The 453,831-nt window shown below is 58.6% G+C and carries 421 protein-coding genes, 9 tRNA genes, 1 rRNA gene, 1 other RNA gene, 7 pseudogenes and 1 riboswitch (1 of these 440 only partly in view); of the genes and pseudogenes, 276 read left to right on the forward strand and 163 right to left on the reverse strand.

Features of this window, described 5'->3' with window-relative positions:
* Positions 1–150: 150 nt before the first annotated feature.
* The 50 genes from rrf (at position 151) to bfr (ending at position 35,881) form a co-directional block, all read left to right on the forward strand.
* Positions 151–266, forward strand: a 5S ribosomal RNA gene (gene rrf / locus FEZ21_RS05920).
* A gap of 187 nt (positions 267–453) precedes the next feature.
* Positions 454–1,401 carry a bifunctional biotin--[acetyl-CoA-carboxylase] ligase/biotin operon repressor BirA gene (gene birA / locus FEZ21_RS05925; RefSeq protein WP_160626663.1) on the forward strand — a complete coding sequence of 316 codons (948 nt, stop codon included), beginning with the start codon at positions 454–456 and terminating at the stop codon, positions 1,399–1,401.
* Positions 1,391–2,134, forward strand: a complete 744-nt coding sequence (locus tag FEZ21_RS05930) for a pantothenate kinase (RefSeq protein WP_010655448.1) — start codon at positions 1,391–1,393, stop codon at positions 2,132–2,134. The genes birA and FEZ21_RS05930 overlap by 11 nt, the downstream gene beginning before the upstream one ends.
* A gap of 7 nt (positions 2,135–2,141) precedes the next feature.
* Entirely contained in the window at positions 2,142–2,585 is a 444-nt protein-coding gene (locus FEZ21_RS05935) for a hypothetical protein (RefSeq protein WP_010655449.1), read from the forward strand.
* 143 nt (positions 2,586–2,728) lie between these two features.
* Positions 2,729–2,813 (forward strand) — tRNA-Tyr (locus tag FEZ21_RS05940).
* Positions 2,814–2,838: 25 nt separating this feature from the next.
* Positions 2,839–2,912, forward strand: a tRNA-Gly gene (locus FEZ21_RS05945).
* Positions 2,913–2,938: 26 nt separating this feature from the next.
* Positions 2,939–3,014, forward strand: a tRNA-Thr gene (locus FEZ21_RS05950).
* 249 nt (positions 3,015–3,263) lie between these two features.
* Positions 3,264–3,339: transfer RNA gene (locus tag FEZ21_RS05955), tRNA-Trp, on the forward strand.
* Positions 3,340–3,384: 45 nt separating this feature from the next.
* Positions 3,385–3,753 (forward strand): preprotein translocase subunit SecE, encoded by a 369-nt coding sequence (gene secE / locus FEZ21_RS05960; RefSeq protein WP_003444399.1) that lies wholly within the window; start codon positions 3,385–3,387, stop codon positions 3,751–3,753.
* 9 nt (positions 3,754–3,762) lie between these two features.
* Positions 3,763–4,296: a transcription termination/antitermination protein NusG gene (nusG, locus tag FEZ21_RS05965; RefSeq protein WP_003444397.1), complete on the forward strand. Its 534-nt coding sequence runs from the start codon at positions 3,763–3,765 to the stop codon at positions 4,294–4,296.
* A 116-nt stretch (positions 4,297–4,412) separates the two neighbouring features.
* Positions 4,413–4,844, forward strand: coding sequence for a 50S ribosomal protein L11 (rplK, locus tag FEZ21_RS05970; protein ID WP_003444395.1), 432 nt, complete (start codon positions 4,413–4,415; stop codon positions 4,842–4,844).
* Positions 4,844–5,539 (forward strand): 50S ribosomal protein L1, encoded by a 696-nt coding sequence (gene rplA / locus FEZ21_RS05975; RefSeq protein ID WP_003444394.1) that lies wholly within the window; start codon positions 4,844–4,846, stop codon positions 5,537–5,539. Before rplK ends, rplA begins: the two co-directional genes overlap by 1 nt.
* 195 nt (positions 5,540–5,734) lie before the next feature.
* Complete coding sequence (rplJ, locus tag FEZ21_RS05980; protein WP_003444392.1) at positions 5,735–6,235, forward strand: 50S ribosomal protein L10; 501 nt, start codon at positions 5,735–5,737, stop codon at positions 6,233–6,235.
* 80 nt (positions 6,236–6,315) lie between these two features.
* Positions 6,316–6,681, forward strand: coding sequence for a 50S ribosomal protein L7/L12 (gene rplL, locus FEZ21_RS05985; RefSeq protein ID WP_003444390.1), 366 nt, complete (start codon positions 6,316–6,318; stop codon positions 6,679–6,681).
* Between the two features lie 220 nt (positions 6,682–6,901).
* On the forward strand, positions 6,902–10,975 hold the full coding sequence (rpoB, locus tag FEZ21_RS05990; RefSeq protein WP_003444388.1) for a DNA-directed RNA polymerase subunit beta: 4,074 nt from the start codon (positions 6,902–6,904) through the stop codon (positions 10,973–10,975).
* Positions 10,976–11,039: 64 nt separating this feature from the next.
* Complete coding sequence (gene rpoC, locus FEZ21_RS05995; protein WP_003444386.1) at positions 11,040–15,239, forward strand: DNA-directed RNA polymerase subunit beta'; 4,200 nt, start codon at positions 11,040–11,042, stop codon at positions 15,237–15,239.
* A 216-nt stretch (positions 15,240–15,455) separates the two neighbouring features.
* Positions 15,456–15,827, forward strand: coding sequence for a 30S ribosomal protein S12 (gene rpsL, locus FEZ21_RS06000; protein WP_002555494.1), 372 nt, complete (start codon positions 15,456–15,458; stop codon positions 15,825–15,827).
* A gap of 123 nt (positions 15,828–15,950) precedes the next feature.
* Positions 15,951–16,421: a 30S ribosomal protein S7 gene (rpsG, locus tag FEZ21_RS06005; protein ID WP_003444383.1), complete on the forward strand. Its 471-nt coding sequence runs from the start codon at positions 15,951–15,953 to the stop codon at positions 16,419–16,421.
* Positions 16,422–16,451: 30 nt separating this feature from the next.
* Positions 16,452–18,557 (forward strand): elongation factor G, encoded by a 2,106-nt coding sequence (fusA, locus tag FEZ21_RS06010; RefSeq protein WP_003444381.1) that lies wholly within the window; start codon positions 16,452–16,454, stop codon positions 18,555–18,557.
* A gap of 35 nt (positions 18,558–18,592) precedes the next feature.
* Positions 18,593–19,786: an elongation factor Tu gene (gene tuf / locus FEZ21_RS06015; RefSeq protein ID WP_003444379.1), complete on the forward strand. Its 1,194-nt coding sequence runs from the start codon at positions 18,593–18,595 to the stop codon at positions 19,784–19,786.
* A gap of 143 nt (positions 19,787–19,929) precedes the next feature.
* On the forward strand, positions 19,930–20,241 hold the full coding sequence (gene rpsJ / locus FEZ21_RS06020) for a 30S ribosomal protein S10 (RefSeq protein ID WP_003186070.1): 312 nt from the start codon (positions 19,930–19,932) through the stop codon (positions 20,239–20,241).
* An 81-nt stretch (positions 20,242–20,322) separates the two neighbouring features.
* A complete protein-coding gene (gene rplC / locus FEZ21_RS06025) occupies positions 20,323–20,958 on the forward strand; it encodes a 50S ribosomal protein L3 (RefSeq protein ID WP_003444377.1) in 636 nt (211 codons plus the stop codon).
* A gap of 12 nt (positions 20,959–20,970) precedes the next feature.
* The gene (gene rplD / locus FEZ21_RS06030) at positions 20,971–21,573 is read left to right on the forward strand and encodes a 50S ribosomal protein L4 (RefSeq protein WP_003444376.1); all 603 of its coding nucleotides are present in this window, start codon (positions 20,971–20,973) and stop codon (positions 21,571–21,573) included.
* Positions 21,570–21,869 (forward strand): 50S ribosomal protein L23, encoded by a 300-nt coding sequence (gene rplW, locus FEZ21_RS06035; RefSeq protein ID WP_003444375.1) that lies wholly within the window; start codon positions 21,570–21,572, stop codon positions 21,867–21,869. Before rplD ends, rplW begins: the two co-directional genes overlap by 4 nt.
* Before the next feature lie 14 nt (positions 21,870–21,883).
* A complete protein-coding gene (gene rplB, locus FEZ21_RS06040; RefSeq protein ID WP_003444374.1) occupies positions 21,884–22,708 on the forward strand; it encodes a 50S ribosomal protein L2 in 825 nt (274 codons plus the stop codon).
* A gap of 16 nt (positions 22,709–22,724) precedes the next feature.
* The gene (gene rpsS, locus FEZ21_RS06045; RefSeq protein ID WP_003232420.1) at positions 22,725–23,000 is read left to right on the forward strand and encodes a 30S ribosomal protein S19; all 276 of its coding nucleotides are present in this window, start codon (positions 22,725–22,727) and stop codon (positions 22,998–23,000) included.
* Between the two features lie 13 nt (positions 23,001–23,013).
* Positions 23,014–23,346, forward strand: a complete 333-nt coding sequence (gene rplV / locus FEZ21_RS06050; protein WP_003444373.1) for a 50S ribosomal protein L22 — start codon at positions 23,014–23,016, stop codon at positions 23,344–23,346.
* 13 nt (positions 23,347–23,359) lie between these two features.
* Positions 23,360–24,046: a 30S ribosomal protein S3 gene (gene rpsC, locus FEZ21_RS06055; RefSeq protein WP_003176422.1), complete on the forward strand. Its 687-nt coding sequence runs from the start codon at positions 23,360–23,362 to the stop codon at positions 24,044–24,046.
* 12 nt (positions 24,047–24,058) lie between these two features.
* A complete protein-coding gene (rplP, locus tag FEZ21_RS06060; RefSeq protein WP_003444372.1) occupies positions 24,059–24,472 on the forward strand; it encodes a 50S ribosomal protein L16 in 414 nt (137 codons plus the stop codon).
* A complete protein-coding gene (gene rpmC / locus FEZ21_RS06065) occupies positions 24,472–24,663 on the forward strand; it encodes a 50S ribosomal protein L29 (RefSeq protein ID WP_003444371.1) in 192 nt (63 codons plus the stop codon). Before rplP ends, rpmC begins: the two co-directional genes overlap by 1 nt.
* Positions 24,664–24,665: 2 nt before the next feature.
* Positions 24,666–24,932 carry a 30S ribosomal protein S17 gene (gene rpsQ / locus FEZ21_RS06070; protein WP_003444370.1) on the forward strand — a complete coding sequence of 89 codons (267 nt, stop codon included), beginning with the start codon at positions 24,666–24,668 and terminating at the stop codon, positions 24,930–24,932.
* 23 nt (positions 24,933–24,955) lie between these two features.
* Complete coding sequence (gene rplN / locus FEZ21_RS06075) at positions 24,956–25,324, forward strand: 50S ribosomal protein L14 (RefSeq protein WP_002555479.1); 369 nt, start codon at positions 24,956–24,958, stop codon at positions 25,322–25,324.
* An 11-nt stretch (positions 25,325–25,335) separates the two neighbouring features.
* Complete coding sequence (gene rplX, locus FEZ21_RS06080) at positions 25,336–25,650, forward strand: 50S ribosomal protein L24 (RefSeq protein ID WP_003444369.1); 315 nt, start codon at positions 25,336–25,338, stop codon at positions 25,648–25,650.
* A 22-nt stretch (positions 25,651–25,672) separates the two neighbouring features.
* Positions 25,673–26,212: a 50S ribosomal protein L5 gene (rplE, locus tag FEZ21_RS06085; RefSeq protein ID WP_003444368.1), complete on the forward strand. Its 540-nt coding sequence runs from the start codon at positions 25,673–25,675 to the stop codon at positions 26,210–26,212.
* Positions 26,213–26,225: 13 nt separating this feature from the next.
* Positions 26,226–26,531 carry a 30S ribosomal protein S14 gene (gene rpsN / locus FEZ21_RS06090; protein WP_003444367.1) on the forward strand — a complete coding sequence of 102 codons (306 nt, stop codon included), beginning with the start codon at positions 26,226–26,228 and terminating at the stop codon, positions 26,529–26,531.
* A 212-nt stretch (positions 26,532–26,743) separates the two neighbouring features.
* Positions 26,744–27,136: a 30S ribosomal protein S8 gene (gene rpsH / locus FEZ21_RS06095; RefSeq protein WP_003444366.1), complete on the forward strand. Its 393-nt coding sequence runs from the start codon at positions 26,744–26,746 to the stop codon at positions 27,134–27,136.
* A 12-nt stretch (positions 27,137–27,148) separates the two neighbouring features.
* The gene (gene rplF, locus FEZ21_RS06100) at positions 27,149–27,682 is read left to right on the forward strand and encodes a 50S ribosomal protein L6 (protein WP_003444365.1); all 534 of its coding nucleotides are present in this window, start codon (positions 27,149–27,151) and stop codon (positions 27,680–27,682) included.
* Positions 27,683–27,692: 10 nt separating this feature from the next.
* Positions 27,693–28,043 carry a 50S ribosomal protein L18 gene (gene rplR / locus FEZ21_RS06105; RefSeq protein WP_003444364.1) on the forward strand — a complete coding sequence of 117 codons (351 nt, stop codon included), beginning with the start codon at positions 27,693–27,695 and terminating at the stop codon, positions 28,041–28,043.
* A gap of 3 nt (positions 28,044–28,046) precedes the next feature.
* Entirely contained in the window at positions 28,047–28,547 is a 501-nt protein-coding gene (rpsE, locus tag FEZ21_RS06110) for a 30S ribosomal protein S5 (RefSeq protein ID WP_003186035.1), read from the forward strand.
* Positions 28,548–28,549: 2 nt separating this feature from the next.
* Positions 28,550–28,726 carry a 50S ribosomal protein L30 gene (rpmD, locus tag FEZ21_RS06115; protein WP_003444363.1) on the forward strand — a complete coding sequence of 59 codons (177 nt, stop codon included), beginning with the start codon at positions 28,550–28,552 and terminating at the stop codon, positions 28,724–28,726.
* A 3-nt stretch (positions 28,727–28,729) separates the two neighbouring features.
* On the forward strand, positions 28,730–29,167 hold the full coding sequence (gene rplO, locus FEZ21_RS06120; RefSeq protein ID WP_003444362.1) for a 50S ribosomal protein L15: 438 nt from the start codon (positions 28,730–28,732) through the stop codon (positions 29,165–29,167).
* On the forward strand, positions 29,168–30,496 hold the full coding sequence (gene secY / locus FEZ21_RS06125) for a preprotein translocase subunit SecY (protein ID WP_003444361.1): 1,329 nt from the start codon (positions 29,168–29,170) through the stop codon (positions 30,494–30,496). It abuts the gene before it with no gap.
* Between the two features lie 28 nt (positions 30,497–30,524).
* Positions 30,525–30,641 carry a 50S ribosomal protein L36 gene (gene rpmJ / locus FEZ21_RS06130; protein WP_002555468.1) on the forward strand — a complete coding sequence of 39 codons (117 nt, stop codon included), beginning with the start codon at positions 30,525–30,527 and terminating at the stop codon, positions 30,639–30,641.
* Positions 30,642–30,770: 129 nt separating this feature from the next.
* Positions 30,771–31,127, forward strand: a complete 357-nt coding sequence (rpsM, locus tag FEZ21_RS06135) for a 30S ribosomal protein S13 (protein ID WP_003444360.1) — start codon at positions 30,771–30,773, stop codon at positions 31,125–31,127.
* 30 nt (positions 31,128–31,157) lie between these two features.
* Positions 31,158–31,547, forward strand: a complete 390-nt coding sequence (gene rpsK, locus FEZ21_RS06140; RefSeq protein WP_002555466.1) for a 30S ribosomal protein S11 — start codon at positions 31,158–31,160, stop codon at positions 31,545–31,547.
* Positions 31,548–31,565: 18 nt separating this feature from the next.
* Complete coding sequence (gene rpsD, locus FEZ21_RS06145) at positions 31,566–32,186, forward strand: 30S ribosomal protein S4 (protein ID WP_003444359.1); 621 nt, start codon at positions 31,566–31,568, stop codon at positions 32,184–32,186.
* Positions 32,187–32,208: 22 nt separating this feature from the next.
* Positions 32,209–33,210 carry a DNA-directed RNA polymerase subunit alpha gene (locus FEZ21_RS06150; RefSeq protein WP_003176403.1) on the forward strand — a complete coding sequence of 334 codons (1,002 nt, stop codon included), beginning with the start codon at positions 32,209–32,211 and terminating at the stop codon, positions 33,208–33,210.
* A 42-nt stretch (positions 33,211–33,252) separates the two neighbouring features.
* Positions 33,253–33,639, forward strand: a complete 387-nt coding sequence (gene rplQ, locus FEZ21_RS06155) for a 50S ribosomal protein L17 (RefSeq protein WP_003444357.1) — start codon at positions 33,253–33,255, stop codon at positions 33,637–33,639.
* Positions 33,640–33,812: 173 nt separating this feature from the next.
* On the forward strand, positions 33,813–35,261 hold the full coding sequence (locus FEZ21_RS06160) for a catalase (protein WP_003444355.1): 1,449 nt from the start codon (positions 33,813–33,815) through the stop codon (positions 35,259–35,261).
* A gap of 155 nt (positions 35,262–35,416) precedes the next feature.
* Complete coding sequence (gene bfr, locus FEZ21_RS06165; protein ID WP_003444336.1) at positions 35,417–35,881, forward strand: bacterioferritin; 465 nt, start codon at positions 35,417–35,419, stop codon at positions 35,879–35,881.
* A gap of 121 nt (positions 35,882–36,002) precedes the next feature.
* Here the strand turns inward: bfr and uvrA are convergent, their stop codons facing one another.
* The gene (uvrA, locus tag FEZ21_RS06170) at positions 36,003–38,837 is read right to left on the reverse strand and encodes an excinuclease ABC subunit UvrA (RefSeq protein WP_003444334.1); all 2,835 of its coding nucleotides are present in this window, start codon (positions 38,835–38,837) and stop codon (positions 36,003–36,005) included.
* Positions 38,838–39,034: 197 nt separating this feature from the next.
* Here uvrA and FEZ21_RS06175 point away from each other — a divergent pair, with 197 nt between their 5' ends.
* The 5 genes from FEZ21_RS06175 to FEZ21_RS06195 all read left to right on the forward strand — a co-directional run bounded on the left by FEZ21_RS06175 (position 39,035) and on the right by FEZ21_RS06195 (position 45,330).
* On the forward strand, positions 39,035–40,426 hold the full coding sequence (locus tag FEZ21_RS06175) for an MFS transporter (RefSeq protein ID WP_003444333.1): 1,392 nt from the start codon (positions 39,035–39,037) through the stop codon (positions 40,424–40,426).
* 9 nt (positions 40,427–40,435) lie between these two features.
* Positions 40,436–40,972, forward strand: a complete 537-nt coding sequence (locus FEZ21_RS06180; protein ID WP_003444330.1) for a single-stranded DNA-binding protein — start codon at positions 40,436–40,438, stop codon at positions 40,970–40,972.
* A 292-nt stretch (positions 40,973–41,264) separates the two neighbouring features.
* Entirely contained in the window at positions 41,265–43,373 is a 2,109-nt protein-coding gene (locus tag FEZ21_RS06185) for a mechanosensitive ion channel family protein (protein WP_010655451.1), read from the forward strand.
* Positions 43,374–43,523: 150 nt separating this feature from the next.
* Positions 43,524–44,408 carry a sugar nucleotide-binding protein gene (locus FEZ21_RS06190; RefSeq protein WP_003444326.1) on the forward strand — a complete coding sequence of 295 codons (885 nt, stop codon included), beginning with the start codon at positions 43,524–43,526 and terminating at the stop codon, positions 44,406–44,408.
* A complete protein-coding gene (locus FEZ21_RS06195; RefSeq protein ID WP_003444324.1) occupies positions 44,401–45,330 on the forward strand; it encodes an NAD-dependent epimerase/dehydratase family protein in 930 nt (309 codons plus the stop codon). The genes FEZ21_RS06190 and FEZ21_RS06195 overlap by 8 nt, the downstream gene beginning before the upstream one ends.
* A gap of 60 nt (positions 45,331–45,390) precedes the next feature.
* Here the strand turns inward: FEZ21_RS06195 and FEZ21_RS06200 are convergent, their stop codons facing one another.
* The 5 genes from FEZ21_RS06200 to FEZ21_RS06220 form a co-directional block, all read right to left on the reverse strand.
* Positions 45,391–46,089, reverse strand: coding sequence for an OmpW family protein (locus FEZ21_RS06200; protein WP_003444322.1), 699 nt, complete (start codon positions 46,087–46,089; stop codon positions 45,391–45,393).
* Between the two features lie 149 nt (positions 46,090–46,238).
* Positions 46,239–46,757 (reverse strand): DUF3299 domain-containing protein, encoded by a 519-nt coding sequence (locus tag FEZ21_RS06205; protein WP_003444320.1) that lies wholly within the window; start codon positions 46,755–46,757, stop codon positions 46,239–46,241.
* Between the two features lie 16 nt (positions 46,758–46,773).
* The gene (locus FEZ21_RS06210) at positions 46,774–48,039 is read right to left on the reverse strand and encodes an ABC transporter permease (RefSeq protein ID WP_010655452.1); all 1,266 of its coding nucleotides are present in this window, start codon (positions 48,037–48,039) and stop codon (positions 46,774–46,776) included.
* A 1-nt stretch (position 48,040) separates the two neighbouring features.
* Entirely contained in the window at positions 48,041–48,751 is a 711-nt protein-coding gene (locus FEZ21_RS06215; protein ID WP_010655453.1) for an ABC transporter ATP-binding protein, read from the reverse strand.
* Between the two features lie 83 nt (positions 48,752–48,834).
* Complete coding sequence (locus FEZ21_RS06220; RefSeq protein WP_160626664.1) at positions 48,835–49,398, reverse strand: DUF2796 domain-containing protein; 564 nt, start codon at positions 49,396–49,398, stop codon at positions 48,835–48,837.
* A 136-nt stretch (positions 49,399–49,534) separates the two neighbouring features.
* Here FEZ21_RS06220 and FEZ21_RS06225 point away from each other — a divergent pair, with 136 nt between their 5' ends.
* Positions 49,535–49,876, forward strand: a complete 342-nt coding sequence (locus tag FEZ21_RS06225; RefSeq protein WP_160626666.1) for a hypothetical protein — start codon at positions 49,535–49,537, stop codon at positions 49,874–49,876.
* A 66-nt stretch (positions 49,877–49,942) separates the two neighbouring features.
* On the opposite strand, the gene FEZ21_RS06230 is transcribed toward FEZ21_RS06225, so the two are convergent.
* The 3 genes from FEZ21_RS06230 to FEZ21_RS06240 are packed head-to-tail and all read right to left on the reverse strand — an operon-like array spanning position 49,943 to position 51,988.
* Positions 49,943–50,821 (reverse strand): co-chaperone YbbN, encoded by an 879-nt coding sequence (locus FEZ21_RS06230; protein ID WP_160626668.1) that lies wholly within the window; start codon positions 50,819–50,821, stop codon positions 49,943–49,945.
* Between the two features lie 31 nt (positions 50,822–50,852).
* On the reverse strand, positions 50,853–51,542 hold the full coding sequence (locus tag FEZ21_RS06235; RefSeq protein ID WP_003444287.1) for a methyltransferase: 690 nt from the start codon (positions 51,540–51,542) through the stop codon (positions 50,853–50,855).
* Positions 51,539–51,988: a YbaY family lipoprotein gene (locus FEZ21_RS06240; protein ID WP_003444285.1), complete on the reverse strand. Its 450-nt coding sequence runs from the start codon at positions 51,986–51,988 to the stop codon at positions 51,539–51,541. Before FEZ21_RS06240 ends, FEZ21_RS06235 begins: the two co-directional genes overlap by 4 nt.
* Positions 51,989–52,126: 138 nt before the next feature.
* Here FEZ21_RS06240 and nrdR point away from each other — a divergent pair, with 138 nt between their 5' ends.
* The 10 genes from nrdR to FEZ21_RS06290 all read left to right on the forward strand — a co-directional run bounded on the left by nrdR (position 52,127) and on the right by FEZ21_RS06290 (position 59,545).
* Positions 52,127–52,591 (forward strand): transcriptional regulator NrdR, encoded by a 465-nt coding sequence (gene nrdR / locus FEZ21_RS06245; RefSeq protein WP_003444283.1) that lies wholly within the window; start codon positions 52,127–52,129, stop codon positions 52,589–52,591.
* The gene (gene ribD, locus FEZ21_RS06250; RefSeq protein ID WP_029612150.1) at positions 52,588–53,721 is read left to right on the forward strand and encodes a bifunctional diaminohydroxyphosphoribosylaminopyrimidine deaminase/5-amino-6-(5-phosphoribosylamino)uracil reductase RibD; all 1,134 of its coding nucleotides are present in this window, start codon (positions 52,588–52,590) and stop codon (positions 53,719–53,721) included. Before nrdR ends, ribD begins: the two co-directional genes overlap by 4 nt.
* A 46-nt stretch (positions 53,722–53,767) precedes the next feature.
* Positions 53,768–54,430, forward strand: a complete 663-nt coding sequence (locus FEZ21_RS06255) for a riboflavin synthase (RefSeq protein ID WP_003444279.1) — start codon at positions 53,768–53,770, stop codon at positions 54,428–54,430.
* 16 nt (positions 54,431–54,446) lie between these two features.
* Positions 54,447–55,538 (forward strand): bifunctional 3,4-dihydroxy-2-butanone-4-phosphate synthase/GTP cyclohydrolase II, encoded by a 1,092-nt coding sequence (gene ribBA / locus FEZ21_RS06260; protein ID WP_003444277.1) that lies wholly within the window; start codon positions 54,447–54,449, stop codon positions 55,536–55,538.
* 91 nt (positions 55,539–55,629) lie between these two features.
* Complete coding sequence (gene ribE / locus FEZ21_RS06265; RefSeq protein WP_160626670.1) at positions 55,630–56,106, forward strand: 6,7-dimethyl-8-ribityllumazine synthase; 477 nt, start codon at positions 55,630–55,632, stop codon at positions 56,104–56,106.
* The gene (gene nusB / locus FEZ21_RS06270) at positions 56,103–56,603 is read left to right on the forward strand and encodes a transcription antitermination factor NusB (RefSeq protein WP_003444273.1); all 501 of its coding nucleotides are present in this window, start codon (positions 56,103–56,105) and stop codon (positions 56,601–56,603) included. The genes ribE and nusB overlap by 4 nt, the downstream gene beginning before the upstream one ends.
* A 15-nt stretch (positions 56,604–56,618) precedes the next feature.
* Positions 56,619–57,581: a thiamine-phosphate kinase gene (gene thiL, locus FEZ21_RS06275; RefSeq protein WP_160626672.1), complete on the forward strand. Its 963-nt coding sequence runs from the start codon at positions 56,619–56,621 to the stop codon at positions 57,579–57,581.
* Between the two features lie 139 nt (positions 57,582–57,720).
* Positions 57,721–58,338 (forward strand): GTP cyclohydrolase II, encoded by a 618-nt coding sequence (ribA, locus tag FEZ21_RS06280; protein WP_373683726.1) that lies wholly within the window; start codon positions 57,721–57,723, stop codon positions 58,336–58,338.
* Positions 58,335–58,754 carry a hypothetical protein gene (locus FEZ21_RS06285; protein ID WP_003444270.1) on the forward strand — a complete coding sequence of 140 codons (420 nt, stop codon included), beginning with the start codon at positions 58,335–58,337 and terminating at the stop codon, positions 58,752–58,754. Before ribA ends, FEZ21_RS06285 begins: the two co-directional genes overlap by 4 nt.
* A complete protein-coding gene (locus FEZ21_RS06290) occupies positions 58,754–59,545 on the forward strand; it encodes a cobalamin-binding protein (RefSeq protein WP_010655457.1) in 792 nt (263 codons plus the stop codon). The genes FEZ21_RS06285 and FEZ21_RS06290 overlap by 1 nt, the downstream gene beginning before the upstream one ends.
* A 94-nt stretch (positions 59,546–59,639) precedes the next feature.
* On the opposite strand, the gene FEZ21_RS06295 is transcribed toward FEZ21_RS06290, so the two are convergent.
* The 4 genes from FEZ21_RS06295 to FEZ21_RS06310 all read right to left on the reverse strand — a co-directional run bounded on the left by FEZ21_RS06295 (position 59,640) and on the right by FEZ21_RS06310 (position 64,770).
* Positions 59,640–61,523, reverse strand: a complete 1,884-nt coding sequence (locus FEZ21_RS06295; RefSeq protein ID WP_160626676.1) for a TonB-dependent receptor domain-containing protein — start codon at positions 61,521–61,523, stop codon at positions 59,640–59,642.
* Positions 61,524–61,615: 92 nt separating this feature from the next.
* Positions 61,616–63,514, reverse strand: a complete 1,899-nt coding sequence (gene dxs / locus FEZ21_RS06300; protein WP_010655459.1) for a 1-deoxy-D-xylulose-5-phosphate synthase — start codon at positions 63,512–63,514, stop codon at positions 61,616–61,618.
* Positions 63,515–63,643: 129 nt separating this feature from the next.
* The gene (gene ispA / locus FEZ21_RS06305) at positions 63,644–64,531 is read right to left on the reverse strand and encodes a (2E,6E)-farnesyl diphosphate synthase (RefSeq protein WP_010655460.1); all 888 of its coding nucleotides are present in this window, start codon (positions 64,529–64,531) and stop codon (positions 63,644–63,646) included.
* Positions 64,528–64,770 carry an exodeoxyribonuclease VII small subunit gene (locus tag FEZ21_RS06310; RefSeq protein ID WP_003444260.1) on the reverse strand — a complete coding sequence of 81 codons (243 nt, stop codon included), beginning with the start codon at positions 64,768–64,770 and terminating at the stop codon, positions 64,528–64,530. The genes ispA and FEZ21_RS06310 overlap by 4 nt, the downstream gene beginning before the upstream one ends.
* Positions 64,771–65,571: 801 nt before the next feature.
* Between FEZ21_RS06310 and FEZ21_RS06315 the strand changes: the two genes are divergently transcribed.
* The 3 genes from FEZ21_RS06315 to FEZ21_RS06325 all read left to right on the forward strand — a co-directional run bounded on the left by FEZ21_RS06315 (position 65,572) and on the right by FEZ21_RS06325 (position 69,543).
* Positions 65,572–68,076, forward strand: coding sequence for a heavy metal translocating P-type ATPase (locus tag FEZ21_RS06315; RefSeq protein ID WP_160626678.1), 2,505 nt, complete (start codon positions 65,572–65,574; stop codon positions 68,074–68,076).
* Between the two features lie 41 nt (positions 68,077–68,117).
* Positions 68,118–68,606, forward strand: coding sequence for a Cu(I)-responsive transcriptional regulator (gene cueR / locus FEZ21_RS06320; RefSeq protein WP_010655462.1), 489 nt, complete (start codon positions 68,118–68,120; stop codon positions 68,604–68,606).
* Between the two features lie 370 nt (positions 68,607–68,976).
* Positions 68,977–69,543 (forward strand): hypothetical protein, encoded by a 567-nt coding sequence (locus FEZ21_RS06325; protein ID WP_160626680.1) that lies wholly within the window; start codon positions 68,977–68,979, stop codon positions 69,541–69,543.
* Between the two features lie 957 nt (positions 69,544–70,500).
* Here the strand turns inward: FEZ21_RS06325 and FEZ21_RS06330 are convergent.
* The 4 genes and pseudogenes from FEZ21_RS06330 to FEZ21_RS06345 all read right to left on the reverse strand — a co-directional run.
* Positions 70,501–71,174: pseudogene (locus tag FEZ21_RS06330) on the reverse strand (nucleoid-associated protein); the annotation flags it as partial.
* Position 71,175: 1 nt separating this feature from the next.
* Positions 71,176–71,558 (reverse strand): annotated as a pseudogene (locus tag FEZ21_RS06335) (Tn3 family transposase); the annotation flags it as partial.
* A 228-nt stretch (positions 71,559–71,786) separates the two neighbouring features.
* Positions 71,787–72,308, reverse strand: coding sequence for a hypothetical protein (locus FEZ21_RS06340; protein WP_160626682.1), 522 nt, complete (start codon positions 72,306–72,308; stop codon positions 71,787–71,789).
* Positions 72,277–73,134: a winged helix-turn-helix domain-containing protein gene (locus FEZ21_RS06345; protein ID WP_160626684.1), complete on the reverse strand. Its 858-nt coding sequence runs from the start codon at positions 73,132–73,134 to the stop codon at positions 72,277–72,279. The genes FEZ21_RS06340 and FEZ21_RS06345 overlap by 32 nt, the downstream gene beginning before the upstream one ends.
* A 154-nt stretch (positions 73,135–73,288) precedes the next feature.
* Between FEZ21_RS06345 and tnpB the strand changes: the two genes are divergently transcribed.
* The 6 genes and pseudogenes from tnpB to FEZ21_RS06375 all read left to right on the forward strand — a co-directional run bounded on the left by tnpB (position 73,289) and on the right by FEZ21_RS06375 (position 81,379).
* Positions 73,289–73,546, forward strand: coding sequence for an IS66 family insertion sequence element accessory protein TnpB (tnpB, locus tag FEZ21_RS06350; protein WP_238839889.1), 258 nt, complete (start codon positions 73,289–73,291; stop codon positions 73,544–73,546).
* Positions 73,547–73,667: 121 nt separating this feature from the next.
* A pseudogene (locus tag FEZ21_RS06355) lies at positions 73,668–75,204 on the forward strand (IS66 family transposase).
* Positions 75,205–76,130: 926 nt separating this feature from the next.
* Positions 76,131–76,652, forward strand: coding sequence for a fimbrial protein (locus FEZ21_RS06360; protein WP_160626686.1), 522 nt, complete (start codon positions 76,131–76,133; stop codon positions 76,650–76,652).
* Positions 76,653–76,762: 110 nt separating this feature from the next.
* Positions 76,763–77,389: a molecular chaperone gene (locus FEZ21_RS06365; protein WP_160626688.1), complete on the forward strand. Its 627-nt coding sequence runs from the start codon at positions 76,763–76,765 to the stop codon at positions 77,387–77,389.
* A gap of 34 nt (positions 77,390–77,423) precedes the next feature.
* The gene (locus FEZ21_RS06370; protein WP_160626690.1) at positions 77,424–80,030 is read left to right on the forward strand and encodes a fimbria/pilus outer membrane usher protein; all 2,607 of its coding nucleotides are present in this window, start codon (positions 77,424–77,426) and stop codon (positions 80,028–80,030) included.
* A 5-nt stretch (positions 80,031–80,035) separates the two neighbouring features.
* Entirely contained in the window at positions 80,036–81,379 is a 1,344-nt protein-coding gene (locus FEZ21_RS06375; protein ID WP_160626692.1) for a hypothetical protein, read from the forward strand.
* A gap of 83 nt (positions 81,380–81,462) precedes the next feature.
* On the opposite strand, the pseudogene FEZ21_RS06380 reads toward FEZ21_RS06375, so the two are convergent.
* The 9 genes and pseudogenes from FEZ21_RS06380 to FEZ21_RS06420 form a co-directional block, all read right to left on the reverse strand.
* Positions 81,463–82,551 (reverse strand): annotated as a pseudogene (locus FEZ21_RS06380) (IS3 family transposase).
* 111 nt (positions 82,552–82,662) lie between these two features.
* Positions 82,663–83,513, reverse strand: a pseudogene (locus FEZ21_RS06385) (IS3 family transposase); the annotation flags it as partial.
* Between the two features lie 466 nt (positions 83,514–83,979).
* The gene (gene ppa / locus FEZ21_RS06390; protein WP_003444254.1) at positions 83,980–84,507 is read right to left on the reverse strand and encodes an inorganic diphosphatase; all 528 of its coding nucleotides are present in this window, start codon (positions 84,505–84,507) and stop codon (positions 83,980–83,982) included.
* Between the two features lie 113 nt (positions 84,508–84,620).
* Entirely contained in the window at positions 84,621–85,442 is an 822-nt protein-coding gene (locus tag FEZ21_RS06395; protein ID WP_160626694.1) for a zinc-dependent peptidase, read from the reverse strand.
* A 15-nt stretch (positions 85,443–85,457) separates the two neighbouring features.
* Positions 85,458–86,105: a DedA family protein gene (locus FEZ21_RS06400; RefSeq protein ID WP_003444252.1), complete on the reverse strand. Its 648-nt coding sequence runs from the start codon at positions 86,103–86,105 to the stop codon at positions 85,458–85,460.
* 247 nt (positions 86,106–86,352) lie between these two features.
* On the reverse strand, positions 86,353–87,162 hold the full coding sequence (gene eutC, locus FEZ21_RS06405) for an ethanolamine ammonia-lyase subunit EutC (protein ID WP_010655463.1): 810 nt from the start codon (positions 87,160–87,162) through the stop codon (positions 86,353–86,355).
* A 2-nt stretch (positions 87,163–87,164) separates the two neighbouring features.
* Positions 87,165–88,565: an ethanolamine ammonia-lyase subunit EutB gene (locus FEZ21_RS06410; protein ID WP_160626697.1), complete on the reverse strand. Its 1,401-nt coding sequence runs from the start codon at positions 88,563–88,565 to the stop codon at positions 87,165–87,167.
* A 52-nt stretch (positions 88,566–88,617) separates the two neighbouring features.
* On the reverse strand, positions 88,618–90,066 hold the full coding sequence (eat, locus tag FEZ21_RS06415) for an ethanolamine permease (protein ID WP_003444246.1): 1,449 nt from the start codon (positions 90,064–90,066) through the stop codon (positions 88,618–88,620).
* Positions 90,067–90,228: 162 nt separating this feature from the next.
* On the reverse strand, positions 90,229–91,749 hold the full coding sequence (locus tag FEZ21_RS06420; protein WP_003444244.1) for an aldehyde dehydrogenase family protein: 1,521 nt from the start codon (positions 91,747–91,749) through the stop codon (positions 90,229–90,231).
* Positions 91,750–92,096: 347 nt separating this feature from the next.
* On the opposite strand from FEZ21_RS06420, the gene FEZ21_RS06425 reads away from it, so the two are divergent.
* The 4 genes from FEZ21_RS06425 (at position 92,097) to FEZ21_RS06440 (ending at position 96,351) form a co-directional block, all read left to right on the forward strand.
* Complete coding sequence (locus FEZ21_RS06425; RefSeq protein WP_160626699.1) at positions 92,097–93,983, forward strand: sigma-54-dependent Fis family transcriptional regulator; 1,887 nt, start codon at positions 92,097–92,099, stop codon at positions 93,981–93,983.
* Positions 93,984–94,095: 112 nt separating this feature from the next.
* Entirely contained in the window at positions 94,096–95,445 is a 1,350-nt protein-coding gene (gene mpl, locus FEZ21_RS06430) for a UDP-N-acetylmuramate:L-alanyl-gamma-D-glutamyl-meso-diaminopimelate ligase (RefSeq protein WP_003444238.1), read from the forward strand.
* The gene (ubiX, locus tag FEZ21_RS06435; protein WP_003444235.1) at positions 95,442–96,071 is read left to right on the forward strand and encodes a flavin prenyltransferase UbiX; all 630 of its coding nucleotides are present in this window, start codon (positions 95,442–95,444) and stop codon (positions 96,069–96,071) included. The genes mpl and ubiX overlap by 4 nt, the downstream gene beginning before the upstream one ends.
* Entirely contained in the window at positions 96,064–96,351 is a 288-nt protein-coding gene (locus FEZ21_RS06440; protein WP_003444232.1) for a YceK/YidQ family lipoprotein, read from the forward strand. Before ubiX ends, FEZ21_RS06440 begins: the two co-directional genes overlap by 8 nt.
* A gap of 92 nt (positions 96,352–96,443) precedes the next feature.
* Here FEZ21_RS06440 and FEZ21_RS06445 read toward each other — a convergent pair whose 3' ends face one another.
* Entirely contained in the window at positions 96,444–97,085 is a 642-nt protein-coding gene (locus FEZ21_RS06445; RefSeq protein ID WP_160626701.1) for an oxidoreductase, read from the reverse strand.
* 53 nt (positions 97,086–97,138) lie between these two features.
* Entirely contained in the window at positions 97,139–98,830 is a 1,692-nt protein-coding gene (locus tag FEZ21_RS06450; RefSeq protein ID WP_060781718.1) for a C13 family peptidase, read from the reverse strand.
* A gap of 172 nt (positions 98,831–99,002) precedes the next feature.
* Here FEZ21_RS06450 and FEZ21_RS06455 point away from each other — a divergent pair, with 172 nt between their 5' ends.
* From FEZ21_RS06455 to FEZ21_RS06465, 3 genes are read left to right on the forward strand one after another with little or no spacing between them, the layout of a single operon-like run.
* Positions 99,003–99,365 (forward strand): CidA/LrgA family protein, encoded by a 363-nt coding sequence (locus FEZ21_RS06455; RefSeq protein WP_003444223.1) that lies wholly within the window; start codon positions 99,003–99,005, stop codon positions 99,363–99,365.
* Positions 99,362–100,078 carry an LrgB family protein gene (locus FEZ21_RS06460; RefSeq protein ID WP_003444217.1) on the forward strand — a complete coding sequence of 239 codons (717 nt, stop codon included), beginning with the start codon at positions 99,362–99,364 and terminating at the stop codon, positions 100,076–100,078. The genes FEZ21_RS06455 and FEZ21_RS06460 overlap by 4 nt, the downstream gene beginning before the upstream one ends.
* Before the next feature lie 10 nt (positions 100,079–100,088).
* Positions 100,089–100,691, forward strand: a complete 603-nt coding sequence (locus FEZ21_RS06465; protein WP_003444214.1) for an LON peptidase substrate-binding domain-containing protein — start codon at positions 100,089–100,091, stop codon at positions 100,689–100,691.
* A gap of 13 nt (positions 100,692–100,704) precedes the next feature.
* Here the strand turns inward: FEZ21_RS06465 and FEZ21_RS06470 are convergent, their stop codons facing one another.
* Together FEZ21_RS06470 and FEZ21_RS06475 are read right to left on the reverse strand one after the other, a co-directional pair.
* The gene (locus FEZ21_RS06470; protein WP_003444211.1) at positions 100,705–102,021 is read right to left on the reverse strand and encodes a bifunctional DedA family/phosphatase PAP2 family protein; all 1,317 of its coding nucleotides are present in this window, start codon (positions 102,019–102,021) and stop codon (positions 100,705–100,707) included.
* Positions 102,022–102,099: 78 nt separating this feature from the next.
* The gene (locus FEZ21_RS06475) at positions 102,100–102,777 is read right to left on the reverse strand and encodes a DNA-3-methyladenine glycosylase (RefSeq protein WP_160626703.1); all 678 of its coding nucleotides are present in this window, start codon (positions 102,775–102,777) and stop codon (positions 102,100–102,102) included.
* A gap of 176 nt (positions 102,778–102,953) precedes the next feature.
* On the opposite strand from FEZ21_RS06475, the gene FEZ21_RS06480 reads away from it, so the two are divergent.
* From FEZ21_RS06480 to FEZ21_RS06540, 13 genes are all read left to right on the forward strand, one after another.
* Positions 102,954–104,225, forward strand: a complete 1,272-nt coding sequence (locus FEZ21_RS06480) for a glutamate-5-semialdehyde dehydrogenase (protein ID WP_003444207.1) — start codon at positions 102,954–102,956, stop codon at positions 104,223–104,225.
* Positions 104,226–104,250: 25 nt separating this feature from the next.
* Positions 104,251–104,916: a nicotinate-nucleotide adenylyltransferase gene (gene nadD, locus FEZ21_RS06485; RefSeq protein WP_165878380.1), complete on the forward strand. Its 666-nt coding sequence runs from the start codon at positions 104,251–104,253 to the stop codon at positions 104,914–104,916.
* Positions 104,917–104,987: 71 nt separating this feature from the next.
* Positions 104,988–105,482, forward strand: coding sequence for a ribosome silencing factor (rsfS, locus tag FEZ21_RS06490; RefSeq protein WP_003444202.1), 495 nt, complete (start codon positions 104,988–104,990; stop codon positions 105,480–105,482).
* 9 nt (positions 105,483–105,491) lie between these two features.
* Entirely contained in the window at positions 105,492–105,959 is a 468-nt protein-coding gene (gene rlmH, locus FEZ21_RS06495; RefSeq protein WP_003444191.1) for a 23S rRNA (pseudouridine(1915)-N(3))-methyltransferase RlmH, read from the forward strand.
* Between the two features lie 12 nt (positions 105,960–105,971).
* Positions 105,972–107,864 (forward strand): penicillin-binding protein 2, encoded by a 1,893-nt coding sequence (gene mrdA, locus FEZ21_RS06500; RefSeq protein ID WP_003444190.1) that lies wholly within the window; start codon positions 105,972–105,974, stop codon positions 107,862–107,864.
* A gap of 34 nt (positions 107,865–107,898) precedes the next feature.
* Complete coding sequence (rodA, locus tag FEZ21_RS06505) at positions 107,899–109,002, forward strand: rod shape-determining protein RodA (protein WP_165439601.1); 1,104 nt, start codon at positions 107,899–107,901, stop codon at positions 109,000–109,002.
* A gap of 5 nt (positions 109,003–109,007) precedes the next feature.
* A complete protein-coding gene (gene mltB / locus FEZ21_RS06510; RefSeq protein WP_177413000.1) occupies positions 109,008–110,030 on the forward strand; it encodes a lytic murein transglycosylase B in 1,023 nt (340 codons plus the stop codon).
* Positions 110,030–111,016 carry a septal ring lytic transglycosylase RlpA family protein gene (locus FEZ21_RS06515; protein ID WP_160626705.1) on the forward strand — a complete coding sequence of 329 codons (987 nt, stop codon included), beginning with the start codon at positions 110,030–110,032 and terminating at the stop codon, positions 111,014–111,016. Before mltB ends, FEZ21_RS06515 begins: the two co-directional genes overlap by 1 nt.
* 175 nt (positions 111,017–111,191) lie before the next feature.
* Positions 111,192–112,349 carry a D-alanyl-D-alanine carboxypeptidase family protein gene (locus FEZ21_RS06520; RefSeq protein ID WP_003444180.1) on the forward strand — a complete coding sequence of 386 codons (1,158 nt, stop codon included), beginning with the start codon at positions 111,192–111,194 and terminating at the stop codon, positions 112,347–112,349.
* A 78-nt stretch (positions 112,350–112,427) separates the two neighbouring features.
* Positions 112,428–112,703, forward strand: coding sequence for a DUF493 domain-containing protein (locus tag FEZ21_RS06525; RefSeq protein WP_003444178.1), 276 nt, complete (start codon positions 112,428–112,430; stop codon positions 112,701–112,703).
* Positions 112,703–113,350: a lipoyl(octanoyl) transferase LipB gene (lipB, locus tag FEZ21_RS06530; RefSeq protein WP_003444175.1), complete on the forward strand. Its 648-nt coding sequence runs from the start codon at positions 112,703–112,705 to the stop codon at positions 113,348–113,350. Before FEZ21_RS06525 ends, lipB begins: the two co-directional genes overlap by 1 nt.
* A 1-nt stretch (position 113,351) precedes the next feature.
* Complete coding sequence (gene lipA / locus FEZ21_RS06535) at positions 113,352–114,392, forward strand: lipoyl synthase (RefSeq protein ID WP_060696818.1); 1,041 nt, start codon at positions 113,352–113,354, stop codon at positions 114,390–114,392.
* A gap of 4 nt (positions 114,393–114,396) precedes the next feature.
* Positions 114,397–115,341 carry an LD-carboxypeptidase gene (locus FEZ21_RS06540; RefSeq protein WP_010655475.1) on the forward strand — a complete coding sequence of 315 codons (945 nt, stop codon included), beginning with the start codon at positions 114,397–114,399 and terminating at the stop codon, positions 115,339–115,341.
* A gap of 17 nt (positions 115,342–115,358) precedes the next feature.
* Here the strand turns inward: FEZ21_RS06540 and FEZ21_RS06545 are convergent, their stop codons facing one another.
* From FEZ21_RS06545 to leuS, 5 genes are all read right to left on the reverse strand, one after another.
* Complete coding sequence (locus FEZ21_RS06545; RefSeq protein WP_003444168.1) at positions 115,359–116,669, reverse strand: lytic murein transglycosylase; 1,311 nt, start codon at positions 116,667–116,669, stop codon at positions 115,359–115,361.
* 50 nt (positions 116,670–116,719) lie between these two features.
* Positions 116,720–116,869 (reverse strand): alternative ribosome rescue factor ArfA, encoded by a 150-nt coding sequence (gene arfA, locus FEZ21_RS06550; RefSeq protein ID WP_003444166.1) that lies wholly within the window; start codon positions 116,867–116,869, stop codon positions 116,720–116,722.
* Positions 116,870–116,959: 90 nt separating this feature from the next.
* Positions 116,960–117,997 (reverse strand): DNA polymerase III subunit delta, encoded by a 1,038-nt coding sequence (gene holA / locus FEZ21_RS06555; protein ID WP_003444164.1) that lies wholly within the window; start codon positions 117,995–117,997, stop codon positions 116,960–116,962.
* A 43-nt stretch (positions 117,998–118,040) separates the two neighbouring features.
* A complete protein-coding gene (gene lptE, locus FEZ21_RS06560) occupies positions 118,041–118,646 on the reverse strand; it encodes an LPS assembly lipoprotein LptE (protein ID WP_003444161.1) in 606 nt (201 codons plus the stop codon).
* 90 nt (positions 118,647–118,736) lie between these two features.
* The gene (gene leuS, locus FEZ21_RS06565) at positions 118,737–121,343 is read right to left on the reverse strand and encodes a leucine--tRNA ligase (protein WP_003444158.1); all 2,607 of its coding nucleotides are present in this window, start codon (positions 121,341–121,343) and stop codon (positions 118,737–118,739) included.
* Positions 121,344–121,576: 233 nt separating this feature from the next.
* Between leuS and FEZ21_RS06570 the strand changes: the two genes are divergently transcribed.
* Positions 121,577–121,864 (forward strand): hypothetical protein, encoded by a 288-nt coding sequence (locus tag FEZ21_RS06570; RefSeq protein ID WP_003444155.1) that lies wholly within the window; start codon positions 121,577–121,579, stop codon positions 121,862–121,864.
* A 151-nt stretch (positions 121,865–122,015) separates the two neighbouring features.
* Positions 122,016–122,777, forward strand: a complete 762-nt coding sequence (locus FEZ21_RS06575; protein WP_160626707.1) for a YdcF family protein — start codon at positions 122,016–122,018, stop codon at positions 122,775–122,777.
* A 128-nt stretch (positions 122,778–122,905) separates the two neighbouring features.
* On the opposite strand, the gene lnt is transcribed toward FEZ21_RS06575, so the two are convergent.
* The 5 genes from lnt to miaB form a co-directional block, all read right to left on the reverse strand.
* Positions 122,906–124,429 (reverse strand): apolipoprotein N-acyltransferase, encoded by a 1,524-nt coding sequence (gene lnt, locus FEZ21_RS06580; RefSeq protein ID WP_010655478.1) that lies wholly within the window; start codon positions 124,427–124,429, stop codon positions 122,906–122,908.
* 21 nt (positions 124,430–124,450) lie between these two features.
* A complete protein-coding gene (locus FEZ21_RS06585; protein WP_003444149.1) occupies positions 124,451–125,290 on the reverse strand; it encodes an HlyC/CorC family transporter in 840 nt (279 codons plus the stop codon).
* Between the two features lie 38 nt (positions 125,291–125,328).
* Complete coding sequence (gene ybeY / locus FEZ21_RS06590) at positions 125,329–125,790, reverse strand: rRNA maturation RNase YbeY (RefSeq protein ID WP_003444147.1); 462 nt, start codon at positions 125,788–125,790, stop codon at positions 125,329–125,331.
* A complete protein-coding gene (locus FEZ21_RS06595; RefSeq protein WP_003444145.1) occupies positions 125,783–126,802 on the reverse strand; it encodes a PhoH family protein in 1,020 nt (339 codons plus the stop codon). Before FEZ21_RS06595 ends, ybeY begins: the two co-directional genes overlap by 8 nt.
* Before the next feature lie 164 nt (positions 126,803–126,966).
* Positions 126,967–128,295: a tRNA (N6-isopentenyl adenosine(37)-C2)-methylthiotransferase MiaB gene (gene miaB / locus FEZ21_RS06600; RefSeq protein ID WP_003444143.1), complete on the reverse strand. Its 1,329-nt coding sequence runs from the start codon at positions 128,293–128,295 to the stop codon at positions 126,967–126,969.
* A 120-nt stretch (positions 128,296–128,415) separates the two neighbouring features.
* Between miaB and FEZ21_RS06605 the strand changes: the two genes are divergently transcribed.
* A complete protein-coding gene (locus tag FEZ21_RS06605; protein WP_003444141.1) occupies positions 128,416–128,742 on the forward strand; it encodes a DUF1820 family protein in 327 nt (108 codons plus the stop codon).
* Positions 128,743–128,783: 41 nt separating this feature from the next.
* Here the strand turns inward: FEZ21_RS06605 and FEZ21_RS06610 are convergent, their stop codons facing one another.
* The 4 genes from FEZ21_RS06610 to FEZ21_RS06625 all read right to left on the reverse strand — a co-directional run bounded on the left by FEZ21_RS06610 (position 128,784) and on the right by FEZ21_RS06625 (position 132,308).
* On the reverse strand, positions 128,784–129,332 hold the full coding sequence (locus tag FEZ21_RS06610) for a tetratricopeptide repeat protein (protein WP_003444140.1): 549 nt from the start codon (positions 129,330–129,332) through the stop codon (positions 128,784–128,786).
* 223 nt (positions 129,333–129,555) lie between these two features.
* The gene (gene hemL / locus FEZ21_RS06615) at positions 129,556–130,839 is read right to left on the reverse strand and encodes a glutamate-1-semialdehyde 2,1-aminomutase (RefSeq protein WP_003444137.1); all 1,284 of its coding nucleotides are present in this window, start codon (positions 130,837–130,839) and stop codon (positions 129,556–129,558) included.
* 31 nt (positions 130,840–130,870) lie between these two features.
* Entirely contained in the window at positions 130,871–131,494 is a 624-nt protein-coding gene (gene thiE, locus FEZ21_RS06620) for a thiamine phosphate synthase (RefSeq protein WP_160626709.1), read from the reverse strand.
* A 16-nt stretch (positions 131,495–131,510) separates the two neighbouring features.
* Positions 131,511–132,308: a hydroxymethylpyrimidine/phosphomethylpyrimidine kinase gene (locus FEZ21_RS06625; RefSeq protein ID WP_003444128.1), complete on the reverse strand. Its 798-nt coding sequence runs from the start codon at positions 132,306–132,308 to the stop codon at positions 131,511–131,513.
* Between the two features lie 284 nt (positions 132,309–132,592).
* Between FEZ21_RS06625 and FEZ21_RS06630 the strand changes: the two genes are divergently transcribed.
* The 4 genes from FEZ21_RS06630 (at position 132,593) to FEZ21_RS06645 (ending at position 139,044) form a co-directional block, all read left to right on the forward strand.
* Positions 132,593–134,965: a hybrid sensor histidine kinase/response regulator gene (locus FEZ21_RS06630; protein ID WP_160626711.1), complete on the forward strand. Its 2,373-nt coding sequence runs from the start codon at positions 132,593–132,595 to the stop codon at positions 134,963–134,965.
* 74 nt (positions 134,966–135,039) lie between these two features.
* Positions 135,040–136,686, forward strand: a complete 1,647-nt coding sequence (locus FEZ21_RS06635; RefSeq protein WP_010655480.1) for an acyl-CoA dehydrogenase family protein — start codon at positions 135,040–135,042, stop codon at positions 136,684–136,686.
* Positions 136,687–136,829: 143 nt separating this feature from the next.
* Complete coding sequence (gene amn / locus FEZ21_RS06640; RefSeq protein WP_165439584.1) at positions 136,830–138,302, forward strand: AMP nucleosidase; 1,473 nt, start codon at positions 136,830–136,832, stop codon at positions 138,300–138,302.
* Positions 138,303–138,477: 175 nt separating this feature from the next.
* Complete coding sequence (locus FEZ21_RS06645) at positions 138,478–139,044, forward strand: pseudouridine synthase (protein WP_003444118.1); 567 nt, start codon at positions 138,478–138,480, stop codon at positions 139,042–139,044.
* Here FEZ21_RS06645 and FEZ21_RS06650 read toward each other — a convergent pair.
* Positions 139,039–139,248 (reverse strand): DUF2788 domain-containing protein, encoded by a 210-nt coding sequence (locus FEZ21_RS06650; RefSeq protein ID WP_003444116.1) that lies wholly within the window; start codon positions 139,246–139,248, stop codon positions 139,039–139,041. The genes FEZ21_RS06645 and FEZ21_RS06650 overlap by 6 nt on opposite strands.
* Before the next feature lie 128 nt (positions 139,249–139,376).
* Complete coding sequence (locus FEZ21_RS06655; protein ID WP_165439585.1) at positions 139,377–139,874, reverse strand: Lrp/AsnC family transcriptional regulator; 498 nt, start codon at positions 139,872–139,874, stop codon at positions 139,377–139,379.
* Positions 139,875–140,270: 396 nt separating this feature from the next.
* Here FEZ21_RS06655 and FEZ21_RS06660 point away from each other — a divergent pair, with 396 nt between their 5' ends.
* A complete protein-coding gene (locus FEZ21_RS06660; RefSeq protein WP_160626713.1) occupies positions 140,271–141,299 on the forward strand; it encodes a DUF6515 family protein in 1,029 nt (342 codons plus the stop codon).
* Here the strand turns inward: FEZ21_RS06660 and FEZ21_RS06665 are convergent.
* The gene (locus FEZ21_RS06665; protein WP_003444111.1) at positions 141,293–142,192 is read right to left on the reverse strand and encodes a cation diffusion facilitator family transporter; all 900 of its coding nucleotides are present in this window, start codon (positions 142,190–142,192) and stop codon (positions 141,293–141,295) included. The two genes, FEZ21_RS06660 and FEZ21_RS06665, sit on opposite strands and share 7 nt — an antisense overlap.
* Before the next feature lie 22 nt (positions 142,193–142,214).
* A complete protein-coding gene (locus FEZ21_RS06670; protein WP_003444109.1) occupies positions 142,215–142,634 on the reverse strand; it encodes a hypothetical protein in 420 nt (139 codons plus the stop codon).
* A gap of 103 nt (positions 142,635–142,737) precedes the next feature.
* Between FEZ21_RS06670 and hrpB the strand changes: the two genes are divergently transcribed.
* Complete coding sequence (hrpB, locus tag FEZ21_RS06675; protein WP_160626715.1) at positions 142,738–145,257, forward strand: ATP-dependent helicase HrpB; 2,520 nt, start codon at positions 142,738–142,740, stop codon at positions 145,255–145,257.
* A 76-nt stretch (positions 145,258–145,333) separates the two neighbouring features.
* On the opposite strand, the gene FEZ21_RS06680 is transcribed toward hrpB, so the two are convergent.
* Both FEZ21_RS06680 and FEZ21_RS06685 read right to left on the reverse strand, forming a co-directional pair.
* The gene (locus FEZ21_RS06680; RefSeq protein WP_003444041.1) at positions 145,334–146,416 is read right to left on the reverse strand and encodes an endonuclease/exonuclease/phosphatase family protein; all 1,083 of its coding nucleotides are present in this window, start codon (positions 146,414–146,416) and stop codon (positions 145,334–145,336) included.
* Between the two features lie 88 nt (positions 146,417–146,504).
* A complete protein-coding gene (locus FEZ21_RS06685; RefSeq protein WP_003444039.1) occupies positions 146,505–147,164 on the reverse strand; it encodes a YciC family protein in 660 nt (219 codons plus the stop codon).
* A gap of 204 nt (positions 147,165–147,368) precedes the next feature.
* Here FEZ21_RS06685 and FEZ21_RS06690 point away from each other — a divergent pair, with 204 nt between their 5' ends.
* The 4 genes from FEZ21_RS06690 (at position 147,369) to FEZ21_RS06705 (ending at position 150,943) form a co-directional block, all read left to right on the forward strand.
* A complete protein-coding gene (locus tag FEZ21_RS06690; RefSeq protein ID WP_160626717.1) occupies positions 147,369–147,845 on the forward strand; it encodes an NYN domain-containing protein in 477 nt (158 codons plus the stop codon).
* 28 nt (positions 147,846–147,873) lie between these two features.
* A complete protein-coding gene (locus FEZ21_RS06695; RefSeq protein WP_003444033.1) occupies positions 147,874–148,485 on the forward strand; it encodes a PolC-type DNA polymerase III in 612 nt (203 codons plus the stop codon).
* A gap of 162 nt (positions 148,486–148,647) precedes the next feature.
* Positions 148,648–149,538: a drug/metabolite exporter YedA gene (yedA, locus tag FEZ21_RS06700; RefSeq protein WP_003444031.1), complete on the forward strand. Its 891-nt coding sequence runs from the start codon at positions 148,648–148,650 to the stop codon at positions 149,536–149,538.
* Between the two features lie 67 nt (positions 149,539–149,605).
* Positions 149,606–150,943 (forward strand): DEAD/DEAH box helicase, encoded by a 1,338-nt coding sequence (locus FEZ21_RS06705; protein ID WP_003444029.1) that lies wholly within the window; start codon positions 149,606–149,608, stop codon positions 150,941–150,943.
* Between the two features lie 65 nt (positions 150,944–151,008).
* Here the strand turns inward: FEZ21_RS06705 and FEZ21_RS06710 are convergent, their stop codons facing one another.
* Together FEZ21_RS06710 and FEZ21_RS06715 are read right to left on the reverse strand one after the other, a co-directional pair.
* Positions 151,009–152,244: a TIGR03862 family flavoprotein gene (locus tag FEZ21_RS06710; protein WP_003444027.1), complete on the reverse strand. Its 1,236-nt coding sequence runs from the start codon at positions 152,242–152,244 to the stop codon at positions 151,009–151,011.
* 301 nt (positions 152,245–152,545) lie between these two features.
* On the reverse strand, positions 152,546–153,466 hold the full coding sequence (locus tag FEZ21_RS06715; RefSeq protein ID WP_003444025.1) for a histone deacetylase: 921 nt from the start codon (positions 153,464–153,466) through the stop codon (positions 152,546–152,548).
* Positions 153,467–153,555: 89 nt separating this feature from the next.
* Between FEZ21_RS06715 and FEZ21_RS06720 the strand changes: the two genes are divergently transcribed.
* The 3 genes from FEZ21_RS06720 to FEZ21_RS06730 all read left to right on the forward strand — a co-directional run bounded on the left by FEZ21_RS06720 (position 153,556) and on the right by FEZ21_RS06730 (position 155,668).
* A complete protein-coding gene (locus FEZ21_RS06720) occupies positions 153,556–154,125 on the forward strand; it encodes a GNAT family N-acetyltransferase (protein WP_160626719.1) in 570 nt (189 codons plus the stop codon).
* A gap of 86 nt (positions 154,126–154,211) precedes the next feature.
* The gene (gene tesB, locus FEZ21_RS06725) at positions 154,212–155,081 is read left to right on the forward strand and encodes an acyl-CoA thioesterase II (RefSeq protein ID WP_003444021.1); all 870 of its coding nucleotides are present in this window, start codon (positions 154,212–154,214) and stop codon (positions 155,079–155,081) included.
* Positions 155,078–155,668: an HAD family hydrolase gene (locus FEZ21_RS06730; protein WP_003444020.1), complete on the forward strand. Its 591-nt coding sequence runs from the start codon at positions 155,078–155,080 to the stop codon at positions 155,666–155,668. Before tesB ends, FEZ21_RS06730 begins: the two co-directional genes overlap by 4 nt.
* A gap of 486 nt (positions 155,669–156,154) precedes the next feature.
* Here FEZ21_RS06730 and FEZ21_RS06735 read toward each other — a convergent pair whose 3' ends face one another.
* Both FEZ21_RS06735 and FEZ21_RS06740 read right to left on the reverse strand, forming a co-directional pair.
* Positions 156,155–157,156, reverse strand: a complete 1,002-nt coding sequence (locus FEZ21_RS06735; RefSeq protein ID WP_160626721.1) for an alpha/beta hydrolase — start codon at positions 157,154–157,156, stop codon at positions 156,155–156,157.
* Positions 157,157–158,050, reverse strand: coding sequence for a neutral zinc metallopeptidase (locus FEZ21_RS06740; RefSeq protein ID WP_160626723.1), 894 nt, complete (start codon positions 158,048–158,050; stop codon positions 157,157–157,159). It abuts the gene before it with no gap.
* A gap of 253 nt (positions 158,051–158,303) precedes the next feature.
* Between FEZ21_RS06740 and pcaQ the strand changes: the two genes are divergently transcribed.
* The 3 genes from pcaQ to pcaG all read left to right on the forward strand — a co-directional run bounded on the left by pcaQ (position 158,304) and on the right by pcaG (position 160,715).
* Entirely contained in the window at positions 158,304–159,233 is a 930-nt protein-coding gene (gene pcaQ, locus FEZ21_RS06745) for a pca operon transcription factor PcaQ (protein WP_003444011.1), read from the forward strand.
* A gap of 146 nt (positions 159,234–159,379) precedes the next feature.
* Positions 159,380–160,099, forward strand: a complete 720-nt coding sequence (pcaH, locus tag FEZ21_RS06750; protein ID WP_003444009.1) for a protocatechuate 3,4-dioxygenase subunit beta — start codon at positions 159,380–159,382, stop codon at positions 160,097–160,099.
* Positions 160,100–160,109: 10 nt separating this feature from the next.
* Positions 160,110–160,715, forward strand: coding sequence for a protocatechuate 3,4-dioxygenase subunit alpha (gene pcaG, locus FEZ21_RS06755; RefSeq protein WP_003444007.1), 606 nt, complete (start codon positions 160,110–160,112; stop codon positions 160,713–160,715).
* Positions 160,716–160,781: 66 nt separating this feature from the next.
* Here pcaG and FEZ21_RS06760 read toward each other — a convergent pair whose 3' ends face one another.
* Entirely contained in the window at positions 160,782–161,666 is an 885-nt protein-coding gene (locus tag FEZ21_RS06760; protein WP_029612181.1) for a DMT family transporter, read from the reverse strand.
* Between the two features lie 45 nt (positions 161,667–161,711).
* The gene (locus FEZ21_RS06765) at positions 161,712–163,040 is read right to left on the reverse strand and encodes an MFS transporter (protein WP_003444003.1); all 1,329 of its coding nucleotides are present in this window, start codon (positions 163,038–163,040) and stop codon (positions 161,712–161,714) included.
* Between the two features lie 229 nt (positions 163,041–163,269).
* Here FEZ21_RS06765 and quiC point away from each other — a divergent pair, with 229 nt between their 5' ends.
* Together quiC and FEZ21_RS06775 are read left to right on the forward strand one after the other, a co-directional pair.
* Positions 163,270–165,180, forward strand: a complete 1,911-nt coding sequence (quiC, locus tag FEZ21_RS06770) for a 3-dehydroshikimate dehydratase QuiC (RefSeq protein ID WP_003444001.1) — start codon at positions 163,270–163,272, stop codon at positions 165,178–165,180.
* 71 nt (positions 165,181–165,251) lie between these two features.
* Positions 165,252–165,929 (forward strand): TetR/AcrR family transcriptional regulator, encoded by a 678-nt coding sequence (locus FEZ21_RS06775; protein ID WP_003443999.1) that lies wholly within the window; start codon positions 165,252–165,254, stop codon positions 165,927–165,929.
* A 75-nt stretch (positions 165,930–166,004) separates the two neighbouring features.
* Here FEZ21_RS06775 and trmA read toward each other — a convergent pair whose 3' ends face one another.
* On the reverse strand, positions 166,005–167,093 hold the full coding sequence (trmA, locus tag FEZ21_RS06780) for a tRNA (uridine(54)-C5)-methyltransferase TrmA (RefSeq protein WP_003443997.1): 1,089 nt from the start codon (positions 167,091–167,093) through the stop codon (positions 166,005–166,007).
* Entirely contained in the window at positions 167,090–168,385 is a 1,296-nt protein-coding gene (locus FEZ21_RS06785) for an NCS2 family permease (protein WP_160626725.1), read from the reverse strand. The genes trmA and FEZ21_RS06785 overlap by 4 nt, the downstream gene beginning before the upstream one ends.
* Positions 168,386–168,661: 276 nt before the next feature.
* Here FEZ21_RS06785 and FEZ21_RS06790 point away from each other — a divergent pair, with 276 nt between their 5' ends.
* Both FEZ21_RS06790 and FEZ21_RS06795 read left to right on the forward strand, forming a co-directional pair.
* Positions 168,662–169,099 (forward strand): DUF4879 domain-containing protein, encoded by a 438-nt coding sequence (locus FEZ21_RS06790; protein ID WP_037001613.1) that lies wholly within the window; start codon positions 168,662–168,664, stop codon positions 169,097–169,099.
* Positions 169,100–169,157: 58 nt separating this feature from the next.
* Positions 169,158–169,703, forward strand: a complete 546-nt coding sequence (locus FEZ21_RS06795) for a DJ-1 family glyoxalase III (protein ID WP_003443991.1) — start codon at positions 169,158–169,160, stop codon at positions 169,701–169,703.
* Positions 169,704–169,720: 17 nt separating this feature from the next.
* Here the strand turns inward: FEZ21_RS06795 and FEZ21_RS06800 are convergent, their stop codons facing one another.
* Positions 169,721–170,956 carry an MFS transporter gene (locus FEZ21_RS06800; protein ID WP_003443989.1) on the reverse strand — a complete coding sequence of 412 codons (1,236 nt, stop codon included), beginning with the start codon at positions 170,954–170,956 and terminating at the stop codon, positions 169,721–169,723.
* 401 nt (positions 170,957–171,357) lie between these two features.
* Between FEZ21_RS06800 and FEZ21_RS06805 the strand changes: the two genes are divergently transcribed.
* From FEZ21_RS06805 to FEZ21_RS06815, 3 genes are read left to right on the forward strand one after another with little or no spacing between them, the layout of a single operon-like run.
* Positions 171,358–172,797: a cytochrome ubiquinol oxidase subunit I gene (locus FEZ21_RS06805; protein WP_003443987.1), complete on the forward strand. Its 1,440-nt coding sequence runs from the start codon at positions 171,358–171,360 to the stop codon at positions 172,795–172,797.
* 3 nt (positions 172,798–172,800) lie between these two features.
* A complete protein-coding gene (gene cydB, locus FEZ21_RS06810; protein WP_003443985.1) occupies positions 172,801–173,808 on the forward strand; it encodes a cytochrome d ubiquinol oxidase subunit II in 1,008 nt (335 codons plus the stop codon).
* Positions 173,809–173,865: 57 nt separating this feature from the next.
* A complete protein-coding gene (locus FEZ21_RS06815) occupies positions 173,866–174,033 on the forward strand; it encodes a DUF2474 domain-containing protein (RefSeq protein ID WP_003443983.1) in 168 nt (55 codons plus the stop codon).
* A 184-nt stretch (positions 174,034–174,217) separates the two neighbouring features.
* Here the strand turns inward: FEZ21_RS06815 and FEZ21_RS06820 are convergent, their stop codons facing one another.
* Entirely contained in the window at positions 174,218–175,342 is a 1,125-nt protein-coding gene (locus FEZ21_RS06820; protein ID WP_003443981.1) for a class I SAM-dependent methyltransferase, read from the reverse strand.
* A 236-nt stretch (positions 175,343–175,578) separates the two neighbouring features.
* Here FEZ21_RS06820 and FEZ21_RS06825 point away from each other — a divergent pair, with 236 nt between their 5' ends.
* On the forward strand, positions 175,579–176,355 hold the full coding sequence (locus tag FEZ21_RS06825) for a ferredoxin--NADP reductase (protein WP_003443979.1): 777 nt from the start codon (positions 175,579–175,581) through the stop codon (positions 176,353–176,355).
* Between the two features lie 52 nt (positions 176,356–176,407).
* Here the strand turns inward: FEZ21_RS06825 and mscL are convergent, their stop codons facing one another.
* Positions 176,408–176,821: a large-conductance mechanosensitive channel protein MscL gene (mscL, locus tag FEZ21_RS06830; RefSeq protein ID WP_003443977.1), complete on the reverse strand. Its 414-nt coding sequence runs from the start codon at positions 176,819–176,821 to the stop codon at positions 176,408–176,410.
* 280 nt (positions 176,822–177,101) lie between these two features.
* On the opposite strand from mscL, the gene katB reads away from it, so the two are divergent.
* From katB to yjiA, 6 genes are all read left to right on the forward strand, one after another.
* Positions 177,102–178,643, forward strand: coding sequence for a catalase KatB (katB, locus tag FEZ21_RS06835; protein WP_010655542.1), 1,542 nt, complete (start codon positions 177,102–177,104; stop codon positions 178,641–178,643).
* 64 nt (positions 178,644–178,707) lie between these two features.
* Entirely contained in the window at positions 178,708–179,238 is a 531-nt protein-coding gene (locus tag FEZ21_RS06840) for an ankyrin repeat domain-containing protein (protein WP_003443973.1), read from the forward strand.
* A gap of 45 nt (positions 179,239–179,283) precedes the next feature.
* Complete coding sequence (gene radA / locus FEZ21_RS06845; protein ID WP_003443972.1) at positions 179,284–180,651, forward strand: DNA repair protein RadA; 1,368 nt, start codon at positions 179,284–179,286, stop codon at positions 180,649–180,651.
* A gap of 170 nt (positions 180,652–180,821) precedes the next feature.
* On the forward strand, positions 180,822–182,888 hold the full coding sequence (locus tag FEZ21_RS06850) for a carbon starvation CstA family protein (protein WP_003443970.1): 2,067 nt from the start codon (positions 180,822–180,824) through the stop codon (positions 182,886–182,888).
* A 15-nt stretch (positions 182,889–182,903) separates the two neighbouring features.
* Positions 182,904–183,101 (forward strand): YbdD/YjiX family protein, encoded by a 198-nt coding sequence (locus FEZ21_RS06855; RefSeq protein WP_003443968.1) that lies wholly within the window; start codon positions 182,904–182,906, stop codon positions 183,099–183,101.
* A 121-nt stretch (positions 183,102–183,222) separates the two neighbouring features.
* The gene (gene yjiA, locus FEZ21_RS06860; RefSeq protein WP_003443966.1) at positions 183,223–184,185 is read left to right on the forward strand and encodes a GTPase; all 963 of its coding nucleotides are present in this window, start codon (positions 183,223–183,225) and stop codon (positions 184,183–184,185) included.
* Positions 184,186–184,329: 144 nt separating this feature from the next.
* Here the strand turns inward: yjiA and glyA are convergent, their stop codons facing one another.
* Positions 184,330–185,583 carry a serine hydroxymethyltransferase gene (gene glyA / locus FEZ21_RS06865; RefSeq protein ID WP_003443962.1) on the reverse strand — a complete coding sequence of 418 codons (1,254 nt, stop codon included), beginning with the start codon at positions 185,581–185,583 and terminating at the stop codon, positions 184,330–184,332.
* 118 nt (positions 185,584–185,701) lie between these two features.
* Positions 185,702–188,872, reverse strand: a pseudogene (locus FEZ21_RS06870) (EAL domain-containing protein); the annotation flags it as partial.
* 986 nt (positions 188,873–189,858) lie between these two features.
* Between FEZ21_RS06870 and ettA the strand changes: the two are divergent.
* Together ettA and gdhA are read left to right on the forward strand one after the other, a co-directional pair.
* Positions 189,859–191,526 carry an energy-dependent translational throttle protein EttA gene (ettA, locus tag FEZ21_RS06875; RefSeq protein WP_003443957.1) on the forward strand — a complete coding sequence of 556 codons (1,668 nt, stop codon included), beginning with the start codon at positions 189,859–189,861 and terminating at the stop codon, positions 191,524–191,526.
* Positions 191,527–191,829: 303 nt separating this feature from the next.
* Positions 191,830–193,167 carry an NADP-specific glutamate dehydrogenase gene (gene gdhA / locus FEZ21_RS06880; RefSeq protein WP_003443954.1) on the forward strand — a complete coding sequence of 446 codons (1,338 nt, stop codon included), beginning with the start codon at positions 191,830–191,832 and terminating at the stop codon, positions 193,165–193,167.
* Here the strand turns inward: gdhA and FEZ21_RS06885 are convergent.
* The 4 genes from FEZ21_RS06885 to FEZ21_RS06900 all read right to left on the reverse strand — a co-directional run bounded on the left by FEZ21_RS06885 (position 193,164) and on the right by FEZ21_RS06900 (position 196,536).
* Positions 193,164–193,658: a GreA/GreB family elongation factor gene (locus FEZ21_RS06885; RefSeq protein ID WP_003443952.1), complete on the reverse strand. Its 495-nt coding sequence runs from the start codon at positions 193,656–193,658 to the stop codon at positions 193,164–193,166. The two genes, gdhA and FEZ21_RS06885, sit on opposite strands and share 4 nt — an antisense overlap.
* A gap of 142 nt (positions 193,659–193,800) precedes the next feature.
* A complete protein-coding gene (locus FEZ21_RS06890; RefSeq protein ID WP_029612191.1) occupies positions 193,801–194,100 on the reverse strand; it encodes a chorismate mutase in 300 nt (99 codons plus the stop codon).
* Positions 194,101–194,115: 15 nt separating this feature from the next.
* On the reverse strand, positions 194,116–195,969 hold the full coding sequence (locus FEZ21_RS06895; RefSeq protein ID WP_127196768.1) for a DUF4105 domain-containing protein: 1,854 nt from the start codon (positions 195,967–195,969) through the stop codon (positions 194,116–194,118).
* A gap of 78 nt (positions 195,970–196,047) precedes the next feature.
* A complete protein-coding gene (locus FEZ21_RS06900) occupies positions 196,048–196,536 on the reverse strand; it encodes a DUF3015 domain-containing protein (RefSeq protein WP_003443943.1) in 489 nt (162 codons plus the stop codon).
* A gap of 272 nt (positions 196,537–196,808) precedes the next feature.
* On the opposite strand from FEZ21_RS06900, the gene FEZ21_RS06905 reads away from it, so the two are divergent.
* Together FEZ21_RS06905 and FEZ21_RS06910 are read left to right on the forward strand one after the other, a co-directional pair.
* The gene (locus FEZ21_RS06905) at positions 196,809–199,247 is read left to right on the forward strand and encodes a Lon protease family protein (protein WP_003443940.1); all 2,439 of its coding nucleotides are present in this window, start codon (positions 196,809–196,811) and stop codon (positions 199,245–199,247) included.
* A gap of 210 nt (positions 199,248–199,457) precedes the next feature.
* Positions 199,458–199,775, forward strand: coding sequence for a hypothetical protein (locus tag FEZ21_RS06910; protein ID WP_003443937.1), 318 nt, complete (start codon positions 199,458–199,460; stop codon positions 199,773–199,775).
* 9 nt (positions 199,776–199,784) lie between these two features.
* On the opposite strand, the gene FEZ21_RS06915 is transcribed toward FEZ21_RS06910, so the two are convergent.
* On the reverse strand, positions 199,785–201,617 hold the full coding sequence (locus FEZ21_RS06915) for a hypothetical protein (protein ID WP_160626729.1): 1,833 nt from the start codon (positions 201,615–201,617) through the stop codon (positions 199,785–199,787).
* A gap of 143 nt (positions 201,618–201,760) precedes the next feature.
* Between FEZ21_RS06915 and FEZ21_RS06920 the strand changes: the two genes are divergently transcribed.
* The gene (locus FEZ21_RS06920; protein WP_003443930.1) at positions 201,761–202,249 is read left to right on the forward strand and encodes a TIGR00645 family protein; all 489 of its coding nucleotides are present in this window, start codon (positions 201,761–201,763) and stop codon (positions 202,247–202,249) included.
* 150 nt (positions 202,250–202,399) lie between these two features.
* On the forward strand, positions 202,400–203,017 hold the full coding sequence (locus FEZ21_RS06925) for an FKBP-type peptidyl-prolyl cis-trans isomerase (protein WP_003443927.1): 618 nt from the start codon (positions 202,400–202,402) through the stop codon (positions 203,015–203,017).
* 62 nt (positions 203,018–203,079) lie between these two features.
* On the opposite strand, the gene FEZ21_RS06930 is transcribed toward FEZ21_RS06925, so the two are convergent.
* The 3 genes from FEZ21_RS06930 to FEZ21_RS06940 form a co-directional block, all read right to left on the reverse strand.
* Positions 203,080–203,352 (reverse strand): hypothetical protein, encoded by a 273-nt coding sequence (locus FEZ21_RS06930; protein ID WP_003443924.1) that lies wholly within the window; start codon positions 203,350–203,352, stop codon positions 203,080–203,082.
* 195 nt (positions 203,353–203,547) lie between these two features.
* Complete coding sequence (locus FEZ21_RS06935) at positions 203,548–203,889, reverse strand: zinc ribbon domain-containing protein YjdM (RefSeq protein WP_003443921.1); 342 nt, start codon at positions 203,887–203,889, stop codon at positions 203,548–203,550.
* Between the two features lie 177 nt (positions 203,890–204,066).
* A complete protein-coding gene (locus FEZ21_RS06940) occupies positions 204,067–205,035 on the reverse strand; it encodes a polyprenyl synthetase family protein (RefSeq protein ID WP_003443918.1) in 969 nt (322 codons plus the stop codon).
* 241 nt (positions 205,036–205,276) lie between these two features.
* On the opposite strand from FEZ21_RS06940, the gene rplU reads away from it, so the two are divergent.
* The 5 genes from rplU to FEZ21_RS06965 all read left to right on the forward strand — a co-directional run bounded on the left by rplU (position 205,277) and on the right by FEZ21_RS06965 (position 209,043).
* Positions 205,277–205,591, forward strand: coding sequence for a 50S ribosomal protein L21 (gene rplU / locus FEZ21_RS06945; RefSeq protein WP_003443915.1), 315 nt, complete (start codon positions 205,277–205,279; stop codon positions 205,589–205,591).
* A gap of 34 nt (positions 205,592–205,625) precedes the next feature.
* Positions 205,626–205,901: a 50S ribosomal protein L27 gene (gene rpmA / locus FEZ21_RS06950; RefSeq protein ID WP_003443913.1), complete on the forward strand. Its 276-nt coding sequence runs from the start codon at positions 205,626–205,628 to the stop codon at positions 205,899–205,901.
* A gap of 197 nt (positions 205,902–206,098) precedes the next feature.
* Positions 206,099–207,325, forward strand: a complete 1,227-nt coding sequence (cgtA, locus tag FEZ21_RS06955; RefSeq protein WP_003443910.1) for an Obg family GTPase CgtA — start codon at positions 206,099–206,101, stop codon at positions 207,323–207,325.
* Between the two features lie 123 nt (positions 207,326–207,448).
* Entirely contained in the window at positions 207,449–208,567 is a 1,119-nt protein-coding gene (proB, locus tag FEZ21_RS06960) for a glutamate 5-kinase (protein WP_003443907.1), read from the forward strand.
* 14 nt (positions 208,568–208,581) lie between these two features.
* On the forward strand, positions 208,582–209,043 hold the full coding sequence (locus FEZ21_RS06965) for a CreA family protein (RefSeq protein WP_003443905.1): 462 nt from the start codon (positions 208,582–208,584) through the stop codon (positions 209,041–209,043).
* A gap of 237 nt (positions 209,044–209,280) precedes the next feature.
* On the opposite strand, the gene rpsT is transcribed toward FEZ21_RS06965, so the two are convergent.
* Positions 209,281–209,559, reverse strand: coding sequence for a 30S ribosomal protein S20 (gene rpsT, locus FEZ21_RS06970; RefSeq protein WP_003443902.1), 279 nt, complete (start codon positions 209,557–209,559; stop codon positions 209,281–209,283).
* A 250-nt stretch (positions 209,560–209,809) separates the two neighbouring features.
* Here rpsT and murJ point away from each other — a divergent pair, with 250 nt between their 5' ends.
* The 6 genes from murJ (at position 209,810) to ispH (ending at position 217,196) form a co-directional block, all read left to right on the forward strand.
* The gene (murJ, locus tag FEZ21_RS06975) at positions 209,810–211,348 is read left to right on the forward strand and encodes a murein biosynthesis integral membrane protein MurJ (RefSeq protein ID WP_003443899.1); all 1,539 of its coding nucleotides are present in this window, start codon (positions 209,810–209,812) and stop codon (positions 211,346–211,348) included.
* A 118-nt stretch (positions 211,349–211,466) separates the two neighbouring features.
* Entirely contained in the window at positions 211,467–212,417 is a 951-nt protein-coding gene (gene ribF / locus FEZ21_RS06980) for a bifunctional riboflavin kinase/FAD synthetase (RefSeq protein WP_003443896.1), read from the forward strand.
* Positions 212,414–215,245 carry an isoleucine--tRNA ligase gene (gene ileS, locus FEZ21_RS06985; protein WP_160626731.1) on the forward strand — a complete coding sequence of 944 codons (2,832 nt, stop codon included), beginning with the start codon at positions 212,414–212,416 and terminating at the stop codon, positions 215,243–215,245. The genes ribF and ileS overlap by 4 nt, the downstream gene beginning before the upstream one ends.
* Positions 215,238–215,753, forward strand: a complete 516-nt coding sequence (lspA, locus tag FEZ21_RS06990; protein WP_003443891.1) for a signal peptidase II — start codon at positions 215,238–215,240, stop codon at positions 215,751–215,753. The genes ileS and lspA overlap by 8 nt, the downstream gene beginning before the upstream one ends.
* Positions 215,746–216,183 (forward strand): FKBP-type peptidyl-prolyl cis-trans isomerase, encoded by a 438-nt coding sequence (gene fkpB / locus FEZ21_RS06995; RefSeq protein WP_003443888.1) that lies wholly within the window; start codon positions 215,746–215,748, stop codon positions 216,181–216,183. Before lspA ends, fkpB begins: the two co-directional genes overlap by 8 nt.
* A 65-nt stretch (positions 216,184–216,248) precedes the next feature.
* Positions 216,249–217,196: a 4-hydroxy-3-methylbut-2-enyl diphosphate reductase gene (gene ispH / locus FEZ21_RS07000; protein ID WP_003443885.1), complete on the forward strand. Its 948-nt coding sequence runs from the start codon at positions 216,249–216,251 to the stop codon at positions 217,194–217,196.
* Here ispH and FEZ21_RS07005 read toward each other — a convergent pair.
* Positions 217,193–217,708, reverse strand: a complete 516-nt coding sequence (locus tag FEZ21_RS07005; protein WP_235972393.1) for a GspH/FimT family pseudopilin — start codon at positions 217,706–217,708, stop codon at positions 217,193–217,195. The two genes, ispH and FEZ21_RS07005, sit on opposite strands and share 4 nt — an antisense overlap.
* 237 nt (positions 217,709–217,945) lie before the next feature.
* On the opposite strand from FEZ21_RS07005, the gene pilV reads away from it, so the two are divergent.
* Genes pilV through thiO form a run of 5 tightly spaced genes read left to right on the forward strand, consistent with a single transcriptional unit; the run spans position 217,946 to position 221,218 of the window.
* Positions 217,946–218,419, forward strand: coding sequence for a type IV pilus modification protein PilV (pilV, locus tag FEZ21_RS07010; RefSeq protein ID WP_003443879.1), 474 nt, complete (start codon positions 217,946–217,948; stop codon positions 218,417–218,419).
* Positions 218,416–219,111 carry a hypothetical protein gene (locus FEZ21_RS07015; protein WP_003443878.1) on the forward strand — a complete coding sequence of 232 codons (696 nt, stop codon included), beginning with the start codon at positions 218,416–218,418 and terminating at the stop codon, positions 219,109–219,111. The genes pilV and FEZ21_RS07015 overlap by 4 nt, the downstream gene beginning before the upstream one ends.
* Positions 219,112–219,119: 8 nt before the next feature.
* Positions 219,120–219,662, forward strand: a complete 543-nt coding sequence (locus tag FEZ21_RS07020; protein ID WP_160626733.1) for a PilX N-terminal domain-containing pilus assembly protein — start codon at positions 219,120–219,122, stop codon at positions 219,660–219,662.
* A 9-nt stretch (positions 219,663–219,671) separates the two neighbouring features.
* On the forward strand, positions 219,672–220,073 hold the full coding sequence (locus FEZ21_RS07025; protein ID WP_003443874.1) for a type IV pilin protein: 402 nt from the start codon (positions 219,672–219,674) through the stop codon (positions 220,071–220,073).
* A 32-nt stretch (positions 220,074–220,105) separates the two neighbouring features.
* Complete coding sequence (thiO, locus tag FEZ21_RS07030; RefSeq protein ID WP_160626735.1) at positions 220,106–221,218, forward strand: glycine oxidase ThiO; 1,113 nt, start codon at positions 220,106–220,108, stop codon at positions 221,216–221,218.
* 69 nt (positions 221,219–221,287) lie between these two features.
* Here thiO and FEZ21_RS07035 read toward each other — a convergent pair whose 3' ends face one another.
* Complete coding sequence (locus tag FEZ21_RS07035; protein WP_003443869.1) at positions 221,288–221,518, reverse strand: PP0621 family protein; 231 nt, start codon at positions 221,516–221,518, stop codon at positions 221,288–221,290.
* Between the two features lie 118 nt (positions 221,519–221,636).
* Positions 221,637–222,650: an outer membrane protein assembly factor BamD gene (locus tag FEZ21_RS07040; RefSeq protein ID WP_003443867.1), complete on the reverse strand. Its 1,014-nt coding sequence runs from the start codon at positions 222,648–222,650 to the stop codon at positions 221,637–221,639.
* 148 nt (positions 222,651–222,798) lie between these two features.
* On the opposite strand from FEZ21_RS07040, the gene rluD reads away from it, so the two are divergent.
* From rluD to FEZ21_RS07075, 7 genes are all read left to right on the forward strand, one after another.
* Complete coding sequence (rluD, locus tag FEZ21_RS07045; RefSeq protein WP_003443864.1) at positions 222,799–223,761, forward strand: 23S rRNA pseudouridine(1911/1915/1917) synthase RluD; 963 nt, start codon at positions 222,799–222,801, stop codon at positions 223,759–223,761.
* Entirely contained in the window at positions 223,758–224,489 is a 732-nt protein-coding gene (gene pgeF / locus FEZ21_RS07050) for a peptidoglycan editing factor PgeF (protein ID WP_127196776.1), read from the forward strand. The genes rluD and pgeF overlap by 4 nt, the downstream gene beginning before the upstream one ends.
* A 124-nt stretch (positions 224,490–224,613) precedes the next feature.
* Positions 224,614–227,181, forward strand: a complete 2,568-nt coding sequence (clpB, locus tag FEZ21_RS07055) for an ATP-dependent chaperone ClpB (RefSeq protein ID WP_003443858.1) — start codon at positions 224,614–224,616, stop codon at positions 227,179–227,181.
* 301 nt (positions 227,182–227,482) lie between these two features.
* A tRNA-Asn gene (locus FEZ21_RS07060) sits at positions 227,483–227,558 on the forward strand.
* A gap of 9 nt (positions 227,559–227,567) precedes the next feature.
* Positions 227,568–227,644 (forward strand) — tRNA-Pro (locus tag FEZ21_RS07065).
* A 5-nt stretch (positions 227,645–227,649) separates the two neighbouring features.
* Positions 227,650–227,725 (forward strand) — tRNA-Lys (locus FEZ21_RS07070).
* Positions 227,726–227,820: 95 nt separating this feature from the next.
* Positions 227,821–227,897 (forward strand) — tRNA-Pro (locus FEZ21_RS07075).
* Between the two features lie 436 nt (positions 227,898–228,333).
* Here FEZ21_RS07075 and FEZ21_RS07080 read toward each other — a convergent pair.
* From FEZ21_RS07080 to FEZ21_RS07095, 4 genes are all read right to left on the reverse strand, one after another.
* Positions 228,334–229,635 (reverse strand): NAD(P)/FAD-dependent oxidoreductase, encoded by a 1,302-nt coding sequence (locus FEZ21_RS07080; protein WP_003443854.1) that lies wholly within the window; start codon positions 229,633–229,635, stop codon positions 228,334–228,336.
* Between the two features lie 63 nt (positions 229,636–229,698).
* The gene (locus tag FEZ21_RS07085) at positions 229,699–229,872 is read right to left on the reverse strand and encodes a DUF3094 family protein (protein ID WP_003443851.1); all 174 of its coding nucleotides are present in this window, start codon (positions 229,870–229,872) and stop codon (positions 229,699–229,701) included.
* A 55-nt stretch (positions 229,873–229,927) separates the two neighbouring features.
* A complete protein-coding gene (locus FEZ21_RS07090) occupies positions 229,928–230,455 on the reverse strand; it encodes an MOSC domain-containing protein (RefSeq protein ID WP_003443848.1) in 528 nt (175 codons plus the stop codon).
* The gene (locus FEZ21_RS07095) at positions 230,452–231,081 is read right to left on the reverse strand and encodes a DUF1780 domain-containing protein (protein ID WP_127196777.1); all 630 of its coding nucleotides are present in this window, start codon (positions 231,079–231,081) and stop codon (positions 230,452–230,454) included. The genes FEZ21_RS07090 and FEZ21_RS07095 overlap by 4 nt, the downstream gene beginning before the upstream one ends.
* Before the next feature lie 125 nt (positions 231,082–231,206).
* Between FEZ21_RS07095 and FEZ21_RS07100 the strand changes: the two genes are divergently transcribed.
* Positions 231,207–231,893 carry an energy-coupling factor ABC transporter permease gene (locus FEZ21_RS07100; RefSeq protein WP_003443841.1) on the forward strand — a complete coding sequence of 229 codons (687 nt, stop codon included), beginning with the start codon at positions 231,207–231,209 and terminating at the stop codon, positions 231,891–231,893.
* Between the two features lie 74 nt (positions 231,894–231,967).
* Here the strand turns inward: FEZ21_RS07100 and yacG are convergent, their stop codons facing one another.
* The 4 genes from yacG to FEZ21_RS07120 are packed head-to-tail and all read right to left on the reverse strand — an operon-like array spanning position 231,968 to position 234,873.
* Positions 231,968–232,171 carry a DNA gyrase inhibitor YacG gene (yacG, locus tag FEZ21_RS07105; protein ID WP_003443840.1) on the reverse strand — a complete coding sequence of 68 codons (204 nt, stop codon included), beginning with the start codon at positions 232,169–232,171 and terminating at the stop codon, positions 231,968–231,970.
* The gene (gene coaE, locus FEZ21_RS07110; protein WP_003443839.1) at positions 232,168–232,791 is read right to left on the reverse strand and encodes a dephospho-CoA kinase; all 624 of its coding nucleotides are present in this window, start codon (positions 232,789–232,791) and stop codon (positions 232,168–232,170) included. Before coaE ends, yacG begins: the two co-directional genes overlap by 4 nt.
* Positions 232,792–232,804: 13 nt before the next feature.
* Positions 232,805–233,653, reverse strand: a complete 849-nt coding sequence (locus tag FEZ21_RS07115) for an A24 family peptidase (protein ID WP_003443838.1) — start codon at positions 233,651–233,653, stop codon at positions 232,805–232,807.
* Between the two features lie 2 nt (positions 233,654–233,655).
* Positions 233,656–234,873, reverse strand: coding sequence for a type II secretion system F family protein (locus tag FEZ21_RS07120; RefSeq protein WP_160626737.1), 1,218 nt, complete (start codon positions 234,871–234,873; stop codon positions 233,656–233,658).
* A gap of 221 nt (positions 234,874–235,094) precedes the next feature.
* Here FEZ21_RS07120 and FEZ21_RS07125 point away from each other — a divergent pair, with 221 nt between their 5' ends.
* From FEZ21_RS07125 to FEZ21_RS07135, 3 genes are all read left to right on the forward strand, one after another.
* Positions 235,095–235,496: a prepilin-type N-terminal cleavage/methylation domain-containing protein gene (locus FEZ21_RS07125; RefSeq protein WP_010655555.1), complete on the forward strand. Its 402-nt coding sequence runs from the start codon at positions 235,095–235,097 to the stop codon at positions 235,494–235,496.
* 242 nt (positions 235,497–235,738) lie between these two features.
* Complete coding sequence (locus FEZ21_RS07130) at positions 235,739–237,235, forward strand: DNA-3-methyladenine glycosylase 2 (protein ID WP_160626739.1); 1,497 nt, start codon at positions 235,739–235,741, stop codon at positions 237,233–237,235.
* Positions 237,232–237,729, forward strand: a complete 498-nt coding sequence (locus FEZ21_RS07135) for a methylated-DNA--[protein]-cysteine S-methyltransferase (RefSeq protein WP_160626741.1) — start codon at positions 237,232–237,234, stop codon at positions 237,727–237,729. The genes FEZ21_RS07130 and FEZ21_RS07135 overlap by 4 nt, the downstream gene beginning before the upstream one ends.
* 108 nt (positions 237,730–237,837) lie before the next feature.
* On the opposite strand, the gene nadC is transcribed toward FEZ21_RS07135, so the two are convergent.
* On the reverse strand, positions 237,838–238,686 hold the full coding sequence (gene nadC, locus FEZ21_RS07140; RefSeq protein WP_160626743.1) for a carboxylating nicotinate-nucleotide diphosphorylase: 849 nt from the start codon (positions 238,684–238,686) through the stop codon (positions 237,838–237,840).
* 234 nt (positions 238,687–238,920) lie between these two features.
* Between nadC and FEZ21_RS07145 the strand changes: the two genes are divergently transcribed.
* The 3 genes from FEZ21_RS07145 (at position 238,921) to ampE (ending at position 241,903) form a co-directional block, all read left to right on the forward strand.
* The gene (locus FEZ21_RS07145; protein WP_160626745.1) at positions 238,921–240,423 is read left to right on the forward strand and encodes a DUF1631 family protein; all 1,503 of its coding nucleotides are present in this window, start codon (positions 238,921–238,923) and stop codon (positions 240,421–240,423) included.
* A gap of 83 nt (positions 240,424–240,506) precedes the next feature.
* Positions 240,507–241,070: a 1,6-anhydro-N-acetylmuramyl-L-alanine amidase AmpD gene (gene ampD / locus FEZ21_RS07150; RefSeq protein ID WP_160626747.1), complete on the forward strand. Its 564-nt coding sequence runs from the start codon at positions 240,507–240,509 to the stop codon at positions 241,068–241,070.
* A complete protein-coding gene (gene ampE, locus FEZ21_RS07155) occupies positions 241,067–241,903 on the forward strand; it encodes a regulatory signaling modulator protein AmpE (RefSeq protein ID WP_003443823.1) in 837 nt (278 codons plus the stop codon). The genes ampD and ampE overlap by 4 nt, the downstream gene beginning before the upstream one ends.
* 34 nt (positions 241,904–241,937) lie before the next feature.
* On the opposite strand, the gene FEZ21_RS07160 is transcribed toward ampE, so the two are convergent.
* Both FEZ21_RS07160 and cra read right to left on the reverse strand, forming a co-directional pair.
* Positions 241,938–242,726, reverse strand: a complete 789-nt coding sequence (locus FEZ21_RS07160; RefSeq protein WP_160626749.1) for a TatD family hydrolase — start codon at positions 242,724–242,726, stop codon at positions 241,938–241,940.
* Positions 242,727–242,728: 2 nt separating this feature from the next.
* Positions 242,729–243,724 carry a catabolite repressor/activator gene (gene cra / locus FEZ21_RS07165; RefSeq protein WP_010655559.1) on the reverse strand — a complete coding sequence of 332 codons (996 nt, stop codon included), beginning with the start codon at positions 243,722–243,724 and terminating at the stop codon, positions 242,729–242,731.
* 340 nt (positions 243,725–244,064) lie between these two features.
* Here cra and ptsP point away from each other — a divergent pair, with 340 nt between their 5' ends.
* The 3 genes from ptsP to FEZ21_RS07180 are packed head-to-tail and all read left to right on the forward strand — an operon-like array spanning position 244,065 to position 249,615.
* On the forward strand, positions 244,065–246,926 hold the full coding sequence (gene ptsP, locus FEZ21_RS07170; protein ID WP_160626752.1) for a phosphoenolpyruvate--protein phosphotransferase: 2,862 nt from the start codon (positions 244,065–244,067) through the stop codon (positions 246,924–246,926).
* Entirely contained in the window at positions 246,926–247,867 is a 942-nt protein-coding gene (gene pfkB / locus FEZ21_RS07175) for a 1-phosphofructokinase (RefSeq protein WP_160626754.1), read from the forward strand. Before ptsP ends, pfkB begins: the two co-directional genes overlap by 1 nt.
* Before the next feature lie 11 nt (positions 247,868–247,878).
* Positions 247,879–249,615 carry a PTS fructose-like transporter subunit IIB gene (locus FEZ21_RS07180; RefSeq protein WP_160626756.1) on the forward strand — a complete coding sequence of 579 codons (1,737 nt, stop codon included), beginning with the start codon at positions 247,879–247,881 and terminating at the stop codon, positions 249,613–249,615.
* A 77-nt stretch (positions 249,616–249,692) separates the two neighbouring features.
* On the opposite strand, the gene FEZ21_RS07185 is transcribed toward FEZ21_RS07180, so the two are convergent.
* Both FEZ21_RS07185 and FEZ21_RS07190 read right to left on the reverse strand, forming a co-directional pair.
* Positions 249,693–252,227, reverse strand: a complete 2,535-nt coding sequence (locus FEZ21_RS07185) for a sulfite reductase flavoprotein subunit alpha (protein WP_160626758.1) — start codon at positions 252,225–252,227, stop codon at positions 249,693–249,695.
* Positions 252,228–252,458: 231 nt separating this feature from the next.
* On the reverse strand, positions 252,459–254,762 hold the full coding sequence (locus tag FEZ21_RS07190) for a TonB-dependent siderophore receptor (protein WP_003443808.1): 2,304 nt from the start codon (positions 254,760–254,762) through the stop codon (positions 252,459–252,461).
* Positions 254,763–254,979: 217 nt separating this feature from the next.
* On the opposite strand from FEZ21_RS07190, the gene FEZ21_RS07195 reads away from it, so the two are divergent.
* Complete coding sequence (locus FEZ21_RS07195; protein ID WP_160626760.1) at positions 254,980–255,660, forward strand: Fe2+-dependent dioxygenase; 681 nt, start codon at positions 254,980–254,982, stop codon at positions 255,658–255,660.
* A 2-nt stretch (positions 255,661–255,662) separates the two neighbouring features.
* Positions 255,663–256,412: a tetratricopeptide repeat protein gene (locus tag FEZ21_RS07200; protein ID WP_160626762.1), complete on the forward strand. Its 750-nt coding sequence runs from the start codon at positions 255,663–255,665 to the stop codon at positions 256,410–256,412.
* A gap of 74 nt (positions 256,413–256,486) precedes the next feature.
* On the opposite strand, the gene FEZ21_RS07205 is transcribed toward FEZ21_RS07200, so the two are convergent.
* The 5 genes from FEZ21_RS07205 to FEZ21_RS07225 form a co-directional block, all read right to left on the reverse strand.
* Positions 256,487–257,650, reverse strand: coding sequence for a type III PLP-dependent enzyme (locus FEZ21_RS07205; RefSeq protein ID WP_003443803.1), 1,164 nt, complete (start codon positions 257,648–257,650; stop codon positions 256,487–256,489).
* Positions 257,651–258,096: 446 nt separating this feature from the next.
* Positions 258,097–259,254: a betaine/proline/choline family ABC transporter ATP-binding protein gene (locus FEZ21_RS07210; RefSeq protein WP_003443800.1), complete on the reverse strand. Its 1,158-nt coding sequence runs from the start codon at positions 259,252–259,254 to the stop codon at positions 258,097–258,099.
* Entirely contained in the window at positions 259,251–259,904 is a 654-nt protein-coding gene (locus FEZ21_RS07215; RefSeq protein ID WP_003443798.1) for an ABC transporter permease, read from the reverse strand. Before FEZ21_RS07215 ends, FEZ21_RS07210 begins: the two co-directional genes overlap by 4 nt.
* Before the next feature lie 15 nt (positions 259,905–259,919).
* Positions 259,920–260,822, reverse strand: a complete 903-nt coding sequence (locus FEZ21_RS07220; RefSeq protein ID WP_003443797.1) for a glycine betaine ABC transporter substrate-binding protein — start codon at positions 260,820–260,822, stop codon at positions 259,920–259,922.
* A 25-nt stretch (positions 260,823–260,847) separates the two neighbouring features.
* Positions 260,848–261,564, reverse strand: a complete 717-nt coding sequence (locus FEZ21_RS07225; protein WP_029612199.1) for an ABC transporter permease — start codon at positions 261,562–261,564, stop codon at positions 260,848–260,850.
* Positions 261,565–261,906: 342 nt separating this feature from the next.
* Between FEZ21_RS07225 and FEZ21_RS07230 the strand changes: the two genes are divergently transcribed.
* On the forward strand, positions 261,907–263,490 hold the full coding sequence (locus FEZ21_RS07230) for a peptide chain release factor 3 (RefSeq protein WP_003443795.1): 1,584 nt from the start codon (positions 261,907–261,909) through the stop codon (positions 263,488–263,490).
* A 210-nt stretch (positions 263,491–263,700) separates the two neighbouring features.
* Positions 263,701–263,997: a hypothetical protein gene (locus FEZ21_RS07235; RefSeq protein ID WP_003443794.1), complete on the forward strand. Its 297-nt coding sequence runs from the start codon at positions 263,701–263,703 to the stop codon at positions 263,995–263,997.
* A 206-nt stretch (positions 263,998–264,203) separates the two neighbouring features.
* Here the strand turns inward: FEZ21_RS07235 and FEZ21_RS07240 are convergent, their stop codons facing one another.
* The 9 genes from FEZ21_RS07240 to FEZ21_RS07280 form a co-directional block, all read right to left on the reverse strand.
* Positions 264,204–265,178, reverse strand: coding sequence for a peptide ABC transporter ATP-binding protein (locus tag FEZ21_RS07240; protein ID WP_160626764.1), 975 nt, complete (start codon positions 265,176–265,178; stop codon positions 264,204–264,206).
* Positions 265,178–266,146 (reverse strand): ABC transporter ATP-binding protein, encoded by a 969-nt coding sequence (locus FEZ21_RS07245; RefSeq protein WP_003443792.1) that lies wholly within the window; start codon positions 266,144–266,146, stop codon positions 265,178–265,180. The genes FEZ21_RS07240 and FEZ21_RS07245 overlap by 1 nt, the downstream gene beginning before the upstream one ends.
* Before the next feature lie 10 nt (positions 266,147–266,156).
* Positions 266,157–267,068 (reverse strand): ABC transporter permease subunit, encoded by a 912-nt coding sequence (locus tag FEZ21_RS07250; protein WP_003443791.1) that lies wholly within the window; start codon positions 267,066–267,068, stop codon positions 266,157–266,159.
* Positions 267,069–267,078: 10 nt separating this feature from the next.
* On the reverse strand, positions 267,079–268,089 hold the full coding sequence (locus FEZ21_RS07255; protein WP_003443789.1) for an ABC transporter permease subunit: 1,011 nt from the start codon (positions 268,087–268,089) through the stop codon (positions 267,079–267,081).
* Between the two features lie 76 nt (positions 268,090–268,165).
* Complete coding sequence (locus FEZ21_RS07260; RefSeq protein WP_010655566.1) at positions 268,166–269,761, reverse strand: ABC transporter substrate-binding protein; 1,596 nt, start codon at positions 269,759–269,761, stop codon at positions 268,166–268,168.
* A gap of 86 nt (positions 269,762–269,847) precedes the next feature.
* Entirely contained in the window at positions 269,848–271,215 is a 1,368-nt protein-coding gene (locus tag FEZ21_RS07265) for an OprD family porin (RefSeq protein ID WP_160626766.1), read from the reverse strand.
* A 164-nt stretch (positions 271,216–271,379) separates the two neighbouring features.
* Positions 271,380–272,978 (reverse strand): ABC transporter substrate-binding protein, encoded by a 1,599-nt coding sequence (locus tag FEZ21_RS07270; protein ID WP_003443782.1) that lies wholly within the window; start codon positions 272,976–272,978, stop codon positions 271,380–271,382.
* Positions 272,979–273,274: 296 nt separating this feature from the next.
* Positions 273,275–274,900, reverse strand: coding sequence for an ABC transporter substrate-binding protein (locus tag FEZ21_RS07275; RefSeq protein WP_003443773.1), 1,626 nt, complete (start codon positions 274,898–274,900; stop codon positions 273,275–273,277).
* A 416-nt stretch (positions 274,901–275,316) separates the two neighbouring features.
* Positions 275,317–276,033 (reverse strand): SIMPL domain-containing protein, encoded by a 717-nt coding sequence (locus FEZ21_RS07280; RefSeq protein ID WP_160626768.1) that lies wholly within the window; start codon positions 276,031–276,033, stop codon positions 275,317–275,319.
* A 312-nt stretch (positions 276,034–276,345) separates the two neighbouring features.
* On the opposite strand from FEZ21_RS07280, the gene FEZ21_RS07285 reads away from it, so the two are divergent.
* The 5 genes from FEZ21_RS07285 (at position 276,346) to FEZ21_RS07305 (ending at position 280,935) form a co-directional block, all read left to right on the forward strand.
* Complete coding sequence (locus FEZ21_RS07285; protein ID WP_003443771.1) at positions 276,346–277,608, forward strand: ATP-binding protein; 1,263 nt, start codon at positions 276,346–276,348, stop codon at positions 277,606–277,608.
* Positions 277,601–278,161: a response regulator transcription factor gene (locus FEZ21_RS07290; protein WP_003443770.1), complete on the forward strand. Its 561-nt coding sequence runs from the start codon at positions 277,601–277,603 to the stop codon at positions 278,159–278,161. Before FEZ21_RS07285 ends, FEZ21_RS07290 begins: the two co-directional genes overlap by 8 nt.
* A gap of 140 nt (positions 278,162–278,301) precedes the next feature.
* On the forward strand, positions 278,302–280,017 hold the full coding sequence (locus tag FEZ21_RS07295; protein WP_003443768.1) for an ABC transporter ATP-binding protein/permease: 1,716 nt from the start codon (positions 278,302–278,304) through the stop codon (positions 280,015–280,017).
* Positions 280,018–280,101: 84 nt separating this feature from the next.
* Positions 280,102–280,596, forward strand: coding sequence for a hypothetical protein (locus tag FEZ21_RS07300; RefSeq protein WP_003443766.1), 495 nt, complete (start codon positions 280,102–280,104; stop codon positions 280,594–280,596).
* Positions 280,597–280,647: 51 nt separating this feature from the next.
* A complete protein-coding gene (locus FEZ21_RS07305; protein ID WP_003443763.1) occupies positions 280,648–280,935 on the forward strand; it encodes a PA4642 family protein in 288 nt (95 codons plus the stop codon).
* A gap of 110 nt (positions 280,936–281,045) precedes the next feature.
* On the opposite strand, the gene mqo is transcribed toward FEZ21_RS07305, so the two are convergent.
* Together mqo and FEZ21_RS07315 are read right to left on the reverse strand one after the other, a co-directional pair.
* Positions 281,046–282,548 carry a malate dehydrogenase (quinone) gene (mqo, locus tag FEZ21_RS07310; RefSeq protein WP_003443760.1) on the reverse strand — a complete coding sequence of 501 codons (1,503 nt, stop codon included), beginning with the start codon at positions 282,546–282,548 and terminating at the stop codon, positions 281,046–281,048.
* A 736-nt stretch (positions 282,549–283,284) separates the two neighbouring features.
* A complete protein-coding gene (locus tag FEZ21_RS07315; protein ID WP_003443757.1) occupies positions 283,285–283,518 on the reverse strand; it encodes a hypothetical protein in 234 nt (77 codons plus the stop codon).
* 159 nt (positions 283,519–283,677) lie between these two features.
* On the opposite strand from FEZ21_RS07315, the gene FEZ21_RS07320 reads away from it, so the two are divergent.
* Positions 283,678–284,262, forward strand: a complete 585-nt coding sequence (locus tag FEZ21_RS07320) for a YajG family lipoprotein (protein ID WP_003443754.1) — start codon at positions 283,678–283,680, stop codon at positions 284,260–284,262.
* 59 nt (positions 284,263–284,321) lie between these two features.
* On the opposite strand, the gene FEZ21_RS07325 is transcribed toward FEZ21_RS07320, so the two are convergent.
* Together FEZ21_RS07325 and FEZ21_RS07330 are read right to left on the reverse strand one after the other, a co-directional pair.
* Entirely contained in the window at positions 284,322–284,528 is a 207-nt protein-coding gene (locus tag FEZ21_RS07325; RefSeq protein WP_003443751.1) for a hypothetical protein, read from the reverse strand.
* A gap of 137 nt (positions 284,529–284,665) precedes the next feature.
* A complete protein-coding gene (locus FEZ21_RS07330; RefSeq protein ID WP_029612200.1) occupies positions 284,666–285,829 on the reverse strand; it encodes a 1-acyl-sn-glycerol-3-phosphate acyltransferase in 1,164 nt (387 codons plus the stop codon).
* A gap of 107 nt (positions 285,830–285,936) precedes the next feature.
* Between FEZ21_RS07330 and FEZ21_RS07335 the strand changes: the two genes are divergently transcribed.
* Genes FEZ21_RS07335 through FEZ21_RS07350 form a run of 4 tightly spaced genes read left to right on the forward strand, consistent with a single transcriptional unit; the run spans position 285,937 to position 287,913 of the window.
* Positions 285,937–286,119 (forward strand): CPXCG motif-containing cysteine-rich protein, encoded by a 183-nt coding sequence (locus FEZ21_RS07335; RefSeq protein ID WP_003443745.1) that lies wholly within the window; start codon positions 285,937–285,939, stop codon positions 286,117–286,119.
* A 5-nt stretch (positions 286,120–286,124) separates the two neighbouring features.
* The gene (locus FEZ21_RS07340) at positions 286,125–286,385 is read left to right on the forward strand and encodes a putative signal transducing protein (protein WP_003443742.1); all 261 of its coding nucleotides are present in this window, start codon (positions 286,125–286,127) and stop codon (positions 286,383–286,385) included.
* A 45-nt stretch (positions 286,386–286,430) separates the two neighbouring features.
* On the forward strand, positions 286,431–287,057 hold the full coding sequence (locus FEZ21_RS07345) for an SOS response-associated peptidase (protein WP_160626770.1): 627 nt from the start codon (positions 286,431–286,433) through the stop codon (positions 287,055–287,057).
* Positions 287,058–287,091: 34 nt separating this feature from the next.
* Positions 287,092–287,913 carry a M48 family metallopeptidase gene (locus tag FEZ21_RS07350; RefSeq protein WP_127196807.1) on the forward strand — a complete coding sequence of 274 codons (822 nt, stop codon included), beginning with the start codon at positions 287,092–287,094 and terminating at the stop codon, positions 287,911–287,913.
* Between the two features lie 127 nt (positions 287,914–288,040).
* On the opposite strand, the gene FEZ21_RS07355 is transcribed toward FEZ21_RS07350, so the two are convergent.
* The 3 genes from FEZ21_RS07355 to FEZ21_RS07365 form a co-directional block, all read right to left on the reverse strand.
* Positions 288,041–288,625, reverse strand: a complete 585-nt coding sequence (locus tag FEZ21_RS07355; protein ID WP_003443736.1) for a TMEM165/GDT1 family protein — start codon at positions 288,623–288,625, stop codon at positions 288,041–288,043.
* 92 nt (positions 288,626–288,717) lie between these two features.
* A riboswitch (yybP-ykoY riboswitch) is annotated at positions 288,718–288,837 on the reverse strand.
* A gap of 50 nt (positions 288,838–288,887) precedes the next feature.
* Complete coding sequence (locus FEZ21_RS07360; protein WP_003443734.1) at positions 288,888–289,886, reverse strand: class I SAM-dependent methyltransferase; 999 nt, start codon at positions 289,884–289,886, stop codon at positions 288,888–288,890.
* A gap of 30 nt (positions 289,887–289,916) precedes the next feature.
* Complete coding sequence (locus tag FEZ21_RS07365; protein ID WP_160626772.1) at positions 289,917–290,882, reverse strand: 2-hydroxyacid dehydrogenase; 966 nt, start codon at positions 290,880–290,882, stop codon at positions 289,917–289,919.
* Positions 290,883–290,962: 80 nt separating this feature from the next.
* Between FEZ21_RS07365 and FEZ21_RS07370 the strand changes: the two genes are divergently transcribed.
* The 9 genes from FEZ21_RS07370 to FEZ21_RS07410 all read left to right on the forward strand — a co-directional run bounded on the left by FEZ21_RS07370 (position 290,963) and on the right by FEZ21_RS07410 (position 299,812).
* Positions 290,963–291,592, forward strand: a complete 630-nt coding sequence (locus tag FEZ21_RS07370) for a LysE family translocator (protein ID WP_003443728.1) — start codon at positions 290,963–290,965, stop codon at positions 291,590–291,592.
* A 179-nt stretch (positions 291,593–291,771) separates the two neighbouring features.
* Positions 291,772–293,532 carry a DUF1302 domain-containing protein gene (locus tag FEZ21_RS07375; protein WP_003443726.1) on the forward strand — a complete coding sequence of 587 codons (1,761 nt, stop codon included), beginning with the start codon at positions 291,772–291,774 and terminating at the stop codon, positions 293,530–293,532.
* A gap of 185 nt (positions 293,533–293,717) precedes the next feature.
* On the forward strand, positions 293,718–294,497 hold the full coding sequence (locus FEZ21_RS07380) for an ABC transporter substrate-binding protein (protein WP_003443724.1): 780 nt from the start codon (positions 293,718–293,720) through the stop codon (positions 294,495–294,497).
* Positions 294,498–294,587: 90 nt separating this feature from the next.
* On the forward strand, positions 294,588–295,277 hold the full coding sequence (locus tag FEZ21_RS07385; RefSeq protein WP_003443721.1) for an ABC transporter permease: 690 nt from the start codon (positions 294,588–294,590) through the stop codon (positions 295,275–295,277).
* 13 nt (positions 295,278–295,290) lie between these two features.
* Positions 295,291–295,989 (forward strand): ABC transporter permease, encoded by a 699-nt coding sequence (locus tag FEZ21_RS07390; protein ID WP_160626774.1) that lies wholly within the window; start codon positions 295,291–295,293, stop codon positions 295,987–295,989.
* 10 nt (positions 295,990–295,999) lie between these two features.
* Entirely contained in the window at positions 296,000–297,112 is a 1,113-nt protein-coding gene (locus FEZ21_RS07395; protein WP_003443717.1) for a succinylglutamate desuccinylase/aspartoacylase family protein, read from the forward strand.
* Positions 297,113–297,129: 17 nt separating this feature from the next.
* On the forward strand, positions 297,130–297,894 hold the full coding sequence (locus FEZ21_RS07400) for an ABC transporter ATP-binding protein (protein WP_003443714.1): 765 nt from the start codon (positions 297,130–297,132) through the stop codon (positions 297,892–297,894).
* Between the two features lie 113 nt (positions 297,895–298,007).
* Positions 298,008–298,916 (forward strand): MurR/RpiR family transcriptional regulator, encoded by a 909-nt coding sequence (locus tag FEZ21_RS07405; RefSeq protein WP_003443711.1) that lies wholly within the window; start codon positions 298,008–298,010, stop codon positions 298,914–298,916.
* 179 nt (positions 298,917–299,095) lie between these two features.
* Positions 299,096–299,812, forward strand: a complete 717-nt coding sequence (locus FEZ21_RS07410) for an OmpA family protein (protein WP_003443708.1) — start codon at positions 299,096–299,098, stop codon at positions 299,810–299,812.
* Between the two features lie 104 nt (positions 299,813–299,916).
* Here FEZ21_RS07410 and FEZ21_RS07415 read toward each other — a convergent pair whose 3' ends face one another.
* On the reverse strand, positions 299,917–300,351 hold the full coding sequence (locus FEZ21_RS07415) for a YhcB family protein (RefSeq protein WP_003443705.1): 435 nt from the start codon (positions 300,349–300,351) through the stop codon (positions 299,917–299,919).
* Positions 300,352–300,490: 139 nt separating this feature from the next.
* Between FEZ21_RS07415 and FEZ21_RS07420 the strand changes: the two genes are divergently transcribed.
* The 3 genes from FEZ21_RS07420 (at position 300,491) to zapE (ending at position 303,691) form a co-directional block, all read left to right on the forward strand.
* Entirely contained in the window at positions 300,491–301,126 is a 636-nt protein-coding gene (locus FEZ21_RS07420; protein ID WP_003443703.1) for an alpha/beta hydrolase, read from the forward strand.
* A 24-nt stretch (positions 301,127–301,150) separates the two neighbouring features.
* Positions 301,151–302,506 (forward strand): tryptophan--tRNA ligase, encoded by a 1,356-nt coding sequence (locus tag FEZ21_RS07425; RefSeq protein WP_160626777.1) that lies wholly within the window; start codon positions 301,151–301,153, stop codon positions 302,504–302,506.
* 90 nt (positions 302,507–302,596) lie between these two features.
* Positions 302,597–303,691 carry a cell division protein ZapE gene (zapE, locus tag FEZ21_RS07430; RefSeq protein ID WP_003443696.1) on the forward strand — a complete coding sequence of 365 codons (1,095 nt, stop codon included), beginning with the start codon at positions 302,597–302,599 and terminating at the stop codon, positions 303,689–303,691.
* 100 nt (positions 303,692–303,791) lie between these two features.
* On the opposite strand, the gene FEZ21_RS07435 is transcribed toward zapE, so the two are convergent.
* The gene (locus FEZ21_RS07435) at positions 303,792–304,712 is read right to left on the reverse strand and encodes a GlxA family transcriptional regulator (RefSeq protein ID WP_177412996.1); all 921 of its coding nucleotides are present in this window, start codon (positions 304,710–304,712) and stop codon (positions 303,792–303,794) included.
* Between the two features lie 207 nt (positions 304,713–304,919).
* Entirely contained in the window at positions 304,920–305,960 is a 1,041-nt protein-coding gene (locus FEZ21_RS07440) for an NADP(H)-dependent aldo-keto reductase (protein WP_003443685.1), read from the reverse strand.
* Between the two features lie 246 nt (positions 305,961–306,206).
* Here FEZ21_RS07440 and rplM point away from each other — a divergent pair, with 246 nt between their 5' ends.
* The 7 genes from rplM to FEZ21_RS07475 all read left to right on the forward strand — a co-directional run bounded on the left by rplM (position 306,207) and on the right by FEZ21_RS07475 (position 311,120).
* On the forward strand, positions 306,207–306,635 hold the full coding sequence (rplM, locus tag FEZ21_RS07445; RefSeq protein WP_003443674.1) for a 50S ribosomal protein L13: 429 nt from the start codon (positions 306,207–306,209) through the stop codon (positions 306,633–306,635).
* A 14-nt stretch (positions 306,636–306,649) separates the two neighbouring features.
* Positions 306,650–307,042 carry a 30S ribosomal protein S9 gene (gene rpsI / locus FEZ21_RS07450; protein WP_003216038.1) on the forward strand — a complete coding sequence of 131 codons (393 nt, stop codon included), beginning with the start codon at positions 306,650–306,652 and terminating at the stop codon, positions 307,040–307,042.
* A gap of 253 nt (positions 307,043–307,295) precedes the next feature.
* Positions 307,296–307,895: a ubiquinol-cytochrome c reductase iron-sulfur subunit gene (gene petA, locus FEZ21_RS07455; RefSeq protein WP_003443673.1), complete on the forward strand. Its 600-nt coding sequence runs from the start codon at positions 307,296–307,298 to the stop codon at positions 307,893–307,895.
* Positions 307,895–309,106, forward strand: coding sequence for a cytochrome bc complex cytochrome b subunit (locus tag FEZ21_RS07460; RefSeq protein ID WP_003443672.1), 1,212 nt, complete (start codon positions 307,895–307,897; stop codon positions 309,104–309,106). The genes petA and FEZ21_RS07460 overlap by 1 nt, the downstream gene beginning before the upstream one ends.
* On the forward strand, positions 309,106–309,885 hold the full coding sequence (locus tag FEZ21_RS07465; protein ID WP_003443669.1) for a cytochrome c1: 780 nt from the start codon (positions 309,106–309,108) through the stop codon (positions 309,883–309,885). Before FEZ21_RS07460 ends, FEZ21_RS07465 begins: the two co-directional genes overlap by 1 nt.
* Positions 309,886–310,071: 186 nt before the next feature.
* Positions 310,072–310,689, forward strand: a complete 618-nt coding sequence (locus tag FEZ21_RS07470; RefSeq protein WP_010655575.1) for a glutathione S-transferase N-terminal domain-containing protein — start codon at positions 310,072–310,074, stop codon at positions 310,687–310,689.
* A 17-nt stretch (positions 310,690–310,706) separates the two neighbouring features.
* Complete coding sequence (locus tag FEZ21_RS07475) at positions 310,707–311,120, forward strand: ClpXP protease specificity-enhancing factor (protein WP_003443662.1); 414 nt, start codon at positions 310,707–310,709, stop codon at positions 311,118–311,120.
* Between the two features lie 60 nt (positions 311,121–311,180).
* Here the strand turns inward: FEZ21_RS07475 and FEZ21_RS07480 are convergent, their stop codons facing one another.
* From FEZ21_RS07480 to FEZ21_RS07495, 4 genes are all read right to left on the reverse strand, one after another.
* Positions 311,181–311,762, reverse strand: coding sequence for a BON domain-containing protein (locus FEZ21_RS07480; protein ID WP_003443659.1), 582 nt, complete (start codon positions 311,760–311,762; stop codon positions 311,181–311,183).
* Positions 311,759–312,352, reverse strand: a complete 594-nt coding sequence (locus tag FEZ21_RS07485; RefSeq protein WP_029612203.1) for a phosphoheptose isomerase — start codon at positions 312,350–312,352, stop codon at positions 311,759–311,761. Before FEZ21_RS07485 ends, FEZ21_RS07480 begins: the two co-directional genes overlap by 4 nt.
* Positions 312,353–312,490: 138 nt before the next feature.
* On the reverse strand, positions 312,491–312,853 hold the full coding sequence (locus tag FEZ21_RS07490) for a YraN family protein (RefSeq protein ID WP_127196795.1): 363 nt from the start codon (positions 312,851–312,853) through the stop codon (positions 312,491–312,493).
* Positions 312,853–314,604: a penicillin-binding protein activator gene (locus FEZ21_RS07495; protein ID WP_003443655.1), complete on the reverse strand. Its 1,752-nt coding sequence runs from the start codon at positions 314,602–314,604 to the stop codon at positions 312,853–312,855. The genes FEZ21_RS07490 and FEZ21_RS07495 overlap by 1 nt, the downstream gene beginning before the upstream one ends.
* Positions 314,605–314,838: 234 nt before the next feature.
* Here FEZ21_RS07495 and rsmI point away from each other — a divergent pair, with 234 nt between their 5' ends.
* The 18 genes from rsmI (at position 314,839) to lpxC (ending at position 334,362) form a co-directional block, all read left to right on the forward strand.
* Complete coding sequence (rsmI, locus tag FEZ21_RS07500; protein WP_003443648.1) at positions 314,839–315,693, forward strand: 16S rRNA (cytidine(1402)-2'-O)-methyltransferase; 855 nt, start codon at positions 314,839–314,841, stop codon at positions 315,691–315,693.
* A 141-nt stretch (positions 315,694–315,834) separates the two neighbouring features.
* Positions 315,835–316,188: RNase P RNA component class A (gene rnpB, locus FEZ21_RS07505), an RNA gene on the forward strand.
* A gap of 355 nt (positions 316,189–316,543) precedes the next feature.
* Entirely contained in the window at positions 316,544–316,999 is a 456-nt protein-coding gene (gene mraZ / locus FEZ21_RS07510) for a division/cell wall cluster transcriptional repressor MraZ (RefSeq protein WP_003443645.1), read from the forward strand.
* Complete coding sequence (gene rsmH / locus FEZ21_RS07515) at positions 316,996–317,943, forward strand: 16S rRNA (cytosine(1402)-N(4))-methyltransferase RsmH (protein WP_003443642.1); 948 nt, start codon at positions 316,996–316,998, stop codon at positions 317,941–317,943. The genes mraZ and rsmH overlap by 4 nt, the downstream gene beginning before the upstream one ends.
* Positions 317,940–318,233, forward strand: a complete 294-nt coding sequence (gene ftsL / locus FEZ21_RS07520; RefSeq protein WP_003443637.1) for a cell division protein FtsL — start codon at positions 317,940–317,942, stop codon at positions 318,231–318,233. The genes rsmH and ftsL overlap by 4 nt, the downstream gene beginning before the upstream one ends.
* The gene (locus FEZ21_RS07525; RefSeq protein ID WP_003443632.1) at positions 318,230–319,972 is read left to right on the forward strand and encodes a penicillin-binding protein 2; all 1,743 of its coding nucleotides are present in this window, start codon (positions 318,230–318,232) and stop codon (positions 319,970–319,972) included. Before ftsL ends, FEZ21_RS07525 begins: the two co-directional genes overlap by 4 nt.
* Positions 319,972–321,435, forward strand: a complete 1,464-nt coding sequence (locus tag FEZ21_RS07530) for a UDP-N-acetylmuramoyl-L-alanyl-D-glutamate--2,6-diaminopimelate ligase (RefSeq protein ID WP_003443629.1) — start codon at positions 319,972–319,974, stop codon at positions 321,433–321,435. The genes FEZ21_RS07525 and FEZ21_RS07530 overlap by 1 nt, the downstream gene beginning before the upstream one ends.
* Positions 321,428–322,795, forward strand: coding sequence for a UDP-N-acetylmuramoyl-tripeptide--D-alanyl-D-alanine ligase (gene murF / locus FEZ21_RS07535; RefSeq protein WP_160626779.1), 1,368 nt, complete (start codon positions 321,428–321,430; stop codon positions 322,793–322,795). Before FEZ21_RS07530 ends, murF begins: the two co-directional genes overlap by 8 nt.
* Positions 322,795–323,877 (forward strand): phospho-N-acetylmuramoyl-pentapeptide-transferase, encoded by a 1,083-nt coding sequence (gene mraY / locus FEZ21_RS07540; RefSeq protein WP_003443623.1) that lies wholly within the window; start codon positions 322,795–322,797, stop codon positions 323,875–323,877. The genes murF and mraY overlap by 1 nt, the downstream gene beginning before the upstream one ends.
* 5 nt (positions 323,878–323,882) lie before the next feature.
* Positions 323,883–325,229 (forward strand): UDP-N-acetylmuramoyl-L-alanine--D-glutamate ligase, encoded by a 1,347-nt coding sequence (gene murD / locus FEZ21_RS07545; protein ID WP_160626781.1) that lies wholly within the window; start codon positions 323,883–323,885, stop codon positions 325,227–325,229.
* A complete protein-coding gene (ftsW, locus tag FEZ21_RS07550) occupies positions 325,226–326,440 on the forward strand; it encodes a putative lipid II flippase FtsW (RefSeq protein WP_160626783.1) in 1,215 nt (404 codons plus the stop codon). The genes murD and ftsW overlap by 4 nt, the downstream gene beginning before the upstream one ends.
* Positions 326,430–327,500: an undecaprenyldiphospho-muramoylpentapeptide beta-N-acetylglucosaminyltransferase gene (murG, locus tag FEZ21_RS07555; RefSeq protein ID WP_003443612.1), complete on the forward strand. Its 1,071-nt coding sequence runs from the start codon at positions 326,430–326,432 to the stop codon at positions 327,498–327,500. The genes ftsW and murG overlap by 11 nt, the downstream gene beginning before the upstream one ends.
* The gene (gene murC, locus FEZ21_RS07560) at positions 327,493–328,953 is read left to right on the forward strand and encodes a UDP-N-acetylmuramate--L-alanine ligase (protein WP_003443610.1); all 1,461 of its coding nucleotides are present in this window, start codon (positions 327,493–327,495) and stop codon (positions 328,951–328,953) included. Before murG ends, murC begins: the two co-directional genes overlap by 8 nt.
* Positions 328,950–329,906, forward strand: coding sequence for a D-alanine--D-alanine ligase (locus FEZ21_RS07565; RefSeq protein ID WP_010655578.1), 957 nt, complete (start codon positions 328,950–328,952; stop codon positions 329,904–329,906). Before murC ends, FEZ21_RS07565 begins: the two co-directional genes overlap by 4 nt.
* 4 nt (positions 329,907–329,910) lie before the next feature.
* The gene (locus tag FEZ21_RS07570; RefSeq protein ID WP_037001571.1) at positions 329,911–330,777 is read left to right on the forward strand and encodes a cell division protein FtsQ/DivIB; all 867 of its coding nucleotides are present in this window, start codon (positions 329,911–329,913) and stop codon (positions 330,775–330,777) included.
* Positions 330,778–330,792: 15 nt separating this feature from the next.
* Positions 330,793–332,052, forward strand: coding sequence for a cell division protein FtsA (ftsA, locus tag FEZ21_RS07575; RefSeq protein WP_003443600.1), 1,260 nt, complete (start codon positions 330,793–330,795; stop codon positions 332,050–332,052).
* Positions 332,053–332,123: 71 nt separating this feature from the next.
* Entirely contained in the window at positions 332,124–333,338 is a 1,215-nt protein-coding gene (gene ftsZ, locus FEZ21_RS07580) for a cell division protein FtsZ (RefSeq protein ID WP_003443576.1), read from the forward strand.
* A 112-nt stretch (positions 333,339–333,450) separates the two neighbouring features.
* A complete protein-coding gene (lpxC, locus tag FEZ21_RS07585) occupies positions 333,451–334,362 on the forward strand; it encodes a UDP-3-O-acyl-N-acetylglucosamine deacetylase (protein WP_003443572.1) in 912 nt (303 codons plus the stop codon).
* Between the two features lie 167 nt (positions 334,363–334,529).
* On the opposite strand, the gene FEZ21_RS07590 is transcribed toward lpxC, so the two are convergent.
* The 7 genes from FEZ21_RS07590 to FEZ21_RS07620 form a co-directional block, all read right to left on the reverse strand.
* Positions 334,530–336,134, reverse strand: a complete 1,605-nt coding sequence (locus FEZ21_RS07590) for a sensor domain-containing diguanylate cyclase (protein WP_003443569.1) — start codon at positions 336,132–336,134, stop codon at positions 334,530–334,532.
* A 3-nt stretch (positions 336,135–336,137) separates the two neighbouring features.
* Complete coding sequence (locus FEZ21_RS07595; protein ID WP_003443567.1) at positions 336,138–337,457, reverse strand: OprD family porin; 1,320 nt, start codon at positions 337,455–337,457, stop codon at positions 336,138–336,140.
* Between the two features lie 192 nt (positions 337,458–337,649).
* Complete coding sequence (locus FEZ21_RS07600) at positions 337,650–337,874, reverse strand: hypothetical protein (protein WP_160626785.1); 225 nt, start codon at positions 337,872–337,874, stop codon at positions 337,650–337,652.
* 623 nt (positions 337,875–338,497) lie between these two features.
* Complete coding sequence (locus FEZ21_RS07605; protein ID WP_160626787.1) at positions 338,498–339,877, reverse strand: heavy metal sensor histidine kinase; 1,380 nt, start codon at positions 339,875–339,877, stop codon at positions 338,498–338,500.
* A complete protein-coding gene (locus FEZ21_RS07610; protein WP_003443564.1) occupies positions 339,870–340,544 on the reverse strand; it encodes a heavy metal response regulator transcription factor in 675 nt (224 codons plus the stop codon). Before FEZ21_RS07610 ends, FEZ21_RS07605 begins: the two co-directional genes overlap by 8 nt.
* A gap of 8 nt (positions 340,545–340,552) precedes the next feature.
* Positions 340,553–343,648 carry a multidrug efflux RND transporter permease subunit gene (locus tag FEZ21_RS07615; protein WP_160626789.1) on the reverse strand — a complete coding sequence of 1,032 codons (3,096 nt, stop codon included), beginning with the start codon at positions 343,646–343,648 and terminating at the stop codon, positions 340,553–340,555.
* The gene (locus tag FEZ21_RS07620; protein ID WP_160626791.1) at positions 343,645–344,799 is read right to left on the reverse strand and encodes an efflux RND transporter periplasmic adaptor subunit; all 1,155 of its coding nucleotides are present in this window, start codon (positions 344,797–344,799) and stop codon (positions 343,645–343,647) included. The genes FEZ21_RS07615 and FEZ21_RS07620 overlap by 4 nt, the downstream gene beginning before the upstream one ends.
* A gap of 195 nt (positions 344,800–344,994) precedes the next feature.
* Here FEZ21_RS07620 and FEZ21_RS07625 point away from each other — a divergent pair, with 195 nt between their 5' ends.
* Together FEZ21_RS07625 and FEZ21_RS07630 are read left to right on the forward strand one after the other, a co-directional pair.
* A complete protein-coding gene (locus FEZ21_RS07625; protein WP_003443561.1) occupies positions 344,995–345,336 on the forward strand; it encodes a hypothetical protein in 342 nt (113 codons plus the stop codon).
* Positions 345,337–345,421: 85 nt separating this feature from the next.
* Positions 345,422–345,667, forward strand: coding sequence for a hypothetical protein (locus FEZ21_RS07630; protein ID WP_029612219.1), 246 nt, complete (start codon positions 345,422–345,424; stop codon positions 345,665–345,667).
* A gap of 9 nt (positions 345,668–345,676) precedes the next feature.
* Here the strand turns inward: FEZ21_RS07630 and FEZ21_RS07635 are convergent, their stop codons facing one another.
* From FEZ21_RS07635 to norR, 3 genes are all read right to left on the reverse strand, one after another.
* Positions 345,677–346,150: a GNAT family N-acetyltransferase gene (locus FEZ21_RS07635; RefSeq protein WP_010655585.1), complete on the reverse strand. Its 474-nt coding sequence runs from the start codon at positions 346,148–346,150 to the stop codon at positions 345,677–345,679.
* Positions 346,151–346,155: 5 nt separating this feature from the next.
* Positions 346,156–347,055, reverse strand: a complete 900-nt coding sequence (locus tag FEZ21_RS07640) for a chemotaxis protein CheV (protein WP_003443555.1) — start codon at positions 347,053–347,055, stop codon at positions 346,156–346,158.
* Between the two features lie 93 nt (positions 347,056–347,148).
* Positions 347,149–348,693, reverse strand: coding sequence for a nitric oxide reductase transcriptional regulator NorR (gene norR, locus FEZ21_RS07645; protein ID WP_010655586.1), 1,545 nt, complete (start codon positions 348,691–348,693; stop codon positions 347,149–347,151).
* Positions 348,694–348,845: 152 nt separating this feature from the next.
* Between norR and hmpA the strand changes: the two genes are divergently transcribed.
* The 7 genes from hmpA to cyoE all read left to right on the forward strand — a co-directional run bounded on the left by hmpA (position 348,846) and on the right by cyoE (position 356,342).
* On the forward strand, positions 348,846–350,018 hold the full coding sequence (gene hmpA / locus FEZ21_RS07650) for an NO-inducible flavohemoprotein (protein WP_003443551.1): 1,173 nt from the start codon (positions 348,846–348,848) through the stop codon (positions 350,016–350,018).
* Positions 350,019–350,214: 196 nt separating this feature from the next.
* On the forward strand, positions 350,215–350,724 hold the full coding sequence (locus tag FEZ21_RS07655; protein WP_003443547.1) for a disulfide bond formation protein B: 510 nt from the start codon (positions 350,215–350,217) through the stop codon (positions 350,722–350,724).
* A 799-nt stretch (positions 350,725–351,523) separates the two neighbouring features.
* Positions 351,524–352,462 (forward strand): ubiquinol oxidase subunit II, encoded by a 939-nt coding sequence (gene cyoA, locus FEZ21_RS07665; protein ID WP_003443541.1) that lies wholly within the window; start codon positions 351,524–351,526, stop codon positions 352,460–352,462.
* 3 nt (positions 352,463–352,465) lie between these two features.
* A complete protein-coding gene (cyoB, locus tag FEZ21_RS07670) occupies positions 352,466–354,490 on the forward strand; it encodes a cytochrome o ubiquinol oxidase subunit I (protein ID WP_003443538.1) in 2,025 nt (674 codons plus the stop codon).
* Positions 354,491–354,493: 3 nt separating this feature from the next.
* On the forward strand, positions 354,494–355,117 hold the full coding sequence (locus FEZ21_RS07675) for a cytochrome o ubiquinol oxidase subunit III (RefSeq protein ID WP_003443536.1): 624 nt from the start codon (positions 354,494–354,496) through the stop codon (positions 355,115–355,117).
* Positions 355,117–355,443, forward strand: a complete 327-nt coding sequence (gene cyoD, locus FEZ21_RS07680) for a cytochrome o ubiquinol oxidase subunit IV (protein ID WP_003443534.1) — start codon at positions 355,117–355,119, stop codon at positions 355,441–355,443. Before FEZ21_RS07675 ends, cyoD begins: the two co-directional genes overlap by 1 nt.
* An 11-nt stretch (positions 355,444–355,454) precedes the next feature.
* Positions 355,455–356,342: a heme o synthase gene (cyoE, locus tag FEZ21_RS07685; RefSeq protein ID WP_003443531.1), complete on the forward strand. Its 888-nt coding sequence runs from the start codon at positions 355,455–355,457 to the stop codon at positions 356,340–356,342.
* Positions 356,343–356,413: 71 nt separating this feature from the next.
* Here the strand turns inward: cyoE and FEZ21_RS07690 are convergent, their stop codons facing one another.
* The 4 genes from FEZ21_RS07690 to FEZ21_RS07705 form a co-directional block, all read right to left on the reverse strand.
* A complete protein-coding gene (locus FEZ21_RS07690; protein WP_238839892.1) occupies positions 356,414–357,727 on the reverse strand; it encodes an MFS transporter in 1,314 nt (437 codons plus the stop codon).
* A gap of 36 nt (positions 357,728–357,763) precedes the next feature.
* Entirely contained in the window at positions 357,764–359,224 is a 1,461-nt protein-coding gene (locus FEZ21_RS07695) for an amidase (protein WP_160626793.1), read from the reverse strand.
* A gap of 78 nt (positions 359,225–359,302) precedes the next feature.
* Positions 359,303–360,598: a carbohydrate porin gene (locus FEZ21_RS07700; protein ID WP_010655588.1), complete on the reverse strand. Its 1,296-nt coding sequence runs from the start codon at positions 360,596–360,598 to the stop codon at positions 359,303–359,305.
* A gap of 274 nt (positions 360,599–360,872) precedes the next feature.
* Positions 360,873–362,384, reverse strand: a complete 1,512-nt coding sequence (locus FEZ21_RS07705) for a PLP-dependent aminotransferase family protein (RefSeq protein WP_010655589.1) — start codon at positions 362,382–362,384, stop codon at positions 360,873–360,875.
* A 284-nt stretch (positions 362,385–362,668) separates the two neighbouring features.
* Between FEZ21_RS07705 and FEZ21_RS07710 the strand changes: the two genes are divergently transcribed.
* The gene (locus FEZ21_RS07710) at positions 362,669–363,364 is read left to right on the forward strand and encodes a CerR family C-terminal domain-containing protein (RefSeq protein WP_003443517.1); all 696 of its coding nucleotides are present in this window, start codon (positions 362,669–362,671) and stop codon (positions 363,362–363,364) included.
* A 136-nt stretch (positions 363,365–363,500) separates the two neighbouring features.
* On the opposite strand, the gene FEZ21_RS07715 is transcribed toward FEZ21_RS07710, so the two are convergent.
* The 3 genes from FEZ21_RS07715 to tauA form a co-directional block, all read right to left on the reverse strand.
* Entirely contained in the window at positions 363,501–364,370 is an 870-nt protein-coding gene (locus FEZ21_RS07715; protein ID WP_003443516.1) for an ABC transporter permease subunit, read from the reverse strand.
* Entirely contained in the window at positions 364,370–365,206 is an 837-nt protein-coding gene (locus FEZ21_RS07720; protein ID WP_160626795.1) for a taurine ABC transporter ATP-binding protein, read from the reverse strand. Before FEZ21_RS07720 ends, FEZ21_RS07715 begins: the two co-directional genes overlap by 1 nt.
* A 71-nt stretch (positions 365,207–365,277) precedes the next feature.
* Positions 365,278–366,282 carry a taurine ABC transporter substrate-binding protein gene (gene tauA, locus FEZ21_RS07725; protein WP_160626797.1) on the reverse strand — a complete coding sequence of 335 codons (1,005 nt, stop codon included), beginning with the start codon at positions 366,280–366,282 and terminating at the stop codon, positions 365,278–365,280.
* A gap of 183 nt (positions 366,283–366,465) precedes the next feature.
* Here tauA and FEZ21_RS07730 point away from each other — a divergent pair, with 183 nt between their 5' ends.
* Positions 366,466–367,965, forward strand: a complete 1,500-nt coding sequence (locus FEZ21_RS07730; RefSeq protein WP_160626799.1) for a PLP-dependent aminotransferase family protein — start codon at positions 366,466–366,468, stop codon at positions 367,963–367,965.
* A gap of 282 nt (positions 367,966–368,247) precedes the next feature.
* Here the strand turns inward: FEZ21_RS07730 and FEZ21_RS07735 are convergent, their stop codons facing one another.
* Positions 368,248–369,558 (reverse strand): aminotransferase class III-fold pyridoxal phosphate-dependent enzyme, encoded by a 1,311-nt coding sequence (locus FEZ21_RS07735; RefSeq protein ID WP_003443488.1) that lies wholly within the window; start codon positions 369,556–369,558, stop codon positions 368,248–368,250.
* 191 nt (positions 369,559–369,749) lie between these two features.
* Between FEZ21_RS07735 and FEZ21_RS07740 the strand changes: the two genes are divergently transcribed.
* The 3 genes from FEZ21_RS07740 (at position 369,750) to FEZ21_RS22525 (ending at position 372,584) form a co-directional block, all read left to right on the forward strand.
* Positions 369,750–370,487, forward strand: a complete 738-nt coding sequence (locus FEZ21_RS07740) for a sulfite exporter TauE/SafE family protein (RefSeq protein ID WP_127196091.1) — start codon at positions 369,750–369,752, stop codon at positions 370,485–370,487.
* A gap of 20 nt (positions 370,488–370,507) precedes the next feature.
* The gene (locus FEZ21_RS07745; protein WP_010655594.1) at positions 370,508–371,275 is read left to right on the forward strand and encodes an SDR family oxidoreductase; all 768 of its coding nucleotides are present in this window, start codon (positions 370,508–370,510) and stop codon (positions 371,273–371,275) included.
* Between the two features lie 325 nt (positions 371,276–371,600).
* Positions 371,601–372,584: a hypothetical protein gene (locus FEZ21_RS22525; RefSeq protein WP_177412964.1), complete on the forward strand. Its 984-nt coding sequence runs from the start codon at positions 371,601–371,603 to the stop codon at positions 372,582–372,584.
* Positions 372,585–372,710: 126 nt separating this feature from the next.
* Here the strand turns inward: FEZ21_RS22525 and FEZ21_RS07755 are convergent, their stop codons facing one another.
* The 5 genes from FEZ21_RS07755 to FEZ21_RS07775 all read right to left on the reverse strand — a co-directional run bounded on the left by FEZ21_RS07755 (position 372,711) and on the right by FEZ21_RS07775 (position 380,809).
* The gene (locus tag FEZ21_RS07755; protein ID WP_160626801.1) at positions 372,711–374,648 is read right to left on the reverse strand and encodes an autotransporter domain-containing protein; all 1,938 of its coding nucleotides are present in this window, start codon (positions 374,646–374,648) and stop codon (positions 372,711–372,713) included.
* A gap of 486 nt (positions 374,649–375,134) precedes the next feature.
* The gene (locus FEZ21_RS07760) at positions 375,135–377,561 is read right to left on the reverse strand and encodes a TonB-dependent receptor (RefSeq protein ID WP_160626803.1); all 2,427 of its coding nucleotides are present in this window, start codon (positions 377,559–377,561) and stop codon (positions 375,135–375,137) included.
* 102 nt (positions 377,562–377,663) lie between these two features.
* Complete coding sequence (locus FEZ21_RS07765) at positions 377,664–378,632, reverse strand: FecR domain-containing protein (protein ID WP_160626805.1); 969 nt, start codon at positions 378,630–378,632, stop codon at positions 377,664–377,666.
* Positions 378,629–379,135 (reverse strand): sigma-70 family RNA polymerase sigma factor, encoded by a 507-nt coding sequence (locus FEZ21_RS07770; RefSeq protein WP_003443479.1) that lies wholly within the window; start codon positions 379,133–379,135, stop codon positions 378,629–378,631. Before FEZ21_RS07770 ends, FEZ21_RS07765 begins: the two co-directional genes overlap by 4 nt.
* Before the next feature lie 786 nt (positions 379,136–379,921).
* Complete coding sequence (locus FEZ21_RS07775; protein ID WP_160626807.1) at positions 379,922–380,809, reverse strand: SDR family oxidoreductase; 888 nt, start codon at positions 380,807–380,809, stop codon at positions 379,922–379,924.
* A gap of 116 nt (positions 380,810–380,925) precedes the next feature.
* Between FEZ21_RS07775 and FEZ21_RS07780 the strand changes: the two genes are divergently transcribed.
* Positions 380,926–381,843, forward strand: a complete 918-nt coding sequence (locus tag FEZ21_RS07780) for a LysR family transcriptional regulator (protein ID WP_003443475.1) — start codon at positions 380,926–380,928, stop codon at positions 381,841–381,843.
* A gap of 26 nt (positions 381,844–381,869) precedes the next feature.
* Here FEZ21_RS07780 and FEZ21_RS07785 read toward each other — a convergent pair whose 3' ends face one another.
* The gene (locus FEZ21_RS07785) at positions 381,870–382,322 is read right to left on the reverse strand and encodes an Lrp/AsnC family transcriptional regulator (protein WP_029612224.1); all 453 of its coding nucleotides are present in this window, start codon (positions 382,320–382,322) and stop codon (positions 381,870–381,872) included.
* A gap of 145 nt (positions 382,323–382,467) precedes the next feature.
* On the opposite strand from FEZ21_RS07785, the gene FEZ21_RS07790 reads away from it, so the two are divergent.
* Together FEZ21_RS07790 and FEZ21_RS07795 are read left to right on the forward strand one after the other, a co-directional pair.
* Positions 382,468–383,085: a LysE family translocator gene (locus FEZ21_RS07790; RefSeq protein WP_160626809.1), complete on the forward strand. Its 618-nt coding sequence runs from the start codon at positions 382,468–382,470 to the stop codon at positions 383,083–383,085.
* A 53-nt stretch (positions 383,086–383,138) separates the two neighbouring features.
* Positions 383,139–383,525, forward strand: a complete 387-nt coding sequence (locus FEZ21_RS07795; protein ID WP_160626811.1) for a cytochrome c family protein — start codon at positions 383,139–383,141, stop codon at positions 383,523–383,525.
* On the opposite strand, the gene FEZ21_RS07800 is transcribed toward FEZ21_RS07795, so the two are convergent.
* Together FEZ21_RS07800 and FEZ21_RS07805 are read right to left on the reverse strand one after the other, a co-directional pair.
* A complete protein-coding gene (locus tag FEZ21_RS07800; protein ID WP_160626813.1) occupies positions 383,526–383,855 on the reverse strand; it encodes a hypothetical protein in 330 nt (109 codons plus the stop codon).
* A gap of 99 nt (positions 383,856–383,954) precedes the next feature.
* On the reverse strand, positions 383,955–384,860 hold the full coding sequence (locus tag FEZ21_RS07805) for a LysR family transcriptional regulator (RefSeq protein ID WP_010655601.1): 906 nt from the start codon (positions 384,858–384,860) through the stop codon (positions 383,955–383,957).
* A gap of 114 nt (positions 384,861–384,974) precedes the next feature.
* On the opposite strand from FEZ21_RS07805, the gene argC reads away from it, so the two are divergent.
* Entirely contained in the window at positions 384,975–385,904 is a 930-nt protein-coding gene (gene argC, locus FEZ21_RS07810) for an N-acetyl-gamma-glutamyl-phosphate reductase (RefSeq protein ID WP_010655602.1), read from the forward strand.
* 55 nt (positions 385,905–385,959) lie between these two features.
* Here the strand turns inward: argC and FEZ21_RS07815 are convergent, their stop codons facing one another.
* Complete coding sequence (locus tag FEZ21_RS07815) at positions 385,960–386,403, reverse strand: type VI secretion system amidase immunity protein Tai4 (RefSeq protein ID WP_003443442.1); 444 nt, start codon at positions 386,401–386,403, stop codon at positions 385,960–385,962.
* Positions 386,400–386,899: pseudogene (locus tag FEZ21_RS07820) on the reverse strand (type VI secretion system amidase effector protein Tae4). The gene FEZ21_RS07815 and the pseudogene FEZ21_RS07820 overlap by 4 nt, the downstream one beginning before the upstream one ends.
* 810 nt (positions 386,900–387,709) lie before the next feature.
* Here FEZ21_RS07820 and FEZ21_RS07825 point away from each other — a divergent pair.
* The 5 genes from FEZ21_RS07825 (at position 387,710) to FEZ21_RS07845 (ending at position 393,795) form a co-directional block, all read left to right on the forward strand.
* Positions 387,710–388,720, forward strand: coding sequence for a zinc-binding alcohol dehydrogenase family protein (locus FEZ21_RS07825; protein WP_003443440.1), 1,011 nt, complete (start codon positions 387,710–387,712; stop codon positions 388,718–388,720).
* A gap of 3 nt (positions 388,721–388,723) precedes the next feature.
* Complete coding sequence (locus tag FEZ21_RS07830; protein ID WP_160626814.1) at positions 388,724–389,863, forward strand: mannitol dehydrogenase family protein; 1,140 nt, start codon at positions 388,724–388,726, stop codon at positions 389,861–389,863.
* Between the two features lie 30 nt (positions 389,864–389,893).
* On the forward strand, positions 389,894–391,423 hold the full coding sequence (locus FEZ21_RS07835) for a UxaA family hydrolase (RefSeq protein WP_160626816.1): 1,530 nt from the start codon (positions 389,894–389,896) through the stop codon (positions 391,421–391,423).
* Between the two features lies 1 nt (position 391,424).
* The gene (locus FEZ21_RS07840; protein WP_160626818.1) at positions 391,425–392,384 is read left to right on the forward strand and encodes a sugar kinase; all 960 of its coding nucleotides are present in this window, start codon (positions 391,425–391,427) and stop codon (positions 392,382–392,384) included.
* Positions 392,385–392,454: 70 nt separating this feature from the next.
* Entirely contained in the window at positions 392,455–393,795 is a 1,341-nt protein-coding gene (locus FEZ21_RS07845) for an MFS transporter (protein WP_003443425.1), read from the forward strand.
* Here FEZ21_RS07845 and FEZ21_RS07850 read toward each other — a convergent pair.
* Positions 393,782–394,738, reverse strand: a complete 957-nt coding sequence (locus FEZ21_RS07850) for a LysR substrate-binding domain-containing protein (protein WP_160626820.1) — start codon at positions 394,736–394,738, stop codon at positions 393,782–393,784. The genes FEZ21_RS07845 and FEZ21_RS07850 overlap by 14 nt on opposite strands.
* Before the next feature lie 152 nt (positions 394,739–394,890).
* On the opposite strand from FEZ21_RS07850, the gene FEZ21_RS07855 reads away from it, so the two are divergent.
* Both FEZ21_RS07855 and FEZ21_RS07860 read left to right on the forward strand, forming a co-directional pair.
* The gene (locus FEZ21_RS07855) at positions 394,891–396,204 is read left to right on the forward strand and encodes an L-fuconate dehydratase (protein WP_160626822.1); all 1,314 of its coding nucleotides are present in this window, start codon (positions 394,891–394,893) and stop codon (positions 396,202–396,204) included.
* Between the two features lie 108 nt (positions 396,205–396,312).
* Positions 396,313–397,014, forward strand: a complete 702-nt coding sequence (locus FEZ21_RS07860; protein WP_003443407.1) for a FadR/GntR family transcriptional regulator — start codon at positions 396,313–396,315, stop codon at positions 397,012–397,014.
* Positions 397,015–397,080: 66 nt separating this feature from the next.
* Here the strand turns inward: FEZ21_RS07860 and FEZ21_RS07865 are convergent, their stop codons facing one another.
* The 6 genes from FEZ21_RS07865 to FEZ21_RS07890 all read right to left on the reverse strand — a co-directional run bounded on the left by FEZ21_RS07865 (position 397,081) and on the right by FEZ21_RS07890 (position 404,111).
* Entirely contained in the window at positions 397,081–397,527 is a 447-nt protein-coding gene (locus FEZ21_RS07865; RefSeq protein ID WP_003443405.1) for a hypothetical protein, read from the reverse strand.
* A gap of 340 nt (positions 397,528–397,867) precedes the next feature.
* Positions 397,868–398,908, reverse strand: a complete 1,041-nt coding sequence (locus FEZ21_RS07870; protein WP_160626824.1) for a fimbrial protein — start codon at positions 398,906–398,908, stop codon at positions 397,868–397,870.
* Between the two features lie 11 nt (positions 398,909–398,919).
* A complete protein-coding gene (locus FEZ21_RS07875; protein WP_238143952.1) occupies positions 398,920–401,457 on the reverse strand; it encodes a fimbria/pilus outer membrane usher protein in 2,538 nt (845 codons plus the stop codon).
* Between the two features lie 104 nt (positions 401,458–401,561).
* The gene (locus tag FEZ21_RS07880) at positions 401,562–402,245 is read right to left on the reverse strand and encodes a molecular chaperone (protein WP_127196105.1); all 684 of its coding nucleotides are present in this window, start codon (positions 402,243–402,245) and stop codon (positions 401,562–401,564) included.
* 59 nt (positions 402,246–402,304) lie between these two features.
* Positions 402,305–402,832: a fimbrial protein gene (locus FEZ21_RS07885; protein ID WP_003443401.1), complete on the reverse strand. Its 528-nt coding sequence runs from the start codon at positions 402,830–402,832 to the stop codon at positions 402,305–402,307.
* Between the two features lie 1,194 nt (positions 402,833–404,026).
* A tRNA-Leu gene (locus FEZ21_RS07890) sits at positions 404,027–404,111 on the reverse strand.
* Positions 404,112–404,217: 106 nt separating this feature from the next.
* Here FEZ21_RS07890 and queA point away from each other — a divergent pair.
* The 6 genes from queA (at position 404,218) to FEZ21_RS07920 (ending at position 410,297) form a co-directional block, all read left to right on the forward strand.
* Positions 404,218–405,279 (forward strand): tRNA preQ1(34) S-adenosylmethionine ribosyltransferase-isomerase QueA, encoded by a 1,062-nt coding sequence (gene queA, locus FEZ21_RS07895; protein ID WP_003443400.1) that lies wholly within the window; start codon positions 404,218–404,220, stop codon positions 405,277–405,279.
* Between the two features lie 11 nt (positions 405,280–405,290).
* Entirely contained in the window at positions 405,291–406,406 is a 1,116-nt protein-coding gene (tgt, locus tag FEZ21_RS07900; protein ID WP_003443399.1) for a tRNA guanosine(34) transglycosylase Tgt, read from the forward strand.
* 42 nt (positions 406,407–406,448) lie between these two features.
* The gene (yajC, locus tag FEZ21_RS07905) at positions 406,449–406,787 is read left to right on the forward strand and encodes a preprotein translocase subunit YajC (RefSeq protein WP_003443398.1); all 339 of its coding nucleotides are present in this window, start codon (positions 406,449–406,451) and stop codon (positions 406,785–406,787) included.
* A gap of 67 nt (positions 406,788–406,854) precedes the next feature.
* Positions 406,855–408,723 carry a protein translocase subunit SecD gene (gene secD, locus FEZ21_RS07910; RefSeq protein ID WP_160626826.1) on the forward strand — a complete coding sequence of 623 codons (1,869 nt, stop codon included), beginning with the start codon at positions 406,855–406,857 and terminating at the stop codon, positions 408,721–408,723.
* Positions 408,724–408,732: 9 nt separating this feature from the next.
* Positions 408,733–409,647 (forward strand): protein translocase subunit SecF, encoded by a 915-nt coding sequence (gene secF, locus FEZ21_RS07915; protein WP_003443393.1) that lies wholly within the window; start codon positions 408,733–408,735, stop codon positions 409,645–409,647.
* Between the two features lie 122 nt (positions 409,648–409,769).
* Complete coding sequence (locus tag FEZ21_RS07920; RefSeq protein ID WP_160626828.1) at positions 409,770–410,297, forward strand: glycine zipper 2TM domain-containing protein; 528 nt, start codon at positions 409,770–409,772, stop codon at positions 410,295–410,297.
* A gap of 172 nt (positions 410,298–410,469) precedes the next feature.
* Here FEZ21_RS07920 and suhB read toward each other — a convergent pair whose 3' ends face one another.
* Positions 410,470–411,285: an inositol-phosphate phosphatase gene (gene suhB, locus FEZ21_RS07925; RefSeq protein ID WP_003443386.1), complete on the reverse strand. Its 816-nt coding sequence runs from the start codon at positions 411,283–411,285 to the stop codon at positions 410,470–410,472.
* Between the two features lie 143 nt (positions 411,286–411,428).
* Between suhB and trmJ the strand changes: the two genes are divergently transcribed.
* The 21 genes from trmJ (at position 411,429) to FEZ21_RS08030 (ending at position 430,185) form a co-directional block, all read left to right on the forward strand.
* A complete protein-coding gene (gene trmJ / locus FEZ21_RS07930) occupies positions 411,429–412,199 on the forward strand; it encodes a tRNA (cytosine(32)/uridine(32)-2'-O)-methyltransferase TrmJ (protein ID WP_003443383.1) in 771 nt (256 codons plus the stop codon).
* 2 nt (positions 412,200–412,201) lie between these two features.
* Positions 412,202–412,978 carry a serine O-acetyltransferase gene (gene cysE, locus FEZ21_RS07935; protein WP_003443380.1) on the forward strand — a complete coding sequence of 259 codons (777 nt, stop codon included), beginning with the start codon at positions 412,202–412,204 and terminating at the stop codon, positions 412,976–412,978.
* Positions 412,979–413,221: 243 nt separating this feature from the next.
* On the forward strand, positions 413,222–413,713 hold the full coding sequence (iscR, locus tag FEZ21_RS07940; protein ID WP_003443378.1) for a Fe-S cluster assembly transcriptional regulator IscR: 492 nt from the start codon (positions 413,222–413,224) through the stop codon (positions 413,711–413,713).
* 49 nt (positions 413,714–413,762) lie between these two features.
* Positions 413,763–414,977 carry an IscS subfamily cysteine desulfurase gene (locus tag FEZ21_RS07945; protein ID WP_003443375.1) on the forward strand — a complete coding sequence of 405 codons (1,215 nt, stop codon included), beginning with the start codon at positions 413,763–413,765 and terminating at the stop codon, positions 414,975–414,977.
* A gap of 95 nt (positions 414,978–415,072) precedes the next feature.
* Positions 415,073–415,459, forward strand: a complete 387-nt coding sequence (iscU, locus tag FEZ21_RS07950) for a Fe-S cluster assembly scaffold IscU (RefSeq protein ID WP_003443374.1) — start codon at positions 415,073–415,075, stop codon at positions 415,457–415,459.
* Between the two features lie 67 nt (positions 415,460–415,526).
* On the forward strand, positions 415,527–415,850 hold the full coding sequence (gene iscA / locus FEZ21_RS07955; RefSeq protein ID WP_003443371.1) for an iron-sulfur cluster assembly protein IscA: 324 nt from the start codon (positions 415,527–415,529) through the stop codon (positions 415,848–415,850).
* An 8-nt stretch (positions 415,851–415,858) separates the two neighbouring features.
* On the forward strand, positions 415,859–416,380 hold the full coding sequence (hscB, locus tag FEZ21_RS07960; protein WP_160626966.1) for a co-chaperone HscB: 522 nt from the start codon (positions 415,859–415,861) through the stop codon (positions 416,378–416,380).
* A gap of 51 nt (positions 416,381–416,431) precedes the next feature.
* On the forward strand, positions 416,432–418,294 hold the full coding sequence (gene hscA / locus FEZ21_RS07965) for a Fe-S protein assembly chaperone HscA (RefSeq protein WP_003443367.1): 1,863 nt from the start codon (positions 416,432–416,434) through the stop codon (positions 418,292–418,294).
* 3 nt (positions 418,295–418,297) lie between these two features.
* Positions 418,298–418,639, forward strand: a complete 342-nt coding sequence (gene fdx, locus FEZ21_RS07970) for an ISC system 2Fe-2S type ferredoxin (RefSeq protein ID WP_003443365.1) — start codon at positions 418,298–418,300, stop codon at positions 418,637–418,639.
* 12 nt (positions 418,640–418,651) lie between these two features.
* Positions 418,652–418,852 carry a Fe-S cluster assembly protein IscX gene (gene iscX / locus FEZ21_RS07975; RefSeq protein WP_003443363.1) on the forward strand — a complete coding sequence of 67 codons (201 nt, stop codon included), beginning with the start codon at positions 418,652–418,654 and terminating at the stop codon, positions 418,850–418,852.
* A gap of 94 nt (positions 418,853–418,946) precedes the next feature.
* A complete protein-coding gene (ndk, locus tag FEZ21_RS07980) occupies positions 418,947–419,372 on the forward strand; it encodes a nucleoside-diphosphate kinase (RefSeq protein ID WP_003443361.1) in 426 nt (141 codons plus the stop codon).
* A gap of 28 nt (positions 419,373–419,400) precedes the next feature.
* Complete coding sequence (rlmN, locus tag FEZ21_RS07985; RefSeq protein ID WP_003443359.1) at positions 419,401–420,549, forward strand: 23S rRNA (adenine(2503)-C(2))-methyltransferase RlmN; 1,149 nt, start codon at positions 419,401–419,403, stop codon at positions 420,547–420,549.
* A gap of 12 nt (positions 420,550–420,561) precedes the next feature.
* Positions 420,562–421,320, forward strand: a complete 759-nt coding sequence (gene pilW, locus FEZ21_RS07990) for a type IV pilus biogenesis/stability protein PilW (RefSeq protein ID WP_010655613.1) — start codon at positions 420,562–420,564, stop codon at positions 421,318–421,320.
* Positions 421,320–422,276, forward strand: coding sequence for a RodZ family helix-turn-helix domain-containing protein (locus tag FEZ21_RS07995; protein ID WP_003443354.1), 957 nt, complete (start codon positions 421,320–421,322; stop codon positions 422,274–422,276). The genes pilW and FEZ21_RS07995 overlap by 1 nt, the downstream gene beginning before the upstream one ends.
* 3 nt (positions 422,277–422,279) lie before the next feature.
* Positions 422,280–423,389, forward strand: a complete 1,110-nt coding sequence (gene ispG / locus FEZ21_RS08000) for a flavodoxin-dependent (E)-4-hydroxy-3-methylbut-2-enyl-diphosphate synthase (protein ID WP_003443351.1) — start codon at positions 422,280–422,282, stop codon at positions 423,387–423,389.
* A 22-nt stretch (positions 423,390–423,411) separates the two neighbouring features.
* Positions 423,412–424,701 (forward strand): histidine--tRNA ligase, encoded by a 1,290-nt coding sequence (gene hisS / locus FEZ21_RS08005; RefSeq protein WP_003443349.1) that lies wholly within the window; start codon positions 423,412–423,414, stop codon positions 424,699–424,701.
* A 40-nt stretch (positions 424,702–424,741) separates the two neighbouring features.
* The gene (locus tag FEZ21_RS08010) at positions 424,742–425,383 is read left to right on the forward strand and encodes a tetratricopeptide repeat protein (RefSeq protein WP_003443347.1); all 642 of its coding nucleotides are present in this window, start codon (positions 424,742–424,744) and stop codon (positions 425,381–425,383) included.
* On the forward strand, positions 425,376–426,527 hold the full coding sequence (gene bamB, locus FEZ21_RS08015; RefSeq protein ID WP_029612229.1) for an outer membrane protein assembly factor BamB: 1,152 nt from the start codon (positions 425,376–425,378) through the stop codon (positions 426,525–426,527). Before FEZ21_RS08010 ends, bamB begins: the two co-directional genes overlap by 8 nt.
* 138 nt (positions 426,528–426,665) lie before the next feature.
* Positions 426,666–428,135: a ribosome biogenesis GTPase Der gene (gene der, locus FEZ21_RS08020; RefSeq protein ID WP_003443342.1), complete on the forward strand. Its 1,470-nt coding sequence runs from the start codon at positions 426,666–426,668 to the stop codon at positions 428,133–428,135.
* Positions 428,136–428,257: 122 nt separating this feature from the next.
* Entirely contained in the window at positions 428,258–429,406 is a 1,149-nt protein-coding gene (locus FEZ21_RS08025; RefSeq protein ID WP_160626830.1) for a pyridoxal phosphate-dependent aminotransferase, read from the forward strand.
* Positions 429,394–430,185: an amidohydrolase gene (locus FEZ21_RS08030; protein ID WP_003443339.1), complete on the forward strand. Its 792-nt coding sequence runs from the start codon at positions 429,394–429,396 to the stop codon at positions 430,183–430,185. The genes FEZ21_RS08025 and FEZ21_RS08030 overlap by 13 nt, the downstream gene beginning before the upstream one ends.
* Positions 430,186–430,311: 126 nt before the next feature.
* Here FEZ21_RS08030 and leuA read toward each other — a convergent pair whose 3' ends face one another.
* The 3 genes from leuA to xseA all read right to left on the reverse strand — a co-directional run bounded on the left by leuA (position 430,312) and on the right by xseA (position 434,544).
* Entirely contained in the window at positions 430,312–431,991 is a 1,680-nt protein-coding gene (leuA, locus tag FEZ21_RS08035) for a 2-isopropylmalate synthase (protein WP_003443338.1), read from the reverse strand.
* A 345-nt stretch (positions 431,992–432,336) separates the two neighbouring features.
* The gene (locus FEZ21_RS08040; protein ID WP_003443337.1) at positions 432,337–433,161 is read right to left on the reverse strand and encodes a peptidoglycan DD-metalloendopeptidase family protein; all 825 of its coding nucleotides are present in this window, start codon (positions 433,159–433,161) and stop codon (positions 432,337–432,339) included.
* 3 nt (positions 433,162–433,164) lie between these two features.
* The gene (gene xseA, locus FEZ21_RS08045) at positions 433,165–434,544 is read right to left on the reverse strand and encodes an exodeoxyribonuclease VII large subunit (RefSeq protein WP_003443336.1); all 1,380 of its coding nucleotides are present in this window, start codon (positions 434,542–434,544) and stop codon (positions 433,165–433,167) included.
* Between the two features lie 79 nt (positions 434,545–434,623).
* Between xseA and FEZ21_RS08050 the strand changes: the two genes are divergently transcribed.
* The 6 genes from FEZ21_RS08050 to tadA all read left to right on the forward strand — a co-directional run bounded on the left by FEZ21_RS08050 (position 434,624) and on the right by tadA (position 441,572).
* The gene (locus tag FEZ21_RS08050) at positions 434,624–435,370 is read left to right on the forward strand and encodes a sulfite exporter TauE/SafE family protein (protein WP_003443335.1); all 747 of its coding nucleotides are present in this window, start codon (positions 434,624–434,626) and stop codon (positions 435,368–435,370) included.
* 177 nt (positions 435,371–435,547) lie between these two features.
* Entirely contained in the window at positions 435,548–436,096 is a 549-nt protein-coding gene (locus tag FEZ21_RS08055) for a hypothetical protein (protein WP_003443334.1), read from the forward strand.
* Between the two features lie 240 nt (positions 436,097–436,336).
* Positions 436,337–437,806, forward strand: coding sequence for an IMP dehydrogenase (guaB, locus tag FEZ21_RS08060; protein WP_003443333.1), 1,470 nt, complete (start codon positions 436,337–436,339; stop codon positions 437,804–437,806).
* A gap of 103 nt (positions 437,807–437,909) precedes the next feature.
* Positions 437,910–439,487: a glutamine-hydrolyzing GMP synthase gene (gene guaA, locus FEZ21_RS08065; RefSeq protein WP_003443331.1), complete on the forward strand. Its 1,578-nt coding sequence runs from the start codon at positions 437,910–437,912 to the stop codon at positions 439,485–439,487.
* Positions 439,488–439,707: 220 nt separating this feature from the next.
* Entirely contained in the window at positions 439,708–441,084 is a 1,377-nt protein-coding gene (locus tag FEZ21_RS08070) for a multicopper oxidase family protein (RefSeq protein WP_003443290.1), read from the forward strand.
* Positions 441,084–441,572, forward strand: coding sequence for a tRNA adenosine(34) deaminase TadA (gene tadA / locus FEZ21_RS08075; RefSeq protein WP_003443288.1), 489 nt, complete (start codon positions 441,084–441,086; stop codon positions 441,570–441,572). The genes FEZ21_RS08070 and tadA overlap by 1 nt, the downstream gene beginning before the upstream one ends.
* A 232-nt stretch (positions 441,573–441,804) precedes the next feature.
* On the opposite strand, the gene cmoB is transcribed toward tadA, so the two are convergent.
* The 8 genes from cmoB to FEZ21_RS08115 all read right to left on the reverse strand — a co-directional run.
* Complete coding sequence (gene cmoB / locus FEZ21_RS08080) at positions 441,805–442,761, reverse strand: tRNA 5-methoxyuridine(34)/uridine 5-oxyacetic acid(34) synthase CmoB (RefSeq protein WP_003443286.1); 957 nt, start codon at positions 442,759–442,761, stop codon at positions 441,805–441,807.
* Positions 442,758–443,501, reverse strand: coding sequence for a carboxy-S-adenosyl-L-methionine synthase CmoA (gene cmoA / locus FEZ21_RS08085; protein ID WP_127196110.1), 744 nt, complete (start codon positions 443,499–443,501; stop codon positions 442,758–442,760). The genes cmoB and cmoA overlap by 4 nt, the downstream gene beginning before the upstream one ends.
* A gap of 113 nt (positions 443,502–443,614) precedes the next feature.
* Positions 443,615–444,256: a lysoplasmalogenase gene (locus tag FEZ21_RS08090; protein WP_160626832.1), complete on the reverse strand. Its 642-nt coding sequence runs from the start codon at positions 444,254–444,256 to the stop codon at positions 443,615–443,617.
* 1 nt (position 444,257) lies between these two features.
* Positions 444,258–444,650, reverse strand: coding sequence for a protease inhibitor I42 family protein (locus FEZ21_RS08095; protein WP_003443281.1), 393 nt, complete (start codon positions 444,648–444,650; stop codon positions 444,258–444,260).
* Positions 444,651–444,885: 235 nt separating this feature from the next.
* Complete coding sequence (lon, locus tag FEZ21_RS08100; protein ID WP_127196111.1) at positions 444,886–447,315, reverse strand: endopeptidase La; 2,430 nt, start codon at positions 447,313–447,315, stop codon at positions 444,886–444,888.
* A gap of 199 nt (positions 447,316–447,514) precedes the next feature.
* Positions 447,515–449,932, reverse strand: coding sequence for a glucose/quinate/shikimate family membrane-bound PQQ-dependent dehydrogenase (locus FEZ21_RS08105; protein ID WP_160626834.1), 2,418 nt, complete (start codon positions 449,930–449,932; stop codon positions 447,515–447,517).
* Between the two features lie 130 nt (positions 449,933–450,062).
* The gene (locus tag FEZ21_RS08110) at positions 450,063–451,445 is read right to left on the reverse strand and encodes a carbohydrate porin (protein ID WP_160626836.1); all 1,383 of its coding nucleotides are present in this window, start codon (positions 451,443–451,445) and stop codon (positions 450,063–450,065) included.
* 1,232 nt (positions 451,446–452,677) lie between these two features.
* Positions 452,678–453,831, reverse strand: the 3' portion of a protein-coding gene (locus FEZ21_RS08115) for a TonB-dependent receptor (RefSeq protein ID WP_160626838.1). The gene runs 883 nt beyond the window's last position; the window shows 1,154 of its 2,037 coding nt (coding positions 884–2,037); its start codon lies off the right edge, out of view; it ends in the stop codon at positions 452,678–452,680.

Raw genomic sequence — 453,831 nt, forward strand, 5'->3', positions numbered from 1 at the left:
CCCAAGCAATTTGCGTTCTTGGTGACAAGAACAGACAAGTTGCGGTGTGTGAAGACGATACAAACCGAAAGTTTGCACAACACACAAATCTATTACATACCCATTCGCTGGAACGTTGACCGCAAGGTAAACGCGCTGGCTACCGAATTTCTTGACGACCATAGAGCATTGGAACCACCTGATCCCATCCCGAACTCAGAAGTGAAACGATGCATCGCCGATGGTAGTGTGGGGTTTCCCCATGTGAGAGTAGGTCATCGTCAAGATTAAATTCCAAACCCCCTGTCTGCTCACGCAGACAGGGGGTTTGTTTTTGTGCCGAAAAAACATCGGTGCAACGCCTGCACAAAGCGTTTCTACAGGTGGATTTTGGCTTGCGACAACTCTCGGGCTTTCTATGCAATAGCGCTGCTCATGGCTATTATGCGTGCCTGATTGTGAGGCGGTACTTGCATGCTGACGTTGTTGAAACTACTCAAAGATGGTCGATTTCATTCAGGGCAGGCGCTGGGAGCTGCGCTCGGCGTCAGCCGTAGTGCTGTGTGGAAACAGCTTCAGCACCTGGAGTCAGAATTGAACTTGTCGATTCACAAGGTTCGTGGTCGTGGCTACCAGCTGGCAGCTCCTCTCGAGCTGCTCGAGCACGAACAAATGGCTGCCGGCCCCTGGCCAGTCTCTATACATGAATCCCTTGACTCAACGAATGCCGAGTCCTTGCGCGCCATTGATCGCGGTCAGACTGCTCCCTTTGTCATTCTGGCTGAACGTCAACTTGCTGGGCGGGGACGTAGGGGGCGCAAGTGGGTCAGCCCTTTCGCAGAGAATATTTATTACAGTCTGGTTCTGCGGATGGACGGCGGCATGCGCCAGCTAGAAGGCCTCAGCCTGGTGGTCGGCTTGGCAGTTTTGAGTGCTCTTCGAGAAAAGGGTATCGAGAGGGCGGGGCTCAAGTGGCCAAATGACGTGTTGGTCGGAAATAAAAAGATCGCCGGAATTTTGCTTGAGCTGGTGGGTGATCCTGCCGATGTCTGTCACCTGGTGATTGGTATTGGTATCAATGCCAATATGCGGGTCGCCAGTGAGGTGGATCAGGCATGGACCTCGGTTTTTCTGGAGTCTGGCAAAGCCATAAACCGTAATTCGCTGGTGTCCAGCCTTAATCAGAGTTTGCTCACATACCTTAAGCGCCATGAGTCGTCCGGGTTTGCAGCGATCCAGGCAGAGTGGGAGAGCAATCATTTGTGGCAAGGGCGTGAAGTGTCGTTGATTGCTGGAGTGCATCAGGTGGATGGGACGGTCATGGGTATTGATCAGCAGGGTGCGCTTCGCTTGCGCGTAGAGGGCGAGGAGAAGGTGTTTAGCGGTGGCGAGCTTAGCCTGAGGTTGCGCCATGATTCTTGAACTGGACTGCGGCAACAGCTTTATAAAGTGGCGTGTGCTCGATGGTGGCAGAGTCGCTGGTGGAGGGGTCGTAGATTCCGATATCGGTCTGATAGCTTCGGTGCGAGCTGTTCCTGCATTGAGTGTCGTCCAGTGTCGCCTGGTTAGCGTGCGTACCGATGAAGAGACCGCCAGCCTGGTAGCTGGCATAGCCTCGGCTTTCGGGGTCGGGGTTGCATGCGCCATGCCGGCCAGGAGCGTTTCGGGTGTGAGCAATGGTTACGAAGATTTTTCCCGCTTGGGGCTGGATCGTTGGCTTGCTCTCGTCGGTGGATATGAGTTGGCAAAGGGTGCGTGTCTGGTCCTGGATTTTGGCACCGCTGTAACGGCAGATTTTGTCGCGCCAGATGGCAGCCATTTAGGTGGCTTTATTTGCCCGGGAATGCCCTTGATGCGCGATCAGCTGCGCACGCACACGCGACGAATCAGATATGACGATTTTTCTGCCGAGCAGGCACTGCTTTTACGGGCTCCTGGTCGTACAACGGCTGAGGCCGTAGAGCGTGGATGCTTGTTGATGATGCGGGGATTTGTCTTGACCCAGTTGGAATTGGCGCGTGATTACTGGGGGCAAGAGTTTGAGGTTTTTCTCACGGGAGGTGACGCTAGCCTGGTGAGCGATATGGTCCCGGGCGCCCGATTGGTGCCGGATCTTGTATTTGTCGGCTTGGCTGTAGCTTGTCCCTTCTCCTGAGGTTCTTATGCGTTGGCTGTTTCTGTTGCTGGTTGTTCTGAATGTTTTCTATTACATATGGCATCAGCAAGAGGCGCCTGTCAGGGCCAAGGAGGTTGTTTCATTGTCGTTGTACAAGGGGAGTCAGCAGGGTATCAGTCTGCTCAGCGAGGCTCGCCCCTCGTTAGCCGTCGCTGAGCCCCAGGCTGCATCTGGGGCGGGTGCGGAGTGTGTCTACCTGGGGAATATCTCCAGTGAGGATCAGCTGGACAGGGTCCAGCGCAGGCTCGCCGATATGGATATCCGTACGCAAAGAGCCGATGTCGCTGCGGGGGATTTGGCTGGATATGCCATTCAAATCAATCCCGAGAGCAGCGCCAGGGTCAATGAAATGCTGTTGCAGAACCTTGCTAATGAATTCAATGAGTTAAAACTCAAAAAAATGCACTGTGAGGGCTTGCAGCTACCCTGATCTTTGCATAGAATGGCGCCCGCTCCACAGTGAACGCCAAACAGGCTTTGAAGTGTGAAGTGAGTCAAGTTGCTAACTTCCTGAATTACTTGAAGAAAGTGCTTGACAGAAGGGTAGAATGATGTAGAATTCTGCCTCGCTTAGGAGGGGTTCCCGAGCGGCCAAAGGGATCAGACTGTAAATCTGACGTCTACGACTTCGAAGGTTCGAATCCTTCCCCCTCCACCATATTTAAGCTCGAATAGCAAGATTTGCGGGTGTAGTTTAGTGGTAGAACCTCAGCCTTCCAAGCTGATGATGCGGGTTCGATTCCCGCCACCCGCTCCAGTCTTGCTGTTTTTGCGATGTGTTTTGCTCTTGTAGCTCAGTTGGTAGAGCACACCCTTGGTAAGGGTGAGGTCAGCGGTTCAAATCCGCTCAAGAGCTCCATATAACAAGGCAGATATGAAAATATCTGCCTTTGTTTTAACAGGTGCATAGCCTGTCCGGAGTGTTTGCCGGTGGTGCCAGGTGTTTCGGGTGTCGCTGCTCTGGTTGGTGTTACTGTTGTGATCAGCTCGCATTCTGCTGTTCACAGGGTCGTAAGTTTGGTGTTGCCAGGCTTGAGGCAAAAGTAATTGCATTGGTTGTTGAAAAGTCTCTCTCGTGCCTGCATAATTCGCGGCTCGATAATGTTTTAGGTCAGTAGCTCAATTGGCAGAGCGACGGTCTCCAAAACCGTAGGTTGGGGGTTCGATTCCCTCCTGACCTGCCAGATTCGCTCATTGCGTCTGGCTTTCTTTTCACAGGATCCTCTTAGATGACTCCCAAGGCTGAAGTTCAAGGCTCTCGCTTCGATCTCCTCAAGTGGCTTGTAGTGGTTGCTCTTGTGGTGGTTGGCGTTGTTGGGAATCAGTATTATTCTGGTTCGCCGATCCTGTATCGTGTCATTGCACTTCTTGTGATTGCTGCTGTTGCTGCCTATGTGGGCTTGCAGACGGCAAAAGGCAAGTCGTTCTCTGTCTTGGTGAAGGAAGCTCGTACTGAGATTCGTAAAGTCGTATGGCCAACTCGCCAAGAAACTACGCAGACCACGTTGATCGTGGTGGCTGTTGTTCTAGTTATGGCGTTGCTGTTGTGGGGTTTAGATTCCCTGCTCGGCTGGCTCGTTTCCTTGATTGTTGGCTAAGGGTGTCCCGTGGCTAAGCGTTGGTACGTAGTGCATGCTTATTCGGGTTACGAAAAGCATGTTATGCGCTCTTTGATTGAGCGTATTAAGCTGGCAGGCATGGAAGAAGGCTTCGGCGAAATTCTGGTTCCCACTGAAGAAGTGGTTGAAATGCGTAATGGCCAGAAACGCAAAAGCGAACGCAAGTTCTTCCCTGGCTATGTGCTGGTACAAATGGACATGAGCGAAGGGACTTGGCACTTGGTCAAGGATACCCCTCGCGTAATGGGCTTCATTGGTGGTACCGCCGATAAACCGGCGCCAATCACCGATAAAGAGGCAGAAGCAATTCTGCGTCGTGTTGCTGATGGTAGCGACAAGCCCAAGCCGAAAACACTGTTCGAGCCAGGTGAAGTTGTTCGTGTCACCGATGGCCCGTTCGCTGATTTCAATGGCACCGTCGAAGAAGTTAACTACGAAAAGAGTCGCATCCAAGTGGCAGTGCTCATTTTCGGTCGCTCTACTCCGGTAGAGCTAGAGTTTAGCCAGGTCGAAAAGGTCTAGCTGAACACGAATCCCAACCCCATGGCTTAGGCTGTGGGGTTTTGTCGTCACTGGGATAAACGCGCAAGTAACCGGGGAGCCTTTCTAGGCGTCTGAACCCGTAATTGGAGTGCCTCATGGCCAAGAAGATTACCGCTTACATCAAGCTGCAAGTGAAGGCCGCTCAGGCCAACCCAAGCCCACCTGTCGGCCCAGCTTTGGGTCAACACGGTGTGAACATCATGGAATTCTGCAAGGCTTTCAACGCCCGTACTCAGGGTATTGAAGCTGGCCTGCCGACTCCAGTGATCATCACTGTATACAGCGACCGTAGCTTCACATTCGAAACCAAATCGACTCCTGCTTCGGTTCTGCTGAAGAAGGCTGCCGGTTTGACTAGCGGTTCCGCTCGTCCAAACACCGTTAAGGTTGGCACTGTTACCCGTGCTCAGCTGGAAGAAATCGCGAAAACCAAAAACGCGGATCTGACTGCAGCTGATATGGAAGCAGCCGTGCGTACCATCGCCGGTTCTGCTCGTAGCATGGGCCTTAACGTGGAGGGTGTGTAATGGCTAAGCTGACTAAGCGTCAAAAGGCAATCGCCGGTAAAATTGAAGCTGGCAAGTCTTACAACTTTGTAGACGCTGCTGCTTTGCTGGCTGAGCTGTCCACTGTCAAGTTCAGCGAGTCTTTTGACATCGCTGTTAACCTGGGCGTAGACCCACGTAAATCTGACCAGGTTGTTCGTAGCGCTACTGTGCTGCCACACGGCACTGGCAAGACTGTACGTGTAGCTGTGTTCACCCAGGGTCCAGCTGCTGAAGCTGCTTTGGCTGCCGGCGCTGATCGCGTTGGTATGGACGACCTGGCTGCCGAAATGAAAGGCGGCGACCTGAACTATGACGTAGTTATTGCATCCCCGGACGCAATGCGTGTTGTAGGTCAGCTGGGTCAGATCCTTGGTCCACGTGGTCTGATGCCTAACCCTAAGGTTGGTACTGTAACTCCAGACGTAGCTACTGCGGTTAAGAACGCAAAAGCTGGTCAGGTTCGTTATCGCACTGACAAAAACGGTATCATTCACACTTCCGTTGGCAAGATCGGCTTTGATGCCGTCAAGCTGAAGGAAAACGTTGAAGCCCTGATCGCTGATCTGAAGCGTATCAAGCCAGCTTCCTCGAAAGGTATTTACGTTAAGCGCGTTACCCTGAGCACCACTATGGGCCCGGGCCTGGTCATCGACCAGGGTTCTCTGGACGCGTAAGACAAATTGGCGTGGCTTGCCGCGCCAATGAAAGATTGGGGTCCCTGCCTGGCGGGGGCTATCCAAGACCGTAGGCGGCGAAAGCCTTAAACCTCAAGCCTACGCAGATGGTGCTCCCGGTTCCTTACCGAATCAGACACCAAAACGACATCCGGCTCAGGCCAGATGAAACGGTAACAAGCAGGAGTTAAACCCGTGGCAATTAAACTCGAAGACAAGAAGGCCATCGTCGCTGAAGTCAACGAGGCTGCCAAAGTTGCCCTGTCTGCTGTTGTGGCTGATGCCCGCGGCGTGACAGTAGGCGCTATGACCGGACTCCGTAAAGAGGCTCGTGAAGCTGGCGTTTACGTACGTGTTGTACGTAACACCCTGCTCAAGCGCGCTGTTGCTGACACTGAATACAGTGTTCTCAACGACGTGTTCACCGGCCCGACCTTGATCGCATTCTCCAACGAACATCCAGGTGCTGCTGCCCGTTTGTTCAAAGAGTTCGCTAAAGGTCAGGATAAGTTCGAGATCAAGGCAGCTGCGTTCGAGGGCAAGTTCCTCGCAGCTAATCAGATCGACGTACTGGCAAGTCTGCCGACCCGTGACGAAGCAATTTCTCAGCTGATGAGCGTGATTCAAGGCGCTACCAGCAAATTGGCTCGTACTCTGGCGGCACTTCGCGACCAGAAAGAAGCTGCTGCAGCCTAAGGCTGAGCTACTCCTTTCAGCGTTTATTGTTTATTTCGATAGCCGCCTAGGCTGTCACCCCAATACAGGAATTTATAGTCATGTCTCTGACTACTCAAGAAATCATCGACGCAATCGGTTCGAAATCCGTTCTGGAAATCGTTGAGCTGATCAAGGCAATGGAAGAAGCATTCGGCGTTTCCGCTGCTGCTGCTTCTGCTGGTCCTGCTGCTGCCGCTGCTGTTGTTGAAGAGCAAACTGAATTCAATGTCATGCTGCTGGAAGCTGGCGAGAAGAAAGTTAACGTGATCAAGGCTGTTCGCGAGCTGACTGGTCTGGGCTTGAAAGAAGCCAAGGCAGTAGTAGACAGCGCTCCTAGCGTTGTTCTGGAAGCTGTTGCGAAAGACGCAGCTGACAAAGCCAAGGCTGCCTTGGAAGAAGCAGGCGCTAAAGTCGAGCTGAAGTAAGCCTCGACCTTGCGTCTCCAGCCCAAGCGTTAAGCAGAAGGCTGATGGCTGGTGGCTCTTGCCACCGGCCTTTTTCCGTTATTGGCTGCCGACTGGGTCGGCGCCTCTAACGTGCTGTAACCACCCTGTGCGGTGGAGCAAACCAAGGGGTTTGCACGATTTTCTGGCTGCTCCCGTCGGGAGAGGCCAAACAAGCAGGTGACCAAGCTGGGGAACGCTGATGGCTTACTCATATACTGAGAAAAAACGTATCCGCAAGGACTTTAGCAAGTTGCCGGACGTCATGGATGTGCCGTATCTCTTGGCAATCCAGCTGGATTCGTATCGTGAATTCTTGCAGGCGGGAGCGACTAAAGATCAGTTCCGCGACGTGGGCCTGCATGCGGCCTTCAAATCCGTTTTCCCGATCATCAGCTACTCCGGCAATGCTGCGCTGGAGTACGTCGGTTATCGCTTGGGCGAGCCGGCATTTGATGTTAAAGAATGCGTGTTGCGCGGTGTAACTTACGCCGTACCTTTGCGGGTAAAAGTTCGTTTGATCATTTTCGACAAAGAATCGTCGAACAAAGCGATCAAGGACATCAAAGAGCAAGAAGTCTACATGGGTGAAATCCCCCTGATGACTGAAAACGGTACCTTTGTAATCAATGGTACCGAGCGTGTAATCGTTTCCCAGTTGCACCGTTCCCCGGGCGTGTTCTTTGACCACGACCGCGGCAAGACGCACAGCTCCGGTAAACTGCTTTATTCCGCGCGTATCATTCCTTACCGCGGTTCGTGGTTGGACTTCGAGTTCGATCCGAAAGACTGCGTGTTCGTCCGTATTGACCGTCGTCGCAAGCTGCCTGCATCGGTACTGCTGCGCGCGCTGGGTTATACGACTGAGCAGGTGCTGGACGCGTTCTACACCACCAACGTATTCCACGTTCAGGGCGAAAGCATCAGCCTGGAACTGGTACCTCATCGCCTGCGCGGTGAAATTGCGGCCATCGATATTACCGATGACAAAGGCAAGGTGATTGTCGAGCAAGGTCGTCGTATTACTGCTCGTCACATCAACCAGCTGGAAAAAGCCGGTATCAAAGAGCTCGTTATGCCTCTGGACTATGTCCTGGGTCGCACAACGGCCAAGGCTATCGTGCATCCGGCTACCGGCGAAATCATTGCTGAGTGCAACACCGAGCTGACCACCGAGATTCTGGCGAAAGTCGCCAAGAGCCAGGTTGTTCGTATCGAAACGTTGTACACCAACGATATCGACTGCGGTCCGTTCGTCTCCGACACTCTGAAGATCGACTCCACCAGCAACCAATTGGAAGCGCTGGTCGAGATCTATCGCATGATGCGTCCAGGCGAGCCGCCAACCAAAGACGCTGCCGAGACTCTGTTCAACAACCTGTTCTTCAGCCCTGAGCGCTATGACCTGTCTGCGGTCGGCCGGATGAAGTTCAACCGTCGTATCGGTCGTACCGAGATCGAAGGTTCGGGCGTGTTGTGCAAAGAAGACATCGTCGCGGTACTGAAGACTCTGGTCGACATCCGTAACGGTAAAGGCATCGTCGATGACATCGACCACCTGGGTAACCGTCGTGTTCGCTGTGTAGGCGAAATGGCTGAAAACCAGTTCCGCGTTGGCCTGGTGCGTGTTGAACGCGCGGTCAAAGAGCGTCTGTCGATGGCTGAAAGCGAAGGCCTGATGCCGCAAGACCTGATCAACGCCAAGCCAGTGGCTGCGGCGGTGAAAGAGTTCTTCGGTTCCAGCCAGCTCTCGCAGTTCATGGACCAGAACAACCCGCTGTCCGAGATCACCCACAAGCGCCGTGTATCTGCACTGGGCCCGGGCGGTCTGACGCGTGAGCGTGCAGGCTTTGAAGTTCGTGACGTACACCCGACTCACTACGGTCGTGTATGCCCGATTGAAACGCCGGAAGGTCCGAACATCGGTCTGATCAACTCCCTGGCCGCCTATGCGCGCACCAACCAGTACGGCTTCCTTGAGAGCCCGTACCGCGTGGTGAAAGACGCTCTGGTCACCGACGAGATCGTATTCCTGTCCGCCATCGAAGAAGCTGATCACGTGATCGCTCAGGCCTCGGCCACGATGAACGACAAGAAAGTCCTGATCGACGAGCTGGTAGCTGTTCGTCACTTGAACGAATTCACCGTCAAGGCGCCGGAAGACGTCACCCTGATGGACGTTTCGCCGAAGCAGGTTGTGTCGGTTGCAGCGTCGTTGATTCCGTTCCTCGAGCACGATGACGCCAACCGTGCGTTGATGGGTTCGAACATGCAGCGTCAAGCTGTACCTACCCTGCGCGCTGACAAGCCGCTGGTTGGTACCGGCATGGAGCGTAACGTAGCCCGTGACTCCGGCGTTTGCGTCGTGGCTCGTCGTGGTGGCGTGATCGACTCCGTTGATGCAAGCCGTATCGTGGTACGTGTTGCAGATGACGAAGTAGAAACTGGCGAAGCCGGTGTTGACATCTACAACCTGACCAAATACACCCGCTCCAACCAGAACACCTGCATTAACCAGCGTCCGCTGGTTCGCAAGGGTGATCGAGTGCAGCGCAGCGACATCATGGCCGACGGTCCGTCCACCGATATGGGTGAGCTGGCTCTGGGTCAGAACATGCGCATCGCGTTCATGGCCTGGAACGGTTACAACTTCGAAGACTCCATCTGCTTGTCGGAACGGGTTGTTCAAGAAGATCGCTTCACCACGATCCACATCCAGGAACTGACCTGTGTGGCACGTGACACCAAGCTTGGGCCTGAAGAGATCACTGCAGACATCCCGAACGTGGGTGAAGCTGCACTGAACAAACTGGACGAAGCCGGTATCGTTTACGTTGGTGCTGAAGTTGGCGCGGGCGACATTCTGGTAGGTAAGGTCACTCCGAAAGGCGAGACCCAGCTGACTCCGGAAGAGAAGCTGTTGCGTGCAATCTTCGGTGAAAAAGCCAGCGACGTTAAAGACACCTCCCTGCGTGTACCTACCGGTACCAAAGGTACTGTCATCGACGTGCAGGTCTTCACTCGCGACGGCGTTGAGCGTGATGCTCGTGCACTGTCCATCGAGAAGACCCAGCTGGACGAGATCCGCAAGGATCTGAACGAAGAGTTCCGCATCGTTGAAGGCGCCACTTTCGAACGTCTGCGCTCTGCACTGGTCGGCCGTATTGCCGAAGGTGGAGCCGGTCTGAAGAAAGGCCAGGAAATCACCAATGAGGTCCTGGACGGTCTTGAGCATGGTCAGTGGTTCAAACTGCGCATGGCTGAAGATGCTCTGAACGAGCAGCTTGAAAAAGCCCAGGCTTACATCATCGATCGCCGTCGTCTGCTGGACGACAAGTTCGAAGACAAGAAGCGCAAACTGCAGCAGGGCGATGACCTGGCTCCGGGCGTGCTGAAAATCGTCAAGGTTTACCTGGCAATCCGTCGTCGCATCCAGCCGGGTGACAAGATGGCTGGTCGTCACGGTAACAAAGGTGTGGTCTCCGTGATCATGCCGGTTGAAGACATGCCGTACGATGCCAATGGCACCCCGGTGGATGTGGTCCTCAACCCGTTGGGCGTACCTTCGCGTATGAACGTTGGTCAGATTCTCGAAACTCACCTGGGCCTCGCAGCCAAAGGTTTGGGCGAGAAGATCAACCTCATGATTGAAGAGCAGCGCAAGGTTGCTGACCTGCGCAAGTTCCTGCATGAGATCTACAACGAGATTGGCGGTCGTCAAGAAAGCCTGGATGACTTCTCCGACCAGGAAATCCTGGACCTGGCGAAGAACCTTCGTGGCGGTGTGCCGATGGCTACCCCGGTGTTCGACGGTGCCAAGGAAAGCGAAATCAAGGCAATGTTGCGCCTGGCAGATCTGCCGGACAGCGGCCAGATGACGCTGACTGACGGCCGTACCGGCAACCAGTTTGAACGTCCGGTTACTGTTGGCTACATGTACATGCTGAAGCTGAACCACTTGGTAGACGACAAGATGCACGCTCGTTCTACCGGTTCTTACAGCTTGGTTACCCAGCAGCCGCTGGGTGGTAAGGCACAGTTCGGTGGTCAGCGTTTCGGGGAGATGGAGGTTTGGGCGCTGGAAGCTTACGGCGCGGCATACACTCTGCAAGAAATGCTCACAGTGAAGTCGGATGATGTGAACGGTCGTACCAAGATGTACAAAAACATCGTGGACGGCGATCACCGTATGGAGCCGGGCATGCCCGAGTCCTTTAACGTGTTGATCAAAGAAATTCGTTCCCTCGGCATCGATATCGATCTGGAAACCGAATAACACGTGACGTGAATCGAGAGTGGGGCGGTATTGCCCGCTCTCTGCTCCGCCAGGAGGAAAGGCCTTGAAAGACCTACTGAATTTGCTGAAAAACCAGGGTCAAGTCGAAGAGTTCGACGCCATCCGTATTGGATTGGCATCGCCTGAGATGATCCGTTCGTGGTCGTTCGGTGAAGTTAAAAAGCCGGAAACCATCAACTACCGTACGTTCAAGCCTGAGCGTGACGGCCTGTTCTGCGCCAAAATCTTTGGCCCGGTTAAGGATTACGAGTGCCTGTGCGGTAAGTACAAGCGCTTGAAGCACCGCGGTGTGATCTGTGAGAAGTGTGGCGTTGAAGTCGCACTGGCCAAGGTCCGTCGCGAGCGCATGGCTCACATTGAACTGGCATCGCCGGTTGCTCACATCTGGTTCCTGAAATCGCTGCCGTCCCGTATCGGCTTGCTGATGGACATGACCCTGCGTGATATCGAACGCGTTCTCTACTTCGAGAGCTATGTCGTTATCGATCCGGGCATGACCACTCTGGAAAAAGGTCAGCTGCTGAACGATGAGCAGTACTTCGAAGCGCTGGAAGAGTTCGGCGACGACTTTGATGCCCGTATGGGTGCTGAAGCTGTCCGTGAACTGCTGCACGCTATCGATCTGGAACACGAGATTGGCCGTCTGCGCGAAGAGATTCCGCAAACCAACTCCGAAACCAAAATCAAGAAACTGTCCAAGCGCCTGAAGTTGATGGAAGCCTTCCTGGGCTCCGGCAACCTTCCGGAGTGGATGGTACTGACCGTTCTGCCGGTTCTGCCGCCAGATCTGCGTCCTTTGGTTCCGCTGGATGGTGGTCGTTTCGCGACTTCCGACCTCAACGATCTGTATCGTCGAGTGATCAACCGTAACAACCGCTTGAAGCGCCTGCTTGATCTGTCCGCTCCGGACATCATCGTGCGTAACGAAAAGCGTATGTTGCAAGAAGCGGTCGACGCATTGCTCGACAACGGCCGTCGTGGCCGCGCTATCACCGGTTCCAACAAGCGTCCTCTGAAATCCCTGGCTGACATGATCAAGGGTAAGCAGGGTCGTTTCCGTCAGAACTTGCTCGGTAAGCGTGTTGACTACTCGGGTCGTTCGGTAATTACCGTAGGTCCGACCCTGCGTCTGCACCAGTGCGGTCTGCCGAAAAAAATGGCTCTCGAGCTGTTCAAGCCGTTCATCTTCGGCAAGCTTGAAATGCGCGGTCTCGCGACCACCATCAAAGCCGCCAAGAAAATGGTTGAGCGCGAATTGCCAGAGGTTTGGGACGTTCTCGCAGAAGTCATTCGCGAACACCCGGTTCTCCTCAACCGTGCACCGACCCTTCACCGTCTGGGTATCCAGGCGTTTGAACCGGTACTGATCGAAGGTAAGGCTATCCAGCTGCACCCGTTGGTCTGTGCTGCGTACAACGCCGACTTCGACGGCGACCAAATGGCCGTGCACGTACCGCTGACGCTGGAAGCCCAGCTGGAAGCGCGTGCGTTGATGATGTCGACCAACAACATTCTGTCGCCAGCCAACGGTGAGCCAATCATCGTTCCGTCGCAGGACGTTGTATTGGGTCTGTACTACATGACGCGTGAAGCGATCAACGCCAAAGGCGAAGGTCGTGTGTTCGCGGATCTGCAGGAAGTTGACCGTGTGTTCCGTGCCGGCGAAGCCGCACTGCACGCCAAGGTCAAAGTGCGTATCCACGAAACCGTCAACGACCGTGACGGCGGCAGCGTGAGCAACGTTCGTATTGTCGACACCACTGTCGGCCGTGCCTTGTTGTACCAGGTTGTGCCAAAAGGTCTGTCGTACGATGTCGTCAACCTGCCGATGAAGAAAAAGGCGATCTCCAAGCTGATCAACCAGTGCTACCGCGTGGTTGGTTTGAAAGAGACCGTGATTTTCGCTGACCAGTTGATGTACACCGGTTTTGCTTACTCGACCATTTCCGGCGTTTCCATCGGTGTTAACGACTTCGTTATCCCGGATGAAAAAGCCCGCATCATCGCGGCTGCAACCGATGAAGTGAAAGAGATCGAAAGTCAGTACGCCTCGGGCCTGGTAACACAGGGCGAGAAGTACAACAAAGTAATCGACCTTTGGTCGAAAGCTAACGACGAAGTCTCCAAGGCAATGATGTCGAACCTCTCGAAAGAGAAGGTTATTGACCGTCACGGCGTTGAGGTTGAGCAAGAGTCGTTCAACTCGATGTACATGATGGCCGACTCCGGCGCACGGGGTTCTGCAGCGCAGATCCGTCAGCTGGCCGGTATGCGTGGTCTGATGGCCAAGCCGGATGGCTCCATCATCGAAACGCCGATTACTGCGAACTTCCGTGAAGGTTTGAGCGTACTTCAGTACTTCATCTCTACTCACGGTGCTCGTAAGGGTCTGGCGGATACCGCCTTGAAAACTGCTAACTCCGGTTACTTGACGCGTCGTCTGGTAGACGTTGCGCAGGATCTGGTTGTGACTGAAGTCGACTGCGGGACCGAACACGGTCTGCTGATGACTCCGCACATTGAAGGCGGTGACGTTGTTGAGCCGTTGGGTGAGCGCGTACTGGGTCGAGTAATCGCCCGTGACGTATTCAAGCCGGGTACCGATGAAGTTATCGTTCCTGCAGGCACCCTGGTCGACGAGAAGTGGGTTGAATTCATCGAGCTGAACAGCATCGACGAAGTAATCGTACGCTCGCCAATCAGCTGCGAAACCCGCTTCGGTATCTGTGCCAAGTGCTACGGTCGCGATCTGGCCCGTGGTCACCAGGTGAACATCGGTGAAGCTGTCGGCGTAATCGCTGCCCAGTCGATCGGTGAGCCGGGTACACAGCTGACCATGCGTACGTTCCACATCGGTGGTGCGGCTAGCCGGACCTCTGCTGCTGACAGCGTTCAGGTGAAGAATGGCGGTACTGTCCGTCTGCACAACCTGAAGCACGTTGAGCGGGTAGATGGTTGCCTGGTAGCAGTATCCCGTTCCGGTGAGCTGGCAATCGCTGATGACTACGGTCGTGAGCGCGAGCGCTACAAGCTGCCGTACGGTGCCGTGATTTCGGTTAAAGAAGGTGACAAGGTCGACGCTGGCTCTATCGTAGCCAAGTGGGATCCGCACACTCACCCAATCGTTACCGAAATGAAAGGTACCGTGACCTACGTGGGCATGGAAGAAGGCATCACGATCAAGCGTCAGACTGACGAATTGACCGGTATGACCAACATTGAAGTACTTGATGCCAAAGACCGTCCAGCTGCCGGCAAGGACATCCGTCCAGCCGTCAAGATGGTTGGTGTTGATGGCAAGGATCTGCTGTTGCCAGGTACCGACGTACCGGCCCAGTACTTCCTGCCGGCGAACGCCCTGGTCGGTGTAGCGGATGGTGCGGAAATCGCGATCGGTGATGTTATCGCTCGTATTCCGCAAGAAACTTCGAAAACTCGAGACATCACCGGTGGTCTGCCACGGGTTGCTGACTTGTTCGAAGCCCGTCGTCCGAAAGAAGCCTCGATTCTGGCTGAAGTCAGCGGCACCATCGCGTTCGGTAAAGAGACCAAGGGCAAGCGCCGTCTGGTCATTACTCCGAACGACGGTACTGATCCGTACGAAGAGCTGATTCCAAAGTGGCGTCACCTGAACGTCTTCGAAGGCGAACAAGTGAACCGCGGCGAAGTTATCTCCGACGGTCCGAGCGATCCACACGACATCCTGCGTTTGCTGGGTGTGAGTGCGTTGGCCAAGTACATCGTTAACGAAATTCAAGACGTTTACCGTCTGCAAGGCGTAAAAATCAACGACAAGCACATCGAGACCATTCTGCGTCAGATGCTGCGTAAAGTTGAGATTGCCGAGTCTGGCGATTCCACCTTCATCAAGGGCGACCAGATGGAGTTGACGCATGTACTGGTCGAGAACGAGCGCCTGGGCAACGAAGACAAGTTCGTGTCCAAGTTCACTCGCGTTCTGTTGGGTATCACCAAGGCGTCGTTGTCGACTGAATCGTTCATCTCCGCGGCCTCTTTCCAAGAGACCACCCGCGTACTGACCGAAGCAGCGGTAACCGGCAAGCGCGATTACCTGCGCGGCCTGAAAGAAAACGTGGTCGTGGGTCGTTTGATCCCGGCTGGTACCGGTCTGGCATACCACAGCGAGCGCAAGCGTCGTCGTGAGGCTGACAAACCGTTGCGCGTAAGCGCCAGTGAAGTGGAAGCTGCACTGACCGAAGCACTGAACTCGAGCGGTAACTGAGTTCTGAGCTGATTGAAAGGTAGGCCCCGGTCGTTCCGTTCATCGAATCGAGACATTTTGTCTTGGTTAGATGAGTGGGAAGGTCGGGGCCTTGCCTTGACTGGGGACAAGATCCTCTTTAGACTCTTGTACCCCTAAATTTGGCGGGAATTCGTTCCTGCCATTTTGCTTTTCTTGCAAGACAATAGCGTCGCAAGACAACAGTGGAGCTAGTAGATGGCAACTATCAACCAGCTGGTACGTCAGCCGCGTAAGCGTATCGTCGAGAAATCCGACGTGCCTGCGCTGCAAAACTGCCCGCAACGTCGTGGCGTATGCACCCGTGTGTATACAACTACGCCGAAAAAACCTAACTCGGCACTGCGTAAAGTATGCCGTGTGCGCCTGACCAACGGTTTCGAGGTTTCCTCGTACATCGGTGGTGAAGGTCACAACCTGCAAGAACACAGCGTGGTACTGATTCGTGGCGGTCGTGTAAAAGACTTGCCAGGTGTTCGTTATCACACCGTTCGCGGTTCGTTGGATACTTCCGGTGTTAAAGGTCGTAACCAGGGTCGTTCGAAGTACGGTACCAAGAAGCCGAAGTAGTTTTCGGTCGCTTGTAAATAATGCAGATTTCTTTTTTTCTGAGTCGATAAGAGTAAGGTCGGACGTGCATCCTCTGGGTGTAATGGTTCCGAGCTAACCTGAAGACCGTTTGAGGGCTTATCCATGCCAAGAAGACGCGTAGCAGCCAAGCGCGATGTGCTTGACGATCCAAAATACGGAAGCCAAATCCTGGCCAAGTTCATGAACCACGTGATGGAAAGCGGCAAGAAAGCCGTTGCCGAGCGTATCGTTTATGGCGCGCTGGACAAGGTTAAAGAACGCAAGAACAGCGATCCCCTGGAAATCTTCGAGAAAGCTCTCGACGCCATCGCTCCGCTGGTCGAAGTGAAGTCGCGCCGTGTAGGCGGTGCTACTTACCAGGTTCCGGTCGAAGTTCGCCCGTCCCGTCGTAACGCCCTGGCAATGCGCTGGTTGGTAGACTTCGCCCGCAAGCGCGGCGAGAAGTCTATGGCTCTGCGCTTGGCTGGCGAACTGTTGGATGCTGCTGAAGGCAAGGGCGCAGCAGTTAAGAAGCGTGAAGACGTGCACCGTATGGCTGAAGCTAACAAAGCTTTCTCGCACTACCGCTTCTAATTTCAGCGCTACTCATTTTGCGAGGGCTTTATGGCTCGTACTACACCGATTAACCGCTACCGTAACATTGGTATCGTTGCTCACGTGGATGCTGGTAAAACCACCACCACCGAGCGCGTCCTTTTTTACACTGGCAAAAGTCACAAGATGGGCGAGGTGCATGATGGCGCCGCGACCACAGACTGGATGGTTCAGGAGCAGGAGCGTGGTATTACCATTACTTCTGCTGCTATTACCGCCTTCTGGAAAGGTTCTGCCAAGCAGTACAAAGACGAGCATCGCTTCAACGTAATCGATACCCCGGGCCACGTTGACTTCACTATTGAAGTTGAACGTTCCCTGCGTGTACTCGATGGCGCGGTTGTTGTGTTCTGCGGTACTTCGGGTGTTGAACCTCAGTCGGAAACCGTATGGCGTCAAGCCAACAAATACGGCGTTCCGCGTCTTGTTTACGTAAACAAGATGGACCGTGCCGGTGCTAACTTCCTGCGCGTGATTGAGCAGATCAAGAAGCGTCTTGGTCACACTCCGGTTCCAATCCAGCTGGCTATCGGTTCTGAAGACAACTTCCAGGGTCAGATTGATCTGATCAACATGGAAGCTGTTTACTGGAACGATGCTGACAAAGGTATGGTTCCTGTTCGTAAGCCTATCCCTGCTGAACTGCAGGAACTGGCTGACGAATGGCGCGACAACATGGTTCAGGCTGCTGCCGAAGCCAATGAAGAGCTGATGAACAAGTACCTCGAAGGTGAAGAATTCACCATCGAAGAAATCAAGGCTGCTCTGCGTCAGCGTACTATCGCTGGTGAGATCGTCTTGGCTGTTTGCGGTTCTTCCTTCAAGAACAAGGGTGTTCCCCTGGTTCTCGACGCCGTTATCGACTTCCTGCCTGCACCTACCGATATTCCTGCCATCAAGGGTACTGACCCGGATGACGAGACTATCGAACTGGAGCGTCATGCAGACGACAGCGAGCCGTTCTCGGCTCTGGCGTTCAAGATCGCTACCGACCCATTCGTGGGTACCTTGACCTTCGTTCGAGTTTACTCGGGCGTGTTGAACTCCGGCGACGGCGTAATCAACTCGGTTAAAGGCAAGAAAGAGCGCGTGGGTCGTATGGTGCAAATGCACGCAAACGCCCGTGAAGAGATCAAGGAAGTACGCGCTGGTGACATCGCGGCCTTGATCGGCATGAAGGACGTCACCACTGGTGAAACCTTGTGCAACGCTGACAAGCCAATCATCCTGGTTCGTATGGACTTCCCGGAGCCGGTTATTTCGGTTGCCGTTGAGCCAAAGACCAAAGATGACCAGGAAAAAATGGGTGTCGCTCTGGGCAAACTTGCTCAGGAAGATCCATCTTTCCGCGTAAAAACTGATGAAGAAACTGGTCAAACGATCATTTCTGGCATGGGCGAGCTGCACTTGGACATCCTGGTTGACCGGATGCGCCGTGAGTTCAACGTCGAAGCCAACATCGGTAAGCCTCAGGTTTCGTATCGTGAGCGCATCACGAAGAGCTGTGAGATCGAAGGCAAGTTCGTTCGTCAGTCCGGCGGTCGTGGCCAGTTTGGTCACTGCTGGATCCGTTTTGCTCCTGCTGACGAAGGTCAGGAAGGTCTGCAATTCGTGAACGAAGTGGTAGGTGGTGTGGTTCCTAAGGAATACATCCCGGCTATCCAGAAGGGTATCGAAGAGCAGATGAAGAACGGTGTTGTTGCCGGCTATCCGCTGATCGGCCTGAAGGCTACCGTGTTTGATGGTTCTTACCACGACGTCGACTCCAACGAGATGGCGTTTAAGGTGGCTGCTTCCATGGCTACCAAGCAACTGGCCTCCAAAGGTGGCGGTGAGTTGCTTGAGCCGATCATGGCGGTAGAGGTTGTTACACCTGAAGACTATATGGGTGACGTGATGGGCGACTTGAATCGTCGTCGCGGCATGATCCAGGGTATGGAAGATACGGTCTCCGGCAAAGTAATTCGTGCTGAAGTTCCGTTGGGTGAAATGTTCGGTTATGCGACCGACGTTCGTTCCATGTCTCAGGGTCGCGCAAGCTACTCTATGGAATTCAAAAAATACGATACAGCTCCGTCGCACATCGTCGAAGCTGTTACTAAAAAACAAGGCTGATTTAGTTCAGTCCTTTAGGCAAGGAGTTAATTGTCGTGGCTAAAGAAAAATTTGATCGTTCCCTACCGCACGTCAACGTTGGCACTATCGGTCACGTTGACCATGGTAAAACCACGCTGACCGCAGCTCTGACTCGTGTTTGCTCCGAGATTTTCGGTTCGGCCATCGTTGACTTCGATAAAATCGACAGCGCGCCAGAAGAAAAAGCTCGTGGTATCACCATCAACACTGCGCACGTTGAATACAACTCGCTGATCCGTCACTACGCTCACGTTGACTGCCCAGGTCACGCTGACTATGTGAAGAACATGATCACCGGTGCTGCCCAGATGGACGGCGCGATCCTGGTTTGTTCGGCCGCTGATGGTCCGATGCCACAAACTCGTGAGCACATCCTGCTGTCCCGTCAGGTTGGCGTTCCGTACATCGTGGTCTTCCTGAACAAGGCTGACCTGGTAGACGACGCTGAGCTGCTGGAACTGGTTGAGATGGAAGTGCGCGATCTGCTGAGCACTTACGACTTCCCGGGCGACGACACTCCGATCATCATCGGTTCTGCTCGTATGGCGCTGGAAGGCAAAGACGACAACGAAATGGGCACCACTGCCGTTCGTAAACTGGTTGAAACTCTGGATACTTACATTCCGGATCCAGTTCGTGTTATCGACAAGCCGTTCCTGATGCCAATCGAAGACGTATTCTCGATTTCGGGTCGCGGTACTGTTGTAACCGGTCGTATCGAGCGCGGTATCGTTCGCGTTCAAGATCCGCTGGAAATCGTTGGTCTGCGTGACACTACTGTTACCACCTGCACCGGCGTTGAAATGTTCCGTAAGCTGCTCGACGAAGGTCGTGCTGGCGAGAACTGCGGCGTGCTGCTGCGCGGCACCAAGCGTGACGACGTAGAGCGTGGCCAGGTTCTGGTTAAGCCGGGTTCGGTTAAGCCACACACTACCTTCGAAGCTGAAGTGTACGTGTTGAGCAAAGAAGAAGGCGGTCGTCACACTCCGTTCTTCAAAGGCTACCGTCCACAGTTCTACTTCCGGACCACTGACGTGACCGGTAACTGCGAACTGCCGGAAGGCGTTGAAATGGTAATGCCAGGCGACAACATCAAAATGGTTGTCACCCTGATCAAAACCATCGCAATGGAAGACGGTCTGCGTTTCGCAATCCGTGAAGGCGGTCGTACCGTTGGCGCTGGCGTTGTAGCCAAAATCATCGCGTAAGTGATGATTGCCTGAAAAAGCCCCCGCTCAGCGGGGGCTTTTTTTATTGAGTTGACACCTACTGGGGTCGTCTATAGAATTGCGCCTCCTTTTAACGGGCGTATTGCGCTCGGTGGGAATAGCAATCTGGAGTCTGAAATCCAATGCAAAATCAGCAAATCCGTATCAGGTTGAAGGCTTTTGACCATCGCCTGATCGACCAATCAACCCAGGAAATCGTGGAAACCGCGAAACGTACTGGTGCTCAAGTGCGTGGTCCAATTCCACTGCCTACCCGTAAAGAGCGGTTCACCGTTCTGGTCTCCCCGCACGTCAACAAAGACGCGCGTGACCAGTACGAGATCCGTACTCATAAGCGCGTACTGGACATCGTCCAGCCAACGGATAAAACCGTTGATGCACTTATGAAGCTTGATCTTGCGGCCGGTGTGGAAGTGCAGATCAGCCTCGGCTAAGACTTGGGTCTTAGTCGTGTAACGCTCTGAAATGGGCGGCCATAGCGGGTGAAAGCCCCGTACACTCATGAGGTTTACAACATGACTATTGGTGTAGTCGGTCGTAAATGCGGTATGACCCGTATTTTCACCGAAGAAGGTGTCTCCATTCCGGTCACGGTCATTGAGATCGAACCGAATCGCGTCACCCAGTTCAAAACTGAAGAAACCGATGGCTATCGTGCAGTGCAAGTCACTGTCGGCGAGCGTCGCGCTTCGCGTGTAACTGCTGCTCAGGCGGGTCACTTCGCTAAAGCAAACGTTGCAGCTGGTCGTACCGTAATGGAATTCCGCCTTGAAGAAGGCGAGTACCAGGCAGGCGATCTGATCAACGCTGAAATCTTCACCGCAGGTCAGATGGTCGATGTGACCGGTCAGTCCAAAGGTAAAGGCTTCCAGGGTACGATCAAGCGTTGGAATTTCCGTGGCCAAGATAACACTCACGGTAACTCCGTTTCCCACCGCGTCCCGGGCTCTATTGGCCAGTGCCAGACTCCTGGTCGTGTATTCAAGGGCAAAAAAATGTCCGGTCATATGGGCGCTGAGCGCGTGACCGTGCAGTCCCTCGAAGTAGTGCGCGTCGACGCTGAACGCAATCTGTTGTTGGTCAAAGGTGCTGTTCCTGGCGCTACTGGCGGCAACCTGGTTGTACGTCCGGCGGCCAAGGCTCGCGGTTAAGGGGAAGCTGACATGCAATTAAACGTAAATGACGCTCAAGCGATCGAAGTTTCCGAACTGACATTTGGCGGCGAGTTCAACGAGACGCTGGTTCACCAAGCAGTCGTGGCCTACATGGCCGGCGGCCGTCAAGGTAGCAAGCAGCAAAAGACCCGTTCCGATGTTCGTGGTGGCGGTAAGCGCCCATGGCGTCAGAAAGGTACTGGCCGTGCTCGTGCCGGTACTATCCGTAGCCCAATCTGGCGTGGCGGCGGTACCACTTTCGCAGCTCGTCCACAGGATCACTCTCAGAAGCTCAACAAGAAGATGTACCGCGCAGCAATGCGTTCCATCCTTGCTGAACTGGTTCGTACTGATCGTCTGATCGTGGTTCAGGACTTCGCAGTTGAAGCACCGAAGACCAAAGATCTGCTGAACAAACTGAATGGCATGGGTCTGACAGACGTCCTGATCGTGTCCGAAGTTGTTGATCAGAACCTGTACCTGGCTGCTCGCAACCTGCCACACGTTGATGTACGTGACGTGCAAGGTTCCGATCCAGTTAGTCTGATCGCATACGACAAGGTGTTGATCACCGTGTCGGCCGTGAAGAAATTCGAGGAGCTGCTGGGATGAACCAGGAACGCGTATTTAAAGTTCTGCTTGGCCCGCACGTTTCCGAGAAGGCTACGGTTCTGGCAGACAAGAAAGGCCAGTTCGTTTTCAAGGTTGCTACTGATGCAACCAAGCTGGAAATCAAGAAGGCCGTCGAAAGCCTGTTCAGCGTGAAAGTTGAGCGTGTTACTACCCTGAATGTTCTGGGTAAAAGCAAGCGCACCGCTCGCGGCGTGGGCAAGCGTAATGACTGGAAGAAGGCAGTAATCTCCCTTCAGCCAGGCCAAGATCTCGATTTCAGCAGCAGTGCTGAGTAAGGAAGGGGTGCATCATGGCAATCGTTAAATGCAAACCGACTTCCCCTGGCCGCCGTCATGTGGTCAAGGTGGTCAACCAGGAGCTGCATAAAGGCGCTCCTCACGCACCGCTGCTCGAGAAGAAATCGAAGACTGGTGGTCGTAACAACAATGGCCGTATTACCACGCGTCACATCGGTGGTGGTCATAAGCAGCATTATCGTTTGGTCGACTTCCGTCGCAACGACAAAGATGGCATTCCAGCCACTGTTGAGCGTATCGAATACGATCCAAACCGTACTGCTCACATTGCTCTTATGTTGTACGCAGACGGCGAGCGCCGCTACATCATCGCCCCTAAAGGCGTGAGTGCCGGTGACCAGCTGATCGCAGGTGCTTTGGCACCGATCAAGCCGGGCAACGCTCTGCAACTGCGCAACATTCCAGTTGGTAGCACCGTACACGGCATCGAATTGAAGCCGGGTAAAGGCGCGCAAATCGCACGTTCCGCTGGTGCCTCGGCTCAGCTGGTCGCTCGTGATGGTGTCTATGTGACCCTGCGTCTGCGCTCTGGTGAAATGCGTAAAGTATTGGCTGAATGCCGTGCAACGCTTGGCGAAGTCTCGAACTCCGAGCACAGCCTGCGTTCCCTGGGTAAAGCTGGTGCCAAACGCTGGCGTGGCGTTCGCCCAACCGTTCGTGGTGTTGCCATGAACCCGGTTGACCACCCACATGGTGGTGGTGAAGGTCGTACCTCTGGTGGTCGTCATCCGGTATCGCCATGGGGCTTCCCGACTAAGGGCGCGAAGACTCGTGGTAATAAGCGTACCGACAAAATGATCGTCCGTCGTCGCAAGTAAATAGAGGGATACGACAGTGCCACGTTCTCTGAAAAAAGGTCCTTTTATTGATCTTCACCTACTGAAGAAGATCGAAGTGGCGGCGGAAAAGAACGATCGCAAACCGGTGAAAACCTGGTCGCGCCGTTCTATGATCCTGCCACAAATGGTCGGTCTGACCATCGCTGTGCATAACGGTCGTCTTCATGTCCCAGTTCTTGTGAACGAAGACATGGTTGGCCATAAACTAGGCGAGTTTGCCGGTACCCGCACTTATCGTGGGCACGTGGCAGACAAGAAAGCCAAGCGTTAAGGGGTAAGGAACGATGGAAGTAGCCGCTAAGTTGTCGGGCGCTCGAATCTCCGCCCAGAAAGCCCGCTTGGTCGCCGACCAGATCCGCGGGAAGAAGGTGGGCGAAGCGCTCAACCTGTTGGCTTTCAGCAACAAGAAAGCCGCCGAGATCATCAAGAAAGTGCTGGAGTCGGCCGTAGCCAACGCCGAGCATAACGAAGGCGCAGACGTTGACGACCTTAAAGTCGCTACCGTTTTCGTCAACGAAGGGCGTTCGCTGAAGCGCATCATGCCGCGTGCCAAAGGCCGCGCTGATCGCATCGTCAAGCGGTCTTGCCATATCACTGTCAAGGTTGCTGACAAGTAACGGAGTCGAAGAGATGGGTCAGAAAGTACATCCCATTGGCATTCGCCTGGGAATCGTCAAGGAGCACACCTCCGTCTGGTACGCAGACGGCCGGACTTATGCGGACTATTTGTTCGCTGATCTGAAGGTGCGTGAATACCTCCAAGACAAACTAAAAAGCGCGTCCGTAAGCCGTATCGATATCCATCGTCCGGCTCAGACTGCACGTATCACCATCCACACTGCTCGTCCTGGTATCGTTATCGGGAAGAAAGGTGAAGATGTTGAGAAACTGCGTCAGGACCTGACCAAGCAAATGGGTGTGCCTGTGCACATCAATATCGAAGAGATCCGCAAGCCGGAACTCGACGGTATGCTGGTTGCGCAGAGCGTAGCTCAGCAGCTGGAGCGTCGTGTAATGTTCCGTCGCGCGATGAAACGCGCTGTACAGAACGCTATGCGCATTGGTGCCAAAGGCATCAAAATCCAAGTGAGCGGTCGTCTCGGCGGTGCTGAAATCGCACGTACTGAATGGTATCGCGAAGGTCGTGTGCCACTGCACACCCTGCGTGCCGACATCGACTATGCCAACTACGAAGCTCACACCACTTACGGTGTGATCGGTGTAAAGGTTTGGATCTTCAAAGGCGAAGTAATTGGTGGTCGCCAAGAAGAACTGAAGCCACAAGCACCAGCGCCTCGTAAAAAAGCTGCTAAGTAAGGGGTACGCCAAATGTTACAACCTAAGCGTACGAAGTTCCGCAAGCAGATGACAGGCCACAACCGTGGCTTGGCATTGCGCGGTAGCAAAGTCAGCTTCGGCGAATATGCGCTGAAGTCTGTTGCTCGTGGTCGTCTCACCGCTCGTCAGATCGAATCAGCGCGTCGTGCACTGACCCGTCACGTTAAGCGTGGCGGTAAGATCTGGATCCGTGTATTCCCGGACAAGCCTGTAACCAAAAAGCCACTCGAAGTTCGGATGGGTAAAGGTAAGGGTAACGTGGAATATTGGGTTGCCCAGATTCAGCCAGGCAAAGTCCTGTATGAAATCGAGGGTGTTACTGAAGAGCTGGCGCGTGAGGCTTTCGCCCTGGCTGCTGCAAAGCTGCCGCTCGCCACCTCCTTTGTTAAACGGACGGTGATGTGATGAAAGCGAATGAACTTCGTGAAAAATCCGCACAGCAGCTGAACGAGCAACTGCTCGGCTTGCTGCGCGACCAGTTCAATCTGCGCATGCAGAAAGCAACTGGCCAGTTGGGGCAGTCGCATCTGCTCTCGCAAGTTAAGCGTGACATCGCTCGCGTGAAGACTGTGCTCAAACAGCAGGCAGGTAAGTAATCATGGCTGAAGCCGAAAAAACTGTCCGTACGCTGACTGGCCGTGTTGTCAGCGACAAGATGGACAAGACCATCACCGTACTGATCGAGCGTCGCGTTAAGCACCCGATCTACGGTAAATATGTTAAGCGTTCGACTAAGCTGCACGCGCACGACGAAACCAATCAGTGCCACATCGGCGACAAGGTCACTATTCGTGAAACTCGTCCGCTGGCCAAGACCAAGTCTTGGGCATTGGTTGATATTCTCGAACGCGCTGTGGAAGTCTAAGGACTAGGGGTCGGAGAAATTATATGATTCAGACTCAATCCATGCTCGATGTGGCCGATAACAGCGGCGCACGCCGCGTTATGTGCATCAAGGTGCTGGGTGGCTCCCATCGTCGTTACGCTGGTATCGGTGACATCATCAAAGTTACCGTGAAGGAAGCAATTCCTCGCGGTAAAGTGAAAAAAGGCCAAGTGATGACTGCTGTTGTAGTCCGCACTCGTCACGGCGTACGTCGTGCTGATGGCTCCATTATCCGCTTTGATGGCAACGCTGCTGTTCTTCTGAACAACAAGCAAGAGCCGATCGGCACCCGTATCTTTGGGCCAGTGACCCGTGAACTTCGTACTGAGAAGTTCATGAAGATCGTCTCGCTCGCCCCAGAAGTGCTGTAAGGAGATCCGACATGCAAAAGATTCGTCGTGACGACGAGATCATCGTGATCGCCGGCAAAGACAAAGGTAAGCGCGGTAAGGTGCTTAAGGTTCTCGCTAACAACCGTTTGGTTATTGGCGGTCTGAACCTGGTTAAGCGTCATACCAAGCCTAACCCTATGTCGGGCGTGCAAGGCGGTATCGTCGAAAAAGAAGCTCCACTGGACGCTTCTAACGTCGCCATCTTCAACGGCGAAACCAACAAGGCTGACCGCGTTGGTTTCAAAGTAGAAGAAGGCAAGAAAATTCGTGTCTTCAAGTCGACCCAAAAAGCGGTTGATGCTTGAACACTGCTAGGTAGATAAGACCATGGCACGACTAAAAGAGATTTACCGGAAGGAAATCGCTCCGAAACTTAAGGAAGAACTTAAGCTTTCGAACGTGATGGAAGTTCCGCGCGTTACCAAAATCACCCTGAACATGGGTTTGGGCGAAGCGATCGGTGATAAGAAAATCATCGAGCACGCTGTAGCTGATTTGGAAAAGATCACGGGTCAAAAATGTGTTGTGACCTACGCTCGCAAGTCCATCGCAGGCTTTAAAGTTCGCGAAGGCTGGCCGATCGGCGTTAAAGTTACTCTGCGCCGTGAGCGTATGTACGAATTCCTGGATCGTCTGCTGTCGATCTCCCTGCCTCGGGTACGCGACTTCCGCGGCCTGAATGCCAAGTCCTTCGATGGTCGTGGTAACTACAGCATGGGCGTGAAAGAGCAGATCATCTTCCCGGAAATCGACTACGACAAGATCGATGCCCTTCGCGGTCTGGACATTACCCTGACCACCACTGCTCGGACAGATGATGAAGGTCGCGCCTTGTTGCGTGCTTTCAAATTCCCGTTCCGCAACTGATTGGAGTAGGAAAATGGCCAAGATGAGCATGAAAAACCGCGAGCTGAAGCGTCAGCTCACGGTTGCCAAGTTCGCCAAGAAGCGTGCAGCACTGAAAGCCATCATCGTGGATCTGAACGCAAGTCCAGAAGCACGTTGGGAAGCTCAGGTAGCTCTGCAGAAGCAGCCACGTGACGCAAGCGCTGCGCGCATGCGTAACCGCTGCCGCCTGACTGGTCGTCCGCATGGTGTTTACCGCAAGTTCGGCCTTGGCCGTAACAAATTGCGTGAAGCAGCAATGCGCGGTGACGTACCAGGTCTGGTTAAAGCCAGCTGGTAAGGCGTACAGGCAAAGTTGTCACTGTCAGGATCGCAAGATCCTGACAGTCGGTGACCTTGAATATGAATCAAGCCCCTATTGGGGCTTGATTCATTTCTGGCGTGTGTCTAGAATGACCGGCTCGCCTGAGCCCGTGCTTTTTAAGCATTGAGTCACTCGGCGACAGATGTAGCCGCGAGGCTAATTATTTTTGTAACAGGAGCGTCTAGCCCATGAGTATGCAGGACCCGTTAGCGGACATGCTAACTCGAATCCGTAATGCCCAGATGGCTGAAAAGTCCGTCGTAAGCATGCCATCTTCCACGTTGAAGGTAGCTGTAGCCAAAGTTCTCAAAGACGAAGGTTACATCGCGGATTATCAGATCAGCAGCGAAATCAAACCACTGCTGTCTATCGAGCTGAAATACTTCGAAGGCCGTTCGGTTATCGAAGAAGTGAAGCGCGTTAGCCGTCCAGGCCTGCGTCAGTACAAGTCCTCCGAAGATCTGCCGAAAGTTCGTGGCGGTCTTGGTGTGTCTATCGTCTCCACCAGCAAAGGTGTGATGACGGATCGTGCTGCGCGCGCTGCCGGTGTCGGCGGCGAAGTTCTTTGCACTGTGTTCTAAGGGGGGATAAGCATGTCACGCGTCGCTAAGAACCCCGTTAAGCTGCCAGCTGGTGTCGAAGTAAAATTCGCCGGCCAACAGCTTTCGGTGAAGGGTGCCAAGGGCACTCTAGAACTGAACATCCATTCGTCCGTTGAGATCGTTGAAGAAGCTGGTGAGCTGCGTTTCGCTGCTCGCAATGGCGATCAACAAACTCGCGCAATGGCTGGTACCACTCGTGCGTTGGTAAACAACATGGTCCAAGGCGTAAGCCAAGGCTTCGAGCGCAAGCTCCAGCTGGTCGGTGTTGGTTACAAAGCGCAAGCAAAAGGCACAGTGCTGAACCTGGCTCTTGGCTTCTCGCACCCAGTGGATTACGAACTGCCGGAAGGCATCACCGCTGAGACTCCTAGCCAAACCGATATCCTGATCCGGGGTATTGATAAGCAGCTGGTAGGTCAGGTGGCCGCTGAGATCCGCGGTTTCCGTCCGCCAGAGCCTTATAAAGGTAAGGGTGTACGTTACGCGGACGAAGTCGTCCGTCGTAAAGAAGCCAAGAAGAAGTAGGGCATAGCAAATGACCGACAAAAAAGTTACTCGCCTGCGTCGCGCTCGCAAAGCACGTCTGAAAATGCACGAACTCGAAGTCGTGCGTCTCTGCGTGTTCCGCTCGTCGCAGCATATATACGCCCAGGTCATCTCGGCCGACGGCAGCAAAGTCCTGGCAAGTGCCTCGACTTTGGACAAAGAACTGCGTGATGCTGCTACTGGCAACATCGACGCGGCCACAAAGGTTGGCCAGCTGGTCGCTACGCGTGCAAAAGCCGCTGGCGTCTCGCAGGTGGCTTTCGACCGCTCTGGCTTCAAGTACCACGGCCGCGTGAAAGCGCTGGCTGAGGCTGCTCGTGAAGCTGGGCTGGAGTTCTAAGTTATGTCAAATAACGACCAAAAGCGCGACGAAGGCTACATTGAGAAGCTGGTTCAAGTTAACCGCGTAGCCAAAACCGTTAAAGGCGGCCGTATCTTCACTTTCACCGCGTTGACCGTGGTTGGTGATGGTAAAGGGCGCGTTGGCTTCGGCCGTGGCAAGTCACGTGAAGTGCCTGCTGCGATCCAGAAGGCAATGGAAGCTGCTCGCCGCAACATGATCCAAGTTGACCTGAACGGCACAACTCTGCAGTACGCAATGAAGTCCGCTCATGGCGCTTCGAAGGTGTACATGCAGCCTGCTTCTGAAGGTACCGGTATCATCGCTGGCGGCGCTATGCGTGCTGTCCTCGAAGTTGCTGGCGTTCAGAACGTTCTGGCCAAGTGCTACGGCTCGACTAACCCGGTAAACGTGGTTCACGCCACTTTCAAGGGTTTGAAGGCTATGCAGTCTCCTGAGTCTATTGCCGCTAAGCGTGGCAAAAGCGTTAAGGAGATCTTCTGATCATGGCTACCGTTAAAGTAACGCTGATCAAAAGCATGACCGGCCGCATCCCTAATCACAAACTGTGCATTAAGGGTCTGGGTCTGCGTCGCATCGGTCACACTGTAGAAGTACTTGATACTCCCGAGAATCGCGGGATGATCAACAAGGCTTACTACATGCTGCGTGTAGAGGGTTAATCGATGAAACTCAATGATCTGAGTCCAGCGCCGGGTTCCCGTCGCGAAAAGCATCGTCCGGGCCGTGGTATCGGTAGCGGTTTGGGTAAGACTGGTGGCCGTGGTCACAAAGGTCAGTCCTCCCGTTCCGGTGGCACAATTGCTCCAGGCTTTGAAGGCGGTCAACAGCCGCTGCATCGCCGTCTGCCTAAGTTCGGTTTCGTTTCCCTGAAAGCCATGGATCGCGCAGAAGTGCGTTTGTCCGAGCTGGCTAAAGTGGAAGGCGACATCGTTACTGTGCAGACCCTGAAAGATGCCAACGTGATCAACGTCAACGTACTGCGTGTGAAAATCATGCTGTCCGGTGAAGTTACTCGCGCTGTCACAATCGGCAAGGGAATCGGCGCCACCAAAGGTGCGCGTTCGGCTATCGAAGCAGCTGGCGGCAAGTTCGAGGAATAAATGGCTAAGCAAGGTGCTCTCTCAGCGCTCAGCAAAGGCGGGTTATCCGAGCTCTGGGCTCGTCTGCGTTTTCTATTCCTGGCGATTATCGTCTACCGAATAGGCGCACACATCCCAGTTCCAGGTATTAACCCGGACCGGTTGGCGGACCTGTTTCGACAGAATGAGGGGACCATTCTTAGCTTGTTCAACATGTTTTCCGGCGGCGCGCTGGAGCGGATGAGTATTTTTGCGCTGGGGATCATGCCGTACATTTCGGCATCGATCATCATGCAGCTTATGTCCGCTGTCAGCCCGCAGCTGGAGCAGTTGAAGAAGGAAGGTGAAGCTGGTCGTCGCAAGATAAGCCAGTACACCCGCTACCTCACTGTCGCTCTTGCTCTTGTTCAGGCTATTGGCATGTCCATAGGTCTGGCAGGGCAAGGCGTAGCGTTCACTGGTGACCTGGGCTTCCATTTCGTTGCAGTGACCACTTTTGTGGCTGGTGCAATGTTCATGATGTGGCTGGGTGAGCAGATTACTGAGCGTGGTGTTGGCAACGGTATCTCGATGTTGATTTTTTCGGGTATCGTCGCCGGTCTTCCGAGAGCAATTGGGCAGTCTTTCGAGTCTGCGCGTCAGGGCGATATCAATATCTTCGCTCTGGTTGCTATCGGTTTGCTGGCAGTAGCGATTATCGGTTTCGTGGTGTTCATTGAGCGTGGTCAGCGTCGTATTGCTGTTCACTACGCCAAGCGTCAGCAGGGCCGCAAGGTGTTTGCTGCGCAGACTAGCCACCTACCGCTGAAAGTGAATATGGCCGGTGTTATTCCGGCTATTTTTGCGAGCAGCATTTTGCTGTTCCCGGCTTCGCTGGGTGCCTGGTTCGGTCAGTCTGAAGGTATGGGCTGGTTGCAGGACATCTCGCAGTCGATCGCTCCTGGTCAGCCGTTGAATATTCTGCTGTTTAGTGCAGGGATTATTTTCTTCTGCTTCTTCTATACGGCGTTGATGTTCAATCCGAAAGACGTAGCGGAAAACCTGAAGAAGTCCGGTGCCTTTATTCCGGGTATCCGTCCAGGTGAGCAGTCGGCGCGCTATATTGATGGCGTTTTGACTCGTTTGACTCTGTTCGGTGCTCTTTATATGACGGCCGTATGTCTGTTGCCCCAGTTCCTGGTGGTTGCGGCAAACGTTCCGTTCTACCTTGGCGGGACCTCGTTGCTGATCGTGGTCGTGGTTGTTATGGACTTCATGTCCCAAGTACAATCGCACCTCGTTTCGCACCAGTACGAATCCCTGATGAAGAAAGCCAACCTGAAGGGCTACGGCAGCGGCATGCTTCGCTGAAGTACCCATAAGGTGAGAGGAGTTGGTGATGAAAGTTCGTGCATCGGTGAAAAAGCTGTGCCGTAACTGCAAGATTATTCGCCGCGAAGGTGTTGTTCGGGTAATTTGCAGCGCGGAACCACGTCACAAACAGCGCCAAGGCTGAGTGTGATCTGTTTGAAGCCCAGCAGCTAGTGCGCTGCTGGGTTGATTATTTGTTATTACAGCGATATTATCTCGCGCCCTATTTCTTGGCTTCCGGGGCGTAGGTAGCTGTCAATTGGAGTCCCACTGAATGGCCCGTATTGCAGGCGTTAACATTCCAGATAACAAGCACACTGTTATCTCGCTGACCTACATCTTTGGTGTTGGTCGCACTACTGCGCAGAAAATTTGCGCAGAGACTGGGGTAAACCCAGCCGCTAAGATCAAAGATCTGAGCGACGAGCAGATTGAGTTGCTGCGTGGCGAAGTGGCAAAGTTCACCACTGAAGGTGACCTGCGTCGTGAAGTCAACATGAAAATCAAACGCTTGATGGATTTGGGCTGCTACCGCGGTCTGCGCCATCGTCGTGGTCTTCCAGTACGCGGTCAGCGTACCAAGACCAACGCGCGTACTCGCAAAGGTCCGCGTAAGCCGATCCGCAAGTAATCGCACCAGCGAATCGACAGGAATTTAGTCATGGCAAAACCTGCTGCTCGTCCTCGTAAAAAAGTCAAAAAGACAGTGGTTGATGGCATCGCCCACATCCACGCGTCTTTCAACAACACAATCGTGACCATCACCGACCGTCAGGGTAACGCGCTTTCTTGGGCTACCTCCGGTGGTTCGGGTTTCCGCGGTTCTCGCAAGTCCACCCCGTTCGCTGCTCAAGTAGCTGCTGAACGTGCTGGTCAAGCTGCGCTGGAATATGGCCTGAAAAACCTTGACGTTAACGTTAAAGGTCCAGGTCCAGGTCGTGAGTCCGCTGTCCGTGCTTTGAACGGCTGTGGCTATAAGATCGCCAGCATCACCGACGTGACGCCAATCCCGCACAACGGGTGCCGTCCGCCGAAGAAGCGCCGCGTGTAATCCAGGAGACTGTAAAGAATGGCTCGTTACATTGGTCCAAAATGCAAACTGGCACGTCGTGAAGGCACCGATCTCTTCTTGAAGAGTGGTGTGCGCGCTATCGAATCGAAGTGCAATATTGAAGCTGCTCCAGGCATCCACGGCCAACGCCGCGGTCGCCAATCCGACTACGGCACCCAACTGCGTGAAAAGCAGAAGGTCCGTCGTATCTACGGCGTTCTCGAGCGTCAGTTCAGCGGCTACTACAAACAAGCTGCTGGCAAGAAAGGTGCAACTGGCGAAAACCTGTTGCAACTGCTCGAATGCCGCCTGGATAACGTCGTATACCGTATGGGTTTCGGTTCTACTCGTGCCGAATCCCGTCAGTTGGTATCGCACAAGTCGATCAGCGTAAACGGTCAGACCGTTAACGTTCCGTCTTACCAGGTACGTGCTGGTGACGTGGTCGCTATCCGCGAGAAAGCAAAGAACCAGCTTCGCATTGTCCAAGCTCTCGATCTGTGTGCCCAACGTGGCCGCGTAGAATGGGTAGAAGTAGACACTGAGAAGAAGTCGGGCGTTTTCAAGAACGTTCCTGCTCGCAGTGATCTGTCCGCCGACATCAACGAAAGCCTGATTGTCGAGCTCTACTCCAAGTAAGGGCTAGAAAATAGGTGCATCCATGCAGATTTCGGTAAATGAGTTCCTGACACCTCGCCATATTGATGTGCAAGTTGTCAGTCCAACCCGCGCTAAAATCACACTCGAGCCTCTCGAGCGTGGTTTTGGCCACACCCTGGGCAACGCGCTGCGACGCATCCTGTTGTCCTCAATGCCAGGCTGTGCAGTAGTCGAGGCCGAGATTGATGGTGTGCTCCACGAGTACAGCGCCATCGAAGGTGTACAGGAAGACGTAATTGAAATCCTGTTGAACCTTAAAGGTCTGGCTATCAAGCTGCACGGCCGTGACGAAGTTACGCTGACCTTGTCGAAGAAGGGTTCGGGGGTGGTTACCGCTGCCGATATTCAGCTGGATCATGATGTCGAGATCGTTAATCCCGATCACGTAATCGCCAACCTGGCGTCTAACGGCGCCTTGAACATGAAGCTCACTGTAGCTCGTGGTCGTGGTTATGAACCAGCAGACTCGCGTCAGAGCGATGAAGACGAAAGCCGCAGCATTGGTCGCTTGCAGCTTGACTCTTCGTTCAGCCCGGTTCGCCGTATCGCATACGTGGTGGAAAACGCCCGTGTCGAACAGCGTACTAACCTGGACAAGCTGGTTATTGATCTGGAGACCAACGGTACACTGGATCCTGAAGAGGCTATTCGTCGTGCTGCAACCATCCTGCAACAGCAGTTGGCTGCATTCGTCGACCTCAAAGGTGACAGCGAACCAGTGGTTATCGAACAGGAAGACGAGATCGATCCGATCCTGCTTCGTCCGGTTGACGATCTGGAACTGACCGTGCGTTCGGCCAACTGCCTTAAGGCGGAGAACATTTACTACATCGGTGACCTGATTCAGCGCACCGAAGTAGAACTGTTGAAGACTCCGAACCTGGGCAAGAAATCCTTGACTGAAATCAAGGACGTTCTGGCCTCCCGTGGTCTGTCCCTCGGCATGCGCCTCGACAACTGGCCGCCTGCAAGTCTTAAGAAGGACGACAAGGCGACTGCCTGATCGTCGTAATCACCGAACGTTGTGTTTGGTAAGGAATGAACCATGCGTCATCGTAAAAGTGGTCGTCACCTGAGCCGCACTAGCTCCCACCGCAAGGCTATGTTTCAAAACATGGCAGTGTCGTTGTTTGAGCACGAGCTGATCAAAACGACTCTGCCGAAAGCCAAAGAATTGCGTCGCGTTGCTGAGCCGCTGATTACTCTGGCCAAGAATGATTGTCTGGCTAACCGCCGTCTGGCATTCGACCGTACGCGTTCGAAAGCCATCGTTGGTAAGCTGTTCAACGATCTGGGCAAGCGTTATGCAACTCGTGAGGGTGGCTACCTGCGCATCCTCAAGTGCGGTTTCCGTGCTGGCGACAACGCGCCTATGGCGTACGTCGAGTTGGTTGATCGTCCAGTTGGCGGTGAAGCTGTATCCGCTGAGTAAGACGTCAGTCTCTACAAAGAACCGGGCCTAGTGCCCGGTTTTTTGTGTCTGATTAATTATTATTTTCTATTGATCGCGATCAATTAATGAATTTGCCCGCGTAGAGTTCATGGTCAATACTCCTCCTCAGCCGATTAGCCGGCAGTACAAAGACTTACTGAGGAAGCAAAAGCATGAGCCAGACCAAAACGCTTACGACCGCCAGCGGCGCTCCAGTTGCTGACAACCAGAATTCTCGTTCTGCTGGCCCCCGTGGCCCATTGTTGCTCGATGATTTTCATCTGATCGAAAAGCTTGCTCACTTCAACCGTGAAAACATTCCGGAGCGTCGTGTCCACGCCAAGGGTTCGGGTGCACATGGCACCTTCACGCTGACCCGTGACATGGCTCAACTCAGCAGCGCCAAGCTGTTTGATACCGTAGGCAAGCAAACCCCGACCTTTCTGCGTTTCTCTACCGTAGGCGGCGAGCGCGGCTCGGCAGACACTGCCCGTGATCCACGTGGTTTTGCCCTCAAGTTCTATACCGAAGAAGGCAACTGGGACATCGTGGGTAACAACACCCCGGTATTCTTCATTCGTGATCCGTTGAAGTTTCCTGACTTTATCCACACCCAAAAACGCCTTCCGCAGAGCAATCTGAAAAGTGCACAGATGATGTGGGACTTCTGGTCGCATTCCCCTGAATCCCTGCACCAGGTCACCATCCTGTTTTCCGATCGTGGCATCCCGGATGGCTATCGCCACATGCACGGGTTCGGCAGCCACACCTACAGCCTGATCAATGCGGCCGGTGAGCGTCACTGGGTCAAATGGCACTATAAAACCATGCAAGGCATCAAGAACCTGCCGCCAGCGGAAGCCGAGCGTCTTGCAGGCAGTGATCCGGACTACGCGCAGCGTGATCTGTTTGATGCCATCGAGCGGGGCGACTTCCCGAAATGGCGCGTATGCATGCAAGTCATGACTGAAGCCCAGGCTGCGGCCCACTACGAAAACCCGTTTGACGTGACCAAAACCTGGTCGCAGAAAGAGTTCCCGCTGATTGAAATTGGCGAGCTGGAGTTGAATCGCAATCCGCTTAACTACTTTGCCGAGGTTGAGCAGGCTGCATTTGGTCCAAGCAACATGGTTCCGGGTGTCGGTCTGTCGCCAGATCGCATGCTGCAAGGCCGTGTGTTCGCTTACGCGGATGCCCATCGTTACCGTATAGGCACCAACCACCAGCACTTGCCGATCAACGCTGCGCGGGTGCCTGTGCATAACTACCAGCGCGATGGCTCGATGGCTTTTGGCAACAACGGTGGCGCTGCACCCAACTATGAACCCAACAGCTATGCCGATGCACCCAAGCAGGCGCCGCAGTATGCAGAGCCGCCTTTGGCCCTGAGTGGCGCGGCCGATCGTTACGATCATCGGGTTGACAGCGATTACTACAGCCACGCCGGTGCGCTGTTCCGTCTGATGAATGACCAGCAGAAAACCCTGCTGATAAACAATATTGCAGGCGCCATGGACGGGGTTACGCCAGATGTTGTGCAGCGTCAGCTGCAGCATTTCTACAACGCCGATCAGGCTTACGGTGACGGTGTTGCCAAAGCACTGGGTGTAAAGGCTAAGTAAGTCTAAGTGAGAAGCAGAACCGCCCTCAATTGGGCGGTTTTTGCGTTATTTAGCTCTGTTTTCTCTACAAATGCAGGATTTTATAGCGATTGAGTCGTGACCTCCCGGTCAGCTTGGTTCAAACTACAGACTTTCAAGCAGGGAGATGTGCGGCGATGCAAGGGCACCCGGACGTAATCGATTATCTCAACACGTTGCTCACCGGCGAGCTGGCTGCACGTGACCAATACTTTGTCCATTCCCGTATGTACGAGGACTGGGGCTTTGCCAAGCTGTACGAGCGTATCAACCACGAAATGGAAGAAGAGGCACAACACGCTGATGCGTTGATGCGCCGGATTCTGATGCTCGAAGGCACTCCGCGCATGCGCCCGGATGATCTGGATGTCGGTACCACAGTGCCTGAGATGTTTGCTGCCGACTTGCGTCTTGAGTACAAGGTTCGCGCAGCGCTCTGCAAGGGCATCGCTCTGTGCGAGCAGCACAAGGATTACGTGAGCCGCGACATGTTGCGCATTCAGCTGGCAGACACTGAAGAAGATCACACCTACTGGCTGGAAAAGCAGTTGGGCCTGATCAAGGCCATCGGCCTGCAGAACTACCTGCAATCGCAGTTCTGACCGACCTCGATCTGTAGGCGCGCACTTGCCCGCGAGCCGTTAAAAGATTGCGAGCAGAAGTCTGACCCATGAAAAAGCCCCTGCCACTTCACAATGGCAGGGGCTTTTTCATGCCCGGGATTTAATCCCTGTCGCGGATCAGCAGCGGCTTCAAATAGAAGCCTGTATGGGATTGCGCCATTTCAGCCACGTCTTCCGGTGTGCCGACCGCTATGATCTGCCCACCTTTGGAGCCGCCTTCTGGCCCAAGATCCACCAGCCAGTCAGCAGTCTTGATGACGTCCAGGTTGTGTTCGATCACCACCACCGTATTGCCGTGGTCTCGTAGTCGATGCAGCACATCCAGCAATTGCTGGATGTCAGCAAAGTGCAGGCCTGTTGTAGGTTCATCGAGGATATACAGGGTCTTGCCGGTATCGCGCTTGGACAGCTCGCGGGACAGTTTGACCCGTTGCGCCTCGCCGCCTGACAGCGTCGTGGCGGACTGCCCCAGCTTGATGTACGACAGACCTACATCCATCAGTGTCTGCAGCTTGCGCGCCAGCGCAGGCACCGCGTCGAAGAACACACGGGCTTCTTCGATCGTCATCTCCAGCACTTCGTGAATGCTCTTGCCCTTGTATTTGATTTCAAGGGTTTCACGGTTGTAGCGCTTGCTCTTGCACACGTCACAAGGAACATAGATGTCGGGCAGAAAGTGCATTTCCACCTTGATCAGGCCATCGCCCTGACATGCCTCGCAGCGTCCGCCCTTCACGTTGAAGGAGAAACGCCCTGGCCCGTAGCCCCGGGAGCGGGATTCCGGTACGCCGGAAAACAACTCGCGGATAGGCGTGAACAGCCCGGTGTACGTTGCCGGGTTGGAACGAGGGGTACGACCGATCGGGCTCTGGTCGATATCGACCACCTTGTCCAGATGCTCAAGGCCTTTGATGCTGTCGTGCGCCGCGGCCTCCAGGGTAGTCGCGCCATTCAGGGCGGTAGCACTGAGCGGGTAGAGCGTGTTGTTGATCAGCGTCGACTTGCCCGAACCCGAAACCCCGGTCACACAGGTCAGCAGCCCCAGAGGGATTTCCAGATCCACGTTGCGCAAGTTGTTGCCGCGGGCGCCCTTGAGCGACAGCGTCATCTTCTTGTTGCGCGGCGTACGTTTGGCCGGCACGGGAATTTTCACACGGCCCGACAGGTACTTACCGGTCAGCGAATCCGGATGCGCCATCACCTCGGCAGGCGTGCCTTGGGCAACGATGTGTCCGCCATGCACCCCGGCGCCCGGGCCGATATCAACCACATAGTCCGCCAGACGAATCGCATCCTCGTCATGCTCCACCACAATCACTGTGTTGCCGATGTCGCGCAGATGCTTGAGGGTGCCGAGCAGGCGATCGTTATCGCGCTGATGCAGACCGATGGAGGGCTCGTCGAGGATGTACAGCACCCCGACCAGACCTGCGCCGATCTGGCTGGCCAGACGGATACGTTGCGCCTCACCGCCAGACAGGGTGTCAGCACTGCGATCCAGCGACAGATAGTCCAGGCCCACGTTCACCAAAAACTGCAGGCGTTCGCGAATTTCCTTGAGGATCTTGTCGGCGATTTCCCCGCGGCGCCCGGTCAGGCTCAGGGTGCTGAAATACTCGGTTGCATCCCCGATCGGCATATTGGTCACGGCCGGCAGGGTTTTCTCGCCGACCCAGACGTGACGGGCTTCGCGACGCAGGCGGGTGCCGCGGCAATCCGGGCAAGACTGAGTGCTCAGGAACTTGGCCAGCTCTTCGCGCACAGTGGCCGATTCGGTTTCGCGATAGCGGCGCTCCAGGTTGGGCACGATGCCTTCAAACGGGTGCGAGCGCTTGACGATATCGCCCCGATCATTCAGATAGCGGAAATCAACGTTATGGGTGCCGCTGCCATACAAAATGACTTTTTGCTTGTCGGCCGGGAGTTCACCGAAGGGCACTTCCAGACTGAAGTCGTAATGCTTGGCCAGCGCCCCGAGCATCTGGAAGTAATAAACGTTACGCCGGTCCCAGCCGCGTATGGCGCCTTCGGCCAGCGTCAGCTCTCCATTGACCAGGCGTTTGATATCGAAAAACTGCTTGACCCCCAAACCGTCACAGGTCGGACACGCCCCGGCGGGGTTGTTGAAGGAAAACAGTTTGGGCTCAAGTTCGCTGATGGCATGGCCGCAGATCGGGCAGGCGAAGCGCGCGGAGAAGATCATCTCTTCGCCCGGCTCGTCGTCCATAGGTGCAACCAGAGCAATGCCGTCGGCCAGCTTCAGCGCGGTCTCGAATGACTCGGCCAGGCGCTGTTGCAGGTCAGGCCGAACCTTGAAGCGGTCAACCACTACATCAATAGTGTGCTTCTTCTGCTTGTCGAGCTTGGGCAGCTCGTCCAGTTCGCAGAGTCTGCCATTGACCCGGGCCCGCACGAAACCTTGAGCGCGCAGCTCTTCAAAAACCGAAAGGTGTTCACCTTTGCGCTCGCGAATCACGGGGGCCAGGAGCATCAGCTTGCTGCCTTCCGGCTGCGCCAGTACCAGGTCGACCATTTGGCTGACGGTTTGGGCTTCAAGCGGGATGTCGTGATCGGGGCAGCGGGGGATGCCTACGCGGGCATACAGCAGGCGCAGGTAATCATAAATTTCGGTGATGGTGCCGACAGTGGAACGCGGGTTATGGGATGTTGATTTCTGCTCGATGGATATCGCCGGTGACAGACCTTCGATGGTATCGACGTCAGGCTTTTCCATCATCGACAAGAACTGCCGGGCATAGGCCGACAGCGACTCGACATAACGGCGTTGGCCTTCAGCGTACAGCGTATCAAACGCCAGGGATGATTTGCCGGAGCCAGACAGTCCGGTGATGACGATCAGCTTGTCCCTGGGCAGGGTCAGGTCGATGTTCTTCAGGTTGTGGGTTCGTGCCCCACGTATCAGGATCTTGTCCACTGCGGCCTCGCTTGGCGGGCATAACGTAAACGAATGAGTATACGGATCTGTACGAAAGCTGTGCAGGCTCTTAATGGCATGTTGGTATTAATGAGCCTTTATAACTTTTACGTGACAAAGCGTCGCGCCTCTCTCGTGTGTGTGCTGTTACTCGATGGGACTGGTAGAATCGCCGCCGGTTCACATGAGGTTATTCCATGCACGATCCCCACAGCGACCGCATGAGTGGTAGCGAGACCCGGGCAGCAAGCGGTCTGGCCCTTGTGTTCGCCTTCCGTATGCTTGGCATGTTTATGGTGTTGCCGGTTCTGGCGACCTATGGGATGGACCTCGCCGGTGCGACGCCAGCCCTGATCGGCCTGGCCATAGGCGCATACGGCCTGACTCAGGCAATTTTTCAGATTCCTTTCGGGGTTATTTCTGACCGTATTGGTCGGCGTCCGGTTATTTACCTTGGGTTGATCGTCTTCGCCCTCGGTAGTGTGCTGGCAGCCAACTCGGACTCGATCTGGGGCGTCATTGCCGGTCGGATCCTGCAGGGTGCAGGCGCAATCTCTGCCGCCGTAATGGCGTTGCTTTCAGACCTCACTCGCGAACAGCACCGCACCAAAGCCATGGCCATGATCGGCATGACCATTGGCTTGTCGTTTGCGGTGGCGATGGTCGTAGGCCCGTTGTTAACCCGGGCCTTCGGGTTGTCGGGCCTGTTCCTGGCCACCGGCGGCATGGCGCTGGTCGGGATCGTCATCGTCATGTTCATGGTGCCGCGCTCAACCGGTACCTTGCAGCATCGCGAGTCGGGGGTTGCCAGGCAGGCATTGCTGCCGACCTTGCGGCACCCTGACCTGCTGCGTCTGGACCTGGGGATTTTCGTACTGCACGCCATGCTGATGTCGAGTTTCATCGCATTGCCGCTGGCGCTGGTCGAAAAAGCCGGCTTGCCCAAAGAGCAACATTGGTGGGTGTACCTGACTGCCTTGCTGATTTCTTTCTTCGCCATGATTCCGTTCATCATCTACGGCGAAAAGAAACGCAAAATGAAACGAGTTTTACTCGGCGCCGTCGTGACGTTGATGCTCACTGAGCTATTCTTCTGGAAGTTCGGCGACAGCTTGCGAGCGTTGGTGATAGGTACCGTGGTGTTTTTCACCGCGTTCAACCTGCTCGAAGCTTCATTGCCTTCGTTGATCAGCAAGGTATCTCCGGCGGGTGGCAAGGGTACGGCGATGGGGGTTTATTCCACCAGTCAGTTCCTCGGTTCGGCACTGGGCGGCATACTCGGCGGCTGGTTATTTCAGCATGGCGGTTTGTCGGTTGTGTTCCTTGGATGCGCAGGTCTGGCTGCACTCTGGCTGGTCTTTGCTGTTACCATGCGTGAACCGCCTTATGTGACAAGCTTGCGCTTGCCGCTATCGCCTGAAGCGCTTCGCGAAGCAGGTCTGGCCGAGCGTTTAAAGGCTGTTACAGGCGTTACAGATGCAGTGGTGGTAGCACAAGAGGCTGCCATTTATATCAAATTGGACACCGAACTATTGGATCGCGCGACACTCGAGCAGTTGGTTAACCCAGCGCCGACGTGCGAAGCCTAGGAGAACGTTATGGCCCGTGGGGTTAACAAAGTTATATTGGTCGGCACGTGCGGCCAGGATCCCGAAGTTCGCTACTTGCCTAACGGTAATGCCGTGACCAACCTGAGTCTGGCAACCAGCGAACAGTGGACCGACAAGCAAACCGGCCAGAAAGTCGAAAAGACTGAATGGCACCGTGTATCGATGTTCGGCAAGGTTGCCGAGATCGCCGGCGAATACCTGCGCAAGGGTTCGCAGGTGTACATCGAAGGCAAGCTGCAAACCCGTGAGTGGGAAAAAGACGGTATCAAGCGTTACACCACCGAAATCGTGGTCGACATGCAAGGCACCATGCAACTGCTGGGCGGCCGTCCGCAGGGCGACCAACAAAACCAGGGCGGTGGTAACAACTACCAGCCACAGCAGTCTGCACCGCGTCAGCAGGCTCAACGCCCTGCGCCGCAGCAGCAACAGCCTCAACAGCAGCAGTCGCGCCCAGCGCCGCAGCAGCAGGCACCTCAACCTGCACCGGACTTCGACAGCTTTGATGACGATATCCCGTTCTAGCTACTAGCGTTCGGGCGACATACTCAGAACCAACAAAGGCCCGTCGCTGATTCAGCAACGGGCCTTTTGTTTGGGGCCGGAAATGGCTGCGCGGCGCAGGGCGCTGACAACAGTCAGATCCGTCCTGCAAAAAATGGCAACCGGGCTGATCCGGGCAGTCCAGGTCAAAAGCCTGCGTGTGACGCCAGGCGCCTGGCGCTTCATTGACTACGCTGTACTGATCTCAAGTACCGGCGGGCCAATTGGCCAACGTCAGCGGTTCCGTCAAAGATGTCCAGGAGGACTCCCGGGTTTGTTCAATTTCAAAGCAGCGATTGTGCTTCTCATCCTGTTGCTCTCAGGCAACGGCATTCTCCAGGCAGCCCCCACGCTGGCCTCGGTTATCAAGGCAGAAGAGACGGATGGCAAGCCTCCGGTGCTGGTCGATGGCGGCTTGCTGGGTGCCTTGGGCGAGGGTATGGACCAGATCCAGGAACGGCTCGGCCTGAGCGCTCGTCTGCTGGGCTCCTGGAGTTTGCGCTCAGAGCTTGCGGTGGATGAAGTCGGTGAACTGGTCGAACAGGCATCGGCTCATCCCTCATGGGGCGCCTTGGGGGACTTCGTCCTGTTGCCAGCCATCTGGTTCGGGGGTTTTTTCGGGCTGATGCTGACGGGGCGCTTGCTGGTGCGATACCTGGATATGACGCGTGCGATCAACACCAGGCCGCGCATACAGGCACTTGTCGGTTATGTGGTGCAGTACCTTTTGCCGGCAGTGATAAGTCTGGTGCTGACCTTGTATGCCAGTCGTTATCTGCAAGACACCATTGGCCGTTCGCTGGGGATGACCCTGACCTATGCGGGCAGTGCCGGGGTGTTCAGTGTGGCGCTGGTGCTGGCACTCAGTGCGATGTTTGAAGTCGGACACAAGCGGATTGCAGTTCAGATCATTCGCAAGTATTCGCGCCGGCCACTGTTCCTGATCGGCTTTTTTGCCGCGCTGAGTGACGGGATGAACAGCCCGCAAATTGCGCTGCAAATTGGCGATAACATTGCGAGCTGTCTGTCGGTTTTTGCCGGGTTGCTGGCGTGCATCATTTTTGCCTTTCTGGCCATACGGTTGCGTCGCCCCGTGGCGCACCTGATTAGGGACCGTGCACTGGCGCAGCGTCTTGGTCAGCCTGCACTGCAGGAGTCGTTGCGTATTTTTTCGGCGTTGTGGTACTGGCCGATACTGCTGATGCTGGTGGTCACGGCGCTCAATTTGCTGGGAATAGGCGAGGGCAGTGAGCGTGCCATGCGCGGTGCGCTGCTGACTTCAGGACTGATCATCGGCGCGGTTTTTTTAAGTACGATTTTGCACCACTCATTTCGTACGCCGACCCGCCGTACAAGCATCTATCGAGAGCGTTTACTGAATGTGCTTTATGCATTGCTGCGTATTGCTCTGGCTGTGACCTTTATCGAACTCCTGTCCCAGATCTGGGGGTTCTCCCTGCTGGCGTTCGCCTCAGACAGCAACACCGGCAAGGTCATCAGCGATTCGCTGGGGCGCATCCTGTTGATCCTGCTGGTGACATGGCTGGCCTGGGTGGTGCTCGATACCGCCATCCAGCAAACGCTGGAACCTACAGTGACCCGACATGGCACCCGCGAGCCGAGCACCCGCGTCAAGACCATCCTGCCGCTGATGCGCAATGCAATAAAAGTAATTCTGGTGGTGGTCTGCACCATCACCACCATGGCCAACCTGGGTGTCAACGTCGCGCCTTTCCTCGCTGGTGCCGGGGTCATAGGGCTGGCAATCGGCTTTGGTTCCCAGCAGCTGGTACAAGACGTCATTACGGGGCTGTTCATTATTATTGAGGACACCATCTCTGTCGGCGACTGGGTGGTGGTCGACTCCAACCATGCGGGTACCGTTGAGGGGCTGACCATTCGCACCTTGCGCCTGAGGGACTCGCGGGGCTTCGTGCATTCGGTGCCCTTTGGTCAGATCAAGGCGGTGATCAACCATTCCCGGCAGTTTGCGTACGCATTTTTCTCGGTTCAGTTCACCTACGACACCGACACCGATCAGGCCATCGACATGATCCGCCAGGCCGGAAGCCAGATCAGTGACGATCCTTTGCTCAGTCTCAGCCTGCAGGGCTCGCTGACGGTATTCGGGGTCGACAGCATGAATCTGGATGGCGTAACCATTACCGCTCAGTTCAGAACCATGTCCGGCGCCCAGAGCTCCGTCAGTCGGGCTTTCAATGACCGGCTCAAAAAGCTTGTGGATAAGTGTGACGATGTCCACTTTGCGCAACATTATCCACAGGGATTCCTGATGCCCGTACGCGATACCGGCGAACCGGCACCGGCTGCCGAGCAGCCGCCTTCCAGGTTGCTGCTCACTGACATGCCGCCGCAGCTGTAGTGAGCCCGTTGACCCGCAGGGGTGCAGTTTGTCAGTGACGGCGGGGCCATAAACCCGCAAAATACGGAGGTCTTGATCATGGCCAGCAGCTTTCACCGTTGGTTTTCTGGTATACATCACCGTTCTGAATAGACTGAGTCTGCACACTCTATGCGAATGCGCCTTATGTTATTGGGCGGCGGAAATGCTCTCGGGCAGGCGCTGATTCGTCAGGGTGCCGAGGAAGACATTAATTTCCTCGCCCCGCGTCCGCCGCAAGACGGCTGGGACGCTGCGAGCCTTACGCAGCTGCTGGATGACACCCGCCCGGATGCGGTCATCAACCTCGCGTATTACTTCGACTGGTTTCAGGCGCCGACAGTCAGCGAGTCCCGACTTGCTGGCCAGGAGCGCTCTGTCGAACGTTTGGCCGAGTTGTGCCAGCACCACAACATCATTTTGCTGCAACCTTCCAGCTATCGGGTTTTCGACGGTTCGCGGGCGACGGCCTACAGCGAAAAGGACGAACCCGTTCCGCTGGGGTTACGCGGTCAGGCACTGTGGCGAATCGAGCAAAGTGTGCGGGCCATCTGCCCGCAGCACGTGCTGCTGCGTTTTGGCTGGCTGCTGGATGACAGCCCGGAAGGTCTGCTCGGGCGGTTTCTGACCCAGGCTGAAAAGCCGGGAGAATTGTTGCTGGCCGATGATCGCCGGGGCAATCCGACACCGGTAGATGACGCCGCACGGGTGATTATCTCAGTGCTCAAGCAGCTGGATTGCGCCGCGCCGCTGTGGGGTACTTATCACTACGCGGGGCACGAGGCGACCACGCCGCTGGCGCTGGGGCAAGCGATCCTGAGCGAAGCGCGCACCCTGCATCCACTGGCTGTCGAAGCACCTGTACCGCAGGCGCATGCGGCATGCCCGGACGCCGCGGAAGAGCCCCAGCATGCTGTGCTGGCCTGCAAGAAAATCTTACACACCTTCGGGATCAAGCCTCGCGCCTGGCGTGCGGCACTCCCGACATTACTGGACAGACTTTATCGTCATGGCTGATTCACCCGTTTTAGTGACCGGCGGCGCCGGATTTATCGGTTCCAATCTGGTTGATGCCTTGTTGGCCAAGGGGCATGCCGTACGCATTCTCGACGACATGTCCACCGGCAAGCGCTGCAATCTGCCAATGGACAACCCCAAGGTCGAGCTGATCGAAGGCGACGTGGCGGATGCTGCCCTGGTTGCCAGGGTCATGGCCGGTTGCAGTGCCGTGGTTCACCTGGCGGCAGTTGCCTCGGTGCAAGCCTCGGTGGACGACCCGGTACGTACCCATCAAAGCAATTTCATCGGCACCCTTAACGTGTGCGAAGCCATGCGTGAATCCGGGGTCAAACGGGTCGTTTTTGCCTCCAGCGCTGCTGTGTATGGCAATAACGGTGAAGGTGAGTCGATTGTCGAAGACACCCCCAAGGCGCCACTGACGCCTTATGCGTCCGACAAACTGGCCAGTGAATACTATCTGGACTTTTACCGTCGCCAACACGGGCTGGAACCGGCGATTTTCCGTCTGTTTAACGTCTTCGGCCCGCGCCAGGACCCGTCATCGCCGTACTCCGGGGTGATCAGCATCTTCAGCGAACGCGCGGTAAAGGGCCTGCCCATCACCATTTTCGGCGATGGCGAGCAAACCCGTGACTTCATCTACGTCGGTGACCTGGTGAACATCCTGGTTCAGGCTGTCGAAGCCCGGCAGGTTGAAGAAGGCGCGGTCAACGTTGGCCTGAACAAAGCCACCACCCTCAAGCAAATGCTCGAGGCGCTGGGCGACGTGGTCGGTGGACTGCCGCCCATCAGCTACAGTGCGGCCCGCTCCGGCGATATCCGCCATTCACGGGCAGACAACAGCCGCTTGCTGCAACGCTTCAAGCTTGGCGAAACCACACCCATGAGTGTTGGTCTGGCGCGTTTGCTCGGACGCTGACAAGCCCCTGGCTACAAAAAAAGGCGCCTCCAGGGCGCCTTTTTTGATGTTGTTTGTCGCTTAAAACTTGTAACCCAGACCTACCATGTAAACGAACGGATCCACGTCTACATTGACCTTGGCGCGGGTGCCAGGCGCTACTGCGTTGTTTTCCACCGTGGCGCGGGTATCGATATCGATATAGCGTGCCTGGGCGTTGATCATGATGTTATCGGTCAGCATGTAGTCAGCACCGACCTGGAATGCCATGCCCCACGAGTTCTTTGCCTTGAAGTTGTCAAAGCCTGCCGCGCTGGCGCTGCTGCCAACGTGCTCGTCATAGATCCAGGTGTAGTTGATACCGGCACCCACGTAAGGCTGGAACGCCGACTTGGAGTCCAGCGGGTAGTACACAACACTCAGGGTTGGCGGCAAGTGCTTGAGGCTGCCCAGCTTGCCGTTTGCCGCAGACAAGGCGGTGCCTTTAAGTTTCACGTCATGCTCAAACGGCGTGGCTGCCAGCAGTTCAATACCGACATGGTCGGTGATCATGTAGGCGAAGTTGAGGCCCAATTGCGTGTCGCTGCTCATGGTCGCCTTGCCACCCAGATCCGCGCCCGCCAGCGGGCCCTGATCAACCTTGACGCTGGAGCTGTCGGCCTTCGGGTTTACCGTGATCGCACCGGCACGCAGAATGATGTCACCTTCAGTGTGGGCGTGGGCAAGCGGGGCGACGACGGCGAGCGCAAGCGCGGCTGCGCTGAGCAAAGACTTGTGCATGGGAGCTCCATTGGGATATTTGAAATTTATATAACCAATGGTAAAGAGCGCCATGCCGCGCTCAGTTGACCCAGCTCAATGAACGGTGAGTTTGTGAAAATTTCGTGAGCTGGCCCGTGCTCATCGTCCCTGCAGGAGCGATGGGGGGGTTACTCCGGCAGTTCGTACACAACGATTTTTTGCGCATCCATCTGGTAGCCCGCATCTGCCAGTTCACTGGTACTGGATTTGACCTGCATCGCGCCTTCGATCCAGTACGGCTGGTACAGCTCATCGACTTGCACCCCGACCTTGCTGGTGACATGCACGATCTGGTTCGACGGCGGAGGCGGCACGTGGATACAGGCGCCGAAGTAGGGCACCAGCAAAAATTCGGTGGTGCGGCCTTCTTCATTGACTTCAAGGGGCACGATATAGCCCGGCAAGCGAATCAACTGACCGTCCAGCGTCGTCACCACCGGCGCATTGGGCAAGTCCTGCCTGGCTGCCGGGGCGGCCTCCATGTCGCCCATCTGTGACAGGTCGTGCAGCGGTGCCATGTCTGGCACTTCAGCCGGCGCGTCGGGCGGAATCATCTCCGACCACGTCAACTCTTTCGGCTCTGCTGCCCACAAAGGAGTAGTGATCAGCACAAGCAGTGCCAGCAGCACGCGTGGCAACACGGACATTGTTATAACCCCGGGTTCATAAACGAATGGACAGACCATCGGCCAGCGATTGTCGGTAGGCGCGCCATGCCGGCACGCAGCCCATCAGCAGGGCGGCCGCAAGAATACCGCCAAGCAGCGCCCATTCATATTCGCTTGGCCAGGCCAGCGGTAAATACAGCCCGTAGTTCGATTGCACATAACCTTGGGCCACGGCGATACACAGGTACAGCAACCCCACGCCGGCCACTACACCGGCCAATGCCAGGGCAAGGGCCTCGAAGACCAGCAAGGTTGCGATATGCCATGGCCGGGCACCGACCGAACGCAGAATGGCCATCTCGCGCCGACGTTCATTGAGGCTGGTCAAAATCGCAGTGAGCATGCCGATCAAGCCGGTCAGCACCACAAACAGCGACACCACGAACAATGCTTTTTCAGCGGTGCTCATCAGGCTCCAGAGTTCCTGCAGCGCCACCCCGGGCAAAATCGCCATCATCGGTTCACCGCGGAAATCATTGATTTCACGCTGCAAGGCAAAGGTCGAGATCTTGCTGTTCAGACCCAGCATAAAGGCGGTGATGGCCTGCGGGGTGAGGTCCATGTTGCGCGCCTGATCGGCACTTACCCGCCCGGCGCCACGGGCCGGAACACCGTTATGCCAATCGACATGTATCGCTTCCATACCGCCCAGGCTGATATGCAGGGTACGGTCAACCGGGGTGCCGGTGCGTTTGAGAATTCCGACCACGGTGAACGGTTTGTCATCATGCTTGACCAGACTGACCGCGGCCACGCCGTGGGCCAGCACCAGCTTGTCACCCAGTTTGTAGTGCAGTGCATCCGCCACTTCGGCGCCAAGTACCACCTCAAAAGGGTCGGTGGCAAACGCCCGGCCGGCAGCCAGTTCCAGGTTCTGCCGACGGCCGTATTGATAGTGCTCGAAATACGCCTCGCTGGTGCCCATCACCCGATAACCGCGATGGGAGTCGCCCAGTGACATGGGAATCGCCCATTTCACTTTCGGGTTGTTGGCGAAGTGCTCAAAGCTGTCCCAGCGAATATTGTTGGTGGCATTGCCAATGCGAAATACCGAGTACAGCAGCAGATTGACCGAGCCGGAGCGGGCGCCCACGATCAGGTCAGTGCCGCTGATGGTGCTGGCAAAGCTGGCGCGGGCTTCGGTGCGCACCCGCTCGACCGCCAGCAACAGGCACACCGACAGGGCGATGGCGAAGGCGGTCAGGATCGCGGTGAAGCGACGGTTAGCCAGGCTGGCCAGGGCTAGTCGAAACAGATACATCTCAGACCTCTGCCGACGTGGCGGCACGATTGAGTTCGGACAACGACAGATTTCGGTCGAAGAGGGGGGCCAGACTTTGATCGTGGCTTACAAACAGCAGGCTGGCGCCCGCCTCGCGGCATTCAGCAAACAGCAACTGGATAAACGCTTCGCGGGCGTCAGCGTCGAGGGCCGAGGTCGGCTCGTCGGCAATTACCAGCTCGGGCTGGCCGATCAGGGCGCGGGCAGCGGCGACCCGTTGCTGCTGGCCAATCGACAGGGAGTCTGCACGTCGCTCCAGCAAAGCCGGGTCTTTGAGACCCAGGTGCGCCAGCAGGGTTTGCGCGGCGTTATCCACACTGCCGTGGCGTTGCACGGCGCGGCTGGCGCGCAGTCTGGAAAAGTGGCAAGGCAGTTCAACGTTCTCGCGTACCGATAAAAACGGCAGCAAATTGAATTGCTGAAAGATATAACCGGTGTGATCGACCCGAAAGCGATCGCGGGCGCCCGAGCCGAGTTCGCCCAGTTCTTGGCCGAGCAGGCGGATCGTGCCGCTATCGGCTTTTTGCACGCCGCCGAGCAGGCCCAGCAACGTGGTTTTACCGCTGCCGCTGGGGCCCTTGAGGAACAGGGTTTCGCCCGGCTCAAGGCGAAATGCCGGAATATCCAGCAACACGGGCTGCCCCGGCCAACTGAAACTCAGGTCATTGAGTTCGATAAGTGCTTGGGTCATGGGGAAGAGAAATCGCCTGTATGGGGTGCCAATAGCGGGGCGGTATCTGCAGGAGCGAGCTCGCTCCTGCAGGTTCAAACCGGTCAGAACTTGACGGTGGGGGCTTGAGGTGTGGCTTCTACACCTTGCTGACCACTTGCGCCAATCAGTTGTACCTTGATTTTATGGGTGCCCGGGAACGTCTTGAAGAATGTGCTCAGATCCAGTGTCTTCAGCGCCTCGGGTTTGTTGCAGGTAAAGGCATAGTGGGCTTCGATATCGCTGTGATGGTGCTCGCCTTTTGCCACGCCGGCAGCCTCTTCAGGGGCGGCTTCAAATAGTGGGCTCTGCAGGTCCTGGGCTTCAACGCTGCACTCGGCAGCTTTGGGCAGGTTGAACAACACCAGCGGATTGCCCAGATGGGCCTGGGCTGCCGCGACTTTGGCTTTGTCAGCGTCGGTAGTGGCAAGGTGCTCAAATCCGACCAGGTTCATTGACGGGCCATCCAGGTCAAGTTCCAGAGTCTGGCCATCGAGAGCCACATCGAGGCTACCTGCGCCATGCTCGTGGGCTCCCAGGCTGGCGTGTTCATGGTCGTGATCATCTGCAGCATGGGCCATGGCCAGCGGCAACAGGGCAAACGGTATAGCAAGAAGCAAACGGCGCATAGCGTGACTCCAGCAGAAGGGGGAGGACCAGTTTGTTATGTGATCTTATAACAATATTTGCGAGAGTTTGCCCGTGTGCTTGGCGTTACGCAATACGCATGGGAGCATGGTTTGATGAAACTTGAGGAGTAGAGCGATGGTGCGCATTCGCGGAACAATCGGCGACTGGCCGGTGGATTTGACGGTGGAACTGGATGGCGGCGACTGGGCTGCACTGGGTGCACAGTTGCAGGTCAGTGACGCGCCTGTCAGCCAGCCCCCTGCCAGACCGGTGAATCATGACGATGCCGTGTGGGAAACGACTAAAGACTTGTTGCGCAAGGCCGGGCAGATCAGCGGGCCTGAGCTGCTTGGGCAGCTGCAAGCCCTGACCGGCAGCACCGGCGCGGGCAAGCGGCTGCTGGTACGCCTGCGTCATTGCCCCGAGGTGAAAGTGGTGAGCGGCACAGACTCACCGATTTACAGCTGGATCGAATAGCAAAGATGACGCAAGACCCGCAGGCGCGAGTTGCTCGTGAGCAAACTCGCTCCTGCAGCCCGATGCCTAGTACAGCGCAGCAAACAATTTGCGGCGGTAGGTGGTCACCAGCGGATGATCATTGCCCAACAAGTCGAAGACCTGCAGCAAGGTCTTGTGGGTGATGCCTTCGTTGTAGCTGCGGTTGCGGGTGAACAGCTTCAGCAACCCGTCCAGAGCACCTTCATATTGCTGGCGCGCCAATTGCTGGATCGCCAGTTGGTAAGCGGCTTCGTCGTCCTGCGGGTTTTGTGCAACGCGGGTTTTCAAATCCGCCACATCCGGCAAATCCGCGGCCTGACCCAGGAACGTCAGTTGCGCCTTGGCCCCGGCCAGTTCGGCTTTGTGCTCGTCACTTTTAACCGCGTCCAGCACGGCTTGTGCTTCGGTGAGTTCACCGCGTTCGGCGAGGCAGCGGGCATACAGAATCAGTGCGCCGGCGTTGCTGTTGTCATCGGTGAGGATGTTTTTCAGCAGGGCTTCGGCGTCAGCAAAGCGGCTTTCGGAAAACAGTGCCCGGGCTTGCAGCATCGGGTCTTCGGCCTCTGGCTCGGGCATCACGACATGGGGCGCGAGCATCGCGCGGATCGCCGATTCGGGTTGCGCTTCCTGGAAGCCATCCACCACTTTGCCGTCTTTAAACAGCACTACTGTGGGCAGGGTTTGAATGCCGATACGGCCCACGATGTCCTGCTCGACTTCGCAATTGACCTTGGCCAGTAACAACTCGCCCTGATAGTCCATCGCGATCTGTTCCAGAATCGGCAGCATCACCTTGCACGGTGCACACCAGTCGGCCCAGAAATCCACCAGAACGGGCTGCTCAAAAGAGGCCTGGACAACCAGTCTGTCGAAGTCCGCGGAGGTTACGTCGAAGCTATGGGAAGAAGGCGTAGGCTGATTCATTAGGTGTCTCGAAACAGGTAAATGAGGGCAACTATAAAGGCTGTACGGGCAGGCCGAAAGCCATAGGCTCGCGTTGCGCGTGATACAGGCTCACGTTACGAAATTCATGGGGTTCGGCCAGATCGGGCAAGGTCAATGCCTTGAGGCTGTCCAGCTGGCGGTACAGCGGATGCTTGAAGTCGCGCACCCGGGAATCGGCGACCAGAACCTGTTGGCCGCGGGTTAAAAACTGATCCAGCAGTGGCAGGTTTTCACGGTCGTAAAGCACGTCCGCCACCAGGATCAGGTCGAAGCGGTCGGCTTCGGCGAAAAAGTCGCTGGAATAATGGAGCTGCACATCATTGAGCTCGGCATTCGCCCTGCAGGCAGCCAGCGCCAGCGGGTCAAGATCGCAAGCCAGCACCTCGAGTGCCCCGGCCCTGGCCGCTGCAATTGCTGCCACTCCGGAACCTGCGCCAAAATCCAGCACGCGCTTGCCTTGCACCCAGTGCGGCTGCTCGGCCAGATAACGTGCCAGAGCCAGACCGCTGGCCCAGCAAAACGCCCAGTACGGTGGCTCGTAAAGGATGCGCCGGGTCTCGTCGGCCGTGAAGCAACGATCCATCCGTTGCGGGTCAAGCAGCCATAACTTGAGTGTCGTGTCCGGCAAATCCGTAATGATCAGCCGGGCATCGCCCACCAACTCGCTCAATGACTGTTGCAGATGCAGCGGTGTATTCATGGTGCCTGGACAAAGGCCAGGGTACCCATGGCCTGGGTCGCAGGCTGGCTGATGATTTTTGAAGGTAGATGCAGGATCAATTGCCCGGACTGGCTGGCGCGTCCGCGCAGTTCAACCCGCGCTCCGGCGGGGAAGGCTTCGGGGTTAAAACGCAGCTTGAACGGCAGCGGCTGGCTATTGCCGATGATCTTGCTGCTGGCCATCAGGCCTTGGGGGCGTCCACGTTCGTCAATGATCAGCATCGCCAGTTCAACCTCGGCCCCTGCGGGTACGCCGGTCAACACGCCGCTGAGTTCACGCTGATAGGCCGGCAGTGGTCCGAGGTCTTTTGGAGCATCAGTTTTTGGCTGTGCCAGCACCTGAGTCTGCACCGGTTTTGGCGGTTCGCTGCTACAGGCGCCCAGGAAACCGGCGAGGCACAACAAAAAAAGCGTTCGTAGCGACATGGAAGGCTCCAGCGGCAGGTCTGTCGATGTATCAGATGGGTGAAACATAGTAGGCGGACTGTATACCGTAAAGGCTATGGCTTGTCTTGCCAGTGGGATGCGCTACCATGGCACTCCCCATTTTTTGTTGCCGCCACCATGCACTGTCCTTTCTGCGGTGCCAACGACACTAAAGTCATCGACTCGCGTCTGGTCGCCGAGGGCGACCAGGTGCGCCGCCGGCGTGAATGCCTGGCCTGTGGTGAGCGTTTCACCACCTTTGAAACAGCCGAGTTGGTGTTACCGCGCCTTATCAAGCAAGACGGCAGTCGTCAGCCTTTCGACGAAGAAAAACTGCGTGCCGGCATGCAGCGGGCGCTGGAAAAGCGCCCGGTCAGCGTCGAGCGACTCGAAGCCGCGCTGGCCCATATCAAGAGCAAGCTGCGCGCCACCGGTGAACGCGAAGTCAAATCGCTGGTTGTCGGTGAGCTGGTCATGGGCGAGCTGCAAAAGCTCGATGAAGTGGCCTATATCCGTTTTGCCTCTGTCTATCGACGCTTCCAGGATCTCAACGAGTTCCGCGAAGAAATCGACCGACTCGCCCGTGAGCCCTCCAAAGAATGACTGTGACTACGCAACAATCAATTTTAGACGCCCATTACATGGCGCGTGCCATCGAACTGGCGCGTAACGGCCTGTATACGACCCATCCCAACCCGCGAGTCGGTTGCGTGATAGTGCGTGACGGACAGATTGTCGGCGAAGGCTGGCACGTGCGCACGGGTGAACCCCACGCCGAAGTCCACGCCTTGCGTGCGGCGGGCGAGCTGGCCCGTGGCGCCACGGCTTACGTCACGCTGGAACCGTGCAGCCACCATGGCCACACTCCGCCCTGTGCCGACGGCTTGCGCCATGCCGGCGTGGCGCGGGTGGTGGCGGCCATGCAGGACCCCAACCCGGAAGTTGCCGGCCGCGGCCTCAAGCGTCTGGCTGACGCCGGTATTGAAGTGTGCAGCGGCGTGCTCGAAAGTGAAGCGCGGGCGCTGAACCCGGGCTTCCTCAAACGTATGGAGCACGGCCTGCCGTTTGTGCGGGTCAAGCTGGCGATGAGTCTTGATGGCCGCACGGCCATGGCCAATGGCGAAAGCCAATGGATCACCGGCCCTGCGGCACGCTCTGCGGTGCAGCGGCTGCGGGCGCAGGCCAGCGTGGTGCTGACCGGTGCCGACACGGTTCTGGCCGATGGCGCGCGCCTGACCGTGCGCGGTCCGGAGCTGGGCCTGAGCCCCGAGCTCACGGCGCTGGCACTGAGCCGTCCTCCGCTGCGGGTATTGATTGACGGGCGTTTGCGGGTGCCGCTGGATGCGCCGTTTTTCAAGGCAGGTCCGGCGCTGGTTGCCACCTGCGTACCTCCCGCCGAGCAATACCGCACGGGGCCGGAATGCCTGGTGATCCACGGTGCCAACGGCCAGGTCGATTTACGCAAGTTGCTGGTTGCACTGGCCGCACGCGGGGTGAACGAAGTATTGGTGGAGGCCGGGCCGCGTCTGGCCGGGGCTTTTGCCGAACAGGGGCTGGTGGATGAATACCAGATTTTCATCGCCGCCAAGTTCCTCGGCTCCACAGCCCGGCCATTGCTTGAGCTGCCGTTGACCCATATGAGCGAAGCGCCTTTGCTCAAAATCATTGAAATGCGCGCGGTGGGTGATGACTGGCGAGTCACCGCCATACCTGTGCCATCCGCGAGCGTATAATTCTCAGCCTCCGTTCTACGCAGGTTCTGTTCTCAAGGGGAACGCCATGTTTACCGGCATCATTGAATCCATCGGCAGCATCCGTGCACTGACCCCCAAAGGCGGCGATGTGCGGGTTTATGTAGACACCGGCAAGCTCGACCTGAGCGACGTCAAACTCGGCGACAGTATTGCAATCAATGGCGTGTGCCTGACTGCCGTGGAACTGCCGGGCAACGGTTTTATGGCTGACGTCAGCCGCGAGACCCTCGACTGCACCGCGTTCAACGATTTGAAAAGCGGCAGCCGGGTCAACCTGGAAAAGGCCCTGACCCCGACCACGCGTCTGGGTGGTCACCTGGTGAGCGGGCACGTTGACGGTGTGGGTGAAGTGATCTCGCGGGAAGAGAACGCCCGGGCTATCGAGTTCCGCATCCGCGCTCCCAAAGAGCTGGCCAAGTACATCGCCCATAAAGGCTCGATCACCGTCGACGGCACCAGCCTGACCGTGAACGCGGTCAATGGCGCCGAGTTCTCGCTGACCATTATTCCCCACACCCTGAGCGAAACCATCATGGACGACTATCGTCCGGGTCGCCGGGTGAACCTCGAAGTGGACCTGCTGGCGCGTTACCTTGAGCGTCTGCTGCTGGGCGATAAAGCCGCCGAGCCGACTTCGGGCGGCATCAGTGAAAGTTTTCTGGCCGCCAACGGCTACCTCAAATCCTGAATTAAGGGGGTGCCGCGTGGCGCTCAACAGCATCGAAGAACTGGTTGAAGACATCCGCCAAGGCAAGATGGTCATCCTGATGGATGACGAAGACCGCGAGAACGAAGGCGACCTGATCATGGCTGCCGAGTGCTGCCAGGCCGAGCACATCAACTTCATGGCGCGCTTTGCCCGTGGCTTGATTTGCATGCCCATGAGCCGCGAGCGTTGCGAGCTGCTGCAACTGCCATTGATGGCGCCGCGCAACGGTTCCGGCTTTGGCACCAAGTTCACTGTCTCGATCGAAGCGGCTACCGGTGTGACCACCGGCATCTCGGCAGCGGACCGTGCGCGCACCGTGCAGGCGGCTGCGGCCAGGGACGCGAAAGCAGAAGACATCGTGAGCCCGGGGCATATTTTCCCGTTGATGGCACAGGCGGGCGGTACTCTGGCCCGCGCCGGTCACACCGAAGCTGCCTGCGATCTGGCACGTATGGCCGGGTTCGAGCCAAGCGGTGTTATCTGTGAGGTGATGAACGACGACGGGACCATGGCCCGCCGTCCGGAACTAGAAACCTTCGCTGCCGAACACGGCATCAAGATCGGCACAATTGCCGACCTGATCCACTACCGCATGATCCATGAACGTACCGTTCAGCGGATTGCCGAACAGCCACTGGACAGCGAGCTGGGCCAATTCAACCTGGTGACCTATCGTGATTCAGTCGAAGGCGATGTGCACATGGCACTGACCCTGGGCAAGATCTGCGCTGAAGAGCCGACCCTGGTGCGTGTGCATAACATGGACCCGCTGCGTGATCTGCTGATGGTCAGGCAACCGGGGCGCTGGAGCCTGCGCGCCGCCATGAGCGCGGTGTCAGCGGCCGGCAGTGGTGTAGTGCTGTTGCTGGGTCATCCGCTGGATGGTGACGTATTGCTGGCCCATATTCGCGAAACTGCTGACCAGGTGCCGGTGAAAAAACCGACCACTTACAGCATCGTGGGTGCCGGTTCGCAGATCCTGCGTGACCTCGGCGTGCGCAAAATGCGCTTGATGAGTTCACCAATGAAGTTCAATGCCATATCCGGTTTCGATCTGGAAGTTGTAGAATACGTGCCCTCCGAATAAAGACCGGTCGTGTCCTGTCCGAATTCGTGGCCCAATATCCTTAAAGAACGCACGCGAGTGCGTTCTGGCTCTTTAATACGAGACATACCGAATGACCCTGAAGACCATCGAAGGTACCTTCATCGCCCCCAAAGGTCGCTACGCTCTGGTAGTTGGCCGCTTCAACAGCTTCGTCGTCGAAAGCCTGGTGAGTGGTGCCGTTGATGCCCTGGTTCGCCACGGTGTGAACGAAAGCGACATCACCGTCATCCGTGCTCCGGGTGCGTTCGAAATTCCACTGGTTGCGCAAAAGGTTGCCCAGCGCAACGAATTCGCCGCCATCATCGCCCTGGGCGCCGTGATTCGTGGCGGTACTCCGCACTTTGAATACGTTGCCGGCGAATGCACCAAGGGCTTGTCCCAGGTGTCCATGCAGTTCGGCGTACCGGTTGCATTCGGTGTGTTGACGGTCGATTCGATCGAACAGGCCATTGAGCGCTCCGGCACCAAAGCCGGCAACAAAGGCGCTGAAGCTGCCTTGTCCGCCCTTGAAATGGTCAGCCTGTTGGCACAGTTGGAGGCCAAGTGATTTCCGACGAAAGCGATCGTTTTAACCCGCGCGATCCTAAACCTGCGGACGCCGGCAAACCATCCAAGAGCGCCAAGCGCCGTGAAGCGCGTCAACTCGCGACTCAGGCCTTGTATCAATTGCACATGGCCAAGCAGTCCCTGAACGAAATCGAAGCCCAGTTTCGGGTCGATAACGACTTCACCGACGTTGATGCCGCGTACTTCCGTGAAATTTTGCACGGCGTACCTGCAATCAAGGCTGAAATCGATACCGCCCTGGCACCATGCCTGGACATCACCATCGAAGAGCTCGACCCGGTTGAACTGTGCGTTCTGCGCCTGTCCACCTGGGAGCTGATCAAGCGTGTCGACGTGCCTTACCGCGTTGTAATCAACGAAGGCATCGAGCTGGCGAAAGTGTTTGGTTCTACCGACGGCCACAAGTTCGTCAACGGTGTGCTCGACAAACTGGCGCCACGCCTGCGTGAAGCTGAAGTAAAGGCTTACAAGCGCTGATCAGCGCTGTCGGCCATGGGCGAGTTCGAGCTGATCCGTAACTTCTTCGCTGCCGCGCCTTGTGCGCAAGGCGGCGAAGGTGTTGCTCTGGGCATCGGCGACGACTGCGCCCTGCTGGATGTTCCTTTCGGGGAACAACTGGCGATTTCCACCGACACCCTGGTAGCCGGGGTGCACTTCGCAGATCCATGCGACCCTTTCTTGCTCGGTCAGCGTTCGCTGGCAGTGGCGGCCAGCGATCTGGCGGCCATGGGCGCAACTCCCCTCGCGTTTACCCTTGCCCTGACCTTGCCTGCGGTTGAAGCCGACTGGTTGCAAGCGTTCGCCCGCGGTTTGAACCTGATGGCTCAGGGCTGTGGCTTGCGTCTGATTGGTGGCGACACCACGCGCGGGCCGCTATGCCTGACGCTGACGGTTTTTGGCCGCGTACCTCGGGGCCAGGCATTGACCCGCAGTGCAGCCCGGCCCGGCGACCTGCTGTGTGTTGGCGGCGAGTTGGGCAATGCCGCTGGCGCCTTGCCTCTGGTGCTCGGCCAGCGTAGCGCCACACCCGCCATCGCCGAGCCGTTGCTGGCGCACTACTGGTCGCCGCAACCGCAATTGGCGCTGGGCCAGGCACTGCGTGGCAAGGCCAGCTCGGCGCTGGATATCTCCGATGGCCTGCTGGCCGACTGCGGGCATATTGCCCTGGCGTCGAAAGTCGGCTTGCTGATCGAAAACGACCGCGTGCCGGTTTCCCTCGCCTTGCAGGAATTTCTGGGTGACGCCGCTGCGCAGCAAGCGGCGTTGAGTGGGGGTGACGATTACGTGCTGGCGTTCACTTTGCCGGCCGTTGAGTTGCCGACCCTGCTGGCAGATGGCTGGCCGATTCAGGTGATTGGCCGAGTGGTCGAAGGGCAGGGCGTCGGTTTGCTGGACGTCGATGGCCGGGACATCACCCCGGGCATACGCGGTTATCAGCATTTTCGCGGTGAATGACTACGTGGCCAGCTGCTGCAAGAGCGATCAAACTTTTAGATCTTTATCTCCGATAATTCAGCCTAAGCGTCTATAGGAACGTCCTGTTACAATGCCGCCTCTGCGAATTTCCAGTACTCAAACTGATCAGGAGCACACGGTGCCCGTCGTTTTCGTTGCCGCTTGCAAGCTTCCCACCCCCTTTGCCGAATTCACCATGCATGGCTTTCTCGAGAAAGCCACGGGTCGTGAACACGTTGTGCTCAGTTTGGGCGACGTGGCGGACGGCGCTCCGGTACTAGGCCGGGTGCACTCTGAATGCCTGACCGGCGATGCCTTGTTCAGCCAGCGCTGTGACTGCGGTTCGCAGCTCGAAGCCGCCATGCAGGCCATCGCCCGCGAAGGCCGTGGCGTGTTGCTGTACTTGCGTCAGGAAGGCCGGGGCATTGGCTTGCTGAACAAGGTTCGTGCTTACGAACTGCAGGATGGCGGCGCCGACACGGTTGAGGCCAATGAGCGTCTGGGATTTGCCGCCGATCAGCGTGACTACGGGATCTGCCTGCCGATGCTGGAGCACATGGGTGTGAAGTCGTTGCGTCTGATGACCAACAACCCGCGCAAGGTCAAAGCCTTGACCGAGATGGGCATCAACGTGGCCGAACGGGTGCCTCTGCACACCGGGCATAACCCGCACAACAAGCTGTACCTGGCGACCAAAGCCAACAAGCTCGGGCACATGATGGGCAACCAGCATCAAAGCGAGGCCGACCCGGCGTGACCCGTGGTCAGATCCGTCGCCGCATGAGCTTCAGCTGGTGGCAGCAATTGGTGCTGACCCTGCTGCCGCTGGTATTGGCCAATTGGTTGTTCGGCAAGTCCGAGCCCTTGTTGCCCGGGCTGACGATGCCGTTCTTCATTGCCGGTGTTGCGTCGATGTTTGTCACGCTGCGCTTTTTCGGGCCGTACAAACATGGGCTGATCGCATTGCAAAAAGCCCTTGATACGCCCCAGGAACCCGCTGCCTGGGCCGAGCTTGCCCGTGCCCGCTACCGCGCCTTGCTGGCTGCCGGCCTACCGGTGTGGATCGCTGCGCTGGCGGTGTTTGTCGGGCTTGAAGGCGTGCCGTTGCTGCTGCTTTCAGTGTCGACGCTGGTACTGTTTTACCTCTATCGCATCCCGCGCCAGATCGGCTGATGCGCGCCTGGCTGGCGGTTCTGCTGCTGGCCATCGGCACCCCGGCCGGGGCGGCTACACGGGTGATCAGCCTGTCACCCTCCTTGTCAGAGATGGTTGTCGAACTGGGCGCCGCTGATCTGCTGGTGGGCCGCCTGGAGGCGGGTGAGCCTTTGCCGCAGCTGCGCAGCGTGCCTTCCGTGGGCCGTTACGGCCAGCTGGACATGGAGCGCCTGATCAGCCTGCAACCCGATTTACTTTTGCTCTGGCCGGGTAGCGTTGCCGCTGCCCAGCGCGAACAGCTGCGCCATCTCGACATCCCGACTTACACCGCCGAGCCTGCGAGCCTCGAGCAACTGGCCGATCAGGTTGAAGCCCTGGCCGTGGCGCTGAACCGCCCTGAGCGTGGCCGTGAACTGGCCGCGCAACTGCGTCAGCGTCTGGCCGGGCTGCGTGGGCAATATCGGCGCGACATACCGCTGCGGGTGTTTTACCAGGTGTGGGATCAGCCGCTGTACACCGTTGGCGGTACGCAGATCATCAGTGACGCATTGGCGGTGTGCGGGGCGAGCAATGTATTTGCCGACCTCAAACTGCCTGCGCCGCAGGTCAGCGTGGAGTCGGTATTGCAGCGCAATCCGCAAGTGATCATCGCCAGCAGCCAGGCGCAGCTGGATGCCTGGAAAGCCTGGCCGCAGATTGATGCGGTCAAGCACGGACGTTTGCTGTTATTGACCGACAAAGGCCTTGAGCGCCCGAGTGCGCAGATGCTTGAAGCAACGGCCCGACTTTGCGAGCAACTGGCTGACTGACTCTCACCCTGTAGGAGCGAGCTTGCTCGCGAGCTCTGCGTATTAAAAGCTCGCTCCTACAGGGGATATGGGGGATACGGGGGATATCGGGTTTTTAGAGCGTCGGGGTCCAGGTCACGGCCAGTTGCACGCTGCGGCTTTCTTCACGGTAGCCGTAGTAACTGCCGTCATAGCTGTAGAGCGCGCGGGTGAAGCTCTTGTCCAGCAAGTTGTCGACTTTTAAATCAAGCCTCACTTCAGCGCTGGCTTGCCAGTTGCCACGCACCCCCAGCAATCCATAGCCGGCAATCGGCTGCGTATTGCCGTCGTCATTAAAGCTGCTGCTCACCGCCTGCCAGCTGGCGCCGACACCTACCCGGTCGAACTGGCGATCCAGATCAAGGTTCAGGGTGCGGCGGGCACGGCGGCTCAACGTATGGCCGGTGTCGCGATCACGGGGATCGGTAATGGCGACCCCGAGGCTGCTCTGCCAGCCGAACCATTCTTGCTGCAAGGCACTTTCAAAGCCGATGATCCGGGCGGCGCCAATGTTCTGCTGAATGAAATCGGCATCGGCCACAATCGCATCACGAATGTCGGTGCGATACAGCGAGGTTTCCAGTCGGCTGCTCTCGCTCAACTGGCTGCGCCACTGCACCTCGTAGCTTTTGGAGTGTTCGGGCTTCAGGGCCGGGTTGCCGTACTGCGGGTAGTACAAATCGTTAAACGTCGGCGCCCGGAACCCTTCGCTGTAAGACAGCAGCACATCGTTGTCCGGGTTGAGCGGTACCGTCAGGCTGGCGCTCCAGGTGTTATTGCTGCCGAACTGCTGGTTGTCGTCGTGACGCAGACCCAGTTCGGTAGAGAAATAATCGCCATTGAAGCGGTGCTGAATAAATACGGCGCGATTCCAGCGGCTGTCCTGGTCAAACACCGTGCTGCTGCGCACGCGATCTTCATAGGCATCGGCACCGAGTATCAAGCTGTTTTGCCCGTTCAGCGTGAGGTTGTTTTGCCAGTTCAATGAGTCGCGGTAGGTGTTGAAGCTGTAGTTGTCTGTACTGAGCTTGTCGCGGGTTTTTTCGCGATTTTCGCTGTGGCCCAGCTCCAGGCGCGAGTTCCAGCGCTCGCTCAGTTGGGCGTCGATAAAACTGCCCACACTGCTGATATCGAAGTCGCTGTAGAGCTGCTGACCACTGACCGTCATGCTGTCCGGGTCCCAGCGGCCAAAGGAATTATCGAGCTCGGTTTTGCCCATGTTCTTCATCGCCGTCAGGCCGACTTCCAGATCATCCCTCAGGAAGTGGCTCAGATTCAGGCTCAGGGACTTGTTGCGATAGGCATCGTGATCGTTGTCGCTGGGGAAGGACTGGTGCGTGCGATTGATCCCGGCCGTCTCTTCCAGGCTGCCGCTGAGGTTGTAGCGGGTCTGGGCATCGCCGCCGGACACGCCCAGGCTGTTGTCGGAGCTGCCATAGCTGCCCACTGAGCTGTGTAGCCGCAGCTGAGGGGCCTGGTCTGCGCCGCGGCGAGTGAAAATCTGGATCACCCCGCCAATCGCGTCACTGCCGTAGATCACCGACCGTGAGCCGCGCAGCACTTCAACACGCTCGACCTGATCGATATTCAGGTACTGCAGGTTGCTGTCGGCCGAGGTGGCATTGGCCATGCGCTGGCCGTCGACCAGCACCAGGCTTTGTGCCGCTTTGGTGCCGCGGATGTAAATCCCGGGCAAGCCGCCACGGCCACCGCTACGTGCCACCTGCACGCCGGGCACCCGGCCCAGCAGGTCGGTGAGGCTGGTGGGTTGCAAGCGATCGATGTCGGCACGGGTGAACACCGTGTTGGCGCTGCTGCTGTCAGAGCGCGCTTCGACCTGGCGGTTGCCGGTGATCAGTGTTTGCGGGAGTTTGAGTGCGTCTTCCCGTTCGAGCGTGTCGGCGAGCAAAGGGCTGGCGGGGATGATGCCGAGGATTAAAGCCAAACGAAGGTGTTTCATGTGTTCTCAATTAACCCTGTAGGAGCGAGCTTGCTCGCGAGCTCGTTGGAAAGCTCGCGAGCAAGCTCGCTCCTGCAGTAAGTCTGATTGGCTCAGAGCCCCAGCAGTTGCATGCGCTGGCGCACCGATGCTTCGATACCTGCCGCATCCAGCCCGCATTCGGCGAGCATCTGGCTCGGTTTGGCATGTTCGACATAGACGTCCGGCAAGCCCAGATGCAATACCGACTTGAGCACGTTTTCACGGGCCAGCAACTCGCTGACTGCCGCACCCGCACCGCCCATGATGGCGTTCTCTTCAATGGTCACCAGCAGTTCATGGCTGTCGGCCATTTCGCGCACCAGTGCTTCATCCATAGGTTTGACGAAGCGCATGTCGACCACGGTGGCGTCGATTTTTTCCGCCACTTGCAGTGCTTCGGCCAATTGCACGCCAAACACCAGCATCGCCACCTTGCTGCCTTTGCGACGTATCACGCCTTTACCGATTTCCAGCGGTTCAAGGGTTTTTTCGATGCTTGCATTCGGCCCGCTGCCCCGCGGGTAGCGTACTGCCGCCGGACCGTTGTACAGGTGGCCGGTGGTCAGCATTTTGCGCAGTTCGTTTTCATCGCTCGGGGTCATGATCACCATACCCGGGATGCACCGCAGGTAAGACAGGTCAAAACTGCCGGCGTGGGTGGGGCCGTCTTCGCCCACCAGGCCCGCGCGGTCGATAGCGAACAGCACGTCCAGATTCTGCACGGCTACGTCATGCACCAGCTGGTCGTAACCGCGCTGCAAGAATGTCGAGTAGATCGCTACCACAGGCTTGGCGCCTTCGCAGGCCATGCCCGCGGCAAAGGTCACGGCGTGTTGTTCAGCAATGGCCACGTCGAAATAACGCAACGGGAAACGCTCGCTGAACGCGATCAGGTCCGAGCCTTCTTTCATGGCCGGGGTAATACCGACCAGGCGTTGATCGACAGCGGCCATGTCACACAGCCACTCGCCGAATACCGCAGAGTACTTCGGCCCGCTCGCAGCTTTTGGCGCTGCTTTCGGTGCGTCCAGCGGCTCAAGTTTGGTGATGGCGTGGTAGCCGATCGGGTCAGCCTCGGCCGGGGCAAAGCCTTTGCCCTTTTTGGTCACGATATGCAGGAACTGCGGACCCTTGAGGTCGCGCATGTTGCGCAGCGTGGCGATCAGGGTCGGCAGGTCGTGGCCATCGATAGGGCCAATGTAATTCCAGCCCAGTTCTTCGAACAGGGTGCCGGGTACCAACATGCCTTTGGCATATTCTTCGGTGCGTCGGGCAATTTCCCACGCGCCTGGCAGACGCGACAGCACTTTCTTGCTGCCTTCGCGCATGCTGGCGTAGGTACGGCTGGAGAGGATTTTGGCCAGATAGTTGGACAGGCCGCCGACATTGCGCGAGATCGACATGTCGTTGTCGTTGAGGATGACCAGCATGTTGGCATCGACTTCAGGCGCATGGTTCAGGGCTTCAAAAGCCATGCCGGCGGTCAGCGCGCCGTCACCGATCACGGCGATGGCCTTGCGCTCGCTATTTTGCAGGCGGGCAGCGATGGCCATGCCCAGTGCGGCACTGATTGAGGTGCTGGAGTGGCCGACGCCAAAGGTGTCGTACTCGCTCTCGGCGCGGCGCGGGAAAGCGGCGATCCCGTCTTTCTGGCGCAATGTCGCCATTTGCTCGCGGCGGCCGGTGAGGATTTTGTGCGGATACGCCTGATGACCCACGTCCCATACCAGCCGGTCATCCGGGGTATCGAACACGTAGTGCAACGCAATCGTCAGTTCAATGACGCCCAGGCCGGCACCAAAATGCCCGCCCGTCTGGCCGACGGTATAGAGCAATTCCTGGCGCAATTCGTCGGCCAGGGGTTCCAGCTCGGCCTCAGCCAGTCGGCGCAGGCCCGCAGGCGTGCCCGCTCGGTCGAGCAGGGGCGTAGTCGGGCGCTTGCGGGGGATCTCTTGAAACGTCGTTGGCATCAGGCGAATCGTTATAAATATAGAAGAGGTGGCAGTTTACCTTAAGGAACGTAAGCTGCCCACGCGCGGAGGTAATCGTTAGTCAGACCTTGGCATTAGACACTGCCTGAAAAACCGGATTTTCCAGGTCTAGTGGCGACGTTCGACTATGTATCGAGCCAGTGCGCGCAGCGGATCGGCTGTAGTGTCAAAAGATTGCAGCGCATTGAGTGCCTGGTCACGCAGCTCCAGCGCATAGGCTTTGGCGCCATCCAGACCCATCAGTGCCGGGTAGGTCGGTTTGTCCCGTGCAATATCGGCGCCCTGGCGTTTGCCCAGGGTTGCGGTATCGCTTTCAACGTCGAGAATGTCGTCCTGAACCTGGAATGCCAGGCCAACCGCCCGTGCATAGAGGTTCAGAGCCTGCAGATCATCAGCACTGGCATGGCCGCTGGCCAGGGCGCCCAGCTGTACGCTGGCCTCGATCAGAGCGCCGGTCTTGTGCCGGTGCATGAATTCGAGAGCGGTCTGATCAAGTTTGATTCCGACCGAACCGAGATCGATCGCCTGTCCGCCAACCATGCCCGCCGGGCCGGCAGCGAGGGCCAGAGCTGCGACCATGCGCAAGCGTGTCTCAGCATCCAGAGTATTGAGTCGCGGATCCAGCAGGGCGCTGAATGCAAGGCTTTGCAGGCCGTCGCCGGCCAGAATCGCGCAGGCTTCATCGAACGCTTTATGGGTGGTCGGCTGGCCGCGACGCAAGTCGTCATCGTCCATTGCTGGCAAGTCATCATGCACCAGCGAATAGGCGTGGATCAGCTCCACTGCACAGGCCGCACCATTGGCTTGCTCGGCTGCGGCACCCAAGGCTTCGCAGGCGGCATAGGCCAAAAGCGGGCGGACCCGTTTGCCGCCGTTCATCACGCTGTAGCGCATTGCTTCATAGAGGCGGACCAACTCCGCAGACGGAGCGACAAACAAGCGCTCAAGGGCCGCGTTGACGCGGTCCTGGCTGCTGGTCTGGTAGGCATCAATCATTCTGGCTGTTCCGCTTCAAAGGGCTCTTGGGCCAGTTCACCATCACGCTCAAGCAGAATTTGCACTTTCTGTTCAGCTTGAGCCAGTGCGCCTTGGCAATCACGGGTCAAGCGGATGCCTTGCTCGAAGGCGGTCAACGAATCTTCCAGTGACAGCTCGCCATTTTCCAGACGCTCGACCAGTGATTGCAGGTCAGCGAGGGACTGTTCGAAATCCAGGGCAACTTTTTTGCGGGCCATAGCGGCATTCTCGGTAGGCGTTAAAACCGGCTGACACTAGCAGACGGCGGGTTCCGGGGCAAATCCTCGGCCCCTGCCTGTCCGCCCTGACGGGGCCCGGAATGCCCGTGATGGCAACACAATGGCCGATCTGCAAGATCGTGCGGCCTGGGGATCGCGGGCAAGCCCGCTCCTACAGGGATTTGTGGTGGCTGGCGGTAATCTTGTGGGAGCTGGCTTGCCAGCGATGGCATCTCTGCGGTCTGGCGGAACGACCGGGGGGCTAGAGGATCGCGAGCAAGCTCGCTCCTACAGGGGGTTGTGGTGGCTGGCGGTAATTTTGTGGGCGCTGGCTTGCCAGAGATGGCATCTCTGCGGTCTGGCGGAACGACCGGGGGGCTAGAGGATCGCGAGCAAGCTCGCTCCTACAGGGGTTTGTGGTGGCTGGCGGATCTTGTGGGAGCTGGCTTGCCAGCGATGGCATCTCTGCGGTCTGGCGGAACGACCGAGGTGCAGCGGATCGCGAGCAAGCTCGCTCCTACAGGGGTTTGTGGTGGCTGGCGTATCTTGTGGGAGCTGGCTTGCCAGCGATGGCATCTCTGCGATCGGGCAACGTCCGTAAAACCTTAAACCCCGGAGCAGGGGATACACCGGGATGCTTGCTTTGGCGTTTTCAACAGCTCGCAGCCTCGCGTTGCTTGGTAGCGACTACGATATGCGGCATGCACTGCGCAGAGATCTTATGGCGGTCAAGCCCCTTGACCTTACCATGCTGGGAAGCTTCAAGATCGGCTCAATCGTGACATTCAAGGAGAGTTTCCAATGGCTAGCGTTTCGCTTCAACCAGAGTCCAAAGCATCCGCGCGCCTGAGTCTGCCGGTTGAAGGCATGACGTGCGCCTCGTGCGTCGGTCGGGTCGAACGTGCGCTCAAGGCGGTCCCGGGTGTGCAGTCGGCCGTGGTCAACCTGGCCACCGAGCGCGCCGATGTCAGCTTCAGTGGCGTGGCCGATCCGCAGGCGGTAGTAGATGCCATCGAGCGCGTGGGCTACTCGGTGCGTGAAGAAACCACCGAACTGTCGATTGCAGGCATGACCTGTGCCTCGTGTGTGGGCCGGGTCGAGAAGGCGCTGGCGAAGGTGCCCGGCGTGCGGCAGGCCAGCGTCAACCTGGCCACCGAGCGCGCCCGGGTCACTCACCTCGCCGGGGCCGTTTCTGCTGCCGACCTTGAGGCCGCAGTGGAGCGGGCGGGGTATACGGCGCGACGCTTGTCTGCCGACCTCCCGGATGCGGGCGAGCAGGACGACCAGCGGCGCGAGGGCGAGGCCCGGGGGCTGCAGCGGTCCTTGCTGATTGCCGCCATCCTCAGCTTGCCGGTGTTCATTCTGGAGATGGGCTCGCACCTGATTCCCGCCATGCATCATTGGGTGATGACGGTCATCGGTCAGCAGACCAACTGGTACATCCAGTTCGTGCTGGCCACCCTGGTGCTGTTCGGGCCGGGGCTGCGCTTTTTCCGCAAGGGTGTTCCGGCCCTGCTGCGCGGTGCTCCGGACATGAACTCGCTGGTGGCAGTCGGGACCTCGGCGGCATACGGCTATTCGCTGGTCGCGACCTTTGCCCCTCAAGTGCTGCCCCAGGGCACCGCCAATGTGTATTTCGAAGCGGCCGCGGTCATCGTCACTCTTATTTTGCTTGGCCGCTCGCTGGAGGCCCGGGCCAAGGGCCGAACCTCACAGGCGATCAAACGTCTGGTCGGGCTGCAGGCCAAAACCGCGCGGGTAGAGCGCAACGGTGAAACCCTTGAACTGCCCCTCGAGCAGGTGACAACCGGGGACGTGGTGCTGGTACGTCCGGGGGAGAAAATCGCCCTCGATGGCGAGATTGTCGAAGGCGCCTCCTATGTCGACGAGAGCATGATCAGCGGCGAGCCGGTGCCGGTGCATAAAACTGCGGGTGCTCAAGTGATTGGCGGCACGATCAACAAGACCGGCGCTTTCAGTTTTCGCGTGACCCGGATCGGGGCCAACACGGTGCTGGCGCAGATCATCCGTCTGGTCGAGCAGGCCCAGGGTTCCAAGCTGCCGATCCAGGCGCTGGTGGACAAGGTCACCATGTGGTTTGTCCCGGCCGTGATGGCAGCGGCCACCCTGACCTTTGTGGTCTGGCTGATCTTCGGGCCGACCCCGGCGCTGACCTTTGCCCTGGTCAATGCGGTGGCGGTACTCATCATCGCCTGCCCGTGCGCCATGGGGCTGGCTACGCCGACCTCGATCATGGTCGGTACCGGGCGCGCGGCGGAACTGGGGGTGCTGTTTCGTAAAGGCGAAGCCTTGCAGGCGTTGCGGGATGTGAGTGTGATCGCCCTCGACAAGACCGGCACCCTGACCAAGGGCCGCCCGGAACTGACCGATCTGGTGCCTGCCGAAGGCTTTGATTACGACGAAGTGCTGGGGCTGGTGGCGGCGGTCGAAACCCGCTCCGAACACCCGATCGGCGAAGCCATCGTCAGCGCGGCGAAACAACGTGGTCTGGTGATGGGTTCCATCGACAGCTTCGAGGCAACCCCGGGTTTCGGGGTGACGGCCAAGGTGTCGGGGCGGACCGTGTCGGTCGGCGCAGACCGTTTCATGACGCTATTGGGGCTGGATGTGTCGAGCTTTGTCGCGACCGCCCAACGTCTGGGGGAACAGGGCAAGAGCCCGCTTTATGCCGCCATCGACGGTCGTCTGGCGGCGGTGATTGCGGTGGCCGACCCCATCAGGGAAACCACTTTGGAGGCGATCAAGGCGTTGCACGCCCTGGGCCTCAAGGTGGCGATGATCACCGGTGACAATGCGGCCACGGCCAATGCCATCGCCCGCCAGTTGGGGATTGATGAGGTGGCGGCCGAGGTCCTGCCCGACGGCAAGGTCGCGGCACTGAAGAAATTCCGGGTCAATGGTGCACGGGTGGCCTTCGTCGGCGACGGCATCAACGACGCCCCGGCGCTGGCCGAAGCGGACGTGGGGCTGGCCATCGGCACCGGTACCGATGTGGCCATCGAGGCGGCAGACGTGGTGCTGATGTCAGGCGACCTGCGTGGCGTGCCGAATGCCATCGCCCTGAGTCAGGCGACGATCCGCAACATCAAGCAGAACCTGTTCTGGGCCTTCGCTTACAACGCAGTGCTGATCCCGGTCGCGGCGGGAGCGCTATACCCGGTGAACGGCACATTGCTGTCGCCGATCTTTGCGGCGGCTGCGATGGCGCTTTCCAGCATCTTTGTGCTGGTCAACGCGCTCCGGCTCAAGGGCTTCAAGGCGCCGATGGCGGTGAGTGGCGTGTAAACGGGGGCAGTTTTTCGCGGGCAGGAGCCAGGGAGAGGAACATGATGAATATCGGTCAGGCGGCCAGTTTTTCCGGGGTTTCGGCGAAGATGATCCGCTACTACGAACAGACTGGCTTGATCCCCAAAGCCCTTCGAACCGAGGCCGGCTACCGGCTTTACAGCCCCCAGGACGCCAATGCCCTGGGCTTTATCCGGCGCGCCCGCGACCTGGGGTTCTCTGTTGAACAGATCTCGGAGTTACTGGAGCTGTGGCGCGACCGTGATCGTGTCAGCGCTGTGGTCAAGGCCATGGCGCTGACCCATGTCGCGGGTCTGAAAGCGAAAATCGCCGAACTGCAGGCGATGGCGCAAACCCTCGAAAGTCTGGCCAGTCACTGTCGCGGCAATGACCGCCCGGACTGCCCGATCATAGCCGGGCTGGCCGAGCTCAATGCTTTGGCTGCAGCGCCGCAAGCCCCGCGCCGGACACCGCGGTTCGGGCTCGACACACCGGCCTCAGCCCACCAGCGGCAGTTTGCTGAAAAGTGATTGACCTTGCCACGCTGGCAAACTTCAACGTAGCGGTTCACCTTAATTGAGACTATGGCGGGTTTAAGGGGGCGTAGCTACCTCTGAAGTTGTTCAGTATAGGTTTGTTAAGTATTGCACGCGCCAGGAAATATCAGACTTTTCCTGTTTTTATTAGAGGGCATACATCTTATTTTTATAAGTCGCACGGGTTGCATGTGTGAGTCGTACTTTATAAGTACTGAATATTTTTGAGCATTGGGTGTTGGCGTGGTTCTTTAAAGGGGTTGTAAAACTGTTGTTCTGGTGTCGTACCCAACTCAGGCGGGCACGACAGCTGATCTTTAGGCCTGGGCCAAATACGCTGCGTTCGCCATCAAGGACCCGCTCCATGAATTTAAAGCTCCAAGGCTGTCGTCTGGTGGCAAAACTACCACTCATTCATTCCGCCCGCTGGCCGTTCGGCAAAATAGAAGTATTGCTTGCCTATGATTTTCGGCGATCGAATAAGGCGGAGTATGAATATTTAACAACCTATTATCCTGACTATTGTTCTTTGTATGGGGATGGAACCCCTGATTATTTTAAAAACAACTTTCATTATTTCGCCAGTGTCAGGGCGACTGATCGTCTGGATATTATTTCCCATGCCAATGAACACGGAATCGGGCGCGAAAGGACAGCGCAAGACCTGGCGCAGGAGCTTCGTAGATACAGTTTGCGCGAAGTCGGGGTGATAAAGTTTCAGGGGTGTGATCTTGGCAAGGGTGTATGGCTTGAACAGGCCCGAGATGCATTTTTGCAGGCTGGTATCAGTTTTGCTTATATGGCCGCCCCTCTCGGACGCATACAGTGGCTTCCCCCATTTAAGTATGTGGATGTCGAGCATGGCGGCGAACGCTATCGGGTAATCAAAGGCAATATTAAGCGGAGCTTCCCCGGCACTCGCTATGTCTGAACAGTACCTTGTGGGAACTGGCTTGCCAGCGATGGCGGCCCACCTGAAGGGCTGTGGCGCCAGTGGCTCGCAAGCAAGCTCGCCCCTGCAGGGCTGGCAGGCTGCGGCTTTGTGGCCGGCGTTATTTTTGATATTTGCTGAGCATTTATTGGGCTTTTAAGATATAGAATATTTTGACCCCCATTTGTACCCCCACTTTGATTGTGCGTTTTTTGAGAAAACCAAGGTGCTCGGCTTTTCAGGACTGGACGGAGTAGCAGTTAAAGAATTGAAGGGATTTTGAGTCCTAAGCTTAAAAAACGGCCTCTACAGAATTATAGCTAGCGCTCCTATAAGGGTTTGAGCAGATGTCGAGTTGCCCTGCCTGAGGCGCGACAGTCGCCTGGATTTGGTCGGTGATGCCCGCAATCGCGACCAACATGCACTTCGACGAGAAGACCACGTTCGCTGATGTAATTGCTCAGTTGATAGGAATTAGGATTGTTAAAGCTTGGTAAATGCTTTGAGCGCCTGGCCAAGCGCTTGTCGGGTGAAGGATGTGACAAGGCTAAAGAGGATAAGAGTGCAGCGCAGTTGCGATTTTTGATCTGCAAACGTACACAGGGCGAAGCCTGGAATATGCACGCGGAGTAGGTCGTCTGAAACCAAAAGAGAATCCCGATCCGTACTCGGGGCTGATTTGGACCAGCGAGCAAGTGGCAGGACTGAGACTGGTTGACCATCTCGGTTATCCCACACTATGTGGCACGCGAAGTTGTAAGGGTGACCAAGATCGTTGATTTCACCCGCAAACAGAATCCGCAGGATCGCTTCGCCAGTAAGATCGGTGTTTCGGTTGCCCAACACCTCTCATTGCGTCTTGGGTTCGACGGTCTGAGCTTGCGCTAAGGTTGAACAGAAGTTGTCCCGTCCAGAATCGGACGGGGCTGGTTTCTCGCTGCCCTTGAGCTGATCACGCTACTGGGTAGGTCGGTTGCGAATCATCAGCGTGACGGCGTTCTCGTCGTAGTCAATCTTGTCGCCCATCAGGTGAGCTCCAAAGCTAACGGACAGGCCGCTGGCGCGCCCTGTGAAGTTGCGGAACTTGTTGTGGGTACCCTTCTGCCGGGATTTCAGGCGGCAGGTCGTAGTCCTTGTTGCGGATGTGATCGTAAAAGGCTTTTGGTCGATCTTCATCGATCAACCCGGACAGCTCTTCCAGGCCCATCGGCTCGCCGAGCTTGGCCTGGCTGTTGGCGTAATCCACCAGGTTCTTGATGTTTTGCGGGCAGACTCCTTCGGCATGTCTTCGCTTTCGACGAAATCGGTGAAGTCCTTGAGCAGAGTGCGCATCTCGCCCGGGTCGTCGACACCTCCCGGCATCCGATAAATTTGCGGAAGTACTCCGAAACCTTCTAACCGTTTTTGCCTTTGATAAACGAAATGCATTGCTTCGACTGTGTGTTGTTGTGCCACGCCGAGAGCCAGGTGCAGCTGGCCTAGGTCGAGGTGCCTCGAGGGGGGACGTCCAGCTCGCCGGCCATCGCCACGCCTTCACTGTGGTGGTACAGGACGATGGCCAGGTAATTGGTCATGCCCTGTTGATAGTGAGCAAACAGCACATGGCCTTCAGTGGAAAGGTTGGACTCTTCAGGCGAAAACATGTTCATTAAAGTTGGCAGTATCAGGGCAATGCTCGGTAATTTCCAGATCGCTTTCATGATACTGCAGACCATCAAGAGCATGGGATGAATTGCATACACGACTGATCACTTTTGCGCAGAACGGGCTATATTGGTCTGAGATATGTGTATAAAACTGCACCTCCGGCTCTTGACCATATTTAAGATTAACTTGGCTGGCAGAAAGCCCGTGACAGCCTACCCGAAAGTTCTGTGCGTCTGACGAGGATGTCGTACCGTCGCCCTAGAATGCGGCCAGAAGTCGCGCTTTTTGAGCGTTGACCAGTTCGGCCAGTGCCGCTGAATAGTTGTCATCCTGATGTACCATGCGTGAATACCGTTGAGAAATATTTTGACTTCGTCGACGAACTGAACGGATTGCCGTATAAAGAAGCGGATAACAACCACGTTAACTTCGCTGACACAGGGGAAATAGCAGGCTATTCGATGGATAATCTGCTGAATCACCCGCCGTGAATCCCTCAAAATTGAAGGGTTCAGTAACCTATGTTGAACTCAAACAGGTTTAGTCACCGCTTTGATATTAGATGACGATATTGGCCCGGCTGGGCCAATATCCTATTATTTGCAAATCAGACGGGGCAAATGTTCAGGTCCAGTCGCAAGCGATTTATCATTTAATACAAACAGTCCGGTGTTGTTTATGCCTCCCACGCTGTAGGTCGGAAAAATGTAATTACGTACCTGTTCATCAGTACTGCGATCGCCGAGACGGCGATTGGTCGCCGTTATTTCGGAAACAATCCGATGGAACTTAACTTCCATTCTGAAATCAAGTTCCCGATAAACCGGCACCATGTCCAGGATCTCCCCCTGACTGCCATAGTTAATAATCCGTCCGCCGTAACTGAGTTTTCCGTAAAGTCCACTCTTACTGTGACTCCGGTATTCCCCTGAGGCGAGTGTGAGCGTGGCGTCCGGGTGGGTTTCATAATAATGCAACGTGGTGCGACACTCCGTATTCGCAAGGAAAGGCCGGACCCGGTACCAGGATACTGCCGAGAAGCTGATGAACGTAACTGAAATCGCGCAAAGTATAATCAGATAGTTTTTACGGATGGGTGTTGAAAACATAAGATTCACAGTCACTCCTTTGTTCCCCAATTGGCTTTTTACAGGCAAAGACACCCATGAAATCTGTTTTTCCGCGTGCTGAAATATACAGGTAGGGGGAGGCCGACAGCGCTTCCTCTGCATACTTTTTCATCAGGTTCAGCGTTTCACTGATGACTTCAGGTGAGCTGTCCCCGCCTGGATTTACGAAAAGATGAACGCCCTGTGGAAGAGAGACATTATGCTGTTCATAAGGCATATAGCTTATATGGGTGGCAACGTTTTCAAAAAGACTGCCCGCAAAAAATGATAGTCCACCGCCGAGCAGAGCCGCAACTGCAACCACACCCGAGATAAAAGCCGACCCCACAAGTGACTGTACTGGACTGACAGCCAGATCCCGATTTGGTAATTCTGGCTGTGAAGCGGTAATCCCCTCGTCTGCTGATGAAGGAGATTCAGTCGTCTTACTTACCGCGATACTCTTGTTAAGAGCAGCCTGTTGAGATCCGTTCTCTTCAACATCAATAGACTCCGGGAAGTTAACGACAAGCCGGTAACCGGCCTTGGGGACGGAGACAACGAGATAATCTTTACTGACTTGAAGTGAAAGGAAGGCGCGCCGTATCTGACCGATAACGCCTCTGAGGCTGCTTGACGTAACTTCAATACCTGATCTTCGCCATCCGGCGTCAAGCAGATCGCTCTGGCTGACTATTTTACCCCGATTGTGATACAATTTTTGCAAGCATTCACACGCTGACACGCCAAGCAATACTGATTTTCCGTCACTGACACGCGCGAGCATTCGCGTATGGGTATTCAGGATGAGTGACGATCCTAATAATTCTTTCATCTGGCTTCCTGGAAGAGTATCTCTTAACGTGCCCTTTCAACGCATTTTTAGGAGTATAATAAAAATAACGTAAGCGCTCCATAACCCCCACATTCAAAGTCACCACCTGAACCCCGATGCTGTGTTCCCGATTCCTTTCCGGAGCCAGCACCTCATGATGCGTCCCGTCGCGAAAGTCGAAAAAGTCTATCTCTACCCCAAGCCCGTCGACTTCCGAAAATCCATCGACGGCCTAGCCGCCCTAGTCGAGCTGGATATCAAGGTCGCTGTGTTCGACCCGGTGCTTTTTGTGTTCCTCAACAAGCCTCGAAACCGAGTGAAGATTTTGTATTGGGAGCGCAACGGCTTTTGCCTTTGGCTAAAGCGCCTGGAATCCGAGCGCTTCAAAACATCATCCGGAGTGTTCGGATGAAGCCATCGTGCTGACGGTTCAAGAACTCAACTGGTTATTGGACTGTTTTGATTTGTGGCGCAACCGTCCGCATCAAGTTTTGATACCTCGATTCGTCGCCTGATTCGGCATAATCCAGGGCATGATTTCCATGCCCAAAGACTTTCCTGACGATCCTGTTTTGCTCAAGCAACTGCTTGAGCAAATGCTCAGTGAGCGCGCGTCGGATAAGGGCAAGCAAGATCGTTCATCTTGAAGAAGAAAAGGCGCTGTTGCGTCAGCGCCTTTTCGGGCGCAAGTCAGAGCAGACAGCCGATCCTGCGACCCCACAAATGGCCTTGTTCAACGAGGCTGAAAGCGTGGCCGAGACTGTCGACGAACCGGCTGACGAGGAAGTCGTTGCTCCGACCAAGCGACGGGGCAAACGCAAGCCTCTGCCTGCCGATCTTCCGCGTATCGAAGTCATTCACGAACTGCCTGAACACGAGCTGACGTGTGCTTGCGGCTGGCGCAAGCACACCATCGGCGAAGAAACCAGCGCGCAGCTGGAAATCGTGCCGATGCAGATCCGCGTGATCAAACATGTGCGCAAGGTCTACGCCTGCCGTGGCTGCGAAAGCGCGCCTGTCACTGCCGACAAGCCAGCGCAACTGATTGAAAAGAGCATGGCCAGCCCCAGCGTGTTGGCGATGTTGCTGACGACCAAATACGTCGATGGACTGCCACTGCACCGCTTCGAAAAAGTACTGGGTCGCCACGGTATCGATATCCCACGGCAAACCTTGGCGCGCTGGGTTATTCAGTGCGGCGAACACCTGCAACCCTTGCTCAACTTGATGCGCGACCGGCTTATGGAAAGCCGCGTCATCCACTGCGACGAAACGCGTGTACAGGTGCTGAAAGAGCCAGGCCGAGAGCCAACCAGCCAATCCTGGATGTGGGTGCCAGCCGGCGGGCCGCAGAATCAGCCCGTTATCTTGTTTGACTACTCGACCAGCCGAGCGAAAGAGGTGCCGTCGCGCCTGCTCGAAGGTTATCGCGGCTACCTAATGACCGATGACTATGCGGGCTATAACGCCTTGGGCGCGCAGTCCGGTGTCGAGCGTTTGGGCTGTTGGGCACATGCGCGACGCAAGTTTGTCGAGGCGCAAAAGGTACAGCCTAAAGGCAAAACCGGGCGTGCCGATATCGCCCTGAATCTGATCAACAAGCTGTACGGTATCGAGCGAGATTTAAAAGAAGCCGGCGATGAACATCGCCACGAAGGCCGACAGCAAAACAGTCTGCCGGTGTTGGCCCAGTTGCACGCATGGTTGGAGAAAACCCAGCCACAAGTGACGGTGCAAAATGCACTGGGCAAAGCCATCAGTTACCTGGCCAGCAACTGGAACATGTTGGTGCACTACACCGAAGCCGGTTACTTGCCGATCGACAACAATGCGGCCGAGCGTACGATCAGGCCCTTCGTGATCGGGCGCAAGAACTGGCTGTTCAGCGACACGCCCAAAGGCGCGATGGCCAGCGCTCAACTTTACAGTTTGGTCGAGACGGCTAAAGCCAACGGCCAAGAGCCTTATGCGTGGCTGCGCCACGCATTTGAGCGCCTGCCACAAGCCTTGAGCGTAGAAGACTTCGAGGCCCTGCTGCCGTGGAACTGCACGCCGCAAACTCCACAATAGCCATAGATCCCCACCTTTAAAATGTGGGGTTCATGGAGCGCTTACCGTTTTGTTTTACATAAGGTGTTGTATCCACTCTACTTCACGCCTAATCTTGAGTTGCTGACCTGATTCAGGTGCTCCTTGAAATATATTATATGTTAAAAAATTCTTTTTTTCGTTTGAGCGGTCAAAGATTTTGCTAAACATTGTTTTTGTTAAACATGCTAATAAGCATCAATATATAAACATTGCAGGAATAATAACAAATAAGGGATCATGTCTAAATAACTCAGTAGGATTATTTTTTGTCAATGCTTATTGTATGGCAATTATTTTCTGTCAGTTATTAAGGGGCGAGTGCAGTGACAAAAAAACGTGTCAGAAAATCAACTAGAAAACAAAAAACAAAGTGGAGTTTGTTTTATTTGCTGAAAATATGATTTATCAAAAATAGGATCTGATAATTATTCGCTATATTTTGCAATTGCCACCGGCGCATAAGGAAAACCATTGCTGCACCTAAGGCGCCAGAATTACCATTGATGTTTATCATCAAGAAAAGAAGCCTGAACGCTCCCGCCCGCAATGCTCACAGCGCGCGGGAGAAAATTACCTGCGCGACGCTCAGGGGTGGGCTTATCTATCTGATTTTATTGAAATTTTTTTTTCACCTTTTTTTATCATATCAATAAAAATCAAAATTTCTCTGGTTTTATTGCTTTTGGCTAATTCTCGCTTCAAACTTCGCCGGAATTTACACGCTCCATACCAGTTATAAGCATCGTATAGTTCAGCGCGTTCAGTGCCGTTCAGTGCTGTTGTGATGGAGAAAATAATGGATTTATTTCTGTGTATTGACTAGACCTGCCTCCACCATTTATGGGTAGCCTGCTTTCGAACGGTGCTTGCCGGGCATGAACCCTCGTACAGTTAAGGAATTAAAGATGTTCAAGAAAACACTGGTTGCTGTTGCGCTCCTTTCAGCAGTATCAATGAACGCTGCTTATGCAGTAGACGGTACAATTACTTTTACCGGTAGTATCATTGCTGGCACATGTGAAATTAATGGCGCCTCAGCTCCCGCGAATATTGCTGTTCCATTAGGTAATTACAGCGCGTCTGAATTCGGCGCCTCCGGTTCAACTGTTGCTAATGCTACAATTCCGATGGCTCTGACTAACTGCCCAGCTTCGGTTACTAACGTCGCTATTTTATTCAATGGCACTGCTGATACTACTAATCCAGCTTTACTTGCTGTTAATGCCGGCGGCGCAACTGGCGTGGGTATAGGTATTTACGAGGCAGATGGAACCACCGCTATTCCTGTCAACAACGCCTCGGCTCTAGTAGCATTGGCTGCTGGTGCAGGTAATGCTAACTTCGTTGCCAAATATGTTTCAACTGCAGCTACTGTGGGTGAGGGTAACGCAAACGCAACCGCTCAGTTCACTATTCAGTACCGATAACAAAAAAACGCCCACCTCAGATTATCCGGCGTGGGCGTCTTTCATTTTTCGTGGCGAGGCACTATGCGAATTTTCTATTTAATGCTTTCATCGGTTTTTTTTTATCCATTATGCAAGCGGCCAATGCCGGCATCATTTTAGGCGGCACGCGTCTGATTTACGCCGGCGATACAAACGAGGCTTCAATCAGTATCAGGAATTCGGATAAAAACAATGATTACCTGATCCAGTCCTGGCTTGATAATGACGATGAAAAGAATAGTGCGAAAGTGCCTTTTGTGGTGACGCCACCGCTTTTCCGCCTTGACCGGGAGTCGGACAATATTTTGCGTATCGCGAAGGTTGGCGGAAACTTACCGTCCGACCGTGAAACGCTTTACTGGCTAAGCGTGCGTTCAATTGGCGCCACGCCGAAAGAGATAACGGGCAGCAGTCTCCAGCTAGTACTGCGTACCCGTATCAAATTTATTTACCGCCCTTCATCGCTGAATAATGACGCCGCGCTGAACGCGTATAGATCACTGAGTTTCATCCGCCAAGACGGTGAACTTGTAGTAAAAAACCCTACGCCCTATTACGTCACGCTTGCCACGTTAAAAGTTGGCGGTAAGGACGTTGAAGAACCGGGCATGGTGTCCCCGTACGGGGAACTGCGCGTCAAGGTCTCCGGCAGCGGCGCCATTGAATGGCAGTCTATTAACGATTATGGCGGATTAAGCCAGACCGCGCGGCAGTAGATAGCTGACCCCCGTATTGATGACAGGAAAAATTATGCTCAGGTTAAACCGGGATATGCTGCGGCTGGATCTCCGTGCCCGCTTCATAGTTCAGCACATCACGAAGAGTTGCTTTGTTGGGACACTGCTGGCCTCCGGCGGGGCATTTGCTGACGCAGAAACCCACTTCGACCCAAAGGCATTGCGCTTACCCGGCAGTAATCAGGACATCGCAGACCTGAGCGTCTTTGATGAAGGGGGGCAGCTCCCCGGACATTATCTGGTTGATATTTATCTCAATAACAATTTTCTTGAAACTCGCGATGTCGAGTTTCTCAGCCATGATAAGCAGCTTGTCCCTGTACTTAACGCAAAATACTGGCGTGATTTAGGCCTGAAACCTGACGCCTCACCGACGCTTAATGCGCTAGCGGATGACAAAACCGTCAGCGTGCCCGGCGAGTACATCCTGGACGCCAGTGCGCGTTTTAACTTTAACCGGCTTCGCCTCGATTTGAGCATTCCTCAGGCCGCACTGAAATTCCGTGCACAGGATTACGTCAACCCCGATTTATGGGATCAGGGCCTTCCCGCAGCAATGGTGAATTATGGCCTGAACTACACCAGCAGTTCGCAAAGTAAAGGCGACGGAGAATACAGCAATCTGTTCCTGCGCCTGGACAGCGGTATTAACCTGGGCGCCTGGCGTTTACGTAATAACTCTACGTTCACGCGCAACACCGGCGATCAGCCCCGCTACGATTACAACGGCAACCGCATCAGTCAGAAGCAGGTGGAAAGCCGCTGGCAGAGCCTAAACACTTACCTGCAACGTGACATCCAGAGCCTGGGCTCTCAGCTGACCCTGGGTGACAGCTACACGCCCGGCGATCTGTTTGACAGCGTGGCGTTCCGTGGCGTGCAGCTGGCAACCGATGACAGCCAGCTTCCGGACAGCCTGCGTGGATTTGCCCCGGTAGTACGCGGCATTGCGCGCTCAAGTGCGCAGGTCATCGTGCAGCAGAACGGTACCGTAATCTACCAGACTACGGTTGCGCCCGGCGCATTTGAAATCCGTGACCTGTATCCGACAGCAAGCAGCGGTAACCTGGACGTCACCGTGCGGGAAACCGACGGCTCTGAAACCAAATTCGTGCAACCCTTCTCAGCCGTTCCCGGCATGCAGCGCGAGGGGCGGCTGCGCTACGCCGTCACTGGGGGCAAATACCGCTCTTGGTCAGACGATGTGCGCGAACCCAGCTTCCTGCAGGGCACGCTTCAGTATGGCCTAACAAACCTAATGACCCTTTATGGTGGGGCTATGGGCTCAACCGACTACCAGTCCGGCATCCTCGGCTTTGGTCAGGGGCTGGGCACGTTCGGGTCTGTGTCACTGGATGTGACACATGCAAACACGCAGTTTGAAAACGGTCCGACCCGTTCGGGGCAGTCCTACCGTGCACAGTATGCTAAAGACATCCTACAAAGCGGTACGTCGTTTGTTCTAGCCGGTTACCGCTACTCGACCTCCGGCTACTACGGCTTCACCGAGGCAAACGAGTTGCTGCAGCGGGGAACATCACTTGATACCGATGACGAACTGGACTACTGGCGCCGTACGCACAACAAGCGCAGCCGTATGCAGGCGCAGGTTACACAACGCATGGGCGACTACGGCTCACTGAGCCTGACCGCCTACCAGCAGAATTACTGGGGGGCGTCAGGCAACGAAAGAACGCTGATGCTGGGCTACGGCTTCAACTATTCAGGTGTCAACTACAGCCTGAACCTCAGCGATACCCAGTATCCGACCAGCGACGCGAACCGCAGCCTGTACTTCAGCGTGTCAGTGCCGCTGGACAAATGGCTGCCCGGCAGCCGCGCCAACTACAGCCTGTTCGCGGACAACAAGGACCGGGTGCGTAACCAGGTGAGCTTGAGTGGCCTTGCGCTGGATAACCGTCTGAGCTACAGCACCAGCGAAGGCTACGCGAACAAGGGAGAAGGGAACAGCGGCAATCTGAACGCCGAATACCGCGATACCTACGGAAGCGTGAACGGCGGGTACAGCTACAACCGCAACAGCCAGCAGGTCAGCGGTGGAATCAGCGGTGGCGTCGTCGCGCACCCGTATGGCGTCACGCTGTCTCAGCCGCTGGGCGATACCATGGCACTGGTTCGCGTGCCTCAAGCAAATGGCGTGGGCGTGAAAAACCAGCGCGGCGTGAGTACCGACGGGCTCGGCCATGCGGTCGTGCCGTACCTGACGCCGTATCGCAAAAACGGCGTGAGCCTTAGAACCGAAACCCTCCCGACCGATGTTGATCTTCAGAACGCAGTCAGAACCGTCATCCCGACCCGCGGCGCGCTTGTGCTAGCCGATTATAAAGCGAACATCGGTGCACGCGTGCTGGCTAACGTCACACATCATGGTAAACCCATTCCGTTCGGTGCAACCGCTAATCTGATCGTGGATGGCAAGATGGCCAACAGCAGCTTTGTGGGCGATAGCGGTGACCTTTATTTAAGCGGCGTGCCTGAGAAGAGTCAGGTACAGGTGCAGTGGGGTAAAGGCGCAGATCAGCAATGCCGGGGCGATGTGGCATTGGCACCGGCTGAAGCGGGTAACCGTTTCCGTACAGCCTCTATTAACTGCAGGTAACCAGAGTGGATCGTGAATCAGCATGGCAGGTAGCATACAAGTGGCTTTGCAACCAGCGTAAAAACGCCCATTCAGGCAGTGAGGCGTGGCACCAGCGCTTTCACTGCGCAGCAGACGGTGAGGCTTTCAGCAAGCGCGTTGAAAAGGGCGAATACCGGCTGAAATCCATGCGCATGGTTAAACGCGCTGGCGATGACCCGATTGCAATGTGGGGCGCTGACGATGCGCTGGTGCTCAAACTGGTGCCCAGTAAAAGGCGGTGGCCGCTGCGTCGTACAATTCACTCGCTGAATGAACAAATGAAAGAGTGCGGCTTTGCGCTGTATCCCGACAAAACCCAGATTGGGCGTTTAGAGAAAGGTTTTGACTGGATGGGGCTATTGTTTGATGAGGCAGATGTTCGTCGTTCACCACGATCTCTGCAAATGCTGATGGATAAAACGCTTCGGCTTTATGAACAAAACTCACCTGTGAAGAATATTATGAAAAAGAAAAGTGCAACTGCGAAGGCATGGAAGCTAGCTTCTGCTCTATGCACGTTTTCCGTAGTTTCCGTTTCTAACGCAGCAACCTACACACTTGATTTTGGCACCATCTCATACGAGGCTCAAGGTAATCAGCCCACGCACACGCTACCATCGCCCGTGCCAGTCGCAGTCATACCGGGCGGGGAATTTTTTACCCTTCTTGCGCCTAACGACTCTGTAACGGGCAGAGATTACGTGTGCCTAGGACCCGCTCTGGTGGGGATCATAACTAGCGGGGTAGATAGGCTCAGTCCGTCGGTCCCCATCAGACCAACGGTCCAATCCTACGGAGCTTTACCTATAAGCTACTCTAGGCCAGGTAGCATATGTGGAGACGCTCGTCTCGGGCCTTTCTCTACTTCAATACCGATCTCACGGTCTGGTACTGCGACCGGCCCTGCAGTGGATACTGATACTTTGAACATCACCGGAACGTTGGTAGGTTTCATTTGTCCCGCGATAATTAGAACCTTGGATTTCGGTTCCGTCTATGCCGGACAAATCGCTGGTTCCCAAACGGTTACTGTGAGTAGCAACGAGGCGATGGCGTGTCCCACAGTCAGTTATAATGAATCCTTAGCTCCCATCCTAACAGCTACGAGCCTTCGATCAACCAGCGAGTACTTCCTACCAGACGACCCGGCGATGCCCGCCGTTGGTGTATCGCTCTCAGTGGGCGGTACTGAAGTTAAGCCCGGTGTGGCCGTCCCCGGCTTAATTTCTCGCGGTCCTCTTTCTATCACTGGGGTACTTCGTGGCCTTGGCCCTGTGTTAGAGGGGGCTTTTTCTATAACCATTCAAACTACATACTCGTATCCATGATCTTTTGCCCTAGCCCTAGTGTCCACAAAAAGAAGCTTTCCAGAGGTAATTCCCCCATTTTTAGTACTTGCCGGAAGTAGAGTTCAAGCCGCGAGGGCTAACTTCTGTTTAGGGGTAATGCCTCCAAGCGCCATATTCGGACGTTCGTGATTGTACGTCCAAATCCAGTTCGTACCGTAGTCCTGAACTTCGGCTATCGATTCAAACAAGTAATGCCCAAGCCAGTCATACCGTACCGTCCGGTTGTAGCGCTCGACGTAAGCATTTTGCTGCGGGTTTCCAGGCTGGATGTAGTCCAAGCGAATACCCCGCTTTTCGGCCCACAGTGTCAGCTTGGTGCTGATGTACTCTGGGCCGTTATCGCTGCGGATGACCTGTGGTTTTCCACGTCATTCAATCACTTGATCTAGAGCTCGTACCACTCGCTCCGCAGGTAACGACAGATCAATTTCAATGCTCAACGCCTCGCGATTGAAGTCATCGATCACGTTGAATATCCGAAAGCTGCGCCCGTCGGACAATTGGTCATGCATGAAGTCCATTGACCAGCACTGGTTGATCGCTGCCGGCACGATAAGAGGCTCTGGCTTTTCCCTCACGATGCGCTTGCGCGGTTTGATCCGCAGATTCAGTTCCAGTTCGCGGTAAATCTGATACACCCGTTTGTGGTTCCAGCGATAGCCCCTCACGTTGCGCAGGTACAGAAAGCACAAGCCAAACCCCCCAGTTAGGCTGGTTGTGCGCCAGACGAGTCAGGAGGTCAGCAATCTGTGCATTCTCAGACGACAAACGTGGCTGGTAGCGATAACAGTCAACGCTGACACCGAAGGTATGACACGCCAGTTTGATGCTGATCCGACCTGAACAAACTGCTTGTCGCGCCATCTCCCGTCGTCGAGATGGCTTCACCACTTTTTTGCCATCGCCTCCTGGATGATTTCGGCTTTGAGGCGTTCCTCGGCGTACATCTTCTTTAGGCGACGGTTTTCCTCCTCAAGCTCGCGCTACCGAGCCATCAGCGACGCATCCATGCCGCCGAATTTGGTGCGCCACTTGTAGAAGTTGGCCGAGCTGATACCGTGCTCGCGGCACAGCTCTGGTACATGGCTTCCACCCTAGGCCTGTTTGAGGATGGCCATGATTTGACTGTCTGAAAAACGCGATGTCTTCACGCAAAATTTCCTTGATCCAATTAGGAGAAAATTCTACTTCCGACTAGTACTTTTTTCAGGGGGGATTACCCTTCGGCTGCCGTATTGGCTGCCCTGGTCGCTGTGAAACTATACGTTTTTCGGCCTGCCACGCTGCTCGTAAGACATATCCAACGCCTTGATTACCAAGTCAGCGTCGGGCTTGGATGAGAACGCCCAACCCGCAACACGGCGGGCACAAAGGTCTATAACGGCTGCCAGTTAGTGCCATCGGCCTTCAGCCCAGACGTACGTAATGTCACCGCACCAGACCTTGTTTGGAGATGCAACGGTGAACCCTCGATCAAGCACGTTCGGAATATCAGGTCGTTCCACGGTAGCCTTTTTGTAGGCATGGGAGCCCGGCTGCTTGCTGATCAAGTTCATCTCCCGCATCAACTTACGTACTTTGAATCGCCCGATTTGTATGCCGTCCTCTTTCATCATCAACATGATGCTTCGGCTGCCCGCAGCGCTTCGACTTTGGGTAAATAGCTCGTTCACACGGCTGCGCAAAACCACCCGCTCAGCATCGGTAAATCGACGTTTTCGGCAGTACGTGTAGTAGCAGGATCGGGTTACTTCAAATACCGAGCACAACAGATCAACAGGCTCTTGAACCCGCAGTTGATCGATTAACGCGAACGCTCGTGTTCCTCGGCCATCAAGAGCGCGGTGGCCTTTTTTAATATAGATTTTTCCCGTTCCAGCCGGTTGATTCGGGCTTCTAACTCTTGGATTTTTTGCTGCTCGGGCGTCAGCGCTTTACTGGTCGGAGTGACTCCGCCGCGCTCCTGCTGAAGCTGGCCAACCCAACGGCGCAGAGCCGACTCGCCAATGCCGAGTGAGCGGCTGGCTTCGATGAAGCTGTAATTTTGCTTGAGTACGAGGTCAGCAGCCTCGCGTTTGAATTCAGCGGAAAAGACACGGCGTTGTTTGGTCATCTGACACCTCGTTCTGGCGAACATTCTCGCCTAAATGGGTGTCCGGTTTCATTAGACCACTACAAATGGCGTTGAACACCATCGGACAGGAGACCGCCTGAAAGGCCCGTGATAGCTAGGCTATCGGCAGGAATCTCGGATGGGATAGGATTATTTCGGACAATTAAAAAACCGGCTTGTGGCCGGCTTCTCGGGGGCGGGTTTGGCTTATTTTTGGTAAGCCGTACTCGCCTTCAATTTAGACATCCAGGCCCTGAGTGTCAGGGGTGGGGCGTGGCGGCTTATTGCTGCCTTGCCTGCAATCCGGCCTGCTCGATGCAGGGCGCGGTGCTTATGTGGCGCGAATCATACTGGGATTCAATGTCGTTTCCCAGCGAAAACAGCTCAATTTTCAGGCATAAAAAAACCTCGGCGAACCGAGGTTTTGGTGTGAGCCAAGCCTGCTGCAACGCAGGCCGGGGTTCACTTAGCCTTTGTAGGCCGCTACCGACTTCATGATCTCGGTACGGGCTGCTTCTGCATCGCCCCAACCTTCGATCTTCACCCATTTGCCTTTCTCGAGATCTTTGTAGTTCTCGAAGAAGTGCTGGATTTGCTGAATCAGCAAAGGTGGCAGGTCGGTGTACTCTTTCACGTCAACGTACAGCTGGGACAGCTTGTCGTGAGGGACTGCAACGACTTTGGCATCGCCACCGCCGTCGTCGGTCATGTGCAGGATGCCAACCGGACGGGCACGGATTACCGAACCTGGCGCTACCGGATAAGGGGTAACAACCAGCACGTCGAGGGGATCACCGTCGTCAGCCAGGGTGTTAGGGATGAAACCGTAGTTGGCTGGGTAGAACATCGGGGTTGCCATGAAGCGGTCAACGAACAGGCAGTCGCTGTCTTTGTCGATTTCATATTTGATCGGCGCGTGGTTCGCCGGAATCTCGATGGCGACGTAGATGTCATTCGGCAGGTCTTTGCCAGCCGGAATCTTGCTGTAGCTCATTGGGCGGTGCCCCCGTGTATAGGCCAGTTTACTTGGCCGATTTGGCCAAAAAGTGGCGGCGATTATAGGCGTATTCCGCTAACGCCGTCACGTCTGGCCGGTTTAGTGGTGCGTCACGACCGGTTAACGGACCCTCGGTACTCGGGGTGCCCGCTTTGTAGCGTTTGCAGCCGGGTCAGCGGGTCTTGCCGGTAGAACAGGCTGAGCTGCTGGTACACCTTGGGGTAGGCGTGGGTCAGCAGGTCCGGTGCGCTGAAGAAGTACTCGCTGGTGACCGCGAAGAACTCTGCCGGGTTTTCGGCCGCATACGGATCAATGGGCGCGTGAGCCGGGTCGTGGTGATCGAGGTAGTGATTGAGATGGTCGTAGGCTTGTTGCATGGCCTCGGTCCAGTCACCCAGGTGCATGCTGCTGTGCAAGGGCGGCATGCCATTGGCGGCACCATTGAGCATGTCGAGTTTGTGCGCCAGTTCGTGAATCACCAGGTTGTAGCCTTCCCAGCCGCCACTGGACAACACGCCAGGCCAGGCCAGCACCACCGGGCCATGTTGCCAGGCCTCACCGCTGTGGGTGCCTTGCCATTCGTGCTCGACTCCACTGGAGTCGCGATGACGCTGGGGGCTGATGAAATCATCGGGGTAGAGCACTATTTCGTGGAAACCCTGATACCAGTCCAGTTCGCCCAGGTTGAGCAGCGGCAGCTGTGCCTGGGCGGCCAGCAACAGGCGGCCTGCATCGGTGAGTTCAACCCCGGGCATGGGGGTCAGGTGTTTTTCTTGCAGAAATAACACGCTGTGCTCACGCAGCCATTTGTCCTGGGCGTCGTCCAGCCCGTCGAGAATACTCAGGTGCTGGCGCACGTCATGCCATACGTTTGCCGCGACCGGGTGTTGCGCCAGAATCCGCTGGCGCCGCCATTCACTCAGAGACCACATGCGGGCGGCCCCCTATCAGGCTTTGGATGGGCTGCGGCCCATGCGGCTGCGGATCACACCAATGATCATCGGTACCAGAGACAACAGGATGATGCCCACTACCAGCAACGACAGATTGGACTTGATGAAGGGCACGTTGCCGAAGAAGTAGCCCAGGGTTACCAGGCCGCCGACCCAGAGGATGGTGCCGAAGACACTGAACATCAGGAAGCGCGGGTAGAACATGTGTGCCACGCCGGCAACAAAAGGCGCAAAGGTGCGGAAGATTGGCAGGAAGCGCGCCATGGTCACGGTTTTACCGCCATGACGTTCGTAAAAATCGTGGGTCTTTTCCAGGTAATCGCGGCGGAATATTTTCGAGTTCGGATTACTGAACAATCGCTCGCCGGCGGTTCGTCCTATGACGTAGTTGGTGCTGTCGCCCAGAATTGCCGCCACCATCAGCAGGCCGCCCAGCAATACCGGGTCCATGCCACCGCCCGCAGCCACTGCGCCGGCAATGAACAGCAGGGAATCACCCGGCAGGAACGGCATGACCACCAGGCCGGTTTCACAGAAGATCACCAAAAACAGGATGGCGTAGATCCACACCCCGTAATCTCTTACCAGCATGTCCAGGTACACATCGAGATGCAGGATAATGTCGATCGGGTTGAAATCCATGTAAAGCACCTGTGCTGATGACCCGGCTCTGCAGGTCCGTGCGGGAAAGGGAAGGGTATTTAACTACAAGAGATGTAGTTTTTTCGTACATCTCTTAAAAAAGCGGATTATACGGATTGGTGCAAGTCTTGTTGGTTGAGTTTGTAGCGAGGCGTGTATTGGCTCGCAGCGGCTGGCTAATCAACCCAGGGAGCGAGCGTGCCTCGCCAAGCACACAGCTCGCTCCTACAGAGTCATGGCCCAGTGTTTATTCACCCTTGAGCAGGAAATTCTCGCTGGGGGCCGCTGATTCTATGGTGTGTACCTGTGCTTCGTCCTTCAGGTTGACCCCCGACAATTGCCGACGACAGGCTTCACGCATCAAGTAAACCAGCCGATGGGCGGCCATGGCGTAGCTCAGCCCTTCGAGCCGCACGTTAGAGATGCAGTTGCGATAGGCATCGGTCAGGCCGATCTTTGGCCCGTAGGTGAAGTACAGACCCAGACTGTCTGGGGAGCTGAGGCCGGGGCGTTCGCCGATCAGCATCACCACCATTTTTGCACCCAGCAGTTCGCCGATTTCATCGGCGACGGCGACCCGTCCTTGCTCCACCAGAATCACCGGTGACTGGCTCCAGTTTTCAGTGGCCGTTTGCTCCTGCATGCGGGCCAGAAAGGGCAGGGTGTGGCGATGAACCGCCAGCGCCGATAGCCCGTCGGCTACCACTATGGCGACATCGATCGCGCCAGGATGAGCCAGGGCGTAGTCGCGCAATTGCTGCGCCGAGTCGTCGTCAAGTTTGCGCCCCAGATCCGGCCGTTGCAGATAGCTGTGGCGATCAATGGCGGCGCTGTGCAGCAGCAGCGTTTGCTGTCCGCGCTCGGCAAGCTGGCTGCTCAGCCCTGCGTGGTCAAACGGCAAATGCACCGCATCCCGGGCCTGGGCGTGGGCAAACTGAAAATCCAGCTGGGCCCCGGTGGGCATGCTGGTGCCGGTGCGGCCCAGGGCAATGCGCGCCGGGGTCAGGCGGCGCAGTTCCAGCCAGGGGTTGAGACTGTCGGTGGGGGTAGTGGCCATGTTCAGCGTCCTCCCAGATGAGCCAGTGCCTGGCGAAATGCCGGTGGCAGTTGATGGCCGAATTCGATGCGGCCATCGGTCTGGGTGAAAATCCCGATCTTGCTCAGCCATTGCTCGAACTCGGGGGCAGGTTTGAGGCCCAGGGTTTTTCGCGCATACAGCGCGTCATGGAACGAGGTGGTCTGATAGTTGAGCATGATGTCGTCCGAGCCCGGAATGCCCATGATGAAGTTGATCCCGGCCACACCCAGCAGGGTCAGCAGGTTATCCATGTCGTCCTGGTCGGCTTCGGCGTGGTTGGTGTAACAGATGTCGCAACCCATCGGCACGCCCAGCAGCTTGCCGCAGAAGTGGTCCTCAAGCCCGGCGCGGATGATTTGCTTGCCGTTGTACAGGTACTCGGGGCCGATAAAACCCACCACAGTGTTGACCAGAAACGGTTTGAAATGCCGCGCTACCGCATAGGCCCGGGTTTCACAGGTTTGCTGGTCGACGCCGAAATGCGCGTTGGCCGACAGCGCGCTGCCCTGGCCGGTTTCGAAATACATCAGGTTGTTGCCCAGGGTGCCGCGGTTGAGGCTTAAACCGGCCTCGTAGCCTTCCTGCAATAGATTCAGATTGATCCCGAAGCTGGCGTTGGCGGCTTCTGTACCGGCAATCGACTGGAATACCAGATCCAGCGGTACGCCACGGTTGATCGCTTCAATCGAGGTGGTGACATGGGTCAGCACACAGGATTGGGTGGGGATTTCATAACGCTGGATGATGGCGTCGAGCATGTTCAGCAGGTCGCAGATCGAGGCGATGCTGTCGGTGGCCGGGTTGATACCGATCATGGCGTCGCCGTTGCCGTACAGCAGGCCATCGAGAATGCTGGCGGCAATCCCCGCCGGATCGTCGGTGGGGTGGTTGGGTTGCAGGCGGGTAGAGAGCCGCCCGCGCAGGCCCATGGTGCCGCGAAAACGGGTGACCACCCGGATCTTCTGCGCCACCAGAATCAGGTCCTGCACGCGCATGATTTTTGACACCGCAGCGGCCATTTCCGGGGTCAGGCCCGGCGCCAGGGCACGCAGGCTCTGTTCGTCGGCGGCGTCGCTGAGCAGCCAGTCACGAAAACCGCCCACTGTCAGATGGCTGACGGCGGCGAAGACGAGCGGGTCATGGCTGTCGATGATCAGCCGGGTAACTTCATCGGATTCGTAGGGAATCAGCGCTTCCTGCAGGAACCAGGCGAGCGGGATGTCAGCCAGGGCCATTTGCGCAGCGACCCGTTCACCGTCGTTGAGCGCGGCCACTCCAGCCAGGAAATCCCCGGAGCGTGCCGGGCTGGCTTTGGCCATAAGGTCTTTGAGGCTGTCAAAACGGTAAGTCTGAGTGCCTACCGCTTGAGAAAAAGTTGCCATTCAGGATGCTCCTCAACGCCAGACGCCACGCGTCTGGCGGGTTTCTCAGCGACTAGTGCAGGGCTTGCTCGGCTTTTTGGATCGCCGCGAATTCCTCTTCAGGCGTACCGGCCACCAAGTGGTGCCGACTGTAAAAAGCGAAGTAGGCAATTAATACGCCATAGATCACGGCAGCGCCAATCACAACGCGCGGGTCCACCAGGAAACCGGCCACGACCGCGACGCAAGCCAGCACCAAAGCGATGCCTGAAGTGAAGATTCCGCCCGGAGTGCGGTATGGACGCTCCATTTTGGGGCGACGAATACGCAGGGTGATGTGTGCAGCCATCATCAGCACGTAGGAAATGGTCGCGCCAAACACCGCCACCAGAATCAGCAAGTCCCCCTGGCCGGTCAGTGACAGGCCAAAACCTATGATGCCGGGGATGATCAGCGCCAATACCGGGGCTTTGCTTTTGTTGGTTTCGGACAATTTACGCGGCAAATAGCCGGCACGGGACAGGGCGAAGATCTGACGCGAATAGGCGTAAATGATCGAGAAGAAACTGGCGATCAAACCGGCCAGACCCACCAGATTGACGAAACTGCCCATCCAGGTTGAGCCGCCATAGGCCTTGCTCAGTGCTTCAACCAGCGGGTTGCCCGAGGCCATCAAGTGGTGCGCGCCCGCAGCGCCGGGGCCGATGACCAGAATCAGCAGGGCAAAGGTGACGAGTACCAGCATGGCGCCGATCAGGCCGCGAGGCAGGTCGCGCTTAGGGTTTTTGGTTTCTTCGGCGGCCAGCGGCACGCCTTCGACGGCGAGGAAAAACCAGATCGCATAAGGGATTGCGGCCCACACGCCGACATAGCCGAATGGCAAGAAGGTGCTGGCGCCTTTGGCCTCGGTAACCGGAATATCCAGCAGGTTGGCGACGCTGAAGTGCGGCACCATCGATACCAGGAACACGCCCAGGGCAATCGCGGCCACGGCGGTGATGACAAACATCAGTTTAAGGGCTTCACCCACGCCGAAAATGTGAATGCCGATAAAGATGATGTAGAACGCCAGATAGATCATCCAGCCGCCAATCCCGAACAGCGACTCGCAATAAGCGCCGATGAATACGGCAATCGCCGCGGGGGCGATGGCGTATTCAATCAGGATCGCGGTGCCGGTCAGGAACCCGCCCCACGGCCCGAATGCGCTGCGGGCAAAGCCATAGCCGCCGCCAGCGGTGGGAATCATCGATGACAGTTCGGCCAGCGAAAAGCACATGCACAGGTACATGGTGGCCATCAGCAATGTGGCGATGAACATTCCGCCCCAGCCGCCCTGGGCCAGGCCGAAGTTCCAGCCGGCGTAATCGCCGGAGATGACATAGGCCACACCCAGGCCCACCAGCAGGACCCAGCCGGCAGCGCCTTTTTTCAGTTCGCGTTGTTGAAAATATTCGGAGCCGACCTTTTCAAAGTCGACCGAGGAAGCTGACGCCGGAGCGCCAATGGGTTCGCTAGGCATGTGAGTGCACCTGTTCTTTTATAGTTTGGAAAATATGACAGGGAGCAAAGCAAGAGCTGGGCCATGGGGCCTGATATAGAGCGGCTTGCTCTGTAGGAACGAGCTTGCACGCGAGCTTTTTACGGCTCGCGGGCAAGCTCGCGCCTACGGAGGTCAGAGAGGTTAGAAGAAGCCCAGCGGGTTGATGTCGTAGCTCACCAGCAGGTTTTTGGTCTGCTGATAGTGGTCGAGCATCATTTTGTGGGTTTCACGGCCGACCCCGGACTTTTTGTAGCCGCCGAACGCGGCGTGGGCCGGGTACAGGTGGTAGCAGTTGGTCCAGACGCGACCGGCCTTGATGGCGCGGCCCATGCGGTAGGCGCGGTTGATGTCGCGGGTCCACAGGCCGGCGCCCAGGCCGAACTCGGTGTCGTTGGCAATCGCCAGGGCTTCGGCTTCGTCCTTGAAGGTGGTGATGCTGACCACCGGGCCAAAAATTTCCTCCTGGAACACACGCATTTTGTTGGTGCCCTTGAGCAGCGTCGGCTGGATGTAGTAGCCGGTTGCCAGGTCGCCTTCGAGCTTGGCTACCTGGCCGCCGGTCAGCAGCTCGGCACCTTCAGCCTTGGCGATTTCAAGGTAAGACAGGATCTTGTCGAACTGCTGCTCCGAGGCCTGGGCGCCAACCATGGTGTCGGTGTCCAGCGGGTCGCCGCGTTTGATCGACGCAACCTTCTTCATCACCACTTTCATGAAGTCGTCGTAGATCGATTCCTGAATCAGCGCGCGGGAAGGGCAGGTGCACACTTCGCCCTGGTTGAAAAATGCCAGCACCAGACCTTCGGCCGCCTTTTCAATGAAAGTCGGTTCGGCCTGCATGATGTCGGCGAAGAAGATGTTCGGCGACTTGCCGCCCAGTTCAACGGTGGAAGGGATGATGTTCTCGGCGGCACATTTCATGATGTGCGAGCCCACCGGGGTCGAGCCGGTGAAGGCGATTTTGGCGATGCGTTTGCTGGTGGCCAGCGCCTCGCCAGCTTCTTTGCCGAAGCCTTGCACCACGTTCAGCACGCCCGGAGGCAGCAGATCACCGATCAGTTCCATGAACACGGTGATGCTCAGCGGGGTTTGCTCGGCCGGTTTGAGCACGATGCAGTTACCGGCAGCCAGCGCCGGAGCGAGTTTCCAGGCGGCCATCAGCAGCGGGAAGTTCCACGGAATGATCTGCCCGACCACGCCCAGCGGTTCGTGGATGTGATAGGCCACGGTGTTGCCGTCGATTTCTGCCGCGCTGCCTTCCTGGGCGCGGATGCAACCGGCGTAATAACGGAAATGGTCAGCTGCCAGGGGGACGTCGGCGTTCAGGGTCTCGCGTACCGCCTTGCCGTTGTCCCAGGTTTCGGTCACGGCCAGCAGTTCGAGATTCTGTTCGATACGATCGGCAATTTTAAGCAGCACCAGCGAACGGGCCTGAACCGAGGTCGAGCCCCAGGCGTCAGCAGCGGCATGGGCGGCATCCAGGGCTTTTTCGATGTCTTCTGCTGTTGAACGCGGGAATTCGGCGATGGGTTTGCCGTTCACAGGCGAGGTATTGGTGAAGTACTGGCCTTTGACGGGCGCCACGAATTCGCCGCCGATGTAGTTGCCGTAGCGGCTCTTGAACGAGACGACAGAGCCTTCGGTACCGGGTTGTGCGTAACGCATGGGGAGTGTCTCCTGGCTTTATTGTGCTTATGGGAGGACGCGCTGTGGCGTTGTCATATGCAAGAGCAAAGGCCGGGCCATATTGTCTGCAGGGCTCTAGGCTGGGGCTCACATGGATATAGGGGCAGTAGGGGTGGCAGTCGCTGTCACGGGCTCGATACAGTTGCCGTGACACTTTGTACCAAAACAGGTGCAGATGATGACCGACGGGTCAGTTGGCGATTGCAAAGCCCGGCCGGCAAGCAGATGCTGAGTGTTCGGTCTGGACCTGGATCCATGTTGGCGAAGAGGGTAAATGTGCCCCTGCCGGACATGAGACCGCCGATACAGCGCGGAGAATAATAAGAATGCACAGCAGTGATTTAAGCCGGCACGCCCGGCAGGTTCTCGATGTCACCCAGGGCCGCCCCCAGGGGTGCGACCCTTCTATTGTCCGTTCCTGGCAGCGCTGCCTGGAGGACTACCACCTCGATCCCGCACAAACCATTGCACCGACGGTGCTGGAGCACGGGCGCATTCTGGAAGGTCGCGAGCGTTTGCAGCAGGTGCTGCAAATCGCCGGGCACGAGATGAACAGTCTGCATCAGCAACTGTCGGGGGCCGGGCACGCGGTACTGCTGACCGATGCCCGCGGGGTCATTCTCAACTGTGTAACGGCGGCGACCGAACGCAAAGTGTTCGAGCGGGCCGGGCTGTGGCTGGGAGCTGACTGGAGCGAGGCCCGAGAGGGTACCAACGGGATTGGCACCTGTGTCGTGGAACGCCAGGCCTTGACCATTCATCAGGACGAACATTTTCGTGGCCGCCATACCGGGCTGACCTGTTCGGCAAGTCCGGTATTCGATCCCCAGGGCGAATTGCTGGCGGTGCTGGACGTGTCCTCGGCGCGGCATGACGTTTCGCGCCAGAGCCAGTTTCACACCATGGCCCTGGTCAACCTCTCGGCGCGGATTATCGAAAACAGTTATTTTCTGCGGCACTTCGAAAACCAGTGGCTGCTGCGCTTTCACCTGCAGGCCGAGTCGGTGGGGCTGTTCAGCGAAGGGATGCTGGCGTTCGATGGCGACGGCGCCATCTGCGCAGTCAATCAGAGCGCCCTGAATTTGCTGGGGCATGAGCGGGGCGGGCTGCTGGGGTTAACAGTCGACAGCCTGTTCGATTGTCCGCGGGACGAACTGTTCGCCCGTGCCAGCACCCAGGCCAGCACCAACTGGCCCCTGCGCACCCGCGACGGTCGCCGCTTGTATGCGGCGGTGCGTGGTCAGCCGCGCAGCGTGCCGTGCGCGGTCAAGCCCCAGGCCGAAGCCGTGGTGCCCCGGGTGAGTAGCATTTGCCTGGGGGACCAGGCCCTGCAGACCGATTTTCGTCGTGCCTTGCGGGTGTTCGAGCGGGATGTGCCGTTATTGATCAATGGCGAAACCGGTTCGGGTAAAGAAGCCTTTGCCAAAGCGGTGCATCAGGCCAGCTTGCGTAACGGCAAAGCATTCGTCGCCCTCAATTGTGCGTCGATCCCCGAAAGCCTGATCGAAAGCGAGTTGTTCGGTTATCGCGGCGGCAGCTTTACCGGAGCGCGCAAAGAGGGGATGCAGGGCAAGTTGCAGCAGGCCGATGGCGGCACCCTGTTTCTGGACGAGATTGGCGATATGCCCCTGGTGCTGCAAACCCGTCTCTTGAGAGTGCTGGAAGATCGCCTGGTGGTGCCGATTGGCGGTGAACCGCTGGCAGTCAATGTGCGCATCATCAGCGCCACGCACCGCAACTTGCAGGAGCGCGTGGCTGACGGCAGTTTTCGCGAAGACTTGTATTACCGTCTCAATGGTCTGGAAATCGGTTTGCCGGCGTTGCGCGAGCGCAGTGACAAGTCGCAGTTGCTGGATTTTCTCCTGGCCGAAGAAGCGGCTGACCAGCACCTCGTGCTCAAGCCTGCGGCACGCCAGGCTTTGCTGGATTTTCAGTGGCCGGGCAACGTCCGCCAGCTGCGCAACGTGTTGCGCACTCTGGCGGCGTTATGTGAAAACCAGACGATCGAGTTTGATGACTTGCCCATGGCCATTCGCCAGGCCCCCGCCACGGTTGCCGTCCCCTGTGCGCAGCCGTTGGAAAACGCTGAAAAACTGGCCCTGCTCGAGGTGCTGGAACTGCACCGCTGGCATATGACCCATGCCGCCGTGCAGCTGGGGATCAGTCGCAATACGCTGTACAGAAAGCTACGCAAGCACGGGATAGAGCGATAGCTTATTTTGCGGGAGCCGGCCGGGCGGCTCCCGCAAAAGACGGCATTTGAATCATCAGGTGCGAAAAAAAACCCCCTGCGATACCCTTCGCCGATGATTTTCGAGGTCGACTATGCACATTCATATTCTTGGTATTTGCGGCACTTTCATGGGTTCGCTGGCTGTTCTGGCCAAAGAACTGGGTCATCACGTTACCGGTTCCGACGCTAACGTCTATCCGCCAATGAGTACCCAGCTGCAAGCTCAAGGCATTGAGTTGACCCAGGGCTATGATCCGGCCCAGCTCGACCCGGCACCCGATCTGGTGGTGATCGGCAACGCGCTGTCCCGTGGCAACCCGGCCGTCGAATACGTGCTGAACAAAGGCCTGCCTTACGTATCGGGCCCGCAATGGCTGGCCGATCACGTGCTGCAAGGCCGCTGGGTACTGGCTGTGGCTGGCACCCATGGCAAAACCACCACCAGCAGCATGCTGGCCTGGGTTCTGGAGCATGCGGGCATGGCCCCGGGCTTCCTGATCGGTGGTGTGCCGCAAAACTTTGCGGTGTCGGCCCGTCTGGGTGATACGCCGTTCTTCGTGGTCGAGGCCGATGAGTACGACAGCGCCTTCTTCGACAAGCGTTCAAAATTTGTGCATTACCGTCCGCGCACCGCGATCCTGAATAATCTTGAGTTCGATCACGCGGACATCTTCCCGGACTTGCCGGCCATTGAGCGCCAGTTCCATCACCTGGTGCGCACCATCCCGAGCGAAGGCCTGGTGATTCATCCCACCACCGAGCCGGCCTTGCAGCGCGTGATCGAGATGGGCTGCTGGACCCCGGTGCAAACCACAGGCGATGCCGGCCAATGGCAGGCCAAACTGCTCAGCGAAGACGGTTCGCGCTTTGAAGTGTTGTTTGAAGGCAGCGTTCAAGGCACCGTCGAGTGGGACATGACCGGCCAGCACAACGTGGCCAATGCCCTGGCGACCCTGGCGGCGGCACGCCATGTGGGTGTGGTACCAAGCCTGGCGATTGACGGATTGAGCGCGTTTAAAAGCGTGAAACGGCGGATGGAGAAAGTCGCTGAAGTTCACGGCATCACCATCTACGACGACTTTGCCCACCACCCGACTGCCATTGCCACGACCCTTGATGGTCTGCGCAAACGCATCGGCGACGCGCCGCTGATTGCCGTCATCGAGCCGCGCTCCAACTCCATGAAACTGGGCGCCCATCGCGACGGCTTGCCGCAAAGTGTGGTGCAGGCCGATCACGTGGTCTGGTATGCCCCGGCCAATCTGGGCTGGGATCTGGCGGCGACGGTGGCCTCAAGCCCTGTGCCGACTCTGGTATGCGATTCGCTGGAGGCGATCATTGCCGAGGTCAAGCGCCATGCCAAACCCGGTACTCAGGTGGTGATCATGAGCAACGGCGGCTTTGGCGGCCTGCACGGCAAATTGGCGGAAGCCCTGCAATGAGTGGCCCGGAACGCATCACCCTGGCGGTAACCGGTGCCTCTGGCATGCAATACGCGCTGCGCCTGCTCGATTGCCTGGTGCGGGAAGACCGTGAGGTGCATTTCCTGATTTCCAAGGCCGCGCAATTGGTGATGGCCACTGAAACCGATGTCAGCCTGCCGCCCAAGCCACAGGCCATGCAGACTTTTCTGACCGAATACACAGGAGCTGCCGCCGGGCAGATTCGCGTCTACGGCAAGGAAGATTGGATGTCACCGGTGGCGTCAGGCTCCGGAGCACCGGCCGCCATGGTGGTGGTGCCCTGTTCTACGGGGACGCTGTCGGCCATTGCCACCGGCGCCTGCAACAACCTGGTTGAGCGGGCTGCGGATGTCACGCTCAAAGAGCGCCGGCAGCTGATTCTGGTGCCCCGTGAGGCGCCGTATTCCAGCATCCATCTGGAGAATATGCTCAAGCTGTCGAACATGGGGGCGGTGATACTGCCCGCCTCGCCGGGCTTCTATCACCAGCCACAAACCATCGATGACCTGGTGGACTTTGTGGTGGCGCGAATTCTCAACCTGCTCAATATCCCGCAAGACATGCTGCCACGCTGGGGCGAGCACCATGTGGGCGGCGATGAGTAAGGTTGTGCTGCTGATGCTTGCGGCTATGCATGTCTGTGGTTGCGCCAGTGTTCGCACGCTGGACGCGGCCAAACCGGGGGCGCCGATTGTCTATTCCGGCACCCGACTGGACATGTACGCGTTACAGGGCGGGTGCTGTGCGATGGACCGCTTTGGTGCCGATGCCCCGCGCTACCCGGGGCTGGACCTGCCAGCCAGCGCATTGCTCGATACGCTGCTGTTGCCCTTGTCGGTGTTGACGGTGCTGGGTGTGGGCTATCAGGCCAGCGGTGGTTTGTAGTCGCTGCCAAAGGCTGCTAGCTCTGTGCTGCGCAGGACTACGCCCCCCGGTTTTATAAAGCTCGCAGCCTTTGGCAGCGACCACAGGGCGGATTATTTACCCAGCCTTCTCAGTTCATCGGACTCGACCACCCGCACCCCATCCTGCTCTTCCAGGGCCAGACGCCATAGGGCACGAGCCAGCTGGCAGGCCTCGATACCGTGGTATTTGCCCGGGATCAGTCTGGACAGGGGCGCCGCCAGCTGCTCCGCCAAACGCGGTTCTGTACGCTCACCGATCAGCAGCGACGGGCGGGCAATGGTCAGCTGCGGCCAGCCCTGGAGGCGCAATGATTGCTCCATCTCGCCTTTGACCCGGTTATAGAACACCGACGATTTAGGATCGGCCCCTATCGCGCTGAGCACTATCAGGTGCCGCGCCCCCATTTCCCGTGCGCGTTTGGCAAAGGCCACGACCATGTCATGGTCGACGGCACGGAAGGCTTCTTGCGAGCCCGCCTGCTTGATGGTGGTTCCCAGGCAGCAAAATGCAATATCGACCTGTCCGCTCAGCTCTGGCAGAAACACCGACGGATCGCCCACCGGATTTTCCAGGTGCGGATGTTTGGCCAGCGGTCGCCGTGAGGGCGCAAGTACTCGGGTGATGGTGGGTTCGTTAAGCAACCGGTCGAGCAGATGTTCGCCGGTAAGACCGGTAGCTCCTGCAAGCAGGATGTGCTGAGGCGTCAAGTACATGCGTGGTTCTCCCTTGATACATCCAGCTTAGTCTTAGTTAGCTGACTTGCAGTTCATTCAGGTGACTGCAAGGCCTGTTTTGCCTGTTGCTGGCGCAAGCGTTGCCAATGCGCCAGGACACCTTTTGGCGCCCATATCTGCGGCTCGGAGGGCTCGTAGCCGTCAGTCTGCTCGCGCTCGGCGATATAACCCCTGGCCAGTTTGAAAGCTTTTTGCAGGTCGTCGGTCTGATTCAGCGCCTGAGCGAACAGGGCATTGCCGAAGTAAGTGAAGTCGGCTTCTTCCGAGCAGCCAAAAGACACGCGGTCGGCCCGGGATGCGGTCATGATCAGGGTTTTGTCATCTTTGAGCGCCGGGATAAACCCGCCGGAGTAGCAGGATGAAATCACGATAATCTTGTCCCGGTTTTTCAGCGGTGCCAGGGCTGCGGCCAGTTCGTCGGCAGGCAGGTCTGCCAGCTCCAGGCGCGGTTGATCCAGCACCAGTTCATGCTCCTGGGTGCCGTGACTGGTGAGGTAGATAAACACCAGGTCTTCGGGGCCGGTACGCTCGGCCAGGGTTTTGGCTGCGCGGTGCAGGTTTTCGCGGGTGGCCATGGGCTGGTCCAGCAGATGGTCGCGATGGTTCACCAGGTTGATCTGGCCGTGGCTGCCGAAGCGGGTGGCGAGCATGTTGTTGACGTATTCGGCTTCACGCATGAACACACTTTGCTTGCCGTCGCCCGCCAGCACCAGGCTGTATAGCTCTACGTCGGGGGTCGACGCAGGTACTGCATCCAGTGCGTCTTTGAGCAGCGTACCCTGATTGAGCAGGCCCAGTTCCAGCGGGTCGGGCAGCAGGTTGCCATTGGCATCGCGTACCCGTTGTCCGTTAAGCCAGTAGCCGCTTTCGACGGTGCCATCGGCCAGGGTCAGGGTGCCATGCCCCTGATAGGTGTCCGCGGCAAATTCACCGATATAGCTGCTGCCGTCGGCCATGCTCAGGTGGCCGGGGCCATTGAACCGCCACTCATTGAACATGCCGCGATAGTGCGAGCCATCAATGCCGATCAGCTCGCCCTTGCCGGTCAGGGCGCCATCTTTGAACTCGCCGATCCAGACATCGCCGTCAGCGTTTTCATAGCGGCCTTTGCCGTTCAGTTGATTGTGTTTGAATGCGCCTTCGTACTGGTCGCCATCGGCACTGTTGAACACGCCGTTGCCTTCCAGCTCGCCATTGACGAACTGGCCGCTGAATTCATTGCCGCTGGCATCGCTGCGCTTGCCTTCGCCGTTGGGTTTGCCGTGGGCGAACTGCCCCTGGTACTGGCTGCCGTCTTCAAGTTCAAGATGGCCAACGCCGGAGAACTGATCGTCCTTGAACTCGCCGCGGTAGCTCATGCCACCTTCTTTGAGCGTGCCCTCACCCTCGCGCCGGCCCTGCTTGAAGCCGCCGACATAGGTGCTGTCGTGGGTGGTCAGGCTGCCCTGGCCGCTGTACTGGCCCTGTTCGAAGCCACCGCTATAGACGTCGCCGTTGCTGGCGTGCCATTCACCCTGACCGTGCCACAGGCCATTTTTGAAATCGCCGGTATACCAACTGCCATTCGGGTAGTCGATACGGCCCTGACCTTGCAATAGCCCGTTGACCACTTCGCCTCGATAGCGGCCGCCATCAGGCAGGCGTGCGTCGGGAGGCATCAGCGATTCGCCGTCTCCGCAGGCCGTCAACAGCAGGGTCAAAGCAAGGGGGGCAAGTGGGCGCATAGCGGGATCCGGATAGTTAGGCTTGCGAGTATGCCGTAGCAAGGAGAGCCGCTCTATAGGGCTGGATGAAACATCCTGGTAATTGCGTGACCATCGCCATGGTTTGGCAATGCCGGCTTGTGAGGGGACGTGCTTATAATGCGACGCAAAAAATATTTGCTGGAGAAGTGAGATGTTGTTACGCGGCTTGACGTGGCTGGTGCTGTTTCAATTGCTCGGTACTGCCCTTAATCACTTGTTCGTCCCCGTGTTGCCCGGCCCGATTATCGGTCTGTTGCTGCTGCTGGTATTTTTGCTGCTGCGCGGCCAGGTCGGCGAACCCCTGAGCCAGGCGGCCAGCAGTTTGTTGCGCTACCTGCCGCTGCTGCTCGTCCCTCCTGCCGTCGGAGTCATGGTGTATGCCGCCGATATCGCGGCTGATTTTTGGGCCATTGCCGGTGCCCTGGTGCTGTCACTGCTGATCTCTATGGCGTTTGTCGGTGTGCTGATGCAGCGCTTGCTCAAGGGGCACAGTCACCCCGGGGAGCGGCCATGAACCTTGAGTGGCAGGGCGCCTGGGCGTCGGTAATCCATCACCCGCTGTTTGGCATCGGGATTACCCTGGGCGCTTATCAACTGGTGCTGGCGGCCTATGAAAAAACCCGCTGGATTTTCCTGCAGCCGGTGTTGGCGTCGATGTTGCTGGTGATCGGGGTCCTGGTCAGTTGCGGTCTGAGTTATGTCGAGTACCGTAAAAGCACGGAAATCCTCAGCATCCTGCTTGGCCCGGCCACTGTGGCGCTGGCGGTGCCGCTGTATCTGAATCTGCGGCGAATCCGTCAACTGTTCTGGCCCATTTTTACTACGCTGGTGATTGGCGGAGTCCTGGCCACCGGACTGGTGGTTTTGCTGGGTTGGTGGTTTGGCGCCGAGCATATGATGCTGATGACCCTGGCGCCGAAGTCGGTTACTTCGCCGATTGCGATGCTGGTCGCAGAACAGATCGGCGGTGTGGCGCCCCTGGCGGCGGTATTTGTGCTGATTACCGGGGTAATCGGCGCGATTGTCGGCCCCGGACTGTTGCGGCTTTTGCGGGTGCATAGCCCTGAGGCCCGGGGTATGGCGCTGGGCATGACCGCCCACGCGGTGGGCACCTCGGTCGCGTTGCAAGAAGGCGAGGAGTGCGGCGCTTTTGCAGCGCTGGCCATGAGTCTGATGGGCGTAGGTACGGCGGTTTTCCTGCCGTTGGCTGTAACCCTGGTTGTCTAAGGAAAAATATATGAGCTTGCCGCTGTTTCCATTGAACACCGTGCTGTTTCCGGGCTGCGTGCTGGACTTGCAGATTTTCGAGGCGCGCTATCTGGACATGATTGCCCGTTGCATGAAGCAAGGCACGGGTTTTGGTGTGGTGTGCATCCTGGAAGGCGGCGAGGTAGGAGAGGCGCCCCAGGATATCGCCCGGATTGGCTGTGAAGCGCTGATTCGCGATTTTCAGCAGCAGGACAACGGCCTGCTGGGGATACGGGTCGAGGGCGGACGGCGCTTTGAGGTGTTGAGCACCGAGCTTCAGGGCAATCAGTTATTGCTGGCCGAGGTCGACTGGCTGGACGAGCTTCCCGAACAGCCGCTGGAGCACGAAGACCAGGACCTGCTGGCATTGCTCAAAGCCCTGGCGGAACACCCGATGGTGGCTGCGTTGAACATGAGCACTGAAGTGCCGGGTCAGCAGGCACTGGCAAACCAGTTGGCCTACCTGCTGCCCTTTGCCGAACAGGACAAGCTCGAACTGCTGCAGGTCGATGACCCGCAGCAGCGTCTGGACGGGATTCAGGTGCTGCTCGACGAGATGCAGAGCGAGGCGCTGGGCGAAACCCTGATGTAGGCGTCGGGCTGCATCAATAGGTGTAGCGCAGCAACTCGCGGGACAAGTCGTGCAGCATGAAAAAGCCATACAGAGCAACGATTGCCGGCAGGATCAGCCACCAGATCTTCTGCGGTATCGGCTGCAGCGGCATGTAGCGCTGGCTCAGCGCCAGGGCAAAAGCGTTGACCAGGATGGCGAGCAGGGCGCCGGCCATGATGTCGGTTGGCCAATGGGCCCCCAGATACACCCGCGACAGCGCCACGCTGATCGCCAGCAAGCAGCCCAGCAGGACCCAGGTAATGCGCATGCGCTGGGGTTGTTCGCGACCGGCCAGAATCGCCAGGGCGATAAAAAACGCAAATGAGCCGGAGCTATGGCCGCTGGGCATGCTGTAGGTGGTCAGCGGATCCACCAGCACTTCGGGGCGCATGCGGGCAAAGAAGTGTTTGGTGGCGGTGTTGGCCAGGGCCGTAAACAGCGTCACCCCGCCAAAAAAGATCATCGCCCGCCACTGCTTGGTGACCAGCAACAACCCGCAAAGCAGCGCCGCGGCCACAAACTGGGTGTGGAAGTTGCCTATTTGCGTGACCAGCACGGCGCCGAGATCCATCGCGCTGCTGCGGTGCTCCTGCAGCAGCGCACTGATGCCACGGTCAAAAGCGCCCATGTACGGATAGCCCGCGAACACCGCGATCAGCAGCGCCAGGCCCAGAGCGCCGATCAATAACGTGGCTTTGGGTTGGCGGCGGATGCTGGCATTGATGCTCAGCCCCAGCAGTGCAGTCAGACCCGCGGCAACGATGGCTGCTTGCGGCCAGAACCCTTCAGGCAACGGCAGGCGAATCGCGGCCCCTGTTGCCCAGCCCGGCAGGAGATAGGCCACCGACCAGCCAGCCCCGGCCAGCAGGCTGACAATGATGAAGCGCGGGACCGGCATGTCGCACATGCCTGCCACCATGGGCAGCATAGGACGCAGCGGGCCGATGAAGCGTCCGACCAGCAGGCTGGCAATCCCGTAGCGTTGAAAATAGCCTTCGGCGCGGTTTATCCATTCAGGATGGTGGCGCAGCAAGGGCAGGCGCCGGATGTTTTGGTGGAAACGTCTGCCCAGGACGTAGGACACAACGTCTCCGGTCAGACCTCCGAGCAGCCCCAGCAACAATGTTTCACCCAGTGACATCGCGCCATTGCCTGCCAGAACGGCGATCGCGAACAGCAATATGGTGCCCGGAATGATAAAGCCGATGATCGCCAGGCATTCAAAGAACGTCACTAAAAATACGGCAAGGCCCAGCCATTGCGGGTTGGCCGTTAACCAGCCGGTCATGCTATCGAGCCATGGGCCCATGCTAAAACTTCCTTTTTAATCGTTGTTTCAATCGTCTGCAGATGCGAGCTCTGCGTTGCTGTGTTGAACAGCTTGCTCCTACAGAGGGGGCGGGCTTTCCAACACTATATAGTCGCGCCCCTCAACCTGGCCGCGGCGCAGTGGGTTGCGGGTGCAGTACGCGGTGTAGTCGGCATCGACAAATCGGTACAGCAAATGCTCGTCCCGGCCATGGGGTATGCCCAGGCGGGTGGTTTGAATGATCTGCGACGGCACCTCTGAGACGTCATCGACCCGTAAACGTTCGGGATCGAAACATTTTGCATCCCAGTCAGGTACTTTCAGCCCCAGTGCTTTGCACAGCAGGGTTTGCCCCGCGCAGAGTTTCTGGTCCGGGCGTGGCCGGCCCTGGGTGTCCGGGTTGTTGAGTCGCATCCGGGCCAGGCTGGCCGGGCCGGACAACGGGTCCTGCCAGGGGTAGGCCGACTTGATCAGTACCGCGTTGCCGGGGCCCTGGGCACTGAAGTTCAGCGAGTCGCCACCCCGTGCGTAGTACATATAGATGTGGCCACCATCGAAAAACAGCGCCTTGCGCTTTTCGGTGTAGCCCAGGGACGCGTGGCTGCCCTTGTCTGCGCAGTAATAGGCTTCGGTTTCGATAATCCGCGCGCTAAGCCACAAACCGTCAACCCGGTGACGAATGACTTTTCCCAACAGTTCGCGAGCGAGCAGCTGGGCGTCGCGATTGAAAAAAGTATCGGGCAACGTGATTGGCATCTTCAGGGCGGTCAGCAGATGGCTAAAAAGTCGCCAATCATAGCAAGGGATGCTTAATCGGGGCTGAACACTGTGTATTTACGGCCGATTTCGACCATCCGCCTGTCACCGCTGTGCGTGAGACGGCGCGACAGCTATAATCGGCCGCTTTCCTCCCTGCCAAGACCCTTGAGACCATGACTGAGTCCGTTCTTGACTACATGACCCGCCTGGGTCGCGCTGCTCGCGAAGCCTCCCGCGTGATCGGTCGCGCCAGCACGGCGCAGAAAAACCGTGCCCTGCACGGCGCTGCCGACGCCCTGGATGCGGCCCGTTCGGAGCTGGTTGCGGCCAACGAACTGGACCTGGCCGCCGGCCGGGCCAATGGCCTTGAGCCAGCCATGCTGGAGCGCCTGGCGCTGACCCCTGCCCGAATCGACAGCATGATTGTCGGTTTGCGTCAGGTGGCAAGCTTGCCGGACCCCGTCGGGGCCATTCGTGACATGAGCTATCGCCCCTCGGGTATCCAGGTGGGCAAGATGCGCGTGCCGCTGGGAGTAGTCGGAATCATCTACGAGTCGCGTCCGAACGTGACCATCGATGCCGCCAGCCTGTGTCTCAAGTCGGGCAATGCCACCATTCTGCGTGGCGGCTCCGAGGCGATTCACTCCAACCGTGCGATAGCCATCTGCATCCAGCGAGGTCTGGCCGAGGCCGGACTGCCGCCGGCAGTGGTACAGGTGGTTGAAACCACCGACCGGGCTGCGGTCGGCGCGCTGATCACTATGCCCGAGTACGTGGACGTGATTGTGCCCCGTGGCGGCAAAGGCCTGATCGAACGGGTCAGCCGTGATGCCAAGGTGCCGGTCATCAAGCACCTTGACGGCATTTGCCATGTCTATGTCAGTGCCCGCGCTGATCTGGCCAAGGCCCAGCGCATCGCGTTCAACGCCAAGACCTACCGTTACGGGATCTGCGGGGCGATGGAAACCCTGCTGGTGGATCAGACCGTCGCTGCGCAGTTTTTGCCGGCAATGGCCGAACAGTTCCGCACCAAGGGCGTCGAGCTGCGCGGTTGCGAACGTACCCGGGCGTTGATCGACGTGCTGCCGGCCACCGAAGATGACTGGAGCACCGAGTATCTGGATGCGATTTTGTCGATCCTGATCGTCGACGGTCTGGACCAGGCGATTGAGCACATCAATCACTACGGCTCCCATCACACCGACTCGATCGTCACCGAACATCAGGGCGACGCCCGGCGTTTTATGGCCGAAGTCGACTCCAGTTCAGTGATGCTCAACACCCCGACCTGCTTCGCCGATGGATTTGAGTACGGATTGGGTGCGGAGATTGGCATTTCTACTGATAAGCTGCACGCCCGCGGCCCGGTGGGTCTCGAAGGTCTGACCTGCGAGAAGTACATTGTGGTCGGTGACGGTCAGCTGCGCGGCCAGGAGCCGGTCTGACTTGGTTGACCTCAGTCCGTTAGTGGTGGCCCCGGCCATCGGCCTGTTACCCCTGCGCATTGGCGTTCTGGGTGGCACCTTCGATCCGGTGCACATCGGGCATTTGCGCGGTGGCCTGGAAGTGGCCGAAATGATGCAGCTCGATGAGTTGCGTCTGACTCCCAACGCCAGGCCGCCACATCGCGATACGCCCCAGGTGTCGGCGCTCGACCGTTTGGCGATGGTTGAGTGTGCTGTCGCTGGAGTAGCTACGCTGGTAGTGGATTCCCGGGAGCTGCAACGGGACACGCCGTCCTACACCATTGATACCCTGGAGCTGATGCGGGCCGAGCTGGCCGCTGATGACCAGTTGTTTTTACTGCTGGGCTGGGACGCTTTTTGCGGCCTGCCTACGTGGCACCGCTGGGAGGATTTACTCCAGCATTGCCATATCCTGGTGCTACAGCGCCCGGATGCCGACAGCGAACCGCCGGATGCCTTGCGCAACCTGCTGGCAGCGCGCTCGGTGAGCGACCCGCTGGCCCTGAAGGGGCCTGGCGGACAGATTGCATTCGTCTGGCAGACGCCGCTCGCGGTATCCGCCACCCAGATCCGTCAACTGCTGGCCAGCGGTAAGTCGGTACGTTATCTGGTGCCCGACGCGGTCCTGGCCTACATCGATGCGCACGGACTTTACCGTGCGTCGAACTGAAAAGGCGCGTTTCAAGGCACGATTCAACGTGTATTGAAACGCCCGAACACATGAGCAAAACGAGTTTTTATATGACGAACAAAGACGTAAGCAAAGTAAAGCGCACAGGCAAAGCCAAAAGCGCTCCGCTGCCAGTTGAAAAATTCACCGGTGAGCCACTCAAGGGCGAAAAACTGGTTGAAGTAGCCGTTGCCGCTCTGGAAGACGTTAAGGGTCAGGACATCCAGATCATCGACGTGCGTGACAAGCACAGCATCACCGATTTCATGATCATCGCTACCGGTACTTCGAACCGTCAGATCGGCGCGATGCTGGACAAGGTTCGTGAGGCCGTCAAAGCGCTGGGCGTGAAGCCATTGGGCGAAGAAGGCAAGGGCGACAGCGACTGGGTCCTGCTGGATATGGACGACGTGATCGTGCACATGATGACTGCCAGTGCCCGTCAGTTCTACGACCTGGAACGCCTGTGGTCCGGCGCAGAACAGAGCCGTGCCCTGAACGCTGCTCACCACAGCCCGGAAAACACCCACGAGCACTTCATCAAGCTCAACAAAGACCAGGAATAAGGGTTCGTTGTGCGCTTGCGTCTGATCGCTGTCGGTTCGCGTATGCCCAAGTGGGTGGAAGAGGGTTGGCATGAATATGCCAAGCGTCTGCCATCCGAGCTGGCGCTTGAACTGGTAGAAATACCGCTCAATACCCGCGGCAAGAATGCTGACGTGGCTCGTTTCATCCGTCAGGAAGGCGAGGCCATGCTGGCCAAGGTCGGCCCGGGGGAGCGAATCGTTACGTTGGAAGTCCACGGCAAGCCGTGGAGCACCGAGCAGCTGGCGGTTGAGCTCGACCGCTGGCGCCTGGACTCGCGCACGGTGAACTTCATGGTCGGCGGCCCCGAAGGGTTGGCGCCTGAAGTTTGCGCGCGCGCCGATCAGCGCTGGTCGTTGTCGCCCTTGACGTTGCCGCACCCGTTAGTACGGATTCTGATTGGTGAACAGTTGTATCGCGCCTGGACAGTGTTGTCCGGGCACCCTTATCACAAATAGTCAGCGTCCCGAATGTCTCAGCCGATACGCCTCAAAGACCACGAGAAAGACGCACGCCTGGTGCGCGGACGAGTCGTGGTCGGCGCAATTGCGGTGGTGGTACTGATTTGCGTCCTGCTTGCACGCCTGTATTTTCTGCAGGTGGTGCAGTACGAGTACCACTCGACCCTGTCGGAAAACAACCGGGTGCATGTGCAGCCGATTCCACCGACCCGCGGCCTGATCTTTGACCGCAATGGCGTAGTGATCGCGGACAACCGTCCCAGTTTCAGCCTGACCATGACCCGTGAGCGTTCGGGCGATTCGCAGCAGGTGCTCGACGTTATCGTTGAAGTCCTGCAGCTCACGCCGGAAGATCGTGCGTTGTTTGAAAAACGCATGAAGCAGGGGCGCCGGCCGTTTGAGCCAGTGCCCATTCTGTTTGAGCTGAACGAAGAGCAGATCGCCCGGATTGCCGTGAACCAGTTCCGCCTGCCCGGGGTTGAGGTGGTTGCGCAGCTGGTACGGCATTACCCGCAAGGCGCGCACTTTGCGCACTCGGTGGGTTACATGGGGCGGATCAACGAGAAAGAGCTTAAAACCCTCGATCCGGTCAATTACAGCGGCACCCATCACATCGGCAAAACCGGTATCGAACGCTTCTATGAAGCCGAGCTGCACGGTCAGGTGGGTTACGAAGAAGTTGAAACCAACGCCCGGGGCCGGGTATTGCGGGTGTTAAAGCGCACCGACCCGATTCCCGGCAAAGACATCGTGCTCAGCCTCGATATCAAGCTGCAAGAGGCGGCCGAGGAAGCACTGGCCGGTCGGCGCGGGGCGGTAGTTGCCCTGAATCCGATGACCGGTGAAGTGCTGGCCATGGTCAGTCAGCCAAGCTTTGACCCCAACCTGTTTGTCACCGGCATCAGCTTCAAGGCCTATGCCGAGTTGCGCGATTCGATTGACCGCCCGCTGTTCAACCGCATCTTGCGCGGCCTGTACCCGCCGGGCTCGACCATCAAGCCGGCAGTAGCGATTGCCGGTCTGGACAGTGGCGTGATCAATGCTTCGACCCGGGTCTACGATCCGGGCTATTACCAGTTGCCCAATTACGATCACAAGTACCGTAACTGGAACCGCACCGGTGATGGCTATGTCGACCTGGACACCGCGATCATGCGGTCCAACGACACCTATTTCTATGATCTGGCCCACAAGCTGGGCATCGATCGTCTGTCGACCTACATGAACCAGTTCGGTATCGGCCAAAAAGTCTCCCTCGACATGTTCGAAGAGTCGGCTGGCCTGATGCCGTCCCGGGAGTGGAAGCGCGCGACCCGGCGTCAGGCCTGGTTCCCGGGCGAGACCCTGATTCTGGGGATTGGTCAGGGTTATATGCAGTCCACGCCTCTGCAGCTGGCGCAGGCGACTGCGCTGATTGCCAGCAAGGGCAAGTGGATTCGCCCGCACCTGGCCAAAACCATTGAGGGCGTGGCGCCGGTCGACCCTAACCCGATGCCCGATATCATTCTTCGCGACCCGTCCAGCTGGGCCAAGGTCAGTCACGGCATGCAGCAAGTGGTGCACGGTGCCCGCGGCACTGCGCGGGTTGCAGGCGTCGGGGCGCAATACCTGATTGCCGGCAAGAGTGGTACGGCGCAGGTCGTGGCGATCAAACAGGGTGAGAAGTACGACCGCTCCAAGGTTCAGGAACGTCACCGTGACCACGCCTTGTTTGTCGGCTTTGCCCCGGCCAACAACCCGCAAATTACCGTCTCGGTCATGATTGAAAACGGTGAGGCGGGCAGTCGGGTTGCCTCGCCGGTGGTGCGTAAGGTCATGGATGCCTGGTTGCTGGATGCTGACGGCAAGCTCAAACCCGAATACGCCAGCCCTTTAAAGGCAGAGGTTACGGCCAATGATTAGTAATTTTGACCGCATCCTCTCCAGTGAGGACGTGATGCGTCGACGTGCCACGCTGCTGCAGCGTTTGCATATCGATGGTCCGCTGCTGATTCTGCTCCTGACCCTGGCTGCGGGCAGTCTGTTTGTACTCTATTCGGCCAGCGGTAAAAGCTGGGACTTGCTGAGCAAACAGGCAACATCCTTCGGCATCGGCCTGGTGTCGATGTTTATCATCGCCCAGCTCGAGCCCCGTTTTATGGCGCGCTGGGTGCCGGTGGGCTACCTGGTCGGGGTGATGCTGCTGGTGGTGGTGGATGTCATGGGCCACAACGCCATGGGCGCTACGCGCTGGATCAACATACCGGGGGTCATTCGCTTCCAGCCCTCGGAGTTCATGAAGATTCTGATGCCGGCGACCATCGCCTGGTATCTGTCCAAGCGCACGCTACCGCCACAACTCAAACACGTGGCAGTCAGTTTGCTGCTGATCGGCATTCCCTTTGGTCTGATCGTGCGTCAGCCCGACCTCGGCACCGCGCTGCTGGTTCTGGCGGGCGGCGCGTTCGTGCTGTTTATGGGTGGTTTGCGCTGGCGCTGGATTATCAGCGTGTTGGCGGCGGCCGTGCCGGTGGCAATTGCCATGTGGTTTTTCATCATGCATGACTACCAGAAGCAGCGAATCCTGACCTTTCTCGATCCTGAGAGCGATCCGCTGGGCACCGGCTGGAACATTATCCAGTCCAAGGCTGCCATCGGTTCGGGCGGGGTCTTCGGCAAGGGCTGGCTGCTGGGCACCCAGTCGCACCTGGATTTTCTGCCTGAGAGTCACACCGACTTCATCATTGCGGTGATGGGGGAGGAGTTCGGTCTGGTGGGTATCTGTGCACTGTTGTTGATCTACCTGTTGTTGATTGGTCGGGGCCTGGTGATTACCGCCCAGGCACAGACGCTGTTCGGCAAATTGTTGGCGGGCAGCCTGACCATGACGTTTTTTGTTTATGTTTTCGTCAACATCGGTATGGTCAGTGGCCTGTTACCGGTGGTGGGCGTGCCATTGCCGTTCATTAGTTACGGCGGAACTTCGCTCGTGACGCTGCTGTCAGCGTTTGGGGTTTTGATGTCGATCCACACTCATCGCAAGTGGATCGCACAGGTTTGATTAAGGTGAAGAATTCAATGCAAGTAATGCGTGGCTGGGCCGCTCGATACGCGTCCTGGATGGGCCTGCTGGGTCTGTTCGGGGCAGCGCAGGGCGCGGTGGCCGGCGACTATGAAGGCTCGCCCCAGGTGGCTGAGTTTGTCGGTGAAATGACTCGCGATTACGGGTTTGCCGGCGAGCAGCTGATGGCCGTGTTCCGTGATGCCGAGCGCAAGCAAAGCATCCTCGATGCGATCTCGCGTCCGGCCGAGCGGGTCAAACAGTGGAAGGAATACCGCCCGATCTTTATCTCTGACGCCCGTGTGGCACGGGGTGTGGATTTCTGGCGCGAGCACGAAGCCGTGCTGGCCCGTGCCGAAAAGGAGTATGGGGTTCCGGCCCAGGTCATTGTGTCGATTATCGGTGTCGAAACCTTTTACGGGCGCAACACCGGTAGCTATCGGGTGATTGATGCGCTGTCGACCCTGGGTTTTGACTACCCGCCGCGCGCCGAGTTTTTCCGCAAGGAGTTGCGTGAATTTCTGCTGCTGACCCGCGAAGAACAAGTCGATCCGCTGAGCCTCAAGGGCTCTTATGCCGGGGCCATGGGGTTGCCGCAGTTCATGCCGAGCAGCTTTCGTGCCTACGCAGTGGACTTCGACGGCGATGGCCACATTAATATCTGGAGCAATCCGGACGACGCCATCGGCAGTGTTGCCAGTTACTTCAAGCGTCACGGCTGGGTGGCCGGTGAACCGGTGGTGGTGCGTGCCGACGTACAGGGCGACAGGGCAGATGAAGGCTTGACCCAGGGCATCGAACCGGTCAAAACCGTCGGGGAGTTGCGAGCGCTGGGCTGGTCGGGTCATGATGCGCTGCCGGACGACCTGCCGGTCACGGCGTTCCGTCTTGAAGGCGTCAATGGCCCTGAATACTGGATGGGCCTGAAGAATTTTTATGCGATCACGCGCTATAACCGCAGCGTGATGTACGCCATGGCAGTGCATCAACTGTCCGACTTGCTGGTTCAAGCACGGGGCAACAAGTAATGCCGTTTCTAGCAATCCGCACACCTCTTAAACTCGCAACCTGCGCCGCTATTGCGCTGCTGGTGGTGAGCTGCACCAGCAGTCGTCCGAACAGCCCGCAAAAGCCGACGGCCGTTGTTTCCAAACCGGGGCTGGACATCAACCGTGCCCACAAGGACGGTGCGCCGTGGTGGGACGTCGATGTTTCGCGCATCCCGGACGCGACGCCGACCCTGCACTCCGGTCCTTACAAGGCCGCGCCGTACTCGGTGCTGGGCAAGACCTACTTCCCGATGCAAGAGTCCAAGACCTACGTGGCCTCGGGCACGGCGTCCTGGTACGGCACCAAGTTCCATGGCCAGAACACCGCCAATGGCGAGGTTTATGACCTGTACGGCATGAGCGCGGCGCACAAGACCCTGCCACTGCCCAGCTATGTCAAGGTAACCAACCTGGATAACGGCAAGGCCGTGGTATTGCGGGTCAACGACCGTGGCCCGTTTTATTCGGACCGCATCATCGACCTGTCCTACGCAGCCGCCAAGAAACTGGGCTATGCCGAAACCGGCACCGCACGGGTCAAGGTTGAAGGCATTGACCCGCAAGCCTGGTGGGCGCAACGTGGGCGCCCGGCGCCATTGATGCTCAATGAGCCGAAAGTGGCCCAGAACACCGCCCCGACAGTGACGACCGGCAAGGTCGAGCAATGGACGCCGCCAGCCCAGCAGCATGCCGCCGATGTCGTGCCGGTCAATCCGATGGTCAAAGGCCAGGGCACGTATTTGCAGGTTGGCGCTTTTGCCAATCCGGATGCCGCCGAGTTGCTTCGTTCCAAACTCAGTGGCATGGTCAGCGCTCCCGTGTTCATCAGCTCGGTTGTGCGTAATCAACAAACCTTGCACCGCGTTCGCATGGGGCCGATTGCCTCGGTAAATGAAGTGCAGCAGACACAAAACAGCGTGCGACTGGCCAATTTGGGCCAGCCGAGCGTTGTGACCGATCAGTAACACCGGTTAAAGCGTTGTGCCTCCAGGCCTGGGGGCGCAAACGCAGTTGCAAGGGCCAAGAACAAAAGCCCTTCGAGGGGCAGGTTTGCAACTGAATACGCGACAGCCAGTCAAACGGCTGTCAGAACAGTTTTGCCCGCGAGGGTAAGTTTCCATTAACAATTTCGAGAGACGGATGAACATCACCACCTTTGCCAAACGCCTGTGCCTGCTTGTCCCGCTGATCATCACCCCGGCTGCCTGGGCAGTCGAGATGATGCCGTCGCCGCCACAACTGGCTGCCAAGGCCTATGTCCTGATGGATGCCAACAGCGGTAACGTGCTGGTTGAAAACAACGGCGACCAGCGTCTGCCGCCGGCCAGCCTGACCAAGCTGATGACCGCTTACATCGCGACCCTGGAAATCCGTCGCGGCCAGATCGGCGAGAACGATCCGGTAACTGTCAGCGAGAACGCCTGGCGCACCGGTGGTTCGCGGATGTTCATCAAGGTAGGTACCCAGGTTTCGGTCAGCGACCTGCTGCACGGGATCATCATCCAGTCGGGTAACGATGCCAGCGTAGCCCTGGCCGAGCACATTGCCGGCAGCGAAGATGCGTTCGCCGACATGATGAACAAGACCGCCGGTGAGTTGGGCATGACCAACAGCCACTTCATGAACCCGACCGGCCTGCCGAACCCGGATCACTATTCGTCTGCCCACGACATGTCGTTGCTGGCACGCGCGATCATCCACGAAGATCCGACTCACTACGCGATCTACTCGCAGAAAGAGTTCTTCTGGAACGGTATCAAGCAGCCTAACCGCAACCTGTTGCTGTGGCGCGACAAGACCGTTGATGGTCTGAAAACCGGTCACACCGACGAAGCCGGCTACTGCATGGTGTCTTCGGCTGTTCGCGATGGCATGCGTCTGATTGCTGTGGTATTCGGTACCAACAGCGAAGCGGCACGTGCTGCTGAAACCCAGAAGCTGCTGACCTACGGTTTCCGTTTCTTCGAAACCCAGACCTTCTACCAGAAGGGTGTTGAACTGGCTCAGGCTCCTGTCTGGAAAGGCACCACCAATCAGGTCAAAGCCGGTCTGGCTGAAGATTTGACCCTGACCCTGCCTAAAGGCCAATTGAAAAAGCTGGCTGCAAGCATGACCATGAATCCTCAGCTGATGGCGCCTATTGCCAAAGGCGACGTGATCGGCAAGGTTGAAGTCAAACTTGACGACAAGGTCGTGCACAGCGCTGACCTGATTGCACTTGAGCCTGTCGAGGAAGGTGGTATTTTCCGACGCGTATGGGACAGCATCCGTCTATTCTTTTACGGCTTGTTCAACTGATTGCACTCACCTGTATGACCCCGCGCTTACCCTGCGCGGGGCACGTATGTAGTTCTGGGCTTACGAGGCCGATACGCCATGACCGATACCGAAGTAAAGGCGCCAAAGATCGAATTTCCGAACGTTGATTATCCGGTTAAGGTGATCAGCGACACGGGTGTGGGCAATAAGGACAAGATCATCGATATCGTGAAAAAGCACGCGACGGTAAACGATGATCGTGTTGACGAGCGCCAGAGCACCAATGGCAAGTACACCACGATCCAGTTGCACATCGTTGCGACCGATCAGGACCAGCTGTACAACATCAACAGCGAACTGCGAGCCACCGGCTTCGTGCACATGGTGCTTTGATGTCGCAGGTGCTGGGTATTCGCGAGCTGGGTGTGGCCGACTATGAGTCCACCTGGCTGGCGATGAAGCACTTTACCGACGGTCGCGACAAGCACACGGCGGACGAAGTCTGGCTGGTGCAGCATCCGCCGGTATTTACCCAGGGGCAGGCAGGCAAGGCCGAACATCTGCTGCTGCCGGGGGATATCCCGGTGGTCAAGTCCGACCGCGGTGGCCAGGTGACCTACCACGGTCCCGGGCAGCTGGTCGCATACCTGATGCTCGACGTACGGCGCCTCGGTTTTGGCGTACGTGATCTGGTTACCCGGATCGAGCATTGCCTGATCGACCTGCTCGCCAGCTACGGCGTGACCGCCGCAGCCAAACCTGATGCGCCAGGGGTGTATGTTGAGGGGGCTAAAATCGCCTCCCTGGGCCTGCGAATTCGCAATGGCTGCTCTTTCCACGGCCTGGCACTGAATGTGGACATGGACCTGGAACCGTTTCGACGGATTAACCCCTGTGGCTATGCGGGGCTGGCGATGACCCAGTTGCGTGACCATGCAGGGCCGATTGAATTTGCCGAGGTAGGTGCCCGGCTGCGTACGCAGCTCGTCAAACACCTCGACTATGCTGAGCAGACGACCCTTACGGGCGGAATTGATTGATATGACTACTGCGCAAGACGCTGTTCAAACCCTGATCCCTACGCTGGATATCTCAGAACGTGTGGCCCGTGCGAACGAGGCCCGTTCCAAGGTCGAGACCGGCGTTAAATTGCGCGGTGCCGAGAAGGTTGCGCGTATCCCGGTAAAAATCATTCCGACCACCGAGCTGCCGAAGAAACCGGACTGGATTCGCGTGCGCATCCCGGTCTCGCCGGAGGTCGACCGCATCAAGGCGCTGCTGCGCAAGCACAAGCTGCACAGCGTGTGCGAAGAAGCATCCTGCCCGAACCTGGGTGAATGCTTCTCGGGTGGTACCGCGACCTTCATGATCATGGGTGACATCTGCACCCGTCGCTGCCCGTTCTGCGACGTTGGCCACGGCCGGCCGAAGCCGCTGGACGTGAATGAACCGCAAAGCCTGGCGATTGCCATCGCTGACCTGGGCTTGAAGTACGTGGTGATCACCTCGGTGGACCGTGACGACCTGCGTGATGGCGGTGCCCAGCACTTTGCCGACTGCATCCGCGAAATCCGCAAGTTGTCGCCGAACGTGCTGCTCGAGACCCTGGTGCCCGATTACCGTGGCCGAATGGATGTGGCACTGGAAATCACTGCTGCCGAGCCGCCTGATGTGTTCAACCATAACCTCGAAACCGTGCCGCGCCTGTACAAGGCTGCACGTCCGGGTTCTGACTATCAGTGGTCGCTGACCTTGCTGCAGCGCTTCAAGCAAATGATGCCGCACATCCCGACCAAATCCGGCCTGATGCTGGGTCTGGGCGAGACGGACGAAGAAGTCATTGAAGTGATGAAGCGCATGCGCGAACACGACATCGACATGCTGACCCTGGGCCAGTACCTGCAACCGTCGCGCAGCCACTTGCCGGTACAGCGTTTCGTGCACCCGGACGTATTCGCCTGGTTTGCCGAAGAAGGCTACAAAATGGGCTTCAAAAACGTGGCGTCGGGCCCTCTGGTACGTTCGTCGTACCACGCCGACGAACAGGCCAAGCTGGTCAAGACCATGTTGGTAGGCGCCTGACTCCATGAATAGCCGGCTCACCGCGCAGGTGTCTTACAAGGCCCACAGCGCGGTGCCCGCGCTTCCCGCTGGCGGGGTAATCGCCCTGATCGCCCCGGCAGGTCCCGCCGAACTGGATCTCGAACTCGCCACCCAATGGATGGCCGCACGCGGCTATCAGCTTCGGGTATTGCCGGGGGTGTGGGAAAAGGATGGCTATCTTGCAGGTTCAGACGCTGTTCGCTTGCGTGATTTGCACGATGCGTTTGCGGATGAAAGTGTTGATGCCATTTTCTGTTTGCGCGGTGGCTATGGCAGCCCGCGCCTGCTGGCAGGTATCGATTTTGCGTTGCTGCGCCGCAACCCCAAGCCTTTTGTGGGGTACAGCGACATCACCGCGCTGCATCTGGCAATCACCCGTTATGCAGGCTTCGTGACCTTTCACGGGGCAATGCTGAACGCCGATTTGCTGGGTAACAAGCTGGAGCCGACCGAGTCCGGTTTATGGCAGATGTTGAGCGGACAGCAATCGCCCGTCCTGGAGCATCCGCCAGCCTTTGCCCTGACCACCCTGGCCCCGGGCAGTGCCAGCGGCCGCTTGCTGGGCGGCAACCTGTCGATGATCTGCGCCACCATCGGTTCAGCGTTTGAGCTGGACGATGAAGGCATCATTCTGTTTATCGAAGACGTCAACGAGCCTCTGTACCGGGTCGATCGCCTGCTTACGCACTTGCGTCTGGCAGGTAAGCTGAATCGGCTGCGTGGTGTTCTGGTGGGAGATTTCGCCGGGGTTGATAGCGTGGCGCTGCACCGGCTGCTCCAGCAGGAGCTGGGGCCTTTGGGCATACCGGTACTGGCTGGCTGGCGCAGCGGGCATTGCAATCCAAACCTGACGTTGCCACTGGGGGCTCAGGTCAGGCTGGATGCGGACCAACAGCAGCTGGTGCTCGAACAGCCAGTTGTAACCTGACCCTTACCCCTTCGCACCTACTGGCGCAAACTCTCCAGCAACTTATGACTCGGGTAGCCGTCTGCTGGCCAGCCCAGGGCTTGCTGTGCGCTGCGGATTGCTTTGCGGGTGTTGGCACCAATGATGCCATCGGCATTGCCGGCATCGTAGTTGCGCTGGCTGAGCAGGGTTTGCAGCTCGACACGCTCGGAACGGCTCAGCGGTCGCTCATCTTTTGGCCACTCGCCCAAAATAACCCCGCCGCCGTTGAAGCGCTCGGACAACAGGCCCACGGCCAGTGCATAGGACGATGAGTTGTTGTAGCGCAGAATGGCGCGGAAGTTATCCAGCACCAGGAAGGCCGGGCCCCGGTAACCGGCAGGCAGTAGCAGGGTGGCACTCAGCTGTTCGGAGCCGGCAGGCAAGGTGGCGCTGCCTGTCAGTGACACGCCCAGTTTCTGCCATTCGCCGACGCTTTTTCTGATCGCGCCATCAGCCAGTGCATAGTCGAAACCGGCGGGTAGTCTGACTTCAAAACCCCAGGGCTGGCCTTGCTTCCAGCCGGAGCTCTGCAAATAGTGGGCAGTCGATGCCAGGGCATCCGCCGAGCTGTTCCAGATATCCCGACGGCCGTCACCATCGAAATCCACTGCGTGGGTTTCATAGGTGGTCGGAATGAACTGGGTCTGGCCCATGGCACCGGCCCAGGAGCCGAGCATCTTGTCGGGGGTTACATCGCCTTCCTGGATGATCTTCAGTGCGGCGATCAGTTGGCTCTGCGCAAATTCCGGACGGCGCCCTTCGTAGGCCAGGGTGGCCAGTGAGCGAATCACTGACTTATTGCCCTGGAACGTACCGAAGTTGCTTTCCATGCCCCATACCGACACCAGGGCCTGGCGATCAACGCCATAACGCTGCTCGATCTGGCTCAGCAGTTCGGCGTTTTGCTCCAGCAGGCGCTGGCCATTACGCACGCGCAACGGCGATAGCGCGCCATCGAGGTATTCCCACACCGGACGGCTGAACTCGGGCTGGCTGCGGTCGGCCTTGATCACGCTCATGTCGGGGGTGAGGCCGCTAAAGGCGTTATCGAACACCTCGGGGCGGATCCCGGCCTTGAGTGCCTGCTCGCGGAAGTTGGCTTGCCACTCGCTGAAGCTTTGGGCAGGGGCAATGACGGGCATGTCGGCGATGGCCACACCAGGGGTCGCCACGGGAGCGGCGGGTGTGACAGGCAGAGGCTGAGCATCGGCTGCGGTGGGCTTTTCTGCGCAGGCGACTAGAAGAATGACGCTGGAAGCAGCGATCAGTTGGCGCATCGGCCAACCACGTTTATGACTTAAGGGCATGCGCAGGTCCAGGTAATGCAAAACAGATGCAGACCTTATCATCCCCGCCGTCAGGCAGCCAGAAAGTAAAAAGCCTCCCGGTCTCTCGACTGGAAGGCTTCGCGGCGGTAGCTGCCTTTGCCTTTGGCGGGGCGTTCCTGGCGGCTGCGGAACAAGGGTTGGGCGACGATGGATTTGGCCTTGTTGGGGCGCTTGCTCATGGCATTTGCTCTCGCTTGGTTTGAACAGACGCAAATCATCGGCCAGATTTTTTGCGTTGTCCAGTACCGTCAAAGCCAGCTGCCGCAGGATTATTCCGCAGGTAGATTCAGTCGTTGCCCACACATCAGCAGCGTTAATCGACTCAGGCTGCTCCAGGCGGACCCGCCTGCCTGCCCCTTGATTTGTGCGTCGATGCGTTGCGCGTCCATCAGCAGTTGTGCCCAGCGTTGCGCTGAATAGCGTTGCAGGGCTTTGCTCATCAACGGTTTGCGCTTGTCCCAGACGGGCGGTCGGGCCTGGCTGAAGGCTTTGTCCAGCGGGATGCCCTGGCTGTATTGCAGCGCAATATTGGCCAGCACCCGGAGTTCGCGGGCCAGTGCCCACAAGATGACCGGCGGCTCAACACCCTCGCCGCGCAGGCCTTCGAGCATGCGCAGGGCGTGGGCGGCCTCGCCATTGAGTACGGCATCGACCAGGCCAAACACATCAAACCGCGCGCTGTCAGCCACTGCAGCCTGTACGGTTTCGACGGTGATCTGGCCTTCTTCAGCCATCAGCTTGAGCTTTTCGACTTCTTGCGCGGCTGCCAGCAGGTTGCCCTCGACCCGTGCCGCAATCAGTTCGACTGCGTCCTGGCTGGCGGACAGGCCCGCCTGAGACAAGCGCTGGCGAATCCATTGCGGCAACTGACTGGCATCCACTGGCCAGATCTGTACGAACTGGGTTTGCGGGCCCTCGATCAGTGCTTTGCCCCATTTGGTCTTCTGTGCGCTGCCATCGAGCTTGGGCAGGCTGACGAGCAATAAAGTGTCTTCGGCAGGGCGCGAGCAGTATTCGATCAGGGCAGCTGCGCCTTTGTCTCCGGGCTTGCCTGAAGGCAGGCGCAGTTCCAGCAGACGCTTTTCGGCAAACAGCGACATGCTGGCGCCCGCTTGCAACAACGAACCCCAGTCAAAACTGGCGTCGGCGCTGAAAACCTGGCGCTCATCGAAACCTTGCTGGCGTGCAGCGCTGCGAATGGCATCGGCCGCTTCCTGGCACAGCAGCGGGTCATCGCCGCTGACGATGTAGACCGGGGCAAGGCTGCCTTGCAGGTGTTTGGCGAGTTGGGCGGGGGCGAGTTTCATAGGGGCTTGATAGATAGCGGGGCGCCTGAGCGCCCCGTATGCCTTACTGGTTTTGCAGTTCGAGTGGCGACTGTTGAGGGGTTGCCTCTTGAGCCTTGCGTGCAGCGTCGAGGGCTGCGGCCTCGGCCCGGGCCTTCTCGTCAGCGACCTTTTGCAGATCGGCCAGGCGTTCTGGTGTCAGTTGCTCAAGACGCAGGACCATTTGTTGCACGAGATCGCGGCGCATTTCCTTGCGAGCCATTGCTGCTTCCTGGGCGGAACCGGTGATGTTGCTCGGGTCCTGCAGGTAAATCTTGTGCACTTCTAGCTTGTTGTTGAGCAATGCCAGATTGTTATTACCCTGAATCTCGTAGTTAAGTACGTTCGTCAGTTCATATTCGACCGAGTTACCGGTACCGGCGTAGCTGGCTGCTCGCTGGGATTCTTGTTCGTTGGTCAGTATCAGTTTGTAAGGTGCGCTGGCGGTGATTTTAACGCCGCTGTTTTCCAGCGTCTGGCGCAGCTCGCGCACAGTATCGCCGTAAGCGTTACGCGCGGTGAGATCAAGCTCGGTGATTGTCAGCTGATTGGTGCCGGTACCGCGCAGCTGGAAGCCGCAGGCACTCAACAGAACAGCGAGACCCATCACCAGCAAATTGCGTTTGATCATGTGTAGCTCCCCTTGAAACCAGATAGGCCGACTGAGCGGCCCTGAAGGTTTTATTGGGCGCCCGCACTGGGGGCGGGCGCCTGTTCCAATTTAGCTGGCGACGATATTGACCAGTTTGCCTGGCACAACGATCACTTTGCGGATCGTCAGGCCTTCGGTAAAGCGCAGCACGTTTTCGTTGGTGCGGGCAGCCGCCTCAACGTCTTCACGGCTGGCGCCGGCCGGCATCTCGATATGACCGCGCAATTTGCCATTGACCTGGATAACCAGCTGCAAGGTGTCTTGAACCAGTGCATTTTCGTCCAGCGTCGGCCATGGCGCGTCGATGACTGCACCGGCGTGGCCCAGCTGGTTCCACAGCTCATGGCTGATGTGCGGCGTGATGGGGGCCAGCACCAATGCAACTGTCTCAAGGCCTTCCTGCAGCAAGGCGCGATCCTGTTCGGTGGCTTGCGGTGCTTTTTCGAGCACGTTCATCACGGTCATCACCTGGGCAACGGCAGTGTTGAATTTGTGATGCTGACCGACATCCAGGCTGGCTTGCTTGATGGCCTGGTGGATAGCGCGACGGATTACTTTTTGCCCGTCGTTCAGGGTTGCGATGTCCAGTGCTTGCGGCAGGCCCTGGCCAACGTGGGCGTGAGCCAGGCGCCATACGCGCTTGAGGAAACGGTGTGAACCTTCAACACCCGAATCCGACCACTCCAGGCTGGCGTCAGGCGGCGATGCAAACATCATGAACAGGCGGCAGGTATCGGCGCCGTATTGTTCGATCATGGATTGCGGGTCAACGCCGTTGTTCAGCGACTTGGACATTTTCTGCGTGCCGCCGATTTCCACCGGCAGGCCGTCGCTCTTCAGCGTGGCGCCGATGATCTTGGCCTTGGCGTCACGTTCGATGACAACGTCGTCAGGGTTGAAGAAGTCCTTGCCGCCGTTGTCCAGCGTACGGAAGTAAGTGTCGGCGATCACCATGCCCTGGGTCAGCAGGTTCTTGAACGGCTCGTTGGAGCTCACCAGGCCTTCGTCGCGCATCAGCTTGTGGAAGAAGCGTGCATAAAGCAGGTGCAGGATGGCGTGTTCGATACCGCCAATGTACTGATCAACCGGTAGCCAGTGGTCAGCCGCCGACTTTTCAACCAGGCCGCCTTCATAGTGGGGCGAGGCGTAGCGGGCGTAGTACCACGACGACTCGACGAAGGTGTCCATCGTGTCGGTTTCGCGTTTGGCCGGTGCGCCGCATTTAGGGCAGCTGCACTCGTAGAACTCAGGCATGCGCGCCAATGGCGAGCCGGCGCCATCGGGCACGACGTCTTCCGGCAGCACGACAGGCAACTGGTCTTGCGGTACCGGAACGTCACCGCAGGTATCGCAGTGCACGATCGGGATCGGGCAGCCCCAGTAACGTTGGCGGCTGATGCCCCAGTCGCGCAGGCGGAACTGGGTGCGGGATTGACCCAGGCCTTTGGCGGTCAGGGCCGCTTCCATGGCGTCGAATGCAGCCTGGAAGTCCAGACCGTCGAATTCGCCGGAATTGATCAGGAGGCCGTGTTCGTTATAAGCCGCTTGCCACGGAGCCGGTGTCTCGTCGCCAGCGCTGGTGCGAACAACCGGCTTGATCGGCAAGTTGTACTTGGTGGCGAATTCGAAATCGCGCTCGTCATGTGCCGGAACAGCCATGACTGCGCCATCGCCGTAATGCATCAATACATAGTTGGCGACCCATACCGGGAGCTTTTCACCGGTCAGCGGGTGCTTGACGAACAGCGGGGTTGGCAGGCCCTTTTTCTCCTGGGTCGCCATGTCGGCTTCGGCAACACTGCCGCCCTTGCATTCAGCGATGAACGCTTGCAGCTCGGGATTGCCTTGTGCAGCCTGGGTCGCCAGCGGGTGCTCGGCAGCCACGGCCACGTAAGTCGCGCCCATCAGGGTGTCTGGACGGGTGGTGAAAACTTTGAGCGTACCCGCTTCGCCGATGGAGTCGACGTCGTAGGGGAACTGCACTTCCATGCCGCGGGATTTGCCAATCCAGTTGCGCTGCATGGTTTTGACCTGCTCCGGCCAGCCGGGCATGTCATCGAGGCCTTCAAGCAGTTCATCTGCGTAGGCAGTGATCTTGAAGTAGTACATCGGGATTTCGCGCTTCTCGATCACCGCGCCGGAACGCCAGCCGCGGCCGTCGATCACTTGCTCGTTGGCCAGAACGGTCTGGTCAACCGGGTCCCAGTTCACGGTGCCGTTTTTACGATAGATCACGCCTTTTTCGAACAGGCGAGTGAACAGCCATTGTTCCCAGCGGTAGTAATCGGGCTTGCAGGTAGTGATTTCCCGGGACCAGTCCACAGCCAGGCCGAGACTGCGCAGCTGGGTTTTCATGTAGGCAATGTTTTCGTAGGTCCACTTGGCCGGCGCGACGTTGTTCTTCATCGCGGCGTTTTCGGCAGGCATGCCGAAGGCGTCCCAGCCCATGGGCTGCAGGACGTTTTTGCCAAGCATGCGCTGGTAACGGGAGATCACGTCACCGATGGTGTAGTTACGCACATGCCCCATGTGTAGCTTGCCGCTTGGGTACGGGAACATCGATAGGCAGTAGTAGGTTTCCTTGCCTAGATCTTCGCTGACTTCGAAGGACTTTTGGTTGTCCCAGAATGATTGGGCGGCGGCTTCTATTTCACGGGGCTGATATTGTTCGTGCATGGCTACTTGTACTAATAAAGGGTGGCCTAATCCTCTTCAACTTATACCGGCTATTGTGTTGCCCGGTCAGGTTGGAGCAGGGGTTACAGGAAGTCCCGTAGCATACATGACCCCACTCTATCGAGGGAAACCCTGATTGCCTCATCACTCCGTTGGTCGCAGCAGCACGCTGGTTTTTGAAGCGCAGCTAAACTCTGCGAGGGGAAGAACTATTTCCTTAATGAGGTGAACGGATGGCAGAGACGCAACGCAAAGCTATAAAAACGCAGGTGTATGAGCGGCTGATTGATCGTTTGAGTGTGGCTCTTGATTCAGCAAACACGGCAGTTCGATTACGAGACGAACGTCCTGTCGAGCTGGAACTGCGTGGTTTGAGTCGTGCCGAGTTGGAGTTGATCAACGTCTATTTGAACCGGATCGGGCGTGAGGCTGATGGACGCTCGCAAGGCAGCATGAACGAACGGGATACCCGCCCCAAGGCCAAGGTCATCTGGCTGAAGGACAGGGTACAGGGAGTATAGGGGCACTCGGCGTTTCGGCCGGCCCATGATGCAAACTGTGTCACGACACAGGTACCCTCGGTATGACGTAACAGGTGTTTGAGTTTTTGACCTGCCCTGTTGATGCGTCGCTTTAACCCCCTTAGGCTTCGGGCATCTGTGGAGATGCCCGATGCCTATTCGATATTTCGTTAAACAACTTCTTTTACCCCCCGGAATTCTCTTGCTGTTGCTGGTGCTCGCCTGGTGGCTACGTAGCACCCGTCCGCGGCTGGCCGCCGTGCTGTTTGCATTGGGGGTAGGCGGTTTGTGGCTGATGAGTTTGCCGGTGGTCGTGCAATGGGGCGCCCGCGCGATCGAGCGTGAGCCGGCATTGGCCCCCAGCGAATGGTCGACCCTGGCCGGGCGTGCGGATGCCATTGTGGTGCTCGGCTCCGGACGCGAGCGGGGTGACCCTGCATGGGGCAGCGACCAGCCCACGGCAATGGGCCTGGAGCGCCAGCGTTATGCCGCCCGGCTGGCCAAGGCTTCGGGTTTGCCGGTATTGACCACGGGTGGCCTGCATTACGGCACACCGCCCAGTGAGGCACAGATGATGGCGGACTCGTTGCGCGATGATTTCGGGGTGCAAGTACGCTGGAAGGAAGAGCAAAGCCGGACCACGTGGGAAAACGCACAGATGACGGCCGACATCCTTCTGGCGCAAGGCATCAGGCGGGTAGTGGTGGTCACCCAGGCCTGGCATATGCCGCGTTCGGTGTGGAGCTTTCAACAGGCAGGGTTTGAGGTAGTGCCGGCCCCGGTCGGTTTCTTCAGCGCTGATAGCGAGAGACCGCTGGGTGGCTGGATGCCAGAGTACAAATCGTTCTGGCAGTCCGGGCTGTTGCTTAATGAAGCGGTGGGGCAGATTGCCTACCCCTGGTTGTATCGCTGACTGCACAGTGCTTTTTTGCGGGAGCTGGCTTGGCAGCGTGCAGGAAGTTCGATTTATCCTGCCGGCTGTGGCGACTCCATCGCTGACAAGCCGGCTCCCACAATATTCCTTTTAGCTGTGCTTGCGCATCACACCGTCTTGGCAATCCGGCTGGTGATCAGTGCCCAGCCTAACAGCAGGCAGCACAAAATGATCAGTGGCCATGAGCGCCATTGCAGATAAGGCGTGAGGTTGTGCATCGGCACCACTTCGCCGTACATGATGCCGCGCTCGAATTGCGGAATTTGTGTGGTGATTTGCCCGTTCGGGTCAATCAGTGCAGTGACACCATTGTTGGTTGCCCGAATCATCCAGCGCCCGGCCTCAAGCGCGCGCATTTGCGCCATCTGCAGATGTTGCAGCGGACCAATAGAGGTGCCGAACCAGGTGTCGTTGCTGATGGTCAACAAAATATCGCTCTGGGCGGCAAGGCCGGCCACGAACTCCGGGTACACCACTTCATAGCAAATCAGCGGCGCGATCTGATAGCCCTTGGCTTGCAGCATGGCCTGGTCGGCCGGGCCGCGAGCAAAGTCGGACATCGGCAGATCAAAGAACGCAATGACCCCGCGCAGCACGTCCTGAAGCGGAACGTATTCGCCAAACGGCACCAGCTTCTGCTTCAGATAGCTGCCATCCCCCTCGCCAACGGCGGTGATGCCATTGAAATAGCGCGATTCATGGCGCACTTCCTGGCGAATCGGCACGCCGGTAATCAGCGCTGAATTCCGCTCGGCAGCAAAGCGGCTCATCATGCTCAGGAAGCCTTCGGCGTTCTCCTTGAGCACCGGGACCGCTGTTTCTGGCCAGATAATCAGGTCGGCCCGTTTAGAGCTGAATGTCATGTCGCGGTACAGCGCCAGCTGTGCATCAAGCTGTGCCGGGTCCCATTTCATGCTTTGTTCGATGTTGCCCTGAATCGCCGCAACACTTAGCGGGTCACCCGAGGGGCTGGTCCAGGCGTGATGCTTGAGCGCCATGCCGATGCCCCACGGACCGATCAGCAGCGCGGCGCCGGCAACCACAAAGGCTTTGTTTTTGGCCTTGATCAGGCGTGGCAGGTTGCACAACAAGGCTGCGGTCAGTGCCAGAGTGAAGGAAATCAGCCACATGCCTCCCAGCGGGGCAAGCCCGGCCAGAGGTCCGTCAAGTTGGCTGTAACCCGAATAGAGCCAGGGGAAACCGGTGAGGAACCAGCCGCGAAAGGCTTCCTGGACCACCCACAGCGCCGCAAACGCCAGCGTGTCCGCCAGTGGAGCTTCATTGCGCCGGATCCAGCGTGCCCAGATCCAGGCTGGCAGGGCGAAGAACCAGGCAATTGCCGCCGTAAAGGCCAGCATCAACAGTCCCGCCAGCAGCACGGATGCGCCACCAAAGTGGTGAATACTGTAGTAAATCCAGCTGGTGCCGGCGCCGAAGAGGCCAAAGCCATAACACCAGCCACGGCCCAGCGCCTGTTTTGGCGACAGGTCGCGCAGACCGAGATAGAACAGGGCCAGGGCTACCAGTGCCAGTGGCCAGATATCGAAGGGGGCCAACGCCAGGGTTGTCAGTGCGCCGGCCACCACGGCCAGCAAGTTACCGGGCCAGCCGGGGGGTGTTATCCAGCGCATTTCAATCCTTAGGGTTTGGGTTTAGCGGGCAATAGGCGTCAGACGAATCAAATGAATCCGGCGGCTGTCAGCATTCAGGATGCGGAAGCGGTAAGGACCTATTTCAGTGATTTCGTTGCGTTTTGGCAAGTGCCCGAATGCACTCATGACCAGGCCGCCCACGGTGTCGAATTCATCGTCGGAGAATTCGCTGTCGAAGAACTCGTTGAAGTTCTCGATGGGGGTCAGGGCCTTGATCAGGAAGTCGCCGCTGGGCAGCGGTTTGATATAGCTGTCTTCTTCAACATCGTGCTCGTCTTCGATATCGCCGACGATTTGCTCCAGCACGTCTTCAATCGTCACCAGACCGGCCACACCGCCGTATTCGTCAATCACGATGGCCATGTGGTTATGGTTGGCGCGGAACTCGCGCAACAGTACGTTAAGGCGCTTGGACTCAGGGACAAAGGTCGCCGGACGCAGCAAATCCTTGATGTTGTACTTGTCGCCGTTCTCTTGAAGGATCAGCGGCAGCAGGTCTTTGGCCAGGAGGACGCCCAGGACGTCGTCGTGACTTTCGCCGATCACCGGGTAGCGCGAGTGCGCCGCATCGATGATCGCCGGGAGAAACTCGCGGGGTGTCTGGGTCGCCTTGATGCTGATCATCTGCGAGCGCGGAACCATGATGTCCCGTACCTGCAGGTCAGCCACCTGGATGGCGCCTTCGACGATGGCCAGTGCTTCACTGTCCAGCAGTTTGTTCTGGTGTGCTTCGCGCAGCAGCTCAAGCAGCTCCTGGCGGTTTTTCGGCTCATGGGCAAAGGCCTGGGTCAGTTTACCTAACCATGACTTTTGCCCGTTGCTCGATCGGTCTTCGCTCATAGCGATTTACTCGTATCCCTTGGTAGTTTTAGTGGGTGTTAATCAGCTTCGTCGTCTGCATAGGGGTCAGGGTGACCCAGCTCTGCAAGCAACGTTCGTTCCAGCGCTTCCATCTCTTCGGCTTCTTCATCTTCTATATGGTCGTAACCCAGAAGATGCAAGCAGCCGTGAATCACCAGGTGAGCCCAGTGGGCGTCCAGCGCCTTGCCTTGCTCTGCCGCTTCGCGCTCAACCACCGCAACACAAATCACCAGATCACCGAGTAACGGAATATCCAGGAATTCGTCTGGCACGTCGGCCGGGAAGGACAGAACGTTGGTTGCGTAGTCTTTCTGGCGCCAGGTGCGATTGAGTTCACGGCCTTCGGCCTCGTCGACCAGGCGAATGGTCATTTCCGAGTCGGCAGTACGTTGGCGCAAAGCCAGTTCGCACCATTGGCGGAACCGGGCTTCGTCGGGGGCAGGCGCATCAGTGGCCCGTTGCAGGTCAAGCTCAAGCATCGCGGCGGTAATCCTTTGCAGCGGGCAGTGCGGCTAGCTTGTCTGCAGCTTCCTGTTCATAGCGCCCGTAGGCTTCTACGATGCGCTGCACCAGAGGATGGCGCACGACATCTTTGGACTGGAAGTGGGTGAAACTGATGCCCGGTACATCCTTGAGCACTTCGATGACATGGTTGAGCCCGGACTTGGTGCCTTTTGGCAGGTCAATCTGGGTAATGTCACCGGTGATCACGGCGGTAGAGCCGAAGCCGATACGGGTCAGGAACATTTTCATTTGCTCGACGGTGGTGTTCTGGCTTTCGTCGAGAATGATGAAGCTGTTGTTCAGCGTGCGACCGCGCATATAGGCCAGGGGCGCCACTTCAATGACCTGGCGTTCGATCAGCTTGGCCACATATTCAAAGCCCAGCATCTCGTACAGCGCGTCATACAGCGGGCGCAGATACGGGTCGATTTTTTGCGACAGGTCGCCGGGCAGGAAGCCGAGCTTTTCGCCCGCTTCGACCGCCGGGCGCACCAGCAGGATGCGGCGGATTTGCTCGCGCTCCAGAGCATCCACGGCACAGGCCACGGCCAGGTAGGTCTTGCCGGTACCGGCCGGGCCAATGCCGAAGTTGATGTCGTTGCCCAGGATTTCTTTGACGTAGCGCTGCTGGTTGATGCCGCGAGGGCGAATCATGCCCTTTTTGGTGCGCAAAGCGATGCTGGCTTCAGCCACCGGGTTGCTGTCCAGGTCTTCTACTGCTGATTCTTGCAGGAACAGATGCACCATGTCCGGCGAAAGCTCGGAAGCCTTGGTTTCGCGGTACAGGCGGCGCAGCAGGTTTTCTGCGGAGGAGGTCAGTTTGGGGTCGCCGATCAATTCGAATTGATTGCCGCGATTGCGGATTTCGATCGTGAGACGTTGTTCGATCAAGCGCAAATGCTCGTCGAATTGTCCGCACAGATTGGCGAAGCGGCGAGCCTCAAAAGGCTCAAGGAGAAAACGATGTGGTTCGATGGGTGCGTTCAAGGTCGTATTTAGCCGCCCTTAGGCAATTGAGATGAGTTGAAGGATAACGCTAGCAGACCTCGTACGAAAGGACTTCGCTAAATGTTTGACCTTCACTGCAGGAGCGAGCTTGCTTGCGAGCTTTTGAAAGCCAGCAGCTCGCTCCTGCAATATGGAAGGGTTGCTTAATTCAGCAGCGAGCCCCGCAGCGAGTGCGGCTGGGCGGCATCGATGTGTACGTCGGCAAATTGCCCGATCAGTTGCGGGTTGTCGCAGCGGAAGTTGACGATACGGTTGTTCTCGGTTCGGCCTTGCAGTTCACCGGGGTCTTTCTTCGAGTAGTCGGTGACCAGGATCCGCTGGGTTGAACCCACCATCTGTCGGCTGATCTCGAAACCCTGCTGATTCAGGCGATGCTGCAGCGCGTTCAGACGCTCTTTTTTACGCTCCTCCGGCGTCTCGTCAGCCAGGTCAGCCGCCGGAGTGCCGGGGCGCTGGCTATAGACAAAGGAGTAAGAGAAGTCGAAGCCGACGTCTTCGATCAGCTTCATGGTCTGTTCGAAGTCTTTTTCGGTTTCGCCGGGGAAGCCGACAATAAAGTCAGAGCTGATGCAGATGCCCGGTACCGCAGCGCGTAACTTGCGCAGCTTGGACTTGTACTCCAGCGCCGTATGGTTGCGCTTCATCGCAGAGAGAATGCGGTCCGATCCCGACTGCACCGGCAAGTGCAGGTGTTTCACCAGTTCCGGCACCTCGGCGTGGGCCTGGATCAGGCTGTCGGAGAACTCCAGCGGGTGCGAGGTGGTGTAACGAATGCGCTCGATGCCGTCGATCGCCGCCACTACGCGAATCAGTTCGGCAAGGTCCGCCAGGCGGCCGCCTTCGGTCAGGCCGCGATAGCCATTAACGTTCTGACCCAGCAGGGTCACTTCACGTACGCCGTTTTCAGCCAGGTGCAGGACTTCAGCCAGCACGTCGTCGAACGGGCGGCTGACTTCTTCGCCGCGGGTGTAGGGCACCACACAGAACGTGCAGTACTTGCTGCAACCTTCCATCACCGAGACGTAGGCGCTCGGGCCGTCGATGCGGGGCTCCGGCAGGTGGTCAAACTTTTCTATTTCCGGGAACGAAACATCGACCTGCGGCAGCTTGGTGAGGCGTGCGGCGTCGATCATTTCAGGCAGGCGGTGCAAGGTCTGCGGGCCGAAAACCACGTCGACATAGGGCGCGCGATCACGGATCGCCGCGCCTTCCTGGCTGGCGACACAACCGCCCACGGCAATCACCATGTCGGGATTGGCCAGTTTCAACTCGCGCCAGCGGCCCAGCTGCGAATACACGCGGTCCTGGGCCCGTTCCCGGATCGAGCAGGTGTTAAGCAGGATGACATCAGCGTCTTCAGCGCGCGCTGTGACTTCCAGGGCCTGATGTTCACCCAGCAGGTCGACCATGCGCGAGCTGTCGTACTCATTCATCTGGCAACCGTGGGTTTCGATGTAAAGCTTCTTGGCCATGGGTGTTCATCAAGTGATTCAAAGAACCGCACATTATAGGGGGCATGGCCGCTGCTTCCTAGGGTGGCTATGCTATAGTTTGCGCCCTCTTTTTTATCCTTAGATGTTTACCCGCCCACCATGACCAAACGTGAAGCTCCAATCTACAAGGTGATTTTCCTCAACCAGGGCCAGGTGTTCGAAATGTACGCCAAGCAGATCTATCAAAGTGATCTGTGGGGTTTCCTGGAAGTAGAGGAATTCGTCTTCGGGGAGCGTACGCAAATGGTCGTCGATCCGAGCGAAGAAAAGCTCAAGGCTCAGTTTGAAGGTGTTGTGCGCAGCTTTGTGCCAATGCACTCGATTGTGCGCATCGACGAGGTTGAGCGCCTGGGTACGCCTAAGATCAGCGAAGCACGTGGCATGAGCAACGTGATGCCGTTTCCGTTTCCGATGCCGGAGAAGTAGGGCTCAGGAACCTGTGCCGGCCCTGGAGTGTTGCGGGCAGGTCAGGGTAGCGGTGAGAACGGCGAGCGTCCGTCGGCCGATTGCAGTTCCAGCAAGTACTTGCGGAAAATCTGTCCCAGCACCTGGGTCGCGGTTTCGAGTTGGTCGCGGGGCATTTGCTCCGCCACCAGGTCGGCAGTGTCCAGTGCATCTTCGGCGCCATTGACGGCCGCCATTTTCAGCACGATATACGCCTGAATGTTATTGGCCGGTACGCCTTCGCCCTTGTAGAACATGGTGCCGAGCTGGAACTGGGCCATGGCGTGGCCTTGCAGCGACGCTTGCTCGAAGTAGCTCAGAGCCTTGTTGAGGTCGCGCGGGGTGTTTTTACCGTCGTAATAGAACTCGCCTAACTCGTATTCGGCTTCTGCATCCCCGTCTTTTGCCGCAGCTTCGCATGCAGCCAATGCCTCAGCCAGGTCTTCTGGTTGAGTATTCAGGGTGCAGCGACCCATTGCTGGGATCAACAACGAGTTACCGCCTGCCTGGACAAGCAGCGGCTGTAGGAGCAACAGGCAGCCCAGAGCAAGGGCGCGGCCGGTGCGGTTCATGGGAATCGACGTACCTCTGAAAGGCGGGCAAGCCCGGCCATGGGATGTATAGGCGCGCATTATGAAATAAGCGGAGGCAACCTTACAAAGTCTTTACTCGTTTTTCTGCTGCCTGAGCGCGATATCCATTGATTTAAGACGATTTTGGACAGGCGGCATAAACGAATGAGCCATAACCGGGATAAAAAACCGGCAAGGGGCTAAACCCTGCCGGTTTTGCGGGTTACTTCAGCGCGGCAAATGCGCGTTCCGCAGCATCCAGTGTCAGTTGCAACTCGGCATCGCCATGGGCGATCGAGGTGAAACCTGCTTCAAAGGCACTCGGCGCCAGGTACACGCCACCTTCGAGCATCAGGTGGAAGAAGCGTTTGAACAGGTCGGCATCGCTGGCCATGACGTCTTCGAAGGTGACGATGTCATCGGCGCTGCTGAAGTACAGGCCAAACATGCCTCCGGCCTGGGTTGTAACAAATGGAATGCCGGCGGCATCGGCACGTTGCTGCAAGCCGTCGAGCAGGCGGGTGGTGTAGTCGCTCAGCTCGGCGTGGAAGCCCGGACGGCTGATCAGGCGCAGCGTGGTCAGGCCCGCAGCCATGGCCAGCGGGTTTCCGGACAGGGTGCCGGCCTGGTACACCGGGCCCAGTGGCGCGATGTGCTGCATGATTTCGCGTTTGCCGCCGAAGCAGCCTACTGGCATGCCGCCACCAATGATTTTGCCAAAGGTGCTCAGGTCCGGGGTTACGCCGTAATGGGCTTGGGCACCGCCCAGGGCGACGCGGAAACCGGTCATCACTTCGTCAAAAATCAATACCACGCCGTGTTTGTCACACAGGCTGCGCAAACCTTGCAGGAAGCCCGGAGCAGGTGGCACGCAGTTCATGTTGCCGGCCACCGGCTCGACAATGATGCAGGCCACGGTGTCGCCGACTTCGCTCAGCAGCTGTTCAACCGCGTCGATATCGTTGAAGGCAGTGGTCAGGGTGTGTTTAGCGAAGTCTGCAGGAACCCCGGCCGAACTCGGTACGCCTTGGGTCAGTGCGCCGGAGCCGGCCTTGACCAGCAAGCTGTCCGAGTGCCCGTGATAGCAGCCTTCAAACTTGAGAATGTTGTCGCGACCGGTAAAACCGCGGGCCAGACGAATGGCGCTCATGGTGGCTTCGGTGCCGGAGCTGACCATGCGCACCATTTCCATCGACGGCACAATCGAGCACACCAGATCGGCCATTTCGGTTTCCATGGCCGTCGGAGCGCCGTAGGACAAACCGTGCTCCAGTTGCGCCCGTACCGCATCCAGCACGTCCGGGTGGCTGTGGCCCAGAATCATCGGGCCCCACGAGCCGACGTAATCCACGTAGCGCTTGTTGTCTTCGTCGGTGACGTAGGCGCCTTCGGCGTGCTTGAAGAACAACGGGGTGCCGCCCACGCTTTTGAATGCACGGACAGGCGAGTTAACGCCGCCCGGAATGTGTTTTTGGGCGTTGGCAAACAGGGTTTCGGAACGAGACATGATGGGCTCTCTCTGAATCAGGATTCGGTATTTAAATGCGTAGCAAAGTGTTGAAGGCGCGAGCGCGGCGGGTCACTTCCCGGGTGCTGTCAGCACCAAACAGGCCGTGTACCACTGCCAGCAAATCGGCGCCGTGCTCCACCAGTGGCGCTGCGTTTTCCAGGGTGATGCCGCCAATCACACAAATCGGCAGGGCCAGTCGCGAGCGTGCCTGATCAAGCACGTCCAGGGTCGCGGTGGGAGCCCCGGGTTTGGTGCTGGAATTGAAGAAGCGGCCGAAGGCGACATAACTCGCGCCTTCCCCGGCGGCCTGCTCGGCCAGTTCAACCTGACTGTGGCAAGTGGCGCCAATGATCGCCTGTCGGCCCAGCAGGGCACGGGCGGGTGTCAGCGGGCCATCGGTCTGTCCGAGGTGCACGCCGACGCCAAGGCGCGCCGCCAGCTCGGCATCATCATTGATGACCAGGTGCGCCTTGTAGCGCTCACACAAAGTGCGCAAGGCCTCGGCTTCGCGAAGGCGGCGGGCGTCGTCGCTGCTTTTGTCGCGATATTGCAACAGCGTCAGGCCGCCATCGAGGGCCGCCTCGACAAAAGGCAGCAGCTTGCCAGCCAGCAGCTGGCTGTCAGTGATTGCATACAGGCCGCGCAGGGTCATAGGTCGAGCCTCATGGTTACGAACAGAAGTCCAGCGGCAAGCGACGCGGGACAAACTGTCCCTGCCCCAGCTGCTCGGCATCACGCAACGTGCGCCACGTGTAATTGAGTGCGGTTTCTACTGCGCTGACCAGATTTTCGCCGATGGCCAGGCGCCCGGCCAGGGTGCTGGCCAGGGTGCAGCCCGAGCCGTGATAGCTGCCAGGTAAGCGATGGCAGGTAAAGGTGTGACGGCTGCCGTCGCGGCTGTAGAGGCGGTTATGGACTTCGTGTTCATCGCCGTGTCCGCCGGTGATGAGCAGGTGCTGGCAAAAGGGCAGCAACTTTTCGGCGCATTCATCGGCGCTGCCGTCGGGCAGTTCGGCGAGGATGCGGGCTTCGGGGAGGTTCGGCGTGGCGATGGTGGCCAATGGCAGCAGACGCTCGCGCATGGCATAGCCCACTTCGTCCTTGCCCAGTCGTCCGCCACCGCCGGCCCGCAGCACCGGGTCACAGACCATCGGCAAGTGCGGGTGGGCCTGAAGCAGTTCGACCACGGTGTCGACCATTTCCAGTGAGCCGAGCATGCCCAGCTTGACGGCCGCAACCGTGGAGTCGCTGAGCACGGCATTGGCCTGGGCCAGTACCCACTCGCGATCCAGCACGCGGAAATCGCTGACATTGACGGTATTCTGCACAGTCAGGGCGGTGACCACGGGAGCGGCATGACAACCTTGAACCAGCAGGGCTTCGATATCTGCCTGCAAGCCGGCACCCCCACTGGGGTCATGGCCGGAGAGACAGAGGACAACGGGGCGAGAACTGTAGATATTCATGGTGCGCGAGCTTACCACCAAACGCTTTTTTGGGGCGGCTTGCTCCGCGTCGGTCATCTGGCAGCCAGCAGATTTCATTTGCTGGTAAAAACATCCGGATAAATCGCGCCATGTCCTCTGTAATGGCCGTAATAGAGCCTTCGTTCATAATTTTACGGTGATGTGCATCTGCCACTAATGGCTATGCTAGAGTGACGTCAAATTAATAACAGGTCGTCGGGTCGACGTGCTCTCCAAGGGAACAGGAGCTTGCGCACGTCACCGGGGGCTACCGCTGGGGCTGTATGCGCTATTTGTTCGTGATGTTATTGGGCTGGCTACCGATGCTGGTCAGCGCAGTGGACTTCGATGAAACCACCCAGAGCCTGCCCTTGGGCCGGGTAATGCAAGTATTCGAAGACGTTGACGGTCAGGCGACGCTGGCAGATGTTATCGCCCGGGACGGTCTGTTCCGCAACCATGAGAAAGACTCGTTGAATGCGGGCTACTCGCACTCGGCTTTCTGGCTCAAGGTGGACTTGAGCTACCTGCCGCAGAACCCGAACATCCATCGCACCTGGCTGCTGGAACTGGCCTACCCGCCAATGGATCACATTGATCTGTATCTGGCCGACGCTTCAGGCAACTATCGCCTGGCCGAGCGCACCGGCGATGCACTGCCTTTCGACAGCCGCCAGATAAAAGAAAACAATTACCTCTTTGAGCTCAACTTCAGCCCGGGGCAAAGCCAGACCGTGTATTTGCGTCTGGCCAGCCAGGGCTCGGTCCAGGCGCCGCTGACGCTGTGGTCGGCGCAGGCATACCTCGAACAGCAGCCGGTACGGATTTATATCCTGGGCCTGATTTACGGCGTATTGCTGGGGATGCTGGTCTACAACCTGTTTATCTACCTCAGTGTGCGGGACACCAGCTACCTCTATTACATTTTCTATATCGCCTCGTTCGGTTTGTACCAACTGTCCGTCAACGGCGCGGCGGTGCAGTACTTCTGGCCGAACAATCCGTGGTGGGCCAATGCCGCCACGCCATTTTTGATTGGCTCGGCGGCATTTTTCGGTTGCCAGTTCGCCCGCACCTTTTTACACACCGCCTCCCACAGCCGCTGGCTGGACCGTGCCCTGATGTTGCTGATGGCCGTGGGCGTACTGGTCATGGTGCTGGCCCTGACCACCAGCTATGCCGTGTCGTTGCGCCTGGCAACCGGCCTGGCCCTGGCATTCATCGTCACGATCTTTACCTCCGGCGTCGTGGCCTGGGTGCGCGGCTTGCGGGTGGCGCGCTACTTTGTGATCGCCTGGTCGGCGTTTTTGCTCGGCGGTCTGGTCAATACCCTGATGGTGCTGGGCTATCTGCCCAATGTATTCCTGACCATGTATGCCAGCCAGATCGGCTCGGCCATCGAGGTCGGCCTGTTGTCGCTGGCGCTCGCGGACCGGATCAATGCCATGCGTGACTTGCAGGCGCGGACGTTGCAAGAGTCCGGGCAGAAACTGGCCGCAATGAACCAGCAACTGGCCCACACCAACCAGCTTAAAGATGAGTTTCTGGCAACCGTCACCCATGAATTGCGCACGCCAATGAACGGTGTGATCGGCTCTCTGGAGTTGATCAAAACCCTGGACATGGGCCCTGAGCTTGAACTCTACACCCAGACTGCCGAGGGCTCGGCGCGAGAAATGATGCATATGGTCAATGGCATCCTGGCCCTCACAGAGCTGCAGGCCGGCCGGCTTGGCATGCGCGCGCAGTCCTTTGCTTTGAGCGAGCTGGTGCAGAGCCTGAGCGATCAGTACGGGCCGACTGCACGCAACAAGGGGCTGCAATTTTCCTATGAGATAGCGCGCAACCTGCCCGATCAATGGGTCGGCGATGTCGACAAGATTCGTCAGTGTCTGGAGTGCCTGCTGGATAACGCCATCAAGTTCACTCGCGTCGGCGGGGTGATTCTACGGGTCACCGGCAAAACCGCAGGGCCGGGACGCTGGGCGCTGGCCTTGAATGTAATCGACAGCGGAATCGGCTTTGTCCACATTGAAGAGGCCGAGCTGTACCAGAACTTCTTCCAGGTCGATGGCTCCATGACCCGCAGCTACGGTGGTCTGGGTATCGGTCTGGCGATCTGTCGGCGTTTGGTGGAACTGCTGGGCGGGCGCCTGACCCATCACTCGCAGCCGGGCCAGGGTTCGCAGTTCCAGCTGTTGCTGGAGCTTGAATCGCCGCTTGAGAGCACGCAGCAGGCTGAGGGCCTGAGCCGAACCCCGAACGAGTGTGTGGTCTTGCTGGTGGAGGACAGCAGCCCCGGCCAGGTAGTACTGCGCGGCATGCTGCTCAAGCTGGGTTATCGGGTGCTGAGTGTCGACAGTGGCGGGGAGGCAATCGATGTTCTGCGTCGCGAACGGGTAGATGCCGTGGTGCTGGGATGCCCGTTGAACCTGGTCTCGGGGGCGTCGATGGGCGGCCAGCTGCTGACCCTGGCGGCCTGTGCGAAGCTGCCGGTACTGGCGCTGTTTGAATCTGAAACCGAGGCCCGGCAAGCGCTGCAGCAGGTCGATGGCATCACTGACTACCTGATCAAGCCCGTGCGTTATGAAGACGTGCAGCACCTGATGTCAGAGTGGTTGCTGCAGGGGCCTGAGGGCAAAAGCGCCGGACTTTAGACGCTTATACCCCTTGTGATGATGGTCATGCGTGCTTCACTGGGTCCACCAGATTGATTCTTGGAGCCCGCACCATGAACCTGCATCAGTACGCCGAAACTCACCAGGTCACCAATCAGCCGCCCTCCCTGGACGGCGTCAACCTGTACCGCATCGACCTGCCGCTCCAGCACTGGGGCCGGCACTTCGGTGCGGGCTGGGCGCAATCGCGGATCGATGATTACGGCGCACTGGCAGGTGGCCCCTTGATGGCCGCGGGTTTTCTGGCCAATGAAAACAAACCGGTATTTGTCAGCCATGACCGTTTTGGCCATCGCATTGATCTGGTGGAGTTTCACCCGGCCTATCACGAGTTGATGCGAACCGCGATCGAGCACGGTTTGCCATCGTTGCCCTGGACCGACCCACAGCCCGGCGCCCATGTGGCACGGGCCTGCATGACCTACCTGCACAGCCAGGCCGAAGCCGGCAGCGGCTGCCCCCTGACCATGACCTTTGCCAGCGTTCCGGCCTTGCGCCTGCAGCCGGACATTGCGCAAATCTGGTTGCCGAAAATTCTCGCGACCCATTACGACCCGCGCAATGTCGATATCAGCCACAAAGCCGGTGTGACCATCGGTATGGCCATGACCGAGAAGCAGGGCGGGACCGACGTTCGCGCCAACACCACTCGCGCCTACCCCGTGGGCGCGGCCGGGCCGGGGGAGGCTTATGAACTGCTGGGGCACAAATGGTTTTGCTCGGCGCCAATGTGTGATGGTTTCTTGACCCTGGCGCAAACCGACAAGGGCCTGAGCTGTTTCTTGTTGCCGCGCCATCGCCCGGACGGCAGCCGCAACGAGTTCTATATCCAGCGTCTGAAAAACAAACTGGGCAATAGCTCCAATGCCTCCAGCGAAGTCGAGTTTCGCGGCGCGCTAGCGTGGATGGTTGGCGAAGAAGGGCGCGGCGTACCGACGATTATTGAAATGGTTGCCATGACCCGTTTCGACTGCATGGTGGGCTCCAGTGCCTTGATGCGTCAGGCGCTGACCCAGGCCAGCCATCACTGTGCCCACCGGCTGGTGGGTGGCCGGGTGCTGGCCGAACAACCCTTGATGCAAAACGTCCTTGCGGACCTGGCCCTGGAAAGCGAGGCCGCCCTGGCCTTGAGCCTGCGCATGGGCCGCGCGCTGGATCACCTGGATGATGGGCAAGAAGCCAGATTCTCGCGTTTGGTAACGGCGGTGGGCAAATACTGGATCTGCAAGCGGGCCCCGGCCATGATCAACGAGGCCGCCGAATGTATGGGCGGTGCGGGGTATGTCGAAGACAGCATCCTGCCGCGTCTGTATCGCGAGGCACCGGTCAACTCAACCTGGGAGGGATCGGGCAACGTGCAGTGTCTGGACGTGCTGCGGGCCCTGTCCAAAGAGCCGGGGGTGCTGGATGCGCTGTTTGCCGAACTGGGGGACGGGCATGGCAGCGTGCATCTGGCGCAGCACATCGGGCAGTTGAAAAAAGCCTTCACGGACACCGATGACATTCAATACCGGGCGCGGCAACTGACAGAAGATATCGCCCTGGGCCTGCAGGCCAAATTACTGCTGGAGGCGGGTGACAGTGACGTCAGCGACGCATTTATCGCCAGTCGCCTGCAAGGCAGCGGCCGGGCCTACGGAACTATGCCCCGGGGCCTGAACGTCGCCGCGATTGTCGCCCGCTCAACTCCACAGCTGTGACGCGCACCAATCTGGTAGTCGCGGCTGCAGGCCGCGATGGGCTGCGTAGTGGCCCTTAGCGCAGCCTGCACCCGCGACGACAAGGCCCTGTGCTTTGATCTGCGATGCAGGCAAGATAAAGGCCTGCCAGTTCAGAAGACAGGATGCTTATTGTGACCGAAGCTTTTATTGTCGTTTCAACCGCTGAAGAGGCCGTAGACCGGCTAGCGGCCCTGCACGAACGCGCAACCGTTGCGTTGAGCCAGGCACTCAAGCGTTACCTCAAGGATCGAGTCGAACCCAGCGCCGAAGAACGTGCCCTGTTCCGCTACCCGGAGCTGCGCCTGACCAACACCATCCATGGCGAAATCCCGACCATTACCCGGGCATACGCCAAGGTTCAACTGCCAGGCACTTACAGCATCACCGTGACCCATCCCGGGGCGTTCCGAAACTACTTGCTCGAGCAACTGGTGCCCTTGATGCGCGACTTCACGGTCGAAGTCGAAGTCGGGGTCAGCCAGCAAAATATTCCTTACCCGTATGTGGTCGAACAGGGCGATGAACTCGCCGGTTCCGGGGTGACTGCCGCCGCACTGGCGCGGGTATTCCCCAGTACCGACCTGTCTGCCGCGACCGATGCGATTGCCGACGGCCTGTACGACTGGGAAAACACCGATCCGCTGCCGCTGGCCCTGTTTGACGCCGCCCGAGTCGACTTCTCGCTGCGTCGCCTGGTGCACTACACCGGCAGTGACTGGCGCCACGTCCAGCCGTGGATCCTGCTGACCAACTACCATCGCTACGTTGACCAGTTCATCCTGCATGGCCTTGAGCAACTGCGCGACGACCCGCGGTTTGTGCGCATGGTGATGCCGGGCAACGTGATCATCGAAAAATCCATGGACTACGGCGAAGCCCAGGCCATTGCGGCAGGCGTGGTCTGGCATCGCTATCAAATGCCGGCATACCACCTGCAGGCCAATGACGGCCATGGGGTGACCCTGGTCAATATCGGCGTGGGCCCGTCCAACGCGAAAAACATCACCGATCACCTTGCGGTACTGCGACCGCATTGCTGGCTGATGATTGGTCACTGTGGCGGTCTGCGTCAGTCGCAAACCATAGGTGACTACGTGCTGGCACACGCCTATATGCGCCGCGACGGAATCCTTGACCGGGTGGTACCGCCCAATATTCCGATTCCGGCCCTGGCGGAAGTACAGCTGGCGCTGCAGGAAGCTGCGGCCCAGGTCACTGGCGAGCGCGGCGATGAACTGAAAAAACGTCTGCGTACCGGGACTGTCCTGACCTACGACGACCGTAACTGGGAACTGCGCTGGGCCCAGGAGCGTCCGCTGATCAACCTGTCCCGGGCCGTGGCGGTGGACATGGAAAGCGGCACCATTGCCGCCCAGGGTTATCGTTTGCGCGTGCCTTACGGCACCTTGCTCTGCGTCTCGGACAAGCCGCTGCACAGTGAAATCAAGTTGCCGGGCTCGGCCAATGCGTTCTATGAACGGGCTGTGAGCCAGCACTTGAAAATCGGTATCGCTGCCGTGGACTTGATGCGCTGCCAGCTCAACTCGCTGCACTCGCGCAAACTGCGCAGCTTCGACGAGCCACCGTTCCGCTAGTGGCGGCGGGTCATTTAGCGATCAGGGGCCAGGGCTGTTGCACTGAAGCGCCAACAGCCCCTAGCATTGTCTGCCCTGATCGCCAGATGTCCTGTTTGCCATGTCCCGTCCTGTTCGCCCCGCCCCACGCCGCCCGGCACAAAAAGGTTGTGCCCCTCAAGCTGCCAGTCGTCGTGTGGCCAAAGCGCCGCCGGCTGATCCCAAGCTGTATCTGTTCAACAAGCCGTTCGACGTGCTCACCCAGTTCAGTGATGAAGGCGGGCGGGCGACGCTCAAGGACTTTATCCCCATTCCCGGCATTTACCCGGCAGGGCGACTGGACCGGGACAGTGAAGGCTTGCTGCTGCTGACCAACGACGGCCAGTTGCAGGCGCGAATTGCCGACCCCAAACACAAACTGCCGAAAACCTACTGGGTGCAAGTGGAGGGCGAGGCCACGCCCGAACAGCTGCAACAGCTGCGTGACGGCGTGCAACTCAATGACGGCAAGACCTTGCCCGCCGAAGCACGGGCCCTTGAGGAACCGCAGCTATGGCCGCGCAACCCGCCCGTGCGGTTTCGCAAAAGCGTGCCGACTTCATGGCTGGAGCTGGTGATTCGCGAGGGTCGCAATCGTCAGGTGCGGCGCATGACGGCGGCGGTGGGTTTGCCGACCTTGCGCCTGGTGCGCGTGCGCATTGGTGACTGGACGATTGAAGGGCTGGACCAGGGGCAATACAAGGAAGTGCCGGCGCGGCTATAGCGCGCCCGACTCGATCAAACCGATAACCACGCTCTTGATGATGAACGCAGCAACGCCCAGGCCCAGCACGAAAAACAGGATAAATGAGCCGAAGCGCCCGGCTTTGGATTTCTTCGCCAGATCCCAGACGATAAAGGCCATGAAAATGATCAGGATGCTGACCAGAATCGTCATCATCCACTCTTCAAGCAGGGCAGGGTCCATCAGTGTTCTCCAGCGTCATCGGGGATAAAAACCGGGAACAGTATACGCCAGGGCATTGCAGCGGATATTGATCCAGGTGCAGACACTTGATCTGCTCCGGGAGCCGGCATGCCAGCTCCCGCAGGCTTTCAGGTGCGCAGGTGGGTCAACGGCAACTCAGTGCTGTTGAGCACTTGATTGAGCACAAAGCTCGAGCGCACGCTGGTCACGCCATCAATGCGGGTCAGGTGGCCCAGCAGCAGTTTTTGATAGTGATCCATATCGGGCACCACCACTTTCAATTGATAGTCCGCGTCCATCCCGGTTACCAGGCTGCATTCCAGTACCTGGGGCAGGCTGCGGATCGACGCTTCAAAGTTCTCGAAACGCTCTGGCGTGTGCCGGTCCATGCCGATCAGCACGTAGGCAGTCAGGCTTAACCCGAGCTTTTTTCGATCCAGCAATGCGACCTGACGCGCGATATAGCCGTCATCCTCCAGTTGCTTGACCCGCCGCGAGCAGGGAGAGGGAGACAGGCCGATTCGCTCGGCCAACTCCTGGTTCGAGATGCGCGCATCGCGCTGTAATTCCGCCAAAATACTCAGATCGTACCGGTCGAGTTTGCTCACGAAGACACCCTTTCTCATAACTATTGCGTGAAAGTATCCGCTGTAAGTTAAAAATTGCGCAAGTCATGTTTTATTGAGCAATATTAGCAATCCTTTGCTGCGGTCACGGGCCTATTCTTAACACCAGAATCACTGCCCGGACATACAGTCCACTGCGGCCCGCCGAATCAGGCCAGCCGCGGCCGCCAGCCCCACAGGGGTGTACCGGCCCCCGGGCTACGCACTGTCCAGAAGACGGCGCGAGGTGAGCCAACATCACGAGTGTTGAGCCAGGACAGAAAAATTCAAAGGGCGACCGACGGGTCGCCCTTTTTTATTGTCCGAAAAAAAGGCGCGCAACTGATAGTCTTTCGCAGAACCGGTTCGCGGTTTTCCAGTCTTATCTATACGCCCTATCCCTCCGCGAGAAACAGCATGAAACCGCACATCTGGCGATTGGCTACAGTTGGCTTGCTTTGCGTGAGTATCAGCGGCCAGGTGTTGGCCGAAGAACAGCGAGGCGATGAAGGTTCTCAGCACGCCCGCCCCGGTAACGGGCAGCAACACGGACAGCCACACGGGCAACAGGGACAGGGCGGCAATAATCAGCCGCGCCCGGAACACAATCAGGGGCGACCCCAGGGCAACCCGGGCAATCAGCCGCGCCCCGAGCACAACCAGCCCCAGGGCGGGCAGTGGCAAAGCCGTCCGCATCAAGAGCCCAACGGTCCCGGCCGACCGGGCCAGCCCGGCCACAACCTGCCGATCCAGCCCCGGCCCGATGCCGTACACCAGAGCCAGGCGCCGAACCGTGGTGGCAATCAGAACTGGCAAGGCGGCGGGCATGGCTCACGGCCGGATAACAATTTTGGCCCCGGCAACAATCATCCCAACGATCAACGCTGGGCAGGTCGGCCCAGCGGCCATGGCAATGGCTGGGGCGCCGGGCCGCAATACCGGCCGGGTTATATCGTCGACCGATTCCCGGGCCAGCACTGGCAGGTACCTTATCGCGGTCAGAACTACTTCTTTTCCGGTGGTTACTGGTATCGCCCACAAGGCCCGCGTTACATCGTGGTGCAACCGCCTTACGGGATTCGCGTAGGGTATTTGCCCGACTATGCGCGGGAACTATGGATCGGCAGCACCTTGATGTTCCTGGCGGCGGGGGCCTATTACCAGTATCAGCCTGCAACCCAGGACTACATCGTGGTTCAGCCGCCAGTGACGCAGCCGCAACCGCAGCCGGTAAGCAATGGTTATGACGTGGTGGCCTACCCGGCGAACGGCCAGAGCCCTGCGCAAATCAACCAGGATCGCTACGACTGTTACCGTTGGGCTGTGCAACAAAGCGGCTTTGACCCGGCCCAGGTCACCTATGCGCCTTCACCGGCAGTGGTTCAAACCTACCGGCAGGCGCAAGGCAACTGTCTGAGCAGTCGCGGCTACCAGGTCAACTACTGAGGGGTTGCCCTGGGCTTGACCACTTCCTGGGGGTCGGCGTGCACCAGCACTTCGGCCCGCGGGTAGGCTTTTTCGATTGCCGCTGCCGCTCTGTCACTGATGGCGTGAGCCTCTGACAGGCTCAACTCTCCCGGCAATTCCAGGTGCAGCTGCACAAACCAGATACTGCCGGAAATTCGCGTGCGCAGATCGTGGGCGCCCAGAACCCCGGGCACGCTGCAGGCCAGCTTCAGCATGTTATCGCTGACGTCGGTCGGTAACTCCTGGTCCATAAGCACCGCAAAACTCTCACGGGCGATCTGGATAGCGCTCCAGAGGATGTACACCGCAATCCCCAGACCAAACCAGGCATCAAGCTGCGGGAAACCGACGCTGGCCAGCACCAGTGCCACTAAAATACTGCCATTGAGCATCAGGTCGGAGCGGTAGTGCAGCGAGTCCGCCCGCACTGCATTGGAGCCCGTGGCCTTGATCACGCGGTGTTGCAGGATCAGCAGGGCCACGGTCATCACCAGGGAAAATATAATCACGCCAATCCCGATCCACGGCGCGCCCAACGGCTCCGGATTTTTCAGGCGCTCGAAGGCCTGAAAAGCGATCAGCACCGCACTCACCCCGATAAACAATGCCTGGGCCATGCCCGCCAGCGATTCGGCTTTGCCGTGGCCATAGCGGTGATCGTCGTCAGCCGGGCGCAACGCGTAATGCACGGCGAGCAGGTTGAGAAACGAGGTCACGCCATCGAGGAGTGAGTCGGTCAACCCGGCGAGCATGCTGATCGAGCCACTGAGCCACCAGGCGATGGCCTTGGTCACGATCAGAAGACTCGCCACCGCCACCGAAGCGCGGGTGGCCAGGCGTAACAGGCGAGCGTGTTCCGGGCTACTGGTCATGGGCCATCCTTATCTACGGGTTTCAGGCTGCGGGGATCAAACCGTACATGGCCAACTGTTGCACGCTGCCTTTGTGCTGGATCAGGCGCGGGTCGTCCAGCGGGAAGCTGCGGCCCAGTTCACTTTCGAGAATGGCCTGGAGCTTGCTGTTGTCCACTTTGCCATCTGCGCCTATGGCTTCGCGCAGTTTTTCCGGGGCAATTTGCGCGGTTTTACCCGGCGGGAAATAAATCGCTCCGGTGGCGAAGTCGACCCCGAAAGCGATCAGGCCCGGAATCACATAAAACAGCAGGCCCACGGCATCGAGCACGGCAATCATGGGATCGATCTTGCCGTCGATCTGGCCGCGTCTGTCAGGGAAGAAAATACTGCCGCAAGCAGTTAATTGGCTGAGCAGTGCTGCAACCACCACGCCGCCAATCACACGGGAAGACATACGCATACAAAAGACCTCGAAGAAGCTTGAAGAGTCGAAACCGGGATTAAGACCGTGCTTAATGCCGAACTGTTCGCCGTTATACTCGTCGCTCTGTTCTGGAGCCACCATGATTTCTCTGCCGATTGATGAAGTTTTACCCGCGCTGCGCCAGGCCTTGCGTGAACGCCACGAAGCGGTGCTCGAAGCACCCCCCGGCGCCGGTAAAACCACCCGTGTTCCGCTGGCCCTGTTAAACGAGCCCTGGCTCGCCGGGCAGAAGATTCTGATGCTCGAACCCCGGCGTCTCGCGGCCCGTGCGGCAGCTGAGCGTCTGGCCAGCGAACTGGGGGAAAAGGTCGGCGAAACCGTCGGATACCGGATCAGGTTAGACAGCAAGGTGGGGCCCGCCACCCGCATCGAAGTTGTCACCGAAGGCATCCTCACCCGCCGCTTGCAGCACGACCCGGCGCTGGAAGGCGTGGGCTTGCTGATCTTTGACGAGTTTCATGAGCGTAGTCTGGATGCCGACCTGGCCCTGGCTTTGAGCCTCAATGGCCGCGAGCTGTTTCGCGATGAACAGCCGCTGAAGATCCTGCTGATGTCCGCCACCCTTGACGGCGAGCGGCTGGCCAGTTTGCTGGACGACGCGCCGGTGCTGCGCAGCGAAGGGCGGATGTACCCGGTGGCCATGCGTTGGGGGCGGCCGTTTGTGCCCGGTGAGTTTATCGAGCCGCGGGTGGTGCAAACGGTGCTCGATGCAATCAATGATGACAGCGGCAGCCTGCTGGTGTTTTTGCCCGGTCAGGCCGAAATTCGTCGGGTCCATCAACAATTGGCTGACGCGCTGGCTTCGCGCAGCGACATCCTGCTCTGCCCGCTGCACGGTGAACTGGACCTGAACGCGCAACGTGCGGCGATCGAGCCCGCTCCCGGGGGCATGCGCAAAGTGGTGCTGGCGACCAACATTGCCGAGACCAGCCTGACCATCGATGGCGTGCGGGTCGTGATTGATGCCGGGCTGGCGCGGGTGCCGCGCTTTGATCCCGGCAGCGGCATGACCCGTCTCGACACCCAGCGCATCTCGCGGGCCAGCGCCACCCAGCGCGCCGGCCGGGCCGGGCGTCTGGAGCCCGGCGTCTGTTATCGCCTGTGGTCCGAAGACCAGCATGCACAATTGGCCGCCTATGGCAGTGCCGAAATTCTCCAGGCCGATCTGGCCGGGCTGGCGCTGCAACTGGCGCGCTGGGGGGTAACCCCGGAGCAACTGATCTGGCTTGATGGGCCACCCGCGGCAAGTTATGCACAGGCCCGGCAATTGCTGGAACGCCTGGGCGCCTTGCGCGACGGGAAACTCACGCCCCACGGCGAAGCCATGGCCGAGCTGCCTGCGCATCCGCGCATTGCTCATTTGTTACTGCGCGGGCAAGACCTGGGGCTGGCCGACATGGCCTGCGATGTAGCGGCGCTGCTGGGCGAACGCGATATTTTGCGCGGCGCCGGGGCCGATGTGCATAGCCGGCTGACCTTGCTCTGGGGCGAAAGCCGCGCCGCGCGGGGCGGGCAGGGCGGTGTGCAGCGGGCCAAACAACTGGCCCGGCAGTATCGGGGCTACTTGCGCGGCAAAGCCACGCAACCGGTCGCAGATCCCGATCACCCACGCTGGCTGGGGGCCTTGCTGGCGCTGGCCTATCCCGACCGCGTCGCGCAACAACGCAAACCCGGGGGGGCGGAGTATCGGCTGGCCAATGGTCGGGCTGCGTTGTTCAGCGAGGTCGACGGCCTTATGAAGCAGCCCTGGCTGGTGATCGCCGACCTGGGCAGCCGTCAGGGGCAACGTGAAGAACGGATCTACCTGGCGGCCGAGTTTGATCCCGGGTTGCTGGACAACGTGCTCAGCGAGCAGGTCAGCGTTGTCGACCAGCTCGACTGGGACGAGCGTGAAGGGGTGTTGCGTGCCGAACGCCAGCGCAAGGTCGGTGAGCTGGTGCTCAGCCGTGAGCCGTTAACCGGGCTTGACGCAACTGCGCGCACCCGGGCGCTGGTCAATCTGGTCCGGCGCAAGGGGCTGGAGTTGTTGCCCTGGAACCCTGAGCTGCGCCAGTGGCAGGCGCGGGTAATGCTACTGCGCCAGCTGGATCTGAGCGCCCAAGGGCAAAGCGAATGGCCGGATGTGAGTGATGCAGCGCTGCTGGCTTCCCTTGAGGAATGGCTGGCGCCGTATCTGGAGCGCGTCTCGCGTCTGAGTCATTTCGCCAGCCTCGACCTGTCCAACATAGTGCATAACTTGCTCAAATGGCCCTTGCCCCAGCGGCTGGATGAGCTGGCGCCGCATCACATCAAAGTGCCGTCGGGGTCGTCGGTACGGCTGGACTACAGCGAACACCCGCCGATTCTGGCCGTGCGCCTGCAAGAACTGTTCGGCCTGGCAGATACTCCGCGCATTGCCGGTGGCCGGCAGGTAGTCAAGCTGCACCTGCTGTCGCCGGCGAGGCGTCCGGTGCAAGTGACTCAGGATCTGGCCAACTTCTGGCGCAGCACCTACATCGAAGTAAAAAAAGATTTGAAGGGGCGCTATCCGAAACACTATTGGCCCGACGACCCGTTGGTGGCCGAACCGACAGCCCGGATCAAACCGCGTAAACCTTGAAGCTCGACCCCTGACCCCATAGACGCGAGCTGTTGTCTTTAAAAGCTCGCTCCTACAGATGCAGATATAGGGGCGCTCAATCAATCGGTAACAGAAGCCGTCCCAGCACCGGCAGGTGGTCGGAAATGGTCAGGGTATCTTCCTGGCGCACATAGCCTTCGATGCGTTGCAGTTTCGGGCTGTAGAACAGGTAGTCCAGGGTGCGGTCAGGGGCTTCGGCACGCGGGTCGTTGGGGAAATGGGTCAGCCATAGTTCACGGTCGATGCCGGTGGCTTCAGGGTTGCTGGGGATCATCGGGTACTTTTCCCACAGCAAGTGCAATTCACTGTCCGGCGAATAACCCGCTCGCAGTTCGGCGGGCAGGCGCAAAAACTGGCCAATCGGCAACAGGTTGAAATCACCGCCAATCAGCCAGGGCGTGCCCTGGCTTTCGAATTTGTCGAGCAACACACCGGTGGCCTGCATTTGAAGGAGCAGGTTGCTGTTGTCCAGGGTCGGGGCATCGAACTGGGTGTTGATGGCAACAATTTGCCCGCCGTCGTTAAGCGGCAGGTAGTTAACCAGCAGCGCAGGTTTTGGCTGGAACTGACGGCTGATGATATTGGCTTCGGCCACGGGCAGTTGCAGGCGCTCGGCGTGTTCGATCTGGTAACGGCTGAGGGTGACCAGTTTGCGCCCGACACTCCCCAGAATATGCCAGTCGGGGACGAAGTCAGCCTTCCAGGTAAAGGCCTGGGTGCTGCAGGGGTATAGATCGACCAGGCGCTCCTGCAGCAGCGCGAGCTGGTCTTGATAGTCACTGGCCTTGGCGTTTTCATCGAGCTCTTGCAGCAGTACCAGATCGGGCTGCTCATCGCGTATCACCCGCGACACTTCATCCAGGCTGAAAGCCATGTCTTCACGGGTCGGGCGCAGGTCCGGACCGCTGCCATCAACCAGGTTGTACCAGAACACATAACGTTTGCCTGCCAGGTACTGGACATTCCAGGTCATAACCTTGAGCGCCTGGCCCGGTACCAGCACCGGGGCTGTGGCCGGGCAGACGAGTGCCAGCACCTCTTTGGCATCGGGTCGCCACGTAACGCTGTAAATCAGACTCGCCAGCGCGGCTGCAAGCAGCAGCAAACCTGACAGGATGGGGCGTAATAAACGTGGCATGGGCTCGGCTTAAGACGTAGCGGGAATTGCCGAGGATACCGGACAGCAGTCCGGCACCCAAGGAGAGGTATATAGCGAATCGTCCCTCTTACTTGTCGGATGGTTCGCCGATGAGCATAAACAAGCGATACAGCACGACAGACAAAAACAGCTGCAAAAAGCTGTTGGCACTTTCCAGGGCCAGAGCGAGCAACGGGTTATCGTCCTTTTGGAACAGCGAGAAGCTCAGCTCCTTGAGCATCATCAACGGCCCGAGTACCGCCAGCAAGCAGACAAAAATCCGCCAGAAGTGCCCGCGGCTCATGGCGAAGCTCGATTTCAGGGCGGCCAGTGGTGGATCTCCGCGCAATACCAGGCGGTATTCGGCAAACGCAAACACCACGGTCAGAAAAATCCCGGGAACGAAAAACATCGATAGCCCGAGCACGATCAGCAATGTGCTGATGGCCGCGAGCAGGGCGAATCTGGGCCACAGCGTCAGTGCCTGGGCCAGCAGCTCACGATTGCGCGGGCTTTCGCCACGGCTGCGGGCGTCGAGAAACAGAATCAGCGCGCCGGTGTACAGCGGATACAGAAGCAAACCCACGAGCAGGCCATAGCCGGGCGATGGGTCGGGGCCCACGGCGTTATCCACCATGAGCTGCAGCACGGCCTCAAGGATCACCAGCGGCAAGCACAGCGTCACGATTTGTCCCAGATTGCGCTGGAAGAAGTACAGGGAGTCGCGAATAACAGTCAGCGGATTCATTGTCAGGTATCAGCAGTCAAAAGCGGTGCGTCACTTTAACCGATGCCAGGCGATGGAGAGCAAATGTAAACGTTCTTGTTACGACCCGCCCGGTGTTTGTGAGCACGCCGGGCGGTTTATCCGCGCAAGTCCTCGACAGGCTGGCATACTGCGGCCTTGTTTTTCAGCAGCTGCCCGATTGCCTGGGCACCATGGGGTTTGCCGGTGAAAAGAATTGCGGTCTTCGCAGATGTGCAGAACCTCTATTACACAGTTCGCCAGGCTTATGGCTGCCACTTCAATTACGCGGCGTTGTGGGCTGATATCAGTCAGCGCGGTGAAATCGTCGAGGCCTATGCCTATGCGATCGACCGGGGTGACAGCAAACAGCAGCAGTTTCAGCAGATCCTGCGCAACCTCGGTTTCACGGTAAAACTCAAACCCTACATCCAGCGCAGCGATGGCTCGGCCAAGGGCGACTGGGACGTGGGTATCACCATCGACATCATGGATGTTGCGGCCAATGTCGATGAGGTGGTGCTGGCTTCGGGTGACGGTGATTTCGATCTGCTGCTCGAACGCATTGCCAGCAAGCACGGGGTTGATACCGTGGCTTATGGGGTGCCTGGCCTTACCGCCAATTCATTGATTCGTGCTGCTGGCCGTTATGTACCGATAGAAGGCAGCTTGCTGCTCAAGTAATTTCCATTTTTTACAGGATTGACCCGGTTTGGAACGCATCGCCGTAATTGACTTTGAAACCACAGGTATCTCCCCGAGCAGCAGCTGCCGGGCGACCGAAATTGCGGTGGTGATTCTTGAACAGGGGCGCATTGTCGAGCGTTACCAGAGCCTGATGAACGCGGGTGTGCGGGTGCCGGGCTTCATCGAGCAACTGACCGGCATCAGCAACGCCATGTTGCGCACGGCGCCATCTGCGCAGCAGGTGATGAACGAGGTCAACGAGTTCGTCGGCACCACGCCTTTATTGGCCCACAACGCCGCGTTCGACCAAAAATTCTGGGACTTCGAGATGGGGCTCATCAAGCGCACCCGCTTGCAGAACTTTGCCTGCTCGTTGCTGCTGGCCCGGCGTTTGATGCCGGCGGCGCCCAATCACAAGCTGGGTACCCTCACCACCTTCGCCCAGTTGCCCCATACCGGCCAGGCTCACCGGGCCATGGCCGATGCCGAAATGGCAGCCAACCTCACGACCCATCTGGCTGAGCAACTGCGTCAAAAGCACGGCCTGCGAGAGTTGAGCCACGATCTGTTGCGCAGCCTGCAAAAAATTCCTGCCGCCAAAATCAACGAACACCTCAAGCGCTGTCGCGGGTTCTGAAGACCAGGGCCTGTGTAGGCGCGAGCTTGCTCGCGAGCCTTTAGCAGCGGCCCTGTCGCGGCCAAAAGTGTACGGCCACTTTTGGCCGGTTCTGTAACTTAATATTGCCCCCGGCTTTGGCTAAACTCCTCCATCCCCTGCCTTTGCCTTCGAGCTGCCTCCATGCCTGCCGCACGTCGTTTCCCGCTACAACTGATCGGTGCCTTTTTTGCGTTGTATGTGATTTGGGGTTCGACCTATCTGGTCATCCGTATCGGCATCGAGTCCTGGCCGCCGCTGATGATGGCCGGGGTCCGCTTTCTGGTGGCAGGCAGCTTGATGTACGGTTTCATGCGCTGGCGCGGGGCGCCCGCACCGACCTTCGTGCAGTGGCGCGCAGCCGGCATGATCGGTTTTCTGTTACTGGCGTGCGGCAACGGCGGGGTGACGCTGGCGGAACACTCCGGGGTCGCTTCGGGCGTCGCGGCGCTGGCCGTGGCCACCGTGCCGTTGTTTACTTTGCTGTTCGGCTATTTCTGGGGCGCCCGCAATACCCGTCTGGAATGGGCCGGGATTGCCCTGGGACTGATCGGTATCGGCATGCTCAACCTGGGTTCCAACCTGCAGGCCAGCCCGATAGGCGCCGCGATGATTTTGTTTGCCGCCGCCGCCTGGGCATTCGGTTCGGTGTGGAGCCGGCACTTGCCGCTGCCGGCCGGGCCCATGGCCAGTGCCGCCGAAATGCTGGTGGCTGGCGCCGTGCTCTTGATTGGCAGCCTGTTGAGTGGCGAGCGCATGACCCAGATGCCCACTGCCGCAGGCTGGGGCGCATTGCTCTATCTGGTGTTCTTCGGTTCGATCATTGCCTTCAGTGCCTACATGTACCTGCTGAAAAACGTACGCCCGGCGGCGGCCACCAGTTACGCCTACGTCAACCCGGCCGTGGCGGTGATGCTGGGCATCGCATTCGCCGGCGAGACCATAGGTTTCGAGGAGTGCCTGGCGATGGCGGTCATCATCAGCGCCGTGGTGTTGATCGGTTTGCCGCAGTGGCGCAAGCAGAAACCGGTCTGAATTAGGGTAAACTGCGCGCCATTGCAACTTATGCACCCCTGCGCTGACCTTTTTCGACGGTATCCCCATGACATTCGCCACCCTTGGCCTGATCGAACCCTTGCTGCGCGCTCTTGAGACGCTCGGCTACAAGACCCCAACCCCGGTTCAGGCCCAAGCGATCCCCGCAGTGCTGGCTGGCCGCGACCTGATGGCCGCCGCCCAGACCGGCACCGGCAAAACGGGCGGTTTCGCCCTGCCGCTGCTGCAGTCGCTGACCATGGAAGGTCCGAAAGTTGCCAGTAACATGGTGCGCGCCCTGGTATTGGTGCCAACCCGCGAACTGGCCGAACAGGTTCACGAGAGCATCCGCCAGTACGCCGAGCATTTGCCGTTGAGCACCTATGCGGTCTACGGCGGCGTCAGCATCAACCCGCAAATGATGAAAATGCGCAAAGGGGTTGATGTCCTGGTGGCCACTCCGGGTCGTCTGCTCGATCTCTATCGGCAGAAGGCGATCAAGTTCACCCAGCTGCAAACCCTGATCCTCGATGAAGCGGATCGCATGCTCGACCTGGGCTTCTCCGAAGAGCTGCGGGATATCTACCGCGTATTGCCGAAAAAGCGCCAGACCCTGCTGTTTTCGGCGACCTTTTCTGATGCCATCCGCCTGTTGGCCGAGCAGATGCTCGACAACCCGCTGAGCATCGAAGTCAGCCCGCGCAACGTAGCGGCCAGCAGCGTCAAGCAATGGATCATTCCGGTCGACAAAAAGCGCAAGCCGGAGCTGTTCCTGCATTTGCTGCGCACCCAGCAATGGAAGCAAGTGCTGGTGTTTGCCAAGACCCGTAACGGTGTCGATGAACTGGTGGGCAAGCTGCAAGGTCTGGGCATCAACGCCGACGGCATTCATGGCGACAAGCCGCAGGCCACGCGTCAGCGTGCGCTGGACCGGTTCAAGGCCAGCGAAGTGCAAATCCTGGTCGCGACCGATGTTGCCGCCCGTGGTCTGGATATTGAAGACCTGCCGCTGGTGATCAACTTCGACATGCCGATCGTGGCCGAAGACTACATCCACCGCATTGGCCGCACTGGCCGTGCCGGTCAGAAGGGCGAAGCGATTTCGTTTGTCTGCGCCGATGAAGTGAACATGTTGTCGGCGATCGAGATGCTGACCCGTCAGACCTTGCCGCGCCATGAACAACAGGACTTCGAGCCGGAGCACCGCGTGCCCGAGACTGATGCAACCGGTCAGGTGATCAAAAAGCCGAAGAAGCCGAAAAAACCGAAAACCTCAGGCGGTGGCGGCAAGCGCAACCTGGGTAAATGGGTCGACAGCGGCGAAGCTGCACCGGTTGAACCTTCGGTCAAACCCGTGCGTAAAGTCCCTGTGTTCAATACCGGCCCGCGCAAGCGCAAGCCGTAAGCCAAACCTGCTTGTCCGCGACGTCATCGCGGGCAAGCTCGCTCTCGCTCTCGCTCTCGCAAGCGTCAGGCTTTGAGCCAGCTCAAAAGCCCCAACCCTGCGGCCCTGCCACTGGCAAAACAGCCTGTTAGCAAATAGCCGCCGGTGGGGGCTTCCCAATCGAGCATTTCCCCCGCGCAGAACACCCCCGGGATGGCTTTAAGCATCAGGTTTTCATCCATCGCTTCAAACCGCACGCCTCCCGCGCTGCTGATGGCTTCGTCCAATGGACGGGTTTTTATCAGGTTCAGCGCCAACCCCTTGATTGCCTGAGCCAGCCTCTGCGGGTCGGCAAAGCACTCGGCCGGCGCCAATTCGCGCAGCAGCGCGGCTTTCACCCCGTCTATCCCCAGTTGACTGTGCAGATGCTTGCTCATGGAGCGCGAGCCGCGAGGTTTGGCCAGTGCTGCGGCAATTTTATCCACAGGCTTGCCCGGCAGCAGATCGATCAGGATGGTGGCCACCCCCTGTTGATTGATCGCCTCACGAATCGGCGCCGACCAGGCGTAAATCAGGCTGCCTTCAATGCCGCTGGCGGTAATCACGCACTCACCCAGACGCGGGGTGCTGTTTTGCAGGGCAATCGCGATGTTCTTCAGGGGGGCTCCGGCAAACTTGCTGCGCAGCACTTCACTCCAGCCCGCCACATCAAACCCGCAGTTGCTCGGCTGCAGCGGCGCCAGTTCCACCCCGCGCCCGGCCAGAAGCGGCATCCACGCCCCGTCCGAGCCCAGGCGAGCCCAACTGCCGCCGCCCAGCGCCAGTAACACAGCATCAGGCTTGAGTTGCTGCTCTCCTGTCGGGCTGTCGATCCTTAACTGGCCATCGGCATGCCAGCCCAGCCAGCGATGGCGGGTGTGGATAACTACCCCGGACTCGCGCAGACGCTTGAGCCAGGCGCGCAGCAATGGCGCGGCTTTCATATCGGTGGGAAATACCCGGCCTGAACTGCCGACAAAGGTTTCGATGCCCAGGTCGTGAATCCACTGGCACAAGGCCGTAGCATCGAAGGCCCGCAGCAGCGGAGCCATTTGCGGGGCGCGCTCGGCGTAACGTGACAGGAATGCCGGGTAGGCCTCGGAATGGGTGATGTTCATGCCGCCGACACCGGCCAGCAGGAATTTGCGTCCGACCGAGGGCATGGCGTCATACAGATCGACCCGCACCCCGGCCTGGCTCAGCACTTCAGCGGCCATCAGGCCTGCGGGCCCACCGCCGATAATGGCGACGTGGCGGGAAGGGGAGGTGGTGGGCTCTGTCATGGCGGGGCTGCAAATCGGCGAAATAAGTCGCGCATTCTACCTGACTAATGTCCATATGCCCTGCAAGACCGCTGCCCCTGCAGGGGGTGGGTTGGCCTTTTGGGCGCTGGCTTGCCAGCGATGGCATCGATGCCAGGATAGAGCCAATTGCGTCGCCTGCATGGCTGGCAAGCCGGCGCCCACAGAAGATGGATGTTGTCTGTATGAAAAACATACAGCTCTCTGCAGCCCATAGACTACGTGGCCTGCAAGAGCTTTCACTCAGGTTATCCACAGGCAGTTCCACAGGCATTGTGGGTAATTAGTAGCAGCCGGAAGACAGCCAGACCTTTTGTGCACTGTGGTGCAGGATCCCGTGGCGTCGGGCCAGGGCTTTGCGATCTTTGCTGTAACCGCCGCCTATAACACCGACGACTGGAATATCCCGTCCCAGGCAGTGGCGCATCACGCTCTCATCGCGGGCGGCGACGCCGGCATCGGTCAGCTTCAAATAGCCCAGGGCATCGTCCTTGTGCACATCGACACCGGCGTCGTACAGCACCAGATCGGGCTGATACAGCGCCAGCAGGTAATTGAGCGCGTCATCCACCACTTGCAGATATTCGGCATCCCCCATGCCCATGGGCAGGCCAATGTCCCAGTCGCTTTGTGCCTTGCGTGCCGGAAAATTCTTTTCGCAGTGCAGGGAAACGGTAATTGCATCCGGCGTATGTTCAAGAATTCGCGCCGTGCCATCGCCCTGGTGTACATCGCAATCGAAGATCAATACCCGGTTTACCCGGCCGCTTTCCAGTAGATAGCGGCTGATGACTGCCAGATCATTGAAGATACAGAAGCCCGCGGGGTGGTCGTAGTGGGCGTGATGAGTGCCACCTGCCAGATGACAGGCCAGCCCGTGCTCAAGGGCCTGTTCGGCCGCCAGCAACGAGCCGCCGACCGCGCGGATGGTGCGGCGTGCCAGCGCTTCACTCCAGGGCAGGCCCAGGCGTCGCTGGTCCTCGCGGGCCAGCTCACCGGCCATGTAACGCTCGATGTAGGCGCGGTCATGGGCGAGGGCGAGGATATCCACAGGGCACAGTTCGGGGCGCAGCAAATCGGCGTCGCGGGTCAGCCCGGACTGGACCAGGTGATCGCGCAGCAGGCGGAACTTGTCCATCGGGAAGCGATGCTCCGCCGGGAACTCAGGGCTGTAGTCATCGTGGTAAATCAGAGGTAAAGGCATGGGATTTCGCACCGAACGAGCGTTTGATATTAACAGCGCTGTACACTGCGAGGTATTCGAAAAGCCCGGTAACAAATCGGAGATAACAGATGGAGCAGATTAAAGAGCTCGAAAGTGCCCGTTTGCGGTTACGCCCGTGGCGTGACACAGATTTGCCCGAGTTCGCTGCGATGTCTGCCGACCCTCAGGTGATGCGCTATTTTCCTGCGCCCTTGAGCCGTCTGGAAAGTGCCGCGCTGATAGGCCGGATTCGTGGTCACTTTGCCGAATACGGCTACGGATTGTGGGCGCTGGAGCGCAAGGATACCGGGGCCTTCATCGGTTTCACCGGGTTGTCCAATGTCAATTTTGCCGCACCTTTCACGCCGGCCGTGGAAATTGGCTGGCGCCTGGCCCCGGAACACTGGGGCCTGGGCTATGCCAGCGAGGCGGCCTGGGCGGCGCTGCGCTGCGCCTTTGACCGATTGGCACTGGATCAGGTGGTGTCATTTACCAGCCAGTTGAACCTGCCGTCGCAAAAGGTCATGCAGGCGATCGGCATGCAGCACGATGCGGATGGTGACTTTGAACATCCCCGGCTGCCTGAAGGGCATCCGCTAAGGTCACATGTGCTGTATCGCATTACGCGGGCACAGTGGCTGGAAACCCTGCACGGCTAGGCAGGCCGAGAGCGGCGAAAGCCAGAATTTTGTTGTCCGGCGTAGCCAAGGCTACCCCGGTATTGCTCTGTGTGAGGAGAATCCGAATGAGCCAAGTGTTGGAAGATCTGGTCAATTTACTGACCCTGGAACCGATCGAAGAGAACCTCTTTCGCGGTAGCAGTCAGGACTTGGGCTTTCGCCAGTTGTTCGGCGGTCAAGTGCTCGGACAATCGTTGTCGGCCATGAGCCAGACAGTCGAAGATGCGCGGCACGTGCACTCGATGCACGGCTACTTTTTGCGCCCGGGGGATGCCGGGTTGCCGGTGGTCTATCAGGTGGACCGGGTGCGCGATGGCGGCAGTTTCAGCACGCGCCGGGTGACCGCGATCCAGAAGGGTCAGCCGATTTTCACCTGTAGCGCTTCATTCCAGTACGACGAAGGCGGCTTTGAGCACCAGACTCCGATGCCCGATGTGGTGGGCCCGGAAAACCTGCCTTCGGAACTCGAAATGATTCGTCAGCGTGCGCATCTGATCCCCGAATCGATGCGTGAAAAGTTGCTGTGCGCCAAACCCATCGAATTTCGTCCGGTGGTGGGCGAAGACCCGTTCAACCCCAAGATCACCGACCCGATCAAGTACGTCTGGTTTCGTGCCGATGGCGCACTGGCTGACTCGCCGGCGCTGCACAAATACCTGCTGGCCTATGCCTCGGACTTCGGTTTGCTGACCACCTCGCTGCTGCCCCATGGCAAAGGCGTGTGGCAAAAGGACATGCAGGTAGCCAGCCTTGATCACGCGCTCTGGTTTCACCAGGACCTGCGTGCCGACGACTGGTTGCTGTACGCCATGGACAGCCCGTGGGCGGGAAATTCACGCGGGTTTTCCCGGGGTAGCGTCTTTAACCGAGCCGGCCAGCTGGTTGCGTCTGTCACACAAGAAGGTTTGATTCGTCATCGTAAGGACTGGGCATGACACTCAAGGAAGTAAAACACTGGGTTTTTGATATGGACGGTACTTTGACCGTCGCGGTGCATGACTTTGACGCGATTCGTCGGGCGCTGGACATCCCTGTGCAAGTGGATATTTTGACCCACCTCAACGGCTTGCCTGCCCACGAGGCGCAAGCCAAGCACGCCTGGTTGCTGGAGCACGAGCGTGAACTGGCACTGGCCTCAACCCCGGCACCCGGGGCGGTAGAGTTGGTGCGCGAGCTGGCGGCCCGCGGTTGTCGCCTGGGAGTGCTGACCCGCAATGCCCGGGAGCTGGCGCATATCACCCTGGAGGCCATTGGTCTGGCCCCGCTTTTTGCGCCAGAGGATGTTCTGGGTCGCGACAATGCTGCGCACAAACCCGACCCCGACGGCCTGTTGCAACTGGCCCGGGCATGGGAGGTGGATCCGTCACAGATGGTGATGGTGGGGGATTATCGTTTTGACCTGGATTGTGGTCGTGCGGCGGGCAGTAAAACGGTACTGGTCAACGTGCCCGAAAATCCGTGGCCGGAACTGACCGACTGGCATGCGCGGGACTGTTTCGAACTGCGTAAGCTTATCGCCTGACCCTGTAGAAGCGAGCTCTTCGCGGTCGCGTTGAAAAGCTCGCGAGACAAGCTCGCTCCTACAGATGCAATTGCAGCCTCCTGCATGGGGTGCCTTCCGGTCTGGAGGGTGAGGGCTGGGATCTGCCGCATGTTTGCGCTGCACAACCCTTGTCTCGCGAGCTCTTCGCGGCCGCGTTGAAAAGCTCGCGAGACAAGCTCGCTCCTACAGGTGCAATTGCAGCCACCTGCATGGGGTGCCTTCCGGTCTGGAGGGTGAGGGCTGGGATCTGCCGCATGTTTGCACTGCACAACCCCTGTAGGAGCGAGCTTGTCTCGCGAGCTCTTCGTGGTTTGGTTGAAAAGCTCGCGAGACAAGCTCGCTCCTACAGGTGCAATTGCAGCCATCTGCATGGGGGTGCTTTCCGGTCTGGACGGTGAGGGCTGGGATCTGCCGCATGTTTGCACTGCGCAACCCTTGTCTCGCGAGCTCTTCGCGGTTACAGGTTTATGGGGAGGAAGATTGCTCGCCGAACAACACCTTTTGCCCCTCGGGGGAGGTGAACATCCGGTCGCCGTTGTGCCCGACCCCGGGTACTTCTATCAGTCGCTGATTGAGCCCCTGTGGATGGCGCTGGGTCAGATACTCGAAGTAATTCTTGCCCCGCACTAGCCTGAACGCGCCCTGGGCCTCGGCCTCGCAACCCTTGTCGAGGGCCGGGTGGTTCGGGTCGATGTCTTTGGCTCCGAGCAAGTAGGTAATGTCACGTCCGACATAGGCCTGTTCCAGTTGCGCCGGGCTTTCTCCTCGGGCGTAGGCTGGCAGGTGCTGGAGCCCGTATTTCCAGCTATTGAAACCCGGGCAACTGGCCGGATCGAAGGTGGGGATCGGTCGCTGCGCATTGAAATAGGCGTAGGACGAAGGGTTGGCAATCACATAGCGCAGCTTGATCCCGTGCTCTTGCAACGCTTTGCCAGCCCGGGTTGTCAGTGCGTAGCGCTGCACCACTTGCGCGCCTCCCGAGTGTCCGGCGACCACTATCTCGCGCAGGGCCGGATAGCGTTCACCATCAGCAAGACGCTCCAGGATCTGATCCAGCGCCGCATAAGAACTGAGGGGCGCAGGACTTGTGGCGGGTGCGCCGGCCATCCAGTCATTGGCGTGCCAGCGCAATATATCGGCGGGCAGGCTATGGCGGGCAGTGTCGCTTTCATTCAAAAACTGCGGGGCGATGATCAGGGTTGTGGATAACTGTCCGGCCCGGGTCGCCGCCTGTTCAACGCTGTGCAGGTAGGTCTGGGCATTGCGCAAACGGCCATGGATCACAATCAGGGCCCGCTGCACCTGGGGGAGCGGCTGTTGCCAGTCCTGGCTCAAGCCCAGCGCCAGTTGTGCGGTGCCGATTTGCAGATGCTCGGGGCTCAGTTCCCTGACCCCCTGTTCTGCAGCCCGTGCCGCCGTGCAGACCAGCAGCAGCCCGAGCATCGAAACCATCAGGCGCGAGCCCATTTACAGCCTTGCTGCCGAAAAGGTGTCGCACTGGTTGATATCACCTTGGGCGAAACCGGTCTTGAACCACTTCACCCGTTGCGCCGACGTGCCGTGGGTAAAGGAGTCCGGCACTACACGGCCCTGGCTTTGTTGCTGCAGGCGATCGTCGCCGATGGCATTGGCGGCGTTCAGGGCTTGCTCGACATCCCCCGGCTCCAGCCAGTTCAGGCGCTTTTGCGCATGGTTGGCCCAAACCCCCGCCAGGCAGTCGGCTTGCAGTTCCTGGCGCACCAGCAATCCACCTGCACCCTCCATGCGCTGGCCTTGTTGACGGGCCATTTGCATTTTTGACGAGATACCCAGCAGGGTCTGCACGTGATGGCCTACCTCGTGGGCGATCACATAGGCCTGGGCGAAGTCGCCACCGGCCTTGAAGCGCTGGGACATTTCCTGGAAGAAACTCATGTCCAGGTAAACCTTTTGGTCCGCCGGGCAGTAAAACGGCCCGGTGGCTGCCGAAGCAAAACCGCAGGCTGAATTCACCTGGCCGCGAAACAGCACGAGGGTCGGGTCTTTATAGGTACGGCCGGCCTGTTGAAAAATCTGACGCCAGGTGTCCTCGGTATCGCCCAGCACCGCGCGCACGAAGTCGGCCTGTTGATCATTGGCCGGCGGCGCATGTCCGGCTTGCTGGGTGACCTGGGGCGAGGATTGCTCGCTGAGCTGGCCACTGAGTTGCCCGAGGATTTGCATCGGGTCCTGGCCGGTCAACAAGCCGAACCCGACAATCACCACCACCGCCATCAGGCTCAGGCCTTTGCCGCCGCCAATGCGCATCCCGCCGCCGCCCCCGGTGCTTTGATCGCGCACGTCTTCCACGTTGTCGCTGCGTCGGCCTTTTTTCCAAAGCATGGGGCAATCCTCTGATAAATCCTGTTGATAGTGTTGTTGCTGAGCCGGGGCTTCGCCAGACCGGTTGTCAGACGCCTTTCAAGAGCGCAAGGAGTATGGCAGTTACCGCGCCAGGCAAGGTAAAAGCAGGTGTCGGCACGGGTGACAGATTAGCCCGGCCCGGCAAAAAGACCGCCAGTGCCTGAATAGAGTTCCGGGCCCCGCGCTGAAGTGGTTGAATACCGCCTGTCCTCGCCCCGGAGTTGTCAGCCCTGTGAACATTGATACCCGCATCAAATACCGGCACCTGGTGTGCTTTCTGGAGATGGCACGTCAGGGCAGTCTGGCGCGGGCGGCGGATGTGCTGGCGGTGAGTCAGCCGGCCATGTCAAAAACCCTTAAGGAGCTGGAACAGCTACTGACGGTCAGCCTGTTTGTGCGCAGCAAAACCGGGGTCAGCCTGACCGAAGCCGGTGTGGCCTTCCTGCGCTATGCGACGCCCTCGGTGCAGGCCCTGCGCGAAGGGGTGAATGCCTTGCGCGGGGGCGAATATGCGGGCGGGACGGTACGCCTTGGCGTGTTGTCGACCGTTGAAAGCCTGCTGATACCCGAACTGGTGAGCCGCCTGCATGCGCGGCACTCGTCGCTGGTGGTGAGTGTGGTGACGGGGCCGAGTGCCTACCTGTTATCGCAATTGCGGGTGGGAGATGTCGATCTGGTGGTGGGGCGGATGACAGATAGTCCGGAAATTCAGGGGATGAATTTTGAACACCTTTACAGCGAATCCATGACCCTGGTGGTGCGCGCCGGTCATCCGCTGACGCAATTGCCGCTGGATCGCAGTCGGCTGGAACACTATCCGCTGGTACTGCCGCTGGCCAATACCACCATCCGCGCCTTTGCCGACAGCCTGTTCGTACAGTGCGGTATCAGCCAGTCCCGTCAGCGTCTGGAAACCCTGTCGATTACCCTGAGCCGGCGTTATGTGCTGCACAACGATGCGGTCTGGATAGCGCCGCTGGACGCTGTGCGCCTGGATCTGGCGAGTGGTGAACTGCAAGAAGTCGACCTCGGCCAGCGCGAACCCGGGGGCTCGATCGGTATTTGCAGCAACGCCCATGTACCAATGTCGGTGGCGGCACAGGGCTGTGTCGAGGTGCTGCGGGAGCTGGGGCAGGCCTACTGCGAGGGTATTTATCCATAACCGTATGGTTATGGGTTGAGTCTGGCTTTTCAGTAGTCCTTGCCTGCCTGTTGTTTGAAAATGACCACTATCTGCCTGCCCCCCGCCCTGGCTTTTGTCGGAGCGAGGGAGGGGCCTGGCCTTTATAAAAACAACAGGAGATCGACATGTCTGATGCAGACAGCCGGCGTTTTGTCATCCGTGACCGCAACTGGCACCCCAAAGCCCTGACCCCCGATTACAAAACCTCCATTGCCCGTTCGCCGCGGCAGGCGCTGGTGAGCATCCCGCAATCGGTCAGTGAAACCAGTGGCCCTGACTTTTCCCACCTGCAACTGGGCAAGTTCGACAATGACCTGCTGTTGAACTTCAACAACGGCGGTTTGCCGGTGGGCGAGCGGATTCTGCTGGCGGGTCGGGTATGCGACCAGTATGGCAAGCCGATTCCCCACACTCTGGTCGAGCTCTGGCAAGCCAACGCCGGTGGCCGTTATCGCCACAAGAATGACCGTTACCTGGCACCCCTTGACCCCAATTTTGGTGGCGTGGGTCGTACCCTCACCGACAGTCAGGGCTACTACAGCTTCCGCACCGTAAAACCGGGGCCCTATCCTTGGCGTAACGGCCCCAATGACTGGCGTCCGGCGCATATCCACGTTTCCATCAGTGGCCCTTCCATAGCGACGCGCCTGATTACCCAGCTGTATTTCGAGGGTGATCCGTTGATCCCGATGTGCCCGATCGTCAAGTCGATTGCCAATCCTGACGCCGTGCAAAGCCTGATTGCGCGGCTGGACATGGGCGCGGCCAATCCAATGGATTGCCTGGCGTATCGCTTTGATATCGTGCTGCGCGGTCAGCGCAAGACTCACTTCGAAAACTGCTGAGGAGCCCGTCATGCCTATCGAACTGCTGCAGGAAACCCCATCGCAAACGGCTGGCCCTTATGTGCATATCGGTCTGGCACTGGCTGCGGCCGGCAACCCGGCACGGCCCGTGGAAATCTGGAGCGAAATGGCCAAGCCCGGCGCCCCGGGCGAGCACATCTTGCTGCTGGGCAACGTGCACGATGGTAATGGCCATCTGGTGCGCGACTCTTTTCTGGAGCTGTGGCAAGCCAACCATGAAGGGGTGTACGACGAAGACTTTGACTCGGAAAAGGCCTTCAACAGTTTCGGTCGTACCGCCACCACCTTTGATGCCGGTGAGTGGACGCTCAACACCATCAAGCCGGGGGTGGTGAACAACGCAGCCGGCGTGCCCATGGCGCCGCACATCAACGTGTCGTTGTTTGCCCGGGGCATCAACATCCACCTGCAAACCCGCCTGTACTTCAGCGACGAGCCTGAAGCCAATGGCAAATGCCCGGTGCTCAACCTGATTGAGCAACCGCAACGTCGCGAAACCCTGATCGCCCGGCGCTGCGAAGTGGACGGCAAACCAGCCTACCGGTTTGACATCTACTTGCAGGGGCCAAACGAAACGGTGTTTTTCGACTTCTAAGGCCCGGTAAACAACACACTCCCTGCAGGAGCGAGCTCTTTAAAGCCCGCTCCTGCACAAGAGTGTTCAGGCCCGTGTGCGACGTTGCTGCAAGGCAGCTGCCAGACCGCTGATGCAGATAATGGCGATGCCGATACGGGTGGTGAAGTCTGGCGTGTGATCAAAAAGCAGCCAGCCCAATATTCCGGAAAACACGATCTGGCAATAGCTGAATGGCGCCAGCAGTGCCGGGGCGGCGACTCGAAAAGACTGGGTCAACAGCAAGTGCGCGGTCATGCCGAACGCGCCCAGGGCAAGCATTTGCAGGCCGTGGGCCAGAGTCGGGGTATGCCAGAAGAACGGCACCAGCGCACTCATCACCAGTACATTGAATAGCCCGGCAAAGAAATTACTGGTGGTGGGGCTGTCGTACAGGCTGAGTTTGCGGGTGAGAATCTGATAGCAGCTGAAGCACAGCGCTGCCGCCATCGGTAATAACACCGCGGGGGTGAACAGCTCACCGCCCGGATGAATAATGATCACCACCCCGATAAATCCGCAAACCACGGCCAGCCATTGGCCGAGTGAAACTTTCTCCCCCAGCAGGGGCCCGGACAATGCTGCCACCAGCAGCGGCGCCAGAAAGTTGACCGCGGTGTTTTCGGCCAGTGGGATATACAGCAGGCCGTAGGTGAAAAACAGCCCTGACCCCAGCAGGCATATCGCCCTTAGAACCTGAAGCAAAGGGCGCTTGCTGCGTAAGACCCGCAGCCCCGACTGCGGCAGGAAAATCCCCGCCATCAGCAGGGTGTGCACCAGATAACGGGCCCACACCACCATCACTACCGGGTAAAAGCCACTGAGGTATTTGGACAGTGCATCGTGACTGGAGAACAGGGCCGTGGCCGCCACGATCAGCAAGATGCCTTTCAAAGGCTGGTTAACCCCTGAAAGGGGGGTGGGCATTGTCATCGAATACCTCAAGGTGGTGCTGGGTGTGGAGGTCTGGCCCGCTCTTTATACTTGTGGGATTTTTCGCGGAGCCATGAAGTACATCCACACTAACGCAATGAAGTACATCGCCGGAATCATAGTGAACAACAATGTGTAATTGTTGTTGGTGACGGTCAGTACATAGCCGACGAACTGGGTCATGAACATGCCGCCGATGGCGGCACACATCCCGCCAAAGCCGAACACTGTGCCCATCATGTGTTTCGGCGTGTAGTCCATCACCATGCTCCACACGTTGGCCGTCCAGGCCTGGTGTGCGCCGAGTGCCAGGGCAATCGCGCCGACAGCCACCCACAGCTGGCTGGAGCCTGCGGCCATCACCACGCCAATGATGGCGATCGCACATAACAGCATCGACACCAGGCGCGCCTTGACCGCCGCCATGCCGCGCTTGATCAGCACCGAAGACAGAATCCCGCCACCGACGCTGCCGAAGTCAGCAGTGATGTAAATGATGATCAGCGGGATACCCATCTGCGTGACGCTGATCCCCAGATTGTATTGCTGGTTCAGGAAGGGCGGCAGCCAGTACAGATAGAACCAGAACACCGGGGCCGTCATGGCGTAGGACAGGGCGAATGCCCAGGTGCCACGCATCTTGAGGATGGTGGCAAAAGAAACGGTGGTCTGTTCAGGCTCTTTTTCTTGCTGGATGTAGTTCAGTTCCTCTTTGGACACAGTCGGATGATCTTCAGGGTTGTAGTACTTCAACCCCCAGAAGATCAGCCAGATGCCACCCAGTGCGGCCATGCACAAAAAGGCGGCTTGCCAGCCCCATACATGCAATACCAGTGGCAGCATCATCGGGGTGAACATGGCGCCGACGTTGGTCCCGGCATTGAAAATGCCGCTGGCCACCGCCCGCTCGCTGGCCGGAAACCACAGGCGCGTGGTCTTGACGCAGGCCGGATAGTTGGCCGCTTCGGTCAAGCCGAGAATAAAGCGGCAGATCATGAAGCCGGCAGCCGAGGTGGCCAGGCCATGGGCGCCAGTGGCCAGGCTCCAGAGCAGCACTGCGCAGAAGAACACCCGCTTTACGCCCACCCGGTCAATCAGCCGGCCTTGCAGGACGAAGCCGATGGCGTAGCCCACCTGAAACCAGAAGTTGATGTTGGCGTAGTCCATCGCCGTCCAGCTCATTTCTTTGGCCAGAATCGGTTGCATCACACCCAGGGCGGCGCGGTCGATGAAGTTCAGGGTGGTGGCGAAAAACACCAGCGCGAGCATGCCCCAGCGGGTCTTGCCGATCGCCATGGTGCCGCGGATCTTGTCGCCGATACCCGCGTGTGGACCTTGGGCAGGCTTGGTACGTGCAGTCTGAGAAGGGACCATGGTTGTTTATCCGTTTCTTGGAATTGTTATGTGGTGAAGCTGGAGCAGCAGATTGATGGTGGCGACTGGACAAAAAGTCGTCAATTCGAGATAGGCCATAGTGTTCGATAATCGCCCGCAAAACTAACCGTTTAGTACACAGTGATTGCTCAATAATAGGGCGCCCTTAATAATCAGGCTATTAAGAAATGCTGTCGTTTGCAGGCTGTGCCAATTCAGGGAGTAAAAAATGAAGCGTTCGATTGCCACCGTTTCTTTGAGCGGCACTTTGCCGGAGAAACTGGACGCCATTGCGGCGGCAGGTTTTGACGGGGTCGAGATCTTTGAAAACGACCTGCTTTATTATGACGGCAGTCCGCGCGAGGTGCGCCAAATATGTGCCGACCTGGGCCTGGCCATCAGCCTGTTTCAACCCTTTCGTGATTTTGAAGGCTGCCGCCGCGATCGTCTGGCCCGCAACCTTGACCGCGCCGAACGCAAATTCGATTTGATGCAGGAACTGGGCACGGACCTGGTGCTGGTCTGCAGCAATGCCGCTGCTGACGCCCTGGGTGAGCGGCAGATTCTGCTGGATGACCTGAGCCTGCTCGCCGAACGTGCCGGCGCGCGCAATTTACGCATCGGCTACGAGGCCCTGGCCTGGGGCCGTCACGTCAATACCTGGCAACAGGTCTGGGACCTGGTACGGCAGATTGATCATCCGAACCTGGGGGTGCTGCTCGACAGCTTCCACACCCTGTCGCTCAAGGGCGATCCGAGTGCCATCGCGCAGATCCCGGGAGACAAGATCTTCTTCGTGCAGATGGCCGATGCGCCGGTGCTGGCGATGGACGTGCTGGAGTGGAGCCGGCATTTCCGCTGCTTCCCGGGGCAGGGCGAATTCGACCTGCCAGGCTTTTTGGCGCCGATCATTGAGAGTGGCTACACAGGTCCCTTGTCGCTGGAAATCTTCAACGACGGTTTTCGTGCCGCGCCTACCCGGGCCAATGCCGCCGACGGCTTTCGCTCGCTGCTGTATCTCGAAGAAAAAACCCGTGAGCGTCTGGCTCGCCAGGCCGAACCGGCAACTCTGCTGGAGCCGTTATTCGCGCCGCCAAAGGCGAGCGACTACGACGGCATCGAGTTTCTCGAATTTGCCGTGGATGACAGTCAGGGCGCCCAGTTGACGCAATGGCTTGAGCGTCTGGGGTTCTCCAGGGCCGGTCAGCACCGTTCGAAAAATGTGAGCTTGTTGCGCCAGGGCGATATCAATCTGATTCTCAACGCTGAGCCTTACTCCTTTGCCCACAACTTCTTCGAGGCCCACGGGCCGTCGTTGTGCGCCACGGCGATACGGGTACAGGACAGCACCAGCGCGCTGGCCCGGGCCGTGGCCTACAAAGGTCAGCCCTATCGCGGCCTGGTCGGCCCCAATGAGCTGGAGCTGGCGGCCGTACGGGCGCCGGATGGAAGCCTGATTTATCTGGTGGACCAGGACGCCGCCGGCAACCCCTTGTACCAGTCGGACTTCAACCTCACGCCTGCCCGGGCCGCGTCGGGCGGACTTAAACGCATTGACCACATGGCAATGGCGTTGCCTGCAGACAGCCTCGACAGCTGGGTGCTGTTCTATAAAAGCCTGCTGGACTTCGAAGCCGATGACGAAGTGGTACTGCCTGACCCCTATGGCCTGGTAAAAAGCCGGGCCTTGCGCAGCCGCTGCAGCTCCATTCGCTTGCCGCTGAATATTTCCGAGAACAGAAACACCGCTATCTCACATGCCTTGTCGAGCTATCGCGGTTCTGGCGTACATCACATTGCATTCGAGTGTGACGACCTGTTTGCCGAAGTCAGTCGTGCGAAAGACGCAGGTGTACCGCTGCTGGATATCCCGCTCAACTACTACGACGACCTGGCGGCGCGCTTTGATTTTGATGATGAGTTCTTGAGTGAACTGGCCTACTTCAACGTGCTGTACGACCGTGACGCCCAGGGCGGTGAGTTGTTCCACGTGTACACCGAGCCTTTTGCCGGGCGCTTTTTCTTTGAGCTGTTGCAGCGTAAAAACGGCTATGCCGGTTATGGCGCAGCCAACGTTGCAGTTCGCCTGGCAGCGATGGCCAAATCCCGCAGTGGCGCGGCACGTCAGGCCAAGTTATAGGCCGGGCGACTTCCTTCGACGAACGGGGCAGCCCATAATCGCGGGCATTCCCTGATGGCCGTGAGCCTTTAATGACCCAGATTCCAGAAGTCGACAGCGGTGCCACGGCCCCGGCTGTCGAGCCGCGTAAAAGCCGTAAAAACAACCCGGAGAAGACCCGCGAGAATATTCTGCACGAAGCCCTTGCCGAGTTCGTGGAGCAGGGGTTGGCGGGGGCCCGGGTGGACGCGATCGCGGAGCGTACCAACACCTCCAAGCGCATGATCTATTACTACTTCAGCAGCAAGGAGCAGCTCTACGTCGAAGTGCTGGAGAAGCTCTACGGTGAGATCCGGCACATTGAGGGCCAGTTGCATCTCGAAGAGCTGGCGCCGGTGCCGGCGATTCGCAAACTGGTGGAATTTACCTTCGATCACCATGACCTGAACGCGGACTTTGTACGCATGGTCAGCGTCGAAAATATTCACAAGGGCGAGTACATCAAGCGCTCGTCAGGTATCAAGGCCTTGAACGACACAATCGTGCATGCGCTGGAGGATATCTTGCAGCGCGGGGTTGAGCAGAAAGTGTTCCGTGCGGGGCTCAATGCGCTCGACGTGCATTTGCTGGTGAGTTCTTTCTGTTTTTATCGGGTGTCGAATCGCTACACGCTGGGTGAGATTTTTCAGATCGATTTGTCTGACAGCCAGATAAAACAGCGCCAACGCGAAATGATTACTGACTCGATTTTGCGCTATCTGCAGGCGTGATCGCCGGGCATGCCCGGTAGACTATTGGTAGCCACTGCCGGGGGGGCAGGGGCTACCAATGAGTGATGCAGGCGGTTACCGGCGAACCAGCAATACGCCCGATTCCATGTGGTGGGTCCAGGGGAACTGGTCGAACACGGCGCAACGTTCGATACGGTGGGTATCGTGCAGCTGGGCGATGTTTTCCGCCAGGGTGGCCGGGTTGCAGGAGATGTACAGGATGTTGTCGAAGCGTCGGGTCAGCTCGCAGGTGTCCGGGTCCATGCCCGCACGTGGCGGGTCGACGAAGACGCTGCCGAACTCGTAGCTTTTCAGGTCGATGCCCTGCAAGCGGCGGAACGGACGTACTTCGTTCAGGGCCTCGGTCAGCTCTTCGGCGGACAGACGCACCAGTGTCACGTTATCCACAGCGTTGTCGCGCAGATTGTTCAGCGCGGCATAGACCGAGGTCTTGCTGATTTCGGTAGCCAGCACCTTGCGCACGCGGGTGGCCAGCGGCAGGGTGAAGTTGCCGTTGCCGCAATACAGCTCCAGCAGATCATCCTGACGTTCGCCCAGCGCGTCGTATGCCCAGTTGAGCATCTTCTGGTTGACCGTGCCGTTTGGCTGGGTGAACGCACCTTCGGGCTGTTGATAAGTGAAGGTACGGCCTGCCACTTCCAGCTGCTCGACCACGTGATCACGGCCGATCACAGCGCGTTTACCTTTGGAGCGGCCAATCACGCTGATATCCAGGTCTTTGGCCAACTGCTCGGCAGCGGTTTGCCAGTGCTCGTCCAACGGGCGGTGATAGCACAATGTGACCATCGCATCGCCAGACAGAGTGGTCTGGAACTCCACCTGGAACAGCTTGTGGCTCAAGGCCGAGCTGGCTTTCCAGGCGGCCTTGAGCTGCGGCATCAGTTGATTGATGCGCAGGCTGGCAATCGGGAAGTCTTCGATCAGGATCGGCGTGCGCTTGTCATCCGGCGCAAACATGGCGTAGTGACGTTCGCCCCCTTCGCGCCACAGGCGGAATTCGGCCCTCAGGCGAAAGTGCTTGAGGGGCGAGTCGAACACCTGGGGTTCAGGTGCATCGAAGGGCGCCAGCAGCTCGCGCAGGCGATTGGCCTTGGCTTCGAGCTCAATGGCGTAGGTAGCAGAATCGAACGGCAAAGCACTCATGCGTTAAACCAACCCAGCTTGATCACAAACAGAATCGACAGAATGATCAGCGGTGCATTGAGCTCGCGCGCGCGGCCCGACAGCAGCTTGATCACGGTCCAGGAAATAAAGCCGAAGGCGATGCCGTTGGCGATGGAGTAGGTGAACGGCATCGCCAGCGCGGTGATCACCACCGGAGCGGCAACGGTGATGTCGTCCCAATCGATTTCGGCCAGGCCGCTCATCATCAATACGGCGACGAACATCAGCGCAGGGGCGGTAGCGAATGCCGGAACGCTGGCGGCCAGTGGCGAGAAGAACAGCGCCAGCAGGAACATGATGCCGACCACGATGGCGGTCAGACCGGTACGGCCGCCGGCGCTCACGCCTGCTGCCGATTCGATGTAGCTGGTGGTGGTCGAGGTACCCAGCAACGAACCGGCCATGGCCGCGGTGCTGTCGGCGATCAGGGCGCGGCCCATTTTCGGCATGTGCCCGTCTTTGCCCATCAGGCCGGCGCGCTTGGCAACGCCGATCAGGGTGCCGGAGTTGTCGAACAGATCAACGAACAGGAAGGCGAAGATCACGCTGATCAGACCGATGTCCAGTGCGCCTCTAATGTCCAGTTGCAGGAAGGTCGGGGCCAGGGATGGCGGCATCGACACCACGCCACCAAATTCGGTGACACCCAGTGCAATCGAAGCAATGGTCACGGCCAGAATGCCGATCAGTACCGCACCGCGCATTTTCAGGGCTTCAAGGCCTACGATCAGGGCAAAGCCCAGAGAGGCGAGAATCACTTTGGGCTGGCTCAGGTCGCCCATGCCCACCAGGGTGGCTTTGTTGGCGACGACGATACCGGCGTTACCCAGCGCAATCAGCGCCAGGAACAGGCCGATGCCGGCGGCAATGGCCGAGCGCAGCGGCAGCGGGATGCTGTTGATGATCCATTCGCGGATACGGAAGATCGACAACAGGAAGAACAGCACCGCCGAAATGAATACCGCCCCCAGCGCCACTTGCCAGGTGTGGCCCATGTGCAGGACCACGGTATAGGTGAAGAAGGCGTTCAGGCCCATGCCCGGAGCCAGGGCAATCGGGTAGTTGGCGATGATGCCCATGGTGGCCGAGCCGATGGCGGCTGCCAGACAGGTGGCGACAAATAACGCGCCTTTGTCCATTCCCGTTTCGCCGAGGATGCTCGGGTTCACGAAGAGAATGTAGGCCATCGCCAGGAAGGTGGTGATACCCGCAAGAATCTCGGTACGCACATTGGTGTCGTGTGCTTTGAGTTGAAACAGCCTTTCCAGCATGCCAGTCCCCGTGGCGCCAAATGCGCCGTGATTAAATCGTTTTCAACAGCAAAGCACAGATTAGGGGTCTGTTGATCCTTGGCTGTCGTCCCCTCGGGGCGCGTGTCATGACCAAGCGTCAACAGACCCTGATAGCCTGAGAATTTCTGTCTGTCGGAAAAAGCCGCGCATCATACCAGCAGCTCGGACGTCTGGCTGCTTTGGATGCCCTGCGGCGTCATGTTTTGTTACCTCAAGTGCACAGGCATACTGCGTGCCAGTTATCGGGGGCAAGCCATGAAGTGCACGATCAAACCTGTTTTTGTCTGTTTTAGCCTGTTGCTCAGTGCTGCGTTGAACGCCGCACCGGCGATGCCCTTGAGCCGCGTCGAAATACTCAAGGTGGTATCCGCTTCCTGCGCGGTAGAGGATGTGTCCGATGGTCGCGAACAGACCAAATGCGACCATCAGGCTCCCGGCATCAAGGTGTACGTGCTTGAACGCGGCTATGGCGGCCAGCCCAATGTGAGCCTGGACGGCCAGGAGGTGGATGGCGTTCGAACCCCGGTGTGCAATCAGGGTGAAGGGCTGGTGACCTGTAATGGTGCCGGTACTACGGTGGGCTACCTGTACAGCTTCGATCTGGGTAACCGGCAGGGCGGCTGGTTCCAGTTCAGCAACACCTCCCTGACGCCCCCGCACAATCGGCTTGGCGCCAGGCTGTATATAAAGTAGCCAGACCCATGGCGGCGAAGCTGACCTAAGCTGATAGCTCCTCTGTGCGAGAAAGCCTATGACCTATAGAGCCCTGATTCCTGTCGCTGAAGGTGTCGACGACCTGCAAACCGTGACTTTGATCGATGTTCTGCGCCGTGCCGAGGTCGAGGTGGTGGTGGCCAGTGTCGAGGGCCGGCGCATGTTGACCTGTGCCCGAGGCACGCGCCTGACAGCCGACGGCATGCTGGTTGACCTGCTGGCCCAGGCTTTCGACCTGATTGTGTTGCCCGGTGGTGCGGTGGGCTGCGAGCACCTGGCGGCCCACCAGCCTTTAATGCAAATGCTGGCCGATCAGGCCCGGGCCGGCGGTTTTTACGCCGCCATTGCCGAGGCGCCTGCCCTGGTGCTGCAGCCTGCCGGGGTACTCAAGCAGCGGCGCATGACATGCCTGCCATCGGTCAGTGACCGGCTTTCGGGGTGCAACTTTATTGACCAGCCGGTGGTGGTGGATGGCAACTGCATAACCGCCCAGGGTTGCGGGGCGGCTTTGGCATTTGCTCTCGCGCTGGTCGAGCAGCTCTGCGGCAAGGCGCGATGCAATGCGCTGGCGGCCCGGATATAGGGGTGGCGCCCCAGGTATCAGGGCTGAGCAGGTGGTTTGTCTTCCACCATCCGGTCGCGGTTGGCCAGGCCGGGGAACAGTTTTATCCACAGCCCCGTGACGACCAGGGTGCCGACTCCGCCCAGCACCACCGCCGGCACGGTGCCCAGCCAGTGCGCTGTAGCCCCTGATTCAAATTCGCCCAACTGGTTGGACGCGCCAATAAACAAGCCATTGACGGCACTGACGCGCCCGCGCATTTCATCCGGGGTTTCCAGCTGCACGAACGAGGCACGGATCACCATGCTGATCATGTCGGCCGCGCCCAGCACCACCAGCACCAGCATCGAAAACCAGAACGAGGTCGACAGCCCGAACGCGATGGTGGCGACACCGAATACCCCCACGGCAGTAAACATGATGCGCCCCACCTTGCGCTCGACCGGGAACCTGGCCAGCCACAGTGACATCAGCAAGGCCCCGACCGCAGGCGCCGAACGCAACATGCCCAGGCCCCATGGGCCGGTGAGCAGGATGTCTTTGGCAAACACCGGCAGCAAGGCGGTGGCGCCGCCCAGCAACACCGCGAACAGGTCTAGGGAGATGGCGCCGAGGATGTCCGGGCGGCTGCGAATAAAACGAATGCCGGCCAACAGTGAGTCCAGGGTGGCCTTGCCTTTGTTCAGTGCAGTCTGGCGCGCGGGCAGGTTGCTCATCAACAGCGCGGCTATGAGGTACAGCACCACCGTGGGACCGTAGACCCAGACGCTGCCAAACGCATAGAGCAATCCGCCCAGCGCCGGTGCGACGATGGTGGCCGACTGCTGGGCTGCTTGAGCGGCCGCCACGGCCCTGGGGAACAGGGCGATAGGCACGATTGAGGGCAGCAATGCCTGGGTGGTGGGCATTTCAAATGAGCGGGCGCCCCCCAGTAGAAAGGCCAGGACAAAGATCAGCTCGCGGCTGATATGGTCGGTTGCACTGCTGATGGCCAGGGTCAGGGCAATCATGGCTTGCAGCGTCTGGCACAGGGCTGCCACCCGGCGCCGATCATAGCGATCGGCCACATGCCCGGTGTGCAGCATGAACATCACCCGCGGTGCGAACTCGATCAGCCCGACCCAGCCCAGATCCATCACATTGCCGGTGAGTTGGTAGACATTCCAGCCAATGGCCACGGTCAGCATTTGAAAGGCGCTGGCGGTGAAGATGCGGGCGAACCAGAAGGCCACGAATGGCCGGTGATGACGTAGCAGGAGCGTTTGACTGGTCATTGAAAGGGTCGGGGCAGAGGGCTGGGGAAATTGAGATTATCATCATTGTGTAACAAATAATGACTCGAATTGGCCAGGCGAAGGGGGCTTGAAACTCTGTTGTCCGCGGCTTTTTCGAGAAAACATTCAATTCCTGCAAGGGTGTATTACTGGCCCTGGGACATCATGTCACGCGGCAACAAACCACATTAGCGCCCTGATGGGAATGGACTACTCTTTCAGCAATGTTTGATCCAGGTCAAAACCCGTTGCGGTTTATCTGGATGGCCAGCCGGCCAGACCCCTTGCGTGGTGGATGAAAAAGCGGACACCGATTCGCTGAGGCCATTATCGGCAGGGAAGTTGGATACAGGCGCCGCTTCTGTGTCCTGAACCACCTGATACCTGATAGAGGAAGACTTATGTTCGGTTTGGAGGCTCTGGATCTCGCCCGAATTCAGTTCGCGTTTACCGTGTCGTTTCACATCATCTTTCCCGCCATTACCATCGGTCTTGCCAGTTATCTCATGGTGCTCGAAGGCATGTGGCTGAAAACCCGTGAGGACACCTACCGCGACCTGTACCATTTTTGGTCGAAGATATTTGCCGTCAACTTCGGGATGGGCGTGGTGTCCGGGCTGGTCATGGCCTATCAGTTCGGCACGAACTGGTCGAGGTTCTCTGACTTCGCCGGAGCCGTTACCGGCCCCTTGCTGACTTATGAAGTACTCACCGCATTCTTCCTTGAGGCCGGTTTTCTGGGGGTCATGCTTTTCGGCTGGAACCGGGTCGGTCGCGGCATGCATATGTTCTCCACGGTGATGGTGGCCCTGGGTACATTGGTTTCGACCTTCTGGATTCTGGCGTCCAACAGCTGGATGCAGACGCCGCAAGGCTTCGAAATCATTGATGGCCGGGTTATTCCGGTGGACTGGCTGGCAGTTATTTTCAACCCTTCCTTTCCTTACCGTCTGGCGCACATGGCCACGGCTGCCTTTTTGGCCACGGCGTTCTTTGTCGGCGCTTCGGCAGCCTGGCACCTGCTGCGCGGCCGAAACACCCCCGCCATTCGCCGCATGCTCTCGATGGCGATGTGGATGGCACTGGTGGTGGCACCGGTGCAAGCCTTTATCGGCGACGCCCACGGCCTGAATACCCTTGAGTATCAACCGGTAAAAATCGCTGCGATCGAAGGTCACTGGGAGAACAAACCCGGTGAAGCGTCGCCGCTGATCCTGTTTGGCATCCCGAACATGAAAACCGAGACTACGGACTACAAGATCGAAGTGCCGTACCTGGGCAGCCTGATCCTTACCCACAGTCTGGACAAACAGATCCCGGCAATGAAGGACTTCCCGGCCGCGGACCGTCCGAACTCGACCATTGTGTTCTTCACATTCCGGATCATGGTTGCGCTGGGCATGCTGATGATCTTTATCGGCTTGTGGAGCCTGTGGCTGCGCAAGACCGGGACACTGTACGAGAACCGCTGGTTCCTGCGTCTGGTGTTGTGGATGGGGCCGTCGGGTCTGGTGGCGATTCTGATGGGCTGGTTTACCACTGAGATCGGTCGCCAGCCGTGGGTGGTGTACGGGCTCATGCGCACCGCCGACGCGTCGTCCAATCACAGCGTTACGCAAATGAGCATCACGCTGGTCCTGTTTGTGCTGGTGTACTTCGCGCTGTTCGGTGTGGGTCTGGGCTACATGATGCGTCTGGTACGCAAAGGCCCGATTACCCATGAAGGCGATACACACAACGAAGGTGGTCCAGGCCAGCCACGCACGCCTGCCCGTCCTCTGTCTGCTGCCCACGAGGGTACGGATGAAGGCCACAGCGACAGCCTGACTAAGGGGAATTGAGTCATGGGTATTGATCTGCCACTTATCTGGGCAATCATCATCATCTTCGGGATCATGATGTACGTGATCATGGATGGCTTCGATCTCGGGATCGGCATCCTCTTCCCCTTTATCAAGGGCGAAAGTGACCGCGATGTGATGATGAACACTGTTGCTCCCGTCTGGGACGGCAACGAAACCTGGCTGGTGCTGGGCGGCGCGGCATTGTTTGGCGCCTTCCCGCTGGCCTATGCGGTCGTATTGTCAGCCTTGTACCTGCCTTTGATCCTGATGCTGCTGGGCCTGATCTTTCGCGGTGTGGCCTTTGAGTTTCGTTTCAAGGCCAGGCCCGAGAAGCGTCATATCTGGGACAAGTCGTTCATTGGCGGTTCTCTGGTGGCTACGTTTTTCCAGGGGGTGGCACTGGGGGCCTTCATTGACGGCATACCGGTAGTCAACCGGGAGTACGCCGGGGGCGGCATGGACTGGCTCTCTCCTTTTACCGTGTTCTGCGGCCTTGCACTGATCGTGGCCTATGCCCTGCTGGGGTGTACCTGGCTAATCATGAAAACCCAGGGCGACCTGCAACAGCAGATGCACAAACTGGGGCGCCCGCTGGCCCTGGCAGTACTGGTGTTGATGGGCATCGTCAGCCTGTGGACACCCTTGGCCCATTCTGAAATTGCTGCGCGCTGGTTCACCCTGCCAAATCTGTTCTGGTTCCTGCCGGTACCGATTCTGGTGTTGCTCACGATGTTCGGTTTGTTCAAAGCGATTGCCCGCAACGCCAACTACACGCCGTTTCTGTTGACCCTGGTGTTGATTTTCCTGGGCTACAGCGGTTTGGGCATCAGCCTGTGGCCGTACATCATCCCGCCATCAATCACGATCTGGGAAGCTGCCGCACCGCCGCAGAGCCAGGGCTTTATGCTGGTGGGCACCTTGTTCATCATCCCGTTCATTCTGGGTTACACCTTCTGGAGCTACTACGTGTTCCGCGGCAAGGTCACCCACGAAGACGGTTATCACTAGTTAGAAGTGCCGCTGCGGCCTGATGGTCGCAGCCTTTTCCCGAGAGGAGGCCGCAACATGGCTGGCAAGGACTATCTACATGAGGTGCAAGAGGCCGAGAAAAAGCCGTTATGGCAACGGGTCGGCTGGCTGCTGGTGATCTGGACCGCCAGTGTGGCGTCATTAGGCGTATTCGCCTGGCTGATCCGACTGTTCATGACCGCTGCGGGCATGAAAAGCCACTGATGGTCGCCACTCATAAAAAAACCCTCTACGGAGGGTTTTTTTGTTTGTGGGTAATTCTCTGGCTCGGCCCGGAGTAGGGGCGAGCTCTTTACCAGGCCCATATTGATCAAAGAGTGAGCACTGCCTTCTTGAAAAGCGCGCGAGCAATGGAGCGTGGCCCGGCTGCTCCCGCTGGGGGCTGTGCTTACTTGCGCGCCTTGAGAATGACGAACTTGGGCGTAGCCGCCACTTGTTCAACACCGCGAAACAGTTTGGCCAGCTTGCTGTGATAACCCAGATGGCGATTGCCGACGATATACAGCGCGCCGCCGACGACCAGGGCTTCCCGGGCTTGTTGAAACATGCGCCAGGCCAGAAAGTCGCCCACCACTTGCTGCTGGTGAAAAGGCGGGTTGCACAGCACGACGTCCAGCGAATCAGGTTCTTGCCCTGCAAGGCCGTCTGCGGCACGTACTATTACCTCACGCTCCCCCAGCGCTGCCTGCCAGTTTTCGCGAGCGGACTGCACGGCCATAAACGACTCATCGACCAGCGTGTACTGCGCATCCGGGTTATTCAGGGCACTGGCGATGGCCAGCACGCCATTGCCGCAACCCAGATCTGCTACCCGGGCCGAGCCCAGGTTTTTGGGAAGGTGGGGCAGGAATGCACGGGTGCCGATGTCCAGCCCTTCACGGCAGAAGACGTTGGCATGGTTGAGCAGCTCGATGGCCGGTTCGTCCAGTAAGTAGCGCGAAGGGTAGGGCGAGGTAAACGGCTCTTTGGCTTCAGGGGTGGCCATCAGCAAGCGGGCTTTTTTCACGGCCAGCGAAGCCTGGACCGGGCCGATATAACGCTCCAGCAAATCACCTGCCGCGCGGGGCAAATGCTTGATCATCGCGCCGGCAATCACCTGTGCGCCCGGGGCCAGCTGGCCTTGCAACCGAATGAGTTGCTCTTCGAGCAGGGCCAGGGTTTTGGGTACGCGCACCAGCACACAATCGAAAGGGCCAACCAGAGGCTGGCTGGCGGGGATGACCGTGACGGCATCGAACGCCTGGCCATTGCGCACCAGATTTTTTTCCAGGGCCTGGATGGCGAGGAACGAGTCGCTGCTGCTGGTGACCTGCATATTGGCCACCAGACTGATCGCCAGGGCCCCGAAACTGTCATTGAGCACCAGAACCCGGCTGTTGGCGGGCAGACCCTGTTCGGCCAGATGGTTAAGCAAATACTCGTCCGCAGCGTCGAAAGCCTGTAGCGGCTCGTTTTGCTGTTCTGGTTGGCGGATCAAGCGGAGTTGGGCGAAAGGGCTTTCGAGCACAGGCATTTTTACAAACTCTGGGGAATCAACAGTGGCAACCGGGCCGCAGGGCCACTTCGCAGCACTGGCGTCCGTGGGTTTTACAGATGCAGGCGATTTTACTTTTTTTTGCCGGGGATTACCTGATGCGTTTACCCGGCGGGCAACATCCGCCTGGCAGTGGGTGCAAAGCCAGCACAAACCGTCGGTGTTCCTGTGTCTGTCTTTGCGCGACACTACTGCACTAGCCAATGGAGTGCGACATGACTGCCAGTGCAGAAAAATTTACCCGCCAGACGCTGCTTGAGGTTACCCCGCTGACCCCCGGTCTTTTCACGTTGCGTACCACCCGCGACCCGGGTTTTCGTTTCACTGCGGGTCAATTCGCCCGTCTGGGCGTGACCAAGGCCGATGGCAGCACGGTGTGGCGGGCCTATTCAATGGCGTCCTCACCCCATGATGAGTTCCTGGAGTTCTTCTCCATTGTGGTGCCGGGAGGCGAGTTCACCAGTGAGCTCAGTCGTCTGGAAGTTGGCGATACCCTGCTGGTCGAGCGCCAGGCCTATGGTTTTTTGACCCTGGACCGCTTCGTTGACGGGCAGAATCTGTGGATGCTGGCGACCGGGACCGGCATCGCGCCATTTCTGTCGATCCTGCAAGACTTTGAAGTATGGGAAAAGTTTGAGCATATCGTGCTGGTTTACAGTGCGCGGGAAACCAGAGAACTGGCCTATCAGGGCTTGATTGCCGGTCTGGTTGAGCGTGATTACTTGTCTGAATATGCACATAAATTTACCTATGTGCCGATTGTCACGCGCGAGCAGCATGAGGGGGCTTTAAGCGGGCGAGTTACCACATTGATTGAAAGTGGAGTACTTGAAGAGCGGGTAAAGATCAGCCTGACGCCCGAACATTCAAGGGTGATGTTGTGTGGCAATCCGCAAATGATCGATGACACCAGAAAGTTGCTCAAAGCGCGGGGGTTGCAACTAAGCCTGAGTCGCCGTCCCGGGCAAGTAGCGGTTGAAAACTACTGGTAACCGGCCGGCCATAAAAAACGGCGCCCGCAGGCGCCGTTTTTTTATCGGATCGTTAAGGTCGATCGTGTTGCGCCTTGAGCAGATCGCGAATTTCGCTCAGCAGCACTTCTTCGGCAGTCGGTACGGGCGGTGCGCTTGGAGCCACAGCCTCTTCACGCTTCAGGCGGTTGATCGCCTTGACGCCCATAAAGATGGCGAACGCGACGATGATGAAGTCGATCACGCTCTGGATGAACTTGCCATACGCCACAACCACGGCAGGTGCATCACCAACGGCGGCTTTGAGGGTAATGGCCAGGTCACTGAAGTCCACACCTCCGATCAACAGACCCAGAGGTGGCATGACTACATCGCCAACGAAGGATGAAACGATTTTGCCGAATGCCGCGCCGATAATGATACCGACGGCCATGTCGACCACATTCCCTTTGACCGCGAAGGCCTTGAACTCACTTATCACGCCCATAGGTTATTCCTTGTTACATATGAAGTTGGTGAGTGCAGTGTAAGTCAGCCTTGCCGATCTTGCCTGCTGTGATGCTTATTGGCTGTTTAATCGACCGGCTCAAGTGCCGATAGTTTTATAAAAAGCGCGGAAACTTGCGGTCGATACCCCCTCAGATGCCTTAATGCCAGACTTTTATTTCAATCAGGTAGTTGCGACCTTTCTATTTAGAATTTGCTCCCCGGCCCTCTAGCCTTTGGTCAGCGCCCCGATGCGCACCTAATAATCAGAGGACTTACCCATGACCATCCCCCTAGGCTCTGGAGCGTTTTCACAGCGTCGCCTGCTGTGTGTTTTGAGCGCCAGCCTGCTGTCGGTTTCAGTACAGGCCGCCACCTTGACTCGCGACAACGGTGCCGCAGTCGGCGATAACCAGAACTCGCAAACGGCAGGGGCAAACGGCCCGGTATTGCTGCAAGACGTGCAGTTGCTGCAAAAACTTCAGCGCTTTGACCGCGAACGCATCCCGGAGCGTGTGGTGCATGCCCGCGGCACCGGGGCTCACGGCACCTTTACCGTGACCAGTGACATGAGTGATCTGAGCAAAGCCAAAGTATTTGCCGCGGGTGAAACCACGCCGGTGTTTGTCCGTTTTTCGGCTGTGGTGCACGGCAACCATTCGCCGGAAACCCTGCGTGATCCACGGGGTTTCGCCACCAAATTTTACACCGCCGACGGTAACTGGGACCTGGTAGGCAACAACTTCCCGACCTTCTTTATCCGCGATGCGATCAAGTTTCCGGACATGGTGCATGCCTTCAAGCCCGACCCGCGCACCAACCTTGATGACGACTCACGGCGCTTCGACTTCTTCTCCCATGTACCCGAAGCCACCCGCACCCTGACCGAGCTGTACTCCAACGCAGGTACGCCGGCCAGCTATCGCGAGATGGACGGTAATGGGGTACACGCCTACAAACTGGTGAACGCCAAAGGTGACGTGCGCTATGTGAAATTCCACTGGAAAAGCCTCCAGGGCCTCAACAATCTGGATCCCGCACAGGTCACTCGGGTTCAGGGCCGTGATTACAGCCACCTGACCAATGATCTGGTGGCCCATATCAACAAGGGCGATTTCCCCAAGTGGGATTTGTACGTGCAGGTACTCAAGCCGCAAGATCTGAAAACCTTCGATTTTGACCCGCTGGATGCAACCAAAATCTGGCCGGGGGTACCTGAGCGCAAAGTCGGGCAGATGGTGTTGAACCGCAACCCGGCCAATGTGTTTCAAGAAACCGAACAGGTCGCTATGGCCCCGGCCAATCTGGTGCCGGGTATCGAGCCTTCCGAAGACCGCCTGCTGCAAGGCCGGGTGTTCTCCTATGCCGATACGCAGATGTACCGCCTTGGTGCCAACGCCATGCAGTTGCCGATAAATGCCCCGCGCAATGGTGTCAACAATGGCAACCAGGACGGTGCGATGAATATCGGTCATACCGTCACCGGGGTGAATTATCAGCCGAGCCGCCTGATGCCGCGCGAAGAGCCGCAAGCTGCGCGTTACAGCGAAATGCCAGTGTCGGGCACCACCCAGCAAGCGAAGATTCAGCGTGAGCAAAACTTCAAACAGGCGGGGGATCTTTACCGTTCCTTCAGCAAAAAAGAGCGTCAGGATCTGATTGAAAGTTTCGGTGAGTCTTTGGCGACAACAGACGATGAGAGCAAACACATCATGCTGTCGTTTCTGTACAAGGCCGACCCTGAATACGGCACCGGCGTGACCAAAGTGGCCAAGGGTGACCTGGGCCGGGTCAAGGCACTGGCCGCCAGACTGGTCGACTGACTTAGTTACCAATCCTGCAGGAGCGAGCACGCTCGCTCCCACAGGGCGGTTAAGGTATGAACCTATGAGAACGCTTTTATCCCTGACTCTGCTTATTGTCAGCGGGCTTGCCCTGGCCGCCGAACCTGATGTACAGGCCGAACTCCGGAACTATTACTTCGATGCGGCGCGCCGTGGTGACGTGGCCATGCTCGACACCTTTATCGAGTCCGGCTACAGCCTCAATGTGCAAGACAGCAAGGGTTATACCGCGCTCATCCTTGCGGCCTACAACGGTCAGGGCGAGGCGGTTGAGCACTTGCTGAAGGCTGGCGCAAACCCCTGTGCCCAAGACTTGCGCGGTAATACAGCCCTGATGGGCGCGATTTTCAAGGGCGAAGTCCGGATTGCCCGCCGTTTACTGGGCACTGATTGCAACCCCGATCAGCGCAACGGCGCGGGGCAGACCGCGGCCATGTATGCAGGCCTGTTTCAGCGGGCCGAATTGCTCAGGGATTTGTCGCGCAAGGGGGCGGACCTGAATGCCGAAGATGCACAGGGCAATAGTGCCGCCCGGCTGGCCGATGGCGAAATCCGTATGCCGCGATCGCACTAATACGGGTGCGCTGGGCTATCATCGCGGTTTTTCCGTGGAGTTCAGATGGCCAAGCCCAAGCGCATATACGGCTGCACCGAGTGCGGCGCAACTTTCCCCAAGTGGGCCGGGCAGTGCGGTGAGTGCGGCGTCTGGAACACCCTGGTCGAAACCATTGTTGAAAGTGGTGCCGCCGCGCCACCCAGTGGGCGCACCGGCTGGACCGGGCAACAAGCCCAGATCAAAACCCTGGCCGAGGTCAGCATTGCTGAAATCCCGCGCTTCTCCACCGCCTCGGGCGAGCTGGACCGGGTGCTCGGTGGCGGTCTGGTGGACGGCTCGGTGGTGCTGATCGGCGGCGATCCCGGTATCGGTAAATCGACCATTCTCCTGCAAACTTTGTGTCATATGGCCTCGCGCATGCCTGCGCTGTATGTCACCGGCGAGGAATCGCAGCAGCAAGTAGCCATGCGCGCCCGCCGTCTGGGCTTGCCCCAGGATCAGCTCAAGGTCATGACCGAGACCTGCATCGAAAGCATCATCGCCACCGCCAAGCTGGAAAAACCCAAGGTCATGGTGATCGACTCGATCCAGACCATCTTCACCGAGCAACTGCAATCGGCCCCGGGTGGCGTGTCGCAAGTGCGTGAAAGTGCGGCATTGCTGGTGCGCTATGCCAAGTCCAGCGGCACCGCGATCTTCCTTGTGGGCCACGTCACCAAAGAGGGCGCGCTGGCCGGGCCTCGGGTGCTGGAGCACATGGTCGACACCGTGCTGTATTTCGAGGGCGAGTCCGACGGTCGTTTGCGTTTGTTGCGGGCGGTAAAAAACCGTTTCGGCGCAGTTAACGAACTGGGCGTGTTCGGCATGACCGACAAGGGCCTGAAAGAGGTCTCCAACCCGTCTGCGATTTTCCTCACCCGGGCCCAGGAAGAAGTGCCCGGCAGTGTGGTCATGGCCACTTGGGAAGGCACACGCCCGATGCTGGTAGAGGTGCAGGCACTGGTGGATGACAGCCACATGTCCAATCCGCGCCGGGTCACCCTGGGCCTGGATCAAAACCGCCTGGCCATGTTGCTGGCCGTCCTGCATCGCCACGGTGGAATTCCGACCCACGATCAGGATGTATTCCTCAACGTGGTGGGCGGGGTCAAGGTGCTGGAGACCGCGTCCGACCTCGCACTGATGGCCGCCGTGATGTCCAGTCTGCGCAATAAACCGCTGCCCCACGATCTACTGGTATTTGGCGAGGTGGGGTTGTCGGGTGAAGTACGACCAGTGCCCAGCGGTCAGGAACGCTTGAAAGAGGCGGCCAAGCACGGTTTCAAACGGGCCATCGTGCCTATGGGCAACGCCCCCAAAGAGTCGCCGCCGGGTCTGAAGGTAATTGGCGTGACCCGTCTGGAACAGGCGCTGGATGCATTGTTTGAGTAGCGCGTCAAACAGCGGCAAGCACCGCGCAGGCCTGACTGCGCAAACGGATCAATAGCCAAGCATAAAACCGTAAAAGAAGGCTCTAGACCAAGGTAAGGGGGTGGTCTTTAGAGCTGGGGGCGCTAAACTCCGGTGGCAGTCTTTCTTGTCCAACTGGCCGGAATATAAAAATGAATAATAAAAATAGCCTGCTACGCCACATCCCGTGGCTGGTGCTGGCAATTGTAGGAGCCTGCGCCCTTGGCGTAGTGGCCTTGCGCCGAGGCGAGGCGGTCAACGCCTTGTGGATCGTAGTGGCAGCCGTTGCCATCTACCTGGTCGCTTACCGTTATTACAGTTTGTTTATCGCCACCAAGGTGATGCAACTGGACCCACTGCGGGCGACACCGGCGGTGGTCAATAACGACGGTCTGGACTATGTCCCGACCAACAAACACATTCTTTTCGGTCACCACTTTGCAGCCATCGCCGGCGCCGGGCCTCTGGTCGGGCCGGTACTGGCTGCGCAAATGGGCTATCTGCCGGGCACGCTCTGGCTGATTGCCGGGGTGGTGCTGGCCGGTGCAGTACAGGACTTCATGGTCCTGTTCATGTCCGTTCGTCGCAACGGTCGCTCCCTGGGCGACATGGTGCGCGAAGAGATGGGCAAGGTGCCTGGCACCATCGCGCTGTTTGGCTGCTTCCTGATCATGATCATCATCCTCGCGGTGCTGGCGCTGATCGTGGTCAAAGCCCTGGCCGAGAGCCCGTGGGGCATGTTCACAGTGATGGCCACCATCCCGATCGCGATGTTCATGGGCATTTACATGCGCTACATCCGCCCGGGCCGTATCGGTGAAATCTCGATTGTCGGCGTGTTGCTGTTGCTGGGTTCCATCTGGCTGGGGGGCCAGATTGCGGCCAGCCCGGAGTGGGCGCCGATATTTACCTTCACCGGTACGCAAATCACCTGGATGCTGATCGGCTACGGCTTTGTGGCGGCGGTGCTGCCGGTGTGGCTGGTACTTGCGCCCCGTGACTACCTGTCCACCTTCCTTAAAATCGGCACCATCGTGGCCCTGGCGATCGGCATTCTGGTCACCATGCCCGAGCTGAAAATGCCGGCTCTGACCCAATTCGTCGACGGCACCGGTCCGGTGTGGAAAGGCGGTCTGTTCCCGTTCCTGTTCATCACCATTGCCTGCGGGGCGGTGTCGGGTTTCCACGCACTGATTGCCTCGGGTACCACGCCCAAACTGCTGGATAACGAATGCAACTCCCGTTATATCGGCTACGGCGCGATGCTGATGGAGTCATTCGTGGCCATCATGGCAATGGTTGCCGCGTCGGTCATCGAGCCTGGTGTGTACTTCGCCATGAACAGCCCGGCAGCCATTGTCGGCGGTGACGTGGTGACTGTGGCGCAAACGGTGAGCAGCTGGGGCTTTGCAATTACCCCGGACGCACTGACGGCACTGGCCCATGACATCGGTGAAACCACGGTTCTGGCCCGTGCCGGCGGCGCACCGACCCTGGCAGTGGGGATCGCGCAGATCCTGCACAACGTGCTGCCGGGCGAAAACACCATGGCGTTCTGGTATCACTTCGCCATTTTGTTTGAGGCGCTGTTCATTCTGACCGCGGTCGACGCGGGCACCCGTGCCGGTCGCTTCATGTTGCAGGACTTGCTTGGCAGCTTCGTGCCAGCCCTCAAGCGCACCGAGTCGTGGCCAGCCAACGTGCTGGCAACCGGTCTGTGTGTGGCGATGTGGGGTTACCTGCTGTACCAGGGCGTAATCGACCCGCTGGGCGGCATCAACACCCTGTGGCCGTTGTTCGGTATTTCCAACCAGATGCTGGCGGGGATTGCGCTGATGCTGGCCACCGTCGTGCTGATCAAAATGAAGCGCCAGCGCTACATTTGGGTAACCATGCTGCCAGCGGTCTGGCTGCTGATTTGCACCACCTACGCCGGTTTCATCAAGCTGTTCGACGCCAACCCGGCGGTCGGTTTCCTGGCCCTGGCGAAAAAATACAGCACCGCACTGGATGCCGGCCAAGTGATTGCCCCGGCGAAAAACATCGATCAGATGCAGCACGTGATCATCAATGCCTACACCAACGCCGGTCTGACCGTGCTGTTCCTGTTCGTGGTGTTCAGCATTCTGTTCTATGCCGTTAAAGTCGGTGCCGCGGCCTGGGGGCGTAAAGAACGTACGGATAAAGAAGCGCCGTACCACTCCCTACCGGATGCATGACAGAGGATTGCAAGCATGTTCAATGACCTGAGTCGCCTCGGTAAATACCTCGGTCAGGCCGCGCGCCTGATGGTCGGCATGCCCGACTACGACAATTACGTCGAGCATATGCAAACCAAACACCCGGACAAGCCGGTAATGACCTACGAAGCGTTCTTTCGGGAGCGCCAGGAGGCGCGTTACGGCGGCAAGGGCGGGCCCAAGTGCTGTTAATCCGCTAAGGGCGGGTTGTATCTGACTGTGGGAGCGGGTTTGTCCGCGATGGCATCGACTGTCGATACCTTCGCGGGCAAGCCCGCTCCCACATTTTTTTGTGTTCAACAGGAGACCCGACATGACCTCTCCAATCCCCGTCACCATCCTCAGCGGATTTCTCGGTGCCGGTAAAACCACCTTGTTGCGTCATCTGCTCAAGGCCGAGCACGGGCTGAAAATCGCCGTGATTGAAAACGAATTCAGCGATGCCGGAATCGACACCCAGTTGTTGGGCGATGAGCCGGTGCAAGTCATGACCCTGTCCAATGGCTGTGTGTGCTGCACCATTTACACTGATCTGACCAAGGCGCTGTACCTGTTGCTTGAGCGTCTGGACAGCGGTGAAATCACCTTCGACCGGCTGGTCATCGAATGCACCGGCCTGGCTGATCCGGCGCCGGTGGCACAAACCTTCTTTATTGACGAAGAACTGCGTGAGCGTTATCTGCTGGACGGCATCATCACGCTGGTGGATGCCGCCCACGCCGAGGTTCACCTGAGCCAGACCATCGCCCAGGCGCAAATCGGCTTTGCCGACCGGCTGTTGGTGAGCAAGCGTGATCTGGTGGATGACGCCACGTTTGATGCGCTGTGCCAGCGCCTGACCCGGATCAATCGCCGGGCGCCGATCCGGGTGGTGGAGCACGGCAAGATTGATCTGGCCGAGCTGCTGGATGTGCGCGGGTTCAACCTGAATGCAGATCCAGGTGGCGGTCTGAATTTGCGCCCGGTACAGCCTGCGGCTTCTGCGGACCGTATTTCCAGCATGGTGCTGCGCACCGAAAAACCGCTGGATATCGACAGCCTCAGCACCTTTATGAACGAGCTGCTGGAAGAGCACGGTAAACAGCTGCTGCGTTACAAGGGTGTATTGAATATTGCCGGTGAAGACCGGCGCCTGGTGTTTCAGGGTGTGCTCAAGCTCTACGGTTTTGATTGGGACACCGAGTGGGCCGAGGGCGAGCTGCGCGAAAGCGTGATGGTGTTTATTGCCGATGAATTGCCGGAGGCCACCATTCGCGAAGGGTTTGCACGGCTCTGATCCATCACCGCCTTATATCTGTAGGCGCGGGCTGTTTATGGTTTGAAGAAGCTCGCGAGCAAGCTCGCTCCTACAGGGCGTATCCGCAGAGCGCCCAGAAAAAAGCCCGGCTAGAAAGCCGGGCTTTTTTTCAGCTGTTTGCTATCAGTTGCCGTAAACAGGCAGCTTGGCGCAAATGGCTTTGACCTTCTCGCGAACGGCATCAATAACGGCTTCGTTGTTGATGTCGTCAAGGATGTCGCAGATCCAGCCTGCCAGTTCACGGCATTCTTCAACCTTGAAGCCGCGGGTGGTGACAGCCGGAGTGCCGAAACGCAGACCCGAGGTAACGAACGGGGAGCGTGGATCGTTCGGTACGGAGTTTTTGTTCACGGTGATGAAGGCTTTGCCCAGAGCGGCGTCAGCATCTTTACCGGAGATGTCCTGCTTGATCAGCGACAGCAGGAACAGGTGGTTTTCAGTACCGCCCGAGACCACGTCAAAACCGCGCTCGATGAACACCGAAGCCATGGCCTGAGCGTTCTTGACCACTTGTTGCTGGTAAGCCTTGAACTCAGGCTGCAGCGCTTCCTTGAAGCACACGGCCTTGGCCGCGATAACGTGCTCCAGCGGACCGCCCTGGGAACCCGGGAAAACAGCCGAATTCAGCTTCTTCTCGATGTCGGCGTTGGCTTTGGCCAGGATCAGGCCGCCACGTGGACCGCGCAGGGTTTTGTGGGTAGTGGTGGTCACTACGTCAGCATAAGGAACCGGGTTCGGGTAAACGCCCGCTGCAACCAGACCGGCTACGTGTGCCATGTCGACGAACAGGTAGGCGCCGACTTTGTCTGCGATAGCGCGGAAACGCGGGAAGTCGAGGATCTGCGAGTAGGCAGAGAAACCGGCCACGATCATTTTTGGCTTGTTCTCAACGGCCAGACGTTCAACTTCGTCGTAGTCGATCAGGCCATTGGCGTCGATACCGTACTGGATGGCGTTGTACAGCTTGCCCGAGGACGAAACGCTGGCGCCGTGGGTCAAGTGACCGCCGTGGGCCAGGCTCATGCCCAGAATGGTGTCGCCGGCCGACAGCAGGGCCAGGTATACAGCGCTGTTGGCCTGGGAGCCGGCGTGCGGCTGAACGTTGGCGTAATCGGCGCCGAACAGTTCTTTTGCACGGTCGATGGCCAGTTGCTCGACGACGTCGACGTATTCGCAGCCACCGTAGTAACGCTTGCCCGGATAACCTTCGGCGTACTTGTTGGTCAGAACCGAGCCTTGAGCTTCCATGACCGCTGGGCTGGTGTAGTTTTCCGAAGCGATCAGCTCAATATGTTCTTCCTGGCGCTGAGCTTCTTGCTCCATGGCGGCAAAAAGGTCGGCGTCGAACTTGGCAAGTGTCAAATCACGGCTGAACATGGCGGTCCTCAAGGATCGGGGGCAGAAAAGGAGGGCATTCTAACCCAATGGGTTTTATCTGGCATATGAAAGCGATTCACGGCGTTCCTGATCAAACTGCAAGCAGGTAACGGCCACTTCAAATGGGTAATTCATCACTGGCAGTGTGCCGCTGCTTGGCCAGTAACTGTTTCTCTAACTGGTGTGCCGGCAGCGGTCGTCCCAGCAGGTAGCCCTGGACTTCGTCGCAGCCGTGCTCGCGCAGGAAAACCAGCTGTTCGTGGGTCTCGACGCCTTCGGCGATGACCGCCAGATTCAGGCTGTGGGCCATTGCAATAATGGCCCGGGCAATCTGGGCGTCCTGCTCGCCACAGGGCAAACCGTCGACAAAGGTACGGTCGATTTTCAGTACGTCGATCGGGAATTGCTTGAGGTAGTTGAGCGATGAATAGCCGGTGCCGAAGTCGTCGACGGCAATGCTCAGGCCGAGATTTTTTAGGCTGGCCAGAATTTGCAGCGCCTCGCTGACTTCGCGCATCAGGATGCTTTCGGTCAGCTCGAGCTCAAGACACGCCGGGGGCAGGCCCGTTTCCTTGAGGATGTTGGCAATCCGGTTGCCCAACTGGCCGTCCGAAAACTGGCGCGCCGAGATATTGACCGAGACTTTGGGCACCCGCACCTTGGCCTGATGCCAGTGTTTGAGTTGGCGACAGGCTGCGGCCAGCACCCAGTCACCGACGTCGACCACCAGGCCCAGCTCTTCGAGCACCGGGATAAAATCCCCGGGCGGCACCAGTCCGCGGCGCGGGTGATTCCAGCGCAACAGTGCTTCAACCCCGGTCAGGCGTTTGCCGTCGCCACTGAATTGCGGCTGGTAATAGAGTACGAATTCTTCCTGCTCCAGGGCATGGCGCAAATCGCTTTCCAGTTCCAGGCGTTCCAGGGCGCTGGCGTTCATGTCGGCCTGATAGAACTGGAAGTTGTTCTTGCCGCGCTCTTTGGCGTGGTACATCGCCGTATCGGCGTTTTTCATCAACTGGCTGAGTTCGTTTCCGTCTTGCGGGCTCAGGGCTATGCCGATACTGGCCGTGACGAAGAATTCACGGCTTTCGAGGACAAAGGGTTGTACCAGGCTGGCGAGGATCTGTTCGGCCACGCTGATGGCCCGGTTCAGGGCTATTTGACGGGTTGCCCGTGGTTGCAGGAGCAGGGTGAACTCGTCCCCGCCCATGCGCGCCACGGTATCGTCGTCGTCAACACAGGCCAGCAGGCGGGTTGCCATGTCTTTGAGCATGCGGTCGCCGGCGGCGTGCCCCAGGGAGTCATTGATCGGTTTGAAACGGTCGAGGTCGAGGAACATCAGGACCACCCACGACTTGTTCCGGTCGCCCTGTTGCAGTGCGGTGTGCAGGCGATCCTGAAACAGTGTCCGGTTGGGCAGGTGGGTCAGGGCATCGTAATAGGCCAGGCGGTGGATCCGCTGCTCACTGGCCTTGCGTTCGCTGATGTCACTGAAAAAACACACGTAGCTGGCCAGGTCGCCTTCATCGTCCAGCACCGCGGTGATCCCGACCCATGCCGGGTAGTGTTCGCCGCTGCGGCGTTTGAGCCACACCTCGCCCTCCCATGAGCGGTGCTGATTGAGTTGCTTGATCACGTAACGCAGATGCGCCTGTTGCTGTTCATCCACGGTCAGCATGCTTGGCAACTGGTCGAGCACTTGCGCTACGGCGTAACCGCTGACCCGGCTAAAGGCCTCATTGGCCTGGACGATATAGCCGGCCGGGTCGGTTATCAGGATCGCCGAGGTCGAGTGTTCGAATACCGTAGCCGCCATTCGCAGGTCTTTTTCTGCGTTGCGCTGCTGACTGATATCGCGGCCAACGCCGAGGATGCCCTCGAACGTATTGCTCTCGTCCCACACCAGTACCAGACGCAGCTCGATGGGGATTTTGCGTCCGTCAGCCCGCAAGCAGTCGAGCAGGAACACCTGGGTTTGCACTTGAGTGCGCAGGGGCGCCAGTTGCTCGGGGGTGTCCAGCGCAGCGCTGACCCGCGCCAGCAGGCTGTAGATACCCGCCAGTTGTTGCGGATTGGCGATGGTCGATTGCCAACCATTGTTGAACACCCATTGCGCGTCGTAGCCCAGCACAGTCTGTACCGACGGACTGACGTAATTCAGGCATAACCTGCTGTCGGTGGAGAAAATCACATCACTGATGCTTTCCGCCAGCATCCGGTAGCGCTGCTCACTGTCGCGCAGCGATTCGCTGGCCTCGATCTGGTCGGTGATGTCTTTGGCAACCCCGACAATCCGCGTTACCTGCTCCCCGGTACCCAGGGCCAGAGCCTGTTCGCGAATCTCAAAACTGCGCCAGACGCCACTGCGATGACGAAAGCGCAACTGGCATTGCAACCGGCGCACATAGTTGCCGTGACGTTGCTGGTGGCGCAGTTCGTGATAGTGCCCGGCGTCGTCGGGGTGCAGCAGCAGCTCCCAGAAATAAGCGCCCATTTGCTTGAGCTCGGCGGCGTTGTAGCCCAGGGTGTGGCCCAGATGGTGATTGCTGAAAATCATCATCTGGCTGGTGACATCCTGCACATACAGGTGGTCCGGCACGGTGCGTACCACGTCGGACCAAAAGCTTTCGCGCTCCTGCAAGGACAGCTCGATCAGCTTGCGGTTGGTAATGTCGGTAATGCTCAGAATGACCGCGTGATAGTCCAGGCGGGTATCGGGCAGACGCAGCACCAGCCATAAATGCTGGTCACGCCCCCCGGCGTCGGCCAGTTTGATTTCCAGCTCCAGTTGTTGCAGCCGGTTGAGCACGGCCTCGACCAGTTGATAACCAATGGCCGAGCCGGCTTGAGGGGCGCCGCTGATCAGTTTTGACCAGGCGCCGTCCTCGGATTCGACCTCCAGCAACTGCATGGCGACCTGGTTCACTTCGGTGATGCGCAATTGTTCAAACAGCTGGCGCCGATGCTGCGGCTGGTTGTTCAGCCATTGTTTGAGGGCATGGCTGTCCTGGATTTTTTCGCGCTCAAGAAAGCCAGGCAGGCTGGACAGGTCGAGCACGCAGAGCGCGACGCCGGTGCCTTCAAAAATATCGTGATAACGACGCCGGCCTTCGTGCAGCTGGCGCTGGCGGCGGCGCATATTCAAAAGTGCGATCACCGGCAGCATCGAGAACAGCAGGCCGAGCAAGCATTTGCCAATCAGCCCGGGTAGCAGCTGTTGCGCCGCCATCTGGTCATTGAACAGCCCGCGCAACTGCCAGTCGCTGTTGCGCAAGGGGGTCAGCAGTACTGTGTCATCCATGTCCCGGGGATCGGAGCTTGATACCCGGGTGACAGGAGCGGTACTGGTGCTGAGCACCTGATCCGTCAGGGTGTTTTCGACCTGCCATTGGGGGCGGTTGCTGTTCAGGGTCTGGCGCGTGAGGTTTTGCAGCAGATCCGGGGTCATGCGCAGCAGCCAGTAACCGTTGGTCGTGTCACCGGTCTGGCGCAACAACAGATAAGCAACGCTGGCATCCCTGTTGTTGCCGTAAAAATACCCGGCTGTACGGCTGTACAACCGGATGTTTTTTATCCAGTCGGCCAGGTAGGCCGCATCGGGGCTGATGCCCGTGCTGTCGAGCAGCACTTCTCCGGCTGGACTCAATAAGGCCAGGCTTTGCAGGGGCGGCAAGGTTTGGCGCAGCCGTTCGAGCAGCTCCTGTAGCTGGAGCGAATCTTTGGGGGGGGCATAGGCAGGCAGCAGGTTGAGGGCGGTTTCGGCCCTGAGTTCCATACTCAGGTTGATGTGGTCGGCCAGGTCTGCGCTGTAATTGATGCTCGACAGGCGCTCCTGCTGGATCGCGTTCCGGAACTGTTCAATCAATAGCCAGAACAGCATTGCCAGCAGCAACAGGACCAGGGTTGCCAGTGCGCCTTTTAACGTGCCGCGCACAGGTGTGCCAAGGAGTTGGCCTGGTTTGCGGGGCAGTGTTGGCGGGGTGACATTGGGCAAGCTGTGATCCTGCGGTTTGGCAAACAAGGCGCGCGCGCACTATAAGCCGGACGCCCAGAGGGCGCCTAGCATGCCTTGGGTTGTGGCAAAGTGCCAGCCCTGTGCTTTGCTCTGGTTTGCCCTGATCAACGCATTCAGGTAGCTTTGCCGGTTATTCGAGCGCCTACACTCAGGCATATACGGTCAGCAGGTATTGATGCATATCAGTCCCTGACTTTTTCCTATTGCCTGATCCGGCAATGCTCGCGCCTTATTCATCAGTCACTGACGCTAGGTTCTCCATGGCTCAATACGTATTCACCATGCATCGGCTGAGCAAAGTTGTTCCGCCGAAGCGGGAAATCCTGAAAAACATCTCCCTGTCGTTTTACCCGGGCGCCAAGATTGGCGTGCTCGGTTTGAACGGTTCGGGTAAATCCACCCTGTTGAAAATCATGGCTGGCGTGGACACCGAGTTCGACGGCGAAGCACGCCCGATGCCGGAATTGAACATCGGCTACCTGCCCCAAGAGCCGCAGCTGGACCCGAACAAAACCGTACGTGAAGTGGTTGAAGAAGCCGTTAGCGTGATCAAGGATGCGCAAGCGCGTCTGGATCAGGTTTACGCTGAATACGCTGACCCGGATGCCGACTTCGACAAGCTGGCTGCAGAACAGGCCAAGCTCGAATCCATTCTGCAGGCAAGCGACGGTCACAACCTGGAGCGCCAGCTGGAAGTCGCTGCCGATGCACTGCGTCTGCCGGCCTGGGATGCCAAGGTTGAACACCTGTCCGGTGGTGAGAAGCGTCGTGTGGCCTTGTGCCGCCTGCTGCTGTCGGCCCCGGACATGCTGCTGCTCGACGAACCGACCAACCACCTGGACGCTGACTCCGTGGCCTGGCTGGAACACTTCCTGCACGATTTCCCGGGTACCGTGGTTGCGATTACGCACGACCGTTACTTCCTGGATAACGTAGCTGGCTGGATTCTGGAGCTTGACCGCGGTGCGGGCATTCCTTACGAGGGCAACTATTCGGGCTGGCTTGAAGCCAAGTCCGATCGTCTGGCTGCCGAATCCAAGCAGCAGTCGGCCCATGAAAAGGCCATGAAAGACGAGCTGGAATGGGTCCGTAAAGGCGCCAAGGCTCGTCAGTCGAAATCCAAGGCCCGTCTGCAACGTTTCGAAGAACTGCAATCGCAGGAATTCCAGAAGCGCAGCGAAACCAACGAAATCTACATCCCGGCCGGTCCGCGCCTGGGTGACAAGGTTATCGAATTCAAGAACGTGTCCAAGGGCTACGGCGATCGCGTGCTGATCGACAACCTGTCGTTCTCCATGCCTAAAGGCGCCATCGTTGGCGTGATCGGCGGTAACGGTGCCGGTAAGTCGACCCTGTTCCGCATGCTGATGGGCAAAGAGCAGCCGGACTCCGGCAGCATCGAAATCGGCGAAACCGTGCAGCTTGCCTGTGTGGATCAGAGCCGCGACGACCTGGATGGCAGCAAGACTGTGTTCCAGGCCATTTCTGATGGTTCTGATGTGATCCGCATTGGTAACTACGAAATCCCGTCGCGTACCTATGTAGGCCGTTTCAACTTCAAAGGTGGCGATCAGCAGAAGTTCGTCAAGGACCTGTCCGGCGGTGAGCGTGGTCGCTTGCACCTGGCCCTGACCTTGAAAGAGGGCGCCAACGTGCTGCTGCTCGACGAACCGTCCAACGACCTTGACGTTGAGACCCTGCGTTCGCTCGAAGAAGCGCTGCTGGACTTCCCGGGCGCTGCCATTGTGATCTCTCACGATCGGTGGTTCCTTGACCGCGTCGCGACTCACATCCTGGCGTACGAAGACGACTCGCAAGCGGTCTTCTTTGAAGGCAACTACACCGAGTACGAAGCTGATCGTAAAAAGCGTCTCGGCGAAGCGGCCAACCAGCCGCACCGTGTACGTCACAAGAAGCTGGCCCAGTAAGGCCGGTTTGCAAGAAACAACGGAGCCCCTCGGGGCTCCGTTTTTTTTTGTGCAGACAGGCATGATTTCCGTAGTTGCCTACGAGGAACGAAGGTTGCGCCTGGGGGCGGGTTTCAGTTGGTGCAAAACTGGGTACAAGAATCACTTTTATGGTGCGCAATGACTGCTTTAACTGGACTAATTTATATAAAAGCACCATTTAAATTCATAACTGCGACATTTTGCGCTGTCGCGGTGCTTCATGAGTTGATAAGGTTCTGGGCAATCAGCTTCTAACGACAACAAATTTGCCGAGACTTTTCCATGATCGAATCCGTCGACCACTTCCTTGCCCGCCTGAAAAAACGCGACCCTGACCAGCCTGAGTTCCATCAGGCCGTAGAAGAAGTTCTGCGCAGTCTGTGGCCGTTTCTTGAAGCCAATCCGCACTATCTGACTTCAGGCATTCTCGAGCGCATTTGTGAACCCGAGCGGGCGATTGTGTTCCGCGTGTCGTGGGTCGATGACGAAGGCAAAGTGCGGGTCAACCGCGGTTTCCGGATCCAGATGAACAGCGCCATTGGCCCTTACAAGGGCGGGTTGCGTTTCCACCCGTCGGTGAACCTGGGGGTTCTGAAATTCCTGGCCTTTGAGCAAACCTTCAAGAATTCCCTGACCTCGTTGCCAATGGGCGGCGGTAAAGGGGGCTCGGATTTCAATCCAAAAGGTAAAAGCGATGCTGAAGTGATGCGCTTCTGCCAGGCCTTCATGAGTGAGCTGTACCGCCACATCGGTTCCGATGTTGACGTTCCGGCAGGCGACATCGGTGTGGGGGCACGTGAAATCGGTTTTATGTTTGGTCAGTACAAACGCCTGAGCAACCAGTTTACTTCGGTGTTGACCGGCAAGGGCATGAGCTATGGCGGCAGCCTGATCCGTCCGGAAGCCACCGGCTTCGGTTGCGTGTACTTCGCCCAGGAAATGCTCAAGCGCAGTGGCCAGCGCATTGATGGCAAGCGTGTAGCGATTTCCGGATCCGGCAACGTGGCCCAGTATGCGGCCCGTAAGGTCATGGACCTGGGTGGCAAGGTGATCTCGCTGTCGGATTCCGAAGGCACGCTATTTTGCGAAGCCGGCTTGAGCGAGGAGCAGTGGGAGGCGTTGATGGAGTTGAAAAACGTCAAGCGCGGGCGTATCAGCGAACTTGCCGGCCAGTTTGGTCTGGAGTTCCTGAGCGGCCAGCATCCGTGGAACCTGGCCTGTGACATCGCGCTGCCATGCGCCACCCAGAACGAACTGGACGCCGATGCCGCCCGCACTTTGCTCGGCAATGGCTGCGTCTGCGTGGCTGAAGGCGCGAACATGCCCACCACCCTCGAGGCGGTCGACATGTTTATCGAAGCGGGTATTTTGTTTGCCCCGGGCAAGGCTTCCAACGCCGGCGGCGTGGCAGTGAGCGGTCTGGAAATGTCACAAAACGCCATGCGCCTGCTATGGACGGCGGGTGAGGTGGACAGCAAGCTGCACAACATCATGCAGTCGATCCACCACGCCTGTGTGCACTACGGTGAAGAGAACGGCCGGATCAACTACGTGAAAGGCGCCAACATTGCGGGCTTCGTCAAAGTTGCCGACGCGATGCTGGCCCAGGGCGTGGTTTAAGCCGGATCAATCCTGATGATTTCGACCTGCAGATCCCCTGCGGGCCGAAACCACAGCACTTCATCTCCGAGTTGCGCGCCCAGCAGCGCGCGACCCAGGGGCGAGCCCCAATTGATCAGCCCCTGGCCTGCATCGGCCTGATCCTCGCCCACCAGTTGCACCCGTTGTTCATTGCCCGATTCTTCGGCAAAGGTTACCCAACTGCCAATCTGCACCTTTTGCGTTGATGTCGCAGGGGCGACCACGTGGGCGCTTTGCAGCCGCTGGCTGTAGTAGCGCAGGTCGCGCTCAATCTCGGCTAACCGCTGTTTGTCGGCGTCATCGCGGCGGGCGGACTCGGCACTGTGCTGGCGCTGCAATTCGCTGACTTTGGCTTGCAACTGGTCAAGGCCGGCAGCGGTGACATAGTTGGGCTGGTCGCTGATCTGGCGCTCAATCGGCGTATTGGCCTGCTCGGCGGCGGTGTCTTCGTTGACAAATGCGCGGCTCATGGCGGTGTCCCTCCGGGGCTGTAGGCTTTAGAGCCTGCGCCGGAATCAGGGTTCAGACTGGTTTGCCAGGAAACCTGTAGGAGCGAGCTTGCTCGCGAGCTTTTTCAATCCAGCAGCGAACAGCTCGCGCCTACAGTTTTATTTAGTCAGCCAGCTGCAACGCTGCATGCTCTGCCAGCTCCTGCTGGATAAAAGCAGCAATCATGGCGCGGTAGACGCTTTCGGTGACATCGGGGTTGGCTCCCAGCTCCTCTGCCAGGGCGCGGGCCTTGGCGATAACCTGTTCAACCCGCTGTGGCGCTTTCACCGCTGCACTGTCTTTCTTGAAGCCTGCGGCCTGGGAGACATAGGCTCCGCGTTCGGCGATCAGGCTGACGATCTGGCGATCGAGGCGGTCGATCTGCCCGCGCACTTGTTCAAGGGAATCACAGGTGACTGCCATGTTTTTAAACTCCATTCAGTAGTGATACCACTTCAGTTCCAGCATGACTTCGTTCACCGGGGAGCTGAGGTGGCTGAACTCACGTTGTGCGGTCAATCGCAGCCCGAGGTTGCGTGACACTTCCCATTGCTGGTTCAGGCTCAGGCTGCGGCGGATTTCGCCGTTGGTGAAGTAGTCGCCTTTGGCTTCCAGGCTCAGGTTGCCCAGCGGATTGCGCCACAACACACCGGTGTTGAAGCCCGCCGCTGGCGACACAAAGGCCGCGAAGTCGTTGTTGTGCTCTACGCGCAGGGTGCCCAGGGCGAATCCCAGCATATTTTCGCCCAATTGCCAGGTGCCGCCTGCGCCGCCATTGACGTGGCTTACCAGGTTTTCGTCGCCGTGCTTGCCGAGGACGCGCTCGAGCCCGCCACCTACTTGCCAGGACCAGGGCTGCAGCAAGTCGTTGCGTGGGGTCAATGAACGGATATTGGCCAGGTCCAGCTGCTGGACCTGCCAGTGATTACCCTCGTACTGACGCAGCTTGAGTTGCAGAATTTCAATCTGGGCACCCAGAGGAAATCCCGGAGCGTTGTCGTTCAGGTCGTGATAGGCCATGCGCAGGCCGTATTCGGCAAACGCCTTGTCGTCCCGGCTACCGGCGCCCAGCTGCCAGGTGCGCGACTCGTGGCCGTTTTCGGGCAGTTCGGGTTTTTCGACCTCAAGCCCGGGCGCGGGATTCTGGTTAATGGCCCGCAGCAGTTCGAAGCTGCGCTGTGAGCGCTCCGTGTCCCGCTCAAGGCCATTGGCCCGGTAGCGTTCAAGGCGATAGGCCGCGTCGATAATCAGCGCCTGACGCTCTTTGGGCAGCGCCTTGAATTGCGGGTTTTGCAGCTGGGCCTGATCGGCGCTGACCTGCAGTACCCATTGCTGTTCTTCAGGGTCCAGCACCTTGGCGCGATCCAGCAGTTCACGCTCGCGGGACGGGCGATATTCGATGCTTTCCACCAGCCCGGCTTCCTTTACCGCTTTCACGGTGTCGGTGGGGATCGCGGTCAGCGGGAACTGGCTGGTCAGTTGCAAGCCGGGGCGCGCTACTTGCAGCAGTTCAAGCAAGCGGTATGAACAGTTTTCGTCGAAGAAGAAATAGTCGAACTGGATTTGTTTGAGTTCCCACACATGTTCGACCATGCGCTGGGTTTCTTCGGGTGTCAGATTCAGGCGGTATTCCCACAGGTCGCGGTTCTCGAGACTGCGGTATTCCGAGAGCTTTTCCTGGTAGGGCACCAGGGCAAACAGGCCGGGATAGCCGCCGGCCAAACCTTTCCAGGCATACAGAATACTGTTGTCGGAACCTTCAATGTAGGCGCCGAAGTTGATCGCATAGCTGAGCAGCGCGGTCTTGTTGCTCTGCACGTCGGCCTGGTCGATACGCAACAGGGTGTGGCCGAACATCGACGACGGGCTGTTGAGGTAGGCCGCCGGGAAAATCATCACCGTGCTGTCGGGAGCCACATCTTTAAACCACTGGCTGAACTCTGCGCACTCGGCCTTGGGCAGGTCGGTCAGGTTCAGCTGGGCCTTGAGCCAGCGGGTGCGTGCCGGGTATACGCATTGCGGGTGCTTGTCTCCCAGGTTCAGGGGGGCATACAACGCCGTCAGGGTCGCGCGCAGTTCGGCATCCGGATGCTCGGCGCCGTCTTTGGCGAGAAAGAATTTGTCATCGCTGACATAGCTGCGCCAGCCGCCCAGTTTGCGGGCTTCATAATGGCCCAGGGAGATCCAGAACGGATCGTTGGCCAGTTGCTGCACTCGTTGATCGTCAATATGAGGTGCGGCATACAGCGGGGCGCAGGCACAGAGCGCCAGATAGGCAAGGCGTTTGAGCATGGTGGGCAACTGTTGTCAGACAAATAGAAGTGAAGCTGGAGAATACCCGCTCCGGGAGGAGCGGGCGGTGCTCATTTGTTACGCAGCAGTTGCGTATTTCGCCAGGCGTGCGTCGCCTTTGAGGATGGCCAGAGTGTTGGTGTGTACATCGTCAGCGGTTACGTCGGCTTTGCTGAAGATTTGCTGGAAGTGCTCGTGGGTGACAGCTGCGAAATGATCGCGGTCTTCAGGGGCCACACCCAGTACCACCGCATAGGTGGTCAGTGCTTCGCCATTGCCTTTGGCCATGTCTTCGGACAGTTCGTTCATCATGCCGTTCATGGCAATCCACGATTTGCCGCCGTAAGTCAGGGCATCCTTGGTCGTACAGCCGTTGGTCCCGGAAGTCATACCGAAGGTAGCGTTGCCGGAGGTGCCGTTGGTGGTTGATGCGAGGAAGTGAGCCGGTGTGCCGCGCTGACCTTCAAACAACATGTTGCCCCAACCACAGTTCGGGCCACCCGGTGCTTGCGCCATGGCATTGAGGGAAACAACAGTAAAGAGAGTACCAAGAAGAATCCGTTTCATAAGCTTTGTTCTCTATGAGTGTGCAACCAATGGACAAGGGTGTCTGGCCCAGAAGCGCCAGAACGGGCCGGTTATTAATCCAGCCGCGTAACAAGTAGGAGTCTAGGCACGATCGGACGGTTCCGTGAAATTTTGTAAAACAATCTTCGATCGGGCACATTTTCAGCCTGTAAATACCGGGCCCTGATTTTTCAAGTGCTATGCGCCTTGCCAGTGGGATACAGCCAGCGCCAGAATGCGTTCATCTGCCCCGCCCGATGTAAGGAAGCCCGATGCCTGATCCTGTAGCTGCCAGCTTGCGTCTAGCGCCTGACGCGCTAACCCGTCCGTTCTCCGCTGAACAGTTCAGCTTCTCCAACACCAATGATCTGGAGCCTTTTCGCGGCATTCTCGGCCAGGAGCGAGCGGTCGAAGCCCTGCAATTTGGCGTGGCCATGCCACGTCCGGGTTACAACGTATTTGTCATGGGCGAGCCGGGTACCGGACGCTTCTCGTTCGTCAAACGCTACCTCAAGGCCGAGGGCAAACGCCTGAAGTCACCCAGCGACTGGGTCTATGTCAATAATTTCGACGAGCCGCGCGAGCCGCGCGCACTGGAGCTGCCTGCGAGCACCGCCGGTGCGTTCATCAGCGACATCAATGGTTTGATCGACAACCTGCTGGCGACCTTTCCGGCGGTGTTTGAACACCCGACTTACCAGCAACGCAAGAGCGCCATCGATCGCGGTTTCAATCAGCGTTACGACCGTGCCCTGGATGTGATCGAGCGTCTGGCGCTGGAAAAAGGCGTGGCGCTGTATCGCGACAGCAGCAACGTGGCCTTTACCCCGATGAGCGAGGGCAAGGCGCTGGACGAGGCCGAGTTTTCGCAATTGCCCGACGAAGAGCGTGAGCGGTTCCACGAGGATATTTCCGGGCTTGAGGAGCGGCTGAATGAAGAGCTTGCGAGTCTGCCGCAGTGGAAGCGTGAATCGAACAACCAGCTACGCCACCTGAACGAAGAAACCATCACCCTGGCGCTGCAACCTTTGCTGGCGCCGCTGTCGCAAAAGTACGCCGAAAATGGTGCGGTCTGCGGTTATATGCAGGCCATGCAGGTGTACCTGCTGAAGACTGTGGTCGAGCAACTGGTCGACGACAGCAAAACCGATGCCCAGGCCCGCAAGTTGCTCGAAGAGCAGTACCTGCCGAGCCTGGTGGTGGGCCAGCCCATGAGCGGCGGCGCACCGGTGGTGTTTGAGCCGCACCCGACCTACGACAACCTGTTTGGCCGCATCGAATACAGCACTGACCAGGGGGCGCTGTACACCACGTATCGGCAGCTGCGTCCCGGGGCACTGCACCGGGCCAATGGCGGCTTTCTGATTCTTGAAGCCGAGAAAATGCTCAGCGAACCCTTTGTCTGGGATGCTCTCAAGCGTGCCCTGCAGTCGCGCAAGCTGAAGATGGAGTCGCCGCTGGGCGAGATGGGCCGCCTGGCCACCATCACCCTCAACCCGCAAGTGATTCCGTTGCAGGTCAAGGTCATCATCATCGGTGCCCGCCAGTTGTACTACACGCTGCAGGATCTGGATCCGGACTTCCAGGAGATGTTCCGGGTGCTGGTGGACTTCGATGAAGACATCCCGATGGTCGACGAGAGCCTGGAGCAGTTCGCCCAGTTGCTCACCACCCGCACCTCGGAAGAGGGCATGGCGCCGTTGACCGCTGATGCCGTTGCGCGTCTGGCGACCTACAGCGCACGTCTTGCCGAGCATCAGGGGCGTTTGTCGGCGCGTATCGGTGATCTGTTCCAGCTGGTCAGCGAGGCAGACTTCATTCGCCATCTGGCCAACGACGAGATGACGGATGCCGGACACATCGAGCGGGCGCTCAAAGCCAAGGCCACCCGTACCGGCCGGGTTTCGGCGCGGATTCTTGACGACATGCTGGCCGGGATCATTCTGATCGACACCGATGGGGCGGCGGTCGGCAAGTGCAACGGCCTGACGGTACTTGAAGTGGGGGACTCGGCCTTCGGTGTGCCTGCGCGGATTTCCGCCACGGTGTACCCGGGGGGCAGCGGCATTGTCGACATCGAGCGCGAGGTTAACCTCGGGCAGCCGATTCACTCCAAGGGCGTGATGATTCTGACCGGTTATCTGGGCAGCCGTTATGCCCAGGAGTTCCCGCTGGCGATCTCGGCCAGTATCGCGCTGGAGCAGTCCTACGGTTACGTCGATGGTGACAGTGCCTCGCTGGGTGAGGCCTGTACGTTGATTTCGGCGCTGTCCAAAACAGCCCTCAAGCAGTGCTTTGCGATCACCGGTTCGATCAACCAGTTTGGCGAAGTGCAGGCGGTGGGCGGGGTCAACGAGAAGATCGAAGGCTTCTTCCGTCTGTGCGAGGCGCGTGGTCTGACGGGCGAGCAGGGCGCTATCATCCCGCAAGCCAACGTGGCGACCTTGATGCTGGATGAAAAGGTGTTGCAGGCGGTACGTGATGGCAAGTTCCACGTTTACGCGGTACGCCAGGCGGATGAGGCGTTGAGCCTGTTGGTCGGCGAGCCGGCCGGTGAACCGGATGCCGAAGGTCAGTTTCCGGAAGGCAGCGTAAATGCCCGGGTGGTTGAAAGATTGCGGGCGATTGCCGAGATGATCAACGACGAGGACCTCAAGGAAGCCGAAAAGGAACTACTTGCCGAGGCGCTGGCGGCTAAAAAGCCGGCCTGACGCTGGGGCAACTGTAGAAGCGAGCTTGCTCGCGAGCCTTTCACGGCTTGCACAAGCTCGTTCCTGCAGCGGCCAGGGCATCCGTTTGTCATGGCAGCCTCTCCTGTCAGATTCTTCCTCTATTCTCAATGCAGGACTTCCACTGTCGTCACTGGAATGATACAGCCCGTAGTGCGTGGCTGATGACAGAATTTACCGAGGGTCGCCGCCATGTCGCGCAACCTTTGTCTTACCCGCCAATGCCTGGGTCTGGTCACCCGTATTGAATGCAGCATTCGTCCGCTGGCAGGCAATACCGGGATGTGGACGCTGTTGTTTGCTGCCGGTCTGGCAGGCGAGCAGCCGACTACGATCAAAGCCCAGGGTCCGTTCCCCGGTCCTTTCGTGGCCGAAACCATTCTGGAATCAATCGTTGAAAGCCTGACGCTGCATGGCTATCGGCTTGCCGATGACCCGCAGATCTGGTGCCTGCACGTGCAGGCCCAGTTGCGCCAGATCAACGGTGGACGCTGTCACGCCTCCCGCTAGGCCGCTGAATCAGCGGGGCGGGGTGACTTCGGGGACTTTGTCGAGCTTGACTTCAAACCCGTACTCGACAGGCAGCAGGTCTTTGCGGGCATAGCTTTCGAGCTGGGTGGGCTGTCCATAGAAATAATGCACGTCAAACAGCGCCGGGCCATTGGGCTCGGCGCTATGGCTTACGGTGAGCACTTCCTTGAGGTAGTTGCCGGTGTCGTCTTTGGCGTAAAAGCGCCAGGCCTCGGACGGGAACAGTTTCTGATCAACAACCAGTGCGTTGCCTTTGAGTTCGAGGCCTTTGGGCAGTTGAGCCGTGTTCAGGGGCTGTTTGTCGATGGCGGCGATAAACATGGGCATCGAGCCAATCGCGTAAGCCGGAGTTTCGGGGAACAGATTGAGGTCATAGGTGATGACCCCGGTATGCGGGTCAACATCGAAGGCTTCGATGGGCAGCTCCAGAGGCTCGCTGCGCTTGCCGTTGTCGTCTTCGGCGAAGAAGGTGACAGGTGCGTCAGCCGTGTCGGGCAAAGCGCCCAGCAGCTCGTCATTGAAGGTTTGCGGGTGACTGAACTCAAGGGTGGCGGCGCTGGCGTCATCTACGGTCTGGCTGATGACGACGCTTTTTATCAGTTGCTCAGGCTCAAGGCTCGCGTCCTTGAGGTAGTTGACGGCCTGATCGTCATACACCACCACCGACAGCGGCAGGGGTTGAATGTCTTTGCCCACTACCGTCTTGTCGAGCCGGCGCACAGGCAGGTCGAGGTTTTTGCGGGTGATATTGGCCGTGGAGAAGTCGAGCACGCTGATGTCGAGGTTTTCGATATTTCCGTTGAAATACACCTTGCTGTAGTGATGGGTGTGTTTCTGGTCAAAGTCCTGCTGTTCGTTATCCAGCTGTTGTCCGAATGCTTCGCTCCACGCGGTTTGCTTGAGCATCTGCGCCAGTTGCTGCTGATAGAACGCCAGTTGCTCGGCGTTCTCATTGATCGAGCCTGAGCGCGACAGAAACTGCCCGCTGTGGTCGCGGGCCTGGATGATCAGCGGATTGAGCGGTGTATCGCGTACCTCTTCGGCCAGCTCGGCGCTGTTGTTGATATCGACTTCGGCGAAGTTTTTGCCCAATGCCAGCAGGGTCACGCTGATCGTACCCTCGGTGCTGGTTTTGCCCACATCCTTGCTGCTCAGGTTGAAGTGGAGCACTTTGCCGGGCGCGATCACCTCGACCTTGCCGTGCAGCATCAGGGGCTGAGGTTGCTGAATGTTTTCAGTTTCAATCCCGTCGATATAGGGGTAGGTGACCGTGAGATCGTCCGGGTTGCTCAGATTGGCGCTGGAAGGGCTGAGCTGGATGCCGGGATCGGTTTCAGACCACTCGGTCTGGAAGGGCACCTCTTGCTTGTTGCTCAGGGTTACGGATTGCCATTCAAGTGCATGGGGGAACGGAAACTCGGAATCGCTGTTTGCCGGGAACGGGAACACGGGCTCAAGGTCGGTCAGATAATCGGAGCTGGAGTTTTTACGCACCACAAACAGACCATTGATGTAGGTGTCACTCAGGGCCTGGCTGCTGGGGTAGTGCTTGAGCAGCGCCAGGTCGTCATCGCCATATTCGGTTTCAATCGGCTTCTCCTCGAGCTTGACCCGGGCCCGTTCGAGCAACAGCAACGAGCCACCCAGATCGGCTACCGCATCCTTGAGTTGTTGGTCCTGAATGGTATCGAGGCTCTTTTCGAATGCGGCGCTGCGCTCTTCCAGGCTGGCCTGCTGGTGTTTGTCGTCAGGCGAGCAGCCACCCGTGATGAGCAAAGCAATTGAAAGCCCGAGACAACCCAAGGGAAATCGCAGATCCATTGTTCAGTTTTCCTGTCCGAAAGCGGTGCTGAGGAGGTCGACACTAGCAGATAATTTATTTAACAGGCTGTTTCAAGGGCTTTATCTCTGACGATTTGTCACTGATATACTCGCGCCCATTTTTTTACTTCCTGTGAGTTTCAATGGAACGCTTTATCGAAAACGCAATGTACGCCTCGCGCTGGATTCTGGCGCCGATTTACTTCGGGCTCTCGCTGGGCTTGCTGGCCCTGGCGTTGAAATTCTTCCAGGAAGTGTTTCATGTAATTCCCAACGTGTTCGCGCTATCTGAGTCGGACTTGATCCTGGTCATCCTGTCGTTGATCGACATGGCCCTGGTGGGAGGGTTGCTGGTAATGGTGATGATTTCGGGCTACGAGAACTTCGTCTCCCAGCTGGACATCGATGACCACAAGGAGAAGCTTAGCTGGCTGGGTACCATGGACTCGACTTCGCTGAAGATGAAAGTCGCAGCGTCGATCGTGGCCATCTCCTCGATCCACCTGCTGCGGGTGTTTATGGATGCACGCAACATCGAGCCGCAGTATCTGATGTGGTACGTGATCATTCATATGACTTTCGTGGTGTCGGCGTTTGCCATGGGCTATCTCGACAAGCTGACCAAGCATTGATTGGTGTCGTGGCGCGCGTTACATGAAGGCGGGCTGCGAAGGCTTTGGGGGCTGTGGTAGTCTGCTCGCCCTTTTTTGGTTCTGGGCGGTTGAGGAACGGCTGTTTTTGCAGCTGGTTTTTTCTGAATCGCCCTACAGCGGAGCAGTGTTATGTCCGAAGTAAATCTGTCGACCGACGAAACCCGCGTTAGCTACGGCATTGGCCGTCAGCTGGGTGACCAACTGCGCGACAACCCGCCACCGGGCGTTAGCCTGGACGCAATCCTGGCTGGCCTGACCGATGCTTTCGCCGGTAAAGAAAGCCGTGTGGGTCAGGAAGAACTGAGCGCCAGCTTTAAAGTTATCCGCGAGCTGATGCAAGCTGAAGCGGCTGCCAAGGCAGAAGCTGCAGCGGGCGAAGGCAAGGCTTTCCTGGCTGAAAACGCCAAGAAGGACGGGATCACCACCCTGGCTTCGGGTCTGCAATTTGAAGTTGTGACTGCAGGTGAAGGCGCCAAGCCATCCCGTGAAGACACTGTACGTGTTCACTACCACGGCACCCTGATTGACGGCACTGTGTTCGACAGCTCCTACGATCGTGGTCAGCCAGCCGAATTCCCGGTCGGCGGCGTAATTGCTGGCTGGACCGAAGCCCTGCAACTGATGAACGCCGGCAGCAAATGGCGCATCTACGTGCCGAGCGAATTGGCCTACGGCGCCCAGGGCGTTGGCAGCATCGCTCCGCACAGCGTGCTGGTATTCGACGTTGAGCTGCTGGAAGTTCTGTAAGACTTCGGTGCTTTAACGGTGACCGCGGGTTTGCACGCAAGCCTGCGGTCACACCAGGCGCTTCATATTTCCAGTTTGGCGTGATGCTCGTGAGCATCGGTCGTGCCGATCGGGCGCAATGCCCGGGCATAGCAAAACAGAAACAGATTTCGCACCAGTTCTTTGAGCACCACCGGCTCACTTGAGTTGAGTCCGTTGAAATCCAGGTCGCCCTGATCCTGTAGCTCGTTGAGCGCTTCTTCTTCCAGCACCGCACAGACTTCCCCGGTTTCCCGATGCAGGATTCGCAGATAGGGATGTGGACGGTCCAGCCAGGCATCAATTAAATAAGTCATGGTCGTCATCTCCTTGATGAATACCAATGAGAATAATTCTTATTCAATTAATAGCAAGTGCCTATTGGCGGATTTGTTTTCTTTGTGGGTAAAAGCTGCTGCGGGTCAAAGTTGATGGCTTTTTGATGTTGCGCGGAAGTTTTGCGAGGGGAGTGGCACCTTCCTGCGCGGAACGCAGGAAGGAATACAGCAGGATCAGACCTTGCGCACGAACTCTGACTTGAGTTTCATTGGGCCGATACCGTCGATTTTGCAGTCGATATCATGGTCGCCATCGCACAGGCGGATGTTTTTGACCTTGGTGCCGACCTTGACCACCAGGGAGGTACCCTTGATTTTCAGGTCCTTGATCACGGTGATGGTGTCGCCGTCGGTCAGGACAGTGCCTGCGGAGTCTTTGTAGACTTTTACATCGCTGGCTTCTTCGGCGTCGCCGCTGGCGGACCACTCATGGGCGCATTCCGGGCAGATCAGCTGGACGCCGTCTTCGTAGGTGTATTCGGAATTGCATTTTGGGCAGGGTGGCAACGTGCTCACTAAAGCTCCTTAAGAGTCCGGATGGCTAAAAGGCACGCATTATATAGGGTTTTGTTGGTGCGCGGTGGTTAGGGATGTGACGAACCTGTGGGAGCGGGCTTGCCAGCGATTGCATCACCTTGCCATCACTGATGGATCGAGGTGTATGCATCGCTGGTAAACCAGCTCCCACAAGGTTTAGTGCGTGCGGGCGACCGCGAACTCGCTCAGCTCAACCAGTGCGTCGCGGTATTCGCTGGGCGGCAGGCTTTCAAGGCAGGCAATTGCACGGGCTACATAATCACGCGCCAGTTGTGCGGTGTATTCCAGTGAACCGGACTCCTCCACGGCAACGCGAATGCTCTCCAGGTCTTCAATGCCACCTTTTTGAATCGCTTTACGAACCAGAGCGGCCTGTTCGGCCGTGCCTTCGCGCATGGTGTAGATCAGCGGCAAGGTCGGTTTGCCCTCTGCCAGATCGTCGCCCACGTTTTTGCCCAGGGTTTCGGCATCGCCACGGTAGTCGAGCAAGTCGTCTACCAGCTGGAACGCCACACCCAGGTGATCGCCAAAGGTACGCAATGCTTCGCTCTGTTCAGGTGTGGCACCGGCCAGGGCCGCAGCGCTGTGGGTCGAGGCCTCGAACAGCATCGCGGTTTTGCCGCGAATCACTTCCATGTAGGTTTCTTCGGTGGTGCTGGCGTCGCGCACTTTGGACAGTTGCAGTACTTCGCCTTCGGCAATGATGCGGGTGGCTTGCGACAGGATTTTCATCACTGGCATCGAGCCCAGCTCGACCATCATTTCGAAGGAGCGCGAGTACAGGAAGTCGCCGACCAGTACGCTTGGGGCATTGCCCCAGGTTGCATTGGCGGTCTTGCGGCCGCGGCGCATGCCGGACATGTCCACAACATCGTCGTGGAGCAGGGTCGCGGTGTGCAGGAACTCAATGGTCGCGGCCAGCAAGCGCAAGTCGTCGCCTTCGCGGCCCAGGGCCTTGCCGCACAACAACACTAATAAAGGACGAAGGCGTTTGCCGCCGGCCGAAGTGATGTAGTCGCCGATTTTTGAGACCAGCGGGACGCGTGAAGTCAGCTGCTTCTTGATGATGTCGTCGACGGCGCTAAAATCGTCCGCCACCGCGCGGTAGAAAGCTTGGGGTTGCATCAGCGACAGTTGCTCCAGAAGGGTTGCGCGGCATGCTAGGTCGGGGGGCTGGGCCTGTCAAGGCGTGATGGGCGGCCCCTTGCAACCCTGACGTGGCTTGCGTACAATCGCGCACCCTGAACTTCCTGGGCAGCACCTGCCTTACGCAATTGCACTTGGGCCGTTCCAGCCCCATGCAGCCATGCCAGCCAATACCTTTACCTATAAAGAGCTGGGTGAGCAGGATTATCGGAGAAATACCATGTCGTACGCAGTAATCGTTACTGGTGGCAAGCAATACAAAGTAGCACCAGGTGAATACCTGAAGATCGAGAAACTGGAAATCGCCACTGGCGAATCCGTAACTTTTGATCGCGTTCTGTTGGTCGCCAATGGCGACGACGTTAACATCGGCGCTCCAGTTGTTCCTGGCGCCACTGTTGTTGCTGAAGTGATTTCCCAAGGTCGTCACGACAAGATCCGCATCATCAAGTTCCGTCGTCGTAAGCACCACATGAAGCGTATGGGCCACCGCCAGTGGTACACCGAGATCAAAATCACCGGTATTCAGGCTTAATTTCAGCCTAATTCCTCACTAGGAGAATTGACTCATGGCACACAAAAAAGCTGGTGGTAGTACCCGTAACGGTCGCGACTCAGAAGCCAAACGCCTTGGCGTGAAGATGTATGGCGGCCAGGCTATCATCCCGGGCAACATCATCGTGCGTCAGCGCGGCACTCAATTCCACGCTGGCTACGGCGTTGGTATGGGTAAAGATCACACCCTGTTCGCGAAAGTGGAAGGCGTGATCAAGTTCCAGGTTAAGGGCGCCTTCGGTCGTCGCTATGTAAGCATCGTTCCGAAGACTGCAGTCGTCGCGGCGTAAAAGCTTGGTAGCTGGAAGAGCCCTGTCTTGCGACGGGGCTTTTTCGTTTGTGGGGTGAGTCTCTTGCAAAACTGTTTGTATGGGCTGCCGGCGCTGGATTTAACGGTCGTTGATTGAGGTCGCTGCGCTCATTTTTGCAAGAGTCTTATGTCTTGGTTTTTATCGGCTCGTCCTGATGACGAGAGGCGCGTTTTGTTATGAAGTTTGTTGATGAAGTATCGATCAAAGTAAAAGCTGGCGACGGTGGTAACGGTTGCATGAGTTTCCGTCGCGAAAAATTCATCGAGAACGGTGGTCCGAACGGTGGTGATGGTGGTGACGGCGGCTCGATCTATATGGTCGCTGACGAAAACCTCAACACCCTGGTTGACTACCGTTACACGCGTCACTTTGACGCTCAGCGCGGTTCGAATGGCGGCAGCGCCGATTGCACCGGCCGTAAAGGCGAAGACATGATTCTGCGGGTTCCGGTCGGTACGACCGTGATTGACGCAGGCACCCAGGAAATCATCGGCGACCTGACCAAGGCCGGCCAGCGTTTGCTGGTTGTGCATGGCGGCTGGCACGGTCTGGGTAACACCCGTTTCAAATCCAGTACCAACCGGGCTCCGCGCCAGACCACTCCGGGCAAGCCGGGTGAGCAGCGCGACCTGAAACTGGAATTGAAAGTACTGGCTGATGTCGGTTTGCTGGGCTTGCCGAATGCGGGCAAAAGTACCTTTATCCGTTCGGTATCTGCAGCCAAGCCTAAAGTGGCGGATTATCCGTTCACCACCCTGGTGCCAAACCTGGGCGTAGTCAGTGTCGATCGCTGGAAGAGCTTCGTGATCGCGGATATTCCCGGTCTGATCGAAGGTGCTTCCGACGGTGCCGGCCTGGGGATTCGCTTCCTCAAGCACTTGGCCCGTACGCGTTTGTTGCTGCACCTTGTGGACATGGCGCCAGTTGAAGGCACCGACAGCGCTGCAGATACTGCTGAAGTCATCGTCAACGAGCTGACCAAATTCAGCCCGTCGCTGGCTGAGCGTGATCGCTGGCTGGTGCTGAACAAGTGCGATTCGTTGCCTGAAGAAGAGCACGATGCGCGGGTCAAGGAAGTTGTGGATCGCCTTGAGTGGACCGGTCCGGTGTATGTGATCTCGGCCATTGCCAAGATTGGCACCGAGAAGCTTTGCCACGACATCATGCGTTATCTCGAAGATCGTGCCGATCGTCTGGCCAATGACCCTGCCTACAAGGCTGAGTTGAGTGAGCTTGATCAGCGCATCGAAGATGAAGCGCGTGCCCAGTTGCAGGCGCTGGATGATCAGCGTGCCCTGCGCCGCAGCGGCGTGAAGAGCGTCCACGACATCGGTGAAGATGACTGGGACGAAGAAGATGTTGATGATGAAGATGGTCCGGAAATCATTTACGTCCGCGACTGATTCCTTGCAGTAAACTGAAGCGCCGCTCAATCGAGCGGCGTTTTGGCATCTACGAAACGGTAATCAAAATAATTCCATGGGCAGCGCTCGGTCGTGCTGCTCTCAGGCATAGGTTGGATGATGATGCGGAGCAAGGTGACGGGTGCGCGGCGTTGGGTCGTAAAGATCGGCAGCGCATTGCTGACAGCGGATGGCAAGGGTCTGGATCGCGCGGCGATGGGCGTCTGGGTCGAGCAAATGGTGGCCCTGCACGAGGCAGGCGTGGAGCTGGTGCTGGTATCTTCCGGTGCGGTAGCGGCCGGGATGAGTCGCCTCGGCTGGACAGTCCGACCCAGTGCGATGCATGAGCTGCAGGCGGCTGCGGCCATTGGTCAGATGGGGTTGGTACAGGCCTGGGAGTCGAGCTTCGCCGAGCATTCCCGGCACACCGCGCAAATTCTCCTGACCCATGATGATCTGTCTGACCGCAAGCGTTACCTGAATGCCCGCAGTACGTTGCGCGCGTTGGTCGAGCTGGGTGTGATCCCGGTCATCAATGAAAACGACACCGTGGTTACCGATGAAATCCGCTTTGGTGATAACGATACGCTGGCGGCGCTGGTGGCCAATCTGGTCGAGGCTGATCTGCTGGTCATTCTGACGGATCGTGATGGCATGTTTGATGCGGATCCACGCAACAACCCGGATGCCAAAATGATCTACGAGGCGCGTGCCGATGATCCGGCGCTGGATGCCGTGGCGGGCGGTACGGGCGGTGCGCTGGGGCGTGGCGGCATGCAGACCAAGTTGCGGGCGGCGCGTCTGGCGGCCCGTTCCGGGGCGCACACCATTATCGTCGGCGGTCGTCTGGAGCGGGTGCTAGACCGCCTGAAGGCTGGGGAGCGCCTGGGTACATTGCTGTCTCCAGAGCGCGGCATGCTGGCTGCGCGCAAGCAGTGGCTGGCCGGGCATCTGCAGACCCGTGGCACGCTGGTGCTGGATGATGGCGCTGTGTCTGCGTTGTCCCAGGGTAATAAAAGCTTGCTCCCTGTGGGTGTCAAAGCGGTGCAGGGCGGCTTCCGTCGCGGCGAAATGGTGGTGTGCGTGGCGGCGGACGGTCGAGAGATTGCCCGTGGTCTGGCCAACTACAGTGCGGGCGAAGCGCAGAAAATAATCGGACAGTCGTCAGATGCGATTGTCGGTTTGTTGGGGTATATGGCGGAACCTGAACTGGTTCATCGCGATAATCTGATCCTGGTCTGATTTTGAGGTGTGGCATGCGCTTGATTAGCGGTTTGTTGGGGTTGATGTTGGCGATGCCGTTGCTGGCTTCTGCCGAAGAAATCGGCACGGTGTCGACGGTGTTCAAGTTTGTCGGGCCCAATGACCGGATTGTGGTCGAGGCTTTCGATGATCCCAAGGTTGACGGGGTTACCTGCTATCTGTCGCGTGCCAAGACCGGCGGCATGAAGGGCGGGCTGGGGCTGGCCGAGGATCGTGCTGAGGCCTCCATTGCGTGTCGTCAGACGGGCGCTATCAGCTTCAAGGGTGACTTGAAGGATGGTGAGGAGGTATTCAAGGAGCGTACATCGCTGGTGTTCAAGACCATGCAGGTGGTGCGATTCCTCGACAAAAAGCGCAATACACTGGTTTACCTGGTGTATAGCGACCGCCTGATCGAAGGCAGTCCGCAGAATGCGGTGACGGCGATCCCGATTTTGCCGTGGCCGCACGAGTAACGGCTCTTAATAAAAAAGCTGCGACGGGGTAAAGCCTTTCGCGGCTTTTTTTGTGCCTGCGCAATGCTGGGGCTGTGGTGGTTCTGTAGGTGCTTACGAACGCAGCAGCCGTATATCTTGCGGGCGCTGTGCGCTCGATCGCAGTCTCGCGCAGCTCCTGCAGGCCGGGTCGTTCTGGCATAAAACGCAGGCAATAAAAAACCGACCCGGAGGTCGGTTTTTTAAAAAGCTTATCGCTTAAGCGGCTGTCGCAAGGTTCAGTGCCTTGACGTGGCCATTCAGGCGGCTCTTATGGCGAGCAGCTTTGTTCTTGTGGATGATGCCTTTATCGGCCATACGGTCGATAACAGGGACAGCCAGAACATAAGCAGCTTGCGCTTTAGCAGCGTCTTTTGCGTCGATGGCCTTAACTACATTCTTGATGTAGGTACGAACCATGGAACGCAGGCTGGCGTTGTGGCTGCGACGCTTCTCAGCCTGTTTTGCACGTTTTTTGGCGGAAGGTGTGTTGGCCACCGTCGAGCTCCTCGAAAGACTTTTGGGAAATAACAAACAAAATAGGCCGCGAATCATGCCGATGACGACAACTCTTGTCAAGGGCGATTGATACGATCCGCTGAGTGGTGGATCGAGGGAGACGGGAGATTTATTTCCGGCGCTTGACCTGTAAACTCGCGAGCTTGGCTCTGTGCTGTTGCGGCGCGCAGTATCGCATAAGTGGGCGCTTTGTTCGCCTGCTCTTTCTCTATAGGCAAAAACTCTTTCAATGAATTTGCTCAAATCGTTAGCGGCCGTCAGCTCTATCACAATGATTTCAAGGGTTCTGGGCTTTGTTCGTGACACCATTATTGCGCGCACCTTTGGTGCCGGAATGGCCACGGATGCGTTCTTTATTGCCTTCAAATTGCCCAATCTGCTGCGCAGGATCTTCGCCGAGGGGGCTTTTTCCCAAGCCTTTGTGCCGATTCTGGCCGAATACAAAAGTCAGCAAGGCGAGGAGGCGACACGTACATTTGTTGCTTACGTGGCCGGACTGCTGACATTGGTACTGGCGATCGTGACCATTTTGGGGATGATCGCCGCGCCTTGGGTGATCTGGGCTACGGCGCCGGGTTTTGCCACCACCCCGGAAAAGTTCGAGCTCACTTCCGATATGTTGCGGGTTACGTTCCCTTATATATTGCTGATCTCGTTGTCATCGCTGGCAGGGGCGATCCTCAATACCTGGAACCGGTTTTCGGTGCCGGCCTTCGTGCCGACTTTGCTTAACGTCAGCATGATTATTTTTGCCCTGTTTCTGACGCCATACTTCGATCCGCCGGTCATGGCCCTGGGGTGGGCGGTACTGGTCGGCGGTTTAGCCCAGCTGTTATTTCAGCTACCGCACCTGAAGAAAATCGGCATGCTGGTGCTTCCGCGGCTCAACCTGCGGGATACCGGGGTGTGGAGGGTCATGAAGCAGATGCTGCCGGCCATTCTGGGAGTCTCGGTCAGTCAGATTTCGCTGATTATCAACACGATTTTTGCCTCCTTTCTGGTCGCCGGATCGGTGTCCTGGATGTATTACGCAGACCGTTTGATGGAGTTGCCGTCTGGCGTACTGGGTGTGGCGCTGGGTACGATTCTGTTGCCGACGCTGTCAAAAACCTACGCCAACAAGGATCGCCATGAGTATTCGCGAATCCTCGATTGGGGGCTGCGCCTGTGCTTTGTGCTGGTATTGCCATGTTCCCTGGCGCTGGCCATCCTCGCGGAGCCGTTGACCGTGTCGCTGTTTCAATACGGCCAGTTCACTGCACTGGACTCGGCCATGACCCAGCGTGCCCTGATTGCCTACTCGTTCGGACTGCTCGGGATTATTTTGATCAAAGTCCTGGCGCCGGGGTTCTACGCCCAGCAGAACATACGCACGCCGGTAAAAATCGCAGTATTCACTCTGGTCATCACGCAATTGCTCAATCTGGTATTTATCGTGCCGTTGCAGCATGCAGGCCTGGCGCTGGCGATCAGTGTCGGTGCCTGTATCAATGCCGGCTTGCTGTTTTGGCAGATACGCAAACAGAAGCTGTTTGTCGCTCAGCCGGGCTGGGGCAAATACCTGTTCAAGCTGGTGCTGGCCGTGGCTGTGATGTGCGCTGTTCTGTTGGGGCTGATGCAACTGATGCCGGCCTGGGACCAGGGCCATATGCTGGAGCGCTTCATGCGTTTGGGCGGGTTGGTGGTTGCGGGTGTACTGGTTTATTTCGGCATGTTATTGCTGCTGGGCTTGCGTTTGAAAGATTTCGCCCGCAAGTCTCTTGTGTGAGGTAATTGCAGGTCAGACGTCTATTTTGTCGATTTGACCTGATTTGCCTTGCGCTGTTGCCTGTCGTACAGGGCTGGGTGTGGTTATAATCGGCCACTTTATGAGCAAGAAGCGCGTTATGCAGCTGGTTCGAGGCCTTCACAATCTGCGGCCCCAACATCGGGGCTGTGTCGCCACTATTGGCAACTTTGACGGTGTACACCGTGGTCACCAGGCTATCCTGGAGCGGCTGCGTGAACGTGCACTGGAGTTGGGCGTGCCCAGCTGCGTGGTGATTTTTGAGCCGCAGCCGCGCGAATTTTTTGCCCCTGAGACCGCTCCGGCGCGTCTGGCCCGGCTGCGCGACAAGCTGCAGCTATTGGCTGACGCCGGGGTAGATCGGGTGCTGTGCCTGGCGTTCAATCAACGTCTGTGCGAACTCAGTGCTGCCGAGTTCGTCGACACGATTCTTGTCGACGGTCTGGGTGTACAGCACCTGGAGGTCGGTGACGACTTCCGTTTTGGCTGTGACCGGGTCGGCGACTTTGATTTCCTGCAACAAGCGGGTGTCATGCAAAACTTTACCGTCGAAGCGGCGCAAACCGTTGAACTTGATGGTGTGCGTATCAGCAGCACCAAGGTGCGTGATGCCCTGGCCGGTGCTGACTTCGGTCTCGCAGAGCGCTTGCTGGGCCGTCCGTTTCAAATTGCTGGCAGGGTATTGCACGGGCAGAAGCTGGCGCGCCAGCTGGGTACGCCGACTGCCAATATCCAGCTCAAGCGTCGTCGGGTTCCGTTGACCGGGGTTTATCTGGTGAGCGTTGAAGTCGACGGGAAAACCTGGCCGGGCGTCGCCAATATTGGCGTCAGGCCAACCGTTGCAGGGGATGGCAGCGCCCATCTTGAAGTACATCTGTTGGATTACGCCGGCGACTTGTATGGTCGGCGTTTGACCGTGGCATTCCACCACAAGCTGCGTGATGAGCAGCGTTTCGCCTCCCTTGAGGCGCTCAAGACGGCGATCAATGCGGACGTCGCCGCCGCCCGAGCCTATTGGCTGGGTCAACCGCTTAAAAAGAGCCTGAAATGACCGACTACAAAGCCACGCTAAACCTTCCGGACACAGCCTTCCCAATGAAGGCCGGCCTGCCACAGCGCGAACCGCAAATTTTGCAGCGCTGGGACAGCATTGGCCTGTACGGGAAGTTGCGCGAGATTGGCAAGGATCGTCCGAAGTTCGTACTTCACGACGGTCCTCCGTACGCCAACGGCACGATTCACATCGGTCATGCGCTGAACAAGATTCTGAAGGACATGATCATCCGCTCGAAAACCCTGTCGGGTTTCGATGCGCCGTACGTGCCGGGCTGGGACTGTCACGGACTGCCGATCGAGCACAAGGTGGAAGTGACCCACGGTAAAAACCTGAGCCCGGATAAAACCCGCGAGCTTTGCCGTGCCTATGCCACCGAGCAGATCGAAGGCCAGAAGTCCGAATTCATCCGTCTGGGTGTGCTGGGTGATTTTGCCAACCCGTACAAAACCATGGACTTCAAAAACGAAGCCGGTGAAATCCGTGCTTTGGCCGAAATCGTCAAAGGCGGTTTCGTGTTTAAAGGCCTCAAGCCTGTGAACTGGTGTTTCGACTGTGGTTCGGCCCTGGCTGAAGCGGAAGTCGAGTACCAGGACAAAAAATCCGCGGCCATCGATGTTGCATTCCCGATTGCCGACGAAGCCAGGCTGGCCGAGGCCTTTGGTCTGGCGACATTGAGCAAGCCGACATCGATCGTGATCTGGACCACCACTCCGTGGACCATCCCGGCCAACCAGGCGCTTAACGTGCACCCCGAGTTCACCTATGCGCTGGTCGACGTGGGCGATCGGTTACTGGTACTGGCTGAAGAGCTGGTCGAGTCGAGCCTGGCCCGCTACAACCTGCAAGGTTCGGTCATCGCCACCACCACCGGTACTGCGCTTGAACTGATCAACTTCCGTCACCCGTTCTACGACCGTCTGTCGCCAGTCTATCTGGCCGAGTACGTTGAGCTGGGCGCAGGCACCGGCGTGGTTCACTCCGCCCCGGCTTACGGCGTAGACGACTTCGTGACCTGCAAAGCCTATGGCATGGTCAACGATGAGATTATCAACCCGGTTCAAAGCAACGGCGTTTACGTACCGTCGCTGGAATTCTTTGGTGGCCAGTTCATCTGGAAGGCCAACCAGAACATCATCGACAAGCTGATCGAAGTCGGTTCGCTGATGTTCACTGAAACCATCAGCCACAGCTACATGCACTGCTGGCGCCACAAAACGCCGCTGATCTACCGCGCAACCGCGCAGTGGTTTATCGGTATGGACAAGGAGCCGGTTGTCGGCGACACCTTGCGCACCCGTGCGATCAAGGCCATCGAAGACACCCAGTTCGTTCCGGCCTGGGGCCAGGCCCGCCTGCATTCGATGATCGCCAACCGTCCGGACTGGTGCATCTCGCGTCAGCGCAACTGGGGCGTGCCGATACCGTTCTTCCTGAACAAGGAAAGCGGCGAGCTGCACCCGCGTACCGTCGAAATGATGGAAGAAGTGGCCAAGCGCGTCGAAGTCGAAGGCATTGAAGCCTGGTTCAAGATGGATGCTGCCGAGCTGCTGGGCGACGAAGCGCCGCTGTACGACAAGATCAGCGACACTCTGGACGTCTGGTTCGATTCTGGCACCACGCACTGGCATGTTCTGCGCGGCTCGCACCCTATGGGCCACGAGACAGGTCCGCGTGCCGACCTCTATCTTGAAGGTTCCGATCAGCATCGTGGCTGGTTCCACTCGTCGCTGCTGACCGGTTGCGCCATCGACAACCACGCGCCGTACCGCGAACTGCTGACCCACGGTTTCACCGTGGATGAGGCCGGGCGCAAAATGTCCAAGTCCCTGGGCAACGTGATTGCACCGCAAAAGGTCAACGACACCCTGGGTGCAGACATCATGCGTCTGTGGGTTGCTTCGACTGACTACTCGGGGGAAATCGCGGTTTCTGACCAGATCCTGCAGCGCAGTGCGGACGCCTACCGGCGTATCCGCAACACCGCTCGCTTCCTGCTCTCGAACCTGAGCGGCTTCAACCCGGCTACCGATATCCTGCCGGCCGAAGAAATGCTGGCCCTGGACCGTTGGGCGGTTGACCGCGCACTGCTGCTGCAGCGCGAGCTGGAGCTGCATTACGGCGAGTATCGTTTCTGGAACGTGTACTCCAAGGTGCACAACTTCTGCGTGCAAGAGCTGGGCGGCTTCTACCTCGACATCATCAAGGACCGTCAGTACACCACTGGCGCCAACAGCAAGGCCCGTCGTTCGTGCCAGACCGCGCTGTTCCATATCAGCGAAGCGCTGGTGCGCTGGATCGCGCCGATCCTGTCGTTCACTGCTGACGAGCTGTGGCAATACCTGCCGGGCGAGCGCAACGAGTCGGTGATGCTCAATACCTGGTACGAAGGCCTGAGCGAGATGCCGGAAGGCACCGAGATGGATCGCGCCTACTGGGAGCGAATCATGGCGGTCAAGGTTGCAGTCAACAAAGAAATGGAAAACCTGCGCGCGGCCAAGGCCATTGGCGGCAACCTGCAGGCGGAAGTTACCCTGTTTGCCGAAGAAGATCTGGCTGCAGACCTGTCCATGTTGAGCAACGAACTGCGTTTCGTACTGATCACCTCTACCGCCAGCGTTGCGCCGTTTGTCCAGGCACCGGCGGATGCAGTAGTCACCGAAGTCGCGGGCCTCAAGCTCAAAGTGGTCAAGTCGGCACACGCCAAGTGCGCCCGTTGCTGGCATTGCCGCGAAGACGTCGGTGTGAATCCGGAGCATCCGGAAATCTGCGGTCGTTGTGTCGACAACATCAGCGGCGCCGGCGAGGTACGTCACTATGCCTAATACCAGCAATGCCGGGCGCTTCGGGCGCCTGGGCTGGCTCTGGTTGACGTTGCTGGTCCTGGTCATTGACCAGGCCAGCAAGACCTACTTCGATGGCGCCCTGCAGATGTATCAGCGAATCGTGGTGATCCCCGATTTCTTCAGCTGGACCCTGGCCTATAACTCGGGTGCTGCCTTCAGCTTTCTGGCTGACAGCTCCGGCTGGCAGCGTTGGCTGTTTGCCCTGATTGCCGTGGTCGTCAGTGGGGTCCTGCTGGTGTGGCTCAAGCGTCTTGGACGTAACGACACCTGGCTGGCCATCGGGCTTGCACTGATCCTGGGCGGTGCGCTGGGCAACCTGTATGACCGCATCGCCTACGGGCATGTGATCGATTTCATTCTGGTGCATTGGGAACATCGACTGTTCCCTGCGTTCAATGTCGCAGACAGTGCGATTTGTGTCGGAGCAGTAATGCTGGCACTGGATATGTTCAAAAGTAAGAAGTCCGGAGAGTCAGCTCATGACTGAGCAACGTATTGGCCAGAACACAGAAGTCACCCTGCATTTCGCTTTGCGTCTTGAAAATGGCGACACCGTCGACAGCACGTTCGACAAGTCACCTGCCACTTTCAAGGTCGGTGATGGCAGCCTGTTGCCAGGTTTTGAAGCCGCTCTGTTCGGCTTCAAGGCCGGTGACAAACGCACTCTGGAGATCCTTCCGGAAAACGCCTTTGGCCAGCCAAACCCGCAAAATGTGCAGATAATTCCACGTTCGCAGTTCAAGGACATGGAGTTGTCGGAAGGCTTGCTGGTGATCTTCAACGACGCGGCCAACACCGAGCTTCCGGGTGTGGTCAAAGTTTTTGACGATGAGCAAGTGACTATCGATTTCAACCACCCGTTGTCAGGCAAGACCCTGACGTTCGACGTGGAAATCAAAGACGTAAAAGCGCTGTAATTCAGTGCCCGGCGCAAGCCGGGCCTGATTGGCATTATTTTTCTGCGCGTCCCACGAGGCCCAGCATGCATATCAAACTCGCCAACCCCCGTGGCTTCTGCGCCGGGGTGGACCGGGCGATTGAAATCGTCAATCGCGCTCTGGAAGTATTCGGTCCGCCTATCTATGTTCGCCACGAAGTGGTGCACAACAAATTTGTCGTCGAAGACCTGCGCTCCCGTGGCGCAATCTTTGTTGAAGAGCTGGACCAGGTGCCGGACGATGTAATCCTCATTTTCAGTGCCCACGGTGTTTCCCAGGCTGTGCGTACCGAGGCTGCAGGCCGTGGCCTTAAAGTGTTCGATGCCACCTGTCCGCTGGTTACCAAGGTGCATATCGAAGTAGCCCGCTACAGCCGTGACGGCCGCGAATGCATCCTGATCGGCCATGCCGGTCACCCGGAAGTCGAAGGCACCATGGGTCAATACGATGCCAGGAATGGCGGCGCCATTTACCTGGTCGAAGATGAAAAAGATGTCGCCAACCTGAATGTGATCAACCCGGAAAAACTGGCGTTTGTTACTCAGACCACCTTGTCGATGGACGATACCAGCCGGGTGATCGACGCTCTTCGCGCGCGTTTTCCGGCAATTGGCGGTCCGCGCAAGAATGACATCTGCTACGCCACGCAAAACCGCCAGGACGCCGTCAAGCAACTGGCTGACGAGTGTGATGTGGTGTTGGTGGTGGGCAGCCCCAACAGCTCCAACTCCAACCGTCTGCGTGAGTTGGCCGAGCGCATGGCAACCCCGGCGTACCTGATTGATGGTGCCGAAGACCTGCAGCAAAGCTGGTTTGAAGGGGTCGAGTCGATTGGTATCACGGCGGGTGCTTCGGCGCCTGAAGTGTTGGTACGCGGCGTGATACGCCAATTGCATGCCTGGGGCGCAACGGGTGCTGATGAATTGGCCGGTCGCGAAGAGAACATTACATTCTCCATGCCTAAAGAACTGCGCGTTCGCTCGCTGCTTTAAGCGCATAAATCTTGCGCCGCCTGATTGCGGCGCAAGCTGATACGCCCACTTTTTGCCAGTACCACTTGATAGTGACTCAGGGCTGTCTGTGCCTGGCAAACATGCAACGTCCCGGCCTGAAACGCTCCGCCGATCAGCAAAGGTTCACCCAGCGGGTTGAACCGGACGTAGCTCTTAACGGGCGTATTACCGGCAATCGGTACCTGAAAGCTGCCTTGCCTCTCGGCCAGCACCGGATTGTCCGGATCGAGATGGCCCTGGCCGCTCAGATCCAGAATGGTCTTCCAGCCTCGGCTCCAGTCTTGTTCCTGTGCCTGTACGATCACGTATTGATGGCGTACCAGCGCCTCGGTGCGGGCATTGCGCAGGCTGCCGGCCAGTTGCTCCGCCATGCCCAGGCGCCGTTGCTGTTCTATAAGTGTGTTGTAGACCGGGCTCGCGAACTGGGCGGTCAGCGCAACGATCAACAGCGTGAATGACAGTTGGATCAGGCTCATGCCTCGTTGCTTCATGATGTCCTCCGTGACCATGCGCAATCCTTGCGCCCCTTGATGTATAGATCAGAAAAAAGACGACCTGGCCGGGCAACGGTTTCATCATGTTTAAGCTGTATTGCCTGTCCCATGGCGTACTTGATCAGACGAACTGTCCTCGCGCGTCTTAGGCGCACTCCTACATGTGGAACCATCTCGCCAGACTAGGCTCTGGTTATGGCGACGCAGGACGTGGCGCCAGGAAAATGCTCAGGGATGGCACACATGTTTCGATCTGAAAAAAACCGTCAAACCGGAATGACCCTGATCGAGGTTCTGGTCGCGACGTTGATTTTATCCGGGGGCCTGCTGGGGGGCGCCGTGGCTCAGCTCAATGCCCTCAAACACACTGACAGCGCAATGATGAGCACCCAGGCCAATTTTATTGCCTACGACATGCTCGATCGGATTCGTGCCAACGCTGGCGCGGACTACAGTTTTTCAGGGGCGGACCTGCAGCAGGGGGTTGCCGGCCCGGGGAGCGTGCTGGGGCAGGATCTGAATGATTTCAAACGCAATATTCTTCAGTTCGGCGGTGCAAGTGCCAAGGGAGCCATCGCGCTCAGTGGTCAGCAGGTGACCATCACCCTGGAGTGGGATGACTCGCGCGCCAGCAATAGCCCCGGTTCGCTTCGAACCTTTACGCTGACCAGTCGAGTGGCAGCAGATGCCATTGAGCGTGCGTCGTGAGGCGCCCTGAAGCGGGGTTTGGCCTGATTGAGCTGATGCTGTCGCTGGGGTTGGGTTTGCTGGTGGTGCTGGGGCTGACCGAAGTTTTTTTAAGCGCGCGCGAAACCTACGCCAGCCAGCGATCATCCGCGTCGCTACAAGAAGACGCGCGCTACGTGCTGAGCAAAATCGCTCAGGAAGTTCGTATGGTCGGCATGTTCGGTTGTCTGTCGACTGATCGCATCATTGATGCACCTTCCGCTTTTCAGAGACCTATCTCCTGGCAGGGGCCGAAGGGATCCAGGTCGTTACATATGATCAGCGCTGACATAGGCCTTCAGGGGGCAAAGCCCGACTGGACCGTCATATCCGACTGTACGACGTTCGCGCAGGCATACAGCGGGGCGCGACTGTCTCTGGCACCCGGTGAAATAGCCTTTGCCCTGCGTGAGCTGCATTACCGTTTTGAAAACGGGCAATTGAAGTCCGGGGCCAATAATGCCGTGTTGCTGGACAATGTGGCCGCGTTTGACGTGAGCTTTGGGGTGGCCGATTCCTCGAGCACGCAGTCAGTTTTGCGCTATGAAGACAGTCCTGCCGATGTGGCCGGTATCCGCAGCGTGCGTATCGCCCTGGTCTTGCGAGATCCCGGGGGGCGGGTAAAAGATCAGGGCTATAACGTGCTGGTGGCTCTACGTAATCGACTGGCGTAGGGCGCGTCATGTGTTTTTCTTCGAGCACGCAACGCGGTGTGGCGCTATTGGCCAGTATGGTTTTCTTGCTGTTACTCACTCTGCTTGGCCTGACCGCCATGGAGACTGCAGTGCAGCAGGAGAAAATGACCGGCAGCGTCCAGCATGCCAATCATTCATTTCAGGCTGCCGAAACTGCACTGCGCAGCGGTGAGTCCTGGGTGGCTCAGCAGTGGTCCGCAATCGCGGTCTGCAGCTCACCTGCAAGATGCGCCCCGCCAGCAGAGGTGCGCACTCAGCTATCACCCGGAATACACCCGGTATCCGCAGTTCACTGGATAGGAGCTGCGGATGGGCTCTACGGTGTCCAGAACCTTGGTTTGAGCATTGCCCCGGCAGATTTTCCTGCGACCACTTTGACCCGTTTGTACCGCGTCACGGGCATTGGCCTGTACGGGCAGTCACGTACCGTCCTGGAGAGTGTTTATGCGCATTATCAGGACGAGGATGCCGAAGAGGGTGGGGCAGGCTCCCGGCAATTGAGCAGGATCATGTGGCGGCAAATCCAGTAGGAGGGCGTGATGCGCAGGCATGGGGCAGGCTTTACCCTGATCGAACTCGTTATCGTGGTGGCAATCGTCGGTTTTCTTGGGGCAGTGGTTTATCCGGTTTACAGCGGCTCGGTCCAGCGTGCCTACCGCGCTCAAATAGTGGTCTTGTTGTCGGAGCAATCCCAAAGTCTGGAGCGTTTTTATACGAAAAAAGGTTTATACAGTGGGGCGGAAAATCTTGGTTCGGGCAACGAGCACTATCTGATTACCCACGACCTCGCTGATCATGCCTTCTTGCTGACGGCTACCCGCAGAGCGGGCTCGTCCATGGCGGACGATGCGTGTGGGAATTTCACCTTGGCCCATACCGGTTTGACCGCAATTACCCAGGCCGCTCCGGACCTGACAGTGCAGCAGTGTTGGGGGCGCTAACAATTTATTTTCATTTTGGGCTGAGTTGATTGATGGCTAAGCAACAACGCGTAGTGATTGTAGGGGGCGGCGTTATCGGGCTGCTGACAGCGTTCAATCTGGCAGCCGAAGTCGGGCAGGTAACGCTTCTTGACCAGAGTGCTGTCGGGCAGGAGTCCTCCTGGGCCGGTGGCGGGATCGTTTCTCCGCTTTATCCCTGGCGCTACAACCCGGCTGTTACAGCCCTGGCTCACTGGTCGCAGGACTTTTATCCACAGTTGGCAGAACGTTTGTTTGCCGCTACAGGTGTAGATCCTGAAGTTCACACCACCGGTTTGTACTGGCTTGACCTTGAAGACGAGGCGCAAGCCTTGGTGTGGGCCAAGCGTGAAGGCCGGCCCTTGAGTACGGTCGAAATCTCTGCGGTTGAAGGGGCTGTACCGGTATTGGGGGGCGGTTATTCAAGGGCCATTTACATGGCCGAAGTGGCCAATGTGCGTAATCCGCGGCTGGTTAAATCACTGAAGGCCGCGTTGCAAGCCATGCCCAATGTCACCATCCATGAGCAGTGCGAGGTTCTGGGATTTATCCGTGAGGGCGAGAATGTCTGCGGCGTGAGCACGGCTCAGGGGGACATTCGCGGCGATGAGGTGGTGCTGGCGGCAGGTGCCTGGAGCGGTGAACTGCTCAGTAGTCTGGGCCTTGAATTGCCGGTAGTGCCTGTCAAAGGGCAGATGATTCTTTACAAGTGCGCACCTGACTTCTTGTCCTGCATGGTGCTGGCCAAAGGACGCTACGCGATTCCGCGGCGTGACGGGCATGTCTTGATTGGTAGCACCCTCGAGCACGAAGGTTTCGATAAAACCCCGACCCGAACAGCCCTGGAAAGCCTGCAGGCGTCTGCGATCGAGCTGATTCCGGCTCTGGCCGGTGTGCAGCCGGTGGGGCATTGGGCGGGATTACGGCCGGGCTCGCCTGAGGGAATTCCATATATTGGCCGGGTCGCAAGTGTTGGCGGGTTGTGGCTTAACTGCGGGCACTATCGCAATGGGCTGGTACTGGCTCCGGCGTCCTGTCAGTTGTTCGCCGACTTGCTGCTGGGGCGTGAACCGATCATCGATCCGGCGCCCTATGCACCGCAAGGACGCATCCAGAATATCGCTTGAAGCCTGTGGGAGCCCGCAATTGGCGGCTATTGCCGGCAAGCCGGCTCCCGCAAGTCCGGGGTGCTGGCTTTAATCCCGGGGCTTTGGTCCTTGTTCCAGATGGTTTTGCGTGCAATACCACTCTTGCTGCTGGTGCAGGGCGCGATCGCGGGGCAGGTGAACTCCGCAGTGGGCGCAACGAACCATGGGTTGAGCACCCGGGTCGACCGGGTTCTTAGTGGTTGCCAGCCCGGCTTTGTACTTGCGCCAAAACCACACGCCAGCAGCAATCAAAGCAGCCCAGATCAGTAAACGAAGCATGGTTATTCGCTATTCGAGAAAAGATGCGCCAGTTTAGCCAAGCTATTGGCAGGCGCACAGGACCAAATCGAACATAAAAAAAGAGCCCCGCAGGGCTCTTTTTACATGGGCTGGACGATTAGTCGAACAGACCCAGGGTCATGTAGCTGAACCAGGAGCGGCTTGGACCTTCCGGCTCAGGCTCCGGAATGACATTGCCGTCAGCATCTTTAGGCTTCAGATCAGACGGGATCGCGTCTTTGGCATCCTGATACTGCTTCTTGATGTCCAGGTTGGCACGGGTTTCACCCGGTGGCAGCGGTGTGCTGGATTCGATCAGGCCCAGTGTGGCCTTGCTCAACCAGGAGCGGTTATCCGAGTCGGAAACCTGTGGCACAAACTGACCGTCAACCAGGCTTGGGTGGTTCGGGTAGTTGTCTTTCAGTACTTCGAGGCTGGTGTTGGCCAGTTGATCGAGGTGCATGCGCTGATAGGACTCAACCATCACCGCAAGCCCGTCGCCGACTGCAGGGGTTTCCTGGAAGTTTTCGACCACATAGCGACCACGGTTGGCAGCAGCTACATAGGCCTGGCGGGTCAGGTAGTAGTCGGCTACGTGGATTTCATACGCAGCCAGCAAGTTACGCAGATAGATCATGCGTTGCTTGGCGTCGGGAGCGTAGCGGCTATTCGGGAAGCGGCTGGTGAGCTGGGCAAACTCGTTGTAGGAGTCGCGTGCAGCTCCAGGGTCGCGCTTGGTCATGTCCAGCGGCAGAAAGCGGGCCAGCAGGCCTACGTCCTGGTCAAACGAAGTCAAACCTTTGAGGTAATAGGCGTAATCAACGTTTGGATGCTGTGGGTGCAGGCGAATGAATCGCTCGGCAGCGGACTTGGCAGCTTCCGGTTCGGAGTTCTTGTAGTAGGCGTAGATCAGTTCGAGCTGGGCCTGATCGGCATAGCGTCCGAACGGATAGCGCGACTCTAAAGCCTTCAGCTTGGCGGTAGCACTGGTATAGCTGTGGTTATCCAGGTCGGCCTGCGCCTGCTGGTACAGCTCGACTTCGCTCAGGTTGTCGTCCACGACTTCTTTTGTCGACGAGCAGGCGGCGGTCAGTGCGAGGATGGCGATCAGCAGCAGGTGTCTCACTTGCATGGCGGCTTGCGTCCCTATGACGGCCGCTGTCTTGGGCGGGTCCGTCCTGTTATGATGAGCGCCCCGTGAAAAGCCTCGGGGCAAAAGACGCCGTATTTAACCACAAGCGCGCAGCCGAAACCAAAGGCTTGGCGCGGTCCTGATGAGCATGTCCGAGAAAATTCAACTTCGCGAAGAGGTGCCGTCCGAACTGGGTGGCCAACGCCTCGATCAAGTCGCCGCACAATTATTCGCTGAGCACTCGCGCTCGCGCCTTTCCGCCTGGATCAAAGACGGCCGCCTCACTGTGGACGGAGCGGTCATCCGCCCCCGTGACATCGTGCATGGTGGCGCCATCCTGGAGTTGACTGCCGAGCAGGAAGCCCAGGGTGAGTGGGTCGCCCAAGACATTCCTCTGGATATCGTTTACGAAGACGATGACATCCTGGTTATCAACAAGCCTGCCGGCTTGGTGGTACACCCGGCTGCCGGGCATGCCGACGGTACTTTGCTCAATGCGTTGCTGCATCACGTACCGGACATTATTAATGTGCCGCGTGCGGGGATCGTGCACCGTCTGGACAAAGACACCACCGGTCTGATGGTGGTCGCCAAGACCATCCAGGCGCAGACGCAACTGGTTACACAGTTGCAGAGCCGCAGTGTCAGCCGAATCTATGAGTGCATTGTCATTGGTGTCGTTACTGCCGGGGGCAAGATCGATGCGCCCATCGGCCGTCACGGCCAGCAACGCCAGCGTATGGCGGTAATGGAAGGCGGCAAGCAGGCGGTGAGTCATTACCGTGTGCTTGAGCGTTTCCGTTCCCACACCCATGTGCGGGTCAAGCTGGAAACCGGTCGTACGCACCAGATTCGTGTGCATATGTCCCACATCAACTTCCCGTTGGTCGGAGACCCTGCCTATGGCGGTCGCTTCCGTATCCCGCCGGCAGCCAGTGTGACGATGGTCGAATCCCTGAAAAACTTCCCGCGTCAGGCTCTGCACGCGCGCTTCCTTGAGTTGGATCATCCGACGACCGGTAAGCGCATGAGCTGGGAATCGCCGCTTCCGGACGATTTTGTCTGGCTGTTGACGTTGCTCAAGCAAGACCGAGAGGCATTTGTCGGGTGAATACCTTCCTGATTCCTGACTGGCCAGCGCCGGCAGGCATCAGGGCCTGTGTGACCACCCGTGCGGGCGGCGTCAGTCTGGCGCCGTTCGACAGCTTCAACCTGGGCGACCATGTCGACGACGATCCCGTAGCCGTTGCACATAACCGCCAGCGCCTGACCCATGTTTTCGACGTACAGCCCGCTTGGCTCAGCCAGGTTCACGGGGTTGTGGTCGTGCCTGCCAATCCTGAACGTATCGTCGAAGCGGACGGCAGCTGGACAGCCACGCCCGGTATTGCCTGTACGGCGATGACGGCAGATTGCTTGCCCGTGCTGTTCTGCGATCGCGCCGGAACCCGGGTTGCTGCCGCCCACGCCGGTTGGCGCGGGCTGGCAGCAGGCGTACTTGAAGCAGCAGCCATGAGTCTCAATGTTGAGCCCCGGGAGATTCTGGTATGGCTGGGCCCGGCGATTGGCCCCAAGGCATTTGAAGTCGGTGCCGAGGTGCGGGAAGTCTTTATAAATGACCTGCCCGATGCTGATGCCGCTTTTGTGCCCAGCATCAATCAAGGTCGTTTTATGGCCGATATCTATGAGCTGGCGCGCCTGCGTCTGGCTCGCATGGGGATTGGCGCGGTCTACGGCGGTGGTTTTTGCACCGTGAGCGACCCGCGTTTTTATTCCTACCGGCGCAGTCCTCGTACTGGCCGTTTCGCGTCTCTGGTCTGGATCGAAAAGACCGCCTAGCTGATCTACGTCACTTCCTTCAGGCTTGAAACTCCCGGAATTGCCCGCATCTACTATGGTATCTGGCAGGTTTCTTCATTCAGGAGTTTCCATCCCTCCGGCCTGCTCATAAGGAAGGTGACGAATGCGTATAGATAGATTAACCAGCAAGTTGCAATTGGCCTTGTCCGATGCTCAGTCGTTGGCTGTAGGCCTTGACCATCCGGCCATTGAGCCGGCGCACTTGATGCAGGCATTGCTGGATCAGCAGGGCGGTTCGATCAAGCCGCTGCTGATGCAAGTCGGTTTTGATGTAAACAGCCTGCGTAAAGAGCTGACCAAAGAGCTCGATCAGTTGCCAAAAATCCAGAATCCTACTGGCGACGTGAATATGTCGCAGGATCTGGCTCGCCTGCTGAATCAGGCAGACCGTCTGGCTCAGCAAAAAGGCGACCAGTTCATCACCAGTGAAATGGTGTTGCTGGCGGCCATGGACGACAACAGCAAACTGAGCAAGTTGTTGCTGGGGCAGGGCGTGAGCAAGAAAGCCCTGGAAAACGCCATCAACAACTTGCGCGGCGGTGAAGCGGTCAACGACCCGAACGTCGAAGAGTCGCGTCAGGCGCTGGATAAATACACCATCGACCTGACCAAGCGTGCCGAAGAAGGCAAGCTCGATCCGGTGATCGGTCGTGACGATGAAATTCGCCGTACCATTCAGGTGTTGCAGCGCCGGACTAAAAACAATCCGGTCCTGATCGGTGAGCCTGGCGTGGGTAAAACTGCCATTGCCGAAGGCTTGGCGCAGCGGATCATCAATGGCGAAGTGCCTGATGGTCTCAAGGGCAAGCGCCTGCTGTCGCTGGACATCGGTGCATTGATTGCCGGTGCCAAGTTTCGCGGTGAGTTTGAAGAGCGTCTGAAAGCGCTGCTTAACGAACTGTCGAAGCAGGAAGGGCAGATCATCCTGTTTATCGACGAGCTGCACGTGATGGTCGGTGCCGGTAAGGGCGAAGGCGCAATGGATGCGGGCAACATGCTCAAGCCTGCGCTGGCCCGGGGCGAGTTGCATTGCGTGGGTGCGACCACGCTCAACGAATACCGCCAATATATCGAGAAGGACGCAGCTCTTGAGCGCCGCTTCCAGAAAGTGCTGGTTGAAGAGCCGAGTGAAGAAGACACCATCGCAATTTTGCGGGGGCTGAAAGAGCGCTATGAAGTTCACCACAAGGTGGCTATCACCGACGGTGCAATCATTGCCGCGGCCAAACTCAGCCATCGCTATATCACTGATCGCCAATTGCCGGACAAGGCGATTGACCTGATCGACGAGGCTGCCAGCCGTATCCGCATGGAGATCGACTCCAAGCCGGAAGTGCTGGACCGTCTGGAGCGTCGCTTGATTCAACTGAAAGTTGAAGCTCAGGCGCTGAAGAAAGAAGAGGATGAGGCGGCGAAAAAACGTCTCGAGAAATTGCAGGAAGAAATCGAGCGCCTTGAGCGCGAGTATTCCGACCTGGAAGAAATCTGGACCTCGGAAAAAGCCGAAGTGCAGGGTTCTGCCCAGATCCAGCAAAAGATCGAGCAAGCGCGTCAGGAACTCGAAGTGGCGCGTCGCAGCGGCAACCTCAACCGCATGGCCGAGTTGCAGTACGGGGTTATTCCCGATCTGGAGCGCAGCCTGCAGATGGTCGACGAGCACAGCAGCAAAACTGAGAATCAGTTGTTGCGCAGCAAAGTGACCGAAGAGGAGATCGCCGAGGTCGTGTCGAAGTGGACCGGTATTCCGGTATCCAAGATGCTCGAAGGTGAGCGCGACAAGCTGATGAAGATGGAAAGCTTGCTGCATGAGCGTGTAATTGGCCAGGACGAGGCTGTTGTGGCCGTGTCCAACGCGGTTCGCCGTTCCCGTGCAGGCTTGAGCGACCCGAACCGTCCAAGCGGCTCGTTCATGTTCCTGGGCCCGACCGGTGTGGGTAAAACCGAGTTGTGCAAGGCGCTGGCAGAGTTCCTCTTTGATACTGAAGAGGCGATGGTGCGGATCGACATGTCCGAGTTCATGGAGAAACATTCCGTGGCTCGACTGATTGGTGCGCCACCAGGCTATGTGGGCTACGAAGAAGGCGGATACTTGACCGAAGCTGTACGGCGCAAGCCTTACTCGGTAATCCTGCTGGATGAAGTCGAGAAGGCCCACCCGGATGTGTTCAACGTGCTGTTGCAAGTGCTTGAAGACGGTCGCCTGACTGACAGCCACGGTCGTACAGTGGACTTCCGCAACACGGTGATCGTGATGACCTCCAACCTGGGCTCTGCACAGATCCAGGAGCTGGTGGGTGATCGCGAAGCACAACGGGCTGCGGTAATGGATGCGGTGAGTACCCACTTCCGTCCGGAGTTTGTGAACCGGATCGACGAAGTGGTGATCTTCGAGCCTCTGGCCCGTGATCAGATCGCCGGCATTGCCGAGATCCAGTTGAGCCGTCTGCGCAGTCGTCTGGCAGAACGCGATCTGAGTCTGGAGCTGGACAAGGATGCTCTGGAAAAACTGATCGCAGTAGGTTACGACCCGGTATATGGCGCACGGCCACTGAAACGTGCGATCCAGCGCTGGATCGAAAACCCGCTGGCACAACTGATTCTTTCGGGTCAGTTCATGCCTGGCACCACTGTGACAGCGAGCGTAAAAGACGACGAAATCGTCTTCGCGTAAGCTCCGGCGCCAGTGTTTTAAGGAAGGCCTCGCATTGCGAGGCCTTTTTTTACTTAGGGTGTTGATCTGTAAGGAAAACGCTTGTAAGATGCGCCCCGCAGTAAGTCACCCGCAACGGCAACTTGGCCCAAACCAAGAAGCCCGCTAGAAGAGCTAAATCATTGTCTTCTAACGAAAAATAAGGGTTGACAAGGGTTTGAAAGGTTGTAGAATGGCCCGCCTCAGAGACGCCAACGTAGAGATACGCTGAAGTCAACGAGAGCTGCAAAGAGTCACAATGTTGTAGATTGAAATATGTAGTTCCGCGATAGCTCAGTTGGTAGAGCAAATGACTGTTAATCATTGGGTCCCTGGTTCGAGTCCAGGTCGTGGAGCCATTTTCAAGCCGGGGTATAGCGCAGTCCGGTAGCGCGCCTGCTTTGGGAGCAGGATGTCAGGAGTTCGAATCCCCTTACCCCGACCATTTTTGGGTCGTTAGCTCAGTTGGTAGAGCAGTTGGCTTTTAACCAATTGGTCGTAGGTTCGAATCCCACACGACCCACCATTTTTGGCTTCAGTTAGTTCTGGAGCTAGATCTTAAGATCAGAGGCCAAAAGCACTGATCGCAGAAGGCGCCTCTAGAAGGTGCCTTTTTTTTACCGGGGTATAGCGCAGTCCGGTAGCGCGCCTGCTTTGGGAGCAGGATGTCAGGAGTTCGAATCCCCTTACCCCGACCATTTTCAGCCCAGCAGTAGCGGGTGCGAAAATAAGGCACTGATGACATTCTCATCAGCGGCCAATAAAAAAAGCGACCTTCGGGTCGCTTTTTTTATGCCTGCGAAAAACTGGACGGGTTGGCATGGGGCTTTGTGGGAGCTGACTTGCCAGCAATGAAGACACCTGGTCAGGCCGGCTCCCACATATTCGGCGTGCTACAAGCCGGCGCAGTCTGTGGTGCGTAATTATGCTCTCTGAGCATCAGCCGCCCCTGTAGGAGCGAGCTTGCTCGCGAGCTGTTCGAAAATGCCCCGAGCAAGCGCCTGCAGGTTTAGTGGTAATCAGTGCAGTTTCAGTCGTGGCTCGGTACCGCGTCCGATCCTGCTCTGTAGGAGCGAGCTTGCTCGCGAGCTGTTCGAAAATGCCCCGAGCAAGCGCCTGCAGGTTTAGTGGTGATCAGTGCAGTTTCAGTCGTGGCTCGGTACCGCGTCCGATCCTGCTGCCGAGCATCAGCATCAAGGTACGGAACGTTCCGTACAGCGCCATTTGGTGCATGCGGTACAGCGAGATGTAAAACATCCGGGCCAGCCAGCCTTCCAGCATGACGCTTCCCATCAGGCTACCCATCAAGTTGCCCACAGCCGAGAAGCTCGACAGTGAAATGAGCGAGCCGTAATCACGGTAGTGGTAATCAGGCAGTTGCGACTTGCCTTCAATCCGCAGTTTCAGCGACTTGGCCAGCAGCGAGGCTTGCTGGTGGGCAGCCTGGGCGCGAGGTGGGACCATCTTGTCGGTACCCGGCTGCGGGCAGGCAGCACAATCGCCAAAGGCAAAAATGTTGTCGTCGCGGGTGGTTTGCAGCGTAGGGCGAACCACCAGCTGGTTGATGCGATTGGTTTCCAGCCCTGCAATTTCTTGAAGAAACCCCGGTGCGCGGATCCCTGCCGCCCAAACCTTCAGGCTCGCAGGAATGACCTGACCGTCCTTGGTGATCAAGCTGTCAGCAGTCACTTCGCTCACCGCTGAGTTGGTCAGAACGGTGACCCCGAGCTTCTCCAGGGTTTTATGCACAGGGCCGCCAATGCGTTCCGGCAGCGCGGGCAAAACCCGTGGCCCGGCTTCAATCAGGGTGATGTGCATGTTTTCCGGCTTGATGCGGTCCAGGCCATATGCGGCCAGTTCATGTGCCGCGTTATGCAGTTCGGCGGCCAGCTCGACACCGGTCGCGCCGGCGCCGACGATGGCCACACTGATCTGCTCGACCACATCGGTTTGCCCGGCATGGGCGCGCAGATAATGGTTAAGCAATTGCTGATGAAAACGCTCGGCTTGCTTGCGGGTATCCAGAAACAGGCAATGCTCAGCCGCGCCCTTGGTCCCGAAGTCGTTGGTGGTGCTGCCCACCGCAATCACCAGCGTGTCGTAGCCCAGCTCGCGGGCGGGCACCAGTTCCTGACCATTTTCGTCGAGAGTTGCCGACAATGAGATCTTTTTCTGCTCACGATCCAGCCCGCTCATACGGCCCAGCTGAAATTCGAAATGGTTCCATTTGGCCTGGGCGACGTAGTTGAGCTCGTCTTCGGAGGAGTTCAGCGACCCTGCCGCAACTTCATGCAGCAGCGGTTTCCAGATGTGGGTCAGGTTGGCATCGACCAGCATCACGCTGGCTTTGCCGCGTTTGCCCAGGGTCTTGCCCAGGCGGGTAGCCAGCTCCAGACCGCCGGCACCGCCGCCGACGATAACAATACGATGGTTCATAGGTATCACTCACAAGGCTTGAAAAATTCTGTGTTGCAACGATCCGGGCGAGCGCAATGCAGCTCATAGCGCCAGATAACTCAGGAGGCGGCTCAAAAAGCCCATGCCAATGACCACGATCACCACCACACCAAGGAGCAGCAAGGGCCTGAAAGGCCGGCGCTCAACCTGGTTTTGTGGCAGTTGCAGGTACTCTTCGACATGCTTTTGATCATCTGGGTTCAGGCGGCTGGACATAATTGTGGCCTCGTCAGATAGACGTTGCGGGAGGTGTAAAAGCTACAGCGGTGATTCAACCGGGATTAAAAGGAGCATAGCCGCTGGGCTGCAATGGCTCGACCCGCAGTTCGTCGTCTAGACGAATGATCCCGCTTTCGATTACCCGGGCCGTGATTCCGCCATGGCCACGCACTGCCTGGAAAGTGCCTGGGCCCAGCCGCTGCTCCAGTCGGGCACAGGGCTGGCACCAGCCGGTGGTCTCAAAAATGGCCTGGCCAATCCTGAAGCGCCTGCCTTTAAGGCTGAACAGATTGATCCCGCTGATCACCAGATTGCGTCGCAAATCCGGGGCCAGCAGCGGCTGATCTTGCGGGCGCCCCATCAGCGAGTTGATGACGGCCAGATGCTCCCATTGAATCAACGTCACTTGCCGGGCATTGCGGGGCCCCGGGCGCGCATGATCGCCAGTCAGCCCGGCTTCGCGGCGGGCTTCCACGGCGTCGAGTTCCAGCATGTCTGCACGGGACTCGGGGCGTACGCCGATCCAGCGCACGCGGCCGGTTTGCGGTACCTCGGCAAGCAGTTCCTGCAGCGGGCTCACAGGCTGATCCCGACATCGAAAATAATGCTGCGCCCCAGGTTATTGCGTAAAAAGTCCGGCGCATCCGGTTGCGCGAACAACACCCGGGCAAAGGTAGGGCCCACCAGTGACAGCGAGCGCCAACCCATGCGCAAGTATTCGGTAGGGGGCGGGAAGTGGCTGTTAAGGTCCAGAACTTCGCGCTTGAGGCTGGAGAAGGCAATGATGTCCAATTGACTTAAATCGATATCGCGTTCGCGGTAGTTGGTGGCTTTTTTGTGCAGGGTAGGGCCCAGTCGTTGCAGTAGCTTGCTCGCCGGAATTCGTTTGGGTCGTGCCTCGCGACGTACCAGCTGGCTCAGGGAATAGGCGCTGCGGCGGCGCTGGAGCTCTTCACGCCATTCATCATTCAAGCGTCGGCCTTCATCAAGTACAAAAAACACTTCAAAGCGGGCCTCGCCAAACAATACATCCGGAGGTTCCTGGCTGGGCTGGGTGAAGTCTTCGGAGTGATACGGAATATTCAGGCCCTGGAGCAGGCGCTGGCAGACCCAACGCTCACGCTCCCACTTGCGGGCATTGGATAAAAAGGCATTGGCCTGTTCGGCCTGAATGGTGAGCAGGCGCAGATAATCAGAGTCGTCCATGGACGCAGCTTAGCCTTGAAACAGGTGTTCCTGAAAGTCTGCGGTGTAGACTCGTGTGCATCACCAACAGGGGCATCAAGCACGGAGGGTTGAGCGGTGTGCTTTAACAGGATGAGGACGCGAACATGATCAGTGCCGCAGTGTTGTCCACTGAAACGATGTTGACCGGCTGGATGCTCTATGTGCCCGTGGTGGTCTGGGCGATCTGGCGAGCGCCGTGGGTTGAGCTGTTTGCCGACCCGCGCCGCCAGCACTTGCTGTTCGGGACTGTATTCGGACTGTTCTTGCTGTGGCTGGTGCGACGTGATTTCGATACGGGTGTGTCGTATCACTTTATTGGCCTGACAGTGGTCACGTTACTGCTCGACTGGCCGCTGGCCGTTATCGGTGCGCTTATGGCGCAAGGAGGGCTGGTGCTGCTGGGGCGACAGGACCTGGCCGCGATGGGCGTCAATGGCATGCTGCTGATTGTGTTGCCCATTGCAGTGACGGAATGTTGCGCGCGACTGGTTGAGCGTGCGCAACCGCGTAATCCCTTCGTATATATCTTTTGCTCAGGCTTCTTTGCGGCGGCGCTGGCGGCGTTGTTGTGTTTGCTGGCAGTGCTTGGCGTGTTGTGGCTGGACGGGATCTTCGTCATGGCGCAGTGGCTGGAAGACTTTATTGGCTATCTGTGGCTGATCATCTTTCCGGAAGCGTTCATCAACGGGATGCTGGTCACTGCACTGGTAGTGTTTTGTCCTGAATGGCTCGAGACCTTCAACCGTACCCGTTACCTGGCCGCCCCCTGGAAGGATGAAGACCCCAGGTGACGGTCAGGCGCTGGCCTGCCAGCGATACAAAGGGCGCTGTAATCGCTGACGAGCCGGCTGGCGCAGGGGGGATTTTAATGCAGGCGGTCTGGCAAGTCCTCGGAAAACAGGTCGTCCTCTGCATCCGGGCTTACCGGGATTTTGTGTTCTTCGCTGGCCCAGGCGCCCAAATCGATCAGTTTGCAGCGGTCCGAGCAGAATGGCCGGAACGCGTTGGTGGTTTTCCATTCCACGGCGGTGCCGCAAGTCGGGCAGTCTACGGTCATAGGTTTGGTCATGGTTGGCCTCCACGCAAAGTTAAGTAAAAGTGATGCAGGCGCTCGACTTCAGTCTGGAGCGTCTTCAGGTCGCTATCGTTGACCAGGATGTCATCAGCGTGACTCAGGCGTTCTTCGCGGCTGGCTTGAGCCTTCAGAATGGCCTGTACTTGCTGTTCGCTGGTGTTGTCGCGCAATAACGTGCGCTCAATCTGCAAGGCTTGCGGGGCGTCGATCACCAGTACGCGCTGGGTGGTTGCGTACTGCCCGGACTCTATCAGCAGTGGCGAAACCAGAATGGCGTAGGGCGATTTTGCCTGGGCCAGGTTGAGCGCGATTTCTTCCCGAATCAATGGGTGCAGCAGGGCTTCGAGCCAGCGCCGAAGTTCAGGGTCGCTAAAGATCAGGCTGCGCAAGGCGCTGCGATCGAGCTGTCCATCGGCCTGCAGCACGGCATCGCCAAAGTGTTCGGCGATTTTCGCCAGCGCCGGGCGCCCGGGCTCTACCACCCAGCGTGCCGCATGGTCGGCGTCCACCACATGAACACCCAGGGCGGCGAAGTGCTCGGCAGCGGCGCTTTTACCACTGCCAATGCCGCCGGTCAGGCCGAGGATCCAGGGTCTGGAAGATGAGGTATTCATTTCAAACCGAAAGCTACCAATAGAAGGCGGTTATTTGACCACCCCAGAGCAATCCAATCCAGCCGGCAATTGCCAGATAGGGTGCAAAGGGAATCGGGGTGGAGGTTTTGGCCCGGCGTAATGCCAGCAGGCTCAGGCCTGCGATCGCACCCATCAGTGACGAGAGCACAATGGTCAAGGGTAATACTGCAATGCCGCCCCAGGCTCCGAGCATCGCCAGCAGCTTGAAATCACCATAGCCCATGCCGTCCTTGCCGGTGGCCAGCTTGAAGATCCAGAAGATCGACCACAGGCTTGCATAGCCCAGCGCTGCGCCCCATACCGCTTGTGACAGGCTGGTAAAAGTATCGAAGCTGTTGAGCAGCAAGCCCATCCAGAGCAGGGGCAGCACCAGAACATCGGGCACGATCTGGTGCTCGGCATCGATCAGGCAAATAGCCAGCAGCCCCCAGGTCAGCACCAGCATCCAGCCCGCCTGCAGGCTCAGGCCGAAATGCCAGGCTATAAACGCCGACAATAATCCGCAAGCCAGTTCGGTCAGGGGGTAGCGCGGGCTGATAACGGTCCTGCACCGGGAGCACTTGCCACCCAGTAGCAGGTAGCTGAGCAGCGGAATCTTTTCCCACAGGCGCAACGGGTGCTGGCATTGCGGGCAGTGGGAGCGGGGCAGCATCAAGTTATACACAGGCACTTTTTCGGCTGCGGGCAACTCCAGCAATTCCCTGGCCTGTGCTCGCCAGTCCTGCTCGAGCATCCTGGGCAAGCGCCAGGCCAGGACATTGATAAAGCTGCCCACCAACAAGCCGAGGATCAGGGCGCAGACGATAAAAGCGTCGGGGTGGCGGGTGAAAAATTCAATCATGCTCAAATCACTTGGCCCAATTTGAAAATCGGTAAATACATGGCGATCACCAGTCCGCCAACCATGACGCCGAGTACCACCATGATTGCCGGCTCCATCAATGCTGTCAGGTTATCGACCAGAGTGTCGACCTGGCTCTCATAATAGGTGGCTACGTGGTTGAGCATCTCGTCCAGTGTGCCGGACTCTTCGCCAATTTCTGTCATCTGGATCACCATGCCCGGGAATACTCTGACATCGCCCATGGCAACATGGATCTGACTGCCTGTTGCCACCCGCTGCCTGAGTTGCAGTACCGCGTCTTTGAACAGGCTGTTGCCCGTGGCTCCGGCGACTGCGTGCAGCGCTTCAAGCAATGGAACTCCGGCGGCAACGGTGGTGGACAGCGTGCGGGCAAAACGGGCGATGGCCGAAAAATGCAGCAGGTTGCCCAGCACCGGGAGTTTCAACAGCCAGCGATCAAGGCGCTGACGCAACGCCGCGCAGTGTTTGTAGCGATAGCCCAGAGCCGCACACCCCAGGCCGGCCCCGGCGAGCAGCCACAGGCCGAACTGTTGCAGCGCCTGGGAGACAGCGATTACCCAGAGCGTGAAGAGTGGCAGTTGGGCGTCAAAAGAGTCGAACACGCGCTGGAACTGCGGCACCACTTCAATCAATAAAATTGCGCAGACCCCTGATGCCACCACCAGCACGGCTATGGGGTAGGTCATGGCCTTTTTGATTTTGTTTTTCAGAGTTTCGGTTTTTTCCTTGTACGTCGCGATCCGCTCCAGCAACACATCCAGTGCCCCGGCCTGCTCGCCAGCCTCAATCAGATTGCAGAACAATGTATCGAACTGTGCCGGCCTTTTTCGCAACGCACTTGCCAGGCTGATACCTGCATTGATGTCCTGCTGCAGATCATTCACCAGCTCGCCCATGGCCTGATGTTCCAGGCCGTTGGCAATTACCTCCAGTGCTTGCAGCAGCGGGATGCCGGCTCTGATCAGCGTGGCCAACTGGCGAGTGAAAAGTGTGATCTGTACGGCTTTGACGGGTTTGCCTGCGGGGGTGTCGCGGTCTGTATGCCGGCGAATTTTACTAACGGTAATACCTTGTCGGCGTAACCGGGCCCGGATCATTGCCTGGCTGTGGCCAGTGCTTTCACCACTGGCCGGAGCGCCTTGGCGATCAGTGCCTTGCCACCGATAAACACTGGTTTTATCTGCCTGTGCTGGCATTTTTTCCATCCCTGAATAGTTGATTGCTTTGTTGTGCTCCTGGCCTCAAAGGCTAGATGGCCCAAAGTCGGGACGGCCATTGGAGCGTTTCCACAGATGTCAGCCATGTAGTTGTGGAGCAACCGCCCGCTAACCTTGATAGCCTGTGCGCACTTTTTGGGCGGCTCAGTACTGCTTTGGCGTTTGGCCACAGGGCCGCGTCCCACTTTTGGAGATTTCATGTGAAACAACAAAAAGGCTTCACCCTGATCGAGTTGATGATTGTGGTTGCGATCATTGGCCTGATCGCCTCTTTTGCATTGCCGGCTTACAACGAACACACCATGAAGGCCCGTTTTGCCGAGGTGAACTCAATCAGCAACAGCTACAAGACTGCCGTCGCCCTGTGTTACAGCGAGAGTAATGATTTGACTGTCTGCGATGCGGGCAGCCACGGCATTCCAGGTCCGGCCGCAGCCACTGACAACCTGGCAGCGGGCATGACAGTGGTAGATGGCGTGATCAGCATGACCGGCACCCAGGCAGCCGGTGGCTGGACCAGCGTGATGACGCCTGCCTTGAGCGGCAGCACACTGGTGTGGACCCAAACCGGCACCTGTCTGCAAAGCGGTGCCTGTAAATAGTCAGGGTTCTGCAGGAGCCAGGCCGGCTCCTGCAATGTGAGATGCCGGAAAAAATGCCAGCCAGGGGCAATCTGATCAAACCCTCTGCCGGGCGCAGATGATTGCCGCTCATGCAGTACGGCCAGGGCGACGGTGCGGGCATTGGGGTGTGCAACCCCTCTCCAGAACCCGCTGATCGACGGCCGACATTGAGGTCCGAAAATGGCGAGAATCAGCCATGACCCAGTGCTATTGTGCGCTCCATGAACACACACAACAGCCTTCTTGCGCCCAGCACCGCCGCCTGCGAAATCGCCCGGTTAAGCCGTGATGCGCGTTTTGACGGGGTGTTTTTTACGGCGGTGCTCAGCACCCGGATCTACTGCCGGCCGGTATGCCCGGCGCGCCCGCCAAAGCCCGAAAACGTGGTGTATTACCCCAGCGCGGCGGCTGCTCAGGCCCAGGGTTTCAGACCCTGTTTGCGCTGTCGGCCAGAACTGGCGCCGGGCAATCTGCTGTGGCTGCATGGCGAGCATCTGGTGTCCCGTGGTTTGAAGTTGATCAATGAAGGTTTCCTGGCCGATCACTCGCTGGAGATGCTGGCCGATCGTCTGGATATCGGTGCCCGGCAATTGCGGCGCCTGTTCGTCAAGCACCTGGGAGCCCCACCGATAGCGGTACACGCGACTCAGCGTTTGCTGTTTGCCAAGCAGCTCCTGAGCGAAACACACCTGTCGATCACCGAAGTAGCCATGGCCTCCGGCTTTGGCAGCTTGCGGCGCTTCAATGCCGCGTTTGCCGAGGCCAATCATGCGCAGCCCAGAGACTTCAGGCGCAGCCCGAAAGCCCGGGCCGACAAGGCATTGGTGCTGCGTCTGGGCTATCGCCCGCCTTACGATTTCAGCGCGTTACTGGGCTTTCTGCAGACTCGGGCCCTGCCAGGCATCGAACAGGTGGACGCCCACAGTTATCAGCGGGTATTTGGTGCCGGCGATGCCCCCGGCTGGTTGCGGGTCAGTGCCTGGCCGGGTGAGCAGCATGCGCTGCAATTTGAACTGTTGAATGTGCCGCCGAGCCAGATGCTTGGTGTGGTCACCCGGATCCGGCGGATGTTTGATCTGGATGCCGATCCTCTGGCAATAGCTCAGACCTTGAGTAGCAGTGCGCTGCTGGCGCCGCTTGTCGAACGCTATCCGGGCCTGCGGTTGCCCGGTGGCTGGGATGGATTTGAAGTGGCGGTGCGGGCAGTACTGGGCCAGCAGGTCAGCGTGGCAGCTGCACGGACCCTGGCCAGCCGCATAGTGCACCGCTACGGCATTGCGATTGAGAGCCCGCTAGGGGCAGGGCTTGATCGTCTATTCCCGGGGCCCGAGCAACTGGCAGAGGCTGATCTGGGGCAGATGGGCATTACCCAGGCGCGGATAGACACAATCAAGGGTATCGCCCGCGCCCTGATCGAAGGCCGGGTGGATTTTGCCGTCGAGCAACCGTTGCACAGCTTTATCCAGCGCTGGGTACAGCTGCCGGGAATCGGCGAGTGGACCGCACATTACATCGCCATGCGGGTGCTCAAACACCCCGATGCATTCCCGGCGGCGGACCTGATACTGCGCCGCGAAGCCAATCCCCACGACACGCCGTTGAGTACCCGGGCCCTGCAAACCCTGGCCGAAAGCTGGCGTCCGTGGCGGGCCTATTCAGTAATGTATTTATGGCGTGCGGCCACTGACTCGGCCGCCGCCCGCAAGGAGTCAACATGACCCGGATTTACTACGATCAAATGCCGTCACCCATTGGCCCGCTGTTTCTGGTGGCCGATGACGAAGGGTTGCGCGAAGTGCGTTTTGAACTGGATCGTCGGCCCCATACGCCACTGGCGGGCTGGGTGCATTCAGCGCCAAAACTGGCTGAAGCGCGGCGTCAGCTCGAGGAGTATTTTTCGGGTACACGGCTGGCTTTCGATCTGTCGCTCAAGCCTGTGGGCACGGCGTTTCAACAGTCGGTTTGGGGGGCACTGACCACCATTCCCTACGCGGCCACCACCAGCTACGGGCAGATCTCGCAACAAATTCTTCGGCCCAAGGCATCGCGGGCGGTGGGGGCGGCGAACGGGCGTAACCCGATCCCGATCATCATTCCGTGTCATCGCGTGATTGGCAGCAATGGCACGCTGACCGGCTTTGGCGGCGGCCTGGTGGCCAAGCAATGGTTACTGGAACATGAGGTGAAGTGTCAGGGCTTTGTATTGTCCTGACTGCAACCCTGAGGGAGCGAGCTTGCTCGCGATTCAGGCAACGTGCAGTTCCGGGCAGACTGCGCTGATGCCGTCGCGAGCAAGCTCGCTCCTGCAGGTGCGGGTTTTTTACAGGCTCAACCGCATCGACAGATCCACCGCTTTGACATCCTTGGTCATGGCGCCGATCGAGATGTAGTCAACGCCGGTTTCGGCGATCGGGCGCAAGGTGGCATGGTTGATGCCGCCACTGGCTTCCAGCTTGGCTTTGCCTGCATTCAGGCGCACCGCTTCACGCATGTCGTCCATGCTCAGTTCGTCGAGCATGATGATATCGGCCCCGGCTGCCAGCGCTTCCTTGAGTTCGGACAGGCTCTCGACTTCGATTTCCACCGGTTTTCCCGGAGCGATCTTGTGCGCGGCACTGATCGCCTGGGCAATGCCGCCGCAGGCCGCAATGTGGTTTTCCTTGATCAGGAATGCGTCGTACAGGCCTATGCGGTGGTTGTGGCAACCACCGCAGGTCACCGCGTATTTTTGCGCCATGCGCAGGCCCGGCAGGGTTTTGCGTGTGTCCAGCAACTTGACCCCGGTATCCGCCACTTGATCGGCCAATGACTGGGCGTGGGTGGTTACCCCCGATAACAGTTGCAGAAAATTCAGCGCGCTACGTTCACCACTGAGCAGTGAGCGGGCCGGCCCTTCGAGGTGAAACAGCACTTGATTGGGGCTCACGCGCTCGCCGTCGACCACTTGCCAGTGCACTGCAACGCGTGGATCAAGCTGGCGAAATACACAGTCGACCCAGGCCGTACCACTGATGACAGCGGCTTCGCGGGTAATGATTGAGGCAGTGGCCAGACGTTCGGCCGGGATCAGCCGTGCAGTGATGTCGCCACTGCCAATGTCCTCGGCTAACGCACGGCGTACGTTGGCTTCGATTTCGGCGGTGAGGTCGGCCAGGCATAAATTCGGCATAACGGGCTCCACAAACAAAGTGCGCCGATTATAGGGCCATGCTGGCGGTGAACCCAAGGAGCGTGCGGGGTAACTGCCGGTTCTCTGCAACTGTGCGGCTTTTGGCACTTTCGGGATTAATTTGCCGGCGCACAGACTGAAATGCAGAGTCTGCTGGCACAAGCGACAGCTTTTACAAGATAATCCGCCTTCTATTTGGCGTCATGAGTTTGACGTCCAGCGCTGGAGGCCGGGATGCACATTGACGGGAAAGCGGGGGCTGACAACAGGTCCTCAATCGAGCTGGCGATTCACTCGCCTCTCGCCCGCCTGCCTGTGATCCTGTTGCAGGTCCATGACAAGGCCGCACAGCAGCTCAAGTCCCACTTGCAAGTACTGTTCGATAACGCCGATGCAACCCTGTTCGAAATGGCCGACAAGGCCCGCAGCGACGCAGAACAGAGCCTGTTTTTTGAAGCCATGCGCGATGTACGGCTCAAGCGCAAAAACATCGAGCGCAGTTTTCTCGAGCGGTTGCTCTACGCGTTTATCAAGTTGACCCAACCCGCTGTCAGTGACTCCACGCTGTTGATGGCAACCCCCGCACAGGGCGTGTTTTCGCTGTTGGGCAACGACCTTGAACGCGCCCAGGTCATCAATGCCATGGTGGCGAAGGTGCTGGTACGCGATCAGTCTGCCCTGTGCCACTTGAGCACTCGCCTCAATACGTTGAGCCGGGTCGTGCTCAATGAGCAGAACAACCCGCTGGGGCCGGCCATGCTGTGCGAATACTTCTTGCAGGCCGAGCGTGATCAGGGCATCGAGATCAAGGTCAAGTTGATCATGCTGCAACTGTTTGAAAAGTATCTGCTCAGCCATACCGGGCAATTGTATGCCGATGCCAACCAGTTGCTGATCGCCACTGGCGCGCTGCCCGACCTGGTGTCCGCAACGTCCTGCTGCTCCGCACAACCGGCCGGGCACCCGCAGCAATCCCCTGAAACGGGTGAATATGCGGGCAACCTGGTGGAGTTGTTATTCGATTACATCCGCGGCGATCGCAACCTGTCGGCGCCGTTGCAAAACATCGTCGGCCAGTTACAGGCGCCGATGTTCAGAATTGCGCAGATGGATCAGAACTTTTTCAGCTGTGATAGCCACCCGGCGCGCCGTTTGCTCAATGCAATCGCCAGTGCTGCCATCGGTTGGGACTCCAGTGTCGATTGCCGTAGCGATCCGTTGCACCGGCAAATCAGTCACGTGGTTCAGCAACTGGCGAGTTACTCGGGTCACGATCCCGGTCTGCTCGAGTCCTGGTTGCACGACTTTTTGATGCTTACCCAGACCGAACATGACCGTGTTGAATTGCTTGAACAACATATCCGCGACAACGAACTGGCGACACATCGCCAGCTGCAGGCAATCAGGCCGTGGCTGGTGTCGTCATTGCCTCTGCCCGTCCTCGACGAACAGGACCATTTAGGGCTGCTGCTGGTCAGCCAGTTGCGAATCGGTACCTGGATCGACCAGCAGGACGATCAGGGTTCCCACCTGCGCTGCAAGCTGATCGCGATAGTCGAACCCGAGGGCAGGTATGTTTTTGTTAATCGCAGTGGCATCAAAACCCTGGAAAAAAACCGTTCCGAATTAATTCGCCAACTGCGTTGCGGCACGATATTGCTGCTCGACGACAGCCTGCTGTTCGACCGGGCACTGGCCTCGGTGATTGAGAGCCTGGGCCAATCCGCCGCGCAGTAATACGCGGCGTTACAGATTGCTCCCCATCGGCCTGCGCATCGCGGCATACTGGGTCTTTCGTTTTTCCCGTTGAAGGAGCCTGTATGCAGCTGGACCCCGCGAGCGGTTGGTGCCAAGGCGTATGCCATTGTCCGTCACCCAACTTCAATGCGCGCCCGAACGGCGAAGTCTCCTTGCTGGTTATCCACAACATCAGCCTGCCACCGGGGCAATTCGCTACCGGCAAGGTTCAGGAATTTTTCCAGAATCGCCTGGATGTCACAGAACATCCCTACTTTGAAGGCATCAGTGAGTTACGGGTCAGCGCGCACTTTCTGATTGAACGTGACGGCAAAATCACTCAGTTTGTGTCTTGTCTGGATCGTGCCTGGCATGCAGGTGTCTCGAGCTTCGAGGGGCGTGAGGCGTGCAATGACTTTTCGCTGGGGATCGAGCTTGAAGGCACCGACGACCTGCCGTTCAGCGATGCGCAGTATCAGGCGCTGATCGGGTTGACCCGGCAATTGCAAGCGGCTTTTCCCGCCATTACCCTGCACCGGATATGTGGCCACAGTGACGTGGCCCCCGGGCGCAAGACTGACCCTGGCCCGGCTTTTGACTGGACGCGCTTTCGCGGCGCGTTGCAGCACACAGGAGAGATGCAATGAGTTTTGTGGTGTTACTGCTGGCGATACTGATCGAGAAACTCTCGGGTTTGCGTCAGCGTCTTCAGTGCGATGGCGGCTGGCTGCGCGAGCTGCACAAGCTGGAGTCCAGCCCCGGGCTCGGGCGCAGGCCATGGTGGGTACTGGCTATCCTGATTCTGTTCCCGGTGGCTGTATTGGGGCTGCTGCTATGGGTGCTGGAACCTGTGGCCTATGGCTTGCTGGTGCTGCCGGTGCATTTGCTGGTGGTGATTTACAGCTTGGGGCGAGGCGACTTGCTGGCCGGGCTCGGACCGTTCCGGGATGCCTGGCGCCGTGGTGACTTGCAGGCCTGCGCCCATGTTGCCGAGCGCGATCTGGGCGAAACCGCCGACAGTGGCGAGCAATTGCTGGAAAGGGTGCAGAGCCATTTGTTATGGCAGGCGTATCAAAGTTTCTTCGCCGTGATTTTCTGGTACTTCCTGCTGGGGCCGGTTGCCGCCTTGAGCTATCGCCTGCTGGCGCTGGCTGCCGAGCATGGCAACAATCCGGAGCTGGTCGAGCGTGCACAGCAGCTGCGTCACGCTTTTGACTGGTTGCCGGTTCGGTTGCTGGGAGCAAGTTTTGCGCTGGTGGGCAACTTCGCGGCCGTCAGCCGGGTGATGTTGCATGAACTGCTGAGCTGGGACATCAGCGCCGAACAGTTGATCAACAAGGCTGGCTGTGCCGCCGCTGAAATCCCCGCCCCCCAGGCCGGCCCTGAAGGCGTCGCCAGCCTTGATACCCTGTGGGCGCTGCTGCTGCGGGCTGCCGTGCTGTGGTATGCAGGTTTTGCGGTATGGACATTGTTGCTCTGATGGCCATTTAAAACCCTTGCGAGCAGGCTCGCTCCTACACCGGCAGCGTCCAGCCAAACACTTCACAGGCATTGGCTGTTGAAGCATTGGCCAGTTGCTCCGGGTGCAAGCCCATCACTTCGGCCAGTGCCCGGCAAATATCCGGCAAATGTTCGGGGCTATTGCGCTGGTTGGGGTACATGGCCGGGGCCATGTCGGGGGAGTCGGTTTCCAGCACTATTGTGTCCGGTGCCAGGTCGGCAAGCACTTTGCGCAGGCGCAATGCCTGTGGCCAGGTCGCCGCACCGCCTAGGCCCAGCTTGAACCCCAGCTTCAGGTATTCACGCGCCTCTTCCCGGCTACCCGCAAACGCATGAATGATCCCGCCGCGCTGGAGCCGGAAACGCTTGAGCGTGGCGATCACTTGCGCATGGCTGCGGCGAACGTGGAGCAGGGCCGGGAGCTGGAAGTCCGACGCCAGCTTCAGCTGCGCTTCAAACAGCTGTTGTTGAGCGTCGCGGTCAAGTTCGGGAAGGAAGAAGTCGAGGCCGATTTCGCCTACGGCGCATAGCTGCGGATGCCCGGCAAGACGGTTCAGCCATTGACCCAGTTCAGTCACATGCTCAGGTCGATGCCGGTCGAGGTACACCGGGTGCAAACCCAAGGCGGCATATAGCTGACTGTCTGTTTGCACCAGATCCCACAACCGCTGCCAGGTATTCTGCTCAACCCCCAGCACCACCATCTGCTCAACCCCCAGTGCTCTGCTGCGTGCCAGCAACGGCAGGCGGTCGGCGTCAAAGTCCGGGAAATCGAGATGGGTGTGGCTGTCGATCAGTTGCATGCTCAGGCCTGATGGATGCGCTGTTTGAACACTCGGGCAATGGCATGAATGCCGGGCTCATAGTGCTGCTCTTCAATCGCCGACAAGGCCAGGCTCAGGGCTTTTTCGGCAATCAGCCTGTGTTGCTGGCCCATGGCATTGACCGGCAATGGCAGGAAGTCCAGCAGTTGAGTATCGCCAAAGGTGGCAAGACGCAACGGCGGACGCTGGCTCGGGTGCTCCAGCAGTGCATCAAACATCCCTTGCAGCAGAACGTATGAGGTCGTGATCAGCGCCTCGGGGAAGTGCCCCTGGCGAGCCAGCAGATCATCGATGATCCGGCGTCCGCATTCGCGGCTGAAGGCAGCACCATGCTCGATCAGGATTTCGCCGTCGAAATTTTCCAGGGCTTGCTTGAACCCCGCCGCCCGGGCCTGGCTGATACTCAGCTCGGGGCGCGCGCCGATCAATGCAATTTGCCGTGGCATCGGTTGTAGCAAACTGCGGGTCAATTGCAGACTGGCTTCGCAGTCATCGCTGATGACCGAGCAAAAGCGCGAAGGCTCCAGGGTCCGGTCAATCGCAATGATCGGCATGCCCAGGTCTTGCAGTTGACGGTAGCTGTCATCGTCCGCAGGCAAGCAACTGGCGACGAACAGGGCGTCACAGCGGCGGGCGCGAAACAGTTTGAGCAACTGGCGCTCACTGTCCGGCGCATCGTCCGAGCTGGCGATAAGCAATTGATAGCCGCGGGCCCGGGCCCCTTGTTCCAGTTGCTTGGCCAGGCGCGCATAGCTCGGGTTTTCGAGGTCCGGGAGGATAAAGCCCAGGGTGCGCGTGTGCCGGCTGCGCAGCCCTGCGGCTTGTGGGTTGGGGGTAAAACCATGCTCTTCGACCACCGCGCGGACACGCTCGACTGTGCTGCTGCTAATGCGCTGCTGTTCGGCCTTGCCATTGATGACGTAGCTGGCGGTGGTCACGGAAACACCTGCCAGTTGAGCGATATCACTGAGCTTCACGCCGGAAATTCCTTATTTTTTGTAGTACATGTCGACATTTTGGCCAATCCTAACCGATAAAGGCAGTCGATCTTCGTCTGCCTTGTCGGCATCTGGTTTTTTTGCAAGCCCGGCCGTTTTGCATTGATCAATACGACAAGTTGGGCTTCAAGCGCGGGCAATTATGCAGTAACGTGCCGGACATTCTTGGTTAAACGTTTCAGCAGGCGTGTTTAATGGATCTTTACCCCGCAGAGCAATGTGCTTGCCACACATGACTCAGGCCTTCGGGGGGAGCTATCTACGCTGACTTAATTCAAAACAATACCTGGTGCCATGGAGCACCGGAAAAGGAGAACGCATGCTCGAGCTCACCATAGAGCAGATTTCCATGGGCCAGACGGCTGTGGATAAGTCTGCGGCGCTGCATTTACTCGCCGATAAGCTGGTCGCCGATGGTTTGGTGGCCGAAGGTTATCTGAAAGGCTTGCAAGCGCGTGAGGCTCAGGGCTCGACCTTCTTGGGTCAGGGAATTGCCATTCCCCACGGCACTCCTGAAACCCGCGACCTGGTGTATGCCACGGGCGTGCGTTTACTGCAGTTTCCCGATGGAGTGGACTGGGGCGACGGTCAGATCGTGTACCTGGCGATCGGCATTGCGGCCAAGTCCGACGAGCATTTGCGCCTGCTGCAACTGCTGACCCGGGCTTTGGGCGAAACCGATCTGGGCCAGGCATTGCGTCGTGCCAGTTCCGCCGAAGCCTTGCTCAAATTGCTCCAGGGCGCGCCACAGGAACTGGCACTGGATGCGCAGATGATCGGCCTCGGTGTCTCCGCCGATGATTTCGAAGAACTGGTCTGGCGCGGTGCCCGCCTGCTGCGTCAGGCCGATTGTGTGAGCAACGGCTTTGCTGCGGTGTTGCAACAGGTGGACGCATTGCCCCTGGGTGATGGTTTGTGGTGGCTGCACAGCGAGCAAACAGTCAAGCGCCCGGGCCTGGCTTTTGTGACCCCGGACAAGCCGATGCGCTATCTGGGCCAGCCACTGAGCGGGCTGTTCTGCCTGGCAAGCCTGGGAGAAGCCCACCAGGCATTGCTTGAACGCTTGTGTGCGCTGCTGATCGAAGGTCGCGGGCATGAACTGGGACGCGCCACCAGCAGTCGTGCAGTACTTGAAGTGCTGGGCGGCGAATTACCGGCTGACTGGCCGAGTGCCCGTATCACTCTGGCCAACGCCCACGGCTTGCACGCCCGTCCGGCGAAAATACTCGCGCAACTGGCGAAGAGCTTTGATGGCGAGATCCGTGTACGAATTGTTGACGGCCAGGAGTCGGCTGTATCGGCCAAGAGCCTGAGCAAATTGCTCAGCCTGGGCGCACGTCGCGGCCAGGTGCTGGAGTTTGTCGCCGAACCCGCAATTGCCGGTGATGCATTGCCGGCGATACTGGCCGCCATTGAAGAAGGCCTGGGCGAAGAAGTCGAGCCGCTGCCGCTGCTGGCCGAGTCAGCAGCACCCGTGGCCGACATCGCCACGCTGCTCATAGCTCCGGCTGACGGCAGCGTGATCCAGGCCATCGCCGCCGCGCCCGGAATTGCCATCGGCCCGGCACACATTCAAGTGCTGCAAATTATCGATTACCCGCTGCGTGGCGAATCAGCGGCGATTGAGCGTGAACGTCTGAAAAAAGCTTTGGCCGAGGTACGTCAGGACATTGAAGGCCTGATTCAGCGCAGCCAGTCCAAGGCCATTCGCGAAATTTTTATCACCCATCAGGAAATGCTCGATGACCCGGAGCTGACCGATGAGGTCGATACCCGGCTCAAGCAGGGCGAAAGCGCCGAGGCCGCGTGGATGTCGGTCATCGAGGCGGCTGCACGTCAGCAAGAGTCGTTGCAGGATGCATTGCTGGCCGAGCGCGCCGCGGATTTACGTGACATCGGGCGCCGTGTTCTGGCGCAGTTGTGTGGCGTGCAAACCCCGGCCGAACCTGATCAACCCTATGTACTGGTGATGGACGAAGTGGGCCCGTCCGACGTGGCGCGTCTTGATCCGGCACGGGTTGCAGGCATTTTGACGGCCCGTGGTGGCGCCACCGCGCACAGTGCGATTGTCGCCCGGGCCTTGGGGATTCCTGCATTGGTCGGAGCTGGCGAAGCGGTATTGCTGCTGGCGCCCGGCACTCAACTATTGATTGATGGCCAGCGTGGCCGCCTGCATGTCGCACCGGATGCCGACGCCCTGCAGCGCGCCACTTCTGAGCGTGACAGCCGCGAACAGCGCTTATTGGCTGCCTCCGAGCAACGTCATGAACCGGCCGTTACTGTGGATGGGCATGGGGTCGAAGTGTTTGCCAATATCGGCGAGAGCAAGGGTGTGGCCAACGCGGTCGAGCAGGGCGCCGAAGGTATAGGCCTGCTGCGCACCGAGCTGATTTTCATGGCCCACAGCCAGGCGCCGGACGAAGCCACCCAGGAAGCCGAGTACCGTCGGGTGCTTGATGGCCTGGACGGGCGGCCTCTGGTGGTACGCACCCTGGACGTGGGCGGCGACAAGCCGCTGCCGTACTGGCCGATCGAGAAAGAAGAAAACCCGTTTCTTGGAGTACGGGGTATTCGTCTCACCTTGCAACGTCCGCACATCATGGAAAGCCAGTTGCGGGCGCTGTTGCGCTCAGCGGATAACCGCCCGCTGCGCATCATGTTCCCGATGGTTGGCAGCGTGGCCGAATGGCGCGCCGCCCGTGACATGACCGAACGTCTGCGCCTGGAAATCCCGGTGGCTGACTTACAGCTGGGGATCATGATTGAAGTGCCGTCCGCCGCCTTGCTGGCCCCGATGCTGGCCAAGGAAGTCGATTTTTTCAGCGTCGGCACCAACGACCTGACCCAGTACACCCTGGCCATCGACCGGGGCCACCCGACCCTGTCGGCACAGGCCGACGGTTTGCATCCGGCGGTGTTGCAATTGATCGATATCACCGTGCGTGCCGCCCATGCCCATGGCAAATGGGTCGGCGTATGCGGCGAGCTGGCGGCCGATCCGCTGGCGGTGCCGGTGCTGGTTGGCCTGGGCGTGGATGAGTTGAGTGTGTCTGCGCGCAGCATTCCCGAGGTCAAGGCGCGGGTTCGCGAATTGAGCATGGAGCGTCTCAAGACCCTGGCTACCCAGGCCTTGAGCGTCGGTAGCCCGGAAGAAGTCCGGGCCTTGGTGGAGGCGCTCTGATGGCCAGAATCCTGACCGTAACCCTTAACCCGGCCCTGGACCTGACCGTGCGCCTGTCCCATCTGCAACCGGGGCAAGTCCACCGCAGCCAGGCTTTGCTGAGCCATGCCGCGGGCAAGGGGGTGAATGTCGCACAGGTGCTGGCCGATCTGGGTCACAGCGTCACCGTTAGCGGTTTTCTCGGTGAAAACAATCAAGCGCCGTTCAACGCCTTGTTTGCCAGCCGCGGTTTTGTCGACGCCTTTATCCGCGTGCCCGGTGACACCCGCAGCAACATCAAGCTGGCTGAAGACGATGGCCGCGTAACCGACCTCAACGGGCCGGGGCCACAGGTCAGTGAGCTGGCGCAACAGGCCTTGCTCGACAAGCTCGATCAGATTGCCGCCAGCCATGACGCGGTGGTGGTGGCTGGCAGCTTGCCCCAAGGCATCAGCGCGCAGTGGTTGTGTGAATTGCTGCGACGTCTGAAGTCCCTTGGCCTGAAAGTGGTGCTGGACACCAGTGGCGAAGCCTTGAAGCAAGGTTTGAGTGCGGGCCCCTGGTTGATCAAACCCAACACCGAAGAACTCAGCGCCGCGCTGGGGCACGACATTGCCAGCCTTGAGGCGCAGACCGCGGCTGCCGCGCAATTGCAGGCCCGGGGCGTTGAGCATGTGGTGATTTCCCAAGGTGCTGAAGGGGTGAACTGGTTCAACCCGGCATTTGCCTTACAGGCGCGGCCGCCCAAGGTTCGCGTCGCCAGCACCGTGGGTGCCGGCGACTCACTGCTGGCGGGCATGCTGCATGGCCTGCTCAGCGGCCACACCCCCGAGCAGACCTTGCGCACTGCCACCGCCATCGGGGCGCTGGCGGTCACTCAAATCGGTTTTGGCATCAGCGATGCGGTGCACCTGGCGACGCTTGAAAGCGGTGTCAGCCTTTGCCCCCTGACACAAGAATAAGAGGACTGCACATGAAATTAGCCATTGTCACGGGCTGCCCCAACGGCATGGTCACCAGCGTGCTGTGCGCCCGATTGCTGGACGCAGCGGCGCAACGTCAGGGGTGGAGCACCAGTGTCGAAGTGCATGACCCCAAGCATCCGGAACGCCAGCTGTCCCAGGCAACCATCGATCAAGCGCAATGGGTCCTGGTGGTCAGCAGCACGCCTCTGGACATGCAGCGCTTTGTTGGCAAACCCGTGTTTCAGAGCACCCCGGCCCAGGCCCTGCAAGATGTCGAAGCGATACTGCAGCGCGGCGCCCAGGAAGCCCGGGTGTATGTCGCTCCAGCAGTCTCTACCGAGGCTGAGAGCCCGCAGCGCGGGCCGAAAATCGTCGCCATCACCGCCTGTCCGACCGGGGTGGCGCACACCTTTATGGCCGCCGAAGCATTGCAGCAGGCGGCCAAGCGTCTGGGCTACGAGCTGCAGGTCGAAACCCAGGGCTCGGTCGGTGCGCGCAATCCGCTGAGCCCGCAGGCCATCAGAGAAGCCGATGTGGTGCTGCTGGCGGCTGATATCGAAGTGCCGACCGAGCGTTTTGCCGGCAAGAAGATTTACCGCTGCGGCACCGGTATCGCCCTCAAGCAAGCCGAAGCCACCCTGAACAAAGCCTTGAGCGAAGGCCGGGAAGAGACGGCAGCGGCTGATGGTTCAGCGCCGGCCAAGCAAGAGAAAACCGGGGTCTACAAACATCTGCTGACCGGCGTGTCGTTCATGTTGCCAATGGTGGTGGCGGGCGGCTTGCTGATTGCCCTGTCCTTCGTGTTCGGGATCACGGCCTATAAAGAGCCCGGCACGCTGGCGGCGGCACTGATGCAGATCGGTGGCGATGCGGCGTTCAAACTGATGGTGCCATTGCTGGCGGGCTATATCGCCTACTCGATTGCCGACCGCCCGGGCCTGGCGCCGGGGATGATTGGCGGGCTGCTGGCCAGTACCCTGGGTGCCGGGTTTATCGGCGGGATCATTGCCGGGTTTATCGCCGGTTACTGCGCCAAGGCGATCAATCGCTATGCGCGATTGCCGCAAAGTCTGGAAGCGCTGAAGCCGATTCTGATCATCCCGTTGTTTGCCAGCCTGTTTACCGGCCTGGTGATGATCTATGTGGTCGGCAAGCCAGTGGCCGGCATGCTCGAAGGCCTTACCCACTTCCTCGACAGCATGGGCACCACCAACGCCATTTTGTTGGGCGTTCTGCTGGGCGGCATGATGTGTGTCGACTTGGGCGGGCCGATCAACAAGGCGGCCTACGCGTTTTCGGTGGGGCTGCTGGCTTCGCAGAGTTACGCGCCGATGGCCGCCACCATGGCTGCCGGCATGGTGCCGCCGATCGGCCTGGGGATTGCGACCTTTATTGCCCGGCGCAAATTTGCCCAGACCGAGCGCGAGGCGGGCAAAGCCGCGTTGGTGCTGGGACTGTGCTTTATCTCCGAAGGTGCGATTCCGTTCGCCGCCAAAGACCCGCTGCGGGTGATTCCGGCGAGCATTCTGGGGGGCGCCTTGACCGGTGCACTGTCGATGTACTTCGGCTGCAAGCTGATGGCACCGCACGGTGGCTTGTTCGTGCTGCTGATCCCGAATGCGATCAACCATGCGCTGCTGTACTTGCTGGCGATTGTCGCCGGTAGCCTGGTGACGGCAGTGGTGTATGCCGTGATCAAACGTGCGGAACCGGCGGAAATGGCGCTGGAGACTGCCAAGGCCTGAGGCCTTGACTCAAACCGCCCGCGAGCCCTTGAACCGCTCGCGGGCAAGCCCGCTCCTGCAGGGGGGCGGGCATCGGTTCAATACACATCCCGCCGATAACGCCCTTGCTCGATCAGTGCTTGTAGCGCTGGCTCGCCCAGCAGCTCGGTCAAGGCCTGATCCACACCCGCCGCCATCCCTTGCAGACTGCCGCAGATATAAATAGCGGCGCCGTCTGCCAGCCATCTGCGTATTTCATCAGCTGACTCGCGCAAGCGATCCTGTACATAAATCTTCTGTGCCTGATCCCGTGAAAACGCCAGATCCAGCCGCGCCAGATCACCACTGGCCAGCCAGCCCTGCAGTTCTTCGCGGCAGTGGAAGTCATGGGCGGCATTGCGTTCACCAAAGAACAGCCAGTTACGCTGCTGGCCCTTGGCAATGCGCGCTTTGAGCAGGCTGCGCAGCCCCGCCAGGCCGGTGCCATTGCCCAGCAAAATAAGCGGACAAGGTTCGGCGGGCAGATGGAAACCACTGTTGCGCCGTACCCTCAGGCTGATGGCAGAACCCACATTTGCGTGTTCCGTCAGCCAGCCCGAACCCAGGCCCAGGCTGCCATCGGCATGGCGCTCCTGACGCACGATCAGTTGCAGCAGGCCATCTTCGGGGATCGAGGCAATGGAGTATTCACGCATGTGCAGCGGGATCAAGGCGTCGACCAATGCCTGTGCATGCATGCCCACCAGATGCCCGCGATTGTCCGGCAGCTGACGCCCGCCCAGGGCCTGGGCCAGGGTTTCTTGCAGACCATCGAGCTGTACCCGGGTGTCTGCCGACAGACCCAGACCTTGCAGGAAATGCTCAATCGCTGCCGGGGACTGCCGTGGCATGACTTCAACCAGATCACCTGCCTGCCATGAATCGCTGGCATGGGGGGCCTTGAGCCCCAGCAGGTAAACCCCGGAGCCGCTGCTGCCAGGGTTGAGCAGTTGGCGTTGTTCAAGGGTCCAGTTGTTGTAACCCGGTGCCTGCCAGTTGGCCGCCGGCGCAGTACCGGTCAGTTGACCGAGCTGTTGCTGCCAGTGCTGCAGCGCCTCGGGGTCGCCGCTGTCGACCTGGACCGGAGTGAACAATGATTGTGCGCCACGCTCGTTCAGCCATTGCTGAACCCGGGTCGCAAAGCCGCAGAAGTGCGGGTATTGGCGATCGCCCAGGGCCAGCAACGAATACTTGAGACTGCTCAGGGCCAAAGGCTGGTTCAGGACTTTGCGTTCAAAGCCACGGGCACTGTCGGGGGCTTCACCATCGCCAAAGGTACTGACGACAAACAGTGCATGACTGGCCTGCTGCAAGTCCTGCTCACTGAGCGCTGCCAGCGGTTGCACCCGCACTGCAAATCCGGCGGCCTGCAATTGTCCGGCGCTCTGCCAGGCCAGTTGTTCGGCCAGACCGCTCTGGCTGGCAAAGCCGATCAACCAGGGCGATGCATCGCTGTGCGCCGTGGACAAACCCTGGCGCGCCTGTTTGATCTGACGCTTTTTACGACGCCGGTCCAGGTACAGCAACCAGCCGGTAATAAAGAACAACGGCATGCTGAGGCTGGCGATGGTCACCAGGATGCGCCCGGGAAGGCCCCAGTAACTGCCCACGTGAAGCGCGTAAATGCTGGTCAGCAATTGCGCCTTGTAGCTTTTGTCTGCGTAGCGCTGGTGTTGTTTGATTACGCCAGTGACCGGGTCGAGCACGATCTGATTGAAGGCCCGCTCATGGGGCGAGTCGCTGCGCAGATAAAAAACCGTGGCCGGCTGCCCGGCCACCGGTGGCATCCGCACGTTGTACAGGCTCAGTTGCGGCCCTGCAGCCTGCTGGATAGTGGCCCAGATGGCATCGTAATCGGCTACAGGGGCCGGCCCCGCAGGGCCGGGCTGACCGCGACCGCCTTTGCGCTGCTGGCTGTTGGGGCTGTCCGAAAACAGTTTTTGCAGGCCTTTGTTGTACCACTCGTAGGACCACGACAAGCCGGTCAGGGCGGCCAGCAGGTAAAAAATCATGCACCAGGTACCCGCCACGGAATGCAGGTCCCAGTTGAAGCTGCGGCCTTTTTTTGCCCAGTCCAGGGTCAGCCAGGCACGCCAGTTCAGTGCCTGGCGCGGCCAGCGCAGATAGAGGCCCGAGAGGCAGAAGAAAATCAGCATCAGGGTGCAGGCACCGGTGATCTGGCGACCGGTTTGGCCCATGGCCAGAAAGCGGTGCAGTTGCAGCATCAGATCGAAGAAGCCCTGGCCGCTGGCGTCGCCCTGATAAGTGCCGGTGTAAGGGTCGACATAGCGCAGTTGACCGCGGCGCTCCCCCGGCGGCGGGGTGAAGAAAATCCGTGCGGCACTGTCGCTGTCCACCCCGACCCAGAGCATGGACACCTGTTTGCCTTCAGTGGCCTCGACCCGGCGTACCAGTTCGGCGGGCGCCAGGGTGCCGCTGTCGAGTTTCTCGACCTTGAGCACCGAGGGGTTGAGCAAGTTCAGCAGTTCGTCCTGGAACGACACCGTCGCGCCGGTAATCCCCATGAGGGCCAGGACCAGCCCTGCGGTGATCCCGAAAAACCAGTGCAGCTGAAAAAGGGTTTTCTTAAACACGACGACCGCCTTGCTCGCTCAATTGAATGCTTCACGGCGCAGTTTGCCGTGCAGGTTGTTTACACACAAAAGCCCCGACCATCGTTGGACAGGGCTTTGCGCTAAAGCTGTGGCATCTCTGTGTGGGCGGCTGGCTTGCCAGCGATTGCAGCTGCGCGGTTTAACGGTAAAACCGTATCGCTTGCATCGCTGGCAAACCAGCTCCCACCAGTGATCATTACCAGGTTGGCATCAGAAATGAACGCTGGTGGTCAACAAGGCTGTACGGCCCGCCGCCTGGTTGGCGAAGTGGGTCGAAAAGGCTTTGTCGTAGTAAGTCTTGTCGGTCAGGTTCTGTACGTTCAGTTGCAGATCAACGTTTTTGGTCAGCTTGTAGCTGGCCATTGCGTCGTAGCGGGTGTAAGCCGGAACGTAAGTCGAGTTGGCGACGTTACCGAATACTTCATCCACGTAGAACGCACCGCCGCCGATGGTCAGCTTGGGTGTGATCGCATAAGTGGTCCACAGGCTGGCGCTGTTTTTCGGGGTGTTGGGCAGCTGGTTGCCATCGGTAGCCTTGTTCAAAGGGCCGCCATCGCGCTGCTTGCCGTCCAGATAGGTGTAGCCCGCAAACACTTGCCATTGCTCGGTGATTTTACCGGAGGCAGACAGTTCGATGCCGTCGACGCGGGTTTTGCCGGCGTTCTCGTAGGTATCAGCGTCTGTCTGGACCCGGGTGTTCTCTTTTTCGGTGCGGAAGATGGCTGCCGTCAGAGACAGGCGGTCGTTGAACACATCCCACTTGGTACCGAGTTCGTAGTTGGTGGTTTCTTCCGGTTCCATGTCGCTGGCCAGAATCTTGCCGGTGCGATCCGGAGTACCGCTCAACGGGTTGGTTTCATTGCTGTCCAGCATCGAGCCCGGCGGGGTGGCCGAGGTGGCGTAAGACACGTACACGCTGCCGTTAGGCTGGACTTTCCACACCAGGCCGAGCTGGCCGGAGAAGAAGTCGCTGGTGTCAGATCCCTTGTAAGTGGTCGCTCCGGCGGCCGTGTACGATTTGTACTTGGTCTCGAAGTGGTCGTAACGCAGGCCCATGTTCAGCAGCCACTCAGGTGACAGTTCCAGCGTGTCCATCGCATAAATGGCGCGTGTGGTGTTGGCGCTGTCAGTACCGGCATAGTTGCGTGCGATCGAGCCGTTCCATGGATCATTGGCATTCGGGTTGCCCAGGGATGTGCAGTTCCAGTCGCTTGGGGCGCCGATCATGCCAGGAGTGCAGTTAGAGCCGCCAGCGGTACCCGGGGTGGTGCTGGTATTAACGGTATAGGACGACTTGCTGCTGGTCTCGCGGCTGAGTTCGATACCGGTGGAGTAGCTGTTTTTGAAGCCGGCGATATATACGTCACCAAACAGATCGGTCTGGTTGGTGGTGGTGGCGGTGTTGCTCACGCGGGTGTTGGCCCGGCGCCAGACGCTGCCGTTGTTGACGTTGCCTTTACTGTCGTCCGGCTGGGTCAGGATGTAATCCTGCAGGGTGTTGCCGTGGCGCAGGGTGTTCTTGACGTGCAGGTCTTCGCTGAAGTCGTGTTCAAACGAAAAAGTAGTGATATCGGCGCGGGTTTTGCGGAAGTCACGATCTTTCAGGCCGTAGAAATTGCTGCTGTCGCCACCGTCGTTCGGCTTGTCCGGGCTGTCTGCGGTATGGGTTTTGCCCACCGAGAAACCGTAAGGAATACCCGAGTCCGGCAGGTCGTTACTTTCCATGTGGTAGTAATCGACGTTGACCCGGGTATCGGTGCCCAGGCCAAACGCCAGGGAAGGAGCAATACCCCAGCGGTCGTAATTGACATTGTCGCGACCGGCCACATTGCTTTCGTGGCTCATCAGGTTCAGACGACCGGCAACGGTATCGCTGAACTGATAGTTACCGTCCAGGGTATAGCGTTGGGTCTGGTCCGAGCCCCAGGTGTAGCCGCCATCAAACGAATTACCCAGATGGGCTTTTTTGCTGACCATGTTGATGGTGCCGCCGGCTGCACCGCGACCGCCAAATGCCGAGTTCGGGCCTTTGGCGACTTCAATCGATTCAACGGCGAAAATCTCGCGGGTCTGGGCGCCGGTATCGCGCACGCCGTCCAGATAGGTGTCGCCCTGGGCGTCAAAGCCGCGAATGAACGGCCGGTCGCCTTGCGGGTTACCGCCTTCACCTGCGCCGAAGGTAATGCCTGGAACGGTGCGCAATGCGTCTTGCAGGGAAGTTGCGGCCGTATCCTTGATCAGTTGTTGCGGGATCACGGTGATCGAGCGGGGCGTATCAATCAGGGGCGCGGTGTACTTCGGGGAGTCGGCTTTTTCAATCTGGTAGGACTGCTCGTTCTGCTCGCCTGAAACCGTGGTCGCGCCAAGGGAAATACTGTTGCCCTGTGCTTTGCTGTCCGTGCTTTCGGCAGCCTGAGCCATATGGGCTGCAGAGGTCGCGGTAATCGCGACACCGATAGCCGAAGCCAGTAAACGCGGTGAGCTGACAGGTATTTTTATAAGTTGGCGCGACATGTGAAGATCCCTTGCCCCAGAATTTGAGCCGCGAAATATAGTGCAAACAATTCCTTGTATCAATTGAGATCAATTACTATTAGCGCTAAATTTACAATCTTTACAATTTCCCTTTACGGTTTTTTCACACTCATTCGTCTCCGGTGTCCTAACAGGGTTTTACACGAACAATAAGAATCAATACCATTGCCGTCCCTTCGCTAACTGGTACCGCGCCATGCTGTTGCATATTCCCGGCTTGTTTTCCCGTGAAGAGGTGCAGCGCATTCGTGAGGCGCTGGAGCAGACTGAGTGGGCTGACGGCAAAATCACCGCCGGCTTTCAGTCCGCCAGGGCCAAGCACAACCTGCAGTTGCCTGAAGGGCACCCGTTGGCGAAGGAAATTGGCGCGGCAATGATTGAGCGGCTGTGGCAAACCCCGTTGTTCATGTCGGCTGCCTTGCCGCACAAAGTCTTCCCGCCGCTGGTCAATTGCTACACCGGCGGTGGCAGTTTCGATTTTCATATCGACAACGCCGTGCGCCAGCCCAAGGGCAGTCCCGAGCGGGTGCGGACTGACTTGTCGGCCACCCTGTTTTTCAGCGACCCCGATGACTATGACGGTGGCGAGCTGGTGATTCAGGACACCTACGGTGTGCAGCAGGTCAAATTGCCTGCTGGCGACATGGTCCTGTACCCCGGTACCAGCCTGCACAAGGTCAATGCGGTCACCCGTGGCGCACGCTATGCCTCGTTCTTCTGGACCCAAAGCCTGGTGCGTGAAGACAGCCAGCGCACCTTGCTGTTTGAAATGGATAACGCCATTCAGCAGCTGACCCGCGACGTACCCGATCACCCCTCGTTGATCCGGCTCACGGGCACTTATCACAACCTGTTGCGGCGCTGGGTTGAGGTTTAGGGATGCCATTTCAACTGCGTCGTGAAGAAGTACTCGACGGCGAGCAACTCAAAGCCATGCTCGCTGAAAACCCGGCGCGGGCAGCGCAGGCGATTTTGCTCGCGGCCCGCCAGGGCATCGTCGACGGTCAGGCCTTGCTGGGGCAGATTCTGCTGGACGGGCAGGGGATTGAGCGCGACCCGGCTCTGGCCAGACGCTGGTTTCAGATTGCCGCCAATGCTGATCACCTGATGGCGCGCAACATGTTGGGGCGCTGCTGGGAACTGGGCTGGGGCGGGCCTGTGGACTGGACCCTGGCCAGCCTGGAGTATCGTCAGGCGGCTGAAGCCGGGCTGGACTGGGCGATGTACAACTACGCCAACTTGCTGGCCACCGGGCGCGGCGTGGCTGAAGACCAGATCACGGCTCAGTTTTATTACCGTCGGGCGGCGCAGTTGGGGCACGCCAAATCCATGAACTTGCTGGGGCGTTATCTGGAGGAGGGTGTGCATTGCCCTGCCGATCAAGAGGCAGCATGCCTGTGGTACCGGCGCTCGGCTGAAGCGGGGGACTTTCGTGGGCAGTTCAGCCACGCCTCGGTGCTGGCCGAGGCGGGGGAAATCGATCAGGCGTTGATCTGGTTTGAGCGCGCGTTGGCGGGGGGCAATCTTAAATTTCTCAAGGTCGCAGCCCTGACCTTATTGAATGCCGGGCACCCGCAAATCCGGGCATTGGCCACGGTTTACCAGCAACGGGCAGCCGAGATTCTGTAGGCACGAGCTCGCGCCTACAGGCTGTGGGCATAAAAAAACCCATGACAGGTCATGGGTTTTTTTAGGGGCTGCGTTTACAGGTAGAAGGATTTCAGCGGCGGAAAGCCATTGAACTCAACTGCGCTGTAGCTGGTGGTGTAAGCACCGGTGGACAGCCAGTACAGGCGGTCACCGATCGCCAGGTTCAGTGGCAGGCCGTATTTGTAGTTTTCATACATGATGTCGGCGCTGTCGCAGGTCGGGCCGGCGATGACTACTTCTTCCATCTCGCCTTTCTTTTCAGTCCAGATCGGAAACTTGATGGCTTCGTCCATGGTTTCGATCAGGCCCGAGAATTTGCCCACATCGGTGTAAACCCAGCGCTCGACAGCGGTACGGGATTTACGCGCAACCAGCACCACTTCACTGACCAGGATCCCGGCGTTGGCAATCAGCGAACGGCCAGGCTCAAGGATGATTTCCGGCAGTTCGTCACCGAAGTCTTCCTTGAGGAAACGGATGATCTCTTCAGCGTAGGTTTCCAGGCTGTTGGTGCGGGTGATGTAGTTGGCCGGGAAGCCGCCGCCCATGTTGATCAGCTTGAGAACAATGCCGTCTTCTTCCTTGAGGCGCTCGAAGATCACTTTGACCTTGGCAATCGCCGCGTCCCACACGCTGATGTCCCGTTGCTGCGAGCCCACGTGGAACGAAATGCCGTAAGGCACCAGGCCCAGGTCACGGGCGAGGATCAGCAGATCCATGGCCATATCGGTCTGGCAGCCGAATTTGCGCGACAGTGGCCAGTCAGCCGTAGTCGAGCCTTCGGTGAGGATGCGCACGTAGATTTTCGAACCCGGGGCGGCCTTGGCGATGTTGCGCAGGTCAGCTTCGGAGTCGGTGGAAAACAGGCGCACGCCCTTCTCGTAGAAGTAGCGGATGTCCTTGGACTTCTTGATGGTGTTGCCGTAGCTGATGCGATCCGGGGAAACGCCCCGATCCATCACTTTGTCCAGTTCATAGATCGACGCGATGTCGAAGCTTGAGCCCTTGTCGCGCAGCAGGTCGATGATTTCGACTGCCGGGTTGGCCTTGACCGCGTAGTACACCTTGGCGAACTCGAAACCTGCGCGCAGGTCATCGTAAGCCTTGCTGATCATGGCGGTGTCGATCACCACGAACGGGGTTTCCTGGGTGTCGGCAAAAGCCTTCATTTTGTTGAAGGTTTCGCGCGCGTAATAGTCTTCGACCTGAATCGACATGAGGAGGGACTCCAAGTGGCAAACGTCATAGATAAATGGGTGCAACTGAACATCCTCCGTATCCCCACTTTGGTTCGCCTACTTCCCAAGGCATGTCCGCCGAAAGCAAAAAAGGTAAATGGACCTTGCTGTCTCGTCGTCAGTACTTGAGCCGGATGGATCGTTTCCAGCATGGATGTTCGGCGCGAACTTTAGGGCGTGATTGCCCTTTGATCAACTAAAAATGTCGCGTATGTGCACGAATTCGTCGGGGGTTCAATTTCGGCTATTTAAGTAACCGACCTTGATGACAGTGTGATGTTCCCGCAGAAGGGGATTTGAAGGGGAGCGATGAGTTGTGCCCTGCTGCGCGAGCCTGGCTTGCCAGCGATGGCATCTTCACGGTCTGTCAGTAAAACCGCGTAGTTTGCATCGCCGCCAAGCCAGGCTCCCGCAGGATCGGTTATCTAGGCAGTGGCCATATCAGCCGGTGAAACAATGCTGGTCTTGGCCCCGCGGGAGCGGCCGGAGCTCAAGTAGGCAGCGATGGATTCCTGGGTCACTTCACCGAGGAATACCCGTTCGGCATCCATTACCGGCAACCATGAGCGGTTGAACTCGTACATGCGCGACAGCAGGATGCGCAAGTGTTCGTCGGAGGCTGCAGTGGCGGTGAACTCGCGCAGGTACTGGCCGCAAGTGCCGGTCTGGCGATGCAGGTCGCGACGGCGCACATAGCCCAGGGCCTTGTTGTCGGCACAGGTGACGACGACGTAGCGACGGTCCAGTTCGTCCATCAGTTCCAGTGCTTCGGCCACCGGTGTCTCAGGGCTGACCGACGGCGCGTTGTCGGCCGCGTCTTCAGCCTTGACCAGCAACAGGCGCTTGAGGGTGCTGTCCTGACCGACAAAGTTGCTGACAAAGTCGTCGGCCGGGTGGGCGAGCAGAGTGTCCGGGTGATCCATCTGCAGCAGCTTGCCGCCGCGGAAGATGGCGATTTTGTCGCCCAGCTTGATCGCTTCGTCAATGTCGTGGCTGACCATGATCACGGTCTTGTTCAGCGCGCGCTGCATCTCGAAGAATTCGTTCTGGATCATTTCGCGGTTGATCGGGTCGACCGCGCCGAACGGCTCATCCATTAATAGCAGCGGTGCGTCGGCGGCCAGGGCGCGAATCACGCCGATGCGCTGTTGCTGGCCACCCGACAGTTCACGGGGGTAGCGGGTCAGGTACTGCTTGGGCTCGAGCTTGATCATGCTCATCAGTTCACGGGCACGGTCATGGCACTTTTGCTTGTCCCAGCCCAGCAGGCGCGGAACGATGGTGATGTTCTCCTCGATGGTCATGTTGGGGAACAGACCGATCTGCTGGATCACATAACCGATATTGCGGCGCAGGGTGACCGGGTCGAGGTCGGTGGTGTCTTCGCCGTTGATCAGGATCTTGCCGGAGGTTGGCTTGATCAGGCGGTTGATCATTTTCAGCGTGGTGCTTTTACCGCAACCCGAAGGCCCGAGGAACACGCAGATTTCGCCTTCGTTGACGGTCAGGCTTACCGAGTCCACGGCTTTTACATCTTTGCCGTTGCTTTGGAAGGTCTTGCTGAGGTTTTGAAGTTCGATCATTTGAGTAATCCTTTTGGAGTCAGCGTGCGTTGCAGCCATTGCAAAAGCAGGTCGGCGAAGATGGCCAGAAGACTGACCAGTACCGCGCCGACGATCAGCATCGACATGTCGCTACGGCTGATTGCAGCAAGAATAAGTACACCCAGACCGCCGGCACCGATGGTGGCGGCAATCGTCATTACACCAATGTTCATCACCACGGCGGTGCGCACACCGGCCAGGATCACCGGTACCGCGATCGGCAGTTCAACCATGCGCAGGCGCTGGGCGAAGGTCATGCCGATACCGCGGGCGGCTTCACGTATGCCCGGTTCCACGCCGGTCAGGGCAAGGAAGGTGTTACGCATGATCGGCAGCAATGAGTACAGGAACACTGCGGTGATGGCGGGCATCGGGCCCAGGCCCTGGCCGAACTTGGAATAGAACGGCAGCAGCAGGCCGAACAGGGCAATCGAGGGGATGGTCAGCAACACGGTGGCGCTGGCCTGCATGGGACCGGCCAGTGACGGGAAGCGCGTCATCAGTACGCCCAGCGGTACGCCAACCACAATGGCCAGGGTCACGGCGATCCCGACCAGAGCAATGTGTTGCAGGGTCAGGTGCATGACCTGATTCCAGTCCATGTTGGAAAAGGCGTTTAGAAATTCCATGTCTTTTCCTCCGGGTCAGTTAGCTAAAAGCTGTGGGTGCTGGCGCAGGAAGTCTGCGGCCACCTTGGACGGGCTTTCGTGGTCGACGTCGACCCGGGCGTTGAGTTGGCGCATGGTTTCGTCGTCAAACAGGTCCGCCAGTGGCTTGAGCAGGTCAGCCAGATCCGGGTGCTGGTCCAGGTAGGCTTTGCGTACTACGGGAGCGGCGGTGTAATCCGGGAAGTAATGCTTGTCGTCGTCGAGCAACTTGAGGTTGAAAGCGCTCAGGCGACCGTCAGTGGTGTAGACCAGCCCTGCAAACACCTGGCCGTTTTTCAGCGAGGTATAGACCAGGCCAGCGTCCATTTGCCGGATGTTTTTGCGGGTCAGATCCATGTCATACAGCTCGGCCATGCCGATCAACCCGTCGGAGCGATTGGCGAACTCGGTATCCAGTGAGACCAGGGCGCCTTTATTCGCCGGGTCGCGCAGGGCCTTGTTCAGATCGCTGATGCTGTTGATTTCCGGGTGTTCCTTGGCCACGTTTTCTGGCAGCGCCAGGGCATAGGTGTTGCTGAACTTGGACGGGTGCAGCCAGACCAGGCCTTTTTTACCGTCGAGCTCTTTGACCCGCTCGAAGGATTGCTCGCTGTCGAGTTTTTCGGTCACGTGGTTATAGGCCACCAGTGACACGCCGGTGTATTCCCAGATCAGGTCCAGCTGCCCGGACTCCTGGGCGCTGCGCGCCAGGCTGCTGCCCAGCCCGCCGGTTACCTGAGCGTTGTAGCCCTTGCTCTTGAGGTATTGCGAGGTGATTTCAGCGAGCAGGGTTTGCTCGGTAAAAACCCGTGCCCCAATCCGGACCAGGGGTTTTTCTGCGGCCTGGGCAATTCCTGCGAACAGCAGGATGCAGCCTAAAAACAAGCTTAATTTTTTCATGCGTATTCCTTTGCTCAGCCAGACCTTATGCAGGTCGTAGACCGCGTTCCAGCCAGCGGCGGCTGATGAAGATCACCAGGCCGTCGAGCAGCAATGCCAGCAGCGCGGTACAGGCTGCGCCGAGGATGAGTTGCGGCTGATTATTGAGGGCGATACCAGGGAAAATCAGGCTGCCCAGGCTGTTGGCGCCAATCAGGAACGCCAGGGGGGCGGTGCCGACGTTGATCGCCAGTGCGACCCTTACGCCACCCATGATGATGGGCACGGCGTTGGGCATTTCGACTCGCCACAGCACTTGGCGCGGGGTCATGCCGATGCCGACGGCGGCTTCTTTGAGTGAACCCTGAACGTTTTTCAGGCCCTCATAGGTGTTGCGCACAATGGGCAGCAACGAGGCGAGAAACAGGGCGAAGATGGCAGGGCCGCTACCGATCCCCAGAAAGCCAAGCGCAATGGCCAGTACGGCCAGCGGTGGCACGGTGTTGCCGATGTTGAAGACTTGCATGAAGCGTTCCGCACGTCCGGCCATACTTGGTCGGCTGAGGAAAATGCCCGCGGGGATCCCTACAAGGAGGGCGGCAAACATTGAAACGAGTACGAGGTACAGATGGGCTTGCAGGTAGAACAACAGATCATCTTGATAGTGTTCGATAGTGCTGATGCCGATCCAGTGGACCAACAGGGCCAGGAGTGCGAGAACAATCACACCTCCTATAAGCCCTTTTCCATAGCGATTAGCCACAGGCGGACTCCTTTTTTTTCTTGGTCGGCGAACACATTGTCGTGTGGCAATGCCATTCCTGGCTGCCGACGATGAGTTCGCGAAGAGCAACGGGTGGGGGGCGAAAAAGCGCCGCCATCACCTGTCATTAGCGCAGCCTCGTCAGGCTAACTTGCTGATATTTCAGCACCTGACGGTTTGTCGTATCAGGAGAGTGGACGCCTCCACTGCACAAAAGGTTCACATTTTTTACGGCAGATTGCCACCCTTGTCCGACGAGCCATGGCACCAACGGTGGCTGCATGGGCCTAATTTGAGCTATAATCCGCGCCCTTTTTTGAATCAATCGTCAGGCGATTTCCCATGACCAACCAGGCCGCCGAAGTCGCGAAACGCCGCACTTTCGCCATTATTTCCCACCCCGATGCGGGTAAGACCACCATCACCGAAAAGCTGTTGCTGATGGGTAAGGCGATTGCGATCGCCGGTACGGTGAAATCGCGAAAGTCCGACCGCCATGCCACCTCCGACTGGATGGAAATGGAGAAGCAACGGGGTATTTCGATTACCACGTCGGTCATGCAGTTCCCGTATCGCGACCACATGATCAACCTGCTCGACACCCCGGGCCACGAAGACTTCTCGGAAGATACTTACCGCACCCTGACCGCGGTCGACTCGGCCTTGATGGTGCTCGATGGCGGTAAAGGTGTTGAGCCCCGGACCATCGCCCTGATGGACGTTTGTCGTCTGCGGGACACGCCAATCGTCAGCTTTATCAACAAACTCGACCGCGATATCCGCGACCCGATCGAGTTGCTGGACGAGATTGAAGCTGTCCTCAAGATCAAGGCCGCGCCGATCACCTGGCCGATTGGTTGCTACCGCGATTTCAAGGGTGTTTACCACCTGGCCGATGACTACATCATTGTCTACACCGCCGGTCATGGCCATGAGCGCACTGAAACCAAAATCATCGAGAAGCTCGATTCCGATGAGGCCCGTGCGCACCTGGGTGACGAGTACCAGCGCTTTGTTGACCAGCTGGAGCTGGTCCAGGGTGCCTGCCATGAATTCAACCAGCAGGAGTTCCTCGACGGCCAGCTGACACCGGTGTTCTTCGGTACGGCACTGGGCAACTTTGGTGTCGATCACGTGCTCGACGCGGTGGTCAACTGGACTCCGGAGCCGTTGCCCCGGGTGGCCAACGAGCGCACGGTGGAGCCGACTGAAGAGAAGTTCAGTGGCTTCGTGTTCAAGATCCAGGCGAACATGGATCCCAAGCACCGTGACCGTATCGCTTTTATGCGTATCTGCTCGGGCAAATACGAAAAGGGCATGAAAATGCGCCACGTGCGCACCGGCAAAGACATCCGTATCGGCGACGCCCTGACGTTCTTCTCTTCCGAGCGTGAACAGCTGGAAGAGGCGTTTGCCGGGGACATCATCGGCTTGCACAACCACGGCACGATCCAGATCGGTGACACCTTCACCGAAGGTGAGAGCCTGAGCTTTACCGGTATTCCGCACTTCGCCCCGGAGCTGTTCCGTCGCGTCCGTCTGCGCGATCCGCTCAAATCCAAGCAGCTGCGTCAGGGTTTGCAGCAACTGGCCGAAGAGGGCGCCACCCAGGTGTTCTTCCCGGAGCGCAGCAACGACATCATTCTGGGTGCCGTTGGTGTGCTGCAGTTCGACGTGGTCGCCAGCCGCCTGAAAGGCGAATACAAGGTGGAATGCTCCTATGAGCCGATCACCGTGTACTCGGCGCGCTGGATTGATTGCGACGATAAGAAGAAGCTTGAGGAGTTCAAGATCAAGGCAGTGGAAAACCTGGCGATTGACGGCGGTGGTCACCTGACCTACCTGGCGCCGACCCGGGTTAACCTGGCGTTGATGGAAGAGCGCTGGCCAGATGTGAAATTCCGCGCCACCCGTGAGCATCACTAAGAGCCACGGAGTTCTGGTTAAAAAAGCGAAGCCTGCGGGCTTCGCTTTTTTTTGCCCGTAAATCCTCGAACCTCGGGTTACAAAAGCCCATAACAATTTCGGTCGGGTAAGTCCAAATAGATCTATTGCGGGCAAAAGCTTTTAGGGAAAAAGCGCCGCAGGCGGACTAGGTTTAAATCGTATCTTTCCTACGACAAGGTGGAGTTCGCGATGAGGCTTTTTCAACGCATGGTGTTGTTGCTCAAAGTATTGGTCTTGCTGACGGTGAGTGCTTCAGCCGCATGGGCGAGCAATCCGCTGACGCTTCCGGGAGTCGGGGCTTCGGCCACTGGTGTCGCTGGCCCCACGGTGCATGCCATCTACAAGTCTGACTCTGAACCTGGTGATCAGGGGCAGGGCGGAAGTTCGGGGGATGATGATCAAACGGACGGTGATGGTGGCGCGGATGGCGGTGGCGACAACGGCGACAACGGTGATGAAGGCGACGAGGGGGACAGCCAGTCCTGACAGTCAGAATCCGGCTTTGTCCCTGCTCCCCGGCCCGGTGACGCGGTGACATGATGTAGGAGCGAGCTTGCTCGCGAGCTTTTTATCGAGCGCTGTATTGTTGAGAGGCTCGCTCCTGCAGGGTTATGAGCTGGATGTTACATGGCCCGTGGGAGCTGGCTTGCCAGCGATAAGGGTGCCCGGCTCCCACAGGTTGTTTGTCGGTGTTATACGCTCAAGAACTGCTCCGCGTGATGGCAGGCAACCTGGCGGTTGTCCAGCAGGCGCAGGGCTGGTTCCTCTGTACTGCACAGCTCGGTCGCATAGGGGCAGCGCTTGTGGAAGGCGCAGCCCGACGGCGGGTTCAACGGGTTGGGCAACTCGCCGACGATTTTGATTTTCGGCTTGTTCGGGTCCGGGTGGATGGTCGGTGTGGCCGACAGCAGCGCCTGGGTATAGGGGTGCAACGGGCGGGTGTAGATCTCCTCCTTAGGCCCCATTTCTACCGGGCGGCCGAGGTACATCACCAGGACCTGATCGGCGACATGCCTGACCACCGCCAGGTTGTGGGAGATGAACACGTAGGCGGTGTTGAACTCCTGCTGCAAATCCATGAACAGGTTGAGCACCTGCGCCTGAATTGATACGTCGAGGGCGGAGGTCGGTTCGTCGGCCACCAGCACCTTGGGTTGCAGCATCATGGCGCGCGCCAGGGCGATCCGCTGGCGCTGGCCACCCGAGAACATGTGCGGGTAGCGATGGTAATGCTCAGGGCGCAAACCCACTTGCTTCATCATCGCCTGCACTTTATCGCGGCGTTCGCTGGCGTTCAGGCTGGTGTTGATCAGTAACGGCTCGGCCAACTGATCACCGACCTTTTGCCGCGGGTTGAGCGAGGCGTAAGGGCTCTGGAACACCATCTGAACGTCTTTGCGCAGTTGCTTGCGTTCAGCCTTGTTGGCCCCGGCGACTTCCTGGCCGGCGATTTTCAGCGAACCTGAAGACGGCTCTTCGATCAGGGTCAGGGCGCGGGCCAGGGTGGACTTTCCGCACCCGGACTCGCCAACCACGGCGAGGGTTTTGCCTGCCTCCAGTTCAAAGGATACGCCGTTGAGGGCGCGTACCAGGGCGTGGCCCTTGAACATGCCGCGGGACACTTCGTAGTGACGGGTGAGGTCACGGGCGGTAAGAACGACAGTCATTACGCCACCTCCTGGTTCAAGGGGAAGAAGCAGCGTACCTGGCTGTGAGCTCTGGGCTCCAGCGCCGGACGTTGCTGGCGGCAGGTGTCTTGTACATAAGGGCAGCGCGGCGACAGCAGGCAGCCCTGGGGACGGTCGTAACGCCCCGGCACGATGCCGGGCAAGGTCGCCAGACGGGAAGCCCCCATGCTGTGTTCCGGGATCGCCGCCAGCAGGGCTTCGCTGTAAGGGTGAGCCGGTACGTCAAACAACCCTGGCACGCTACCGACTTCGACCGCCTGGCCGGCGTACATCACGCACACCCGTTGCGCGGTTTCGGCAACCACCGCCAGGTCGTGAGTGATCAGCACCAGGCCCATGTTTTGCTCACGTTGCAGATTGAGCAGCAAGTCCATGATCTGGGCTTGAATGGTCACGTCCAGCGCAGTGGTCGGTTCGTCGGCGATCAGCAGTTTCGGTTCGCCGGCAATCGCCATGGCGATGGCTACGCGCTGGCTCATGCCGCCCGAAAGTTGATGCGGGTAGGCTTCCATGCGGCTGGCCGCGCCGGGAATTTCGACCTTTTCCAGCAGCTCGATGGCGCGTTTGCGTGCTTCTTTCTTCGACATCTTCAGGTGCAGGCGCAGGACTTCTTCGATCTGGAAACCCACGGTGTAGCTGGGATTGAGCGCGGTCATCGGGTCCTGGAAGACCATGGCCATGTCCTTGCCGACGATTTTCCGGCGTTGACGGGCGCTGAGGGTCAGCATGTTTTTGCCGTCGAAATTCAGCGCGTCGGCAGTGACGATACCCGGATGCTCGATCAGGCCCATCAGCGCCATCATGGTCACGGATTTACCGGAACCGGATTCGCCGACAATGGCCAGAACTTCGCCTTTATCCACAGACAGGCTCAAACCGTCGACCACAGGCACAGCCTTGGCGTCGCCAAAGCGGACGTTGAGATTCTTGATTTCTAAAAGTGACATGGAAATCTCCTCAGGCGGCGTTCTTGAGTTTCGGGTCCAGCGCATCGCGCAGACCGTCGCCCATCAAGTTGATTGCCAGCACGCTGAGCAAAATGGTCAAACCGGGCAGACTGACGACCCACCAGGCGCGTTCGATGTAGTCACGGGCCGAGGCCAGCATGGTGCCCCATTCAGGGGTTGGCGGTTGTACGCCCAAACCGAGGAAGCCCAGAGCCGCAGCGTCGAGAATCGCCGAGGAGAAGCTCAGGGTGGCCTGTACGATCAGGGGAGCCATGCAGTTGGGCAGTACGGTGACGAACATCAGGCGCGGCAAGCTGGCACCGGCCAGGCGGGCAGCGGTCACGTAGTCGCGGTTCAGTTCGCCCATCACCGCAGCACGGGTCAGACGCACATAGGACGGCAATGAAACCACGGCAATTGCGATCACGGTGTTGATCAGGCCAGGGCCGAGGATGGCGACGATTGCCACCGCCAGCAGCAAGGACGGCAGGGCCAGCATGATGTCCATCAGACGCATGATGCCCGGGCCGAGGATGCGCGGGAAGAATCCGGCAAACAGGCCCAGAATCACGCCGGGGATCAGGGAAATGACCACCGAGGACAAGCCGATCAGCAGTGACAGGCGCGAACCTTCGATCAGGCGTGACAGCAAGTCGCGGCCCAGTTCGTCGGTGCCCAGCAGAAATTGCCATTGGCCGCCTTCCAGCCACACCGGCGGGGTCAGCAGGAAGTCGCGGTATTGCTCACTCGGGTTATGGGGTGCGACCCAGGGGGCAAACAGGGCGCAAAACACAATCAGGCACATGAACATCAGGCCGGCAACGGCCCCTTTGTTCCTGGAAAAGGCGTGCCAGAATTCTTTGTAAGGCGAGGGATAAAGCAGGCTTTGATCCACTTCGGTAGCGTTGGTCGATGTACTCATGGTCAGAATCTCAGCGCTGGTGGCGAATGCGTGGGTTGGCAAAGCCGTAGAGGATGTCCACTACGAAGTTGACCAGAATCACCAGGCAGGCGATTAACAGGATGCCGTTTTGCACCACGGGATAGTCCCGGGCACCAATGGCTTCGATCAGCCACTTGCCGATGCCGGGCCAGGAGAAGATGGTTTCGGTCAGGACGGCGCCGGCCAGCAGGGTGCCGACTTGCAGACCCACGACGGTCAGTACCGGGATCAGCGCATTGCGCAGGCCGTGCACGAATACGACCCGGGCAGGTGACAAGCCTTTGGCGCGGGCCGTGCGGATGTAGTCTTCGCGCAGCACTTCGAGCATGGATGAACGGGTCATCCGGGCGATCACGGCCAATGGAATGGTGCCGAGCACGATGGCCGGCAGAATCATGTGGTGCAGCGCGTCCCAGAAAGCTTCTGGCTCGTCGCTGAGCAGGGTGTCGATCAACATGAAACCGGTTCTCGGCTCAATGTCGTAAAGCAGGTCGATGCGTCCGGAAACCGGGGTCCAGCCCAGGGTTACCGAGAAGAACATGATCAGAATCAGGCCCCACCAGAAGATGGGCATCGAATATCCCGCGAGGGAGATGCCCATCACCCCGTGGTCAAATAGCGAGCCTCGTTTGAGTGCTGCAATGACCCCTGCCAGAAGCCCGAGGATGCCGGCGAACAACAGCGCGGCCATCGACAGTTCAAGGGTGGCCGGGAACAGCGCTGAAAACTCGGTCCATACGCTTTCACGGGTTCTCAGTGATTCACCCAGGTCACCGTGGGCGAGCTTGCCGATGTAGTCGAAATACTGCTCATAGAGCGGCTTGTTCAGGCCAAGCCGTTCCATGGCCTGGGCGTGCATCTCAGGGTCAACCCGACGTTCACCCATCATGACTTCGACCGGGTCGCCCGGAATCATGCGGATCAGGGCAAAAGTCAGCAAGGTAATGCCGAAGAAAGTGGGTATCAACAACCCCACTCGGCGGGCAATAAAACTAAACATCGTGTGGTGTACCTCATCAGCCGGTTAGGCAGGTCCGCCAGAGCCCGGGTGGGCAATGGCGGGTGTTTTTATTGTTCTACTTCACCCGGGTGGTGGCGAAGTTGTTGTTGGTCAGGGGGCTAAGGATGTAGCCCTCGACGTTTTTGCGCATGGCGGTAAAGAGCATTGGGTGTACCACGTTAATCCAGGGTTGATCCTGATGGAATATCACCTGTGCCTGCTCATAGAGTGCAGCGCGCTGCTCGGGTTCAGTGATGTTGCGGGCCCTGGTGATCAGTGCTTCGAAGTCCTTGCTGCACCAGCGGGCGTAGTTTTCGCCGTTTTTGGCCGCCTCGCAACTGAGCAGTGGGGTCAGGAAGTTGTCCGGGTCGCCGTTATCTCCGCCCCAACCGGTGGAGACCAGATCATGTTCGCCACTTTTTGCACGCTTGAGCATTTCGCCCCATTCCATGACCCGGATGTCGAGTTTGATCCCGATCTTCTGCAGGTCGGACTGTAACAGCTGCGCTCCGAGCATCGGGTTGGGATTGGTCGGGCCGCCGCCATTGCGGGTGAAGAGGGTGAGTACCGTGCCTTCGGGAACGCCTGCTTCCTTGAGCAGCGCCCGGGCCTTGTCCAGGTCCCGGGGCGGGCTTTGCATGTCCTTGTTGAAGCCAAGCATGGTCGGCGGGTAGGGGTTGATGGCAACCAGAGCATTGCCTTCACCGTGCACGGTGTTGAGGTAGGTCTGTTTGTCGAAGGCCATGTCTATGGCTTTGCGCACCCGCACATCGCTGAGGTATTTGTGGCTGGAGTTCATGGCGATGTAACTGGTCATCAGTGCGGCCAGTTCATCCACCTTGAGGTTCGGGTCCTTGCGGATGTTTTTGACTTCGTCGGGCTTGGGGTACAGCGCGATCTGGCACTCGTTGGCCTTGAGTTTCTGCAGGCGCACGTTGCTGTCGGTGGTGACGGCGAAGATCAGTACGTCGCTGGGCGGCTTGCCACGGAAGTAATCCGGGTTGGCCTTGAAGCGCACCTGTGCGTCCTTGTTGTAGCGCACAAAAATGAACGGCCCGGTGCCGATCGGCTTGCTGTTCAGCTCTGCGGTTTTACCGGCCTTGAGCAACTGGTCGGCGTACTCGGCAGAGTAGATAGAGTTGAACGGCATGGCGATGTCCCGCAGAAACGGCGACTCGGCGTGGTTGAGGGTGATCTTGACGGTCATGTCGTCAACTTTGTCGACGCTCTTGAGCAGGTCTTTAAAGCCCATGCTTTCAAAGTAGGGGTAGCCGACCAGGGAAAGTTTGTGCCACGGGTGATTCGGGTCCAGCTGGCGCTGAAAGCTCCAGAGCACATCATCGGCATTGAGGGTGCGGGTCGGTTTGAAATAGTCGGTGCTGTGGAACTTCACGCCGGGGCGCAGGTAGAAGGTGTATTCGAGTCCGTCGGGGCTGATGTCCCAGCGTTCGGCCAGGGCCGGTTCTACATCGGTGGTTCCGGGGGCGAAGTCGACCAGGCGGTTGAGCACGGTTTCCGCAGAGGCGTCGGCCGTCACGGCAGTGGTGTACTGAACGATATCAAACCCTTCCGGGCTGGCTTCGGTGCAGACCACCAGGTTTTTCGCCGAAACACTGACTGCTGTACTGAGCAGTGCCACAGCAAGAGCGGTGCGTAGTGGAAGTCTTTTCATGGCAACCCTTCTCCAATCGCTTGAACCAGCTAGAGGGTTACGGCTGATGCCCGGATCAGCCGTAACCTTGTTTTTTAATCGGGTGATTAAAGGATGTTGAATGGAATGGTTGTTACCAGACGGAACTCGTTGATGTTGCCGTCAGACTGGTTTTTGCTGGCGCGGTGCGTGGTATAGGTCGCGCGGATCGCAGTGGCCTTGAGTGGTCCGCTCTGGATAGCATAAGACGTGCCAACGCTGTACTCGTAGTGGGTTTCGCCGTCCATGTTCTTGACGTCATAGGCGGTGCCCTTGTAACGGGTACCGTCAATGTCCCAGCCACGGGCGTGGTAGGCGTTGAACTTCAGGCCCGGGATGCCGTACTGCGCCATGTTGATGCTGTAGGCCAGTTGCAGCGATTTCTCGTTCGGGCCGTTGAAGTCCGAGAGCAAGGAGTTGGCCAGGTAAATGCCGTTGGTTTCGTGCAGGTAGTCGAAGTACTCGTCACCGACGATTTGCTGGAATGACAGCGACAGGGTATGAGCCTGGTGGCTCAGGGCGAAGGCCAGGCTGTAGGCGTCGTTGTTGATGTTGCCCAGGGCCTTGCTGCCGGTGTCGAGGGTCTTGTAGTAGTTGAAGTTGGTGTTCAGGCCCAGTACGGCGCTGTCACCGATATCGTGCACGGCGCCGAAGTAGTACTGGTTCCAGAAATCTTCAACGTGGGTGGCATACAGCGTGGTTTTCAGATTTTTGAACGGCTGGTAGTTAAGGCCGGCCACACTGGCGCGATCGGTTTCTACGCCGGTGGCGCCGTATTCACTGCGGAACTTGCTCAGGCTTTGCTCGGTCCGTGGCGATACACGATCGAAGGAGCCGGCGTCGAAGGACAGGTTGTTGAACTCTTCACTGTGCAATCCCACGCCCTGGAAGCTGGAAGGCAATGCGCGGTTGCCGATCACGTCGATGGTCGGGCTGCTGAAGTTCTGTCGGCCTACGGTCAGCGTGGTGTTGGAGATGCGGGCGCTGAGGTTGGCCAGGCCCAGCTTGCTCCATTGACCGACAGCATCACCATCGCTGTGGGTCAGGGTGCGGTTGTTCGGTCCGGCGATGTCCTTGGCGTCGCGGTCAAGGGCAACGGCGTTGTAAGCCGCGACCTGGGTGCTGAAACCGACGGTACCTTCAGTGAACCCCGACCGGTAGTCGATGATGGTGCCCTGTACCCAGTTGATCCGGCGCGGAGTGGTTTCCCGGGTGCCATTGTGGTTGTAGGTAAAGCGGTCATCACGGCGTTTGAGCTCGTTGGCGTACCAGTTACGCGTGGTACCGCCCAGTGTCTGCTCTTCAACAAAACCCTTGGTTTCACTTTGCGCGCTGGCGCCGGTTTTAAGTTCAGTCGCGATGAATTCTTCAGCAACTGCCATCGAGGCAAGGCCGCTGATGGATAAAGCTAACAATGCGCTGCTTGTGACTTTCATGGTTGAGGCTCCTTGGCTTTCTTTTTTTATTGCCGTTCTTTTTTGTTTGAATCGGCTGTTGTGGAACGTTTTGAAGCATTGCAAACGTTTGCGCTGCGCACGATCGGCGACACTTCAGCGGGCCACTGGAGGTGGCCTGCCGAGGTTGTAGCGAATCGGAGCAGTTAGTCGTTGAGACTCACGCCGGAGAAGGCGTTACGACCAAACGGGCTGACCTGGAAGCCTTCCACCTTGGCGCTGAGCGGCTGGTTGACCGTCGAGTGCGCTATCGGAGTCATCGGCACCTGTTGCTTGATCAATTGCTGGGCCTGTTTGTAGAGCACTGTGCGCTGGTCGCGATCGGTAACGATCTTGGCGTTCTTGACCAGGGTGTCGTACTCCTTGTTGCACCACATGGAGTAGTTGTTGCCGCCGATCGCATCGCAGCTGTACAGGGTGCCGAGCCAGTTGTCCGGGTCACCGTTGTCACCGGTCCAGCCAATCAGGCTGATGTCATGCTCGCCATTTTTGGTGCGCTTGATGTACTCGCCCCATTCATAGCTGACGATCTTGACCTTGAGCCCGATCTTGCCCCAGTCCGACTGCAGCATTTCAGCCATGAGTTTGGCGTTCGGGTTGTACGGGCGCTGTACGGGCATGGCCCACAGTGTGATTTCGGTGCCTTCCTTGACGCCTGCGGCCTTCAGCAGCTCTTTGGCTTTTTCGGGGTTATAAGGTGCGTCGACAATGGTTTCGTCATAGGACCACTGCGTTGGCGGCATGGCGTTGACCGCTTTTTGCCCGGCGCCCTGGTAAACCGCCTTGAGGATGGCGTCCTTGTTGACCGCCATGTCCAGCGCCTGACGCACTTGCAACTGGTCGAAGGGCTTGTGTTGCACGTTGTAGGCGATGTAGCCCAGGTTGAACCCCGGCTTTTCGATGACTTGCAGCTTGGGGTCGGCCTTGAGGGCTGCCACGTCCGCAGGGCGCGGGCTAAGGGAAACCTGACATTCGTTTTTACGCAGTTTTTGCATGCGCGCAGACGCGTCGACGTTGATCGAGAAAATCAGGTTGTCGAGTTTGACCTGGTCCGGCTTCCAGTAATCCTTGTTGGCCGCGTAGCGAATGTTCGAGTCTTTTTGATAGCGCTGAAATACGTACGGCCCGGTGCCCACAGGTTTCTGGTTGATGTCGCTGGGCTTGCCGGTCTTGAGCAACTGGTCGGCGTATTCGGCCGACAGGATCGAGGCAAAGCTCATGGCCAGGTTCTGGATGAACGCCGCGTCCACCGAGTTGAGTTTCATGACCACGGTCATCGGGTCGGTCTTTTCGACGCTGGCGATGTTCTTGTCCAGGCTCATCCCGGTGAAATACGGGAATTCGGTCGGGTAGGCCTTACGGAAGGGATGGTCGGCGCTGAGCATGCGGTTGAAGGTGAACAGCACGTCATCGGCATTGAAATCACGGGTCGGGGTGAACCATTTGGTGGTGTGAAACTTGACCCCGTCGCGCAGATGGAAGGTGTAGGTCAGGCCGTCTTCGGAAATATCCCAGCGGGTGGCCAGCGCCGGACCGGCAGCAGTGCCGCCTTTTTCAAATTCGGCCAGGCGGTTGTAAATGGGTTCGGCCGCGTCGTTGTCGGTGGCGGTGGTGTATTGCGCAGTATCAAAACCGGCCGGGCTGCCTTCGGAGCAGAACACCAGGCTGTTGGCGGCGTTCGCGAGCGGGCTGCCGGCAAGTACGCCGGCGCTCAATAGCACAGATAAAACCAGTGGGTTGCGCATGGCGTTCCCAATCCTTTTTTTTTGTTTTTGGTCCCTGAACGCGCGCCGTGGGCTGGGCTGTTCAGTGGTTCGGTAGCATCAGCCAGAGAGCCGCACCCTGCGCAATAAACTTGCTGTACCTCGACGTTAGGACGTCGGCGTGCAGCCGTAAATGCGCCAGGCCTGACAATCACGTAGGAAACGTCTCGACGTCCTATAGCCTCTGCGTCAGTACGCAGCAGCTTCAAGATGAGGGGGATTTCCGTTGTCCTGGCAGGCAAGCGAGTGCGCCATTCAGGCCGCACTCGCCAGTGCTTTTATTTGCTGATGCCTACGCCGTAGAAGGACGTCAGGCCAAGGGGGCTGATTTTGAAATCCTGGACGGTGCTGCGCATCGGTTGATACACCGTCGAGTGGGCGATAGGTGTCATCGGAACCTGCTCTTTGAGAAGGTGTTGCGCCTGTTTGTACAGCTTGGTGCGCTCAGCCACGTCGGTAGTGGCCTTGGCAGTCTTGATCAGCTTGTCGAACTCTGGATTGCACCACTTGGAGAAGTTGTTGCCTTCAATGGCATCGCAACCGAACAGCGTACCGAGCCAGTTGTCCGGGTCACCGTTGTCGCCGCTCCAGCCAATCAGCATCGCACCGTTTTCACCGCCCTTGGAACGCTTGATGTACTCGCCCCATTCGTAGGTCATGATCTTGGCCTTGATGCCAATCTTGCTCCAGTCCGACTGCAGCATTTCAGCCATCAGCTTGGCGTTGGGGTTGTAGGGGCGTTGAACCGGCATGGCCCACAGGGTGATTTCGGTGCCCTCCTTGATGCCGGCTTCCTTGAGCAGCTCTTTGGCTTTCTCAGGGTTGTAGGGCGCGTCCTTGATCGTGTCGTCATAAGACCACTGGGTGGGCGGCATTCCGTTAACCGCCAATTGCCCCGCCCCCTGATATACCGAATCAATGATTTGCTGTTTGTTTACCGCCATGTCCAGTGCCTGTCGCACCTTGAGCAGGGCCATCGGGTTGGGTTCGTTGCTGCCCTTGATCTTGTCCATGACGTTGTAAGCGATATAGCCGACGTTGAACCCAGGCTTTTCGGGCATCTGCAGGTCTTTGTCGGCTTTAAGTGCCGCGAGGTCAGCCGGGCGCGGGTAAATGGTGACCTGGCATTCGTTCTTTTTCAGCTTCTGGATGCGCACTGACGGGTCAGTGGTGATGGCGAAGATCAGGTTGTCGATTTTGACGTCTTCAGGCTTCCAGTAATCCTTGTTGCCGGTGTAGCGGATGTTGGAGTCTTTCTGGTAGCTCTTGAATACAAAAGGCCCGGTGCCGATCGGCTTTTGATTGATATCGGAAGGCTTGCCTTCCTTGAGCAGTTTGTCGGCGTACTCGGCAGAGCCTATGGATGCAAAGTGCATCGCCATGTTCTGGATAAACGCAGCATCAACCGTGTTCAGCGTGAACTTGACGGTCTTGTCATCGATTTTTTCCACCTTGGCGATGTTTTTATCCATGCCCATGTCGGTGAAATAAGGGAATTCGGTGGGGTAGGCCTTACGGAACGGCATGTCTTTATCGAGCATGCGGTTGAAGGTGAAGAGCACGTCATCGGCGTTGAAATCGCGCGTAGGCTTGAAATAAGGGGTGGTGTGAAACTTGACCCCATCGCGCAGGTGGAAGGTGTAGGTCAGGTTGTCCGGCGAAATGTCCCAGCTGGTGGCCAGACCGGGCTCAACGTTGGTGCCTCCACGTTCGAACTGGCTCAGGCGGTTATAGATGGTTTCTGCTGATGCATCGAAGTCAGTACCAGTGGTGTACTGACCCGGGTCAAAACCGGCCGGGCTGCCTTCGGAGCAAAACACCAGATTGGTCGCCGCCTGGGCGAAAGGTGCACTGGCGAGCAGGCTGGCGCCCACTAGAAACGGAATGACCGCGTGTTTGAACATGGTGACCTCATGATTTTTGTCATTTTTGGTTTGAGGGCGACCTTGTGAGTCGACCCGGCGATACTTATGCACAGCCCATACCCAATGCAATATGCGTAGGCCAACGAACTGATAAAACGTGGAACGATCGTACAAGAATGTCGCTTATGTATAACTTCTGGCGCATTTGATCGTTTGCGTGGCGTTTTTCGACTCATTTAGTTACACGTATGCGACATTTCGGGTGCTGCTCTGCACTGGTATGGAGCGGGCTGTTACTTATCTGGATTTCAGTCGGGAAAAGATGTCAGCCAGTGCTGATTGGGGATGTAGGATTTATCCGATTGTTCATCCGTATGTTCCGGGTGCGGCTCCTGAAAACGCAAAAGCCCTTGCGGCGTGAGCACGGCAAGGGCTTTTGGTGTTGCGTCGGGGGCTTATTGCATCTGGACTTCAATCACGCCATCGGCGCTCATGCTGACTTCGCTGGTGCCGGCTTCGACATCGGGAGTCGGTGCGGCGTCCATCGCCGGTGCGGCGGCTTTCATCATCATCGCGCTGCGCATGTAGGGTTGCGGATAACCGTTGGTGTTGAGGTTCAGGTTGACGATCTTGTAACCCTTGCCGCCCAGTGCGTCGGTGGCCAGTTGAGCACGGGCCTTGAATGCGTTGACGGCATCCTTGAGCAATGCGTCTTCACTGGTTTTGCGGGTGGCGTTGGCGACGGTGAACTGCATGTTGCCCATTTTCAGGGTTTGCATCAGATCGCCGGTGAGCTTGGACAGTACGGCAAAATCTGTACTCTCCAGGCGTAGCTCGGCGCGCTCGCGCCAGCCGGTGATCTTCTGGGTCTTGTTGTCATAGATGGGGTAGCTGCTGCGATTGCCCTGGCGCAGGGTCACGGCCTTGACTTGCTTGGCCTCGCCAATGGCCTTGTTCATCGCGGTGGTGATTTCTGCGGCCAGCTTGGCCGAGTCGGTGTTCTGGGCTTCGGTGTACAGGGTCACGATCATCAAGTCGCGCGGCACTTCCTGACTGGCTTCGGCACGCAAGGAAACCTGATTGTAATGAACCTCTTCAGCCAGGGCTGGCAAGCTGGCAAGTGCGCCGAGGCTCAGGGTCAAAAGGGCAGCGGTGGGCTGGAAAGTAGACATAAAGGCTCCTGGGGTGGGGAACGCAGTCCAGTCGTGCCAGCTGCGTCAGATCCTTAAGACTGTAGAGAGTGGCCATCAGTTCGCCCAGTTACATTTTCAATACATCTTCCAGCCGTATGCAGGAGCGAGCTTGTTCGCGAGTTCTTCGCTGCTGGATCCAGGCTCGCGAGCAAGCTCGCTCCTGCGGGTTGAGGGGCTGTTAGCCTGTTTTCTGACAAATACACTGTGGCCGTTTGCCGCACTTCTGTCTGTCAGGTCGCCTGCTTGGTTATACTCCCGACGATTCGCCTGCAGCGCTCATCAGGAGAGCTCATGCTCGCCCCCGTACAGTTATTGTCAGAAACACGCCAAAACCTCTGGCGTCTTACCCTTATCCGCACTCTGGTGCTGGCCGCGCAGGCAGGTTCCGTCGGTATTGCCTACGCATTCGATCTGCTGCCGCTGCCCTGGTTCCAGCTGAGTGTGACCCTCGGGTTTTCCATGCTGTTGTGTGCGTTTACCGCTATCCGGCTGCGTACCACATGGCCGGTGACTGAACTGGAGTACGCGTTGCAACTGGCGTGCGACCTGTTTATTCACAGTGCATTGCTGTATTTCTCGGGCGGCTCGACCAATCCGTTTGTCTCGTACTATCTGGTGCCCCTGACCATTGCCGCAGTGACGCTGCCCTGGCGTTTTTCCGTGGTGCTCTCCGGCATCGCCCTGGCGCTGTACACCCTATTGATGATGCAGTCCTACCCGCTGGATGCGGGCGCCTTCTTCCGCGAAAAGCTGCAGATCTACGGCATGTGGCTGAGCTTTGCGTTATCAGCGGCAGTGATCACTTTTTTTGCCACGAAAATGGCCCATGAGCTGCGCCGTCAGGAAGAACTGCGCGCCCTGCGCCGTGAAGAAGGTTTGCGCGACCAGCAATTGCTTGCGGTCGCCACCCAGGCGGCAGGTGCGGCCCATGAGTTGGGGACGCCCTTGTCGACCATGAGCGTGCTGATCAAAGAGATGCGCCGCGATCACCTCGATCCGGAGCTGCAGGATGATCTGAGCGTGCTGCAGGACCAGGTCAAATTATGCAAAGAGACGTTGCAGCAGTTGGTACGTGCCGCCGAAGCCAATCGCCGCCTGGCCATTGAAGAGCAGGATGTTACCGACTGGCTGAACGAAGCCTTGAATCGCTGGCACTTGATGCGACCGGAAGCGACCTATCGTTTTCAATGCCTGGGACACGCGCCGGTTCCGCGTATGGCACCGCCCCCCGATCTGACCCAGGCATTGCTCAACTTATTGAACAATGCAGCGGATGCCTGCCCTGAAGGGCTGGAGGTTTGCCTGGACTGGGATGCCGTGGATTTGACGATCAGTATTCGCGACCACGGTCCGGGTGTACCGTTGGCCATCGCCGAGCAAATCGGCAAACCTTTTTTTACCACCAAGGGCAAAGGTTTCGGCCTGGGCCTATTCTTGAGCAAAGCCAGCGTGACACGCGCCGGCGGCTCGGTAAAACTCTACAGTCACGAGGATGGCGGCACGCTCACCGAGCTGCGCCTGCCACGTGTCGCCCGAGGAAACGAAAATGAGTGAAGAAATCCAGGTCGAAGGCGAAGAGCTGCCACATTTGCTGCTGGTGGATGACGACGCCACATTTACCCGCGTCATGGCACGGGCCATGGGCCGCCGCGGATTTCGCGTCAGCACCGCGGGGTCGGCTGAAGAAGGCCTGATCCTGGCACAGCAGGACCTGCCTGATTATGCTGCGCTGGATCTGAAAATGGAGGGTGACTCTGGGTTGGTATTGCTGCCCAAGCTGCTCGAACTTGACCCGGAAATGCGGGTGGTGATCCTCACCGGTTATTCGAGCATCGCCACTGCTGTCGAGGCGATCAAGCGCGGCGCCTGCAATTATCTGTGCAAGCCGGCCGATGCTGACGATGTGCTGGCAGCCTTGCTCTCCCAGCATGCCGACCTCGAAACCCTGGTGCCGGACAATCCGATGTCGGTTGACCGCTTGCAGTGGGAACACATCCAGCGCGTGCTGGGTGAGCATGAAGGCAATATCTCCGCTACGGCCCGCGCCCTGGGCATGCACCGCCGCACGTTGCAGCGCAAATTGCAGAAGCGTCCGGTTCGACGCTGAACCGCAGCTGTAGCCATGGTGTTGCGGCTTGCAACCAAATGGCTGCAGCCCCTAATCTGTATCGAAACGTGTCATAGCGTTACAGGCCGGTTGTCCTGACCGGCCTGCAGAGTGCTCTTTACTCCAACCGAGGCTGAACGATGAATCAGAACGCTGAGGCTTCTGTGGTGAATGATGCTGTGCGTGGAGATTTCATACCTCGGGTCTGGGGCCTCATAACACCCTACTGGCGCAGTGAAGAGCGGGCCAAGGCCTGGCTGTTGTTGATCGCGGTGATTGCCCTGTCGTTGGTCAGCGTGGGCATCTCGGTGTGGATCAACCACTGGTACAAGGACTTCTATAACGCGCTGGAGAAAAAGGACGGCGAGGCGTTCTGGAGCCTGATCGGTTACTTCGGGATCATCGCTGCGGTGGGGATTGTCGGCGCGGTGTACCGGCTGTATCTGACCCAGATGCTGACTATCCGCTGGCGACGCTGGCTGACCGAGCAGCATTTTTCACGCTGGCTCGCCCACAAAAATTATTACCAGCTGGAGCAGGGCGGTTATACCGACAACCCTGACCAACGTATCAGTGAAGACCTCAACTCGTTCACCGACAGCACCCTGACCCTGGGTCTGGGCTTGATCCGCACCGTGGTCAGTCTGGTTTCGTTCTCGATTATTTTGTGGGGCGTTTCCGGCAGCATCGAAGTCTTCGGCATCACTATTCCCGGTTACATGTTCTGGTGTGCGTTGCTGTATGCCGCTGTCGGCAGCTGGCTGGCGCACTTGATCGGTCGACGTCTGATCGGTCTGAACAACCAACAGCAACGCTTTGAAGCTGACCTGCGTTTCTCGATGGTCCGGGTACGTGAAAACGCTGAAAGTATTGCCCTGTACAACGGCGAACCCAATGAGCATGAGCGCCTCAGCACCCGCTTCGACAAGGTCTGGAAAAACTTCTGGACCCAGATGAAGGTGCAAAAACGCCTGACGTTCTTCACCGCGGGCTACTCGCAAATCGCCATTATTTTTCCGTTTATCGTTGCGGCACCGCGCTACTTCGCCGGCAAGATCGAGCTGGGCGAGCTGATGCAAATCAACTCGGCCTTTGGCAACGTACAAGAGAACTTCAGCTGGTTTATCGATGCCTACGTCACCCTGGCCGCATGGCGCGCCACCTGCGACCGTCTGCTGAGTTTCCGGCAGGCCATGACCGACAACGAACAGCGTCCGCCGGCGATTGACCTCGAGACCCGGGGCCATGCCTTGAAGATTGATGATCTGAGCCTGGATCTGGCCGATGGCCGGCATTTGCTGCATGAGGCCAGCCTGCAAGTGGCGCCGGGGGAACGATTGATGCTCAGTGGTCGTTCCGGCAGCGGTAAAAGTACCTTGCTGCGGGCAATGGGAGGCCTCTGGCCGCAAGGCGGCGGGGCGATTCGCCTGCCAGAGGAACGCGGGCTGTTTTTGCCGCAGAAACCTTATTTGCCCATAGGCACTTTGCGTGACGCATTGAGTTATCCACAGACCGGCGACAGCTATCCGTCCGAGCGTTATGAGCAAGTGCTGCGTACCTGTCGCCTGGAGCATCTGATTCCCAAGCTGGATGAGCCCAACCACTGGCAGCGCCTGCTTTCCGGGGGCGAGCAACAGCGGCTGGCCTTTGCCCGTGTGCTGCTGTATCGCCCGCAGTGGCTGTATATGGACGAGTCAACCTCGGCGATGGATGAGGAAGATGAAGCCATGCTGTATCAAGCCCTGATTGATCAGTTGCCGGGGCTGAGCATTGTCAGTGTGGGGCATCGCAGTAGTCTGACGCGCTTCCATCCACGGCATGTGCGGATTCAGGACGGGCAGTTGATTGCCCGCTAGGGAGGCGGGCGGGAGGCTGTGAGGGTCTCCCGATGCCCGCAGCCCGCATGCTAGAGTGCGGCTCCCTGCGTTCTGGAGCCCGACATGAGTCTTTTACTTCGCTGTGCTGCTCTGAGCCTGATGCTGGCCAGCCTGCCTCTGGTGGCGGCACCCGCCGCTACACCGCCCCTGCATGGGCAGTTCTTGCCTGCCGATGATCTTCAGCTGCGGGCCGGACAGCCCGAGCAACAGCAGTTGATGCTGGTGACCTCGTATTCCGTGGTGCTGGGCAGTCAGCGCCAGTCCAATCAGCAGCCGATTCCCGTAACGTCTCCCTTGTCGGTGCGATTGAAGGGCAAGCCGATGAGTCAGGGGGCGACCGTGCGCCAGGTGCTGATATCGTTCGATGGCGAAAGCAAAAGCCTGAAAAAGCCTGTGTTTGACAGTAAAACCCGGACCTTGAGCCTTTCCTATCCGCAGTCCCAATACCGGGTGGTGATGGATCTGCTGCGCAACGACACGGTCTACTGTCAGTTTTTGACCTACGCCAATGGCCATGTTTGGGCCGACTTGCACACCGGCAGCGTGCGCGCGCGTTGAGCCTTGGGTAAACTGCGGGCCCCGTGAAGTATCAGCAGGCTGGAGTCGGACATGCGTAAAGATAAGAAACAGTTGATTGGTGACGAGATCGGCGATGAGCAGATCAAATTGTTCCTGGACTTCGAGCCCGTGGACGCCACTTCGCCGTCGCTGCACAAACTGATCAAAGCCTATCGTGGTCTGCGCATCGACGATTTCGAGCGTTTCCTGACCTTCTTCAAGGAAGCCGGGTATGACCTGGATGGCAAGGATGAACAGGGCCAGACGTTCGTCGAAATCATCAAGGATCAGCGCCACGCTGCCGATTACATCGAGCTCATCGACAACGCCCGCGGTTAACCAGACGCGCCGCTGACGAGGTACGAGGCGGCGACCAGGGTGCAGCATTGTCGAAGCAACAAAAAAGCCCGTCCCCCAAAAGGGGACGGGCTTTTTTTCAGGCGCAGAGGTTACGCGATGCTGGTGGTGGTCGGTTCAACCAGTTCCAGCAACTCGGAGTTGCGGGTGCTGACTTCACGGTACAGCTGAGCATCGGTTTCGAGGACCTTCTCCCGGGCCGGGAAAATTTCCTTGAGCTTGGTCGCCCATTCGCCAGCAGCCTTTTGAGGGAAGCAACGTTCGATCAGGTCGAGCATGATCGAGACAGTTACCGAAGCACCTGGAGACGCGCCCAGCAGAGCGGCCAGCGAGCCGTCCCTTGCTGCAACCAGTTCGGTGCCGAACTGCAGCACGCCACCTTTTTTCGGGTCTTTCTTGATGATCTGTACCCGTTGTCCGGCCACTTCAAGACGCCAGTCTTCGGCTTTGGCCTGCGGGTAGAAGCGACGCAGGGAGTCCAGGCGTTGTTCCATCGACTGACGCACTTCGCTGACCAGGTATTTGGTCAGGTCCATGTTGTCCCGTGCCACAGCGAGCATTGGCCCGATGTTGCCCGGACGAATCGACATCGGCAGATCAAGGAATGAACCGTGTTTGAGGAACTTGGTGGTGAAGCCGGCATAGGGTCCGAACAGCAACGATTTCTTGCCATCCACCACCCGGGTGTCCAGGTGCGGTACTGACATCGGTGGCGAGCCCACTGCCGCCTGGCTGTAAACCTTGGCCTGGTGCAGTTTGACCACTTCAGGGTTATCGCAACGCAACCACTGGCCACTTACCGGGAAGCCACCGTAGCCTTTGCTCTCTTCGATGCCTGAAGCCTGCAGCAACGGCAATGCCGCGCCACCAGCGCCCAGGAATACGAACTTGGCATCGATGTGCCGGGTAGTGCCGCTATTGGTGTCCTTGATGCTCACCGTCCAGCCGCTGCCGTTGCGCTTGAGGCCGGTGACCTTTTTGCTGTACTTGATCTGCGTGTCCGGTGCGCTGCCCAGGTGTTTGAGCAGTTGCTGGGTCAGGGCCCCGAAGTTGACGTCGGTACCCTGCATCACGCGGGTCGCCGAGATGGCCTGGTCCGCAGGGCGGCCCTGCATCATCAACGGCATCCATTCGGCCATTTTGCCTTTGTCTTCGGTGTATTCCATGTCTGAAAACGCGTGGTGCCGGCTCAGCACTTCAAAGCGTTTTTTCAGGAAGGACACGCCTTTTTCGCCTTCGACATAGCTCAGGTGAGGCACCGGGCTAATAAAGGATTTGCAGGAGCCGAAGGTCCCTTTTTGCGCCAGATAGGCCCAAAACTGCTTCGATACCTCGAACTGGGCATTGATATGCACAGCCTTTTTGATATCGATCGAACCATCTGCCGCCTGCGGCGTGTAGTTCAATTCACAAAGGCCAGCGTGACCGGTGCCTGCGTTGTTCCACGGGTTGGAACTTTCCGCGGCACCCGAGTCCATCTGCTCAACAACTTCCAGCTTGAGGCCGGGGTCGAGCTCTTTGAGCAGTACGGCGAGGGTGGCACTCATGATGCCCGCTCCAACCAGTACTACGTCGACTGCTTCGTTATGCGCCATTAACGCGTCTCCAAAATCTACGGCACCAAATTGACGGCATAGCTGCCAGGTCACCCGGGGCATGTTTGAGTCAGGGCCCCGGGTCACTCATGGCCAGGATCGCCATGTCCGATTATTCGCAATTTCTTGCAGCTTCAGCGCACGCTCAGACCAGGGCCTTCAGGGTTCATATGAACGCATTTCAGTACCCGTGAGGCAATTCGACTTAAGGTCTAGAGCGTCCGTTTGTGCAACCAAATCCGTAAGCGGACAGGCTTTCAGTCGTGTGCGCAGTAGCCCGCGACTGTCCTGCTTGGTGAGACTGTTTCAGACGCTAATGGTGCATGTTCAGACGCAAAACTTTTCATTTGCTCGCCACACTCTTGTGAAGTTGTGAAACCCGTTTTTTTTTCACGCTCTTTTGAAGACGTGAACCTCAAAAAAGGGCTGCCGCAAGCCTGGTACCTGACCCGTGAATGGCATGCCGCAAACGGCATAACGGGAAAAAAGCAGTGGCCTGGCCAATGGCAGCTCTGGCAGATCGAGTAAAGGCGGTGGTTTGCGCAGTGAACAGCAAGCTCGCCAGCTTCACATGATCTGTGTGGGCGACTCTCTGTGGGCGGTGCCGGGGAGCTAATACAAGCGCATTAGCGGTGCTGCGAGGCCCGATCAGGAGACGTCCTTATAATCGGGGGGAGATTGTAACGAAGAAACGCGGGCAATTGATCCTGTTAAATGACTTTTATTGGTTCGCCAGTCAAAGACCTAACAGCGGTAGCACCGCCGAACGCGTTGCACGCGAGGGGATACGGGCGCTGGCGGGTAGTACCTGGTGTAACCAGTTGAGGCGGATTTCTTCGATTTCGACCCAGGCATCGCCGACGGGCGGTTGTTTGCATTGCTTGAATGCCTGGCAGCGGCCTGCGCTGTCCAGTCGGGCGAAGCAGCGACGGGGGCGGGTAAAGCTGAGCAGCGACCATAGACTGTTCATGGGCGGGCACCTCGGGAGTCAGTAACGCAAACACTACCGGCATGAGGTGACAGCCCCATGTATCGGTCATGACAAGGGGGTGACAGCAAGCGGCTAGTTAGCAAGTGCAGTGCACCGCTATACTGGCGGCCTGTTTTACCCAGTCCTGGAGAGATGAGCATGTTGCAACGCCTGTTGTTCGGTTTGATTACTGTGACCAGTTTGACCCTGGTCGGCTGTGCCCACAGCCCGCAACAACTCAGCCCGCAACCCAAGCTGACCGCGCAACTGGCGCCAGTGGGACGTGGTCAACCGGTGGTGGTGCGTGTGGTGGACGGTCGTCCGGGGCCGACTCTGGGCACCCGTGGCGGCATGTATCCGGAGACCAGCGCGATCAGCGTCAGCAGCGCAGATCTGATCCCCAAGCTGCAAGCCCAGGCCGAAGCGGCTGTGCGTCTGTTGGGGTACACGCCGACGTCCAATGCGATGAATGCGCCAACCCTGACCGTGACCCTGGCCGAACTGAAATATCAGTCGCCCAAGGACACCATGTACGTGACCGAAGCGACCATCGGCGCAACCTTTCGCTCTGATGTGAAAAACGGCGGCCGTACCTACAGTGGCCGTTACGGCGCGTCGCTGGACCAGCGCTTTGGCATGGCACCGAACCAGGAAACCAACACCAAACTGGTGAGTGACGTACTGAGTGATGCCCTGACCCGAGTGTTTAAAGACCCGGCTATTGGTCGTTTGCTCGGCGAGTAATGCCAGTAAGACAAAAAGCCCGGACTCTGTGAGTTCGGGCTTTTTTATGGGCAAAGGTTTCAGGCGGCTTCGGCATACAGTTCAAGCCGGCTGACGCCGGTCAGCAGGTCCAGCTCGGGCAAGTCGGCATGGGTGTGGCCGCTGAGTGCGCAATAGACCAGCCAATGGTGGTCCTGGACGTTGAATGCCAGACCTTCGATCAACGCCTGCTGTTCATCGCTGGGAGTGATGAGGTAGAGGCGGTCCTGGTTTTCTGCGTGCAGCATGACAAGCTCCGTGTCGGTGTCGAGGGGTCATAGAGTGACCTCTCTACATGACGATACGGTGACAGCTGAAATTACCCTGTGCCTGCAGGCGCGAGCTCTAGAAATCTCGCGAGACCGCGCCTGCAGCAGGGAAGGGGTTACAGAGGCAGGCCGGCCTTGACCCGATACTGGTTACGCACCGGCATCGCATACTGCAACACCAGATACGGCCGGTGTTCAACAGGGCAGGCGTCCAGGCGGCGTTGCCATTCTTCCTGGGCCTTGGCCAGTTCTTCGGCAGGGAACACTTGCGCAGCCAGTGGAACCTGCAGTTGCGGGTCGGCATCACTCCATTGTGCGTACGCCAGGTAGTGCGCCGGGAACAGGCGATAGCCGCTCAGAATGTGCCGGTCCATTTCGCTGGCCAGCAATTTGCTGTCCTCGAATGGCTCGCTGACAGGTGTCGAAAAGTTAACGTGCACACGGCCCTTGTAGCCGGTAATGCCGTTGGCAATGCTGGTGTCGTCTTCGCCCGCAGCCTTGCTGTAAGTGCCCGTGGTGGCGCGTATGTACAGCTCGCGAGCCTTGGCCTGGTCACAGGGGTCGTATTCGTAGCTGATGGACACCGGAGTCAGGTTCAGTGACTGAATAACCTCGGCAAACGGCTCGTTTTTACGGCTCATATGGAACATTTTCAGAATCGCCGAATCAGTACGGTCATCACCGTCCTTGGCGCGACCTTCAGCCTGTGCAATCCAGATCGACTGGCAGTCGTTGCGAATCGAATGGTTGATATAGGCCGACAGCAACTGATACGCCGCCAGCTTTTCACGGCGGCCGGTGATCGAGCGATGCACGATGAAGCTCTTGTTGAGGCGCATCAGATCGCTGACAAAGGGTTTTTGCAGCAGGTTGTCGCCAATGGCGATCCGCGGTGTTGGCAGGCCAGCGTGATAAACCGCGTAGTTGACGAAGGCCGGGTCCATCACGATATCGCGGTGGTTGGCCAGAAACAGATAGGCATTGCCGGCCTTCAACTGCTCGACGCCGGTGTAGGTCACACCGTCGGTTGCGTTTTCGATGGTGCGGTCGACATAGACTTCGACCTTGTCCTGTAAGGTGGCGACAGAAGTAACGCTGGCGAACTCTTTACGCAGACGATGCGCTATAAGGGGTTTTAACAACCAGCCGAAAGCGCCGGCCAGGCGCGGAAAGCGAAAGTGGGTCAGGATATCTAGAAACGCCTTGTCGCCGAGCAGCCGGGCCAGCACTGCTGGGACTTCTGCGTCGTCGTAAGGTCGGATGGTATCGAATTCGCCCATCATGCTCTCTTGTTGGAAACGGCTAGGGTTAGTACACAGGGCAGGACAAAAATAATAGCCCTGCAAATAGACGGCGATTATACGCACAAGTCACTCTGGAGACCGCGATGCTTGAGACTGAACACTACGATTGCCCGTATTGCGGTGAGGTGGCTGAAGCCGTGCTCGACCTCTCGGGTGGCGATCAGACCTACGTTGAAGATTGCCCCGTGTGTTGCCGGCCGATTGTGTTCCATCTTCAAACCGACGGTCAGGAGTGGATGCTTGATGTGCGTAGCGAGAACGAGTGATCACCATGCGCCGTATCTACGAGCCCCAGAATCTGATGGAAGCCGAGCTATTGCTGGGCATGCTTGCCAGTGAAGGGGTCGAGGCCCGACTGGACGGGGCTGATCTGGTCGGGGGGACCGGCGAGTTGCCGGCGCTCGGGTTGCTGGGGTTGACGGTGGCCGATGATCAGGCGCAATACGCGCGCCAGTTGATCGATGCGTACAATGCGGCGTCACCCGTGGCGGGCGATGAGCCTGAAAGCTTCCCGGATGTACTGATCTGCTGATCAGTGAATATTTTTTGCATCTATATAGAAGAGTTGTGCTGCCCCATGTGTGGACGTTTTGCCCTGTTTCGCTGGAACCCTGCATTTGCAGCCTTGCCCGGTTTTCCGGTGGATCAGCAGGCCCAGTGGAACATTTCACCCAATGACTCGGTATTGATCCTGCGTGCCGGTGCCGAACCCGGCCAGCGTGAACTGGCGCGGGCACGCTGGGGGCTGACCCCGCCGTGGCTGACTGACCTGTCGCGCACCCCGGCCCATGCCCGGGCCGAAACCGTGGCCGAGCAACCGATGTTTCGCGATGCCCTGCGCCAGCGCCGTTGCCTGATCCCGGCCAACGGTTTTTACGAATGGCGTGGGACCACGCGTAAAAGACCCTACTGGCTGACGCCGGGTGAGGGCGCTTCGCTGTTTTTTGCCGGCATCTGGGAGGCCTATCCGGTCGAGGGGCATGTGTGGCTCAGTACTGCGGTGATTACTCAGGCCGCCGCCAGTCAGCGTCGGCCGCTGATTCTGGATGAGGCCGGGCAGCAGGCCTGGCTCGACCCTGAAACCCCGCTGCAGGACCTTCAGGCATTGCTCGCCAGCCCGCAAACGCCATTGCGCGAACGGCCGCTGGCCAATCTGGTCAATGATCCAAAACTTAATGCGCCCGAGTGTCTGACACCGGGTTGAGATACGATGCGCGCCATGTTTATGGAGAGTCATGATGGGTAAGTTAGCGGTAGTGTGCGCGGTGGGCGCCGGGGTATTGCTCGCAGGTTGCCAGGCGGTGAACACCACCAGTGGCGGCGCGGTAGGGGTTGAGCGCAAGCAGTACATGTTCAGCATGCTGTCGAGTCAGCAAGTGGATCAGATGTACGCGCAGTCGTACCAGCAGACTGTCACCGAGGCCAGCAGCAAAGGCGCACTGGACAAAACCAGCGCCAACGCCAAGCGTTTGCAAGCCATTGCCAACCGCCTGGTTGCCCGGGCGCCGTTTTTTCGCCCGGATGCCGCGCAATGGAACTGGGAGGTCAATCTGATCAAGAGCGACGAGCTCAACGCCAACTGCGGCCCGGGCGGCAAGATCATTTTCTATAGCGGGATCATTGATCAGCTCAAGCTCAGCGACGACGAAATCGCCGCCATCATGGGCCATGAAATTGCCCACGCCTTGCGCGAGCACGGGCGTGAATCCATGTCCAAAGCCTATGGCATCGAGATCGCCAAACAGGGCGCGGGGGCGTTGTTGGGCCTGGGCCAGGACAGCCTGCAACTGGCCGATACCGTGGTCAACTACAGCCTGACGCTGCCCAACAGCCGCAGCAACGAAAACGAAGCCGACCTGATCGGCCTTGAGCTGGCTGCCCGGGCGGGTTACAACCCGAATGCAGCGATTACCCTGTGGCAGAAAATGGCCGCGCAAGCGCAAGATGCGCCGCCGGAATTCATGAGCACCCACCCGGCTTCCAGCAGCCGGATTGCGGCATTGCAAGCGGCGATCCCCAAGGTGATGCCGCTGTATGAGCAAGCGCCGAAGACCCAGTAGGGTTAAGACCGCAGTGTTCCCATAGCCGGCAAGCCAGCTCCCACAATTCAGACCGCCTTGTGGGAGCCTGGCTTGCCGGCGATTGCATTGGCCTGCATCGCAGAACGCCTGCAGGGATCAGTGGCCGTTACAGCCAGCCGCTGATCACCATCGCCTTGTACACCGCCACTATGGCCAGCACGAAGAACGCGGTCGCGGCCAGTCGGCGAATCAGGGTCAATGGCAGTTTGTCGGCCGCAAAGTTACCCGCCAGCACCACCGGCACGTTGGCAATCAGCATGCCCAGGGTGGTACCGATAATCACCAGCCACAAATCCGGGTATTGCGCCGCCAGCATCACGGTCGCAACCTGGGTCTTGTCACCCATTTCAGCGATGAAGAATGTAATCAGCGTGGTGATGAAGGGGCCGTATTTGCGGGCTGTACTGGCCTCGTCGTCGTCCATCTTGTCCGGGACCAGAGTCCACAGGGCCGTGGCGGCAAAGCTCGCGGCGAGCACCCAGTGCAACATCACATCGGTGAAGAAGGTGCTGAACCAGGCGCCCACGGCACCGGCTGCCGCATGGTTGGCGAGGGTTGCCACCACGATGCCGGCGATGATCGGCCAGGGTTTGCGAAAGCGTGCGGCGAGAATCAGCGCGAGCAGTTGCGTCTTGTCACCGATTTCGGCCAAGGCAACGATTGCTGTAGGAACGAGTAAGGAATCGAGCATCATCAGGTAGTTTTCCAGGGGCGGGTCGACACGGCTATGACACGTACAGCCTTCCCGCCCCGGGTAAGGTGTTCGTGTCATAGGTCTTGTCAAACCCCGGTCCGTCTGTGCGGACACCTGGGTCGCATGCACCATGGTCTGTTGACCAAGTATGTTGACGCATGCCGGACGAGCGCGAGGCTCGTGGGAGACTACTCCCCTAGGACGGAGCGGATTCTGCCTAGGCAAATCCGATCCGGCAAGCCCTTATTGCGCTTTTCTGTCAGCGGCGTTTGGCGCTGTAAATCCGGAAACCCTGACCTTGCGCCTTGACTGTGCAGTGGCCGAACTGCTCTTCGATCAGCGGCTGGTAGCGCAGGAAGCTATTGGCTACAAGACGAAGTTCGCCACCTGTTTTCAGATGTTTGACTGCTTTTTGCAGCAAGTTTTCTGTGGCGTGGTAATCGGTATGAACCCCGACGTGAAACGGCGGATTGCTCAAAATCGAGTTCAGGCCCATGGGCGCCGCATCAATGCCATCGCCGGTAATGACCTCGGCTTCCAGACCGTTTGCGGCAAGGGTCAGACGACTGCTGGCGGTGGCAAAGGCATCGACATCGAGCAGGGTGACGTTGTTATGCGGGTAGCGGCGCTTGACTGCGGCTCCCAGCACCCCGGCACCGCAGCCGAAGTCCAGCACGTGGCCGCTGGGCAGTTTGTCCAGGTGCTCCAGCAACAGGGCGCTGCCCCGATCCAGGCGGCCATGGCTGAACACACCCGGCAGGCTGACGACTTTCAACGGGCCTTCGGCCAGCGGCAGTTCGTAATGCTGGGCGAGGTCGGCGAGCACCGGTGCGGCCGGGGCGTTGACCACAGTGACTTGCCACAGCTGGCAATGACGCGCGCTGTCGAGCTTGCGCGGCTTGCCAAACGGAACCAGTTGCTTGGATGCGCCTTCGATTCCGCCCTTCTTTTCGCCCACCAGAAATACGTCCGCACCGGGCAGGCGAGCCGCCACGGCGTTGAGCAGATAATCAGCCAGTTCCTTGGACTTGGGCAGAAACACCACGGCGGTGTCGAAGCTGCGCTCAGGCAGCTCGATGCCGAAATGCACCCGTCCTTCAAAGCGCGCATCCAGGGTGGCCTGGTCGCCGGCGTGCCAGCACCAGCCGTGGGCATTTGGCAGTTCGCCGAGCAATTCGTCAGCCGGTAATCCTACCAACAGCAACGAGCCCTGAAAGTATTCAGGCTGACGAAGCAGTACTTCACTGCGCGGATCCATAATCTGCTCCTCAAAAAGGGCCGCAGTCTATCAACTGACGACCCGCAGCGCTGTACCGTTAAAGAATGCTTCGGCGTTTTGCGTCAGTTGGCCGACGATCCGCTGGCGCGCTTCACGACTGCCCCAGGCGCTGTGCGGAGTAATGATCAGGCGCGGGATGTCATGGGCCAGCAGCGGGTTGCCGTCGCGCGGCGGTTCGACGCTCAGTACGTCGGTGGCCGCGCCGCCCAGATGGCCGCTGCGCAGCGCATTGGCCAGGGCCAGTTCATCAATCATGCCGCCGCGGGCAGTGTTGACCACAAAGGCCCCCGGCTTGAGCAGTGCCAGTTCACGGGCGCCGATAAAATTGCGAGTGTGTTCATTGAGCGGGCAGTGAAAGGTCAGGGCGTCGACCTGTGGCAGCAACTCATCCAGTGGCAGCCGGTCGGCTCGGGCCGGACGGCCGGGGATCTGGCCCAGCAAGACGCGCATGCCAAAGGCTTCGGCCAGCCGGGCCACGGCGCTGCCCAGTTCACCGTGACCGAACAGGCCCAGGGTCTTGCCTTCGAGTTCGACAATCGGGAAGTCCAGCAAGCAGAACTGCCTGGCCTGTTGCCACTGGCCCGCAGTCACGGCTTTGTTGTAGTCGACAAGACGGGTGGCCAGTGCCAGCAACAGCCCCAGAGTGTGCTGGGCCACCGAGGGGGTGCCGTAGCCCTGGCAGTTGGCGACGGTAATGCCGCGGGCGCGTGCGGCTTCAAGGTCAACGTTATTGGTGCCGGTGGCCGCCACCAGAATCAGCTTCAGCTCGGGGCAGGCCGCGAGGGTTCGGGCATTGAGCTGGATTTTATTGCTGATGGCCACGCTGGCGCCTTGCAGACGTTCGGTCAGGTTATCGGCGTCGGTGTCCGACCACAGCTGCAACTCGCTGAAACACTGGCGCAGAGGGGCAAGGTCGAGGTCGCCCAGATCCAGTGAGGTGTGATCCAGGAATACTGCGCGCTGAGTGTTCGTCATCAACTGTACCTTTTGTGCTGTCGAGTGAAGGCGTAATGTGGCGAGCCTAACAGAAGAAACAATTTGTAATGGAGCCGTGCATGTACTGGACAGAATTTTTGACCGTTGCCCTGATTCACTTGCTGGCCGTGGCCAGCCCCGGGCCCGACTTTGCTGTGGTGGTGCGTGAAAGCGTGACTCACGGCCGTCGCGCCGGGATGTTTACCGCCTTCGGCGTGGGCACGGCAATTTTCGTCCATGTCGGCTATTCGCTGCTGGGGATCGGAATCATTGTCTCGCAGTCGATTGTGTTGTTTAACGCCCTCAAATGGCTGGCAGCTGCCTACCTGCTGTACATCGGGATCAAGGCATTGCGCGCCAGGCCTGCTGATCCGGCAGCCGTGGCTGCTTCTTTGCCGGTTGGCGAGCGCACTGCGCGCGGAGCCTTCACTTCGGGCTTTGTAACCAATGGCCTGAACCCTAAAGCCACGCTGTTTTTCCTGTCGTTGTTTACCGTGGTCATCAATCCGCATACGCCACTGTCCATTCAGGCCGGGTATGGCGTGTACCTGGCGGTCGCGACGGGGCTGTGGTTTTGCATGGTTGCGATGTTGTTCAGCCATCAGCGCGTGCGCACCGGCTTTGCACGCATGGGCCACTGGTTTGATCGCACCATGGGCGCGGTGCTGGTCGCCCTGGGTGTGAAGCTTGCGTTCACTGAGATGAATTGATTTTTCGTATCGCTCCATGGGCCCACCCCGGCTAGCGGGAACGCTGCAGGGGCTGGCTTGGCCGCAACGCGAGCCAGCCAGTTGGCCACAGGTTTGGCGTTGCGCCACCGGCGATCTTGTCAATTTCTGGTTTTCCTTCATCCTTGCGGCTCATTGTGCGTGCCCTCGGAGAAGTATCGATGTCCTCAGTCAACCGGTTCTGGCGCCAGGTCAAACTGCCACTGGCAGTCAGCCTTGTCTCGACGCTCGCCGGGCCCGCCTGGGGCGTGAGCTTTAACATAGGCGAGATCGAAGGCCAGATCGATTCCGAACTGTCCATTGGCGCCAGCTGGTCCACGGCCAAGGCCGATCGCAAGCTGATCGGCGCCAACAACGGCGGCAAGGGGCAATCGCAAATCTCGGATGATGGCCGCCTCAACTTCAAGCGCGGCGAAACCTTCTCCAAGATTTTTACCGGCATCCACGGGCTGGAGCTCAAGTACGGCGACAGCGGTGTGTATGTCCGGGGCAAGTATTGGTACGACTTTGAACTGCAGGATGACAGTCGTCCCTTCAAACCAGTCAGCGACAGTGGGCGCAAAGCCTCGGCTCAGTCTGCCGGAGCCCAGTGGCTGGATGCCTACGCCTATCACAACTACGCCATTGCCGATCAGCCCGGGGCCGTGCGCCTGGGCAAACAGGTGGTCAACTGGGGTGAGAGCAGCTTTATCGGTGGCGGGATCAATGCCATCAACCCGACAGATGTCGCGGCGTATCGGCGACCGGGCACTGAATACAAAGACGGACTGGTGCCGGTCAATCTGTTCTACATTTCGCAAAACCTCACCGACAACCTCTCGGCCCAAGCCTTTTATCAACTGGACTGGGAGCAGTCAGAAACCGATAACTGCGGAACATTTTTCTCCCAGTCCGACGTAACCGCCGACGGTTGTGACGGCAATTATCGAGTGATGAGCAAACGTTCGGCACTGAATGTGGCGGACCTTTCAGCCCTGACGTCGGCGGGTGTCGATGTGAACGGCGAGGGCGTGCTGGTGCGTCGTGGTGCTGATCGCGATGCGCGCAACAGCGGGCAGTTCGGCGTGGCCATGCACTACGTGTTCGAGCCGCTGGACACCGATTTCGGCGCCTACTTCATGAACTACCACAGCCGCGATCCGATCCTCAGCGGGCGTGCAGCATCGCAGTCGGCCTACGACTCGGCCTCGGCTGCAGGCGCTCTGGCGCCGATGATCGTCGCCGGTAACTCCAGTTACTACGTCGAGTATCCCGAGGATATCCGCCTGTACGGCCTGAGCTTCGCCACCACCTTGTCCACAGGCTCGGCATGGAAAGGTGAACTGAGTTATCGGCCCAATGCGCCGGTACAGCTCAACAGCAATGATCTGCTGTACGCCAATGTGACCCTGTTGCCGGGACTGGCCGCTGCATCGCCGCTGAGCGTTACTCCGGGTGCCGATTCCCAGGGCTATCGGCGCAAGGAGATCACTCAGTTTCAGACCTCTCTGACCCATGTCTTCGACAATGCCATGGGAGCTGACCGGCTGACCTTGATCGGTGAGGTTGGCGTGAGCCACGTGGCCGGTCTCGGCGGCAGTTTGCGCTACGGGCGTGATCCGGTATTTGGTAGCGACGGCAACGACGGCTTCACCACGGCTAATTCATGGGGCTATCGCGCACGTGCCGTATGGGCCTACAACAACGTGTTTAACAGCCTCAACCTGAAGCCGAATCTGGCCTGGTCCCACGATGTCAGCGGCTATTCGCCGGGCCCCGACAATACCTTTGCTGAAGGGCGCAAGGCAGTGAGCATGGGCATTGATGCCGAGTACCAGAACACCTACACCAGCAGCCTTTCATACACCAATTTCTTTGGTGGGCGTTACAGCACGGTCAGCGACCGGGACTTTATGACGCTGACGGTGGGGGTGAAGTTTTAAGCCGCAGCTCAGAGCCCGTGGAGAAGGGGTTGGCTGGCGCTTTTTGATATAAATATTTTCACTTTGTTGATTTCTGAAATAATACGTGTCATCTATAGCCGCACACAGTCGACGGACTGATCCTGCGCGCCAGCTTGGATGGCAAGTGTTTCTTCACCCCCGAACGCCCTTCAGGAGTCAATAATTTGAACAAGACAGTACTTCTAGGTGCACTGGCCCTGTGCGCTTTCAGCTTTGTGGCCCGCGCCGATGACGCGCCTCTGCGTATTGGTATCGAAGCGGCCTACCCACCGTTTTCGATGAAAACCCCTGAAGGTGAGATCAGCGGTTTTGACTACGACATTGGCAACGCGCTGTGCGAGGAGATGAAAATCAAATGCACCTGGGTGGTCCAGGAGTTCGACGGCATGATTCCTTCGCTCAAAGTGCGCAAGGTTGATGCGGTGCTGTCTTCCATGTCGATTACCGAAGACCGGCTCAAGTCCGTCGATTTCAGCAAAAAGTACTACCACACGCCCGGCAAGTTCGCGATGAAGGCGGGCACTGTGATCAACGATCCGCTGGTGGATCTCAAGGGCAAACGTGTCGGGGTGCAGCGCTCTTCGACCTATGACCGCTTTGCCACCCAAAAGCTTGAGACGGCCGGGGTCGTGGTGGTGCGCTACTCGACCCAGAGTGAAGCCTTCCTCGATCTGGTCTCGGGCCGTCTGGATGCCACGCTCGCCGATATCATCTACACCGATGAAAGCTTTATCAAAACCCCGCTGGGCCAGGGATACGCCCTGGTCGGACCGGATATCAACGACCCTGCCTTCTTCGGCCGGGGCGCGGGCATCGCTGTGCGTAAAGGCGACACGGCCAACGCCGAACGCCTGAATGCCGCCATTGATGCAATCCGCGCCAACGGCAAGTACGAACAAGTGATGACCAAGTACTTCACGTACGACATCTACGGTCAAAGGTAAGTCAACCCGTATCCCTGATGCGGCTCCCCCGGTGGGAGTCGCCGGGGCTTGTCTCGCGCGTTTTTTGGCGCTCGCTTGAGGAACTGCATCATGCTCCACGGCTACGGATCGAGCATTCTCGAGGGTGCCTGGCTGACCGTAAATCTGGCTCTGACCGCCATGGCCCTGGCCATTGTCCTGGGGCTGATTGGCGCGACGCTGCGCTTGTCACCGATCAAGTGGCTGGCACGGCTGGGAGAGGTCTATACCACCCTGATTCGCGGTATTCCGGATCTGGTACTGATTCTGCTGATTTTCTATGGCGGTCAGGATCTGGTGAACCGCATCGCTATGGCCCTGGGCTCCACGGACTATATCGATATCAACCCCTTTGTCGCGGGGGTCTGCACCATGGGCTTCATCTTTGGTGCCTATCTCTCGGAAACCTTTCGCGGTGCATTTATGGCCATCCCCAAAGGCCAGATCGAGGCGGGGCTGGCATATGGCATGGGCAGCGCCCAGGTGTTCTGGCGAATTCTGGTACCGCAGATGGTCCGTTTCGCACTGCCGGGGTTCACCAATAACTGGCTGGTGCTGACCAAGTCCACTGCGCTGATCTCGGTCATTGGCTTGCAGGACATGATGTTCAAAGCCAAAAGCGCAGCAGATGCGACCCATGAACCCTTTACGTTTTTTCTCGCCGTGGCGGGGCTGTATCTGATGCTGACCAGCGTGTCATTGCTGGTGCTGCGCTTTCTGGGACGACACTACTCGGTCGGCATAAAAGCCGCTGAGTTGTGATTGGGAGCACCTCATGATTCTTGATTACAACCTGATCTGGGAAAACCTGCCGCTGTATTTCGGTGGCGCGCTGATTACCCTCAAGGTACTGCTGATTTCCCTGTTCTTTGGCCTGGTGCTGGCGATTCCGCTGGCGCTGATGCGAGTCTCGCGATCGCCTTTGATCAACTTTCCGGCCTGGCTCTACACCTATGTCATTCGTGGCACGCCGATGCTGGTGCAGCTGTTTCTGATCTATTTCGGGCTGGCGCAGTTTGAAGCCGTGCGCCAGAGCGTGTTGTGGCCATACCTGTCCAGCGCCACCTTTTGTGCGTGCATGGCGTTTGCGATCAATACCAGTGCCTACAGCGCGGAACTGCTGGCGGGCAGTCTGAAGTCCATCCCTTATGGCGAGATCGAAGCGGCCAAAGCCATGGGCATGTCGCGAGTGACTTTGTATCGGCGGATTCTCCTGCCTTCGGCCCTGCGCCGGGTGTTGCCGCAGTACAGCAACGAAGTGCTGATGATGATGCAGACCACGAGCCTGGCGTCGATTGTCACCCTCGTCGATATCACCGGGGCCGCCCGAACGGTCAGTGCACGTTATTACCTGCCGTTTGAAGCGTTCATTACCGCGGCGGTTTTCTATCTGGTGCTGACCTTTATTTTGACCCGTCTGTTCAAGCTGGCCGAGCGCCGCTGGCTGGCGTATCTGGCACCGCGCAAATACTGAGGGGCGTGTTATGGAACACATTAAATACCTGTTGCCGTGGAGCGCCTCGGGCACTGAGCGCCACCTGTCCCTGTTTCGTTTTGGCCAGGGCACGCGCAAGGCCTACATCCAGGCCTCGCTGCACGCGGACGAGCTGCCGGGGATGCGCGTTGCGGTGGAGCTCAAGCGTCGCCTGCTGGAGCTTGAGGGGCAAGGCCGGTTGAACGGGGTGATCGAGCTGGTGCCGATGGCCAACCCCATCGGCATTGCCCAGATGTTTCAGGCGACCCACCAGGGGCGCTTTGAGTTTTCCAGCGGCAAGAATTTCAATCGCGACTTCCCAGTGCTGGCAGACGGCGTGGCTGCGCGGGTAGCCGGCCAGTTGGGTGGCGATGCCGAGGCCAACACACTGCTCATCCGCCGGGCCATGCTCGATGTGCTGAGTGAGCAGCCAGCCCCGGCCTCGGAGCTCGATGGCTTGCGTTGCCTGTTGCTGCGCCATGCCTGTGACGCCGATGTGGTACTGGATCTGCACTGTGATTTCGAGTCGATCATGCTGCTGTACGCCTTGCCGCAAAACTGGCCGCGCTTGCGCTCGCTGGCCGCGCGTTTGCGCGCCGGGGTGGCCCTGTTGGCAGAGGATGCGGGGGGCAGTGCGTTTGATGAAGCCTGTGCGCTGCCCTGGTTGCACCTGGCCGAGCGCTTTCCCGAGGCTGAGATTGCCCTGGGCTGTATCGCCACCACCATTGAACTGCGCGGCATGGCGGATACCGAGTCGGGGCCATGCGTGGAGAGTGCGGAGGCGATTCTCGGTTATCTCGCCGAGCAAGGGCTGATCAGCGGTGCATGGCCGGACGCCCCGGTTCACAGCTGTGAGGCCATGCCGTTTGCGGGTGCCCAGTACGCCTATGCACCGCACCCGGGGGTTGTGAGCTTTATCCAGCCGCTGGGGGCGCGGGTCAAAGCGGGCGATCCGCTGTTTGAAGTCATGGACCCGCTGACTGATCGCCACAGTGTGGTGCGCGCCAGTACCGACGGCATCCTCTATGCCCGTGAACGCCTGCGCTTTGCCCAGCCCGGTTTGTGGTTGGCCAAAGTTGCCGGCAATACCCTTATTCGCCAAGGTCGCTTGCTTAGCGACTGATCCCGAGAGTGGATGTCATGTACAAACTTGAAGTTCAGGATTTGCACAAAAGCTACGGCTCCCATGAAGTGCTCAAGGGCGTTTCGTTGCAGGCGAAGGCCGGGGATGTGACCAGTATCATCGGTTCCAGTGGTTCCGGGAAAAGTACGTTCTTGCGGTGCATCAACCTGCTGGAGCAACCCAGCGGCGGCAGTATCGTGCTCGACGGCGAACCGCTCAAACTGATCAGTAGCAGGCGGGGAGGGCTTGAGGCGGCAGATCCGAAACAGTTGCAGCGCATGCGGTCGCGACTGTCGATGGTGTTTCAACATTTCAATCTGTGGTCCCACATGAATGCTCTGGAAAACGTCATGGAGGCCCCGGTGCACGTGCTTGGCATGGGCAAGGGCGAAGCGCGGGACAGGGCCGAGCATTACTTGAACAAGGTCGGCGTGGCGCACCGCATGCGCGCCTGGCCGGCCCATATGTCCGGCGGTGAACAGCAGCGTGTGGCGATTGCCCGGGCCCTGGCCATGGAGCCGGAAGTGATGCTGTTCGACGAGCCGACTTCGGCCCTGGATCCTGAGTTGGTGGGGGACGTGCTCAAAGTGATGCAGGATCTGGCGCAGGAGGGGCGGACCATGGTGGTGGTCACTCACGAAATGGGCTTTGCCCGTGAGGTTTCCAACCAGCTTGTGTTCCTTCATCAGGGTGTGGTTGAAGAGCGTGGCGACCCACGCAAGGTGCTGGCCAATCCTCAGTCTGAACGCCTGCAGCAGTTTCTTTGCGGCAGTTTGAAATAGCCGGCGACCGCTTCGGATACACTTCGGGGCGTCACAAGCCGACGCAGTGTCTACTGCACGGACCGGCTTTGGGCGCCGCCCCTTTTTTATCCACAGGGAATGTTGAGCCGGATATGCCAAGCCCATCCAAAGACACCACGATTTATGCCGCCGCGGTCATGCGCAAGCTGGCAGAGATCGTGCCCGAGTTGCAGCCTTCATTGCGCAAGGTCGCCGATTTTATCCTGCGTCATCCGCTGCGTGCCGCGACCCTGACGATTGAGGAAATGGCCCACGAGACCAGCACCTCGCCAGCGGCGGTCAATCGCCTGGCCAAAGCCCTGAATCTGGGCGGGTACAGCGGCATGAAGGCCGAGCTGGTGGCAACACTGCAACAAGTGGTGTCTCCGGTGGACAAGCTGCGTAACGAACTGGCCCATCGTCCGGACGGGGCGTTTGGCCTGCATGAACAAATTCAAAGTGCCAGCAGCAACCTGGCCACGGCCGCGACCAGCAATCATCCGGACACCTTTGAAGCCTTTGTGAATCACCTGGTCAAGGCGCGCAAGATTTACATCCTGGGCTTCGGTAACAGTGTCTATTTCGCGGGCCTGGCGGCCTCGACCCTGATTCCGTTTTGTGCCGATGCCACGGCTATCAGCATGGAAGGCGGTAACGAAAACGCCGCCTATCGACTGGCTGCGATTACTGATCAGGATGTTTTACTGGCGATCTCTCTGCCGCGGTATTCCATCGACACCCTGCAACTTTCCCGCTTCGCCAGCGAGCGCGGTGCCACGGTGCTGGCCATTACCGACTCACCTGCCTCGCCTCTGAGCAGCATTGCCCGGCATGTGCTGTTTGCCCCGGCCGACCATCCGGTGCTGACCAGCTCCAGCATCGCAGTACTTGCCTTGATCGAAGGACTGGTGGCGGGCGTCATGGCGCGGAACAAGGAGGCGGTCAAACTGGCGACAGAACTGACAGAGAGCGTCATGTCTTACCTGCATATTCCTGTGGGCAGTAAATTGACTAAAAAGTAATCAGCGATGCCGGTGCGGGCGGGGCATATCTATTTGTGGGCAGGCGATCGGACGACTATCGTTTATGGAACACGAATATTGGCGGCCTGAGGAATTTTTACCGCTGGTCGCGTTCCAACGCCCACAGAGGTCTAATGCCAACGACCTTTGCCTCCAGAAAGACTGACAGGAGCTTCACCATGTTCACCTCGCGTCGTTTGATTATTGCCGCAAGTGCTATCGCCTTGCTGGCAGGCTGCGCCTCGCCCAACCCATATGACAATCAAGGCCAGGCCTCTTCGGGCATGAGCAAAACCGCTACCTATGGTGGTCTTGGGGCGTTGGCCGGTGCCGTTGCCGGTGCTGCCATCGACCATAACAACCGTGGCAAGGGTGCATTGATCGGTGCCGCAGTGGCAGGTCTGGGGGCCGCAGGTTACGGCTACTACGCAGACAAGCAGGAAGCTGCGTTGCGCGCGAGTACGGCCAACACCGGGATTGAAGTTCAGCGTCAGGGCGACAACATCACCCTGGTGATGCCGGGCAACATTACGTTTGCCACCAGCTCGGCGAACATTGCTCCCAGCTTCTATCAGCCGTTGAACAACCTGGCGAACTCGCTGAAGCAGTTCAACAACCAGAACCTGATTCAGATCGTCGGCTATACGGACAGCACCGGGAACTACAACTACAACATGCAGTTGTCCCAGCAGCGTGCGCAAAGCGTGGCGACCTATCTGACGTCCCAGGGTGTCAGCGGTCAGTACCTGTCGGTCAGCGGCAAAGGCCCGGCCGACCCGATTGCCAGTAACGCCACGCCTGATGGCCGTGCTCAGAACCGCCGCGTGCAGATCACCCTGGCACCGATTCCGGGCGTGAACTACCAGCAGCAGGGGCAAGTTCAGCAGTACCCGTAAGACCCAGGTCTTGCAGGTGCCGCAGGCATTTGCTGGCAGCATAAAAAAAGCCCCGTGATCCTTACCGATCACGGGGCTTTTTGTTGAGCGCTTTACCGGATGAATTACTTCTTCAGGCCGTAATGCTCATCGAGCATGCCGGGGGCGTTCGGGGTTTTTGGCGCGTAGTCCAATGGCGGCTCAGTGCTGTGCGGCGGGGTGATGCGCTCGCGATGCGGTTGAGGGACATCAGAGTGCAGAGCGGCCAGCAGACGTTGGCGAGTTTGCTCGTCCAGGGCCAAACGGTTGGCGCCCTCGGCGAGGTGGTCTTGTACGTCCTGGTAGCTCTGAGTGAGTTTTTTCACCAGATTGGCGGTGCTGTTGAAGTGGGTAACCACTTCACTTTGATAACTGTCAAAACGTTTCTGAATGTCGTCCAGCTGACGCTGCGTGCTGTTAGGCGCGGCATTAGGCAGCAGACGCGCGATCAGAAAACCAATGGCGACACCTGCAACCAGGGCTAGAGTCGGCAATAACCAAATCAAGAGCGAGTGTTCCACGAGTCCTTCCTCTATAAACGGCTTTGCTTTACGTTAACGGCTCGGACCTGCGCTGTATACCGCGATGCACTCGCAAATATGCCAGACAGAATCTATCAGCTAGACGAGTCGACCCAGTTTGAGGTCACGGAGTTCCTTCTTGCTTACCCGCGAAACCCCTGTAGTAATTGATGGCCCTGTGGGCCAACTGGAAGCCTTGTACCTCGATTTGCCTGAGCCAAAAGGCCTGGCGCTACTGTGTCACCCCAACCCGGTTCAGGGTGGGACGATGATGAATAAAGTGGTTTCGACCCTGCAACGTACCGCTCGTGATGCTGGCCTGATTACATTGCGATTTAATTATCGCGGTACGGGAGCCAGCGAAGGCAGCCATGACATGGGCAGCGGTGAAGTCGACGATGCGCTGGCGGCTGCCCTCTGGTTGCGCGCCCGGCACCCGGAACTGCCGATCACCTTGCTCGGTTTTTCGTTTGGCGGTTTTGTGGCAGCCAGCCTGGGCGGTCGTCTTGAAGCCCGGGGCGAGAAACTGTCGCGCCTGTTCATGGTGGCCCCGGCGGTGATGCGTTTGCGCGCCGAAGACGATTTGCCCCAAGCCTGTGCGGTGACCGTAATTCAGCCCGAAACCGATGAAGTGATCGACCCGCAACTGGTCTATGACTGGTCAAACGCGCTGTCACGCCCCCATGAGCTGCTTAAAGTGGCAGAATGCGGGCACTTTTTTCACGGCAAGCTGCCTGAGCTCAAAGAGTTGGTAGCGCCACGCCTTTCGAATTGATTGCAGCCTGATAAGCGATTACCCATGACCACTCGTACCCGTATTCTCACCGGTATCACCACCACCGGCACGCCGCACCTGGGCAACTATGCCGGGGCTATTCGCCCTGCAATCGTGGCCAGCCTGGACAGTAATGCCGACTCGTTTTACTTCCTGGCGGACTACCATGCCCTGATCAAATGCGATGACCCGCAGCGCATTCAGCGCTCGCGTCAGGAAATCGCTGCGACCTGGCTGGCGGCAGGGCTGGATGTCGAGCGTGTGACCTTCTATCGCCAGTCAGATATCCCGGAAATCCCGGAGCTGACCTGGTTGCTGACCTGCGTAGCGTCCAAGGGCTTGCTCAACCGTGCTCACGCCTACAAGGCTTCGGTCGACAAGAACCTGGAAAACGGCGAGGACCCGGATGCGGGCATCACCATGGGGCTGTTCAGCTACCCGGTGCTGATGGCTGCAGACATCCTGATGTTCAACGCCAACAAGGTGCCGGTCGGTCGCGACCAGATCCAGCACGTTGAAATGGCCCGTGATATTGGCCAGCGCTTCAATCACCTGTTCGGCCATGGCAAAGATTTTTTCGCCATGCCGGAAGCGATAATTGAAGAAAGCGTTGCCACCTTGCCGGGTCTTGACGGGCGCAAGATGTCGAAAAGCTATGACAACACCATTCCGTTGTTCAGTAGCGCCAAAGACATGAAAAGCGCGATTTCGCGGATCGTCACCGATTCCCGTGCGCCGGGCGAAGCCAAGGACCCGGACAATTCGCACCTGTTCACTCTGTATCAAGCCTTCTCTACGCCTGAGCAGTGCGCAGAGTTCCGTGGCGAGTTGTTGCAGGGCCTGGGCTGGGGCGAAGCCAAAGAGCGTCTGTTCAAGCTGCTGGATGCCGACCTGGGCGAGTCCCGCGAGCGTTATCACGAACTGATGTCGCGCCCGTCCGATATGGAAGACATCCTTCTGGCCGGAGCCCAGAAAGCCCGCAAAATCGCGACCCCGTTTCTGGCGCAGTTGCGTGAAGCGGTTGGCCTGCGCTCGTTTGTCGGCGCTGCCCAGACGGCCACGACCAGCAAGAAGAAAGCCACCAAGGGCCCGCGCTTCGTCAGCTTCCGCGATGAAGACGGCAGCTTCCGTTTCCGCCTGCTGGCAGCCGATGGCGAGCAACTGCTGTTGTCGCGCAACTTTGCGGATGGCAAAACCGCAGGTCAGGTGAGCAAACAGCTGCAGGCGGGGGGCGTGCTTGATATTCGTCCTCAGGACCTGAGCTTCAGCGTCTGGCTGGATGACGGGTGCGTCGCCGACAGCCCGGCATTCGCCGATAGTGCGACCCGTGACGCGGCAATCGAAGCCTTGCGTGTGGCGCTGGTGCCTGCGCAGGATTAAAAAGTGCGGCGTTTCGACTCAGGGTTGATTGCCATTCCCAAGGGCCGTCGCTACAGTGGCGGCCCGTTTTTGTTGCCTTGCTAACGAATTATGACGCCTCTAGAACGATATCAAGCTGATCTGAAACGCCCGGACTTCTTCCACGATGCCGCGCAGGAAAACGCTGTGCGCCATCTGCAGCGTCTGTATGACGACCTGGTTGCCTCTTCGCAGAGCAAGCCGGGCCTGTTCGGCAAGCTGTTCGGCAAAAAAGAACAGGCTCCGGTCAAGGGGCTGTATTTCTGGGGCGGTGTGGGCCGGGGTAAAACTTACCTGGTCGATACGTTCTTTGATGCGCTGCCGTTCAAACAGAAGGTGCGTACCCACTTTCACCGTTTCATGAAGCGTGTGCATGAAGAAATGCGCACCCTCAATGGTGAAAAGAACCCGCTGACCATCATCGCCAGGCGGTTCGCCGATGAAGCGCGGGTGATCTGCTTTGACGAGTTTTTTGTATCGGACATTACCGATGCCATGATCCTCGGCACCCTGATGGAAGAGTTGTTCAAAAATGGCGTGACCCTGGTCGCGACCTCGAACATCGTGCCGGACGGTCTGTACAAGGACGGTCTGCAGCGGGCGCGCTTCCTGCCGGCGATTGCGCTGATCAAGCAGAACACCGATATCGTCAACGTCGACAGCGGCGTCGATTATCGTCTGCGCCACCTGGAGCAGGCCGAGCTTTACCATTTCCCGCTGGATGAGGCTTCCGAGAAGTGCCTGCGCGAGAGTTTTAAAGCGTTGACGCATAACTCTTCCAAGGTGATCGAGAATGACGATCTGGTTATCGAGAACCGGACCATTCGCGCGCTGCGTACCTGTGATGATGTGGCCTGGTTTGATTTCCGCGAGCTGTGCGATGGCCCGCGTAGCCAGAACGATTACATCGAACTGGGCAAGATTTTCAATGCGGTGATCATCAGCGGTGTGGAGCAGATGGACGTCAAGACTGACGACATCGCGCGACGCTTTATCAACATGGTCGATGAGTTCTATGACCGGGGCGTAAAGCTGATCATCTCGGCTGAAGTCGAGCTTAAAGATCTGTACAAGGGCGGGCGCCTGAACTTCGAGTTCCAGCGCACCCTGAGCCGCCTGCTTGAGATGCAGTCCCATGAATACCTGACACGGGCGCACAAGCCATAGTCGAACGCTGTATCAAAAAAGGCCTGCATTGCAGGCCTTTTTTATATCTCGCGATCCATGCAGGAGTCGGACTTGCAGCCACAGAGCGCCTGGTTGAAGGTCAGGCGGCCTGCTGGAACTGCTGGCGGTATTGATTGGGCGACAGTTCGGTGTGCTGCCTGAACAGCCGTGCAAAGAAGCTGGCGTCGTCGTAGCCCACGTCGTAGCTGATGGTCTTGATGCTCTTGCGGGAGGCCGAGAGCAGGCCCTTGGCGGTCTCTATGCGCAGGCGTTGCAGGTAGTGCAAGGGTTTGTCGCCTGTTGCCATCTGAAAGCGGCGCATAAAGTTGCGGATGCTCATGCCGTGTTCGCGGGCTACGTCTTCAAAGCGGAACTTGTCCGCAAAATGCTCTTCGAGCCAGTGCTGGATTTGCAGGATTATCACGTCCTGATGCAGCTTTTGCCCGCCAAAACCGATACGCCCGGGGGTGTAGTTGCGCTGCACTTCGTAGAGGATGTCGCGGGCCACGGCCTGGGCGATGTTGGCGCCGCAGAAGCGCTCGATCAGATAAATATAGAGGTCGCAGGCTGAGGTCGGGCCGCCGGTGCAGTAGAGGTTGTCGGCATCGGTCAGGTGTTTGTCCTGGTTCAGGTGCACCCGTGGGAAACGTTCGGCGAAGGTGCTGAAAAAACGCCAGTAGGTGGTGGCTTCCTTGCCGTCCAGCAGCCCGGCTTCGGCCAGCCAGAACGCGCCATTGGCTTCTGCGCAGAGAACGGCACCCCGGGCATGTTGTGCGCGTAGCCAGGGCAGGATCTGCGGGTAGCGTTGGCACAGAGTGTCAAAGTCGTCCCAGAAGGCCGGGAGGATGATGATGTCAGTGTCTTCCAGTGCGCCATCGACCGGCAGTACCACGTCGCTGAAGCTGGTGACAGGTTTGCCGTCGGGACTGACCAGTCGGGTTTCGAAGCTGGCGTTGAGGCCCTGGCCCAGTTGTTTGCCATGGCGCAGGCTGGCGAGGTGAAAGAAATCCTTGGCTTGCATCAGGGTCGAGGCAAATACCCGATCGATGGCCAAAATGCTGACGCGCCGCAGGGGCGTGGAGAGATGGTTAGACATGATTTGATTATTCTTATAGGTGAAATTGGTCAACTTACGGCTGGATCGTCTTATTTTTTATCCTGTATGTCTAGGGGGAAGGGGTAGAGGCCAATTCCGTAGCAGCCAAAGGCTGCTACGGAAGCGGGACAGCTAGGGTGCCGGGTTCGGCTGGTCCCTGTGGATGGCTTCAATGCCGGCGAGGACTTCATCCGACAGTTTCAGGTCGAAGCTGCCAATGTTGCTGGCAAGTTGCTCCATCGTCGTCGCGCCGATGATGTTGCTGGTGACGAAGGGCTGTTGCGTGACATAGGCCAGCGCCATTTGCGCCGGGTCCAGGCCGTGTTCGCGAGCCAGGGCCACGTAACGTTCGCTGGCAGCCACTGCCTGCGGGTTTGAATAGCGCGAGAAGCGGCTGTAGAGGGTCAGGCGGCCTTTTGCAGGTTGGGCGCCGCCGTTGTACTTGCCAGAGAGCATGCCGAACGCCAGGGGCGAATAGGCGAGCAGGCCGCATTGTTCGCGAATGGCAATTTCAGCCAGGCCGACTTCAAAACTGCGGTTAAGCAGGTTGTAGGGGTTCTGGATCGAAACGGCGCGCGGCCAGCCACGGCTTTCAGCCAGTTGCAGGAATTTCATGGTGGCCCAGGGTGTTTCGTTGGACAGGCCGATATGGCGAATTTTGCCGGCCCTGACTTGTTCGTCCAGGGCTTCGAGGGTTTCTTCGAGGGGGGTAAAGTCTTCATCGGCGTTGTGCTTGTAGCCCAGTTGCCCGAAAAAGTTGGTACTGCGCTCTGGCCAGTGCAGCTGGTAGAGGTCGATCCAGTCGGTTTGCAGGCGTTCAAGGCTGGCATCCAGTGCCTGGACGATATGATTGCGGTTGTGTTTGAGCTGGCCGTCGCGAATGTAGTCGATGCCATTGCCGGGGCCGGCGATCTTGCTGGCCAGGATCCAGTCGGCCCGATCACCCCGGCTTTTGAACCAGTTGCCGATGTAACGCTCGGTGCTGGCGTAGGTTTCTGCTTTGGGTGGCACCGGATACATTTCGGCGGTGTCGATGAAATTGATCCCGGCGTTTTTCGCGTAATCGATTTGTGCGAAGGCTTCATCCTGGGTGTTTTGCTCGCCCCAGGTCATGGTTCCGAGGGCAATGGCGCTGACTTGCAGATTGGTGCGGCCTAGCTGGCGATAGTCCATCAGTGACTCCTTCGGGTAAAGAATCATAAAAGCAGGTTGTATTTTTTTTCGCAATCTGGATAATTGCCGACCTCTTTCTGCGGTGGAAGTGATGCGCCGCCTGCCGAAGAATCTTGCCGTTGAACGGACGCGCTGACCCGAGCCCCCGATAGCGTCTGTATCCGGCTGCCTTTGACTTGTCAAAGTACGCACTATTCAGTAAGATCCGCCGTCTAATTTACAGGGCGGCCCCTGAGGCTATAAAGAATGAAAACTTTTACTGCTAAACCGGAAACAGTTACGCGCGACTGGTTTGTCGTCGACGCTGCTGGCCAGACACTGGGTCGTCTGGCCACCGAAATCGCGAGCCGTCTGCGTGGCAAGCACAAGCCTGAATACACTCCGCACGTTGACACCGGTGACTACATCGTTGTTATCAATGCCGAGCAGATTCGTGTCACTGGTGCTAAAACCACTGACAAAATGTACTACTCTCACTCCGGTTTCCCGGGCGGGATTAAGTCGATCAACTTCGAAAAGCTGATCGCCAAAGCTCCTGAACGCGTGATCGAGACCGCGGTTAAAGGCATGCTGCCTAAAAACCCGCTGGGTCGCGACATGTACCGTAAGCTGAAAGTATATGCGGGCGCTGCTCACCCTCATACTGCTCAGCAGCCCCAAGAACTGAAGTTTTAACGGAATAGTTCATTATGTCGGCGACTCAAAACTACGGCACTGGCCGTCGTAAAACCGCAACTGCACGCGTTTTCCTGCGTCCAGGTACCGGTAACATCTCGATCAACAACCGCACTCTGGAGAATTTCTTCGGTCGCGAAACTGCCCGCATGGTAGTTCGTCAGCCGTTGGAACTGACTGAGACTGTCGAGAAATTCGATATCTACGTCACCGTGATCGGTGGTGGTGTAAGTGGTCAGGCTGGCGCAATCCGCCACGGTATCACTCGCGCACTGATGCAGTACGACGAAACTCTGCGTGGCGCTCTGCGCAAAGCAGGCTTCGTAACTCGCGATGCTCGTGAAGTTGAACGTAAGAAAGTCGGTCTGCGTAAAGCGCGTAAGCGTCCGCAGTACTCGAAGCGTTAATTCGCAGCTTCGTTCAAAAAAGCCCAGTCTCCTTAGGAGCTGGGCTTTTTTTATGGGTGATGAATTGTTGGTGTGACAACTTGCCACATTCAGCAAATGCCTATACTACAAGGCCTGTAGCCGACCCAGAGCGGTAATTACCTTGTCAGAGTAGGGGCTTTTCATTACCATTCTGCAAAATTTTTATAAGTTCAGATTTTTACTTAGTAGATGCCTGATTTAACAGGCCACAAAGCTGATGGGAGAGGACTGAATGAGCAATGACGGCGTAAATGTCGGCCGGCGTCGCTTCCTCGTAGCAGCCACATCCGTGGTGGGTGCTGCAGGAGCGGTGGGGGCGGCGGTCCCGTTCGTGGGGTCGTGGTTTCCCAGTGCCAAGGCGAAAGCCGCAGGCGCACCGGTGAAAGTGAATATTGCAAAGATTGAGCCAGGGCAGCAGATGATTGCTGAATGGCGTGGTCAGCCAGTATTCATTGTCCGCCGCACTGAGGAGATCCTGGCAAATCTCAAGAAGATTGAAGGGCAGCTCGCTGATCCCGAATCCAATCAATCCGATCAACCTGAAAACTCAAAAAACGAGTGGCGATCCATCAAGCCAGAAGTTTTGGTGTTGATCGGAATTTGCACTCACTTGGGTTGTTCGCCGACTTTCCGCCCCGAGGTCGCTCCTGCTGACCTGGGCAAGGATTGGGTAGGGGGTTATTTCTGCCCTTGCCATGGTTCCCACTATGACCTGGCCGGCCGCGTCTACAAGTCGCAACCTGCTCCATTGAACCTGCCAGTACCGCCTTACTACTATGTTGAGGGCAGTGACAATGTGATTGTCGTTGGCCTTGAAGGGGAGAGCGCGTAATGAGCAAGTTCATGGACTGGATTGATGCCCGCTTCCCCGCGACTAAAATGTGGGAAGACCATCTCAGCAAGTACTACGCCCCGAAGAACTTCAACTTCTTCTATTTCTTCGGTTCTCTCGCATTGCTCGTTCTGGTTAATCAGATTGTCACCGGTGTGTGGCTGACCATGAGCTACACGCCGTCGGCAGAAGAAGCTTTTGCTTCTGTCGAATACATCATGCGTGACGTCGAATACGGTTCCATCCTGCGCTATCTGCACTCAACGGGTGCGTCGGCGTTCTTTGTGGTGGTCTACCTGCACATGTTCCGTGGCCTGCTCTACGGCTCCTATCAGAAGCCGCGTGAGCTGGTCTGGCTGTTCGGTATGATGATCTATCTGGCCCTGATGGCAGAGGCCTTCATGGGCTATCTGTTGCCTTGGGGGCAGATGTCCTACTGGGGTGCCCAGGTGATCATCTCGCTGTTCGGTGCGATTCCGGTTATCGGTAACGACCTGACACAGTGGATTCGCGGTGACTACCTGATCTCCGGCATTACCCTGAACCGCTTCTTTGCCTTGCACGTTGTGGCCTTGCCTATCGTGATTCTGGGCCTGGTGGTGCTGCACGTTCTGGCCTTGCATGAAGTCGGCTCGAACAACCCTGACGGCGTGGACATCAAAAAGCATAAAGACGAAAACGGCGTACCGCTGGATGGCATTCCCTTCCATCCGTACTACACCGTGAAGGATATCGTCGGCGTAGTGGTGTTCCTGTTTATCTTCTGTTCGATTGTGTTCTTCTTCCCGGAAATGGGCGGCTACTTCCTGGAAAAACCGAACTTTGAACAGGCTAACGCCTTTAAAACGCCGGAGCACATTGCGCCTGTCTGGTACTTCACGCCGTTCTACGCGATCTTGCGTGCAATTCCGGACAAGCTGCTTGGCGTCATCGCCATGGGGGCTGCGATTGCCATGCTGTTCGTATTGCCATGGCTTGACCGTAGCCCGGTCAAATCCATGCGCTACAAGGGCTGGCTGAGCAAAATCTGGCTCTGGGTGTTTTGCATCTCGTTCGTGATTCTGGGCGTGCTGGGTGTATTGGCGCCGACCCCGGGTCGTACGTTGCTGTCGCAGGTCTGTACGTTCCTGTACTTCGCCTACTTCATTCTGATGCCGTTCTACACCAGGCTTGAGAAGACCAAACCGGTTCCGGAAAGGGTGACTGGCTGATGAAAAAGCTATTTGCTGTATTGATGCTTGCGGTGATGCCTGTGCTGTCCTTTGCGGCGGAGCAGGGCGTTCAGCTCGACAAGGTCGACATCGATGTTTCTGACAAGGCAGCCATGCAGGACGGCGCACGTACGTTCGCCAACTACTGCATGGGTTGTCACAGTGCCAAGTTCCAGCGTTACGAGCGTGTAGCCGATGACCTGGGGATTCCCCATGAGCTCATGCTCGAGAATCTGGTGTTCACCGGGGCCAAAATCGGCGACCACATGAACATCGGCATGCAGCCGGAAGACGCCAAGGCCTGGTTCGGTGCTGCACCGCCAGACTTGACCCTGGTGGCGCGTGTGCGTGGTACTGACTGGCTGTATAGCTACCTGCGGTCTTTCTATGAAGACCCGTCACGGCCATGGGGTGTAAACAACAAAGTCTTCCCGAATGTGGGAATGCCGAACGTTCTGGCACCGTTGCAAGGTCGTCAGGTGGTAGGCTGCAAGCAAGTTCAGATCGTCGAAGACGGCAAGAAGCAGTATGATCCGCTCACTGGCACGCCTTTGACACATGAAGCATGCGACCAGCTGACAGTTTTGCCTAAAACCGGCACGCTGACTGAAGAGCAGTTCGATGAGAAGATCAAGAACCTTGTGACCTTCCTGGCCTATTCGGCCAACCCGGTGAAGCTGGAGCATCAGCGCATCGGTACCTACGTACTGCTCTATCTGGCCTTCTTCTTCGTATTCGCTTATCTGCTCAAGCGCGAATACTGGAAAGATGTGCACTGATATCGTTACACGCATCGCTGTTAATCGTGCGCGCCCGAGGGTGTCTCTGAAAAGGTAACAGTGCAGGATGAGTGGCGGGCAAGGTCGCAAGGCCTTGCCCGCCCGGGTTCTGCGGTTGCCGGAGACGTTCCTTGGGCGCGTTCGTTTTTCCGCTCCTGATAATTTCAACAAGCGAGGAGGACCGCCATGGGCGTGACCAATCGGTTGGCCTGTTACTCCGACCCCGCCGACCACTATTCCCATCGAGTACGTATCGTGCTCGCCGAGAAAGGTGTCAGCGCCGAGATCATCAGTGTGGAGGCGGGCCGTCAGCCGCCGAAGCTGATCGAAGTGAACCCCTACGGCAGCCTGCCAACCCTGGTCGATCGTGACCTGGCGTTGTGGGAGTCGACTGTGGTGATGGAATATCTGGATGAGCGTTATCCGCATCCGCCGCTGTTGCCGGTTTATCCGGTGGCGCGGGCCAATAGCCGTCTGCTGATTCATCGCATCCAGCGCGACTGGTGTGTGCTGGTGGACCTGATTCTCGATTCGCGTACCAAGGAGCCGGCTCGGGTCCAGGCGCGTAAAGAGCTGCGTGAGAGTCTGACAGGCGTGTCTGCATTGTTTGCAGACAAACCTTTTTTCCTCAGTACAGAGCTAAGTCTGGTCGACTGCTGTCTATTGCCGATACTCTGGCGCTTGCCCATTTTGGGTATTGAATTGCCGCGGCCGGCCAAGCCGCTGCTTGACTATATGGAGCGCCAGTTTGCGCGTGAGACCTTCCGGGCAAGTTTGTCTGGTGTCGAACGCGACATGCGCTAAGGCTTTAGGAGCCCTTGATGAATTCAAGTCGACCTTATCTGGTGCGTGCGCTCTATGAGTGGATTGTTGATAACGATTGCACTCCGCACATGCTGGTTAACTCTGACTACCCGAAGGTGCAAGTGCCCCAGGGTTTTGCCAGTGACGGGCAGATTGTCCTGAATGTTTCGCCAACCGCCGTGCGTCAATTGCACATGGACAACGAAGCAGTGAGCTTTGAAGGGCGTTTTGGTGGTGTGCCGCACACGTTGTACGTGCCTATTGCGGCCATTCTGGGGGTTTACGCCCGTGAGAATGGTCAGGGTATGGTGTTTGACCTGGAAGAGCCTATGGACGGCGATGACGAGGTTGAGCCGGATGACGATGGGCCGCCGCCAGGTACTGAGCCGCCAAGACCTACGGGTCGGCCTAGCCTGAAAGTGGTCAAGTAACAAAAAAAGGCGACCTGCAAGGGTCGCCTTTTTTGTGTCCGGGCTGCAGGAGCGAGCTTGTCAGTCGATGTACTCAAACAGCTTCACGATTTTCTGTACGCCGGAAACACTTTGCACCAGATTGGTTGCGCGGGTGGCTTCCTGTTTGGTCACCAGGCCCAGCATGTAGACAATGCCGTTCTCGGTAACGATTTTGATCCGTGAGCCCGGGATCTGGCTGTCGGTCAGCATCTGGGTCTTGATCTTGGTGGTCAGCCAGGCGTCGTTGTTGCGGGCGAGGATCGAGGACGGAGCCATGACCTGCAACTCATTGTTGACCTTCTTCACCCGTTGAACCGCGGCGGCAGCCTGCTCGGCCTGGGCCTTGAGCTCGGCGCGGGGAGTCTGGCCGGCCAGCAATACGATGCCGTTGTAGCTGGTGACGACGATATGCGAGCCGGTGTCCAGGTCAGGGCTGGCTTTGGCCACGTTCACGGCGACCTTGGTTTCAATCAGCGAGTCATCGATCTTGCTGCCGAAAGTGCGGGTGCCGCGATCATCTTCAATAGGCGTATCGCGGGTAGCTGTCAGCACCGAGCTGCAGCCGGCAGTCAGGCCCAGGCACAGAGTCAGTGCCACAAGGCTAAGGCGTTTAAAGGTCATTCTTCACTCCCGAACAGTTGGCTGTCGATCAGGTCGCACAAGCAGTGGATCGCCAGCAGATGGACTTCTTGAATACGTGCAGTGACATTGGACGGGACGCGAATCTCCACGTCCTCGGGCAGCAGCAGCGAGGCCATGCCGCCGCCGTCGCGGCCGGTCATGGCAACCACGATCATTTCGCGGTCGTGGGCCGCCTGGATTGCCTGGATGATGTTGGCCGAGTTGCCGCTGGTGGAAATGGCCAGCAATACATCCCCGGGCTGGCCAAGGGCGCGGATCTGCTTGGAGAAAATCTCGTTGAAGCTGTAGTCATTGGCGATCGAGGTGATCGTCGAGGTGTCGGTGGTGAGTGCAATGGCGGGCAAGCTGGGGCGCTCGCGCTCAAAGCGATTGAGCAGCTCGGATGAAAAGTGCTGGGCATCGCCTGCCGAGCCACCGTTACCGCACGAAAGCATTTTTCCTTCATTGAGCAGGGCATTGACCATCACTTGGCTGGCTTGCTCGATGTGGGGTGCAAGAACGTCCATCGCCTGCTGCTTGGTGTCGATGCTGGCCTGAAAAAGCTGGCGAATCCGGGATTGCATGTCCATCTATGTGACCTTAAGTAGGGCGGCTGGTCGAGCGTGATCCAGGTGTTCCTGGGTGACTTCCCGGCACAAGAATGTGCAGCCCGCAAAGCAAAGCAAAATCGTTTAATAAAAGGGTGCTGGAATCGGCCTGACAGCGGGTCAGCTGTCAAAGGCATTCCGTAGCCAGTTCAAGTGAGGTGTTGCGCTGTCCATTGTTACGACATCAAAGCGGCAGGGATGATTGGCCCAGCGCGACTCGCGTTGCAAAAAGTACTGAGCTGCAAGTATCAGCTTTTGCTGCTTGCGTGCGTCAATGCTGGCCAGTGCGCCACCCCATTGCGCGTGTTGCCGGTAACGAACTTCGACGAATACTACTGTATCGCCGTCAAGCATGACCAGATCCAGCTCGCCGCGCTTGCAAAGCCAGTTCTGTGCCAGCAAGCGTAAACCCTGTTGCTCAAGATGCCGCAGCGCCAGGCGCTCGGCATCCTTGCCTGTTTGCAGGCTTGAGCGCTCGGGCATCAGTTGGGAGTATCGGGCAGGCGTTGAATCTGGCCATTAACGAACTCGGCCCACGGCAGCTGACGCTCGACATGTTGTGTCGGGCTCATGCTGAGGCTGCCCGACAAGCCGTCGATCCGGCTGTCTGGCAGAGCCTTGAGCTGGCCCAGGCGCGATGCCAGGGTGTAAGCGTCAACGCCCATGGCGTACAGGCGGCCCATGCTGCTTGAAGCCTGTGGCCATTGTGCAGCCACTTGCTGGCGTAGCGGGTTGCCGGGCTCCAGCAGCCATGGGGTCTCGCAGAAGCGCACGCCATTCATGTCTTTGTACTGGTCCTGATTGCCGCTGGCACTGAAGACGTGGGACGTGGCGTAAACCGGCAGATCGCCTGCGTATTGGTAGTTCAGGGTCGGCTTGATCTGCTGGGCTTGCTGGGGCGTGGCGGCGAGGAACAGGAACTGCAGCGGCTCGGCGGCGTTTTTACGCAGTTGCACCAGATCGCCGACCTGCTGGGCCAGGGCTACGGGTTTGTCGATGTACTCGATACCCACGATGGAGCCGCCGTGGGCGACCCATTCCTGACGGAATGCATTGAGTACGCGCTCGCCCCATTCGCCTTTCGGAACCATGGCGCCGGCGTGGGTCAGGCCGTCGGCGCGTGCGCGGCGAGCCACTTCACGGGCTTCGTCTTCAGCGGCGAGGCCAAACTGAAACAGTTGGGCCGGGCCATGTGCGCTTTCGCTGTAATTGAGGGCCAGTGTAGTGATGGGCAGCTGCGGGCGAGCACTCAGCTGCTTGACCAGTGATTTCTCCAGCGGGCCGATCACCAGTTGCACGCCATCGGCTTGTGCCTTGTTGTAGAAGTCGTCCAGGGATACCAGGCGCGAGCTGTCATAAAACTGGATGCTTGGCGGGTTTTGCCCGGCCTGCTGAGCTTGATAGTGAGCAGCCATGAAGCCGTCGCGCAATGCCTTGCTCACAGAGGCCAGCTGGCCGTCCTGAGGCAGTAGCAGGGCGATTTTGGTCAAAGGCTGGCTGGCCAGCTCCTTGAGCTTGATCAGTGGAGCGGGTAGCTGGATGGCAGCGGGGTGATTCGGGTTTTGCGCACGCCATTGGTCTATGGCGTTTTGCTGGTCCTGAACGGTGCCGGCGCTCTTCACGGCCAGGGCCAGGGACATCCATCCGCCCAGAACATCGTTGCTTTGTGCCTGCAGTTGCTCCACTGGCAATGCGGCAACCAATGTCCAGATGGCGTCATTGTTGCTGTTGGCAGCATCGCCGGTCAGGATCGGGCTCATCGCTACACGTTCGCGTGCTGCGGCCAGTGTTTGCCCGTCTGCTTCAAGGGCACGGGCGTGCACGGTATGGGTGCGTACTTGCAAATCGTTCGGTAGCTCGCCGATGCGCGACACGCTTGGATGATTCAGGGCGGCCACGGCAGCCTTGGGATCATTGCGCTTCATTGCCAGTTCGGCTGTCAGCGTGCTGGCAAAGACTTGCTGTGCTGGCTTGAGCTGATCCAGCGGGACCTGGGCCAAAATCTGCGCGGCGCGCTGATCATTGTTCTGGCCCATGGCCAGATCAGCCGCGGACAGGCGCAGCAAGGCGGCCTTCTCCGGATTTTTGGTTTCGGAGGCCTGCTGCAGCAACTGCTCAAGGCTGGCATCCGGGGTTCGGGGGAGTTCGCCAAGGCTGGACGAGGGCGAGCTGGCGCAAGCCGCCAACAGGGCAGCAAGGCAGAGGGCAGTGAACAGCCGCAGGCAAGCGATCATGTAGTGTTCCTGTTACTCGAACAAAAGAGCGGGAATTGTACCCAAGCACTGGCCGGGGCGCGATGTTACAGGCGATAAAGCCTGAATTTAGATGAGTTCTGCGGGTTGTGGCGGTGAAATTTTTGCGAATAAGCACTCTGCAGTCTGACTGGAAGGTGCGTTCAGGAGGGGTCTACGCGCTACAATGGCGCCTTTAACTCTCATGAGGTGTGCGTTTTGACTGCTCCAGGTGCTATGAATTCCGTTGTCGGGTCGCTTTATGTGGTGGCGACGCCCATCGGGAACCTGGACGACATCAGTGCGCGTGCGCTCAAAGTGCTGCGTGACGTGTCGCTGATTGCGGCCGAAGACACGCGTCACTCCCTGCGTTTGATGCAGCATTTTGGCATCACCACTCCCTTGGGTGCCTGTCACGAACATAACGAACGTGATGAGGGTAGTCGCTTTATTCAGCGCTTGCTGGCTGGCGAAGATGTCGCCCTGATCTCCGATGCCGGGACGCCGTTGATCTCCGATCCGGGGTATCACCTGGTACGCCAGGCACGCGCGGCCGGGGTCAAGGTGGTGCCTGTGCCGGGTGCCTGCGCCCTGATTGCGGCGTTGTCAGCTGCAGGCTTGCCTTCCGACCGATTTATCTTCGAGGGATTTCTTCCGGCTAAGGCTGTTGGGCGCCGTACGCGCCTTGAGTTGCTGAAGGAAGAGCCGCGCACTCTGATTTTTTACGAGGCACCACATCGTATCCTTGAGTGCCTGCAAGATCTGGAGCTGGTATTTGGTCCGGACCGCCCGGCGTTGCTGGCGCGGGAACTGACCAAGACCTTCGAAACCCTCAAGGGTTTGCCATTGTCCGAGTTGCGCGCCTTTGTCGAGGGCGACAGTAACCAGCAGCGTGGCGAGTGCGTGGTGCTGGTTGCAGGGTGGACTGCGCCTGAAACAGACGAAGCAGTCAGCAGTGAAGCGATGCGCATTCTCGACTTGCTGCTAAAAGAAATGCCGCTAAAACGCGCGGCCGCACTTGCAGCTGAAATAACCGGCGAGCGAAAGAATGTGTTGTATCAAGTGGCGCTGGAAAAACAAAAAGTTGATTAAGGCCTCTGTTTAAGTAGTGGCCTTTTGCTATTTTTTTGTTGTCCGGGCTGGCAGGCAAAGGCTTTGCGCAGGGTGAATGAAACTGCCATCTGGCTTTTAACGCTTGTTCTATACGCTCTGTACAGTTAATCTTCGCGCCGGAGAGTCGATTGGACAGTCGCTGCCCTCTATGAAAATTAGGGGGGGGAGGAAAGTCCGGGCTCCATAGGGCGAAGTGCCAGGTAATGCCTGGGAGGCGTGAGCCTACGGAAAGTGCCACAGAAAATAACCGCCTAAGCGCTTCGGCGCCGGTAAGGGTGAAAAGGTGCGGTAAGAGCGCACCGCACGACTGGCAACAGTTCGTGGCTAGGTAAACCCCACTTGGAGCAAGACCAAATAGGGTTCCAAGGCGTGGCCCGCGCTGGAACCGGGTAGGTTGCTAAAGATGTCCAGTGATGGCCATCGTAGACGAATGACTGTTCACGACAGAACCCGGCTTACAGATCGACTCTCCACCTTTTTTCTTCTGCTTGCGCTGCAGGCAGATTGCCACAAGAAACAAGCGCTCCATCTCCCCCGATGTATTCGCAAGAAAATCTGCCGAGTAATGCCAAAAAGTTCTTACTCTTAACAAACTACTTTAAGTTTGAAGTCCAGGGCTTTGAGTTTGTTGCACTTCGCGAGTCAAAAAACCCCTCCGGTTATTGCTGCACGTCTGTTTACCCTCCTAAATCTCAGTTATGTAAGGATTTTCCTTCGGGCCGCTCCTTGACGGTGTGGTGGGCGCATTCCTATAGTGTGCGCAAGTGGCGAAAAGTGGCATAAAGTGGGTTTTTTAGACGTAAAACGCTAATTTTGGGAGTGACGCCTCGTGTTTCGCGGAGCTAACGCAATCAGTCTCGATGCCAAGGGCCGTCTCGCAATGCCGAGCCGGTACCGTGACGAGTTGATTTCGAGAAGTTCCGGGCAACTGATCGTGACCATTGATGCGGTAGATCCCTGCTTGTGTGTGTACCCCCTCGACGAGTGGGAGCTGATTGAAACCAAGCTTCGGGCGTTGCCTTCGTTGCGTGAAGAGAACCGCCGTTTGCAACGTCTGTTGATTGGTAACGCCGTCGACCTCGAGCTCGATGGCAGTGGTCGTTTTCTGGTGCCGCCGCGTTTGCGTGAATATGCCAGGTTGGATAAGCGCGCGATGTTGGTAGGCCAGTTAAACAAGTTTCAACTGTGGGACGAGGATGCCTGGGAAGCTGTTTCTGCCGCTGACCTTGCAGCCATTCAACAACCGGGCGCGATGCCTGAAGAACTGCGTGATTTAATCCTGTGACTATAGATAGCGACTTCAACCACATCACCGTACTGCTCGACGAAGCCGTAGAGGCTCTCGCCGTACGTCCTGATGGATGCTATCTGGATGGCACCTTCGGTCGCGGCGGACATAGCCGCCTGATACTCCAGAAGCTTGGCCCTGAGGGCCGTTTGCTCGGGTTTGATAAAGATCCCCAGGCGATTGCCACCGGGCAAGCGCTAGCGGCCGAAGACGGCCGCTTTGTCATTGTGCAACGCAGCTTTGCCGAGATGGGCTCCGAGATCGCCGCCCGCGGCCTGGCCGGAAAGGTCAGCGGTGTTCTCCTCGATCTGGGGGTTTCTTCGCCACAGCTCGACGATCCTGAGCGCGGCTTCAGTTTCATGAACGACGGCCCGCTGGACATGCGCATGAACCCTGATGAAGGGATCAGCGCGGCTGAGTTTGTAAACACCGCATCCCAGGACGAAATTGCCCGTGTATTCAAAGAATATGGCGAAGAGCGTTTTTCCGGGCGTATGGCTCGCGCGGTGGTTGAGCGCCGGGCAATTACCCCGTTTGAGCGCACGGGCGATCTGGCTGAAGTGCTGAAAGTGGCCAACCCGGCCTGGGAAAAGGGCAAGCACCCTGCAACCCGCACTTTCCAGGGCCTGCGCATCCACGTCAATAACGAGCTGGGTGATCTCAAGGCCGGCCTCGAAGCGGCACTTGAATCCCTGGAAGTCGGCGGTCGCCTGGTGGTGATCAGCTTCCACTCCCTGGAAGACCGCATCGTCAAATTGTTCATGCGTGACCTGGTCAAAGGTGAACCCGACAACCTGCCCCGCGGCCTGCCGGTTCAGCACACCAGTTTCGATCCCATTATAAAAATCCATGGCAAGGCCCAGTTCGCATCTGAAGCGGAGCTCAAAGCCAATCCGCGCTCGCGCAGCGCTGTCATGCGCGTCGCGGAGAAGCTTCGTTGAACAAGCTCTTCGCCAAACCACTTCCCGGCGGAAGTTTTTTCATGCTGCTGCTGTTTATTGCCGTATTGGTTTCGGCAGTGGGCGTTTCCTATAGCGCCCACTGGAACCGCCAACTGCTCAACACCCTGTACGGGGAGCTGAGTGTGCGTGACAAGGCCCAGGCCGAGTGGGGGCGTCTGATCCTCGAACAAAGCACCTGGACTGCCCATAGCCGTATCGAAACCCTGGCCAGCGAACAACTGAAAATGCGCATCCCGGGCGCAGCAGAAGTTCGGATGGTGGCGCCATGATCAAACTCGAAGGCGCACTCTATCCGTGGCGTTTTCGTGTAGTGCTGGCATTGCTGGCACTGCTGGTAGGTGCGATTGCCTGTCAAATTGTCTACCTGCAGGTGATCGACCATGACTTCCTCAAGGGGCAGGGCGATGCCCGCAGTCTGCGTCACATCCAGATCCCGGCACACCGCGGCCTGATTACTGACCGTAATGGCGAGCCGCTGGCCGTCAGTACCCCGGTGACCACGTTGTGGGCCAACGCCAAGGAAATGCAGGTGGCCAAGGATCGCTGGCCGGCCCTGGCCCACGCGCTTGGGCAAGATCCCAAGGTGCTGACGGCGCGCCTTGAACAGCAAGCCAATAAAGAATTCATCTATCTGGTCCGCGGCTTGACACCCGAGCAGGGCCAGCTGGTGCTCGACCTTAAAGTGCCGGGTGTATATGGCATCGAAGAGTTCCGTCGTTTTTACCCGGCGGGTGAAGTGACTGCGCACATGGTCGGCTTTACCGATATCGACGATAAAGGCCGCGAAGGTGTTGAGCTGGCCTATGACGAGTGGCTGGCCGGCGTGCCGGGCAAGCGACAGGTGATCAAGGATCGGCGCGGTCGTCTGATCAAAGACATTCAGGTTACAAAAAACGCCAAGGCAGGGAAGACCTTGGCGTTATCGATTGACCTGCGCCTGCAGTATCTGGCCAACCGCGAACTGCGCAATGCGCTGGTCGAAAACGGTGCCAAGGCCGGCAGCCTGGTAATTATGGATGTGAAGACCGGCGAGATTCTGGCCATGGTCAACCAGCCGACCTACAACCCGAACAACCGTCGCAACCTGCAGCCGGCGATGATGCGTAACCGCGCCATGATCGACGTGTTCGAGCCGGGCTCAACGGTAAAGCCGATTTCGATGAGTGCTGCGCTGGAAACCGGACGCTGGAAACCCACCGATAAAGTCGAGGTGTATCCGGGCACGCTGCAACTGGGCAAATACACCATTCGCGACGTATCGCGCACTGAAGGCCCGATCCTTGATCTGACGGGCATTCTGATCAACTCCAGTAACGTCGGCATGAGTAAGGTTGCCTTCGATATCGGTGGTGAAGCGATTTTCCGCCAGATGGCCAAAATGGGTCTGGGTCAGGACACGGGCCTGGGCTTCCCGGGTGAGCGCGTCGGCAACCTGCCGAACTACCGCGAGTGGCGCAAGGCTGAAACCGCGACCCTGTCTTATGGCTACGGCGTTTCGGTGACGGCGATCCAGCTGGTACACGCATTTTCGGCGCTGGCCAACAACGGCAAGCTCGCCCCGCTGACCCTGCTCAAGGCCGACAAGCCGGCGCAGGCCGCGCAAGTCATGCCCGAGCAGGTCGCCAAGACCGTTCAGGGGATGCTCCAGGAAGTTATCGAGAACCCGCGCGGCGTCTGGCGGGCCAAGGTGCCGGCCTATCACGTGGGCGGCAAGTCCGGTACTGCGCGTAAAACATCCTCGGGTGGCGTCAAGGGTTATGCCGTCAACTCGTACCGCTCCCTGTTTGCCGGGTTTGGCCCGATGAGCGATCCGCGTTACGCAATCGTTGTGGTCATCGATGAGCCAAGCAAGGCGGGCTACTTCGGTGGTCTGGTTTCGGCTCCAGTATTCAGCAAAGTAATGTCCGGCACCCTGCGCCTGATGAACGTGACGCCGGATAACTTGCCGACGGCCGCGGAGCAACAAGCAGCCGCGACCGCTGCAGCAGCCAAAGGAGGGCGCGGCTAATGTCCCTGAGCCTGAACAAGATTTTCCCTCACGCAGGTCACGATCTGTTGATCCGTGAGCTGACCCTCGACAGCCGCAATGTGCGAGCCGGGGATCTGTTCCTCGCGGTACCGGGTGGCAAGCTCGATGGTCGTGAACATATCGCTGACGCCCTGCAACGTGGCGCAGCAGCCGTGGCCTATGAAGTAGAAGGCGCGGACGTATTGCCGATCACCGCCGTACCGCTGATCCCGGTCAAGGGGCTGGCGGCGCAACTGTCGTCTATCGCCGGGCGTTTTTATGGTGACCCGAGCCATCACGTGAACCTGGTGGGCGTTACCGGTACCAACGGCAAAACCAGCGTTACCCAGCTGGTTGCGCAAGCGCTGGACCTGCTGGGGCAGCATTGCGGCATTGTTGGCACCCTGGGCACGGGCTTTTATGGCGCACTGCAAAGCGGTCGCCATACCACCCCGGACCCGATTGCCGTACAGGCCATGCTGGCTGACCTGAAGAAAGCCGGTGCCAAGGCCGTGGCGATGGAAGTGTCGTCCCACGGGCTGGATCAAGGCCGGGTCAGTGCTCTGGCGTTTGATGTTGCCGTCCTGACCAACCTGTCCCGCGACCATCTGGATTATCACGGCACCATGCAGGCGTATGCCGAGGCCAAGGCCAAGCTGTTTGCCTGGCCTGACCTGGGTTGCCGCGTGCTTAACCTTGACGATGACTTCGGTCGCCAGCTGGCGGCAGAAAAACATGATTCGCGTCTGATCAGCTACAGCCTCGAAGACAGCAGCGCCTACCTTTACTGTCGCGAAGCGACCTTCGACGACGATGGCGTGCGCGCCACACTGGTCACGCCACAGGGCGAGCACCATTTGCGCAGCAGCCTGCTGGGTCGTTTCAACCTGAGCAACGTACTGGCTGCGGTCGGCGCCTTGCTCGGCCTGGACTACGCGCTGGATGAAATCCTCGCCGTGTTGCCAAAGCTTGAAGGCCCTGTGGGGCGCATGCAGCGTCTGGGCGGCGGCACCAGGCCGCTGGTAGTCGTTGATTACGCCCACACCCCGGATGCCCTGGAAAAAGTCTTGCTGGCCCTGCGTCCTCACGCCAAAGGCCAACTGCTGTGCCTGTTCGGTTGCGGCGGCGATCGCGATCGCGGCAAGCGCCCGTTGATGGCCGAAGTGGTTGAACGCTTGGCGGACGGGGTTTTGGTTACGGACGATAACCCCCGCTCGGAAGCACCTGGACAAATTTTCGACGACATCCGCGCAGGCTTCGTTACGCCCCAGAGCGTCACCTTCGTCGCCGGTCGCGGTGAGGCCATCGCCCGATTGATTGCAGGTGCCAACGCCGAAGACGTCATTGTGCTGGCGGGTAAAGGTCACGAGGACTATCAGGAAATCAATGGCGAGCGCCATGACTTCTCTGATCTGGTGCAAGCCGAGAAAGCCCTGAATGCCTGGGAGGCCGCCCATGCTTAAGCCTCTGTTGCTGAGCGAAGTTGCCGCTGCCCTGGGTGGTCGGCTGGTCGCTGCCGACAGCCTTTTCAACGGTGTCAGCATCGACAGCCGCGGGATCACCAAGGGCCAGCTGTTTATTGCCCTGACCGGCCCGCGTTTCGATGGCCATGATTATTTGAATGAAGTGGCGGCCAAAGGTGCGGTTGCAGCACTGGTCGAACGCGAAGTACCCGAGTCGGCATTGCCGCAGCTGGTGGTCAAGAATGCCCGGGTGGCATTGGGTCAGCTGGGTGCGCTCAATCGTGCCGGCTACCACAAGCCGGTTGCCGCGATTACCGGTTCCAGTGGCAAAACCACAGTTAAAGAAATGCTCGCCTGCATCCTGCGCACCCGTGGTCCGGTGCTGGCGACCAAAGGCAACTTGAACAATGACCTGGGCGTGCCGCTGACGTTGCTCGAACTGACCCAGGAACACACGGCGGCAGTGATTGAGCTGGGTGCTTCGCGCCTGGGTGAAATTGCTTATACCGTCGGCATGACCAAGCCCCATGTTGCCGTGCTCAACAATGCCGGAACCGCCCATGTTGGCGAATTCGGCGGGCCGGAAAAAATCGTCGAGGCCAAGGGCGAAATTCTCGAAGGGCTGGACGCTGATGGCGTCGCGGTTCTTAACCTGGATGACAAGGCTTTTGGCATCTGGCAGGCCCGGGCTGCTGGCCGCAAGGTACTCAGCTTTGCCCTGACAAACCCTGAAGCAGACTTTTACGCCAGCAATCTGGCCCGCGATGCACGGGGTTGCCCCGGGTTCGATTTGCACTGCCCTTTGGGTGTTGCCCGCGTTCAGCTCAACCTGCTGGGCACGCATAACGTCGCCAATGCCCTGGCCGCAGCAGCTGCTGCCCATGCCCTGGGCATCTCGCTGTTTGGCATAACCAGCGGCTTGCAAGCCGTGCTTGCGGTCAAAGGTCGCGCAGTGGCGCAACTGACCGCAGGCGGCCTGCGAATTATTGATGACACTTACAACGCAAACCCCACCTCAATGTGCGCTGCCGTTGATATACTCGCCGCCTTTTCCGGCCGCACCGTCCTGGTGCTCGGAGATATTGGCGAGTTAGGTGAGTGGGCGGAGCAAGGACATCGTGAAGTAGGCGCTTATGCCGCCGACAAAGTTTCAGCGCTCTATGCGGTGGGACCCATGATGGCTCATGCCGTCACTGCATTTGGACACCATGCTCGTCACTTCGCCAATCAGGCTGACCTGATCCAGGCGCTTCGTGCTGAGCACGAAACAAACACCACTATTTTGATCAAGGGCTCGCGCAGCGCAGCGATGGAAAACGTCGTTGCGGCTTTGTGCGGTTCCAGCGGGGAGAAACATTAATGCTGCTGCTTCTAGCGGAGTATCTACAACAGTTCTACAAGGGCTTCGCAGTCTTCCAGTACCTGTCCCTGCGCGGGATTCTTGGGGTGCTCACCGCGTTGACCTTGTCCCTGTGCCTGGGGCCGTGGATGATCCGCACCCTGCAAAACCGTCAGATCGGCCAGTCGGTGCGTAACGATGGTCCGCAATCGCATTTGTCCAAGTCCGGTACGCCAACCATGGGCGGCGCGCTGATCCTGTCGGCGATCACCATCAGCACTCTGCTTTGGGCTGACCTGAGCAACCGTTATGTGTGGGTCGTGATGATTGTGACTCTGCTGTTCGGTGCAATTGGCTGGGTCGATGACTACCGCAAGGTGATCGAAAAAAACTCTCGCGGCCTTCCTAGCCGCTGGAAGTATTTCTGGCAGTCGGTGTTCGGTCTGGGCGCGGCGATCTTTCTATATATGACGGCACCCAGCGCAGTCGAAACCACGCTGATTCTGCCCATACTCAAAGACGCCAGCATTCCGCTGGGTATCGGCTTTGTGGTGCTGACCTACTTCGTGATCGTAGGCTCGAGCAACGCAGTCAACCTTACTGATGGCCTGGACGGTCTGGCGATCATGCCGACCGTTATGGTTGGCGGTGCCCTGGGTATCTTCTGCTACCTGTCGGGTAACGTGAAATTTGCCGACTACCTGTTGATCCCCTATGTCCCGGGCGCAGGCGAACTAATTGTGTTCTGCGGCGCACTGATCGGTGCCGGTCTCGGATTCCTGTGGTTCAACACCTACCCCGCACAAGTCTTCATGGGCGACGTTGGCGCACTGGCGCTGGGCGCAGCCCTGGGCACCATTGCCGTGATCGTGCGTCAGGAAATCGTGCTGTTCATCATGGGCGGTGTGTTCGTGATGGAAACCCTGTCTGTGGTGATCCAGGTAGCGTCTTTCAAGTTGACCGGCAAGCGGGTGTTCCGCATGGCGCCGATCCATCACCACTTTGAACTCAAGGGCTGGCCTGAGCCACGCGTGATTGTCCGTTTCTGGATCATCACCGTGATTCTGGTACTGGTCGGCCTTGCCACGCTGAAGCTGAGGTAGAACCTGTGTCTCTGATCGCTTCTGACCACTTCCGCATCGTTGTCGGCCTCGGCAAGAGCGGCATGTCCCTGGTGCGCTTTCTGGCGCAGCAGGGCGTGTCCTTTGCTGTGGCGGATACGCGGGAAAATCCGCCGGAGCTGGCCACGCTGCGCCGTGACTACCCCCAGGTGGAGGTGCGTTGTGGCGAACTGGATGTCGAGTTCCTGTGCCGCGCCGATGAGCTCTACGTGAGCCCCGGCCTGGCATTGGCGACTCCGGCACTGCAGGCAGCGGCTGCCCGTGGCGTGAAGTTGTCCGGTGATATCGATCTGTTCGCGCGTAACGCAAAGGCACCGATCGTGGCAATCAGCGGTTCCAACGCCAAGAGCACCGTGACCACCCTGGTGGGTGAAATGGCCCTGGCTGCCGGCAAGCGTGTTGCCGTCGGCGGCAACCTGGGTACGCCGGCGCTGGATCTGCTCAGTGATGACATCGAGCTGTACGTCATGGAGCTGTCGAGCTTCCAGCTGGAAACCACCAACCAGCTGGGCGCAGAAGTGGCCACCGTGCTCAATGTCAGCGAAGACCACATGGACCGTTACAGCGGTCTGCCGGCCTACCACCTGGCCAAGCACCGGATTTTCCGCGGTGCCAGGCAGGTGGTGGTCAACCGTCAGGACGCCTTGACCCGGCCGCTGATGAGCGAAGGGCTGCCGTGCTGGACCTTCGGTTTGAGCGCACCCGACTTCAAGGCTTTCGGCCTGCGTGAAGAAAACGGCGAAAAATATCTCGCCTTCGAATTTGAAAACCTGATGCCGGTCCGTGAGCTGAAAGTGCGCGGCGCCCACAATCAGGCCAATGCCCTGGCGGCACTGGCGCTGGGGCATGCCGTGGGCCTGCCGTTCGACGCCATGCTGAGCGGCCTGCGCAGCTTCACCGGTCTTGAACATCGCTGCCAGTGGGTACGCGAGTTTGAGGGTGTGAGCTACTACAACGACTCCAAGGCCACCAACGTGGGTGCCGCACTGGCCGCCATCGAAGGCCTGGGAGCGGACATGGACGGCAAGCTGGTACTGATCGCCGGCGGTGACGGCAAGGGTGCAGACTTCAGTGGCCTGCACGACTCCGTGGCCAGGTACTGCCGCGCAGTGGTCCTGATGGGCCGCGATGCCGGCCTGATCGCCGACGCCTTGGGCGATAGCGTGCCCCAGGTGCGCGTCAACTCCCTGGACGAAGCCATTGCCCAAAGCCGTTCGCTGGCCCGCCCGGGTGACGCGGTATTGCTGTCGCCGGCCTGCGCCAGTTTCGACATGTTCAAAAATTACGAAGAGCGTGGCCATCTGTTTGCGCGTGCAGTGGAGGCCCAGGCATGATTTTCGGCATTCTCAAACCTTACCCTTCGCCGTTGATCACGGGCCGTGGCATTGACCTCGACTTCCCGTTACTGGCCGGTTGCATGGCCTTGCTCGGCCTGGGCCTGGTGATGATCACCTCGGCATCGTCTGAAGTGGCCGCCCTGCAGTCGGGCAACACCCTTTATCACATGATCCGCCACCTGTTTTATATCGTGCTTGGCCTTGTTGCATGCGTGCTGACCATGATGGTGCCGATTGCTACCTGGCAGCGCCTGGGCTGGTTATTGCTGATCGGTGCGTTCGGCTTGCTGGTGATGGTGCTGCTGCCGGGCATTGGCCGTGAAGTGAACGGTTCGATGCGCTGGATCGGCTTCAGTTTCTTTAACGTACAGCCCTCGGAAATCGCCAAGGTTTTCGTGGTGATCTACCTCGCCGGTTATCTGGTCCGTCAGCAGAAGGAAGTCCGCGAAAGCTGGATGGGCTTCTTCAAGCCTTTCATCGTGTTGCTGCCGATGGCCGGTCTGTTGCTGATGGAGCCTGACTTCGGTGCCACCGTCGTAATGATGGGGGCAGCGGCAGCGATGTTGTTCCTGGGCGGTGTCGGCCTGTTCCGCTTCGCCCTGATGGTGGCGCTGGCAGTCGGTGCGGTCTTCGTGCTGGTGCAGGCGCAACCTTATCGTATGGCCCGCTTGATCACCTTTACCGACCCGTGGTCCGACCAGTTTGGCTCCGGTTATCAGCTGACCCAGGCCCTGATCGCATTCGGTCGTGGCGAGTGGTTCGGGGTCGGTCTGGGCAACAGCGTACAGAAGCAGTTCTACCTGCCGGAAGCGCACACCGACTTCGTATTCTCGGTACTGGCTGAAGAGCTGGGTGTGGTCGGCTCCTTGCTGACCGTGGCCCTGTTCGTATTCGTCTGCGTGCGCGGCATGTACATCGGCATGTGGGCCGAGCGGGCCAAACAGTATTTCGCCGCCTACATGGCGTACGGCTTGTCGTTCCTGTGGATCGGCCAGTTCCTGATCAATATCGGGGTGAACGTCGGCCTGTTGCCAACCAAGGGTCTGACCTTGCCATTCCTCAGTTATGGCGGCAGTTCCCTGGTGATTTGCTGCGTATGTATGGGTCTGCTGCTGCGAATCGAGTGGGAGAGTCGAACCCACCTGGGCAGCGAAGAGACTGATTTCAAAGAAAGTGATTTCGCAGAGGAGCCGAACAATGGGCGCTAATGTGCTGATCATGGCGGGCGGTACCGGCGGACACGTGTTCCCTGCGCTGGCCTGCGCCCGTGAGTTTGAAGCACGCGGCTACAGCGTGCACTGGCTTGGAACCCCGCGCGGGATCGAGAACGAACTGGTTGAACCTGCCGGTTTTACCCTGCACCGGATCAACGTCACCGGCCTGCGTGGCAAGAGCAAGCTGTCGTTGTTCAAGGCGCCGTTTGTATTGCTCAAGGCCATGTTTCAGGCGCGCAAAATCATTCGCCAGCTCAAGCCGGTCTGCGTGCTCGGGTTTGGTGGCTATTTGACCGGGCCTGGTGGTCTGGCAGCCAAAACCTGCGGTGTGCCGGTGATCATTCACGAGCAAAACGCCGTGGCCGGTACTGCCAACCGCTTGCTGGTGCCGATGTCGAGCCGTGTGTGCGAAGCCTTCCCCGGAACCTTCGCGGTATCGGACAAGCTGCGCAGTACCGGTAACCCGGTCCGCCCTGAATTGTTCAGCCTGGCGCCACGGGCCGCACTCGAAGGCCGCAAGGCGCGCCTGCTGGTGCTGGGCGGCAGTCTGGGGGCCGAGCCGTTGAACAAGTTGTTGCCTGAAGCACTGGCCAAAGTACCGGTTGAGGTGCGTCCTGAAGTGTTTCACCAGGCCGGCAAACAGCACGACCAAATTACCGCCGAGCGCTATGGCGCGGTCGGCGTCGAGGCTCAAGTGCAGCCTTTTATCAAAGACATGGCCCAAGCCTATGGCTGGGCCGACCTGGTGGTTTGTCGCGCAGGCGCGCTGACCGTCAGTGAACTGGCTGCGGCCGGTCTGCCATCGCTGCTGGTGCCATTGCCCCACGCGATTGATGACCATCAGAGCCGTAATGCCGACTTTCTGGCTCGCGAAGGTGCTGCCTTCCTGATGCCGCAAGCGACAACTGGCGCAGCCGAACTGGCCGCACGCCTGACAGAGGTTTTGATGCAACCGGAACGACTGAACAGCATGGCGACCAATGCTCGCCGCCTGGCCAAACCTGATGCAACCCGCAACGTTGTAGATATCTGCCTGGAGGTGGCCAATGGTTGAGAATCAGAAAGCCATGCCGCAACCGGAAATGCGCCGTATCCGTCGCATCCACTTCGTCGGCATCGGCGGCGTGGGCATGTGCGGTATTGCCGAGGTGCTGCTGAACCTGGGTTATGAAGTGTCGGGTTCCGACCTGAACGCATCGCCAGTTACCGAGCGTCTTGAGTCGTTCGGTGCGCACATCTTTATCGGTCACCGCGCCGAGAACGCTGCCACTGCCGATGTATTGGTCGTGTCGAGTGCGGTCAACACCTCTAACCCTGAAGTCGCGACTGCCCTGGAACGCCGTATTCCGGTGGTGCCGCGGGCTGAAATGCTGGCCGAGCTGATGCGTTATCGCCACGGCATCGCCGTAGCCGGTACCCACGGCAAGACCACCACCACCAGCCTGCTGGCCTCGGTGTTCGCAGCCGGTGGCCTCGATCCGACGTTCGTGATCGGTGGCCGACTGAATGCAGCGGGCACCAATGCACAACTGGGCACCAGCCGTTACCTGATTGCCGAAGCTGACGAAAGCGATGCCAGCTTCCTGCACCTGCAGCCGATGGTTGCGGTGGTGACCAACATCGACGCCGACCACATGGCGACCTATGAGGGTGACTTCAACAAGCTGAAGAAAACCTTCGTCGAGTTTCTGCACAACCTGCCGTTCTACGGCCTGGCCGTGCTGTGCCTGGATGATCCGGTGGTGCGTGAAATCCTGCCCCTGGTCAAGCGTCCCACCGTCACCTACGGCTTCAGCGAAGCCGCCGATGTGCGTGCGATCAATGTTCGCCAGCAAGGCATGCAGACCTTCTTCACGGTGCTGCGCCCCGATCGCGAGCCGCTGGATGTGTCGGTGAACATGCCGGGTAACCACAACGTGCTGAACGCTCTGGCGACCATCTGCATCGCATCTGATGAAGGCATCAGTGATGAGGCCATTGTTCAGGGCCTGTCCGGCTTCGAGGGTGTAGGCCGACGCTTCCAGGTCTACGGCGAGCTGCCGGTTGAAGGCGGTCACGTGATGCTGGTTGACGATTACGGTCACCACCCGACCGAAGTCGCGGCCGTGATTAAAGCAGTGCGCGGTGGCTGGCCGGACCGTCGTCTGGTCATGGTTTACCAGCCCCATCGCTTCAGCCGTACCCGCGATCTGTACGACGATTTCGTGCAGGTGCTGGCCGACGCCAACGTACTGCTGTTGATGGAAGTCTACCCGGCCGGCGAAGAGCCGATTCCGGGCGCCGACAGCCGTCAGCTGTGCCACAGCATCCGCCAGCGTGGCCAGCTGGACCCGATCTACATCGAGCGTGGCGTTGAGCTGGCGCCGATCGTCAAGCCGCTGCTGCGTGCCGGCGACATCCTGTTGTGCCAAGGGGCGGGCGATATCGGCCGTCTGGCACCGCAACTTATTAACAGTCCACTATTCGCCGGTGCCGTTGTCGCAGCCAGCGGGGGGAAGTTGAAATGACCGCTGCCTACGCCAATCTGTTCTCCACCATTGCCCCTGCCGACTTCGGTCGCGTTGCCGTGTTGTTCGGCGGCAAAAGCGCTGAGCGCGCAGTGTCCCTGAAGTCGGGCAATGCCGTGCTTGAAGCACTGCAAAGTGCCGGCGTGAATGCCTTCGGGATCGATGTCGGCGACGATTTCATCGCCCGTATCACGCACGAAAAAATCGACCGCGCCTTCATCATTCTCCACGGTCGTGGCGGTGAAGACGGCAGCATCCAGGGCCTGCTCGAATACATGGGCATCCCTTACACCGGCAGCGGCATCCTTGCCTCGGCGCTGGCAATGGACAAATTGCGCACCAAGCAGGTGTGGCACAGCCTGGGTATTCCAACCCCGCGTCATGCTGTGCTGACCAGCGAAGCCGATTGTATTTCTGCGGCGAAGGAACTGAGCTTCCCTTTGATCGTCAAACCGGCACATGAAGGTTCAAGTATCGGTATGGCCAAAGTGAACAGCGCTGACGAGTTGATCGTTGCGTGGGCAGAGGCCAGTAAGTACGACTCGCAAGTGTTGGTTGAACAATGGATCACCGGTCCCGAGTTCACCGTCGCCACCCTGCGTGACCAAGTGCTGCCACCTATTGCACTGGGCACCCCGCATTCGTTCTACGACTACGACGCCAAGTACCTGTCCTCGGATACTCAGTATCGGATCCCGTGCGGGCTCGATAGCACCAAGGAGCAAGAACTCATGGACCTCACGGCTAAAGCCTGTGAGGCGATAGGTATCGCCGGTTGGGGCCGTCTGGACGTGATGCAGGACACCGATGGCCAGTTCTGGCTGCTCGAAGTCAACACCGCTCCGGGCATGACCGATCACAGCCTGGTGCCGATGGCGGCCCGTGCTGCCGGTCTGGATTTTCAACAGCTGGTGCTGTCGATTCTGGCAGCCAGCGTCGAGGCTCGAGGTTAAAAACATGCAAGGCGCATCGCTTCGTCATCAGCAACCCGTTCCCGGCCGCAAGCCGGTGCCTCGGGGCGCAAGCCGGATGGTGGCTAAAGAGCCGATGTCAGTGCGTCTGCCGAAAGCCAATTTTGGCTTCCTGAAAGTGTTGTTCTGGCCCGTGTTGCTGGTGGTGCTGGGGTACGGCACGTACGAAGGTGCGCAGCGCCTGATGCCGTACGCCGACCGGCCGATCACCAACATCAACGTGCAGGGTGATTTGACCTACATCAGCCAGCAGGCCGTGCAGCAGCGCATTGCCCCTTACATGGCGGCGAGCTTCTTCACCGTCGACCTGGAAGGCATGCGTACCGAGCTGGAACAGATGCCCTGGATTGCCCACGCCGAAGTCCGGCGCGTATGGCCTGACCAGGTGGTGATCCGTCTCGAAGAACAGTTGCCGGTAGCCCGCTGGGGTGATGAAGCGCTGTTGAACAACCAGGGCCAGGCATTCACCCCGCGTGAGCTGGCCAATTACGAACACTTGCCGCAGCTGTTCGGCCCACAACGGGCTCAGCAGCAAGTGATGCAGCAGTATCAGGTGTTGAGCCAGATGCTGCGTCCGATGGGCTTCTCCATTGCCCGGCTGGAATTGCGTGAACGCGGTAGCTGGTTCCTGACCACCGGAGCCGGCAGTGCAGGGCCCGGGATCGAGTTGCTGTTGGGGCGCGATCACCTGGTAGAAAAAATGCGTCGCTTCATAGCCATCTATGAAAAAACGCTGAAAGAACAGATTACAAACATAGCGCGCATCGATTTGCGTTATGCCAACGGATTGGCCGTCGGCTGGCGGGAACCTGTGGCACCGACGATAGCCCAACCCGCTGTCGCGAAGAATTAAGAAGAGGCAGGACCCATGGCAAACGTGCAAAGCGGAAAAATGATCGTCGGTCTCGATATCGGCACCTCCAAGGTGGTGGCGCTGGTGGGCGAGGTCGGGGAAGACGGCACCATCGAAATCGTCGGTATTGGCACGCATCCGTCCCGTGGCCTGAAGAAAGGCGTGGTGGTGAATATCGAGTCCACCGTGCAATCGATCCAGCGCGCCATCGAAGAAGCGCAGTTGATGGCCGGTTGCCGGATTCACTCGGCGTTTGTCGGTGTTGCCGGCAACCACATCCGCAGCCTGAACTCCCACGGTATCGTGGCAATTCGGGACCGTGAGGTCAGCTCCGCCGACCTTGAGCGCGTGCTTGACGCTGCTCAGGCCGTTGCGATTCCGGCAGACCAGCGCGTGCTGCACACTTTGCCCCAGGACTACGTGATCGATAACCAGGAAGGCGTTCGTGAGCCACTGGGGATGTCGGGCGTACGTCTGGAAGCCAAGGTGCACGTAGTAACGTGCGCAGTGAATGCAGCACAGAACATCGAGAAATGTGTGCGCCGCTGTGGCCTTGAGGTGGACGACATCATCCTCGAGCAACTGGCGTCGGCTTACTCGGTGTTGACCGATGACGAGAAAGAACTGGGTGTGTGCCTGGTCGACATCGGCGGCGGTACCACCGATATCGCGATCTTCACCGAAGGCGCCATTCGCCACACGGCGGTGATCCCGATTGCCGGTGACCAGGTGACCAACGACATCGCGATGGCGTTGCGTACACCGACCCAGTACGCCGAAGAAATCAAGATCCGTTACGCCTGCGCCCTGGCCAAACTGGCCGGCGCCGGTGAAACCATCAAAGTCCCGAGCGTAGGCGACCGTCCACCGCGCGAACTGTCCCGTCAGGCCCTGGCCGAAGTGGTCGAGCCGCGTTACGACGAGCTGTTCACCCTGATTCAGGCCGAGTTGCGTCGCAGCGGCTACGAAGACCTGATCCCGGCCGGCATCGTGCTGACCGGCGGTACCTCGAAAATGGAAGGTGCGGTCGAACTGGCCGAAGAAATCTTCCATATGCCGGTTCGCCTGGGCGTGCCGCACAGCTTCAAGGGCTTGTCCGATGTTGTGCGCAATCCGATTTACTCCACCGCTGTGGGCTTGTTGCTGTACGGGCTGCAAAAGCAGTCAGACGGCATCTCCATGTCGGGTATCAGCAACCGCGACAACTACAGCAGTGATGAACAAAAAGCCCCTGTGCTTGAGCGCCTGAAGCGCTGGGTCCAGGGCAACTTTTAAAGCTTGAGCAGTAAAAGATTCAAAGCAGTAGAAGTAGGCGAAAAAACTAGAGAAATGAAAGGAGAGGGAAAATGTTCGAACTCGTAGACAACATCCCGCAAAGCCCGGTAATCAAGGTTATCGGTGTTGGTGGTGGCGGTGGCAATGCTGTTAATCATATGGTTAAGAGCAACATCGAAGGCGTGGAATTCATCTGCGCCAACACTGACGCGCAAGCGCTGAAAAGCATCGGCGCCCGAACCATCCTGCAATTGGGCACCGGTGTGACCAAAGGCCTGGGTGCGGGTGCAAATCCTGAGGTCGGTCGTCAGGCCGCTCTGGAAGACCGAGAGCGCATCGCTGAAGTGCTGCAGGGCACCAATATGGTGTTCATCACCACGGGCATGGGCGGAGGTACCGGTACCGGTGCAGCGCCGATCATTGCCGAAGTGGCCAAGGAAATGGGGATCCTCACCGTTGCGGTGGTGACCCGTCCGTTCCCGTTTGAAGGCCGCAAGCGCATGCAGATCGCTGACGAAGGTATTCGTCTGCTGTCCGAAAGCGTTGACTCGTTGATTACGATTCCGAACGAAAAACTGCTCACCATCCTGGGCAAGGACGCCAGCTTGCTGTCGGCTTTCGCCAAGGCCGATGACGTACTGGCCGGTGCCGTTCGCGGTATCTCCGACATCATCAAGCGTCCGGGCATGATCAACGTCGACTTTGCCGACGTACGTACCGTGATGAGCGAAATGGGCATGGCGATGATGGGCACTGGCTGCGCCAGCGGTCCGAACCGTGCACGTGAAGCAACCGAAGCGGCGATCCGCAACCCGTTGCTCGAAGACGTGAACCTGGAAGGTGCACGCGGCATCCTGGTGAACATCACCGCCGGTCCTGACCTGTCCCTGGGTGAGTACTCCGACGTGGGTAGCATCATCGAAGCCTTCGCTTCCGAACACGCCATGGTCAAGGTCGGTACCGTTATCGATCCGGACATGCGCGACGAACTGCATGTGACCGTGGTTGCGACCGGTCTGGGCGCGAAAATCGAGAAGCCGGTCAAGGTTATCGACAACAGCGTTCAAGCCTCTTACGCAGCCTCTTCGGCACACGCAGCTTCTACTCGTCAGGAAGCACGTACCGAGCGTCAGGAACAGCCAGTGGTTAACTACCGTGATCTGGACCGCCCGACCGTGATGCGTAATCAGGCCCAGCAAGGCGCGACTACCGCTGCCAAGCTCAACCCGCAAGACGATTTGGATTATCTGGATATCCCGGCTTTCCTGCGTCGACAGGCTGATTAATGAAATCAATCAGGGGGATTAAGGTGATTGGTATTCAGCAAAGGTTCGGTCTGCTATTATCGCCAGCCTTTGTTGATACCAGTTCGCAATTTGCGCTGAAGCGGCCAATGCCATGATTAAACAACGCACCCTGAAAAATATTATCCGTGCCACAGGTGTCGGCCTGCACTCCGGTGAGAAGGTCTACCTGACCCTCAAGCCTGCGCCTGTGGATACCGGCATCGTGTTTTGTCGTGCAGACCTTGACCCTGTTGTGCAGATTCCTGCCCGCGCGGAAAACGTCGGCGAGACAACGATGTCGACCACGTTGGTCAACGGCGATACCAAAGTAGACACGGTAGAGCACTTGCTCTCGGCCATGGCTGGCCTGGGGATCGATAACGCCTACGTCGAACTCTCCGCGTCTGAAGTCCCGATTATGGACGGTAGCGCCGGACCTTTCGTGTTTCTGATTCAATCTGCCGGCCTGGAAGAACAGGACGCGCCGAAGAAGTTCATCCGTATCCTGCGTGAAGTGACAGTGGAAGATGGCGACAAGCGCGCCACTTTCGTCCCTTTCGAAGGCTTCAAAGTGAGCTTTGAGATCGATTTCGATCACCCGGTTTTCCGTAACCGTACCCAAAGCGCAACCGTGGATTTTTCCAGCACTTCGTTTGTAAAAGAAGTCAGCCGCGCGCGTACTTTCGGTTTCATGAGTGACATCGAGTACCTGCGCAAGCACAACCTCGCACTCGGCGGTAGCGTTGAAAACGCGATCGTGGTCGACGCCAATGGTGTACTGAACGAAGACGGCCTTCGCTACGAAGACGAATTCGTGAAGCACAAGATTCTCGACGCTATTGGTGACCTCTACCTGCTGGGCAATAGCCTGATTGGTGAGTTCAAGGGCTTCAAGTCTGGCCATGCACTGAACAACCAGCTGCTTCGCAAGCTGATTGAACAGAAAGATGCGTGGGAAGTCGTGACCTTTGAAGACGCCAGCACAGCACCGATCTCGTACATGCGTCCGGTTGCAGCAGTTTAAGTAAAACTTCTTTCTCTAGTTTTTGAAGGCCACCCCCGGGTGGCTTTTTTTTGCCCTGAAATTGGTGGGGGCTGTACAAGTTCTGTCGGAGCGAGCTCTTGGCGGCCTGGTTGAAAAGATCGCGATCAAGCCAGTTCCTGCAAAATCTGCTGCCGCTGGGGAAGTCTTCAGGCCTCCGGCTTCGGCTGCAGCGCGTTCAGTCCCGTTTCATTGATGCAAACCACCCGGTTGCGCCCGCCTTTTTTGGCCTGGTAAAGCGCCTTGTCGGCCGTGCTGATCAGGGCTTGCTGGTCATCCCCGGGTTTTGCGTAGCGGCTGCAGGCGCCCAGGCTGATGGTCAGTTTCCTGTGCTCGGCAACAGGCTCCAGCTGCTCCACTGCGCAGCGAATCTTCTCGGCCAGCAGGCGTGTACCTGTTGCCTCGGTCTCGGTCAGTATCACGGCGAACTCTTCACCGCCATAGCGGGCGGCCAGATCGGCGGGGCGACGGGTGTGGGACTTGATCACCTGGGCAACCCGCCGTATGGCTTCATCCCCGGCTTGATGGCCGTAGCAGTCATTGAAAGCCTTGAAATTATCTATATCAATCATGACCAGGGATACAGGATTGCCCGAGCGCTGCGCCCGGCGCCATTCCAGATCCAGGGTTGTGTCCAGGGTACGGCGATTGGCCAGTCCGGTCAGGGGGTCGGTTGCAGCGAGCTCGGCCAGCACCCGCTCGGCCTTGTGCCGCAAGCGCAGCTCCCGCGTCAGCAGCCAGGTGAGCCACAGCAAGCCCAGGCAGAGCAGGAGGGTGGCACTGCCGATCAACAGGGCGGTATGCCACCAGTTGTCGAAAATACTCGAGGTGGAGATGGCGACCACCACCACCAGCGGCAACTCGCCCACCTGAGCGAAGTTGTACAGACGCTCCTGATGATAGACCCCGGACATGGCAGTAAAGCTGCCATGTCGTTCTTCCAGGAAGCGAATGAAGTTAGGGGTCCGGCTAAGGTCCTGGCCGATACTGACGCGGTTTGTCCCGGGATATTGGGTCAACAGAATTCCGTCAGCGCTGACCAGACTGATGTTGCCGGTAGGCCCTATGTCCAGACCGCGGAACATGCTCTGGAAGTAGCTCAATTTTATCTGGCCCACCGCAACCCCCCGGAAATCGCCTTCCGGGCCTGAGACTCTGCGGCTAAGAATAATATTCCAGTCATTGGCGCCCTGGCCGGCGAGAAATGGGCGGCTGATGAAGATTTTGTCGTCTGCCGCACCGAGGTGGGCCTTGAACCACGGCTGCTGGCTGGCCTGGTCCGGCACGGGCATACCCGGTGCAGAGCTGGCAATCAGTTGGCCCGCGGCATCCAGAACGAAGAATCCGGCATTGGACGGGGCTTCATTGGCCCTGGCAAAGAGCAGCGACTGTCGGGTTGCAGAGGGAAGGGTGGAGAGCTCCCGGCTTTGCAGAAAATCGATCAGGCTGGTGAGCGCGGAGTCATAAATCGAAAAGGTGTTACGAATGTCGCGATTGATCAGTTGCACCAGGTTCAGGGCTGAACGCGTGGCATCCTGCTCGGTATTGCGATACTCCCTGACCAGCAAATAGCCAACGATGCCGAGGATGGCAACCACTGACAGCGTTGTTGCCCTGATCAGCATGCGCCGGGTAATGAAGGATGTACGGCGGGAATGTGGAATGGCCTTGACCTCACTGATGCGTTTGGTGCCCAGACCTAAGGTTACGCCATATTGGCATAAGGCCAGCTGGGATGCTGGCCTTATGGTCATTGTTTAGAACACATCGATAGGATAGTCGATGATCACGCGGTATTCGTCTACATCGTTGTCCACCGTCCGGTAGGCATCGTTGCCGCGGTTGGTTGCCCAGCGCAGGCTAACCGCCAGATCCTTGGCCTTGCCATCCTGAACCACATACTTCAGAGCCATGTCGCGCTCCCAGTGATGGGCATTCTTGCCCTGGGGGTTGTACCAGTTACCGTAACCGATACTGTTGGTGCTCGCCTTGGTCAGGTCCAGTTCGCCGCGCGAATACGAGATGCTGGAAGTCAGACCGGCGATACCCAGACCGGCAAAGTCGTATTCATATTGCAGCTTCCAGGAGCGCTCGTTGGGCCCGTTGAAGTCCGAATATTGCTGCGAGTTGTCGAGGTAAACGCTGTCGCCCTGATTGATGTAGTCAAACGGCGTGTTGCCATTGACCTTTTGCAGCACGGTGGTGAACTTGTGGCCGGCCATGGCAAGCGCAAGGTGCAGGCTGAAGGTGTTGTTGTTGATATCCCCCAGCAGTGCTTTGCCGCTGTCGCGGGTGTGATAGTAATGCAGCCCCGGGTTCAGGCTGATGCTGTCAGACAGGGCGTAGGTGTAATCCAGATCGTAGTAGTACTGATCCCACACATCCTTGAGTTGGGCGGCATACAGGTTGCTGGTGATCTCGGGAATGGCGCTCCACGACGCGCCGGCCCAGGTCAGGTGTTTGCTGGTCTGGTCGTCAAGGTTGCCGTAGGTGGTCGTCAGGCGACGCATACCGCTCTGGTTGTAGGGTTTGTTGAAGCTGGCCTGGCCGCCCTCGAACATCCAGCCGTCGAAACTGTGGTTGGTCAGGCTGACGCCACGGAAGGTCTGCGGCAGCATGCGGGTTTCGCCGCCGGCGATGACCGGGTTGGTCAAGAACAGATCACCGGCTTTGAGCTCGGTATCAAAGGCGCGCATTTTCAGCGCCGCACCGGCTGATGAAAAGGCAGTAGGCGCTTTGCCATTGCCATCACTGACCGGCAGGATGCTGCTGCCATCGGTGCCGCCACCGCCGTCCAGTTTCAGGCCGAGCATGCCGTAGGCATCCAGGCCAAAGCCGACTACACCCTGGGTGAAGCCCGACTCAAATTTCCCCACAAAGCCCTGGCCCCATTCCTTGCTGTCATCGGCATGGGGGCTACGGATATCGTGGTTCATGTAATAGTTGCGGGTATGAATCTTGAGGCTCGAGCCTTCAATAAAACCGTCTTTGGACGCTTCGTCGTCTGCGTGGGCGAAAGCGGGGATCGTTGCAGCCAGGGCAATGAATAAAGGACTGAGTTTGAGTGAATGCTTCACCGGTTTGGAGCTCCTTTTTAGTGCTGAAAATTGTTGTAATTCTCGATGAATCCGGTGCCCGGCATAGGGCGCCAAAGGAGCAGGCGCCTTAATTAAAGACCAAAAAAAAGCCGCTATGATAGCGGCTTTTGAAACAGTTAGTCACATCTGTAACGAGTGACCAACTGGGTCGGGAAGTTTTCAGGTGTCTGTTCAGCTGTCTTCAGACTCATCAGAAATGCTGTGTTTTGCCTGTGTTTGCTGGGGCTTGGCCTCGTTGTCGGGACGTGTTGCCAACTCTGTTCGAGCCTGATCAAAAGAAGCTGCGCGGGCTGCATTTTGTGCGACAAACGCGGGTGACTCTTCCGCCATGGCCATAGGCGACAACAACAAAGACGACAAAACGAAAACGCTGGCCATACCCATACTGCTGGACATTTCAAAGACCTTCTTGCTGAGCAAGTTCTGTGTGGTGTCAGCAATTTATAGCGATCCTGACCAGTGAAAAAGCCCTGTTTCATACAAGGACTTTTGCGTTTGGGGTAACAAACCCGGGGAGGTGCCGGGTAGACACATTGAGTGTTCAGGCACTGCTGAGTCTTGTGGGAGCAAGGGGCTGCTGAGTCTTGTGAGAGCTAAGGGGCTGCTGAGTCTTGTAGGAGCTGGCTTGCCAGCGATGGGATCAAGTCAGTGAAACCAATGTGCCTGTATCGCCAGCAAGCTGGCTCCCACAGGGCCCGGAGCTGACACATACACTATTGTGGGAGCTGGCTTGCCAGCGATGGCATCAAGTCAGTGAAACCAATGTGCCTGTATCGCCAGCAAGCTGGCTCCCACAGGGCCCGGAGCTGACACATACACTATTGTAGGAGCTGGCTTGCCAGCGATGTCATCAAGTCAGTGAAACCAATGTGCCTGTATCGCCAGCAAGCTGGCTCCCATAGGGCCTGGACCTGACACATACACTATTGTGGGAGCTGGCTTGCCAGCGATAGCCTCGCCTCAGTGACACCCATGTGCCTGTATCCCCAGCAGACTGGCTCCCACAACAGGCCCGGGCCTCAAGCCGGTAAAAACAGGCCAAAGGTATTGCGCCCTTCGGCGCTGCGCACAAAGACATCCCCGCCATGCATCTGCGCAATGGCTTTGACGATGGCCAGCCCCAGACCATGATTGGCTCCGCTGTTGTGACGCGAGGCATCCACGCGATAAAAACGCTCGAACAGCCGCGGCAGGTGCTCGTCGGCAATTGGCTCGCCCGGGTTGCTGATGCCGATGGTCACGCCCCCGGGGCTTTGATCGATCTGTACCTCAATCCGTTGCCCGGCTTCGGTGTGCTGTACGGCATTGCTCAGCAAGTTGATCAACGCCCGGCGCAGGTGGGGCTTTTCGATATTGACCTGGGCATCGCCGTTGACCTGCACCTCGACCCGCGCGTCTTCAAGAATGAACTCCAGATACTCCAGGGTCGTCGCCACTTCATCCGCCAGTGAGGCACGGGTCAGCTTGCTGGCCTTGCTGCCTTGATCGGCGCTGGCCAGAAACAGCATGTCGTTGATGATGCTGCGCAAGCGCTCCAGCTCCTCCAGGTTGGACTGCAGCACCTCAAAGTAGTGTTCGGCAGAGCGCCCCCGGGTCAGCGCCACCTGAGTCTGGCCAATCAGATTGGTCAGCGGCGAACGCAGTTCATGGGCCACGTCGGCATTGAACGACTCCAGTCGCGTATAAGCCTGCTCGACTCGCTCCAGGGTTGAATTGAAAGCGCTCACCAGTTGATCCAGTTCCGGCGGCAGTGGCGACAAGTGCAAGCGCCCGGACAGGCGTGGCGGGGCCAGTTTCAGCGCTCCTTCAGAGAGCTTGATCAAGGGTTTAAGGCCGATTCTGGCCACCCAGTAACCCAGCAGTGAGGCCAGGACCACACCAATAGATGCCAGGCTGATCAACGCCACCAGCAAGTGGTGCTGGGTCTGGCGGAAGGTTTCGGTATCGATGGCGGTCAGGAAGCGCAGGGCCGGTCGTTGTTCCTTGGCCGGGATCTGGCTGATCAACACCTTGAGCGGGTAGGTCTGGCCGGGCAGATACAGGTCGCGGATCCCGGTCGGGCCCCTGGCAAACTCACGTACCGGCGCCTCGGGATTGCCGTACTCATACTCCGGGTCGCCACTGATGGCCCAAAACCGCAGGCGCTTGTCTTCTTCACTGAGCAGCTTGAGTTTGGCGCTGATCTTGGCCCAGTGCTCGGGGGTTCCATAGCGATTGATCGAGGACTCAAGCACGCTGAAGCGCGCATCCAGTTCGGCCTCGGGCAGACGGCCGATACCCTTGTCGACTTGCTGGTACAGCGCCCAGCCGATCAGCACGAACACCAGCAGCGCCACCAGGGTGAACATCGCGCTCAAGCGCAGGGCGATGGAGTTCAGGCGACCGGGCCGCTTAAACACTGCGCCGCTCCAGTACGTATCCCATGCCGCGAATGGTGTGCAGCAGCTTGTGCTCAAAGGGGCCGTCGAGCTTGGCGCGCAGACGTTTGATCGCGACTTCGACCACGTTGGCGTCGCTGTCGAAGTTAATGTCCCAGACCATTTCGGCGATGGAGGTTTTGGACAGAATCTCCCCCTGACGCCGCGCCAGTACGCTGAGCAGCGAGAACTCCTTGGCGGTCAGGTCCAGGCGGCTGCCGGCGCGGGTAGCCTTGCGGCTGATCAAATCTATCCACAGGTCGTCGACCGTTACCTGCACCGGTTCGTGGCCGCCGCTGCGCCGGGTCAGGGCCTGCAGACGGGCTACCAGTTCCAGAAATGAAAACGGCTTGCCCAGATAATCGTCGGCGCCTTCGCGCAAGCCGCGAATCCGGTCTTCGACCCGCTCGCGGGCCGTCAGCATGATCACCGGCGTCTGCTTGCGCGCGCGCAGTGCCCGCAGCACGCCGAAACCATCCAGGCCCGGCAGCATCACATCGAGCACGATCACGGCGTAATCGCTCTCCAGCGCCAGGTGCAAACCCTCGATCCCCTCCCGCGCAACATCCACCGTGTAGCCTTGCTCGGTCAGGCCGCGATGCAGGTAATCGGCGGTTTTTTCTTCATCTTCAATTATCAGGACTCGCATAACCCGCCTCAGTGATTCGTCGCCAGCAAGCTGACGGGTTTGGAACGCTGGAACAGTCGTTCCAGCCACAAGTATATGACCGGCGTGGTGAACAGCGTCAGCGCCTGGCTCACCAGCAACCCGCCGACCACGGCGATCCCCAGCGGCTGGCGCAGTTCGGCACCGGTGCCATAGCCGAGCATCAGCGGCAGGGCGCCGAGCAAGGCGGCGAGGGTGGTCATGATGATCGGCCGGAACCGCGTCAGGCAGGCTTCATAGATCGCTTCTTCCGGGCTTAGCCCGCGAGTGCGTTGTGCGTCGAGGGCGAAGTCGATCATCAGGATGCCGTTTTTCTTGACGATGCCGATCAGCAGTACCAGCCCGATCAGCGCCATGATCGAAAAGTCCTGGCCGCAGATCCATAGCATCACCAGCGCCCCCAGGCCTGCGGAGGGCAGGGTGGAAATGATCGTCAGCGGATGCACGAAGCTTTCGTACAGCACCCCGAGAATGATGTAGACCGCCACCAGCGCCGCCAGAATCAGCCACGGCTGGCTGGCCAGCGAGCTCTGGAAGGCTTGCGCCGCGCCCTGGAAGTTGCCGCTGATGGTGCTTGGCATGCCGATTTCATTTTTCGCCTGATTGAGCATCAGTACGGCATCGCCCAGGGCTACGCCGGGGGCAAGGTTGAATGACAGGTTGGCCGCCGGGAACATGCCGTCATGGCTGATCGACAGCGGACCACTGACTGGCGCATCGACTTTGGCCACGGCCGACAGCGGCACCATCTCGCCCGTCAGCGGCGAGCGCAGGTAGAAATAATTCAGGCTTTCGGCCTTGCCACGCTGCTGCGCGTCGACCTCCAGAATCACGTTGTACTGGTTGGTCTCGGTCTGGAACTCATTGACCTGACGCTGACCAAAGGCGTCATACAGGGCTTCGTCGACATCGGTGGCAGTCAGGCCGAAGCGGGCGGCGGCGTTCCGGTCGATGCTGATATGGGTGATGCTGCCGCCCAGTTGCAGATCGTTGGACAGGTCGCGGAATGCCGGATTGGTGCGCAGTTTTTCGGTCAGACGCTGGGTCCAGGTATTGAGCGTTGGCCCGTCATTGCTCTTGAGCACGTACTGATACTGGCTGCGGCTGGGGCCCGAGCTGAGGTTGATGTCCTGGCCGGCGCGCAGGTACAGGACGATGCCCGGGACTTTGGCCAGCTGCGGGCGAATCCGGTCGATAAATTCACTGGCCGACACATCGCGGTCGCTGCGGTCCTTGAGGGCAATCCAGAAGCGACCGTTGGCGATAGTCTGGTTGCTGCCGGTCACCCCCACCGAATGGGAGAACGCCTGCACCGCCGGGTCGGCACTGATGATGTTGGCCAGTTGCAGATGTTTTTTGCGCATGTCGGCAAATGAAATATCCGACGCCGCTTCGCTGGTACCCAGCACGAAACCTGTGTCTTGCACCGGGAAGAAGCCCTTGGGGATCAGTACGTAGCCGGCAATGGCCATCGCCAGCGTCACCGTGAAAACCCCCAGCATCAGCCGTTGGTGGGCCAGTGCCCGCTTCAGGCCCTTGTCATACAGCGCCAGCAGGCGTTCACCAAAACCGGGGCGGGCATCGGCGTGGTGCACTGGCGAGCGCATGAACAGCGCCGCCAGGGTGGGCGCCAGGGTCAGGGATACCAGCACCGAAATCAAAATGGTCGAGGTCGCGGTCAGGGCGAACTCCTTGAACAGCCGACCCACCACTCCGCCCATGAACAGCAGCGGAATAAAGGCGGCCACCAGCGACAGGCTGATCGAGACCACGGTGAAGCCAATCTCGCTGGAGCCCTTGATCGCCGCATCGCGCATGCTCTGGCCCGCCTCGAGATGACGGTGGATGTTCTCCACCACCACAATCGCATCGTCGACCACAAACCCCACGGCCACCACAATCGCCACCAGCGTCAGGTTGTTGAGGCTGAAGCCGAGCACATACATCAGGGCAAAACTGGCAATCAGCGACACCCCCAGTACCGCCGAAACGATCAGGGTTGCCGACCACTGGCGCAAAAACAGCGCCATCACTGCGATCACCAGCAGCACCGCAATCAGCAGGGTAATTTCCACTTCGTGCAGCGAGGCCCGAATGGTTTTGGTCCGGTCGCTGAGGACCGTGACTTGCACCGAAGCCGGGAGCATGGCCTGCAGGGCGGGGAGGGCGGCCTGGATGCGGTCCACCGTTTCAACAATGTTGGCCCCCGGCTGGCGCGAGATCACCAGGTTCAACCCCGGCTGATGCCCGGACCATGCCTGCACGTAGTCGTTCTCGGAGCCGTTGATCACCCGCGCCACGTCGCGCAACTGCACCGGGGCGCCGTCCTTGTACGAGACGATCAGCTGGCCGTACTCGTCGGCATCGAACAACTGGTCGTTGGTCGACAGGGTGGAAATGCTCGAGGGGCCGTACAGCGCACCTTTGGCCAGGTTGAGGCTGGTTTGCTGAATCGCCAGGCGGATATCGGCCAGGGTCAGGCCGATGGCCGCCAGCTTGTCGGCTGAGGCCTGGACCCGGATCGCCGGACGTTGCTGGCCGGTGATGTTGATCAGGCCTACACCGTCGATCTGGCTGATCTGGCGTGCCAGCAGGGTTTCGACGTAATCGCTGAGTTCGGTGCCGGGCATCTGCATCGAGCTGATGCTCAGAATCAATACCGGGCTGTCCGCCGGGTTGACCTTCCTCCAGGTCGGCAGGGTGGGCATGTCTTTGGGCAATTTGCCGGACGCGGTATTGATTGCCGCCTGTACCTCCTGGGCGGCGGTATCGATGCTTTTATCGAGGGTGAACTGCAAGGTCAGGGTAGTGGAGCCCAACGCGCTGCTGGAGGTCATTTGGGTCATGCCGGGGATGGCGCTGAATTGCACCTCCAGCGGTGTGGCCACCGACGATGCCATGGTGTCGGGGCTGGCGCCGGGCAGTTGCGCCGACACTTGAATGGTCGGGAACTCCGCTTCGGGCAAGGGGGCGACGGGCAGCCGCGGGAAGGCGATCAGCCCCAGCAGCACCAGGGCAAAGGTCAGCAACACCGTGGCGATCGGGTGATCGACACACCAGGCTGACAGTGAACGACCGTTATTCATGGTTGCACCGGTTGGGCGCTGGTCAGCGCTGGCTCGCTCAAGACTTCAACCCGTGATCCCGGTTTGAGACGCGACTGGCCATCGCTGACCAGGGTGTCCCCCGGGTTGACGCCGCTGATGATGTTGAGTCCGCTGTCCTGATACAGCATCTGTACCGGCACGGTTTCGACCTTGTCGCCCACGATGCGATACACAAAATAATTATCCAGGCCGCGCTGCACCACCTGGGGCGGTACCACCAGTGCATTTTGCGAAACACCGGTCTGAATCTCGACATTCACCAACTGGCCGGGCCACAGGTTGTGCTCGGGGTTGTCGAACCGGGCTTTGACCTTGATCGTACCGGTGCTGGCCGACACCTGATTGTCGATCAGGCTCAGCCGGCCTTCGCCCAGTGCCGTGCCGCTGTGGCTGGAGTCGCCAATGAAGGCTTTGACCAGGGCCGGGTCTTTGGCGCCGAGCAACTTATGCAAAGTGGGCAGGAGCTGCTGGGGGAGTGAGAACTCCACGGCAATCGGATCGATCTGGGTGACGGAAAACAGCCCCTGGGTATCACTGACCCGCAGGAAATTGCCCGGGTCGACAGCGCGAATCCCTACTCTGCCGCTTACCGGCGAGTGAATCCGGGTGTACGACAATTGCACCTGCGCCGCTGCAATCGAAGCCTGATTACCTTGTGCGGTGGCTTTGAGCTGATTGACCAGGGCCTGTTGCTGGTCGAGGGTTTGTTTGGACACGCCGTTGTCGACACTCAGCAACTGATAGCGTTTGAGGTCGATCAGGGCGACTTGCAGCTGGGCCTGGTTTTGCCCCAATTGGGCCTTGGCCTGATCGAGGCTGGCCTGGATCGAGCGGTCATCCAGGGTTGCCAGCAGGTCACCGGCCTTGACGGTCTGGCCTTCCTTGACCAGCAGTTGGGTGAGGATGCCGTCGATTTGCGGACGAATCATCACACTGTGCAGCGACAGCACAGCGCCTATGCCGCTGACATAGTGCGGCACATCTTGCCGGGCCACCTGAACCACCCGGACCGGAACCGCCACACCGGCGGTCGATTTAACGGGGGTCGGGCGAGTCGCCCACCAGGCGCCGCAACCAATCAGGGCTACCATAAGCATGCCCAGCAGGATTTTTTTTGTTTGAGTGCGCATGCCGGGTAAACGCCGTGTACGTGGAATTAGGGGACGCTAAGGTTATAGCCGGTCAACCGGGTCAATAAAGTGACCGCAAACTGACATTACCGACAGGCAGATAAAAATAGTGTTCTGGTGGTCAAGTAAACCGCCCCGGCGTCGATAGTTCTTTAAAGGGAGCACTTACGCGTTCCCATTCAAGGGGCGGTCATTATGAAAAACCTGGCGTTGGGTTTTGCAGCTTGCTCGATTTTCCTCCTTTGTCAGCCGACTCAGGCTCAGACCCTGATCGGCAGTGGCCAGATTCAGTTCCATGGCGCTATTGTCGAGCCGGCCTACGAGCTGGGACTGGCCAGTAATGTGGACTACGGCGAGTCCGGCCAACTGATTGAAGTCGCGCCGGGTGTGGTCATCGCCATGAATATGGCCTTGCGCAAAGGCCGTGGCAGCGAGCCTCTGTATTCCATGTCTTTCACCGAGCTGAAAAATCCGCCAAACCCCGGCGCAAACCTGTCGTCGGGGAAAAAAGGCGTGGTGACTATTTCCTACCGCTGATTGCTCCGCGGGGAAGGTCAGGCAGGTATACTGCGCGGTCTTGCGCCACCCGGCCTGATCATTTCCCCCGTATTACGGAGCTTTCATGACTACTCCTACACCAACGACCGCTCCTGATGCCGTGGGCACTGAGCAGGTTGACAGCGAAACCGGCCTCGACACCCCGAAAAAACCGGTCATTCCAGCCTTCACCTTTCCGTTCAAGCCTTCGGAGTTTGCCAAGGCCAAGGCCGAAGGTCAGGCCTACTACCAGAAAAGCGGTCTGGGCGGTCACGATAAAACCCCGGGCGCTCCGCCCCACGGTACCCGTCGCACCATGGGCAAGCGCTGATTTCAGGTTCTACAGTGCCAGCCGTTGAACCTGGCGCATGCCGTGTTTGTGGTACAGGCGCAAGGCCCGTTGATTGTGCTCCATGACTTTAAGGTCAACCCAGGCTTCATTGCGTTGCCGGAACACTGCAAACACATGGCGCAATAGCGTGCCGCCCAATCCTCGGCCCTGCTGCCGGGGATGCACCACCAAATCCTTGAGGTAGGCGCTGGTCCAGGCCTGGGCAACTGCCACCACCTCGCCTTCGAGCAGCACCACAAAGCACAGTTGCGCATCGTATTCGGCGTCATGCTGCAGGCAGTCTTGCCACTCTTGCAGCGACGGGACACTGCCCTCGCCCTGTCCGTAGCCCTGAACCAGCAAGTCATGGACGGGTTGCAGCAGCGCTTCGTTGAGCGTCACCAGAGTTACTCCCCGGGGCCACTGTACAGGCTCCGGCGGCTGGTTCAGGTCTTTGCGCAACAGCAGGCAATACTCGCTCATTGAATTCAGTAACCCTGCTCGGCAACCGTGCGCGCGGCCTTGATCAGGCACTGGGTCAGCTCCGGCGACGAGAACTTGGTCAGCACTGCGTTGGCTCCGGCCAGGCGTGCTTTTTCGCTGTTCATGGCACTGTTCAGCGAGGTGTGCAGCAGCACATAAAGATGAGCAAAGTCCGGGGTTTCGCGCACGGTGCGGGTGAAGGCATAGCCATCCATCTCGGACATTTCGATGTCTGACACCAGCACATTGATTTGCTCCGGCGTTCCCTGCAGCTCCAGAAGTCGCTCGATGGCCTCCTTGGCGCTGCGGGCCGTGTGGCAATGCAGCCCCAGGTTGCGCAAAGTAATCACCGACTGTTGCAGCGCGACCTGACTGTCATCCACCACCAGAATCCGGGCCCCGGCCAGCAGTTTGCTGTCTTCGCGGCTGAGGGCCTCGGGGAGGTCTTCGATCCGGGCGGGGGCGATGCCATGAATCACTTTTTCGATATCCAGCACCTGCACCAGCGCCCCGTCGACCTGGGTCACCCCGGTGATATAAGAGCGCTTGCCCGAACCGTAGGGTGGTGGGCGAATGTCGGTGCTCAGGCAGTGCACGATTTTGCTTACCGCCTGTACGTGAAGCCCCTGTTTGGAGCGACTGACGTCGGTGACGATCAGGCAGCCGCCGTCAGGATCAAGCAGCGGTTGTTCGCCGATGGCGCGACTGAGGTCGATCACCGCCAGGGATGCGCCGCGCAATACCGCCACCCCTTTCACGTGGGGGTGCGACTCGGGCATTTTGGTCAGCGCCGGGCAGGGAATGATTTCACTGACCTTCAGCAGATTGATTGCCATCAGCTTGCCGCTGCGCAAAGTGAACAGCAGAAGCGAAAGTGAATCTGCGCGAGCGTTGTTCGATGACATAAAAACCTTCTGGAGGGGCAGTGATACAGGGTTATCGACCTGGAACCGGAATTCTGTAATCGCCGCAGCCCCGTTCCTCGTCAGCGACTACGTTTATTTCAACCCCAGCCGCCTGGCCATCCGCCCGAGGTTGGCCCGGTCCAGCCCCAGCTCCCGGGCCGCACTGGCCCAGTTATGTTGATGGCGTTCAAGGCAGGCACTGATGAGCTGGCGCTGATAATTTTCGGTGGCCAGGCGCAAGTCACCCACGGCGTCCGGTACGGCCTCAGGCTTGGCCATTGCCGGGGCAACAGTGGTTGTGGGCAACTGCAGATCGGCCGCGGTCAATGTCAGGATCCGTGGCCGCGGATGGCAGCGGCCCAGGGCCTTGAGCGCGCTGCGACCAATCAGGTGCTCCAGTTCGCGCACGTTGCCCGGCCAGTCGTAATGCAGCAGGGCGGCCTGGGCGTCCGCGCTCAGACGCAAGCTGCCAAGACCCATACGTGAACGGTTCTGCTCCAGAAAAAAACCGCTTAACAGCAGCACATCACGGCCGCGCTCACGCAGGGCGGGGACCTTGAGCGGGTAAACGCTCAGGCGATGATAAAAGTCGGCGCGGTAACGGCCGGCACGCACTTCTTCTGCAAGATCACGGTTGGTGGCTGCGATCAGCCGCACATCAACCTGATGCTCCTGATCCGAGCCCAGGCGCTGCAACTGTCCGCTTTGCAGCACCCGCAGCAGCTTGGCCTGCACCGTCAGGGACAGCTCGCCCACCTCATCCAGAAACAGGGTGCCACCATTGGCCAGCTCGAACTTGCCCCGTCGATCATGGGTTGCGCCGGTAAAGGCACCACGCACATGGCCGAACAGCTCGCTCTCCACCAGGGTGTCGGGCAGGGCGGCGCAATTGAGGCTGATCAGCGGTTTTTCAGCCCGGGGCGAAGCGGCGTGAATCGCCTGGGCCACCAGCTCCTTGCCGACCCCGGTTTCACCGGTGATCAGCACGGTCAGATCGCTGCCGCCCACCAGAGCGATTTCTTCGAGCAGGTGTTTGTGGGCTTTGCTTTGCCCTATCAGTTCTTTATTCGGGGTGCCGTGGGCCTGTCGATAGAGCTCGGCTTTTTGCTGCTCGTCTTCAACCCGTAACGCCAGACGCTCGATACGCCGGGCCACGTTGACCGTGGCGGCGGCCAGGCTGGCAAAGGCTTGCAGGTCGTCCAGATCGATGGGTTCGAAGCGTTTGGGATCAAGTGCATCGAGGGTCAGCAACCCCCACGGCCGCTCTTCGACAAACAGCGGGCAGCCCATGCAGTCGTGCACTTCGAGGTGCTCGGCCAGTCCGTCGACCAGGCCGTCATAGGGGTCGGGCAGCTCGCAGTTGCCGGGAAAGCGCGTTGGCCCCGGACTGCTGAGCAGCGCTTCAAAGCGCGGGTGTTCACTGATTCGGAAACGTCGGCCCAGGGTGTCGAGACTCAAGCCGTCAACGGCCAGCGGCACCAGCCATTCGCCGTCCAGCCGCAACAGGGCCGCAGCGTCGCAGGGCAACACGGCGCGCAGCGCTTGCAGCAGGCGGCGAAAGCGTTCGCTGTCTGGCAGATCCCGGGACAGGTCGGCCACCAGCGGCAGCAGGGCAGTGAGTAGGGGTTTTGCAGTCATTTTGACCTCATCTAGTCGATATGACTCTAAATCAGGGTGAGTCAAAATGACAATAATGTTTTTATCTTATTGATTTTAAAGGTTTTTATACTTGGCACGAATACTGATAAGTAAAGGGTAATAGTCAAGTCTATGTACTCAGGAGTCACCCTATGCTTACTGCCCAGGACCGTGCCATCGTCAAATCCACCGTGCCATTGCTCGAAAGCGGCGGTGAGGCCTTGATCACCCACTTCTACCGCATGATGCTCGCGGAACATCCCGAAGTCCGCTCGATGTTCAATCAGGCCAACCAGGCCAGTGGTGACCAGCCGCGGGCGCTGGCCACCGGGGTTTTGATGTATGCACGGCACATCGATCAGCTAGACCAGCTGGGCGATCTGGTGGCCCGCATCATCAACAAGCATGTTGCTCTGCAAATCCTCCCCGAGCATTACCCGATCGTCGGCAGCTGCCTGCTGCGGGCCATCGAAGAAGTGCTGGGCAGCGACATTGCTACTGCCCAGGTTCTGGCGGCCTGGGGCGCAGCCTACAACCAGCTGGCCGATATCCTGATCGGCGCCGAGGCTGCAATTTACGACGAAAAGGCTGCTGCGCCCGGCGGCTGGAGAGGCGGGCGTGAGTTCAAGCTGGTGTCCCGGGTTGAAGAGAGCTCGGAAATCACCTCGTTCTACTTCCGTCCGGTGGATCAACAGGCGATTCTGGATTGCGCTCCCGGCCAGTACATAGGCCTCAAGCTGATCATCGATGGTGAGGAAGTGCGTCGCAACTACTCACTGTCGGCCCTGGCCCGGGTCGGACGCTATCGCATCAGCGTCAAACGCGAGGCCGGTGGTGTGGTCTCGAACTTCCTGCATGACCGGCTGCAAGTCGGTGACACCCTGGAACTGTTCCCGCCGGCAGGCGAGTTCACCCTGACCCACAGCGAAAAACCGTTGGTATTGATCAGTGGCGGCGTGGGTATTACCCCGACCCTGCCGATGCTGGAAGCCGCGCTGGCCACCCGGCGCCCGATCCACTTTATCCACTGCGCGCGCAATGCCGATGTGCATGCATTCCGTACCTGGGTCGACGAGCTGGCAGCGCAGCACCCGCAGTTGCAGCGCTTCTACTGTTACGCCGAGCAGCATGCTGCGGCGGATCATGTCGGCCTGTTGACCGAAGACGTGCTGGCCCAGTGGTTGCCTGCCGATCGCGACGTGGATGCCTACTTCCTGGGGCCTAAAGGTTTCATGGGCGCGGTCAAGCGTCAGCTCAAGGCCTTGGGCGTGCCCCAGAGCCAAAGCCGCTACGAGTTCTTTGGCCCGGCAGCTGACCTGCAATAACCCTGGAAACGCGAAAATCTGCGGGAGCGAGCATTTGCTCTTGAAACAGCTCGCTCCTGCAGGGTGGCAGGGCGGGCAGGGGCTTAACACTGGATTAATCTGCCTGCGCCACCGTCGCCGCTCCGTTCAGATACCTCCAGGCCGCAGGTCTGGGTGTAAACTGCGGGTTTTACACACTCAGGCTAAGGGAAGCGGGATGACGGAAGACATGATGCGATTGGGCCCGGAAAAGCGCTTTCTGGTCTTGTTGGGGCTGATCTGCCTGGCACTGATCGGCGGCGCGCTGTACATGCAAATCGTGCTCGGTGAGGCCCCTTGCCCACTGTGCATCCTGCAACGCTATGCGTTGCTGCTGATCGCGATCTTTGCCTTTATTGGCGCGGCGATGCCCACCCGGCGCAGCATGACGGTGTTTGAAGTGCTGGTGGTGCTCAGTGCCATTGGCGGAATCGTCGCTGCTGCACGCCACGTCTTTATCCTGGCCAACCCGGCGGTGAGCTGCGGGCTTGATGTGCTGCAACCGATCGTCGATGGCCTGCCCCTGGCGAGCATTTTCCCGCTGGGCTTTCAGGTCGACGGGTTCTGCTCCACGCCATACCCGCCGGTGCTGGGCCTGTCCCTGGCGCAATGGGCGCTGGTGGCCTTTGTGCTGACCGCGGTTCTGGTACCCCTGGGGATTTATCGCAATCGCAACAAGGCCGTTTGAATTAAACCTGCGCCGCCCCGTACTTCGGTCTTGAAGTGCGGGGCGTTTTTTGTCGCCGCTCAAATGTCAACAGCCTGTGATGAAGCCCCGCAAACAGGGGGTGCGACACTGCGACATATTGTCACGGATAAGTGGTCGCAGCCTGTGGCCGGAACTGATTCAGCGCTGAAAAAACCCTGCGCCGGGTACAACTGGCAACCGTCGATTTTCTGAGCGCGGGGGGGCTTGAAAAGGTCCCTTGGTGGCTCCATGAAAATCGCCTGTAGCCCTTTTTATTTGGGCGTTCAGGCGGGTTGGCAGTCATGGGGGCATGCGCTAAAAAGGGGCGCGTATCGACTGTGGCAATGACGTGCTACATGCCGCCGCAAAGGGGGTTTTCCGGCTCGCAGCGTAACAATAAGTAGGGATTGTTACCGTAGCCGAGAAGAATTATTTCTGGATGAGACATGGTTTATAGGGAGCTACCTAACTACAATCGCCCGCACTGAACGTCCAGCCTGCTCGTCCCTGAGCCCAAGCGGGAAGTTGAAGGGCGACTGGGCAGTTCATGACAGGCGTCCCATGCGACTCCCAGGTACTGGCAACCCTTCTAAGTTCCGCACCAAATGGAATTGGTCTGTAACAAGGCCATTGACCACGTATCGAATAAGAAACCACTGCTAACCCGGAATTTGCCTATCTGCCTGATGGTGATAGAGCAGGGCGACATGCAATTCCGGAAAAGAGCCAACCCTTGGCAGGGCGAAGTGTTGGCGAAAAAAACCAACTGCATTGTGCAAGCTGTTTTAGAGGTCGTGAGATGACTAAAAAAAGGTACCCCAGACTCCTTGGCTTATTGCCACTTTTCGGCACGTTGCTGCTGGGAGGTTGCAATTGGACATTGCTCAATCCGGTGGGGCAGGTCGGGATCGAAGAGAAAAATCTGATCATCACCGCAACACTGCTGATGCTTCTGGTCGTGGTTCCGGTCATTGCGATGACTTTTATCTTCGCCTGGAAATACCGTGCGTCGAACACCAAGGCGACCTACGCACCAAAATGGTCTCACTCCACCAAGATCGAAGTCGTGATCTGGACTGTACCTATCCTGATCATCATCGCCCTGGGCATCCTGACCTACAAGTCGACCCACGCGCTGGATCCATATCGTCCGCTCGAATCTGACGTCAAGCCGATTACCATCGAAGTGGTGGCAATGGACTGGAAGTGGCTGTTCATCTACCCGGAACAGGGTATCGCCACTGTCAACAAGATCGTGTTCCCGGCTAACACTCCGGTTAACTTCCGCGTCACTTCCGACACGGTCATGAACTCGTTCTTCATTCCAGGCCTGGGCGGTCAGATCTACGCCATGGCCGGTATGACCACCAAGCTGCACTTGATTGCCAACCACAACGCTGAGCTGGAGGGCATTTCTGCCAACTACAGCGGCGCTGGTTTCACGGGCATGAAATTCAAAGCGATCGCGACTTCTCAGGCTGACTTTGATGCCTGGGTAAGTGAAGTCAAAGCATCACCTAAACAGCTTGAACAAGCTGAATACGAAGCTCTGTCCAAGCCAAGTCAGAACAACCCCGTTGAGCTCTACTCCTCGTTCACCCCGAACCTGTTTCAGAAAATCGTCGACAAGTACGAAGGTATGAATCCAGGCAAGCCGGTGAAACACGAGAAGAAAGAAGTGGCCGGGACCGATGGGTTGGACACGAGTTCGAATTCAGCTGCCGGGGCAGAGGAGTAAACGATGTTTGGTAAATTAAGTTGGGAAGCGGTCCCGTTCCACGAGCCGATTGTCATGGTCACTATTGCCATGATCGCGCTCGGTGGTCTGGCACTGTTTGCAGCAATCACCTATTTCAAGAAGTGGACCTACCTGTGGACCGAATGGCTAACGTCAGTCGACCACAAGAAAATCGGCGTGATGTACATCATCGTCGCCATGATCATGCTTCTGCGCGGCTTTGCCGACGCCATCATGATGCGTACCCAGCTGGCCATGGCCACCGAGGGTTCGCCTGGCTACCTGCCGCCTGAACACTATGACCAGATCTTCACCGCTCACGGTGTGATCATGATCATCTTCATGGCGATGCCATTCTTCACCGGCCTGATGAACCTTGCAGTGCCGCTGCAGATCGGCGCGCGTGACGTGGCCTATCCGTTCCTTAACTCCCTGAGCTTCTGGCTGCTGGTGTCCGGCGTTGTGCTGGTCAACCTGTCGCTGGGCGTCGGCGAGTTCGCCAAAACCGGTTGGGTTGCCTATCCGCCACTGTCGGGCCTGCAGTACAGCCCTGGCGTGGGGATGGACTACTACATCTGGGCGCTACAGCTATCGGGGCTAGGTACGACGTTAACCGGGGTTAACTTCCTGGCGACCGTGCTGAAAATGCGTGCTCCTGGCATGAAGCTGATGGACATGCCGATCTTCACCTGGACCTGCACCTGGGCCAACGTCCTGATCGTGGCTTCGTTCCCGATCCTGACCGCTACCCTGGCACTGCTGACACTTGACCGTTACATGGATTTCCACATTTTCACCAGTGAACTTGGTGGCAATCCGATGATGTACGTCAACCTGTTCTGGGCGTGGGGTCACCCTGAGGTATACATCCTCATTCTGCCGGCATTCGGGATCTTCTCTGAAGTCATCTCGACCTTCACCGGCAAGCGTCTGTTCGGTCACCACTCGATGGTCTACGCCAGCGGCGCGATCTCGATCCTGGGCTTCATGGTCTGGCTGCACCACTTCTTCACCATGGGTTCGGGGGCCAGCGTCAACGCCTTCTTCGGCCTGGCGACGATGCTGATTTCGATCCCGACGGGGGTGAAGCTATTCAACTGGCTGTTCACCATCTATCAAGGTCGTCTGCGTTTCACCAGCCAGGTTCTGTGGACCCTGGGCTTCATGGTGACCTTCGCCATCGGCGGCATGACCGGCGTACTGCTGGCCATTCCGGGTGCTGACTTCGTACTGCACAACAGCCTGTTCGTAATTGCTCACTTCCATAACGTGATCATCGGCGGCGCAGTATTCGGCTACATCGCAGGCTTCAGCTTCTACTTCCCTAAAGCGTTCGGCTTCAAGTTGAACGAATCCTGGGGCAAGGCAGCATTCTGGTTCTGGATCTCGGGCTTCTTCGTCGCGTTCATGCCGCTCTATGCACTGGGCTTCATGGGCATGACCCGTCGTCTGAACGCCAGCACCAACCCTGAGTGGGTGCCTTACCTGTACGTGGCTCTGTTCGGCGCTGTACTGATCGCTATCGGTATCGCTTGCCAGCTGATCCAGCTGTACGTCAGCGTGCGTGACCGCAAGCTGCCACAGAACGCCTGCGAACACGGCGATCCATGGAATGGCCACACCCTGGAATGGTCGACTTCGTCGCCACCTCCTTTCTACAACTTTGCTGTCGTGCCACGCGTTGACACCATTGATGCGTTCACCGAAGCCAAGGAAAACGGCACTGCTTACCAGGCTCCGGCCAAGTACTCGCCGATCCACATGCCTAACAACACCGCTACCGGTGTGTACATGGGTGCTTTGCTGACCGTGTTCGGTTTCGCAATGATCTGGCACATCTGGTGGCTGGCCATCGTTGGTCTGGTTGGCACTGTCGTGGTCTTCGTTGCCCACGCTGCCCGTGACGACCAGGGCTATATGGTGCCGGTTGAGACCATCGAGCGTATCGAGGCCGAGCAGCACAAGCGTCTGGTAGCCGCCAAAGCAATCCCGGCTACCCGTGTTGAAACCAAGTTGGAACAGGCTTAAACCATGTCGAACTTAGCGACCACTGCTGGACACGCTCATGGTCACGACCATGAGCACGAGGAACACCACGACGCGGGCGAGACTACCGTATTCGGTTTCTGGCTCTACCTGATGACCGACTGCATTTTGTTCGCGTCGATCTTCGCGGTATATGCAGTTCTGGTTAACAACGTAGCGGGTGGCCCGTCGGGCCACGACATCTTCGAGCTGCCTTACGTACTGGGTGAAACCGCCCTGTTGCTGTTCAGCTCGATCACCTACGGCTTCGCCATGCTGGCGTTGTTCAAGGGCAAGAAACAGCAGGTATTGTTCTGGCTGGCCATGACGTTCCTGCTGGGCGCCGGCTTTATCGCCATGGAAATCAACGAATTCCATTTGTTGATCTCCGAAGGCTACGGCCCTAGCCGTTCAGGCTTCCTGTCCGGGTTCTTCACCCTGGTCGGTACCCACGGTCTGCACGTGACCAGCGGTCTGATCTGGATGGCGATCATGATGTATCAGGTGCAGAAAAATGGCCTGACGTCGACCAACAAGACCCGTCTGAGCTGCCTGAGCCTGTTCTGGCACTTCCTGGACGTGGTCTGGATCTGCGTATTCACCGTTGTTTACCTGATGGGGACTTTGTAATGGCTAACGCACATTCCGACGGCGCCAACCACGGCAGCGTGAAGTCCTACGCAATTGGCTTCATCCTGTCTGTAATCCTGACTGTCATTCCGTTCGGCCTGGTGATGTACCCAAGCCTGCCGAAAATGACCACCCTGGCGATCGTGCTGTTGTTCGCCGTGGTGCAAGTAGTTGTTCACCTGGTGTACTTCCTGCACCTGGACCGCTCGGCGGCACAACGCAACAACGTCACGGCGCTGGTATTTGCCGCGATGGTTATCGTTCTGCTGGTGGGCTTGTCCCTGTGGATCATGTTCAGTATCCACACCGAAATGATGGCGAAGTGAGGTAAAACCCGATGTCCTTCAAGCACTTTATCCAAATCACCAAACCGGGGATCATTTTCGGTAACGTGCTTTCTGTGGCAGGCGGGTTTTTCCTGGCCTCGAAGGGGCATTTCGATCTTGCCCTCTTCCTGGCCGCGGTAATCGGCACCTCCCTGGTGGTTGCGTCCGGTTGCGTGTTCAACAACTGCATCGACCGCGACATCGACATCAAGATGGACCGCACCAAGAACCGGGTACTGGTACAAGGTTTGATCTCCCTCAAGGTGGCATTGATCTACGCCACCTTGCTGGGGGTTGCCGGCCTGGTACTGCTGTATCGCGTGGCTAACCCGCTGGCGGCATTGTTCGCCGCGATCGGCTTCGTGATCTACGTCGGTCTGTACAGCCTGTACTTCAAGCGCAAGTCGGTTCACGGCACGCTCATAGGCAGTCTGTCGGGTGCAATGCCGCCGGTTATCGGCTACGTCGCAGTCAGCAATAACTTCGACATGGCCGCGCTGACCTTGCTGGTGATGTTCAGCCTGTGGCAGATGCCGCATTCCTACGCCATCGCGATCTTCCGCTTCAACGATTACCTGGCCGCATCGATTCCGGTGTTGCCAGTGAAGCGCGGGATCAAGGTTGCCAAGAAGCACATCCTGCTCTACATCCTCGCGTTCCTGATCGCGACCCTGATGCTCACCCTTGGCGGTTACGCCGGCATGAGCTACATGGCCGTGGCAGCTGCGATGGGCATGTACTGGCTGTACATGGCGTGGACCGGTTACAAGGCGGTCGACGACAAGGTCTGGGCACGCAAGCTGTTCGTGTTCTCGATCTTCACCATTACCGCCCTGAGCGTCATGATGTCCCTGGACTTCAAAGTGCCTGCTGAGTTGTTACTGACTTACGCGCACTGAGTTAGCCAGATCAAAAAAGCCCCGCCTTCGAAAGAAGAGCGGGGCTTTTTTTTGCCGCCGATTCCTGTGGCTCAGGGGTTTAACCGGGTTGCCGCATTATCGGCATAAGGCCGCAGCACGCTCAGCAGCAACCCGCTGGCCAGCAGGTAGCTGCTGGCACAGATCACCAGCGACCAGCGCAGCGCATCCACCCCCAGGGCGGGCGTCAGATGGTCGCTCAGCACCCCCACCGCCAAGGGTCCGAAACCTGCACCCAGGGCCATGATCCCGAAGTTATACAGGGCAATCATGGTCGCCCGGCGCTCAGGGGCGACCAACTGGGCGATGGCGGTGTAGCTCGGTGCCATCCACCACATGCCGAACACTGACATGCCGAACATGAAGACAGCGGCTTGCGGTACTTGCAGCGCCCCCAGCGACCAGGGATTGCCCGCCGGGTAAAGGGCAAACGCAATGGCCATCGGGCAGGCGATCAACGCCCCGACAATGGGCACACCCAGTTGCCAGCGGCTGTCATGCCGGGCCAGGCCTGCGCTCAGCCAACCGCTGGAAAGTGAACCGATAATGGCCCCCGGCCCGGCAGCGAGGCCCATGATGATCCCGGCGTCCTTGAGGCTCAGGCCGTGGCTGCGCACCAGAAAGGCAGTGCTCCAGATGCTGAAGGCGTAACTGGCAAAGGCCAGCAGGGCTCCGGCCATGGCAATCCGGACAAAGGTTGTGCACTGCCAGGCGGCTCGCATCACCTGCATCAGGCTTTCATGGGGTAAGTCGGGGCGTGACTGGCTGGCTTTTTCCCAGAGTCCGCGCAACGGCTCGGTCGCCGTAAAGCGCAGCAGCACGGCGGCAATGATCCCCGGAACGGCCATCCAGATAAACGCTTCGCGCCAGCCGTGGTAATACGCGATCCAGGCTCCCAGGCTCATGCCCAGCAGGGCGCCGATGGGAGCACCGAGCATGAACACGCTGATGGCCTTGGATCGCTGCTGCGGTGGATACAGATCCACGATCATCGACATCGACGCGGCACCGCTACCGGACTCGCCTACAGCGACACCGATGCGGGCCAGTGCCAGGCTCAGGAAGTTCCCGGAAAACCCGCAGAGCACGGCCATGACGCTCCAGAAAGCACAGCACCAGCCAATCAGATTGCGTCGGTTGCCACGGTCGGCGTAGCGTCCCAGGGGGATCGCAAACACACAGTAGATCAACGCAAAAGCCAGGCCGGTGAGCAGACCGATCTGGGTGTCGGAAACCTGAAACTCGGCCTTGACCGGTTCAATCACCACGCCCATGACCTGGCGATCAATCAGGCTGACAGCCGAAATCAGGAACAGCACAAACAAGGTGTAATGACGGCGAAATCCGCTGACCTGGGTGTTCATCATTTCAATCCTGTGCGGCAGTGTTGATGGTTGAGGGTGTTACAGCTGCGGGCGCCGAGCGGCCCAGGGGCTGGCCAGTTCGAGTTGCCCGGCCAGTTGCAGCAACAGGTCTTCGCGGCACAGGCCAGCGGTAAACATCATGCCCACGGGCAAGCCCTCAGGGCTGGTGCCCAGCGGCACCGACATCGAAGGCTGGCCACTGACATTGGCCAGCACGGTGTAGCCGATGCTGGCGACGACACCCTGAATATAATCCCCATAGTCCTGGTCCAGGCTGGCGAGCCCCAGCTCGGGGGTGACACTGCTGGTGACCGGGCTGAGCAACAGATCGTAGTCGTTGAATACATGCTCCATGCCACTGCCGATCAGTTCAAAGGCGCGTCGCGCACGGTACAGGCTTTCAGCGCTGAGGGCGGTGGCGTCCGTCAGTAAATGACGACTGATACGCTCCAGCTCATGGGGGTGAAAGCTGCGGCCCAGCACCGCTTCGCGATCACGTACGGCGGCCAGCAGGGTTGCCGCACCGACAGTCCCGTGGGCGCTGTATAGCTGTTGTGCATCAATCGGCAGCGTCAAAGGCGTAACCCGGTGTCCGAGGCTCAACAGCAATTCAACAGTACTGTGCAGAATCGAGCGGATATCGGGGGCCAGTTCAATGCCGGTCATGGCCTGATCAACCACGCCAATGCGCAACGAACCGGGGGCTCGCCCCACGGCTTCGCTGAAACTCCCGGTCTGCGGTGCCAGCCAGTACGGGCTGCCATATTCGTGACCGTGGCTGGCATCCAGCAACAGCGCCGAATCGCGCACGCTGCGTGACACCACATGCCCGCAACTGGCACCGAACCAGCCTTCAAAGGCCTGTGGCCCCTGGGGGTTGCGGTAGCGGGTGGGCTTGAGGCCAAACACCCCGCAATAGGACGCCGGGATGCGGATCGAACCGCCGCCGTCGGTGGCGTGGGCCACCGGCACTATGCCTGCCGCCACGGCCGCTGCCGCCCCTCCCGACGAGCCACCGGCACTGTGGGCCAGGTTCCACGGGTTACGGGTCTGGCCCCACAGCGACGACTCGGTGGTGGTGCTCAGGCCAAATTCGGGGCTGGCGGTTTTGCCGAAAATCAGCATGCCTGCGTCCTGATAGCGCTGGACGATGGTGCTGTCAAAGGTGGCAGGCGGCGCGTCTGCCAGTAGCCGCGAGCCATTGCTGGTCACGGTGCCCCGCAGGTGGGTGTTCAGATCCTTGAGCAGCATCGGCACCCCGGCCAGAAGCCCCGAGCGTTCTGTACCGGTGGCACGGCGTGCCTGCAGGATCGTCGCAGCATGGTCGTCATGGCGCATGTTCACGGCGTTGATCTGCGGGTTGACTGCATCGCAGCGGGCTTGCGCCCCATGGAGCAGTGCCTGGCCCGAGAGTTCGCCGCAGCGGACCGCTTCGGCCATGGCCGTGGCGTCCAGCGACAAGTAGTCAGCGGCGGATAATTGATTCACTTCAGTGCTCATGTTTTCTGGCCTCGCGAAAGGATTTCGCCCTGCAGGTGACGGGGCGAAATCAGGCTGCTATGGGCTGCGGTCCGGGTCTTAAAACAGGAAGTTCAGCGATTCCTGCCACAACAGGGCATCGGAATGAATCGGGGTAAATACCGGGTTTTTGGTGTAGGTCAGGCCGCTGATCAAGTACACCCCGGGGATCAGCCGGGCGGCATAGGAGGCGGTCACGGCCAGGGTATAGGGTGCGCTTTCCTGGCCGTAGGCCCGGGTGGCTTTGCGTAAATCGTCGCTGTAGTAACTTTTGGTCAGGCCCACGGCGGCCATGTCGGCGGGGCGGCTGGCGAACGGGCCGATGTTGAAGGCGCTGATCTGGAATGCCTTGTTGATAGCGTTGACCGAGTCGGGGGAGTAATCGATTTTGCTGTCCAGGTACCAGCCCCGTGCATCGCCGTAGGGCTTGCTGACCTGCACCGTTTCGGCCAGATACACCCCGTAGTTGTTGTCCGACTTCCTGGTGCTCAAAAACTCGGTGTACTCACTGCTGTTGTACATCGCTCCGGCCCGCAGCCACATGCCGTTGGTGGTCGGGGAGGCGGCCTGTTTGTAGCCGGCCTCGTTGATGAACAGGGCGCGGGCATCCTGCACACTCAGGCGAAAGCCGCTGGGGTTGAGATCGATGTCTTTTTGAATGCCTTCGGGGCTGACGCTGCGGGTCACGGCGGTACTGTTGTAAAAGTGCAGCGACGGGTCGCGGACGATGACGTTGAAGGTGGGCGTCGGCTCGGTGGCGGACATTCCGACCTGGAACGGCACCACACTGCTGGGCCCCAGAGCGGCGGTGGACGCACTGCCACCCAGGGCCATGCCGTAGAACAACCGCACACCGGGGATAAAGCCGTATTCCAGCTCCAGCTGGTGGTCGAAAAAGGACTGGTTGATGGCAAACACCGACATGGTTTTGACCCGCGGGTTGGCCGGGGTGTAAGTCGAGTCCACCCAGTTGCCCGACAGCGTCAGCTGGGCATCGTTGGCAAAACCGATGCGGGTCAGGTCGTAGGTCAGGTACAGATTGACCGAGGTGTTGTAGCTGGGGTTCTGGCCGTTGTAAACCTGGGGTTTTCCATTGTGGCCCAGCACGTCATAGGTGTAGCCGTTGTACGAGGTGGCGGTGAAGCCGATGCCGTGCTCGGCCAGTTCCTTGCGCAGCCCCCACAGTTCGGGGTTGATGCGTGCACAAACCGGTACGTTCTTGAATGACAGTTCGGCGCGGGTCAGGGTTTTTTCGTATTGCGCGCACGCTGGCGCTGCTGGAGTGTCAGCGGCCAGCGCGTGATGAGCAAAGGCTGTCGCGGCAACGCAGACGGCTAACGAAGACTTGGAGCACATAGTGTGAGGTTCCCATCCTTAAAATGTTTTCAGGACGACGCCAGGTGTGTGGTGGTCAGCATTAGTACTGCATTTTCACAACCAGCGGATGGGGCCAACAGTGAGTATCGATGAGACCAGCAGCCAAGGCAAAATCTGTAGTCGCTGACCAGGCACGAGCCTGCGATAAGGGCCGCAGGCCCGGCAAAATTTCAGGGTCGCTGCGTAACCCGTCGCAGCCTTGTGCCTCGTCAGCGATCAGCGCTGTGGAAAGTGTTGTTGTGGTGCAAGTCCCTCAGGAGCGCACAACCCCGGGGCGCCGGGCGTGGCTGTTGATGACCTGGCCCAATAGCTGGATCCCGGGCGCAATCAACTCCTGGGCAATGGAGCCAAATCCCAGGCGAATGCTCGGCCGGGTCAGGGTGTCGGGATCAAGGCAGAACGCATTGCCCGGATCAAACAGCACGCCTTTGGCCACGCCTGCGTAGTACAGGCTCAGCAGGTCATGCCGGCCCGCCAGTTTCAGCCACAGGGTAGCGCCGCCACTGGGCATGGCGAACTCGGCGTCGGGCAATGCTTCACGCAGTGCCCGGGTTACCGCGAGGGCGCGCAGCTGCAGGTTCTCCCGGGCCTGCTGCAACAGGCGGTCGTAGTGGCCTTGCTGAATAAACAGCGCTGCGGTGATCTGATTGTTGCCGGGGATTTGCCGAATCATCAGGCGTTGCAACTGACGCAACTGCTCGATGACGGGGGCGGGTGCCACGATGTAGCCGATGCCCAGCCCCGGTGACAGCAGTTTGGACAAACTGCTGAGATAGATCACCCGCTGCGCCGGGTCGATGGCCTTGAGGGCCGGCAAGGCGTGGCCGTCATATTCGGTTTCGGGGTCGTCATCGTCCTCGAACAGCACCTGGTCATGCCGTTGCGCATGTTCGAGCAGGGCCAGCCGCCGGGCCTGGCTCATGGTCACCCCGGTGGGGCACTGGTAGGCCGGCGTGCAGTACAGGTAGTCGCACTGTGCCAGGGCCGGGGAAATTTGCAGCCCCTGCTCGTCGACGGGCAAGGGCAGCACCTGGGCGCCATCGTGGGCAAAGGCATTGCGCGGATCGCGATAGCCGGGTTCTTCAACCCCGATGACGCTGCCCGGTCGGGCAAATAATCGCGCCAGCAAGTAAAAGCTCTGCTGACGGCCCAGGGTCAGCAGCACTTGATCGTGGGTCGCAGCGATTCCGCGGCGGGGCAACACGCGGCGAATCAACTGGTCGATCAACTGGCTTTCACCAACGTTCTCGCCTTCTTGCCACCAGCGATCCACCGCTTTGACCTCCAGGGCCTGACGGCTGCACTGGCGCCACTGCGAGAGCGGAAACTGCTTGGGATCGAACTGGCCGTAGATGAAGGGGTAGCGCACTTCGCGCCAGATCGGCGGGCGATCGGCCCACACTATTTCAGGCCCGGCGCGGTGCATGCGGGCAGACCAGTCCGGCGGCTGCGCTGTCGGGGCGGGCGAGGCCCGGGCCTGTTGCGTCGGGGTAATGGCCCCACAAACAAAGAACCCGTCGCGGGGGCGTGAATCCACATACCCCTCGGCCACCAGTCGCTCATACACCAGCACCGCGGTGTTGCGCGAAACCCCGGTCAGCAGCGCCAGATCCCGACTCGACGGCAGGCGTGTACCGGCGGGCAAACGTCCCTCCAGCATGGCTGTGACAAAGGCGGTGCACAGTTGAACCTGCAGCGGTTCATCATGCTTGCGCACTTTGGGCAGCAGCTGGCGCCACATCAAATCATGCTGGCTGGAGCGCATGGGTAACCCTGGATCATTCGGCGGAACGCCACCCTAACCCAAGACTCTTTTGCAGCGCTATGGAGTCTTTGATCAGTTTGCACCCGGGCCTGCTCTGCGCGGTACCGGGTACGGTTTTCAGCGGCTTGCGCGAGTGATGCCGTTGAGTTGGTCGGTCAGCCGGCTGATGTACGGTCATGGTGGCCTGAATTGTTAGCCGTTGAATAATTACTGCGATCGGTAAAGTTATTTCTATCGATATAAATTGAGGCACACTCGCCTCCTCATCGATCAAGGAGAAACCCATGAGCACCATTCACCGGCGCCGATCAGCCAGCGAAGGCGGTTACCCCTGTGGGGATGAAACCAGTGCGCGGATTATCGAAGCAGCGTTGAAGCTGTTCGGCGAGCAGGGTTACGAGGGTGCATCGACACGGGAAATTGCCGAGTTGGCAGGGGCCAATGCGCCTGCGCTCAATTACTATTTCAAAAGCAAGGAAGGGGTCTATAACGCCTGCATCGAACATATGGTCGAGCACATCTGGGACTTCCTGGCGCCGACCATCGAAGAGGCGCAGGCGCAACTGGGTGGCCGGCCCGACACTGAGCAGCTGATTGAAACCTTCTGCTCGATCCAGAGCAGAATTGCCGAGTTCATGCTGGTTTCCAACCGCACCAGCAGCTGGCGCAAATTTTATGCGCGCGAGCAGTCCGGGTTGGGGCCGAATGCAGGTGAAGAGGTGATCAACCAGCGCATTGGCCAGCGCATTATCGGTGTGACCAGTGGCATCATCTCGCGGTTGATGGGGCCGCAGGCGAGTCAGGAGGAGTGCATCCTGCGCTCCATGACCCTGACCGGGCAGTTGCTGCCATTCCACCTGACCCGTGCCAGCTCGCTCAGGGCGCTGGACTGGGATGTGCTGACGCCGAAGCGCTACGCCCTGTTGATGAAGATAGTGCACGAGCAGACCGTGGCCCTGTTGCGCGGCCTGGCCCGATAAAACCGCTGCAAACAAACGGGTATGCCCGCGCCGTCCTCTGCAGGAGCGAGCTTTTATCGAACCGATATTGATTGGCAAAAGAATGCAGTCTTCTTGAGAAGCTCGCTTCAGCAGGGTTACAGGAATGATGTTGCACTTACCCCCGGCCTTTCCACGGCACCAGTCTGCGCTCTAGCCAGCGCATCCCCAGGTCGAACAGCAGCGCCAGTACGCCGATCATCAGGATGCCCATGATCACCACGTCGGTGGCCATGAACTTGGACGCTGTGAGTACCATGAACCCCAGCCCTGCGGTGGCTGCGACCATTTCCGCCGCCACCAGGGTGGTCCAGCCAAAACCTATGGCGATGCGCATTCCGGTGAGTATTTCGGGCAACGCGGCGGGCAGGATCACGTACTTGAGCACCTGCCCCCGGCTGGCGCCCATCGAGTACGCCGCATGGATTTGCTCGATGGCCACCGACTTGACGCCGGCCCGGGCACTCAGCGCCAACGGGGCGAACATTGCGAGGTATATCAACAGCACTTTCGAGCCTTCGCCGATGCCCATCCAGATCACCACCAGCGGCAGGTAGGCCAGCGGCGGCAAGGGTCGATAAAACTCCACCAGCGGGTCGAACACCCCGCGGGCGACCCGATTGACGCCCATCAAAATACCCACCGGAATCGCCGTCAACGCGGCCAGTGCAAAGGCGCCAAATACCCGCAAGGCACTCCAGCCTATGTGGGTCAGCAGGCTGGCATCGGCAAAACCGTCGCGACTGACATCCACGATTTGCGCCCATACCGCTTGCGGTGAGGGCAGAAACAACGGCTTGATCCAGCCGTTACGGGTGGCCAAGAACCACAGGGCGACTATCACGCAGACGGTGCCGAAGCTGAGCAGCAGACTTGAGCCGTTACCCGGGGCACCGTATTGCTCGCCCGGTCTGGCGGGAGCTGCGCGGCGCAGTTCGTTCAGGGTGCGCAGTACGGCATTGCGTTGTTTTTCATCTAGCAGGCTCATTACGCCGCCTCCTCATCACCGTGGATGATGCTCAGGATCTGCTCGCGCAGGGCAATAAAGTCAGGGCTGGATTTCACCGCGCGGGCATCCCGGCATTCGAGAAAACGCTGGCCGAAATCCACCGCGAATTCATGGGTGATACGCCCCGGACGCGGTGACATGATGATCAGGCGGGTGGCCATGAACAGCGCTTCTTCCACATCGTGGGTGATGAAAAACATCATCTTTTGCGTGCGCTGCCAGATCTCCAGAATCAGCTCCTGCAAGCGTTCCCGGGTCAGGGCATCCAGCGCCCCCAGGGGCTCGTCCAGCAACAGCATTTTCGGATCGTTGGTCAGGGCCCGGGCGATCCCGACCCTTTGCTGCATGCCGCCCGACAGTTGATACGTGGCGTGGTCGCGAAACTCCGCGAGCCCGGTCAATTGCAAAAAATGCATGGCCCGCTCATAGCGCTCGGCGCGGGCAATACCGCGCAACTTGAGGCCGAAGGCGACGTTGTCGATCACATTCAGCCACGGCAACAGCGCGTGCTTCTGGAACACCACGCCGCGCTCGGCACCGGGGCCGGTGACTTGATCGCGCAACTCGGCGCCATGGATCCGTGCCGGCACCAGGCCCTGATAATCGCCCAAAGTAATCACGCCGCTGCTGGGTTGAATAAACCCGGCCATCAAATTCAGCAGCGTGGTCTTACCGCAACCCGAGGCGCCCAGGGCGACCACAAAATCTCCGGCGGCGATGTCCAGGTTGACCCCGGACAAGGCACGCACCGGCTGACCCTTTTGCTGTCCCGGATAGAGCACCGAAACATCATGGATTTTAAGGCTGAGGCTCATGGTGGATTCCTCTTTTGTTCGCTGAGTCATGTGGGAGCCGGCAAGCGCGCTCCCACAATCGGGTGACTGGTTTATTTGATGTTTTGCACAAATGCCGGGTTGATCGCCACGCTGTAGTCGGGCAACAGCGCCGGGATCTTCTTTTGCGCCTTGAGGAAGTCCGCGGTGGCTCCCAGGGCCTTGGCGGCCCCGCCGCCCAGCCACGCGGTACCTGCCTGTTCGCTGGCCAGCGGGAACCGGTACAGCGCCAGTACCAGCGGCACTTCTTCAGGTTTGGCACCGGATTGTCTGGCCACGTTGATCACCTGCGGCGAATCGGCGGTCCAGGTTTTTGGCGCGTTGACGTAACTGGCGGTACTGTCTTGCAACACCTGGGTAAAGGCCTGCATGCCCGGGCCGTTTTCGGCAGCGAATTTTTTGTCCACCACCAGCCCGTCAAACGTGGCCTTGCCCCAGTGGGTCAACTGGCCGGACGTCAGCAGTACATGACCGCTCTGTTTGAGGCGGCCCAGTGCCGGGTCCCAGATAAACGCCGCATCGATATCCCCACGTTCCCACGCGGCCGGAATGTCCGAGGGTTGCAGGTTGATGACCTTGACCTTGCCGGTCAGGCCGAACTGCTCAAGGGCAAACAAGGCGTGAAAGTGGGTGGTCGAGACGAACGGCACCGCCAGGGTTTTGCCCGCCAGATCCTGGGGCGCGACGATGCCGCTGCCATTGCGCACCACCAGCGCCTCGGCGTCGGCGATGTTGTCGAGAATCCAGAACAGTTGCGCGTCCACGCCGCGACTCAGCGCCGCGGCAATCGGGCTGCTGCCGGCCACCCCGATCTGCACATCGCCCGAGGCCATGGCCAGCATCACGTCGCCGCCGCTGTCGAAGTTGCGCCACTTGATGTCCCAGCCGGTGGCCTTTTCGAAAGCTTGCCGGGCGATGGCGTCCTTCCATGGCGCAAACATGCTTTGCACGCCGATGGTGACGGTTTGCGCCTGGGCATTGACCGCCAGACCCAGGGTCAGGGCGGTGAGCGGCAGCAACACCGCGCGACGAATCCATTTATTCAGGGGCTTGAGCATGGTGAGGCTCCGGGAAGGGGAAGGCGTTGTTTGAGTCAGCCCGATCTTAGGCGGCGGCCCGAAGCTTGCTTTAGATCCAGTTGCTGCAACCTGTGGTGCCAGAGGTCGTTGCAGGCCTTGCGGGGCAAGGGCTGTAGCGTATCGGGTGCGTCATAAGGGTGCGCCGGGGCAGGAGCTTGAGCCATGTTGGAGCGTTATTTCCGGCCCTTTGAAACCGGGCGCGGGTTACAGGAGCAACTGCGTGAGAGTCTGGTCAGCGCGATTCTGGACGGCGCCATGCCCCCCAGTGAGCCGATGCCGTCGTCGCGCAAACTGTGTGAACTGCTCAAGGTGTCGCGCAACACCGTGGTGCTGGTCTACGAACAGTTGGTACAGGACGGTTACCTGATCCCCTCGGATCGGCGCGGCTACTTCATTAACGAGAAGTACCTGCGTCAGCAACTCAACCTCAGCCTCAAGCCGGCCACCCGCAAGATTTTCGAGCGCCCCGATCACGCGCCGGACTGGGAGGCCCGCCTGCAAAGCAGCTCGTCGCGTTTGCGGGCCATTGTCAAACCGCGCAACTGGCGCGAGTACCGTTACCCGTTTATTTATGGCCAGGTCGAGGCCGACGAACAAACGGCTGCCCGCTGGCGTGACTGTTCGCGTATCGCCAGCACCGGCGCGCATATGCGCAGCTGGGTCGATGATCAGGTGATGCTCGACGATCCATTGCTGGTGGAACAAATCATCCAGCGGGTACTGCCCAGGCGCGGCATCAGCGTCTCGGCGCAAGAAATACTGGTGACCATCGGTACCCAGAATTCGCTGTACATGCTGGGACAACTGCTTGGCCGCCCGGGGTTGGTGATGGGGCTGGAAGAGCCGGGCTATGTCGATGCACGCAATATTTTCGGCCTTAGCGGCTGTGAACTGAAACCGCTTTGCATTGACCGTCAGGGATTGGTGGTCGATGCACAGCTGGACGGCTGCGAGATGCTGTTCTGTACCCCCAGCCATCAATCGCCCACCGGGGTGACCATGCCGCTGTATCGGCGCCTGGAACTGATGGCCAGCGCCCGGGAGCGGGACTTTTTGATCATCGAAGACGACTACGAAAGCGAGCAGAATTTTTTGGGCAGTAACCATCCGGCGCTCAAGAGTTTTGATGACAGTGGCCGGGTGATCTATCTGGGCAGCCTCACCAAAAGCCTGTTGCCGGGGCTACGTTTGGGGTTTATTGCGGCCGATGCGGAGTTGATCCATGAGTTGCGTGCGCTGCGCCGTTACATCTACCGGCATCCGCCGTCGAATAACCAGCGTGCGCTGGCGCTGTTCCTGTCCATGGGCCATTACGATGCCCATGGGCGGCGCTTGCGTGACCGGCTGGCGCGTAAATGGCGGGTAATCAGCCGGGCGATGGCCGAACACCTGCCCGAGTTCAATGCCACCGGCATGGCGGGCGGGTCATCGTTGTGGGTTCGTTGCCCGCCGGGTGTCGATGCCTGGGTCCTGCAACGGCTGGCGGCCAGGCGCGGGGTATTGATCGAGCCGGGGGATATCCACTACCTGAGCGAACAGCGCCCGCGCAATTGTTTCCGGCTGGGGTTTGGCGCTATTGCCCAAGAGCTGATCGAACCCGGGATTACCGCCCTGGGCGCGGCATGGCGGGAGATGAGCAGGAGCGAGCTTGCCTCGCGATGACGGCGGCGCGGTTTTGCAGAGGCAACGAGGTGATTGCATCGCGAGCTCTTCGTTGCTGGTCTGAAAGGCTCGCGAGGCAAGCTCGCTCCTACAGGAGGGGGTTACAACTGCTCGCGGCCCAGCGTGTCTTTGAGCACCGCGAACATCGCATCGGGGGGTGGTTTTGACATGCAGGCAGGCGTCATACAGCGCGCCCTGACTGTAGGAGCGAGCTTGCCTCGCGAGCTCTTCGTTGCCGGTCTGAAAGGCTCGCGAGCAAGTTCGCTCCTACAGGGTGGGGGGTTACAACTGCTCGCGGCCGAGGGTGTCTTTGAGCACCGCGAACATCGCATCCAGATCCACCCGCGAAGTTACCAGCGCCGGGGCGAAGATGATGGCATCACCGGTGGTTTTGACGTGCAGGCCGGCGTCATACAGCGCACGCTGGACCCGCGCGCCCTTGGCCCCTGGGGCTTCGCCAGGGGTCAGCTGAATCCCGCTGAGCAACCCGTAACCACGCAAATCGCTGACCTGGGGCAAGCCGCGCAAAGCGCTCAATGACTCCAGGAAATAAGGCGTCAGCTGCGCGCCTTTATTGAACAAGTCCTCATCACGGTAAATATCCAGCGCCGCCAATGCCGCCGCACAGGCCACCGGGTGCCCAGAGTAGGTATAACCGTGAAACAGCTCCGGCCCGGCGCCTTTGCTGGCGTTGATCACGGTGTCGTAGACCTGCTCGTCGACCGCCACTGCGCCCATCGGAATCGCGCCGTTGGTCAAGGCCTTGGCCATGGTGATGAGGTCGGGCCTGACCTCGAAACTCTGCGCCGCAAACCCTTGCCCGGTACGGCCGAAGCCGGTGATGACTTCATCGAATACCAGCAGGATTGCGTGCTTGTCGCAAATCTCGCGCAGGCGCTTGAGGTAGCCGGCAGGCGGCACATACACGCCGATGGAACCGGCAATCGGCTCAACGAAACACGCGGCTATGCTGTCGCCGCCATGCATGGCGATGATCCGTTCCAGATCGTCTGCCAGGTCTGCACCATGCTGCGGCTCGCCCAATTGATAGCGCTGATTTTCTTGCCAGGTATGACGCATATGACTGACGTGGGGCAGCCCGCCCGCCGCGAATGCCTGACGGTTGCGCATCATCCCGGACAGCGCCACGCCACCGAAATTTACCCCGTGATATGCCCATTCGCGGGACACAAATCGCGTGCGCTGGGCCTCGCCGCGAGCACGGTGATACGCCAGGGCGATTTTCATCGCGCTGTCCACCGACTCGGAGCCGGAGTTGGTGAAAAACACTTTGTTCAGGCCTTCAGGCAGCAGTTCGCTCAAGCGTTCGGCCAGTTCAAAGGACAACGGCGAAGCGCGCTGAAAATGCGGGGTGAAGTCCAGGGTCAGCAACTGTTTGCAAACGGCTTCGGCGATCTCGCTGCGGCCATGGCCGGCGGCACTGCAGAACAGCCCCGAGCTGCCATCGAGCAACGCGCGACCTTCGCTATTCCAGTAGTGCACACCCTCGGCGCGGACAAACAATTGCGGGGCCCGCTGGAACTCGCGGTTATCGGTAAAAGGCAGCCATTGGTGATTCAGATTCATCGTCATGCGTATCACTCCTGAGGGGCAGTCCGGGTGTTCCAGTTGCTCGCAGACTAGGCACCGCAACAGCCGGTGACTTAGATCCAGACGGGCTTTTCGATGGAGCCAGTTCTGGCACCATCGAAAGCGCCGGCTGGCTCTAAGCCTGTGGGGGCGTGCTGACTACAGTGGCGCCATCGAGCACCCCGGAGCGGCGCATGAACCCTGAAACGAGTTGGGCCTTGAGCGCTCTCTGTGTGTTGGTGGCAGCGGTGGTACGCGGGCTGACCGGCTTCGGCTTTGCCGCCATCGCGGTGGTCGGGCTGGCGATGCTTGGATCGTTGCAGCAGGCGGTGCCACTGGTGTTGTTCCTGGAGGTCGCATCCAGCGTGATGCTGTTACGCAGTGCTTGGCGCGGGGCCAATTACCCCTTGCTCAGGCGTCTATTGCTGGCGGCGGCCTGCGGTGTGCCTTGCGGGATTTTGCTGTTGACCGGCAGCGACAGCCGCGGGCTGACGCTGGGGGTTTACGGGCTGGTGGGGTTGCTGGCGGTTCTGGGGCTGGCGCGGGTTCGCCTGCCAATGGGCGAGGGGCGGGCGGGGGCCTGGCTGGTGGGTGGCAGCAGCGGCGCGTTGATTGCCGCGTTCAGCATTGGCGGCCCACTGGTGGTGGCGTGGCTCAGCCATTGCGGGCTGCGGGCACAGGTGCTGCGGGCGACGCTGATCATGTTCTTTTTCGCTGTGGATATTGCTGCACTGGCGGGACTGGCGATGGCCTCGGCTATCCCTTCGGATACAGGCTGGCAAGCGCTGCAGATGTTGCCCGCATTACTGCTCGGGCTGTGGCTGGGCCAGCAATTGTTTTTGCGTATCGAGGCCGAACAGGCTGCCCGTTTTACTCAATGGCTATTGCTGTTACTGGCAGGCACAGGCCTGTTGGGGCGGGCGTGGTCCTGATTTTTTCCAGGGGGAAATTTATGCGATCGAGTGTTTTTATCACGGGTGCCACTTCCGGTTTTGGCGAAGCCTGCGCCAGGCGTTTTGCTGCCGCTGGCTGGGCGCTGGTGCTGACCGGGCGCCGCGCCGAGCGCTTACAGGCACTGGCAGATGAACTGGGGGCGCAGACCGAAGTCCTGGCACTGGTGCTCGATGTCCGCGATCGCGACGCCATGCAACAGGCCATAGAGCAACTGCCGCCGGCCTTCAGCACCTTGCGCGGTCTGATCAACAACGCCGGTCTGGCCTTGGGCACCACCCCGGCCCAGCAATGTTCGCTGGATGACTGGGACACCATGGTCGACACCAATATCAAGGGCCTGCTGTACAGCACGCGCTTGCTGTTGCCGCGTCTGATTGCCCACGGCGCCGGAGCGGGAATCGTCAATCTGGGTTCGATCGCGGGTAACTGGCCATACCCCGGCAGCCATGTGTATGGCGCGAGCAAAGCCTTTGTCCGGCAGTTTTCCCTGAGCCTGCGTTGTGACCTGCAAGGCACTGGTGTGCGGGTGACCAATCTGGAGCCGGGGTTGTGCGAGAGCGAGTTTTCCCAAGTGCGCTTTGCCGGCGACCAGGCCCGGTATGACGCGTTATACACCGGCGCCCAGGCCATTCAGCCAGCAGATATTGCCGAGACGATTTTCTGGCTGCTCAACCAGCCGGCGCACATCAACATCAATAGCCTTGAACTGATGCCCGTCAGCCAGTCGTGGAGCAACTTTGCAATTGAGCGCGCTCAGGGCACGTGACGCTGGCCCCGAGGGCCATACAGCACTATGCCCAAGAGCCGTTTTGCTACCTGTCCGGCATCAGGAGTTCAACTAGGAAATATCCTAAAGACAGCCAGGAGTCCTTGCCATAGTGTGCCCGCAGGCTGGTTTCATTCAAAAAGCGGCACAGGTGGCAAACCACTCTGGAAGAGTGTTTGCAAACTTACCAGCCCGTCCCGTCAAGGAGGTACTTGCTTCAGTCAGCAGGTGCCGCTGTTGGTTTTTTTATCAATAAACAGCAAAGACATTGACGGATTAATTGCCTGTGAAGTCCTGTCTTATTCCTGGTCGTGGAGATAAAAAAATGTACGGATCCCTGGCAGAACAAGTACGTGAAACAGCGCAAACAGAACAATCAAAAGAAGACATGTTATTTGCCATTCTTGCTGGAATGACCGGTGTACATCCGGGAATGTCGGCCATAAACCTTGCACGAAGCTATATGAAAGTCTGTGCCGTCAGCGGGTTGAAGCTCAACCCTTACTTTGTCAAAGACGGCAATTCCCGACCCTCCCCTAAAACCGCAAGAATGCTTGCCAATCGCAATTTCAAGGGGTTGGGCGTTACGTCTACCAGTCTTGGACTGGCTGCATTGGCTCCTGCCATCTCGCCCGTTCCGGCTCCCTTCGCGGCCATCCGTCACGCGTCTGCAACCGCCTCGACCACCCTGCATCTACACCGGCTTTCAAGATTGCTGGCGTCCTGCCAACCATTTGCCGTTGGCGACGAACAGGTCGCCCATGCAATCAAATGGCTGCAACTGGCCATAGAAGTAAAGTTGGTAAAACTGGCATTTCGGGGAACAGAAACCGCATTGTCCACCACCTCGACTCTGCTCTCGTTTACCGGCATCGGGCTGGCTGGAAAGATCCCGATGATCATGATCAGCGTGCAACTTGAACTGGCCAGACAAGGGGTCAGTAATAAATATGCCGCCCTGTGCAAGATCGCGGCAATGGAACTGCAATGGGCCGCATTTCTCGAACAAAACAACAGTAACGCCGGTCTGCCGGAATTCAATTTCAACGCATCATCCCCGGCGGCCATGATCGAAAAACTCGAGCAGAGAAAAATGCTGCTGGGTGCGGCAATAACCGGCCAGGTGCGCAGCAGTGCGCTGGACGCCCGTACCGGCAACACCGGGTTAGGACCGGCAACTCTGATCATTAAAGAAATCATGGCCAAATACACCCTGCAAGGGCAGTTCTGCTCGGGGCACGACTATATGGCCATGATCAATGAACCCGCAGGCTGGAATGCCATTGCGGCAAAGCTCATGAACATTTAAGACCGGCTATCCAGGGTGTGTATTCAACCCCCTTGAACGTGCTGGTCATGCCTTGGGCGTCAGGGGTGAAGCCCGGCATGGGCCTGCAGGCGCGCAACGCGCTCCTGCAGGCAGTGCGGTGGTGAATCAGAACAGCCATTGAGCGCCGAGGGAGTAGCCGGTCTGGCTGCCCTCATCATTGCCAAGGCGGCCATTGATTTCGGCGTAAAGCCCCAGTTGCGGGGTGATCGCCAACTGGCTGCCGACCTGGGCCCGACCAAAGCTCTTGTCGACGCTGCCCAGTTTTGCCTCTCGGGCTTTTCCGTCCGCGAGGCTGGTCAACAGGATGTCGTCCAGACCTCCGTCACCCATTTCCCTGACCCAGGCAATGTCGCCGTACGGCTGCAGGCTCATGCCGGCCGGCAGGTCGAAACTGCCCCGTACACGCCAGCCGAGGCTGGCCTGCAGGGAGTCGAAACTTTGCTCCTCATAGGTAAGGGCAGTACGCAGCTGCTGTTTTTCGTGAAACTTGTCGATCCGGTAATGGCTGTAATCAAGCCCGGCGAAAGGACCGCTTTTGATTGGGCCGACGTCGAAGTCATAGCCGCCGATCACCCGCGCACCGAGGCTGAGGGCATCGGTTTCACCGGTCTGCTTCTGACTCAGCAGCACCGGGCCGCCGTTGGCCTGGATCAGCAGATTGCGCTTGCTGTCGAAGCTGCTGTGCCCGGCGCTCAGGTCGCCTGCCAGCCATGCCGGGCCGCCGTCGTTGAGCAAGGCATAGAGCGCCGCCTGCCAGCTGTCATTGTCGAGCTTGCCGCCATGTTCCAGCTTGTCGCGGCCATTGAGGTAACTGAGGCTGGCGCCCAGGGTCAGGCTCGGGGTCAATTGATAATCTCCCAGAGCATGCAGGCCCAGTCGACGGCCTTCGTGGAAGGGGCCACTGTCTGCGGTGTACTCGCCATCAATGCCTATTTCGCCATCAAAGGTGCCCGACTCACGACTGGCCGACTGCAAGGTCAGCCAGCGCCGGTCCAGCAGGTTTACCTGAGCCTGGTGCTGACGTTGCAGGCTGTCCTGCATCGCGCGGGCGACGGCCCCGCCAGACGCCGTTGACGCCATGAGGTCGGCATTGGTCAGCTCCAGCACCAGACGGCTGAGCAAGCGCGAATAGTCGCGCAGGCGCTGCTCGATACGTTCCTGGCCAAAGGCATCGGTGAGCACGGTTTCATTGTCTTTTTTGGGATCATGCCAGGTCGCTCCGCCCGGGATTGCCGGGTTGTCGGTCTGGGTGTAGCCGTCCATGTCCCCCAGTTCCCAGTTGGTGGCTTCGACGTAGAGCACCGGAATATTCAGTTTTTCAAAGGATTCGCCATCACTGCAGCAACCGGTGCCGGCAGGATAGGCCGCGTCCAGACCGGGGTTGGTGTGCAGGTCGATATTGAGCTCTTTGGCCAGCTTGAACGCATGTTCGCGCAGTGCCGCCAGCCCCGGGTTGGTCGCACTGTTCTTGCCGGAATGGGCATACATCATGTCGCCGGTGATCAGGCTGTCGAGGTTGATCATGGCCAGCATGTTGTTCTTCTGGCTGGTACTCAGGCTGTTCACAAAGGCCTTGGATCCTTGCAGGCCTTCTTCTTCGGCGCCAAAGCCGATCACCTGCAGCCCGTACTCCAGCGGCAGGCCGTTGAGATTGCGGGCGATTTCGGTGAGCACGCTGGCGCCCGAACCGTTGTCGTCGACCCCTTGCAGGGCAGGGCGACCGAAGTAGGTATCAAAGTGGGCGCCGACCACCACGTATTGCGGCAGTGTGCCCGGGGCATAAGCCACGACGTTTTGCGAGCTGCGACTGTTGTCGGCGCCCCAGGAAAAATCCTGGCGGGAGATGCTGTAGGCGTCGCCCATCCGGCTTTGCATCCAGTCGGCCGCCCCGGCGAAATTGGCCGTGCCCCGATAGCGGCCCGGGTAGTCATGAATCAGCGTGTCGAGGGTGTCACCAGCGTATTCGCCGTAGTCATGGGCCTGGCCTGATGTTGACAGCAGGGCGCCGGCAACGCTGACAGCGAGTGCGAGAGGTTTGATCACAACGTCTTCCTTGAGTTTTTTTTTTGGATTGAGGCAATACGTCTAGACCATTTGCATGATGTGCGCCCCTTTATCGACTTCTTGAACAATTGACGCCCAGCGTTAAGGGTTCGTCGCCAATATGTAAAAGAGAACCGGTTTTGAATTGAAACCCAGCGCTGCGGCGGGCCGAGAATGCCCCGCAAGCGGGCAGGCCCTGGTGCAAGTGCTGCGAAAAGTAGCATGTAGATATCGATGCTTATCTGAAGGAGCTGCCTTGAAGACAGCAGCGCCGCCATCGCGGGCAAGCCCGCTCCCACAGGAGGAGGGGGCGGATTGCGATGCTGCTTTTCTGTAGGAGCTGGCTTGCCAGCGAGCTCTGGCTTGAAGTCAGCGGCGCTGCCATCGCGGGCAAGCCCGCTCCCACAGGGGGAGGGGCGGGTTGCGATGCTTTTCTGTAGGAACTGGCTTGCCAGTAATTCAGGCTGCGAGGCCTGGTATCTGCACTCAGAAATCTGCCTTGAGCGACATCACGAAGTTGCGCGGCTCGCCGTAGAAGTTGCCGAAGCCTTCGGTGCCGACGGTGGCGTAGTAGCGCTTGTCGAACAGGTTGTTGCCGTTGAGTGCCACGGACCAGGTGTCATCGATGCGGTAGCCGATGCGGCTGTTCCAGATCGCATAACCGGCCTGGCTGATGTCGATGCCGCTGATGGGCGAGACCCGGTAGTTGCTGCTCTGGGCATTGACTCCGGCGCCGACAGTGATGCGGTCCAGTGAACCGTCCAGGGCATAGTCGGCCCACACGCGCAGCAGGTGGCGCGGCACATAGGTGTTGTAGGCCAGACCATCCTGGTCGTCATTGGCATCTTCCAGAACCTTGGTCTGGGTGTAGGTGTAGCCGGCCAGCACTTGCAGGCGCTCAATGACTTCGCCACTGACTTCAGCTTCGAAACCTTGAGCCTGCACCTTGCCGGAGTTCTGTGAGCAAGTACTGTCCGGGCACAGCGGATTGTCCTGGGCCGCGTCTTTCTGAATGGTGCGGAACAGGTTGAAGGAACTGTTCAGGCGCCCGTCGAACCATTCGCCCTTGATCCCCACTTCATAGCTGGTGCCGATCAATGGCTTGAGGGTTTCGCCGTTGAGGGTTTTGTAGCCGCCCTGCGGGGTGAAGATGTCCGTGTAGCTGGCATAGGTGGTCAGGTTGTCGTTGAGGTCGAACAGTACGGCCGCGAACGGGGTGACCTGGCCGGTTTCGGTCGCTCTGGAACTGACTGGCGTGCTTTCGCCCTGGTACCAGGACTCGCTATCGCTGTCGGACTTGTACCAGCTCACGCGGCTACCCAGCACGAAGGTCAGCGGCTCGGCCAGCTTCAGGCGGGCCGTGGAGTAAACACCGTATTGTTTGATCCTCATGTCCATCGGCCCGCCACGTGAGGCATTACTCAGGTAGTAGCTGTCATCAGGTTTGGGCAGGTGATGATCGGGGTTGAGTACATTCTGGCGCTGGGGCAGGACGGCCACGGCGTAAAAGTCATCCTTGTGCGAACGGCTGGCGTTGGCGCCGATGGTCAATTCCTGCTCCAGGCCAAGTGCGTCGAATTTGCCGTTCAGGTAAGCGTCGAAGCCATAGTCGGTCTGGTCATAGTCATAGATGCTGCCCAGCATCAGGGTTTTGGTACTGGTAGCGCCGACCGGTACCGAACCGCTGGGGAACGCGTATTCCATGTCCTGGGTGTTTTTTGAATAGACCCCCGCGACCTTCAGTGACCAGTCGTCATTGAGTTGCTGCTTGAGGTCGCCGAACCAGGTGGTGCGCTTGCTGCGCTGGTTGTTCCAGGCGGTGTTCAGGCAGGTTGAACGTTTGAGTTTCAGGTCGCTGCCATCGGCGTAGCGCGGCAGCCCGCCCCAGCAGGGGGTGGCGTCCACATCTTCATAAGCCAGGCCCACACCGAGGGTGGTATCGGGGCTCAGGTCAAAATCCAGGGCGCCATAGTAGATCTGGTCTTTGCGTGCGCCGATGTCATAGAAATACTGCCGGGTCTGTTGGGTGAGCACCGCCCGGCCTCGCAGGGTGCCGGAATCATTCAAGGGGCCGCCGGTATCAACCTGGCCCCGATAGTTGTCCCAGGTGCCTGCAGACAGTGACAGCTGGGTGTGAGGGGTGGATTCGCCGCGTTTGCGGATGAAGTTCACCGCCCCGGCCGTGCCGCCCGCGCCTTTCATCATGCCTGCGGCACCGCGCAGTACCTCGACCCGGTCGTAGATCGCCATGTCGCTGTTGAAGCTGTCGGCCTGGACGTAGCTGCTGCCGATGTCCAGCGGCACGCCGTCGTACTGGTACTGGCCGGTCATGCGAAAGCCCCGGGAGTAGAAGTACTTGCCACCCATGGGCGAGTCATAAACGGTAATGCCCGGAGTCTTTTCCATGACCTGTTCAATGGTGTTCAGGTTCTGGTCATCGAGCATTTTGCGGGTAACGACGGTAACCGATTGCGGGGTCTCTTTAAGGCTGTGTGAACCCTTGCCGATGGTCACCGCCTGTGCGGTGTAGGAGCCAGAGCCTTCGGTGGTGGCGTCGGTGCTGCGCTCGGTGATGCTGGTGACCCCCAGTTGCAATGCTTCGCCGGTTTGCGGTGCCGGTTCGACACTGAAGTTGCCTTGCCCGGTGATACGCAATTGCAAACCGCTGCCCCGCAGGGCGGCTTCCATGGCCTGTTCGGGCGACATGTGGCCGATCACTGCCGGCGCCTGTTTGCCCTGCACCAGCGCGGGTTCCAGCGACACGATCTGGCCGCTCTGACTGGCGATGGTGTTAAGGGTACTGGCCAGGTTGCCGGCCGGCAGATTGAAGCTCAGGTCTTGCGCCAGGGCAGGACTGGCCATGGTTGCCAGGGCAACGGCGAGGCAAAGGGTGTGGGGCCACGGGTTGAGCACGGCATTCTCCTGATCGTGTGAAAGTCTCAGGAGATAGGTGCGCCGAGAAAACAAAACCGGACACCGATGCGAACAATTATCAAAAAAAACTTTCCATGGCCGTTATACCGCCCCGATCAGAGTCAGCCATGTACTGTAACGATCCACACGAATTGGCAGGGTTTCAGCCAGTGCGGTGAAGGCCCGGTCGGGATCGTTGAGCGGGTACACACCCTGCACCCGCAGGCCGCGAACCTGGGGAGCAACCCGCACCAAACCACGGGTGTAAGGGCGCAGGGCCGCGACCACTTGCTCCAGAGGATCGTCCAGCACGTTCAGTTTGCCGTTAAGCCAGTCAGCGCGACGGCGCTGGTCACCCTCCACAGGGACGATTTGCCTGGCATACAGCAGGGCCGACTGACCTTCGTCCAGATTCAGGGACATGCCGTTGAACAGCTGTGCCTGCACGGCGTGTTGCAGCACCACCACCCGGCTTGCTGCAGGCTCCTGAGCCACCAGGAAGCGACTTGCCGAAGCGCGGATTTCACCTTCTGCGGTGCGTACGCAAAAGGGCCGGCTCGCATCCGCGGCCACCTCAATCACCAGCTCGCCGTGACGCAGAATCAGCAGCCGTTGCCGGTCATCGAACCTCAGGTCCACGGCACTGTTGGCGTTCAGGCGCAGGCGGCTGCCGTCAGCCAGGTTGAAGTCCTGGCGCTGACCACGGCCGGTGGACAGATCGGCCAGCAGCGAATTACCCATCGGGCTGCGCGCGCCTAGCCACAAACCGCCACCGAGCAGGCCCAGACCGGCAATAGCGCGCAGCGTGTCGCGCCGGGTTGCATGGGGTTGCAAGAGCAACTGACGGGCTTCACCGGCTTGTCCGGGCAGCCGATCATCCAGTGAACGCAGAGGGCTGAAGGAGCCGCTGAGGCGCTGCTGCAATTTGTCCCAGGCCTGAGCATGTGCGGGGTCTTTGGCCAGCCAGGCGTTGAAGCGCTCTTGCAGCATTGCGTCGGGAGTGCCGGCGCGCAGTTGCACCATCCAGTCGATGGTCTGTTCGCTCACCGGGTCCAGCCGCTGCTTGCTCACAGGCCGGCCTCGCTCAGGTAACACTGGCGCAATGCCTGTTTCATGTAGCGGCTGACCGTGCGTTCGGACAGCCCCAGTTTTTGCGCAATTGCCACGTAACTCAGGCCGTCCAGCTGGCTGTAAAGAAAGGTGGCTTTGACGATCATCGGCAAACCGTCGATCGCCCTGTCGATGGCAACCAGAGCTTCGATCAACTGCAACTGTTCTTCGGGGGACGGCGCCACGGCCTCGGGCAGCAAGGCCAGGCGATCGAGATAGGCGGTTTCCAGTTTGCGCCGACGGTGGCGGTCGAAAATCAGGCGCCGGGCAATGGTGGACAGGTAGGCCCGGGGCTGCTCAATGCTGTCCGGATCTACCCGCGCCGCCAGCATCTGGCAAAAGGTATCGGCGGCGGTGTCCTCTGCGTCGGCGTGATTACGCAGGCGGCGCTGAATATGTTGCAGCAGCCAGCGATGGTGGCTGCTGAAAAAGAAGCCCAGTTTTTGGGTCGCGAGAGGGTGCACCGGTCGGGTTTCCAGATGTGAGTGCGAATAGTTCTCAATATTAGCGGCCACATGATGGCCACTGCAATCGCAGACTTCTGTCAGGCAATCCAGAAGTGGGTTTGAGGGGGCGATTCAGGCTGCGATGCCTTTCTGTAGGAGCTGGCTTGCCAGCGAGCTCGGCCTTGAAGACAGCGGCGCTGCCATCGCGGGCAAGCCCGCTCCCACAGGGGGGAGGGGCAGATTGCGATGCCTTTCTGTAGGAGCTGGCTTGCCAGCGAGCTTTGCCTTGAAACCAGCGTCGCTGCCATCGCGGGCAAGCCCGCTCCCACAGGGGGAGGGGCGGGTTGCGATGCTTTTCTGTAGGAGCTGGCTTGCCAGCGAGCTCTGCCTGAAGCCCGCAGCGACGCCATCGCGGGCAAGCCCGCTCCCACAGGGGGAGGGGGCAGATTACGGTGCTTCTCTGTAGGAGCTGGCTTGCCAGCGAGCTCTGCCTTGAAGTCAGCAGCGCCGTCATCGCGGGCAAGCCCGCTCCCACAGGGGGAGGGGGCAGATTGCGATGCCTTTCTGTAGGAGCTGGCTTGCCAGCGAGCTCTGCCTTGAAGTCAGCAGCGCCGCCATCGCGGGCAAGCCCGCTCCCACAGTGGGAGCGGGCAGATTGCGATGCTTATCTGTAGGAACTGGCTTGCCAGCGAGCTCTGCCTTGAAACCAGCGGCGCCGCCATCGCGGGCAAGCCCGCTCCCACAGGGGGAGGGGCAGATTGCTGTGCTATCGAGCTTCGCGCTGAATTCAGGGGGGCGAGGTGCTCAATAGGCAAAAGCGTTGCGGTGCTTTTGCACGAAATCTTCCCAGGTCACGGGCTGGCGGCCGGTGATGGCGGGGAAGTTGTCGAAGGTCTCTTCAACCCCGGGAATCTGCCGGGCCGCCATGCGCGTGAAGTTGTCGTGCACGCAGGTCATGTAGGCCATTTCGGCTCCGGCCGCGCGCATGTTTTCCAGGAATACGTCAGGTGACTTCGCGTCGTAACGGAACGGCTGGCCCAGGACTCGGGTCATGATGGCGGCGATGTCGCCGTAGGACTGCACGTCGTAGCCCAGGCGGTAGGTCTTGCCGGCATGTTTGTGCGGGTGCAGCAAGGTTTGTGCGGCGACGCGGGCGACGTCTTCGCCATCCACCCAGCTGAAACGTGCATCGCCGGTGTATTGCTCGATAACCCCCGCTTTCACTGCCTGGGTGCCGTCGTAGCTGAGCAGGTTCTGCATGAAGCATTCAGGGCGCAGGTGGGTGAACGAAAAGCCTGACCACTCGATGTAGCGCTCCACGAACTGGTGCCAGGCCCAGTGTCCGAGGGTGGTGTCGTCCCGTCCGCAGGCACCCAGGTGGACGATATGTTGCACGCCGGCTTTTTTTGCCTGGTCTACGAAGGCTTTGCTCTGGCGCAGCATGTCCACGGTGTAGCCCGTCACCAGGAACGCGCGATCGATACCTTGCAGGGCAGGGGCCAGGGTGTGTTCCTTGTCGAAATCCATAATCACCGTGCGAATGCCTTGGGCCTCGAAGGGTTTGGCCTTGGCCGGTGAACGGACGGCGGCCACCAGGGTGATGCTGTCGTCGGCCAGCAGGTTGCGCAGGGTGTCGCCGCCGATCTGGCCGGTGGCACCGGTGATCAGCACCGTTGGTTTTTGCGGGGTCATGGGAGCGCCTGTAGGTTGAGGAATGGCATGGGCTCCAGTTTACTGGGGAAAAACGGTCGTATTTACGATACCTTTTACCTAATGACATGAATTCAGTTCACGAATACGAGGCGGGTATGTTTACTTCCGAGCGCCTGAAGGGCATCGATGTGTTTGTCTGCGTGACCGAAGCCGGCAGCTTCAAAGCTGCTGCCGAGCGCCTGAACCTGAGCCCTTCGGCCATCAGCAAAGGCATCGCCCGACTGGAGAGCCGGCTGGAGGTGCGCCTGTTCAATCGCACCACCCGGCGTTTGTCGTTGACCGATGCCGGGGCCGCGTTCTATCGGACCTGTACCGGGGTGCTGGCCGAACTGGAAGAGGCCGAGTTGTCCATGCAGGCGGAAAATACCGAGCCGCGGGGCCGACTGCGAATTGACCTGCCGGCAGCGTTCGGGCGTCTGCAGGCGTTGCCGGTGGTGCTGAAATTTGTGCAGCAACATGCGCTGTTGCTGCCGCACATTTCGTTTTCGGACCGCTTTATCGACCCGGTTGAAGAGGGGGTTGATATCGTCGTCCGGGTCGGCGGTTCGGATGTCTGGCCCGGTGCACTGGGGCATCGTTACCTGGGACGTGAGCGGCATGTGTTCTGCGCCGCCCCGGCTTACCTGAAGATTCACGGTACGCCGGTGACGGACCGCGACCTGGAGCATCATCAGTGTGTTGCCTATGGCCGGGCCGATGGCACGGTCAGCCCCTGGAGTTTTTCCGGCAATCGGCCCGGTGAGACCGAGCGCCGGGTGATGCCGGCCAAATACATCGTCGGTGATGGCGAAGGGCAGGTCATGACGGTGCTGGCGGGTTGCGGCATTGCGCAATTACCGACCTGGCTGATCAAGCAACAGCTGGCCGACGGGTCTTTGGTGCAGGTGCTGCCGCATCTGGCCAGCGACGGCCTGGCGATCAATCTGGTGTGGCCGAAAAGCCGCCAGGCTTTGCCCAAAGTCAGCGCTTTGCTGGATGCCCTGGCGGCCGGGCTGATGCCCCTCGACCGGTAATGGCGGCAGCGACTACCGGTTTTCGGTTACAGCGGCAGCACCCTGTCGTGGATCACGCTTTTCATCACCAGGGTCGAGACCAGCCGTTGTACGTTGGGCAGCGAGGTCAGGCGCTCGTCGTACAGTTGCTGAAAGGCCTGCAGGTCTTTGGCAATCACTTGCAGCAGGTAGTCCGGGTCGCCGAACAGTCTTTGCGCTTCGATAATCTGTGGAATCTGCGGCAAGGCCGCCTCGAAGTCGGCGACGGCCTGGCGGGTCACTTCGCGCAACGTCACAAACACAATCGCAGAAAAGCCCAGGCCCAGTTCTTTCGGCGCCAGCAGGGCCCGATAGCCCAAAATCACCCCCGACTCTTCCAGAGCCCGCACCCGCCGATGACAGGGCGAGAGGCTCAGCCCGACCCGGTCCGCCAGTTCTGTGAGAGAAAGACGGCCGTCCCCATGCAGCTCCGCGAGAATCTTTCGATCAATTCGATCCACCTGGAAGAACCTTCTAATCTGATCGCTAATGATTGGGATAAACGAAAGATAATCCTATCAGCAAATCTCTAATCTTCTACTGAGCGCATTCGCTTCATTCGGCGCATTGCACAATCCCCCCGGCTTCGTAGAAGGCAGACACTCCGTGACTCTCAGCATCCTGGCCGCCTTTTGGGCGGTGTCGTTCCTGTTCATCATCACCCCCGGCGCCGACTGGGCTTACGCGATTTCAGCCGGTATTCGCGGTCGTCGGGTTGCGCCTGCGGTCGCGGGCCTGCTCTCGGGCCACTTGCTGGCGACCCTGGTTGTGGCTGCAGGTGTCGGCGCGTTACTGGCCAGGAGTCCGTTGATCATGTCGCTGCTCACCCTCGGCGGGGCCCTGTATTTGCTGTGGCTGGGCATCAGCATGATTCGCCAGCCGTCCACCCCCGAGGCCGGGCAGATGCAGGTGGCGGATTCATGGTTTCGCTGGGCCTGGAAGGGCACGTGCGTCAGTGGCATGAACCCCAAGGTATTTCTGCTGTTTCTGGCCCTGTTGCCGCAATTCACCGACCCGTTATCGACGTGGCCGATCCCGGCGCAAATCATCGCCCTGGGTTCATTGCATGCGGTGAGTTGCGCAGTGGTTTATCTGCTGGTGGGGTTCAGCGCCCAGGCGGTATTGCAGACCCGGCCGGGGGCGGCGAAAAAGGTCAGCCGGGTGTCCGGGACGGTGATGATCCTTATCGCGCTGGGACTGCTGGCGGAGCAGGTTTTGCGTTGAGCCTGTAAGATTGCCGGCGAGCCCGACCCTGACCCCGGAGTGTGGAACCGCCCATGAAACAAACAGCATTACTGAGCCTGGCCCTGATCCTCGCAACCGGATTCACCGGCACCGCTGTGGCGGCCGGGGATGCCGAGGCGGGAGCCAGAATGTTCAGCAAAACCTGTGGCGGCTGTCACAGCATTGGCGAAAACGCCCGGGGCGGGTTCGGGCCGCAGCTCAACGGCATAATCGGCCGGCCAGCCGGGACCACGGCGGACTACCAGTACTCCGAGGCGATGAAAAACTCGGGTGTGGTGTGGACGCGGGACAAACTGGCCGCGTACATCGAAGCCCCGAAGAAAGTGGTGAGCGGTACGCGGATGATTTTCTGGGGCATCAGTGACCCCGAGAAGATCGACAATTTGCTGGCGTACCTTGAGACCTTTCAGGGGCAGTGATCACTGAATATCTTTGAGATAGTCCCTGAGGGTCAGCAGCGGGGTGTCGAGTTGTTCCAGCGTGCGGGCGTTTTTCACATCCAGGGACAGGCGCTCGAGCTCGCGGCCCATGGGCTTGTCGGTGCCGCCCAGGGCGTTCAGGGCCAGGCCCAGGCAGGCATCGAGCTTGGCTTGAATGGCGCCGATATCGCCCTTGCGCACCAGCAGGGCAAAGACCTCGCGCTCGTAGTCCGCCATGACCAGGTCGTCACGCAATATCGGGCTTGAGCCTTCGGTCTCGTAGGCCAGTTTCAGCGCGAAAAGGGCGACTGTTTCCAGTGGCAATTCCATGAAGCGGGTTCCTGTGCTGTGGAGCGGGGCGGCGATCATCGCTGTTCTGCCGGCGAAAAAAAAGCCTTGGCCCTGCGCACCCCTGAATCGGGCAGGCCCTCAGGGTGCGCCAGCCTCGGCCGGCTGCGAGCTTAGCCCCCACAACACATCCAGCACATGTTGCGTGGCCCGCTCCACATCGCCGTCACGGTGGGCAATCCCCAGTTGGCGCCACAACAGGGGCTGTAACGGGCGCATGGCGATCCGGCTGTCAGGCAGCGGGGTGCAGGCTTCATGGGGCAACAACGTGGCCCCATAACCGGCCGCCACCAGGCTTTTGATTGCATCGTTGTAGTTCAGTTGAATACGCGCTGCGGGCTGGTGCCCATCGCTGGCGAACCACTCCGCGGTGAGGCGTGAAAGCCGGGTGGTGTTGTCATTCAGGATCAAGGGCTGCGCTGCCAGCCAGGCGGGGGTCACTACCTGCGGGCATTCCCCGCGCGCCGGCAGGAAGGCCATGACCGGGTCGCGCCGCCAGGGCTTGATCCGCAATTGTTTGACCGGGGTCTGTGGCAGCGCCACCAGGCCGATTTCCAGAGAGCCTTCGGCCAGCCTGTGCAAGGTTTCCCGGGAGGTGAGCACGGCGACCTGCACATCGATAGCGGGATGATGTTGGCTCAAGGTCTCCAGCGCTTGCGGCAGCAACTGGGCGATGGCCCCGGTGGAGGCTCCCAGCCGCACGCGTCCGGCCAGCCCCTGCACCTGTCGCTGCACGTCCTCAAGGGCCTGCTGCGCATCTGCCAGCAGACGCCGCGCGCGTTCCACCAGGGTGGCGCCAATCGCCGATGGCTGGACCCGGCCCCGGCTGCGGGATAACAGCCTGGCGCCTACTCGCGATTCCAGGTCGGCGATATGCAAACTGACCGTGGGCGGGGCCAGGTTCAGCACCCGGGCCGCCTCGGCAAACGAGCCCAGGTCGGCAATAGCCACCAGCGTGCGCAACCGGTCCAGGCTGATTTCGCGCATGGATCATTCCTTGTTCAGAAAAACTGAAGTTAATCGTTTGGAAATTCAACTTTTCCTATCTTAGCCCCTCGCTGAAGATTGCCGCTCCTGATTTCCTGAGTTCGAGAGCATTCCATGGCAAGTCCTCTGATCTTCATCGACGGCGACCAAGGCACCACCGGGTTGCAAATTCATCAACGGCTACGGGATCGCCCCGACCTGCGTTTGATCAAGCTCGATCCCGAGCATCGCAAGGATGCCCGGCGTCGCGCCGAAATCATCAACGCCTGCGACATCGCGATTCTGTGCTTGCCCGATGACGCGGCACGGGACGCTGTAGCCAGCATCGAAAACCCTGGCGTACGGGTAATCGACGCAAGCTCGGCGCACCGTACCGATCCGCACTGGACCTATGGTTTCGCCGAGATGAACCCGCAACAGGCCCGGCGTATTGCCACGGCGCGGCGGGTCAGTAATCCCGGTTGTTATCCCACCGGGGCAATAGGGCTGCTGCGTCCGCTACTGGAGGCCGGTTTACTGCCTGGGGACTACCCGCTGACCATTAATGCCGTGTCGGGTTATTCCGGAAAGGGGCGGGCCGCAGTGGAGGAGTTTGAAGGGGAGGGTGCCATCGGAGGGGCAGCATTTCAGGTCTATGGCCTGGGGCTGGCGCACAAACATGTGGCGGAGATCCAGCAGCAAAGCGGCCTGCTGCAGCGGCCGGTATTTATCCCGGCCTATGGTGCTTTTCGCCAGGGCATAGTGCTGACCATACCTTTGCAACTGCGCTTGCTGGCGCCGGGGGTGGACGGGTTGCGGTTGCATGAATGCCTTGTGCAGCACTACGCCGCTGCGGCCCATGTTCAGGTGATGGCGCTGCAGGAGGCCAAAGCCTTGACCGGCCTTGATCCGCAGGCGCTGAACGGGACTGATGATTTGCAATTGGTGGTGTGTGAAAACCAGCAGACCGGCCAGGTACTGCTGGCTGCCGTATTCGACAACCTAGGCAAGGGGGCTGCCGGAGCGGCGGTGCAGAACCTGGATTTGATGATGGCGGGGGACTAACGGAGGTTACCTGCAACTATTTTACGAGAGCGGAATGATCAACCCGGTGTCTGGATCACAGATTATCCTTCCTGTATTTATGCCCGGGATTGATTACCAGGTCTTTCGTCTGTTCGTCCAGTTCGCTGCTGTGATAGAGGTCCAGACATTTCAGAAAGTCGAAACGTACATCCTTGATTTCCGGTTCGACTAACGGGTTGTGGTAATTGCGCGCCAAATAACTATCGACCAGGGACTTGATAGCATCTGGCGCCCTTTCCAAGTCGTATTCGGTCCAGTCGCGTAATGCACTCACACTACTGCCGGCATCAATAGCAGCACTCTTGTCATTTTGGTAGGCGTTCGCGACACAGGTGGCCAGGATCATGTCTTTATAGTTCTGGGCATGGGGACGTGCCCCAGCGCCAGGAAAGCTAAACTGGCTGTTCTGTGCATGGCAAACTGACAGATAGAGGGCCAGGGCCGAAACAGTCAGGCCACCTCTCCAGATTATGTTCATGGCAAATTCCAAAAGTTAGCGCGGTCGGTGCTGTATCTCGCTTCTGGTTCATTGAAGTAACACTGGTCGTAGCAGATATTGCCATCGAATAGTGTTGCGTGGCCTTGAGCATCTGACCAGCCTGTAACTTCAAACAGGATCAGCCCCTTTCTACCGGCAAGGGATCCTCCACCAGTGGGCGGGTATTTCAGGATATCAGGTTGCCCCCAACGCTCCTCGAGGAATGCAACAAGATTCCTTACCCGGAAAAATATTGGCGATTGTCCGCTCCTGATACTGTCTGTCCTGGAGTTTTTGGAATGTTCATGCCAGATTGATTCAAAATATAACTAATTCGAACGGCACAGGTATTACTCCAGCGCTGCTGGGGTATGGGGTTGTTGATATTCTTTTCAACATATCCACCAATTATTTGTGCAACTTTTGCGCCGGAGTTGACAGGGTCGTAAATTCGCTGTGAAGCAGCCCAGGCAACAGAGAAAAAAGGTCGAGTCATTTGTTATCCTTGGTTTTTATTTGGTCAAGCCATGCGCAATGGCAATAGCTTTGTTCATTGAGGAAGAACCCTGTGTCGGCCGCTATTTATTGTTATGTAACCAGTAGATTCGGAGTCTAAATCAGCGGGATTTAACTTTATGTCGGTCCTTGTTTTCAACGCTTATGGTGGCGATGTATTTAAAGTTAAAGTCCATAGCGCTACTTGGCTTTCTGTCGGGTAAAGACATCCGCTGCGAATAACTCACTCTCTGCGCAATATGTAGAACAGCATTTCCAGGTGTGAATAAGCCATACATCAGGCTGATCCTATCTTTGGCTCGCTGTCGCTTTGTGCAGGGCGAATTGTCAAGTGTGCGCAGAGTTTCAGGGGCGAGTGGGTGGGGATAAAGCGCGGGCAGCGATCCATTCATGTTGTTGCTCCAGGGGTGTCAGCAGCGCTGCACCTTGATGCCGTAACCGTCGAAAATAAATCAGAGCCCTCTGAAAAATAGTCGTCCATTAAAAATTGCCACTGCGCTCCTCCAAGCCCTGATCAAAGCCATGTTCCAAGAGCATCAAGCGCTCTCGGCGATCACTCGCACCTGATTGCAATCTGGTAAGGCCAATTCATATTTTTTATAAATTGGTCTTGCCAATGTATTTTGCCGCGTGTAGTTTTCGAGCCGTGATCATCCAGGCGGCACTCACGCTGCACACAATAAGAGGAGATCCCCATGCCCTGTCTCCATCTCCCGTTGCTGCCGTTCCCCGCCCCCTGTCTCGCCTTGCCCATACCCCGTAGCCCGCGTGCTATTGCCGGAGAATAAAAATGCTGACTGTGATTTGTAACGAGCCGCGCTCGCTCACTGCTGTCCAGAGCCCGATACCCGCCCGCCAGCCCGGCGAAACCCTGATCCGGGTCAAGCGGGTGGGGGTGTGTGGCACCGACCTGCATATCTTCACCGGCAATCAGCCCTTCCTTGAATACCCGCGGGTCATGGGCCATGAGTTTTCCGGCATCGTTGAAGCCAGCGATGAAGGCAGTGGCCTGGTGGCCGGCGACGTGGTCTACGTGATGCCGTATATCTCGTGCGGCACCTGCATCGCCTGCAGCAAAGGCAAGACCAACTGCTGCACCCGGATCCAGGTACTGGGCGTGCACTGCGACGGCGCCTTTACCGAATACCTGAGCGTTGCCCATCAGTTCATCCACAAGGCTGACGGGGTGTCGCTGGATCAGGCGGCAATGATCGAGTTCCTGTCCATCGGGGCCCATGCCGTGCGTCGCTCGAACCTGCAGGCCGGGCAGCGGGTGCTGGTGGTCGGCACCGGGCCCATTGGCATGGCGGCGGCGATTTTTGCCGGGTTGCGCGGGGCCAGAGTCACGGTGCTCGACACCCGCGACGACCGTCTGGATTTTTGCCGCCAGCACCTGGGCATTCACGCCGCGGTGAAAATCGGTGAGGGCGACAAGGACGCTCTGGCCGACCTCACCGAAGGCGATTTTTATGACGTGGTGTTCGACGCCACCGGTAACGCCCGGGCCATGGAGCGCGGCTTCGAATTTATCGCCCACGGCGGCACCTACGTGATGATCTCGGTGGTGCGTGACTCGATCACCTTTTCCGACCCCGAGTTCCACAAGCGCGAAGCCACCCTGATGGGCAGCCGCAACGCCACCGTCGAAGACTTCCGCTATGTCGAGCAATGCCTGCGCGACGGCTTGATTCCCGACCGGGCCCTGAACACCCATCGCATTGCACTCAGCGAGGTGGTCAATCTGTTCCCCACTTTGCTGGACCCGCAGCAAGGCGTGGTCAAAGCCATTATCGAGTGCTAGGCGATGAGCGATAACCAATTCCCGCCGATCCTGCAGTTTGGCACCAGCCGCTTTCTTCAGGCCCATGTCGATCTTTTCGTGTCCCAGGCGTTGGAGCGTGGCGCGGCCCTGGGCCGTATTGCCGTGGTGCAGACCACCGATAGCCCGGCCAGCACTGCCCGCACCGCGGCACTGGCCAGCGGCAAGCCGTACCGGGTGCTGATCCAGGGCATCGACCGGGGTCAGGTAGTCGAACAAAACCTCCAGGCTTCGGCGATAAGCCGCGCAGTGCATGCCGCCCAGCAGTGGCCGGCGCTGCGCCAGGGCTTTGTCGAACAGGTCCGGGTGGTGATTTCCAATACCGGTGACCGCGGTTATCTGCTGGACCCGCGGGACACTCCCGTGCTGCTCGGCGCCCAGGCCCCGGCGCCGATCAGCTTCCCGGCCAAACTTCTGGTCTTGCTCCACGATCGCTGGCAGCACAACCCGCACTCCACGCTGTCGCTGTTCCCCTGTGAACTGGTGGCGCGCAATGGCGATGTGTTGCGTGATCTGCTGGTGGGCCTGGCCCGCAGCTGGGCACTGGGCGACGCATTCGAGAGCTACCTGACGCAGAACTGCCGCTGGGCCAACTCGCTGGTGGACCGCATCGTTTCCCAGGCCCTTGAGCCGGTGGGCGCGGTGGCTGAACCCTATGCGCTGTGGGCGATCGAGCGTCAGGAGGGGCTGACGCTGCCCTGCAGCCACGAAGCCATTGTGCTGACCGATGACCTCGATCATTACGAGCGGCTAAAACTGTTCACCCTGAATCTGGGCCACAGCTATCTGGCCGAGCGCTGGCTCAGTGACGGGCGCCCCGAGCACGAGACTGTGTACCAGGCCATGCATAGCCCGGCACTGCGCGCCGATCTGGAAGCACTGTGGGCCAGCGAAGTGCTCCCGGTATTCGCCGCCCTGGGTCAGCTGGATACCGCCCGGCGCTATGTCGACAGCGTGCGCGAGCGCTTCGCCAACCCGTTCTTGCAACATCGTCTGGCTGACATCGCCGCTAACCATAAAGACAAGAAACAGCGCCGCCTTCTGCCCCTGATCGAGCTCGCTGAGCAGGTTGCGCCAGGCCTTGAGCAACCGATATTACGGGCCGTCCTGCTCAGCCAGCACTGAGCGGCGCACCAGAACCGTTGAGGATCCACCATGTACCTTGCAAGCTCATCCTTACTTGTACTGACCCCGGGAGATGACGTCGCCGTTGCCCGCGGCGACATCGCCAAGGGCCAGGAACTGTTCGCCGACGGCCTGGGCGTGACGGCGCTGGCCGATATTGCCTCGGGGCATAAAATCGCCCTGCGCGGTGTCGCCCAGGGGCAGCCGGTGCGCAAGTACGGGCAAATCATCGGCCAGGCCAGCGCTGCCTTGCGACCTGGCGACTACGTCCATGTGCACAACCTGCAGATGCCTGCGGCCAGTTCCACCCAGGCGCTGGCCAATGTCTATCAACCCACGGTTTATCACGCCGACGAGGCCCGGTTTGCCGGCTATGTACGTGCAGATGGCCGGGTCGGCACGCGCAACTACATCGGGGTGATTTCCAGCGTCAATTGCTCGGCCACGGTGTGTAAACAGATCGCTGCGACATTCGACGCCGGGCGTCTGCGCGATTACCCCAATGTTGACGGCGTGGTCGCCATCACCCATGGCAGCGGTTGCGGCATGGGCGCCAAGGGCGAGGGCATCGAGATCCTCCAGCGCACCCTGCGCGGCTATGCCGACCACGTCAATTTCGCCGGGGTACTGGTGATCGGCCTGGGCTGTGAAGTCAATCAACTGGCCCCGCTCATGGAGCAACTGGCCGATCGCCCGGCGTTGCTCAAGGCCAGCCTGGTGATCCAGGACGCCGGTGGTACCCGGGAAACGGTGCAGCGCGGGATAGCGCTGGTAGAGGCGATGCTCGACGGAGTCAACAGCCAGCAGCGCAGCAGCGTGTCGGCCAGACACCTCACCGTGGGCCTGCAATGCGGTGGCTCAGACGGATATTCGGGGATCAGTGCCAACCCGGCGCTGGGTGCGGCGGTCGACCTGGTGGTGGGACATGGCGGCACCGCGATCCTCTCGGAAACCCCGGAAATTTATGGCGCCGAGCACCTGCTGACCGCCCGTGCTGCATCTGCGCAGGTTGCCGACAAGTTGATGAGCCGCATTCATTGGTGGGAAGACTATGTACGTCAGCATGACGGCGACATGAACAACAATCCGTCCCCGGGCAACAAGGCCGGGGGCATTACCACCATTCTCGAAAAGTCTCTGGGGGCGGTGGCCAAGGCCGGCGCGACGGGGCTGATGGCGGTGTATCAGTACGGCGAGGCGATTGAACAAAACGGCCTGGTGTTCATGGACACCCCGGGCTACGACCCGGTGTCGGCCACCGGTCAGGTGGCGGGCGGGGCGAACCTGATTTGCTTTACCACCGGACGCGGCTCGACCTATGGCTGCAAGCCGACACCGTCGCTGAAAATCGCCACCAATACCCGGCTGTTTCAACGCATGTCGCTGGACATGGATTTCAATGCCGGGGCGATTGTCGACGCTGAAGAGTCGGTGGCCGAGGCGGGGGCGCGTCTGTTCGAGCTGATGCTGGCAACGGCCTCTGGTCGCAAAACCTGCAGTGAAGAAAACGGGCTGGGCGACAACGAGTTTCTGCCCTGGCAAATCGGCGCGGTGATGTGACATGGGCCAACTCACCGAATCGATTGCAGTCGTTACCTGCGGCGAAGCCATGGGTCTGTTCAGCGCCCGGGATGACGGCAGCCTGCGCGAGGCCAAAGATTATGTGCGCGGCGCTGCCGGCGCCGAGTTGAATGTGGCCACCGGCCTGGCACGTCTGGGTTTTGGCGTCGGTTATATCAGCCGTCTTGGCAATGACACCCTTGGCCACTGGCTGGGCGATGTCATGGCCCGCGACGGCATTGATCACCGTTACACAGTGCTGGACCCCGCGCATCCCACCGGCCTGATGTTCAAGTCACGCCGTTCGGACGGCGGCGACCCCGACATCGAATATCACCGCAAAGGCTCGGCGGCCAGTCATCTGAGCCTGGCCGATTACCCCGGCGATTACTGCCGTGGCGCCAGGCATCTGCACATCACCGGCATCAGCCCGGCGCTGAGCGACAGCGTGCGCGAACTGATTTTTCATATGGCCGGCGATATGCGCGCGGCGGGCCGCAGTGTGTCGTTCGATCCGAATTTGCGCCAGCGGTTATGGCAATCCCAAGCCAGCATGGTGGCGTGCCTGAACGATCTGGCCGGTCTGGCTGACTGGGTCTTCCCCGGCCTGGCGGAGGGCCGGCTGCTGAGTGGCCTTGAACACCCGGCCGATATCGCCGGCTTCTACCTGGCCAAGGGCTGCTCGCTGGTGGTGCTCAAGCTGGGTGCCGAAGGTGCCTATTACGCAACCGCCAATGAGAGCGGCTACTGCCCCGGGTACCCGGTGACCCGGGTGGTGGACACCGTGGGCGCGGGTGACGGTTTCGCCGTGGGCGTGATCAGCGCCTTGCTCGAAGGTCTCGGCGTCGCCGGGGCTGTGGCCCGGGGCAATCTGATCGGCGCCCGGGTGCTGGGCTTTCCGGGTGACAGCGATGGTTTACCCACTCGCGCTGAACTCGAGAGGTTTGCAGAACAGTTCTGACACCCGCAGTAAAGATGCCTGCAGGCATCCTGGATAACACCTACTCCAACAATAAGAAGAGGTACGCTCCATGAGTTATCAAGACCTGTATGACTCGCCCGCGCTGGCGAGTGGTGTAAAGAAAGCCGCTATCCGGCTCTTGCCGTTTCTCGCACTGATGTACGCACTGGCATTTATCGACCGGGCCAACGTCGGCTTTGCCAAGATTGCCTATCAGGCCGACACCGGTATCGGCGACGCGGCCTTTGCCCTGGGGGCGGGGATCTTTTTTATCGGCTATGCGCTGTTTGAAGTGCCCAGCAACCTGATCCTGCAGCGCGTTGGCGCGCGAGTGTGGATGGCGCGAATCATGGTCACCTGGGGGCTGGTCTCGGCGTCGATGATGTTCGCCAACAGCGAAACTTCGTTCTACGTGATCCGCTTTTTGCTGGGGGTTTCTGAAGCCGGGTTCATGCCCGGGATCATCCTGTACCTGACCTACTGGTTCCCGGCCAAACAACGCTCGCGGGCCATTGGCCTGTTCTACTTCGGGGTGCCGGTAGCGATGTTGATCGGCAGTCCGCTATCGGGCTTTATCCTCGATACCCACAACCCGTTCGGTCTGGCCAACTGGCAGTGGATGTTCGTGGTTGAAGGCCTGGCCGCCTCGGTGGTCGGGGTGATTGCGTTCTTCTATCTGGCGAGCCGTCCCGGCGATGCCAAATGGCTCAGCGCCGAAGAGAAGCACGCCATGAACACCGTCATCGAAGCCGAGGAAAAGGAGAAAGGCTGCAGCAGCCACAGCTCGATTTTTGGTGTACTCAAAGACAAGCGCGTGCTGATGTTTATCGCCATCTACTTCTGCGTGCAGATCGGCAACGCCCCCCTGGCGTTCTACCTGCCGGCCAAACTGGCTTCGACCCTGGACGGTCACGTCAACACCTCGGTCGGGCTGCTACTGATGATTCCCTGGCTGTGCACCATTGTCGCCATGCGCATTGCCACGGTGTACGCCGACAAGCACAACAACCACCGGCTGGTTGCCACCTGCATGCTTGCCGTAGGCACGCTGGCCTTCGCGTCGATTTCGGTGATCAATACGCCGGTGCTGACCCTGCTGGCGTTCTGTATCGCCATTCCCGGGCTGGTGGCCAGCCAGCCGGTGTTCTGGAGTCTGCCGACCCGCCATCTGGGCGGCACCAGTGCGGCCACCGGGATCGCCTTTATCATTTCCATTGGCAATCTGGGCGGCTTTGTTTCGCCGCAGATCAAGGCCTATGCCGATAGCGTGACGGGGACCAGCAGCACCGGCTTCCAGGTGGTGGCGGCGCTGTGTTTTGTCAGCGTGTTGTTGCTGATGTTGTTGAAGCGCACTCCGTCCCGGGTAGCGACTTACCCGGCGCCGGCGGATCTGACATCTAGTCGCTCGTAATCACGCCTTGACCTTCAAGGCCGGCCTGCACCCGCAGCTCGGCCTTGACCACCTCCATGGCCGCAGTGGGTACCCGGCCCTTGCGGCTGATCAGGCCGAATGGCATCAGGCGCGCCGAAACCGCGACCGGCAGCGCTGCCAGCACCCCCAGCTTGCTGTAGTACTCGACCAGCGACAGCGGCATCAAGGTAATCATGTCGGTCTGCTGGAGCAGCGCCACGGTCAGCATCGTCGAGGCTGTTTCGAGCTGGCTGGCGGGTGCCTGCAACTGGGCCTGGCGGAAAATCTGCTGGTAGATTTCCCGCAGCGGTGCCGGCTGCGATTGCACGATCCAGGGATAGCGGGCGAGTGTCTCCAGGTTCAGCCCGGTGCTGTGCTGCAACGGATGGCCGGTGCGCGCGACGATCTGAATCAGCTCCTCATCGAACTCCTCGAAATTCAGTTCGTCGGTGGGCCTGCCCTGGGCGACACGGGCCACGACCAGGTCCAGCTGGTCGAGACTCAGGGCCTGCAGCAGTACGTCGCTGGTATCGATCACCACTGTGATGTTCAGCTTGGGGTGACGCCGGGTCAATTGCGCCAGGGCCCTTGGCAGCAGGTCGCCCGCCAGCGAGCCCATGGCGCCCAGGCGCAGGGTTCCGAGGTTGCCCGATTGCAGTGCGCTCATTTCTTCGTGCAGGCCGCTGAGATCGGCGAACACCAGTTGTGCATAACGAATCGCCGCCTCCCCCAGCTTGTTTGGCAGCAAGCCCTGATGGGTGCGGGTAAACAATGCCTCGCCCACCAGGTTCTCGAGTTCGTGCAGTGCCTTGGTCACCGCTGGCTGGGTCAGCGCCATGATTTGCGCGGTCTTGCGCAATGAGCCTTGTTCAGACACCACAAACAGCAACTGCAAATGGCGCATTCGCAGGCGGCTGCGCAACTGCTCGAGGGAGTTGATCATGGGGCTATTACCTGAGGTGATCGGTGTAGTCGAAACATTCAATTTCGCGTACTGGCAGCGCAGGACAGACTGCGCCAGCGGCACGAAAATAACATGAATAAGCCTGCTGCCAGCGGCAACGGCGCAGCCGGCTTCAATTTCAGGATAACCCCATGTCTACCCTCATTACCCAGGTCGCTGTACGTGACATTCGCTTCCCCACCTCCAAGAGCATGGACGGCTCGGATGCGATGAACTCGACGTCCGACTACTCCGCGACCTATGTCACCTTGCACACGGATTCGGACGATGGCCTGCAAGGCCACGGGCTGACCTTCACCATCGGTCGCGGCAACGATTTATGCGTCGAAGCGGTCAAGGCCCTGGCCAAATTGTTTGTCACCGGCCGCACCCTGGAAAGCATCACCGACAACTTTGGCGCCTACTGGCATGAAATCGTTGCCGGTGACTGCCAGCTGCGCTGGGTCGGCCCGGAAAAGGGCGTGGTGCATCTGGCGACCGCGGCCATCATCAACGCGCTGTGGGACCTGTGGGCGAAGAAGGAGGGCAAGCCGGTCTGGAAACTGCTGGTGGACATGAGTCCCGAAGAGCTGGTGCGCTGTGTCGACTTCACCTTTATTACCGACGCGCTGACGCCCCAGGAAGCCATCGCAATGTTGCGTCGGGCGGCGCCGGGCAAGGCCGCGCGCGAACAGCAAATGCTGGATGAGGGCTACCCCGGTTACACCACCGCCGCCGGCTGGCTCGGTTACTCCGAAGAGAAAATGCGCCGCCTGGCCCGTGAAGCGGTCGAGGCCGGCTGGACGCATCTCAAGCAAAAGGTCGGGGCCGATATCGAGCAGGACATGCGCCGCGCGCAAATCCTGCGTGAAGAGCTGGGCTGGGATCGCAAGTTGATGATGGACGCCAACCAGACGTGGGACGTGGATCAGGCGGTGACCAACATGCGGCGGCTGGCCGAATTCGATCCCTGGTGGATTGAAGAACCCACCAGCCCCGACGATGTGCTTGGCCACGCAGCGATTCGCCAGCGTATCCATCCGATCGGTATCGCCACCGGCGAGCACGCGCACAACCGGGTGATGTTCAAGCAGTTCTTCCAGGCCGCTGCCATGGATTTTTGCCAGCTCGATCCGGCGCGTCTGGGGGGCCTGAACGAAGTGCTGGCGGTGGTGCTGATGGCGGCCAAATTCGGCGTTCCGGTATGCCCCCATGGCGGCGGCGTCGGCCTGTGCCAGTACTCGCAGAACATTGTGCTGTTCGATTACATAGCGGTGTCGGCGTCCCTGGAAAAGCGGGTACTGGAGTATGTCGACCACCTGCACGAAAACTTTCTCGAGCCGATCGTGATCCGCCGCGGGCGCTACATGCCGCCACAACAGCCGGGGTACAGCGTGACCATGAAGGAGTCCTCGCTGGAGCACTTTGAATACCCCAATGGTCCGCAGTGGCAAGACCAGCAATAGGCTCTGTACCCAATGCCGGGAAATGACTGTCAGGCTGGCGGCGAGGTTTCTGCTGCCCGCAGCGGGCTGTGTGATAGCCTTTGGCATCATTTCCCGGACTCTGCCTCGATGGTCTCCTCGTATCCTCCTTCAGAGCGCAAGCTCTATCAGAAAATCGCCGACCGGCTGCGTGAATACATCGTCCAGGGCGACTTCAAGGTCGGCTCGCGCTTGCCTCCCGAGCGCGATCTGACCCAGTTGCTGGGGGTGTCGCGGCCGTCGCTGCGCGAGGCGCTGATTGCCCTGGAAATCGAAGGCAGTATCGAAATCAGGATGGGTTCCGGGGTCTATGTGGCTGCGCGCCTGCAAGAGGGTGGCACACGCACCGTAACCCTCGGCGAGAGCCCCAACGAGTTGATGCAGGCCCGGGCGCTGATCGAAGGCGAAGCCGTGGTGCTGGCGTGCCTGCACGGGAAAAAAAGCGATTATCGCTACCTGCAGGACTGCATCGATGCCATGCGCGCGAGCATCGAAGCCAATCGTCCGCCCCTGGCTGACGACCGCAAGTTTCACCATCGGCTGGCAAAAATGACCGGCAACTCGGCGTTGGTGCGGATCATCACCTCGCTGTTCGATGAGCGCCACAGCCCGATCTCATCGCACCTCAGCGAGCATCTGGAAAACCCAGGCACCTGGGACGCCGCGGTGATCGAACACCAGGCGATCCTGCGGGCACTGGAATGCAAAGACGTGATCGCTGCCCAGACAGCCATGCGCCAGCATCTGCTGCGCTCCGAAGCGCGCTGGCTGGTGGCGCTGGAGGCGGAGTAAGCAGGCACTTCCAGGGTTTGCCCGGTGGTTACTTGAGTCCCCCATGCTGGTTGTGAGCGTTCCTCGTTACCAGCACGGATAGGGTTGGGAACCGGACCCTGCGCCAGCATTCAGACGATCGACCTGTCTCCAGGTATTAACCCACCATGCCAATGCCTTCAGAATGACTGAGTTCATGGACACCCTTAAAATATTGGCTTGTTCATTTATTTGATGGACTTGTCCTTTTTTAAACTTGCAGGGCAGATGTTTGATGTTGTCGGGCGGGGTGCGCAGATCAATACGAGTGACCTCGGCTTTATGTTCATTGCCATAACGGGATGTTAAAAGTGCCAGTATCACCTTGAGGTCAGACAACTGGTCGGTCCATTGCACCCAGGCTTGTTTGATTTCGCCGTTGATACTGCGGTCATGGCGGGCGGCCAGAAAAGCCAGCGATTCATAGAGGTTCTGCGGAATACTCAATTCGAGTTTGTCAGCAGGTTCAACGTTAAATGCAGGGCTGGTATTCATGGTGCTTCTTCCTCCTTGAGTGTGGGGTATATTCCTAAGGCAACATTGTTTTTATTGGCGTCGCGGGTTAGAAAAGTCCGTTGCTAAAGCCGATAAGCAGCCGTCACCAACCCTTAAACTATCGAGTTTAATAGTCGGTTTAAAATATAGTTAAATCAGTGTTATCGGTATCGCCCATGCCCGTGCAAGGGGGCTGATTTCAGTTCTATTTTTATAACGGTTGTCCGGTTTTAGACTTGACTACTATAACTTAAGCCAAATAGTTAATCCAAACCTATCCATTTTTCTTGAACGGGTCGAGTCACTGTAGTTACCTGTCTGAGGCGCAGGGTTCAATGGCTTATTTAAAGGTAACATCAATATTCGCAGAGGCTCGAAAGGGGCCGACTTTCGGATTGGTATTGAGCCATTTCAAGCTCGCCAGAAAGTTTTTCCTGACGCTGGAGCCATTCACCAGTCCCATTTCCACGGGGGTATTCATGGGGATGAAGGTCAACGGCGTGTCTTGTTGTGACAGTAAAATTCCGAAGCCGCTGTCGCTGGTCGGCAGAATGGTCGTGGTGTCCTGCACGGGGTAAGTCGAGCTGAAACTGGCGTTCAATACCTGGCCCTGGCAGTCCTGACCACTCTCCGGGCCCGAGGTGTCGGCAGTCACGGAAAAGGGCACCTGTTTCTCTATAAAGCCGACCCGCGCATTCTGCCGCGGGATGCTGCCAAAGTTTACCGCCGAGCCATTATTGGCACTGACCGTTATTTTCGGATTGCAGGAGATGAAACGGATATTGCCCAACCCGGAAATATAAGCGTTGAAGTTACTGTCGGCGACATTATTAAGCCCGCCTACACCGTCGACCTGAAACAAGGAATAAGCACCGGTGTTGGTGATCTTGCCGCCCGCAGGCGGCGGTGCTCCCGTGGCCTTGATATAGATTGAATACGACACGGTAATACTGAGCGACTGTGCCGGGGATAAACATCGGCTGCCCTGTTTGCGGCAGCGGGTTCCGGGGCCGACATCCTGTCTCGCGGAATTGACCAATTTGTAATCGATGCTGTTGTAGTTGACCCCGACTTCAATTGAATTATGAATATTCTTCAAATTCATTTTAGGGTCCCAATACAGATAGGCATTTTCCCCGGCGGGTTTGTTTCGGTCATCCGTACACTGGAAAGTTGAAGTGAATGTCGGGGAACGCCACAACAAGGCGCCCGCTGCTGTATTGGCAGTCGAGACCCTGATTAACTGGGCCAGCACAATATCCTGGCGAATATTGCCGTTTTCTTTACATGACAAGGCATGGCTGCTCTGCGAGAACAGTCCCAACATGATCATCAATCCGGCAGCGAGCCCCGGACGGTTATGCTTCAACAAGAAAAACATGGACTTTCCTTTTATGGTGTTACGCAGACCAGCGAAAGTTCTTGATAGCCCGTGGCCTTTTCGCCCATGGGTTTCAACTCAGGCACCTGTAACGAGCAACTTTCGCTTGGGTCTTCTCCCCACTTGACCATCAACCGGTCACCTGCAGAGGCACCCGAGATGTAAATATCTCCGTTGGTGCCCACGGTGCCGCTGTTCTTGCCTGACGCGCTGAAAATACTGGCGCCCAGGGGCGGGGAGTCAGCGTCATTGATCTTGCTGTGTACCAGCAGGCTTTGGCCGGTATGGGTTTCAAACTTCACATGGGAAATGGCGCCACGTGTGGGCACTACATCTTTGGAGGCCAGGGGAATATCCAGGCCACTGCCAATGTCTTCGGTGCGCAGCGCAACACGGTTGTGGCGATACGGGGTGGCAGAGGTCATGACCGCATACCCGGAGCCGTCGATCGCCACGCCGGGCTGGTTTTCCAGACGCACGCCCTTGGCATCTTCGGCTTCAATCAACACGAAGGTGTTCTGCAGCGGTTGGGTCAGCGTGATCCCTCCCGGGTGGGCGACGATGCCGCCGGACACACCCAGCGAAGTTTGCTGATATTCGTTGCTGTAGCTGTAACCCGCGTTGATCAGGCCCTTGCTCCCCTGATAGCCGATGTTGGCCGAGGACGTCTGCCCGGAGTATTCGTCGTGTCCGGTCTGCACCACGTAATTGAGCCGGTTGTCGTCCAGTGCAGAACCACTCAGGCCAGTGCTGTAGGTGTTACCCGACTGCTTGCTGTGACCGACACTGAAACTGGCATTCATGTCGGACGATTCCTTGCGCAAAAAGCTGAACGGAATCGAGACGGTCAGGTTGAGGCTGCGGTCCTTGTAGCCATAGTTACTGCGGCTGTCCTGATAAAAAACCCCATAGCTGGTGTTTTTGTAGCTGCTGTTAAAGCCCGCTTGCAGGGTTCGATCCTCACCGCTGCCGCCCCAGTAAGACTGGTTGCTCAGGTTGGCATACAGGGTCGAACTGCCCCCAAGGCGCTGATTGACCGACAGTTCCACACGCTGGCGTTTATTGCCGAAAGTATCGGTGTAATAGGTGCGGCGACGGGACTCGGCCCAACCCGGAACGCCCAGATTGTCATTGTCGTTTTCGTCGTAGTACTCGTTGCGGTAAGCCCCGTTTTCATAACGGTCGCGTTCGGCAACGGCATCAGTGAAATCGTAATAACCCGAGGTCGAGTAACGGTAGCCGGCTATGCGAAACTCAGTGCCCAGGTTGTTCAGCGACTTGGAGTACAGGAAGCGCACGCTCTGCCCCTGCTTGCTGTCACCACTGGCCAGGTCGGTATCGGAAAAAGACGCGTCGACCGACACGGCGCCCCAGTTACCCAGGTTTTTACCCAGGCCGGCGACGGCCGAACGATAGTTCTGCGCCATCATCAGGCCGCCGTAGGGCGTGATGTCGTACGCCATCCCGGCGGACAAGGTGCCTTGTACAAAGTTGGGCTTATAGCGGGTGGTGCCATCGTGATACTTGCCCGCTGTCAGCTGATAGTCCCAGATCCCCTCCCGCAACATATTGGGTACTGAAGAAAAGGGCAGGCTGAAACTGCTTCTGGAGCCATTGGCTTCAATGACCGTGACATCCAGATTGCCGCTCAAGGTGCTCGGGTAAATATCGGTCAGGGCAAAGGGCCCAGGAGGCACATTGGTGCTGTAGATGGTGTAACCGTTCTGCCGGACTTCAACCCGGGCACTGGTCAGCGCTACGCCATGTACCACCGGGGCATATCCGCGCAGGCTCTCGGGCAACATGTCATTGGCGCTGGACAGCTGCACGCCACGGAATTGAACACTGTCAAAAACGTTATTGTCGGTGTTGGTCTGACCGATCACCAGGCGGCTGCGCAAGGACACAATATCCGTTTGTGCCCAGGTCGAAATGTTATCGAAACTGGAGCCCGCACCCGATTGCTGGCTGAGCGTCGAGTTGTTGCGTAAACGCCAGTTGCCGAGATTGACCCCGCTGTTGAGGCTCAGGAACGAGTAATCAGAGGTTTTGTCTGCCTGATTATTGCCATAGCGGTTATGGCTGCCGTTGAAGTTGTAGTTAACAAAACCGGCATTGATGCCACGGTCATACACCTTGGGTGAAATGGAGCCTTGTGCCCGTGGCGCCAGATACAGCTGCGGCACATCGATATCCAGGTGCTGCAGTGCCGCGTCATAGTTCAGCTTTGTGCCCGGAACTTGCTGGTTCAAGGCAAAGCAATCGCTGGCATCCTGCACTTGGCGGTCGCTGAGTTTGATGCCATAGCCCTGGTAGTCCTGTGCTGACAGGCACGGCACTATGGGCTGGTCCGGGGCCGCTTTCCTGAATTCGACATCGCGATGGTCAACACGCTGGCCATTCAAATAAATATCGAACGGATAGTGTCCGGGAAGGATGTCATCGCTGCCGGATAAAGCGCTGACCTGGGCGATAGAGTCGTTGCCACGGATAAAGGAGGTATTGAACTGTTCGGTGGCCATGGCAACAGGAGAAAGCAAAAATGGCACAATAAAAAAATAACCTGCGCTGTGACCCATATTGGTGTTGCGTGCCAGCGTGGACGTTGCTGTTTTGTTGTGTACCACTTTGTGTATCCCCTGAATAACCTGACTCAATTTAACGAGACATTTTTAATCTCGGTATGGCCACCATAATTATTGATATAGGTAAACGACAGGCCATTGGCGGACTGAGCATCGGGTGGCAGTGTTATATTCAAACTGTCGTAAGGTTTCACCATGTCGGCATTGACTTTCCAGGTCTTGTTACCCTGGTTAAGCGTCAATACACCCAGGGTCACGTGCAGGGGGCCGTTATTAGTCACGATTAACTTCTGCCCTTGATGCTGCCACTTCAAGGCTTGCGCCTCAGCCTGCAAGTTGGTTTTTAACACCTCAGGGCGATAAAACAATTTAATCCGGGTGCGAATCGCAACTTGCAGCACGTTCTCCTGTTTCGGCGCCGGCGGAATTTCCTGTACGTTGATCCAGAACAACGATTCGCGATCCTGGGGTAATCCTTCGCCTGAATAAATAAAGCGCAAAATGGCGTCTTTATCCGGGGCCAGCTTTAAAATAGGGGGTGTCACAATGATCGGTATATTCTGCGGTACGCGACTCGCATCCCCCGTATCCAGCCAGCTTTGAACCATATAGGTCGCGTCGCTGTCATTATGGATAGAGAGAGATGTCGATTGATTTTCACTGTTATAAATAACCCGCGTTGCGTCCACCTGAATGCCAGCAAACGTGTTCGCGGAACAGGCGAGCAAAGCACACAAGAGTACTTTTTTCATAAAGGTTTCAGCGCTCGGAAATAGGCCGTCCTTGGCCAGTAATGCTCCAGCGGGTTTAATTACTTGTATTCGATAGAGAAGGTAGCGGTCGAGTTCGCCTGACCGGCAGTCACCACGTCCTGGTAGGACTTGTAGCGGGCGCGCAGGTTGAATGTGGCAGAACCCGGGTTGGCGCCGTCAGCGGCAACAGTGACCAGCGCCGGGCTGGTAACATCCTGGCTGATTGGCAGCGTGGCGCCATTGTGGTCCAGGACTTCAATACCTACACCGGCTGCACCGCCGGTAACGGCCAGCAACTCAGGATGACCGGCAGGGGTGTTGCCATCAAAGCGCAAGGTGTAATCACCGGCTTCACACTTTTCCAGATTGATATCGAACGCTTTGGCACCGCTGGTGGAGCCTGAAGTCGGGAATGCTGTAGTCGGGTACTTGCCCAGGTAAACTTGCTTGTTTTGGTCACGATCTGAAACTTTACAGGTGGACTGTACGATTTCACCGGTAAAGGCAACATTGCCACTTGCAGCCACTGCAGTGTAAGCAGTAACGGACAGGCTCAGTGCAGCCAGGGACACTAGAATTTTTTTCATGTTTTATTACTCATCAAATAGAGAATCAAGTAAACAGCCAGCAGAACTGCCCGGAACAAACTCGTAACTAAGCGGTGATTGAATTCACAGAAAAACCAATAATCACCATGCGAGCGCGTTCAGCAATGGCAAGGGCCATTGCTTCCAGGAACTATCGATTACGCTGTGTGAGGTCGTTTAATGTCGAATAACACACTTCTGTGTGCTGATGGCATCAACATGTTTTATGACCGGGGAAGATTATTACCGGGGGCAAACTGTCGTGTCAATACAATGGCAGAGTTGCGGATTGTTTGAGGGGTTGTCGTTTTTTTGACGTTATATGTAATGCTGGATAATAATTTTTATCGGGAAGTTGTAATTAAGACTCTTTTAAATCCCACATTGCATGAGCGTGATAAACAGAAAATCGTATGCTGGATAAGGCATTAGCTGCGGTGTTGGAACGATAGTGCAATTTGCCTGCAAGGTGCCGGATCGCCAAAAAATGGGCAGCTTTGAAAATTTGTTTGAGTGATTAATCGCTTTCAGGAGCGGTAATGGACGGCAATATTTTTTTCGCGGCCCGACAATAAACCCTCCAGACATGCAGCGCTGGATGATTAACCCTAGGTGCATTTACGCGGATTTTCACGGGGCTTGCAGAAATACGCCAAGTGGCGCGGGATCAATCCTGGCCACGCAAGCCTGGCTGCATCGTAGAGGGCAGCGTTATCAATGCCATTCAGGGGTGAGGCTCATTGAGCCGCTGTGCATCTTCTTTTTTTCCGCAGGTACAGTCCACAAGCTTTTATCACGGTCGACATATATTGATTCTATCCCGCTCCGATCTAACAGCATTAAGCGTGCGCAACGCCCGTGACTTGTGCGAACTGAAACGCCTCGATGCCCGGGTCCGCGGATACCTGAGTTCAGCTTCATCCCGGTGGTCAGCGATGAACAGGCAGCATAGGCCCCCGATGGTGGAGTCGATCAAAGACTCGCTACAGGGCGCAGGCGCAGAGCTCGGTGCCGCTGCACAGCAGTGTGAGTCCTGCTTGAACTTGATTGGCGGATTCAGCTGGGGATATAGGGAGGAGGGGGGTACAGCGGATAGGGGCAGGCAGGGGTAGATCGTCAGGCACAAAAAAACCGGCTCGGTGGCCGGTTTCTCTGTGCTGCAAGTCCTGTAAGAAACTTGCAGTTGCTGCTGTTTGGTGCCCCGAGGGAGACTCGAACTCCCACTTCTTGCGAAAACGGATTTTGAATCCGCCGCGTCTACCAATTCCGCCATCAGGGCTCAATGGCGGCGAAGTATAGAGATGAGGTTTAGGTCGGTCAACAACTTATTGGTCTATTTTTACTAAGTCCGTTAAACTTCCCGGCCCTGCTAGACGAAACCTATCATGCGCGTTGCTGACTTTACTTTCGAGCTCCCTGATTCACTCATCGCACGCCATCCTTTGGCGGAGCGCCGCAACAGTCGCCTGCTGACCCTGGATGGGGAGAGCGGGGCACTGGCACATCGTCAATTCACTGATTTGCTTGAGCATTTACGCCCGGGCGATCTGATGGTGTTTAACAATACCCGGGTAATTCCTGCTCGCTTGTTCGGCCAGAAGGCCTCGGGCGGCAAGCTGGAAATTCTGGTTGAGCGGGTGCTCGACAGTCATCGGGTACTGGCGCATGTGCGCTCCAGCAAGTCGCCGAAACCAGGGTCGAAAATCCTGATTGATGGCGGCGGCGAAGCCGAGATGCTGGCGCGCCACGATGCGTTGTTCGAGCTGGGCTTTGCCGAGGAGGTTTTGCCTCTGCTGGACCGCGTCGGGCATATGCCGCTGCCACCTTATATCGACCGTCCGGATGAAGGTTCGGACCGCGAGCGCTATCAGACGGTGTACGCCGAGCGCCTCGGTGCGGTCGCGGCACCGACGGCGGGGCTGCACTTCGATGAGCCGTTGATGCAGGCGATTGCCGCCAAGGGCGTCGAGACTGCGTTCGTGACCCTGCACGTAGGTGCCGGTACGTTCCAGCCGGTGCGGGTCGAGCGTCTTGAAGATCACCATATGCACACTGAATGGCTGGAAGTCGGCCAGGATGTGGTGGATGCCGTGGCGGCGTGCCGTGCACGGGGCGGGCGGGTGATTGCGGTAGGTACGACCAGCGTCCGTTCGCTGGAGAGTGCTGCCCGCGATGGCGTGCTCAAGCCGTTCAGTGGCGATACCGATATCTTTATCTTCCCGGGCAGGCCGTTCCATGTGGTCGATGCCCTGGTGACCAATTTCCATTTGCCAGAATCCACGCTGCTGATGCTGGTTTCGGCGTTCGCCGGTTATCCCGAAACCATGGCGGCCTATAAGGCTGCGGTTGAGCATGGGTACCGCTTCTTTAGTTACGGTGATGCAATGTTCATCACCCGCAATCCTGCGCCGACGGCTCCTGCCCCGGCCCCTGAGGATCAAGCATGAGCAACTGTCGTATGTCTTTCGAGCTGCTTGCCACTGATGGCAAGGCTCGTCGCGGTCGTCTGACCTTTCCCCGCGGTGTGGTCGAGACCCCGGCCTTCATGCCGGTCGGTACCTACGGCACGGTCAAGGGGATGCTGCCGCGCGATATCGTCGATACCGGCGCGCAGATGATTCTGGGCAACACCTTTCACCTGTGGTTGCGTCCTGGCACTGAAGTGATCAAGAAGCACGGCGACCTGCACGATTTCATGAAGTGGCAAGGTCCGATCCTGACCGATTCGGGTGGTTTCCAGGTGTTCAGCCTGGGCGCCATGCGCAAGATCAAGGAAGAGGGCGTGACCTTTGCTTCGCCGGTTGATGGCGCCAAGGTGTTCATGGGGCCGGAAGAGTCGATGCAGGTCCAGCGCGATCTGGGCTCCGACGTGGTGATGATTTTTGACGAGTGCACGCCGTACCCGGCCGATGAAGACGTGGCGCGGGTTTCCATGGAGCTGTCGTTGCGCTGGGCCCAGCGTTCCAAGATTGCCCATGGTGACAACACGGCGGCCTTGTTCGGCATCGTTCAGGGCGGCATGCACCAGAACCTGCGCGAGCGTTCGCTCGAAGGCCTGAACAAGATCGGTTTTGATGGCCTGGCCATCGGCGGTCTGTCGGTGGGCGAGCCCAAGCACGAAATGATCAAGGTGCTGGATTACCTGCCCGGGATGATGCCTGCTGACAAACCTCGTTACCTTATGGGAGTTGGCAAGCCGGAAGATCTGGTTGAGGGTGTGCGCCGCGGTGTGGACATGTTCGATTGCGTGATGCCAACCCGCAATGCCCGCAACGGGCATCTGTTTATTGATACCGGTGTAATCAAGATCCGTAACGCGTTTCATCGCCATGATGATTCGCCGCTGGATCCGACCTGTGACTGCTATACGTGCCAGAACTTCTCCCGCGCTTATCTGCATCATCTGGACAAGTGCGGCGAAATGCTGGGGAGCATGCTCAATACCATCCATAATTTGCGGCACTATCAGGTGCTCATGGCTGGTTTGCGCGAGTCTATTCAACAGGGTACATTGGCCACCTTTGTCGACGCCTTCTATGCCAAGCGCGGGCTGCCTGTGCCGCCCTTGGACTGAGTTTCGGACCTTTAAGAAACAACATTGCAACTGGAGTGCTTAATGAGCTTTTTCATCTCTTCCGCTTTCGCGGACGCTGCTGCACCTGCCGCTGCTGGCCCTATGGGTGGCGGTTTTGAATGGATTTTCCTGGTCGGCTTCCTGGTCATCTTCTATCTGATGATCTGGCGTCCACAGGCCAAGCGCGCCAAAGAGCAGAAAGCCCTGTTGGGTAACCTGCAAAAAGGTGACGAGATCGTAACTACTGGCGGCATCGCCGGCAAAATCGTCAAAGTTTCCGATGCGTTCGTTGTGATTGAAGTGTCGGACACTGTTGAACTGAAAATTCAGAAAGGCTCTGTTGCAGCCACGTTGCCTAAAGGCACGCTGAAAGCGATCTAAAGTTTCAACTTTTAACAATCGACGGGGCGCGCAAGGCGCCCCGCGTTTTAAGCGGGCGGCGTGATTGATGCTGAACAAATACCCTCTGTGGAAATACATTCTGATCCTGGCTGTGCTGGCGATCGGTTTTATTTATTCCGCTCCCAATCTGTACCCTGATGACCCGGCAATCCAGATTTCGGGTGCGAGCACGGCTTTGCAGGTCAGCCAGGCTGATCTGGATCGTGCAAGCAAGGCACTGACCGATGCAGGCATTGAAGTCAAGGGAGCCTCTTTGGCCCAGGGCGGCAAAGGTGGTTTGCTGCGTCTGGTCAAGAAAGACGACCAGTTACCCGCCAAGGATGTGGTGCGCAAGGCTTTGGGTGACGACTATGTCGTAGCGCTCAACCTGGCACAGACCACGCCGCAATGGTTGCGTAGTCTGGGTGCTCACCCGATGAAGCTGGGTCTGGACTTGTCTGGTGGTGTGCACTTCCTGCTGGAAGTGGACATGGATAAAGCCGTCGATGCGCGTATGAAAGTGTACGAAGGCGATGTCAAAAGTCTGCTGCGTAAAGAGAAGGTGCGTTATCGCAGCCTGCCGCAACTCAATGGCGCCATTCAGTTGGGTTTCACTGATGAAGCGGTCCGTGAGCAAGCGCGTAGTCTGATCCGCAAGAACTTCAATGACTTTGACGTAACCACAGCCGATCTCAATGGTCAGCCGGTTCTGCGTCTGGCGATGACCCCGGCCAAGCTGGCGGAAATCCGTGAGTATTCCATCAAGCAAAACCTGACAACGGTCCGTAACCGGGTCAACGAGTTGGGTGTTGCCGAGCCTCTGGTTCAGCGTCAGGGTGCCAACCGCATCGTGGTTGAACTGCCGGGCGTGCAAGACACCGCCGAAGCCAAGCGTATTCTGGGCAAGACGGCCAACCTTGAGTTCCGTCTGGCAGCAGAGCCGGGCGCTTCCAAAGCCACTTCCGAGACGTTCGAATTCCGCGAAGGCAATCGTCCTGGCGCGCAAATCGAGCGCGGTCTGATCATCACCGGTGACCAGGTGACAGACGCTCAGGCAGGCTTTGACGAGCACGGTCGTCCACAGGTGAACATCAAGCTTGATGGTCACGGTGGCGAGCTGATGAGTCGTTCGACCCGCAGCAACGTGGGCCGCAGCATGGCGGTAATCTTCATCGAGCAGCGCCCGGTGACGACTTACACCAAGCAAGTGGTCGACGGTGTCGAGAAGGACGTGCCGACCCAGACGTTCAAGGAAGACAAGAAGATCATCAGCCTGGCGACCATCCAGTCGCCACTGGGCAGCCAGTTCCGTATTACCGGCCTGAATGGCCAGGGTGAGGCTTCCGAGCTTGCCTTGCTGTTGCGTGCCGGTGGTCTGGCAGCGCCAATGTACTTCGCTGAAGAGCGCACCATTGGTCCGAGCCTGGGTGCTGACAACATCACCAAGGGTATCGATGCATCGCTGTGGGGCATGCTGTTCGTGTCGATCTTCATCATTGCCATCTACCGTTTCTTCGGTGTGATTGCGACGGTGGCACTGGCGGGCAACATGGTCTTGCTGCTGGCTCTGATGTCGGTGCTGGGTGCAACCCTGACCCTGCCGGGGATTGCCGGTATCGTCTTGACCATGGGTATGGCGGTCGATGCCAACGTGCTGATCTTCTCGCGGATTCGTGAAGAGATCGCCAATGGCATGACGGTGCAGCGAGCGATCAATGAAGGCTTCAGTCGTGCATTTACGGCGATTGTCGACTCCAACCTGACAACTCTGCTGGTTGGCGGGATTCTCTTTGCCATGGGTACCGGGCCGGTCAAAGGCTTTGCGGTGACCATGTCCCTCGGGATCTTTACCTCGATGTTCACGGCCATTATGGTGACCCGCGCAATGGTCAACCTTGTGTACGGCGGTCGGGACTTCAAGAAGTTGTGGATTTAAGGGGCTGCCATGTTACGTACAATCAACTTCATGGGCGTTCGCAACGTTGCGTTCGGCGTCACTGTAGTACTCACCGTGCTGGCTTTGTTCAGCATGTTCCACAAGGGCATGAACTACGGCCTGGACTTCACTGGCGGTACGCTCATCGAGCTGACCTACGAGAAGCCGGCAGACCTGACCAAGGTGCGTACCGAGCTTGCCTCGGCAGGCTTCCATGACGCTGTAGTACAGAGCTTTGGTGCTACCACCGACCTGCTGGTGCGTATGCCTGGCGATGATCCGTTGCTGGGCAACAAGGTTGCAGCGGCACTGGGGCAGGCCGATACGGCTAACCCTGCGGTCATCAAGCGCGTTGAGTTCGTGGGCCCGCAAGTGGGTGAAGAGCTGCGCGACCAGGGCGGCCTCGGCATGCTGATGGCGCTGGGCGGCATCATGCTGTACCTGGCCTTCCGCTTTCAGTGGAAGTTCGCGGTGGGCGCGATCGTGTCTCTGGTTCACGACGTGATCGTGACCATGGGTGTGCTGTCGTTCTTCCAGATTACCTTCGACCTGACGGTGCTGGCGGCGGTGCTGGCCATTATTGGCTACTCGCTCAACGACACCATCGTGGTATTCGACCGGGTGCGGGAGAACTTCCGGGTGCTGCGCAAGGCCAGCCTGATCGATAACATCAACATCTCGACCACGCAAACCCTGTTGCGCACCATGGCGACCTCGATCTCCACCCTGTTGGCGATCGCGGCATTGCTGATCTTCGGTGGCGATAACCTGTGGGGCTTCTCGATCGCGCTGTTCGTGGGCGTATTGGCGGGTACTTACTCGTCGATCTACATCGCCAACGTGGTGCTGATCTGGTTGAACCTGAGTGCCGAGGATTTGATTCCTCCTGTTGTGACCGACAAGGAGATCGATGACCGTCCATAACGGTTAATCATCTTCGAGTTGTTACCTAAAAAGGCGCGAGTATTGAACTCGCGCCTTTTTTTGTGCTCCAAGGCTGGGATTAGCGTGGGATTTTTCCCATCTGTGATGGTTTGGAGGTTCAAGTGAACAAGTCTTTGCTGGTAGGTGCTGTTTTAGGTGCGGTGGCTGTGACCGCCGGGGGCGCTTTTGCCACCTACACCCTGGTTAAAGGCCCTGAGTCTGCGCAGGTATTGGCTGTTCGGCCGGTCACGCAACAGATCAAGACACCGCGTGAGGTGTGCAAGGATGTGACTGTGACGCGTCAGGCGCCGGTCAAGGATCAGCATCAGATCGTCGGTAGCGTACTGGGTGCAGTCGCTGGTGGTTTGCTGGGTAATCAGGTGGGTGGTGGTAACGGCAAGAAGATCGCCACGGTGGCCGGTGCGGTCGGTGGTGGCTATGCCGGTAACAAGGTTCAGGAAGGCATGCAGAACCGCGATACCTATACCACGACGCAAACGCGCTGCAACACGGTCAACGACATCAGCGACAAGGTTGTCGGTTATGACGTGCGTTACTCGCTGGATGGCAAGGAAGGCAAGGTGCGGATGGATCATGAGCCGGGCAATGAAATTGCCGTCGACAAGCAGGGCAAGTTGATCCTGAATTAATGCCACTGCCGGGGCGGGCTGTTCAGCGGGGCATTGCGGATATCGAGTCTGCTGGTATGTAGCTCGCTCCTGCAGGTATCCGGAGTCCGGTCAAAGGTTGGCCAGGTCTTTGTTGGAATGGCAGTCAAAAAAAAGCACCCCGAAGGGTGCTTTTTTTATGCGCGGAGTTCGCTTAGCGTTTCAGCGAGGCCGGCAGGTGTGGCTGGATTGCGGTCAGTACAGCTTTGAAGCACTTGGTGTTGCCGGCAACGATGTGGCCTTTTTCAAGGAAATCGTGGCCGCCGGTGAAGTCGCTGACGAGACCGCCGGCTTCCTGGATCAGCAGGGCGCCTGCTGCCATGTCCCACTCGGACAGGCCCGACTCCCAGAATGCGTCATAACGGCCGGCTGCAACGTAAGCCAGGTCCAGGCTGGCAGCACCGGCGCGGCGGATGCCGGCAGTCTGGCCAACCAGGCTGCGGAACATGCCTAGGTAGTTATCCAGGTTGTCCATCTGGTTGTCGCGGAACGGGAAGCCGGTACCCAGCAGGGCGCCATCAAGGCTGGTGCGACCGCTGACACGCAGGCGGCGACCATTGAGCTGGGCGCCACGGCCACGGCTGGCGGTGAATTCTTCCTGGCGAACCGGGTCGAGAACCACTGCGTGCTCAAGGCGGCCACGGTATTTGCAGGCGATGCTTACGGCGAAGTGTGGAACGCCGCGCAGGAAGTTGGTGGTGCCATCCAGCGGATCGATGATCCACAGGTAGTCTTCACCTTCACCGCTGCCTGGGTGCATGCCGGTTTCTTCACCGCGGATGCCGTGTGTCGGGTAGGCCTTGCGCAAGGCGTCGATGATTTTCTGTTCAGCAGCACGATCGACTTCAGAGACGTAATCCTTGGCGTCTTTTTCGTCGACCTTGATGGTATCCAGGCGCTCGATGGAGCGGAAAATCAATTCACTGGCGCTGCGGGCGGCGCGCAGCGCGATATTCAGCATGGGCTGCATGGACGTTTCACCTAGGTCGTTAAAGAAAGCCGAATATTCTATCAGAAAAGTTCAGTAGATGAAGGTTTGCATTAGCTTTCGTAGCTTATGGCGTTTCGCTTAGGTAAGATTTGCTCCCTTTTGTTGGCCTGTGAGCGCTTCCTTTGCTGCCTAATATTCGTGTCGTTCTGGTCAATACCAGTCATCCCGGGAACATCGGCGGTGCTGCGCGTGCCATGAAAAACATGGGATTGTCGCGGCTGGTTCTGGTGGAGCCCAGGTTGTTTCCACACCATGAGGCTGATGCCCGGGCGTCGGGGGCGGGTGACATTCTTGAAAATGCACAAGTCGTTGCCACCCTGGAAGATGCCCTGGTGGGTTGTAATCTGGTGCTGGGCACCAGTGCCCGTGATCGTCGTATCCCCTGGCCGCTGCTGGACCCGCGCGAGTGCGGGCAGAAAGTGGTGGAAGAAGCGGGGCAGGGGGCTGAAATCGCCCTGGTGTTCGGTCGTGAAGATTCCGGCCTGACCAATGAAGAGCTGCAGCGTTGCCACTTTCATGTGCATATCCCTTCGGACCCCGAATTCAGCTCTCTGAATCTGGGTGCTGCCGTGCAGGTCTTGAGCTACGAGATCCGCATGTCATGGCTGGCGGCTCAGGGTCAGCCGAGCAAAATCGAAAAAGAGGAAGTGGCTTCCACTAAAAGTGGCGAGCTGGCGACCATGGATGAGCTGGAGCGCTTCTATGAGCATCTGGAGCAGACCCTGGTGGCCATCGAGTTCATGGATCCGGAAAAACCGCGTCACCTCATGGCGCGCTTGCGCCGACTGTACGGGCGCAGCTCGGTCAGTCGTGCAGAAATGAACATTTTGCGTGGCATTCTCACCGAAACCCAAAAAGCAGCTCGTGGCGAGTTGCTCAAGCGCAAGGATTAATGATGTTCGAGCGTCTGCGTGAAGATATCCAGAGTGTGTTTCATCGTGATCCTGCTGCGCGTAATGCTTTTGAGGTGTTGACCTGCTACCCGGGCATGCATGCCATCTGGATTCACCGCTTGTCCGCTTTGCTGTGGGGGGCTGGCTGGAAATGGCTGGCTCGGCTGGTGTCGAACTTCGGGCGCTGGCTGACCGGGATCGAGATTCACCCGGGGGCCAAGGTAGGGCGTCGGTTTTTCATCGACCACGGCATGGGTATCGTCATTGGTGAGACGGCTGAAATCGGCGACGACGTGACCCTTTATCAGGGTGTGACGCTGGGCGGCACGAGCTGGAACAAGGGCAAGCGCCATCCGACTCTGGAAAACGGGGTTGTGGTGGGGGCGGGGGCCAAGGTTCTTGGTCCGTTTACCGTGGGCGCCGGAGCCAAGGTTGGCTCCAATGCCGTGGTGACCAAAGAGGTGCCTGCCGGGGCGACGGTTGTCGGGATCCCGGGGCGCATCATCATCAAGAGCGACGATGAGGCACAAGCCAAGCGCAAGGCCATGGCCGAGAAGATTGGCTTTGATGCTTACGGTGTCGGCGAGGACATGCCGGATCCGGTGGCGCGGGCCATTGGTCAGTTGCTGGATCATCTGCAGGCGGTCGACGGCAAGCTTGATGGCATGTGCGGGGCGCTCAAGGATCTGGGCAGCACTTATTGCGCTCAGGACCTGCCGCAGCTGCGCGAAGAGGACTTCGCCTGCGTCAAGGACAAGGATCAAGGCAAGGCGGTCTAGGTCTTGCTTTGACCCTGGGGGAGCTGGTCTGGTGACGCTGCGCTGAGCAGTCGCCGGCCTCTGGGGGCCCTGGGGTCTTGCGCATCAGGCCTTGATGCCTCATGTGCCATTACGCCGCATACCCTGCTACAATGCGCGCGCTGTTTTGCGGGTAATCCCGACTAAAGTACTAGGTCTAATACTTGACTTAAATAGTCGGGAATAGCATACTCGCCTCCATTCCGAATTCCGTGGTACCTGTCCATGAGACTGACTACAAAAGGCCGTTACGCCGTTACTGCAATGCTTGATTTGGCGTTGCACGCACAGCACGGGCCGGTGTCCCTGGCTGATATTTCCGAACGCCAGGGCATTTCCCTATCCTACCTTGAGCAACTGTTTGCCAAGTTGCGCCGCAGCAGTCTGGTTTCCAGTGTGCGTGGCCCGGGCGGCGGCTATCAGCTGTCGCGCGACATGCAGGGTATTCAGGTAGCCCAGGTTATCGATGCAGTGAACGAGTCCGTCGATGCCACGCGTTGCCAGGGGCTTGGCGATTGCCATGCCGGCGACACGTGCCTGACCCACCATTTGTGGTGCGACCTGAGCCTGCAGATCCACGATTTTCTCAGCGGTATCAGCTTGGCTGATCTTGTCACTCGCCGTGAGGTACAAGAAGTAGCCCAGCGTCAGGATCAACGCCGCTGTAATGGCAAGGCGCCACACCTGGATAAGATCGAAGCGTCCGCCGTCGAGTGATTGCATAAAAACGACGGTGCGCCAGCCAGCCTGATTTAGGAGATAGTCCATGAAATTGCCAATTTACCTCGATTATTCAGCCACTACCCCGGTTGATCCGCGTGTTGCTCAAAAAATGAGCGACTGCCTGCTGGTTGACGGCAACTTCGGTAACCCGGCGTCGCGCTCCCACGTATTTGGCTGGAAGGCTGAAGAAGCGGTGGAGAATGGCCGTCGTCAGGTCGCCGATCTGGTTAACGCCGACCCGCGTGAAATTGTCTGGACCTCCGGTGCAACCGAGGCCAACAACCTGGCGATCAAGGGTGCCGCGCATTTCTATGCCACCAAAGGCAAGCACCTGATCACCGACAAGATTGAACATAAAGCCGTCCTCGACACCATGCGTCAGCTGGAGCGCGAAGGCTTTGAAGTGACCTATATCGAACCGGGTACCGACGGTCTGGTAACGCCGGCCATGGTTGAAGCGGCCATGCGTGATGACACCATCCTGGTTTCGATCATGCACGTGAACAACGAAATCGGCACCGTCAACGATATCGCCGCCATTGGTGAGCTGACTCGCTCGCGCGGCGTGTTGTTCCATGTCGATGCGGCCCAGTCCACCGGCAAGGTTGAAATCGACCTGGCAAAACTGAAAGTCGACATGATGTCCTTCTCGGCTCACAAGACTTACGGTCCTAAAGGTATCGGCGCACTTTATGTAAGCCGCAAGCCTCGCGTACGTATCGAAGCTGCCATGCACGGTGGCGGTCATGAGCGCGGCATGCGTTCGGGCACCCTGGCTACCCACCAGATCGTGGGCATGGGCGAAGCGTTCCAGATCGCCAAAGAAGAAATGGCCGCCGAGAACATCCGGATCAAAGCCCTGAGCGACCGTTTCTTCAAGCAGGTTGAACACCTTGAAGAGCTGTACGTCAACGGCAGCATGACCGCCCGCGTACCGCACAACCTGAACCTGAGCTTCAACTATGTTGAAGGCGAGTCGCTGATCATGGCGCTCAAGGATCTGGCCGTGTCGTCCGGCTCGGCCTGTACCTCTGCTTCCCTTGAGCCGTCCTACGTGTTGCGCGCCCTGGGCCGTAACGACGAACTGGCACACAGCTCGATCCGCTTCACCTTCGGTCGTTTCACCACTGAAGAAGAAATTGATTACGCCGCGCAGAAGGTTTGCGAGGCTGTTACCAAGCTGCGCGCACTGTCGCCGCTGTGGGACATGTACAAAGACGGCATCGACATTTCGAAAATCGAATGGGCGGCGCACTAACAATTTAAGTCGCCACAGGCAGGCGCTGTAAACGCAGCGAACAGCAGCATTGCAGCGTCTCAAGAGCGACTCTCTGATGAGTGAGGATTAGTACCATGGCTTACAGCGAAAAGGTCATCGACCACTACGAAAACCCGCGCAACGTCGGCAAGATGGACGCGGAAGACCCGGATGTCGGCACCGGCATGGTGGGTGCACCGGCGTGCGGCGACGTGATGCGTTTGCAGATCAAGGTCAACGAGCAGGGCATCATTGAAGATGCCAAGTTCAAGACCTATGGTTGCGGTTCGGCAATCGCTTCCAGCTCCCTGGCAACCGAGTGGATGAAGGGCAAGACTCTGGATGAAGCAGAGACCATCAAAAACACTCAGCTGGCTGAAGAGCTGGCCTTGCCACCGGTAAAAATTCACTGCTCGGTACTCGCAGAAGACGCCATCAAGGCAGCTGTTCGCGATTACAAGCAGAAGAAAGGTTTGATCTGATCCGTTTGCCCGCTGCCAGCAATGGCGCGGGCAGGGTGATGATACTGGCGATTCGTAAGGAGTCCTGATGGCTATCAGCATGACAGAAGCGGCGGCCCGGCATATTCGTCGTTCCCTTGACGGGCGCGGCAAGGGTGAGGGGATTCGTCTGGGTGTTCGCACTACGGGCTGTTCCGGTCTCGCCTATGTGATGGAGTTCGTTGATGAGGTCGGCAGTGAGGACCAGGTGTTTGAGAGTCATGGCGAAAAGGTGATCATCGATCCCAAGAGCCTGACCTATCTCGACGGTACCGAACTCGATTTCACCAAGGAAGGGTTGAACGAAGGCTTCAAGTTCAACAATCCCAACGTGCGCGGTGAATGTGGCTGCGGCGAAAGCTTCAACATCTGAGGCTACTCGTGGGCACTCCTTGTCATTTCGCATTATTTGAACTGCAGCCGAGCTTCACGCTGGATCTCGAGCAGTTGGCCGCGCGCTACCGTGAGTTGGCGCGTGGTGTGCATCCGGATCGATTTGCTGATGCTTCCGAGCGTGAGCAACGACTGGCGCTGGAGCAATCCGCCAGCCTCAACGAGGCCTACCAGACGCTCAAAAGCCCACCCAAGCGCGCGCGTTACCTGCTTGCGATGAATGGGCGTGAGATGCCGCTGGAAGTCACGGTGCATGATCCCGAGTTTCTGATGCAGCAGATGCATTGGCGCGAAGAGCTTGAAGACTTGCAGGACAGCGCCGATATGGCAGGTATTGCTGCATTCAAGCGTCGGCTCAAAGCCGCTCAGGATCAGTTGAACGACAGCTTCGCTGCTTGCTGGAATGATGCAGCGCAGCGCGAACAGGCCGAGCGCCTGATGCGCCGCATGCAGTTCCTCGACAAGCTCACTTACGAAGTGCGCCAGTTAGAAGAGCGCCTCGACGATTAACCCAGTGCCGCCACGGTTGCACGCCTGATATACAGATAAGTCCTGATTACGATGGCCCTACTGCAGATCGCCGAACCCGGCCAAAGTCCTCAACCGCACCAGCGACGTCTGGCTGTGGGGATCGACTTGGGCACTACCAATTCGCTGGTCGCTGCTTTGCGCAGCGGTCTTTCCGAGCCGCTGGCCGATGCTGACGGCAAAGTCATCCTGCCGTCTGCGGTGCGTTATCACGCCGATCGCATCGAGGTGGGCGAGTCTGCCCGTCTGGCGGCTTCCAGTGATCCTTTCAATACCGTGCTGTCGGTCAAGCGCTTGATGGGTCGTGGTCTGTCCGACGTCAAGCAATTGGGCGAGCAGCTGCCTTATCGCTTTGTGGGCGGTGAGTCGCACATGCCGTTCATTGACACCGTACAGGGCCCGAAAAGCCCGGTAGAGGTGTCAGCCGACATTTTGAAAGTGCTGCGCGAGCGTGCTGAAAAAACCTTGGGCGGAGAATTGGTAGGGGCGGTGATCACCGTGCCGGCTTATTTCGATGACGCTCAGCGTCAGGCCACCAAGGATGCGGCGCGACTGGCCGGGCTCAATGTCTTGCGCCTGCTCAACGAGCCGACTGCTGCTGCCGTGGCGTACGGTCTTGACCAGCACGCTGAAGGCGTGGTCGCCATCTATGACCTGGGTGGCGGTACTTTCGATATCTCGATCCTGCGTTTGACCGGCGGTGTGTTTGAAGTCCTGGCCACCGGTGGCGACAGCGCCCTGGGCGGCGACGACTTTGACCATGCGATTGCCAGCTGGATTGTCGAGCAGGCAGGTTTGTCGGCGGATCTCGATCCGGGCACCCAGCGCCAATTGCTGCAAATTGCCTGCGCTGCCAAAGAAGGTCTGACCGATGCTTCGTCCGTATCTGTCGCTTATGGCGACTGGCAGGCCGAGCTGACCCGTGAAGCTTTCGATGCCCTGATCGAGCCGATGATTGCCCGCAGTCTGAAGGCTTGTCGCCGTGCTGTACGTGACTCCAATATTGAGCTTGATGAAGTTCAGGCGGTGGTGATGGTCGGTGGTTCGACCCGCGTGCCGCGTGTGCGCGAAGCGGTTGCCGAAATGTTCGGTCGTCAGCCATTGACCGATATCGACCCCGATCAGGTGGTCGCCATTGGTGCTGCGATTCAGGCCGACACCCTGGCCGGTAACAAGCGTGATGGTGGCGAACTGTTATTGCTGGACGTGATTCCGCTGTCGCTCGGTCTTGAGACCATGGGCGGCCTGATGGAGAAGGTCATTCCGCGCAACACCACAATCCCGGTGGCTCGTGCGCAAGACTTCACCACCTATAAAGACGGCCAGACGGCCATGATGATTCATGTGCTGCAGGGCGAGCGCGAGCTGATCAGTGATTGCCGCTCCCTGGCGCGTTTTGAATTGCGTGGCATTCCGCCCATGGTGGCCGGTGCCGCCAAAATCCGCGTCACCTTCCAGGTCGATGCTGATGGTTTGCTCAATGTGACGGCCCGCGAGCTGGGGTCGGGTGTCGAGGCAACCATTCAGGTCAAGCCGTCCTACGGTCTGACCGATGGTGAAATCGCCAAAATGCTCAAGGATTCGTTCCAGTACGCCAGTGACGACAAGGTCGCACGGGTGTTGCGTGAGCAGCAGGTCGATGCTCAGCGTCTGATCGAGGCGGTACAGGCGGCGCTGGATGTTGATGGCGATCGTTTGCTGGACGCCGAAGAGCGGATGGTCATCGAACTGCAAATGCAGGAACTGGCCCAATTGTTGAAAGGCACCGATGGTTATGCCATCGAGCAGCAGACCAAGCGTCTGTCGCAAGTGACCGATGCCTTCGCTGCCCGGCGCATGGACTTGACGGTTAAAGCCGCCCTGTCGGGACGCAACTTGAATGAAATCGAGGAATAACTGATGCCGCAGATCATTTTTCTGCCACACGCCGAGCATTGCCCGGACGGTATGGTTGTTGAGGCTGAGACCGGCAAAACCATTCTCGAAGTGGCCCACGACAATCACATCGAAATCGAAAGCGCGTGCGGCGGTGTTTGCGCCTGCACCACTTGTCACTGTGTGATTCGTGAAGGCTTCGACTCCCTCAATGAGGCTGACGAGCTGGAAGAAGACTACCTCGATCGGGCCTGGGGTCTGGAAGCGACCTCGCGCCTGAGCTGTCAGGCCCGGGTTGGCACTGAAGACATCACGGTCGAAATTCCGAAATACTCGCTCAACCACGCCGCCGAAGCGCCGCACTGATAAGGAATTGTCATGAGCCTTAAATGGGTTGATGTGCAGGAAATCGCGATACAACTGGCCGAAGCCCATCCGGATGTCGATCCGCTGACGGTGAATTTCGTCAAGCTGCGCAACCTGGTCATGGCGTTGCCTGAGTTCGATGACATCCCTGATCGTGGCGGCGAGAAGGTCCTCGAAGCCATTCAGGGCTTGTGGATCGAAGAAGCTGACTAAACTTGCAACGCGCGTAATTATGAAATACCCAAGAACCCGCGTATAATTCGCGGGTTTAATTTTTCGCTTAAATCACTGTTTCTGGAGTTACACCATGGCTGTTCAACGCACTTTCTCCATCATCAAGCCTGACGCTGTTGCAAAAAACGTTATCGGCGAGATCACCACCCGTTTTGAAAAAGCCGGCCTGAAGGTTGTAGCTTCCAAACTGAAGCAACTGTCCAAAGCTGAAGCTGAAGGCTTCTACGCTGAGCACAGCGCTCGTGGCTTCTTCGGCGACCTGGTGGCTTTCATGATCTCCGGTCCGGTTGTTGTTCAGGTTCTGGAAGGCGAAAACGCCATCGCTCTGAACCGCGAACTGATGGGCGCTACCAACCCTAAAGAAGCAGCTGCCGGCACTATCCGTGCTGATTTCGCTGAATCCATCGACGCTAACGCTGTTCACGGTTCCGACTCTGAAGCAGCTGCTGCTCGCGAAATCTCCTACTTTTTCGCAGCTACTGAAGTAACCACTCGCTAAGTATTGGCTCGTGAGTGAGGGTGAAGACATGATTGCAACGACTGGCAAAACAAACCTGCTGGGCCTGACTCAGCCCCAAATGGAGAAATTCTTCGACTCAATCGGGGAGAAGCGTTTCCGTGCCGGTCAGGTCATGAAGTGGATTCACCACTTTGGCGTCGATGATTTCGACGCCATGACTAACGTCAGCAAGGCCTTGCGCGACAAGCTCAAGGCCATTGCTGAGGTTCGTGGACCTGAAGTCGTCAGCGAGGACATCTCCACCGATGGCACCCGTAAATGGGTGGTTCGTGTCGAGTCCGGCAGCTGCGTCGAAACCGTTTACATTCCCCAGGGCAAACGTGGCACTTTGTGCGTTTCGTCCCAGGCAGGCTGTGCCCTGGATTGCAGTTTCTGCTCCACCGGCAAGCAAGGTTTCAATAGCAACCTCACCGCCGCCGAAGTAATCGGCCAGGTGTGGATTGCCAACAAATCCTTTGGCAGCGTCCCGGCAACCGCCGACCGTGCCATCACCAACGTGGTGATGATGGGCATGGGTGAGCCGCTGCTGAACTTTGACAACGTGATTGCCGCCATGCATCTGATGATGGATGACCTGGGCTACGGCATCTCCAAGCGCCGGGTGACACTGTCTACCTCGGGCGTGGTGCCGATGATCGATGAGCTGGCCAAGCACATCGACGTTTCCCTGGCGTTGTCGCTGCATGCACCCAACGATGCATTGCGCAGCCAGTTGGTGCCGATCAACAAAAAGTACCCGCTCAAAATGCTGCTTGAGTCCTGCCGTCGCTATATGTCGACCCTGGGCGAGAAGCGTGTCTTGACCGTTGAGTACACCATGCTCAAAGACATCAACGACCACGTCGAACATGCCGTGGAAATGATCGAGTTGCTCAAGGACACCCCTTGCAAGATCAACCTGATCCCGTTTAACCCGTTCCCGCATTCGGGCTATGAGCGTCCAAGCAATAACGCCATTCGCCGTTTCCAGGATCTGCTGCATCAAGCCGGTTATAACGTGACAGTGCGTACCACTCGCGGTGAAGACATCGACGCTGCTTGCGGCCAGTTGGTCGGTCAGGTCAATGACCGTACTCGTCGTAGCGAGCGCTGGGTTGCCGGGCACGAGCAGAGCGGCGAAGGCGATGTAACGCAAAATGCTTCGCCGGCTCCCTGAGAGAGGACATCCATGATCCTGCGCGCCGCGCTTTCTTTTGGCTTGCTCAGCTTTTTGGCTGGCTGTGTGTCATCGGGCGGCTCAAACCCGATGACCACTGACAAGGGGCGTAACGCGGCGCGCGAGGCATATGTTCAACTGGGTCTGGGTTATCTTCAGCAGGGGATGACCGAGCAGGCCAGGATCCCCTTGAGTAAAGCCCTGGAGCTCGACAAGACTGATCCGGACACCAATGCTGCCCTGGCATTGGTGTTTCAGTCCGAGCAGGAGTTCGAACTGGCCGGGCAGGCCTTTCGCACAGCACTGCGTGCGCGGCCGGACGATGCCCGGATCCTGAATAACTATGGCAGCCTGCTTTTCGGGCAGCAGCGTTATCAGGAGGCCCATGATCAATTCCACAAAGCCCTGGCCGACAACCTTTATCCCGAGCGTTCGCGCATCTACGAGAACCTGGGGGTCGCTTCACTCAGGCTGGGGCAACGGGATGCAGGTCGCCAGCAGCTCGAAAAAGCCTTGCGCCTGAACCGTCAACAACCCCGTGCACTGCTCGAAATGGCTGAGTTGTCTTACGAAGACAGGCATTATGTGCCCGCACGTGACTATTACGATCGTTTTAGCCTGCTTAGCGGGCAAAATGCACGTAGTCTATTGCTCGGTGCGCGACTGGCGAGTGTTTTCGACGAGCGCACCCCAACTGCCAATTATGGCCAGCAACTAAAACGACTCTATCCCGGCACGCCGGAATATCAGCAATACCTGTCGGAGCAATGATGAAAGCGGCGCAACCCGAAGTTCTAGCAGCGACTCGTGTCAATCCCGGTGAGACTCTGCGTCAGGCCCGTGAAAACAATGGATGGACGTTGGCTGAAGTCGCCTTGAAACTCAATCTCACGGCCAGTTCCCTGAGCAACCTTGAGACCGGGGCGTTCGACAAGCTGCCAGGCCATACTTTTGCGCGCGGTTACATCCGTGCCTATGCCAAATTGCTTGGCATGGATCAGACCAGCCTGGTCCATGAGTTTGATTTGTACACAGGGACTGATGCCAATGGCAGCAACGTGCACAGTCTTGGCCGGATTGAAGAGCCTGTGCGGGTTTCCCACACCATTTTGCGTATTGTCAGCCTGCTGTTGCTGATCGCCGTGATAGGTGGCGGTTTCATCTGGTGGCAGGACCAGACGTCCATGCGCGCCAAGGACCTGATCGGTCTGGCTCCGGAACACGTCGAAGTTGAAGGTGCTGACGGCACGACCCGGATCCACCCGCTCGACGAGCCGGAAGACCAGGCAGTGGCAGAAGCCAAGGTCGAAGGCGAGACGCCTGTGGCGACGGATCCTGCTGCGCAGCAGGCCGGGACAGATGCGCCGGCATTGCCGGTTACGCCTGTAACGCCTGCCGCTACGCCAGCCCCTGTTGCCCCGACCCCGGTTGTGCCGGCACCTGTCGCAGCCCCTGATGCGGCGGCGCCCGCGGCACCGGTTGCAGGCACTGGCAAGGTCAATCTGCAATACACCGCCGATTGCTGGACTCAAGTCACCGATGGCACCGGCAAAGTGCTGTTTGGTGGTCTGAAGCGCAAGGGCGAGAATCTTGAAGTGAGCGGCAAGCCTCCACTGACCCTGCGTCTGGGCTATGCCCGTGGCGCACAGGTGACCTACAACGGTCAGGCTGTGGATGTGGCTCCTTTCACCAGTGGCGAGACTGCTCGCCTGAAGTTAGGTCAATAAGTCATGCACGGCGAATCACCAATCAAACGTCGCGAATCGCGAAAAATCTGGGTTGGCTCGGTGCCAGTAGGTGGCGATGCCCCTATTGCCGTACAGAGCATGACCAACAGTGACACCAATGACGTGGCTGCGACTGTTGCCCAGATCAACCGGCTGGAAGCCGCAGGCGTCGATATCGTGCGCATTTCCGTGCCCGATATGGATGCAGCCGAAGCTTTTGGTCGCATCAAGCAACTGGTCAAGGTGCCCCTGGTTGCCGATATCCATTTCGATTACCGAATCGCCTTGCGCGTGGCCGAACTGGGTGTGGACTGCCTGCGGATCAACCCGGGCAACATCGGTCGCGAAGACCGTGTGCGTGCAGTGGTTGATGCTGCCCGTGATCGCGGTATTCCGATCCGTATCGGGGTCAACGCCGGTTCGCTGGAAAAAGACCTGCAAAAGAAATACGGCGAGCCGACGCCTGCTGCTCTGGTTGAGTCGGCACTGCGTCACGTTGAGCACCTCGAACGCCTGAATTTCAGGGACTTCAAGGTCAGCGTAAAGGCCTCGGACGTATTCATGGCGGTTGAGGCCTATCGTTTGCTGGCCAAGGAAATCGTCCAGCCACTGCATTTGGGTATCACCGAAGCCGGCGGTTTGCGTTCAGGCACAGTGAAATCTGCCGTGGGCCTAGGTATGCTGCTCGCCGAAGGGATTGGCGATACTATTCGCATCTCTCTGGCGGCAGACCCGGTCGAGGAAGTAAAAGTCGGTTACGACATCCTCAAGTCCCTGCACCTGCGCTCGCGTGGCATCAACTTTATTGCCTGTCCAAGCTGCTCGCGGCAGAACTTCGACGTGGTGAAAACCATGAACGAACTCGAAGTGCGGCTTGAAGACCTGCTGGTACCGCTGGATGTGGCGGTGATCGGTTGTGTGGTCAACGGCCCCGGCGAGGCGAAAGAAGCCCATGTGGGCTTGACCGGCGGTACACCGAACCTGATTTACATCGACGGCAAGCCGTCGCAGAAGTTGACGAATGAAAATCTGGTGGATGAGCTCGAAAGGCTGATCCGGCAGAAAGCGGCCGAAAAGGTCGAAGCTGACGCAGCAGTTATCGCGCGCGGCTAATCAAACGAATAAAGGATTTTCTGTGAGCAAGTCTTTGCAAGCCATTCGTGGCATGAACGACATCCTGCCTGAGCAGACGCCTCTATGGCGCTACTTTGAGAGCACGGTCTCGCGTTTGCTGGATAACTACGGTTACAAGCAAATCCGCATGCCTATCGTTGAATTCACCGAGCTGTTCAAGCGCTCGATCGGTGAAGTGACCGATATCGTCGAAAAAGAGATGTACACCTTCGAAGACCGCAACGGCGATTCGCTGACTTTGCGTCCCGAAGGTACGGCTGCCTGCGTACGTGCGGTGCTGGAACACGGCATTACCGGTGGTGGCCAGGTTCAAAAGCTGTGGTACATCGGCCCCATGTTCCGCCACGAGCGCCCGCAAAAAGGCCGCTATCGCCAGTTCCATCAAATCGGGGTTGAAGTATTCAACCTGGATGGTCCGGACATCGATGCCGAACTGATCGTGCTCACCTGGCGCCTGTGGGGCGAGCTGGGTATCCGCGATGCGGTCACGCTTGAGCTCAACAGCCTGGGCACCAGCGAAGCCCGTGCACGTTATCGTGCCGCGCTGGTCGAATACCTGTCCTCGCGTCTGAGCGAGCTTGACGAAGACAGCCAGCGTCGCTTGAAATCCAACCCGCTGCGGGTGCTCGACAGCAAGAACGCCGATACCCAGGCGGTTCTGGTTGATGCCCCGAAGCTGGTGGATTACCTGGACGAAGAGTCCCGTGTGCACTTTGAGGGCCTCAAGGCGCGCCTGGATGCTGCCGGGATTCCTTACGTGATCAACCCCAAGCTGGTTCGCGGGCTCGATTACTACAGCAAAACCGTATTTGAGTGGGTCACTGACAAACTCGGTGCCCAGGGCACCGTGTGTGCCGGTGGTCGTTATGACGGTCTGGTCGAACAGATGGGTGGCAAGCCCACCACGGGCGTCGGTTTTGCAATGGGTATCGAGCGCTTGATCCTGCTGCTCGAAACCCTTGAGCAAGTCCCGGCAGAAATCGCACGTCAGGTTGATGTTTACCTGTGTGCTTTCGGTGAGGCTGCTGAACTGGCTGCCCTGACGTTGAGCGAAGGTGTTCGTGATCAACTGCCAAACCTGCGCTTGCAGATCAATGCCGGCGCTGGCAGCTTCAAAAGCCAGTTCAAGAAGGCCGACAAGAGCGGTGCGCTGTATGCACTGATCCTGGGTGACGACGAATTGGCCCAGCAAGTAGTAGGCGTCAAACCCCTGCGTGGCCAGGGCGAACAACAAACGATTGCCTGGGATGCTCTTGCCGAGCACTTGGCCACCTGCATCGTGCAGGGTTGAAGCTGTAAAACAGCCGAATTAGCGAATAAGGAGTGTTGGGGTGTCGAGTAACGATGATGATCAGCTGGGCGAGTTGAAAGACTGGTGGCAGCGTAACGGCAAACCCCTGGTTACTGGCGCCCTGCTGGCACTGGTGGTAGTGGCTGGCTGGCAGCTTTGGCACAAATATCAGAGCAATCAGTCGCAAGGCGCGTCGATGCTCTACCAGCAATTGCTTGAGGCCACCCTCACGCCTGACGGTCAGCCCGATGTGGCCCGTGTGGCGGATCTGGCCAGCAAGTTGAAAAACGAATACGCAGGTACGGCCTACGCACAGTTTGGCGGTCTTTTTGTGGCCAAGGTTGCAGTGGACAACGGCAAGCTTGATGACGCCGCCACCGAGCTGAAAATCATTGTCGACAAACCGGCGAATTCAACCCTGGGTGAAGTGGCGCGTCAGCGTCTGGCTCAGGTTCTGGCAGCCCAGGGCAAAGTTGACGATGCCCTGAAGTTGCTCGAAGTCGATTCCGACAAGGCATTCCTGGCCAGCCGTGAAGAGCTGAAGGGCGACTTGCTGGTTCAGCAGGGTCGCACTGACGACGCACGCAGCGCCTACGAAAAAGCCAAAGCAGCGCTCTCCGATGAAGCGGCTGTCGGTGGCTTACAAATCAAGCTCGACGACCTGGCCAAAGGAGATGCGTGAAGTGATGCGTTGGAAACATGCGGCATTGCTGGCTCTGGTCATTTTGGCCGCGGGTTGCAGCAGCAACAGCAAAAAAGAACTTCCGCCAGCCGAGCTGACTGACTTCAAAGAAGAAGTCGTTCTGCAAAAGCAGTGGGATCGCTCGATCGGTGACGGTCAGGGTAAGACCTACAACATGCTGGTTCCGGCTGTTGAAGGTAATACCATCTACGCGGCTGACGTGACCGGTGTAGTGATGTCCTTGGACCGCATGAACGGCGACGTTCAGTGGAAGAAAGACCTCGAACTGCCTGTTTCTGGCGCCGTAGGTGTTGGCTATGGCCTGGTGATGCTCGGTACCTTGCAAGGTGACGTAGTAGCCCTGGACGCCAGCACGGGTGAAGAAAAATGGCGCTCTCGTGTTAACAGCGAAGTGCTTGCTCCACCACAGACCAACGGTGACATCGTCGTGGTGCAAACCCAGGACGACCATCTGGTAGGTCTGGATGCTTCAACCGGTGACCAGCGCTGGATCTACGACAGCACGCCAGGTGTTCTGACCTTGCGTGGTACCGGTGCACCGCTGGTAACCAACCACCTGGCAATTGCCGGTCTTTCGACCGGTAAAATCGTTGCCCTTGATACTCGAAACGGCGTGCCGGTGTGGGAGCAACGTGTTGCCATCCCGCAAGGCCGTTCGGAACTCGAGCGTATCGTCGATATCGACGGTGGTCTGCTGCTGTCCGGTGGCACGCTGTATGTAGCCAGCTACCAGGGCCGCATGGCAGCACTGGAGATGGAATCCGGCCGCGTGCTCTGGCAGCGTGATGCTTCCAGTTATGCAGGTGTCGCACAAGGTTTTGGTAACGTCTACGTCAGTCTGGCGTCCGGTACTGTTGAAGCCATCGATGAACGTTCGACCACTGCACTATGGAGCAACGACGCTCTGGCCCGCCGTCAATTGTCGGCTCCGGAAGTCTTCTCCAGCTATGTGGCAGTCGGTGACATGGAAGGCTATCTGCACCTGCTAAGCCAGGTCGATGGTCGTTTCGTGGGCCGTACCCGCATAGACAGTGATGGTCTTCGGGCGCGTCCGCTGGTGGTCGGTGACATGATTTACGTGTTTGGTAACAGCGGCAAACTGGAAGCCCTGACCATTCGCTAAGGCGTCTATGCTTGAGGCTCTAGGGTCTCAGGCAGCCTTGCCCTGGCAAGGCTTGCGGCACATTTGTGCTGTTCCGAACTCTGGCCGCTGCCTTGCAGCGGCTTTTGTATTTTCTGAAATAACGAAGTGGAGAGCCGCATGGTTCCCGTAATCGCCCTGGTGGGCCGACCTAACGTCGGCAAGTCCACCTTGTTCAACCGCCTGACCAGGACTCGCGACGCCATCGTCGGCGACTTGTCCGGTCTGACCCGTGATCGCCAATACGGTGAGGCCAAGTGGCAAGGGCGTTCCTACATTCTGGTCGACACCGGCGGTATCTCCGGTGACGAGCACGGTATGGACGAAAAGATGGCCGAGCAGTCGCTGCTGGCTATCGAAGAAGCTGACGTCGTTCTGTTCCTGGTAGATGCAAAAGCGGGTTTCACAGCCGCTGACCAGATGATTGGCGAACACCTTCGCAAACGTAACAAGCGCTCGTATGTTGTCGCCAACAAGGTCGACAACATCGATCCTGAATTGGCGCGTGCAGAATTTGCCCCCTTGGGTATGGGCCATGCGATTCCGATCGCCGGTGCCCATGGTCGTGGTATCACCCAGATGCTGGAAATCGCCCTGAGCGACTTCCCGAAAGATCCGGAAGAGGAAGAAGAAGGCGAAGCCGAAGTCGTTCTTGAAGGTCAGGAAGCCAAGCGCATCCCGGGCCCGAGCGAAAAAGACGGGATCAAGATCGCCATCATCGGTCGGCCTAACGTTGGTAAATCAACGCTGGTCAACCGCATGCTGGGTGAAGACCGGGTTATCGTTTATGACGAGCCGGGCACCACGCGCGACAGTATCTACATCCCGTTCGAGCGTAACGACGAGAAGTACACGCTGATCGACACCGCGGGTGTGCGCAAGCGCGGCAAGATCCACGAAGAAGTAGAAAAATTCTCCGTGGTCAAAACCCTGCAGGCCATCAAAGACGCCAACGTGGTGATCTTTGTGATGGATGCCCGCGAAGGCGTGGTCGACCACGACCTCAACCTGTTGGGCTTTGCGCTGGAGGCCGGTCGGGCTCTGGTCATCGCGATCAACAAGTGGGACGGCATGACGCCGAGCGAGCGCGAGTTCGTCAAGGTCGAACTGACCCGTCGCCTGTTCTTTGTCGACTTCGCCGACATTCACTTCATCTCGGCGCTGCACGGCACGGGCGTAGGTAACCTGTACCAGTCGGTGCAGAACTCCTTCAAGTCAGCGGTTACACGCTGGCCGACCAACCGTCTGACCCAGATCCTGGAAGACGCAGTTGGCGAGCACGCGCCGCCGATGGTCAACAACCGCCGGATCAAGTTGCGCTATGCCCACCTGGGTGGTGCCAACCCGCCGATTATTGTGATCCACGGTAACCAGGTCGAGAAGGTTCCAAAGTCTTACGTCCGTTATCTCGAAAACACCTACCGTCGTGTCTTGAAGCTGGTCGGTACGCCGATCCGCATCGAGTTCAAAGGTGGCGAGAACCCGTACGAAGCCAACAAGAACTCGCTGACCGACCGTCAGGTCAACAAGAAGCGCCGCATGATGTCGCACCACAAGAAAGCCGAGAAGAAGCGCAAAGACAAGCGCTGATCCGCAACCTCTTGTCGCAACGAAAAAGGGCCTTGATCGGCCCTTTTTCGTGTCTGGGGTTTGGGCTATCCTCGATGGGTCCTGTGCCGTAGTCAGAGCCGGGAACATCACAGGGAACGGCCATGATTACCAGCAAGTTGCCGAATGTCGGCACCACTATTTTCACGCGCATGTCGCAGCTCGCGACTGAAACCGGCGCGCTCAACCTGTCTCAGGGGTTTCCTGACTTCGATGGCCCGCAAGCCTTGCGCGATGCGGTGGGACATCACATCGCCAGTGGCCACAATCAATACTCGCCCATGACCGGCTTGCCTGCCTTGCGGGTGCAGGTCGCGGCGAAAATTGCCCGTAGTTACGCTGTGCAAGTCGATGCCGACAGCGAGGTAACCATCACCCCCGGTGCCACCCAGGCCATCTTCTGTGCGATTCAGGCGGTGATTCACCCCGGTGACGAGGTCATTGTGTTTGACCCGTGCTACGACAGTTACGAGCCTTCGGTCGAGCTGGCCGGTGGCCGTTGTGTCCATGTGCAACTGGGGCTGGCTGATTTCTCCATCGACTGGCAGAAGCTCGAAGACGCACTGACGCCCCGCACTCGCATGATCATCCTCAACAGCCCGCATAATCCTAGCGGCGCCCTGATCAGCCGGGCCGAGCTGGACCAGTTGGCTGCGCTGATTGCGGACCGCGATATCTACATCATCAGCGATGAGGTGTATGAGCATCTGGTGTTCGATGGCGTGCCCCATGTCAGTGTTTTGTCCCATCCCGAGCTGTACCATCGGGCCTTCGTTGTCAGTTCCTTCGGCAAGACCTATCACGTCACCGGCTGGAAAACTGGCTACGTGGTGGCGCCAGCGGCCCTGACGGCAGAGCTGCGCAAGGTCCATCAGTACGTCAGCTTCTGCGGAGTCACCCCTTTGCAGTACGCACTGGCCGACTTCATGGCGGCCCACCCCGAGCATGTTGAAGAACTGCCGGCGTTTTACCAGGCAAAGCGCGACCTGTTTTGTGATCTGTTAAGCCCGTCGCGCTTTACCTTTAAGCCGGTGGCCGGGACCTATTTCCAGTTGGTGGACTATTCCCTTATTCGTCCGGACCTCAGTGACGTCGACATGGCCCTATGGCTGACCCGTGAACACGGGGTGGCGTCAATTCCGGTTTCGGTGTTCTACCAGACCCCGCCCCCAGGGCAGCGTCTGGTCCGCCTGTGTTTTGCCAAACGCGAGGAGACGCTGCGTGCAGCAGCAGAAAAACTATGCGTGATCTAAGTGGGTTACCCGATTTAACCGTTGCCCTGGTGCAGACCACATTGGCCTGGCACGATCGCGAGGCCAATTTTGCGCACTTTGACGAGTTGCTCGAACAGGCGCGGGGGGCAGACCTGGTGGTCTTGCCCGAGATGTTCACAACCGGCTTCAGCATGGAGTCCAAAACCCTGGCGGAGCCCGAGCACGGTCCCACCAGCAAGTGGTTGCAGGCCCGGGCCAAGGATCTCGATGCGGTGGTCACAGGCAGCGTGATTGTGCGGGCCGCTGACGGCAGCCATCGCAATCGGCTGTTGTGGGCACGCCCGGATGGCGAGGTGCTGCACTACGACAAGCGTCACTTGTTTCGCATGGCCGGAGAGCACGAGCACTTCACGCCGGGTGAGCGTCAGGTTCAATTCGAAGTGAAGGGCTGGCGTGTTCGCCCGCTGATTTGTTACGACCTGCGCTTTCCGGTGTGGAGTTGCGACCCCCACGATACCGATCTGCTGCTGTATACAGCCAGTTGGCCGGGTGCGCGACGGCTGCACTGGAACCGGTTACTGCCAGCGCGTGCCATCGAGAACCTGTGCTATGTGGCGGCGGTTAACCGGGTGGGGACAGACGGCAAGGGCATGGTTTATACCGGTGACAGCCATGTCTTTGACTTTCAGGGCGAGTCGCTGCTCAGTGCCGGCGAAGCGGACGGGGTATTTCAGGTATGCCTGACGGCGGGTGAGCTGGCGGCCTACCGCGAGCGCTTCCCGGCCTATCTGGATGCGGATACCTTCGACCTGCACTAAACGGCACCTGCAGGAGCGAGCTCTGCGCATGGAAAAGCTCGCTCCTGTAGAAGGTTGAACATCCGGCACAAAAAAGCCCCCAAGGTTTTTACACCTTGGGGGCTTTTGCGTTTCAGGCCGGCGGCTTTAAGCAGCCTTGGCTTCTGCTTCACTCAGCGAGCGGTTCAGGGCGCTGAACAGGGCCTTGAAGCTGGCGGTGGTGATGTTTTCATCAATGCCCACACCGTGCACGGCACGCTCACCATTGACTCGCAACTCGATATAGGCCGCTGCCTTGGCATTGGTGCCAGCGCCGATAGCGTGCTCGTTGTAGTCCATGATCTCGGCTTTCACCGGCAGGCCTGCCACCAGCGCTTCCAGCGCGCCGTTGCCTTTGCCGCTCCAGCGCAGGTTGGTCTCGCCAGCGCCCTTGGCAGAGATTTCAACTTCTACCGCGCTATGGCCGTTCTCTTCCTGCAGCTTGTGGCTGACCAGTGCGTAAGGGGTGTTGGCCTGCAGATATTCGCTGTGCAACAAGCTGTGGATCTGCTGGGCTGTCATCTCCAGACCCAGGCGGTCGGTTTCGCGCTGAACCACCTGGCTGAACTCGATCTGCATCCGGCGCGGCAAGCTGATGCCGTATTCCTGCTCCAGCAAGTAAGCAATACCGCCTTTGCCTGACTGGCTGTTAACCCGGATCACGGCTTCGTAGCTGCGGCCAATGTCAGCCGGATCGATCGGCAGGTATGGAACTTCCCACAAGGCATCCGGTTTTTGCTGAGAGAAGCCTTTGCGAATCGCATCCTGGTGCGAGCCGGAGAACGCGGTGTGCACCAGATCGCCCACATAGGGGTGACGCGGGTGGACCGGGATCTGGTTGCACTCTTCGACGACCTTGCGCACGCCATCGATGTCCGAGAAGTCCAGCCCGGGGTTCAGACCCTGGGTGTACATGTTCAGGGCCACAGTCACCAGGTCGACGTTACCGGTACGTTCGCCATTGCCGAACAGGCAGCCTTCAACCCGATCAGCCCCGGCCATCAAGCCCAGCTCGGTAGCGGCAACGCCGGTGCCGCGGTCATTGTGGGTGTGCAGGCTGATCAGCACGCTGTCACGGCGATTGATATGACGGCCGAACCATTCGATCTGGTCGGCATAGATGTTCGGAGTGGCGCACTCAACGGTGGCAGGCAAGTTGAGGATCATCTTGTGCTCGGGCGTCGGGTTCCAGACCTCGATCACTGCGTCACAGACTTCCTTGGCGAACTCCAGTTCGGTGGCGCTGAAGGTTTCGGGCGAGTACTCGAACGTCCAGTGGGTTTCAGGCTGCTGAGCGGCATATTTGACGAACAGCTTGGCAGCGCTGACGGCGATCTCTTTGATGCCTTCCTTGTCCTGGTTGAACACGATGCGGCGGAATGCAGGGCAAGTCGCGTTGTACAAATGAACGATGGCCTTTTTCGCCCCGCGCAGGGATTCAAAGGTGCGGGCAATCAAGTCTTCACGGCCCTGGGTCAGCACCTGAATAGTGGTGTCGTCCGGGATGTGGCCGTCTTCGATCAAGCTGCGCACGAAGTCGAAGTCGGTCTGGGATGCGGCCGGGAACGAAGCCTCAATCTCTTTAACGCCAACACTGACCAGGGTCTTCCAGAAGCGCAGCTTCTTTACCGCATCCATCGGCTCGATCAGCGACTGGTTGCCGTCGCGCAGGTCGGAGCTGCACCAGATTGGCGCGCTGGTGATGGTTTTCGATGGCCAGGTACGGTCAGGCAAATCAATGACCGGGAAGGCGCGGTACTTGGAAGAAGGGTCTTTGAGCATGGTCATCAGGCAATCCTTATTTTGCTTGCCGACTATCAAGAGGCGGCCAGCCGAAGAAATACAAAGCACAAGGGCGAGGCACCGCGATTAGCTTTGCAGTCGTGCGCTGACGAGGCAAAGGCTGCGGTGTTGACGAAGCAGAATGAGGGTGTGAGAGGTTTTCATGACTTCAACCCTAACCATTGGGCTGGAAGATGGCAAGCGACGAAAAAACATTGAGAGAAATGCTCGAATATGGTCAATATTCGAGCATTTATTGCGGTTATTTATCGCTGCGGTAATTATTGTTGCGCGGGTTGGCGGCTGTAAGGCGTCTGATGCTGCGAGCAGCCGCCTCTTGCAAGGGCCGGATCAGGGTTGGAACGCACCAATGAAAATCGCCGGATCGACCCGGGCATCGTTCAGGCTGACATTCCAGTGCATGTGCGGACCGGTAGCACGTCCGGTCGAGCCCACTTTGCCCACCACATCACCCCGTGCCAATTGCTGGCCCACCTTGGTGTCGATCTTCGACATATGGCAGAACATGCTGATAAACCCCTGGCCATGGTCAACAAAGACGGTGTTGCCGTTGAAGAAGTAATTGCCGATCAGAATCACTTTGCCAGCGGCAGGGGTCTTGATCGGGGTGCCCGCGGGCACAGCGAAGTCCAGTCCCGCATGGGGATTGCGTTCTTCGCCGTTGAAGAAGCGACGCACGCCGAACTTGCTCGACAGCGGCCCGTTGACCGGTTTGTCCAGCAACAGGTTGCTCGGCGTATTGGGGCTGAACGTGCGGTACGCCTTGAGCTGCACTGCCAGTTCGTTGTCGATACGCTTGATGTCATCCGGGTTCGGATTGACCTGGCGCTTGTTCTTCAGGGTAATGCGCTGTTCAGGGTATTTCTTGCTGCCGACCGTGAAACTCAGGTCACGTCCGGCGGAGCTGATCTGCTGGGGGCCGGGCTTTACGGTCAAGGGGATACCGACGATCGCTCGCCATGTGTCTTGCTCCTTGACCACCAGCACCGGCTTGCCTTGATAGCTGGCCTTGGGGGGCTGGGCGCCGGTGCCCAGTTCAATGACGGCAACTCCGCCCGGTACCGGCTTGTTCAGCAAGCGGGTGATGTAGCTGTCGGCTGCGTGAGCGTTACAGGTCAGACACAGCAGCAATAGTGCAGAGAGAAAACGCGGCATCGATCAATCCAGTAATGAAAGGGTGACAGGCGTGAGGTGGTTGTCCTCCACGCGTACAAGCAACTGGCCTTCGCCCAGCCGGGCCTGCAAGCGCTGGCCGGGACGGGTTTGTGTGGCGCTGCGGATGGCGTTGCCGCGTTCATCCAGCAAGATGCTGTAACCCCGGCCCAAGGTGGCCAGCGGGCTCACCACATGCAAGGTCTGGATCTGGCTTTGCAGTTGCAGGCGCCGGCTTTTGAGGCCTTCACCCATGGCCCGTTGCAAGCGCTCGGCCAGGCTGTCCAGGCGCTGGCGCAACAGGGCCAGTTGCCGGCCCGGATGCTGCGCTGCCAGCCGCGTTTCGAGCCGGATCAAGCGTTCGCGACGGGTATTGAGGCTGCGCTCAAAGGCGCGGCGCATGCGCATGTCCAGGTCATCCAGGCGCTGGGCCTGCTGGCGCAGCCGCTCGCCCGGGTGGCGCAGGCGGCGGGCCAGACCATCCAGGCGCAGGCGGTCACGCATCAAGCGGTCGCGGATACGCATCACCAGACGTCGATGCAGGCTGTCGATACGCCGTTGCAGGTCGCTGGAGTCCGGGGCCAGCAACTCCGCGGCAGCCGATGGCGTTGGCGCGCGCACGTCGGCGACAAAGTCGCTGATCGAAACATCGGTTTCGTGCCCGATCGCACTGACGATAGGGGTGACGCAGGCATCCACGGCGCGGGCCACGGCTTCTTCGTTAAAACACCACAGGTCTTCCAGCGAGCCGCCGCCACGGGCCAGGATCAGCGCGTCGAACCCCCGGGCATCGGCTAACTTGAGTGCCCGGACAATTTGCGCCGTGGCTTCTCGGCCCTGTACCGCGGTGGGAATCAGGGTCAGTTCAACTTGCGGCGCGCGGCGGCGGAACACGCTGATGATGTCGCGAATCACCGCTCCGGTAGGTGAGCTGATAATTCCGATCCGTTGCGGATGAGCCGGCAAGGGCACCTTGCGCTCGGCACTGAACAGGCCTTCGGCGCCGAGTTTTTCTTTCAGTGCATCGAAGGCCAGTCGCAGCGCGCCATCGCCAGCCGGCTCAACCGTATCGAGGATCAACTGGTAATCACCGCGGCCTTCAAACAGCGAAACCTTGCCGCGCACCTTTACTGCCAGGCCATCCTTGAGTGCCTGGCGCACCCGGGCTGCGTTATTGCGAAACAGTGCACAGCGCACTTGGGCGCCGCTGTCTTTGAGGGTGAAGTAAACATGGCCGGAGGCCGGGCGGGCGAGGTTGGAGATTTCGCCCTCTACCCAGATGTTGCTGAACACGTCTTCGAGCAAGACCCGCGCCCGGCCATTGAGCTGGCTGACAGTCAGGACTTCTCGGTCGAGGTTGAGTCGTGCAAAAGGATCTTTAATCATGCGCGCCATCATAAGGGTGGATTGTTATCACTGCACCTGTCTGGTTAAAGTCGCGCCACTAAAACAAGGATGAAAAGCCATGGACTTGCCTTTTACCGGTGCCGAGTGGGTGTTGATCGAGCTGGGCATTGCTCTGGCCTATATCGTGTTCGGAGTCGCGGGGTTTGGCACGGCGTTGGTGGCCGGACCGATTTTGATCCTGTGCCTGCCGTTATCGAAAATCATCCCGTTGCTGGTACTGCTTGATTTTGTCGCGGCCTTTGGCAACTGGCTGCCCGCGCGACGTGATGTAGCCCGCCCCGAATTGTTGCGATTGTTGCCGTGCATGGCGCTGGGCTGCACGGTCGGGGTAGTGTTTTTGCTCAATCTGAAGTCAGATCTGTTGCTGCTGTTGATGGGCATTTTCATTACCGCCTATGCGATTTATAGCCTGGCAGTGACGGTACGCCCGGGTCGGGTAGCTGCAGGCTGGGCGATTCCCACCGGTATTACGGGCGGTCTGTTTGGTGCGTTGTTTGGCAGTGGCGGCTTTCTATACGCGCTGTATCTGAATGCGCGCTTGCCCAAGGATGCTGCGCGGGCAACGCAAAGTGCGTTGATCAGTTGCAGCACAATGGTGCGCCTGGGCCTGTTTGTGATTGCTGGCGTCTATGCCGATGGTGCGCTGCTGTTGCTTGCCGCTTGTCTGTTACCGGCGATGGCGCTGGGCTTGTGGATCGGTCGCCGATTGACCCGCAAATTGTCTCGCGAAGCCTTTGTGCGGCTGGTCACATGGCTGGTACTGGCCAGCGGGATTGCGTTGATTGCGCGTTATCTGAGTGCTTGACCTGCCACGGTGAGGCATTAAGCTGCGCACCAAACGCTATCTCCTGTGGGAGCTGGCTTGCCGGCGATGCAAAAAATTGCCCGGTTTATGGCTTGAGCGCGATGGTGCCATCGCGGGCTAGCCCGGCTCCCGCAGGTTATGTGTGCTGCTTCCATCTCACGTACATGTGCCGTACCCATGAATTCGCAAAGCATCATCGTTCCCAGAATATCCACCTTGCCGGTTCACGAACCCCGGGCCCGGGCCATCGTGCGCTGGCTGGTGCGCAAGAACATCATTGAGCAAGAGCTGAGCACCTGTGGCCGCGGCGGCAGCCGTATGGCCTACGCCATCGCGCCGGGCGCCGCCAGTGTGGTGCTGCACCCTGAAGCGTTGCCGTTCGGTCAGCCGGTCAATGGTCTGGAAATCATCACCAAGCGCTGCATCTACACCCCGGCCAAGGGGTTTCTCGAAGAGGCAGGCTGTGCCGAATGCCGCAAGGAAGTCGGTGAGGCGCTGTTCGAAAGCCTGGAAGAGTGGATGCCGGGCCGAACCGACAACTTCATTTGTCCGCTGTGCGCCCATGAAGATGACATCAACGGTTTTCTGTTCCTGCAGCCGTGCGCATTCTCCAATCTGGGCTTCATTTTCAACAACTGGGCCGAGGCGGGCTTCAAACAGAGCTTCCTCGACGAATTCGCCGACTGGCTCGACCAGCCGGTGGCGTGGGTCAAGGTCGAGCTCTGAAGCTGTGGGAGCTGACTTGCCAGCGATAGCATCGCTGAGCTGGCTCTGCCCGCCGGGCCGTCTGAATCGCCGGCAAGCCGGCTCCTGCAGGAATCAAGGCCGCACTATCATCTGGAATCTGCCCTGGGAGTCAATAAATCATGGCCTTTAGCGCAAAACTCTCTAAAGGTTTCCGTTGAGAGATGAAGGTGTTTTGAGTACAATAACGCGCTTCCATTTTCCCGCTCGGGAGCCCCAGCGATGCTGCGTATCAGCCAAGAAGCACTCACATTCGATGACATCCTTCTCGTCCCCGGTTATTCCGAGGTTCTCCCGAACGAAGTCAGCCTTAAGACTCGTTTGACCCGTGGCATTGAACTGAATATTCCTCTGGTTTCCGCTGCAATGGACACCGTGACTGAAGCCCGTCTGGCAATCGCCATGGCTCAGGAAGGCGGTATCGGCATCATCCACAAGAACATGACCATCGAGCAGCAAGCTCACGAAGTGCGCAAAGTGAAGCGCTACGAAGCCGGTGTGGTTAAAGAACCCATCACTATCGAAGCCGATGCCACTGTTCGCGAACTGTTCGAACTGACCCGCCTGCACAACATCTCCGGCGTTCCTGTACTGCACAATGGCGACCTGGTCGGCATCGTGACGTCCCGTGACGTGCGTTTCGAAAACCGTCTGGAAGCCACCGTTCGTGAAGTGATGACGCCTAAAGAGCGTCTGGTCACGGTCAAGGAAGGCGCCGACAAGAACGAAGCCCGCGAGCTGTTGCACAAGCACCGCATCGAGCGCGTACTGATCGTCGACGACAAATTTGCCCTTAAAGGCATGATGACCGTCAACGACATCGAAAAAGCCAAGGCTTACCCGCTGGCCAGCAAGGACGACCAGGGTCGTCTGCGTGTAGGCGCGGCAGTGGGAACCGGCAAAGACACCGCCGACCGTGTTGCCGCCCTCGTGGCTGCAGGCGTTGACGTGGTGGTTGTCGACACCGCGCACGGCCACTCCAAAGGCGTGATCGACCGTGTTCGCTGGGTCAAGCAAACCTTTCCTGAAGTACAGGTAATTGGCGGCAACATCGCCACTGGCGCTGCTGCCCTGGCCCTGGCTGAAGCCGGTGCCGATGCGGTCAAGGTCGGTATCGGTCCTGGTTCGATCTGCACCACCCGTATCGTCGCCGGTGTCGGCGTGCCGCAAATCAGTGCCATTGCCAATGTAGCCGCAGCCCTTGAAGGCAGCGGTGTACCATTGATCGCCGACGGCGGCATCCGCTTCTCGGGTGACCTGTCCAAGGCCATCGTCGCCGGTGCATCCTGCGTGATGATGGGTTCGATGTTTGCCGGTACTGAAGAAGCACCGGGCGAAATCGAGCTGTACCAGGGCCGTTCGTACAAGGCCTACCGCGGTATGGGTTCGCTGGGTGCGATGTCGCAATCCCAGGGTTCCTCCGACCGTTACTTCCAGGACTCCTCTGCGGGTGCCGAGAAGCTGGTGCCGGAAGGCATCGAAGGTCGCGTGGCGTACAAAGGTTCTTTGACCGCAATCGTGCACCAACTGATGGGCGGTCTGCGTTCTTCGATGGGTTACACCGGCTGTGCCGACATCGAACAAATGCGCACCAAGCCCGAGTTTGTACGCATCACCGGCGCCGGTATGGCTGAATCCCACGTCCACGACGTGCAGATCACCAAGGAAGCGCCAAACTATCGCGTAAGTTGATAGTGATCGCATCCGGGTCAAAACCCGGGTGCGATACGAATTAAGTCACCGGGGCTGTTTGATTCAGCCCCGTGTCGTTTCTGAAATTAATCGAGATTTTGTCATGGCCCTCGACATTCACGCTCACCGTATCCTGATTCTGGACTTCGGTTCCCAGTACACCCAGCTGATCGCCCGTCGCGTGCGCGAAATCGGCGTTTACTGCGAACTGCACCCGTTCGACATGGATGACGCAGCGATCCGCGAATTCGCACCTAAAGGCATCATCCTTGCCGGTGGCCCGGAATCCGTGCACGAAGCCGACAGCCCGCGCGCGCCACAAGCCGTGTTTGACCTGGGCGTACCGGTTTTCGGTATCTGCTACGGCATGCAGACCATGGCCGAGCAACTGGGCGGCAAGGTTGAAGGTTCCGAGCTGCGCGAGTTCGGTTATGCCCGCGTAGACGTAGTCGGCAAAAGCCGCCTGCTCGACGGCATTGAAGACCACATCGACGCTGACGGCCTGTTCGGTCTGGATGTGTGGATGAGCCACGGTGACAAGGTCACCAGAATGCCATCCGACTTCCACATTCTGGCCAGCACCCCGAGCTGCCCGATTGCCGGCATGTTCAACGATGCCCGCGGCTACTACGGCGTGCAGTTCCACCCGGAAGTGACCCACACCAAGCAAGGCGGCCGCATCCTGTCGCGCTTTATCCTCGACATCTGCGGCTGCGAAGCCCTGTGGACGCCGTCGAAAATCGCTGAAGACGCAATCGCCAACATCCGCGCCCAGGTCGGCACTGACAACGTATTGCTCGGCCTGTCCGGCGGCGTTGACTCTTCGGTGGTGGCGGCATTGCTGCACAAGGCGATCGGCGATCAGCTGACTTGCGTATTCGTGGACAACGGCTTGCTGCGTTTGCACGAAGGTGAGCAGGTAATGGCCATGTTCGCCGAGAACATGGGCGTTAAAGTGATCCGCGCCAACGCGGCGGACCAGTTCCTGAACAACCTGGCTGGCGAAAGCGATCCGGAGAAAAAGCGCAAGATCATCGGCCGTACCTTCATCGACGTGTTCGATGCCGAATCCTGCAAGCTGGACAACATCAAGTACCTGGCCCAGGGCACCATCTACCCGGACGTGATCGAGTCGGCTGGCGCCAAAAGCGGCAAGGCTCACGTCATCAAGTCGCACCACAACGTGGGCGGCCTGCCGGACGAGATGAACCTCAAACTGGTCGAGCCTCTGCGCGAACTGTTCAAGGACGAAGTCCGCCGTCTGGGTCTGGAACTCGGCCTGCCGTACGACATGGTCTACCGTCACCCGTTCCCGGGCCCGGGTCTGGGCGTGCGCATCCTGGGTGAAGTGAAGAAGGAATACGCCGACATTCTGCGTCGTGCTGACCACATCTTCATCGAAGAGCTGCGCAAGGCCGACTGGTATCACAAAGTCAGCCAGGCATTCGTGGTGTTCCAGCCGGTGAAATCGGTTGGCGTGGTAGGTGATGGCCGTCGTTACGCCTGGGTTGTAGCCCTGCGTGCCGTTGAAACCATCGACTTCATGACCGCGCGTTGGGCACACCTGCCTTACGAGCTGCTTGAAACCGTCAGCGGTCGCATCATCAACGAAATCGAAGGCATCTCCCGCGTTACTTACGACGTGTCGAGCAAGCCGCCGGCAACGATTGAGTGGGAATAAGTCCGGCCGGGTAACCGGTCTGATTTGAAAAGGGCGGTCAACACTGGGTGTTGACCGCCCTTTTTTTATTTCTGTACCCCCAACCTGTCGGAGCGAGCTTTTCAACAGCTCGCTCCGACAGAAGCAGGATGCAGCCCTTACTGTTTCGCAATTGCAGGTGTATCGTATTCGCCTTTTGCGGGCTGCACGCCCGCGCCGGATACGAGAGGTAGTTGAATCAATGTCCTTTACCCGTCGACAAATACTCGGTGGTCTGGCCGGCCTGGTAGTGGTGGGTGTTGGCGCAGGAGGCGCTTCGCGTTACTGGCTGGGCAAGATGGCCGATGCCGAGGCTGGCCACGACTATGAGCTGATTGCCGCGCCGCTGGATGTGGAACTGGTGCCCGGTCATCAAACCGAAGCCTGGGCCTTCGGTCCGTCGGCGCCCGGCACCGAGCTGCGGGTGCGACAGGGGGAGTGGCTGCGGGTGCGCTTTATCAACCACCTTCCGGTAGCCACTACCATTCACTGGCACGGTATCCGACTGCCGCTGGAAATGGACGGTGTGCCTTATGTTTCGCAATTGCCGGTATTGCCCGGTGAATACTTCGACTACAAGTTCCGTGTGCCGGATGCCGGCAGTTTCTGGTACCACCCCCACGTCAACAGCAGCGAAGAACTGGGCCGTGGTCTGGTCGGGCCGCTGATTGTCGAGGAGCGCGAGCCCACCGGTTTCCAGCACGAGCGTACCCTGAGCATTAAGAACTGGCACGTGGATGAAGAGGGCGGTTTTCTGCCGTTCAGCATTACCCGTGAAGCCGCCCGTGGCGGCACCCCGGGACGCCTGTCGACGATTAATGGCAGCCACGTGCCGACCATTGATTTGCCAGCCGGACAGATCACCCGGGTGCGCATCCTCAACCTCGACAATACCCTGACCTATCGTCTGAACATCCCGGGCATCGAAGCCAGAATTTATGCACTGGATGGCAACCCCGTCGAGCCACGGCCTTTGGGCAAGGAATACTGGCTGGGCCCCGGCATGCGTATTTGCCTGGCGATCAAGGCTCCGGCGGCAGGGCAAGAGTTGTCACTGCGAGACGGTCCCGTACGTTTGGGCACGCTGCGCTCGGTTGCCAGCAACGCTGCGGCGGTGGAATGGCCACCGGCGTTGCCCGCCAACCCGATTGCCGAACCCGATGTGGCGAACGCTGAAAAGATCAACTTCAACTTTGAATGGGTCGGCTCGGTTTCCGAGAACCTGGGCCCTGACCAGCCGCCCAGCCTGTGGCAGATCAACGGCGTGGCCTGGGACATCAAGGACAAGACCTGCGCCGATCGGCCGATAGCCAAACTCAAGCTGGGTCAGAGCTATATCTTCGAATTGAAGAACATGACCCAGTACCAGCACCCGATCCATCTGCACGGCATGAGCTTCAAGGTGCTGGCGTCCAATCGCAAAAAAATCATTCCCTACTTCACCGATACCTACCTGCTGGGTAAAAACGAACGTGCCCGCGTGGCCCTGGTGGCGGATAATCCCGGCGTGTGGATGTTCCACTGCCATGTGATTGACCACATGGAAACCGGCCTTATGGCCGCAATTGAGGTTTCCTGATGCGACAAGGGCGTCAACCGCAAATCATCGATCGCAGCCGCGATCAGGACTACATGCGTGAAGCGCTGGCGCTGGCGGCTCAGGGCGCGGCCCTGGGCGAAGTGCCGGTGGGCGCGGTGCTGGTGCAAAACGGTGAAATTATCGGCCGCGGGTTTAACTGCCCGATCAGCGGCAGCGACCCCAGCGCCCATGCTGAGATGGTTGCCATCCGTGCAGCCGCAGCGGCGGCCAGCAACTACCGGCTGCCCGGCAGCACCCTGTACGTGACCCTGGAGCCGTGCAGCATGTGCGCGGGCCTGATCGTCCACTCCCGGGTGGCTCGGGTGGTGTATGGCGCGCTGGAGCCCAAGGCGGGAATTGTGCAAAGTCAGGGGCAGTTCTTCAGCCAGGGCTTTCTGAATCACCGGGTGCTGTTCGAAGGCGGGGTCTTGGCCGAAGAGTGCGGAGCTATCCTCAGCGAATTCTTCAAGGCCCGTCGGGCCAAATAACGCCCCTCTGCCTCTGTAGGAGCGAGCTTGCTCGCGACAGGCTCAACGCAGATTCATGGAGGGACCGCGTAGCCTGCATCGCGAGGCAAGCTCGCTCCTACGGGGGCGTGGGCTTTGCGCTTCAGCTGCCGGGCACATGAATTAACTGTAGGAGCGAGCTTGCTCGCGAGCTGTTCGTGGTGCAGCGGAAAAGCTCGCGAGGCAAGCTCGCTCCTACAGCGTCTCTGGTTTCTTATTTCCTGGCGATGATCACTGCGCGCATCGGCGCCGGCAGGCCTTCGACGGTTTTTCCGGGGTCGTTCGGGTCCAGGTAGTCGCTCAGGGACTGGAACTTCATCCACTCAGTCGCCCGTTGTTCTTCTACGGTGGTGGTGCTTACGTCCACGCAGCGTACGTCGCTGAAACCGGCACGGCGCAGCCAGCGCTCCAGCGCCGGGATCGACGGCAGGAACCACACGTTGCGCATTTGCGCATAGCGGTCTTCAGGCACCAGCACCTGATTGACGTCGCCTTCAATGACCAGGGTTTCCAGCACCAGTTCGCCACCCTTGACCAGGCAATCCTTGAGGGCCAGCAAGTGTTCGATCGGCGAGCGGCGGTGGTAAAACACGCCCATGGAAAACACGGTGTCGAAACCTTCCAGGTTCGGCGGCAGGTCTTCGAACGGGAAGGGCAGGTGCCAGGCAGCTTCTTGTTGCAGGAAGCGCTGCACGGCCTGGAACTGGCAGAAGAACAACCAGTTCGGATCAACCCCGATCACGCTATGGGCGCCGGCGCCGAGCATGCGCCACATGTAGTAACCGTTGCCGCAACCGACATCGAGGATGCGTTTGTGCTTGAGGTTGATATGCGGTGCGACCCGTGACCACTTCCAGTCCGAGTGCCATTCGGTGTCGACGTGTACGCCGAACAGGTCGAACGGTCCTTTGCGCCACGGCGACAGGCCCATCAGTGCCTGACGCATTTGCGTGCGGGTTGCATCGTCGCAGTCGGTGTCCAGGGTCAGGCCGTTGAGCAGGTCGATCTCGGTCGGCTTCACGTCGGGCAAGGCATCCAGCGCGCTTTGCCAGCGCTCCAGGTCGCCGTGGCCTTTCTCCATTTTGACATCGAGCTGCGCTTGCAGAGTGTTGGCCCATGCAGCCAGTGGAGTGCCGGCCAGACGCCGGGCGAGGGGGGAAAGATCAATCATGGCAAGGCAATCAACGAGGCAAAGTTAAGACACTGGAACCACGGCACGACTTTCGAGAACCCGGCCGCCAGCAGGCGCTCGCGGTGTTCTTCGAGGCTGTCGGGCTTCATGACGTTTTCGATGGCGCTGCGCTTTTGCGCGATTTCCAGATCGCTGTAGCCATTGGCACGCTTGAAGGCAACGTGCAAATCGGTGAGCAGGGCGTGTTCCTCGGGATCATTGAAGCGCAGCTTCTCCGAGAGGATCAGTGCGCCGCCGGGCAGCAATGACTGGCGAATCCGTGCGAGCAGGGCCAGGCGCTGTTCGGGGGCGATAAATTGCAGGGTGAAGTTCAATGCCACCACCGAGGCGGGCTTGAACTCCAGCGCCAGGATGTCGCCTTCAATCACATCAACCGGCAGCAACTCCTGGAACATCGAGTTCTGGGCGTTGAGGTATTCGCGGCAACGCTCGACCATGGCTGACGAGTTATCCACCGCAATCACCTGGCAACCTTCACTGCGTACATGTCGGCGCAGGGCCTGGGTGACGGCACCCAACGAGCAGCCCAGGTCGTACAGGACACTGTCGGGCTGAGCGAACTGGGCAGCAAGCACACCAAGGTTTTCGACAATGGTCGGGTAGCCCGGCACCGAGCGCTTGATCATGTCCGGGAACACCCGCACCACGTCCTCGTTAAAGGCGAAGTCCGGCACCTGGGCCAGGGGCTGGGCGAAAATACGGTCAGGTTCTTTGCTCACGACGGTTCCGGCGCTGGAATATTTGAAGGGCGCGCATTTTAGCCAAGTTGGCGCCGGGATGCGCGGTCTGTCTGATAAACCGCGCATCTTCAACGCGCCGGGGCGCCAGCCTGTCAGTGATCGCGTTTGCTCTGGCTAAACGCCGAGGCGGCAATACCCCATTGCCCGAGCCAGTAAGTGAGAATGATCAGGTAGGGCGCAGCATCGAACGACAGCACAAAACGGTTGATTCCGATCATGCTGTCGGAGGCGACGAATGCCAGCGCCCCGGCCGCTGCCAGCCACGCCGAGCGCCCGGGTACGCCACTGCCCAGCCGGGCCAGCGCGCGCCAGAGCATGGCGCTGATGGTCAGGGCGTAAATGCAGACCGGGATCAACAAGTCCCCCAATCCCTTGGCTGCCATCACGCTCAGCAGACTGATGCCTGCCAGTAACGCCAATGCCAGTGCCGGCAGTGCCGGGCGGCGGCAGTCCACCAGGTAGGCCTTGAGATAAGCCAGGTGGGCAAACAAAAACGCGCCCAGGCCATATACAAACAGGTCCACCGGCCAGGCCAGCAGTATGTCGCCGAGCAGGGAAAACATCAGGCCGATGCTGATCCAGCGCCGATAGGCACTGGGCGGTGCATCCTGCAGCCAGCCGAGCAGGGCCATCACCGGGACGGCTTTGCTGATCAGGCACAGGAGCGTGGCGTGCATGCTCAGGCCGTACAGGTACGCGCCGGCACCCATGACCGCAAGAATCAGCCATGGCATGTCAGTTCACCGTGATCTGGCAATCGAATGTTTGCGCGGGTTCGGCTTCTGGCTCCCAGGGCTGCTGAGAGGTCAGGCGCAGGCGCCCGTTGCCGGTGGCAAATGCCTGAAAGCGCCAGGTCGATTGCCCGCCGCTTCCCAGTAACTGGCCGTTGTCGGTGCTGCTGTAAACCTCAGGGCTCAGGCTGCGCAGAATGCCCCCGGCAGAGTCCTGAATCGCCCAGCGGTAACCCGTGGTGGGATTGCTTGGCAGCGACAGGGTCAAATTTTGCCCGTTGTGCAGTTGTATCGGACAGTCGCTTTGATCTTCAACGGTGAGGTTGTTCGCAGGCGGGTGCGCACAGGCTGTCAGCAGGCTGAGGCTGAGCAGTGAGAGGATACGTGCATGGGGCATTGATGGCTCCGGTCAGACGAATACAAGGGCGCAGCATAACCCATGATTCCCGTAGCTTCCTGTAGTCGCTGACGAGGCACGGGGCTTCAGTCAGGGGGGGCTTGCTGCGCCGTCTATCGCAGCCCCGTACCTCGTCAGCGACGCCACGGCGTTCGGGTGTTGTAACGACCCGATTGCCGTAGCCGCTGGCGAGTGAAACGAGCCTGCAGCAAGGGCCGGAAAATTCTCCCTTGTTTCAGAACAGTACTTTGGCCACATCGGCAAAGCGCTTGGCGAAATGCACGGTGATGCCCTCTTTCAGGTAGTCCGGCAGCTCCTCAAAGTTGCCCCGGTTAGGTTCGGGCAGAATCAACTCGTGAATTTTCTGCCTGCGTGCCGCAATCACTTTTTCACGCACGCCGCCAATCGGTAACACGTACCCGGTCAGCGTCAGCTCGCCGGTCATGGCGATGCCTTTTTTCGGTGCCTGATTGCGGGCCAGCGATAACAGGGCACTGGCCATGGTCACACCGGCACTCGGACCGTCCTTGGGCGTCGCACCTTCCGGCACGTGCAAGTGCACAAAGGCTTCATCGAAGAAGCGCGGGTCGCCGCCAAATTTCTGCAGATTGGCGCTGATGTAGCTGTAGGCAATTTCGGCCGACTCTTTCATCACATCCCCCAGCTGTCCGGTCAGCTTGAAGCCGCGATTGAGGGTGTGGATGCGGGTTGCCTCGATCGGCAGGGTGGCGCCGCCCATGCTGGTCCAGGCCAGACCGGTAATGACTCCGGTGCCGCTGATGACCTGCTCGTTACGAAACGGCGGCATACCCAGCGAAGCTTCGAGATCCCTGGGCCCGATCTTGATCACCGCCGCGGGATCATCCAGCAACTTGACCACCGCTTTGCGTACCAGCTTGCCCAGCTGTTTTTCCAGCTGGCGCACCCCGGCTTCACGGGCGTAGCCGTCGATCACGGCACGCAGGGCACTGTCGCTGATGCTCAGGCTGTTTTTTGATACCCCGGCTTTCTCCAGTTGCTTGGGCCACAGGTGGCGCTTGGCAATGGCGATCTTTTCTTCGGTGATGTAACCGGAGAGGCGAATCACTTCCATACGGTCGAGCAATGGCCCGGGGATCGAGTCCAGGGTGTTGGCGGTACACACGAACAGCACTTTGGACAGGTCCAGGCGCAGGTCCAGATAGTGGTCGAGGAAATCGACGTTTTGCTCCGGATCAAGGGTTTCGAGCAACGCCGAGGCCGGATCGCCCTGGAAGCTCTGGCCCATCTTGTCGATCTCGTCGAGCATGATCACCGGGTTCATCACTTCGACGTCTTTCAGTGCCTGTACCAGCTTGCCCGGCTGGGCGCCGATATAGGTGCGCCGGTGGCCCTTGATCTCGGCTTCATCGCGCATGCCGCCAACGCTGAAGCGATAGAACGGGCGCCCCAGGGATTCGGCAATGGATTTGCCGACGCTGGTTTTACCCACCCCGGGAGGGCCGACCAACAGCACGATCGAGCCGCTGACCGAGCCTTTGTAGGCACCTACGGCCAGAAACTCGAGGATACGGTTTTTAATATCATCGAGCCCGGCATGGTGGGCATCGAGCACTTTTCGCGCGTGCTTGAGGTCGAGCTTGTCCTGACCGAACACGCCCCACGGCACCGCTGTCGCCCAGTCCAGATAATTGCGGGTCACCGCGTATTCGGGCGATCCGGTTTCCAGAATCGACAGCTTGTTCATTTCTTCGTCGATGCGTTTTTGTGCCTGGGGGGGCAGGGTCTTGCCCTCAAGACGTTGCTTGAACTGCTCGATATCGGCGCTGCGATCATCCTTGGTCAGTCCCAGTTCCTGCTGGATCACCTTGAGCTGTTCCTTGAGGAAGAACTCGCGTTGATGCTCGCCGATCTTGAGATTGACCTCGGCCGAAATCTCTTTTTGCAGCCGCGCGACTTCGACTTCCTTGCGCAGCATCGGCAGGACTTTTTCCATGCGCTTGAGTATCGGTACGCAATCGAGCACTTCTTGCAGCTCGTTGCCGGTGGCCGAGGTCAATGCTGCGGCAAAGTCGGTAAGCGGCGACGGGTCATTCGGACTGAAGCGATTGAGATAGTTTTTCAGCTCTTCGCTGTACAGCGGGTTGAGCGGCAGCAACTCCTTGATCGCGTTGATCAGCGCCATGCCGTACGCCTTCACCTCGTCGGTGGGGGCGGTATTTTCTTTCGGGTATTCAACCTCCACCAGATACGGTGGACGGTGGTGCTTGAGCCACATGCTGATGCGTACGCGGGTCAGGCCCTGGGCCACGAATTGCAGTTTGCCGTTTTCGCGGCTGGCGTGATGCACCTTCACCAGCGTGCCGTATTCCGGGAGGCTGGAGGTGTCGAAGTGGCGGGGATCATCGGGAGGGGTGTCGACAAAAAACAGCGCCAGCGAATGATGCGGCGACTTGCTGACCAGCTCCAGGGTTTCGGCCCAGGGCTCTTCATTGACGATGACCGGCAACACTTGCGCCGGGAAGAACGGCCGATTGTGAATCGGGATGATGTAAACCTTGTCCGGCAGATTCTGCCCCGGCAAGGCCAGCTCAGTACCTGCAGCGTGTTCGGTTGATTCGGTCTCGGTGTGCTCTACATCGGTGTACTCAGTTGTATTGTCCGGGAATTCTTGCTGGTCGCTCATGGGGCACCTGCGCAATTGGGTATGTGTCTTAGATGGGGCGTATTGCCAGTGGTTTCAAGGTGAAGGGTTTTTCATCATCAGGGGCATGGGCCGGTGGCAGCCCCGGGCCCCGGGATTGTCATGGTTCCAGGCGGATTCGCAGGCACAAAAAAAGGCGGCCATCTCGCGATGGCCGCCTTTCCCGGAACCGGCTGTAAGCTTACTCAGCCAGTTTAAACGCTACCACGTAGTCACCTTGCTTGGTGCCCAGCGAGCCGTGGCCGCCAGCGACAACGAGCACATACTGGGTGCCGTCCTTGCCGGTGTAGGTCATCGGTGTGGCTTGACCGCCAGCAGGCAGGCGACCTTCCCACAGCAGCTTGCCGTTGCTTACATCGTAAGCGCGCAAGTACTGGTCAAGGGTACCGCTGAGGAAGGCTACACCACCGGCAGTGGTGAAGGTCCCGCCCAGGCTTGGAACACCCATTGGCAGTGGCAGTGGAACCGGCGAGCTGTCACGCACGGTGCCGTTTTTGTGTTTCCAGATCAGCTGGTTGTTGGTCAGGTCGACTGCAGCCACATAACCCCAGGACGGAGCCTGGCAAGGCAAGCCCAGTGGCGACAGCAGCGGCTCGAGGATGACCCCGTACGGAGCGCCCTCGTTAGGTTGCACGCCTTCGGTTTCACTGACACGCGGACCCAGTGCAGCAATTTCTTCACGGGGGATCAGCTTGGAAGTGAACGCCATGTAGCTCGGGTTCAGGAAGGCGATCTGGCGAACCGGATCGACCGAGATGCCGCCCCAGTCAAACACGCCGAAGTTGCCTGGATACACGATGGAACCTTGCAGCGATGGCGGGGTGTACATGCCGTCATAACGCAGGGATTTGAAGTTGATCCGGCACAGCATCTGGTCGAACGGGGTAACGCCCCACATGTCGCGCTCGGTCAGATCCGGCGGGCTCAGGTTCAGGTCCGAGCGAGGCTGGGTTGGCGAGGTGTGGTCACCCTTGACCGCATCGCCAGGTGCCGGCACTTCGTGGATCGGTACGATGTCTTCGCCAGTGCGACGGTCCAGCACGTAGATGCTGCCTTGCTTGGTCGAAGCCAGCAGTGCCGGTTTCACGCCATCGGCTGTTTTCATGTCCATCAGGGTCGGTTGACCACCAACGTCCATGTCCCACAGGTCATGGTGAGTGAACTGACGGGTCCAGCGAACTTTACCGGTATTGATGTCCAGAGCAGTCACGCCTGCGCTGTACTTCTCGGAGTCCTCGGTACGGTCGCCGCCATATTGGTCAGGCATCTGGTTGCCCATCGGCAGGTAAAGCATGCCGAGGTTTTCGTCCACTGCGAACATCGACCACATGTTGGGCGAGTTGCGAGTGTAGGTTTTGCCTTCGGCAATCGGCGTGGTGTCGTCCGGGTTGCCGCTGTCCCAGTTCCATACCAGTTTGCCGGTACGTACGTCGTAGGCGCGGATCACGCCGGATGGCTCGTTGGTGGACAGGTTATCGGTTACGTGACCACCAATCACAACCAGGTCTTTGGTCACGGCAGGTGGCGAGGTGGAGTAGTAGCCACCCGGAGTGAAGTCACCGATGTTGTGGCGCAGGTCAACCTGGCCATGGTCACCGAAGTCTTCACACATTTTACCGGTGTCGGCATTGATGGCGATCAGACGGGTGTCGGCAGTCGGCACGAACAGACGACGCGGGCACGAGTTGCTCGCAGTAGCGGCCGCAGGCTCGGCAGGGCTTTGTTCACTGCCGGCTTTGGCGTAGGCCGCTTCGTCGTGATAGCTCACGCCACGGCAAGTCATGTGCGCCCAACCTTTGAAGTTGGCCTCGTTCATGGTGCTGATCTTCGGATCGAAGCGCCAGATTTCCTTGCCGGTATCCGGGTCAAGGGCAATCACCTGGCTGTGTGGGGTACACACGTACAGCATGCCGTTGACTTTCAGCGGAGTGTTTTCGGCAGTGGTTTCGCCGGGATCGCCAGCGCCAGGAATGTCACCGGTGCGGTATGTCCAGGCTGGAACCAGCTTGTGGGCATTCTGCGGGGTGATTTCTTTCAGCGGCGAGTAGCGGTCGCCATGGGCAGTACGCCCGTAGGACTGCCAGTCACCATCGGGCATGGCCGGAGCGGTGTTGGTCATGCCAGGTACGGCATCACGGTCCAGCTGGCCTTTGATTTCACCCGGGCTGGTGAACTGGCTGGCCAGTGCAGCGGCACCGGCAAGCACTACGGCAACGCCCAGCGCGCCGGTAGCAACCGGAGCTGGCTGACCGCGCAGCAGTGGACGACGAAACCATGGCAGCAGCAACACGATGCCGATGGCAAACCACAGCGCCAGACGCGGCACTAACTGCCACCAGTCCAGACCGACTTCCATCAGCGCCCAGACGGTGCTTGCAAACAGCACCAGCGCGTACAGACCCAGCGCCGCGCGGCGCCCGGCAATCAGCAGCGCGCCGGACAAGCCAAAGCCGATACCGGCCAGCAGGTAATAACTCGACCCGCCGAGCGTCAACAGCTTGATACCCCCGACCAACATGGCCAGGCCCATTAGCAGCAGCAAGATACCGAGTAGGCTTGGTAGCAAGCGGCCTCGACTGAAAGCACCATCAGTGCTCATAGTGTGGTTCTCCGTTACGTTAGAGGTGTTCCCGCGCAGGCTGCCTTTGAAGGACGACTCGAGGCGGGGATGATTCATCGAAATAGGTTCTTTGTTGCTCGTTTCAAACACGGGACTTGCAGCTCGTTCCTCAGAACGAGCTTTGAATTTTCAAACCGCCGATCAGGGCGTCATCTACCTTGCTGACGCCGCCGGGGTGGCGGATGTACTGCAGGTTCGGTCGAACGGTCAGCCAATTGGTGACATGCACGCCGTAATAAAGCTCGGCGCTGTACTCGGTATCCTGGGGCGGCAGGTAGGCCGGGTTATCGAAATCGTAGAGGGCGCGGGCCTGATTGGTGGCCTGGGCATTTTTGCGGTAGGCCGGGTTGACATGCACCCGGGCCATGGCGAAACCGATGTCGTCTTTGGGGCGCGCATCGAACACGCCTTTGTAGATGAGACCTGCCTGAACATAGTTGTCCACGGCGTTGGTTTTCTTGTCGTGAGCGGTGGCATTGGCAAAAACACTCAACCCCCTTGACTGGTCGCTGGCGCGGGAAGTGAGCTGTTGTTGCACGCCCAGCCACATCCCGTTTTTGCTTGAACTGCTGCGATATGCTTGGCCGGTTAACGCGGCCGGTTGACCATTTACATCTTTGTAAACATTTGTTGCCTTGGCATTACTGTAGTAGTAACCCGCCCGATATTCCCCTGGCAGGCCATTAATTTTTGGCGTCCACACCAGTTCGATCGGCAGCACCGCGCCTTGTGTACCGCTGCCGCTGAGCTTGAAGCCATTGCCGCGATCCAGGTTCGAAGGGTTCTGCTCATAGGCGCCGACCTGTGCATACAACTCGGGCGTCAGGTGGTATTTGACCCGCAGCGCCCACTGGCTGACCGGCCAGTTGTACCAGATGCTGCCGGCCCAGTTGCCGACCTGGGAGCCGCAGAAAGCCAGGTTCTGGAAGTCGCAGGGGAAGGTGTTGAAGTCTTCGCCTTGACCGAAACGACCGACCTTGATGTCGAGTTTCTGATCGAAAAATTTCTGCTGGTACCACATCTGCGTCAGGCGGGTGGTCTGGCCACGGCCCCAGACTTCCTGGGCCGAAGTGAAGCCGCCCACACGCGGATCGTTGATCCGGTCATTACTGATGTTGTTACCGCTGCGTTGGGTAATGGTCAGCTGAAATTCAGCGTCGTTCCAGCCCAGAATCTTCTGCAAGTCCAGATGCGTGCCCAGGCCGAACTGATCGCTGTAGCGCGCAGTGCGGTCATGGTCATAGCCGCCATGCAGGTTCGAACCCACTTCGCCGACATAGTCCAGGGAGAACGCATAGCCCTGTTTTTCAAGCTCGCTTCGCGTGCCGCCCCAGTCGCCGAGCATCCATTTGGAGTCGCTGTCGAAAGCCGGGGCCGCCTGCACGCTGGAGGCAAGGCCCAAAACAGCCAGGGAACCGAGCAGGCTCAGGGCCTTTTGCCCGGCAATAGGGCGTCGTGCGCCGGGTTTGCGCAAAATCTGAAATGTAGACATGGTCGAGATGTAGGTCTTTATAAATACGGCTATGGCAGTGGGTAGCGCTGTCTTTGGAGGCAGGATTAGCACTTGGAGATTTGAAGGCAGAGTGAATCGATTCAGCCTTCGATGGGGAAATGATAAAGCCCCGAAACGTTTAGAAACAGCACTTTAAGTGACATGGATCATTTCTGATTCGGTAACAGTGTGCTGCGACCGTTCGTCCCAGAGGCTTTTTGCCTCATGTTTGAGGCGGATAGCGGTATATGCGGACCAGATTTTTATTGAGAAGCGTCGAAATAATAAGGTCCCGGGCGGGGCGCAAATGGATATTTAAGGGTGGGAGCTGGCTTGGGCACTGGTGACATGGATCATTTCTGATTCAGTAACAGTGCGCTGCAATTGTTCGGCCCAGAGGCTTTTTGCCTCATGTTTGAATGTGGGAGCTGGCTTGCCAGCGATGCAGGCGACCCTGTTTCCCTGCACAAGCGCAGTACAGCCATCGCCGGCAAGCCGGCTCCCACAGGATTGGCACTAAGTGGCATGGATCATTTTCGGTATTAGTGAGCTGCGCCCGCTCGGCCCAGGGGCTTTTTGCCCCATGTTTGAATGGTGGGAGCTGGCTTGCCAGCGATGCAGGCGACGCTGTTTTCCTGCGCAAGCGCAGTAGAGCCATCGCCGGCAAGCCGGCTCCCACAGGATATTGGGCATTGAGTGGCATGGATCATTTTCGGTATCAGTGCGCTGCGCCCGCTCGGTCCGAGGGCTTTTTGCCTCATGTTTGAATGGTGGGAGCTGGCTTGCCAGCGATGCAGGGAATGCTGTTTCCCTGCACAGGCGCAGTGCAGTCATCGCCGGCAAGCCGGCTCCCACAGGAGATTGGGCATTAAGTGGCATGGATCATTTTCGGTATCAGTGCGCTGCGCCCGCTCGGCCCAGGGGCTTTTTGCCTCATGTTTGAGTGGTGGGAGCTGGCTTGCCAGCGATGCAGGCGACGCTGTTTTCCTGCACAGGCGCAGTGCAGCCATCGCCGGCAAGCCGGCTCCCACAGGTGATTGGGCATTGAGTGGCATGGATCATTTTCGGTATCAGTGCGCTGCGCCCGCTCGGCCCAGGGGCTTTTTGCCTCATGTTTGAATGGTGGGAGCTGGCTTGCCAGCGATGCAGGCGATCCTGTTTCCCTGCGCAAGCGCAGTGCAGCCATCGCCGGCAAGCCGGCTCCCACAAGATTGGGTACAGAGGCGAGAGCGCTAGAAGGTGGTACGCAGGCCGACCTCTATCCCTCGCCCCGGAGCAGGGGCAATATCACGCAAAATCGAGCTGGCATAACGCACTGTCTGGTTGGTCAGGTTGTCGCCTTTGACGAACGCCAGCCATTGGCTGCTGCCCACATCAAAGTGATAGCCGGCACTGGCGCCCAGGGTGGTGTAGCCGTCGGTACCGGACTCATTGGCCGGAACTCGCCCCTGATTGCTGGCATGTTCGACATCGATCCGTGCCTGCCAGCGATCCAGCTCCCACAGCAGGCCACTGCTCAGGCGCAGCGGGGCGATTCGTGGCAAGGCTTCACCGGTGTCGAGGTTGGTGGCGCGGGTGTAGTCACCCGACAGTTCAAGTGCGAACTTGCCGTAGGCACTTTCCCCAAGCGTCCAATGATCCTTGGCTTCGAAACCTGTGAAACGAGCCCGTACTCCGGAGTAGGTGTACTCCGGTATGCCGTCCGCATCGGGCTGACCTTCGTCGTTCAGGGTGCGACCTGTACCCAGCAGGCCGATGTAATTGGAGAAGTGGCTGTAAAACACGCCGAAGCTGCCTTTGTGGGTGCCGTTGTCAAAGCGCAGGGCCAGGTCGCTGGACACGGCTTTTTCTTTGGACAGACTGGCGTTGCCCACCTCATAGGTGCCGGTGGCAACGTGGGCACCGTTGGCGTAAAGCTCGTAGAAGGTCGGTGCGCGTTCGGTGTAGCCGAGGGTGGCGGCCAGCGACCAGATGGGGGTGAGGGCAAACACGGCGCCTGACGACAGGCTGGCGGCGGTGAAGCTTTTGGAACTGTCAGCGGCAGAAAAACGCTCGTTACCCTTGGCGTCCGGGTCCACCACGGTATGTTCCAGGCGCCCGCCGAGGCTGAGTTTCAGCCTGTCAGTGGCCTGCAGTTCTTCGAGAATAAACAGCGCGCCGCTGTTGGTGTCGGTCTGCGGCACGAAAGCTTCCTCGCCCAGCGCCGAGAATTCGTTGCGATTGACCTGCGCGCCGATCACCCCGTTCAACGGCCCGAGCGGCAGGTGACGGGCTTCGACCCGGGCTTCGTAGCCCTTGTTCTTGAAGGTGGTACCCACTTCACCCCCTTCGATTTCGCGATGCTCGTAATCGGTGTACCCGGCATTCAGTTTCAGGGCGCTGAACG

The organism is Pseudomonas sp. 9.1(2019), from assembly GCF_009910445.1.
In the GTDB taxonomy this organism is placed as follows: domain Bacteria; phylum Pseudomonadota; class Gammaproteobacteria; order Pseudomonadales; family Pseudomonadaceae; genus Aquipseudomonas; species Aquipseudomonas paraversuta.

What these genes read in the sequence shown, in the direction of transcription:
- birA (WP_160626663.1), top strand. Translation starts at nt 454, where the DNA reads ATGCTGACGTTGTTGAAACTACTCAAAGATGGTCGATTTCATTCAGGG.
- FEZ21_RS05930 (WP_010655448.1), top strand. Translation starts at nt 1,391, where the DNA reads ATGATTCTTGAACTGGACTGCGGCAACAGCTTTATAAAGTGGCGTGTG.
- FEZ21_RS05935 (WP_010655449.1), top strand. Translation starts at nt 2,142, where the DNA reads ATGCGTTGGCTGTTTCTGTTGCTGGTTGTTCTGAATGTTTTCTATTAC.
- secE (WP_003444399.1), top strand. Translation starts at nt 3,385, where the DNA reads ATGACTCCCAAGGCTGAAGTTCAAGGCTCTCGCTTCGATCTCCTCAAG.
- rplK (WP_003444395.1), top strand. Translation starts at nt 4,413, where the DNA reads ATGGCCAAGAAGATTACCGCTTACATCAAGCTGCAAGTGAAGGCCGCT.
- rplA (WP_003444394.1), top strand. Translation starts at nt 4,844, where the DNA reads ATGGCTAAGCTGACTAAGCGTCAAAAGGCAATCGCCGGTAAAATTGAA.
- rplL (WP_003444390.1), top strand. Translation starts at nt 6,316, where the DNA reads ATGTCTCTGACTACTCAAGAAATCATCGACGCAATCGGTTCGAAATCC.
- rpoB (WP_003444388.1), top strand. Translation starts at nt 6,902, where the DNA reads ATGGCTTACTCATATACTGAGAAAAAACGTATCCGCAAGGACTTTAGC.
- rpsL (WP_002555494.1), top strand. Translation starts at nt 15,456, where the DNA reads ATGGCAACTATCAACCAGCTGGTACGTCAGCCGCGTAAGCGTATCGTC.
- rpsG (WP_003444383.1), top strand. Translation starts at nt 15,951, where the DNA reads ATGCCAAGAAGACGCGTAGCAGCCAAGCGCGATGTGCTTGACGATCCA.
- fusA (WP_003444381.1), top strand. Translation starts at nt 16,452, where the DNA reads ATGGCTCGTACTACACCGATTAACCGCTACCGTAACATTGGTATCGTT.
- rpsJ (WP_003186070.1), top strand. Translation starts at nt 19,930, where the DNA reads ATGCAAAATCAGCAAATCCGTATCAGGTTGAAGGCTTTTGACCATCGC.
- rplC (WP_003444377.1), top strand. Translation starts at nt 20,323, where the DNA reads ATGACTATTGGTGTAGTCGGTCGTAAATGCGGTATGACCCGTATTTTC.
- rplD (WP_003444376.1), top strand. Translation starts at nt 20,971, where the DNA reads ATGCAATTAAACGTAAATGACGCTCAAGCGATCGAAGTTTCCGAACTG.
- rplW (WP_003444375.1), top strand. Translation starts at nt 21,570, where the DNA reads ATGAACCAGGAACGCGTATTTAAAGTTCTGCTTGGCCCGCACGTTTCC.
- rplB (WP_003444374.1), top strand. Translation starts at nt 21,884, where the DNA reads ATGGCAATCGTTAAATGCAAACCGACTTCCCCTGGCCGCCGTCATGTG.
- rplV (WP_003444373.1), top strand. Translation starts at nt 23,014, where the DNA reads ATGGAAGTAGCCGCTAAGTTGTCGGGCGCTCGAATCTCCGCCCAGAAA.
- rpsC (WP_003176422.1), top strand. Translation starts at nt 23,360, where the DNA reads ATGGGTCAGAAAGTACATCCCATTGGCATTCGCCTGGGAATCGTCAAG.
- rplP (WP_003444372.1), top strand. Translation starts at nt 24,059, where the DNA reads ATGTTACAACCTAAGCGTACGAAGTTCCGCAAGCAGATGACAGGCCAC.
- rpmC (WP_003444371.1), top strand. Translation starts at nt 24,472, where the DNA reads ATGAAAGCGAATGAACTTCGTGAAAAATCCGCACAGCAGCTGAACGAG.
- rpsQ (WP_003444370.1), top strand. Translation starts at nt 24,666, where the DNA reads ATGGCTGAAGCCGAAAAAACTGTCCGTACGCTGACTGGCCGTGTTGTC.
- rplN (WP_002555479.1), top strand. Translation starts at nt 24,956, where the DNA reads ATGATTCAGACTCAATCCATGCTCGATGTGGCCGATAACAGCGGCGCA.
- rplX (WP_003444369.1), top strand. Translation starts at nt 25,336, where the DNA reads ATGCAAAAGATTCGTCGTGACGACGAGATCATCGTGATCGCCGGCAAA.
- rplE (WP_003444368.1), top strand. Translation starts at nt 25,673, where the DNA reads ATGGCACGACTAAAAGAGATTTACCGGAAGGAAATCGCTCCGAAACTT.
- rpsN (WP_003444367.1), top strand. Translation starts at nt 26,226, where the DNA reads ATGGCCAAGATGAGCATGAAAAACCGCGAGCTGAAGCGTCAGCTCACG.
- rpsH (WP_003444366.1), top strand. Translation starts at nt 26,744, where the DNA reads ATGAGTATGCAGGACCCGTTAGCGGACATGCTAACTCGAATCCGTAAT.
- rplF (WP_003444365.1), top strand. Translation starts at nt 27,149, where the DNA reads ATGTCACGCGTCGCTAAGAACCCCGTTAAGCTGCCAGCTGGTGTCGAA.
- rplR (WP_003444364.1), top strand. Translation starts at nt 27,693, where the DNA reads ATGACCGACAAAAAAGTTACTCGCCTGCGTCGCGCTCGCAAAGCACGT.
- rpsE (WP_003186035.1), top strand. Translation starts at nt 28,047, where the DNA reads ATGTCAAATAACGACCAAAAGCGCGACGAAGGCTACATTGAGAAGCTG.
- rpmD (WP_003444363.1), top strand. Translation starts at nt 28,550, where the DNA reads ATGGCTACCGTTAAAGTAACGCTGATCAAAAGCATGACCGGCCGCATC.
- rplO (WP_003444362.1), top strand. Translation starts at nt 28,730, where the DNA reads ATGAAACTCAATGATCTGAGTCCAGCGCCGGGTTCCCGTCGCGAAAAG.
- secY (WP_003444361.1), top strand. Translation starts at nt 29,168, where the DNA reads ATGGCTAAGCAAGGTGCTCTCTCAGCGCTCAGCAAAGGCGGGTTATCC.
- rpmJ (WP_002555468.1), top strand. Translation starts at nt 30,525, where the DNA reads ATGAAAGTTCGTGCATCGGTGAAAAAGCTGTGCCGTAACTGCAAGATT.
- rpsM (WP_003444360.1), top strand. Translation starts at nt 30,771, where the DNA reads ATGGCCCGTATTGCAGGCGTTAACATTCCAGATAACAAGCACACTGTT.
- rpsK (WP_002555466.1), top strand. Translation starts at nt 31,158, where the DNA reads ATGGCAAAACCTGCTGCTCGTCCTCGTAAAAAAGTCAAAAAGACAGTG.
- rpsD (WP_003444359.1), top strand. Translation starts at nt 31,566, where the DNA reads ATGGCTCGTTACATTGGTCCAAAATGCAAACTGGCACGTCGTGAAGGC.
- FEZ21_RS06150 (WP_003176403.1), top strand. Translation starts at nt 32,209, where the DNA reads ATGCAGATTTCGGTAAATGAGTTCCTGACACCTCGCCATATTGATGTG.
- rplQ (WP_003444357.1), top strand. Translation starts at nt 33,253, where the DNA reads ATGCGTCATCGTAAAAGTGGTCGTCACCTGAGCCGCACTAGCTCCCAC.
- FEZ21_RS06160 (WP_003444355.1), top strand. Translation starts at nt 33,813, where the DNA reads ATGAGCCAGACCAAAACGCTTACGACCGCCAGCGGCGCTCCAGTTGCT.
- bfr (WP_003444336.1), top strand. Translation starts at nt 35,417, where the DNA reads ATGCAAGGGCACCCGGACGTAATCGATTATCTCAACACGTTGCTCACC.
- FEZ21_RS06175 (WP_003444333.1), top strand. Translation starts at nt 39,035, where the DNA reads ATGCACGATCCCCACAGCGACCGCATGAGTGGTAGCGAGACCCGGGCA.
- FEZ21_RS06180 (WP_003444330.1), top strand. Translation starts at nt 40,436, where the DNA reads ATGGCCCGTGGGGTTAACAAAGTTATATTGGTCGGCACGTGCGGCCAG.
- FEZ21_RS06190 (WP_003444326.1), top strand. Translation starts at nt 43,524, where the DNA reads ATGCGAATGCGCCTTATGTTATTGGGCGGCGGAAATGCTCTCGGGCAG.
- FEZ21_RS06195 (WP_003444324.1), top strand. Translation starts at nt 44,401, where the DNA reads ATGGCTGATTCACCCGTTTTAGTGACCGGCGGCGCCGGATTTATCGGT.
- FEZ21_RS06200 (WP_003444322.1), bottom strand. Translation starts at nt 46,089, where the DNA reads ATGCACAAGTCTTTGCTCAGCGCAGCCGCGCTTGCGCTCGCCGTCGTC.
- FEZ21_RS06205 (WP_003444320.1), bottom strand. Translation starts at nt 46,757, where the DNA reads ATGTCCGTGTTGCCACGCGTGCTGCTGGCACTGCTTGTGCTGATCACT.
- FEZ21_RS06210 (WP_010655452.1), bottom strand. Translation starts at nt 48,039, where the DNA reads ATGTATCTGTTTCGACTAGCCCTGGCCAGCCTGGCTAACCGTCGCTTC.
- FEZ21_RS06215 (WP_010655453.1), bottom strand. Translation starts at nt 48,751, where the DNA reads ATGACCCAAGCACTTATCGAACTCAATGACCTGAGTTTCAGTTGGCCG.
- FEZ21_RS06220 (WP_160626664.1), bottom strand. Translation starts at nt 49,398, where the DNA reads ATGCGCCGTTTGCTTCTTGCTATACCGTTTGCCCTGTTGCCGCTGGCC.
- FEZ21_RS06225 (WP_160626666.1), top strand. Translation starts at nt 49,535, where the DNA reads ATGGTGCGCATTCGCGGAACAATCGGCGACTGGCCGGTGGATTTGACG.
- FEZ21_RS06230 (WP_160626668.1), bottom strand. Translation starts at nt 50,821, where the DNA reads ATGAATCAGCCTACGCCTTCTTCCCATAGCTTCGACGTAACCTCCGCG.
- FEZ21_RS06235 (WP_003444287.1), bottom strand. Translation starts at nt 51,542, where the DNA reads ATGAATACACCGCTGCATCTGCAACAGTCATTGAGCGAGTTGGTGGGC.
- FEZ21_RS06240 (WP_003444285.1), bottom strand. Translation starts at nt 51,988, where the DNA reads ATGTCGCTACGAACGCTTTTTTTGTTGTGCCTCGCCGGTTTCCTGGGC.
- nrdR (WP_003444283.1), top strand. Translation starts at nt 52,127, where the DNA reads ATGCACTGTCCTTTCTGCGGTGCCAACGACACTAAAGTCATCGACTCG.
- ribD (WP_029612150.1), top strand. Translation starts at nt 52,588, where the DNA reads ATGACTGTGACTACGCAACAATCAATTTTAGACGCCCATTACATGGCG.
- FEZ21_RS06255 (WP_003444279.1), top strand. Translation starts at nt 53,768, where the DNA reads ATGTTTACCGGCATCATTGAATCCATCGGCAGCATCCGTGCACTGACC.
- ribE (WP_160626670.1), top strand. Translation starts at nt 55,630, where the DNA reads ATGACCCTGAAGACCATCGAAGGTACCTTCATCGCCCCCAAAGGTCGC.
- thiL (WP_160626672.1), top strand. Translation starts at nt 56,619, where the DNA reads ATGGGCGAGTTCGAGCTGATCCGTAACTTCTTCGCTGCCGCGCCTTGT.
- FEZ21_RS06290 (WP_010655457.1), top strand. Translation starts at nt 58,754, where the DNA reads ATGCGCGCCTGGCTGGCGGTTCTGCTGCTGGCCATCGGCACCCCGGCC.
- FEZ21_RS06295 (WP_160626676.1), bottom strand. Translation starts at nt 61,523, where the DNA reads ATGAAACACCTTCGTTTGGCTTTAATCCTCGGCATCATCCCCGCCAGC.
- dxs (WP_010655459.1), bottom strand. Translation starts at nt 63,514, where the DNA reads ATGCCAACGACGTTTCAAGAGATCCCCCGCAAGCGCCCGACTACGCCC.
- ispA (WP_010655460.1), bottom strand. Translation starts at nt 64,531, where the DNA reads ATGATTGATGCCTACCAGACCAGCAGCCAGGACCGCGTCAACGCGGCC.
- FEZ21_RS06310 (WP_003444260.1), bottom strand. Translation starts at nt 64,770, where the DNA reads ATGGCCCGCAAAAAAGTTGCCCTGGATTTCGAACAGTCCCTCGCTGAC.
- FEZ21_RS06315 (WP_160626678.1), top strand. Translation starts at nt 65,572, where the DNA reads ATGGCTAGCGTTTCGCTTCAACCAGAGTCCAAAGCATCCGCGCGCCTG.
- cueR (WP_010655462.1), top strand. Translation starts at nt 68,118, where the DNA reads ATGATGAATATCGGTCAGGCGGCCAGTTTTTCCGGGGTTTCGGCGAAG.
- FEZ21_RS06325 (WP_160626680.1), top strand. Translation starts at nt 68,977, where the DNA reads ATGAATTTAAAGCTCCAAGGCTGTCGTCTGGTGGCAAAACTACCACTC.
- FEZ21_RS06345 (WP_160626684.1), bottom strand. Translation starts at nt 73,134, where the DNA reads ATGAAAGAATTATTAGGATCGTCACTCATCCTGAATACCCATACGCGA.
- tnpB (WP_238839889.1), top strand. Translation starts at nt 73,289, where the DNA reads ATGATGCGTCCCGTCGCGAAAGTCGAAAAAGTCTATCTCTACCCCAAG.
- FEZ21_RS06360 (WP_160626686.1), top strand. Translation starts at nt 76,131, where the DNA reads ATGTTCAAGAAAACACTGGTTGCTGTTGCGCTCCTTTCAGCAGTATCA.
- FEZ21_RS06365 (WP_160626688.1), top strand. Translation starts at nt 76,763, where the DNA reads ATGCAAGCGGCCAATGCCGGCATCATTTTAGGCGGCACGCGTCTGATT.
- FEZ21_RS06370 (WP_160626690.1), top strand. Translation starts at nt 77,424, where the DNA reads ATGCTCAGGTTAAACCGGGATATGCTGCGGCTGGATCTCCGTGCCCGC.
- ppa (WP_003444254.1), bottom strand. Translation starts at nt 84,507, where the DNA reads ATGAGCTACAGCAAGATTCCGGCTGGCAAAGACCTGCCGAATGACATC.
- FEZ21_RS06395 (WP_160626694.1), bottom strand. Translation starts at nt 85,442, where the DNA reads ATGTGGTCTCTGAGTGAATGGCGGCGCCAGCGGATTCTGGCGCAACAC.
- FEZ21_RS06400 (WP_003444252.1), bottom strand. Translation starts at nt 86,105, where the DNA reads ATGGATTTCAACCCGATCGACATTATCCTGCATCTCGATGTGTACCTG.
- eutC (WP_010655463.1), bottom strand. Translation starts at nt 87,162, where the DNA reads ATGGCCACTACCCCCACCGACAGTCTCAACCCCTGGCTGGAACTGCGC.
- FEZ21_RS06410 (WP_160626697.1), bottom strand. Translation starts at nt 88,565, where the DNA reads ATGGCAACTTTTTCTCAAGCGGTAGGCACTCAGACTTACCGTTTTGAC.
- eat (WP_003444246.1), bottom strand. Translation starts at nt 90,066, where the DNA reads ATGCCTAGCGAACCCATTGGCGCTCCGGCGTCAGCTTCCTCGGTCGAC.
- FEZ21_RS06420 (WP_003444244.1), bottom strand. Translation starts at nt 91,749, where the DNA reads ATGCGTTACGCACAACCCGGTACCGAAGGCTCTGTCGTCTCGTTCAAG.
- FEZ21_RS06425 (WP_160626699.1), top strand. Translation starts at nt 92,097, where the DNA reads ATGCACAGCAGTGATTTAAGCCGGCACGCCCGGCAGGTTCTCGATGTC.
- mpl (WP_003444238.1), top strand. Translation starts at nt 94,096, where the DNA reads ATGCACATTCATATTCTTGGTATTTGCGGCACTTTCATGGGTTCGCTG.
- ubiX (WP_003444235.1), top strand. Translation starts at nt 95,442, where the DNA reads ATGAGTGGCCCGGAACGCATCACCCTGGCGGTAACCGGTGCCTCTGGC.
- FEZ21_RS06440 (WP_003444232.1), top strand. Translation starts at nt 96,064, where the DNA reads ATGAGTAAGGTTGTGCTGCTGATGCTTGCGGCTATGCATGTCTGTGGT.
- FEZ21_RS06445 (WP_160626701.1), bottom strand. Translation starts at nt 97,085, where the DNA reads ATGTACTTGACGCCTCAGCACATCCTGCTTGCAGGAGCTACCGGTCTT.
- FEZ21_RS06450 (WP_060781718.1), bottom strand. Translation starts at nt 98,830, where the DNA reads ATGCGCCCACTTGCCCCCCTTGCTTTGACCCTGCTGTTGACGGCCTGC.
- FEZ21_RS06455 (WP_003444223.1), top strand. Translation starts at nt 99,003, where the DNA reads ATGTTGTTACGCGGCTTGACGTGGCTGGTGCTGTTTCAATTGCTCGGT.
- FEZ21_RS06460 (WP_003444217.1), top strand. Translation starts at nt 99,362, where the DNA reads ATGAACCTTGAGTGGCAGGGCGCCTGGGCGTCGGTAATCCATCACCCG.
- FEZ21_RS06465 (WP_003444214.1), top strand. Translation starts at nt 100,089, where the DNA reads ATGAGCTTGCCGCTGTTTCCATTGAACACCGTGCTGTTTCCGGGCTGC.
- FEZ21_RS06470 (WP_003444211.1), bottom strand. Translation starts at nt 102,021, where the DNA reads ATGGGCCCATGGCTCGATAGCATGACCGGCTGGTTAACGGCCAACCCG.
- FEZ21_RS06475 (WP_160626703.1), bottom strand. Translation starts at nt 102,777, where the DNA reads ATGCCAATCACGTTGCCCGATACTTTTTTCAATCGCGACGCCCAGCTG.
- FEZ21_RS06480 (WP_003444207.1), top strand. Translation starts at nt 102,954, where the DNA reads ATGACTGAGTCCGTTCTTGACTACATGACCCGCCTGGGTCGCGCTGCT.
- rsfS (WP_003444202.1), top strand. Translation starts at nt 104,988, where the DNA reads ATGACGAACAAAGACGTAAGCAAAGTAAAGCGCACAGGCAAAGCCAAA.
- mrdA (WP_003444190.1), top strand. Translation starts at nt 105,972, where the DNA reads ATGTCTCAGCCGATACGCCTCAAAGACCACGAGAAAGACGCACGCCTG.
- rodA (WP_165439601.1), top strand. Translation starts at nt 107,899, where the DNA reads ATGCGTCGACGTGCCACGCTGCTGCAGCGTTTGCATATCGATGGTCCG.
- FEZ21_RS06515 (WP_160626705.1), top strand. Translation starts at nt 110,030, where the DNA reads ATGCCGTTTCTAGCAATCCGCACACCTCTTAAACTCGCAACCTGCGCC.
- FEZ21_RS06520 (WP_003444180.1), top strand. Translation starts at nt 111,192, where the DNA reads ATGAACATCACCACCTTTGCCAAACGCCTGTGCCTGCTTGTCCCGCTG.
- FEZ21_RS06525 (WP_003444178.1), top strand. Translation starts at nt 112,428, where the DNA reads ATGACCGATACCGAAGTAAAGGCGCCAAAGATCGAATTTCCGAACGTT.
- lipB (WP_003444175.1), top strand. Translation starts at nt 112,703, where the DNA reads ATGTCGCAGGTGCTGGGTATTCGCGAGCTGGGTGTGGCCGACTATGAG.
- lipA (WP_060696818.1), top strand. Translation starts at nt 113,352, where the DNA reads ATGACTACTGCGCAAGACGCTGTTCAAACCCTGATCCCTACGCTGGAT.
- FEZ21_RS06540 (WP_010655475.1), top strand. Translation starts at nt 114,397, where the DNA reads ATGAATAGCCGGCTCACCGCGCAGGTGTCTTACAAGGCCCACAGCGCG.
- FEZ21_RS06545 (WP_003444168.1), bottom strand. Translation starts at nt 116,669, where the DNA reads ATGCCCTTAAGTCATAAACGTGGTTGGCCGATGCGCCAACTGATCGCT.
- arfA (WP_003444166.1), bottom strand. Translation starts at nt 116,869, where the DNA reads ATGAGCAAGCGCCCCAACAAGGCCAAATCCATCGTCGCCCAACCCTTG.
- holA (WP_003444164.1), bottom strand. Translation starts at nt 117,997, where the DNA reads ATGAAACTCGCCCCCGCCCAACTCGCCAAACACCTGCAAGGCAGCCTT.
- lptE (WP_003444161.1), bottom strand. Translation starts at nt 118,646, where the DNA reads ATGATCAAACGCAATTTGCTGGTGATGGGTCTCGCTGTTCTGTTGAGT.
- leuS (WP_003444158.1), bottom strand. Translation starts at nt 121,343, where the DNA reads ATGCACGAACAATATCAGCCCCGTGAAATAGAAGCCGCCGCCCAATCA.
- FEZ21_RS06570 (WP_003444155.1), top strand. Translation starts at nt 121,577, where the DNA reads ATGGCAGAGACGCAACGCAAAGCTATAAAAACGCAGGTGTATGAGCGG.
- FEZ21_RS06575 (WP_160626707.1), top strand. Translation starts at nt 122,016, where the DNA reads ATGCCTATTCGATATTTCGTTAAACAACTTCTTTTACCCCCCGGAATT.
- lnt (WP_010655478.1), bottom strand. Translation starts at nt 124,429, where the DNA reads ATGCGCTGGATAACACCCCCCGGCTGGCCCGGTAACTTGCTGGCCGTG.
- FEZ21_RS06585 (WP_003444149.1), bottom strand. Translation starts at nt 125,290, where the DNA reads ATGAGCGAAGACCGATCGAGCAACGGGCAAAAGTCATGGTTAGGTAAA.
- ybeY (WP_003444147.1), bottom strand. Translation starts at nt 125,790, where the DNA reads ATGCTTGAGCTTGACCTGCAACGGGCCACTGATGCGCCTGCCCCCGAC.
- miaB (WP_003444143.1), bottom strand. Translation starts at nt 128,295, where the DNA reads ATGGCCAAGAAGCTTTACATCGAAACCCACGGTTGCCAGATGAATGAG.
- FEZ21_RS06605 (WP_003444141.1), top strand. Translation starts at nt 128,416, where the DNA reads ATGACCAAACGTGAAGCTCCAATCTACAAGGTGATTTTCCTCAACCAG.
- FEZ21_RS06610 (WP_003444140.1), bottom strand. Translation starts at nt 129,332, where the DNA reads ATGAACCGCACCGGCCGCGCCCTTGCTCTGGGCTGCCTGTTGCTCCTA.
- hemL (WP_003444137.1), bottom strand. Translation starts at nt 130,839, where the DNA reads ATGTCTCGTTCCGAAACCCTGTTTGCCAACGCCCAAAAACACATTCCG.
- thiE (WP_160626709.1), bottom strand. Translation starts at nt 131,494, where the DNA reads ATGACCCTGCGCGGCCTGTATGCAATCACTGACAGCCAGCTGCTGGCT.
- FEZ21_RS06625 (WP_003444128.1), bottom strand. Translation starts at nt 132,308, where the DNA reads ATGAATATCTACAGTTCTCGCCCCGTTGTCCTCTGTCTCTCCGGCCAT.
- FEZ21_RS06630 (WP_160626711.1), top strand. Translation starts at nt 132,593, where the DNA reads ATGCGCTATTTGTTCGTGATGTTATTGGGCTGGCTACCGATGCTGGTC.
- FEZ21_RS06635 (WP_010655480.1), top strand. Translation starts at nt 135,040, where the DNA reads ATGAACCTGCATCAGTACGCCGAAACTCACCAGGTCACCAATCAGCCG.
- amn (WP_165439584.1), top strand. Translation starts at nt 136,830, where the DNA reads ATGCTTATTGTGACCGAAGCTTTTATTGTCGTTTCAACCGCTGAAGAG.
- FEZ21_RS06650 (WP_003444116.1), bottom strand. Translation starts at nt 139,248, where the DNA reads ATGGACCCTGCCCTGCTTGAAGAGTGGATGATGACGATTCTGGTCAGC.
- FEZ21_RS06655 (WP_165439585.1), bottom strand. Translation starts at nt 139,874, where the DNA reads ATGAGAAAGGGTGTCTTCGTGAGCAAACTCGACCGGTACGATCTGAGT.
- FEZ21_RS06660 (WP_160626713.1), top strand. Translation starts at nt 140,271, where the DNA reads ATGAAACCGCACATCTGGCGATTGGCTACAGTTGGCTTGCTTTGCGTG.
- FEZ21_RS06665 (WP_003444111.1), bottom strand. Translation starts at nt 142,192, where the DNA reads ATGACCAGTAGCCCGGAACACGCTCGCCTGTTACGCCTGGCCACCCGC.
- FEZ21_RS06670 (WP_003444109.1), bottom strand. Translation starts at nt 142,634, where the DNA reads ATGCGTATGTCTTCCCGTGTGATTGGCGGCGTGGTGGTTGCAGCACTG.
- hrpB (WP_160626715.1), top strand. Translation starts at nt 142,738, where the DNA reads ATGATTTCTCTGCCGATTGATGAAGTTTTACCCGCGCTGCGCCAGGCC.
- FEZ21_RS06680 (WP_003444041.1), bottom strand. Translation starts at nt 146,416, where the DNA reads ATGCCACGTTTATTACGCCCCATCCTGTCAGGTTTGCTGCTGCTTGCA.
- FEZ21_RS06685 (WP_003444039.1), bottom strand. Translation starts at nt 147,164, where the DNA reads ATGAATCCGCTGACTGTTATTCGCGACTCCCTGTACTTCTTCCAGCGC.
- yedA (WP_003444031.1), top strand. Translation starts at nt 148,648, where the DNA reads ATGCCTGCCGCACGTCGTTTCCCGCTACAACTGATCGGTGCCTTTTTT.
- FEZ21_RS06705 (WP_003444029.1), top strand. Translation starts at nt 149,606, where the DNA reads ATGACATTCGCCACCCTTGGCCTGATCGAACCCTTGCTGCGCGCTCTT.
- FEZ21_RS06710 (WP_003444027.1), bottom strand. Translation starts at nt 152,244, where the DNA reads ATGACAGAGCCCACCACCTCCCCTTCCCGCCACGTCGCCATTATCGGC.
- FEZ21_RS06715 (WP_003444025.1), bottom strand. Translation starts at nt 153,466, where the DNA reads ATGCCTTTACCTCTGATTTACCACGATGACTACAGCCCTGAGTTCCCG.
- FEZ21_RS06720 (WP_160626719.1), top strand. Translation starts at nt 153,556, where the DNA reads ATGGAGCAGATTAAAGAGCTCGAAAGTGCCCGTTTGCGGTTACGCCCG.
- tesB (WP_003444021.1), top strand. Translation starts at nt 154,212, where the DNA reads ATGAGCCAAGTGTTGGAAGATCTGGTCAATTTACTGACCCTGGAACCG.
- FEZ21_RS06730 (WP_003444020.1), top strand. Translation starts at nt 155,078, where the DNA reads ATGACACTCAAGGAAGTAAAACACTGGGTTTTTGATATGGACGGTACT.
- FEZ21_RS06735 (WP_160626721.1), bottom strand. Translation starts at nt 157,156, where the DNA reads ATGGGCTCGCGCCTGATGGTTTCGATGCTCGGGCTGCTGCTGGTCTGC.
- FEZ21_RS06740 (WP_160626723.1), bottom strand. Translation starts at nt 158,050, where the DNA reads ATGCTTTGGAAAAAAGGCCGACGCAGCGACAACGTGGAAGACGTGCGC.
- pcaH (WP_003444009.1), top strand. Translation starts at nt 159,380, where the DNA reads ATGTCTGATGCAGACAGCCGGCGTTTTGTCATCCGTGACCGCAACTGG.
- pcaG (WP_003444007.1), top strand. Translation starts at nt 160,110, where the DNA reads ATGCCTATCGAACTGCTGCAGGAAACCCCATCGCAAACGGCTGGCCCT.
- FEZ21_RS06760 (WP_029612181.1), bottom strand. Translation starts at nt 161,666, where the DNA reads ATGACAATGCCCACCCCCCTTTCAGGGGTTAACCAGCCTTTGAAAGGC.
- FEZ21_RS06765 (WP_003444003.1), bottom strand. Translation starts at nt 163,040, where the DNA reads ATGGTCCCTTCTCAGACTGCACGTACCAAGCCTGCCCAAGGTCCACAC.
- quiC (WP_003444001.1), top strand. Translation starts at nt 163,270, where the DNA reads ATGAAGCGTTCGATTGCCACCGTTTCTTTGAGCGGCACTTTGCCGGAG.
- FEZ21_RS06775 (WP_003443999.1), top strand. Translation starts at nt 165,252, where the DNA reads ATGACCCAGATTCCAGAAGTCGACAGCGGTGCCACGGCCCCGGCTGTC.
- trmA (WP_003443997.1), bottom strand. Translation starts at nt 167,093, where the DNA reads ATGAGTGCTTTGCCGTTCGATTCTGCTACCTACGCCATTGAGCTCGAA.
- FEZ21_RS06785 (WP_160626725.1), bottom strand. Translation starts at nt 168,385, where the DNA reads ATGCTGGAAAGGCTGTTTCAACTCAAAGCACACGACACCAATGTGCGT.
- FEZ21_RS06790 (WP_037001613.1), top strand. Translation starts at nt 168,662, where the DNA reads ATGAAGTGCACGATCAAACCTGTTTTTGTCTGTTTTAGCCTGTTGCTC.
- FEZ21_RS06795 (WP_003443991.1), top strand. Translation starts at nt 169,158, where the DNA reads ATGACCTATAGAGCCCTGATTCCTGTCGCTGAAGGTGTCGACGACCTG.
- FEZ21_RS06800 (WP_003443989.1), bottom strand. Translation starts at nt 170,956, where the DNA reads ATGACCAGTCAAACGCTCCTGCTACGTCATCACCGGCCATTCGTGGCC.
- FEZ21_RS06805 (WP_003443987.1), top strand. Translation starts at nt 171,358, where the DNA reads ATGTTCGGTTTGGAGGCTCTGGATCTCGCCCGAATTCAGTTCGCGTTT.
- cydB (WP_003443985.1), top strand. Translation starts at nt 172,801, where the DNA reads ATGGGTATTGATCTGCCACTTATCTGGGCAATCATCATCATCTTCGGG.
- FEZ21_RS06815 (WP_003443983.1), top strand. Translation starts at nt 173,866, where the DNA reads ATGGCTGGCAAGGACTATCTACATGAGGTGCAAGAGGCCGAGAAAAAG.
- FEZ21_RS06820 (WP_003443981.1), bottom strand. Translation starts at nt 175,342, where the DNA reads ATGCCTGTGCTCGAAAGCCCTTTCGCCCAACTCCGCTTGATCCGCCAA.
- FEZ21_RS06825 (WP_003443979.1), top strand. Translation starts at nt 175,579, where the DNA reads ATGACTGCCAGTGCAGAAAAATTTACCCGCCAGACGCTGCTTGAGGTT.
- mscL (WP_003443977.1), bottom strand. Translation starts at nt 176,821, where the DNA reads ATGGGCGTGATAAGTGAGTTCAAGGCCTTCGCGGTCAAAGGGAATGTG.
- katB (WP_010655542.1), top strand. Translation starts at nt 177,102, where the DNA reads ATGACCATCCCCCTAGGCTCTGGAGCGTTTTCACAGCGTCGCCTGCTG.
- FEZ21_RS06840 (WP_003443973.1), top strand. Translation starts at nt 178,708, where the DNA reads ATGAGAACGCTTTTATCCCTGACTCTGCTTATTGTCAGCGGGCTTGCC.
- radA (WP_003443972.1), top strand. Translation starts at nt 179,284, where the DNA reads ATGGCCAAGCCCAAGCGCATATACGGCTGCACCGAGTGCGGCGCAACT.
- FEZ21_RS06850 (WP_003443970.1), top strand. Translation starts at nt 180,822, where the DNA reads ATGAATAATAAAAATAGCCTGCTACGCCACATCCCGTGGCTGGTGCTG.
- FEZ21_RS06855 (WP_003443968.1), top strand. Translation starts at nt 182,904, where the DNA reads ATGTTCAATGACCTGAGTCGCCTCGGTAAATACCTCGGTCAGGCCGCG.
- yjiA (WP_003443966.1), top strand. Translation starts at nt 183,223, where the DNA reads ATGACCTCTCCAATCCCCGTCACCATCCTCAGCGGATTTCTCGGTGCC.
- glyA (WP_003443962.1), bottom strand. Translation starts at nt 185,583, where the DNA reads ATGTTCAGCCGTGATTTGACACTTGCCAAGTTCGACGCCGACCTTTTT.
- ettA (WP_003443957.1), top strand. Translation starts at nt 189,859, where the DNA reads ATGGCTCAATACGTATTCACCATGCATCGGCTGAGCAAAGTTGTTCCG.
- gdhA (WP_003443954.1), top strand. Translation starts at nt 191,830, where the DNA reads ATGATCGAATCCGTCGACCACTTCCTTGCCCGCCTGAAAAAACGCGAC.
- FEZ21_RS06885 (WP_003443952.1), bottom strand. Translation starts at nt 193,658, where the DNA reads ATGAGCCGCGCATTTGTCAACGAAGACACCGCCGCCGAGCAGGCCAAT.
- FEZ21_RS06890 (WP_029612191.1), bottom strand. Translation starts at nt 194,100, where the DNA reads ATGGCAGTCACCTGTGATTCCCTTGAACAAGTGCGCGGGCAGATCGAC.
- FEZ21_RS06895 (WP_127196768.1), bottom strand. Translation starts at nt 195,969, where the DNA reads ATGCTCAAACGCCTTGCCTATCTGGCGCTCTGTGCCTGCGCCCCGCTG.
- FEZ21_RS06900 (WP_003443943.1), bottom strand. Translation starts at nt 196,536, where the DNA reads ATGAAACGGATTCTTCTTGGTACTCTCTTTACTGTTGTTTCCCTCAAT.
- FEZ21_RS06905 (WP_003443940.1), top strand. Translation starts at nt 196,809, where the DNA reads ATGCCTGATCCTGTAGCTGCCAGCTTGCGTCTAGCGCCTGACGCGCTA.
- FEZ21_RS06910 (WP_003443937.1), top strand. Translation starts at nt 199,458, where the DNA reads ATGTCGCGCAACCTTTGTCTTACCCGCCAATGCCTGGGTCTGGTCACC.
- FEZ21_RS06915 (WP_160626729.1), bottom strand. Translation starts at nt 201,617, where the DNA reads ATGGATCTGCGATTTCCCTTGGGTTGTCTCGGGCTTTCAATTGCTTTG.
- FEZ21_RS06920 (WP_003443930.1), top strand. Translation starts at nt 201,761, where the DNA reads ATGGAACGCTTTATCGAAAACGCAATGTACGCCTCGCGCTGGATTCTG.
- FEZ21_RS06925 (WP_003443927.1), top strand. Translation starts at nt 202,400, where the DNA reads ATGTCCGAAGTAAATCTGTCGACCGACGAAACCCGCGTTAGCTACGGC.
- FEZ21_RS06930 (WP_003443924.1), bottom strand. Translation starts at nt 203,352, where the DNA reads ATGACTTATTTAATTGATGCCTGGCTGGACCGTCCACATCCCTATCTG.
- FEZ21_RS06940 (WP_003443918.1), bottom strand. Translation starts at nt 205,035, where the DNA reads ATGCAACCCCAAGCTTTCTACCGCGCGGTGGCGGACGATTTTAGCGCC.
- rplU (WP_003443915.1), top strand. Translation starts at nt 205,277, where the DNA reads ATGTCGTACGCAGTAATCGTTACTGGTGGCAAGCAATACAAAGTAGCA.
- rpmA (WP_003443913.1), top strand. Translation starts at nt 205,626, where the DNA reads ATGGCACACAAAAAAGCTGGTGGTAGTACCCGTAACGGTCGCGACTCA.
- cgtA (WP_003443910.1), top strand. Translation starts at nt 206,099, where the DNA reads ATGAAGTTTGTTGATGAAGTATCGATCAAAGTAAAAGCTGGCGACGGT.
- proB (WP_003443907.1), top strand. Translation starts at nt 207,449, where the DNA reads ATGCGGAGCAAGGTGACGGGTGCGCGGCGTTGGGTCGTAAAGATCGGC.
- FEZ21_RS06965 (WP_003443905.1), top strand. Translation starts at nt 208,582, where the DNA reads ATGCGCTTGATTAGCGGTTTGTTGGGGTTGATGTTGGCGATGCCGTTG.
- murJ (WP_003443899.1), top strand. Translation starts at nt 209,810, where the DNA reads ATGAATTTGCTCAAATCGTTAGCGGCCGTCAGCTCTATCACAATGATT.
- ribF (WP_003443896.1), top strand. Translation starts at nt 211,467, where the DNA reads ATGCAGCTGGTTCGAGGCCTTCACAATCTGCGGCCCCAACATCGGGGC.
- ileS (WP_160626731.1), top strand. Translation starts at nt 212,414, where the DNA reads ATGACCGACTACAAAGCCACGCTAAACCTTCCGGACACAGCCTTCCCA.
- lspA (WP_003443891.1), top strand. Translation starts at nt 215,238, where the DNA reads ATGCCTAATACCAGCAATGCCGGGCGCTTCGGGCGCCTGGGCTGGCTC.
- fkpB (WP_003443888.1), top strand. Translation starts at nt 215,746, where the DNA reads ATGACTGAGCAACGTATTGGCCAGAACACAGAAGTCACCCTGCATTTC.
- ispH (WP_003443885.1), top strand. Translation starts at nt 216,249, where the DNA reads ATGCATATCAAACTCGCCAACCCCCGTGGCTTCTGCGCCGGGGTGGAC.
- FEZ21_RS07005 (WP_235972393.1), bottom strand. Translation starts at nt 217,708, where the DNA reads ATGAAGCAACGAGGCATGAGCCTGATCCAACTGTCATTCACGCTGTTG.
- pilV (WP_003443879.1), top strand. Translation starts at nt 217,946, where the DNA reads ATGGCACACATGTTTCGATCTGAAAAAAACCGTCAAACCGGAATGACC.
- FEZ21_RS07020 (WP_160626733.1), top strand. Translation starts at nt 219,120, where the DNA reads ATGTGTTTTTCTTCGAGCACGCAACGCGGTGTGGCGCTATTGGCCAGT.
- FEZ21_RS07025 (WP_003443874.1), top strand. Translation starts at nt 219,672, where the DNA reads ATGCGCAGGCATGGGGCAGGCTTTACCCTGATCGAACTCGTTATCGTG.
- thiO (WP_160626735.1), top strand. Translation starts at nt 220,106, where the DNA reads ATGGCTAAGCAACAACGCGTAGTGATTGTAGGGGGCGGCGTTATCGGG.
- FEZ21_RS07035 (WP_003443869.1), bottom strand. Translation starts at nt 221,518, where the DNA reads ATGCTTCGTTTACTGATCTGGGCTGCTTTGATTGCTGCTGGCGTGTGG.
- FEZ21_RS07040 (WP_003443867.1), bottom strand. Translation starts at nt 222,650, where the DNA reads ATGCAAGTGAGACACCTGCTGCTGATCGCCATCCTCGCACTGACCGCC.
- rluD (WP_003443864.1), top strand. Translation starts at nt 222,799, where the DNA reads ATGTCCGAGAAAATTCAACTTCGCGAAGAGGTGCCGTCCGAACTGGGT.
- clpB (WP_003443858.1), top strand. Translation starts at nt 224,614, where the DNA reads ATGCGTATAGATAGATTAACCAGCAAGTTGCAATTGGCCTTGTCCGAT.
- FEZ21_RS07080 (WP_003443854.1), bottom strand. Translation starts at nt 229,635, where the DNA reads ATGAACCATCGTATTGTTATCGTCGGCGGCGGTGCCGGCGGTCTGGAG.
- FEZ21_RS07085 (WP_003443851.1), bottom strand. Translation starts at nt 229,872, where the DNA reads ATGTCCAGCCGCCTGAACCCAGATGATCAAAAGCATGTCGAAGAGTAC.
- FEZ21_RS07095 (WP_127196777.1), bottom strand. Translation starts at nt 231,081, where the DNA reads ATGGACGACTCTGATTATCTGCGCCTGCTCACCATTCAGGCCGAACAG.
- FEZ21_RS07100 (WP_003443841.1), top strand. Translation starts at nt 231,207, where the DNA reads ATGATCAGTGCCGCAGTGTTGTCCACTGAAACGATGTTGACCGGCTGG.
- yacG (WP_003443840.1), bottom strand. Translation starts at nt 232,171, where the DNA reads ATGACCAAACCTATGACCGTAGACTGCCCGACTTGCGGCACCGCCGTG.
- coaE (WP_003443839.1), bottom strand. Translation starts at nt 232,791, where the DNA reads ATGAATACCTCATCTTCCAGACCCTGGATCCTCGGCCTGACCGGCGGC.
- FEZ21_RS07115 (WP_003443838.1), bottom strand. Translation starts at nt 233,653, where the DNA reads ATGATTGAATTTTTCACCCGCCACCCCGACGCTTTTATCGTCTGCGCC.
- FEZ21_RS07120 (WP_160626737.1), bottom strand. Translation starts at nt 234,873, where the DNA reads ATGCCAGCACAGGCAGATAAAACCAGTGTTTATCGGTGGCAAGGCACT.
- FEZ21_RS07130 (WP_160626739.1), top strand. Translation starts at nt 235,739, where the DNA reads ATGAACACACACAACAGCCTTCTTGCGCCCAGCACCGCCGCCTGCGAA.
- FEZ21_RS07135 (WP_160626741.1), top strand. Translation starts at nt 237,232, where the DNA reads ATGACCCGGATTTACTACGATCAAATGCCGTCACCCATTGGCCCGCTG.
- nadC (WP_160626743.1), bottom strand. Translation starts at nt 238,686, where the DNA reads ATGCCGAATTTATGCCTGGCCGACCTCACCGCCGAAATCGAAGCCAAC.
- FEZ21_RS07145 (WP_160626745.1), top strand. Translation starts at nt 238,921, where the DNA reads ATGCACATTGACGGGAAAGCGGGGGCTGACAACAGGTCCTCAATCGAG.
- ampD (WP_160626747.1), top strand. Translation starts at nt 240,507, where the DNA reads ATGCAGCTGGACCCCGCGAGCGGTTGGTGCCAAGGCGTATGCCATTGT.
- ampE (WP_003443823.1), top strand. Translation starts at nt 241,067, where the DNA reads ATGAGTTTTGTGGTGTTACTGCTGGCGATACTGATCGAGAAACTCTCG.
- FEZ21_RS07160 (WP_160626749.1), bottom strand. Translation starts at nt 242,726, where the DNA reads ATGCAACTGATCGACAGCCACACCCATCTCGATTTCCCGGACTTTGAC.
- ptsP (WP_160626752.1), top strand. Translation starts at nt 244,065, where the DNA reads ATGCTCGAGCTCACCATAGAGCAGATTTCCATGGGCCAGACGGCTGTG.
- pfkB (WP_160626754.1), top strand. Translation starts at nt 246,926, where the DNA reads ATGGCCAGAATCCTGACCGTAACCCTTAACCCGGCCCTGGACCTGACC.
- FEZ21_RS07180 (WP_160626756.1), top strand. Translation starts at nt 247,879, where the DNA reads ATGAAATTAGCCATTGTCACGGGCTGCCCCAACGGCATGGTCACCAGC.
- FEZ21_RS07190 (WP_003443808.1), bottom strand. Translation starts at nt 254,762, where the DNA reads ATGTCGCGCCAACTTATAAAAATACCTGTCAGCTCACCGCGTTTACTG.
- FEZ21_RS07195 (WP_160626760.1), top strand. Translation starts at nt 254,980, where the DNA reads ATGCTGTTGCATATTCCCGGCTTGTTTTCCCGTGAAGAGGTGCAGCGC.
- FEZ21_RS07200 (WP_160626762.1), top strand. Translation starts at nt 255,663, where the DNA reads ATGCCATTTCAACTGCGTCGTGAAGAAGTACTCGACGGCGAGCAACTC.
- FEZ21_RS07205 (WP_003443803.1), bottom strand. Translation starts at nt 257,650, where the DNA reads ATGTCGATTCAGGTCGAAGACTATTACGCGCGCGAAACCTTCAACAAA.
- FEZ21_RS07210 (WP_003443800.1), bottom strand. Translation starts at nt 259,254, where the DNA reads ATGATCGAACTTCAAAACCTCAGCAAGACCTTCCAAAGCAACGGCAAA.
- FEZ21_RS07215 (WP_003443798.1), bottom strand. Translation starts at nt 259,904, where the DNA reads ATGGAATTTCTAAACGCCTTTTCCAACATGGACTGGAATCAGGTCATG.
- FEZ21_RS07220 (WP_003443797.1), bottom strand. Translation starts at nt 260,822, where the DNA reads ATGAAAAAATTAAGCTTGTTTTTAGGCTGCATCCTGCTGTTCGCAGGA.
- FEZ21_RS07230 (WP_003443795.1), top strand. Translation starts at nt 261,907, where the DNA reads ATGACCAACCAGGCCGCCGAAGTCGCGAAACGCCGCACTTTCGCCATT.
- FEZ21_RS07235 (WP_003443794.1), top strand. Translation starts at nt 263,701, where the DNA reads ATGAGGCTTTTTCAACGCATGGTGTTGTTGCTCAAAGTATTGGTCTTG.
- FEZ21_RS07240 (WP_160626764.1), bottom strand. Translation starts at nt 265,178, where the DNA reads ATGACTGTCGTTCTTACCGCCCGTGACCTCACCCGTCACTACGAAGTG.
- FEZ21_RS07245 (WP_003443792.1), bottom strand. Translation starts at nt 266,146, where the DNA reads ATGTCACTTTTAGAAATCAAGAATCTCAACGTCCGCTTTGGCGACGCC.
- FEZ21_RS07250 (WP_003443791.1), bottom strand. Translation starts at nt 267,068, where the DNA reads ATGAGTACATCGACCAACGCTACCGAAGTGGATCAAAGCCTGCTTTAT.
- FEZ21_RS07255 (WP_003443789.1), bottom strand. Translation starts at nt 268,089, where the DNA reads ATGTTTAGTTTTATTGCCCGCCGAGTGGGGTTGTTGATACCCACTTTC.
- FEZ21_RS07260 (WP_010655566.1), bottom strand. Translation starts at nt 269,761, where the DNA reads ATGAAAAGACTTCCACTACGCACCGCTCTTGCTGTGGCACTGCTCAGT.
- FEZ21_RS07265 (WP_160626766.1), bottom strand. Translation starts at nt 271,215, where the DNA reads ATGAAAGTCACAAGCAGCGCATTGTTAGCTTTATCCATCAGCGGCCTT.
- FEZ21_RS07270 (WP_003443782.1), bottom strand. Translation starts at nt 272,978, where the DNA reads ATGCGCAACCCACTGGTTTTATCTGTGCTATTGAGCGCCGGCGTACTT.
- FEZ21_RS07275 (WP_003443773.1), bottom strand. Translation starts at nt 274,900, where the DNA reads ATGTTCAAACACGCGGTCATTCCGTTTCTAGTGGGCGCCAGCCTGCTC.
- FEZ21_RS07280 (WP_160626768.1), bottom strand. Translation starts at nt 276,033, where the DNA reads ATGTCTACTTTCCAGCCCACCGCTGCCCTTTTGACCCTGAGCCTCGGC.
- FEZ21_RS07285 (WP_003443771.1), top strand. Translation starts at nt 276,346, where the DNA reads ATGCTCGCCCCCGTACAGTTATTGTCAGAAACACGCCAAAACCTCTGG.
- FEZ21_RS07290 (WP_003443770.1), top strand. Translation starts at nt 277,601, where the DNA reads ATGAGTGAAGAAATCCAGGTCGAAGGCGAAGAGCTGCCACATTTGCTG.
- FEZ21_RS07295 (WP_003443768.1), top strand. Translation starts at nt 278,302, where the DNA reads ATGAATCAGAACGCTGAGGCTTCTGTGGTGAATGATGCTGTGCGTGGA.
- FEZ21_RS07300 (WP_003443766.1), top strand. Translation starts at nt 280,102, where the DNA reads ATGAGTCTTTTACTTCGCTGTGCTGCTCTGAGCCTGATGCTGGCCAGC.
- FEZ21_RS07305 (WP_003443763.1), top strand. Translation starts at nt 280,648, where the DNA reads ATGCGTAAAGATAAGAAACAGTTGATTGGTGACGAGATCGGCGATGAG.
- mqo (WP_003443760.1), bottom strand. Translation starts at nt 282,548, where the DNA reads ATGGCGCATAACGAAGCAGTCGACGTAGTACTGGTTGGAGCGGGCATC.
- FEZ21_RS07315 (WP_003443757.1), bottom strand. Translation starts at nt 283,518, where the DNA reads ATGAACAGTCTATGGTCGCTGCTCAGCTTTACCCGCCCCCGTCGCTGC.
- FEZ21_RS07320 (WP_003443754.1), top strand. Translation starts at nt 283,678, where the DNA reads ATGTTGCAACGCCTGTTGTTCGGTTTGATTACTGTGACCAGTTTGACC.
- FEZ21_RS07325 (WP_003443751.1), bottom strand. Translation starts at nt 284,528, where the DNA reads ATGCTGCACGCAGAAAACCAGGACCGCCTCTACCTCATCACTCCCAGC.
- FEZ21_RS07330 (WP_029612200.1), bottom strand. Translation starts at nt 285,829, where the DNA reads ATGGGCGAATTCGATACCATCCGACCTTACGACGACGCAGAAGTCCCA.
- FEZ21_RS07335 (WP_003443745.1), top strand. Translation starts at nt 285,937, where the DNA reads ATGCTTGAGACTGAACACTACGATTGCCCGTATTGCGGTGAGGTGGCT.
- FEZ21_RS07340 (WP_003443742.1), top strand. Translation starts at nt 286,125, where the DNA reads ATGCGCCGTATCTACGAGCCCCAGAATCTGATGGAAGCCGAGCTATTG.
- FEZ21_RS07345 (WP_160626770.1), top strand. Translation starts at nt 286,431, where the DNA reads ATGTGTGGACGTTTTGCCCTGTTTCGCTGGAACCCTGCATTTGCAGCC.
- FEZ21_RS07350 (WP_127196807.1), top strand. Translation starts at nt 287,092, where the DNA reads ATGGGTAAGTTAGCGGTAGTGTGCGCGGTGGGCGCCGGGGTATTGCTC.
- FEZ21_RS07355 (WP_003443736.1), bottom strand. Translation starts at nt 288,625, where the DNA reads ATGCTCGATTCCTTACTCGTTCCTACAGCAATCGTTGCCTTGGCCGAA.
- FEZ21_RS07360 (WP_003443734.1), bottom strand. Translation starts at nt 289,886, where the DNA reads ATGGATCCGCGCAGTGAAGTACTGCTTCGTCAGCCTGAATACTTTCAG.
- FEZ21_RS07365 (WP_160626772.1), bottom strand. Translation starts at nt 290,882, where the DNA reads ATGACGAACACTCAGCGCGCAGTATTCCTGGATCACACCTCACTGGAT.
- FEZ21_RS07370 (WP_003443728.1), top strand. Translation starts at nt 290,963, where the DNA reads ATGTACTGGACAGAATTTTTGACCGTTGCCCTGATTCACTTGCTGGCC.
- FEZ21_RS07375 (WP_003443726.1), top strand. Translation starts at nt 291,772, where the DNA reads ATGTCCTCAGTCAACCGGTTCTGGCGCCAGGTCAAACTGCCACTGGCA.
- FEZ21_RS07385 (WP_003443721.1), top strand. Translation starts at nt 294,588, where the DNA reads ATGCTCCACGGCTACGGATCGAGCATTCTCGAGGGTGCCTGGCTGACC.
- FEZ21_RS07390 (WP_160626774.1), top strand. Translation starts at nt 295,291, where the DNA reads ATGATTCTTGATTACAACCTGATCTGGGAAAACCTGCCGCTGTATTTC.
- FEZ21_RS07395 (WP_003443717.1), top strand. Translation starts at nt 296,000, where the DNA reads ATGGAACACATTAAATACCTGTTGCCGTGGAGCGCCTCGGGCACTGAG.
- FEZ21_RS07400 (WP_003443714.1), top strand. Translation starts at nt 297,130, where the DNA reads ATGTACAAACTTGAAGTTCAGGATTTGCACAAAAGCTACGGCTCCCAT.
- FEZ21_RS07405 (WP_003443711.1), top strand. Translation starts at nt 298,008, where the DNA reads ATGCCAAGCCCATCCAAAGACACCACGATTTATGCCGCCGCGGTCATG.
- FEZ21_RS07410 (WP_003443708.1), top strand. Translation starts at nt 299,096, where the DNA reads ATGTTCACCTCGCGTCGTTTGATTATTGCCGCAAGTGCTATCGCCTTG.
- FEZ21_RS07425 (WP_160626777.1), top strand. Translation starts at nt 301,151, where the DNA reads ATGACCACTCGTACCCGTATTCTCACCGGTATCACCACCACCGGCACG.
- zapE (WP_003443696.1), top strand. Translation starts at nt 302,597, where the DNA reads ATGACGCCTCTAGAACGATATCAAGCTGATCTGAAACGCCCGGACTTC.
- FEZ21_RS07435 (WP_177412996.1), bottom strand. Translation starts at nt 304,712, where the DNA reads ATGCAAGCCAAGGATTTCTTTCACCTCGCCAGCCTGCGCCATGGCAAA.
- FEZ21_RS07440 (WP_003443685.1), bottom strand. Translation starts at nt 305,960, where the DNA reads ATGGACTATCGCCAGCTAGGCCGCACCAATCTGCAAGTCAGCGCCATT.
- rplM (WP_003443674.1), top strand. Translation starts at nt 306,207, where the DNA reads ATGAAAACTTTTACTGCTAAACCGGAAACAGTTACGCGCGACTGGTTT.
- rpsI (WP_003216038.1), top strand. Translation starts at nt 306,650, where the DNA reads ATGTCGGCGACTCAAAACTACGGCACTGGCCGTCGTAAAACCGCAACT.
- petA (WP_003443673.1), top strand. Translation starts at nt 307,296, where the DNA reads ATGAGCAATGACGGCGTAAATGTCGGCCGGCGTCGCTTCCTCGTAGCA.
- FEZ21_RS07460 (WP_003443672.1), top strand. Translation starts at nt 307,895, where the DNA reads ATGAGCAAGTTCATGGACTGGATTGATGCCCGCTTCCCCGCGACTAAA.
- FEZ21_RS07465 (WP_003443669.1), top strand. Translation starts at nt 309,106, where the DNA reads ATGAAAAAGCTATTTGCTGTATTGATGCTTGCGGTGATGCCTGTGCTG.
- FEZ21_RS07470 (WP_010655575.1), top strand. Translation starts at nt 310,072, where the DNA reads ATGGGCGTGACCAATCGGTTGGCCTGTTACTCCGACCCCGCCGACCAC.
- FEZ21_RS07475 (WP_003443662.1), top strand. Translation starts at nt 310,707, where the DNA reads ATGAATTCAAGTCGACCTTATCTGGTGCGTGCGCTCTATGAGTGGATT.
- FEZ21_RS07480 (WP_003443659.1), bottom strand. Translation starts at nt 311,762, where the DNA reads ATGACCTTTAAACGCCTTAGCCTTGTGGCACTGACTCTGTGCCTGGGC.
- FEZ21_RS07485 (WP_029612203.1), bottom strand. Translation starts at nt 312,352, where the DNA reads ATGGACATGCAATCCCGGATTCGCCAGCTTTTTCAGGCCAGCATCGAC.
- FEZ21_RS07490 (WP_127196795.1), bottom strand. Translation starts at nt 312,853, where the DNA reads ATGCCCGAGCGCTCAAGCCTGCAAACAGGCAAGGATGCCGAGCGCCTG.
- FEZ21_RS07495 (WP_003443655.1), bottom strand. Translation starts at nt 314,604, where the DNA reads ATGATCGCTTGCCTGCGGCTGTTCACTGCCCTCTGCCTTGCTGCCCTG.
- rsmI (WP_003443648.1), top strand. Translation starts at nt 314,839, where the DNA reads ATGAATTCCGTTGTCGGGTCGCTTTATGTGGTGGCGACGCCCATCGGG.
- FEZ21_RS07525 (WP_003443632.1), top strand. Translation starts at nt 318,230, where the DNA reads ATGATCAAACTCGAAGGCGCACTCTATCCGTGGCGTTTTCGTGTAGTG.
- FEZ21_RS07530 (WP_003443629.1), top strand. Translation starts at nt 319,972, where the DNA reads ATGTCCCTGAGCCTGAACAAGATTTTCCCTCACGCAGGTCACGATCTG.
- murF (WP_160626779.1), top strand. Translation starts at nt 321,428, where the DNA reads ATGCTTAAGCCTCTGTTGCTGAGCGAAGTTGCCGCTGCCCTGGGTGGT.
- mraY (WP_003443623.1), top strand. Translation starts at nt 322,795, where the DNA reads ATGCTGCTGCTTCTAGCGGAGTATCTACAACAGTTCTACAAGGGCTTC.
- ftsW (WP_160626783.1), top strand. Translation starts at nt 325,226, where the DNA reads ATGATTTTCGGCATTCTCAAACCTTACCCTTCGCCGTTGATCACGGGC.
- murG (WP_003443612.1), top strand. Translation starts at nt 326,430, where the DNA reads ATGGGCGCTAATGTGCTGATCATGGCGGGCGGTACCGGCGGACACGTG.
- murC (WP_003443610.1), top strand. Translation starts at nt 327,493, where the DNA reads ATGGTTGAGAATCAGAAAGCCATGCCGCAACCGGAAATGCGCCGTATC.
- FEZ21_RS07565 (WP_010655578.1), top strand. Translation starts at nt 328,950, where the DNA reads ATGACCGCTGCCTACGCCAATCTGTTCTCCACCATTGCCCCTGCCGAC.
- FEZ21_RS07570 (WP_037001571.1), top strand. Translation starts at nt 329,911, where the DNA reads ATGCAAGGCGCATCGCTTCGTCATCAGCAACCCGTTCCCGGCCGCAAG.
- ftsA (WP_003443600.1), top strand. Translation starts at nt 330,793, where the DNA reads ATGGCAAACGTGCAAAGCGGAAAAATGATCGTCGGTCTCGATATCGGC.
- ftsZ (WP_003443576.1), top strand. Translation starts at nt 332,124, where the DNA reads ATGTTCGAACTCGTAGACAACATCCCGCAAAGCCCGGTAATCAAGGTT.
- lpxC (WP_003443572.1), top strand. Translation starts at nt 333,451, where the DNA reads ATGATTAAACAACGCACCCTGAAAAATATTATCCGTGCCACAGGTGTC.
- FEZ21_RS07590 (WP_003443569.1), bottom strand. Translation starts at nt 336,134, where the DNA reads ATGACCATAAGGCCAGCATCCCAGCTGGCCTTATGCCAATATGGCGTA.
- FEZ21_RS07600 (WP_160626785.1), bottom strand. Translation starts at nt 337,874, where the DNA reads ATGTCCAGCAGTATGGGTATGGCCAGCGTTTTCGTTTTGTCGTCTTTG.
- FEZ21_RS07610 (WP_003443564.1), bottom strand. Translation starts at nt 340,544, where the DNA reads ATGCGAGTCCTGATAATTGAAGATGAAGAAAAAACCGCCGATTACCTG.
- FEZ21_RS07615 (WP_160626789.1), bottom strand. Translation starts at nt 343,648, where the DNA reads ATGAATAACGGTCGTTCACTGTCAGCCTGGTGTGTCGATCACCCGATC.
- FEZ21_RS07620 (WP_160626791.1), bottom strand. Translation starts at nt 344,799, where the DNA reads ATGCGCACTCAAACAAAAAAAATCCTGCTGGGCATGCTTATGGTAGCC.
- FEZ21_RS07625 (WP_003443561.1), top strand. Translation starts at nt 344,995, where the DNA reads ATGAAAAACCTGGCGTTGGGTTTTGCAGCTTGCTCGATTTTCCTCCTT.
- FEZ21_RS07630 (WP_029612219.1), top strand. Translation starts at nt 345,422, where the DNA reads ATGACTACTCCTACACCAACGACCGCTCCTGATGCCGTGGGCACTGAG.
- FEZ21_RS07635 (WP_010655585.1), bottom strand. Translation starts at nt 346,150, where the DNA reads ATGAGCGAGTATTGCCTGCTGTTGCGCAAAGACCTGAACCAGCCGCCG.
- FEZ21_RS07640 (WP_003443555.1), bottom strand. Translation starts at nt 347,055, where the DNA reads ATGTCATCGAACAACGCTCGCGCAGATTCACTTTCGCTTCTGCTGTTC.
- norR (WP_010655586.1), bottom strand. Translation starts at nt 348,693, where the DNA reads ATGACTGCAAAACCCCTACTCACTGCCCTGCTGCCGCTGGTGGCCGAC.
- hmpA (WP_003443551.1), top strand. Translation starts at nt 348,846, where the DNA reads ATGCTTACTGCCCAGGACCGTGCCATCGTCAAATCCACCGTGCCATTG.
- FEZ21_RS07655 (WP_003443547.1), top strand. Translation starts at nt 350,215, where the DNA reads ATGACGGAAGACATGATGCGATTGGGCCCGGAAAAGCGCTTTCTGGTC.
- cyoA (WP_003443541.1), top strand. Translation starts at nt 351,524, where the DNA reads ATGACTAAAAAAAGGTACCCCAGACTCCTTGGCTTATTGCCACTTTTC.
- cyoB (WP_003443538.1), top strand. Translation starts at nt 352,466, where the DNA reads ATGTTTGGTAAATTAAGTTGGGAAGCGGTCCCGTTCCACGAGCCGATT.
- FEZ21_RS07675 (WP_003443536.1), top strand. Translation starts at nt 354,494, where the DNA reads ATGTCGAACTTAGCGACCACTGCTGGACACGCTCATGGTCACGACCAT.
- cyoD (WP_003443534.1), top strand. Translation starts at nt 355,117, where the DNA reads ATGGCTAACGCACATTCCGACGGCGCCAACCACGGCAGCGTGAAGTCC.
- cyoE (WP_003443531.1), top strand. Translation starts at nt 355,455, where the DNA reads ATGTCCTTCAAGCACTTTATCCAAATCACCAAACCGGGGATCATTTTC.
- FEZ21_RS07690 (WP_238839892.1), bottom strand. Translation starts at nt 357,727, where the DNA reads ATGATGAACACCCAGGTCAGCGGATTTCGCCGTCATTACACCTTGTTT.
- FEZ21_RS07695 (WP_160626793.1), bottom strand. Translation starts at nt 359,224, where the DNA reads ATGAGCACTGAAGTGAATCAATTATCCGCCGCTGACTACTTGTCGCTG.
- FEZ21_RS07700 (WP_010655588.1), bottom strand. Translation starts at nt 360,598, where the DNA reads ATGTGCTCCAAGTCTTCGTTAGCCGTCTGCGTTGCCGCGACAGCCTTT.
- FEZ21_RS07705 (WP_010655589.1), bottom strand. Translation starts at nt 362,384, where the DNA reads ATGCGCTCCAGCCAGCATGATTTGATGTGGCGCCAGCTGCTGCCCAAA.
- FEZ21_RS07710 (WP_003443517.1), top strand. Translation starts at nt 362,669, where the DNA reads ATGAGCACCATTCACCGGCGCCGATCAGCCAGCGAAGGCGGTTACCCC.
- FEZ21_RS07715 (WP_003443516.1), bottom strand. Translation starts at nt 364,370, where the DNA reads ATGAGCCTGCTAGATGAAAAACAACGCAATGCCGTACTGCGCACCCTG.
- FEZ21_RS07720 (WP_160626795.1), bottom strand. Translation starts at nt 365,206, where the DNA reads ATGAGCCTCAGCCTTAAAATCCATGATGTTTCGGTGCTCTATCCGGGA.
- tauA (WP_160626797.1), bottom strand. Translation starts at nt 366,282, where the DNA reads ATGCTCAAGCCCCTGAATAAATGGATTCGTCGCGCGGTGTTGCTGCCG.
- FEZ21_RS07730 (WP_160626799.1), top strand. Translation starts at nt 366,466, where the DNA reads ATGTTGGAGCGTTATTTCCGGCCCTTTGAAACCGGGCGCGGGTTACAG.
- FEZ21_RS07735 (WP_003443488.1), bottom strand. Translation starts at nt 369,558, where the DNA reads ATGACGATGAATCTGAATCACCAATGGCTGCCTTTTACCGATAACCGC.
- FEZ21_RS07740 (WP_127196091.1), top strand. Translation starts at nt 369,750, where the DNA reads ATGAACCCTGAAACGAGTTGGGCCTTGAGCGCTCTCTGTGTGTTGGTG.
- FEZ21_RS07745 (WP_010655594.1), top strand. Translation starts at nt 370,508, where the DNA reads ATGCGATCGAGTGTTTTTATCACGGGTGCCACTTCCGGTTTTGGCGAA.
- FEZ21_RS22525 (WP_177412964.1), top strand. Translation starts at nt 371,601, where the DNA reads ATGTACGGATCCCTGGCAGAACAAGTACGTGAAACAGCGCAAACAGAA.
- FEZ21_RS07775 (WP_160626807.1), bottom strand. Translation starts at nt 380,809, where the DNA reads ATGACCCCGCAAAAACCAACGGTGCTGATCACCGGTGCCACCGGCCAG.
- FEZ21_RS07780 (WP_003443475.1), top strand. Translation starts at nt 380,926, where the DNA reads ATGTTTACTTCCGAGCGCCTGAAGGGCATCGATGTGTTTGTCTGCGTG.
- FEZ21_RS07795 (WP_160626811.1), top strand. Translation starts at nt 383,139, where the DNA reads ATGAAACAAACAGCATTACTGAGCCTGGCCCTGATCCTCGCAACCGGA.
- FEZ21_RS07800 (WP_160626813.1), bottom strand. Translation starts at nt 383,855, where the DNA reads ATGGAATTGCCACTGGAAACAGTCGCCCTTTTCGCGCTGAAACTGGCC.
- FEZ21_RS07805 (WP_010655601.1), bottom strand. Translation starts at nt 384,860, where the DNA reads ATGCGCGAAATCAGCCTGGACCGGTTGCGCACGCTGGTGGCTATTGCC.
- argC (WP_010655602.1), top strand. Translation starts at nt 384,975, where the DNA reads ATGGCAAGTCCTCTGATCTTCATCGACGGCGACCAAGGCACCACCGGG.
- FEZ21_RS07815 (WP_003443442.1), bottom strand. Translation starts at nt 386,403, where the DNA reads ATGAACATAATCTGGAGAGGTGGCCTGACTGTTTCGGCCCTGGCCCTC.
- FEZ21_RS07825 (WP_003443440.1), top strand. Translation starts at nt 387,710, where the DNA reads ATGCTGACTGTGATTTGTAACGAGCCGCGCTCGCTCACTGCTGTCCAG.
- FEZ21_RS07830 (WP_160626814.1), top strand. Translation starts at nt 388,724, where the DNA reads ATGAGCGATAACCAATTCCCGCCGATCCTGCAGTTTGGCACCAGCCGC.
- FEZ21_RS07835 (WP_160626816.1), top strand. Translation starts at nt 389,894, where the DNA reads ATGTACCTTGCAAGCTCATCCTTACTTGTACTGACCCCGGGAGATGAC.
- FEZ21_RS07840 (WP_160626818.1), top strand. Translation starts at nt 391,425, where the DNA reads ATGGGCCAACTCACCGAATCGATTGCAGTCGTTACCTGCGGCGAAGCC.
- FEZ21_RS07845 (WP_003443425.1), top strand. Translation starts at nt 392,455, where the DNA reads ATGAGTTATCAAGACCTGTATGACTCGCCCGCGCTGGCGAGTGGTGTA.
- FEZ21_RS07850 (WP_160626820.1), bottom strand. Translation starts at nt 394,738, where the DNA reads ATGATCAACTCCCTCGAGCAGTTGCGCAGCCGCCTGCGAATGCGCCAT.
- FEZ21_RS07855 (WP_160626822.1), top strand. Translation starts at nt 394,891, where the DNA reads ATGTCTACCCTCATTACCCAGGTCGCTGTACGTGACATTCGCTTCCCC.
- FEZ21_RS07860 (WP_003443407.1), top strand. Translation starts at nt 396,313, where the DNA reads ATGGTCTCCTCGTATCCTCCTTCAGAGCGCAAGCTCTATCAGAAAATC.
- FEZ21_RS07865 (WP_003443405.1), bottom strand. Translation starts at nt 397,527, where the DNA reads ATGAATACCAGCCCTGCATTTAACGTTGAACCTGCTGACAAACTCGAA.
- FEZ21_RS07870 (WP_160626824.1), bottom strand. Translation starts at nt 398,908, where the DNA reads ATGTTTTTCTTGTTGAAGCATAACCGTCCGGGGCTCGCTGCCGGATTG.
- FEZ21_RS07880 (WP_127196105.1), bottom strand. Translation starts at nt 402,245, where the DNA reads ATGAAAAAAGTACTCTTGTGTGCTTTGCTCGCCTGTTCCGCGAACACG.
- FEZ21_RS07885 (WP_003443401.1), bottom strand. Translation starts at nt 402,832, where the DNA reads ATGAAAAAAATTCTAGTGTCCCTGGCTGCACTGAGCCTGTCCGTTACT.
- queA (WP_003443400.1), top strand. Translation starts at nt 404,218, where the DNA reads ATGCGCGTTGCTGACTTTACTTTCGAGCTCCCTGATTCACTCATCGCA.
- tgt (WP_003443399.1), top strand. Translation starts at nt 405,291, where the DNA reads ATGTCTTTCGAGCTGCTTGCCACTGATGGCAAGGCTCGTCGCGGTCGT.
- yajC (WP_003443398.1), top strand. Translation starts at nt 406,449, where the DNA reads ATGAGCTTTTTCATCTCTTCCGCTTTCGCGGACGCTGCTGCACCTGCC.
- secD (WP_160626826.1), top strand. Translation starts at nt 406,855, where the DNA reads ATGCTGAACAAATACCCTCTGTGGAAATACATTCTGATCCTGGCTGTG.
- secF (WP_003443393.1), top strand. Translation starts at nt 408,733, where the DNA reads ATGTTACGTACAATCAACTTCATGGGCGTTCGCAACGTTGCGTTCGGC.
- suhB (WP_003443386.1), bottom strand. Translation starts at nt 411,285, where the DNA reads ATGCAGCCCATGCTGAATATCGCGCTGCGCGCCGCCCGCAGCGCCAGT.
- cysE (WP_003443380.1), top strand. Translation starts at nt 412,202, where the DNA reads ATGTTCGAGCGTCTGCGTGAAGATATCCAGAGTGTGTTTCATCGTGAT.
- iscR (WP_003443378.1), top strand. Translation starts at nt 413,222, where the DNA reads ATGAGACTGACTACAAAAGGCCGTTACGCCGTTACTGCAATGCTTGAT.
- FEZ21_RS07945 (WP_003443375.1), top strand. Translation starts at nt 413,763, where the DNA reads ATGAAATTGCCAATTTACCTCGATTATTCAGCCACTACCCCGGTTGAT.
- iscU (WP_003443374.1), top strand. Translation starts at nt 415,073, where the DNA reads ATGGCTTACAGCGAAAAGGTCATCGACCACTACGAAAACCCGCGCAAC.
- iscA (WP_003443371.1), top strand. Translation starts at nt 415,527, where the DNA reads ATGGCTATCAGCATGACAGAAGCGGCGGCCCGGCATATTCGTCGTTCC.
- hscA (WP_003443367.1), top strand. Translation starts at nt 416,432, where the DNA reads ATGGCCCTACTGCAGATCGCCGAACCCGGCCAAAGTCCTCAACCGCAC.
- fdx (WP_003443365.1), top strand. Translation starts at nt 418,298, where the DNA reads ATGCCGCAGATCATTTTTCTGCCACACGCCGAGCATTGCCCGGACGGT.
- iscX (WP_003443363.1), top strand. Translation starts at nt 418,652, where the DNA reads ATGAGCCTTAAATGGGTTGATGTGCAGGAAATCGCGATACAACTGGCC.
- ndk (WP_003443361.1), top strand. Translation starts at nt 418,947, where the DNA reads ATGGCTGTTCAACGCACTTTCTCCATCATCAAGCCTGACGCTGTTGCA.
- rlmN (WP_003443359.1), top strand. Translation starts at nt 419,401, where the DNA reads ATGATTGCAACGACTGGCAAAACAAACCTGCTGGGCCTGACTCAGCCC.
- pilW (WP_010655613.1), top strand. Translation starts at nt 420,562, where the DNA reads ATGATCCTGCGCGCCGCGCTTTCTTTTGGCTTGCTCAGCTTTTTGGCT.
- FEZ21_RS07995 (WP_003443354.1), top strand. Translation starts at nt 421,320, where the DNA reads ATGAAAGCGGCGCAACCCGAAGTTCTAGCAGCGACTCGTGTCAATCCC.
- ispG (WP_003443351.1), top strand. Translation starts at nt 422,280, where the DNA reads ATGCACGGCGAATCACCAATCAAACGTCGCGAATCGCGAAAAATCTGG.
- bamB (WP_029612229.1), top strand. Translation starts at nt 425,376, where the DNA reads ATGCGTGAAGTGATGCGTTGGAAACATGCGGCATTGCTGGCTCTGGTC.
- der (WP_003443342.1), top strand. Translation starts at nt 426,666, where the DNA reads ATGGTTCCCGTAATCGCCCTGGTGGGCCGACCTAACGTCGGCAAGTCC.
- FEZ21_RS08025 (WP_160626830.1), top strand. Translation starts at nt 428,258, where the DNA reads ATGATTACCAGCAAGTTGCCGAATGTCGGCACCACTATTTTCACGCGC.
- FEZ21_RS08030 (WP_003443339.1), top strand. Translation starts at nt 429,394, where the DNA reads ATGCGTGATCTAAGTGGGTTACCCGATTTAACCGTTGCCCTGGTGCAG.
- leuA (WP_003443338.1), bottom strand. Translation starts at nt 431,991, where the DNA reads ATGACCATGCTCAAAGACCCTTCTTCCAAGTACCGCGCCTTCCCGGTC.
- FEZ21_RS08040 (WP_003443337.1), bottom strand. Translation starts at nt 433,161, where the DNA reads ATGCCGCGTTTTCTCTCTGCACTATTGCTGCTGTGTCTGACCTGTAAC.
- xseA (WP_003443336.1), bottom strand. Translation starts at nt 434,544, where the DNA reads ATGATTAAAGATCCTTTTGCACGACTCAACCTCGACCGAGAAGTCCTG.
- FEZ21_RS08050 (WP_003443335.1), top strand. Translation starts at nt 434,624, where the DNA reads ATGGACTTGCCTTTTACCGGTGCCGAGTGGGTGTTGATCGAGCTGGGC.
- FEZ21_RS08055 (WP_003443334.1), top strand. Translation starts at nt 435,548, where the DNA reads ATGAATTCGCAAAGCATCATCGTTCCCAGAATATCCACCTTGCCGGTT.
- guaB (WP_003443333.1), top strand. Translation starts at nt 436,337, where the DNA reads ATGCTGCGTATCAGCCAAGAAGCACTCACATTCGATGACATCCTTCTC.
- guaA (WP_003443331.1), top strand. Translation starts at nt 437,910, where the DNA reads ATGGCCCTCGACATTCACGCTCACCGTATCCTGATTCTGGACTTCGGT.
- FEZ21_RS08070 (WP_003443290.1), top strand. Translation starts at nt 439,708, where the DNA reads ATGTCCTTTACCCGTCGACAAATACTCGGTGGTCTGGCCGGCCTGGTA.
- tadA (WP_003443288.1), top strand. Translation starts at nt 441,084, where the DNA reads ATGCGACAAGGGCGTCAACCGCAAATCATCGATCGCAGCCGCGATCAG.
- cmoB (WP_003443286.1), bottom strand. Translation starts at nt 442,761, where the DNA reads ATGATTGATCTTTCCCCCCTCGCCCGGCGTCTGGCCGGCACTCCACTG.
- FEZ21_RS08090 (WP_160626832.1), bottom strand. Translation starts at nt 444,256, where the DNA reads ATGCCATGGCTGATTCTTGCGGTCATGGGTGCCGGCGCGTACCTGTAC.
- FEZ21_RS08095 (WP_003443281.1), bottom strand. Translation starts at nt 444,650, where the DNA reads ATGCCCCATGCACGTATCCTCTCACTGCTCAGCCTCAGCCTGCTGACA.
- lon (WP_127196111.1), bottom strand. Translation starts at nt 447,315, where the DNA reads ATGAGCGACCAGCAAGAATTCCCGGACAATACAACTGAGTACACCGAT.
- FEZ21_RS08105 (WP_160626834.1), bottom strand. Translation starts at nt 449,932, where the DNA reads ATGAGCACTGATGGTGCTTTCAGTCGAGGCCGCTTGCTACCAAGCCTA.
- FEZ21_RS08110 (WP_160626836.1), bottom strand. Translation starts at nt 451,445, where the DNA reads ATGTCTACATTTCAGATTTTGCGCAAACCCGGCGCACGACGCCCTATT.